The sequence below is a fragment of the Telluribacter humicola genome, from assembly GCF_017355935.1.
GTDB lineage: Bacteria > Bacteroidota > Bacteroidia > Cytophagales > Spirosomataceae > Telluribacter > Telluribacter humicola.
Genome location: NZ_JAFIQT010000003.1, coordinates 308,792 through 665,479 on the forward strand (window position 1 = coordinate 308,792; position 356,688 = coordinate 665,479).

The window sequence follows — 356,688 nt, forward strand, 5'->3', positions numbered from 1 at the left end:
AGCGAGCTGCGCACCTTTGGCCGGACCTTCCGCAACGAATGGGGCGAATTCAAGGTCCTCAAGGGCGTAACCGGCTCCGTTGTGACCGAGGTCAAGGTAGTCTTCCGGGATCCTGTCCGCCTGACCGAGGATATCCTTGGGCGCATGGCCATTACCCAGCCTAACGTCAAGAGCACCGTACTGAGCCTCTCCTACGACGATGTATCCGTGCAGCGGGGTAAGGACGTGCTCAACAAGCTGCTGGACGTGTACATCCAGTCATCCCTCAACGACAAGAACCGCGAAGCCTCCAATACCCTCAAGTTCATCGAAGACCGCCTCGGCCTCATCACGGGCGAGCTGGGCGACGTGGAGCGCGACGTAGAGTCGTACAAGCGAAATCAGGGCCTGACCGACATCAGCGCCGAGTCCCAGATCTTTCTGGATAATATCAAGGAAAACGACACCAAGCTCAACGAGGTCAACGTCCAGCTCCGCATCCTGGAGAGCGTCGAAAGCTACGTCCAGAGCGACAACGACGCCGTGGCCCCCGCTACCTACATGATCAACGACCCCGTCCTGGTGTCGCTGCTCACCCGCTTCAACGAGCTGGCCATCCAGCGCGAGCGCTACGCCCGCACTACCGCGGCCAACAACCCCCTGCTCGAGACCGTCAATACCCAGCTGGCCAATACCCGCCAGGCCATCCGCGAAAACGTGCAAAACCTCAAGCGCGGCCTCGACCTGAGCCGCCAGAACCTCGAGTCGGTGAATAACCGCTTCTCAGCCGGGTTGCGCAGCATTCCCCAGAAGGAGCGTGAGTACGTAGGCATCAAGCGCCAGCAGACCATTAAGGAGGGCCTGTACCTCTACCTCCTGCAAAAGCGGGAAGAAACCGCCCTGGCCTACGCCTCTACCGTGACCGACAGCCGCCTGGTGGATGCGCCCAAGGCTTCCTTTCACCCTATCAAACCTAAGAAGTCCATTATCTGGTTAGGTGCCTTTGGCGCGGGGATTGCTATCCCGCTGATGCTGATCAACCTGCTGTTTATGCTCAACAACACCATCCAGACCCGCGACGACATCGAGCAGATCGCCCGTGTCTCCATTCTGGGTGAGGTGGGGACGCTCAAAAAAGAAACCAGCCCCGATTCCATCATCAAAATGACCTCCCGCTCGGCCGTGGCCGAGCAGTTCCGGGCCCTGCGTACCAACTTGCAGTACCTGGGCGACGGCAGTTGCCGCACCATCATGCTCACCTCCTCCATAGGGGGCGAGGGCAAGAGCTTCGTCAGCATCAACCTGGCCGCCAGCCTGGCCTACGCCGATAAGCGCGTGATCCTGCTCGGTATGGACCTGCGCAAGCCTTCCCTGCAGGAGCGCCTGCGGGTACCCAACGACCGGGGCGTCACCAACTACCTCATCGGGCAGAGCCGCCTCTCCGACGTCATCCAGCCCACGGGCGTACACCCCCGCTTTGACGTCATTACCAGCGGCCCTATTCCACCCAACCCGTCGGAGCTGCTGAGCAACGGCCGCCTGCCCCAGCTCCTGGCCGAGCTGCGCGAGCAGTACGATTACATCCTCATCGACTGCCCGCCCTTCGGCCTCGTGACCGACGCCGCCCTCATCGCCGAGCATGCCGAGGCTACCCTCTACCTGGTGCGCTTCAACTATACCCTGCGCGACCACCTGCGCCACATTGGCGAATTGAGCCGTACCAAGCGCTTCCATAACCTCAGCGTTATTTTCAACGGCGTCAACTACGGTGCGGGCTACGGCTACGGCTACGGCTACGGCGGATATGGCTACGGCTACTACGACGGCGAGGAGAGCCAGGTGCGCACCTGGCAGCACCGCCTCAAGCGCATGGTGGCTAAGAATTAACCAACCAAGACTCTACCTATACACACGTTCCTATCCTACTGCTTAACAATGGGTTAACAGTAGGATAGGAATATAAAAAGAAAGGTTTTGAACTATTGTGGAACTTACTAAACAGCCTTTTTATTTCCCCGGCTTTTGGTAATTTGGACATGCGAAGCAGATAACAGTTCTCTTGAACCAAAGCTATATAACCTAACTCTCCCCTATATCCTCTATCTGATGTCAAAAGTGTACCACGTGATCCTCTCCGGAGGAGTGGGCAGCCGTTTGTGGCCTGTTTCCCGCAAGTCCCAGCCTAAGCAGTACATTCCCCTCTTCGGGCAGAGGTCACTGTTCCAGCTTACGGCCGAGCGTAATAGGTCTCTCGCGGACCACATCATAGTCGTGGGCAATAAAGATAACTATTTGCTTTCACAGGCTGACCTGACCCGGGCGGGCGTAGCCGATTGTATAGAGATCATCGAAGCCGCTCCCCGCAATACCGCCGCCGCCATCGCGTTCAGCGCCTTCGCGGCTGCTCCTGATGATATTCTACTAATTACTCCATCCGACCACATTATTACGGGAGTCGAAGAATACGCACAGGCGGTTGGGGAAGCCATAGCGCTAGCCCGCGCCGGTTATATCGTCACCTTCGGCATCTTGCCTACTAAGCCCGAAACCGGCTACGGCTATATCGAGTACCAGGGACAGGATGTCCTTTCCTTCCGGGAAAAACCTGATGCCCGTACCGCCCAATCGTTCCTCGATAGCGGCAGCTTCCTCTGGAACAGCGGTATGTTCTGCTTCCAGGCTAGCACATTCTTGAATGAGCTTAAGAAACATGAACCTGCTATTTACGAAGCCGCCCTCCGCACCTGGAAAAGCCGTAATAATGCATTCCTGCCCGAAGCCGAAACAATGGAGATTCATTCCCTCAGCGTAGACTATGCGGTGATGGAGCGTTCCGACAGGATCAAGGTAGTGGAAGCCCGCTTTGGCTGGTCCGACCTTGGTTCTTTTGAATCCATCTGGGAGTACCTGCACGAGCAGGGCGAACAGCAGCATTTCATTAAGAACAACCTGGTGCTGGGTTGCAACAAGCACGTCGAGTTCCTGGGAGTCGACAGCCTCGTCCTAGTCGAAACGCCCGACGCCATCCTGGTACTATCCAAAGAGGCCTCGCAGGACGTCAAAAAGATCTACGAACGCCTCGAAAAAGAACAACCCGAACTAGTCAACTAATATAGCCTCATGATCAGGGCGAAATCTAAGATTAAGCACTGGACATTGGTCATTAAGAATTAAAAGATTGGTCACTGGTCACTGGTAATTGGTAATTAATAATGGAAAAGAAAAGCAAAATATACGTAGCAGGCCACCGCGGTATGGTAGGCTCTGCCCTGGTAAGAGCCTTGGAAAAGCAGGGTTTTACCAACCTCGTCACCCGCACCTCTTCTGAGCTGGATCTTCGGGATCAGCAGGCCGTTGCCCGGTTCTTCGCCGAGGAACAACCGGATTATGTGTTCTTGGCTGCCGCCAAAGTAGGGGGTATCCTCGCCAATAACACCTACCGGGCCGAGTTCCTCTACGACAACCTCATGATGGAGGCTAACGTCATCCACCAAGCGTACGTTCAGGGCGTGAAAAAGCTGCTATTTCTGGGTTCTTCCTGCATCTACCCCAAGCTGGCCCCCCAACCCCTGCGAGAAGACGCATTACTAACTGGCCTGCTCGAGCCCACCAATGAGCCCTACGCTATTGCCAAGATCGCCGGCATCAAACTCTGCGAAGCCTACCGCGACCAGTACGGCTGCAACTTCATCAGCGTCATGCCCACCAACCTCTACGGCTACGGAGACAACTACGACCTCCAGGGCTCCCACGTCCTGCCCGCCCTCATCCGCAAATTTCACGAGGCCAAAGTAGAAGGCAAGCCCCAGGTAGAAGTATGGGGTACCGGCAGCCCGAAACGTGAGTTCCTCTTTGCCGACGACCTGGCCGATGCTTGCCTCCACCTGATGGAAAATTACAATGAACGGGAGCTGGTCAACATCGGCAGCGGCGAAGACCTCAGCATCCGGGAGTTGGTCTCACTGGTAGCTACTGTCATAGGGTATGAAGGCGAGGTAAAATGGAATACAGATAAGCCGGATGGTACTCCCCGCAAGCTCATGGATGTTTCCAAACTGCATGGGCTAGGCTGGAAGCATACCATCGAGCTCCCCGAAGGAATTCAGCTCGCTTACCAGGACTTCTTGCAGCACTACGAGCAGTACGCGCTTTGAACTATTAGTTGTTAGGCGTTAGCTATTAGCTCAAAGAAGTATAGTAGATATCTGAACGAATTGAAGATAATAACAAAGAAAAAAATACAATATCATGAATAACCTCTCTTCTATTCCCACCAATAACAAAGTAGCCCTTATTACGGGTGTAACCGGCCAGGATGGTGCTTATCTGAGCGAGTTGCTACTCAGCAAAGGCTATACGGTTCACGGCATTAAGCGGCGTAGTTCCCTGTTTAACACCGACAGAATAGACCACCTCTACCAGGATCCCCACGTAGAAGATCCCCGCTTCATCCTCCACTACGGCGACCTGACCGATTCGATGAACCTCACCCGCATTATCCAGGAGGTGCAGCCCGATGAGATCTACAACCTGGCCGCCATGAGCCACGTAAAGGTAAGCTTTGATGAACCTGAATATACCGCCAATGCTGATGGTATCGGTACCTTACGTATCCTGGAGGCAGTTCGTGTATTAGGACTCACCAAAAAGACCCGCATCTACCAGGCATCTACTTCCGAGCTATACGGACTGGTGCAGGCCGTGCCGCAGTCAGAGACTACCCCCTTCTACCCCCGCTCCCCTTACGCCGTAGCCAAGCTGTACGCCTACTGGATCACGGTCAACTACCGCGAGGCCTACAACATGTACGCCTGCAACGGTATCCTGTTCAACCACGAGTCGCCCTTGCGCGGTGAGACCTTCGTAACCCGCAAGATTACTCGGGCAGCCGCTAAAATTGTCCTGGGCCTGCAGGATTGCCTATACATGGGTAACATTGACGCCCAGCGGGACTGGGGACATGCCAAAGACTACGTAGAAGCCATGTACCTGATTCTGCAGCAGGAGCAGCCGGAAGACTTTGTCATTGCGACCGGTGTGACTACCAGGGTACGGGAGTTTATCCGTCAGACCTTCGCTTTCTTGGGAGTAATTGTAGAGTTTACCGGAGAGGCTGAAAATGAAGTAGGCACCATAGTAGCCGTAGATAATAATCGGCAGGAGGAGTTAGGTATTACTTGCGGCCCCTATCTGGCAGAAGGAACAGTGGTATTGCGTATAGATCCGCGTTACTATCGTCACACAGAGGTAGAGTTGCTGATCGGTGACCCAAAAAAGTCGCAGAAAAAGCTGGGATGGAAGCCAAAGTTTACGCTGGATATGTTGATAGAGGATATGGCACTAGCCGATTTACGTCTCTTTCAAAAGGATAAGCTTCTGTTAAATGAAGGCTTCAATGTTTTGAATCATTTCGAGTAATATATATTTTCACTACATCGATATTATTTTTTTTCGATGTAGTGAAAATTAAACGCTAATTAGATTAAATGATTCTAAATGAGAAGGAATAATTCTATTACTAAATATGTTAGCAAAGGCATATAATCTAAATAGATTCTCAAATCTTTTTAAGGCGCTTTCAATAACAGCTACTACACAGATAACCATACAACTAATCAGCTTAACAAGTGGTATTATGGTTATTAGAAGCCTTTCCATAACAGAATATGCACTGTACACATTAGCTAATAATATGCTAGGGGCTATGAATATTCTTTCAAATGGTGGTATAGTTTCTGGTGTTATATCGGAAGGCGGAAAAGTGTGGGACGATAGAAATAAACTTGGCGCTGTAGTAGCTACTGGCTTAGATTTAAGAAAAAGATTCGCTATAATCAGCATAATAATAATAGAAGCAATCCTGCTATATCTACTAAAAAAAAATGAGGCAACTTGGCTAGAATCAATTCTTATTTGCTTGTCATTGATGCCAGCTTACATTTCAAATCTATCAGGTTCAATGTACGAAATTGCTCCAAAACTTAACCAAGACCTATATCCATTACAAAAAAATCAATTGATCGCGAATATCGGAAGATTGTTGATGCTAACTATTAGTATAACATTTTTTCCATTCACCGCAATTGCATTATTATCAGATGGGATACCAAAGATTATAACAAATATTAGATTAAAAGCTATTTCTGAAAAATTCGCTAATGTATATAATAATAAAGATAAAGAAATCAAAAGACGAATACTCTCAAACGTAAAGAGAGTTCTACCAAGCGATATTTATAATATATTTTCAGCACAGATAACAGTTTGGATCCTTACTATCTTTGGAAGCACATCAGCTATTGCACAAGTTGGTGCACTTTATAGGATAGCCTCAGTACTAACTCTATTCAATGTAGTTTTTAACACAATTATAATCCCAAGATATTCAAGATTGAAGGAAGACAAAACCATATTAATTGAAAAGTTACTAAATATTATATTTGTACTTTTAATAGTATGCTCAACATTGATATTTATTATATATCTATTTTCTAAACAAGTAACATGGATACTCGGGAACAATTACAAAGGTTTAGAAACTGAGATAACATTAGTTATGATATTATTTAGTATAAATTTTTTTTCAAACAGTGTAAATACGTTATGTATAAGTAGAAGCTGGGCTATAAATCCATTATTAATAATAATCATAAATATTATTTCAATATTGATAGGCATTTATATATTTAATCCTTCAACATTATACCAAACGTTAATCTTCAATATATTTGTATCTTCTGTGATGGCCTTGATAAACATTCTATTTGCATTTAGAAGAGTATACATATTATAGTCAATAAAAAGGTAAAGCATGGCAGGTTTCAAATATCTTTGGAATAATAGGGTAAGACTACCATTTGGAAGTTTTGCTTTTTTTAAAACTTGGGCAAAAAGAATTTTATTAATTAGGTCTACAACGAAAAGGAATATTAGAAGAGCATATCTTAATACCCAAGGAGCTAATATACACGAATGTGCAGAGATAAGTGATACTATTATAAATGGGAGAAAATCAAATTTAACAGTCGGTGCGTTTACATTCATAGGCAAAGCTAATTTAGCCTTACATGATAGAATAGTTATAGGAGAAAGAGTTTGTATAAATGACGGAGTACATTTACTTACAGCTTCACATGATGTAAATGATCCACAATGGCAACATGTAAAAGCACCAATTATTATAGATGACTTTGCATGGATATGCACTTCTGCAATTATACTATCCGGAGTTCATATAGGTAAAGGTGCTGTTGTTGGTGCAGGTGCTATTGTAAGCAAAGATGTTAAAGACTGGGAAATAGTGGTAGGAAACCCTGCGAAAGCGATAACAAAAAAAAGGAATAGTAATTTAAAATATAATCCTTGTGGCTTTTTAGCTGCGAATAAAGCATGGCTTGAGGGCTAAAGCACCTTTAAAATTAAAATAATGAAAGTTATTGTTGCACATCCAACAGCAAATTCGAATGTTAGAGCATCCATAAAAGGATTTGCAGAGAAAAATATTTTACAAAATTTTTATACTAGTATAGCTGTTTTCGAAGGCAGTACATTAGAAAGCTTTAGCAAAATAAAATATTTCAATGAATTAAAGCGTAGAGAATTTGACAATAGCTTAAAACCTTATGTAAAGCAAAGACCTTGGACTGAATTGGGTAGACAACTATCAAAAAAATTTAATTTCCCTTCTCTTACTCTGCACGAACAAGGGAAATTTTGTACGGATGCTGTTTATAGAGATATGGACAGCTATTTATCAAACGAGTTGAATAAAGTAAATGTAGAAGATACAAGAGCTGTATATCTATATGAGGATGGAGCATTAAGCACTTTTTTAAGATCCAAAGACATTGGGTTGAAATGCATATTTGACGCACCACTAGGCTATTGGCGATCTGCAAGAAGATTGTTAGCTTCGGAAGTTACAAATAGGCCTGAATGGGTTTCAACTTTAACTGGATTTAAGGACTCAACAGCTAAATTAAAGAGGAAAGATCTCGAACTTAGCTTAGCAGATCACATTATAGTTGCTAGTAGTTTTACGAAAGAGACACTTAAAGAATTTCCTGGACAACTTTCACCTATTTCAGTAATTCCATACGGTTTCCCACCTATTAATAAAAGTAAAATCTATAAAAATTTAATTAATAGACCTTTAAATATTTTATTTGTAGGAGGCTTATCTCAAAGAAAAGGTATAGCAAATTTATTTGAGGCTGTAGGCTACTTTGGAGACAAAGTGAATTTAACTGTTGTGGGAGGCAAACCTGTTAATGATTGCAATGCTTTGAACGATGCTTTATCTAAACACAAATGGATCCCAAGTATAGCTCATCATGAAGTTTTAGATTTAATGAGAGAACATGATGTTTTTATATTTCCATCATTGTTCGAAGGCTTTGGATTAGTTATAACCGAATCAATGTCGCAAGGTACACCAGTTATAACAACGGAAAGAACTGCTGGACCAGATATCATAAATAATAATGAGAGTGGATGGATTGTTGAAGCTGGATCTACAACTAGTCTTATAACTGCTATTGATGAAATCCTATCTAATCCAAACATTTTAAAAAGGGTAGGAATGGCAGCAATGGAAAAAGCTTATTCAAGACCATGGCATATGTATGGCGACGAACTTGCAGATAAAGTCTTCGAACTAATCAAAGATTAAGTTAATCCATAATAGATATGATACATAGTAAAAGTTCACAAATGATAACCGACGTTGATGGATTTGAAATGGAAATCCATCAACGTCGTTCTAAAGACAAAACAAAATATATCAAAAGAGCTATATGGCTATATTTCTATCTAATAATATTTGAAGGAGCTTTAAGAAAGTGGTTGCTTCCAAGTTTAGCCTCACCTTTATTAATAATTAGAGATCCAGTTGCTCTATATATGATATTAGCATGTTATCATCAAAGAATAATATTCACAAGATGGTATGTAGTAGCAATGTGGTTTATTATGCTTATTTCTTTCTTCTATACTATACTCATAGGACATGGTAATCTTACAGTTGCGCTTTATGGACTACGTATTTTCGCACTTCACTTTCCACTTATATTTATAATTGGAAAAGTGTTTTCTAAAGAGGATGTAGTAAAGGTAGGCAACTTCCTATTATGGATTTCTCTTCCAATGACCCTTATAATGATAATGCAATTTTACAGTCCACAAAGCTCATTTGTTAATAGAGGTGTTGGTGGTGATACCGAAGGTGCTGGATTCAGTGGTGCCTTAGGATTCTTTAGACCGCCTGGAACCTTTTCATTTATCAATGGCCTTACATTATTTTATGGACTGGTCGCTTCTTTTATCTTCTACTTTTGGAATGATATAAATAAAAAGATAATAAATAAGCCTTTACTTATACTATCTTCTGTTTGCTTGATTACTGCAATACCTCTATCTATTAGTCGCACTTTATTTTTCCAATGTATTCTATCCTTATCATTCTTTCTGTTCATTTCACTTACTAACCCTAAACAAGTCACTAAATCTATTGCTTATATATCATTTGCTACGATTGTATGTTTAGCATTGATGAATACAGAAATATTTAGTACTGCTACAAAAGCCTTAATAACTAGATTTGAATCAGCAAGGGAATCTGAAATAGCATCTGGAACTAGCACATTTGATAGAGTATTAGGTGGTGCATTTAAATTAAATACTAATAAAGAAGTTCCACTTTTCGGTTTCGGTCTAGGAATTGGCACAAATGTTGGCGCAAAGTTGATAACAGGTAAAGTAGCATTTGGATTCGCAGAAATGGAATTTGGTAGAATGATTGCTGAACTAGGCTACTTTTTAGGCGGAATTGCCATAATTATACGATTTAGACTAATCATTGAACTTTGTATCAAATCATATAAAGAACTTAATGCAGGAAATTGTCTCCCATGGATGCTCCTAAGTTTTAGCTTTTATGTAGTATTACAGGGGCAGTGGGCTCAACCTACTGGGCTAGGATTCGGTATATTAAGTGGAGGCCTCACATTAGCGGCATTAAAATCTAAATCAAAAGTTAGCAAATCTATATTATAAATATAATTTAACACAACCCTAGCTATTTAACTTAGGTGAAAAATACTCTAATTTTAATAACTCGTGAATTTCCTTTCGGGAGAAATGAAACCTTTTTGGAATCAGAAATTGTCATATTAAGCAAACACTTTGATAATATAATAGTTTTCCCTTCAATAAAATCTAAATCCTGCCGAACAATACCAGAAAATGTAAAATTAGACTTAACTATAGCAGATTTATATAATAGAAAATCCTGTTTGGTTTTAAAATCTATTTTGACTACTTATTTTTTCAATACTATCTTTTCTTACTACTTTCAAATAAAAAGCTTTCGAAAGCTGATTAATCTTCTAAAATATATTGTCTCCTATAATATATATAAACATGCCGCAAAATTAATTTTAGCTAAAAATCCAACAATTATTTATTCCTATTGGTTGAGTCCTGCTGTAGATGCATTAGTGGATGTCAGACTTAAATATAATTACAAATCAAAGATTGTAAGTAGAGCCCACCGAGGTGATCTATATGAAGAATTTAGTAGCCTTGGTTTTTTTCCACATAGAGCAACAAAAATACACCGTATAGATACTATATATAGCATTTCTTTCGATGGCCTCTTATATCTAAAACAAAAATATAATTTCCTCAACACAAAGTTGTCACGCCTTGGTGTTTTTGAAAAGTCATATATTTCAAAATCTTCTAACCCTGGACATATATCAATCGTATCTGTTTCAAATGTTATACCTGTAAAAAGAGTTGATCTGATAGCAAGATCGATACTACAAGTTGCTCTAAATTATCCAGATATAAATATTCAATGGAACCACTTTGGTGATGGCAACGAAATGGGAAAGGTCATTTCCTTACTTAATAATAGTTCATATAAAAACTTTGACTATAAATTTCATGGTAGAATACCAAATATTGAAATTTATAATTTCTATTCTAATAATATAGTTGATTGCTTGATAAATTTAAGTATATCCGAAGGAATACCAGTTTCAATGATGGAGGCTATCTCATTTGGAATTCCATTGATTGGGACCAATGTTGGTGGTGTTTCTGAAATTATTAATGATACAACGGGCATTTTACTTCCACCTAACCCTTCTTTAGGTGAAGTAGAGAAAGCAATACTTAAAATAAATAGTTTCAAAAAAGAAAAATATTCGATAAAGCGCTTCTGGGCAGACAATTATTCTGCTGATAATAATTACACTAAGTTTGCCATTGAGCTAATAAATTAAAATAATTCATGAGAATTCTTAGGATTATACATAGTATGGACCCTGCTTACGGTGGTCCCAGTCAAGGGATACGTGTTTCTATTCCTGAACTAGAAAAGCTTGGAGTTCATAATGAAGTAGTATGCTTAGATGAGCCGAATAATGAATCTTTACAAAATGACACATTTCCTATACATGCACTTGGCAAAGCTAAAGGTCCATGGGCATATAATAGAAATATATCCCCGTGGCTTTTTGATAACTTAGATCGTTTCGATGTAGTTATTTTACATGGATTATGGCTGCACTACGGCTATTCCCTTTACAAAGTAATCAATCAAATTAAGAAGTTTCATCCTAAAAAAAGCACTCCCAGGTTTTATATTATGCCTCACGGTATGTTAGACCCTTGGTTCCAAAATGCAAAAGGGCGGAGATTGAAAGCAATTAGGAACTCACTTTACTGGAAGCTCTTTGAAAACAAAATCATAAATCATGCTGATGGAGTTCTTTTTACATGTAAACAAGAACTATTATTAGCAAGAGAAACCTTTCCTAATTACTACCCTAAAGAAGAATTAAATGTGGGATATGGAATCGCTACTCCACCGGAACACTCTGCTGAAATGGATATGGCATTTTATGAAAGATGTCCTGAAGTTAAAGGGCAGCCGTATATATTGTTTCTAAGTCGCATAAATGTTAAGAAAGGTGTAGACTTACTTGTTAATGCTTACCTATATTTGAAAGCGAATGGGCTTGTACTTCCGAAAATTGTTATAGCCGGACCGGGATTAGATTCTCCTTATGGAAAGAGCATTAAACAAATTGCTTCTGTTGATAAAGATATAATATTTCCGGGAATGTTAACAGGTAACGCCAAATGGGGAGCTTTTTATTGCTGCGAAGCCTTTGCACTACCTAGTCATCAAGAAAACTTCGGAATTGCCGTTGTAGAAGCAATGGCTTGTAGTAAACCTGTCTTAGTTTCTAACCAAGTTAATATTTGGAGAGAAATTGAAGTCAATAAAGGTGGAATTATTGCTGATGATACTCTTGATGGAACCTGTCAAATCTTGAAAAGCTTCATCACTTGTACAAATGATGAAAGAAATACTATGGGTAAATCAGCATTTTGTACTTTTAAGAAGCACTTTCATATAAGAACAACTGCCTATCAATTATACCAATCACTATTTCAATCTTTCGATTCTAATGATCAAACAAATAGTTCTGCTTGTAATGATCCTCGTTCACTCGAATAATAAACTAATAATAAATTTATTCACAGATATTTTAACATATATTTAAAACAAAATAATGTACCAAAATCTCTCATTATTCAACTTGCCACCAAACTTTCGAGGAAGGCCTGGTTGGTATGTACAACTGTGGTGGATTATTGAATCTTTATTTTTCAAAACATCTCCACAATTCATGTATGGATGGAGGCGGTTCCTTCTTCGTTCTTTTGGTGCATCTATCGGGAAGAATGTTATAATTAGGCCCTCAGTCCATACCCAGTTTCCATGGAAGTTGAAGATTGGTGATAATTGTTGGATTGGAGATGGCGTTGTATTATACAACTTAGGCGAAATTATTATAGGCACTAATGTAGTTGTGTCTCAAAAAAGCTACTTATGCACTGGGTCACATGATTATGAAGCTATTAACTTTCCTATTTATTCAAAACCTATTGTTATCGAAGATGACTGCTGGATTGCTACCGATGTATATGTAGGGCCTGGTGTTGTTATTAAGAGAGGCACGGTAGTTGGAGCCCGATCTTCTGTATTTAAATCTTTACCAGGAAACAAAATTTGTATAGGATCACCAGCAAAACCAATAAAAGACCGGCTTGCTGCCACCGAAGAAGATATTTACAGCTTAACTTATGAAAAAGGCTATATATAGTACTTTGATAGTACTAGGTGTTCTATTCATCTTTTACTTCAGCTGGCTACCAGATCCTAACATAGGAAACCTGCCTTTTTTCCCAGCATGGCTAGGAAAATGGACAAATTCTAATGCCAACCTTCGAACAGCAGTTCCCTTCTTGTTCATAGGAATTATTGGTGAAATGTATATCAAAAGAAATTCAACAGATACAAGACAATCCCGAATTTTAGCTTTATTTTCACTAACATTGATAGTACTTATTGCTGAATTGGGTCAAATTTTTATACCAAAAAGGCATTTCGATATAGCTGATGTCGCTTGGGGTGTTGCCGGGTCAATAGTAGGAATGTCATTATGTGCTATTGCATCAAAAAAAATTTCTAATTTAAAAAAAGTAAGCTGAGGCCGCTTTAACTCCCAAATTTTGTGTTGCTGGGCTGCATTATAAATTATCAAAGAATACATGAGAATACTAATTTATGGCATTAACTATGCACCTGAACTGACGGGCATTGGAAAATATACAGGTGAAATGGGAGCTTGGTTGGCCCAGCAAGTCCATGAGGTGTCAGTTATTACAGCCAAGCCTTACTATCCGGAATGGCAGGTACACCAGCCGTATAAAGGTAAATGGTGGTATACTGAAGAAATGGAAGGGGTGAAGGTGCATCGTTGTCCTTTATATGTTACCAATCCTACTTCAGCGGCCAAACGCATCCTCCATGAATTTTCCTTCGTGCTTAGCTCTCTGATATTTTGGTTGCCGTTTTTTTTTGGCAGACGGCTTGATGTAGTCATTGGTGTATGTCCTCCTTTTCATCTGGGATTTCTTCCCTTTTTATATTCAAAGCTAAGAGGTGTTCCCTACATCTGCCATACACAGGACCTGCAGGTGGATGCGGCCAAAAACCTGGGCATGATCAAGAATAAGCGTTTCCTTGACCTGATGTTCAGAGCCGAACACTTTATACTACATCATGCCAAAGCTGTTTCTACCATTAGTACAGGTATGCAGAAGAAAATTGAGAAGAAAGGCATAGCCTCATTTAGGATACTCCTATTCCCCAATTGGGTTGATGTACAGGCTATTCGTCCACTCTCAAAAGAAGAGTCTTTAAGGCGGGAGCTAAGTATCGCTGATGATCATAAAGTGGTTCTCTACTCCGGAAACCTGGGTGAGAAGCAAGGGCTGGACCTCCTGATCGAAGCGGCACGCCATTTCCCTGACCCACAGGTATGCTTCCTTATCGTAGGTTCAGGAGGCGGGAAAGCGCGGCTAGAGGAGATGGTAGAGCAATATGGCCTTACCAATGTTCGCTTCCTGCCTTTGCAGCCTTACGAGAAATTATCTGCCTTGCTGGCGACGGCGGATCTGCACCTGGTACTTCAAAAGAAAAAAGCAGCGGACCTGGTGATGCCTTCCAAGCTAACCAGTATACTAGCCGCTGGTGGCTGTGCACTGGTGACAGCCCTTCCTGAGACTACTCTGTATGAAACAATTCAGAAATATAATCTGGGAATATTGATAGAGCCGGAATCGGTAGAGGCGTTAAAAGAGGGGCTGGCTTATGCGTTAGAGTCAGACCTTAAGACATACCGGAGGAACGCCCGTTTATACGCGCAGGAATTTTTAGAAAAAGAGCATATTATGAAAGCTTTCGAAAAAGAGATTTTACATCTTTCTCTTTCGGAAGAAGTAAAAGAAACAGCTACGGCCAATTTAGATTGGCAATAATTTGAACATTCAACCACCTAACCTATTGTCCTCTGAAAAACTTTTTAAATGAGACTAATTTTTATTACATAGCTAATACTTTTTAGCATTAATCGACTAAGTAAGAACCGTTCGATAAATAGAAATTTATTAACAAAGGAAAATGGATTATTATTTGCAACTTGCCCCTTTAATAAATCATTTTTGGATTACTATGCATAACTAATAAAGTTTATCAATTCAATAAATGTTAAAATAACTTTATTAGGCAAAGAAATTAAAAATTGGCTCGATTTTTGCCTGCCAATCTAGTACCTAAAAAGGCAGCAAGGGAACTGCTAAAAGTAGCTAATCATAATTATTGGTAATTGGTAGATTATCAATATAATACACACCCTCCTGTAGTGCAAGAAATGATATATCCTCAGTGTCTGTTATGAAAAATCGTTCTACTAGTTTACTTCCCAAGGCTCACCTGTGGACGGACATCCTGCTGCTGAACGCGTCCTTCCTGATCGCCTATCTGCTGCGGATTGAAGAGGGGCTGCTGGAGCAGAATGAGCACTACCTCAACCTGCTGCTGATGAGCAACCTGTTGTGGGTGCTGATCATCTACTCACTGAAGACCTACCACTTTACGCGCCTGTCGTACAACTTCAACGACCAGATCGGTGGGTTGCTGAAGGCGGCCCTGCTGCATGCCTCCTGCACGATAACTCTCCTGTACCTGATCAAGGAAGGAGAGGCTTACTCCCGGGTGCAGATGGGGCTTACCTACGGACTGTTTATCGTTGCGGCGACGGGGGCTCGAATAGCCTTGCTGCTCTCAATGCAACTGTACCGCCAGGCCGGCTATAACTCCAAATGCTACGCGGTGATCGGCCACGACGAAGTGATCGACTACATCAGGGGCTTCTACGAGCAGCGGCCCCAACTGGGCTACCGCTATAGTGGCCTGTTTGAATTCCGGGGTCAGGCCACCGACGAAGCAGCCCTGGAAGAATACATGGAAGAAAGAGGGCTGGACTTTATCTACTGCTGCCTGTCGCGGCTCAATGACGAGCAGGTACGTAGCATTATTAGGGTAGCCGAGCGGCAGCGTACGCAGGTCCGACTGGTACCCGATTTTCGGGGCTTTGTCTCCAACCTGGCTACCATTGAGTACCACGACGTATACCCGGTGATAGACGTGTCGACCAAGCCCTTTTCGAGCGTACAGGACCAGACGGTGAAGCGGGCCTTTGACCTGGCGTTTTCGCTAACGGTGATGCTGGCGGGTGCGCCTGTATTCCTGCTGGTGATGGGGGCGGTAAAGCTGACGTCGAAGGGGCCGGTGTTCTTCCTGCAGGAGCGCTCGGGCCAGTGGGGCCGGATCTTTAAGATCTACAAGTTCCGCAGCATGTACGTGGATGCTGATAAGATGGGCCTCAAACACTCACAGGGTGACCATGACCCGCGCATTACGCCCATTGGTCGCTTCCTGCGCCGCAGTCGGCTGGATGAGTTGCCGCAGTTCCTAAACGTGATCCGGGGGGAGATGTCGATCGTGGGGCCGCGGCCGCTGTACAAGTATGACGTCGATATGCTGATGCAGGCGGCGCCGCACGAGTTCAAGAAGATACTGACCGTGAAGCCGGGCATAACCTCCATCGGGCAGATCAAGGTAGGCTACGCCACCAATGTAGCGGAGAATGTAAATCGTCTCAAGTACGACCTGGAGTACCTGGGCAAGTACAGCCTTCGGCAGGACATCAGTCTGGTGTTTCAGACAGTACTAGTCATGGCTCTTGGCAGAGGAAGGTAGTGTCAGTGACCAATTGTGCAGTGACCGGGCGGGAGGCGCCGCTGCCGCTTCGGCGGTCCGACACGGTGGCTCCTCCGACGTTCCGCCAATGTTCAGTGACCAGTGACCATTGAACAATAAAAGCTTGAATGAGCTCCTTTGACCGTCGCCGTGAATAAAGAGTAGTGACAGTTTCATAAACAAAGAAACTCATAAACGTTGAACTCATAAACTGAACAACGGCTGCTTATAGATTCTAAATACCCTTAATGGGAGAAAAAAGCTACAAAGGAAGCGTGATAAACGAGCAAAACGTTCTAATATTGCGTGTTAGTCCGGATAAAGTAGCATGTTTTTCTTACTGGTAAGGGGAGTTGGAACGGAGGAGAAGGAGATCAATCTGGTTGAACGCCCGCTCCGCCACCCGAATGAAAGTTTACTTTAATAAACCTTATACACAACAAAAACAGAACTACCTTTTCCAATGAAAAAACGCTATGCATCCCTGTTCGCGTACGGTCTCTTCGCTACGCTGGCCCTTTACAACTGTAAGGACCACGAAACTCCTACCCCTACCCCTGATTTTGAAAACGAAGTATCGGGCATTGTTGTAGAGCAAGTAACCCTGACCGCTCCGGCTGCCGTTACGGCTCAATCAAGTACCTTTACGGCTCCAACTAATACCACCATCAGCAGCTACACCGGGGGTGCTCCATCCCAGGCGGTGCAGGATGCCGCTGGTCAGGTAAGTTCTACCCTGAGCAACGGCGAAATCACGGCGCTGAACAACATCACGCCGGCTCAGCTTCAGGACGTGGCCAATGGTGGAACCCTGCCCGCAGATCTTAAAACGGCGCTGGATAAGATCAAGGCCAACCCAGCACTGGCTGGCTTCCTGCCTACCTTTACGCTGCCTCAGGTAAACGGAAGCGCCGTAACCGGCCGTACCGGGCTGCCCGAGCTGCTCGATCAGGTAGAGGCGATCAAAGCGGACGATGCCTGTCTTAAGAAAGCGCAGGATGCCCTGGCTAACGTGATCAACAAGCTGAAGGCGGATGCCAAGACGCAGCAGGACAAAGTAGATGCCGAAGCCCAGAAGCAGATAACGGATGCTAACGCGGCCGAAACCAGCTGTAAAGCGGGTATACCTGCTACCTTTGCGGCCTACCGCACCGCGGCTAAAACGCAGTTTGATGCGACCATGGCTACACTGGACAACAACCAGGCTGCCCTGGGTACGAATTATGCTATCCTGAAAGCGCTGGTGATCGTATCGTATGGCTCAGCCCTGGATACCATCAACGCGCTGGAAAAAGCCGAGACTGCTGCCTGTACCGCTAAAAAGAATGCTGCCATTGCCAACGCCAATGCCGCGAAGACCGAGAACACCAACAAGGTAACGGCTGCTCTGAACAAGGGACTGACTACGGCTAATGACAAAATCAAAGAACTGGCTGCCCCTTGCCACAACCAGGGAGGAGGAAAGTAATTTACAGTGATCAATGACCAGTGACCAATGACCAATGACCAATGAAGAGTACTAGTTATTGATTCATAAAGTGACTGGTTAGGAAATTGTGAGGATGAGCATGATGCTAAATAAACTCATAGCAAAAAGGGGTAGTGTAATACTACCCTTTTTTGTGTTTTGGCTGATGGCCTTGAATGGCTACGCCCAAATGAATCTCTCGGGTAAGCCAGGACTGATGTATATACCCACAGCCCGCGAAACAGCGGATGGTACCTTTACCGTTGGGTACGCCTATAACCCCGAAAGATACGGACTCCGCTCTATCAGGTATCGTCAGCAAAATGGCACCTTATATTCAGAGCGGGTATTGTATGCCACTCTTACCCTACTACCACGACTGGATATCAACGTAAATTTGCTACACCTGAATGGATCAAATATACCTCTGACCGAAAGGGGAATTGGTGACCGGCAATTAGATATACGTTATCTATTGTTAAAAGAGAAAGAAATAAGGCCCTCAGTAGCGGTAATCATGTCCTCTCCCTTTACAGTGGACGCTTCTATGGTCACGTATGCACTCGTAGCTACCAAGCATCTTAAGCTTACGGATGATCTGCAGGCTGAGATTTCGGCAGGTATGGGTAGCCCCTACTATATATTCCGGGATGAAAACATTAACAACAATGTTGACGTATTCTCGAAATTCAAGCTGCGTAAGAAGAGTGAGGATATCTATAACAACGGCTACCTGACTGGACCCTTCGGCGGTATAAGCGTAAACTACCGGAAGCGGGTGGGCCTGATGGCCGAATGGGACTCGCAGCGCGTGAACGTAGGTGGCTACGCTACGCTGTGGAAGCGCTGGACCATCCAGGCGGGCCTGCTCAACTTTGACCAGGTTACCTTTGGTACCTCGTACACCGTACAACTCAACGCCCTCCCCCGTCCCCTCCGGAAACTCCATGAAACAGAATAAACTCTTTCCTCTCCTGCTCCTGCTGGGCCTTGTGGCACCGGTCCGTCCGGCGCAGGCCCAATCTACTCCGGCGGCCCGCCCCTCCCTCCGGCAGAACTTTGAGAATATCTCCATTGATACCACCGGCCGGGAGGGGGGTACGGTCTACTACGAACAGCGCCTGTACCGCAACCCCTTTGTGGGGCTCGCCCAGATGCGCCACTCCGTGGGGCACTCCCTCGGCCAATCCAGCCCAATCAGGGAGTACGTCCCCCTGATCCAGGGCGTACCGGTGGGAGCGTACCGCTTCGATACGGCCGCGCTGGCATACCGGTCCCTGAGCCGGGAAGAGCGGAAAGGGTACTACTTCCACCATCCGTACCGCCCGTGGCGGCAGTACAAGTGGGACTTCTGGCTGCAGCCGCAGTTTGCGGCCTACTTCGGCAACCACAACCAGCCCATCGAAAGCAATACGGCCGTACTGCTGCAGAGCCAGCTGTACCTGACGCGCGGCCTGGTGCTGAACTGGGGCGTGCTGTTCCCGATCACCAACGAGCTCGACAACCGGCCTAATATCGTACGTCCGGCTCCTGTATTCCTGAACCAGTTTCTGGCGCTGGAAGGCGATCACTACCTCAGTGCCTCGGCAGGCTTCTTCCACGATGACCAGTACGGCCTGAACCTGCAGTACCGCCACATGCCGCTGAGCGGGGCGTGGTCGTTCGGCCTGGAGACGGGCCTGACGGGCGAGTACTACTTTACAAAGCGGGGGGCCATCTACGGGCACCTGGATAACCTGCTGCTGCTGGCGGATGTGGCCTACCGCCTCCCCCACCCCGACCTGACGCTGAAGCTGTCGGGCGGTCAGTACCTGGCCGATGACGTGGGCGCACGCGTAGATATCATCAGGCAGTTTACGAACGTGGAGGTAGGGCTGTACACCACCAAGAGCCGCAACGGCGCGACGCTGGGCTTTAACCTGGCGGTACCCATTCCACCCGGCAAACTGTGGCAGGGCAACCACGCCCGCCTGCGTACGGGAGAGGAGTTCCGGTGGGAGTATACCTACACGCGGGGCTACAACATCGGGGAACGCTACCGCACCGGCTACCAGCTGGACCAGCGCCTCCGACAGTACCATCGCAACTACCTGAACCGCCAGTACCAGATGCTTAAATAAACAGAGAGCCGTTGTCCGGAAGGTCGGGCGGCGGCTCCTATAGACCCCTGCCCAACGTAAAGGAAGCAGCAGGATATATATAGTAGCTAAACCTAGTCAACATCCCCTCTCCCCCCTTCCTCCTCTCCTCCGGCCGCCTTTCCCCTTTCCTCCCCTCCTCCTTTCCCCCTTTCCTCCTTCCAAAAACCATGTAACCGCTATAGCCCCTGCCCGTTTACGATAAGTTGAGCCATAACCAACTGTATACTAGACAAATCCCGTACACAGTAGTAACTTTACAAGAACTTAATGAGCGTCATAGCGGATGAATGGGGGAAGAGTTATATTTCGTGAGAATATATACCTCCTGTTCCATTACTATACCGCACATGAAAAAGTCAAACATTTTTGCCTACGTCGAGCTGTCCAAGCTGGTAGGTAACCTTGAGGGAACCCCTCTGAAAGAACGCCTCAAATCGCAGGCCGCTTACTTTAACATTATCGAAAGCCGGCTATTCTCAGATGAACTGGCCAAAGACTGGGAAGCGATCGTTAGCTCGGTAAAACCGGCCGCCGTTCCTACTGTGGCAGGAGACCGGGTATCGCTCAGCCAGGTTGCCGGTACCATCGAGCAGATGAACGAAAAAGACTGCCAGCTCCTGGCCACCCGCCTGAAAGCCCTGCACCAAAAGCTGGAAGCGGAAATAAATCAGTGAATTTCAATGACCAGTGACCGGGCGGCGTTCCGCCAGTTACCAATGTCCAGTGGCCAATGTAAAAATTACTTAGTAGTTGGTAGAGATGGGTGGGTGGGGTGAAGGCAACCGGGAATTGATACTCCAAAAACACGAAAGCCGCCGTAGCTCTTGCTGCGGCGGCTTTCGTGTTTGGGTATGCCAGGTAGCTCCTACACCACCTATTTCTTGCCCTGTCCTTCACAAGGCCCTCGCCCGCTCCATACAGGACTGTGGAGACACAGCCCACGGACAGCCTATGAAAAGATCCGGCCCACAGATTGGGAAACCAGGGGTGGAGTGGGACGGAGTGGTATAACCAAAACGAAGAAAGCCGCCATAGCAAAGGCTACGGCGGCTCATTAATCTATTCAATGCAGTGTTCCTGACTAAAAAACCTGAATAGTACTTTATCAGTCTGACAGAAGCTCAAGTACCAGAAACATTGGTCACTGGTCACTGAACACTGGTCATTGAAACCACTGAAAACTACTTCCCTCCTCCCTGGTTGTGGCAGGCGGCAATGATGGCGTTGGCGATGCCGGTGGCTTTGTCGGCCTCCTTTTTATAACCTGCTTCAATGCTTTGCTTGTTGGCGTTCAGCGCAGCCAGCGCGGCAGCCTCACGAAGGGACTGAGCCTGGGTACAGGCCGTCAGCTCCTGCTGATAGATGGTATTGATGGCGTCCAGCTCGGCGTAGAACAGGGCGTTGAGCGCGGCGGCGCTGGTGGTATTCTTCTTGTTCTTTTCCAGATCGCTGTACAGCTTCTTGTACTTCTTGTCCAGTTCCTGCACGGCCGACTTGCGGTTTTTATCGGCTTCGCACTGCCCCCCCGAACGGGCTTCTTTCAGGGCCTTCTGGTACTCGGCTTCGGCTTTGTCCAGCTGGTCACCCTTTTTGTCCTGTAGCTTCTGGAGTACTTTCTGCAGAGCCTCCAGGGCAGAGCTCTTACAGCCGTCCTCGCCTTTCATTACCTCCTCGATCAGGACGGGAGCGCTGGTCTCTTCCACGGCTCCCGTACGGGCAGCGGCGGGCTTACCCTGCACGACGGGCAACGTGAGCTGGGGCATAAAGCCGGCGGCCTGGGCCGGAAGGCTTTTGAAGGAGTTGATAAACCCCTTCTGGGCACCGGTATACGCCTTCTGGCTCATGATCTGCGTCAGGGTAGCGGAGTTTGTTTCGCGGATGACGGCACTGGCTTCGGCCTTGGGTGCCGTATTGATAACAGCATTAGCAAACTGCTCGGTAGAAGCCGACAGCTTACCCGCACCGGACAGCTCGGTACCGGCCGTAGCCCCCAGAGCCGACACGGTGACCGCACCGGGAGAAACCGTGATGGGAGCCGGACGCTCGAGGGTCACCTGGGGCAGGTCTACTTTTTCCAGATCTTGTAGTGAATAGCCGAAAGGATCGACAGAGGAGAGTTCCTGGGGGGAGCAGCTATACAGGAAAGCCACTACACCGGCCGTGTAGAGTAAAATTTTTCTTTTCATGAGAACGAGGATAACGTTGAGTAAAGCACGTTTTTGTGCTGGTGACAAAGAACTAAAAGAAAAACCCGAAAACACGACCGTTCACGAAATCAATGACCGCTAGTCAATGTCTAGTGAGCAGTGACCAGTGATCAATGACCAGTGACCGCAGCGGGAGGCGCCCCTCCGGCGGATGCCAGTTATCAGTGATCAATGACCAATGAGGAGAAAAGGAGGAAAGGAGATGGGAGGAAAGCAGTGACGGGTTATAAGTGATCGGGAGGGAGGTGCTCTATCAGGGAATGGTCATTGTCAGGGAATAAAAAAAGCCCACACGCTTAACTGAAGGTGTGGGCTCTACTTTACTTGGGTACCTATTATGTTAACCACAGAGGTAAAAGGAGTAAAAGCACAGAGTAACGCTGAGTTTTTCATTCCTCCGCGCGGTCAATGGTCACTGGTAATTAGTCACTGTAAGCTGATCATTGGTCACTGGTCAATGGTAATTGGTCACTGATCATTGAGCACCTCCGCTACTTCTTTGGCGAAGTAGGTAAGGATGACCTTGGCTCCGGCGCGGCGGATGCTGAGCAGAACCTCCAGCATAGCCCGTTGCCCATCGATCCAGCCGTTCTGACCGGCGGCTTTGATCATGGCGTACTCACCCGATACGTTATACGCAGCAATGGGCAGATCAAAATGGTCGTGGAGCAGACGGATAATATCCAGGTACGACAGGGCGGGCTTGACCATCAGGAAGTCAGCTCCTTCTTCGACGTCGAGCTGGGCTTCGATCAGGGCCTCGCGGCGGTTGGCGGGGTTCATCTGGTAGGTCTTCTTATCGCCAAAGCGGGGAGCCGACGCGAGGGCATCCCGGAAGGGACCGTAGAACGAGCTGGCGTACTTGGCGGTATAGGACATGATGCTCACATGGGAGTAGCCTTCGGTGTCGAGCAGGTCGCGGATGTAGCCCACGCGGCCATCCATCATATCGCTGGGGCCGAGGATATCGGCACCGGCTTTGGCCTGGGCCACGGCCATCTTGCCCAGTACCTCAAGGGTCAGGTCATTGACGATCTCCCCGTTCTCGACCACGCCGTCGTGCCCGTCGCTGCTGTAGGGGTCCATGGCGATGTCGGTCATCAGGGCCAGGTCGGGGAATTGGTCCTTAATGGCCTTGAGGGTATCGAGGTACAGGGTACCTTCACGGTGGCTCTCGGTGGCGTACTTGTCCTTTTTGTCTTCGGGGTACATCGGAAACAGACAAATGGCCTTGATACCCAGGTCGGTGACCTCTTTCAGCTCTTCGAGCAGCGTGTCTTTGGAAAAACGGGAGATGCCGGGCAGGGACTTGATCTCGGTGCGCAGACCGGAACCTTCCTGCACGAACATAGGGAATATCAGATCCGAAACCTGCAGGGTAGTTTCCTGCGCCAGCTCACGAAGGGCGGCGGACTTACGGTTGCGGCGGGGACGACGGGGTATGTAGATCATTGTTTTAGAGCTTTAGGCTATATGCTGTATGCAATACGCTTTTAGTAATCAATACTACTAACAAAAACGGCTGAATCCAGATTCAGCCGTTGCAAAGATAGTTTGTAGGAATTCTGAATGATGAATTATGAATGCTGAATTCTCTTCTGCCATTTGTAAAGTGGCTTGAACAGCAGATAGTTTACCACCTATTAGATGGCAGGGGGAAACCTAATGACACGCTGTTACTTTTTTAACCGCCCGGCGGCCCGGCACAGAGTAAAAAAGAGTCTTTCACAGAGAGCCACAGAGTTTGTTTGTATCTGTTAGAAAAAGACGAGTATATCCTTTCCTCCGAGCGGCGGCCGCCCTTCCTCCTTTTCTCCCTTCCTGCTTTCCTCCCTCTCCCATTGGTCACTGGTCATTGCCTAGCTGCTCATCAGCTTAAACCCTTCGCCGTGCAGGTTCATAAGTTGGACGTCGGGATCTTCGCGGAGGTGCTTGCGGAGCTTGGTCACGTATACATCCATGCTGCGGGCGTTGAAGTAGGAGTCATCGCCCCAGATCATCTTGAGGGCGTAGCTGCGGCTGATGGGTTGGTTGAGGTTCTGGCAGAATAGCTTGAGCAGCTCTGATTCCTTACTGGTGAGCCGGGTGGTGTCGCCGGCGCGGCGAAGCTGCTGGTGGTCGTAGTCGAAGGTATAGGAGCCTACCTGGTAGATATGCGTGTCGACGGCGCTGTCGGCCGCGCCGTTGCCGGGCTGCCGACGGTACCGGCGCAGGATCGCCTCAATGCGCAGCAGGAGTTCGTCCTGATCGAAGGGTTTGGTAACGTAGTCGTCGCCCCCGATCCGGAAGCCCTGGATGGTATCTTCCTTCATGGACTTGGCCGTGAGGAAAATGATAGGTACATCTTTCCCGCTCATGCGTACTTCCTTAGCCAGCGAAAAACCATCCTTGCGGGGCATCATGACGTCGAAGATACAGAGGTCATATTCGTTATCCACAAAAGCCTGCCACCCTTGCTGCCCATCGGTAGCCAGGTCGGTAGGGTAGCCTTTGTGGGTCAGGTACTCCTGCAGGAGCCCTCCCAGATTCGGATCGTCTTCAACTAATAAAATTTTCATTTTCAGTGACCAGTTATCAGTGACCAATGACCGCGCGGCGGCCGCCAATTAATTAATAATAAAATGACTGCTTCACAGCGACTACCTCAACTACACATATCACATCATTGCTCATTGCATTACTTAGTGATCATTAATTACTGTTTATCGATTCTTGTTGTTTTTAGTATAGCGTAAAGGAGTTTAGATAATTCACGGGAGGCGATCCTCTGTGCATCAGTATTCATGCTGATATAGACTTTCTCTTCTATAAACCCTGTATCTTTCAGCAGGGAGAGCCAATACTTGGTTTCTAAACACTCTTTATAGGCAATAGATATTTTATTTGAAAAATCAGCTTTTGATATAGCCCCATTGGCTTCAGAAACATTTGCCCCGATGGAAGTACCCGCCCGGAGCAACTGTTTCGATAACACAAACTCCCTTTTCTCCTCATTCAAAAACTGATACGCTTTTACAACACGTATGGCAAAGGCATACGCCTTCTCATACAACAAATTCCCCTCCTTCATATCATAAAAGTAGCTATCATCACTCAATTCCACCTCCAACACCTGATCATTCCTCAGAAAACTGATAACCGATCACTGGCGGCCGCCGCGTGGTCACTGGTCACTGAACACTGGTAATTGCAGACTGAACCGGCTTCCCTGGCCGGGGCGGCTTTCGACCTGGATGGTACCTTCGTGTACTTCCACCATTTTCTTGACGTAGCTGAGGCCCAACCCGAAGCCCTTGACATCGTGCAGGTTGCCGGTGGGTACGCGGTAAAACTTATCAAAGATCCGGTTCACCTGCTCGCGCGTCATACCAATACCCCGGTCGGCAATGTCGATGCGGATGCCGGGGCGGGAGCCACTCTGGCGGGAGTTCATAGGTTCGTTGCGGGTCTGGATGGTCAGGTGCAACCGGTCAGGGGAGTACTTAATGGCATTGTCGACGAGGTTGTAGAGTACGTTGGTCAGGTGCAGCTCATCCCCCAGAACCAGCTCCTGATCCGCCTCAAAGTCCAGCTCTACCTCGCCCTGCCGCTGCTCGATCTGAACGCCCAGGTTGTTGAGTACCTTTTCGATCAGATCGTGCATGTTGACCTCCGTCTGCTTCAGTTTGACGTCGCCGCGGTCAAGCAGCGCCATCTGCAGTACTTTCTCGACGTGGGTACCCAGCCGCTTGTTCTCTTCCCGGATGATACCCAGGTAGCGGTTCAGGCGCAGGGTCAGGTCGGGCGCAGGGCCTGTGCTGACATTCTCCTGGGCCATGTCGGTAGCCAGTGCTATGGTGGAGATAGGCGTCTTGAACTCGTGCGTCATGTTGTTGATGAAGTCGTTCTTGATATCCGACAGCTTCTTCTGTCGCAGGATGGTGGTAACGGCCAGGTAGAAGCACGTCAGGATCACCAGCACCAGCACCGCCGAACCGGCCAGCATGGCGCTCATCTTGCTCAGGATATACTGCTGCTGGTCGGGAAAATATACGTACAGGAGGTTGTTACCGCTGAGCATCTCACTCGGGAACAGGGATACTTTATAGGCGTGCTGCTCCCAGTCGCCCGCCTTCAGCTCGGCCGTAGCCAGTACGGGACGAGATCCGGCCTGGGTACGTACCGCGAACTCATAGGGCAGTGTGATGCCATTCTCTACCAGTTCTTTTTTCAGGAGCGAGTCCAGCAGGAAACGGTTGACCCGCTCGTTGATGGGGCGCTGGGTGTACATAAGGTCTTTCATCACTTCCCGGAGCAGTTCAGCTCTATCCAGAGGGGCACTTTCCTGGGGCTTGTTAACGGCCGCGGATTGGGCGGGTATATCTTCCCTGGGCTTCTTCACAACTGGTTTTCCCGCCCGTCCGGCGACGCTGTCGCGCAAGCGGGCAGCTTTACGTCCCTGTTCAGCTTCCTGAAAAAAAGCCCCCAACTGTTTTTCTTCCTCCATCCGCCGCCGCACAAACTCATCCAGACCGGCCAGGCCCAGGCGCTGGGCCTGAAAAAACTCTTCGATGATCCGCTGCTGATGATCGGCCATCACCCGGGAGTTGGGGCTGAGTACATCCGAGGGAGCTACCTCGGAATAGAACTGGTACTGCACCTCCCCCATCGGACCAACCGTGATCTCAAGATTGGAGGTAGGGGGTACCAACGCCAGCCGGTGCTCCGGGAGTCGCTGCTCCGGGAGCCGCTCAGATGGATCGGGCCGGGCAGGAGCCGCTTTGTGGGTAGCCCTGGCTTTAGGCTTTTCGTTTACCTGCGTGATCCGGTCAAATTTGGCCTGCTGCTGTTCGGCTTCGATGCGCTGCTGCAGCAGGTACATCATCTCCTGCTTCTCGATCCGGTGTACCACGGACTGCACCGACTCGGCTACTTTATGGTTGAATTGTTCATTACGAATAGCGATGGCTTCACGGATCCAGTACCACTGAAACCCGATCAGCCCCACCAGTGCCAGGCACATCAACCCCACTATGATCTGTATCTTTCTTTTGGTCATTTTTTCGGTAAGCTATGCAACATCTGCTGTTGACAAAACGACTTTATGGTACTTCATCAAACAAAAATAAGCCCTTTGGAGTGCCTGCTAACGAGCATTCATGCTTTTTAACATTCTTTAACAGAGCTCGCTAAGCTGGAGATGGGCCGTAAGAGTTATTTTTGAAGGTAAGGTTTTAAACCCAAAGCCGATAGTAAAGTCTAATAGAACAAATAAAGACTTGTAAATCAAAATAAACGAGTACCATGAAAAAGAGATTGTATCAGACCCTGTTGGTGAGTGCCCTGCTGCTGGGAGGACTGAGCCTGGGCTCGGAGGTCTACGCCCAGTCGAAGGAGGGTAAAAAGGAGGAGAAAAAGACAACGATCCGGGTAAAGGTGTCGGAGAAAAAAGACGGCCGGACCGAGGAGAGTGAACGAAGCTACCGGGTGGGTGCCATGTCGGATCAGGAGCGGAAGGAGTTTGTAGATAAGGTACTGGACTCGCTGGGCACCAATACCAACCGGCGCGTAACGGTGATGGTGGACGAAGGTGACGGCAACATAACCACCCGCGAGCGTCGCCGCGTGGAGGTACGCGAGCGGAACGATGACGAACCGGCCGTATTCAGCTGGCGGGACAACGACGATGACTTTCATATTGAGTTTGACTCTAAAGAAATGAAGGAGAAGCTGCGGCGTATTGAAGAAGAGGTACGTCCGCGCGTGAGGGTAATGATGCGGGATCTGGAGAACGCCGGTGAGCGCATGGGCGATATCTGGACCAGCGAAACGGGTCAGCCTGCCAGTGTACGCTCACTGAACGTGTACCCCAACAACCCCAACAACGGAATGCTGAACCTGCGCTTCAGTGTACCGCAGAAAGGCGATGTGACCATTACGGTAACGGATACCCGCGGCAAGGAAGTAGCCCAAAAAGAGATCAGAGACTTCAGCGGAGAGTACGTGGGACAGATCGAACTGAAGAAGAATACCAAAGGTACCCTGTTCGTGACCGTCGTGCAGAACGAAGACGGCGTGGTACGGCGGGTGGTTATACCTTAATAGCAACTGGTACCCTATTTTAGCCCGAAGCACGCCCTGTGCTTCGGGCTTTTTTTGTCCCCTTCACCCGTCCCGTCCTCACGTTCGCAAGTGGACGAAGAATGTCCGATAATGGACAGGTCACTACTCCCAAAAGGGCCTTTACGGCCTGTCTGGGCCTATAAAGAGGTTTGGCAAAGGATTTGTACTACAAAATAGAAACTAATACACAAAGTCCTATGCGTAGAACGTACCTGGGAGAGTTTGAAGAAATTGTGTTGCTGATGGTAGCCATACTGGACGGTGAAGCCTACGGAGTGAGCGTCAGTCAGGAGTTAGAGCGGCAAACGGGCCGACTCGTTACTTTTGGCGCAATACACAACACGCTCATCCGTCTGGAAGAGAAAGGCTTCGTATGCTCGGAGCTGGGCGGAGCTACTACCGAGCGGGGCGGCCGACGCAAACGGTTGTTCTCCATCACCGCCTACGGCAGCCGTACGCTGCAGGACATCCAGCAGCAACGGAGCCAACTGTGGCAACTGGTACCTCCTACTTCCCTAAAAGTAAGCGGCTCATGAACCCAAATATGCCTACCCCACCCCGCTGGGCGCAATGGCTGCTGACGCGGCTGCACCCGGACGATACGTTGGAGGAAGTAGAGGGAGATCTGCAGGAGCTCTACACCTACTGGTACCAACGGTCGGGTAAGCGGCAGGCTACCCTCAGGTACCTGCTCAATGTACTGTCGGTACTGCCCCCTCTGGTACGGCGACGAAAGCGAGAAAAATCCCCCTATGTACCCTCTAGCCTTAGCCCTGATATGATAAAAAACTACCTCAAAATTGCCTGGCGGAACCTGTCCAGGCATAAAGTCAGCAGCCTGATTAACCTCTCAGGCCTTACCCTGGGCGTAACCGCCTGCCTGGTGATCTACCTGATCACGAGCTTTGAGCTTAGCTTCGATACTTTCCATCCCGATGGGGAGCGGATCTACCGCGTAGTAGGAAACATAAGAATGGGGAAAACGACCGAAACAAAGCCTGTTGGATTCATACCACGGGCGGCACCTCAGGCCATCCGGGCGGAGGTGCCCGGCATAGAGACGGTCGCTGCTTTTCATAATATGCATTCGGATGTCATTATTCCGGCCGAACACCAGGAGCCCAGGCACTTCAAGGCGGGTGAACTAGGCGCAGACAGAGCACAAATCATTATTGCGGATCCAGGGTACTTCGACATCTTCCGGTACGAGTGGCTGGCCGGTAGTCCCCAGACCTCGCTGAGTGAGCCTTATAAGGTAGTACTTTCGGAGCAGAAAGCTCGTACGTACTTTGGTGATATGCCCCTGGAGAGTATGCTGGGCCGGGAGGTGATTTACCGGGATTCCATCCGGACCATCGTCAGTGGCATTGTCAAAACCTGGAATCACAACACGGATTTTGCCTTCACCGATTTTATTTCGGCCGCTACGATTCGGGCCAGTGCTCTGAAGCGGGAGATCAATCTGGACGAGTGGAACGACATCTGGTCGGCCTCCCAGACCTTTGTGAAGCTGGCTACCGGTACCACCCCGGCGCAGGTTGAAGCCCGCTTCGCGGTCTTTGCCAACAAGCACTTCGGCCCCAACCGGGGTACGGGCGACTTCTGGCTGGTGCCGGCGCTGCAACCCCTGTCAGATGTACACTTTAATGAGCAGTACCAGGACAACTATACACGCAAAGCACACCTGCCTACACTATATGCCCTGATGGGCGTGGCAGTGTTTATCCTGCTCATTGCCGCTATCAACTTTATAAACCTGTCTACCGCCCAATCCGTACAACGTACCCAGGAAATAGGAATTCGTAAGGTACTGGGCAGCAATCGCCAGAGTATCATAGCGCAGTTTATGAGCGAAACCCTGCTCCTTACTATAGTAGCGGTACTGCTGGCCCTGCTGCTTACCCAGCCCGTTTTGTCTGCCTTTGAACAATTTATTCCCAAGGGGGTCGCGCTGGATGTATTTAACCCCCGGATTATGCTGTTTCTGCTGGCGCTCCTCGTTATGACCACCGTACTGGCAGGCTTGTACCCCTCCTGGGTGCTGGCAGCCTACCAGCCTGCCCAGACGCTGAAAGGGCAGCGCGTACCCGTTGGGCACCGGCACGACTCTCTCCGCAAGGGGCTGATCGTGTTCCAGTTTACCGTTTCGCTGGTATTCATCATAGGGATGCTCGTGATAGGACGCCAGCTTACCTACATACGTGATAAGGACCTGGGCTTTTCGACGGATGCCATAGTCCTGATCAATACGCCCGACCTCGAGAAAAGCAAAGTACTGGCTCAGAAGATCAGGCAACTCACCGGCGTAGAGCGGGTAGCGAGACAATGGTCGCCGCCCATGAGCGAAGGCTACATGCTCACCAGAATCAAGTACCGGGGTACTACCGAAATAGAAACGGAGGCGTCGGCCAAGGTCGGAGATGAGCATTTTGTCCCGCTATATGAGCTGAAGCTGGTGGCCGGACGCAACATCATGCCCACCGACACGCTACGCGAGCTGCTCATCAACCAGACTTACGCCCGGGTACTGGGCTTCAAACAGCCCGCCGAAGCGGTAGGCAAGCTGCTCCACTTCAACGGGAATGATTACCCGGTAGCGGGTGTGGTCGCCGATTTTCACGAAGAGTCATTACGTAGCCCCATCAAGTCGACCTTCATTGCCTACATACCCGGCTTGTCAAGGGATATGGCCGTAAAACTCGCTACCAGCGGACAGCGGCTAAGTGAGGCGAAGGTAACGCTGGCTGCCATCGAGAAAGCCTGGCAACAGGTGTTCCCCGACGAGGAGTTTGCGTATACCTTCCTGGACGACTCCATTGCCAAACTCTACGAGAAAGAGCAGAAAACAGCTCAGCTGGTCAATACCGCAACGGCCATTGCGATCCTGATCTCGTGCATGGGCCTGTTCGGTCTGGCTACCTTTACCACCCAGCAGCGGACCCGGGAAATTGGGGTTCGAAAGGTACTGGGCGCGTCGGTCGCCAGTCTGGTAGCCCTGCTGTCCTTGGATCTGATCAAGCTGGTGGTGGCGGCAATCGTAACGGCCTCCCCCATTGCCTGGTACATGACCAACCGGTGGCTACAGGACTTTGCCTACAAGGTGGATGTGGAGTGGTGGGTGGGTGTGCTGGCGGGCCTGCTCGCGACGGGGATTGCCCTGCTGACCGTCAGTTTCCAGAGCGTGAAGGCTGCGTTAATGAACCCGGTGAAGAGCCTGCGGAGCGAATGAAATCCCCTACCCCACCGCGCTGGGCGCAGCGGCTGCTGACCTGGCTGCACCCGGCCGATACGTTGGAGGAAGTAGAGGGAGATCTGCAGGAGCTCTACACCTACTGGTACCAACAGTCGGGTAAGCGGCAGGCTACTCTCAGGTACCTGCTCAATGTACTGTCGGTACTGCCGCCCTTCGTGCGGCAGCGTAAACGTAAAGAAGACTTCTATCAACCTTATCTCCTAAGCCCTGATATGATCCGGAACTATCTCAAAATCGCTTTTCGCAATCTCTGGCTCAATAAGCTGTATAGTCTGCTCAATCTGACAGGGCTTAGCGTAGGTCTGGCAGCATCGGTACTGATTCTGCTCTGGGTGCAGAACGAACTAAGCTTTGACGATTATCACCACCAGGCCGACCAGACATTTCGGGTGACCAACACCCTGAAGGTATCTGATGAACCCTGGGTATGGTCAAACTCACCGCTCATGCTGGGTGAAGCAGCCCTGCGGGAGGTACCTGGTATCGAGCGCGTAACCCAGTTTAAAAAGCCATGGCAGGCACTTGCTTTTCGAATAAATAATGACCTGCGAAGCGAAGAGAATGCCGCTTTTGTAGACTCGACCTGGTTTGCTTCTTTTGATTATCATTTTCTACTAGGTGATCCCAAGCGGGCTCTTGATGAACCTAATAGTATCGTTCTGACCGAAAGTAAAGCCCAAAACTGGTTTGGAGAGCCTGCGGCAGCCATGGGCAAAATGGTCCGTCTGGATTCACTGGACATGGTTGTTCGGGCTGTTGTGCGCGACAATCCTCCGAATTCCAGCTTTCGGTACGATGTACTTCTATCTAATGTTCAAAACAGAGAGCGTAGCCATGATGAAAACTGGAATAACTTTAACTACCAGCTCTTTCTCCAGCTGAAAGCGGGTACCCAGCCGGAGAAGATTGGTCAGCAACTGACTCAGCTTTATCACACGTATAAAAAAGACTCCAGCATAACGGCCAGTCTGATACCTCTTCGGGATATCCATTTCAATACTACATTTCAAAGCGACAGCCTACCCAAAGGGAACCGCCGAACGGTTACGACGCTGGGGCTGGTGGGACTGCTGATTCTTATCATCGCCAGCATCAACTACGTGAACCTGGCTACTGCATTAACCAGTCAGCGGGCAAAGGAGGTGGGCGTAAAAAAGATAATCGGGGCCGGACGGAAGCGCTTATTTGCCCAGTTCATGACTGAATCAACGTTGCTTACACTGCTGGCATTGGGGCTGGCGCTTGCAATAATCAGACTTTGTCTGCCGCTCTTTAATAACTTTACCGGGCATCAGTTTACACTTGACTTTCAAAATGGTACTCTGTGGCTATTGCTTCTGGGTAGTATCGGACTGACTATACTGTTATCAGGCGTGTATCCTTCGCTGCTTCTTTCTTCGCTTGAACCAGTAAAAGTTCTGAAAGGAGGTAATGTACTAAGTTCAAAAAATACCCATTTCAGGCAGGGGTTGGTTATCGTGCAGTTTACTATTTCCATCATTCTCATTGTCAGCACAATCGTTATTTTCCAGCAGCTTCGTTTTGCGCAGACTCAGGATCCGGGCTATCAGCGGGAACACGTGTTTACTTTCCAAATGCCCTATTCAGCAGGAGCCTCCACACCCAATAACCGTGATTTTATAAAGCACCGTTTACGTGAATTACATGGTGTTGTTGGTGTCACTTCGGCAAATCAGTCTATTGTCGACCTTCAGAGTAAGCACAGCGGAAGCCTGAAATGGGAAGGTCGCCCGGAAGAGTATGAACCTACTGTAGCCCAGTTTTCAGTTGAACCCGAAACACGCTCTGTTTTAGGCCTGAATCTGGCCCAGGGGCGATGGTTTCAGGAAGATATGAAATTGGACACGGCTAATGTTATTCTGAATGAGACTGCGGTCAAAACACTCGGATTAAAAGCGCCCGTAGTAGGTCAGTGGTTTGAGTTTCAGGGTCGGCGCGGACAAGTCATTGGCGTAGTGAAGGATTTTCATTTTCGGAGCTATCACCAGAAAATAGAGCCGATGGTACTATTCTATAATCCTGGCTGGCAGATGCAGGTCTTCGCCAGGATCAGTCCCGGAGCCGCTGCGCGGTTGCTGGCCGAAGCAGAGCGTATCTGGCATGAGCGATATCCCGAAACTCCTTTCCGTTATACCTTTCTTGATGAAAGTTTTGATCGGCTTTACCAGGCTGAACGTAAAGCCGGGCAGTTATTTAATGTCTTTGCCAATATCGCTATTCTCATTTCCTGTCTAGGTCTGTTCGGACTAGCCACGTTCTCCGCTGAACGTCGTACCAAAGAAATCGGTGTGCGTAAAGTTTTGGGAGCATCAGTGACCAGTATTATTTCTTTACTCTCCAGAGATTTTGTTATTCTGGTCTTAATCGCTCTCGCCCTTGCTACACCCGTCGCCTGGTATGCCATGCACCAGTGGCTGCAGGACTTCGCTTACCGGATTGATATTGAATGGTGGGTGTTTGTGCTGGCGGGTACTTTGGCGGTAGGTATCGCCCTGCTGACGGTCAGCTTCCAGAGCGTGAAGGCAGCCCTGATGAACCCGGTAAAGAGCCTAAGGAGCGAGTAGGCTGGTGAAAATGGGTCAATCAGTAGCTAATTACATCACTATATCAATAATCTGGAATCGGACAAAAGGGTACTATGGCAGACAAAATAAGGGAACTTGCAGAATAGCTTTTAAGGAGCCAACAGGATGAGGCAATTTTGAGACAACAACTAACCAAACTCGTTGCTCCATGAAAAACGTACTGATGCTACTTGGCTTGCTCTGCTGGTTTCCAGCCATTGGACAAAATGTGGGGCGCCAATCCAAAGAATCCATTAAGGACAAAAGCTATTTAACCGCCATTCGGCGAGCCGAAAAGTACATTGATTCGCTCCGGGTAGTTCAGGACATTCCGGGTATCTCGGTTTGTGTAGGTACCAGCCAGAATATTCTGTGGGCGGAAGGCTTTGGCTACGCCGATCTGGAAACTCACCAGCCGGTTACCATCCATTCCAAATTTCGGATTGGCTCGGTATCCAAGTCACTTACCTCCTTAGCCATAGGCAAGCTGGTAGAACAAAAAAAACTTGATCTGGACGCGGCCGTTCAGCAGTATGTACCCCTATTTCCGGCAAAAAAATATCCGGTTACCGCCCGGCAGCTGGCTACCCATACCTCCGGTATCCGCCACTATCGGGACAGTGATCCGCTGGCTTGCCCCCGTCGGTATGCCTCGGTGCAGGAGGGATTGACCATTTTTAGCCAGGACAGCCTCCTGTTCAGACCGGGGACGGCTTATGGTTACTCCACCTACGGGTATACCTTGTTAAGTGCCGTTATTGAAGGAGCGAGCCACCAGGACTACCCCTCCTATATGCAGCAGGCCGTGTTTACGCCCCTGGGGATGTCTGATACAGGAGTAGATGCCAGTGACAGCATCATCGTTAACCGGGTCAGGTTTTATGAACATGACCACAAGGGCCGGCTGGTCAATGCCGCCCAGGTAGACAATAGTTATAAGTGGGCGGGTGGTGGCCTGTTATCCACTCCCGCAGATCTGGTTAAACTGGGGCGTGGACTCCTGAACCATTCGCTATTACGGAAAGAAACGGTAGCTTTACTATTCACTCCCCAGCTTCTGCTGGACGGAACCAATACCTACTATGGCCTGGGGTGGCGCCTGGGTACCAGCCCTCAGAACCGGAAAATTATCCACCACGGTGGGACAATCGACGGTGGCAGAACCTTTTTGCTAATGTACCCCGAGCATGACCTGGTGGTGGCGATTACAGCTAACATGAGCGGCGTCAACATCAATTTGCCGGAAGTAGAAACCATTGCCAGTTACTTTTTTGAGGTGAAACAATGAAAAAAGCAACCGTCATTCTGCTGCATCTGAGCTATTGGCTCTTGTACTGCTTTTTGGTCAGTTTTCTGTTTCTCCTGTCCCAGGCTACCGAGGAATCCGCCGTGGAGGATTGGGAGGATTGGGTCGCTATTCTTCTCTTTGCCTTACTGACCGGAATTAGTAGCTTCTATGCTTTTTATGGCTGGCTGGTTCCTCGTTACCTGACTACCCGGCGCGTCAGACTCTTTGTTGGCGTTGGGCTGCTGGTAAGTAGTGGCATCGGCCTGTTTTCTACCTTTATGGTGTCAATGGCAACGACGATCATTATCTACATAGCCCTGCATCAGACTGAATTCCTTCTCTTTCAGCCGAAGGATCAACTGGTACTGATGACCGGATTCACCCTGCTGGCCCTTGTGAATGGTATGATGGGCACGGTCATCAGGGGGTTCATTACCTGGTATACGGATATACATATGAAAGAAATGGTGGCCGGTAAAGCCCTGCGCACCGAAATAGAACTGTTGAAAGCGCAGCTTAACCCCCATTTTCTGTTCAACACGCTGAACAATATCGACATCCTTATAGAGCGGGATGCTCCCCGGGCTTCCCTGTACCTGAACAAGCTGTCAGACTTGCTGCGCTTTACCCTGTACGAAACGCAGGCCGATCAGATCCTCTTAACCCACGAGCTGGCCTACATCAAAAAGTACATTGAGCTGCAGAAAGTCAGAACTCCCAACGAACAGTATGTGACCCTGCACATGGAGGGGCCGGTCGAGGGGGTACAGATTGCCCCCATGCTCTTTATACCTTACATCGAAAATGCCTTCAAGTACGCGACCAACAAGAAAGTCCCGGAAGCGATCCGCATTTACTTTTCGGTGGTAGAAAACCAGATCCAGTTCCGGTGTATCAATGTCATTGATAAAAGCAAAACCGGGTCGAAAGAGCAGGGAGGCCTGGGGCAGAGGCTGCTCCGACAACGATTAACCCTTTTGTATCAGGAGAAGTTTACCCTGGAGATCCAGCCTACTGAAGATACGTATTCCGTCTATCTGGTTTTACCTGTAAATTCCTATGAGATGTCTACTCATTGAAGATGAGCCCTTAGCCATGTTGCGGCTGAAAGAGTACGTCCAGCGGGTTCCCTTCCTGACGCTCAGCCATGCGGTCGATAACGGACTGGAAGCCATTCCCCTGCTCCAGCGGGAGCCAATTGACCTGGTGTTCCTGGATATCGAAATGGACGGTTTCTCAGGACTGCAGCTGCTGGAAACCTTACCGGTACGGCCCGCCGTAATCCTGACAACGGCTTATGATCAGTATGCGCTCAAGGCTTTTGACCTACAGGTAGCTGACTACTTACTGAAGCCATACACCTTCGACCGCTTCCTGCAGGCCGTCACCCGCGCCCGGCAAAGGCAGGTAGCTGTCCCGGAGGAGACGCGACAGTCGTTCTTGTTTATAAAAACGGAGTACCGGCTCCAGAAAGTAGACTTCGACCAGATCCTGTACATCGAAGGAATGCGTGATTACCGGCGTATCCATATGGCGACTGAAAAAATCATGACGCTGGAAACGTTCGGTGAACTGGAGCGTCAACTGCCACGCCAGCAGTTTTGCCGGGTTCACAAGTCCTATCTGGTAGCTCTGGATAAGATCGACTCCATTGAACGGGATCGGTTAAAGATACAACAGGCCCTTATCCCCCTATCAGGTACCTACCGGGACCACTTCTACCAGTTGATCGGCCGCTCTATGAAGTAACAGGCTAACTGATCAGATCAGCAGGTACCTGTCATAGATTCTCTAACGCCACCTCCTCCCGCACGGCTAGCATTGCGGGGACTTTTTACGTTAAAATCAGGGGAAAGTAGCCAAGCATGGCCGAAGTGTTGTAAATTTGCTGGGTCAAACTATTACTACTAAGGTAAATAATCACTCTGCCATCATGCTTAATCTTGTTCTGTTTGGCCCTCCGGGGGCTGGTAAAGGTACCCAAAGCGAGAAAATCATTGATAAACATAAGCTCGTACACCTTTCCACGGGCGACTTGCTGCGCTCCGAAATAAAAGCAGGTACCGAACTCGGACTCCAGGCCAAAACACTCATGGATCAGGGAATACTGGTGCCGGACGAAGTAGTGATTGGTATGATCGACAATAAGCTGAAGGAAAATAAGGAGGCCGCCGGTTTTATATTCGACGGATTTCCGCGTACGGTGAAGCAGGCCGAAGCACTCGACAACCTGCTGCACAGCTACAACGAACAGATCACGGTGATGGTAGCGCTGGTAGTAGACGAAGAAGAACTGGCCAAACGTCTGTTACTGCGCGGTGCTACCTCCGGCCGCCCCGACGACCAGAACGTCGACCTGATCCGGAAGCGCATCCAGGAATATAACGAAAAAACGACCCCCGTGGCAGATTACTACCGTCAGCAGGGCAAGTACGTAGGGGTAGACGGCATTGGCGAAATCGACGAAATATTTATCACCATCTGTAACGCGATCGACACCACAGCCTGACCAGTGAACAATAGCCAGTGACCGCGCGGGAGGCGCCACTGCCACGGTGGCTCCTCCGGCGGCGGCCAGTCACCCCAAGGGCAGGCTTCACTACACTGGCTATCTATGCTCGCTTTCTAATCATCCGTCTCTGAATAGTACTACCCGAGTGAAGTAACGGAAGAAAACAACCGGCTCTCTGATTCAGTTGTAAAAAGTAAAATTATCGTTAAATAAATGGCTCCCGGTATACAGCCGGTAGCTCTGAATCAGTGACAGACTGCACCTACAGGTCACGTCGGACTTCCGCACTAAATGATCACGCGCGGTCTCAGGTCACTGATCATTGAACACTGAAACATGGCTTCATCAAACTTCATCGATTACGTAAAGATAAATGTACGCTCCGGAGCCGGAGGTGCCGGATCAGTACATTTCCGCCGGGAAAAGTATGTAGATAAAGGCGGCCCGGACGGAGGTGACGGCGGACGTGGCGGGCACATCATCCTGAAAGGGAATGCCCAGCACTGGACACTGCTTCACCTTAAATACACCAAGCACATCAAAGCCGAACCGGGAAAAGCCGGAGAAGGCGGACGACGCAAGGGGGCCCAGGGCAAAGACGTTATACTGGAAGTACCACTGGGTACCGTAGCGCGCGATGCCGAAACGGGAGAACAGATCCTGGAAATAACCGAAGACGGACAGGAGGTGATTCTGATGCCCGGCGGGCGGGGTGGACTGGGCAATGACCATTTCAAAAACTCAACGAACCAGACCCCTCAGCACGCCCAGCCTGGTGAACCCGGCGGAGAGTCCTGGGTTATACTGGAGCTGAAGGTACTGGCGGACGTAGGTTTGGTAGGTTTCCCCAACGCGGGTAAATCGACGCTCCTGTCGGTGATATCGGCCGCTCGTCCCGAAATAGCCAACTATCCTTTTACAACCCTGGTACCCAACCTGGGAGTAGTAGCCTACCGCGACTACAAATCGTTTGTGGTAGCTGATATTCCCGGTATCATAGAAGGTGCCTCACAGGGCAAAGGACTTGGACTGCGATTCCTTAGACATATCGAACGCAACTCTATTCTGCTGTTCATGATCCCGGCCGACTCCGAAGACATCAAGGGGGAATATGAGACTTTACTCAACGAGCTGCGGCTGTATAACCCCAGTCTGCTGGATAAGCAGCGTCTGCTGGCTATCACCAAAGTTGACCTGCTGGATGAGGAAGAGCGAGCGAAGCTCTCGGATCAAGTACCTGTTGATGTACCTTGTATCCAGATTTCGGCAATTATTCAGGAAGGAATAGACGCACTAAAAGACCTGATTTGGAAAACGCTGAACGAGGAACAGCCCGTTCAATAACTTCATGGAATAAAAGTTGCTTTCCGTTCGTTGTAAAATGAAATTTGCAGGATGGAAAATACTTGGAAAGTAATCTATTAGCATGAAATATCCTTTACGTACACTAATGGTTACACTCGTCTGGGGTGTAGCCTTTATTTTGCCACAAGTACTAGGCCAGGTCAGTATTAACTATCCTAAAAACCGCGCCGTCTTTCAGCGGGATAAAAGTAATTCAGCTACTATCTACATAGCGGGCAGCTATACCGAAGCTGCCGACCGGGTAGAGGCCCAGCTGACACCAGTACAGGGAGGAAACCATTCCGGCTGGATCACCATTCAGAATAATCCCCAGGGAGGACAGTTTTACGGCAGTATGGACTGGTCGGGTGGCTGGTATACGCTGGAGGTACGCATGTGGCGCGGGGATCAGCAGGTTGGAAGTGCATCCGTCTCCCGGGTCGGTATCGGAGAGGTATTTATTATAGCAGGCCAGTCAAACGCCCAGGGATACCAGGGCTACGGAGGCCCCGGGGCGAATGATGATCGTGTCAACACGATTAACTACTACAACAATGATGACCCGGGCAATGACCTCCCCTATCCGGAGTTCAGCCATCTGGATGCCAACTCATTTATCTCACCCCGTGGTAACTCAGCCTGGTCGTGGGGACGCCTCGGCGACCACCTGGCCAACCGGTTAGGAGTTCCAATCCTGTTCTACAACGTGGCATGGTATGGCTCCGCCGTCAGAAACTGGCGCGAGAGCATTAATGGGACTGCTTACTCTGTATTTGATGGTGGTCCATTCTCGCCGGCAGGTATGCCCTATAAAAATCTGAGGCTGGTCATGCAGTACTACGTACCTATCACGGGCATAAGAGGAGTACTCTGGCAACAGGGCGAATCAGATACCTACGCCAATACCAGCGCATCTTCTTATGCTAATGACCTACGCACTGTCATTGAGCAAAGCCGAAACGAATCCGGCAAGAACCTGTCGTGGGTTATAGCCCGAACCTCTTATTTCCCATTGGGAGGCGGTACCAGCGCACAGGTTATACAAGGGCAGAATAACGTAGTGGCTTCCGTGCCCAACACCTTCGCTGGCCCGGAAACTGACAATATCCCCAGCCATCTCCGCAGCGACGGAACCCACTTTGCCAATGAAGGGCTGACCATACTGGGGGATATGTGGAGTAATTCACTGAATGATAATTTCTTTAACCGCTCGGAGCCTTACAAAGCACTGCCGCTGCCGAAGGTAACGGTCAGTAACTGTTCTAACGAAAATAATACCCTAACCCTTACGGTAGAGGGGAACTACTCGTCCATCAACTGGAATACCGGTGCCGGTGACCGCACAATCACCGCAGGCCCCGGCACCTACCGGGTACAGGTGCGGGATGGAGCCGGAAATATCATACGCACGCCGGAGATCCGAATCCCGGACAATGTTCGGGCCTCTACCCCCAATGTGACCAACGAGGGGAGAAACCCGATCTGTCAGAATGGGTCAACGGTGCTGTCGGCGAATAGCTCTGGCAAAGTTACATGGAACAATGGTCAGAATGGGGAGCGTATCACAGTAAGTTCGGCCGGTGAGTTCTTCGCAACTGTTCAGAACGCCTACGGTTGCCAGGCTACTTCATCACGAACAACCATTACCGTACTTCCGACCCCACCACCAGCTACCCCCAGTATCACGGTGACGGCTCCTACTACTTTCTGCGAAGGCGGCGAAGTAAAGCTCGTATCAAGTGCCCCCCGGAATACCTGGTCCAACGGCATGGAAGGGAAGGAAGTAGCCATACGTACCTCGGGGGAATACCGGGTACGGGCCGTTGATGAGCAGGGGTGTTTTTCGGCGGAGTCTGCTCCTGTGTCCATTGTTGTTAATCCGCTCCCGGCTCAGCCCGTGGTTTCGCCCAGCAGCAGCACCACCTTCTGCCAGGGAGGTAATGTAACGCTCACCTCCAGCTATCCCAACGGAAATGTGTGGTCTACACAGGCTACCTCGCAGGCCATAACCGTAGCCCAGTCGGGCTCCTATACCGTACGGGTCCGTGATGCCAATGGCTGCGAAAACACCTCCCGCCCCGTAGATGTACGGGTAAATCCACTGCCGGCTGCTCCGGCCATAACGCCTCTGCGCCCTACTACTTTCTGCGAGCGGGACTATACAGTATTACAATCCAGCGAAGCTCATATGTACCGGTGGAGTACCGGCCAGACAGGTCGTGAGCAGGAAATACGTACTCCCGGCGACTACTCACTTACCATCACCGACATCAACGGCTGTACCTCACCGTCCTCCGCGGCGGTGAAGGTAGTAGTGAACCCGCTGCCTGCCATCCCTACTATTACGGCGGCTGGCCCTACTACGTTCTGCGCGGATGAAAACGTTACATTGCAGTCCAGCCCGGCCTTTGGCTATTCGTGGAGCCACGGCGAAAGCAGCAAGGATGTGGCCGTAAATAAAACGGCAGAATACAGCGTACGCGCTAAAAACGAGTTTGGCTGTCTGTCGGACCCTTCCAACCGGATCGCGGTCAATGCCATGCCTTTGCCTCCCATACCTACCGTGACCGCCCTGGGGCCCACAAGTTTTTGCGAAGGAGATGAGGTAACCCTAACGGCTGCCGGTATAGGTCCTGTTTCCTGGAATACCGGTGTCGCAGCCCCTTCTATTACCGTTAACCAGACGGGTAACTACGCCGCCCGGGTGCAGGGAACCAACGGATGTTTTTCACCCTACACGGCTGCCACCCAGGTACTCGCCAATCCTATTCCGTCGAAGCCGGTGATCCAGCAGGCTGGTACCTTTAGTCTGGAGGCGGAAAGCCCCATAGAGGCCGAGCGCTACGAGTGGAAACGCGATGGGATAACAATTCAGACCGAAAGTCAGTCACTGATCAAGGCCGGCCAGTCCGGTACCTACTCCGTCAGAGGCTTTATTGTCTACAGCCCAACGCTTACCTGTAGTTCAGAAGAGTCAGAGATGTTCCGTTTTGAGGTAGATATGAGTACCGGTGGATTCAGCATCTACCCCAATCCGAGTGTGGATGGACGGGTAACGCTGGAAACCCTGCAGGATCTGCAGAATGCCACGGTTCAGCTATACGACCTGCGAGGAAATCTGGTTCATACCTTTTCGTCACTTTCATTCGAAGAACGTAAAGTGATAGACTTGTCTACCCTGCCTGATGGTGTTTATATAGTCCGTATTGAGTCCGGCTCTTTCACCGCTGTACAGAAAGTTATTCTTGCCCATTAAGGTGTGTGAGTAACTATGTGACTCAAAAAAAAATTTGATGTATTATAGCAGAAATAATCTTATAAATTTGTAGTCGGCTGACGTGTGCTCAATACTGAAATGAGATAGGAGCATACGTCAGCCGATACTATCCTGATAGTACTGTAATGATGGTCGGAAGTCTAGTTTTTCTTATTTATCTAGTCAATGCGTAAATCCTCTACTAATCATTTTTTTCTTAAAATCTGGTTCCTGATTGTTTGTGTTCCCCTGGCGGTTAGCGCCCAGATTAAAATTACCTCCCCTTCTGACCGAGCCATATATCAACGGGATATTAGCGGCCAGACCACCTTTTCGATAACAGGTACCTATTCACAACCCATCGACAAGGTAGAAGTAAGGGCTGTACCGGTAGTACCGGGCCAGGGGATAGGTACTGAATGGGCTACTCTTCAGAGTAATCCCTCCGGCGGTACTTTTCTGGGTTCACTACGACTGCACGGTGGATGGTATACCCTGGAAGTACGGGGCCTGATGAACGGAGCTTTAGTGGGACGTGACGTAGTCCCTCGTATGGGCGTTGGGGAAGTGTTTGTAATCGCGGGACAATCCAACGCGCAGGGCCTGAGAGACTACCCGGGCCCCGGTGCAAAAGATGATCGGGTCAACTACATCGTGTACGATAACATTGTTAACTCTCTGTTCGATCCGCCTGCACCCACTTTTGCCCAGCTTACCTCTGAGGCCATTGTTGGTCCTCACGGCCAGTCTGCCTGGAACTGGGGAATATTGGGGGATCAGTTAGCACGAAAGTTAAACGTACCCGTCCTATTCATTAATGCTGCCTGGGAAGGAACCTCGGTACGAAACTGGGCCCAAAGTGCGGCCGACCAACCTACCTACAATGTATACGGCGGTTTTCCGTATCCTCCTCAAATGCCTTATGGTAACCTCCTGCTTTCTGTCCGGCATTATGCCAATATGCTGGGAGCAAGAGCGGTCCTATGGATGCAGGGCGAGTCAGATACCTATCCGGCTAACATGAGCAAAGCTGAATACCAGGGCCATTTGCAATTCCTGGTGAATAAGTTGGGAGGAGATATCAATAAAAGGATCATCTGGGTAATCGCCCGAACCTCACGCACGGCTAATAATTTGGGGGCCTCAATCACCAGCCCGGAAATAATTGCCGCTCAGAATGCCGTACTTAACACGCAGTTTAATGGTACCTACGCCGGCCCGGAAACGGATAATCTGGCGGTCCCACGGGCGGATGGGGTCCATTTTATTGGAGAAGCAGCTCTTAATACCCTGGCCAACGCCTGGAATAACGTACTGAATACAACATTCTTTTCGACAGTCACACCGCTGACACCGGCTGCTATTCCTGCTGTTACTACTGCCTGTGCCGCGGACAACAATACCATAAGCCTTACGCTGCCTACCGGCTACTCCTCCTATACCTGGAGCACCGGACAGTCTGGCCGTACGATCAATGTATCTTCACCCGGCACCTACCGGGCTACGCTGAAAGATGCCAGCGGCAACGCTATTCTGAGCCAGAGCGTGACGATCGAAAACTCAGTTAAGCCTGTTAAGCCTACCATTATTCCCGGTGGCGAGCGGCAGGCTTGTGCTGATTCAGGACTTATATTGTCTGCCTCAGGCGGCACTGACCTGTTTATGTGGAGTAACGGTACGACCGGCCGTACTACCCGCGCCCTTCAGAGTGGCAACTATACCGTACGGGCTCAGAATGTTTTTGGATGCGTGTCGGAAGTATCGGCTCCAACCAGCCTGACGGTTCGTCCGGCGGTACCACAGCCAACTGTAATCCAGTCAGGACCTTTCAGTATGCAGGCTACCTTACCCGACCCGGATCTGATGGTAACGTATGAGTGGAAGCGCAATGATCAGGTGCTTACGCCTGGTACCAGTGTCATCAAAACCTTGGAAGACGGTAACTATATAGCCAGAGCCAAGACAGTATACAACCTGGGCAGCAGCAACCAACTTACCTGCTACTCGGCATTTTCTAATCCGATCACCTATATTCCTTCCGAGGGTGATGCCATTGTGATCTTCCCCAATCCTGCTCCTAATGGAGTAATCGCCGTCGAAACCAGGGAGGATCTGACCGATGCCGAAGTAGCCATATTTAATATGAACGGTGCACTGCTCCGGACCCAGAGCTTCCCCACCCTGAACCAGCGCCGCACCATTAATATCAGTACGCTTCCTCCTGGAGCCTACGTAGTGCGGGTGAGGTCTGCGGGGGTGGATGTCTCCAAAAAGATTATAATAGATTAACTACAATATGCTTAGTTGAAGGCTCCTGATATCAGGAGCCTTTTTTTGTACTTTTTCTGTAAGCAAGACTACGCAACGTATTTGGTTGATAAATTTGCAAATAGTAATTTTACAGCAAGTACTATACTTGCCTTAATAATCGTTAGTAAACGTTTCTTATCTAAAATATGTTAAGAAACTAAGAAGAACTATGAATACGACTTATCTCCCTTCCGATTTTTTACCCATAGTGGTACAGCTTGGTCTGGCGCTGGCATTTATTGTCGGTACGATGATTGTTACCCACCTTATTGGACCCAGCCGTAAGAGCAGTCTTAAGGATGATCCTTTCGAGTGTGGAATCGAAGTAAAAGGTAATGCCCGTACTCCCATATCCGTGAAGTACTTTCTGGTAGCGATTCTGTTCGTACTGTTTGATGTGGAAGTTATTTTCATGTACCCATGGGCGGTTAATTTCAGACAACTGGGCATGCTCGGATTTATCGAAATGCTACTGTTCATGGCCTTATTGCTGGCCGGCTTCTACTACATAATCCGTAAGGGTGTACTGAAGTGGGAAGAATAACCTGTTTGTTTAATTAGTTGATAATTAAAATCTATAATACTATGAGCTCTGTAAAGATGGTGGAGGCCCCGGATGGATATAGTGGAGCTGGTTTCTTTGCTACTTCATTAGATGAGGTGATTGGTCTGGCGCGTAGCCACTCGTTGTGGCCGCTGCCTTTTGCCACATCCTGCTGCGGTATTGAATTTATGGCGACCATGGGTTCGCATTATGATATATCACGTTTTGGTTCCGAACGCCCCAGCTTCTCGCCCCGCCAGGCTGACCTGCTGATGGTAATGGGTACCATTGCCAAGAAGATGGCACCTATTGTAAAGCAGGTATACCTGCAGATGGCCGAGCCCCGCTGGGTAATGGCCGTAGGAGCCTGTGCTTCCAGCGGTGGTATATTTGATACATACAGCGTACTCCAGGGTATTGACCGGATTATTCCTGTCGATGTATACGTACCTGGCTGTCCGCCGCGCCCCGAACAAATCCTGGAAGGTCTGATGCAGGTACAGGAGCTGACCCGCAACGAATCGCTGCGTCGTCGCAACTCAGATGAGTACCAACACCTGCTGGAGTCATATAAAATACAATAACCCTCTATGCTTAGCAATCAGGAAGTAGCCGAAGAGCTGATCAAGAAGTTCGGCAACGATGTATACGATTTTGAAGATCCTTATGGGCTGCTTACCCTCACTACTACCCGGGAGCAGATCATACCAATACTAGAGTACCTGTTTCACCACGACCGTTTCAAGATTAACTTCCTGACGGATATTACCGGAATACATTATCCGGACAGTCCGGGACAGGAGTTCGCGGTGGTGTACCATGTCCATAGCCTTACTCAGAACTTCCGGGTGAGGCTTAAAGTGTTTCTGGCCGAAGCAGATATTCATGTTCCAACGGCTACTCCTGTGTATGCCTCCGCCAACTGGATGGAGCGGGAGACGTACGACTTCTTCGGGATCATTTTTGACGGACATCCTGACCTGAGACGTATCCTGAACATAGATGAAATGGATTACTTCCCGATGCGGAAGCAGTACCCGATGGAAGATGCTACGCGTCAGGACAAGATCGACGCGCTCTTTGGCCGTTAATCTCCTACTATCTAACTGAGTAAGTACAATGGCAGATATAGAATTAGTACCTAATAAGAATTTTCCGGCCAAGAACGACCATCCTGATCTGGTAGGGGAGCTCACCACCCTCAACCTGGGACCTACCCACCCGGCTACCCACGGTATCTTTCAGAACATCCTGCAGATGGACGGAGAGAAGATCGTGTCGGGTGAGCAGACGATCGGGTATATTCACCGGGCCTTTGAGAAAATAGCTGAGCGTCGTCCGTTCTACCAGATCACTACCCTGACTGACCGGATGAACTACTGTTCGTCACCGATCAACAACTTCGGCTGGCACATGACCGTAGAGAAGCTGCTGGGTATAGAAGTACCTAAGCGGGCGCAGTACATCCGGGTGATCCTGATGGAGCTGGCCCGGATCAGCGACCACCTGATCTGTAACGGTATCCTGGGTGTGGATAGCGGAGCTTACTCCGGCTTCCTGTACCTGATGGAGAAGCGGGAAGAGATCTACGAAATATACGAAGAAATATGCGGAGCCCGTCTGACAACCAACATGGGTCGTATAGGCGGTATGGAAAGAGATTTTTCCAATGAAGCGCTACGCAAGATACGGGAGATGCTTAAATCACTGCCGCCGGTATTGAAGGAGTTTGAAAACCTCTTCAACCGGAACCGGATCTTTATGGACCGTACCATTAACGTAGGGCCTATATCGGCCGAGCGTGCGCTGAGCTACGGATTTACCGGACCTAACTTGCGTGCCGCCGGGGTGGACTACGATGTACGGGTGATGAATCCGTATTCGTCCTACGAAGACTTTGACTTTATCATTCCGATAGGTCAGAGCGGCGATACCTACGACCGGTTCATGGTACGTAACGAGGAGATGTGGCAGAGTATGAAGATTATTGATCAGGCCATGAACAACCTGCCCGAAGGTCCTTTCTTCGCCGACGCCCCTGAGTACTACCTCCCTCCCAAGCAGGAAGTATACCGTAGCATGGAAGCGCTCATCTACCACTTCAAGATTGTGATGGGTGAAATAGACGCTCCGGTGGGTGAAGTATACCATTCGGTAGAGGGTGGCAACGGAGAGCTGGGCTTCTACCTGATCAGTGACGGAGGCCGCACACCATACCGTCTGCACTTCCGTCGTCCGAGCTTTATCTACTACCAGGCATTCCCTGAGATGTGCAAAGGCACGACGCTGTCCGATGCCATCCTGATCATGAGTAGTCTGAACGTAATTGCCGGAGAGCTGGACGCGTAAATTAACCATTGGATTCCTTCTCGTAGAAAGATAATGACCGAAGCACCTAATACAGTAGCATTTACGCCGGATCGTCTGGCCAAATCAAAGGAAATCATTGCCCGTTATCCCGAAGGCCGCCAGAAATCGGCGCTTCTGCCCCTCCTGCACCTGGCTCAGGAACAGTGGGGATGGGTAAGCCCGGAGGTGATGGACTACGTAGCCGAACTACTGAGCATACTACCTATTGAGGTATACGAGGTAGCTACCTTCTATACCATGTTCCACCTGGATCCCGTCGGAAAACACGTCATCGAATACTGTCGTACCGGTCCCTGCTGCCTGATGGGTGGTGAGGATGTGTATGGCTACCTCCGCGAAAAGCTGGGAGTGGAAGCCGGACAGACTACGGCCGACGGTAAGTTTACTGTGAAAGAAGTAGAGTGTCTGGCCGCCTGCGGCTGGGGACCTGTGTTCCAGATTCGGGAGAAGTACTATATGAACCTCACCCGGGAGCGGGTTGATGAGATCATTGACGAGTTAAGCAAATAAGCTGCTGTAAGCTGCTATACTATATTGAATAATGGCAAAGAAGATCTTAACCGAATATATTAACGTTCCCGGCATTGACACCTTTGAGGTGTACCGCAAGCACGGGGGCTATACGGCTGTTGAGAAAGCGCTGAAAACCATGACTCCCGAAGAGGTAGTGGAAGAGGCGAAGAAATCAGGCGTGCGCGGACGAGGCGGTGCCGGATTCCCGATGGGAATGAAGTGGAGCTTCCTGGCTAAGCCGGAAGGTGTACCCCGCTACCTCGTGTGTAACGCGGACGAGTCAGAGCCGGGTACCTTTAAGGACCACCACCTGATGAAGGAGCTACCCCACCTACTTATAGAGGGGATGATCGTATCGAGCTTTGCGCTGGGTGCCCACAAATCGTTTATCTACGTACGGGGCGAGCTCATGTACGTGATCCGCATCCTGGAGAAAGCCATCGAAGAGGCCAAAGAAAAAGGCTTCCTGGGCAAGAATATCCTGGGTACAGGCTACGACCTGGAACTGGTAGTACAGCCCGGAGGTGGAGCTTATATTTGTGGGGAAGAAACAGCCCTATTGGAATCGCTGGAAGGAAAGCGTGGTAACCCGCGTAACAAGCCTCCTTTCCCTGCTATCAAGGGACTTTATCAGAGCCCTACGGTAGTAAATAACGTGGAGTCTATCTCCAACATGCCCTGGATCATCAACAACGGGGGCGACGCCTATGCTGCCATCGGAGTGGGACGTAGTACCGGAACTAAGCTGATCTCGGCTTCGGGTCATATCCGGAAGCCCGGTGTATATGAAATTGAGCTGGGCGTGTCAGTAGATGAGTTCCTGAACTCGGATGAGTACTGCGGTGGTGTTCGTGACGGTCATTATCTGAAGGCGCTGGTAGCCGGAGGATCGTCGGTACCCATACTGCCGGCTCACCTGATTACAAAGACTGCCAACGGTGAAGATCGTCTGATGACGTACGAGTCACTCTCGGACGGAGGCTTCGCCACCGGTTCGATGCTGGGCTCGGGTGGATTTATCGTATTTGACGAGACCGCTTGTATTGTACGCAATACCTGGAACTTCTCCCGCTTCTACCACCACGAGTCGTGCGGGCAGTGCAGCCCCTGCCGTGAAGGTACCGGCTGGATGGAGAAGGTGCTCCACCGTCTTGAGCACGGCCACGGTAGCATGCATGACATTGACCTGCTGGTAGATATATCGAAGAAAATAGAAGGAAATACGATCTGTCCGCTCGGGGATGCGGCAGCCTGGCCGGTAGCCAGTGCCATTCGTCATTTCCGTGAAGAGTTTGAATGGCACGTTACCCATCCGCACGAAGCTACTCAGCCTGGTGCAGTATACATGGGTTCAGCGGCCTTGGTGTAATTTGAGTTAATTTTGAATGGGTGAATTAGTGGTTAAGTGAATATCAGAAGGATTTGTTATTCTCTCAATCAATCATTCTCTCAGTCACTCATTGAGAAACATGGAAGAGACCAAACCAAATCTGTTTAAAATAACCTTCGACGGTATCGAAGTCGAAGTAGAGCCGGGTACTACCATCATGCAGGCAGCCCGTAAGATTGCCGAAGCGGACCGATCACACGATGCCCTGGTACCTCCGGCGATGTGCTACTACGAGCCTCTGAAAGGAACGGGCGGAAAATGCCGCGCCTGTCTGGTAAAGGTAACACAAGGTTCTGCCAAGGATACGCGTCCCATGCCTAAACTGGTGCCTTCGTGCATTACGCAGGTACAGGATGGTATGGTAGTAGAAAATACCACTAACCCGGCCGTACTGGAAGCTCGCAAAGGTGTAGTAGAGTTCCTGCTCATCAACCACCCGCTGGACTGTCCCGTATGCGACCAGGCCGGTGAGTGCCACCTGCAGGACTTTGCTTATGAGCATGGAGCAGCCAAGACTCGCTACGAGGAAGAGCGCCGTACTTTTGATCGGCACGACCTGGGTCCTTATATCCAGCTGCACATGACGCGCTGTATCCTGTGCTACCGTTGTGTATTCACCGCCGATCAGATTACGAACAAGCGGGTACACGGTGTTATGCACCGGGGCGATGCGGCCGAAATCAGTACTTATATTGAGAAAGCCATTGACAACGATTTCTCCGGAAACGTCATTGATGTATGTCCCGTAGGAGCTCTGACGGATAAGACCTTCCGCTTCAAGAACCGTGTATGGTTTACCAAACCCGTGGATGCTCACCGCGACTGCCCTACCTGTAGCGGTAATGTGACGCTGTGGTATCGGGGTGAAGAGGTGATCCGGGTGACGGCTCGTAAGAACGAATGGGGTGAGGTAAAAGAGTTTATCTGCAACACCTGCCGCTTCGAGAAGAAGAATACCAGCGACTGGACCATCGAAGGACCTGCCAAGGTATTACGCAGCTCGGTGATCTCGGCGAATAAGTACCGGGCGGACCTGGTGAAGAAGCCTGACTTCGCTCTGAAGCTGGCTAACTCCCAATATAAGCCTATTGACGACAGCCGTTCGTATACGACTGATCAGGACCAGATCCGTCAGTTGAGCATTGAGAATAATGACAAAGCCAACCACCGTTCACAGTTGGCCGACAAGAACTGATCCATCTACTAATAACCTATTCCGGAGGTACTAAGCTACCTCCGGCTGTATACAACCATGGAACTAACAGAGTTCATTATTAAGGCCATTGTCATAGCAGTGATCTTCGGACTAACCCTCCTGATCGCTATGTACTCTACCTATGGCGAACGTAAAGTAGCGGCCTTCATTCAGGATCGTATTGGTCCTAACCGGGCGGGTCCGTTTGGAATGCTGCAGCCGCTGGCTGATGCCGGAAAGATGTTCTTCAAGGAAGACTTCATTCCTGCCCAGGCTAATAAGTGGCTGTTCATCGCCGGTCCTGCACTAGCTATGCTTACCGCTTTGATGGCGAGTGCCGTTATTCCCTTTGGGCATACGCTTCGCTATGATGGCGTAGAGGTGGCCGTACAGGCCGTAGAGGCTAACATCGGTATCCTATATATCTTCGGTGTAGTATCGCTGGGTGTATACGGAATCATGGTGGGAGGCTGGGCGTCTAACAACAAGTTCTCCCTGCTGGGTGCTATCCGGGCGGCGTCTCAGAACATCAGCTACGAAATAGCGATGGGTATGGCTATTGTAGCTATTCTGATGATGACCGGATCACTGTCCCTGCGTGAGATCGTAGATCAGCAGCACAGCGGTAACTGGAATATCTGGTATCAGCCACTCGGATTTATTATATTCATCACCTGTGCCTTCGCGGAGTGTAACCGTACACCCTTTGATCTCCCTGAATGTGAGACAGAGCTGGTAGGTGGCTACCACACGGAGTATAGTAGTATGAAGCTAGGTTTCTATCTGTTTGCTGAGTACATCAACATGTTTATTTCATCTGCTGTGATTTCGGCACTGTACTTTGGTGGCTATAACTACCCTGGTATGGATTGGGTATACACCCAATTGACGGGTGCCTTCGGTGAAGTAGCCGGCCACAATGCCGCTACACTAATCGGTACCGCGGTGTTCTTTGGTAAGGCGTTGTTCTTCGTATTCTTCTATATGTGGGTACGCTGGACACTACCACGCTTCCGCTACGACCAGCTCATGAACCTGGGCTGGAAGGGTCTGATCCCTCTGGCTATTCTTAATATTATCATCACAGGTACTGGAGTACTGTTCCTGGAGCCTTATTTTACGGCTCTGCTTAAGTAATCCCGTACCCTGCAAACATACATTGCCATGCAGTTGACCAATCGCTCTAAGCAAGTTAGCAATAAAGAAATGACGCTGGCCGAAAAAGCCTACCTGCCTGCTATCGCGCAGGGGATGGCGATTACGATCAAGCATTTCTTCAAAAAGAAAGTAACTATACAGTACCCCGAGGTAAAGCGGTATCTGGGTCCCGTTTTCCGGGGACGTCACATCCTGAAGCGTGACGAGCAGGGACGCGAGCGCTGTACCGCCTGTGGGCTGTGCGCCGTAGCCTGTCCCGCCGAAGCTATCCAGATGGTGGCCTCCGAGCGTGAGAAGGGTGAAGAGCATCTGTACCGTGAAGAAAAATACGCGGCAGTATACGAAGTAAATATGCTGCGTTGTATCTTCTGCGGACTGTGCGAAGAAGCCTGTCCCAAGCAAGCTGTATACCTGCGTCACGACGAAATGGTACCCGTCTTTGTTGAGCGTGATCAGGTAATATGGGGTAAGGATATGCTCGTAGAGGACATGAACAATCGCTACAAGCGCGAAGCCTGGACCAAAGAAGAAGCCCGCCTGCTGGATGAGAAAAAAGCCAGAGGTGAAGTTTCGAACGTTGAGCCACGGGCTATTCCCTGAATCTAACTAATTTTATACCTTTGCCGCGCGGTAGTCGCCGCCCCGGAAAGTGACTATTACCTGTTTATGAATCCGACGCTATCGATTTTTTATTTCCTGTCGTTTCTGACAGTGCTCAGTGCCCTCATGGTGGTTTTCTCGCGTAGCCCCATTCACAGTGTACTCTACCTGATTCTGACGTTCTTCTGTCTGACGGGTCACTACATCCTGCTGAATGCGCAGTTTCTGGCGGCGGTAAATATTATCGTGTACGCCGGAGCGATCATGGTACTCTTCCTCTTTGTGATCATGTTCCTGAACATGAAGAAAGAAGATGAGGAAGCCAAGACCAACCTGACCAAGATAGCTGCGATGATCGTAGCAGGTACTCTGTTCGTGATCTTGTTCGGAGCGTACCGCAAGTCTATCATTGGCGCGTACAACCCTTATGAGTACAACTCGCAGGTAGGTATGGTGGAGAGCCTGGGAGCCGTGCTATTCAGAGACTACCTGCTGCCTTTTGAGCTGGCGTCGGTGCTTTTCCTTATAGCGATGACCGGTGCTGTGATGCTGGGTAGACGCGAAGTGGGAGAGCGTCATTTCTAACAATTGACCCTGTACCTGTTTGCATAGTTTGCGGGGCTGGCCTAAGTGGCCAGTCCCGCTTTTTTTGCTTTTGGGAGTAATTATAGGATTCAGGCTTTGATTGAAAACGTCAGATGTTATATCTATACATATACCACCTGCCCTACTTTTCTCCCTTAATTCCTTCCTCCTTTCTTACCTTTTCTACTTTCCTCCCTAGTACCAGATCCGCCCCTTTCTCCCCGATCATAATAACAGCTGCGTTGGTATTGCCCGCGATGATACGCGGCATGATGGAGGCATCCACCAACCGCAGCCCCTCTATCCCATGCACCCGCAGCTCTGAGTCCACTACGGCCATCTCATCATGCCCCATCTTACAGGTACCAACCGGATGATACACCGTTTCCATAACCTTTTTGATGTGCAGTAGTATGGCTTCATCCGAACTCTGGTCAGGCGGAGTAATGATTTGGGTACGAAATGCATCCAGCGCTTCCGCTCTCATTACCTCAAGAGCCCGACGGGTACCCTTGATGAGTGTTTTAACATCGTCTTCCTCTGACAAAAAGTTAGGCTGTATTACCGGAGCATCCAGGGGGCTAGATGAGCGCAAGCCAACGTATCCACGGCTCTTAGGCTTCAGGATGGTAGGCAGGATGGTAAAGCCATTGGTACGGGGGTAGGTACTGGCATCGTAAAAATCAGGTTTGTAGTCATTGCCAATGTGAATAGGCGCGAAGTGGAGCTGAAAGTCCACCGGGTCCGGACTGTCGGTCAGCTTCAGAAAAGCATTAGCCTCCAGGGGGCTGGTCGTGAACATTCCCTTCTTGAACAGGAGGTAGTTGAGTATCCCCAGCACCTGATTGTGTGGCTTGAGGTAATGGTTAGCGGTAGGTACGGTAGTCAGGGCACTCACCGATAGAAACAGGTGATCCTGCAGGTTCTTCCCTACTCCCGGCAGGTGCTTCCTGACGGGGATCTGGTGTTTTCTTAATTCATCCGCATCACCAATGCCCGACAGCATCAGGAGCTGAGGCGAGTTAAACGATCCTGCCGAAAGGATAACTTCCCGGGAGGCGTAAGCTACTTGAGTACTTTTTCCAGTAATAAATTCGACGCCAACCGCCCGGTCATTTTTGATCAGTACCTGTCTGGTGTGGGCGTGAGTAATGACTTTCAGGTTAGGGCGCTGCAGTACCGGCTTCAGAAAGGCTCCCGCCGTACTATGCCGCTTCTGATCTTTAATTGTAAACTGAAACAGCCCGGCCCCCAACTGCTCCGCTCCATTAAAATCAGGATTGGCCGGAAGACCGCTTTGAATACAGGCCTCTACGAACGCATCCGCAACGGGTGTTCGGAATCGTTGGGCGAAGGTAATATTGAGAGGCCCCTGCTGACCATGGTACGAGTCAAGGATCTGTTCATTATGCTCTGAGCGGGTAAAGTACGGCAGTACCTCCTCATAGCTCCAGCCGGTATTTCCCAGCGCTGCCCATTCGTCGTAGTCGGCCCGGTTACCCCGCACATACGCCATCGCGTTGATAGAACTGCATCCGCCCAGTGTCTTGCCCCGCGGCAGGTACATCCGTCGGTCCAGCACGTGCTTCTGCGGTTCAGTAAAGAAGCCCCAGTCGACCTCGGACCGGCTAAGGCGAGAATAAGCGGCCGGAATCCGGATCTCCAGCTTGGTATCGGGGCCTCCTGCTTCCAGCAGTAACACCGTCACCGCCGGGTCCGCCGAAAGCCGATTGGCCAGTACACAACCAGCCGAGCCAGCACCCACGATGATGTAGTCGTATTTCATAGCTTCATGAGAGTTTTAGATGGGTTTACACTATTCGCTGTACCTACCAGCGAACCACATTAATTTACCATTAAATCATAGATTGTACACATAAAATTCTGGTATTTTACATGCTTTGCAAAAACAGCACTCTCTTTCTATAGTTTTTGAAATGAGGTGTACCCTAAAATCGTTTGTTTTATCAGGCAACACCGGTATTGTCTGACTAAGTAGTATGTATATAAGTAGCAGTAACTGATGAAGCAACGACATATCTGGTACGTCCTGCTGGCCAACGGCTTGTTCGCAACAATAGCCAATCTGTTGTTCCTGATCGATGGCATCCAGCAACTGTGGAAAATTCTGTGGCAAAGCCTCCTGTATGGAATGGTCGTATACGCTTTTCAGATCGCCCTGACGTACTACCTCATTCAGAAATACGCCTCCCGCTCCTGGCTGTATCAGCCTTTCAAAGCTAAGGCCTGGGCAGTCGGCTTGGGTGTAAGTTTAGGCATCTGGCTTCTTTATACCGGCGTCTATTGGTTTAAGCACTCAACTAACCTCCTGTTTCCTAACTCGTCCGGGAGCTTCATCCGCTTCCTTTCGGTTTTTCTTTTTAACTCACTGCCCGGTGCACTCATTGAGGAGTATCTTTTCAGGTACCTTCCGGTTCGGTACGTCGAAAGCAAAAGGCTGGATAAATCTAAGGCGTGGCTCCTGTACCTGGGCGTTCTGATCCTATTTACACTGGTGCATATACCCGCTTATATCCTCCGCGACCAGGTACCGCTCTCGGCGCTCTGGAGTCCCTTCTCGATGGGAATCGCTTTTTTCTTTGTCTACCACACCACCCGCAACCTTCCCTTTGCGGCCCTTTTTCACGCTTTTACCAATAATTCGTGGTTTATCTACGGCCCCAGTAAAAATACCGATTACTCTATTGTGATCCTGGTTAGTATTGTCTGGCTTATGCTGCGCATCTGGCAAAAGCAGCGGGAATACAAGCTAAAGGTTCTTGAAGAACTTGAGAGCTCTCAACTCGAGCGCCAGCCGGAGTAACCCCTCCATCCTTTACAAAATAGTAACAGTTTCATCTTTATTTTTTATAGTAAATTGCGTCCATCACCTACCCTTACTGTACCCATGAAAAGAACCCTATTGATTGCCGCGCTAGGTCTGACTACACTTGCCTTTCTTCAGAGTATGATCGCTACTAAGAAAAAGACTAATAAAGTAATAGCTCATCGCGGTGCCTGGAAAAATACCGGTGCCCCCCAAAACACAATTGCTTCCTTACAGCATGCCATCAAGCTTGGCTGCTACGGTAGTGAGTTTGATGTACATATGTCAGCCGACTCGGTACTGGTTATCAACCATGACCACACCATACAGGGGGTAGCTCTGGAGACAACTCCGGCGGCTCAGCTTTCGGCTATCAAACTGAGTAACGGCGAGCCACTACCCACGCTGGAAGCTTATCTGAACGAAGGTAAAAAGCAGAAACGTACGCGGCTCATCCTGGAAATAAAAGCTTCACAACTCGGGAAAGAGCGCTCGCTGGCGCTGGCTCAGAAGTGTGTGGAGATGGTCCGCAAAACAAAGACCCGTAGCCTGGTCGACTACATCAGCTTTGACTACGATGTATGTAAGAAGGTAAAGGAACTGGATCCGGCCGCGCAGGTAGCCTACCTCAATGGCGATAAAACGCCGGAGCAGGTAGCAGCAGACGGCCTGTACGGACTGGACTACCACTACAGCGTCTACAAGAAGAATGAAAACTGGATCAAGGAAGCGCAACAAAAAGGCCTGACCCTGAACGCATGGACCGTTAACGACCGCAGCCTGATGGATTGGTTCCTGGAACGAAACGTGGACTTCATCACTACGGACCAGCCGGAACTACTACTGGAAATTACGCAGTAAGGAGCCTAACGGACAACGGAGTTCTTACTCCTCGTCGTCCTGAGTCAGGATACGGCGGATAGCCAGAAAACGGTTACGGTAGTACTGGGACTGGAGCAGGTCGTAGCGGATACCTCCTTTGAAGGCCGAGTGAATAAAACGGACATAGCCAGGAGTCACTTCGGTGATAATACCCACATGCCCTACCTGGGCGCTTTTAGTATTTTGTCCTTTGAAAAAGATCAGATCGCCGGGGCGTGCCTCGGCGATTTCTATTTCTTTGCCTTTATCAGCCTGCGCCGCACTCGAATGAGGCAGGGAGAATCCCCAGTTAGAGAATATATAGCGAACAAAGCCCGAGCAATCAAATCCTTTTCTGGAAGCTCCTCCCCGGCGGTAAGGAATATGCAGATGGCGTTCGGCGAAGTTGATAAGTGACTCTATCATACCGGTAGTTTCGGAAGTAGAGGTGCTGGTTGACTGTGCCTGTACCGGCTCAGCCAGTGCTGTTCCTACCCAGGCGATGAGGCCCAGGAGCATTACTTTAACAGAACTTTTCATTCGTAACAGGAGGGTTCAATCTATACTGGCTCTCAAAAAAAGCCAATTCCTGTTACAATACCACACTTTTTGTGCCATTTTTGGACAGCCACCGCTTATAACGAAAGCAACATATCCCCCTGCCAGAGCCTCTTCCTCATCTGCATGCTGAGAGTTACTCCCAGCTACAAAACCCTCACTCTCTATACATTAATGCAAGCTTACGCTTTCATTTCCAATCTCATACAAGCTGCCAAACCTAATTAAACAGGCGGCATAAATAAAACTTTTTGAAGGGCATGAACCAAGAGTGACAGTAGCTGGTACAGAGGCTAAAAAAATGGTTGAAAGAAAAGTGCAAAATCACAGCAGAAGTACCCATCACTTTCCATGCAGCCACAGTTTACCGGCGTCCGATGAATTAAAGTGCCAGAACCCTGACTTCACACACATGCTGCTTTTAAGGCTTGCTCATTTACATTTCTGACAAAAAATGGAGACATTGCAACCTTTGTAGCCGGATTTCACAACTGTTTTAGGGACTTAGCTAAGTCTTTTTTAACTTTATTGCTTTAACAAGTACAAGTCATGTCTGAATTTGAAGCGTACCTCCAACTAGGATTTGAACATATCACTGACCCCAATGGCTATGATCATATACTTTTTGTAATAGCGCTGTGTGCTATCTATACCCTGCGCGACTGGAAGAAGGTACTGGTTCTCATTACGGCTTTTACCATAGGACATTCGGTTACCCTGGCGTTAGCTACGCTCAATATTATCCAGGTACGTTCGGATGTGATCGAGCTGCTGATCCCAATCACGATCCTGTTTACCGCATTCATGAATTTTTTTCATCATATACCCAAGACTACCCTTATTACCGATGAAAAAAGCTCGCCTCTAAGATACCCGATGGCCCTGCTGTTTGGACTTATTCATGGCCTGGGATTCTCGACCTATCTGAGGAGCCTGCTGGGGGGAGAAGCCAGTATCGTAGAGCCGCTGCTGGCGTTTAATGTTGGGCTCGAGCTGGGACAGATCCTGATCGTGTTCATTGCGCTGTTGATAGCCCTTGCGATCGTAGAGTTTTTCCGCTCGCCCAAGCGCAGCTGGAATTACATCATATCAGGTATAATTGCCGGCATGGCTATATCGTTGATTATTAATAATGAGCTTTTTAGAGAGCTGGCGGGTCTTCCTGTTGAATAACTTTACCTACTTATAAGTACCTAACCTAAATCAATCCATTCATCACAGTAAACCAAACCATGAACAAACTCCTTTCTTTTGTGGTAGCGTGTCTGTTGGTAACGGGTGTTCAAGCGCAACGGCTTCCAACCTCTGAGAGGTATAACGCCAACGACAGTTTTGAGCAACTGGGTACCACCCTCCCTACCCCCAACACCTACCGCACCGCCTCCGGAGCTCCCGGGCGCGAGTACTGGCAGATGCGCGCTGACTATGATATAAAGGCCGAACTGGACGATCAGAACCAGCGTATCACCGGTACCGAAACCATTACATTCTTTAACAACTCTCCGGACGAGCTTCGCTACCTCTGGCTCCAGCTGGATCAGAATATATTCGACAAAAGCTCCATTTCGGGAGTGACCGGTACGGGAGGTATTGGACCAAACGGTGCTACGCCCCGGCAGCTTCAGAGCCTCAGTTCCAATGGCAGCCATGGCAACAAGGCCAACAGCGAGTACGGCTACAACATCACTGCCGTTCGTGATAAGGCCGGTAAGCCACTCCCCTACACCATCAACAATACCATGATGCGTATAGACCTGCCGACCCCGCTGAAGCCGGGTGCCAATGTGGTCTTTGGGGTAGACTGGAACTACTACGTTACTGACTACTACGGTCGCAGCGGGTATGAGTTCTTCGAAAAAGATGGCAACTACAACTACTTCATCGCGCACTGGTTCCCCCGCATGGCTCCCTACGATGATGTCAACGGCTGGCAGAACAAGCAGTTCCTGGGTCAGGGTGAGTTTGCGCTGATCTTTGGTAACTACAAAGTAGCCATCACAGTACCTAATGACCATATCGTAGCCGCAACCGGCGAATGCCAGAACTACGCGCAGGTACTTACGCCTACGCAGCGTCAGCGCCTCAAGCAGGCCGAGACCTCCAAGGTACCTGTAGTAATCGTAACGCAGCAGGAAGCCGAGCAGGCCGAAAAAGGCAAGCCTACCGGCAAGAAAACCTGGGTATACAAAGCTGACAACGTTCGTGACTTTGCCTTTGCCAGCAGCCGTAAGTTTATCTGGGATGCTATGCAGACCGATGTATACGGCAACGGCCGCAAGATCTGGTCTATGTCTTACTACCCTAAGGAAGGTAACCCACTGTGGGGACAGTACTCGACCCGCGCCGTGGAGCACACCCTGAAATCGTACGGTAATCGTACCTTCGAGTACCCCTATCCGGTAGCTATCTCCTGCCACGCGGTACCCGGTGGTGGTATGGAGTACCCCATGATCAGCTTCAACGGTGGCCGCCCCGAGCCGGATGGTACCTATACCGAGCAGGTGAAGTACGGCATGATCGGGGTGATCATCCACGAGGTAGGTCACAACTTCTTCCCCATGATCGTAAACTCCGATGAGCGTCAGTGGACCTGGATGGACGAAGGCCTGAACACCTTCTGCCAGTACCTGGCTGAGAAAGAGTGGGACTTCAACTACCCTACCCGTCGTGGAGAACCTATTCAGATCGTCGACTATATGTCGTCAGATAAGTCGGTACTGTCGCCTATCATGACTTCGTCGGACAATGTGATTGGTCTGGGACCTAACGCCTACGCCAAGCCCGCTACGGCGCTGAACATCCTGCGCGAGACGGTAATGGGCCGCGAGTTATTTGACTATGCATTTAAAGAATACGCCAACCGGTGGCGCTTCAAGAGCCCTACTCCGGCCGACTTCTTCCGTACCATGGAGGATGCCTCAGGGGTTGATCTGGACTGGTTCTGGAAGGGCTGGTTCTACGGTGTACAGCCGGTAGATCAGGCGCTGGTCAATGTAGAGTGGTACAACCTGAACACACAGAACCCGGAAATAGAGAAGGCACTGGCCCGTGAAGAAGCAGCCCGCCGCGCTCAAACCATGAGCAAGATCCGGGATGCCCAGAACAAGGACAAAACGGTAGTAGCTCAGGATTCGACCATGCGCGACTTCTACAACAGCTACGATCCTTATAAAGTAACTCCGGCGGATCGTCAGAAGTACGAAGAGTACCTGGCTACGCTGACGCCTGAGGAGCGCGAACTGGTACAGAATAACCAGAACTTCTATACCCTGACCCTTAAGAACCAGGGCGGAGTGGTGATGCCGGTGATCGTGCGGATGGAATTCGAAGACGGAACGGACTCTGTAGCCCGCTTCCCCGCCGAAATCTGGCGCTTCAACGATCAGCAGATCCTGAAGGTAATCTCTACCAAGAAGAAGGTAGTACAGTGGACACTCGATCCATTCAACGAAATTGCTGATATCGAAACCAGCAACAACTCCTTCCCGCCGGTGCAGAAGCCTACCCGCTTCCAGCTCTATAAGCAGCAGCAGCGCCGTACTCCTAACCCGATGCAGCAGGAACAGCAAAGCGGTGGAGCCGGCAGGCTGGGCAGTGGCAGTAGTAACAAATAAGTCAGAACCACAACGGGTCTGAATACGTTAAAAGAGTCTGTACGCGATACGTGTACAGACTCTTTTGTTTATTGCTAATACCACACCATTAGCTTTCGGACTATATGCCTGTTCTACGCCACTCTTCCTACCCCGGCCCTCCGCGTTACCTGTACAACGGGCACCTGCAGACGATCGTCCCCAGCGCCTTTCGGAAGGTAAAAGGCTTGGTGTACGAGCGTGAGCGGCTGGATCTTTCGGATGGCGATTTTCTGGATCTGGACTGGGTCGACCGGGGCAGCAAGCGACTGGTCATCCTGACACACGGCCTGGAGGGTGACTCCTACCGCCCCTACATGATGGGTACGGCCAAGCTGTTCGCTCAAAGTGACTGGGATGTACTGGCCTGGAACTGTCGCTCGTGCAGTGGTGAAATGAATCGTGCCTTCCGGCTGTACAACCACGGTGAGATCGGCGACATTCACGAAGTCATACAGCATGCCCTGCGCACCCGGCGGTACGAAGAGGTAGCGCTGATCGGCTTCAGTATGGGTGGTAATATCACGCTGAAGTACCTGGGGGTGCACGGCAAGGAGGCTCCCGATGTGATACGACGTGGGATGGCTGTTTCGGCGCCCGTTGATCTGGGCTCCAGCGCCCGTATTCTCGACAGCCCTTCCAACCGTTTTTATAAAAAGCGATTTCTAAACAAGCTCACCAGGAAAGTACTGCTGAAGGCGGAGCTGCACCCAGGTCTGCTGGATATTACCAGGCTCCAGTCTGTAAGGGTGTGGCAGGACTTTGACGAGGCATTCTCGGCTCCACTGGGAGGCTACCGCGATGCTACCGACTTTTATACCCAGGCTTCGGCGCTCAACTATATGCCGGGCATACAGATACCGGTACTATTGGTCAATGCGCAGAACGACCCAATACTTACTCCCCAGTGCGCTCCGGCTGCTCTGGCCGAACAGCACCCCCACATTTACCTCGAAACGCCCCGGCTCGGCGGCCACGTGGGCTTCATGGTAGCTCGTGATGAATATACCTGGTCCGAAAGGCGGGCGCTTGAATTTGTAAGTAGCTAGAAAAAATACAGATCTTTGCCCTTACCCAATACTGTACTACCCCATCACTATTGATAACCTGAGGTACCTGCTACCTCCTGACTTACTACCACTACCTATGAACATTGTTATCCTTGACGGCTATACCCTTAACCCCGGCGACCAAAGCTGGGAATCCATTGAAGCACTAGGTACTGTTACTATCTATGACCGTACTCCCACGGAGCAGATTGTAGAGCGGGCTAAGGATGCCGATATCGTGCTGGTCAATAAATTAGAACTACGCGATAAACAGCTAGCCCAACTGCCAAAGCTAAAATACATCGGCGTAACGGCCACCGGATATAATAATATAGATCTGGAAGCTGCCCGTAGTCAGGGAATCGTGGTAACAAATGTAAAGGGATATAGCTCACCCTCCGTAGCCCAACATACCTTTGCCCTCTTGCTAGCACTCACCAACCACGTAGAGCTGCACAGCCAGAGTGTACACAGCGGCGACTGGACTAAATCTCCCGACTTCTGCTACTGGAAAACGCCCCTGGTAGAATTGAGTGGTAAAACAATGGGACTGATCGGGCTGGGTGACATAGGCTCGCAGGTAGCTCAGGTGGCGCTGGCTTTTGGTATGGAGGTACTGGTCTATCGCAAGCATCCCTCCCAGACCGACAATAGTCAGATCCAAAATGTAAGCCTGGAAGAACTTTTCAAAAATAGCGATGTGGTAAGTCTGCACTGCCCCCTTACAGAGGATACGCGGGAGATCGTAAACGCAGAATCACTGGCCCTGATGAAACCGTCAGCCTACCTCATCAACACCGGCAGGGGGCCGCTTATCAATGAAGCCGATCTGGCCGATGCTTTGCAAAAGGGACAAATAGCCGGGGCTGCACTGGATGTACTTTCCTCAGAGCCACCTCAGGCGGATAATCCGTTATTCAATGCTCCCAACTGTATTATTACCCCCCACATAGCCTGGGCATTCTTTGAGTCACGGCAGCGGTTGTTACAGCTAGCGGCAGAAAATATTGAGGCGTTTCAGGCAGGTAGCCCGCAGAATGTAGTAAGCTAGGATTCTACAAATTTGATCAGGTCGTCTACTTTGTTAATGACAACGACATTCTCGGCTGTATCAATACCCTGCCCTACAACCTGGTACCCCGTCAGCAGGATGGTAGAATTAGGAAAGCGAGCGGACAAGTTATCCACATAAGGCTGTACATCACTATTGGCGGGTGCCGATGTAATAGCGGTGAAGACATAGTCAGGCTTGTGAATGTCGTAGGCGAACTCCAGTTCATTGAACGGCAGACTCTGCCCCAGATACACCACTTTGTTATGGCGCGCCCGGATGATGTAGTTAGCAAATAGCAGGCTTATCTCATGCAGTTCACCTTCGGGTAAATACAGCAGGTACTTCTTTGAGTTGGGACCTAACTTTACCACCTGTCCGTCTATGGCTACGATAATTTTCTGCCGGACCAGATTGGTAATGAAGTGCTCCTGAGCAGGCCCGATTGATCCAGTAACCCATAATGTACCGATCCGGCTCAGAAACGGGTAGATGATATTGGCCATTGTACTCTCAAATCCAAACTGCAGGATATTAGTACTTATTACTTTCTCAAATCGCTCCTCATCCAGATCAATCATGGATATCGTGAGTGAATGAATCTGATCGGGATAGTTAAGCTTACGGTCAGAGATGGCTATGACTTCATTACTCATCTCCTCAAAGCTCATCTTGGCTATTTCAGAGATCTTGTACCCGTGGTCTTTAAGCAGTGAGATATTCAGGACGAGTTTGAGATCCTGGTCGTCGTACAGACGAATATTGGTATCGGTACGCTTGGGAGAAATAATGTTGTAGCGCTGCTCCCAAATACGCAACGTATGAGCTTTTATCCCCGAAAGTTGTTCAAGATCGCGTATAGAATAGTTGCTCATAGTTTACTGAAAGAGGGCTTAAAAAAGATTATGTCGTTGCTTTATATAGTAACAGATCCAAATAGATATTGTTCCTTCCTACAAATCTGACGGGACAGCATTAGCCTTGAAACCTTCTATAAGTCAGGCGCTTCGTGTCTACTATACTTCCTATTCAGATAGCTACCCTCTTTTAGTATACACGCCTGTTCGGACAGACATACAATTAACAACCGATTTCCAAATTTGTTTAATTTTTGTTTACCAAAAAATAAACAAGGTACTCAACCCAAAGAAAAAAAACTGCAGCAGAAAGAGCAAAGGTGCCAGCCGGTTGTCTTTGCTAAAAGAGAGGCGGTAGAATAGCAGGAGGAGTAAAGCCGAAACTACGTACCAGGCCACGTAGTTTTGCAGAGGAATAGTTGCACTGTTCCAGCTCCAGAAGTCCAGTTCGATAGCCACCGGCTCGATCAGGATATCCAACCCAACCATTAGTGCAGCAGCTATGAGCGCCTTAACCCAGGCTGGTGCAGATAACCGGTCACAGATACTCCCACTGGCGTAGGTCAGCATAAGCCAGTTGCTCCCAATTACCAGCGGTACTTCCCATACCTTCCAGCCCAGAGCCGAACCATACTGATAGGAACCAAAAATAAGGCCGGTATGAACGCCTGCCACTTCTACAAAAAAACCAACCAGAAAGGCCGTTACGCAATACAGCAGGAAGGAACGGTTCCAGTCGGTATGGAACAGCAGAAGCAGCCCCAGAGAAGCTAGTAAGTTGAGAGGAATGAGCGGACGAAAGACAGGCTGAAGCGACTCTACCTGCAAGCCAATTACCCCCGCCAGGTACATAAGGGGTAGCACTATGAAAATGATCCGCCGGGTAGTGGGAGTTAACAGCGGTGGCCTGACCGGGATGGATTGTTGTGTAATCAAGATAGTACTTTACGGATGAGTGGGACAGAGAATACGTTGTTTACAGGTCACATGACCTGACACATAAACACGTAAAGCCGGCAAAAGTTGCAAGGAAACGATTGGGCTATAAGCACCAGGTACCAATGAACAGACTCCCTAGGTACCAAAAGAAAAACCCCGCTTACGCGGGGTTTTTCGGAGGGGAGAAAGACGGGTCTCGAACCCGCGACCTCCAGAACCACAATCTGGCGCTCTAACCAACTGAGCTACAATCTCCGTTTTTGAGAGTACAAAACTATACAAAAGGTTTATGGCTTGCAATACCAACAGGCATTTTTTTTACAAGCCATAAACCTTTCATTACTCTATATTAGGCCTTACGGGCTGATTTATAGTTCTCTTCAGCGGCATTCCAGTCTACTACATTCCAGTAAGCATCCACATAATCAGGGCGCTTATTCTGATATTTGAGGTAGTAGGCATGCTCCCACACGTCCAGACCAATGACAGGAGTACCTTTGGTTTCGGCTACGCCCATCAGAGGGTTGTCCTGATTCGGAGTAGAAGTAACAGCCAGATCACCACCTTCGGTAACGATCAACCACGCCCATCCTGAACCAAAACGGCCACCTGCCGCTTTTTTGAACTCCTCTTTTAACGCATCAAACGAACCAAACTTAGACTCAATAGCCTGAGCTAACTCGCCTTTGGGGCTACCACCTCCATTAGGAGAAAGAGTTTTCCAGAAAAAAGAGTGGTTCCAGTGTCCACCTCCGTTATTACGAACAGCCGCCGACAGATTAGATCCCGACAGAATCTCTTCTATGCTTTTACCTTCCTGGTCTGTACCAGCGATGGCGTTGTTGAGGTTGTTAACATAAGCCTGGTGGTGGCGATCATGGTGGATCTCCATGGTCATAGCGTCGATATGAGGCTCAAGCGCGTCATTAGCGTAGGGTAGTGGATCGAGTGTAAATGCCATTGTAAAATACAGTTTATAGGTTATAAGATTTAGATTTCGCTTTAGGTAACAGAGGAAATCTTTTTTATGTTCTTAGGCGGCGAAAAAAGTTGAGAAGCAACTGGCGGCTCTCCTCCTCCATAATACCACTATCCAGGACGGTCTTTGGATGTAGTACAGACTTTCCTAATCGGCTGAAACCACGCTTATCATCACTGGCCGCATAGACCACCCGCCCCAATTGTGCCCAGTACAGCGCCCCCGCACACATGACACAGGGCTCCAGCGTGACGTACAGGGTACAATCCTGCAGGTACTTGGCTCCCAGGTACTCCGAAGCCGTCGTAATGGCCAGTATCTCGGCATGAGCCGTGACATCGTGCAGCAACTCGGTCTGGTTAAAAGCGCGGGCTATAATACGCTGCTTACACACCACGACTGCGCCTACGGGTATTTCCCCTGCCTCCGCTGCACGATGCGCCAGGCTGAGCGCTTCGCTCATAAAGTAATTGTCCGTGTATAAATCCATGGGGCAAAAGTAAGGACATATAAAAAGCGAGAAGGCTCACCTCCTCGCTTTTTATAATTTATAGATCAGTATTAGTTATCAGTCCTGCTTTACAATTCGTCGTACTGCCACCCGGCCGCCGTTTTCAACCTGTATCAGGTATATACCCGAAGCCATGCGACTAAAGTCTACTTCTGTCCTGGTGGCGCGTACTTTCTTTTCCAGCACCGGCCGTCCACTTATATCAAACACCCGTAACTGAGCTTCTCCCGCTACCAGCGAGGCCTCTATATCTACAATACAGGTGGTTTGTACCGGGCTTGGATATACCGTCAGCCATTTCGCATTCAGTACCGGCTCTACCCCCAGGATAGGATCTACCTGCACGCGTGCCGTGCCGCTGGCCTTACCGGTACCACACTGGTTAGACACCGCTGCCACCGAGTAAGTAGTAGTAGTACCAGGCTTCACCGTTACAATATGCGGAGTTACACTGGTTGTGATAAGCGAATCACGCGTACCATTATTGAAGGTAAAGGTCCAGGGACCGTCACCCGTCAGAGCTACACTCAGGTTAGCCGTTTCGCCAATCAGGATGGTAGTAGCACCCGTCAGCGTAGCTGTAGGTAGTGGACGTACTGTAACATTGACAGGGCTTATGCTTCCGCGCAATATAAACTGTGGGCTCTCCCCTACTACCCGTACAAAGTAGTTGCCGCCCCTGGTACTATCAGGTACGGTAGCTACGGCATCGTTACCATTCTGGACAGTAGGTATGGTGTAGAAATTCCGGTCGGTGGTGTCTGGAGAGATCTGTACATTGAATTTGTTAGTAGATACGAATTCACCCGATGCCTGGAAGGGGATCGTAAATGTTCTGCCGGCACACAGGCTGGCCGTAGTAGGGTTACCAGTGCTGATGGTTGGGATCAAAACAGTTACCATAGCACTACCGTTAGGCGTTCCCTTACCACATTCGTTGGACACCTCCGTTACCAGGTAGGTAGTAGTGCGCTGCGGAGAAACCTGAACACGCAGAGGATTCTGAGAAGTACGTCCGGACAAACCATTGGATAGTACATAGCTCCATGGGCCATCGCCGGTAAAGTTTACCAGTATCTCGGCCGACTGCCCCAGACTAATGGCTTTATCTCCACCGATTGTAGCCGATGGCAGAGGCTTGATGCGTACTTTGATCTCTTCCTTAGGGCTTTCACACTTATTGCTACCTGTCTGGGTTACATAGAAAGAGTAAGTACCTACATTAGCCGTAAAAGGAGTAAAAGGATTAGTCTGTGACTCCGTTGATGCAGACTCACGGTACCACTTGAGATTTTCACCCTGCGCGGCGAGTGGACTAGCCGTGACATTCTGACAATACTCAATCGGTGAAGTAACAGCCGGCTTGGGAGTAGTATTGATACGAACCTTGATCTCAGCCCGATCTCCCACGCAGCCTCTCAACGTCTGGCTTACATAATAAGAGGTAGTACCACCATCCTGTGTAGAGGGTACAGGTGCGTTAGCGGAAGCGGAACCACCAGTGGCATTAGTACCATACCAGTTGATAGTAGCCCCAGTCTCAGGGGTAGCCGCTAGCGGTGTGGCTGTAACAAACTGGCAATATTCTATCAGTGACTGCACAGTGGGTAGAGCAGGCAGACGCTTTACTTCCACCCGAAGCTGAGCTCTCGGTCCTTCACAACCTTTCACAGTTACCTGACTTACATAGTAAGAGGTAGTATCCACATTGAGCAGATTAACATTAGGGGCGGTAGTGTTGCCCGTACCACCACTGGCAGCTGTATACCAGCGGAAGGTATTGCCCGCAGCACCGGTAGCCGCCAAGGTAATGTTTTGGGCCTGGCGTGTCTGACACTGCTCTACCGAGGTAACAGTAGGTTGTACAGGCAGCGGATTGATAACAACAGTAATCTTAGCCCGGGGGCTTTCGCAAGTAAGATTTGTTGTACCTACTGCTTTGGTTTGAGTTACAAAGTAAGAAGTGCTATCAGCCTTTGTGGTATTAGGTGTCGGAGCCGTAGTACTTGCAGTTCCACCCGTTGCTACAGTATACCATTTCAGATTATCGCCCTGAGCCGCAAGAGGTGTGGCCGTGGCATCCTTACAGTATTCTTCACGAGTACTCACAGTTGGCAGAGGAGTAGTATTGATACGTACTTTAATCTCGGCCCGGTCACTCTCGCACCCGTTCACCGTCTGACTCACATAGTACGAAGTAACGCCTCCTTCCTGTGTAGATGGTACCGGAGCAGTAGCGGAGCTGGTTCCACCGGTAGCATTGGTTCCATACCAGTTAGGGGTAGCTCCATTTGAGAAAGTAGGCTTTAAAGCAGTAGCCGTAGCAAACTGACAGTATACAACATCTTGCGTTCCTGTTGGCGAAGCAGGTAAAGGATTTACCCGAACATCAATTTTAGCTCTTGAACTTTCACACCCCTGAGGTGTTACCTGGCTGACGTAAAAGGTATGATTAGTAGCATTGACGAGGTCTATGACTGGAGCAGAGATAGCCGTACCACCGGTGGCTGCCTGATACCAGCGCAACTCGTTTCCGGCAGAAGCCGTAGCATTTAAAGTGCGAGAAGTAGCTGTTTTTGTCTGGCAGTATACAGCCGGACCATCAAGAGTAGGAGCAGCAGGAATAGCACTCGTAGTTACTTTTATTTCAGTGGGAGCACTTTCGCAGCCAAGGCCGTTTCTTTGAGTTACTTTATATACCTGCTCACCAACTGTGTTAGTACCCGGGACAGGAGCGGTAGCCTGGGAATTACCATTGGGCAGGTACCATCGTAGCGTATTACCACTAGTGGCCGTAGCCGACAGAGCCTGAGCCGTAGCTCCCTGACAGTACCCTACTGTAGCCTGGGCTACAGCCGGGGCAGCAGGAGCGGGACTAATCGTTACAACAACAGTTTTTTTGACACTCTCACATCCTCCCTTCGTTTGCGTCACATAGTAGGTACCCGCACTGGTAGGCTTAGGTGCTTCTGTCAGCAGATTATTAGATGAGTCGTACCAGCGCAGATTATCACCAGTAGCTGTCAGCGTTGTGCTGGCACATACTTCAACAGGGCTTGTGGCAGTAGGTGCCGCCGGAACCTCACTTACGGTAACAGTAATGGTCACCTTTGAGCTTTCACAACCGCCTGAGTTTACCTGTGATACTTTATAGGTAGTTGTACCTGCTGATGAAGTAGAGGGCGTAGGAGCTTCGGTTAAAGGAGTATCATTAGCTTGATACCATTTAAGGGTATTTCCTGAAGTAGCGGTGGCGCTAAGGGGAGTAGCCGTTTGTCCTACACAGTAGCTGTAGCTAGCCTGGGATACTGCAGGAGCAGCCGGAGCTGGCTTAATGGTAACCTCTATCTGGGCACGAGGGCTTTCACACCCTCCATTGCTTGACTGACTGACATAGTAGGAAGTTACCCCTGCTGCCGATGAACTGGGAGTAGGAGCCGTAGCGCTTGCAGTTCCGCCCGTAGCAGCAGTATACCATTTCAGGTTAGTACCCGTTGCCGTAAGTGGAGCTGTTGCTGCATTCTGACAATATTCTACATTGGCTACTGCCGGAGCGTCCGGTGCAGTCTGAATAGTAAGTACTGAGGTGCTGGCCGTACCCACTGTAAGGGGGTCTTTAGCTACAACACGTACTTTATAAGCAGTACCAGCTTCAACACCAATAGTAGGTATAGTTACTACCAGTGGGCTGGCGGCGCCGTTAGGCGTTAAGTTGAATACGTGTTCAAAGCTACCGGCAGCATTCGAAAGCTGTACAGTAAATTCATTGCCAGCATTAAAAGTACCCGTCTTAGTAAAGGGTACTGAAATGGTCCCCCCCAGGCATACTACTGTCTTGTCCGGTACTCCGGTAGTAATGGTGGGTGTTGTTTGTGCCAAAGATTGACCAGCCCACAACCAACTGACAAATAGCACTACCAGCCAACTAGTAAAAGTTTTTCCTTGCATATACCTGATTTTGAAGAGAAGGGTAATTTTTTGTTAAAAAATTGCCCTTAAAGTTAGGTATATTTTTTCAAAGAAAGATGCCAGGGGTGCAACCGGTGACTAAAGCTTCAGGATCGAATCATACACCAGATCATGTACTTTACGACGCGTGCGGTGGCGGTTGATTCCGTTGTTCTCCATGTCGGGATGAATACGGTTGGAAAGAAAAACAAACACCAGTTCTTCGTCCGGATCTACCCACGCTACTGCTCCCGTGAAACCAGTATGCCCAAAGGAGTTGATGGAAGCCTTAGAAGAGACATAGGAGCTATTTCCGCTCACCGGCGCTTTATCCCATCCTAAGCCCCGATGGTGAATGTTATCCTGCATACGGGCAAATAGCGGAACCGTCTCCGGCTGATAAAACTGTTTCCCGGCGTATATACCTTTCCACAAATTCATTTGCAGCAGGGTGGCTACTTCGAAGGCCGTTCCAAACAGGCCGGCATGACCGGAGACGCCTCCCTGAATAGCCGCCATCTGATCGTGAGCGGTTCCCTGGATCAGCTGACTCCGGAACCGGATGTCCTGCTCAGTGGGTGCGATCAGATTCTGGGGGAAACGACGAAGCGGGTTGAAGCCAAGGCGGGTCAGTCCCAGGGGCTCATAGATATTTTGATGTACAAACAGATCCAGGGGCTGAGCAGTCACGCGCTCCACGATTTTCTGCAGGGTGAGGAAGCCCAGATCACTGTATACATAGGAGTACTGTCCGGAACGTTCACGGCGGTTATGAAGCGGCGACTCCACGACCCACTTCCATACTGAGTCACGCAGCGTAGGCTTGGCATGTAGCCGGGGCGCAACCTGCAGCGGGAATGTACTATCGGCCGAAGCACTGTAGTACTCAGGGAGAAGTCCGCCGCCTCTGGTCATGGTACGCTCCCACAACTTAGGGTAAAAGGATACCAGGCCGGAGCGGTGCAGCAGGAGGTCACGGATAGTAAAGTACTGTTTGTTAGTAAAGCGGAGCTCCGGAAGGTACTCTGAGGCTTTTTTGTCCAGATCGATCAGCTTCCGATCGTAGAGCAGCATAACAGCCTGTAAGGTAGCGGCCACCTTGGTTACCGAAGCAAGATCATAGATAGTCTCTTCGTTTACACGCTCAGCCGAACGGTAGTTAAGGGTACCGTAGGATTTGTCGAACACGACTTTACCTTTTCTGGCCACCAATACCTGACAACCGGGAAACACATGCTCATTGATCGCTTCCGTGATTACATAATCAATATTGTGCAGTATACGGCTACTCATACCTACACTCTCAGCCGACCCGTAGCTCATGCGGCCAATGGCTTGTGTTTCGTACCCGTGGCCCGGCTGGTAAGATAACACGGATACGGGTAGTACTCCCTGACCAGGTAAGGCTCCGAATATAACCTGTGCTGCGGCCATTTGTGAATCCTCGCCGTCCTGGTTGGCACATAAAAGAACATCGGTTTCAGGGAAAAGCGGAATACTGTAAGGCGTACCAAACAAGGCCAGTACTACGCGCTTCCCCTGCTGTTTCATCCGGCTGATGAAGTTAACCGTACCGGCAGTTATACCGTGGTTACGGCGGGCCGAGGAGCTAATACCATGCACACTTACAATAATGGTTTCGTAGGCCTCCAGATGGGTCATCATCTGAGCAATCTCTTCGTCTGTACTGGGCTTATCCGCAAAGGTATGGTGACGCATCGGGGCATAGTGAGCGATCATTTTCTGGAAGGCTGTACCGGTACCAGCACCTATGGTTACCGAGGCTACCTTCATTCCCTCTATGCTTCGGATCGGCAGGAGACCATTATCATTACGAACCACAGTTACTGCCGCTTCGCTCAACTCACGGATCAGCTCTTTGCTTTCGACATTGTTCAGATCCTGATACAGGTTTGCCAGCTCTATAGGCTTGTATTGATTTAATCCTGCCCAGTACTTAGCCTGCAGAATACGCTTTACTTTCTTATCGATAAACTCCTGCGTGATAGTCCCCTGCTCGAGGGCGTCTTTGATGCGCTTCACTGTTTCGCCTACCTTTTCAGGATAAAGCAGTACATCATTACCGGCCAACAAGGCTTTTAGGTTTACATCGGCCGCTTTTCCTGCCTTAAGTACTCCCTGCATATTCATGGCGTCCGTAAACACCAGACCGCGGAAGCCCATCTCATTCTGAAGTAGCTCAGTCACTACTTTGTGAGATAGTGAGGAAGGCTGCTGGGGTGTATTGTCCAGGGCGGGCACAAACAGGTGTCCGCTCAGTACCCCCATCAGACTATCAGCAATCATTTTCTTATAGGGATAGATATCTATCTCCTGCAACCGCTCAGCAGAATGATTAACTACCGGAAGAGTGAGATGTGAATCGGTATCGGTATCACCGTGGCCGGGAAAGTGCTTGGCCGTAGCAATGACGTGATTGCGCTGAAGGCCCTTCATGTAGGCCGAAGACTTACGGCTTACATTTTCGCGGTCTTCACCGAATGAACGCACACCAATAATAGGGTTCTTGGGATTACTATTGACATCCGATACCGGAGCAAAGTTGATATGAATGCCCAGGCGGCGGCAGTGCTTACCGATCTCGTCGCCCATGCGGTACACCAATTCATCATTCTTGATGGCACCTAATACCATCTGACGGGGAAACTCAATGGTACTATCCAGACGCATACCTAGCCCCCACTCCCCATCTATACCTATAAACAAGGGTACTTTGGACTGGGCCTGAAAGCGATTAGTCAGAACAGCCTGACGGTAAGGACCTCCCTGAAAGAAGATAAGCCCCCCCAGGTGGTAGTCCCGGACTAGTTTTTCGACATAGCGGTTTTCGTACTCATTTCTGTTAGAGAAAGCGGCCACCATAAAGAACTGACCGATCTTTTCATCCAGCGATAGCGTAGCCAACGTGCTATCTACCCATTTCGCCTCGGGCAGTACGTGTACAGGTCCTGCTCTTCTTCTGGCTTTCTTAGCGGGTTTGACAACCTCTGGTTTTTTTGTAACCAGAGCTTCCAGCACAGTCGCCGACTTGTGCAACTTCCATGCTGTTGCTACTACTGAACTTACAATCAATGAGACACACATTCCAACTATTACCCGCAGTATTCCTGGACGGGTAATACGACCAAACCAATTTCTCATGCTTGTTGTTAAAGTGTATTAGGTGTAATGTTGATAATAATCGAACGCTACTATCAATAAGTTGTTCCCTCTCCAATATAACAACAATCGTGCAAAAAAGATCAAAAATTCTTCTTTTTGTTATAATAGCGATGCTTTTTGGGTGTAACTCCTCTGATGGCCAAATAACTAGTAAGCCTTATAAAGCGCTCCTTCATACGCTGTACAAAAAGGACGTCCCGCTGATTGGTTGTGACAAGGCCCAGGCTCTGAAAGGGGCTGTATTCTTGGATACACGCGCACCGGCGGAGTACCAGGTCAGTCATATAGCCAAGGCCCGTTGGGTAGGCTACGAGGAGTTCTCGCTGGACCGCATCAAGGATATTCCTAAGGACACGCCTCTGGTGGTATATTGCTCAGTGGGTGTACGCAGCGAACAGATAGGGAAGAAGATGATTGATGCCGGTTATACGCGGGTGTATAATCTGTACGGAAGTATATTTGAATGGGTAAATCAGGATAAGCCCATTGTAGACAGTAAGGGCCAGCCTACCCAGAAAGTACACGCCTACTCGCCCGTCTGGGGGATATGGCTACAAAAGGGCGAAAAGGTATATGAATAAGAGCCGGTAATCTGCTGTATCTATCGGATACACTATACGCAGATTACCGGCTCTTTCTGTTATTTTATCTCAGCTACGATTACTGACGAGCTTTGATGATAGTGGTAAAGTCACGCGATTTCAGCGAAGCTCCCCCCACCAGACCACCGTCTACATCCGGGCTGGCAAATAGCTCTTCGGCGTTGGCAGCACCCACACTACCACCGTATAGTATAGAGGTATTATCCGCTACTTCGTTACCATACTTGCCGGCAATATGCGCGCGCAGGGCAGCGTGCATTTCCTGCGCCTGCTCAGAGCTGGCAGTGAGTCCGGTACCAATGGCCCAGATTGGCTCATAGGCAATCACTACTTTCCCAAACTGCTCTTCCGACAGGTGGAACAGGCTCTCGGTAATCTGATTTTTTACGAATCCGATATAGTCTTCATTCTGACGCTGATTCAGTGACTCACCGCAGCAGAAGATAGGCGTCAGCCCATTCTCGAGAGCAATGTTTACCTTACCAGCCAATTGAGCGTTAGTCTCACCGAAGTACTCACGGCGCTCGCTGTGTCCAAGGACTACGTACTCAATGCCAATAGACTTCAGCATGGAAGCCGAGATCTCTCCGGTATAAGCACCCGATGCTTTATCCGAACAGTTCTGAGCGGCCAGGGCTATTTTTGGGGAGTTTTCGACGTACTTATTAAGTGTGGTCAGGTATATGGCAGGGGGGCAAAGGATTACCTGCACATCGCCGGTTACTTCATCATTGACCATATTAACTACCTCGGAGGTAAGCGCCAGGGCTTCATCGAGGGTCTTGTTCATTTTCCAGTTTCCGGCTACTATTTTCTTGCGCATAGGTAGGTAAGCTGTATAAGGTAACACCATCTGATTTACGCTGCAAAATTACCACTTTTTCCCTACGAAGACCATTTTCAGATTCTTTTACAGAATTTTGATAACATTTTGACACCACCGAAGTTTTTTTTGTGTTTAAACAAGACTAATCAGTAACTTTACAGTATGTAGAAAAAGTATACAAAGCCATGAAGCGAGCGAACGGGCTGACAGCTATTTTACTCCTGATCTGGATAGGGGCTTTGACTTGTGCTACGGCACAAAAGCTTACTGTATCCAAGGAGAAGTACGGCTTTTTTCTGGAAGGTAACCGTCGGTTTGCACGTATCCCCTTTGAACTACATTCCAACCTCATTCTGGTTCCTGTACAAATCAACGGCTCTGATACGCTTCGTTTTATACTGGATACCGGTGTAAGCTCTACCATAGTCACAGACCCCAAGGCGCTTGATACGAACACGCTTCGGCTAACCCGTAAGGTAAGCCTGGCCGGAGCGGGCGAAGGCACTGATATCTCGGCGCATGTAGCTATTGATAATTCCTTGTCGATGCTCCACATGAAGGCCAATCACCACAACCTGATCGTGCTGGACAAGGATGTACTACACCTGGCTGAGTACGTAGGCGTACCGGTTCATGGCATATTCGGACACGAGATATTCAATAACTTTATTGTTACCATTGATTTCTCGGCCAAAGAGCTCATCCTGCGGAAACCCGGTACCTACCGGTACCACTCCCGCAAAGGGGACCAATACCCCATCACCATAGAAGACACCAAACCATTTACAAGTGCGGTAGCTCTACTTGCCGATGGACGTGAGCATCCCATACGCGTGGTGATAGACACGGGGGCTGGCCACGCACTGCTACTCGACAAGTCATCGGATGAGCGTATACAGCTCCCCGAAAAGCTCATACATACCCAGGTAGGCCGCGGCCTCAACGGAGTGATCAATGGCAGTCTGGGGCGGATTGAGCGGGTCCGGTTTGGGCGATTCGAGCTGGACAATGTACTGGCTTCCTTCCCTGACAGTAACGCCTTCGGGGCCAAACTACCCGACCGGGGTAACCGCCAGGGCAACATAGGCTGCGAGCTGCTCCGGCGCTTCAAGGTGACCATGAACTACCAGGAGGGCTACATGGTGCTCAAGCCCATCAAGAAACGCATCAAAGAAAGCTTTGAGCATGACATGAGCGGACTGGGGCTGCGAGCACTGGGAACCGATCTTCGCTCTTATATGGTTCAGCACATAACTGAGGGCTCCCCGGCAGCCTATGCAGGATTGCAGGAAGGGGATCAACTCTTATTTGTAAATGATCGTCCGGTACATGATATGAATATTACGGAAATCTACAAGCTCATGCAGAAGGGGGACGGAGAGGAGATAGAGCTGCTAGTTAAACGGGATGGAAAGATGTTCTTTACCAAACTTGTACTCCGACGACTGATTTGACCTAAACAGATTTACGTTTTATGCCTTATTCTGCCGCCGCACGCCCTGGTCGTCTGGTATACACCGCCGACGGCTCCAACTCCCTTTATAACACAGAATTAGATCAGCACTACCACTCAATGCAGGGAGCCCTGCAGGAATCCCGGCATGTATTCATTAATCTGGGTCTGAAGCCTGCGCTGGAGCAGGCCAGTGCTCCGGTGCGTATCTTTGAAATGGGCTTCGGAACGGGCCTTAATGCCCTACTAGCCTGGCAGCAGGCAGATGATTTTCAGAAGCCTGTTGAGTACCTGGGCGTAGAGGCCTACCCCATCGCCGACGAAGAAGTTGAGGGTCTTAACTTTGATGAGATCACGGGAAAGGCCGGGCTGGCTCAACTTCATCAGGCTCCCTGGTCTGCGTATACCCGTCTTACGGAGTACTTCTCCTTTTGCAAAGTGCATACAACGCTGGAAGACTTTACGCTCAATGACGCTCCTTTTGATGTTATCTTCTACGATGCGTTTTCTCCCACTGCCCAACCTGAGTTGTGGACGGAGGAAGTATTTGCCAGAATAGCCGCTATGACCCGCCCGGGTGGTGTACTTGTGACCTACTCCGCCAAAGGAAGCGTGCGACGGGCGCTGGATGCCGTCGGCTTTTCGGTCGAAAAGCACCCGGGCCCGGGACGGAAGCGGGAGGTAGTCAAGGCCATTCGCCGGTAGGTACCTGTCTCTTATTTTGCTCCTTCGTTAAAGAAAATGGTCAGGCCGTCTTTTCCGGCTACCACTATATCGTTACGGCCGGTCTTCCGCAGATCGGCCACCGCGAAGTAAATACCTGTACCCTTGCCCTCCCCGGCCGGACCGTAGGATATGGCATGCTTGGTAAACTTTCCATTATTGAGAGTGAAGTAGTACAACCCAACCGGATCTTCGGAACCGGGGTCTTTACCATTATGAGCCCGGTAGCGCTTACCCGTCACCAGCTCGGGCTTGCCATCGCCGGTCACATCTACCCACTCCATAGCGTGGTACTGTGAGTTCTTGTCGTCAATGATGTGCTTCGTCCACGAGCGCTGGCCGTTGGCTCCGCTTTTCTGTTCATACCAGTGTAGGCCGTACCCGTGCCCCTGCCCCACGATGAGGTCGTTCTTCTTATCCCCATTTACATCTACTACCAGAATGGGCACGCTGGTGGTACCTAACGAAAACTCCTTGTGCAGGGTCCAGTCCGGGGCCTGCAGCCAGCCGTCACTTACCACAAAGTCTCCCTTACCATCCCCGTTAATATCCCCAAACCCCAGCCCATGGCCCTGGGTAGGTGCTACATCTACCTGCTTAAAAGTCCCGCCTTTCTGGTGCTTGAAGTACTTCAGCGGATGGCCCGGGTTGTTAGGGCAAATCTCCAGGGTACCGTCACCATCAACATCCCAGGCCCGGGTACACTCCACATTACCTACCTTCGCCAGTTCGTGCCGGGTCCACTGGGCTTCTCCTTTGTTCTCCATCCACCGCAGGGTACCATCAAACCATCCTCCGGTGATAATGTCGGTGCGGCCATCACTATTTACATCAAAAGGAATGGTTGAGAAATCATCATAGTACTGATCCTTGCGGGGCTGGTTGCCGATCAGGTGGCGCTGACGAAAGCGGGGACCTTTGTACCAGAAATCTCCGGATACAATATCCAGTGTATCATCATTATCGACATCCAATACGCCCACCGACTCGTAGCTTTCGGCAGCTACAAAATACCGGGAGAAAGACACAGGAGCTTTTTTGGGCTCTGTTGAGGCAGTAGAGGCCAGCAGTATGGCCAGAAGTGTAACGTAGCGCATGAGTGGTTGGTAGATGTAGTAGTAGCACTTACTCTATAAAGTACCCCTTGTTCCGAAAGCTACTGCTCTGCCAGTAAGCGTTGGCCTTAGTTAAATCAGCAATAACTTCTAAGTCCTGACGCCAGTTGGCACAGTTCTTTGATACTTCAAAGCAGATCAGCACACGCCTCGGCCTGGCTGTAATCAATCATTAGCCTTATTTCACTACCTGAAAATGTACAGCTATACCAATGATACTCATACCGCCCTAAAAAAGATAAGGACGCCTTGCGGGCGTCCCTGTAAAGAGAGTACAAATCATGTAATCCGGAATACTGTTACCAATGGCTTCCTAGCTCACGCGCTTCAGCTTCGCTTCGATAGTCTGCTGTGTATGAGGTACTACCCTCAACCGCTCCTTAGGAATAAGTTTTCCGGTATCAATACAGACACCGTAGGTACCATTCTTAATACGGATCAGCGCGTTTTCCAGCTGCGTTGCATACTTCTGCAGGCGCGCCGCCAACTGGCTCAGGTTCTCACGTTCGCTGGCATCAGCGCCGTCTTCCAGAAGTTTAGCCGTACCTGCTGTATTGTCTGTACCGCTATCGTTCTTTTTGCTAAGGGTCTCCTTAATGTAATTAAGTTCGCTTCTTGCTTCATCAAGCTTCCCTCGGATCAGTTCTTCAAATTCTTTCAGTTCTTCTTCCGAGTACCGGGTCCTTTCTTCTTGCATAGCGGTAGGGTTTTGAAAGTTCTCTACTTAGATTATTTAATGCTGTGGCCTATCCGGGAACAAAATTAGCAGGATTTATCTATACTTCATTCATTATCTGTTGTTAAAGCAAAAAAATTAAAAAGTTACTATTTTACAATTTATGAAAAACACAGATAAATATTTGGACTCTGACGATGTTTATATGCCTTTATTCGCACGTATAGCTATTTTGAGAAAGAAAATACCAACGTGAATAAATTATAAAATTTCAAGAAAAAATAGCTCTTTGCTTTTATTATTACAAATAATGTATGTTTGTATAGACGATTTTTAGCACTTCATACAACGTACTAGTAACCAACTGATTATTACAAAAATGATGACTTATATAGAACCGGCGCCAATCACAGATAAGGAGAATCCCCTGGCGTCGATGATGCAACGATTTGACAAAGCCGTACAGCTTCTGGGTATCTCCGAAGAGATGTATCACATTCTCAAAGTTCCTCGTAAACAAGTAATTGTGGGCTTGCCGGTCACCATGGACAACGGCGAGATCCGTACCTTCGAGGGGTATCGTGTTATTCATTCAACCATTTTGGGCCCTAGTAAGGGAGGTATCCGGTTTGATCCCGCGGTCAATCTGGACGAGGTACGGGCACTGGCTGCCTGGATGACCTGGAAATGCGCCGTAGTGGATATTCCTTACGGAGGAGCCAAGGGTGGAATCGCCTGTAACCCTCGCCAGATGTCGGCGGGCGAAATAGAGCGACTCATGCGCGCCTATACTACTTCCATGCTGGATGTATTCGGTCCTGACCAGGATATACCGGCTCCGGATATGGGTACCGGTCCTCGTGAGATGGCCTGGCTCATGGATGAATACTCTAAGGCCAAAGGCATGACGGTGCAGGCTGTCGTAACGGGTAAGCCGCTGGTACTGGGTGGCTCACTGGGACGCACCGAGGCCACCGGACGCGGCGTGATGGTAAGTGCTTTGGCCGGCATGGAAAAACTCCGCCTGAACCCTTACAAAGCTACGGCGGCCGTACAGGGCTTTGGTAACGTGGGTTCTCATGCGGCTTCGCTACTTCGGGAGCGGGGAGTATGTATCCAGGGAATCAGTGATATTTCGGGAGCGTATTACAACCAGAACGGTATCGACATAGAAGCCGCTATTGCCTACCGCGACCGTAACAATGGACTATTGGAGGGCTTTCAGGGGGCTGAGATGATTTCTCCGGAAGAGCTGTTCAGCTTACCGGTAGATGTACTGGTGCCCGCCGCCAAGGAGGACGTTATTACCCATCATAATGTATCCAGCATTCAGGCCAAGATGATCGTAGAGGGCGCTAACGGACCTACTTCCTTCAAGGCGGATGATATCATCAATGAAAAGGGCATTATGGTAGTACCCGATATCCTGGCCAACGCCGGAGGTGTAACGGTATCGTACTTTGAGTGGGTACAAAACCGCATCGGATACAAATGGACGCTCGAGCGGATCAATCGCCGTACCGACCGTATCATGAAGGATTCATTCAATAAAGTATATCAGACAGCCCAGCAGTACCAGGTACCACTACGTATTGCAGCCTATATTGTGGCTATTGATAAAGTAGCAAGTACCTATAAGTACCGCGGCGGATATTGATTTCCGGCTACGAGTACTTCACATCTCTATAAAAGCACAGGCCCTGTCCGGACAAGTTGTACCGGGCAGGGCCTGTGCTTTTACAAGCGCTACTAATCTCTACTCATTCAGTCCCAGCAGGTTTTGGTACAGCGGATGGTTGTACAGGATTTCGCTTACGAGTTCTTCCCCCCGCTCCGACCAGTGCCCATCACATGGGACGTACAGGTCCTGCCAGTCACCCTCATAGGCATGAAAGTAGGGAAGCAAGTCAATAAAACCTACCTGATACTTTTCGCACAGAGCTGCTATCTGATTACGAATCCGGTTTTGCTTTGTTTCGGCGTAGGATTCTATCTCGTTCAGGATAGGATACATCATGACCAGTATCTGTTTATCGGCCGCCTCCTGGAAAAGCCGCTCCAGCGAATGGGCAAATACCTCCCACTCAGCCTCGGTGTAGTCGTTATAGCGGGAGTAGTTTTTATTGACCTTCACGACACGCTCTTTCCTCAGTCCTTTGATTAGCTGATACGTGTAGGAGTTATCCATAAAAGCAGCATGTACCTTTTTGCCCAGAGGCAAAGAGCGGTAGACATGGTCAATGGTGCGGTGAACTATGGTATGATCCCGGTCGTGTTCGAGCGAATAAGCCGACTGCCCCAGTGAGTCCAGTGAGTACTTTAGTTGATACGGCCTGGATTTTATATCCCAATAGGGACGGTAGATAGGCGTTTCTATAAGACCGATCCGCTTTCTATGGGTATAGTCCTCAAAATCATTGGCTGGCAGCAGGCCTATAACTACCGCGTCATGCTCAAACTTCTTCCCCATATGCTTATAGGTCAGGTAGTAGTTGATTGGGCTTGTACCTACTATTCCAAAGTTAAGATGCTCCACCCCGGTCTTCTGTTCCAGCCGATTAGTGGCCCGCTGGGGCGTATTAACCATATAGCCCTCAATGAAGGAGTCCCCCACAAAAACCACTCGTTTGCCCGTAGTACTTGCGGGAGTCCTTTCCTCATCCCGCGCCCCGTAGGAGTTGGTTTTATAATAGATGGTTTCACCATGGCAAGCCCCAACGGACAGAGTATCGTTAGGTAAGCGCCAGAAAGCCAGATCTTGGTCAAAATAGCCCCAGAACGGGCGACGGTGCGATTTCAGATCACGGGCATCATTTAGCAGGTGGTGCCTGGGCTTTGCGGCAGGGAGCCATTGGGTCCGTATTATAATCCAGCTTACGGCTTCCAGCATCAATAGTAGAAATACCAGTGTAGACGCGGAAAGAGAAATGTTCTGATAGATGGTACTTCGGGAGCGAAAACCTCTGATGAGTAGTACCAGTAACCCTCCCAGAACTCCCACTATTCCCATCACACGATGGTAGCGCCAGCCTGCCACCAGGCCATCAAACGGCACCCGGAAGAAGTCATACGCAAGAAGAACTCCATAGCTTAGTACATATAAGCCAATAACTAAGATTATGCTCTTTTTCAGTGGTCTCATAGCTAATAAGTTTCAGTGTTGAGACATACTACATAGGCCCCAGTAGCTTAGCGAACCAGGCTATGGCTCCCAAGCAGTAGTAGTCCTTTATTATTAAATGCCGAAAGCACTACTATTATTATACCATCAACAATTACTTACTTCTGCCAGAAAGCTATTTCCCTCTGAGCATTTCTTTCTACCTTTGTTCTGCTGGTTATTTTACTTATGACTGGTCGCATAACCTCTTCCTTATCATGTCGCTAAGTCCCCGCTTTATAGCGTTTCTACTGGCATTCCTGATCTCCGCATTCACTACCTCCTTTCTCACCTTCGTAGATGGTGTTACATCGAGTATGTTGTTTGTGGTAGGGGTGTCCAGCTTTATGACCTCTTTCTTTCTGGTTTTATACACGATTGAAATCATCGTATACCGGGAAGTAAATAAGATGTACCGTACTATTCATAAGCTTAAACTGAAAGATTTCAACATAGCCCGAAAGTCCCTTATCCGGGAGAACAACCCGCTCAAACGGCTCAACGACGAGATCTTTGTGTATGTAGCCAAAAAGCAGAAGGAGATCGAAGAACTGCGCAAGCTGGAGCTATTTCGTCGCGAATTTCTGGCGGATGTATCCCACGAACTGAAGACGCCCATATTTGCCGCACAGGGGTTTATTCATACCCTGCTGGACGGCGCTATTGACGACGAAAACGTACGCGATCGCTTTCTAAAAAAGGCAGCCAAAAGCCTGGATGGGCTTGATGCGCTTGTCAAAGATCTGGTAACGCTTTCGCAGATGGAAACGGGAGCTATCAAAATGAATATTGAACTGATAGATATGCGGCACCTTACCGAGGATATCTTTGATCGGCTGGAAAAGATAGCGCATGACCGTCGGGTAGTCCTGAAAATAAAGCCGGACAGCCTGACTGAGGTACCTGTTAAAGCAGATCCGCAACGCATCGAACAGGTGATGATCAACCTTATCGAAAATGCTATTAAGTACAATAATGAGGGAGGGAAAGTAGTCGTACAGTTTGAAGAAGAAAAGAAACACTTCGGCGTTTCGGTACGGGACAATGGTCCCGGTATCCCACCGGAACACCTGACGCGTATTTTCGAACGCTTCTATCGGGTAGATAAGAGCCGGTCCAAAGAGCGCGGCGGTACGGGGCTGGGATTAGCCATTGTCAAACATATCCTCAACGGGCATGGTTCTAAAATTGCCGTAATGAGTAAAATAGACAAAGGCACTACATTTTCATTTAAGCTTGAAAAAGCTGATAAACTCGAACTAGCCGAATGAAACTACTACACCTACTCGTCGGACTGCTCCTATGCTGTCAGGCCTGCACTGCCGATCCCGATCCCATGACAACACCAGATACCACCCAGGGCCTTAGCTTCCTGTCGCTGGGAGACTCTTATACTATTGGAGAGAGTGTACCCGCCAGCGACCGCTGGTCAGTGATACTGGCTGATCTACTACGCGAAGAGGGAATCGCTGTTAAATCACCGGACATTATAGCCCGTACCGGCTGGACTACCGCCGAGCTGTCGGAGGCAATCCGACAGGCCAATAATAAGAATACGTATGATCTGGTATCGCTGCTGATTGGGGTTAATAACCAGTACCGCGGACAGAGCCTGGAGCGCTACCGTACCGAATTTCGTGAACTTCTGCAGACCAGTATTAACTTTGCCGGCGGCCGGGCCGACCACGTGTTTGTGCTGTCTATACCTGACTGGGGCGTAACGCCATTTGCCTCCAGCCGAAACCGGGAGCAGATAGCCCGTGACATAGACGCTTTCAATGCCGTAGCCAAAGAGGAGGCCGGTAAGGCCGGGATACGGTTTGTGGACATCACACCTATATCACGTACCGCCCTTAATGACGCGAGCCTGGTAGCATCGGACGGGTTACACTACTCGGGCAAGATGCACCGGCTATGGGTCCGGGAAGCGCTGCCGGTAGTAAAGGATATTATAAGTAAAAAATAGTCTGGACTCGCTCTTTCATCTTTTATCATTCATATACCTACTTACCCATTTACCTATGTTTGTACATACCGTATTTTTCTGGCTGAAAGAAAAAGGCAACGAGCAGGCTCGTCAGGACTTGCTGGCCGGACTACGTACCCTCGAAAGCATTGATGCTATCCAGACGGCTTATGTCGGAGTACCCGCCGAGACCCGCCGCCCGGTGATCGACCACAGCTATGATTTCTCTATCTCTTTTGTTTTCCCTGATCAGGCAGCTCATGATGTTTACCAGGAGCATCCAACCCACCTGAAGTTTGTGGAAAACTGCGCTCACCTCTGGGAGCGTGTTCAGATATATGATGTCGTAAATCCTTGACATCTCAGCTACTAGCCAGTAGTTAACAACAAAAAAAGGAGTTATCCACACAGGGTGTGTGGATAACTCCTTCTAACAGTGAATAAGTCTTCTACTAGGGTACCTATTCCGGCTTATTCTTCTGCTTTCAGAACGATCTTCCCGAATTGATGCCCGGCATCCATATACCGTAGTGCCTCTTCGGCCCGGCTCAGCGGAAACACTACATCTACTACCGGTACGATTTTCTCATCCTCCACAAACAGTGTCATATCCGCAAATTCCTGCTCAGTACCCATAGTACTGCCGTAGATATTGAGCTGCTTAAAGAACACCTTGGCCGGTACTACATCGGTGATGTTACCCGTAGTCCCGCCGTAGAAGCAGATCCGTCCGCCCGGAGCGGCTACATCAATCAACCGGGCAAAGCCGGGGCCACCGGCACTGTCAATGATTACATCAAAGTAGCCTGTCTTGGGTGCCTGCGCTTTTACCAGCAGGTCGCGGTACCAGGTAGGGGTCCGGTAGTTGACGCCACCTCTGGCTCCCATGGCTATGGATTTCTTCACCTTCTCATCAGAGCCTGAAGTAACCCACACCTCTGCCCCCATCGCCACCGCCAGTTGCACTGCAATGAGTGCCACTCCGCCTCCTGCGCCGGTTACAAGTACCCGCTCTCCTTCCCTGAGTCCCACGCGCGACTTCAGCACCCGCCAGGCCGTCAGACCAGCCAGCGGTAGTGCGGCCGCCTGCTCGAAGGTCAGGTGCTTAGGCATGGGAGCCAGGTAGCGCGCCTCTACCTTCACATACTCAGCGAAGGTCCCGTCATCCGGCAGGCCCAGCATCTTATAGTCCTTGCCGTAGTAAGCCGGATTATCCCCCCAATTATGCGAAGGATTGATAATTACTTCTTTTTTCTTCCAATAGTCACTCACCCCATCTCCTACTTCCACTACTACACCCGCTCCATCTGATCCCATAATCTGAGGTACCTTGATACCCGGATACAGCCCCTTCTGAATCCATACATCGCGATGGTTCAGGGCGGCGGCCTTCAGTTGTACTACTACTTCCCCCTTACCGGCTACCGGTGCGGGTACGTCTTTATATACAAGTGGCTGATGGAGTGTATCGAGTATGGCTGCTTTCATAAGGTAGGTCTTTAGATTGTAGGTTTAGCTAGTAGTTCTATCTGTAGGATAGTAAACATGATATCTATACAATAGGTACTAAAAAAGTCTAAGTAATAGACATCCCCTCTACTTGTTACTTCCGGCCTGCTTCAATAGCGGCCCGTACACTTCCGTGCGCGTCCAGCAACGCTTTGGCTTCTTCGTCCGGTATTCCCAGTTCCTCGGTTACCATCCGAATCGCACGCTGCACCAGCTTGTAATTGGTCATTTGCATATCCACCATCTTGTTCCCTTTCACGCGGCCAAGCCGGATCATTACTGACGTAGAGAGCATATTCAGTACCAGTTTCTGCGCTGTACCTGCTTTCATACGCGTACTACCCGTCACAAACTCCGGCCCTACCACCACCTCCACCGGATACTCAGCCGCTGCCGCTACGGGCGATCCTGCGTTACATACGATACAACCCGTTAGGATACCGGCCTTACGGGCCTCGTTCAATCCCCCTATTACATAGGGCGTACGACCCGACGCGGCTATACCAATCAGAGAGTCCAGCTCATTGATCTTGTACTCCTGCAGGTCTTTCCAGGCCTGATCCGGATCATCTTCGGCATTTTCAACGGCTTTGCGAATGGCTTTATCTCCTCCGGCCATAATACCAATCACCAGATCAAAAGGTACTCCGTAAGTAGGTGGACATTCTGAAGCATCCACAACACCTAAGCGGCCGCTGGTACCTGCACCAATATAAAATAGCCGGCCTCCCTGCTTCATCCGATATACTACCTGCTCTACCAGCGCCTCCAGCTGAGGTATAGCTTTCTCTACCGCTTGGGGTACCGTTTTGTCTTCATTATTAATATTTATAAGTAGCTCCCGCACACTCATATTTTCCAGACTTTCGTAGCGCGAGGCAGATTCAGTAGTTAACATGTGAATGAATAGATAGGTTAGACATGTTCAAAAATAGTACTTTTCGGATTATACCTCTGTCTTATGGCAAGATATGATTGATTATGACTATAAAAATGATAAATAGTGTCAGTAAAATTTGGAAAATAAAAAGTAAGCCTTCTTATTTGTGATGCAATTACGCATTTAGCGAAATTTCACTGCTAGAATAATTTATACTAAGAACTATGAAATTGGCTATACTCATTGTGGTCCTACTTGTCGGCACCTGTTAAGGTGTGAGTGGAAAACAATGATTAGCCAAATCGCCTCACTCACACCTCGCTGAGTGAGGCGATTTTATTTATACTACTATAAACGTACTATGGCCCAGGAACTAAACAAATTCTCCCGCACGCTTACTCAGGAAGTGACCAATCCGGCCGCACAGGCCATGCTCTATGGTATTGGTCTTAAAGAAGAAGACATGTCAAAGCCCCAGATCGGTATTGCCAGTACCGGCTATGAGGGTAATCCCTGTAACATGCATCTCAACGGACTGTCGGTGTATGTGAAGCAGGGTGTGCAAGCCAACGATATGGTGGGGCTTATCTTCAATACTATAGGCGTATCGGATGGTATGACCAACGGAAACGATGGCATGCGCTACTCGCTGCCCAGCCGTGACATCATCGCTGACTCCATTGAGACCGTAGTAGCGGCTCAGTGGTACGATGGCGTGATTGCAGTAGTAGGTTGTGACAAGAATATGCCTGGTGCCATTATGGCCATGGCCCGCCTGGACCGTCCGGCCATTATGGTGTACGGAGGCACGATCCGTTCGGGACATTATAAAGGACAGAAACTGGATATTGTTTCGGCTTTTGAAGCACTGGGTAAGAAGTTTGCCGGTAATATTTCAGACGAAGATTATAAAGGAGTAATTCAGAACTCCATTCCCGGACAGGGTGCCTGCGGTGGTATGTATACTGCCAATACCATGGCTTCCTCTATCGAAGCGATGGGGCTGAGCCTTCCGTTCAGCAGCAGCTACCCGGCTACGCACGAAGGAAAGCAGGAGGAGTGTAAGAAGATAGGAGCCGCTATGAAGAAGCTCCTTGAGATGAACCTGACTCCGGCTGAGATCATTACCCGCAAATCACTTGAGAATGCCCTAACTGTAGTAATGGCCCTGGGTGGATCTACCAACGCGGCCCTGCACTACCTGGCTATTGCTCATTCGGCGGGTATACCACTTACTCTGGACGATATTCAGACTATCAGTGATCGCACACCGTTCATAGCCGATCTGAAGCCAAGCGGTAAGTACTACATGGAGGATATCCTTGAGATTGGAGGAGTACCCGCCGTAATGAAGTACCTGCACGGCGAAGGGCTGATCCACGGTGACTGTATGACCGTAACGGGTAAGACCGTTGCCGAAAACCTGGCCGAGGCTCCGGATCTGGACTTCGAAGCCCAGAAGATCATCTTCCCGCTCACGCAGCCGATCAAAGCTTCGGGTCATATCCAGGTCTTGTACGGTAACCTGTCACCCAAAGGTGCCGTTGCCAAGATTACAGGCAAAGAAGGACTACGATTTGAAGGCGAAGCGAAGGTATGTGAGCACGAGTCGGAGATTATAGATGCCCTGGCCAAAGGCGAAATCAAAGCCGGTCATGTAGTAGTAATCCGTAACGCGGGTCCCAAAGGTGGACCGGGTATGTCGGAGATGCTGAAGCCTACATCGGCCGTTATGGGTGCCGGACTGGGTGACAAGATCGCGTTGATCACCGACGGACGCTTCTCGGGAGGAACGCATGGATTTGTGGTGGGACACATTACTCCCGAAGCCTTTGAGGGAGGCCCGATCGCTTTGGTTAAAGACGGCGACTACATTACCATAGATGCTAACACCCGCGAGCTGACGTTACATATATCTGACGAAGAAATGGCAGCCCGCAAAGCAGCCTGGGTGCAACCTTCACCAAAATATACCCGAGGAATGCTAGGAAAATATATCCGCAACGTGAAGTCGGCCAGCGAAGGCTGCGTAACCGATGAAGCGTAATTTATCAAAATCAAACTAAAACCAGCACAGGTCATGGAATACAAGGAAAATCAAGCCGTAACCGCTGAGGTGGAAGAGCAACAGGCAAAAGTAGAAGCACCAGAACTGATGAATGGCTCGCATGCGCTCATCAGATCACTAATCGCGGAGGGAGTGGATACCATTTTTGGTTATCCGGGGGGAGCTATTATGCCCGTATATGATGCAATTTATGACTATCAGGACCAGGTCAACCACATCCTGGTACGTCACGAACAGGGAGCTGGTCATGCTGCCGAAGGCTTCGCCCGCATATCGGGCCGGGTAGGCGTATGTCTGGTTACTTCCGGTCCGGGTGCTACCAACCTGGTTACGGCCATAGCCGATGCTATCATTGATTCTACTCCACTGGTTTGTGTGATTGGACAGGTAGCTAAGCACCTGCTGGGCACCGATGCCTTCCAGGAAACTGACGTGATCGGAGTAACCATGCCCATTACCAAATGGAACTACCAGATTACCTCGGCTGATGAAATACCCGAAGTAATGGCTAAGGCCTTCTATATAGCCAAGTCGGGACGTCCTGGTCCGGTACTGATTGATATTACCAAGAATGCCCAGCAGGAAATGATGACGAAGGCATTTAACTATTCCTGCTGCGAAAAATTACTCAGCTACCATCCCCGTCTGACTCCCAAGCGGGAGCAGGTAGAAAAGGCAGCGAAGCTGATCAATGAAGCTAAGCGCCCGTTCCTGCTGTTCGGACATGGAGTCAAAATCTCCGGAGCTGAAAAGGAACTGATGGAGCTGGTTGAGAAAGCAGGTATTCCCTGCGCCTCTACCCTACTGGGACTTTCATCTGTACCCGTTGATCATCCGCTCTATGCCGGCTGGCTGGGTATGCACGGCAACTATGGTACCAACGTACTGACCAATCAGTGCGACGTCATGATAGGTATTGGTCTTCGTTTTGATGACCGCGTAACAGGTGACGTGAGTCGCTATGCCAAGCAGGCCAAAATCATACATATCGAAATAGATCCGTCCGAAATTGATAAGGTAGTAAAAGCCGAAGCACCCGTAGTGGGCGACGCCAAGCAGGTGCTGCAGATGCTGCTGCCAATGATCAAACCGAACGACCACAGCATGTGGCGGAATGAGTTCCGGAAGTACGAGGTACTGGAAGACGAAAAGATCACCCAGCGCGAACTGGCTCCTACGACCGAGAAGATCAAGATGGCGGAGGTAATCCGGATGCTATCTGATAAGACCAAAGGGGAAGCCGTAGTCGTAGCAGACGTAGGACAGCACCAGATGATGACAGCCCGCTACTACCAGTTCAAAAAGAATAATTCATTTATCACCTCGGGTGGACTGGGAACAATGGGGTATGCTCTTCCGGCTGCTTTTGGTGCCAAGGTAGGAGCTCCCGAGCGTGAAGTAGTAGCTATCATCGGTGACGGCTGCTTCCAGATGACCATTCAGGAGCTGGGCACCATTGCACAGAGCGGTCTGCCAGTTAAGGCGATCATCCTCAACAACAACTACCTGGGTATGGTGCGCCAGTGGCAGCAGTTGTTCTTCCAGAAGCGCTACTCTTTCGTAGAGCTACAGAACCCTGACTTTATCACCATTGCCAAGGGCTTCGGCGTAGATGGTCATACCTGCGAGCAGCGTGCTGATCTGAACGAATCCCTCGACAGGCTCCTGCAGTCGGACAAGCCTTACCTGCTGGAAGTAATTGTAGAAAAAGAAGAGAACGTATTCCCGATGGTACCTACCGGAGCCAGCGTAGCCGACATCCGGCTGGAATAACCTATACCTGCCCCACCTGTGAACCGGTGGGGCAGCCTAGTTATCTTTTCCAAAAAATTCAGCATTGACTTAGTTATCACCAAATAAATTTCCCACTGGGGTTAGGGGCCATGACTACTTACACCATTTGTGTCTTTACCGAGAATACGATCGGATTACTTAATAAAATCACCATTCTTTTTACCCGTCGCCGTATCAACATCGAGAGCCTTACTGTCTCTGAGACAGAGCGAAAGGGGGTTTCACGCTTCACGATTGTGATTCGTCAAGACTCGCGCGAAACAGTTGAAAAACTGGTACGTCAGATCCGGAAGGTTGTAGAAGTACTGGCCGTATTCGGATATCTTAACGAAGATATCGCTTACAATGAAATTGCACTTTTTAAGGTAGCCACGCCGTCAGGAGCTAAACCTTTAGACATCGAAACAGTTAATAAGGTATATAAAGCCTGGGTTGTGTACTGGCACCTTGACTACGTAGTAATTGAAAAGACCGGAACAGAAGAAGAGATCTTTGATTTCTTCAACTACATTAAGCCGCACGGCATTCTGGAATTTGTTCGTTCAGGACGAGTTGCGGTCAGCAAGTCATCTCAAAGTCTGGTGGAGTATCTCCCTGAGGCTGAATGGGAGTATTATTTGTAAAGCCCAATAAATGACTCTAATTTTAGCCGGTCAATCAACCCTTATTCCTGAATGATGCTAGTGCAAGCTATCATTGATATGGATAGTTCATGGGCCACGCAGACTGCTGATTTCTTATATCAGATAGGCTACATGCGTGGCAGTAAAAAATGGATAGCTTTGGCGATTTTGTTTAACGCGCTATGGCTGGCTCTGTTTTATTTCCGTCAACGTACTTCCACTGCTTCATGGCTCCGCAAGGACGCCCTGTTTATTGGCCTGATCCTGCTGGGCGTCTGGCTACTTCGTATCCCGACGCTAGTCTATTCACACCTGGATGTAGACGAATCCGACTGGATAGCCGGTGCCGCTACCTTCTACACCGACCCTTACTTCTGGCTATCGGTGGATGGTACCACCAGTGGCCCGCTCAGTATTATCCCCCTTAGTCTGATCCCGCTGTTCGGCGGCTCGCTCAGCTATGCGTCCGTGCGTCTGTTTGCGCTGACGCTATACGTGTTGCCGGCACTCTTATGTCTGTATCTGGCTTTACGTAACCAATATAATGTACGTATTGCGGATGTAGTAATTATACCACTGGCCACTATAGCGGCTATGGCACATAGCCTGAGCGCCTACAACGGCGAGTTCGCTATCCTGTTCCTGACAGCTTTGAGCTTTTATTTTTATAGCAAGACCATCAGCGGTCGCTATACGAATCTGTTCTACTGGGGAGCAGGATTCGTAATAGGGATGATGGCCTACTCCAAACCGCAGGCTATCCCGCTGGGAATGATCATCGCGGCAGGGTACCTGTGGAAGATCAACGCCGATAAACGCCAGGTGGCTCATTCGGGTGCCTTTGTGCTGGGCGGCCTATCCCCCACGCTGCTGGTAGCCCTTTATCTCACGCTGACCAACCTGTGGGAGGACTTTATCAACTCCTATATACTTAATAACTTATTTTATGGTGGTGTAGAGGGGGCCTTTGGTAACACCTACTCCAACTGGAAAATCATCAGCAAAACGCTGGACTACCTGACGGCCCTGCCTGAGTACTCTTTCTGGATGCTAAGTGGTATGTTGAGTTTCCTGCTCGGTATTACGATGCTTTTATCACAAAGAAGTATGCTGGGGAAGCAACTCACTCGGGAGCTCACGTTTGCCGTGATAATGCTGGCCGTGGCTTTTTTCTGCGCGATTAAGCCCCTGACTTTCTTCTACCACTACCAGAATATGCTCATTATACCGGTAGCCTGGATGTGCGGAACCGCCGGAGCCTGCCTGTATCACCTGGTACAGCTCCCTGCCGTAGCTACCACTCCGGTGCGTCCTTTTATGGTCAGAGTGGGTGTACCTATATTTTTTGTCGTCACTATAGGCTTTACGGCCCTGCAGACTATACATCACTGGGAGGCTCCTTCTCTGCTGATCGGGACAAATCACTATGAGCAATTAAAAGAGTCTGAGGTGATCTCCCGGTTTGCCCAGCCTAACGAACGTATGGCTACCTGGGGCTGGAACACAGCCCTCTTTGTCGACACAGGGCTGCTGCAGGGTACACGTGATGGTCATACCCATTATCATATGAGTCCTATCAAGCTACAGACGTACTATCTGGAGCGTTATGTTCGGGATTTGAAGCGAAATAAACCCAAAGTTTTGGTAGAAACATTCCAGGGATATTCGGCGTTAACGTTTGGTGCCGACGGCCGCCGTGAGTTTGGAATCGAAAACTACCCTATCATTTACAACTATGTCAAAAAGCACTATGAGCTGAAAGCAGACATAGACGGAAAAACGCGGGTGTTTGTACGAAAGGAGACAAATTCTTAATACTTAATTATTTAGCTTTACGGCAACATCCCTATTAGACGACCACACAAATACATGTTATGCAGCCCAAATATTCTCAAGAACCCGAAAAGTTACCTGATTTTGATGATTATGCAGATAACTACGAAACCTTAGTAAAAGATAATATAAAAGCCTCGGGCTTTCACCCCAGCTACTTTGATGAGCACAAGATCAAGACGCTGGCTGCTGACCTTAAAAAGACACCCTTTGCTGGTGAAGAAATCCGGTTTTTGAACTTTGGGTGTGGCATAGGTAAAAGTGAAAGATTTATTCAGAAGTACCTGCCTTCGGCACATACAGTATCGGTAGATGTATCCAAGGAATCCATTGAGCGGGCTATACAACGCAACATCCGTGTTCCGAATGTCACTTACCAGCATTTTACGGATGTAACGGAGCTTAAATATGACAAAAAATTTGATGTCATTTTCGCGGCAAATGTGTTTCACCATATCCCCTCGGACCTACGCCTGGGCATACTGGAGCACCTGCGCACGCTGCTTAGCCCCAATGGGTACCTGTACATCTTTGAACATAATCCGATTAACCCGCTCACCAAGGCGGCTTTTGACACCTGTGAGTTTGATCAGGGGTGTAAGATGATTCCCGCCAAAGATATGATCAGCAATATTCGTAAAGCGGGTTATCAGCGCCTGTCAAAGCACTACATCGTGTTTTTCCCGAAGCCGTTAGCCGCTTTTATTCCATACGAAAAGTACCTCGACTGGCTGCCCATAGGCGCCCAGTACTATATCAAAGCCAGATAGTGTATGCTTGACAGATTGAAACGTATACCCAAACAGGACCTCTTAGGTTTAGGAATAGTACTAGTAGGATTAATTGTTCTTAACTACAACCTCACCGATCGTCTCGACGTTTTTTCTGACGATGACGACCTCTATTGGGGCTTTGCCATGGACTACCTCAAAGGCAAGTACCGTGGTCCTGACGACGCGGTGATTTATTGCCTGTGGCAGCTGGGTATCCAGATGCTTACCAAGGATCCTATTGTGACCTACTACATCAACTACGTGGCGATGGTGTCGCTGCCGTGTATAGCGCTGTACGCTCTCCTGCGTAGTCTCCGGGTTAATGTATGGGTAAGCGTGTGGCTGGTGTTGCTGTTTATGTTCTCGGGGCTCAACTTCCCGCTCCTGCCCAAGCTGACGCACTTTACGGTACTCTTCCTGGGTGCAGGTCTGGCTATATCCAACTTTGCTTCTGGTAATCTGATCAAGCAGTTGGCCATTGCTGGCGTTACGGTGTGGCTGGCTTCCTATATCCGTCCTGAGATGTACGTAGCCTGTGGGCTCATCATCCTGTGGCTCCTGTACCTGTCATACAAGCGCAAGACATACCGGCGGTTTGTTACCGTATTTTCATTAGTATTAGTCTCGGCTGTATTATTAGGTACACCTATCCGCAAGAACGACCGCAGCTTCTGGACCTTCAAAGTGTACATGGCCATCAACTACCTGGAGTGGTACCCTGGTCAAATCAACCTGTCGCCCTGGATGCACTTCAACGAAATCAATGAGCAGATATTCGGACACCGGCTGGTATCTATCCGGGATGCCGTCGAAACCCGTCCGGACCTGGTAGTACGCCACGTTCAGACCAATATTGTCCGACTGGTGAGAGACTCATTCCGCTACGCGATGGAGTTCGTGCAGATGATGCTCGATCTGTTCCCGATACCGCATAAGCGCTACATCTTCCCGTTGCTGGGGCTGCTATTCCTGGCGATGATCGATTACCGGAGGTACGCCTCCAACCTGTGGGAAACCGCCAAACGCTACAAGGAGTTTGGAGTGATCCTGTTCCTGACGCTGGTACCTTCGATCATCACCACGACGACCATGTACCCCCGTCCGCACTACTTCCTGTACCACTTTTACCTGCTGTACATACCACTGGTCGGGGTACTATTATCTAATCTGGCGTTCCGGAGAGTATCAGTGGGTTCATTGAGCTTCCTGCGTAGTCGCTACGCGCTGGCTGCGGTCAACCTGCTGTTCATGGTTGTATTCCTGGTGCCCCGCCTCATGGCTAACGCCCAGGACGAGCCTACTCCCAAGCGTGACTTTATGTACCAGCTTCAAGGTCTGAACCTGGAGGGCGAAGTCAATCTGCTGGGGGGAGATCCTATTACCTACAGCAGGTACGTAGGCTCTGGCTGGACCCTCTACTTTTATGACAATGAGCGGCCGGATAATTTCCAGAGCTTTATCCAGAGCAATGATATCAATGCTGTGATCATCAATAAACCGATGCACGAATATTTCAAAGCAGATCCTTCGTACCAGGCCTTCCTGGCTAATCCGGATCAGGCTGGCTTCTCCTTTATTAAAGAAGTGGATCAGCGCCGCATCTACGCTCACCGACAGAAGATTTAACTATATCTATCTTAAGAAATTAAGAACTTTCCTTATATCTATTTTAACCAATTAAATTACCCAATCAAAAATGGCAAAATTAAATTTCGGCGGAGTTGAAGAAGAAGTAGTGACCCGCGAAGAGTTTCCTCTTGAGAAAGCCCGCGAAGTACTAGGCAACGAAACCATTGCTGTAATCGGATATGGTGTACAGGGACCTGGCCAGAGCCTGAACATGCGTGATAATGGATTTAACGTGATCGTTGGTCAGCGTAAAGGTGGTAAGTCATGGGACAAAGCCGTAGCTGACGGCTGGGTACCTGGCGAGACACTATTCGAAATCGAAGAAGCTCTTCAGAAAGGTACTATCATCTGCTATCTTCTGTCGGATGCCGCTCAGATCGAGCTGTGGCCTACTGTAAAGCAGTACCTGACACCTGGTAAGTCGCTGTACTTCTCACACGGCTTCGGTGTAACGTACAAAGATCAGACGGGTATCGTTCCTCCTGCCGATGTTGACGTATACCTGGTAGCTCCTAAGGGTTCAGGTACTTCACTGCGTCGTCTGTTCGTAGAAGGCAAAGGTCTTAACTCATCATTTGCTGTTTTCCAGGATGCTACTGGCAAAGCTCGTGAGAAGTGTATCGCTATGGGTATCGGTGTAGGATCAGGCTACCTGTTCGAGACAGATTTCTACCGTGAGGTAACGTCTGACCTTACTGGTGAGCGTGGTACACTGATGGGTGCTATCCAGGGTATCTTTGCTGCTCAGTACGAAGTACTGCGTTCCAACGGACACTCACCTTCAGAAGCTTTCAACGAAACAGTAGAAGAGCTGACTCAGTCACTGATGCCTCTTGTAGCCGAGAACGGTATGGACTGGATGTATGCTAACTGTTCTACTACGGCTCAGCGTGGTGCTCTGGACTGGTGGAAGCCTTTCCGTGATGCTACTAAGCCTGTATTTGAGCAACTATATAACTCTGTAAAATCAGGCGAGCAGGCTCGTATCTCGATCACTCGTAACTCACAGTCTGATTACCGTGAGAAACTGGAAGAAGAACTACGCGAACTGCGTGAGTCAGAGATGTGGCAGGCAGGTACTACCGTACGTAGCCTACGTCCTGAGCGCAGCTAATATACCTGTAACGGGCTAGGGTTCGGAAAACCTGATCCCTTTACGTAAATTTGTTAGACCTTACGGAATTCCGTAAGGTCTTTTTTTAAATTACACTTCATGAAGCCACTGACCGAACCTAGCACTACGTCCCCTACACTGGATAACATATTCCTGGCGGCTGAGCGCCTGCGCAATATAGCTACCCATACCCCGCTGATGCATAACCTGCACCTGTCGGAGATGTACGGCGCCAACATCTATCTGAAGCGGGAAGATCTGCAGATTGTACGCTCGTACAAGATCCGGGGTGCCTACAACAAGATGGCCAGTCTGTCGGAGGAAGCTCTGGCTAATGGAGTGGTGTGCGCCAGCGCGGGTAACCATGCCCAGGGCCTTGCCTACGCCTGCCGCAAGATGGGTGTTAAGGGAGCTATATTTATGCCTACTACTACCCCCGCCCAAAAGGTAAAGCAGGTCCGGTTCTTCGGTAAGGAATGGGTGGATATTCACCTGGTAGGCGATACCTACGACGACGCTTATCACGCGGCTATGGAGTACCAGTCTACCCATGATGCTACCTTTGTACATCCCTTCGACGATGTACAGGTGATGGAAGGCCAGGGTACCGTAGGTCTGGAAATCTTCAAAGATGCCGACTTCAAGATCGACTACCTGCTGATGGCCATAGGAGGCGGTGGACTGGCAGCGGGCGTATCTACAGTATTCAAGCAACTCTCCCCCAAAACCAAGCTTATCGGTGTAGAGCCACTGGGCTCACCCACTATGCTGCGGGCTATCGAGGAAGGGCACGTACTTACGCTGGAAAACATTGATAAGTTTGTGGATGGCGCAGCCGTACGCCGGGCCGGTAACATGACCTTCGAAATCTGCAGACAGAACCTGGAGCGTATCCTGCTCGTACCCGAAGGCAAAGTTTGCTCTACCATTCTGCAGCTCTACAACGAGGAAGCCATCGTAGCCGAACCCGCCGGAGCCCTGACCATAGCGGTACTGGACCAGCTCAGGGAGGAGATCAAAGGCAAAAATGTAGTAGCTCTGATCGGTGGTGGTAATAACGACATTACTCGCACGGAGGAGATCAAGGAACGCTCCCTGCTCTACGAAGGGCTGAAGCACTACTTCATCATCCGCTTCCCCCAGCGCGCCGGTGCCTTCCGTGATTTCCTGAATGTACTGGGGCCTCAGGACGACATTACCCGCTTTGAATACGTCAAGAAAACCAACCGCGAGCAGGGACCTGCTTTGGTAGGGATAGAGTTAAAAAACCGGGAGGACTTTGAGCCCCTCATCCAGCGGATGGACGAGAGCCGTATCGTGTACGAGTACCTCAATGAGCAGCCTAACATGTTTCAGTTCTTGGTGTAAATAGTATCTCCCCTTGCTACGCGTACCCTCTGACATAAGTGCCCAGGAATTTGAATCGCTGAAGATTCAGGATATGACCTTTGTGGCCTACCGCAACGAAGTATATCCCTCCCGTTATGAGGTATTCTTTGAGGAGCACGCGGTAATTGTGGTGCTGGAAGGGGAAAAGAAATTCATCAATCCTACGCAAGAGGTACACGTCGAGAAGGGTGACATCCTGTTTATACAGCGGGGCTTTTACCTGATGTCGGAGTCCATCAATGAAGCCTACAAGAGCCTGGTGTTTTTCTTTGATGAGAAGCTCTTAAAAGAATTTGTGGGCCTGCACTCAGAGCTCTTTGATTCTGAGGAAGGTACCTCACCCCTACAATCCCCCATCCTGCACCTCCATTCCAATGATACCTTCTCTCAGTTTGTCAACTCGGTATTCCCCTACTTCCGCAACCAGACTTCGCTGAAGAACCACTTTCTCCGGCTCAAATTTCAGGAACTGCTCCTGCATCTATTAGAGATTGATCAGTCGGGTAAGCTGCAGGCCATTCTGTACAGCCTCTACAAAGGCCAGAAGGCTGACCTTACCTTTCTGATGAATAGCTACTACTTAAAGCCGCTCATGCTCAATGAGCTAGCCCGGCTATCGGGGCGTAGCCTCTCGGCCTTTAAGCGAGACTTTCAGGATGAGTTTCAGGTATCTCCCGCTCATTGGATCAAGAACAAACGCCTCGAGCACGCCGACTTTCTCCTCCGCAATACCGATAAGAACGTGTCCGAAATAAGTACCGAAATAGGCTACGAAAGTGTCTCGCACTTTATCAAATCCTACAAGGAGAAATACGGATTTACGCCCAAAAGGAGCCACTGAACCAAAACCGCTATTTTTTGAGCGTTTTGCGTTATCATGATTTGTACTATTCTGCGGTAATTTGTTTTCCCGATTCAGGTACAGAGCTACCTGCATAAAGGAGTCAGCCCTTTTGCTGATCCCAACCAAAGCATATTACAAAAACTTAGCTATACCATGAGTAAGCCTGCAAGTACCCTTTTCGACAAAGTGTGGGATGCCCACGTAGTCCGTTCAATTGAAGATGGTCCGGATATTCTCTTCATCGACCGCCACTTTATCCACGAAGTAACCAGCCCCGTTGCATTCCTCGGACTGGAGACCCGTGGTATTGGTGTGATGTATCCTGAGCGTACCTTCGCTACCGCCGACCATAACACCCCTACGATTAACCAGCACCTTCCCGTAGAGGACCCTCTTTCGGCCAACCAGCTGAAAGCTCTGGAGACCAATACTGCCAAGTATGGTATTTCACACTGGGGACTTGGCCACGCCAAGAATGGTATTGTACACGTAATAGGACCCGAAAACGGTATTACACTTCCAGGCATGACGATCGTATGTGGTGACTCTCATACGTCTACACACGGAGCTTTCGGAGCCATTGCTTTTGGTATAGGTACTTCGGAGGTAGAGATGGTACTCTCGTCGCAGTGTATCATGCAGCCTAAGCCTAAGAAGATGCGCATTACTGTAAACGGTACATTGGGCAAAGGCGTAACTCCCAAAGACGTTACCCTATATATCATCGCAAAGCTTACTTCTGCCGGTGCCACGGGCTACTTTGTTGAGTACGCGGGAGATGTATTCGAGAATATGACCATGGAAGGTCGTATGACCGTATGTAACATGAGTATCGAAATGGGTGCCCGTGGTGGTATGGTCGCTCCTGACCAGACTACCTTCAACTATTTGAATGGACGCGAGCAGTCTCCTAAGGGCGAAGCCTGGGACAAAGCAGTTGCTTACTGGCAGACGCTCAAAACCGACGAAGGTGCCCAATTCGATAAAGAATACGTGTTTGAGGCATCGGACATCGAGCCAATGATTACGTACGGTACCAACCCGGGTATGGGTATGGGTATATCTAAGAATATCCCTACTGCCGAGCAGGTAGAAGGTGGCAAAGCAACCTACGACAAAGCCCTTAACTACATGGGATTTGACGAACAGGATTCCATGATTGGTAAGCAGGTAGACTACGTATTTATCGGTAGCTGTACCAATGGCCGTATTGAGGACTTCCGTGCTTTTGCTTCCATTGTAAAAGGCCGTAAGAAGGCAGATAACATTACCGCCTGGATTGTACCGGGTTCACATATTGTAGAGCAGCAAATCAAAGAAGAAGGTATTCTGGATATTCTTACCGACGCCGGATTCCAGCTGCGTCAGCCCGGTTGTTCGGCCTGTCTGGCTATGAATGATGATAAGATTCCGGCTGGTAAGTACGCTGTAAGTACCTCCAACCGTAACTTCGAAGGTCGTCAGGGCCCTGGGGCACGTACCCTGCTTGCCAGCCCGCTGGTAGCTGCCGCTGCCGCCGTAACCGGACGTGTAACCGATCCACGGGAATTGCTTTGAAAGCTGCTATAGGCTGTAAGCTATAGGCAATATGCTTTTTTAGCTTACAGCGTAAAGCTTAAAGCTCCAAAAATGCGTGATTTTAGGAAGTATAAGGTTTGGCAATCGGCACATGCGCTTACGTTAGAGATTTATTCATTAAGTAATGGATTTCCTGCAAACGAGCAGTATGGAATAACCAGCCACGCAGAGCTGCGGTATCCATTCCAACTAACATAAGTGAAGGCTGCGGAAGAAGTAGCGATGCCGACTTTGCTAGATTTATCCATTATTGCTCTAGGCTCCGCGCATGAAGTAAAATACCTGATACAACTTTGCTACGACTTAAAGTATATAGAGGAAAGTATCTATAAAGACACTGATAGCAGAGTCAACCTGGCGAAACGTAAACTGTATCATTTAGAAAAGAAAATAAACAGCAAAAGCTAAGGCATATAGCCTACAGCTTAAAGCATAAAGCTCTAATACAATGGCCTACGATAAATTTACTGTACTAAAAAGCTCCGCCGTTCCGATGCCTATTGAGAACGTGGATACCGACCAGATCATCCCTGCCCGCTTCCTGAAGGCAACCGAGCGCACAGGATTTGGTGATAACCTGTTTAGAGACTGGCGCTACAATGGCGATGGTACTCCCAAAGCTGATTTCGTACTTAACAACCCTATCTACTCCGGCAGTATCCTGGTAGGTGGCAAGAACTTCGGAAGCGGATCCAGCCGTGAACACGCAGCCTGGGCTATCTATGACTATGGCTTCCGTTGTGTAGTATCCAGCTTCTTTGCTGATATCTTCAAGAATAACTCCCTGAACGTAGGTATCCTGCCGGTACAGGTTAGCCCTGAATTCCTGGATAAGATCTTCCAGGCTATCGAGGCTGATCCAAAGGCTGAGCTGGAAGTAAACCTGCCTGAGCAGACCATTACGATTGTAGCTACAGGCGAGCAGGAAACGTTTGCTATCAATGGCTACAAGAAACATAATATGATCAATGGCTACGACGATATTGATTATCTGCAGGCCATGAAGGAGGATATCAAGGTATTTGAAGAAGCTCGCCCCTTCTAAATCATAGCTATGAACGGCAGTCTGTTCTGAAAAAATAGTAGAAGTTAACTAATTCATGCTTAACGCATAATACATAAGCTTTAAAGCTCTCCCCTCAATTATGCCCAAGCGTTATATAGAAATAATGGATACGACACTCCGCGATGGTGAACAGACCAGCGGAGTATCGTTTTCTGCCTCAGAGAAACTTACCATCGCTCAGCTGCTCCTACAGGAAGTAAAGGTAGACCGAATCGAAATAGCCTCGGCGCGGGTATCAGATGGCGAGTTTCAGGCCGTCAAAAAGATTACCGAGTGGGCCAGCCAGAATGGCTACATTGACCGGGTAGAGGTACTTACTTTCGTAGATGGTGAGGCTTCCATAAACTGGATGCTTAAAGCGGGTGCCAAAGTCATGAACCTGCTTACCAAGGGGTCCATGAACCACCTTAAGTACCAGCTTAAGAAGACCCCCGCGGAGCACTTTGAGGATATCGCTCAGGTTATTGAACTGGCTCGCTCCAATGGCATCGAAAGCAATGTATATCTTGAGGACTGGAGCAACGGGATGCGCAGCTCCCGCGAGTACGTGTTCGAGTTCCTGGACTTCCTGGCTACCCAGCCGGTCAAGCGTATCCTGCTCCCTGATACTTTGGGTGTACTGACTCCGGCCGAATCCTACGAATTTGTAAAATCCATTGTAGATCGCTACCCCAACCAGCATTTCGAATTCCACGCTCACAATGACTACGACCTCGGTACAGCCAATGTACTGGAGGCCATACGGGCGGGGGTTCAGGGACTGCACCTGACCGTCAACGGCATGGGCGAGCGGGCCGGTAACGCGCCGCTGGCTAGTGCCATAGCCGTCCTCAAAGACTTCGTTCCGGAGGTCGAAACGTCGGTGGCGGAGCAGTCGCTGTACTCAATCAGCAAGCTGGTCGAAACGTTCTCGGGTGTACGTATTCCGGCCAATAAGCCCATTGTAGGTGAGAATGTCTTTACGCAGACGGCCGGTATCCACGCGGATGGCGACAAGAAAAACAACCTGTACTTCAGCAACCTGATGCCCGAGCGATTCGGACGCAGGCGTCTGTACGCACTGGGTAAGACCTCCGGGAAAGCCAATATTGAGAAGAATCTGCAGGAGCTTGGTATCAAGCTAATGGATGAGGACCTGAAGAAGGTAACCCAACGAATCATTGAGCTGGGCGACCGGAAGGAGATGGTTACCCGCGACGACCTCCCCTACATCATATCCGATGTACTGGACAGCAATACCATTGAGGAGAGGGTAGTTGTACTTAACTACGTACTGACCCACTCCAAGAACCTCAAGCCCTCGGCTACCTTACAGGTAAAGATCGGAGAGCATATCTTTGAAGAAAGTGCGCAGGGCGACGGTCAGTACGATGCCTTCATGAACGCCCTCAGGAAGATCTACGGTATGCTGCACATGTGTCTGCCCATGCTGACCGACTATACCGTACGTATTCCTCCCGGTGGTAAGACAGATGCCCTCTGCGAAACCATCATTACCTGGGCTATTGATAACAAAGAGGTTAAAACACGCGGTCTGGACTCTGACCAGACGGTGTCGGCGATCAAGGCAACACAGAAGATGCTGAACCTTATTGATCAGACCTGTGAACTGAGCATACCTGCCCTGGTAGCCACTGAACCAGAATTATCTACTAAACAATAACTCTTATTAGCACTACCCTTGCAGTGCCTTTCACTTACAAAATGAAGAAACACATATTAGTTGTTCCCGGTGACGGAATCGGTCAGGAAGTTACCGCCGTTGGTAAAAAAGTACTCCAAAAAATCGCTGAGAAGTACGGTCACGAATTCACCTACGACGAAGCACTCATTGGCCACGTAGCGATCGAAGCTACCGGCAATCCCCTACCCGAAGAAACACTGACCAAGATGCGGGCTTCCGATGCCGTTCTTTTCGGAGCCGTAGGTCATCCCAAATACGACAACGATCCTACCGCTAAGGTACGTCCTGAGCAGGGACTTCTTAAGATGCGTAAGGAGCTAGGCTTGTTTGCCAACCTGCGCCCCATCAAGCTGTTTGATGAACTACTCGAAGCATCATCCATCAAGCCTGAGATCCTGAAAGGTGCCGATATACTTTTCTTCCGTGAATTGACCGGCGATATTTATTTTGGAGAGAAAGGTCGCAAGAATGACGGTGATACCGCTTACGATATAGCAGAATACAGCCGATACGAAGTTGAGCGCATCGCTCGCAAAGCGTTTGAAGCCGCTCGTACCCGCCGTAAGAAGCTGTGCTCGGTGGATAAGGCCAATGTACTTGAGACCAGCCGTCTGTGGCGCGAAGTAGTACAGGCTATTGCCCCTGAGTACCCTGATGTAGAAGTAGAGCACCAGTTTGTAGATGCCGCGGCTATGATGCTGATCAAGGACCCACGCCGCTTTGACGTTGTCGTTACAGCGAACCTGTTTGGTGATATCCTGACGGATGAAGCCAGCCAGATCGCTGGTTCTATGGGTATGCTGGCATCCGCTTCTGTTGGCGAAAGTACCGGTGTATACGAGCCTATTCATGGTTCGGCACATGACATCACAGGCAAAGGCATAGCAAACCCTATGGCCTCTGTACTTTCGGCAGCCCTGTTACTTGATATTTCATTTGGCCTCAAAGAGGAATCTGATGCCATAATCAATGCTGTAGATCAGGTATTGAAAGCCGGCTATCGTACCCGAGATATTGCTGACTCAACTACTCCTGCCGATCAAATCCTTAATACAGAGGCTATCGGACAGAAGATTTTAGAATTGATCTAAAAGTTTTTATTCTGTTGCAATTCATATCTATTTCATTTGGTGAATTCAATAGATCTTCTACCTTTGCAGAAGAAAATACAAAAGGCGAAATTTCGCAACAGAACATGAAACCTATAGCTCAAAACCTAATCCTTCTCCTTCTTACTACATCGTAAAGGTGTGAGAAAGACGTGGTTTTGCATAAAACTTAAAACCCTTTCTCACACCGGGAAGGGTTTTTTTATTGCCTGATAAAATAGTAATTTCGTAGTTTAACCATAAATCAATACCCCTAATGAGCCAGCGAGTTTACATCTTCGATACCACCCTGCGTGACGGCGAGCAAGTACCCGGCTGCCAATTGACGACTGAGGAAAAGATCGTTGTGGCCCAGCATCTTGAAAAGTTAGGCGTGGACGTGATCGAAGCTGGATTTCCCGTATCAAGCCCGGGCGACTTCCGCTCGGTAGTTGAGATTTCGAAAGCGGTACAGGAGCCTACTGTATGTGCCCTTTCCCGAGCCGTACAGGCCGACATTGATGCCGCCGCCGAAGCTCTCCAGTACGCGAAGCGTGGCCGTATCCATACGGGTATTGGCTCGTCAGACATCCACATTCAGCATAAGTTCAATACTACACGTGAGAAGATCATTGAGCGCGCTATAGATGCTACTAAGTACGCCCGTACGAAGGTAGAAGATGTAGAGTTTTACTGCGAAGACGCCGGTCGTGCTGACCTGGTGTTCCTGGCTCAGCTGGTAGAGGCCGTGATCGGAGCAGGAGCCACCGTAGTGAATATTCCTGACACGACTGGCTACTGCCTACCCGAAGAGTACGGTGCCAAGATCCGGTTCATCTACGAAAACGTGAAAAATATTCATAAAGCTACCATTTCTATCCACTGCCACAACGACCTGGGTCTGGCTACTGCCAACTCGCTGGCCGGTATCCGTGAAGGAGCCCGTCAGGTGGAGGTAACCATGAATGGTATCGGTGAACGCGCTGGTAATACCTCGCTGGAAGAGGTAGTGATGGCGCTGAAAGTACATAAGGAGCTAGGTTTTGAAACCGGCATCCATACGCCCCTCATCTACCCTACCAGCCAGATGGTATCCAAGATGATGCGTATGCCTATACAGGCTAACAAAGCTATCGTAGGTCGGAATGCGTTTGCACACTCGTCAGGTATTCATCAGGATGGCTTCCTGAAGCACACCCTGAACTACGAAATCATGAACCCGCACGATGTAGGGGTAGATAAATCAGATATCGTACTGACTGCTCGCAGTGGCCGCCATGCCCTGAAGCACCGTCTGGAGCTATTAGGATTCACTTTTGATAAGCCTGTTCTGGATGATCTGTATAAGCGCTTCCTGGATGTTGCTGATGTAAAGAAAGAAGTAAACGATAAAGATCTGGTAGAGCTGGCTCGTTCCACCGTAGCCGCTTAATTTGAACTTTATTTACACATAAAAAAGGCAGCTTCCTCTCAGGCAGGCTGCCTTTTTTCGTTAAACAATATGCTTTATTGACTGTTGATTTAGAATACTTTTCTTCATCATAAATAACTAGTAATGAGCCATGGCAAGACCTAATCCTGAACTAATAGCGGCTCTGAGGCGTACTGCCAGGAAGCTATCTGATGGCGCCCCTTACCAGTGGGGGCACATGGGTAGCTGCAACTGCGGCAATCTGGCCCAGGAGCTTACCAAATTAAGTAAAGCTGAAATTCATGACTACGCACTGGCCGTCGGACGTGGCGACTGGAACGAACAACTGAATGATTACTGTCCCACGAGCGGGCTCCCCATCGACCTGCTTATTGCTGATATGCTCAGCGCAGGTCTGTCAACCGAGGACCTCAAGCACCTCGAACGGCTATCGGACCGGCGGGTACTGGAAAGGTTGCCCGAAGAGAAGCGCTTCCTGCGTCACAACGTCAGGGACGATGTAGTGCTGTACCTAACTACCTGGGCTACGATGCTGGAAGAACAATTACTGGCTACGATTCGTCTGCCCTGGATGGAAGAACCTGCTGCTAAAGTACCTGCAACTACTGACGAGGTACTAACACTCTGAGTCTTAATTTGATATTTAGGCTAAAAAATGCTATCATTACAAAGAATTTAATTTCCATCAGAATAACGAAAGCCCCCGTCCAGTGTGGACGAGGGCTTTTTCTTGGATTATTCTGTGGCAACTTGCTTCGTTAGCCTGCTGTGGCCCGATCAAAAGCCCGGCTCTTTTATCTCTTTCTCAGTCAATGTGCCGTATTTTTTGACCTGATCTCTGATTTCATCCGCCTTACCTATTAGTACGAATTGAAGATCTTCCTTCGGGAAGTACTTCCTGATGATGTCATTGGCCTGAGCTACCGTTAGCCCATCCACCTTACTCTGGAACGTATTAATATAGCTTTCGTCAAAGCCATAAATAAACATATCTGTAAGCAGACGAGCCAAGGCTCCGGCCGATTCGTACTCCGGTGGAAAATCTCCTTTAACATAAGCCTTCGCTGACGCCAGGATCTCTTCGTTCAGCCCGGTGCGATGCAGGCTATCCAGCACCCCCAGCGCCATATCAATGGCTGGTACGGTAGTGGAATTCTTGGTAAAGGTACTGATGTAGAAAGTACCTCCGTGCTTCAGACGGTTGAACCGGCTACCCGCTCCGTAAGTCAGGCCGGAGTTGACGCGAAGGGCATCATTGAGCCAGGACGTAAACCGGCCTCCCAGTATCGTATTCACTACCAGTATGGGTACATAGTCAGGATTGCTATAAGCTACTCCCTTACCCCCGATCATAAAGGTTGTTTCGCGGGCGTCCTCTTTATTTACCAATAGTACGCGGCTCTTGTCAAAGGATAAATCAGGAGCGGATCGCTTAATCATTTTTGATTCGGCTGTCTTCCAGCCACCAAAGAGCGAGGTAATCTTCTTCTTCATGTCAGCCGTGTTGAAGTCGCCCACTACCGCGATAGCCGCATGATCGGTAGTGTAGTGATCACGGTAAAAGTTTTTAATCTCCGCTACATTTATTTCTTCTACCGTAGAGCGATTGCCACCGTTGGGAGTTGCATAAGGATACTCATCAAATACAAACTTATTAAAGTAGTTCCCAATCACAGACCGTGGACTCTCTTTCTGCTGGGTCAGCTCCAGCAGAGTACGTTCCTTATGCTTGGCAAACTCTGTTTCATTAAATACCGGATGCATCAGTACCTGCTGTAATACGTCCAGCATTTTTTCCTGATCCTTCACCGCGAAGGACATACCTACGGTAGCGCTTTCCTTACCGGCACTGCTGTACAGGTTGGCGCCGACGTAGTCCGTCATTTCTTCGATCTGCTCCTTGGTGTATTTCTGTGTACCAAAGGTCAGCGCATCGGCTGTCAGGCTTGCCAGCCCATATTTTGCTCCATCGTGGATAGACCCCGCATCAAACACCACCGATACATTGATCAGGGGCACCTCGTGCTGCTCCATCAGGTACACGGTCAGGCCGTTTTTGAGCTTGAACTTCTCGTATTTAGGTACCTTAAAGTTATTCTGCGCCTGAGCCGACAGCGTAAGCAGAGCCAGGAGCGCTAAAAATATATGTTTCATAGTTTATAGTAGCTTTAAGCTATATGCCTTAGGCGGTAAGCCGCAGGCAATTTGATTGTAATTTACTTTCCTTTCTGCTTTTCTCCCTTCATCCTTTCCTCCTTCTCCTACTCCCCCTTTTCCGGCAGCAGATACCCTACGGTACGGTTGCGTTCGGTGAAGTACTTAGCCGCTACACGCTTGATATCGGCGGGTGTTACTTTCTCATAGAGTTTGGGAGCTTCATAGAGCTTGCGGTAGTCGCCAAAGAACACTTCGTAGGTACCCAGACTATTGGCCTTCCCGTTGATCGTCTCCATCGTGCGGTAAAACTCCATCAGCTTCTGATTCTTCACCTTCTGTAGCTCATTATCGGTAACGCCTTCCTTGATGACTTTATCCAGTTGCGCCAGGATAGCCTTTTCCAGTTCAGGAGCCGACACACCATTACCAGCTACAGCATAGATGTAGAACAGGTTAGGGTCGAAGCCCTCGGCAAAGTTCGTAAATATCCGGGCGGCGATGGTCGTATCCATCACCAGCGACTTCACCAGCCGTGAGGAGTTACCCGATGTCAGGAGACTACTCAGCAGATCCAGCGCATAGTAGTCGGCGTGACCGGTTTCGGGGGTGTGGTAGGCCAGTAGCAGGTTAGGCGTCGATATATCCTTGTAGGTAGTGACTCGGCGTTCGCCGTTTTGCTCCGGCTCTACGGTTCGTACTTTGGGCGGCAGGCCGCGCGCCGGAATGGGCGCCATGTACTGATTGGCCAGCTTGCGTACCTGCTCTACGGTCACATCGCCCACTACCACTACGGTAGCATTGTTGGGTGCGTAGTAGGTCTTAAAGTAGTTTTCGAGATCCTGCTGCGTCCAGCTTTTAATATCCGACTCAAAGCCAATGACCGGCAGCATATACGGGTGCTCCTGGAAAGCCACCGACTTCACCAGTTCACTGATTACCCGGTAATTGCTATTCTCGAGGCCGGTACTCCGCTCCGACAGTACTACCCCGCGCTCACTCTCCACCATGGCCGAATCAATGGACAGGTTAGCAATACGGTCTGATTCGAGCTTGAAAATAGTTTCGAGCGCATCCTTCTGAAACCAATCGGTGTAGACGGTGACGTTCTCGGTGGTGTAGGCGTTGTTGGAGCCGCCGTTGGCTTCCATGACCCGGTCAAACTGCTTTGGGCCGTAGTTTTTGGAGCCATTGAACATCATATGTTCAAAAAAATGCGATAGCCCTGTAATACCATGTACCTCATTACGGGCGCCCACTTTCCAGAACAGGTACATGTTGGCGGTAGGAATGGAATGATCTTCCAGCACCAGAAACTTCATGCCGTTGGGCAGGGTGAATGTTTTTACGTCGTCAGGGTTGCTCTGGGCGTAGGTAGTATGTATACCGACCACCATGAGTACCCCAACTATGAATCTTTGTAGCATCATATGGTAAAGAATGGTTCTTGATCTGTAATAATAACGAAAATCAGGGGAAGACGATATCCCTAAAGGATGAGCGGCTCCTCCGTAATAACGAGAAGCCGCTCAGAATAGCTACCCAGATACCGTAGCTATCATACCTATTGCTATATGTTTTCAGATCAGATCCAGGTACCGCTTTACGACATCGGCAGCGGCCCTTTTGAGCAGAGGAGTATCCACCGCAGATGTTACAAAGTGGAAGCCTTTTTCTTTCATTCTGGCGGCAATCTCGGGAGTCGCACAGTGGATGCCGGCCATCAGACCATACTTGGTCGCTACACTTAGTACCTTGTCGATGGCGTTGAGCAGCTGCGTATCCTCAAAATCACCAATCTTCTGGATGCCCAGCGCCAGGCTCAGGTCCCACGGCCCTACGTAAAATCCGTCCAGAGAGGGAGTCTGGGCGATGTCTTCTATATTCTTAAATCCACTGCCCGACTCGATCATGGCCAGCGTCAGTATTTCTTCATTGGAGTGCTGAAAGTAGTCACTGCCCAAGTGCAACTCGGCGCGTAAGGGGCCATAGCTGCGGTACCCTACGGGCGGATAGCGGCACGCTCCTACAAACCGCTCCGCTTCCTCACGGGTATTGATCATAGGGCAGATAATGCCCTGCGCCCCCGCATCCAGCATACGCATGTGCGTAGCCGGATCATTCCAGGGAACACGCACCAGCGGCACCGTATCCGTAGTACCAATAGCCTGCAGCATGGGCAGAATAGCCGACAGATCCGAGGCCAGACCATGCTGGGCATCGATGGTCAGGGCATCAAAACCGGCATGAGCCAGTATTTCGGCCGTCCAGGAAGACGGAATGGTAATCCAGGCATTGTTTACAGCGCTATTCTGACGCCAGAGTTCTTTCAGTCGGTTGGTACGCATGGTAGTTGATTACATTGTGCGACTGAAAATAAGTGATTCTTCTTTATAAAGAAAAGCGCCACTGGTTAGTCTGATTCTCCTTAAGGTGAAATTCGCGGGTACTTTGACTGCCGTCAGGTTGGGTTACTACTACCTGATAACGCCCTCCAAAACCCCGGAACCCCGCTTGTCCGCTATTGTCCGTTGAAAGTTTTACATCCCTGGTCATCCAGTCTTCTTTAATCAGTTTTTTGAGCCGGGTGTACACGGGTTTAGGATTGAAATCCTTATCCACCAGACCACCGCCTTTCAGCCAGATCATACGGTCGGAGAAGCCCCACCAGTGGATGGAAACCATCGCCGGATGGCTGAACGCCAGGGTGTAAAACTGCTCGGCAAAATCGGCCTGGGTTTGCTCGGTCCAGGTACCTTCGCGCCAACCGCCGGTAATGGCCTTACCCGACGACTGTGGAATAAACTCGGTAATGTGCAGGGGTAAGCCAAATTCGTTGAGCCGGTTGAAGGTTTCCATTACTTCCACCGGAGAAAACCAACGGTCCTGGGGCTCGTGCGCCTGAATGCCAATACCCGTCACCGGCACGTTGCGTTTTTTCAACTCTTTGATGAGCTGGTAGTACTTCTCGCGGACTTCGGGCCGCGCAATGACGTAAAACTCATTGATAATAAAGTCGCCCGTTGAATCGGCCTGGTGCGCCCAGCGGTAGGAGTTCTCAACCCAGGGAATCGTTTCTTCCAGCGTAATTCCCTTGACGTTGTAGCGGGTACCTTCGTTGATTTCGCCCGAGGTATTGCGGGAGTCTTTCAGGGCCCGCTCCCAGGGAACCGTCGTAACGGGTTCATTCACCACGTCCCACATCCGGATCTGATCTTTGAATCCGGGCCCGGTACAGGTCCGTGGCCTGCTCGGCGGGTAGTTTCAGGAGCCAGCGGGGCGTACCGGCGGTATGGGTCCAGCCCAGCGTGTGGCCTTTGGGCGTAACACCGTTCTGTTTGCACCAATCGAGTTTTTCCTGCAGCTTCTGCCACTGGGGTTTCCCCTGCTGCCCTTCATAGGGCGACCACTTTACGGTAAGTTCCGTGAAGTTGTACAACCCTTTGAACATATCGGTAAATTTCTGGGCTTCCTCGGGTTTGAGGTCAGAGCGTAAAACTTCCTCCGAAAGGTTGCCGAACAGAAAGTCCTGTGTGAGTTGATTGACCTCTACTTTCAGGTTACGGAGTACCTTACCCGCCGCGTCAGTCACGGTCAGTTCGGCATTGCCTTTGCGGTATTTTTCAATATTCTCCCGGGCCTGCCTGAGGTATTGTTCTTCCAGTCGCTGACGCTCCTCAACTGATACATGCTTCGGGAAACCTGCCGCGGAAGCCGGATGAGCGACTTGCTGTGCCCACGTAGGTGCCCAAACCCCGGATAACAGCAGTACTAACAGAAGTATCTTATTCATAACACGAAACCTTGGGGTAGAAAAAGGGTACACTATCACTTTGCCAGGAGGGCTGTTACCTCACCGGTTAACTTTTCTCTGGCTTTCAGATTCATTTTTTTATCACCACGGTACCAGTGCTGCCACTTTTCTCCAGCCGCATTCTGGGCCTGTGCCTTTTTGATTGGTTCAAATGCCGACAGGGCATTCCGTAGGTGCATCTGCGCTTGCTCTTTTCTACCTTCGTTCAGGGCCAGTCTGGCCTCCAGCACGGATTCGTACCAGTTTTCCAATCCCAACATGATTGTTAGTTGAGTCAGCAAGTTAGTTTCAAAAAAGCGCCGGGATGCCTCATCCAGTTGAGGAAGTACCTGTTTTGCCATGCGGTCGGCCTCCTGGTGGCCCTGTTTCTGTTTTTTTAGCTGCTGAAGGGTGCCAGGCACTCCCAACGCTTCACCCCGCATGTCGGCCAAAGCTGTCCTGGCCCACCTGCCTTCTTCCGTATCCTGTTTTTTACGCTCCTGCAAAGCCTGATATTGGGCGGGATCGGTTAGTTGCAGCCTTAGGTCATGCAGCACCGAGGTAGCGCCACTGTTGGTCTGCCCATCCATTAAAATAGGTGTACCCGTTTTAGAATTAAGGGCAAATGCCCCGAAGTAGGTATCATACACCCGTTGCACGGCCGGAGCAGAAGTACCAAAACGATCAGCAAACCATTTTTTACTCACGTCCTCAGCCCTTTCCTGACTAAACTGGTTCATCATGGCCGCCGAGGTAGCGATGCCGTACACAAACTCCCGCAGGTTAGACACATTCATGATGGCATAGGTTGTATCACCTTTTTTTACTACCTCGTTTAGTACCTTTCGGGTTTGGGCTGGAGGTACTATCTGCACCAGATGCGGCCCCGACCCCCACAGCTGATGGTGGTAGTACACACCGTAGGTGTTGTCGCGGGTGCGGGGGGTATCTTTAAAATCCTGCTGCATACGCCAGCCCGGGCTGTTATCAGAAAACACCATGGTGACTCCCTTGGGAATGACCAAATGTCCCTGCTGATTTAACACGGATCCTTCTGCCCATAAAGTAGTAGTTACGGGCGGCTGGGGCCGTGTGTCCACCTGCCGGATAATTTCAGATTGGACCCGCATGGCCTCGGATATGAGTCTGCCCCGTTCCGCATCGCTTTGGGGAACTCCCGGGTCGGCCATCCACATGGGCCGGTCGGCAATGCCGCGCAGACCTATCTGCCAGATCACGTTGGGGTACTCTGCCCATTCCCGGGCGTACACCCGCCACACCTCCTCGAGATTAGCGCGGTTGCTGTAAAAGGAAAAGAGCGGTTTATCGCCGTTTTTTTCCTTCCAGTAGTTAAAGTAGGTAAAAGCGCTGACACCCATGGGTTCAACATGATGCATGGATACAAACACGCCGCGCCTGGCCGCAATTTTGACCAGTTCGGCCTCGGCCGGATTACGGATATCAATAAAACTGGCGGGAATAATAAGGTTCAGGCGGCAGCGTACCAGCGACTCCACCACCTTTTCCATAATAGCCGGATTGACCACCTCACCGTAGTAGGGATAGTCAATGTTTCTTTTGCCCCCGCTGGGGTACCATTCGGTCAGCAGATCTTCATCGTTGATAAACCAGCCCCGGTACTTGAAAGTTGGCTTCCCTGCTGATAACAAAACCCGGTTCCAACTAAGGGTAGTGCGTTTTTCAGGTTCCCGATCCGACCAGAAGTAAAGGGGGTCAACGCGAAGGTACTCTTCCAGAAAATGATAAATTCCGAACATCGTACCGCGTTCGTCGCTACCTTTTATATACAGGTTCCCGTCGCGGCTGGTCACATCGTACATTTCCCAGGCACCTTTGTTTTGGGTCGAAATGGATATAAAGGTACCCTGGGTGGGAACGGAAGAAACTATTCTAAGGGTTTTGCCCGTAATTTTCTGAACATCCTGCACCAGGTCCGCCGCCGCCAGGTGCACACAGGACGGCTCGCTGGCGGCAAGTACTATAACGGCCTGCTGATTGGTACTCACCAGGGTAAATCCGGATACTTCTTGTGAATAAACCGGAATTGTGATTATCCAAAAACAAAGTAAAAGGACCAGGCTACGCATAACGAAAATGGGTTAGATGTAAGTTGGAACAACGGAAAACACCTTGGTCATTGAGCCATACTTACTGGCAGGCCAGCAGGTACTTCATACCCGCCGGATTGCTATCGATGGTTTCAAAAACCGACTGGGCCTCGGCCAGGGGGGCTACCTGGGTAATGAGTTTGTCCAGGGGTAGCTCTCCACTCGCGGCCAGGGCAATGGCTTCCTCAAAATCCTGCGGCTCGTACACCCGCGCCCCGATCAGCCGGAGTTCCCGCCAGAAAAACCGGAACAGGTCGACCGATTTGGGTTGCGCATGGATAGCTACCATGACGATGCGTCCCCGCGCCCGCGGCAGCTGGGTCATGCTGTTCACACCCGCCTGTACACCCGATACCTCAAATACCAGGTCGGCCATGGCTCCTTCCGTAAACTCCTCTACCGCTGCCACCAGATCAGCTTCCAATGGGTTTACCGCCGTCAGGCCAAGCGATTCGGCCAGTTCGAGGCGGCTGGGGTTTACTTCTGAAATAAGTACCCTCGCTCCTTTGTGCTGGGCTACCAGCGCAATGAGCATACCGATGGGACCGCCCCCGATAACTACTACGCTTTCGCCCGCCTGCAGCTCACCCAGGCGTACATCGTGGCAGGCCACCGCCAGGGGCTCGATGAGCGCGCCGATTTCCAGCGAAAGCAGATTGGGCAGGCGGTGCAGAGTGTGGGCGGGTACGTTCCAGTACTGCTGCATACCGCCGGAGGTATCAATACCGATAAATTTGAGGTTTCTGCCGATGTGGTTCTGACCGTAGTCAGACGGGTGCTCGGCCCCGGGTTGTAAGGGGCGTACGGCCACCCGGTCACCTACCTGCCAGCCCGTTACGCCTTCGCCCAGCTCGGCGATTTCGGCGGATACTTCGTGGCCAATGACCTGCGGTATGCGCACCCGCTGGTCCATGTTGCCGTGGTAGATATGCACATCGGTACCACACACGCCACAGTAGGCTACCTTCAGCCGGACTTCGCCCGCTTGCAGAGGTACTATGTCGGCATCCTGCACCTCAAAAGATTTATTTCCTGTATAGTATAGCGCTTTCATAAGGGATTAAGTAGGTAATAGCTATTAGGTTGTTAGCAATTAGCTATGTTAAATTTTTGATTTACAGTAGATTATAAACAATTCAACAGAAGTTAATTCACTATTTGAATATAACTACTGTGGCCTTTCCACGAGTTGTAGTACGTTATTCTCCGGGTCAAAGAAAGTTCTTACTTTTCCGCCACCCGTAGCGGGAGAAAGTACACTCGACCACTTGATCTGGTGAGCGTCCAGGTGGGCGATAGCCGCCTCGATGTCATCTACTTTCAGGGCCACGTGCGACCAGCCCGGCGTCAGATTGGTACGAACCGGCCGTGGGTTACCATCAACGGGTAGTATTTCCAGAATGGAGCCGTCCTCGGCTTTTAGCAGCCAGATGGGACGGGGATCTTTGAAAAGAAGTTCATACCCCAACACTTCACAGTACCAGTTGGCTAGCTTTTCCACATTTTCAGCGGCCACCGCCGGATGGTCTATGCCTTTCACTTTAAATTTTTCCATCATCGAAAGATTTTTTGCAGAATGAATAACGCCTGAACCCGGAGGTAAGAGAGTGCAGACGGAGTATATATAGATTAGCCTCTTTCCAGAATCTGAATCATGTTTCCTTCGCCGTCCAGGGCGTTGCGTACTTTCCCGCCGCCGATGGCGTTGATGACGTTCCCGGTCCATTGAATCCCTTTTTGGTCCAGAATCCGGATGGCTTCTTCCAGATTACGCACCCGGAAAGCGATGTGCGACCAGCCGGGCGTCCAGGTGGTGCGTTCCTGACGCAGCGTACTGTCTTTGGGCATCACTTCCAGCAAGGTACCGTCGGGCGCTCTCAGCATCCAGACCGGTTGGCCCTGCGGGCCACCCGTTGGGTGATGAAACCATTTCTCATAGCCTAGCATATCGCAGTACCAGTTGCTAAGTCTTTCCACGTCATCGGCGGCAATGGCCGGATGGTCAATGCCCGTAAAATTCAGTTTTTCAGTATTGTCCATTTCTAATAAAGTATGTCTGATTAAGAATCCGTAGGGTGAATGCGCCGAAGGGAATAGCCTGCCTGGCCACCGGTGATGTCCCAGCGCCGACCGTGCCCCGAAATCATGGACAGCGTTTCAGCCTTTCCATCCTGCAAATGCAGGGTCCAGGTGTGCTTGCCGTTGGTAAGTGTATGGCTATTTCCCTCCGAATGTAGGTTCCAGCCACCGATTAGGGCACTATCGTCCAGAGCCAACGCGTGCACGACAGTTCGGTGGGTCTGACTCACCTTTTCGGTAAAGCGGTACACCAGGCCACTGCCGGGTTTTCCTTCTCCCCGTTGGTTGGGTTCTACGTGGTAGGCGTCGTGTACATAACCATACACCGGATGACTCAGGGTACCCTTTCCGAGGTGGAATAGCCGTAAGCCCGCTTCATTTCTTTTAATGGTCAGACTCCTGTCTTTGCTCTCTACGTTAGTTTTTCCGTCCCGGTTGTTGACGAGCCAGTTCCAGACGGTGGTTACCGGAGTCTGGGAGGAAATGGAATCTACCACGAACACGATATGACTACCGGCCATGATCCAGAGCCGGGTAAACTCAGTCAACGGAGCACCGTACACGGCGCTAACCTCGGCGCCTACGACCGATATACAGTCATCCCGTTCGGCAATCAGGCGGTGGTTTCCGCGGTTGATGGGGGCGCTGATGCCGCTTTCCCGGATCAGCCGACGGGCCAGCACGCTTTTCTGTTCCAGCAGCGTGGCCTTGGCCAGATCTTCCTGCAAGCCCAACGCGTCGTTTTCGACGAGGAAGGTACAGGTAGTATGTGTCTGGGATGAGCTTTCCAGACCGTGAATCAGGTTGCGGTAGCAACTGTGGCCGGGGTCGGTCAGCAGGCGCTCCTGGTTGTAGCACAGAATAAAGCTGTTCAGATCGCCGTGCAAATGTCCGGGTCCGTGCAGCCCTTCGCCTCCGCCGTTGATAGCCAGGATGGTCTGACCGTCCCAGCCGTCGCGGATAAAAGCGTGGCCGTTGCTAAAGGTACTTACCAGGGGTAAAGAGACTTCGCCGGGACTCAGGACAGGTACTTCGTACGTGAGCAGCGGAAGCGTCATAAAGCCCCAGTCGTTGACCATGCCGAAGGTAGCCAGGTCGTGCGGGCCCTGATAGGGTACCGGTTCGTAGTAAGTCTTAAATAGCCAGCGGGCCAGTCCGGCCTCGGTGGTGTCGGAATGGCGGCTGGCAATGTGGAGCAACAGATCGCCCGATGAGCGGAAAAGAGCCGCGCTGTCGTTGAAGTTGGCGGCGCGGGCCCGCGGCTCTTCGCCCCAGCCCGTCATGGGTTTGGCGTAGAACATACTGCTGGCGATCCAGCGGATGCCCCGGGCGTAGGCAGCTACGTCCAGTCCTTCCGCTTTCTGGGGGTACTTGCGGGCCACGGCTTCGTAGGAAAGCATCAGGGCGTAGGCCAGGTAGTTGCCGTACTGCAGCGATTCGGCGTAGGAGCCATCCGGCTGAAAAGCCTGCGTACAGGTCTGCCATTCGGCCAGGGTACCGTCTACCGTTTCTTCGTCATCCAGCACTACCGCCGCTACCAGTAGTCCGGAGGTCAGGATGCCGCGCCAGTTGGCCAGGTGCGAATTAGCGCTGAGCCAGCACCGGCAAAGTAAGATTCCTTTTTCTTGTAGAGCCTTTTTGACTTCGGCTAATTCATTTTCTGAGAAAACGGGTTCCGCCAGGTCCAACACCGACGCCAGTGCCCAGCACAGGTGTGCCGTTTCCAGGTGTCCGCTCAATGGTTCCGCGTGGCTCCGGAAAGCGGGGCCCACCCAGTCGTACAGTGAGGCCCCCGCTATCTGCAGGGCCTGGACGCGAATCCACCCAGCCAGGTCAGCCTCGGGCTGTAAGGCGTACAGCATGGCCGCGTCGGACAGGTACTCGGCGGCCGGATAGTACCAGGCCGTGGTATCTTCGGCTTCCTGCAGCTGCTTCCGTCTGACTCTCCGGTATACCCGCTGGTGCAGCGCATCAAAAAAGAGAGCGGTCAGGCGGTCCTGCGACCGTAGTCGCTGCTGAATGGCCTCCCGTTCGCTATCCGTTAGGAACGCCCGACCCATCAAAAGTACCCTCCGTTTTTGACCACGTCGGTTGGACTCATCCCGCTCTCTACCATGTCCTTGATCCCGGCTTCCTTGAACAGGATGGCTTCGGCCGCCAGCAGTACCTCGTAGGCGATGCCTTTGGGAATGGAAATAATGCCGTCGATATCGCCAAAGATCCAGTCACCGGGATTCACGATTACTTCACCCATTAGTACGGGTTTCTGGTAGTAGTACATCTTGAAGCGGCCCAGCATACCCGTGTTGGACTTGTACTTGTGGAATACCGGGAATTTCTGTTCCAGAATGGAATGGGTGTCCCGGATACCGTTCACCACCGCTCCCCGGCACCCGGCCCGCAGGGCCGCCATGGTCATGACTTCTCCCCACTGGGAGGTAATGGTGTCGCCGGTGCAGTCCCATACGACCACCGAGTCGGCGTGCAGGTCTTCGAGCATTTGCGCCCGCATTTCCATTTCACCATCCGTGGTGATATCCGGGCCTCCCTTGACGGTAAAGGCCTGACCGGCCATTTTCATTTCCTCCCGCAGGGGCGCAAAGGCCGAGGGCAGGCTGGTGGCGTGCATCTTGTAATTGAAGCGAAGTACGTCATTTACCGCCCCGGTATAGAGCTGCAGATACCTTTCGCGCATTTCCGAAACGGGAATGGGAAATGGAGACGTGGCATGTGTTGTTCCGTTCGATTTCATAGGTTGACTATCAGGCTAAGAATTTCATGTTATCAAAATTGATTTCCCGGATCAGTACGTCTCCGGGCTGATTGAGGACAAATACCATAATGCGGGCCACATCGTCGACCTTGAGGAATTTCTCGCGAGCTACGGGACGGTCGCCCCAGTAGTCGCTGTCGGTAGGGCCGGGATTGACGTCGGTGACCTTGATGCCCAGTTTGATGGCCTGGTCGGCCAGTCCGCCGCTCAGACCCCGCGCGCCAAATTTGGAAGCGCAGTACAGGGGTGAGGTCGCGTTGGTACGCTGTCCGGCCATGGAAATCACCGTCATGATGTGGCCTTCCCCTTTGGGCTTCATTACTTTCAGCGCTTCACGATTGCACAGGAACACGCCCCGCATATTGACGTTCATCATTTTTTCAAAGGTATCCAGATCAATGGTGGACAGGTCAGGGGAAGGCAGGCCGATGCCGGCGTTATTGATAAGTATATCTACCGTGCCAAAGGCTTCGAGGCAGGCCGCAAATCCTGCCTGTACTTCGCTCTCTATACTGACATCCCCCCGGAAGGAGCGCAGGTTTTCGTGGGAAATTTCATCGGTCAGCTGCCGGGTGCGGCTGAAACTAAAAACCCGGGCGCCCGCTTCCAGCAATTGCCGGGCGGTGGCTTTGCCGATCCCGCTTGATCCGCCGGTGATGAATACCACTTTGCTTTTCAGATACGTCATTTGATACTAGGTTTGATTACGAAACGTGCTCTTTTTGTTCTTCAATGATTCTGACTTGCTCTTGCTTTACTCTGAATAAATAAACCGCAACCAGTACACACACCACCCCAACACCCATGGCTATTTTTCCGCTGTATACCTCCACAGAAGGCATTCCCAGAATAATAAAGAGTGTTCCGGTACTGGCCAGCGCTACCGCGTACAGTCGCCTCAATACGTAATGCATCGCATCCACGGTCCTGTCTTTTGCCTTGACAACAGGTCTTTCCAGTTTGGCAAAAAAGGCCCTCACCCGCTGGTTGTAGGCCGGGTCCTGACTTTTGAAAAACCCGGAACCCCAGAAAATCAAGAAGCAGGTTACTATCTCGATGAGGGTGGCCACTTCCCAGCGTACACTGGAAAAGGCGTTCAGGAGGAGGCCCACGATGATGCCACCCACGACCGAGCCAATGGCCCCGGCGGGGTTGGGCTTGCGGAGGAGAATACCAAACACCAGCGGTACCACCATCGGAATGGCGAACAGACCGGTAAAGAGTTTATTGGCTTCAAAGGCTCCCCCGAAACCTCCCACAAAAAGTGCTCCCAGCGTCACCATCAGGCCCAGGGCCACCGTGGAGAGACGGCCCACCCACAGGAGCTGCACGGGAGTGGCGTCCGGATTGAACAACCGTTTGTAGATATCGCTGGTAATGACGCTGGCGGTTACGTTGTACTCGGCGCTGAGCGTGGACATGGTGGCCGCAAACATGGCCGAAATCATGAGTCCCATCAGTCCGGTGGGAAGCAGTCGTAAGCATACACTTACGTAGGCCATTTCGGGGTCAGCCAGGTCGGGTATGATAATCCGGGCTACAATGGCCGGAATCAGAAACACAATGGGAAACAACAGGAAAAGGGAAGCCGAAAGGAAACCGGTCTTGCGGGCGTCCGATTCCGACTCGGCGCTGTAAAACCGCTGCATGAAGGCCCAGTTGCCACAGAATTTGATAAGTACCATTACGTAGTACACCATCAGGTACAGGGGGGCGCCCTTGGGCCCGTTGGTAAAAGTCAGGTGCTCGGGCAACTGCTGGCTGATGTTGGAAAATCCTCCCGCCGCCTGTATGGACAATGGCAGCAATATAATGGTGGTCAACCCCAGAATGATGAACTGTACCACGTCCGTCACCACGACCGCCCACAGCCCGCCGGCCACCGTATAAAACAAGACCACCACGCCACAGGAAAGAATGGCCGTTTCGAGGGGGATCTGCGTGGCGGCCGCCACAAACAGTCCGATGGCGTACAGCTTGATCATTTCGTCAAGTACCTTAAAACCTACCCCACCCCAGGAAAGTACCTGCCGTACGGGGGCATTGAACCTGGTTTCCAGAAACTCAACGGGGCTGATGATACCGGCCCGCTGCCAGCGCTTGGCCAACACCAGCGCCGCAAAAATGGACGGCGGAACCGAACACCAGATGACCGTCAGCGCCACCAGTCCGTGGGTGTAGGCAATGCCCGCGTACGCCACAAAAATGGAAGTACTGAACATGGTCATGAAGTTGCTGATCCCATTGGCCACCCAGGAAACGGAATTTCCTCCCTTGAAGTAGTCGTTAATATTTTTAACGTACCTCCCCAGGTAAATGCCTATGCCGGACACCATAATCATGTACAGTACTATGGCCGCGTAATCTATGGTTTGCAGTTGGTTCATTCGACTAGTATGATTTAAATGCGCGACTGGTACGGGGCTATTGGTTGGCGTGGTTCGAAATTACTTCAATGACAGAGCTCCTTTTTCCGCAATCAGAACCGGATAGTCCGGGACCGGGACGTTGGTAAATACATAGCCTGAGCCAGACCTCTTCCACTGGGCCCGGGGAACTTCGAATACCTTTCCCGAAATCAAATCCACCAGAACCGGGCTGGTAAACCGGGCGTTTTCAACGGTGATGGTCGTTGGCTTGGGCCCGTACTCATCAGCTGGACGGGCCTCGGCACTCCACAGCGTGACTATACTCCCCCCGTTGTCTTTGTGACGGTACTGAAAAGCCTGTACTGTAGACTGGTCAGTTACAGGTTGTGCTTTCTGAAGCAGTTCAAGCTGGTCATCAAAGAGAGAGAATACGTGCTGGGCCGGTTTGTAGGCTACCTTGGGTCTTTCAATGGTTTTGTCGGGATTGGTTTTCAGAAGCCCTTTGGTATTTACGCCGACCATGTGGTCCCCGGCCGCGTAGTGAATATCGCTGATGGTAAACAGGTTGGTGGCAATGCCCCGGCCGTGGTCACCCAGCATTCGGCGCAGGTCCCACTTGGCCTGCGTCAGCTCGGACCAGTCGTACTGCCGGAGGGCACCGATGGTCACGCTGCTGGGGGTGGAAGGGGCGCCGTTTTCTCCCTGCATAAAGACTACGTCCCGGTTGTAGCTCCATACCAGTTCGCGCAGCTTCTCAATCTGAGGATAGGACGTATCCGGATTAGGCGCGTAGCCGTGGTAGGTCAGGATGTCGATGTACTTCAGGCCATCGTTTTCTTTCAGATAATCCAGAAAGTCCCGCATGAAATCCAGCCGGGTGACGCCGGCCAAACCCAGGGCGATGAGGCGGGCCCCGGGCTGGACCTGCTTCACGATTCTGGCCGTGCGCAGGTAAAACTCACCGATTTCTTTGCCGGTATGTTCTTTGTTAATATCCGGCTCGTTCCAGATTTCCCACTCGGGTACCTGCCCTTTGTAGCGGGTTACCATGGCCCGCACCCAGTTGTCCCAGGCCGCCAGGGCCTCGGGCGAAGTAGGTATGTGACCGGCCAGTTTGGCTTCTCCTCCTCCTTCGTAGATAGGATTTCCGTACGATAGCTCCACCCAGGGAGCCACTCCCCGCGCCGCGGCATCGGGGATGACCGCGTCCAGCCAGGCAAAGTCGTATTGCCCCTTCACCTTTTCCGTTTTGGACCAGCCGCCCTGCAGGCGGATGCGCTTGGCACCCAGGGGGCCCAGGTAGTGCTTGTAGGACTGGTAATCGGTATAGTCGCGGTCGAGGGTTTCGCCGCCGATAGACCAGGTACTGGACTTGATTTCTTTGGCGTCGCGGGTTTTCAGCTGGCCTATTTCTTTCCAGGAGGGCTGTACCTGGGCCTGCGTAGCCGCTCCGGCCAGGAGGAAGAGGAGTATCAGAAACTGCTTCATATTTTTTTGATTTTCAGGATGGATTGGTCGGCAATTAAAACCGGAGCATCGTAGACAGGGATATTTCTGAAGGTGATGGTACTTCCCTTCCTCACTATTTGATTCTCAGGTATCTCGTATACGCCTCCCGTAATAATATCCACGTAGACGGGCTTGTCGAAAGCACCATTCACGACGCTGAAATTAATAGTCCGGGTCTGGTTGGAATTGGTGGGTATAGCTTCATCCACCCACAGGGTAAATAGCTGCTTTTTTGACTCCCTGTGTTCATAGCCATATACTGCCAGACTGCGGTCGGTACCTTTGTTGTACTTCACCTCGTTCGGGCTCACTTTGGCGTTGAGGTTGTGCGTATCGTGCAGGTTTTTGATCCGCACCAGCTGATCGTCAAACACCGACGCCACGTTCTGCATGGCGTAGTAGACAATTTTGGGGCGAACAGCCCTTTTGGTCGAATCCGATTCTATCAATCCTTTTACATTAAGTCTTCGGATAGGGCCGCCGCCCATGACCGCATAGTTCATGTCAATAATACCCAGAATGCTGGATTCGATGTCGTGTCCCAGGTCGCCCAGCATCCGGCGCGTGTTCCACTTGGCCTGTGACAGCTCCGACCAGTCGTAGTCACCGAGGGCACCGCGACCGCCGCCGCTGAACGAAGGCGATCCGTTCTCTCCCTGACGAAGCTTCACCTGGGGAGCGTACTTATCCAGAACCCGCCGCAGATCGGCTACGCGGTCATAGTTGGAATCGGGATTGTAGACGTAGTCGTGGTAGGTCATGTTATCGAACAGGTGCATTTTACCCTTTTCATGGATCCTCTTGAAGAAAGTGTCAGCCCATTGCAGGTCGATATGTCCCATGGATAGCCCGGAGATTTTAGCTTCGGGCTGTATGCGTTTGATGGTTTCGGCGGTACGGATGTTCAGATCAGCCACGTCCTCCGGCTTATTTATTTCGTTATCCCCAAAATTGGGTTCATTCCAAACCTCCCATTCCTTTACCTTGCCTTTGTAGCGGTTTACCAGTGCTTCTACCCAACGGTCCCACGCTTTGAGGGCTTCTGGTGAAGTCGGTATTCCGGCGCTGAGGTTGATACCACCTCCACCGGGATAAATAGGGTTACCATAGGAGGTTTGCAGCCAGGGCTCCAAACCCCGCGCCGTGGCATCATTAATGATTTTGTCAAGCCAGGCCCAGTCGTACTGGCCGGGGCTGCCCTCCGCCTTTACTTTTTCGGTCTTGGCCCAGCCCGCCTGCATCCGCAGCCTCTTGATTCCCAACGGTACCAGGTACTCCTTGTACTGCTCGTAGTCGGTCATGTCCCGGTCCAGCGTTTCGAGACCGATAATCCAGTTGGAAGACTTGATATCGGTCGCATTTCTTGGCTGGATGGTACCAATCCGTTTAAGAGGAATAGCAAGGTCCGTCTTTACCCGGTCCGGCGAGGTATCAAGTTTTTGAGCAATCACTGAAGGAGTAAAGCCCAGGAGTACAAAAAAGAAAAGCGGAAATAACTTCATAAAAAGGGTACTTTCAATGGATATTCAACAATGACTTTTAATCTATGAGAGCCTCAAAAGGCCAGCTCCGTCAACTCCTGCTGGAGGTAGGTTAGCCAGTCCTGTTTGATCTTAAACTGCGGGCTTTTGTTCCAGCCAGCCCCGGCATAGTACGTAATCGGCTTTCCGGGTTTAGCATTTACCAGCATGAAATGCTCTTTCCCGTAGGGAGCAAAACCCCTGATAATATCAGGATTGGCCAGCACCACCGTTCCCAGTTCGCCGTTTTTCGGCAGGTACGATTCCCACACCGCCAGCATACCTTTTTGTGAATCGGTAATTAATTCCGGTTTGTCTGCGTACGAAATACCAATTCCTACCGTGAGTGGTCCTTTATGATCGGTCTGAAAGGTGCTTTCTACTTTAAAGAGGTTAGTACCCATTTTCATGCTGATGACCTTGCGCTCGCTTACCTTAAAGTTGCCTACCTCCCAGGGAGCATAAACCAGTTCAAATGCAATCTCTTCGTCGGTGTTTTTCAGGATGCGGTGGGTGGCATAGGGTTGGGAAATATACGGTTTGCCTTCGTGCCAGATGGCGGTGCCGCCATTGCCCCGACCAAATCCTACATGAAAAAAATCATTGCCTTCTCCCCGGTCCACGTGGTACTCTTTGCCTTCGGCGTTGAGCCTGTACCATTTGTCAATGATCGGGTAGCTGACGGATTTTGTCCAAACGTCAATCCCGCTGCTTACCCGGTCCTTTACGGGAGGTCCGTATACCCGAAAGGCGATGCGGTCGTTTTCCCACAGGATATTGCCGTTGGCCTCGGGCATGTAGCGGACGTAGGTTCTGGGCCGGCGTGACTCCTGTTCCAGTGCCGCGTAGTACCCCAGCCCGTGGAGCGGCTTCACTTCTTTGATTCCCATTTTGGCCGCCTGGGTAAAGGCTAGTACCACCGGGCCAAACGCGTGTGAATCGTTAAGCTTCCACTTGTGGTTGACGTAATCCTGCTTGGTCCCTTTTCCGGGAGCCAGACACCCAATGCAGGTATGACTCACCGAGCCGTCCCTGGTGATGTAAGCCAGGTACCCGCTCAATCCTTTCTTGAAGGCTGGTAAATGGGACCTGCTGATGATTTTGTTTTCGATGGCAATACCAAGACCGTACAGCAATAATCCACTGCCGGAGGTTTCCACAAACGAGGAGGTATCGATCATTTCCTGGTGCCACATTCCTTCCGCATTCTGGTACTTCAGGACCGTTGTAAAGAATTCTTTGGCTACCCGGTCTACTTCCTTCTTCTTTGGATGCGACCTGGGCAAATCCCGGACCAGTGTGGCCAGTGCGAAAGCCCCCCAGCCGTTGCCCCGGCTCCAGTTGTCTTCCGACACCTTACCGTATCCCTGGAAACCACGCGCCTGATGGAGCAGCCCGTTCGGGTCTTTGAGTACTTTAAATAATTCCAGGGTTTCGTGAATGGCCAGATCCACGTACTCGGGTTTGTCAAACGCCAGTCCGCTGTACAAGAGGTAGGGCGTGACGGCAAAGGCAATATCAATAAAAACCTGGTCGAGGCTGTCTTTGGCCCAGTTGGCCGTTAAGATACCTTCCGAGGAACGTTTCTGGTTTTTGACCATATTGTCGGCCTCCGTCCGTACCTGTTGGGCCAGTTGATCAGTCTTTTTCAGGTAGTTTAGGTAGGCTGCTCCGCTTCCCCCCACTCCGTAGCTGATGAAACTACCCCGGCCATTGATTTCCTTATTTTTGAATTTAGCAAAAAGCTCAAGCGCCTGCTTCAGCAACTGGTCATCTTTCTGAACAACCGCCAGCTCACTCATCGCGTGCATGAGCAAACTACCCGGATACAGGCCCAGGTCTAGTTCCGCCAATCCCTTTTCCAGGGCCAGTTGGGCCACCGTTTGTGGCGCCATGGCAGCAGGTTGGCTTCCTGGACTGGATGGCAAACCTGTCCTCGCATCTACCGCAGCCGCTGGAGATTTCTGCGCTATTGCCAGGCTACATACCAGGAAAAGCAGCGAAAAAAACAAAAGATATTTCGTAGTCATAAATGATATATTAAATTGGCTCATTTACTTTATTTTACTAGTTTTTTGGATTGGTGATGTTTCGATTTCTTCCCTGCTCCCGCTGTCTTGCTTTACTTTCTATTACCTTAAAAACAAGCAGAAATAGAAAGGTACTTACTACTTCATCACCAGTGCTTTTTCCGCAATCAACACCGGTGAATCGTACAGCGGTACGCTGTTGAATGTGTATGAGCTACCATTTTTTGACCAGTCAGCTTTGGGTATTTCGTAGATATGGCCGGTCATCAGGTCCACGTAAACCGGACTGGTAAATTGCATGTTATCTGCTGTAACCTTTACGGGAGTGGTTTTAAAACTATTGGTAGGGTTTTTACCGTCCAGCCAAATTGTAATCAATTGTTTTTGGGCGTTTTTGTCCAGGTACCCAAAAGCGGATACGGACTCATCGGTTGCGGCAGCGATCCTGGAATCCTTATCCAGCGTGAGTGAATTATCAAACACCGATGCCAGGTTCTGTACCGCGTAGTAGGCTACTTTGGGTCGTATGGCGGCCATGGTAATATCTGACTGGATGAGCCCCTTCGTATTCAGGACCGCGCGATCGCCCCAATTGTAATAAATATCAATAATGGTAAAGACGGAGGTTTCAATATCATGGCCCAGATCACCCAGTAACCGACGCATATCGTATTTGGCCTGCGTGTACTCGGTCCAGTAATATTTGTCAAGCGCAAAGCTCGGGATGTAGGTAGATGGAGCCCCGTTTTCTCCCTGCCGTAACTTGATATTTTTAGAATAATTGTTAATCACCTTTCTCAGCCCGAGCACCCGGTTCTCGGTATAGGCTGCTTCGGGTGGCATGGTGTAGCTATGGTAGGAAATCCACGTAAACAGATCCAGTTTTTTCTGATCGGCAATCACTTTTAAAAAGCGGTCCAGGTACTCCTGATTACTGTTTGACGCAAAAGCCAATCCGGCAATTTTGGCCTCGGGTTGGATCCGCTTGATGATTTCGGCCGTACGGATGTTCAGTTCAGCCGTGATTTCGGGAGAGATTTTTTGTCCGGGGTGGTCGGGTTCGTTCCAGATCTCCCATTCTTTTACGCGGTCTTTGTACCGGGTTACCAGGGCTTCCACCCAGCGGTCCCAGGCGGCGTAGGCCTCCGGGGTAGTCATCAGGCTGTTCAGCAGGTTAATGCCTCCTCCACCTTCGTAGATCGGATTTCCGTAGGAGGTTTCCACCCAGGGTTCCAGCTTATGGGCCACGGCATAGTCAATGATCTCATCCATCCATTTCCAGTCATACACTCCCTTTACCTTTTCGGTTTTGGCCCAGCCCGCCTGCAGGCGGATTTTCTTGACACCCAGCGGAGGCAGGTACGCTTTGTAATTATCCCATACCGTATGGTCGCGGTCCAGGGTTTCGCAGCCTACCGTAATTCTGGATGATCTAATTTCTTTGGTAGAGCGGGGCTGTAGGGCACCTATTTTTTTGTACGAAATCGTCAGGGGAGTTTTCACGCGGTCAGCACTGGTATCAATAAATTGACCCCGGCAAAAGGAAGAGATACCTATACAGGCAATCAGCGCGAAACTTTTCTTAATTAGATACATACGTACTGCTGGGTGAGATTCAGCCCCGTCCGGTGTTTATCTCCCGGGCGGGGACTGATTATTCTGGTAAGACTAGATTGAAAGCAGAACTATACACGAAGTATAGGGAATTTTAATAGCCCGGATTCTGCTCCAGATTACCATCTTTGTTCGATTCTATTTCTGAGAAGGGAATAGGGAACAGGGCGTTATAATCGTTTATATTGCCCTTATTCAGCGGATTGTACTTTCTCACGCGCTCCACCAGCTTGCCCATTCGCGACAGGGTTAACCGGCGGTTTTCCTCAAACACTAATTCACGGGCCCTTTCGTCCAGGATGTAATCCAGGCTCACTTCTCCGGGCGTTACCGGCTCTGCCTTGGCCCGGCTGCGTACCATGTTGATATCTTCGGCTGCTTTGGTCAATTCACCTTTCAGGAAGTAAGCTTCGGCTCTTAGGAGAATGGTTTCGGGCAGACGAATCAGGTATACGTCGCGGTACAGGGCTCCGGCCGTAGTCTTTAGCGTCAGTTTAACCGGATCGGAGTAGAGGCCAATCGGATGCTGGCCCGGTGTCGTCACTTTGGAGGGATAAGGGTACCAGCGCCAGCTCTGGGCTTTCCAGTTGGGGGCCGGGAAGTCAATGATACTTTTACCAAAGTACTTGGGCGAAGCCGGATTGGTATACACAAAGTCCCGGACAATGTTGAAAGGAGAGGTGCGGATGTCGGTCGAATTCACCACCCGGTTGTCTGCTTTAGGATCCAGTCCCCACACATCGTACAGGAAGTAATCCGTGGGTTGCACAAAGGACACGCCCCTTCCGCCACTGTTGAGGGTGGAAGCCGAAGCGTTGTCAATCATGGCTCCTTTACCATCGGGGTCCACAATGGAGAACACCGCCGGGGAGACTACCCGCTCTAACTGATTCAAGCCACCCGCGGAGGTCAGTCCACCACCAATCACATCAACCTCGTACTGAAGTACCCAGATGGCTTCCATATTGCCGGCCTTCCGGTTTTGATTTCCTACTCGAAAAAGGTCATAAAATACATCACCAGGACTATTTCTGAGGCTGCCGAAGCGCTCCTTCATCAGGCTCAGGCTCGAATTATCAATGACCTCCGTAGCCGCGGCAATGGCTTTGTCGTACTGCTTCAATACTACATAGGTTTCGGCCAGCAGGTGGTTAGCCACCGCCTTACTCACTTTTCCGTCGGTAACGGCACCTACGTTGGGCAGGTTGCTGGCCGCATCCGTCGCATCCAGGATAATCTGATTCAAAACCTCCTCTTTGGAAGCCCGCGTGAAATCACTTTTAGGCGATGTAGCCTCTTCCAGTACCAGCGGAACGCCGCCGTACAGGTGCACCAGGTGACGGTAAGCCCACGCCCGGAATAGTTTGGCCTCGGCCCCTACTACTTTTTGTTTGGCCTCGGTCAATTTTGAAGACGGGAGCCTCGAAATAATCGTATTGGCATTGGAAATCACCTTGTACCAGTTTACCCAGTGGTATCTGGGAATACTTCCCTGAGGGGTAATGGCTGAATTATAGTTCCCTATCCGGCCATTTTCCAGACGGGCGTTGAAAGCCAGGTCGGTAGCCAGTACTTCGGAATAAAAGTCCGCTCCTCCGCTTATACTCTGTATGTCCCGCACCCGGGCGTACAGGTCAGTCAGGGCCGCGTTAAAGTTTGCTTCGCTGATGTAGGAGTTCTCAGGGCTATAAAAATCGAGGGGTACTTCGTTGAGGAATTCCTCTTCATTGCAGCCCACATTCAGCAGCATGGTACCCGCCAGAAAGAATGCTTTTAAAATATTCGTTTTCATGTTTTTTCTGTTCAAGGATTAGAAAGTAATGTCAAGTCCAAAGGAATAGGATTTCATTACCGGGAAGGCTTCGTAGTTGGACACTCCCTGTCCGGTCTCCGGATCCCATCCGTCCCAATCGGTCAGAGTCAGCAGGTTTTTGCCGCTCACAAATAGTTTTATATTCTGAGCACCGATTTTCCGGCTGAGTACTTTATCGAAATTATACGCCAGTGAAATATCCTGTAACCGGACAAAGTCCCTTTGGTAGTAGGCGCGGGCACCCACCGGACTACCTACCCAGGGATTGGGGTACTTGGCGTCGGGGGTTCGGGGCGACCAGATCTGGTTGAAGTCAAACCAGTTGGAGCTGGTAGCAATACCCTTGGTACCGTTGTATCCGTCGGGATGATTGACGCTCAGGTAGCCGTTCTTACCTCCCTGGATGGAATTGATGAAGAAACGCAGCGTGAACTGCTTGTAAGACACATTATTCTGAATGCCAAACTGGAAGGCGGGCTCTCTTTGGCCCAGAATGATTCGGTCGGCTTCGGGCGTGATTTTTCCGTCCGCGTTCTGGTCAATTACCTTGTAGCTGCCCGGATCAAAGCCTGGTAGGCGTTCGTTGTCCAGTCCGTTGAGTCCGTCAATCTGGTAGCTATAGATGGTACCGATGGGTCTGCCAATGAACAAACCGCTGGCGATAAGGTCATCTTCTTTTCCATCGCCGTCCAGGTCTTCACCCAGCAGGCTGACAATTTTGTTTCTATTTCGGGAAAAGTTGACCGAAAGGTCCCAGGTGAAGTCATTGGTCTGAAAAGGTACCCCGTGAAGCATGAATTCAATCCCGGTATTATTGATTTCACCGATGTTGGTCAGTACGCTGCCAAAACCCGACGTTTGGGGTAATACCTGCGACCACAGCAGGTCGTTGGTGTTGGAGTTATAGTACTCTACATTTCCGTCAATCCGGCTGTTCAGAATGGCAAAGTCGGCTCCAATATTAATCCCACGGGTTCTTTCCCAGCGGAGGTCGTTATTGGCCAGAGTAGCTACCGAGCGTCCGATGGCGGTAGTACCTCCGTCTCCAAACACGTACTTGGAACCATCCGCCGACTCCACCCGGGCCAGGGAGCTGTACCGGCCTACTTTATTGCCGTTCTCCCCGTAGCTGCCCCGGATCTTCAGGAAGTCCACCACAGGTACCTTAAAGAAGTCCTCCTCGGAGAGTACCCAGCCAAAGCCCAGGGAGGGGAAAATTCCCGTTTTGTTGTTTCTGGAAAATCCGCTGAAACCATCGCGGCGCACCGTGGCTTTGAGCAGGTACTTGCCGCCGTAGTTATAGGCTACGCTTCCCATCTGGTACAGCAGCGCCTCGTTCCAGGCTTCGGAGGCTATCTTCTGGATTTCGGCCTGGGCCAGATTGTTATAGGAAAGGTTCAGATCCGAAAAGCCCGACCCGTTGGCTGCGGTACGGTTGAACCTGGCGGTGTTGTACCCGTACACGCCCGTGGCGTTGATAGAGTGCTTCCCGAAACTCCGGGTATAGTTAAAAATATTATCAAGGGTTTGCTCATACTGGATCGCATCGTTTTTATAAGCCGATCCGGTCTGCCCGGCACCGTAGATACTGGAACCGTAGTTTTTGAAAAATTTGAGGTTATTACCTACGTTGAGCCGGTAGCTGAAGCCCGGGATAGAGGGGATCCGGATGATACCATAAAAGTTTCCGACCAGCCGGTTCTGCATTTCATAGTTATCATTGGTAGCGGGCAGGAAAGGGTTGGTGTTCAAATCACCGGTTGGATTGATTATGTAGTTGCCTTCGGCATCGGTGGGTAGTACCAGCGGACTCATCGCAATCAGCGAGCTCATGTTGGGAGCCTCTCCGGAAAAATCGGTAAAGGCGCCGGAGGTATTGGCCCCGATCGTGAGCCACTTGGTCACTTCCGTATCCAGGTTCAACCGCAGGGTCAGGCGGGTGTAGTCATCGTTCTTGATAAATCCCTTTTCGTTGGTATAGCCCGCCGACATAAAGTAGGTAGTCCGGTCCGAACCGCCCGACAGGCCGAGCGTGTGGTTGGAAATAAGAGAAGGCTGTGTCAAGGCACCGAACCAATCGTAGTCGTTTCCGGCATCTACGCCCGCCAGAATGCTCGGAAAAAAGTCAGAATTGGCGTAGGTCCAGGCCGGATTCGGCTGGGTGTAGCCTGATTCTTTAGTATACGAATTAAGGTATTCAATATCCCTAACCTTTTGCAGATAAGCTTCCCGGCCCAGCAGGCGAGCGCCGATGGTAGGAGTAGAAATAGCATAATTACCTGAATAAGTAATAGAAGGCTTCTGACCTGATTTACCGTTTTTGGTGGTGATCAGCACTACACCGTTGGCCGCCTGTGAACCATACACGGCCTTACTACTGGGATCTTTCAACACATCAACGCTGGCCACATCGGCGGGGTTAATATCTGAAAGTCGTCCGCTATAAATAATTCCATCCACAATGATAAGGGGCGATGTATTGCCATTCAGGGTAGAAGTACCCCGTATATTAATGGAGGCTTCCTGGCCGGCCCGGTTGGTCTGGCCGATGGTGAGACCGGGTAATGAACCTTTCAGTGATTGCAGAATACTTACATTAGGAGATTCTTTGAAAGCAACCAGATCAGCCGAAGCAATGGAGCCCGTCAGGTCTTTTTTCTGTTGGGTACCGTATCCTACCACTACTACTTCATTGAGCATCCGGTTATCCAGGGCCAGAGTAGGACTTATTACCGCCTGGTTGTTAACTGCAATTTCCTGAGGCTGGTAGCCTACAAAAGAAAAAACCAGGACAGGCTGGGGAGTAGTTACCCGGATGCTGTACTCTCCGGAAGCAGTGGTAGTGGTACCCGAGGAGGTACCTTTCTCTACGACGTTTACGCCGGGCAATGGTTGCCCGGCCTCATCCAGTACTTTGCCGGTGACGGTAGCCTGAGCCCACGCCACGCTGTTAACCAGTACTCCAGCCATGATCATGATAATGAAGGCTAACAGCTTTGGTCCAAAGGTATAGTGTTTATTCATAGCAAGAGGTTTTATTTTATAATATTGAATTACAATTTCATATTACAAAAATATATCCCAATTATAATTAATCAAAATAAAATAGGATTATAGCCATTAGCGGGAGCCCTGTGCAACTGCTACCATCTATGAATATTTCAACATTTATGGCTATATAATAACAATGAGCTTGGTTTTTTATAAAATCATTTTTTGAAAATATTTTTTATAAAAGCTAACTTTTTATTTACTATTGCAGAGATTACGGAACTTTATATTTAACATAGATAAATTATGACTACACTTGATGCATTTTCACTGCATGGTAAAAGGGCGCTGGTAACTGGCTGCAAAAGGGGGATTGGGAAAGCTATGGCGGTGGCCCTGGCCGAAGCCGGAGCTGACATTATTGGGGTATCAGCCTCGCTTGAAACAGAGGACAGTGAAGTTGAGCGCGCCGTAGTACAGACGGGCCGTACTTTTAAGGGATACCAGTGCGACCTGAGTGACCGCAAAGCCCTCTACCAGTTTATTGATAGGGTCAAAAAAGACAATCCGGTCATAGACATTCTGGTGAATAACGCCGGTACGATCCTGCGCAAACCGGCGCATGAGCACCCTGATGAGTACTGGGACCAGGTCATAGAAACCAACCTGAACGCCCAGTTTATCCTGAGTCGCGAGATTGGGAAAGACATGGTCCAGCGGGGGGAGGGCAAAATTATCTTTACGGCTTCACTCCTTACCTTTCAGGGCGGGGTAACGGTACCTGGCTACGCAGCAAGTAAGGGAGCCATTGGTAGTCTGGTGAAAGCGCTGGCGAATGAGTGGGCCGGCAAAGGAGTCAACGTGAATGGTATAGCTCCGGGCTATATCAGTACGGATAATACTGAAGCCCTGCGCAATGACCCCGAGCGTAGCGCTTCTATACTGGCACGTATTCCGGCAGGTCGCTGGGGTACTCCCAATGATTTTAAGGGGGTAACCGTGTTCCTGGCTTCCAGGGCCTCAGATTATGTACATGGTAGCTTACTCCTGGTAGATGGTGGTTGGATGGGCCGCTAATTTGATATTATGAGAGTATAGTGTGTCTACATCTACAACTCTCGTATATTTGTTACTCTATACCACCTATATGTCTACCCACGTATGGTACTAGTTATCATCAAAGCCCTTGATATTCTCGAGCTAGTCGCGCAGGACCAGGAGCGGGCCTATACCCTCACCGAAATCTCAGAACGGCTGGACCTGAACCAGGCTACCTGCGCCAATATTCTCAAAACGCTGGTCAGCAAAAATTATATTGAGCATCTGGGGCGGAAGAAGGGGTACAAGCTGGGGCCGATGGCTTTCAACCTGACCAATAACCTTTCGTACAATCAAAGCCTCATCCTATCGGCTAAGGACGTGATGGAAGAGCTCACCCTGCAACTAAACGAAACAAGTTTGCTCGGCATTCTGCGCAATCAGAAAAGGTACATTCTCCATATTGTACATAGCGATCAGGATTTGCAGGTACGGAGCCGCACCGAGCGTAATGTATACGAAACCGCGACGGGAAGGTTACTGCTGGCCAATCTAACTCCTAAAGAGCAGGAAAATTTTATTCAGGCTAATGGGATTCCCCCCGCTGATACCTGGAAGGAAGCCGCTAACCGCCCTGAACTGGAAGAGGCTCTTACTAAAATCAAAGCGGAAGGATTTGTTATTACCCTGGATTCGGTAAAACACGTGGTAGGTCTGGCTGCGCCCATTCGCAAGGACAACAAAGTCATAGCAGCCTTAAGTATTTTTCTTCCCGAATCCAGATACTCGGGTGCGCGCAAGAAACTGCTGGCTCAATCGCTGAAGGAAGCAGCTGATAAAATCAGTATTCGCTTACATCAAGCCCAGACATCCTCAACCAACTGATGTTAAGCCGGAAAAATGGACTGCTAAGTTAACTGCCCCTTATGTATTATAGAGGGAGAGGTACACGCTTCTCCCCCTACTCCCGCACCAGCCGGTACGTTTTTCCTTTCACCGTATTAAAAACAAGTACATCTCCTTCCCGACGGGCCTGCGCTCCTTCAACCCGCAGAGGCACCGCTGACCGGATGCGGCACTCGCCTCCGGCTTCGGAGCGTACTGTAGCGGAGGTGAGCTTTCCGGCATTCCAATCCATATCTACTTCGTAGTCGCCACGGGCCCGTAAGCCTTTTACCGAGCCTTTATGCCAGGCGGAGGGGAGCGCCGGGAGTAGCTGGATAGCGTTCAGATGGCTTTGGATCAGCATTTCGGCCATACCGGCCAGGCCACCAAAGTTACCGTCGATCTGGAAAGGTGGATGGGCGCAGAACAGGTTGGCGTAAGTACCTCCGCCCTTGTAGTCGGTATTGTCGTGGCCTACGTAGTGCAGCAGCTCGCGCAGGAGCTTATAGGCGTGGTCGCCGTCAAGGAGGCGCGCCCAGAAGTTGATCTTCCAGGCTTTGCTCCAGCCGGTACCACCGTCGCCTCGGATTTCGAGCGTTTTCTGCGCTGCCCCGGCTAGTTCAGGAGTCGTTAAGGGTGAGATCTGCCGACCGGGGTGCAGCCCGAACAGGTGAGATACGTGCCGGTGCTCCGGGTCCTGATCCTCGTAGTCCTTGTACCACTCCTGCAGGTTCCCTTTTTTACCAATCTGTAGGGGGAATAGCTTGCTCCGCTTTTCAAGTAGCATCTTACGGTAGTCGGCATCTACGCCCAGCTCTTCGGAGGCTTCGATAACATTGGTGAACAGGTCCCAGATCAGCGACATGTCCATGGTACTAGCGATCGTTACATCGTACGGCTTTCCGTCCGGCCCCATAAAAAGGTTCTCCGGTGAGGTAGAAGGAGCCGTTACCAAATGTCCATCGGGTCCTTCCACCAGCCAGTCCAGGCAGAACTCGGCCGCCTCCTTCATGATTGGATAGGCTGTGGCTTGCAGGTACTTTTTATCTTGTGTAAATCGGTAATGCTCGTACAGGTGCTGACTCAGCCAGGCACTGCCCAGCATCCAGTTGGCCCACTGCGGCGTACCCTTCCCCAAGTCACCTACCGGATTGGCCGCTCCCCAGATGTCGGCATTGTGATGGACCGCCCAGCCATCGGTTCCGTAGAAGTTTTTAGCGGTCTCCTTACCCGTTACGGCTAGGGTCCTAATCAGATTAATCAGCGGCAGGTGTAGCTCCGACAGGTTGGTTACCTCAGCCGGCCAGTAGTTCATCTCGGCGTTGATGTTGGTGGTGTAGTTGCTGCTCCAGGGCGGCTGCACGTATGGGTTCCAAATCCCCTGCAGATTAGCCGCTGGGCTCCCTTCCCGCGAACTCGAAATCAGCAGGTACCGACCATACTGGAAGTACATTGACTCCAGCGCCGGATCATTGGCCCCAGCGGTGTAGCGCTTCAGACGCTCATTGGTAGGTAAGTTAGGTACCTGATCATCATTTAGCATCAGTGCTACACGATCAAAGTACCGCTTGTAGTCCTGCACGTGCGCTTTCTTGATAGCGTCGTAGGACTTAGCTACGGCTTTTTTTAAATATCCCTCCGCCAGGGCTTTTTCATCTTTTCCTTCCTTATCCGGACACTTGTCAAAGCCGTTGAAGCTCGTCGCCGCCGACACGTACAGGACTACCTCCGTAGCCCCCGCCACCCGCAGGCCATTGATATCTGAAGTTACCTTTCCTCCTTTGTTGATGGCCCGTACCCGCAGGTCGTACCGCATACCCCGGCAGCCGGTAGGATCATCGTAAACGACAGGCTCCCGGTTGTAGTTGACGTAGTTGGGATCAGTATGAGCGGGCGCTTTGCCCCGCATAGATATCTCCGTAGGGCTGACTGTTGCATTCGTAAATCGAATGGGACTTTTAGTACTTACCACGAAGTTCAGGGCACCGGCTTTATTGGCCGTTAGCCGTATCACGATTACCTGATCCGGCGCTGACGCAATTATTTCACACCGATACTCTACTCCACCAATGGTATAGCGCGTAGTAGCTACCGCATTGGCTATATCCAGGTCGCGGCGGTACCTGGTAGGCTGGCCCGCTGCATCCATTTTGATCAGCAGGTCGCCCAGTGGCTCGTACGACTCGGTGTACAGTCCCTGCATTTTTTTGGTCAGTTCGTGCGCGGTAGCGTAGTCTCCGGCAAAGAGCGCCTTCCGGATCTCGGGCAGGTACTTTGCCGCTTCCGGATTGGCGTTGGTGTTGGTGGGGCCGCCCGACCAGAGGGTAGCTTCGTTGAGCTGAATCAGTTCTTCACCTATCTTTCCCCATACCATTGCTCCCAGTCTGCCATTCCCTACCGGCAGGGCTTCCTCCCAGCGCTCAGCGGGCCGGTCGTACCAAAGCGTCAGGGCCTGAGCCATGAGCTGTACCGATACCTGGATTATTAGGAGCAGGGAGAGGGCTATTTTTTTCATTTTTAGGTTATATAGGTGAGTAAGAGTCCACTTTTAGGTAGTAGCTTTGGTCATTTCCTAGTTAAAAGGCTATTTACCTACTACCAGACTCCTGTTTACAAATGTATTTTCTACAAAACTAACCACAACTCCTCCATGCGCTACGGTCTCCCGCTGATTTTTCTGTGCTTGATTTTGATAGTATCCTGCCAGTCACCCGATCCGGCCCAGTCCGTCGTGGACAGAGCCATTGCCCACCATGGGGCAGAAGCCTACAATGGGTTCAGGATGGAGTTCGACTTTCGTGATAAGCACTATGTAGTGGTGCGGGAAAAAGATATCTATCGCTATGAGCGCCATCAGCAGGACTCCACCGGCGCCGCGATCCAGGACATACTCAGCAACGACGGCGCCTACCGTACTATCAACGGCCAGCGCCAGAATGTACCCGATACTACGATGAGCAAGTACCAGAACTCCGTTAACTCGGTCGCGTACTTCATTCTGCTCCCCCAGCCCCTTAACGATCCCGCGGTGAAGAAGGAGTACCTGGGCGAGGCGACTATCAAGGGCAAGTCTTATCACAAAGTACTCGTATCCTTCGCGCAGGAAGGAGGTGGCAAGGACTACAGCGATGAGTTTGTGTACTGGTTTGATAAGGACGACCACTCCATGGACTACCTGGCCTACCTCTACTATACCGACGAGACCGGCCTGCGCTTCCGCGAAGCCTACAATCCGCAGCGGGTGGGAGGTATTCTGGTGCAAGACTACATCAACTACGCTCCTACTGACTCGACGATGGCTGTCACGAGGGAGAATCTGGTAAAGCTGGACCAACTATTTGAAGCCGGGCAGTTGAAAGAACTCTCCCGGATTGAGAATAAGAACGTGAAGGTAGCTAGTCCGGTGAGTATGTAGTAGGCAGAACTAGCTTGTTTGCTATATATCCAGCTTCTCCGGGTAATGCTTGCTTTCGCCCTCACGGCCGGGCGGGCCTCGCTCTCTCAACGCCTCTGTATTTTACAGCTCTGCGCAAACCAGCCGCACATATAGCTGTAAAATAAGCGGGGCCGCCCGGCGGTCGGCTTATGAGGGGGCTGATAAAAACTCCTTCGTAATTAATATTTTATCCAAGTGACCTGATGGCCAAGCGATTGCCTTCGGTGTCTTCGAAGAGAGCCATGTAGCCGAAGCTGGGGCTGACTTGTGTCTTTTCACGGATGATCTTGCCTCCGGCTATCTCTACCCGGCTGAGTAGCTCTGCCATATCCTCGCCACCGTCGAGGTACAGCAAGGGGCCTTCGTGCGAGGGATGATAGGCCGTAGGGTGTTGCACCAGCGCTCCGCCTTCGGGCAGCAGCACCATCTTGAGCGCTCCCAGGTCCAGTACGGACAGGTCAGTAGCCAGTAAGGCGCCGTAAAACTGAGCGGCGCGGTTGATATCGGCAGTAGGTATTTCGAACCAGGCAATGAGTGATGACATAGGGCAGATGCAGGTTTAGTTGGTATAAAAAGGCGGTAGCGGCCTTTTCCCTCTAAAAATAGCAGGTACACCTTTACCATGAAAGCTTTATTCTTTGTCCTCATATTTTGTGCTCTTACCAGCGCGTGTAGTTCCCAACCGGCCTCTACCCGCAGGGAGGCACAAGAGCCGACAATTACTCCAATCATCACTATTAAGGAAATAGCCAACCAGACGCAGGAGGATCTTGAACACATCCTGGGCCTGACGAGCAGCTTTCAACCCCTGAACCGGGAAGAACTCACCGTTTGCAAAAACTGCCAGAAGTACATCTATAAGAACGGCCTCGTTCGCATCGTCTACATCAACGACATGGCCGACTGGATTACCGTCAATCCCCCGGACTCTACTCCCGTACGGGATGCGCTTCCGCTGCTGGGGCTCCCCGCTACCCCGCCCGTTATAACTACAGATTCCCTGAGCCGCTGGACTAGTGTACAGGGGCTCAGGGAAATCAATGTGTATACCAAACCTGACGGTACTATTGATTATATACTGGTGAAAGCCTTTACGCTCTGAGTTAGATGGTACTCCTCCCTAGGCAAGCTTAGACGCTATGAAACCCGCGAGAGCAATACTTAGAAAAGAACCAATGAACAGGAAGAAGAATACAGTTTTCTTCCGCTTTTGCTCTGACTCGTCTTGTTCGGTGTCAATCTCTTTATGTATGATGTCTCCCATAAGCCGGTCTGCGATTAGCTTGTAGCCATATATTAAAAGAGAGCCAACTGCCAGGTTCAGCAAGAGATTCTTCTTGCCAAAACGTATGAATGGACCTCCAAATAAGTATTGGACTAAGGCTATCCCGACTATAATCAAACCTAAATAGCTAAGAAAGAACAGGTACTTAAATAAACTAACCTGAGCAATAGCCATCCCATGGCCATGAAGACTTCGTTGCCAAAAATAGTACCCTTCCCGCGCTTCTTCCAGAAGTTTCTTAAAATGCATTTTGAAATCTTTTTATATAGTTGAGGAGGCGTAGCTCTCATGACGATTCAGTTAACCAGGCTAGTCATGAGCTATGCGTTCATATGCAAAAAAAAGGGGTCCTCTCATTTTCCCAATTATTTCTTTCTACTATTTAGCAAACGGGTCAGGAGTACCCGTATAGTACTATCAAGTACCACAAAACCACCAATCTGTATTCAACCTTCGGCTTTTAGCTTAGATTTTGTACTTTTGGGCCGATGTTGAAACAAATATTATTTGGCTACTAATTTTATTACCACATGAACAAAATTAAAGTTGCTAATCCGGTCGTTGAGCTCGACGGGGATGAGATGACCCGCATCATCTGGAAATTCATCAAAGAAAAACTCATTCTGCCGTATCTGGATGTAGATATCAAGTACTATGACCTCGGCATCGAATACCGTGACGAAACCAATGACCAGGTAACCATTGATGCCGCCAACGCTATCAAAGAGTACGGTGTAGGTATCAAATGTGCCACTATTACGCCTGACGAAGCTCGCGTAGAAGAGTTCGGTCTGAAGCAGATGTGGAAGTCGCCCAACGGTACTATCCGTAACATCCTGGACGGAACCGTATTCCGTGAGCCTATCGTGATGAGCAACGTACCACGCCTCGTTACTACCTGGACTTCACCTATCATCGTAGGTCGTCACGCGTTTGGTGACCAGTACCGCGCTACTGACTTCGTAGTACCCGGCAAAGGTAAACTGACGATGAAGTTTGAAGGTGAGGACGGTCAGGTGATGGAGTTTGACGTATTTAACTTCCCCGGTGGTGGTGTAGCCATGGGTATGTACAACCTCGACGAGTCTATCCGTGGATTTGCCCGCTCTTGTATGAACATTGGTCTGCAGAAAGGCTGGCCGGTATACCTATCTACTAAGAATACCATCCTTAAGAAATACGACGGTCGCTTTAAAGATATTTTCCAGGAAATCTTCGACGCTGAGTTCAAGGCTAAGTTTGAAGAAGCCGGTATCGTATACGAGCACCGCCTCATCGATGACATGGTAGCTTCAGCTCTGAAATGGAGCGGTAGCTTCGTATGGGCTTGTAAAAACTACGACGGTGACGTACAGTCTGACTCGGTAGCTCAGGGCTTTGGCTCACTGGGTCTGATGACTTCAGTACTGGTTACGCCCGATGGAAGTACTATGGAGGCCGAAGCCGCTCACGGTACCGTTACCCGTCACTACCGCGAGCACCAGAAAGGTCGTCCTACATCTACCAACCCTATCGCTTCCATCTTCGCATGGACCCGCGGTCTGGCGTTCCGTGGTAAACTGGACAACAACCAGGAGCTGATCAACTTCTCCGAGACCCTCGAGCGCGTATGTATCGAGACCGTAGAAAGTGGTAAAATGACGAAGGACCTGGCGATCATCGTACACGGCAACGACGTGAAGCATGGTGAGCACTTCCTTTACACTGAGGAGTTCCTCGAAGCCATCAACGAAAACCTGCAGTCAGCTCTGGCCTAAGGTGTAGTACGGGTTATACATACAGAAGCCGCCGATTCTTCAGGGATTCGACGGCTTCTTTTATAAGGCTAAGAGTTGTTGGTCAAAAGACACAACAACGGCAGCAGTAGTACTAAGCCTCTACTTCATCAACGGCTGAATCTTTCAGCTTCTTGCTCTTCTTCTTTTTCCGCGGCTTGTTTATACGGTTAATCCAGAGAATGACCCCTGTAATCGGGAACGTAAAGCCCGCTATACAGGCGATGAGCGCGATGATCCGGGTAGGTAGCCCACCGATGGAGCCGACGTGTACCGGATAGAAAGTACCCCGGATCCGCTGCCCCAGATTCTTCTCCGCAAATTTATTAGTACCTATTACCGCTCCGGAGTACTGATCCAGGAATATCTGATCAGAAGCGCGATCGTGAATGGCTTCCTTGGGCATTACCGTAAAGGCTACGGCCGCTTCGGGTCCCTCAGGCCTGTTAAGATTATAGTAGCTCGCGCCGGGGTACATCTGTTCTGCAGTAGCCAGTGCCTGATCCAGCGTAATAGCCTGGGCTTCGGGCTGAGGAGTGGACACAGGGGGCTCGAACTTCACGTTCTCGGTACCTGTAATCCAGTAGATACCATCATTGAACCAGGTAAACGACCACGCCAGACCGGTAAAGGCAAAGGCGAAAAGGAAGATAGCTGTATAGAAACCCACCACAATATGCAGGTCGTGGTTGAGGCGCTTCCAGCCGCCGTCCCATTTGAGTTTCAGGCGCTGTTTCAGGATCTTTTTGTTCTGCGGCCACCACAGGATTATACCTGTTATCAGGATAAACAGAAACATCGAGGTTGATATCCCTACAATGAGCTTGCCGGTATCGTCAGCCAGCAGCCAGCGGTGCAGCGCGAATACGGTATAGAAAAAGCTGTTGCGGTGGTTGTACTGCTCCAGCAGCTCACCCGTGTAAGGGTTCATGAAGGCCAGCTCTGTTCTGCTTTTGGGTTCTTCCTCCCCCTGCACCTTTTCCTCTATCTTATACGTCACTTCTATGCTGCGGGCGGGGCTATCGTACAGCTTCACGGCCGTCACCTTTGCCTCCGGCACTTGCTTCTCCACCGTTGCCACTAATTGCTCTACCGGCACCCGCTGCGTTCCTACTTCTACCTTGTACCGGTGGGGGTAGATGGTGTGCTGCAATTCTTTTTCAAATACCAGCAGGGCGCCCGTCAGACACACCAGCGCAATGACCAGTCCGGCCGCCAGGCTCAGGTAGAGGTGAATGTTTCGGAAAAGTACTTTCATAGTAGGGGGGAGTTGCGGGTGCTGGTTTCGGGTTGGGGTTAAGTAAATGGTTTTCAGAAGCATTTCGCTTCCAGTAAAATTTACACAAAGCAAAGTTAATTTAGAATAAATACAAATTGAACACCTGCCAAAATTTAGCCTAGCACTTTAAATTAGCTGGTGAAGCGGCTAGACCTACCTTTATGGGATACACTAAGGGTAAATCAATGCTAAACTTGTCTTGATAGTAGTGCGCCTGTAACCTTGTGTAGCTTTCCATTCATGAAGTACCCATTTTTTCTTTTGCTCTTACTATCCGTCCAGCTTTACGGCCAGAACAGTTCCCTAAACGGTATTATAACCGATAAACAAAGTACCCAGCCTCTCGAATACGCTAACGTTACGATTCACAGCTTGCCTGATTCGGCCCTGGTCAACGGAGCGGTGACCGCGGCAGATGGTAGCTTTGAATTGAGCAAACTGAAAGCCGGTAGCTATTACCTGCAGGTGTTCTTTGTGGGCTATAAGGTACATAAGGTACCCGTTCAGCTCGAAAGGGGGCAGAAGCTTGATGTAGGTACTTTGGGCGTCGAAGCAGATACCAAGCTGCTGGAGGAATTGAGGGTATCAGGCCAGCGGGCTACGGTTATTACCCAGATCGACAAGCAGGTCTACCGCGCCGATCAGTTTCAGTCAGCCGTGGGAGGTACGGCGGTGGATGTGCTCAAAAACATGCCCTCAGTTACCGTCAATGCCGAAGGCGAAGTCAGCATGCGGGGGGCCAATGGCTTTCTGGTGCTGCTCAACGGCAAGCCGGTACAGGCCAACATGGGTACGCTGCTGGCCCAGTTGCCCGCCAACTCCATCGAAAACATTGAGATTATCACCACGCCCTCCTCACGCTATGACCCGGACGGCAAGGCGGGTATTATTAATATTATTACTAAAAAAGGCGCTAACGACGGCCTGTCTCTGCTGGTCAACGTACAGGGAGGCCTGCCCAGCGTCAACAGCTACGACAATGCCGAAAAACCCGTACGCTACGGAGCCGACGCTACCCTCAACTACCAGAAAGGCAAGTGGGACGTGTCCACCAGCTTGAGCTACCTGCGCAACGACATAGCCGGTCGGCGCGTGGGGGATGTCAATACCACCATCGGCAACCGTTTTACCCGCTTCCCGTCCGTGGGCGAGCGCAGCTTTGACCGCTACAACTTTTCGGGCCGGCTGGCGGTGGGGTACACCCCGAACGCCAATAACACCTTCGGGGGCGGCTTTTACTACGGCAACCGGACCGAGTACCGCCTGGCCGACATCCTCTACAATAATACCACCACCGACCTCAGCACCGGCAACATCCTCAGCCGCACCACATACTTTAATTCTAATCTGGTACAGAAAAGGGGGAAGTTCTACACCGCCAACGCTGACTACACGCATACGTTCCTGAACCGCGCTACCCTGTCGGCTTCGGTGCTGTACGAGTACGACTACCTCGATGGCTACACCCGCAACAGCAACCTGAACGCCCGCAACTACGCCGATACGCTGCAGTATACCCTCACCACCACCGACCGGCCTATCCATAACTTCCGCACCAGTGTAGACTACGCTACTGCCGTAGGTGGAGGTAAGCTGGAGGCGGGCTACCAGTACCGCAGCCAGCAGGATGAAGGGGACTTTGTGTACCGCGAAAAAGAAGGCAACTTCACCCGACCTGTTCTCATTCCGGCCTTTACGGGAGGAATACTGGTAGATAATCAAATCCACTCCCTATATACCCAGTACGGGGCCAAAAGGAGCCGCCTGGAGTACAATGCCGGACTACGATTTGAGTACGCGACCCGGCACCTGTTCATCAAGCAAACTAACGACACCTACGACCTGCGCCTTACCAACCTGTTCCCTTCTTTTAATATCCTGTATTCTCTAAATGATGATTTGAAAGGAAAGCTGGGGTACAGCCGGCGCGTGCAGCGCAACAACAACTTTGCTCTGAACCCCTTACCCGAGCGCGAGCACTCTGAGACCCTCGAGCAGGGCGATCCGCAGTTGCTGCCGGAATTCGTGAATCTCTCTGAAATTGGCGTGGTCAAAACCTTTGAGACAGGTACCTTCCTGGCGACGGTCTACCATCAGGATATCACTAACATTGTTAACAGGGTTAACAGCGTCTACGCTGATACCATCCTGAACCGTATCTTTACCAATGCCGGCAAGGCCCGCCGCTGGGGCGTAGAACTGGGGCTGGACGTGCAGCCGGTGAAAGGTTGGAAGCTGTACCTGGGCGGAAACGTCTACGACTACAAGATCCGCGGTCAACTCTTTGACAATACCATCATTTTCAACACCAACAGCCTGGTGTACTCCCTCAACGGCACCTCGAGCGTGCAGATCAGCCCGACACTCCTCTTTCAGGCCAACGTCAGCTACCTCTCGCAGCGCATCACAGCTCAGGGCGAAGACTCACGCTTTATAGTACCTAACTCTTCTCTTAAGAAAACCTTTATGAAGGGGAAGCTGTCGGCTATGCTGCAGTGGCAGTCGATGAGTCTGGGTCTGCTGCCCTCCAACGAGCAGCGGATTACCACCCGTGGCCGGGACTTTTTTACCACCACCAACTACATCCTTGAATCGGACGTATTCATCCTCAACCTGAGCTACTCGCTTAACCAGTTGAGTAAGAAGTCACGCCTACCGTCGAGTGAGTTTGGGGAGAAAGAGTTTTAAGTAGAAGGATCGATAAACTCGGATGCTGCTTTCGCTAATCCACATTACATATATTATTCTTATTGCCCTTCCCACACTTCCCGGACATTCTTCTGGTGGTGTTCATTCAGCCCCTCGTCCCTTACTCTATAACTGAGTTATATAAGCACTATAGCCACAGACATAATGTACACAAAAGGTACTCTAGAAAAATAGGTAGCAGCCCTTACGCAACCCATACGGTTTTTACAGCATCTTAGCTTTGAAATTCTCCTACTATGTGACCATGGCCAAGCAAACGTTCTGTCTTTTGATAATCATTTTTTGTGCTGCTTGTAGTACAACCCGCCCCTTTAAAACAAGTGATGGGCAAAAGTTGCCAAATAGTATTGCCGAAACACGCCGTATCAAAATCGGTGGTATCAAACAATTTGTAACGATACGGGGAGCAGATCGACGTAATCCAATTCTGTTGTGGCTACATGGAGGTCCTGGTAGTATAGCCATGCCGTTTTTCATTCACTACAACGCTTCATTGGAAAATCAATTCACAGTAGTGTATTGGGATCAACGCGGATCGGGAAAGTCTTACTCTTCCCGTATACCATCAGCCAGTATGACTTTGGATCAGTTCATTACTGATACCCATGAGCTGACCGACTGGTTAAAGAAACGATTCCAGCAGGATAAGGTAGTACTAGCTGGGCACTCCTGGGGTAGCTTGCTGGGGATGCACGTAATTGCCAGGCATCCTGACGACTATTCCGCTTTTGTTGCTGTTTCCCCTGCTATCAACTGGCTTGAAGGCGCACGAATTTCTTACGAATTTACGCTCAATACAGCTCAGCAAAAGCAGGACACAACCGCCTTAGCCACTCTAAAACGCATTGGTAAGCCCGATGATGGGTTTTTAAGTGATGAGGGGGCCTACAAGCAACATAGAGCCTTAGTGGAAAAATATGGCGGAGTACTGCATCAGAATCTTAAACTACCTCATAGCCAACTCCTTCTACGTTCAAAAGAATACAGCTTGTTAGATTTATTGAAAACCCGGAAGATAGCCCGTTTATCAGCTCCCCTGGTCAAAGAGATATTTCCTAAATTGGATTTAAAAAGCCAAATTCCTGCGGTTGAGGTACCGGTTTACTTCTTTTTGGGGCGGTATGATTATAACTGTCCTTCCGAATTAGCAGCCGATTATTACAATTCATTGCAAGCTCCTTTTAAAGAATTGATCTGGTTTGAGGAGTCAGCTCATTCTGCTTGCTGGGAAGAATCGGATAAATTCAACGCACTGGTCATGGAGAAGCTGTTACCTGCCAAAAGCGAAGGGGTTCCAAAATAGAAGCATGTGAAAGCAGAGAACTATAAAATTACAATTAAACTTTTCACGTTGGCCTGAGGGGCACGAGTCTTCCTTATACATGTGCTTTAGCCCTGTGCGACACAGGTCAGGAGGATGGCCTAAAAGCAGAAGGAACGCCAATTAATTAGCGTTCCTTCTGCTTTTAGCTTATAGCTATACTACCTAATCCCTATCCTAAAACCCAATCGAATTACCCCCATCCACCGGTAGCGATACACCCGTAATAAACGAGGCGGCTTCGGAGGACAGAAACACAGCCGCCAGACCGATGTCTTTGGGAGCGCCCAACCGCGCCATCGGTGTACGGCTCATGGCCCTCCGCAGGCGGTCCGGGTCATCACCCATGGCTTTCAGGAACATAGGGGTTTCGATGAAGCCGGGAGCGATGGCGTTGATACGGACATTATGCGGCGAAAATTCCGATGCCAGTATCTTAATCATGCCTTCCAAAGCCGTCTTAGAAGCTCCGTAAGCAGCCACCCTATCTATACCGTAGTAGGCGGCCATGGAGGAGATCATCAGAATAGAGCCGCTGCGACGAGCGATCATGCTCCGGGCGCACTCCCGGGTCAGCGAAAATACGGCGTTGAGGTTGGTCATCAGGATGCGGTCAAACTCCTCATCCGTTACGTCCAGCGCCGGTTTCTTCATATTAATACCGGCATTATTAATCAGTATGTCAATGGGCCCCCAAGTACTCTCGATATGCTGCACCAGGGCCGGGAGCTTCGCCCGATCTGTTACGTCATTGACTACGTAGTGAGCCCGTTCGCCCAGGGTACTTACGGCTTCTTTGAGCATTTCTTCACGGCGACCCGTTATGACCACCCGGGCTCCGGCATCAACCAGGCATTGGGTAGTAGCCAGTCCGATGCCGGTACCTCCTCCGGTTACGAGGGCTAGTTTTCCTTCTAATGAAAAAGATTGTGTTGTATTCACAGCTTGTATTTTCTGGTTATTAACGTAATTGATAAATCCGCACCAGCTCTTTAATCTCCTCCAGCGTGCGGTCGGGCTTGGGCAAATCGTCGGGTATGGGTCGCTTCGAATACGTCTGGAAGTACAGCACGCAGGCATCGCGCCACCACTCGGCCTCCCGCTTCTGGATCTGCAGACGACTGGCTACGTCGGCGTGTAATTCGGGGTCTACGGAGCCCTTCACGCTGTCCCACTGCCGGATCATCTGCTCCACGGAGTTGACCCCGCCGTAGTAGCGGTAGCAGAGTTCCTCCCACAGGGTACGTCCGTTGTCCATCTTATACGACCAGGATACATGGTGGAACCAAAGCAGGTACTTTTCCGGCGTATTTTCCAGTACCCCCCACTGCTGCTGCAACTCTGGAGCGTACTGCGAAAGGGCGTTGGAGCCGGTTTTGGTACGGTCGAAACCGATACCCTGCGCATCAGCGCGGTGGTAGTAGAGGGAGGTCCAGTCGGGGCGCTGGCTCTTTTCGAGCCAGGGCTGCGGCCCGTAGTGAATACTTTCGCCCATGATGTGGTGCAGGCCCAGGGGCGTCATGTAGTTGACCGCCGCCTCGCGTGATTCCATAAAAATACTCTTAATGGTAGCCACCGCCTGCGGCTGGCGGGTGAGCGTCATCTTTATCCACTCTTCAGCAATCTGCTCCGACGACAGCGTGTGGTCCCAGGCCAAGCGACCATAAGCGTACCAATTGGCCTGCCCCACGGGATGCCCGGTCCAGTTGCGGTCGGAGCCAATGTTGGACACGCCCGCCATGCCGGTACGGGTATAGCCGTGCAGGCTGCCATCTACTACCTCCGCTACCGTTGAGCCGGGGCCTTTGACGTAGGTATCGCTGTCGAGCGTTTCTTTGAAGAGCGGTGCTTCGTACACCAGGTGCGTCGCGAAGCCCAGGTACTCCTGCGTGAGCTGAAACTCCATCATCAGAGGCGTCTGCGGCATCTGTCCGAACAGCGGGCTGAATGGCTCGCGCGGCTGGAAATCAATGGGGCCGTTCTTGACCTGGACCAGTACCTTCGGGTCAAACTGTCCGTCGAAAGGCTTGAACTCCTCGTAGCCTGCCTTGTAGCGGTCGCCGTTAGGGTCAGCTTTGTACACGAAAGCCCGCCACATCACAATTCCATCGTAGGGAGCCATCGCCTTAGCCAGCATGTTGGCACCATCGACGTGGGTCCGGTTGTAGTCTTGCGGACCGGGCTCGCCCTCGGAATTGGCTTTTACCACAAACCCACCGAAGTCCGGAATAATGGAATAAATCTCTTTCACCTTCTCGTTCCACCACTGCTGTACGGCCGGGTCCAGCGGGTCGGCGGTGGAGAGGCCACCCACGTTGCGCGGCGCCGTGAAGCGTACTGACAGGTACACCCGGATACCGTAGGGACGGAATACATCAGCCAGAGCCTTTACTTTGTGCAGGTACTCCGCCGTCATGAAGCGGGCACTGGCGTTTACGTTATTGACTACCGTGGCGTTGATCCCAATGGAAGCATTAGCGCGGGCGTATTCCTTGTAACGGGGGTCAATCACCTGCGGCAGGTCGTACCATTTCCAGATGGATGAGCCGGCGTAGCCCCGCTCCACGGTACCGTTGGGGTTGTCCCAGTGGTTGAGTACGCGGTACTGTACCTTGGGGCTGGTAGTGATATTTAGCTCCGACAGCGGACGCAGGGTCTGCAGGTGACGTAAAAGCCCGAAGCTCCCGTACAGGAGCCCCTTTTCGGTTTTGGCGGCTATGATAGTTTGGTTGCCTTTGCGGTAGATATGGTACCCCTCCTGCCCTACTTGTTCCTGCGCATTGAGTTGAAGAACTACATCGCCTTTGCCCGAAGCCTGCTTTTGCACAGGTACTTTAGTACCCAGCAGCCCCTGTAGGCCCGTCTGTAACTCCTCCACGGCCACTTGCCGCATGGGTGAGCTTTCGGTGTTGACGATGGCGGTAAAAGCAGTAGCGTAGGCCCGCTGCAAGGCCGCGCCCTGAATCCGGTCGTATTTAAGCCAGAGGCGGTAGCCGTCGTCGGCGCGGGTACTTCCTCCTACTAATACAGAGACTAGCAGGAGTACCAGCGCCAGTGAGCGACGAATAGCCAGCTCCATACCCCGTAGTTCGGCCAGACCTTTAAGACGACCAATGGCCGAATAGCCGGGGTAGGTCCTTTTGTGGAGGTCGTCCAGCATCTGGTGACCGTGGTCGGGGCGCATAGGTAGCGCGCTGTCGGGACGACCGGCCTGCTGCCGGCGCTGCTGTTCGAGAACTAGTTCTTTCATAACACTATACATATCGACATCGCCAGTCAAGTGGTCGGCTTCGTGAAAATTACGTGGTTCGTCGGCATCGCGCTTGGTAGAACGCAGATGCACAAAGTGAATCCGGCCCCCCAGCCGCTGCACCATACCCGGCAGATCGTTGTCGGCCCGTACCCCCAGCGAGCCGGTACAGAAGGTAATGCCGTTGGCCCGGACGGGGCAGGCATCCATCAGCGCCTGCAGATCGGCTTCGGTACTTACCACGCGGGGCAGTCCCAGCAGCGGACGCGGCGGATCATCGGGGTGGATGCACAGCCGTACGCCCAATTCTTCGGCAAGAGGTGCTACCTGTTGTACGAAGTAGTGCAGATTGGCCCGTAGTGCATCGGCATCTATATCTTTATAGGTATCCAGCAGGGACTGAAAGGTAGCCAACTCAAAGGCTTCTTCTGAGCCCGGCAACCCCAGCAGTACCGTTGCGGTCAGGGCCCGCAGTTCCTCCTCACCCATGGACTCAAACCGCCGCCTGGCCCGCTCGATGGTATCGGCATCGTAGTCCTGCTCAGCGCCGGGACGCTTCAGGATATGGAGGTCAAAGGCCACAAACTTCTCCCACTCGAAGCGAAGGGTACGGGCGCCGTTGGGCAGCTGATATACTACATCCGTCCGCGACCAATCCAGCACTGGCATGAAGTTGTAGCATACTACCTCTATCCCACAGGCCGCCAGGTTTCGCAGCGACTGCTTATAGTTGTCTATGAGGGTTTCGCGCGAAGGCAGTCCCTTTTTGATGTCCTCGTGGACGGGCAGGCTCTCCACCACCAGCCAACGCAGCGGCGTTACTCCCTCCGGAGCCTGTTCAATCAGTTGCTGGCGCTCCCTGATGGCCTCCACCGACCATACCTCTCCAACAGGTAGCTGATGCAGGGCTGATACTACCCCTTCACAGCCTGCCTGACGTATATCATTCAGTGATACCGGGTCGTTAGGTCCGAACCAACGCATTGTTTGTATGAAAGGCATCTTTACTAATTACAATTTTAGAGCTTGTTAATAGATAGGTACCTGGGCTCAAGCGCCTGTACCTCCATTCGAAGCTAGATGGATTCTTCTATTTATAACTATGAGAATAAAACATTTTAAACTAAGAATAGGACAATAGCTATCGGTATCGTTTTCGAAAACGATACCGATAGCTAGTCTATTTTATCTATATTTGAATGAGTCGGTGACGGTAAGCCAGAGGGAAGAGGTAGCAGATTGATTACCTCTATGACTATTGGCAGAGAGTACTATCTGAAAAATACAATTTATAGATCCAGTACATGATAGAATGTGTAAAGTGCGGCCAAGTAGATGCCATCAAGAGGGCGGGCTTTGTCCGGGGAAAGCAGCGGTTCTACTGCCGGCACTGTAGCTACCATTTTGTAGTGGCCGAACCGACTCCCGCCAAACCAGTCAAGCGACAGGCTACCATTATGGACATTGCCCGGCAGCTGGGTATCTCGCCTTCAACGGTGTCGCGAGCCCTACTCAACCGCTACGGCATCAACGAGCGGACCCGGGCGGAGATACTACGCGTGGCGCAGGAGCTGGACTACCAGCCCAACCTGCTGGCCCAGAGCCTTAGCAACAGCGAAACCCATACCATTGGAGTGATCATTCCTGATATCGAGAGGCCCTTCTTCGCCTCGGTGGTTAGCGGCATTCAGCAGGTAGCGTCGGCGTCGGGCTACCGGGTCATGGTGTGCCAGTCCAACGAATCGCACCAGATGGAGGTGGCTAACGTACAGGCGCTGGTAGCCAGCCGGGTGGATGGTTTGCTAATCTGCCACTCCACCGAAACTACCTTGTTTGACCACATCCGGCTGCCGCACCGCAAGGGGCTGCCCATCGTCCACTTCGACCGGATTTGTGATAATATAGATACGTCCAAGGTAGTGCAGGATGATTTCGGTGGGGGCGCCGCTATCGCCGGACACCTGCATCAGCAGGGCTGTCGGCAATTAGCCGTCTTTGCCGGTCCACCAGACCTTTTGATCAGCAAAAGACGGCTGGAAGGCTTCCTGAGTACCCTGGCGGATCAGGGTATAGCAGCGGATGGGGTACGGGTAGTACACAGCCATTTCAAACCCGACGAGGCACTCTATACCCTGCGGGAGTGGCTGCAAAGCCCTGCCCCACCCGACGGGATTTTCTGCGTCCACTACGGCAATGCTATTGATATGATGCTGGACCTGAAGCAGCGGGGTGTACGTATCCCGGAGGAGATAGCCATAGCGGGCTTTGGTGAAGACAGGCTGGCCGCTGTCATAGAGCCGGGCCTCACTACCATCCATCAGCATCCGTTCCAGATCGGGCGCCAGGCGGCACTCCTGTTCCTTAACCAGATCATGGCGCCAGAAAGCTTCGTACCCGCTACCCATCAGGTAAAGGGCGAGCTGATTGTGCGTCAATCTACCCTTCGGCGAGTCTGAATGGGCACTTTGCCATTTTACATAAAAAACTTCTTTTTGTTATAGACAGTACTCCAATAAAAAACTCCTAACTTTGCGGGCAATTTGTTGAAACCGTTTCAATTACTTTAATTTTTTAATGCAATGTCCGCAGTAGCAGAGCAAGCGCGGTTGCTGGCCGACCGCATCAACGCCCTCGAAGAATCTTCGACCCTGGCGATGACCAAAATGGCCCGTGAGTTGGCTGCCCAAGGCCACAAAGTAATTAGTCTGAGCGTGGGAGAGCCTGACTTCAAGACTCCCGCCCACATTTGCGAAGCCGCCAAGAAAGCCATTGACGATGGATTCCACGGCTATTCGCCCGTAGCAGGATACCCTGATCTCCGCAAGGCGATTGCTGATAAATTGAAACGCGACAACAATATTGACTGGAAACCTGAGAATATCGTGGTATCAACGGGTGCCAAGCACTCATTGGCTAACGCCATTCAGGTACTTGTCAACCCCGGTGAAGAGGTAATTATTTTCGCCCCTTACTGGGTAAGCTATTCCGAAATGGTAAAACTGGCCGAAGGAAAGTCAGTAATATTGGAAGGAGCGTTCGAAAATGATTTTAAAGTAACGGCTGAGCAACTCGAAGCGGCTATTACGCCTCGTACCAAGGTGGTAATGTATGCTTCGCCTAACAATCCTACGGGTTCTGTGTACTCCGAGGCGGAGCTTCGCTCTATCGCGGCGGTACTTGAGAAGCACGATAATATCTTCGTAGTAGCCGACGAAATTTACGAATACATCAACTTCACCGAAGAAGGTCACTTCAGCATGGGTTCTATTCCGGCTCTGAAAGACCGTGTGATCACCGTGAACGGAGTAGCCAAAGGCTTCGCCATGACCGGCTGGCGTATCGGATTTATCGGTGCTGCCAAGTGGATCGCCGACGGTATCGAGAAACTGCAGGGACAGGTAACCTCAGGTACCAACTCTATCGCCCAGAAAGCCGCCGTAGCTGCTTTTAACGGACCACTGGATGCTACTAAGGAAATGACCAAGGCGTACGCGCGTCGTCGTGACTTGGTGGTTGGCCTACTGAAAGAGATTCCCGGTTTCAAAGTGAATGTACCTCAGGGCGCTTTCTACGCTTTCCCTGACGTAAGCCACTACTTTGGAAAGTCCGACGGAACAACCCAAATAAATGATTCAGACGATTTCTCAAACTGGCTCCTCAATACCGCCTACGTTTCAACGGTAGCTGGTTCAGGATTCGGAGCACCTAACTGTATACGTATCTCAACCGCTGCTGCGGATGAAGCGCTGACCGAAGCGGTACAACGCATCAAAGATGCCGTTGCTACGCTGAAGTAATCCTTCTTATATTCGTAAAAGCCCCGCCGGTACCCACCGCGGGGCTTTTGCATTATATAGTGGACTTGTACCTAATAATATAAAAGCAAACCGATTGCTATTTTACCAGATACTCTCTGAACCTGATGCCGCTTCCGTGAGTTGTACAGGGAAGACCAGGGAAAATAGGATAAATCGAAAAACCATAAGTTATTTTGTACTCGCTGTGGAGTACTAATGCAGTACTACGAGTGGTGGCTTCCCTCCTGAGCCCTGCATATTTATAAATGTCAACCGTATAATGAGCAAATATTACTATCTGAAAGTTAAAGAAGTGGAACGCGAAACCTCCGATGCCGTTACCATCCACTTCTGGCATCCACTCAACGAAGTGGTGAAGTATAAGCCCGGTCAGTTTCTGACGCTGCTGCTGACTCACGAAGGTAACAAAGTACGCCGCTCCTACTCCATGTCCAGCTCCCCCTATACCGATGTGTCGCTGGCAATCACGGTGAAGCGGGTCCCCGGCGGCTTTGCCTCCAACTACCTGATCGACTCGGTGAAGGAAGGCGATGTGATAGAGGTTATGGAGCCGATGGGCAACTTCACACCCGAGTTGGACGCTGACCAGGGCCGCACCGTGGTACTGATCGGAGCCGGTAGTGGTGTTACGCCCCTTGTCTCCATCGCCAAGTCGGTACTGATCGTGGAGCCGGAGAGTACGGTACGCCTACTGTACGGCAACCGCACCGAGAACAGCATTATTTTTAAGGAAAAGATAGCCGCACTCGTCAACAAATACGGAGAGCGGTTTCAGGTGGTACATACGCTTACGCAGCCGCACGAAAGCTGGACCGGTGAAACAGGCCGCCTGAATAAATCGCATATTCTTAAACTGATGGAGAAGTGGCCCGCTACCGATCCCGCCGCTACCGACTACTACCTCTGCGGACCGGAGGACATGATGGAGGAAGCCAAGCGGGCGCTGGATGTGCTGGGAGTCCCTAAAGAAAAGGTACATAAAGAAAGCTTCCTGACGGCCACTACCGCCAAGGCGCACGGAGAGGTAACGCTGGAAGAAAACGACGGAAGTATGAAAACACGCGAAATAACGGTACTGTACGAAGGCAGCGAGTACAAGTTTAAGGTAGAGCCCCACCAAACGGTACTGGAGGCTGCCCTGGACCTGGACATTGACCTGCCCTATTCCTGTCAGGCAGGTATGTGTACCGCCTGCATGGGACGCTGTGTATCAGGCAAGGTACATTTGGACGAAGAAGATGCCCTGTCGGAAGCTGAGCTGAAAGCGGGCTTCATCCTCACCTGCGTCACCCATCCTATGAGTGATGATGTGGTCATTGAAGTGGAGTAACTAGTACTCGCTATATCATATATAAAGCCCTGACAGGTAGTACTTGTCAGGGCTTTTCATTTTCACTACTTTTTCTTAGCCGGTGGAGTGGGCGGATTCGGTGCCGCCGCAGGTCGGGCCGGAGCTACCACCGGAGTAGGCGGAACTCCTTTTACTGCGGCTCCCGCTTTCTTAGGGGCCCGGGCCGGGTTAGGAGCTGGCGGTGGAGGCGGTGGAGTAGGCAAGTACTTCTCCATTCCCCGCGCTTCCAGTTCCATTTTGCGACTTATCGTTTCCATCTGGCGGCTGATCTCTTCTATCTCCTGCTGGGTTTTGCGAAAGGGCTCGCCAGCGGTTTCGGCCTGCTTTCTGCCTTCGGCAATCTGCGCGTTAAGTTGGTTTACTTCCTGTTCCTGAGCCTTTATCTTCTGCTCTATTTCGGCCAGTTGCTTATCTACTTCGGCTTCGCTTAGTTTGGCCGCTCCAGCTTTCTGATTTGGATGTAGTAAGGCCGAGCGCTTCTGTATCAACTCTTCGCGGGCCTCCATCAGCTTATCTTTCTTCCACTCTATCTTTTCCCACTCCCGTCCGAAGCGCTCCTGCTCAAAGCGGAACTTCTCCATGGTCAGGTGCAGGTCTTCCATACGGCGGTGCAGGGGCTCCATCTGCTGCTGCATTACTTCCATTTTTTTATGGAATGCTTCCAGCTTCTCCTGCAGCGTATCGTTCATCTTAAATTGCCAGTCGTGGTTAAAATCAAATTTGAAGTCATAGGCCAGTTCAGGCATGTCGATGTTGATATCCTCGGTGTCTATATCAATGTCTAACTCCATATCTTCCATTTCCTCCATATCAATCTCTGCTTCTTCCACTTCTATGGTGGTATCCGCGTAGGCGACTGGCAGGTAAGGAATATCTTTGACTTTGGCGGTAGTGGTCTTCACCGTCTTTTTATCCTGCTTCCGCTCCACGGCATATACGGATACACCTATCAGTACTCCGGCAACTACCAGTAGTACCGGCAGGCCTGCCCACATCCGTACCGGCTTTGGAGCCAGGCCCAATACCCGGCGCACCCGCTGCAGGAGTACCGGCTTCTGAGATGCAAATGGTACGGCCAGCGCCGGACTAGACTGCCACTCCGACACCCGAACCAGCGCATGAGCCAGTGACATCCTGTCACCGGAAACGGTGATGGCTACATCGTCGCAGCAATGCTCGCGCTCGGTACGTACCTTATTAGACAACCACCACAGCCCCGGGTGAAAGAAGAATACGACCTCTACAAAAGACTGCAGCAAGTTGACAAGGTAGTCGTGCCGACGGATGTGCGCCAACTCGTGCGCCAGGATGGCCTCTACCTGTGCCGGAGAAAATCCGGTCAGCAACCCTATGGGCAACAGTACCACCGGACTCAGCGCTCCTACTACCATCGGCGTGGTGATACGGGCGCTCTCGCACAGCTCTATCGACTGTGTAATATTCAGGCGGGCTGTCAGGATGCTAAAGCGGTTTCGCCACTCCCGATCAGCCACCGGCACGGCGCCGCTCCGCAGGTACTCAACGTACAGCCAGCTACCTATAAAGCGCAACATTAATAGTCCTGCACCAATCAGCCAGCACACCACCAGCTCGGTAAGGTGGGTATTGACCCACAGGCGAGCCTGACTGGCAAGAGACAACTCTACCGGCCGCCACAACAGCGCCGAAGCGGCCCTGGTAGTAGTGATGGCTGTCGAGCCAGCTACGGTAGCGGGCGCCTTCATATCCTGAAGATAATAAATAAAGGTAGCCAGTGAGCCTACTACCTGAGCACTAAGCAGGCCGATGCCCAAGCCGTAGCGTACCTGCGCCGGTCGGTTACGAAGCAGGTAGAAACCCAAAGCAGTTACCAGTGCCAACAGAGCGCCCTGCCAGAGCGCGTGCAGAAGCATCCAGCCAACTGCGCTCACGAGGGATTCCGGAATTAGAGTTAATAGGTCTTTCATGGCTAACGATTGTTTTCAATGTCGTTCAGTAGTTTCCGTATTTCATCCAGCTCTTCCTGCGATGCCTTGTGGTTGCCCAGGGCCTGCATGACCAGCCGGGCTGCCGAGCCGCGGAAAGTAGTTTCAACAAAGCGATCCAGGAGTGTCTGCTGGGTTTCTTCCTCACTGACACCTGCTGTATAGATATGTGAGCGTCCTTCCTCCGAGCGTTGGAGAAGGCCCTTCTCGTGCATGATCTGCATGAGCTTCAGGGTAGTCGTATAGCCGGCCTCTTTGGTAGCGGCCAGGTACTCGTGTACCTGTCGTACGGTACCTGGTCCCTCTTTCCACAGGTAGTGCAGAATTTCGAGTTCCGAATCTGTTGGTTTTAGACTCATGGTTTTATCAGTTTTTACATCTACGAAAATCTTCGTAACAAACGTATACGAAATTTTTCGTACTTGCAAGAGGTATCTACGAAATTTTTCGTAAGACGGTCTTAAAAAATGTTAATTGAAAGGGATCAGGAGCTGAAACTGTACGAAAGATGGGAGAATAGGTCGTAAGGTTGCACGAGGTAGAGAGAATAAAGACTTTTATTGCAAAAGCTGCAAAGAGCGTAGGTATAAGTAGGAATAGAATTAAAAAGGAGGAACAGAGGATGCAGCATCATTAGCAGGAGGAGCAACTACTCACTGCCACGGTAATTACTCCCTCCTACTTCCCGATTTCAAAGAAGCGGACATCTGCCTGGACGTGATCCAGAATGCGGTGGGAGCGCTCGGGACGGGCATCGGTGATAAATACCTGCCCCAGGAAACCGTCATCAATGAGTTCGATTAGCTTGTGGATGCGGCGGTCGTCGAGCTTGTCAAATATATCATCGAGCAGGAGCATTGGCTTGGTTTCTTTTTCGTCAGCCAGAAGTTCGTACTGCGCTAGCTTCAGCGCTATTACAAAGGACTTCTGCTGCCCCTGCGAGCCGAACTTTTTTAAGGCCACTCCGTCTATCTCGAATATATAATCATCTTTATGTACCCCTTTAAGTGTACGCTGCGCGTGCAGGTCGCGTGAGCGGTGCCGACGAAACTCCGCCCCGAAATCTTCTACGGCTACTTCGCTTTCGTAGATAATCTCGACGCGCTCCCGCTCGCTGCTCAGGTAGGCGTAGTACTTACGGAACAGGGGCAGGTACTTGTCCATGAAGGCACGACGATGTTCGTAGATACGTTGCGCCAGCCCAATGAGCGGCTCGTTGTAGGTTTCGAGCATGTCCTCATCAAGGTAGTTACGCTCGGCAAAAAGTTTGAGCAGGCTATTGCGCTGGGTGAGTAGTTTGTTGTACTGCAGGTAGTCGTCGAGGTACGATGGGTGAAGCTGAGCCAGCACTCCGTCAAAGAAACGCCGCCGCTCTTCGCTGATCCCACGTACCAGGTCCGTATCATCAGGCGCAATGAGTACCACCGGGTACTGTCCTATATGATCACTCAACCGATCGTACGATTTTTTGTCGGACATCAGCACCTTACGCTGGCCGCGCTGCAGGCTGCAGGTGATCTGGGTACCTTTGCCCGCTTTCCGGAAGATACCGTCCAGAACAAAGAAATCGGCTTCATGCCGGATGGTAAGAGCATCCTGGCTTTGAAAAGCACTTTTGGTCAGGGCCAAAAAATAAATAGCGTCCAGCAGATTGGTTTTACCGCTTCCGTTCTCTCCTACAAGGCAATTTACGCGCTCTCCAAACGTAAAACTTCCCTCCTCATAACTTTTAAAATAGGTAAGGTGGAGTTTTTCGAGCCACATGAACTTCTTTGTTAGGGACTTTATGCTTAATTTCGCAGGTCTTTGACAATTGCACGGAAAAGTACTTCCGGAAAAACAGGACTTTATTCAAACCAACAACGGACAGACAAAGTTCTGTCTTTATAAACGAGAACCAATACATGGCTACCGTTAAGGAGAAAAAGAAAGAATCAGCCCCAAAGTTGCAGCACTCTAAAGAACGTTATATGTTCTGGTACGAGAATATGCTTCTGCAACGTCGATTTGAAGAAAAAGCCGGTCAGCTGTATGGCCAGCAGAAAATCCGCGGTTTCTGTCACCTGTATATTGGACAGGAGGCCTGTTCGGCGGGTACTGCTACGGCTCTTACCCCTGATGATAAGTATATAACTGCTTACCGCGACCACGGTATGCCATTGGCGCTGGGTACTGATCCCAAGGCTATCATGGCTGAGCTGTACGGAAAAGAAACCGGTACTACCAAAGGAAAAGGTGGCTCGATGCACATTTTTGACAAAGAGCGCAACTTCATGGGTGGCCACGGTATCGTAGGAGCTCAGATCCCACTGGGAGCCGGTATCGCCTTTGCCGAGAAGTACAACAAAACCGGAAATGTATGTATCTGTTTCTTCGGAGACGGAGCCGTACGTCAGGGCGCATTCCACGAAGCCTTCAACATGGCTATGACCTGGAAGCTTCCGGTAATCTTTGTAGTAGAAAACAACGGATACGCAATGGGTACCTCGGTAAGCCGTACCTCTAACGTAACCGACCTTTATACTCTTGGCGAAGCTTACGATATGCCTTCGGAGCCCGTTGACGGTATGAATGTAGAAGCCATTCACGATGCTGTATCACGTGCCGCTGATCGTGCCCGTAAGGGAGAAGGACCTACCTACCTTGAGTTCCGTACCTACCGCTACCGTGGTCACTCCATGTCGGATCCACAGAAGTACCGTACCAAAGAAGAAGTAGAAGAGTACAAGCAGCGTGACCCTATCGAGCAGGTTAAGGCTACTATTCTGGAAAACAACCTAGCTACTCAGGAGGACCTGGATGCCATCGACGCCCGTATCAAGGAAATCGTGGCTGAGTCGGTACAGTTTGCCGAAGAGTCTAAATACCCTGATGCCCAGGAAGCTTATACTGATGTATACGTACAGCAGGATTATCCCTTGATTTTAGAATAAGCTAGTTGCTTCCTATAAGAAGAAGCCTGTCGTTGCCTGCTGGCTCCGATGGGCTTTTTTATTTACTATGATATTCTTTTTTAATATAAAGGAACGCTAACAAGATATTTAGGGTTTTGTTTCGTTAAAGAGCAAAGAATTATAGTGCAACTTGTTTGTGTTAAAGAAGTTTTCATAACTTTGCACTCCAAATTTCAACCATTTGTATGAGCAAGAAAAATACTGCGGGTCCCGGGTTGGAGATAATCGAAAACCCCGAAGCTCTGGCCGGTCAAATTAGCAAGGCCGAAGGCTTCTTCCGCAAAAACCAAAACGTGTTGTTGGGTGTTGGTGGCGCTATACTTTTAGCGCTTGTGGCGTTTGCCGGGTACCGTTTTTATATAGACGGTCAGGAAGAGGAAGCTCAGCGTGCACTTTCCGGCGTTGTATACGACTTTGAAAGTGATTCATTGCAGCAGGCCCTGAATGGCAGCGGCGGAAACGAAGGTTTATTGAGTATTGCGGATAGCTACGGTAGCACTGATGCCGGTAAGCTGGCCAGCTTCTATGCTGGTGTTGCTCTGTTGAAACAAGGTAAGTACGATGAGGCCATTGAGCGTCTGAATGACTTTAGCTCATCGGATCTGCTGGTGGAGGCTCGTGCCAAAGCACTGATTGGAGATGCTTATATGGAAAAGGGGCAGCCTGCTGAAGCGATCAGCAACTACAAAAAGGCGGCTGATTACGAAGCTAATCAGTTCTTTACCCCTGTATATTTAATGAAATTGGCGACTGCTCAGGAGAAAGCTAAGCAGCCTCAGGACGCTATTGCTTCCTATAAACGTGTTATTGAGGAATTCCCGCTCTCAGCAGAAGTTGTAAATGCTAAGAAGTATAAGGGACTCCTGGAGGGACAGGTCGGCGAGTAATGGGTTACGTAACTACCTACCCCATGAAAGGATAAAGCCGACCCGGTTTTATCCTTTTTTGTTATTTCAGGTTTATATCCCACAATCAGTATCTAATTTATCCCTGATCATACTTATCTATGTCTACCGCTCATAAAAATCTCAGCGAATTTAGTACCGAAGCTCTACCCGATATTAGCCAGCGTACGTTTGCCATTGTCGTAGCCGAATGGAATACCGAAGTGACGGAAAAGCTCTTTGAAGGAGCCTACCAGACTCTGATCAACTATGGTGCTACTGCTGAGCGTGTACTGCGCGGAAACGTACCGGGTAGCTTTGAACTGACACTGGGATCGCAGTGGTTTGCGGAGCGTGACGATGTAGACGCTGTCATAGCGCTGGGAGCAGTGATTCAGGGCGAGACCAAGCATAACGATTACATCAACCACGCCGTCGCGCAGGGATTGACTAACCTGTCGATGAAGTACAACAAGCCCGTAATATTTGGTGTATTGACTCCCAATACCATGGAGCAGGCGCTAGACCGGGCGGGTGGAAAGCACGGTAACAAAGGAGATGAAGCCGCGATCACAGCTATCAAAATGCTGGGACTTAAAGCGCAGGCTGCTCAATGAATGATAAGTTTTGGATTGATATAGTAGGGTGGATAGGGTCCGTATTGGTGGTCGGTGCCTACGCTCTAAACATTAGTGGCCGCCTGCGCGCCGATGCCCCCTCTTACTTGTGGGCTAATATCGTAGGAAGTATAGGCTTGATTCTGAATACTGCCTATGCAGGGGCTTACCCTTCAACCGGTGTAAACGTAGTGTGGGTTTTCATTGGCCTGTGGGGGCTCTGGAAAAGGAAGAAGTTAGTAAAGATGCCTTAATTATAGTACCCGTAGTACCTGTTTAATCATCCGTTTTTACAATCAATCACTAAGTAAGATGCAAGTCTGGAAATTTGGCGGCACCTCGGTTGGAAAGCCTGAGCGCATGCATTCGATCAGAAACCTTATTACGTCTACCGATACACGCAAGATCGTGGTACTGTCGGCACTGTCGGGTACTACCAATGCCCTGATCTCTATGGGAGAATCAGCCAAAGCGAACAATGATGCCGAAGCTACCCGGAAGGTAGATGAGCTGAAAGCACATTATGATAGCTTTATCCAGGAGCTGTACCAGACCGAAGAGGGCCTGGCGGCAGGACGTAAAACCGTAGAGAATGAATTTTCCTATATCCGCTCCCTGATCGGAATCCGTCCTTTTACCGCTAAACAGGAAAAGGAACTGGTTGCCGAAGGCGAACTACTGAGTACCCAGATGTTCCAGGCGTACCTGGCTGAGCAGGGTGAAAACTCGGTACTGTTCCCGGCTCTTGACTTTATGCGCATCGATGCCGACGGTGAGCCCGAACTGGAAGTGATTGAAAAGAAACTAACGGCCATGCTGGAGCAGCACCCCGGCAAGCAGCTGATCATTACCCAGGGCTTTATCTGCCGCAATCCACGCGGCCAGGTGGATAACCTGAAGCGTGGTGGCTCTGACTATACCGCCTCCCTGATTGGCGGAGCTATCCGGGCCGAAGAAATCCAGATCTGGACTGACATTGACGGGATGCACAATAACGATCCCCGCATCGTGAAGCGTACCTTCCCGATCCGTGAGCTGACCTTTGAAGAAGCGGCTGAGCTGGCGTATTTCGGCGCCAAGATCCTGCACCCAAGTACTATCACCCCCGCCAAGATGCGTGGTGTACCCGTACGTCTTAAAAATACGCTGGAGCCCGCGGCACCGGGTACCCTCATCGCTAACCAGTCTACCGACCGGGATATCAAGGCTATTGCGGCCAAGGATAACATTACGGCGATCTATATTCATTCGACCCGTATGCTGAATGCCTACGGCTTCCTGCGCCGGGTATTCGAAGTATTTGAGAAGTACAAGACCCCGGTAGATATGATTACTACGTCGGAAGTGTCGGTATCGGTAACGATTGATAATCCGGAGCGTCTGGCGGAGATTACCGCCGAACTGCGTGAATTTGCCGACCTGGAAGAGCACGACCTGGAGCAGTCTATCATCTGCATCGTGGGTAATTTTAGTGCTGATAAAGAAGGAATAGCGCTGAAGGTACTCGATGCCCTGAAGCATATTCCTATCCGGATGATCTCTTACGGAGCCTCTGAACACAATCTTTCGCTGCTCATCCACAGCACCTACAAAGCCGAAGCCCTGAACGCCCTCAACGAGCGCCTCTTCTACTATGAAGACGCGATGAAGGGAATTTTTACGGCACCGTAATAAATATACCTATTTTTGTAGCCTCGTACTTACCGTACGAGGCTTTTAGTTTATACCTATTTTGATATGCTACAGACAACCTTTATACGTGATAACAGGGAGTTAACCATTGCCGGACTTACCAAAAAGCGCTTTTATAACGCCGAGGGAGCGGTAGATCTTATTATAAACCTGGACCGTCTGCGCCGGGAGACCCAGCAGGAGCTGGATACGATACTGGCTCAGTCCAACGCCAAAGCCAAGGAGATCGGTGGGTTGATGAAACAAGGGAAGAAAGAGGAAGCCGAGGCGGCCAAAGCCGAAACAGCCACTTTAAAGGAACGCTCCAAGGCACTGGATGAGCAACTGAAAAAAATTGAAATCGAGCTACAGGACGAGCTGGTAAAGCTGCCTAACCTGCCTCACGAAAGCGTACCCAAAGGCCGCAACGCCGACGACAACATCACCGTACTGGAGCAGGGCGAAAAGCCGGTACTTCCCGAAGGGCACCAGCCGCACTGGGAGCTGATTAAAAAGCTGGATATTATAGATTTTGAATTAGGGAATAAAATTTCCGGCGCGGGTTTTCCGGTGTATAAGGGCAAAGGGGCTCGTCTGCAGCGGGCTATGATCTCTTTCTTCCTGGATGAAGCCGCCAAAGCCGGTTATACCGAAATACAGCCCCCGATTCTGGTCAACGCTGACTCCGGCTTCGGAACAGGACAGCTCCCTGATAAGGAAGGACAAATGTACCACGCTACCGCTGACGACCTGTACCTGATCCCGACGGCTGAGGTACCTATCACCAACATCTATCGCGATGTGATCCTGCAGGAGAGTGATCTACCCGTCAAGAACGCCGGTCATACCCCTTGTTTCCGCCGCGAAGCCGGTAGCTGGGGCGCCCACGTACGCGGACTCAACCGTCTGCACCAGTTTGATAAAGTAGAGATCGTACAGATTCGGAAGCCCGAGGAATCTTACGCGGCTCTGGAGGAGATGGTAAACCACGTAAAAGGCCTGCTCGAAAAGCTGGAACTCCCTTACCGTATCCTGCGCCTTTGCGGGGGTGATATGGGCTTTACCTCTGCGCTTACCTTTGATTTTGAGGTGTGGTCTGCGGCTCAGGAGCGCTGGCTGGAGTGTAGCTCAGTATCTAACTTTGAAAATTACCAGGCCAACCGTCTGAAGCTACGCTATAAAGTAGAAGGCAAAACTCAACTGCTGCATACCCTGAATGGCTCCGCGCTGGCTCTGCCCCGCATTGTAGCCGCTCTGCTCGAAAACAACCAGCAAGCCGATGGTAGTATTCGTATACCACAGGCACTGGTACCTTACTGTGGATTTGATAAAATCGGGTAAAGCTGTAGTTTGCTTTTAGATATAGTAGAAAAAGCCGCTAGCCTTCACAGCTAGCGGCTTTTTATTTAGCCTCTACGGCCAATCTTATTTCTGAACTCCTTTGAGCGCCTCAGCCACCGTATCCGACAGCGGAGTCGTAGGACGACCAATGAGGGCAGAAAGCTGGCGGCTCTCATCATATAGAGCATCCTGCGAAGCTGCGACATCCCATCCGGCAATAGCATGCGCTAATCCCTCCGGTAAGCCGAAACTGGCAAGAGCAGCCGCATATTCATCCTGCGACAAGTTCTTGTATGGAATGGCCTTCCCGGTTTGCAGAGAAACTTCAGCAGCCAGATCGCTAAGCGTAAAAGGTTCATCACCGGCCAGCTCGTACACCTTGCCCTCGTGACCTTCACCCGTTAACACAGCTACTGCGGCCTCCGCATAATCGGCGCGTGCGGCGGCAGATATCTTACCCTCACCGGCACTGCCAAGAAAAGCCCCTCCGGCCAACGCTCCCGGAATGGAACCCGTGTAATTCTCGGTGTACCAGCCATTGCGCAGGAGCGTGTACGGTATACCCGCTTCCTTAAGCGCTGCTTCCGTAGCGCGGTGTTCTTCCGCAAGGCTCACTTTGGAGGTATCCGCATGGAGGATACTCGTGTACAGGATCCACTTGACACCCGCTTTCTTCGCAGCACTGATTACATTCTGGTGCTGCCTGGCCCGCTGACCTACCTCACTACCCGAGATCAGCAGCAGGGTATCAATGCCACTCAAAGCACTAGTAAGTGTTTCGGGATCGTTGTAATCAGCTTCGCGGGCTTCTACGCCCAAGTCAGCGGCCTTCTGCGTTGAACGAACGAGTGCAACAATACTATCGGCGGATACTTTGTCTTTCAATTTGTCAACGACAAGGCTTCCTAACTGCCCCGTTGCTCCTGTGATTCCTATTTTCATTGTATGTACTCTTTACGTTTTAGGTTATTTATTCCATTGCTACATCCTTCGTAAGAGACCTCATTAGATGTACCAATAAGTACCCGCTCCGAAGTATGGGTACAAAGTTCGTACCTTACCAGGGGCCGGGAAAGGTAACAATGGGACTAAGTATGATACTTTTGGGATGGCGGCTAAAATGTAAACTGTTCCCTAAATTCAACCGGCGTGTTCCCGTTGTGTTTACGGAAGTACTTAATAAAGTTCGTAGGCTCATGGAAACCAAGCTCATAGCCTATCTCCTTGACACTTTCGCGGGTGTGAGACAGAAGCCGCTTTGCTTCCAACATTACCCTATCATCAATGATTGTTTTGGGGGTCTTGCCCAGTACCTTAGAAGTCGCCTGATTTAATCGTTTTTCGGATACGCCCAGGCTGGAAGCATAGCTACTGACCTGCTTAACCTGCCGGTACTGAGCTTCCACCAAATCCCTGAACAGAATGGTATAGTCAAGATCCGGCCCTTTCTTTATTTCCAGGAAATTCTGCTTCCTCCGTTCTCTTTCGGCCAGTAGCAGGAAGTTGTGCAGGTAATTTTTCAGCATGTCCGACTGGTGCACTTCCTTGCTGGCCCGCAGCTCCATTTCCATAAGGGAAAAGAGAGTAGGAAAAACAGAGGATGCCTCATCAAGTTGGATGGAAGTTACCCCCATAAGGTCATTGAACAGGATGTTGCTGCGCAGGTACCTGATGTCAGCCTCAGACTTACAGAAAAAACTATCGGTGAAGAGGATGGCCTTAGCATCAAAGCCGCCTTTAGGGTCAAATAGCTGAACCGTATCCTTGTTAAGAAACAGCAGCGTGTTAGGCTGTACCGGTACAGGATTAAAATCCACTATGTGGGTAGGGCTGCCCGTCTGAAACCAGACAATATGATAAAAAGCGGTACGGTGTGGAGCCGTTAGTAGCTGCCGGCTCTGCTTGTAGAGGTCTGAGATAGAAACTATCTCAAACTCAAAGGACATTCCTTCCTTAAAATCATACTTTTTGATTGGCTCTGTCATAATAAATGATTCCTCCGGTCATTACGTAACAAGAGTACGCTCCATAACCTCCACTTCCTCCTCAGAAATTTAAGAGTAGCTAGTCGAAAGGAAAGAAAGCTTTTAGCCTTGTATAGTCGCTCTTTTGGGGAAGGAAAGCCAGATAAAATAGATCGTCAGTACTACTATACCGGCCTGCATCAGGTAATCAATAAGCAAAGCAGAAGAGGCAAAGACATCACCCGGAGTCAGGTACTTGGGCATACCCATCCGCCACCAGTACGAAGGATGTACCACGCACAGCAGATTATACAACAGCAGCAAGCCTACCTGCGTTCTGTCCTTCCAGTTGATGATGTAGAATACCAGCGGGAGCAGAAATAAGAAAATATAGTTACTGTAAGCGCTCTGCTGAACGATCATCATAGTTGCATATATAATTACCCACACGTACGAAAGCATCTGGTAGAAGTGCGCCTCGCGCAGCCGCCAGGCAGCCAGGGTACCCAACCCCACCGATACCAGCAGACCAATCCAGTTCCAGAACTTTTCGCCCGTCCCAATGGAATTCATCGCCCAGGGATTAAGCACCGATAAGACATTGGGAGCACGCAGTACGCTGGCCTCCCCGATCGGTTGGGTAAATTCCCAGCCCACCAGGCTGTATAGTATCGCCAGCGTTACAATACCTACCCCACTGAGGGTAAGCAGCATCCTGATCTTGTCTGTCTCGAGCAGGAATAGCGGGACGAGAATGAGCACAAAAATAGCCTTTGTCATCAGTAGCCCCAGCGCCAGTACCAGGCTATACGCCACGACGCTTTGGGTACGCTGCCGTACCAGCCAGGCCAGTACCACAAACAACCACATCCATACATCCTCCTGGGCTCCTACCACGCACAAGATCAGCGAACCGGGCAGGATCAGGTAAAGTAATGCTTTATAAAGAAGTACCTCCCTCGGCTGGCTATTGCGGTAGAATAGCCACGAAAGCGCCAGCGCTACGCCATCCATCAGCGTCATGATGAGCACCACCATCCGGGGGCTGTACCATAGCTTGGCCCCGGCGCCCAGGAAGTAGGAGTAAAAGGGGGAGTAAGGCGACCAGAAATCGCGATATACTACCTTGCCGGCCGCAGCGGCACTGGCCATATTCCAGAAGCCGATCACATCAGAGGTTGGCTCAAAACCCGCAATAGTATATACCGCCAGGAATGGAAGCAGACGAAACAGGATCCATCCTGCTACCATAAGGGTCAGTGCTCCCCTGGATTTCAGCCACTCGGTAATGGCTGCTCTTTTGTATAGTACCAGGCCCACCAGTAGCAGGGCAGCCAGACTCAGGCCTACTTTGGCCAGAATAATACTCATGACAGAACCGGGATTGGGAGCTTAACTACTTTGCGATACGCCTGCTTGAGGAACCAGAAATAACAAGCCACACTCAGTATCTGCAGTACATACTCCAGAATGAATATGGGATTGGCAAACATACCGAAGCTCGTATAGTGAGGCTGATCGTAGTATACATATACGAATGGCTGAACCACCGTCAGCCAGCTCACCGCCAGTAGTACCCCGATGTGCCTGGTTTTACGTACATCGACCAGTTCAAACACTACGGCTATCAGGTACGCTATAATATAGGCGCCCGGAGCACTGGCCTGAAATATCATCATACATACAAAAGAAGCCACAAACAGACCCGGTAAGGTCTCTGTTACGTGGCGCTCGCGGCTGCGGTAAGCCATATAACTCGGGATAAGTACCGTAAAGACGAGCCCAATCCAGTTAAATAGGGTCGACTCTTTCTCATTTACCCGAAAGAATAGCTCGATAAAAGGCCTGGAAATAGAAAACAGATTGGGCGTCATCAATTGCTCTGTATGCTGAATAGGCATCAGGAAAAGGTCGCCAATCTGGGAGTACAGAAACGCCAGCACCGGTAGTCCCACCGCCGCCATGACAAGCAGCATCTTAATAGGTCTTCGCACGATCAGGAGAAGGGGCGGCAGGAAGAATATGAAGGTCACTTTAATGGTGAGCAGAGCCAGCGCAAACAGCAGGCCTATACCAACTTCGTAGTTATCCGGACGCTTATACGCATGACGCAGCATCAGCAGGGCTATTCCCCAGAACCATACCTCTTCCTGCCCATCAACAAGTACATACATAAAGGAGGCAGGCAACAGCCAGTACAGAAAAGTGAGCTGTAACGCATTACTAGACTCTCTTTTATAAGTACGGTAGGTAAGCCACACGATAGCCGTTTCCATCAACACCATCAGCAGTACGATGGAGCGGGCATTATGCCATAGCCAGAGCGGCAGGCTTATGATATATGCATATAAAGGAGCATGATACGACCAGAAATCACGGTAGACAAATCCACCTGCTTTGGCTCCTTCGGCTTTGTAGAAGAAGAAAGGTACATCGCCGCGCGGGTCTTCATTGATTATAAGAAAGATGCCGATCCAGGGTATGAGTCGAAGCAGCAGAAATCCCAGTACGAATACCAGTCCATCCCGCTCGATTTGCCATTTAGTAAAAAGTGATTGCTGACGAACAACCCAAACTATGCCGATGGTGAGAGCTATATTGAGAAGTAACTTTATATAAAAAACATCAAGAATGGACATATCATCAAACTATAGTCAAACGAAACAACAAACGGGTACTTACACGTTAATTAAACCACCCCCAGCCGGTCCATCTGTCAAGAAACATAACTGCTTTCAAGGGAAGTGGTTCAGCCCACACTACTTTATTGTATCCCAGCGTGTAGCACATAGGATGAATAACACAGATCAGAGCCATCACAAAGAGTAACTTTCGGTATTCGGGCAAAGGTACCATTTTGGCAAGTACCAGGCTACTAATCAGCAGGAAAGGAAAACCATATCCGTAGGCCCGGTCAATATCATGGACAAATATTCCTGTCGTAATCAATACCAGAAATCCTGTCAGCAGTGCTACCAGCAACCAACGCTGTTGGGCCTTGTACAGGACATAACCGGCTGCTCCCAATAGTAGCCAAGCTCCCTCAAATGAAGTCCAGAGGCTATTGCCCAGCCCCGCCCGGTGGTCATCCGCGAAGAGAACCGGTGTACCTTCGGTAGTATACTCATGAAAGGAGAAGTAGGTGCTCATGATGTACCTCCGGAAGATAAAATACAGGATCCAGGCGCTGATCACAACCCAGGTTGCCGGTATGAATGCACTTTTTGCTACCGATTCCAGTGTAGATGCCTCTTTTTGGGCCACTAAGGTACGAGCCATCCACCATAAAATAACATAACCTCCGGCTACAATAGCGCGCTCATCCGTAAAAAAGGCAAGCTGCAGGCACACAAAGAGCAGGAACGGATTCCGGACAAACAGAGCCAGCAGCAGGAAAAAGTAAGCGAACCCATCGCCGTAGCCAGCCATATCCACCAAGAACCACGAGAACACAAACATATTGGATAAGGCGAGGGCGAAAAAAGCCGTTACTACTTTATCTGCCGTTTGCTGGAAAACCTCCCGGGCCATCAGGTACAGAAAAGCGCAGCCCAGCAACCCCTGAATGACCACAATAAAAATAACATTGTGCCCGGTCAGGTACGACAGCAGCGGAAGTACCCACCGCATAACCATATTCTCGCGGCGGATGTACACCTCATAACCGTAGGGATGCAGGATATCCTGAGCCTGAATCTTGACAAAAGCCCAGGCATCTGCACCGGCAAGAATGGTGTAAGGAGGTACTGCTAAAAACCAGGAAAGAATCGCGCAGAACAGAGTCAGGTACAAAAGCCAGTGGGGAGTATCTAGTTTTTCCTCTATCCATTGACACAGCCGGTAGTACTGCTCTGACAAGGAAAAGATCGTTTGTACTTGCTTCATTTACAAAGACTGGAATAAAAGTGCTGCAAAGCTAAGGCAGACTTTTAATATGCCAAATAGTACCCAATTTATTTATCCTGTGGCTGTTTTAGTTAGGTACGGGCCTATCAGTCTGCGACCTTACCACTTCTTACCTCCTAAATAGAACAAACCACCAGTCACAGTATGCTTGCACACTTTATCAAAATCGAATAATTTTAGTTATCACTTCATCAATAATCAGACTTAACAATATGGATATGACTGCAGAGTGGACCGGTATGGACTTTAATCTCAGTGAAGAACATAAAGCTGTACAGGAGGCCGCGCGTGATTTTGCACAGAATGAACTGTTACCCGGTGTGATAGAGCGTGATGATGTACAGAAGTTTGACCCTACCCTGCTCCGCCGCATGGGTGACCTGGGCTTTATGGGCATGATGGTTTCTCCTGAGTACGGAGGAGGAGGTATGGATACCGTTTCGTATGCCATCGCTATTGAAGAGCTATCCAAGGTAGATGCATCGGCTTCCGTTATCATGTCCGTCAATAACTCGCTGGTGTGCTGGGGACTGGAAAAGTACGGGAATGAAGACCAGAAACAGAAATACCTGACCCGACTGGCAGCGGGTGAAGTAGTAGGTGCTTTCTGCCTCTCGGAGCCTGAAGCCGGCTCCGATGCCACTTCACAGCATACTACCGCCGAAGATAAAGGAGACTACTACCTGCTCAACGGCACCAAAAACTGGATCACCAACGGCAACACGGCCTCCATCTACCTGGTCATGGCGCAGACGTACCCCGAGAAGCGCCATAAGGGCATTAACTGCCTGATTGTGGAAAAAGGTATGGAAGGATTCTCGGTGGGTAAAAAAGAAGATAAAATGGGTATCAGGGCTTCGGATACGCACTCCCTGATGTTTACGGATGTCAAGGTCCCCAAGGAGAACCGGATTGGTGAAGACGGGATGGGATTTAAATTTGCCATGAGTACCCTCAACGGCGGGCGTATCGGCATAGCGGCCCAAGCTTTGGGCATAGCTGCCGGTGCCTATGAGCTTGCTCTGGCTTACTCCCTGCAGCGCAAGACTTTCGCCAAGCCTATTTTTGAACACCAGGCTATACAGTTCAAACTGGCCGAAATGGCCACACGCATCGAAGCGGCCCGGCTACTAGTCTATAAGGCGGCCCGGCTGAAAGATGAAGGCAAGGAATTTGTGAAGGAAGCGGCCATGGCCAAGCTTTATGCTTCGGACGTAGCCATGTGGGTAACAACCGAGGCGGTACAGGTTCACGGTGGCTACGGCTATGTAAAGGAATATCACGTGGAAAGGCTCATGCGGGATGCCAAAATTACTCAGATATACGAAGGTACATCAGAAATACAAAAAATAGTCATAGCCAGAGAGCTCCTGAAATAGGGCTGTGCAACCGTTTATCGAAATTTTCTAAAAAAAGTGCACAATTTGTAGGTAGAATCGTGTACTTTTTTTTTATTTTCGCTATATCGATCCTTGTATTAGTTTTGTACAATTTATTAGATTTGTACAAAATTAGATTTACAAGGCTAACACATGCCTCTAAAATACATGTCATGGAAGATTACAACAAGATTATTGAATCCCTTGGGGTGAAGTTTGTAAGGGCTCGGCACATCCGCATTTTGCAGCCCATTACAATCAAAAACTTTTATGATGTACAGAACTCACTCACGATTTTGTACGATGGGGAAGTGTCGTTTGGGACCGACGAACCCCAGAAAGTAGAGATGGGTGATATGCTGTTTATCCCCGGGGGTAAGCACGCTACGGTTACGTACGGTAACGCCGCTCTGGCCAAGACTGTATCTAACGAGGAGTTTATGACCAATCGTGACAACTACTTTGAGGCTAGTCACGATCCATCGATGATCGGCCAGATATCTAACTCATTTGGTCTGATATCGTTTGAGGCAAAAGTTTTCGATACCGTTAACTTCTTTACTTCGCTGGATATCCCTCCTTTCCTGATCAAGCGCGATGATAACATGGCCGCTACCATCAATCAGGTATTGGGTGAGGAAATGACCGATACCCCAGGTAAGGGACGCGTGATCAAGATTAAGACCGAAGAGGTAGTCATTGAGATTATCCGCTATATCTTAAAGAACAAGCTATTCGTTGAGCAGCTCGTTACCAACAGTACCTATTTCAAAGATCCCCGTCTGATCGATATCTTTGCCTATATCAAGGATAACCTGGGTGGTGATTTGTCAAATAAGGTACTGGCTAACGTGGCCAACGTATCGGAGGACTATGTAGGGCAGTACTTCAAGATGCTGACGGGTATCAACCCTCAGGACTACATCGAGTATCAGCGTATGGAAAAAGCCGTTGACCTGCTCCGTACTTCCAAGAAGAGTATTCGTGCGATCGGTGCTGATGTAGGATACAAAGACACTGCTTACTTCTGCCGCCGCTTCAAGATGATGTTCGGTATACCGGCCGGTAAGATGCGTCGTCGTGAGTCCCTGATGAACGTGTAAGACTACTTAGTCTGGTAGATCAATGTCAAAAAGAGAGGCGGCTGGATATCCAGCCGCCTCTTTGTGTATGATATATAACGATGAGTGAACTATAAGACGATTAGAGAAGCTGTTCGAAAAAGCCCGGAGCCAGACCAAACAGTATAGTAATGACCGTAGCTGCCACCAGTACGATTTGATAAAAGGGAGCCACGCGAATCTTACCCGTATTACCTTCTTTCATATAAGAGGCTATTACGACCCGAAAGTAGTAGTAAATACCTACCGCCGACATCAGCACGGCCACTACCAGCATCCATATCAGCCCACGATCAGCGGCGCTGCTGAATACAAAGAACTTACCCCAGAAGCCGGCTGTTAGCGGTATACCCGCCAGCGACAGCATCGATACCGTCAGTACGAAGGCCAGGAGCGGGTTCTGCTTAGCAAGGCCGTTAAAAGCATCGTAGCTCTCATTGGGACGGCCATCCAGTGACTTCTCCTTGGCGATCAGCATCAGTACGCCAAAGGCGCTAATGGTAGCTACCGAGTAAGCCATCGAGTAAAACAGGATAGACCGTTCAGTCTGAGCCGTTAGGGCCGTCAATGCGATGAGCAGGTACCCAGCATGTGATATGCTCGAGTAAGCCATCATACGCTTAAAGCTATCCTGATATACCGCCACCACATTACCCACGAACAAGGTCAGTACCGTAATAACCGCCAGCGTGATGTACCAGAAGTCGTAGATACCTGCGAACGAGTGAGACAGCAGGCGGAAGATAGCCGCAAAACCGGCTGTCTTGACGATAGTAGACATGAACGTAGTAAAGATGGAAGGTGCTCCATCGTATACATCGGGGGTCCAGAAGTGAAAAGGAGCCGCCGACACTTTGAAGAGCATACCGATCAACAGCAGCAGCAATCCGGCGTACAGGATATAGGATTGGGCTCCGGCGGCAGTACTCACAAATCCGCGAATACCCGTCAGGCTGAATGCACCGGTAGCACCGTATAGCAAAGCGATACCGAACAGCATAATACCCGTCGCGAAAGCCCCCATCAGGAAGTACTTGAGTGAAGCCTCGTTGGAGCGAAGATTACGCTTATCGCTTCCGGTAAGGATGTACATGGCCACCGAAAGAATCTCGATTCCTACAAAGAAGATAATGAGGTGCTCGTAGCCGATGATCATAATGGCGCCTACCAGCGAAAACAGCATAATGCCGTAGTACTCCGCCGGCTGTGCTTCTTCATCATCCTGAAAGCCTCTGGTCATAGCTACGATCAGGAAGGCAGATATCAGAACAATCGCGTTGAAGGCCAGGGTAAGATTAGTTACCGAGAACATACCGTAGAAGTACAGCAGCGGCCCCTGATTCCAGTCAATAAAGTTGCTGCCCAGAGCCAGGGCCAGGAATAGCAGTGTCGCGGGTAATAAGATGTTCTTCGATTTCATAAATCCCAGAAACAGGACCACGATACCAAGAACGGACAACAGTATAATAGGATACATAATGTTTATAGAGTCGTTAGTCGTCAGGCCGGTGTACCACCGTCAGCCCTTATTAACCATTAATGAAACGTAGTAATTGACTTACGGTAGGTTCGGTTATGCTCAGGAAAGTAGATGGATAAATCCCAATCCAGAAAACCATAGCAACCAGGGGTATCAGTACCGCCCGCTCGCTCATGGTAAGATCGGCAAAGCGCTCAGCAACCTCCCCACGGGGACCAAACATCGACTTCTGGAAAAGACGCAGCATGTACACCGCTCCCAGAATAATGGTGAGTCCGGCTATGGCACCCAGCCAGCCATTGTACTGGTACACCCCCGCCAGCAGCAGGAATTCACCCACAAAGGCATTGGTCAGTGGCAGGGCTACGCTACCCAGCAGCAGGATCAAAAAGAACACCGTCAGCTGTGGGGTATTCTTCGTAATACCTCCCAGGTGATCAAGGTTGCGGGTCTTAGTACGGGAGAATATGATCTCAATGATAAAGAACATACCTACCACGTTGATCCCGTGCGCCAGCATCTGAATCAGAGCTCCCTGCAGACCATATAATGTTGTAGAGAACACACCGGCGGACATCAGTCCTACGTGCGCAAAGGATGAATAGGCAACCAAGCGCTTCATATCTCGCTGCTTGATGGCGATGATCGAGCCATATACAATACCTATTACCGACAGTACGATCGCTACCGCGCCCCAGTCTTCCAGAGCCATTGGTGCGATAGGAAGCAACAAACGAATCAACCCGTATACCCCCATTTTCAGCATAATACCCGCCAGCAACATAGTAGCCGGAGTAGGCGACTCGGTGTAGGTATCAGGCTGCCACGTATGGAACGGGAATATCGGCATCTTGATCGCAAAGGCTATAAATAAGCCCCAGAATACCCAACCTTGGACAGCAGGATCAAGCTGTAGGTTGTAGAAGGCAGCAATCTCAGACGTATGCGTACCGGGCGTCTGGAAGTACAGGTACACAAACGCCACCAGCATGAACAAGCTACCGAAGATGGTATAGATAAAGAACTTGAAAGTTACCTTCAGGCGGTTCTCTCCTCCCCACAGGGCCGACAGGAAGTACACCGGTATCAGCGCCGCTTCGAAGAACAGGTAGAACAGGAATGCATCGGTAGCGGTGAATACGCCTACCAGCGCCGCTTCCATAAAAAGGATCAGCGAGTAGAAAGCGGGAGCATTACGATAGTCGTGACCAAAGGTAGACAGTACGATCAGCGGCGTCAGGAAAGTAGTCAGCAGTACCAGCAACATGCTGATACCATCGATGCTGGCTCCCAGGGTAATACCCGCCGACTTGATCCAGTCGTACTTGAAACCAAATTGCTGACCGCCCACCGGATCAAACTGCATCCACACCACCAGAGCGACAGCCAGCTCAGCTACTGCCCCAAGCAGGGCCAGCTGCCTGGCATTACGCCCGCCGAAGCTTAGTGTAAGTACTCCTGTAAGAACAGGTATAAGTATAAGAAGGAGAGTAAACATGAGTTTAAATCTTGTTCTTTATCGAAAAGTATTTTAACGAATCAGCAGGTTCCAGAATAAAATCGCCACGATACCTACTACCATCGCAAATATGTAGTAGCCAACCGAGCCCGTCTGCGTTTGACGTAGTTGCCCCGACACTCCTTTTACCAGACGTCCTGTACCCAGTACGATCAGGTCAATGAAGAATTCACCAAAGCTGTACAGCAGGTTTGATAGTCCGGCGATGGGTTTCACAAATACGCCATTGTACAGTTCATCTACGTAGTACTTGTTATACACCAGACGCTCCAGTGACGAGCGCTCCGCGGTATCGGGAGCCGGTACTGAGTTACGGCTGACATACATTACATAGGCAGCAATAGCAGCGATCAGAGCCGCAGCTACTGATATACCCATCAGCATGAATTCTTCGGAATGACTCAGGGTAGTAGCCGCAAATGCTTCGGGATTGACCTGACGCGCTCCCTCATACAGAGGGCTCATAAACTCTGCTAGTTGGTGGGTACCTCCCAGTGCTTCGGGTACGCCCATAAATCCACCTACGGCCGAGAAAATAGCCAGGATAACCAGGGGTATGGTCATGGCAGCCGGTGACTCGTGCAAATGGTGCTCCTGCTCATGCGTACCGCGGAACTGGCCGAAGAACGTCAGGAATAGGAGGCGGAACATATAGAATGAGGTCATCAGAGAACCTAATACACCCAGTGCCCACAGCAGCTTGTTGTGCTCATAGGCATGCGCCAGGATCTCATCCTTTGAGAAGAAACCTGCAAACGGAGGAATACCCGCAATAGCGATGGTACCGATCAGGAAGGTAAGGAAAGTAATAGGAAGCTTCTTGCGCAGACCACCCATCGAGCGGATATCCTGCTCATCGGACATGGCATGAATCACGCTACCGGCTCCGAGGAAGAGCAGGGCCTTAAAGAAAGCGTGCGTAATAACATGGAACATAGAGGCCGAGTAAGCCATCACGCCGAGAGCCACAAACATATAGCCCAGCTGACTCACCGTTGAGTAGGCCAGTACTTTCTTAATATCGTTCTGCAGCAGACCAATGGAAGCGGCCAGTAAAACCGTGGCTATACCTACGATAGAAATAACTTCCAGTGTAAACGGCGCCAGAGAATAAAGCACATTGGAACGGATCACCATATAGATACCCGCCGTCACCATGGTAGCGGCGTGAATCAGGGCCGATACCGGCGTAGGACCCGCCATCGCGTCGGGTAGCCAGGTAAAGAGGGGAATCTGCGCCGACTTACCCATTGCCCCCACAAAGAGCAGAAGCGTAATCGTAACTACTACAGGATCACCTATTGAAAGTCCCGTAGCCTGACTGAATACCTCGGTGTACTCAACCGAGCCGAAGGTGGCGATAATAGTAAAGATACCCAACAGGAAGCCCAGGTCACCGATACGGTTCATGATGAAGGCTTTGCGGGCAGCGTTGTTGTAGTTGGTATTGGTGTTCCAGAAGCCGATCAGCAGGTACGAACAGAGACCTACCCCTTCCCAGCCAATGAACATGATCACATAGTTGGAGCCCATTACGAGCAGCAGCATGAAGAAAAGGAAGAGGTTCAGGAAAGCGAAGAACTTACCAAACCCTTCATCGTGCTTCATGTAGCCGATGGAGTAAATGTGGATCAGAGAACCTACCCCGGTTACGATCATCAACATCAGTAACGATAGCTGGTCGATCTGGAAGGAGAAAGGAATGTTGAGGTTCCCGACGGTAATCCAGTCAAAGAGCGATACGACCTGCGGCTCGCTACCGGCCGCTTTGAATGCACTTAGTACGGCCACTGACACCGCAAAGCTACCCAGAGCAGCCAGCGAACCAATCACTCCCACGGCCCCTTTTGGGACGCGACGAAATCCGATACCATTAATAAGAAAACCTATTAAGGGAAGGAGAGGTATCAGAATGAGTAAAGAAGCAGACATAAAGTTTAAAGAGAATATAGAGAGGTTAGTCGCTATCTGTTATCCGTAAAATTCCAATTTACCGATGCTACAATAGCCAGATCACCATTTTAGTTTGTTAAGGAAACCAACATCCGTCGTCCGGGTATTCCGATAGATCATTACGATAATAGCCAGACCTACCGCTACCTCCGCGGCAGCTACGGCCATAATGAAGAATACGAAAACCTGTCCGGCCGGATCAGATTTATAGGAAGAGAAAGCAATCAGGAGCAAGTTGGCTGCATTAAGCATCAGCTCAATGGACATAAAAATAACAATGGCGTTGCGTCGGGTAAGTACCCCAATAATACCAATGACGAACAGGGCTGTACTGAGTATGAGGTAATTTTTTAAAGGAATAAGCTGAATAATTTCCGGTATAGCCGGCATCTGCAACATCGAGGGTTCCATTATTGTATTTTTCTTAGCTTCGTATTCACCATGAAAATTTGGACAAAACTACTCATAATTCCTACTTACTCAATACTTATCCACGGATAATTCTATCTTTGAGTAAGGGCTCTTAGCTTTATTTCCGTCAGTTTACGCTTTGTATCCAGCGGAAATTCTCCCTTTAACATCCAATCGTAAAAGTAAGGCTCTTCTTTGAGCACATCAAATACCCGCTTGCCGCTATGTTTCCCAAAGTTAAATACTTCTTCGCCCTTATCATTATATATCATTCGTCCGGCAAAATCGACGGAGCGGGTAGCAGTCAGATTATGTAATATTTCTATATCATTCTGAACCGGCTCTATTTCCTTTCCCTTGTCATCCTTGATCTTTACGCCGGCATAACGGGCGATCTGTGCGTTGAGTACTTCGTAGGTGGCCATGGCATCTGCTTCGGCCGTATGGGCGTCAGTCAGTTCTTTTCCGCAGTAAAACTTATAGGCAGCGGACAGACTACGGGGTTCCATCAGGTGAAAGATGCGCTGGGCATCCACCAGTCGGCGTCCCTTTACATCAAAGTCTACCCCCACCCGCAGAAACTCTTCCATGAGGAGAGGCACATCGAAGCGGTTGCTGTTAAAGCCCGCCAGATCACATCCCTCCAGAAAAGCCGCGATACTCTTGGCAATGCCCTTGAAAGTAGGGCAATCTTTTACGTCTTCGTCGTAGATACCGTGGATCATGCTTGACTCCACGGGTATAGGCATCTCCGGATTTACCCGATGCGTACGTATATCCAGTTCACCATTTGGCAGTGCCTTCACCACGGATATCTCTACTATTCTGTCGCGTATTACATTAATTCCAGTGGTTTCAAGGTCAAAAAAAGCCAGCGGCTTTTTTAGAATGAGGGTATGCATACGAAGCTATTTTGGTAAATGTGCCGCGAAGTTACGGGTTAGCCAGCAGATAGCCCAACGTAAGGTGCTTTAATCCATCCACCCGAACGATTTCGTAACCGCTTTACTCCAGCCCCGGTGTAGCTCGGCGCGTTTTTCTTCGCTCATAGCAGGCTCCCAGGTATGCGCCACCGACCAGTTGCGGCGTAGATCGTCGAGGCCTTCCCAATAGCCAACAGCCAGTCCGGCGGCATAGGCGGCACCCAGGGCGGTGGTTTCGGCTACGGCGGGTGCTACTACGGGTGCTCCCAGCATATCGGCCTGGAACTGCATCAGCAACTGATTAGCCACCATACCACCATCTACCCGGAGCGACTTCAGTTCAATACCCGAGTCCTGCTCCATGGCATTGACTACATCCAGGGTCTGGTAGGCTGTGGCCTCCAGTACCGCCCGGGCTATATGTCCTTTGTTTACGTAGCGGGTAAGTCCGGCTATGATACCGCGGGCGTCATTGCGCCAGTAGGGAGCGTACAAGCCGGAGAACGCGGGCACACAGTAAGCCCCCCCGTTATCTTCCACGGTTTTGGCCAGGGGTTCGATATCGCTACTCTTCTTAATAAGTCCCAGGTTGTCCCGCACCCACTGTACCAGCGCACCGGCTATGGCGATACTTCCTTCCAGCGCGTACTGCACCGGCTGGTCCCCAAACTTATAGGCGATGGTAGTCAGGAGGCCGTTTTCAGACATTTTCAATTCATCCCCGGTATTCATCACCATAAAGCAACCCGTACCGTAGGTATTCTTAGCCATACCGGGCTCAAAGCAAGTCTGCCCCACCAGCGCGGCGTGCTGGTCACCCAGGATACCGGCTATGGGTACCCCAGGCAGTACCTCCGACGACACCTCACCGTATACCTCACTGCTGCTCCGGATGGTAGGTAGCATGGCCTTAGGTACCCCGTACGTAGCTAGCATATCATCATCCCACTGCAGGGTACGCAGATTCATAAGCTGGGTACGGCTGGCGTTGGTTACGTCCGTGACATGAATGCCTCCCCGCGCGCCACCCGACAGGTGCCAGATGACGAAGGTATCCATGGTACCAAAGAGGGCATCACCCCGTTCGGCATCCTCGCGTACTCCCTCCACGTTATCCAGCAGCCATTTTAGTTTGAGGCTACTAAAGTAGGTAGAGACAGGTAGCCCCGTCTTCTCCCGGAACTGGTTCAGTCCGCCTTCCTTTTCGTACTGGGTCACCAGGTCACCTGTCCGGGTATCCTGCCACACCAGGGCGTTGTAGTAGGGCTTACCGGTACGGCGGTTCCAGACGACGGTGGTCTCGCGCTGGTTGGTGATACCAATGGCCGCTATGTCCGACGAGGTAGCCGAGGCCTTGATACGCGCCAGGGCTATCACTTCGAGGGTATTCTTCCAGATTTCGTCGGGATTATGCTCCACCCAGCCCGGCTTGGGATAAATCTGCTCGTGTTCTTTCTGTCCCACCGAGATAATGTTTCCCTGACGGTCAAAAAGAATACAGCGGGTGCTAGTGGTACCCTGGTCAATAGCGGCAACGTATTTGGACATGTTAGTAGTTGGGTTTAGCTTGAGTAGGAATAAAAGGGGAAATAGATAAATTTTCCGAATAGAGACAAATAGAATTGTGGATTTGTGGCGTTACCTTCACCAACTACTCATCCTCTCTGACCATTGAAACCCGGGTACTTGCTTCGGACCAACCAGTGGCTGCGCTCCCGCATCCTGTGGGCGTTGCTGACAGTGCTACTGCTTGTGGTTGTAGCTGATAGGATGTTCCCGTTCCGTCCGGCTGTGTCCTACTCTACCCAAATCACCGCGGCGGATGGTACCCTCCTGCACGCGTTCCTGAGCCCCGACGACAAGTGGCGCCTCTACACCCAGCTATCTGAGTTGACACCCCTGCTGCGTAAGACCCTTATTTATAAAGAAGATAAGTACTTCTACTACCACCCGGGTGTGAATCTGCTGGCGATGGGGCGGGCTGCACTGCGTAACCTCCTAACCGGACGCCGTACTTCCGGCGCCTCTACCATTACCATGCAGGTAGTACGACTACTCGAGCCACGGCATCGTACCTATACCAGCAAGCTAATAGAAGTAATACGGGCCCTGCAGCTGGAATGGCACTACTCCAAAGATGAAATCCTGCAGCTGTACCTCAACCTGGTACCCTACGGTGGAAATATCGAGGGCATCAAAGCTGCCTCGCTGCTCTACTTCGGTAAGCCTCCGCAGCTCCTGAGCCTGGCCGAGATCACCGCCCTGACCATAGTACCCAACCGCCCGTCGAGCCTGCAGCCCGGCCGGCATAATACCCGGCTGCGTGAGGAGCGCAACCGCTGGCTGCGGCAGTTTGAGAAAGAAGCACTGTTTGAAAAGAGTACCATTGAAGATGCGCTAAATGAGCCGCTGCATGTACGTCGGCTCCAGCCCCCGCGCCGGGCCCCACACCTGGCGTGGCGGCTAAAACGGGAGCAGCCGGGACAACCGGTAATTCATACCACTGTACACCCCCAGCGACAGGCCCAGACCGAGACGCTGGTACGGAACTACGTCAATCGCCTCCGGTCGCTCAACATCCATAACGCGGCGGTGGTAGTGGTGAATAATCAGACCGGAGCCGTAGAGGCCTACGTAGGGTCGGCGGATTTTAACAATCCATTCGATGGAGGCCAAGTGGATGGGGTGCGGGCGGTGCGCTCGCCGGGAAGTACCCTCAAGCCCCTGCTGTATGCCACGGCTTTTGATAAGGGGCTGCTGACGCCCAAGTCGGTCCTGAATGATGTACCTACCAACTTCGGCGGCTACGAACCCGAGAACTTCGACCAGCGGTTCAATGGGCCTGTCACGGTGGAGTTCGCCTTGGCCAATTCGCTGAATATACCGGCCGTCAAAGTCCTGAAAGATCTGCATACCTCCACGCTGGTGGAGCAACTCCGGAAGGCACAGTTCCGGACGGTACATAAGCAGGCACGGGACCTGGGGCTGTCGCTGATCCTGGGCGGTTGCGGTGTTACGTTGGAAGAGCTGACCCAACTTTTTGCGGCCTTTGCCCACGATGGTCAGTTCCGCCCGCTGCGTTATCTGACCGATGCAGATACTACCCGGGGCGAAGCGCTTACATCCTCTGAAGCCTCCTTCCTGATCACCAATGTACTGACGCAGGTGGTCCGCCCCGACCTGCCCACTAATTTTGACCACACGTACCACCTGCCGCGCATCGCCTGGAAAACGGGTACCTCCTACGGCAAGCGCGATGCCTGGAGCGTGGGCTACAACCGCCGGTATACCGTAGGAGTATGGGTAGGCAACTTTTCGGGGGAAGGGGTACCGGAGCTAAGTGGAGCTACCATCGCTACGCCGCTGCTGTTCGATATCTTTAATACGCTGGACTACAACTCGCCCCGGGGATGGTACCATCCTTCGGCTAATCTGGCCTCTAGAACCGTGTGCGCCGCCAGCGGCGATATTCCGGATGAATTTTGTGAGAATAAAATAGTTGACTACTACATTATGGGCGTATCACCCTACCGGCGTTGCCAGCACCGGCGCTGGGCCTTTACCGATGCCGCCCACAAAAGTACCTATTGCACTCACTGCCTACCTGAGCAGGGGTACATCAGTCAATCCTTCCCCAACCTCGCGCCGGAGCTGATTGCCTACTACGAAAGCAAGAAGGTACCTTACGAGAAGCTGCCTCCGCACCACCCGGCCTGCGAACGGGTATTTGGCAAGGGGGCACCACTTATTGTAAGCCCCAATGCCGATAGTGAATATTACTTACCGGTCGGCGAGGCTCAACAGCTCCAGCTAAGCTGCCAGGCTGCCAATGATGTGCAGGAAGTATACTGGTACGTTAACGATCGCCTGCATCAGCGTAGCTCGCCCGGCGAGGCGGTCTTTATCAGTCCGCCGCCGGGCCGGGTCAAAATCTCGTGCAGCGACGACAAGGGTCGTAACTCGGATGTATGGATTGTGGTCAAGAAACTGTAGCCCACTACCAGGAGTAGTGCAACCCTAACTGCGGCAGCGATACGACACCGTTATCAGCCGTCGGGTAGGTAGGCCGTAGCATGTATACACCTACATCGGCTTTCAGGTGGCGGCTCAGGCGGATGCTGACACCCGGCATAAAAGCGATGAACTGCCAGGCGTGCCGGTAATTGTCGCCGGTTTCCTGACCTATGAGGTAAGAAGCCTCCACAAAGGGCGAGAAAGCCGTAGTACTAATGTGGTACCGCGCCATGGGCCCCACCGCCCAGCCCCGCAGGGGCGCATCGATAGGTACTATGGTTGAATAAGCACCAAAGCCTACCGCTCCAACCAGTACCCGATCCGTTACGAAGTGTCCCCCTTTAAGTGCTACGTTGGCAAAGCTCCCCCCGGTCTGGTACGGTATGGCTACTCCCGAAAAACCTACCATAGTCGACCCGGTCTTGAAGTCGGCCCAGTTAGCGTTGCGCCGGGTCGGAATGGCTACATTATAGGGTGTTAGGAAGTTACCCTTCTGCTTCCAGTTCAGGCTTTGCTTGTACCCGACCTGCAGCGAGGCAAAGCTCCCCCGGCTCACAACGTTGGCCTTGTACTTGATGCCATTTAGGTCCAGCTCGCGGGTCGAGATACGGAACAGGTCGCGGAGGCCGTTGTTATACAGGAACTGCAGCGTCAAGGCACGGTACTGGCCTATCTTGTAGTCCAGACCTCCCCGCAGGGTAAAGGCAAAGCCATTGTTGCGGGTATGGGCGCTTACCAGCTCATAGTTATATACGTCGCCCGGCCAGTAGCCGTCAGTCATGCGGTTGGTGCGCTCGCGTACGAAGCCATCGTACCGGTTAACGATCAGACTAGCGTCTACGCCGCCGTTCAGGATGAAGCGTCGCCAGAAGAGGCGTGAGTTGTAGGTCAGGCCCACATTGAGGTTAGCCGGCGAAAACTGCGTATAGCCGTTATTACGCCCCCAGCCACTGATGGTACCGGTGGAGTCACGGTAAATAAAGCTGGTACGGGTACCTACCTTGAGGTTGGCGGTACGTACGCCCAGCCGAAGCGACAGGTGCGGCGTGAGGCTCCGTTCCGCCGAGAGGTCAAATGCTGCCCCCACCCGATTGGGCGCTTCAAACTGTCCGGAAGGAATGGGTTTGTCGGAGTAGAGCCGGTTGAGTGATACGGAAGGTCCCAAAGAGGTACTCAGCCGCCAGGGGCTTTGTGCCATGCCTAGTGTTACACTACCTACCACCAAAAAGAAGACGCGTAAAGTTTGTTTCATAGGCACGTATCAATATCAATCTGAACTAATACTAAAATACTGATTAGAAGCATTTCATGACATACCTTTTACTAAAACATCTTCTAAAATGTTTTGACCTGCGGGCGCTTTTCTGCAGATTACTTTCTAAAGATCATCATGTTGGTCCGGCTACTATCAAACTCTCTGATTTTTAAGATGAAAAAGACACTTTTTATCGCTCTGTTCTTACTAAGCATCCTCCGCGCCTACGCCCAGTCAGGAGGCGCCCCTGCCTATGACCCTACCACCAGCGCGAACCTCTTTTTCAACGCGCTGCTGGAGGAAGATGCGACCACCCTGAGCAGGCTGCTTACGCCGGACTTTGGTATCGTAAGTTTTGATGGGAAGATCATAGACGGAGGTACCCTGGCCCAGTCGCTGGCCGGGGGTTTTATAGTAATTGATGCAGGATCTATATACAGCCTACAGACCCGTACCTATGGCGAGGCGGCCGTGACGAATGGTACCTGGCAGGTAAGAGGTACCTTCCAGAACCGTGGCTTTGACACCGAAGTTGTATTTACCGTTGTATCCGTGAGGCAGGGCGGTAGCTGGAAGGTAGCCTCGGTACAGATGACGCCTACGCGGTAGTACTTTCGGTTTCAGTTACGGATAAAATTAGAGTGTTTACATCTTAATCACTAATCTCTGGTCTGTGTCCCCACAGATATTTACAAGGTACTGAACTAAGCACTTGTGAAGAATCAACATCTTCCACTTGGCATCTTTAAGAATGAATTTATAGGGAAAATCTTTCGGAGCTCTCTTTATAAACAGTAAGTCTGTGGGGACACAGACCACGGTGAAGGTGACACCTACCCAGTAGTATCTGCTTCCAACCATTTTTATAAAAAGCCGCTCTTCTGTAAAAATGGGACGGCTATTTATTTTTCTGACAGAGAAATAGCTAACTTCCACCACTACTTCGTTAGTACCAAACTATCATTGTTCCTCATCCTTCTTTATCAAGATTTTCGTCATGAAAAGGTATACGGCCGTTGCCTCCTTCCTGCTCACCGCGCTGGTGGGCCTGCTGATCCATAGTTGTGCGTCGTGGAATGAGGTAAGGGTGGTGGGGACGAACTTTACGGACGAAGTCAAGCTTTCGCAGAATCTGGTATTCACCTTCAACAAAGACCTGGTGCGGGAGAGCCAGCTCAATGGGTGGGACTCCACGCAGTACGTACAGTTTGAACCGGCGGTACGCGGTAAGTTCCGGTGGACGGCCCCTAACGAGTTGGTATTTTCACCCACGGCTACCTTCGGTGCGGCCACTACCTACAAGGCCCACCTCACCGACCAGCTACTCAAGCACGCTGCCCAGGAAGAAAAATACAAGGTAGCCGACGAGGCTATAGCCTTCCATTCACCATTTCTGCAGCTCATCGAAACCCAGAGCTGGTGGACGCGCTCCCGCGAGAGTGGCCGCCCCGAAGCCCGGCTCCGCCTCTCCTTCAACTATCCCGTAGAAACCCAAGCCGTAGCCGAACGGCTCCGCCTCAGCCTGCGCGATGCGGCGATGGACTTTAAGGTACTTCCCTCCTCCGACGGCCGTACTGTGACCATAGCCCTGACCAACACCGGCAGCGCCGACCCGAACCCGCTCTCCCTAACAGTGAGGGTAGAAAAAGGACTTAAAACCACTACCGCTAACTACACCACCTCCGAACCCCTCGAGCAGACCACCAGCCTGCCCTCCCCTTTGCAGCTGGAGGTAGCCGACGTCCAGACGGGCTTTGAAAATAATCAGGGGTACATCCGCGTCATCACTACCCAGGAACTGGCTCCCGAAAGTCTGGAAAGCGGATTCAGCCTCACGCCCACCCTCGCCACCCACACCGAGCCAACCGAAAACGGCTTCCTCATCCGGGGTGAATTTAACGAAACGGATACCTACGTGCTGGCGCTTACTACGGGGCTGCAGGGGGTACTGGGGCCAAAGCTGGAAGAGGAAGTTTCGCGTGATCTGTTCTTTGGGAAAATGCCCGCGGGTATCTCATTCGCTAACAAAAAAGCCATTTACCTTACTCCCAAAGGCTCTAAGAACATTGGGGTACAGATCGTGAACGTGCCGAAGGTACAGGTGCGCATCGCAAAGGTATATGAGAACAACATCCTGAACTTCGTCCGGACCAACCGCTTTGAGGAGTACGACTACCAAAATGAGCAGTGGCAGCCTACAGGTACCTATAACTACAGCGCCGACGAGCAGGGCCTGTACTCGGATATCGTAGTGGACAAGACCGTCGAAACCGAAAACCTGCCCCGCAGCAAGGGCATCTCTGCCCTGAACATCGCCCTGCCCGACCACAACGAACGCCGGGGCGTGTACCTGGTGTCTGTACATTCCAAGGAGGAGGCGTACCTGGGCTCAACGAAGCTGGTATCGGTGTCGGATATTGGCCTCATTGCCAAGCAGGGGAAGGACGAGCTGTGGATTTTTGCCAATTCTATCAAAACCACCGAGCCACTGGCGGGTGTGGAGGTGACGCTGGTAAGCAGCAACAACCAGTCGGTCTATACCGTCGAGACCAACGGCGACGGCGTAGCTCACATAGAGAAGCTGAGCGAAAAAGCGCCCGGCTTTCAGATGGCACTCATTACCGCCCACACCAAAGACGACTTTAACTACCTCCTGCTGCAGGATACCCGCGTCGAGACCTCGCGCTTTGAGGTGGAAGGGGCAAGGGACAATCCTTCCGGTCTGCAGGCCTTTATCTACGGCGAGCGTGATATGTACCGTCCGGGCGAAACGCTGCACTTCAATACGGTAGTACGTACCCAGAACTGGCAAAGCGCCGACAACATTCCGCTGAAAATACGCCTGGTGACACCCAACGGCCGCGAGTACCGCAGCTGGCGCAAGAGTACCAATGCACAGGGCGCGGTGGAAACCACCGTACCGATGGATGCCGCCGCCCTCACCGGTACCTACACGCTGGAAGTGTACAACGCCAACGAGGTACTGCTGGCCTCGCAGTCGGTGAGTGTGGAGGAGTTCATGCCCGACCGCATCAAGGTGGACCTGAGCGGTGCCCGGAAAGAATACACCTCCGGCCAGACGGTCAGCCTCACCGCCACCGCCCTGAACCTCTTCGGTCCACCCGCCGCTAACCGAACCTACGAGATGGAGTCGCAGCTCAAGCGTAAAGGCTTTACAGCTCCCGCCTTCCCCGAGTTCAGCTTCGACATTCCCGCCGAAACCAGTTTTGAGCGCGAGCAGCGCCAGGGCGTCACCAACGCGCAGGGGCAGGCCACGGAGGCTTTTGTACTACCGCCCGGCTATAAGGACATAGGAGTACTGGAAGGGAAAATCTACGTCACGGTCTTTGATGAGAACGGCCGCGCCGTCAACCGCCTGCATCGCTACGAGGTAGTGACGCAACCGACATTTTACGGCATTCGCCTGGCCAATAGTTACGTGGGCGTGAATGCCCCGGCTCCGGTAGAGGTCATAGCCGTAGACAAAGCCGGACAGCTCAAAAAAGGAGCCAACGCCACCGTGGAGGTAGTGCGGCTCGAGTACCAGACCGTGGTCGAGAAGCAAAACGAGGAGCTACGCTATACTTCGCGCAAGCGGGAGAAGGTAGTATTCTCAAAATCACTAAACCTCAACTCCGGCCGCGAAACCTTCCGCTATGTACCTACCGTCTCCGGCGAGTACGAAGTACGGGTACGTCGGCCGGGGGCTGCCCACTATGCGGTGTCCAAGTTTTTCGCCTATGGCTACGGCTTTACCGAGTATTCTTCCTTTGAGGTGAGCAACGAGGGCCGGGTACTTATGGAGGTGGATAAGGAGAAGTACCGGGTGGGCGAAACGGCCAAGGTACTCTTCAAGACACCCTTTGACGGACGACTGCTGGTGACCGTGGAGCGCGACAAGGTACTGGAGCAGCATATTATTCAGACCCAGAAGAAAGCCGCTGAACTCACCATCAAGCTCTCCGACCAGTACCTGCCCAACGTGTACGTGACGGCTACGCTCATTCGTCCGCTCGATGCTTCGCAGCTTCCCCTTACGGTAGCGCACGGCTTTGCGCCCATTCAGGTAGAGGCCCCCGACCGGCACCTGGACGTACAGCTCACGGCGGTGGCGCAGTCCCGCTCCAAAATGACCCAGCGCATCCGCGTCCGGACCGAACCGAATACGCAGGTGACGCTGGCCGTGGTGGATGAGGGTATCTTACAAATCAAGAATTTTAGGACGCCCGACATCCATGGGTACTTTTATCAGAAACGGGCGCTGGAGGTTAACAGCCACGACCTGTACGCGTTCCTGTTCCCCGAGCTGAACTTCTCTGGTACGTCCAGCACCGGGGGCGACGGCTACGACCTCGAGCGACGCATCAATCCGCTGAGCAACGGCCGCACCCAGCTCGTCACGTTCTGGAGCGGCATCCTGACCACCAACAGCAGCGGCGAAGCCCAGTTTGACGTTAACATCCCCCAATTCAGTGGCGACCTGCGCGTGATGGCGGTGGCCTATAAGGGCAACGCCTTCGGCTCGGCCTCGACCAACATGAAAGTATCCGACCCGGTGGTCATCAGTGCGGGAGTCCCCCGCTTCCTGAGCCCCGGCGACGAGCTGGTACTTCCCGTCAATATCAGCAATACAACCACCAGCAACACCGCCGTTACCACTACCCTGGCACTGAGTGGTCCGCTGAGCGCGATAGAGCAGGCCAAAAGCACACTGCCCGTGCCCGCGGGTCAGGAGGTACGTACTACCTTCCGCATCAAGGCCGGTACAGCTATGGGTACGGGTAAGGTACTGGTGAAGGTCAATGCATTTGGTGAAACCTTTGTGCAGGAAACCGAGCTGACCATCCGGCCCGCTTCTCCCCTGCTCAAGACCAGCCAGTCGGGCGTCATAGCGGGCGGACAAGCGGGTACCATCGGACTCACCAACCCTTTTATACCCGGCACCGCCCGCAGTCAGGTGGTCCTGAGCCGCTCGCCGATGGTACAGACCAGCGGCAAAGCGCTGGCTACGCTACTGGGGTACCCCTATGGCTGCCTGGAGCAATCTATCTCCAGGGCCTTCCCCCAAATCTATTTTGCGGACCTGACCAAAGTTATGGCCAAAACGCCGGTATACCTGGTCAGCCGGGGCGAGAGCGACTTCAACCCGGTCACGAACGTACAGCAAGCCATCCGTCAGGCGGAGTCGCAGCAATTGTACAACGGCGGCTACGCCCTCTGGCCCGGCGCTACTGAGGCGGACTGGTGGGTAACGGCCTACGCCGTCCACTTCCTGGAAGAAGCCCGCCGCGCCGGATTTGAAATCAACGAAGCCAGTTTCAGCCGCGCCCTCGACTACCTCACCACCAAAACCGGTACCCCGGCTACTAAGGAAACACGTATAGAAACTGAAGACGGGAGTCAGGTACGTAAGGTGGTGGCCAGCCGCGAGAGCATCTACTCCCTGTACGTGCTGGCGCTCACGGGCCGCCCCAACCGCTCGGCCATGAACTACTACAAGCAGAACCCCGCTCTGCTGACCACCGATGCCTGCTACGTACTGGCCGGGGCCTTCCAGCTCACCGGCGACACCCGCAGCCAGGCTGCATTGGTACCTAGAAAATACACGGCTGAGGCCAACGGTATCGCTGCCACCAACGACAGCTACTCCTCACCCCTGCGCAACCTCGCACTGGTGCTGAATACCCTGCTCGAAACCGACCGTGACAACCTGCAGGTACCCCTACTGGCGCGGCAGCTCTCGCAGGCAGTGCAGTCAGCAGCGTTCCTCAATACGCAGGAGGCGGCTTTCGCAGTACTCGCTTTGGGTAAGGTGGCTAAAAAGACCGCCAACTCTACCGTCACGGCCACGGCACTGGCTAACGGAAAGCCCGTGGGTACATTTGATGGAAAGGAGCTATCACTGGAGAAAGGAATGGCCGGACAGAAGCTGACGGTCCGGACGCAGGGGCAGGGTGACCTGTACTGGTTTGCGCAGACGGAAGGCATCAGCGCTACGGGTACCTACACCGAGGAGGACCAGGGTCTGCGGGTACGCCGCCAGTACCTGACGCGCGACGGTCGCCCAGCGGGTACCCTCCGTCAGAACGACCTCCTGGTGGTGAAGCTGAGCGTGGTAAGTACAACAGGGCTACCCATTGAAAACGTAGTGGTAACGGATCTGCTACCGGCGGCCTTTGAAGTAGAAAACCCACGCCTGACCGAGCCCCGCGACATGCCCTGGATAAAGAACGCTGCTCTACCCGACTACTTCGACATCCGCGACGACCGCATCCACTACTTCACCACCGCCACCGAGCGCGAGCAGCACTTCTACTATCAGGTACGGGTGGTATCGAAAGGTAACTTTGCGGTAGGCCCCGCCTCCGCCGACGCCATGTACCTCGGCCAGTACCGCAGCTATTCGGGAGGTCGGAAGGTGATGGTGGAGTAGTTTTTATTCGCGGCTGCGCGCCCCGGTTGCAAACGCTAGGTGATACCACCCCGATTACAAATTGGGGTGAGCGATGAGCGGGAGTGAGTTGTATGTAAATACGTATTATTCTTTTAACCTTCATTTTTAACAATGTTGATCGACAAAGAAGATTCTGAATATTTAAGAAGCGAAGGTTTGATTGTTGATGGATATTTTGGAGGCCTTATCATTGGAAATAGCCATGAAATAGGAGGCATTCCAATACTATCACATGCAGAAGGTGAATCTTACGAGCTAGTAGCAGAAATGGAAGGCTTCGAGTTCTTGATGAATGTAGTTGCTTCTTCTAAATACCACGAAAGGATTACAGAGATCAACAACGAATTAGCTGAGATCAAAGCTAACATCTCAATCGAAATGCTGTGGAACAACTTAGGAGAACAATATCCTGAATTAAAGATTGTGAATACTCTCATTGAAGACAAGACTACAATTTTCAAATCAAAATTCGTCTTGATCCACGGCCAACAATTCATTGTGAATAAATATTCATCTCTAATGTACTACGAGGAGTTATACAAAATGAACCATAGGTGTAAGTCACAGCTGCCAATGATGCTAGGCTACTAATTACTAAGCAGTTGGAATATAACCCCGCTAACCCCGATTTGCAATCGGGGTTTCATCTACTAGCGTTTGCAACGCTAGTAGATGAAACATCCTATAACAACTCCATATCCAACAGGCCCTTCAGTCCAGCATAGTTTCGGGAGGAGCTAAATAGATAATGCTCCGGCTCCTCTACGAGCAGATTACGCACCGGATTCTGGTGAATGTAGTGCAGCTTTTCCAGCAGAAAGGCCTGCGAGCTACATTCCTTAGCCTGGTTTCCATCCTGCCAGAACTTATACTCCTTCACATTCGACTGGTACTTTCCGGCGTAGGCAAAGCGTTGGAGCATCCAGTCGCGGCGGCTTTCCGGCTCTTCCTGAATCGCTTTTACCAACTGCTTGGACGTATGTTTTTTCATATCCCGCAGAATATCTGAAAGGTTGTACCCATCGTCTGCGGTAGCTAATAGGTGCAGGTGGTTGGACATAAGGCACCATCCAAATAGTTGTAACCCTTTCTGCTGCTGGCAGTAGCGTAGTGAATCAACTATAATGTGCCGGTACGTGGGACGGCTGAATACATCCACCCAGTCCACTACCGTCATGGTGAGGAAATAGGTACCTCCGGGATTATGAATGAAGTACTGGCTGCTGGGCATAAAGCGTTTTTTGTTGGACGTCGTATTAAAGCGTTGTAAACGCTAATAAAGGCAACCCCCGATTGCAAATCGGGAATAGCCAGCACAATCCTCGTCAGCCTTACTTCTTCATAGGCTCATACGACATCCAATCTACTTCCAATGGGTAGCGGTCGCGCGGCTTTTCGAGCGACTGGGGGTTCGTCTCGACCGACCAGTTGTTTGTATGCCAGAAGTTCATCCGGTAGCGCGAGGCATGCTGCGGAATTCCCAGAGATGATCCCTGATAATCCCAGAGTACGATTTTGTCGCCCGTGGTCGGGTGGAGCATCCACCAGCGGATGCGGTCGGGGTACCAGTCGAAGCCGTAGGTATAGAAGCGGGCCGAGGCGTCGTAGTCCGGGAGGGCGGTAATGCGTTCGGGCTGGTTCTGGCGTCCGGTCAGCGGGGTAGACTGCCCACTGTGGGTCACCCTATGGATGGTGTTGTAGATGGTACCTTCGGCCAGGTTGATCGTACGCCCAATCCGCACCAAGGAATCGGTCGGGCCCGTCCAGGTACCTACGTAGATAATCTTGGGATCGGCCAGGAGCCATTCAATATCAATTTCGCTCAATCCGGGAATACTGTCGACGTGGTAGGTAAAGTACCCCACCACCGCCCCGACGTTGGGTTGGGTCTGGTGGACATCCGGAATTTTGAGTCGGGCAGAGTAAGTACCAAAATGGGTGAAGTCTTTAGAAATAATCTCCGGCCCCTTCCCCGCGCCCGCTGGCTCGTCGGGATCAAGCTGAAACAAGAGTACCTTCGTAGTTGGCTCCGACGGCGCGGGTACCCCAGACTTCCATTTAAAATCAGCCTTAGTTCCGGTGGAACCATACCTGAAATTTTGGAGCGATGATTTACTGAAATCTTCCTTGAAAGCAGCGTGGTACTTTTTAGGCTGGGCGTTAGCCGTCAGGCCGACTATCCAAATGAGAGTGATCAATAGTAGTCTTTTCATGTTGCTTTGTTTGGACACGATGAAATGGGAGCGTTTGCAAAATACGAAAAGGACGCCACGTTTTAGAAGTAAGCTCCTGGTATAGTTAACGGAAAATACGTTGAATCAACTTCTATAAATAATCTTACTCAAAGCAACTCCCCCTTTCTGTAATTGGCTGAACTGGTTTCTTTTTATAGCCTCTACTCTTAAAGTTTGTTAATTAGATGCATGCCCAACATTTGCAGAGAAGAATGTTTATACCTTGCTGAAAACCACACCAAAACGACCTTCGGCATGTACCATTTATCTAGCTATTTTAGCCGGCTCACTGCATCTTTATGTTGGGCAATTATTTTGTTCCTGGCAGCCTGCGACCAGTCTCCAGAGTACCTTACCATCAAAGGGAACCTGCCTAAACTGCCTGATGGGAAAATGATATTAAAGACACGCTACCCGGAAGTAGTAATAGACTCTACCCAGATCAGGGACGGCATTTTTGAGTTTAAGGTATCTGCAAAAGACTATCCTGAGCCCATCCTGGTTTCGCTCTACTACATCAGTCCTGAGGGAGAGCGAAAAGCTTTCATGTTACGAACCGGCTTCAAAGGCAAGGCAGGTTTTGGTGGAATAGCTGGTGCAGATGTTTTCATGCTGGAAGATGGAATTGAAATCAATGGCCCGCTTTTGGAAACGAGAGATTCATCTATACCCATTTTGCATACTGAAACACCCATTCGGACCGGAAAACAGAACCGGGTCTGGTACTCAGACACCATCGGCTTTGAAAAACTTACCAGTATACCGGCCTTACAGAAACAGATTAGCCTGCATCCCTACTCGTATCACTATCTTTATAGTCTGGAAAGACGGATGCGTCATATAAGCAAGAATAGTTTTTACGCGCTTTTTAGCCGTTTCGAGCCTGCAGTAAGAAACGGCCCAACCGGTAAGGCCATGCAGGAGTACATAGAAAACCGCGACCAAATTAAGCTTACCAGCCAAATCACTCTTCCCGATTCGAATGGTACTCAACAACCTATCCTGCAAAACAGCCCCCAACTGACGATGATAAATCTCTGGGCATCGTGGTGTGGTCCCTGCCGGGCCGAAATCCCAGCGTTGAAGCGATTACACGAAAAATTCTCTGGCAATTCATCTTTTCAAATAGTATCAATTTCAGTCGACTACGAAAAAGAGCCCTGGATACAAGCCATTCAAAAAGAGAAAATGCCATGGGAACAACTAATGATTAATTCTGAAATCAGTACTTATGCCAAAGAATTGTTTGGCTATAATAAATATATCCCTTTAACACTCTTTGTCGACCGAGAAGGAAATATAATTCGAAAGTTTTCAGGATTTGATAAGGAAAATGAAAAGGCTTTTGAAGAGCTAATAGCCCGACATATCGCAACACCTATTTCCACAAAACCCTGAGCTGAATTTTAATCCACATCCGGTAGCCTATTAACCCTAGCGTAGGCAAAGCACTCAAATGGCCAATCGCGGCGCGGCGGCTTTCCGGCTCTTCCTGAATGGCCTCTACCAGCTGCTTCGACCTTAATTTTTAGGCTCTATAGTATAAGTACAAACCAATGCACTAATTACGAGGCGTCTAACTTAGCCTTACCGTACATAATCCTTGTGCTCCGTCTGACAAAAACCCTTTTATGTAACATCCCTGTTTCCGTTTCTTTGACTAGTACCTAACCTTTCACACCACACTCCTCCCCGGTTAGAAGAACCGAATCAAGGCAGTGATGGTAAACCAAAGCACCTTAGTTAGACAAAGAAAGCGCCATGAAAAAAACACTCATCCTATTCATCCTTCTTTCTATCACGAGATATGGCTGGTCACAAGACCAGGCCGAGACCTTTGTACTCCCTAAACCATCGGGAAAATATCAGGTAGGGCGCTACGGCACCAGTCTGAAAGACCCTTCGCGTCAGAACCGGGCAATCCCCTTGTTTATCTACTACCCTACTACATCTGTCAAGACCACCAGCTTTATTATTCCTACTGACGAATGGCGGCAGCAGTACCTGCCCGTGTTACAGAAGAAGCTGGGTAATGAAGCAGGCAAAGCGGTTGCTTATGGGAAAGCTTATTTCACCGAAGGCTTCCGTCTGACCGGGAATGAGAAGTACCCTCTAATCCTGTTTGCCCCCGGCATGGGCTGGTCCACGCTTGAGTATAGCTATATCATACAGGAACTGGTAAGTGCCGGGTATATGGTAGCCGCTCTCAACTCCTCGCCCCTGGCTCCTGTTCTGCAGGCCTCCGATGGTACGTTTATTGCCGCCGATAAGCCCAAAGACAGCTATCAGTTGATAGCCGACGATATGTCATTCGTGTTGCGCCAGATCAAAACCGGAAGCGCTCCTTTACAAAACGTAACCAAGTATATAGATCCGGAAAGGATTGCGCTGGCTGGACACTCGCTCGGTGGCGCCGCCGCCCTACTGGCTTCAGATATGAATCCAGGAATCAAAGCTGCAGTGAATATGGATGGAGATGTAATGGATGCCAGCCAAAAGGCAGCTCCACGAGGCTCTGTTTTGTTCTTAAACCAGATCCCTGCTGCATTTGAAAAGAAGTCTTTCACCGAAATGCAGGCAGATCCTGACCTGGGATGGCGGTATCAACAAATGACTAAGACAACGGCCAATGCTTCGCAGGGTAAGTATGTAGCGATTGCGGGCATGTACCACTCCAATTTCCAGGATTACGCGCTACTTCCCACGACTATGATTCCGGAGAATATCCGTAAAACCAGACTAGGACCCATTGATGGAAGCAAGTGCCTCCAGCTTATCACTAAGACGCTCATCTCTTACTTCGATGAGGCTCTGAACGGTAAAAAAGCAGAGCAGATAGCCTTTGAAAAGGAAAACCCAGACCTGCGGGTGATTAATCTTAAATAAGAAAAAGCGCTAAGGTAGAACGGGCGGCGTTGGCGGCGCGGCGAACGTCGCGTGGCCGCAACCTTTTCACATGTTCACTCATTGGTGGCAACGCTAAAATAAAATCATGAAAGTACTTCACTTTAGTAGATTACTTTACGGTCTAATCTTACTGTTAGGCACAGTAGGTATCTATTTAATCCTATCATACGATAGATTTTTTGAGGTACAATCCATCGCTGCTATAGTAAGTCTTCTTCTACTATTCATCATCTTCAAGTACTTCAATCCAATAAGTATAGCAAATAGAATTTTAAAAACAGTACTTATTGGTGCAGGGCTCTTTTACTCTGTAATGATCATTGGTTCTAGGCTTGTATACTTCATAAATATACAAAGTAATAGAAATGAGATTAGCTCAGAGTCTTCTGTAAACTTTGAGAAGGAGAGCTTTCTTGCAAGTTTAGAAAAGGCGAAAAAAGAAGATAAACTAATATTTTTAGATATATATACCGGTTGGTGTGGCCCTTGTTTACGTTTCAGCAAAACTGTTTTGAGAGATCAAGAAGTTATACAAATCTTAAATAGTAAGTTTATAAACCTGAAATATGACGGGGAAGTCGGGGAAGGTATTGAGATAAGCAAAAAATATGGTCAGGGTCAGTATCCGGTCCTTTTGATTTTAGATAGTGCTGGAAATATAAAAGAAGATATTTTTAAAACGACTTTACCTGATAAAAATATGATGATGAATGTATTAGCGAAGTACAAGTAGTATCGTTATAGATTAATAAATCCATTTATAAAGAACTTTGTTATCTACCTCTCCCCAATTTACAAGCAGTAGTACTAATTGACAAGAGGCTCCCTCTAAACGGCAGGCCTGCAACGACCACAGTCAAATAACCAATCGAAAATTGAAGAAAGCCCTCATTCTGGCATCGGCTTATACAGGAGCTATGCTGCTCGTCTCTTTTTTGCTCAATACTTTTCTCAATGGAAGTGTCTGGAATGGGATGGTCGTGAGCCAATCGGCCCTGAACGTAGAGTACTGCGAGTACAACAACGAACACCGGTTTTTTCATCAAAACATCAATACGTACTCCAACCTTGCCTACTTCTTCTTTGGGGTTTTTATCTGCGAAATAGCTCGGCGAGATTTCAGAAATCAATCAAATACGCATCTGAATTGGCTGCAACGATTTCCAATGTTGTCGTTTTTGATGGGGGCAAGTTTCATTTATTTGAGTATTGGCTCCGCATTTTTTCATGCTTCCCTAACCTGGATGGGGCAACGAGTCGATATGAACGGTACCTACAGCATCAGTATTTCTTTGCTGTTCATTGCGTTATACCATGTTTTTCATTCAGACAATTGGTCTGATACCGTAAAGAAAGCCACCCTTGTCGCAGCGCTGCTCATCATTATTTCTTTTTATGAAATTCATCTCCTGGTTCCAAGTAGTATTCTGTTGCCCGTTCTGATCCTTTTGATCTGGATTCTCACCGCCATCAATTATTTTCAGTTTCCAAAAGAGCGTTCTGTCGTTCTGGGACTCCTTGGCCTTTTTCTGATTGTTGTAGCGCTAAAAATCAGGGGACTGGATGTGCAAAAAGTTGGTTGCGATCCTCATTCGGTCTTTCAGGGGCATTCGTTATGGCATGTATTGACGGCGGCAAGTAGTTTTTGTAGCTATGCATTTTTTAGATTTTCGGCTAAAAATACGGTGGCTAATCCCGCTTACCCCAGCCGGTCCGTTGGGACGTGATTACCTGTTGTCTGCGAATCGCATCACAAACGAGGTGAGGAAACGGCTGAGGCCGTGCTACTTAGAAATCAGGAGCAACCAGGTTAGAAATTTCATAAGCCAAACCACTGCATCTCCATACGCTTTCAGATACCAGTTGCGGTGTCCTGAAGGTCGTTTTCTATTTCGATCAATTCGGCTAGACTTTGCATTTCTTTTTTAATGCCTTTTCGGATCTGCACGAAGAGGAATACCGCCATGATCACAAACGAGCCATGCATCAGCAGCATCCAGTTGAAAGGGATGTACTGGCTGAACTCGGGCGTCAGCAAATAAAAGCCGAGGATATAAAGAGCCACGATAGACAGGGTGATCGGTCCGTGAATCCGCTTGCGGAAGCTGTAGTACCCGACTGCCTCGTGGGTGGCCTGGAGCGTAGTGGTACCTAGCTGTATCTTTTGGGATTTGAAAATGCTCCACACCTCTATCCCGATGCGTAGCAACAGCCCACCCAGCATACAGGCTACCCCTACCCGGCTAAGTACCTCCCGAACCGGAGCAAGCCAGTAAAAGAAGGCGCCGACCCCAATCAGGCTGATGGTTAAGACCAAAATATTCCCGAGCTGGAAGTACTGCGAACTTCGCTGTCGTTGTCGGGCCCGTCCTACCAGCTGACTACTATCGGCAGGGGTTGTTTGTAGCTGCGTCCTTGCTTTTTTCCACTGATTTGAAAGCTCGTCCATAGTAGTATGTATTAGAGTAATTTTCTGAGTTTGTTTTTGATCCGGTAAATCCTTACCCGCAGGTTCACCGCGTTGATACCCACTACCCTGGATATTTCTTCGTAATCCAGTTCGTCCAGTACCATCATGATGATCAGCCGTTCCAGCTCGGGTAGCTTGCCGATGGCCTGGTACAAAGGCTGGTACTCCCGTTCGCCCTCCTCCAACCATTCAAACTGGTCTGACAAGGCTACAGCCTCCTGCGCTACTTTCTCCTTCCTGCGGGTAGTACGGATGTACATCAGGCATGTGTTGACGGTGATGCGGTAGATCCAGGTCTTGGGAGAGGCTTCACTCCGAAACTGCGGCAGCGCCCGCCAGACATTAATGAATATCTCCTGTGCGAGGTCCTTGGCCTGGTCCCGGTCCCCCTGCACGTAGCCCAGGCACACTTGGAGTACCATAGGGCGGTACTGCTGGTACAGCGACTCAAAGAGCGGTAACTGGGCGGGAGAACTACTCATTTTTCAGAAAGGCGTCTATTTTTCCGTATAACCAGTCGGGCTGATCAAACATGATAAAGTGCCTGCTGGCGGGAGCGATATGGATGGTTTTGGCTGGTAGCCCGGCGTACTGCTTCTGAAAGTTTTCCAGGACTACCTTCTCATCCGGAAACGAAGCACCCAGGATCAGCACTTTGGCCTTTACACTGGGAAGTACTTCCCGCAGGTCCAGTTTGAGGAGGTCGGTGTACCCATACACGTAGGTGGGTCGATGGGCTTCCAGAGTCCACCGGGCGAGGGTGTCGGCCATGGCCTTATTACTGGTCATGTTGGCAGCCATGCCTGCGGCCATCTGGGCAAACTGCGCATCGGGCATCTCCAGCATCTGCTTGTTGTACGAGTTTTCGTAGGAGATCTGTGAGGCCGGTACGCCGGGCATCATGAGCGCCCGCATGCAGGGAATGGCATCCACCAGTACCAGTTTGGTAACGCGGTCGGGCAGAGCGGCGGCTATGTCTACCGCCAGGTTACCTCCCATACTGTGCCCAATCAGGGTCAGATTGTCTAATTTTTCCTGTTTAATGTAGTCCAGCAGCTCCTGCCGGAGGCGGGGGTACCAGGGCGTTTCAACGGGAGGTATGCCGTTGAAGCCGGCGTAGGAAACCACGTGGCTCTCCACCCTGGGGAGGTGGCGGATAGTTTCATTCCAGACGGAGCCCGGAGATGTAAAACCGGGCAGAAAAAGAACAGCAGTACCTTTGCCTTTCTTCACCACCCGAATAGCCTGGGGCTGTGCGAAGGCCAGGGCGGCCATTAGTAGCAAAGCGATAGTACATGTGATAGTCCTCATCATTTGTTTTTTTATCGCTTGGATGCGGGTACCGGAAAAATGTTACACAGGCCCTGACTTTTTTTCTATCACCCAAAACTATACAGAAAAGGAGCCTTGTTGGCGGCACCGGAGTACTGCTTTTCGTGGCGCTGCAACACGCCGAGGCTCAGCATTTTCCGCTGGAAGGTACCCCTATGGAGCTTTTCGCCCAGGATGGCCTCGTACACATGCTGCAGCTCCTTCATGGTAAAGCGGGCCGGGAGCAGATTGCCTCCTACCAGTTTCCGGTTAATATTTTCCCGCAGGGTTTCCAGGGCTTTTTGCACAATCTGCGCGTGGTCGAGCATTAGCGGGGGCAGCTGGTCTACATCGTACCACCCGCAGGAGTCTGACAGGTCGTCGGGTGTAGGTATTACTTCCGCATAATTAATCAGAGCATAGTAGGCTACTGATATAAATCGGTCCAGTAACCACGACAGGTCTTCGTCGGGTACCTTATTGGCCTGGATAATCTGCTTCATGACCTCGGGCTTGTAGCGTGCTACATCACCAAATGTATAAAATTGCTCGAGAAAGATCTGGTCCAGCCCCGTCCGCTCCTTCAGCCCCCGTTGTACAGCATCGTTCAGATTCTCATTCGTACGGACAAATCCTCCGGGCAAAGCAAACAGGCCGGTGTTGTGATATTCCAGTATCAGTATTTTCAGTTTCTCTCCCGAAAAACCAAAAATTACCGAGTCGTAGGCTATGTGATGTAGGTAATCGTCTCCCTGCATAGGTTATGTAGTAGCTCCGGATTGCTATCTGATTTGATAATTTTTCAAAACTAAATAGGATTATTTTAAAGAACTAATTATTATTGTCGCAAAATGCGACAATAATAATTCTAAATCATTTTATGAAGCAGATCCTTTATACAGTAGCTCTTGCGTTGGGAGTATCTCTGGCTAGTCAGGCCCAGAACACCAATGCTTTTGCAGTACAAACCAAGATCGAACCCGGCATTATCGAGGGTGACTACGATACCAAGACCGGTATCCAGACCTACTTTGGCGTTCCCTTTGCCAAACCACCCGTTGGAAACCTGCGCTGGAAAGCCCCCCAGCCGGTTGATAAGTGGACGGGCGTAAAAGAAACTCGTAAGTTTGGCCCACGCCCCATGCAGAAGCTGGTATTCGGGGATATGAACTCCCGCTCCAACGGTGTCAGCGAAGACTGCCTGTACCTGAATGTGTGGACGCCGGCTAAGCGTGCTACTAAGGACCTTCCCGTTCTGGTGTATTTCTATGGTGGTGGCAACGTAGCCGGCGACGGCTCGGAGCCCCGCTACGACGGTGAGGCCATGGCAAAAAAAGGCATTGTAGTAGTTACCTGCAACTACCGCCTCAATATCTTCGGCAACTTTGCCCATCCTGAATTATCGGCTGAGGCTCCCTACAAAGCATCCGGCAATTACGGCTACCTCGACCAGGTGGCGGCCCTGCAGTGGGTACAGAAGAACATCGCGCAGTTTGGTGGTGATCCTAAAAAAGTAACTATCGCGGGCGAGTCGGCCGGCTCTATATCGGTAAGCTACCAAATGGCGTCTCCTCTATCGAAAGGCCTGATAGCCGGAGCCATTGGCGAAAGTGGAGCGGGTATCAGCCCTACGATGGCCCCGGTACCCCTGGCCGAAGCCGAGAAGCAGGGAGCTGAATTTGCAAAGAATGCAGGCGCACCTACCCTGAAGCAGTTGCGGGCGCTGTCGTCACGCGACCTGTACGAGATGTACGACGAGTCGAAGCGTTTTGGTTTTCCGGTAGTACTGGATGGCTACTTTCTGCCCAAGTACCTGCCCCAGATCTTTGCCGCCCGTGAGCAGGCCCAGGTACCCTTGCTACTAGGCTGGAACTCAGCCGAAATTCCGGCCGGTGCCTTTATGTACGGTAAGCCCAATATCCCCGAGAACTTTATTGAGCGCGTGAAGGCCGAGTACCCCGATACCCACCAGGAAGTACTGAAACTTTACCCCCATGGTAACGAGAAAGAAGTGGAACTATCGGCTACGGCCCTGGCCTCTGACCGCTTCATCTCCTACTCGACCTGGAAATGGTTTGACCTGCACCGTAATAACTCTAATCAGCCGGTATACCGCTACCTGTACAGCAAGCTGCGCCCACCATTGGTAGACAATACCCTGACTCCGGGTCTGGCGGGAGGTACTTTGAAGAAAACTTCAACTACCCCTGAGCCTCCCAAGGCCGTGGGTGCGCCACACGCCTGCGAAATCGAGTACTGCATGGGTAACCTCCACCTGATCAAAGAGTACGCCTGGACCGAAGAGGACTACAAAGTATCAGAAACTATGTCGGAGTACTTTGCTAACTTCATCAAAACCGGAAATCCCAACGGAGCTAAGCTACCTACCTGGGAGGCGGCCAAAGCGGGTGATGCTACCCCACCGGTTATGATCATCGACACCGTATCGCGTACCGAAAAAGCAAAAGACGATGCTCGTTACGATTTCCTGGATAAGGCATACAAGAATAAATAAGAGGAGTACCCTGTAAGTAACAGAACATGACAACGAGAAGAGATTTTATAAAAAGCACAGGCTTACTAGCGGCAGCCACTTTTTCACCCTTAGAAAATTGGATGGATCGTTTGAAGAAAGAGGATAAACTGGGCATTCAGCTTTTCTCCATTCCCAAAATGCTCTCCGAAGATTTCGTGGGTGGAATTAAGATGCTTTCGGACCTGGGTTATAAGGAAATTGAAATGTTTGGTCCCTTTCCGTTCAGTGCGGAGAAGGCAAAAAAAGGATGGGAAGGTGCCGCTAAGATGTTAGGTTTTAGCGGAAGCGGGTACTTTGGCCGGGATGTGAAGGAAGTCAAGAAGATCCTGGCTGACCACGGCCTCAAAACCACCGGTACCCACACCGACCTGGATACGCTGCTACAAAACATGGGGCCGCTGGCCGAAGCCGCCAACCTACTAGGCCAGAAGTATGTGACGCTCCCCGCCATACCCGACGATAAGCGACGGACGCTGGATGACTACCGGAAGATGGCCGACACCTTCAACACCATTGGTGCCAGTGCCAAAAAGCACGGCGTGCGGTTTGGCTACCACAACCACGGCTACGGATTCACAGCCATTGATGGTAAGGTACCGTTTGAAGTACTGGTGGACAACACCGACCCTAACCTGGTTTTCCTGGAGATGGATATTTTCTGGACCACCGCCGCGGGAGCTGATCCAATCAACTACCTCAACAAGTACTCCAACCGGTACAAGATGCTGCACCTCAAGGATATGAAGGAGAAGAAGACATTTAGCGGCGACGGAAACGATGCTTCTCAATGGTTCCCGCTCTTTTCTGTTATGACCTCCGCCGGTGAGGGCGTCATGGATCTGGAAGGGATTGTCTCTACCGCTAAGAAGATAGGTGTAGAACACTACTACGTGGAGCAGGATCTGGTGGCTGCCCCAAAAGAGGCGCTGGGCAAAAGCGCCACCTACCTGAAAGGCAAAATCTAATTAGTATAGTTTCCTTATTGCAGGCCACCCGACTATGAGTCGGGTGGCTTTTTTTATACTACTCCCTATCCCCCAGCGGTTACTATTAATAGACCGGTACAACATAAGGTACCCGGTGGAAGTTTTAGTATTATATACTACCTACCTAGAGTACCTGCGGAAAGTAAAGCCTGCTATAATCTGAAACAATATCCCCTAACAAGCCTTTCCTATTAAAACCACTCACTATTAGCCTTTTATATTCCAGAAACCGAAATCCTAGATACCTGCATGGAAGAAAACGAAAAACTGCAACTGACCGAGGACGAGAAGAAACTGTTTGAGGACCTCATGCCGGAAGACTTGGACGAAATCCTCGATACGGGTGTAAACCGGCGTCACTTCCTGAAATTACTGACCCTAACCGGCGGAGGAATCCTGGCTTACCAGGCGGCCGCGGCCGAGCAGGTACTGACCCGACCGCTCAACGCACCACCGGCTGAATTACTACCGGCTAGTATTGAAAATGGGGTTGATGTCTCATTTAAGGTTAATGGAGCAGCTAAAAAGCTGACGGTAGACTCCCGGATGACGCTGCTGGATACCCTGCGCGAACGGCTGGAACTTACCGGCTCCAAAAAAGGCTGTGACCACGGGCAGTGCGGCGCGTGTACGGTACTGGTGGATGGTCGCCGGGTGTTGTCATGCCTTACGCTGGCCGCCAGTTGTGAAGGCCGGTCGGTCAAAACCATTGAGGGGCTGGCCCAGGGCAATGAACTGCATCCGGTACAGGCAGCATTCATCAAAAACGATGGTTTTCAGTGTGGGTTCTGTACGCCCGGGCAAATCTGCTCGGCGGTAGCCGTACTGGAAGAGGCCAAAAGAGGCGAAGCCAGCTACGTGACCGAAAACGTCCGCAAAATATCCGGAGCCATTCCTCTCTCAGATGAGGAGATACGGGAGCGAATGTCGGGCAACCTGTGTCGCTGCGGCGCTTACCCCAATATTGTAGCGGCAATCCGCGAAGTATACAGCGGGAAACCCGTAGAGCCAACCTGGAAATTTGTAGGGTAAGTACCAGGATCGCACTATTGTCCTCCTGAGCGAAGTCGAAGGATAAGCAACTCATCCGCACTACTGTCACCCTGAGCAAAGTCGAAGGGCCAACTGCTCCACTTAGAATACATAGCAGGACTTTTTCCAACTGACCCGTAGCATCAAAACTACTTGCAGAATCTCATGAGACCATTTAAATATACAAATGCTAAAGACGTTCCCAGCGCCACCCGGCTCCTGACGGCCAATCCGGGAGGGCGGTTTTTGGCGGGCGGTACCAATCTGCTGGACCTGATGAAGGAAGATGTGGAGCGGCCCAATGAGTTAATTGATATTTCCCGCTTAGGCCTTGACCAGATTAAAACCATAGCGACCGGCCCCCACAAAGGCGGGCTGTCCATCGGGGGATTGGGCAAGAATACCGATGCGGCCAATCATGCGTTGGTACGCCAGCACTACCCGCTGCTTACGCAGGCTATACTGGCGGGGGCTTCCGGGCAAATCCGGAATATGGCGACCAACGGAGGCAACCTGTTGCAACGCACCCGCTGTCCGTATTTCTATGAAGTATCCATGCCCTGCAACAAACGCGAGCCCGGCACTGGCTGCGGTGCGCTGGAAGGTATCAACCGGCTGCATGCCATCTTTGGCTGGTCTGATAAATGCATCGCCGTGTACCCTTCGGATATGTCAGTGGCACTGGCCGCGCTGGACGCGGTGGTAAGGGTCCGGGATGCCGCCGGTCAGGAACGAACCATTCCTTTTGGCGACTTCCACCGCCTACCAGGCGATACCCCCGAAAAAGACACCAATCTTAATCATGGTGAACTGATTACGGCCATCGAACTACCTAAGAACAACTTTGCCGAAAAGTCCTACTACCTCAAAGTCCGGGACCGGGCTTCGTATGCTTTTGCCCTGGTTTCGGTCGCGGCGGCCCTCGAGGTAAGTAACAACCGGATTGATCAGGCCCGGATTGCGATGGGAGGGGTGGCGCACAAGCCCTGGCGGGCCCTACAGGCAGAACAGATGTTAGTGGGAAAAGAACCTACGGAAGCTAACTTCAGGCTGGCCGCCGAAGCCGCGATGGCGGACGCAAAGCCTCTTGAGCATAACAAGTACAAAGTGGAGCTGGGCCGACGAAGCATTGTGCGGGCTCTTCAAGTAGCCATGGACGGAAAAAGGTCCTGATTTTTAAAAGCCCTTAATTGTATGGAAGAGAAAAATAAAATGGTCGGTATGCCCGTCAGTCGCATCGATGGGATTCTAAAGGTTACCGGCAAGGCTGACTATTCCGTGGACCACCCGGTGACGAATGTCGCCCACGCCATGATTTTCAAAAGCACGATTGCCGCCGGAAAGATTCGGGACATTGACACCGCCGCGGCCGAGAAAGCGCCCGGCGTACTAGCCGTCATTACTCATAAGAACGCGCCTAAGCTGAACGAAAAAGGGGGTATCCGGGGCGGAGCCATGCTGCAAAGTCCGGTTATTGAATTTTATGGTCAACATATAGGTCTAGTGGTAGCCGAAACCTTTGAACAGGCCCGGCACGCCGCACGCCTGATCAAGGTGGACTATGAAGAGGCTTCACCCAGGACCCACTTTGAAAAACTATCCAAAGAAGCCGTAACACCCAAAGACAAAGAACGGGCGGATGTGAAGCGCGGGGATGTGAAAGCGGCACTTGCCAACGCCGAATACAAAGTGGAGGAGGTATACGAAACGCCCATGGAGCACCACCACCCCATGGAACCCCATGCCACCATCGCCGAATGGAAGGGAGACCACGTGACCTTGTATAACAGTGCCCAGATTGTATCCGGAGCGCAGAACGCCGCCGCGTCCACGCTTAACCTCAAACCGGAGCAGGTACGTATTGTATCGCCCTACCTCGGCGGTGGCTTTGGTTCAAAGGGGGGGCAATGGGCCAATCTGGTGCTGACGGCGGTAGCGGCCAAGATGGTGAACCGGCCGGTACAACTGGCCCTCACTCGCCATCAGATGTTCAATTCGGTTGGGTTGCGACAGCGTAACCATCAGAAGGTAAGTCTGGCTGCTACCAAAGACGGTAAACTAACGGCCCTGGCGCATGAAACCACCACCCACTGCGCCATTGACAATGAGTTTGTGGAACCCTGCGGCGATTGCTCCAAGGTCATGTACGAGGTACCCAACTCGCTCATCAGCTACCGGGTGGTACCCATGCATATCATCCTGCCTACCTACACGCGCGGGCCGGGAAAATCCACGGGAAGCTTTGCGCTGGAATCAGCGATGGACGAGCTGGCTTACAAGCTAAAAATGGATCCCATCGAGTTCCGCATCAAAAATGAGCCGGAGCGCGACCCCACCAGTGGCAAACCCTGGTCGTCACGGACTACGGTGCAATGCCTGCAAGAAGGTGCCAAAGCATTTGGCTGGGAGAAGCGCAAGCCCGAACCCCGCCAGAACCAGCAGGGCAACTACCTAATTGGCTACGGGGTGGCTTGCGGTACTTACCCGGCACACCAAAGGCCCAGCTCCGCGCTGGTAAAACTGGACCGAAAGGGCAATGAAGTGACCGCCACCGTTGAGCTGGCCGCAGCCGATCTCGGCACCGGTACCTACACCATCTTGGCCCAGACCGCCGCCGACGCCCTGGGTCTGCCTATGAATAGGATAACCGTCAAAATCGGTGATTCTGATTTACCGCCTGCCGCCGGTTCGGTGGGTTCGGTGGGAGCCACCAGCTACGCCAACGTAGTCAATGATGCCTGTATAAAAATCACAGATGAGCTGATGGCCAAATCGGGTAAGCAGTTTTTTACCAGACCGACAGCCGCCCAGTTGATGCTTTCTGAAAAAGTCACTGAGTTCCAGACACGGGCTGACTCAAAAGAACTGGAGGGTGCCGATGAGTACTCATCGCACAGCTTCAACGCTAACTTTGCGGAGGTACGGGTAGATATGTATACTGGCATGGTACGCGTGGACCGCTTCCTGGCCGTAACCGGAGCGGGCAAAATACTGAATCCTAAAACGGCCAATTCACAGGTGATTGGAGGCGTAGCCTGGGGCATAGGTATGGCCTTATCCGAAGAGTCAGTAGTTGACCCGCGCTGGGGCAACTTCGTCACCCGCTCCCTGGCCGATTATCACGTTCCTTCCAATCTAGACATAGGTACCATGGAAGCCATTTTTATCCGGGAGGAGGACAAACATTCAAATAGATTAGGCATAAAAGGATTGGGGGAAGTCGGCATCGTGGGCGTATCCGCGGCCGTTGCCAACGCCGTATTCAATGCCACCGGTAAACGAATTAGGGAACTCCCCATCACACCAGACAAACTCATATAAACATCAGATTCCCTTCTGGTAGTACTATTCCATTTCAAATTCCAGGTACCGTGGTATCTGGAATTTGTTTTTGCCTTCGTTTGTAAAGGCGAACAGGTACTTTCTTCGTCTGTGTTATTGCTAAGGTGTCCGGTCACTACATACAAGATGTTTGGTAAGGGTAGTTACGGATGCTGTTTTTGCTTTTAGATACATAAAGAAAGGCTTTGCTTTCAATAGTATAAACCCATGTTAAGATTCTCACGTACTATTTTGGGGGTTGCTTCGGTCGGCGCTCTGTCCGTAGCTTCGCTGTTTATGGCCGGCAACTCCGACTTCCGGAAGGTAGTTACTACTCAGCCAGATTCCCTCATACTCGGCGACTTCGTTGAGTCAGATTTCCCTTTTATCTCTACCTCTATTGATGGCCGCAAGCTGGGATCGGGCTTCCCGAAGGAAAATGAGGCCGCCCGGACGCTTGCCATCCGGCTCAGCGACAGCGCCTACGTGGCCTTTGATACGGATCTGCTCCGGTGGTCGGTGGCCTGGACGCGTCAGTTCATGCCCATGCACCTGATGGCGCAGGTATCGTACAGCGATTTCTTCAACAAGAGCAATAAGCTGGCGACCATTGGCGGAGTACCTCAGCTGGCGACCGGAAGCTACGCAGGTTGGGTTGCTCTGAAAGGCAATCCGGCAACCTTTGAGGTAGGTGCTCCCAAACGAGACTGGATGCCGCTACCGGCCGAGGAGGCCCGGTGGAATGGCATATACACCTACGGCGATAAGGTAGTACTAAACTACACCGTCGGACAGACACCGGTGATGGAGCTACCCGGAAGTACCTCATTCAGCGGACAGACCGCCTTTACCCGTACTTTCAGAATAGGGCCTTCGGCCGATGTACTGGGACTCGTACTGGCGGAAGTACCCAATGCTAAGAAAGTAGAGCAGAATGCGCGCTTTGCTTACATCTACCAGGGCGCTAATCAGGATACCGTTACGGCCATAGGGCTGGCCGGTAAGGGTACTAAGCTGATGACACCCAGCGTATCGGACAAGGGCCACCTGAAAGTAAGAGTGGCGCCTTCCAGTCAGAGTACGGAAGCTACTTTACTGATTTGGAAAGGCCCGGTCCGCTTGATCAAGCAGTTTGAGAAAGCCGCCAAAGCTACCAAAATCACTCTCCCCGACGTACAGAAAGGTGGCCCTGCCTACTGGAAACAGGACGTAGTAACGCAGGGAGTAATAGCGCCGGATACGGCAGCCTTTGTTACCGATAAAGTCACCCTACCCCTACCCAACCCCTGGAAGCGGAACGTACGGGTGGCAGATGTATCCTTCTTCAAAGATGGACGGGCCGCGGTCATTACTTTCGAGGGCGACGTGTGGTTGATTGATGGCATTGACCGCAGCCTTCAGAATGTGAAGTGGCGGCGGTTTGCGTCCGGTATGCACGAGACGATGAGCATTGAGGTAGTGACTGATACAGTCTACGTGTTTGGACGGGAGGGTATCGTACGACTGCACGACCTGAACCGCGACGGCGTAGCCGACTACTACGAAAACTTCTCGAATGTAATGTCCCAGTCGCCGGAAGGCCGGGAGTGGGCGGGTGACCTGGTACACGCGCCGGATGGCAGCTTTTATGTAGCCAAGGGCGGTAGTCTGAGCAACGGCCCGGGTATGACACCACAAGTGGCCAAGGGATTCCGTCAGGGCTCGAAGCATAATGGCGTCATTCTACGGATTTCAGCCGATGGCCGGGAAGCCGAAGTGATCGCTACCGGCCTCAGGGGGCCGTACCTGGGTATTAATCCTGAAACCGGCGTCCTGACCGCCTCCGACCAGCAGGGCAACTTTGTACCCTCTACCCCCATTTACCTGATAAAGAAAGGTGACTACTACGGCGTAAGCCCTACTGCTCATGGGCAGGAGAATCCCGAGATTACCCCACCGCTTACCTGGATACCTCACCACATTGACCAGTCCAGTATCTCACAGGCCTGGGTGACCAGTAATAAGATGGGTCCCCTGAGCGGGAATCTGGTACACTACTCCTTTGGCCGTCCCGGTTTGTTTAGGGTATTGATAGATAGTACTTCGCAGGGAGTACAGGGAGGCGTTTCAATAATTCATGCCGACTACCCGGCTCCTACTTCAAAAGGTGCCACGAACCCGGTAGACGGGCAGCTCTATGCCGCCGGTTTCAACCTGTGGGGCTCCAATTCAAAAGGGCTGAGTGCGCTGCTAAGGCTACGCTACACGGGTAAGCCCAGCTATATGGTAAATGGCTTTGAGGTAGGAAAGCAGGGAATTGTACTAAGCTTCGATTCTGAACTTGACCCGGCTGTAGCTTCCAATCCTGATAATTTTAAGGTAAAAAGATACAACTATAAGCGGACGGAAGAATACGGCTCCGGGCATTATAAACTGGATGGCTCAACCGGCGAAGAAACCATGTACGTTTCGGCAGCTTACGTATCGCCTGACCGGAAGAAGGTACTGCTGCTAGTACCGGAGATGAAAGAGGTGATGCAGATGGAGGTTGACTACCAGTTAAAGGCGAAGGATGGCCATAAAGTTGACGACCAGTTTTGGTTTACCATTAATCATCTGGATGAACTGTCTCCCGCGAAGTATGGGTTCGAAAAAGTAGATTACAATCTATTGACGGCTCTTAGAGAACCAGCGACCGAAAAGGCCAAAGAAGTAGCCTCCGTTGAAAAAGGAAGGCAGGTATTTCAGAAAACAGCCTGTGCGGGTTGCCACTCGGAAGGTACCCGTACCAAAGGTATGTACGGTCCTCCTTTCCAAAACCTCTACGGTGCCAAACGTCCGCTGGAAGATGGTACCACGGTCGTAGCCGATGATAATTACATCAGGGAATCTATCCTGAACCCCTCGGCCAAAATCGTAAAGGGATACAACCCGGAGATGCCTTCCTTCCAGGGTATCCTGTCTGATACCGATATTGATTCCTTTATTCTGTTTGTGAAGTCACTGGAGAAGAAATAAGGAACGGTCGGGAAACTAATTTACTTTGGTTATGAATAAAGTACTTGCTCTTCTACTCAGCCTTACGGCCTTAGGAGCCATAGCGCAGCCTAAGCAGCTATGCGTCACGGTAGATGACTTACCTACGGTAGAGTATGGGGAAGGAAATCAGAAAGAGATTACTCAGAAGCTGGTCGCTCACTTCCAGAAGTACAACATACCTGCCATTGGATTTGTAAATGAGGGAAAGCTGTACGAGTCGGGGAAGCTGAAAGCGGAACGGGTAGCGCTTCTACACCAGTGGCTGGACAACGGGTACGAGTTAGGAAATCACACATACGGACATCCGAGCTACCACCAAACGCCTTTTAGTTCATATTCAAAAGACGTACTGAAAGGTGCAGTGGTAACCCCGCCGCTGAGCAAAAAAGCGGGCTTGCCGTGGAGGTACTTCCGACACCCGTTCCTGCACATTGGCCAGAATCAGGCGCGGTATGATTCGCTCAGCTCCTTCCTGACTCAACATAATTTCATTGAAGCTCCGGTCACCATTGACAACGATGATTATCTGTTTGCCAAAGCTTACTCCAATGCACACAAAAAGAATGATAAGGCGCAGATGCAGCGCATTGGTTCGGACTACGTAAAGTACATGGAGGCCAAAGTCTTTTTTTACGAGCAGGCGAGCGATAAATTATTTAACCGGCAAATTCCGCAGGTCCTGCTGATCCACGCTAATCTGCTTAATGCTGACTACCTGGATGACCTGGCAGAGATGTACAAGCGAAACGGGTACACATTCGTAGATTTACACACAGCCCTCCGGGATAAAGCTTACCTGGAAAAAATAACCAAATTCGGCAACTACGGCATTTCCTGGATTGACCGCTGGGCCCTCAGCCGCTCCGTTCCAAAAGAATTCTTTGCCAATGATCCAGAAACTCCGGCCTATATTGTCAATGCAGCAAAGTAGAGACGCAAGATTTTGCGTCTCTACTACAAGGCCTTAGTTCAGGCTTGGATCGGTAGGATAATGAGCCATAGAGCGATATTTTCCCCCCATGCTTTTAAGTACTTCGCGCCAGAACTGGTTGGCAGGAGTATTGAACAGAAAATCAGAGGTAGTATGTGAAACGATCCAGGTCTTCTGCAGGAGTTCATCCAGCAACTGACCACTTCCCCAGCCCGAATAGCCTACAAAGAAACGGACGTCTTCATTGGTAATCTGATTGACGTTGATCAGCGTCTTGCACTGTTCAAAGTCACCTCCCCAATATATGTTATCTCCTATCTCTGAACCTCCATCGATGAGGTCAGGGCGACGGTGAATAAAGTGCAGGGTATTTTTCTCTACGGGCCCGCCGAGGTAAAGAGGTATATCCTGATATATCGCTTCTTCAATCACATCGCCAAGCATCAGCTCAGTAGCCTGGTTCAATACAAAACCAAAAGATCCCTGTTCGTTATGCTCGCATAGCAACACTACACCACGTTCAAAATTCGGATCACCAAGAAAGGGTTCTGCAATCAGCAGGCTACCCTTTGATATATTTACAACTGATGCCATAGCTTTTACTTTTAGTTAATTCCTATGCCTAAAATATATTGTTTTTCCGGGAGAAAAACCTATTTCTTTTTTAACCGGAAATAACTCACTAAAATTGTTCCACTCCTACTGCCAGGAGTTAAGGTGGCTTTATTTGTAAAGGAATGCGTGAAAAAATCTGGTGGGTGACGGGTAAGGTACTTGATAAACTGATCTGGCTCCGGCACAAGATCATCAATCAGGAAGTACGGACTATAACATTACAGGCGCTCCCGTTTTGGGTAGCTTCGTTCGTGACGGGGCTTGTAGCGGTAGGCTACGAAAAGCTCTTTGCCTGGTTTGAACGCATGGGGCGCGAGATGGTTCTGCATACGCCGTGGGTTATTTTTATTACAGCCCCTGCCTTCTTTACACTATCGTGGTGGTTGGTCAACAGGTTTGCTCCAACGGCCCGGGGAAGTGGCATACCCCAACTGATGGCTTCTATCGAACTGGCCAATCCCAAGCAGGATGACAAGGTTGACCAGCTACTTGGCCTTCGTATCGCCCTCGTAAAAGTACTAAGTAGTCTCAGTCTGTTAGTGGGAAATGGGGCTATTGGCCGCGAAGGTCCTACTTTGCAGATATCTGCTTCCATATTCCGATTTGTCAACCGGCTGCTACCGAGCTACTGGCCTAAGGTATCCAAGCGCATAATGCTCGTAACGGGTGGTGCATCGGGGCTGGCGGCCGCTTTTAATACGCCGCTTGGTGGTATTGTTTTCGTGGTAGAGGAACTTACCAAAACCCATATCACCTACTTTCGCACGGCGGTGTTTGCTTCGGTGATCATTGCCGGTATGACAGCCCAAGCACTTCTGGGGCCTTATCTCTACCTGGGCTATCCCCAAATTACTCCCGTTGGCTTTTCATTTATCGGGGTAGTCTTGCTGGCAGGTATCCTATCCGGCCTGGCGGGCGCCTTACTGGCCAAAGTGATACTCTATATAAGCGACTGGAAAACCCTCCATATCAAGGGTCAAAAACAACAGGCTCTGTTCGTAGCTACTCTAGGGTTGCTGTTTGCCTGTCTGATCTACTTTTCGGGTGTACAGGCGGGTGGAAGCGGTAAAGAACTTATGAACCGGCTGCTGTTTACACCGGAGAAAAACATTCAGTGGTACGAATTTCCGGCGCGTTTTATCGGGCCAATCCTAAGCTATCATAGTGGCGGAGCGGGTGGAGTATTTGCTACTTCACTCAGCGCTGGTGCCACGTTGGGAGCCGGTATTGCGGAGCTGCTACAGCTAGCCCGTGAAAACTACAACCTGGTGATGCTGGTAAGCATGGTAGGCTACCTCACCGGCGTTACCCGCTCGCCTTTTACCTCAGCTATTCTGGTATTGGAGATGACCGACCGCCACTCTGCCATATTTTACCTGCTCCTGGCGGGGATGGTCGCTAACCTGATGGGCTACTACGTTGACCGGAAGTCGTTCTATGAGCATCTGAAGGAGCATTTCCTGAAACCCACAGTGTCCAAAGCATAAAGTAGTACTTTATGCTTTGGACACTGTGGAAGGCATAGATGATTATAACTTTGCCTTTCATACTTCTACTGGTATTTCATTCTTCGAAAGGCTCTTTCCGGACCTTCCGTATCTCAAAATACAAGTACTATATTACTTTTATGGTTAAATAAATCCTGAAACTATGGCTTTGATACGATCTGTACGTGGAATAAAACCTGAATTTGGCGACAACTGCTGGCTGGCTGATAACGCCACGGTAGTAGGTGATGTAGTGATGGGCGCTAACTGTACCGTGTGGTTCAACGCGGTGGTACGGGGCGATGTCAACAGCATCCGGATCGGCCATAACTCCAACGTACAGGATGGCGCCGTGATCCACTGTACCTACCAGCGATTTGCGACTACCATCGGCAACTACGTATCCATTGCGCACAACGCCATTGTACACGGCTGTACCATTCAGGACCGGGTGCTGATAGGTATGGGGGCTATCGTGATGGACGGAGCCGTGATAGGTGAAGGAGCCATCGTGGCCGCGGGAGCCATCGTAACGCAGGGTACTATAGTAGAGCCGGGCAGCATCTACGCCGGTAATCCGGCCCGGTTCCTGAAAAAGGTATCCCCCGAACTGGATGAGGTGATTACCCGCACGGCCAACAACTACATTACGTACTCAAGCTGGTTTAAGGAAGAAGAGTAGTGACTACTTCATGCTACGTTCCTGCTCCGCCTTTAATTCCTTACGGGCACTGAAGTAGCCTTTCACGACGGTGATGGTGGTAACAGCCAGGAAGAAGATCACTATGTAGTGTACATAGTCGATAATCCAGGGAAAACGGGCTCCGAAGTAGTACCCCCCACCGGTCAATCCACCGATCCAGAGGGCTCCCCCCAGTACATTATACGTCAGGAAGTCGGTAGTACGCATCTTGACTACACCGGCCAGGATAGGGGCGAATGTGCGCACAACGGGCAGAAAGCGGCTAATGATAAGCGTCCGGCTCCCGTACTTTTCGAAGTACTTACGGGTGGTTTCTATATTCTTCTTCTTGAAGAAGAGGGAGTCTTTTCTATTTTCCAGCTGATCGCCAAAGTACTTCCCGAACAGGTACCCTACCAGCGAGCCCAGTACCGCGGCCGCGAACAGACATATCAGTAGCAGCGTGACAGGTACATCCAGCAGATGAGTACCGCAGAATACCCCCGCCAGAAACACCAGGTAGTCGCCGGGTAGGAAAAAGGCAAAGAACAGACCGTTTTCGGCAAAGACGATAAGGGTAATTACCACAAGCCCACCCGTACGGATAAGCTCTTCAGAATCTAAGAGGTACTGAAAAAATTCTAGAATAGAATTCATAGATGGCTAATTTAACAAAGGTAGTTTCCGTGGTACAGGCGATCAGATTCATAGCCTATACCACGAACAACAGCCACGACTATTCATGGCTGTTAGCGGGTCATATCCCAAAGTTAAGCAAATTCTGATAGTTCGAGCCAGCGCATCTCTTTCTCCGACAGCTCCTCCGTAATCTGCTCAATCGCTTTGGCCCATTCGGTCAGTTCCTCGTGAGAACCGCCGCTGTTAAGTTTTCCAATCAATTCCCCCTTGCGCTCCTCCAGGTTTGCTATATCTGTCTCCAGTTGTTCTAATTCCCGCTGCTCCTTATAGCTCAATTTCCGTTTAGATGCAGACGAAGTATTGGCTGCTTTAGCCGGCTCAGGACTTGGCGCGGCAGCCTGTTGTCGGCTCTGGGCCAGTTGCTGCTCGCGCTTCTGCTCCACCTCCCGCTCTCCCTGCCAGATCCGGAAGTCGCTGTAGTTACCCGGAAAATCACGAATTTTACCCTCTCCTTCAAATACAAACAGGTGGTCTACCAGCCGGTCCAGGAAGTAACGGTCGTGGGACACGATCACCAGGCAACCCGGAAAATTAGCCAGAAACTCCTCCAGTACATTAAGGCTGCTGATGTCAAGGTCGTTGGTGGGCTCATCCAGGATGAGGAAGTTAGGCTCCTTCATCAGTACCAGCAAGAGCTGCAGACGGCGCTTCTCCCCCCCACTCAGCTTGGATATATAGTCGTGCTGCTTGGACGGCGAAAACAGAAATGCCTCGAGGAATTTTGACACCGTGACGGTCTGCCCGGTACCTAGTCGTACTACCTCCGCCACATCTTTCACAATGTCAATAACCCGCTGGTCATCCTGAAACTGTAGGTCGCTCTGGGTATAATAGCCAAATTGCACCGTATCACCGCGTACTACCTGACCGTTGTCCGGACGCAGCTCACCGGTTATCATATTCAGCAGGGTACTTTTACCCATCCCGTTCTGTCCCACGATGCCGATGCGGTCGCCCTTGCGGAAGGTGTACAGAAAGTTGTGGATCAGTTCGCGGTCACCGAAGCGTTTGCCCACGCTCTGCAGCTCCACGATCTTACTACCCAGACGGGTCGCCTTCACGTTCAGCTCCATCTGGTTGTCGTACTTGCGCTGACTGGCCTTATCTTTCAGGTCTTCGAAGGCATCTACACGGTACTTGGCTTTAGTGCCACGCGCTTTAGGTTGGCGTCTGATCCAGTCCAGCTCCTTACGCATCAGGTTACGGGCCTTATCAATCTCGGCAGCCTCCATTTCCTCCCGCTCCGCTTTCTTTTCCAGGAAGTACGAGTAGTTGCCTTTATAAGTATAAGCCGAGCCTCCGTCCAGCTCCACCACGTTGTTACATACCTTATCCAGGAAGTAGCGGTCGTGCGTAACGATCAGGAGCGTCGTGTTTTGGGTAGCCAGGTAGTTTTCGAGCCATTCAACAGTATCCAGGTCCAGGTGGTTAGTAGGCTCATCCAGGATCAGCAGGTCCGGATCTTCGAGCAGTACCTTGGCCAGAGCCACGCGCTTACGCTGTCCCCCCGACAGGGTACCAAAGCGAGCATCTACATCATGAATGCCTAGCCGCCCCAGTACTTCCTTAGCCTTGGCTTCAAAGTCCCAGGCTTTCAGCGAGTCCATTTCACCCAGAATAGCCGTCAGCTCGTTATTATTACTGGTAGCCAGGGCGTGTTCGTACTGCTTCACTACCTGAGCTACGGGATTGGATGACGCAAAGATCACCTCCATCACGGGTAGCGCCTCATCGAAGGATGGGCTTTGGTCCAGGTACCCCAGGCGGATATCCTTACGCAGGCTCACCAGCCCCTCATCGGGCGGCATGAGCCCGGCCAGTATGTTTAGAAAAGTAGTTTTGCCGGTTCCGTTGGTACCAATCAAGGCTACTTTATCGCCCCGGCTGAGCCCGAAGTTAATGTTACGGAACAACCACTTTTCACCAAATGACTTTGATATATTTTCAGCAGAAAGGTAATTCATGAATCAGATTATATTTTAACCCAAAGTTAGGACTATAACTGGTAAGTACCTGCTTTGTGGGTGGGGAGCAGGTCAAGTCTATATCCTTTAGTAACAAACATATCTTAAAAATCATCTTTTGTGTAGTATAACTTTACTATTTTTACTCTTTATACTAGATAGACTTATTTCAAGTACCCCATTTGCATTTTTGTCTGATGAATACGCGCATATCATTTTTAGTAATTAGTCTTTTTTCACCCTTACTGGCCTTTTCGCAGGCTGATTTGAAGAGCTATACGCAGAAGATCCCCGGCAGCAGCCAGACCTATGAGATGGTAGCTATACCGGGCGGTGAGTTTATGATGGGAAGCCCCGCTTCCGAGAAAGGCCGTAAAGAGGACGAAGGTCCGCAGCACAAGGTCAAGATTGAGCCATTCTGGATGGGTAAACACGAGGTAACCTGGGACATCTACGACCTATACGCCTTTAAGAATATGGAGAAGGAAATGGCCGCCCGTAACCCCGACCCCAGCAATAGTATTGATAAAACGGATGCCAGTACCCGCCCCAGCCCTCCTTACGTGGATATGTCGTTCGGAATGGGACGTGCGGGCTATCCGGCTATCAACATGACGCAATACTCGGCTATCTACTTCTGTAAGTGGCTGTACGAAAAGACAGGTATATTTTACCGACTGCCTACCGAGGCTGAGTGGGAGTACGCCGCCCGCGCCGGTACCAAGACCGCCTACTCATTTGGTGATGATCCGGCTAAGCTGGGGGAATATGCCTGGTACAAGGATAACAGCGACGGCGCTTACAAGCCCATCGGTCAGAAAAAACCTAACCCCTGGGGACTGCACGATATACATGGTAACGTAATGGAGTGGACACTGGATCAGTACCATCCCGATTACTACGCTAAGAAATCTAAAGGTGAGGTAAAGGAACCCTTTGCGCCTGTTACTGAGTTATATCCCAACGCGGTACGGGGCGGATCGTGGGACGATGATGCCTCGGTAGCCCGTAGCGCGGCCCGGACTCCCTCATCACCTGACTGGAAGATTCTGGACCCGCAGTTGCCCAAGAGTGAGTGGTGGCTGACCAGTGCCTCTTTTGTAGGACTTCGCCTGGTACGTCCGCTCAAAACGCCTTCAAAGGAGGAGATTGAGAAGTACTACAATCCACCTCTGATCGAAGATTATTGATTTAGCATACATACCTTTAACTCTTAACATAAAGTACAATGGAAAAAAATCGTCGCGAATTCCTAAAAGCCTCCGGCTTACTGGCGGGTGGAGCCCTGCTTAGCCCTCTGGCATCCTACGGCTATAATAGTGCAGTGGACGATACAATCAAAGTCGCTCTGATCGGTTGTGGTGGTCGTGGTTCGGGAGCCGCTGCTCAGGCACTGAGTACGTCTCAGAACGTGAAACTGGTAGCTATGGCCGATGCCTTCCGCGATCGTCTGGAAGAAGCCTACACCGGTCTGACCAAGCGCAAGTATAAAGATGCTTCTGGTAAAGAGGTTAATAAAGTAGATGTACCCGACTCACATAAGTTTGTAGGATTGGATGCTTACAAGCAAGCCATCGCCCTGGCCGATGTAGTGATTCTGGCTACACCTCCGGGCTTCCGTCCGTCGCACTTCGAAGAAGCGGTGCGTCAGAATAAGCACGTTTTTATGGAGAAGCCCGTCGCAACCGATGCGCCCGGTATCCGTAAAGTGCTTGAAGTGGCTGAAATTGCCAAGAAGAAAAAACTGAACGTGGTGACTGGCCTGCAGCGCCACTACCAGCGCAACTACCGAGAAGCCATGAAACGCATCCACGACGGTGCCCTGGGTGACATCGTGGGCGGACAGGTGTACTGGGTGAGCGGAGGCGTATGGGTACGTGATCGCCAGCCCAGCATGACCGAGATGGAATACCAGATGCGTAACTGGTACTACTTCAACTGGCTATGCGGCGACCATATCGTGGAGCAGCATGTACACAACATAGATGTAGCCAACTGGGCGAAGAACGCCTATCCGGTAAGCATACAGGGTACCGGTGGTCGTCAGGTACGTACCGACAAAAAGTACGGTGAGATATTTGACCACCACCTGCTAGACCTCGTGTACGCTGATGGCACGACCATATCCAGCCAGTGCCGCCACTACGAGGGTACCTACAGTAAAGTAGATGAGGCCTTCGTGGGTACCAAAGGACGTATCGACAGCTTCAGCGATAAAGGTACTGTACTTAAAGATTACAAAGGAGGAGTAATATACGCCCACGACAGCAAAGGCGATAAGAACCCTTATCAGGTTGAGCATGACGAGCTGTTTGAGGCAATTGCCAAAGGAGAGTATAAGTTTGCTGATGCCGAGCGCACCGCCAAAAGTACTATGACGGCCATTATGGGCCGGATGGCTACCTACTCGGGCAAGCTGGTGAAGTGGGATGACGCGCTGAACTCAAATATCAACCTCTTCCCTGAGAAGCTGGCATGGGATGCTATGCCTAAAGTACTTCCAGGACCAGATGGCTACTACCCTGTAGCAGTACCTGGTAAGACGCAGGTGATTTAAGAGCTATTAGCTGTTAGGTTTTTGCCGTTAGTCTTTTACTTAAAGCTAAATGAATAAAGAGGGTGGAGCACAAGTGCTCCACCCTCTTCTCTTAATAATCAGTACTACTCCATAAGATCGAAGGCAAAAAAGCTAACAGCTAATAACTAATAGCTACCAACTAACCCCTATTTCCCGAACGGATAGGTTTCCGGCGTCAGACTTTCGTCAACAGGTTGGCGAAGTGGATGCAGGGCTTCGGTAGTATCTATGTATATAAAAGCATCGTAGCGGGCATTAAGTACTGTGGGTACGTAGTTGCCGTAGCTTTCGTACTCCGGATTGTACACTACCCCGATAGCCCGATGGGGCATCTCCTTACTGAATCGCTCTTTTTCATTGTATCTGTTAAAAATAAGAAGCTTATCTTCCGCCGACTCATTGTGCAGTAGCTCTTCGACGCTTCCCTCCCGGGCCTCCGGCATCTCCATTTCTTCCATAGGAGCGCCCCAACTGCTACCCGCAATAACAGAGCCCTCATACGAGCCAAAACCTACCAGTACTACGTCATCTTCGTGGTTTTGCTCCCGAACCAGTTGTCCTACGTTAATCATCCCAACCCGTTTCATATCCGTATAGCGGGCATCGCCAATGTGGGTATTGTGCTCCCAGATGATGGCCTTTGAGTCAGGTCCGTAGAAGTTGGTGATCCGGTTCAGCGTTTCCACCATATGAGTGTCGCGGATATTCCAGGATTTGTCGTCAAAGCCTACCATACTGCGGTAGTACCTTTCAGCATTGACCGCAATATGCGCATTTTGCTCGGTATTCAGGGTTGCTTCGGGGTCATGGTCGTACTGAACACCCCGGCTTCTTACTTCCTTTAATAGCTTAACTACATCTTCCCGACACGACTGTGGCAGGCCTCCCATCTGAGCCGTAGCGTACAGTTGCCCATCCTCCGCATAAGGCTCAAAACATTGGGCTGCTTTACGAGCCAGCGCCGCAGTATGCGGATCAGTCTTTTCCAGGTACTCTACCAACGCATCCATCGACTCCCACAAGCTGTATACATCCAGTCCGTAGAAGCCCACCCGCTGGTCCGGGTACAGCTGGGCGTTGTGGTCCTTCAGCCATGATATGAGAGCGGCTACTTCCCAGTTTGCCCACATCCAGGTAGGCCAGCGATCAAAGTCTCTCAGTATGTCTACCGGTTTCTTATCCTGGTCAGCATAGCCCTTGACGTAGCGATTGATCCGGTAACAGTCGGGCCAGTCACCTTCTACGGCTATGAAGTTGAATCCTTTCTCCTCAATCAACCGCCTGGATATTTCTGTCCGCCAGACATAGTACTCGTGGGTACCGTGCGTAGCTTCCCCCAGCAGCACAAAACGGGCATCACCTATACGTTCCAGCAGCGGATCCAGATCCTTCGCTGTATGCAATTGAATAGTCTTCTCCCTTACTTCATTATCTGTATCATGCCTCCCTGTGAACTGTTCTGTTGCCATAGCTTTTTCCTCTTAGTTGAACTCCCTACTGTCCCAGTTTTCATTTGGCTTCTTCTCCCTTTCTGCCCGTTGCAGCAGGGCCGCCATTTGTTCATCCGTAAATTCACCGAACTCCTCATACACCTGCCCTACCGAATGGAACGGATCAGGCTGTATCAGTACTTCCAGGTCGTCGGCCTCGTTCAGGGCTTTGTCGTATTTATAACCCGACACCGGAGCCGCCAGTATGATACGGGCAGCGCCATGCTTACGGCAGAGTCGGATGGCGGCAATAAGGGTAACCCCGGTGGCTATACCATCGTCTACCAGTAGTACGATTCGTCCTTCCATAGAAGGTATAGTTCCCCCCTGCCGGTACTGGCTAACCCGCCGGTCTATTTCTTGTTTCTGTTCTTCGATTACTTTGTCGATGGTAGCGCGGGGGAGTGAGTCATCAACTCTCGGTGATATATACACGGAGTAATCTTCGGCAATGGATCCGATACCGTACTCTTTGTGCCCCGGAAACGGCAGCTTCTTTGTAATTACAAAAGACAAATCTGTCGCCAGCTCCTTTGCCACGTAATAGGCCACTTCTACGCCCCCACGAGGTATGCCCAGTACCAGTGGATGCAGATGTCTGTAGATCGGTACCAGGTACTTACCCAGCTCCTCGCCAGCATGTCGGCGATTTCTGAAGATCAGATCGTTCTCTACCCTTTCCATGCGTTTTACTTTTTCGGGTCCTGACCAGGCGGCTATTCACCTTATATCCTCTCTTTCATAAACTATTGCTACCAGGTAATGTTTGCTAGTGTCAATGATAATGACGTATATACTTAGAGAGCAAGTGCTGCGCTATGAGTAGAAAGTAAATGACAGTATCGGGCACCTCAGTGTATAAGACATCCACAGGGTGATAGAGTAATAGAAGAAGTTTTGAATAAGATCAGTTACGCTCAGAACTAGGCGCCGGAAGAGTATTCCAGCTCCTGATACGGTCTCCTTTGGTTTCCAGCAGCCACACCTGTACGTTCGGAAAGCGTTTCAGGAGCTTTTTGCCACGGTCGATACCTGCTACACTCAGGGCCGTAGCCAGCGCATCGGCAAGGGTACCATTGGGAGCAATGATGGTGGTCCGGACGTGATGAAGAAGCCCTACTCCGGTCCGGGGATCTACAATATGGGAGTAGCGTTTTCCCTGATGCTCAAGGTAACGGTAGCTGGCTCCCGAGGTAGCTATGCCTACATTAGAAAGCTCTAGGGTCTGGACAGAATCAGCATTGGTACCTGATGATACCTCTACCCGCCAGCCGGATTGCCCCGGCGGTGGATCACCCAATGTCAGGTCACCGCCCGCATCTACCAGTACGGAATTGATACCCATCTCCCGGAGTACTCGCACGGCTTCATCAGCGGCGTAGCCTTTGCCTATACCTCCTACATCTAAGCGCATTCCTTTGCGCAACAGTAGTACTTTACGCTGTGGTGCATCTAGCTTGATATAGCGATAGCCTACGCTCTGCCGCGCCTGCCGGATGGCCTCTTGTTCGGGAAAATAAGACCTGCGCATAGCCCGCCGCCACAGCTGTACCACCGGCCCTACAGTAATATCAAATGCACCGCCGGTACGCTGGCTGATTTGTCTGGAAGCAGAGATGACATCAAACAGCTCCGGGCTTACGCCTACCCACTCTCCTGTACCCGAGCGGGCCGAAAGGCGATTGATCTCACTACCGTCCCGGTAATCACTCAGGATGTTGTTCAATTCTTCAATTCGACCAAAGGCCTGACTGGCGGCGCGCTGTGCGGTGGAGCTATCAGGAGCATAAAAAATCAGCCGAAACTGTGAGCCCATAAGCCCTCTGGCGTACTCGTATCGCCCCGCTTGGGCAATTGCCTGATCAGGTAAGTAGATTATAATCAGGAGAATACTTATAGCATAAAAAAAGACAGCCCGTATAGTGTGACCTATGCGACTGTCTCTATTCTGTAACGAACTTATAAAGCGGGTGAAACTTAGCATTACTAACGCGTTACTTATCCTGCTCATCGGCCTGGTGATGGTGATTACGGGTGCCTTCCTGAATCTACGCACACTTCCATTTGGTAATCCAACCATACTGGCTGGGCTGGGGGTAGACTTCATGGGAACCATACTGCTTGTGTTGAGCCTGCACCGCCGACGCCGTAATAGTTAGACCCTGCTGGCCGTATTGCGCAGGTACATATCTGCCAATACCAGAGCTGCCATAGCCTCCACGATAGGTACAGCACGAGGCACCACACACGGATCGTGCCTTCCTTTGCCCTGTACCGTTACTTTTTCTCCAAATTGGTCTACGCTATCCTGATCCTGCATGATCGTCGCTACGGGCTTAAATGCTACCCTAAAATAGATTTCTTCGCCATTGGAAATACCTCCCTGTATACCTCCCGAATGGTTAGTAGTTGTGCGGACCTTTCCCTGCTCGTCGGTATAGAAGGCATCATTATGCTCAGAGCCATACATCTCTACTCCGGCAAAGCCACTACCATACTCAAAGCCTTTTACCGCATTGATGCTTAGCATAGCCTTACCCAGCTCCGCGTGGAGCTTGTCAAACACCGGCTCTCCCCAACCTACAGGCACTCCCTTTGCTACGCAGGTCACTACTCCACCGACTGAATCACCCCTCTTACGGGTCTCGTCAATGAAGTTAAACATCTGCTGCGCCATTTCGGGATCCGGGCAGCGTACGGCATTTGTTTCAGCCTGTTCCAGATCCAGCTCCTGATAACTCTTATCCAGTTTCAGCCGGCCTACCTGTGAAACGTAAGCCTGTACAGTAATGCCCAGATGCTTAAGGAGCTGCTTGGCCAGAGCTCCGGCGGCTACCCGGGCGGCGGTTTCACGGGCTGAGCTGCGCCCTCCTCCCCGGTAGTCCCGTACGCCATACTTAGTTTGGTAGGTATAGTCAGCGTGTGAGGGGCGATACTGGGCCGAGATATGCGAGTAATCCTTGCTTCGCTGATCCTGATTGCGAATGATCAGAGCAATAGGAGTACCGGTAGTCTTTCCTTCGAAAACACCCGATAATACCTCGAACTCGTCGGCCTCCCGGCGTTGGGTGGTTATACGCGACTGTCCCGGCTTGCGACGGTCCAGCTCACTTTGAATAAAATCTAGATCGAAATCGACACCGGCCGGGCAGCCCTCGATCACAACTCCTATACCTACACCATGTGATTCACCAAAGGTGGCGATTTTGAATATTTTACCGTACGTACTACTCATGGTCTCTGTTTATTTTCTGAACATCCATATTGTCCCAATCAACAATACGATTACTACTGCATTGATCAAACTACGGGTGATGCCCTGGTAGTTGATATAGGGATTGGTCGTATCCAGCCGGGCCAGATTCTCATACATCAGCAGTTCACCCTCAGTTGATACTACATCAGATGGACGACTTTCTCCTACTACTTTAATCACCCGACTTGACCGCAGTGTATCATAGCGGGCTTTCTGGGGATCAAAATAAACCCATTGGAAGTACCTTCCCAAGGGAAACGTGCCATTTTGCCGGGCTACTATAAAATAATTAAATGATTTCTCTCCGGTTACCCGTTCGTAGCTACGCCTGATTACCTGGCTTACCTCAGGTGGATAAAAATCAAAGGAGGCGCTATTCAGTACATCAGGAGCGGTCACGGCAGCCAGGTTTCCGGTACCTTTAATCTTGAAGATGTAGCGTAAGCTCTCGCCGGAGGCTAGCTGCTGCCTGGTTACCTGCTCTTCCAGCGTATACGTCCCTACCGCCACCTGATCTTTATGAGGATGGGCCGGCAAGGGTTGGACCTGTACTTTAATAGGTCGTGAAGCAAACTTCTGAATGGTCTTTTTCCTTTCACCTTTTTCCTGGAGCTCATATACCAGCATATCCAGAGCTACCGCCGGAAAGGCAACATCCTGCTGAGTTAGTGGAAAGAACACCGCCTGGTACATACGGTACTCCGTAAATTTCTTTCCATTGATAGTAACTGTATTCTGTAGTATCTCATCTATACCAACACTTTCTTCCCAACAGCTGGCAGGGCGCAGCTTTTTCAGAATAGCCTGCAACTGAGCATCAAGCTGGTAAAACTCCATTTCTACCGGAGCACTTTCTAAAACGTATAGTGATAGGCGTACTGCGAATCCTTCTCTTACGAAGACACGGGTCTTATTGGTCTGCACCGACAGGAAAATTGAGCCACTGGCCAACTCTTCGGCTACCATATTCGAAACCGCTACCTCAGGCTCAGGAGCAGTGGGTGACGCTTCATCTGATAGGTTATCGGCGAATTGTAATGTAAATTTTTCAACTTTTAATTTTTCCCCATTCACCACAACTACCAGTGGTGGTACCTCAATAGTCCCTTCGCTCCTGGCAAAATATTGCTGGCTTATAGTCTGTACCATAGTGGCTTTACCACCTTCGGTAGTCATAGCACTGGTGGCCGAAGCGCTTCTCTTTTCAAGACCAGCTATATCGGGAAATACAATCAAAGGGCGCTCTTCGCTATCGCGAATGATAACAGAAAGTATAAATGGACGGTTAATATCAAGTGATTTGTTGCCTAATTCAATAGTAATGCCCGGATCCTGTTCCTGTCCGAGAGTTATTATTGAAAAGCACAAAAAAATATTTAAAAAAACATATAATTTCATTTAAGTTTGACGTTATAAATAGTGGCAAAGGAATGGTACAGATCTAGTAACAACTTAAGGTTCGTCCAAACTATTGCTCCCTAAACCACAAAATTACATAATACTATGGCCTCGATGCTTGAGTACATTAAAATTATTCTGCAGAAAGTAAGTTTTGATAGCAGATTATTTGAGAAAGAACTTCGTAAAGCTTTACGCATGTTGATGCCAGACGAAGTAAAACGATTAAAAAATTGGTGTTATGAACGTTTTAGTGCCCTTCATTTGACTGTGTTAAATAGTTGCTTTGTTCTACCTAGTACTCCTGTCTAGTATTACTTTAATCAAGTTCTTATAAAAGCGAAAGCCCCCGGAAATTTCCGGGGGCTTTCGCTTTTATAAAGAGTCAGCTTATTATTTCTGCTTAGCAGCTCCTTGAGCAGGAGTAGTAGCAGTTTGAGCTAAACCTAGTGCTTCTTTAGCAGCCTGGTTATTAGGATCTACTTCCAAAAGCTTATTCCAGGCAGCTTTTGCTTTTTCCTGATCCTGGGTAGTATTCTGATGGTAGAACGCCAGGTACTGGTACGCAGTCTTCAGGAAGCTCTTAGGCACATCACCTTTCTGCTCAGCTACTTCAACGAACTTCTGATAGTGTGGTACAGATATACCTTGTGCCAAGTTCGCTTCTGGACCATACGCATTGTAGAGTGAACTACCACGCCAGTAATATCCGAAAGGCCAGTCAGGCAACTTTTGAGTTACTGTGACAAACACTGAATCAGCCTTCAGGTACAAATCCTTCTTCTCCTGAACTACCTGAGCACTATCTGCGGCACCGCCGGCAGTCATATTTCCAGCCTGCTGGTAGTAAGCCAAGCCCAGGTAATAGAAATCATTAGGTGATGCCTTAGCCGTATCCAGAGCAATACCTTTCTTATAGGCCTTTGCTGCTTTGTCGAACTCTTTTTCCTTGTAGTACAGGTTTGCTACTTCTTTATAAGTTGTAGCTGCTTCAGTAGCACTGGTATCGATGTCAGCCCCTTTCAACAGGTACTGCATACCTGTAGAGTCATACTCTTTATCGGTAGCCATCTTGTTATACGCACGGCCCAGGTACTTGTAGTCATCAGCGATTACTTTCTCAGGAGCTACCTTTATGAACTCCTGCAGATCCTTAATTGCCTGCTCCATCTCATTCGTCTTGAAGCGTGACCAACCATACATACGTAGTGTAATAGGGTTGCTAAGCTTTCCTTTTACTGAATCAAGCAGTTCCAGAGCTTTGGTGTAATCATCCGCAGTAAAGGCAAACTGAGCCGCACGAAGAATCATCTCAGGATCGTTGTTACCACTCTTCTGTAGATACATATCGAAGTTTTCAGCGGCACGCTTGTACTGACGAGCAAAGAAATAAAGCTCGGCCAGATCCTTGTAGGCAGGAGCAAAATCAGGATTTGCATCGATAGCTTTCTTGTAGTAATCAAGTGCCTGATTATAGTTCTTACCACGCAGGAAGATCTGTCCAATACGGTTGTTAGCAAGTGCATAATTAGGCTTAGCAGTCAAAGCATATTCATATGCCGTTACAGCAGGACCACCTTCATTCTTAAGGCTCAATGCATCCCCTTTGACAATGTAGGCATCAGCCAGGTTCTTGTCACGCTTTATAGCGGCATCTAACAAACGGATAGCCTCAGCAGGATCATTATTTTTCTCGAACAAGGTGTAAGCTTCACCAGCACGGTACAATACCTGAGCATCCTTACCTCTTGTCTTCTTCTCCGCTGTGGCAATCAACTCCTGTGCTTTGGCTTTATCACCCTTACCGAGAGCTACTGTAGCCAGACCCACCTGGTTCAGATAGCTCTTGTCGTCTAGTGCAAGGCCTTTTTCAAAGGCTTTCTGCGCTTCGTCTAGTTGATTTGTACGAACATAGAAGTATCCTAAGTTGTAGTAACTTTCTGGTGTAGGATTACTCTCCGCTAGCTTCGTAAAAATCTCTTTAGCCTCTTTCACACGCTCCCCATTCAGGTTCGCAAATCCTTCTTCAGGAGTTTGGGCAACTACGGTTGCAAGCGTAACCACACTCAAAAAGAGTGCTCCTAACATTGATTTCAATCTCATGTTCATTTTTTAACCGGGTTGGAAAAGGATAAAAAATTTTGTGTTTACTACTATTAACTAACAAATATAAGAATTAGTGCCAAACTCTAAAAATTTTGTTCGGATCTTACTTCGATCTCTCGAGGGTAAGGCACTGCCGGGACAAGTCCCATTTTTTGGATAATAAGACCTCCTACATCGCGGGCTATATATGTCATAAGACCACCGCCCAGTCCTGAAAATCCCTCCCTGCTGATAATATACAGTTTGCGGGATAAAGGGTATTTTCTGCGGATCAAATCCTGCTGAAATGGCTGGTAATAATCTGCCTTTGAGGCAGGTTCAGCTTTGTCAGAAACGCCCATTACATGAATACCTTTCGATAATTCATAGGTAATGGATTCATCTCCATCGCTAATCCAGTTGACGCCAATAAAACCTATAGTCTGTGGGTTCTTACGCACATAGTCAATTACTTTCTCATTATTGCCCGCTGTAAAAATCCGTAGCTTAGTAACGTCTTCTACGTTAAACTGTTTTAACATAAAGCCTAAATTACTGGAATTAGCATCATCAAAAACCAAGGTAACTTTACCAGTCTGATTACTACCCTTCAGTTGAGACCAGTCCGTAATTGTCCCATTGAAGATCTGCTCCAGTTCCGCCATCGTGATAAGACTGTCGGTATTAGTCTTACTGGTGATTAATGCTATTCCATCAACGGCTATATGCTGCACCCGATGTGCGCCCTCCTGTTCACGAATATAGTCTTTCTCTTTGGTTGTAAGCTCACGCGTTACAATGGCCAGACGAGCACTATCCTGCAGCAGGGCTAAGACAGCTTCCTGCTCGGGTCGGTACAGTACATTAAAATGAGCATCCGGATAAATTCCTTCGTACGCCTTTGTAAGAGCACTCACCACCGGCTGGAACGATTCGTCCGCAGCAATGGTGATAGTTCCTTGTCGCGGATTATCCAGTGAATCCGAGCTATTACACCCTGTAAACATCAGGGTACTCGTGAGTATCGCTGCAAATCCAGTTAACGCTCTTCTCTTCATAACCTGCAGGTAATGGTTAAACATGATTTCCATCCAAACCTTTCCATGCCCGATATCCCCGGAATACACCATATGCAATCAATGCTGCACCAAGCAGGTAACGCCATATACTACCTGCTGGTATCAGATTAAAAGACGAGGAGGAGGCAATCAAGTAGATGCCTCCTCCTGCGTATACCAGAGCCATCATCATGGAGGTTATGATTGTAACTCTCTCATGCAATGGTCTATCTTTCATATTTTATTACTCAAGCTGGAAGTTGATAGGCAGGTTGTACTTAACCCGAACCGGGCGTCCTGACTGCTTACCTGGCTTCCACTTTGGCATTGTTTTTACCACGCGGATTGCCTCTTCGTCAGTACCGAATCCTAGTCCTTTCAGTACCTGCACATCCTGAATACTTCCATCCGTATTTACTACGAAAGTCAAGAATACCTTACCCTGTACGTTGGCGCGTGAAGCGGCACTTGGGTACTTGATATTTTTCCCGAGGAACTTATACATTTCTGCAATTCCTCCGGGGAATTCAGGCTGCTGCTCAACTACTGTAAAGACTTGCTCTTCAACCGGAGCAGCTTCTACAACTGTACCCTTGCTTGGTGCGGCAATCTGCTCAGGAGCGATAATAATCTCTTCAGCATTTGGATCACCTTTTACCGTTTCCGTTGCGGCAACCGCTTCCTTCAACTCTTCTACAGTTGGGGGTGGCGTTTCCTCAGGAACTTCTTCGTCCTTCTTTACTTCGGGCGGTAAGAACTTCACTGTGTTCACCTTAGGCTGCTCAACTGGCGGCGGCGGTGGTGGTGGTGGCTCTGCGGGATCAATGGGTGGCGGCGGTATCTTCATCAAGTCCACTTCTACCATTGCCTGCTCCTGCTCATCTCCTGCCGACAATTTGTCAATTAGCATCGGAGTAAGCATAGCTAGCACGAAGAGTGTGGCTCCAAACAGGGTAGCGCGGTTGATAACACCGCGATACTCCTGGCGAAGTGAATATGCACCGTACGCCTTATTGCGATTTGCAAACACTATATCTTCAAGTGTTGCATTCTGGCTTACTTCTGCCATGGCGCTTCTGTTTTAGAGTTTAATACTTAAAAAATTACTGTTCCGGCTGTGGAACGATGCGATCGCCTAACAGCGACTTCTCTGCGTCTGTCAGTTCATCAACAAGAGCGTAACGCTTTGTCTTGGTAATAGCCATCTCGTCCAGTACATCAACCATGTTCTTGTAAGTTGAAACTGGAGTTGGCTTTAGTACCACCACAAAAGGGTCGTTACCAGCCTCATCCTTTGGGTTCTGAGAGTTGATGCGTGTCTTTGATTTAAAGATAACATCACGAATCTCCGTACCATAGCTGGCCTTCTTGAGAGCTGTTTCAGCATTATCATCATCAGCCGCAACGCCATCAAGATACCAAATGTCGTTGTTACGACCCATAAAGATAGTTAGCACCTTAGAGGCCTTCAGAGGCTCTGTCTGCTGCTCTTCTTTCTTATCCTGTTTATCAGGTACGTTAAGCGTCATGGATGTTGGCTTAGTCATCGTTGTCGCGAGCATAAAGAACGTGATCAAGAGAAATCCCAAGTCCACCATCGGTGTCATGTCCACCCGGGTGGACATTTTTTTGGACCGGACTTTACCATCGCCTTTACCACCCCCACCGGTGTCTACTATTTCTGCCATTGTATTACTGTTTGTTCAGGTGATACCTCACTTGCTATAATTACTGCTGATCCTCATCAGGAGCCCATCCCGAAGGTGGTTGCTCTGAACCTGTAATAAGGTTGAACTTGTTGATGTTCTGCGACTGCAGATTCGTAAGTACATCCTTAAATACCGGGAACTTAGCTGCGTTGTCTCCTTTCAGAGCAAGTCTAAGTTGTGGATTCGCTTTACGAGCTGCATAAACCCAGTCAGCCAACTCACTAACTCCGGTAGAGTCTACTGGAATACCAGGCTGCTTTACTGCTTTCATCTGCTCTACTGATAAGCCTAACCAGGGTTTCAGCTGATTGAGCGGGAAACCAAAGCTTGCAAACTGAGAAAATTTAGCTTTCTCCGCATCAGTAAAGGAAACTCCCTTAGACTCTGCGATATTATCCAGCATTCCAACGCGAGTTGCCTGCGCATCAACACCAAAGAAAACCTTTCCTGAATTATCGATACTGATGATCATGATGTTTTCATCAGGGACTTTAATACCAGAAATAGACGTTGGTGTGGCAATCTCAACAGCTTCATTCGATTTGAAGGTAGCTGTCATGATAAAGAACGTAAGTAACAGAAACGCTACATCCGTCATGGCAGTCATGTCCGTTACGGGAGGATGCTTTTTAGGTCTTACTTTTCCCATACCTCAAATATATAAGTTTTTTTTATATTAACGAAAAATGAGTATTAATAGTGCGCAGCAAAATTTTGCTGGATGCTCATACCGATTTCGTCAATGCTATAAGTAAGGTCGTCAACGCGGCTGTTTAGGTAAGCGTAAGAGATCGTAGCGATCGCAGCAGTACCGATACCAAGAGCCGTGTTGATCAAGGCCTCAGAGATACCTGTTGCAAGTGCAGCGGAGTCAGGCTGACCAGATGTACCCAACGCGGCAAAAGCCTTGATCATACCAATTACCGTTCCTAGAAGCGCTAAGAGTGTAGATGCAGATGCCAGAGTTGCAATGATAGTTAGGTTCTTCTGCAGCATAGGCATCTCCAAAGTTGTTGCTTCTTCGATTTCCTTCTGCAGGGCGGCTAGCTTCTGCTCTTTATCAAGGTTGGTCTCGCTTATCAGCTGCTTGTACTTCTCAAGACCAGCTTTGATTACATTACCAACTGATCCTTTTTGCTTGTCACACTCACGGATAGCCTCGTCAATTTGATTTTTGTCAAGCAGGCTTCTGATTTTGCGTACAAAAGCATCAATATTACCACTTCCACTTGCTTTGCTTAACGTAATCAGACGCTCAATAGTGAACACCAATACAATTAAGAAACAGGTCATCAAAATAGGTACAATTGGTCCTCCTTTGTAAACGATACCATAATAATCACCTGGCTTTGGACCTTTTTCGTGATCACCATCAATAAAGTGATCGGGAGACCCCAACACAAAGAGATAGATTGCAAGGGCAATCAGAAACAGGGCCGGGATTACCAACGCTGGGTTTAGACCTCCTTTGCTTTTCTTTGGTGCTGCTGCAGGCTTGGCTGCGGGTGCCGGAGTCGTCGCTTTCTTTTCCATCAGACTTACTTTTAAAGGGTTAATTTAGAATTTGGTTGTGAATAAAAGAAAAATTTGAATTAAAGGTTCTTTGTAAAATAAAATTTTGATTAAGGTATAATACAGAGCTTTACAAAAGTATGTGTTTTCCTTTTAAAAAAATGCAAAGGCTTCTTCAGTTTTTTTAACACATTTTAAAAAGTCAAACAATTAGTTGTACTATTCAAAGCGCAAGCATCGTAAAAAACGCAGCCGCATCAACAGCTATTGTCTTAACAATCAATAATTTAAATTCACCCTATACCGGCTTCCGCAATTTGGACTATTAACGGCTCCTGTGCAAATTAAGTTTCCTATTACCCTTAATTTGGATTCGAAAATTAACCTCTTGCTTACAAAAAAACAAATTTTATTCTGAAAGCCAGTTAACAATTTGTTCATCTACCGGTTCCTTGGCAGCAAACGACAAAGTACTATTATTTGTATACTATACTGTAAAAAACGAATATTATCTTCATCAAAGCAAACCTACCCCTGTTTCTACCCTTTACTTGTAGTTACAATTCGCTAAATCTGCCCAGTGGCAGCTACTTTGATGTTCCTTTCTGGAAAGATAATGAATGAAATACTAAACTCCAATATATAAAAGAAAATTTTATATTGATTAGGCATCACCTCCTCCCATACAGGGCAAAGCTTAAGCTCTATGCACTGTGAGTAGGTAGAGGAGAAAGTAATCAGACTCTACAACCAGTACACACGCATCCTTATACGCTGTACTTCCACTGATTGATGCAGGAGCTAGCAATAACCTCATACCCAACTATCTGCTTTCATAATGCTATGGCAGCTTAAATATAATCATAGGCTTACACAAAGCTTTTTATAGGATAGGTGTAGCGATATTGCTTTCCATTTATTACTTTTGTGTCATAACTATGATGTAGTTTTATCATAAAAAATACACCTCACATATAGATGGCTGCTAAATTCGATAATGAAACTTCTGTACAGGAACGCCTGAAGCAGGTATTTGATGCTCTTGGTATAAGCATCTACCAGATTGCGAAGGATCTGGACGAGAACTCGTCTAAGTTCTATAATATCCTGAACGGACGCGCAAAGCCATCCTATGATACCATTATTCGAATTCTGGATCATTACCCACAGGTAAGCGCTGACTATCTTCTGCGTGGAGTACAGCCAGTGCTTAATGGTGCTGATCCCTCCAATGCCCGTATGGTAGCTAATGAGATCTCCTATGTAGAGGTACCATTTGTCCCTATTAAGTTTCATGCCAGCTTTGTAGAGACCTATACGGATGGATTCCGCTATACTGACCTGGAAACCTACAGTGTAAGTACAGAAGCTGTAAAAGGCCTGCGTGATCCAATCATTATTGAGATCTCTGGTAATAGCATGAGTCCGCAGTTGGTTAACGGAGCCAAGGTAATGGTAGTCCCCGTTGATCCGGGCGACTGGATCTACCAATCGGGTGGGGTGTTTGCCGTAATTTATCGTGATTTCTTTGTTGTAAAACGTATCCGAGAAAACGAACTTTTGACTAAGCGCTATCTGACTTTACACTCTGATAATCCTCTGGGAGGCAGTGTAAGTGTTCCTGCTGACGAACTCAGAGGACTCTGGCGCGTAGCTCATATTGTAAGTGCTCCCGTAGAGTAATAGCTGAAGACATAATCATTCTTTGGTTTTTCCTAACTTTGGGCTTTACTATAGTAGTAGACTACGGAAACGAGGAGAAAAATATATGAATGATTATTTGTCGAGTCTGAATGAACCTCAGCGCCAGGCGGTCACCCACGGGGATGGCCCTCTGATGATCATAGCCGGTGCGGGGTCAGGCAAAACTCGTGTACTGACCTTTCGCATCGCCCATCTTATAGAGAATGGAGTAGACCCATTCCGGATACTTTCCCTGACTTTTACCAATAAGGCCGCTGCCGAAATGCGTCAGCGCATTGAGAAGGCGATTGGTAATGAGGCCCGAAATATCTGGACGGGTACTTTCCACTCTGTATTTGCCAAGATACTGCGCATCGAAGCCCGCTACCTGGGCTACACCAGCGACTTCTCCATCTATGATACAGACGACTCCAAGTCGTTGCTGCGGAGTATTATCAAGGAATTTAACCTGGACGATAAAACCTATAAGGCTAATGTCGTATTCAACCGCATATCGGGTGCCAAGAACCGCCTGGTGTCGGCAGACGACTACCTGAACAACGCTATTATTAAGGCGGATGACGACGCGGCCCGTATGCCTGAGATCGGTCGCTTGTATAAAGCCTATACAGTACGTTGCTTCCAGGCCAATGCCATGGACTTTGATGACCTGCTCTTCAATACCAACGTGCTGTTCCGGGATTTCCCGGAAGTACTGCATAAGTACCAGCACAAGTTCCAGCACGTGATGGTAGATGAGTTTCAGGATACTAACGTTTCGCAGTACCTCATTACGCGAAAGCTGTCGGCGGTGCATCGTAACATTTGTGTGGTAGGTGATGATGCCCAGAGTATCTATGCCTTCCGCGGTGCCAACATCGAGAACATCCTGAACTTTGAAAAGGACTTTCCGGATGTACGTACCATCAAGCTCGAGCAGAACTATCGCTCTACCCAGACCATCGTCAATGTCGCCAACTCCATTATTGAGCGAAATAAGGCGCAGCTGAAAAAGAATGTCTTCACCGAAAATGACGAAGGTACCCTTATCGAAGTCATCAAGGCCAACTCTGACAATGAAGAAGGCCGGCTGATTGCTACCTCTATCTTCGAAGAGAAGATGCAGCACAGCCTGCACAATACTGACTTCGCTATCTTATACCGTACTAATGCCCAGTCACGGGCCTTTGAAGAAGCCCTGCGCAAGTTGGGTATTAAGTACCGGATTGTAGGTGGCTTATCATTCTATCAACGTAAGGAAATCAAGGACCTGCTGGCTTACCTGCGTTTCACGGTCAACCAGCAGGACGAAGAAGCTTTCAAACGGATCATCAACCTACCTAAGCGCGGCATTGGCGATACGACCGTAGCCAAGATTACCGTCACGGCTGCCGAACGCCAGGTACCTATCTGGGAGGTAGTAAGTAACATACATCAGTATGTAGGTGGCCGCTCTACGGCACCTATTGAGCAGTTTTCAACGCTGATCAAAAGCTTCAAACTCCTGATCGAGCAGGGGAAAGATGCTTATGAGGTAGCTTCGCATATAGCTAAAACCTCCGGCTTGCTGCGTGAACTGTACGAGGATAAAACCGTAGAGGGTCTGTCGCGCTACGAGAACGTGCAGGAGTTGCTCAACGCCATCAAGGAGTACGTAGATAATGCCGAGACTGAAGATAAGTCGCTAAGTTCATTCCTGCAGTCGGTATCGCTACTGACTAATGCTGATGAACCCGATGAGGATGGAGATAATGATCGCATCACCCTGATGACCATCCACTCGGCCAAAGGGCTTGAATTCCGTAATGTATACGTAGTAGGGATGGAAGAAGACCTATTCCCCAGCCAGATGATGCTCGAGAGCCGGCAGGATCTGGAAGAGGAGCGGCGTCTGTTCTACGTGGCCATTACCCGGGCGGAGAGAAAACTTACCTTTTCCTACGCCGAAAGCCGCTATCAGTGGGGCCGTCTGAAAATGTGTGAGCCCAGTCGCTTCCTGATGGAGGTAGACCAGCGCTACCTCAATTCTTCCAAGACTACCCGGAGCCTGGCTGAGCGCGAAACATCACCCGCTCCCATGGCTTTCCTGAAGAACATGAGCCAGCGTCCGGCTGCTCCCAGCAAACCGGCTGCCGCCAGTAATCATGTACCTTCTTCTGATTTCACCCCCAGTGATACCTCCGGCCTTACCGAGGGGCAGCGCGTCGAGCATCCCAAGTTTGGCTTTGGAGTAGTGAGCAAGGTAGATATTAACGGTACCGATCGTAAAGCCGTCGTCAAATTTGATTCCGTTGGGGAGAAGACCCTCCTTCTAAGCTTTGCTAAGTTGAGGATCCTGAATTGATTAATTCTTTTCCCGAAAAATTTTTTAAACCTAAACCTTTAAACTATACTTCCTATCCTAAAACCTACATACAAGACTATGTTTAATGATGACGATTTACAGCTTATAAAAGAGCGTGGCAGTGATGTCGCGCTCGTAGAAGAACAAATTAATTACTTCATAGATGGCTTCCCCTTTCTGCCGCTTTCAAAGGCAGCTACGGTTGGTGAAGGTATCATACGCCTGTCGGACGAGCAGATTCAGCAGTTAACGGCTGAGTTTGACCGAAGTGCCGCCGAAGGAGAAATAAGCCTGCTCAAATTTGTCCCGGCTTCGGGAGCCGCTACCCGGATGTTTAAGTCGCTGTTTGCGTTCCTGGAGCAGGATAAAAGCGACAAGTCAGTCGAAGAGTTCTTTGAGCGTCTGACTGAGTTTGCTTTCTACAATGATCTGCAGGAAGCCTTGACGGCCGACGGCAAAGACATCAATACAGCCGACCGTAAGACAATAGCGGAATATTTCCTGACTGATAAAGGACTGGGCTACGGTAGCCTTCCCAAAGGTCTGCTTGAGTTTCACCGTTATGAAGATGGCTCCCGAACTCCACTGGAAGAGCACCTGGTAGAAGGCGCGCTCTACGCTAATGCCGGCGGAAGGGTTCAGATCCACTTCACTGTATCGCCTGAGCACCGCGATAAATTTGAAAAGCTGGTCGTAGAGGTACTTCCTACGTACGAAAGCCGCTTCGGGGTGAAGTACTACGTGTCTTTCTCTGAGCAAAAAGCCTCTACCGATACCATTGCCGTGAATATGGACAACACGCCTTTCCGCGAGAAAGACGGTAGTCTGTTATTCCGGCCGGCCGGACACGGAGCACTGCTCGAGAATCTGGCAGGTCTTGATGCGGATGTTATCTTCACCAAGAATATTGATAACGTAGTACCTGATCGTCTGAAAGATACTACCATCACCTATAAAAAAGCACTGGCGGGCATACTCCTCAGCTACCAAAAGCGGATATTCAGCTATATAGAGAAGCTTGAGAAAGGACAGGATGCTGCACTGCTGGAAGAGCTGGACCGCTTTTTCCAGGAAGAGCTTTCGGTTCGCCCTCCACAGGGCTACACCAGCTGGTCAGACGATGAGAAGGCTGCTTACTTCCTCCGTAAACTGGACCGTCCTTTACGTGTATGCGGTATGGTAAAGAACGAAGGCGAGCCTGGTGGTGGTCCTTTCTGGGCTGACAATGCCGACGGATCAGCTTCGTTGCAGATTGTGGAATCAGCACAGGTAGATATGGATAATGAATCGCAGAAATCTATATTCAAGAATGCTACACACTTCAATCCCGTAGATCTGGTAGGCGCCATGAAAAACCGCCATGGTCAGGCATACGATCTGCGTCGTTTCCGCGATCCGATGACGGGCTTCGTTTCCAATAAGTCCAAGGATGGCAAAGACCTGAAGGCCCAGGAACTACCGGGACTCTGGAATGGCTCTATGGCTGATTGGAATACCCTGTTCGTAGAGGTACCTCTTGTCACCTTCAATCCGGTGAAGACGGTGAATGACCTGCTCCGCGAGCAGCACCAGTAGTATCATACTCACAAAAAAGGTCCGGGGAAAGCTCAGCTCTACCGGACCTTTTTTTTATGCGCTGTTGTACTCAATGCTCCTATAAGTATAAACACAAATGCTGCTAAGTGACTGATACTTCTTTAGCGGCTGCCTCCGTTAAGTGTAAACCACCTACTTTTGTACCCAACTTATATCAACCCTCCATCTATACTTTAAAGTAACACCTGAATACCACATGAAACCTCTTCCTCTACTATGCTTTTTAGTGCTGCTTGCAGGAGGCTGCAAGCCCCCTCATGATGTCTATCGCAATGAAGTTTTGAATGGCCATTTTCAAGCCAGAGAACAGTACTTTCTTAAATCAGGTCAGATGGTCCCACTGCGGGATCAGGGACAATTTCTGCGTACAGAGTATAATACCCTGCGGGTCTATCAGGGTGACTCTACCTTAGTGTACCTTCCCGACTATAAGCAGAACCAGGAACTAAGCAGCCAGAAAGACGGTATACTCGTTCTGGAAGCTAATACGCCCGAGGGGTTAAAAAGTATTCGGATTACAATGGGAGATGACTACCGGAGCACTGCCCAAAGCCTGCCCTTTACCATGGGACAGCTAATCGACGGCCCTTATAATGCTGAGTTGGATACTGTACAAACGGTATATGATAAAATCGACTTTACATTATTTCAGTAGCAATTCAGACCATGGGTACTCTAAAAAGCGAAAGCCGGTTGATGATCAACCGGCTTTCGCTTTTTATATACAAATGACTCGATTCATTAGGGCTTCTTACGCTTGATGGCCAGGTCATGGGCGGTATCGTAGTAGGAGCGCAGATTAGTCCAGTCAAAAATATCAGAAATATTCTCCACCCGGTTCCGTTGCATAATACGGTCGCGGCGTTGCATCCTCACAAACTTGAACAGTATATCGGCTAACTGATCGGCAGCCTGCGTGAAGTTCTGCGACTTGCGATTGATCACGTAGATACCTCGGTTCTCGTAGTCACGCATGATCTGCATGATATAATCACCGAAGCCCGAGAGGTCGCTGGTTACTGTAGGTACTCCACGTACGATACACTCGAGAGGCGTATACCCCCAGGGCTCATAGTAGCTTGGGAATACCCCCAGATGACATCCCCGAACAAACTGTCCGTAATCAAGTCCAAATAAAGGATTGGTAGAGGCAATAAAATCAGGGTGGTAAACAATCTTAACCCGATCACGCTCATTGTTTACCAGATTAGCTTTACGGCAAAAATCGGTGATACCATCGTCCTGCTTCAAGTCATGCGTGACAAAAGCAGGCAATCGCTCGGTTTTCCAGGTCTGGATGGTCCGGCGCAGGCGTAGCCGCCAGTACTCATCCACGAAGTTGTTCAGGTCGGGCATCTTGTGGTCGCTACCAGCGGCTGTCGCCAGAAACAACCGCTCCCCTACCTGCTTCTCAATAGCAGTACATGTCTCCTGAAGTTCATCCAGTACCGCTCTGGACTGCAGTACATCGGCATTGATAGAGTAGTAAGGCTGCTTGGTCACAATGAACATCACTACTGTCATATCCATATTGGCCTGTACCATCTTCCAGTTCAGGCGTGCCAGCGCTTCCAGCGTAAGATCGTATCCTTTGTTACTATACTCAAAGCGTCCGGACGTGAAGAAGTAGAGCGTTTTGTCAAGGTCAAATGAATAGCTCGGGAAGAAGTGCCCCAGCACAAACTCATGGATCTGCTCCTTGTACTTGACGTGCAGGTTCTGAAACTCGTGTACCGCCGAGAAACGGGTCACGTTCAGACCATTGGGAGTAACCAGATCCGGCATGCGCCCCAGGAACACCTCACACTCGCGGGCGGTCACATCACTTACCGTAGTGAGTACATGCGCATTCTGAGCGGCTAGCCGCTCTATAGTCGCCTGGGTTTCGATGCCGTAGTTACGGGCCTCGTGTTCCCAGTCAAAGAACGGAAGCTTATTATAGAATCCTTCCACATTCTGAGCCAAGTACCTTCCCAGCATGGTAGCATGGGTAGTGAAGGTAACCGCTACTTTTACATTATCACGTCGGAGATCAGGTAAGGCAGTACCTGCCATCCACTCATGCATCTGCACTACTATCTCAGACTTCCTGGCGTTTTCGGCGGCAAATTCGGTAAGGAATACGCGTGTGGCCTCCCCAAAAAGCAGTACCTGATTAACCAGCTCTTCAACGTTAAGCGTAGATATCCGGTGGTGTTCCCACAATCCGTACTTGATCTTGTCGAGCTGGGGAGCCATACTCTGAATATCAAACAGGACAACCCGTGGCTTACCTGTCACCAGCCAATAGCCATAGTGGACGGTATAACCCAATTCGCGCATACGGCGTACCGTACGCCCGGCGGGCGAATCATCCAGATCCGATATAGGTTCGAATTCAGAGGCAGCCTTCTGCGGAAAGTAAGGCCCCAGCAGGAAATAATCTTCGCCCCACTTTTCTACCATGGCTGGTACTTTGGTGCGGATTACGGTATAAATGCCCCCTACCTGGTTACAAACTTCCCAGGCTACTTCAAATAGTAATGTATTCTTTGGCGTTTTTACGTATGGTTCCAAAATATAGTATGAGTTAGACCAATCTGCGGATTAGATTGAAAGGTACTATTTTTCATTAAAATCACAAAAGCACACACTTTATACCCGAAAAATGCGATAAAGTTAATTAAGGCCATTCCGTAAGGAACGACAAAGAGTGAAATTGAATCCTCCTGTACTTACGACTTTCGCATTAAAATTCTTTACTTTGAAGATAGTAAATTAACTTTCAGTAGTCTGGTTCTGTGAAAAATTTCCGTGCCCTAACCTTCAGTCTTTTCTTCAGTACCGTTCTGATGGTGTCATGTCAGGCGCAATCCTCTGTGTCTGAACAACCCGAGCCTTACATACCTCCCAAACGCGAATTCAGGGCCGTATGGATTGCCACTGTAGATAATATCGACTGGCCTAGCCGAAAGAACATGCAGCCGGATGAGCAGAGGCGGGAGTTTGCAGAACTCCTGGACTTTCATCGGCAAAATGGTATCAACTCGGTATTTGTACAGGTACGTGCGGCCGGCGATGCCTTCTACGCCAAAAGCCCTGAACCCTGGTCGGAGTGGCTGACAGGCCAGCAGGGTCGCGCGCCTGAGCCCTTTTACGATCCACTGGAGTACATGATAGAGACTTCCCACCGCCGGGGACTGGAGTTTCATGCCTGGCTCAATCTCAACCGGCTGGTTCATAAATCCTCCACCAGCGTATCTCCCCAGAACCTCAGCTATACCAAGCCCGGCTGGATACTGAGCTACGACGGCTACAAGCTCTTTAACTTTGGTTTGCCCGAGGTACGTCAGTTCATAACGGATATGACCGTTAACATTGCCAAAAACTACGATGTAGACGGTATCCACTTTGACGATTATTTCTACCCCTATGCCGTACGGGGACAAACCTTACAGGATGATGAAACCTATAAAAAATACGGCCAGGGATTTTTTAACAAAGCCGACTGGCGACGTCACAACGTAGACCTGCTCATCAAACAGATCCACGACGCACTGATGGAGGTGAATCCACGCCTCAAGTTTGGCATAAGCCCGTTTGGGGTATGGCGCAACCGTAATGCTACACCCGATGGCTCCGAAACCTACGGCGGCCTTACTTCTTACGATGACCTGTTTGCCGATACCCGCAAGTGGATCAAAGAAGGATGGATTGACTACGTAGCTCCCCAGGTATACTTCTCTTCCGGATTTAATAAAGTACCCTACCGGAATCTGGTAGACTGGTGGAGCAACAACCGATTTGAGCGGCACCTGTACATTGGTCAGGGTGCTTACCGGGCCGGTTATAAAGATCTGGATAAGACCTGGGCTAATCCGCGGGAGATACCTAATCAGGTACGGTATCTGCGCCAGCACGGTGCTGAAGGAAGTATTTATTTTAGTTCACGCTCGATGAAGGCCAACAGCCTTGGCTTTGTAGATTCGCTGCGCAACGATCTGTACCGCTACCCCGCTCTGATACCTACCATGCCCTGGAAGGATAATACGCCCCCATTGTCCCCTCAGAACCTGAAGGCTACGGTACATCCGCGTGGAATTGAGCTATTTTGGGAAGCACCCGAACCCGCCGAAGATGGCGACAAGGCCTGGTACTACGTCATTTATCGATTCGACCCGGAGCATACGCCCAGCGCCCGCGATCCACGTCGTATTGTAGGTCTGTGTCATGTAGGAGAGCGTTTTCTGGATACTACCGCTATGCCCGGCAAGCGATATGCTTACTACATTACTGCAGTTGATCGTCTGCATAACGAGGGCCGCCCCATTGGTCCCCTCAGGATTATGATGAATGACAAGGCTCTAGAGCAGTTTTAGCGTATCCACTCTAACAATATACCTATGGGACTCCTCGAGATCCAGCATAGATTCAATACTTCCGCCAGTGGCTACGTCGCGGCACTTGATCGTTATACCGATGAGCAATTCGCAGCAAAGCCCTCCGCCGAAGCCTGGTCGCTGGCGCAGATGTACGAACACCTGTACCTGGCTACTACCTACTTTTTTCTGGCCAATGCCAAACGCTGTACCGAAAGACGTAAAGGACAAGTAGGTGGCGAACTGAATGATCTAGGAAGAAACCTCTTTAAGTACAATAGCTTTCCACCTGTTAAGCTGCGTCCGCCGGATTCACTGCGGGTACCTGAACCGGTAGGACGCTCCCGCGATGAGTACCGTACCCTCTTTGCGCAGCTCATCCCCAGTTCTGATGCACTCATGGAAGCCATAGCGGCCGACGATAGTACTTATAAGGCGCTGCAACCGGCCTTTGGCTGGCTTACCGCCCGGGAGTGGTACCATGTAGGCGAAATGCACCTGCGCCACCACCATCGTCAGCAGCAGGAACTGGAAGCATGGCTGCGCTCTCTCGCCTCATAAGCTACTGAAGTAACTGCTGGCATAGATATTTAACTACGTTTAGAGCATTATTAACACTCACTTTAAATTAGTTATTTCTATGAAAAGAATAGCATTGAATGTACTGATGGCGACAAGTCTGTTCGCGGCAGTAGCCTGTAACGAAACCAAAAAAGATGACAGCGCTGAAATGGCCGAAGAACAAAATGAAGCCCGGATGGGCGATGCCATGGAAGACGATGCCGAGTTTGCGGTAGCCGCTGCCGACGGAGGTATGTTTGAGGTACAGATGGGGGAACTTGCTCAGAAAAACGGATCGGCGGCCCAGGTGAAGGAGTTTGGCCAGATGATGGTCAATGATCATGGCAAGGCCAACGAGGAACTAAAAGCTCTGGCCCAGCAGAAAAACATCACCCTGCCTACTTCGCTCAGTTCTGAAAAGCAGGAAAAATACAATGAACTGTCCAAAAAGACCGGAGCAGAATTTGATAAATCCTACATGGACCTGATGGTACAAGATCACAAGAAAGATATTGAGGAGTTCAGAGAAATGAGCCAGGAAGGAAAGGATGCAGAATTAAAAACCTGGGCAACCAGTAAGGTACCTACTCTGGAGATGCACCTGCAGCGAGCCCAGACTATTCAGGGAGCCGTTCAATAAATACATCTGCTATCTATAACACAGCGAGGCAGGGGTTAGTACCTTGCCTCGCTGTGTTATATTAAGTATAATAGTGGTTATCTGTATATCTCCATCACCTCCTCTACCGGACGGATACCTTCGTAGAAGGACAGCAGCCGCATCAGGATACCCTCCACGACCGCATCCGGACAGGAGGCGCCACAGGTAAGCATGATAGTAACAGGTTCTTCCGGCAGGTAATTTTCCGTCACTACCTCTTCCTTTGTATGCAAATTATAGTGGCGGATCAACTGGCGATCCAGTAGCTTATCGGCTGAAGCAATAAAGTAGGTAGGCAGCTTTTCTTCGCACAACTCTACCAGATGCGAGGTGTTGGAGCTGTTATAACCTCCGGCTACTATCACAAAGTCGGCCGGGTGCGTTAGCAGAGCATAGGTAGCATCCTGATTATCATTGGTAGCATAGCAGAGTGTATCGCGGGTATTGGCAAAGTGCTCATCTACCTGCTCAGGCGCCAGATGAAAATGGTAAATCATGACCTGCTTCAGATAATCAGCTATTCCCTGCGTATCCGCCGCCAGCATAGTAGTCTGATTGACTACCCCGATGCGACGCAGGTCCTGCGCTGGGTTGAAGCCTTCGGAGTACTGCCCCCTGAACTCTTCGTAAAATTGCTCTGGGGTAGATTCTCCCGTAATATAAGTAGCCAGTCGCTGGGCCTGAGCCATATCTTTGACTACTATCGTAGGCGCTCCTTCTTTGCTGTGGGAGAAAGTAGCACGGGTTTCTTCGTGGGTAGGCTTACCGTGTACTACTACGGTATACTGCTTCTCCCCGATCTGAGCGGCACGCTTCCATACTTTCTCCACAAAGGGACAGGTCGTATCATACTGGTAAGCATTAATACCCAGCTCGGCCAACTTGTTCTGTATTTCTATGGTAGTACCAAAAGCTGGTACAATTACGGTATCATCCGGCGTTAGTTCAGCCCAGGGTATAAGCTGATTGCCCTTAGTATCCAAGATAAACTGTACCCCCCGATCCTGCAGGTCGCGGTTCACGTCGGGATTGTGAATCATCTCACTCAGTAGAAATATGCGCTTGCCTTCGTTCTCAGCAATGGCTTTATAAGCTATATCGATGGCATTTTCTACCCCGTAGCAGAACCCAAAGTGCCGTGCGATCAGGAAACGTACCGGACCGAAATCCAGCACCGTAGGAGTAAAGTCCCGCTTGAGTTTGTCTTTTTGTCGACGATACTCTTTGATGGGGGTAATGATACGGCTACGATAGAAATCAGGGATATTGAAGGTCTTCATGAAAGTAATTCTCTTTTATGAGGGCAAAGTTACGCTAGCTTTTTAAAGAACAACCACCCTGAAAGCTTTGTTCATAGCTGATTCAGAATGTTGTTGCAACCACTATCTTAAAAAAATTCTACTCCGGATGCAACGCCCTATCGCCGGTCAGTGTCTTTGATTCAGAACGTTCAACTATTACTCCTTCTGCTTGGAAACAAAACTTTACACCGACCGGCATGTCGATTTGGTGGAGCGCTGTAAGCAAGGCGAACGCAAGGCACAGTACGAGCTTTATAAGCATTACTCTAAAGCCATGTACAACGTCTGCCTGCGGATGCTCAACCATGTGGGTGAAGCAGAGGATGCTTTGCAGGAGGCTTTTGTGGATGCGTTTACACATATTCATCAGTTCAGGCAGCAGTCTACGTTCGGGGCGTGGCTGAAGCAGATCGTGGTGAACAAGGCAATTAACCAGCTCAGAAGCCGTAAAGTACAATGGGTCGAAATCGATGAATGGCAGGAAGCTGAAGAAGCCAACAGCCCTTCGGAAGAAATGGCCTACCTGGAAGATGACCAATCGTACGAAGTGGAGCGCATCCGGTGCGCCATGAAAAGCCTCCCCGAAGGCTATCGCGTGGTGCTGAGCTTGTACCTGTTTGAAGGCTACGACCATGAAGAGATCGGCGAAGTACTCGGTATCAGTGAGACTACTTCCCGAACTCAGTACATGCGGGCCAAACGAAAATTGCTGGAATTGATGAAATAAGTAGAATGGAAGAGGGTGCGAATGGAGTAAAGCGAAAAAGTAAGTAAACCGTAAGCTAGTTGCTAAACCTAATCCCTAATACCATTTGATAATTTTTTACTAATCAATCTGATAATACGATGAGAAAGCCTTCTGATAAGAAAGATCGGCTGGAGCGGTTTGTGCGGGATAATCGTGAGGCGTTCGACAGCTTTGAGCCGAGCGACGATCTATGGGGACGTATTGAGGAGCAGTTTGGAGAAGCTCCCAAAACAAACAAAGTAAAACGGCTGAAATGGTGGGGCAAAGCCTACCTCGACTGGCGCATAGCCGCCGGAATAGTAATGGCCGTGGGAATGTCTTATGTCTACTACCTCAATAATCAATACGGGGTCACGCGTGATCCTAAAGTAGCCCTGGTAGTGCCTACCTATGCCCGGGAGTTTAACCAGTACTCGCTAGCCATTGACGAAAAGCGCAACGAACTCGTCCGGCTCACCAGCGACAATCCCGAATTATACAAAGAGTTCTCGGGTGACCTCGACCGCCTGGAACGTAACTATCAGAACCTGAAATCTGAACTTCCCAAGGCTCCGAACCAGGAGGCCCTGATCCAGGCTATGATCCAGAACCTGCAGTGGCAGCTCGACCTGCTCAATCAACAACTAACTATTCTTCAACGAATCAAAGAGGCCGATAAAAGCCATGAAAAAGATAATAGTACCATTATTTAGTCTGCTCACGCTGATTCAGATACTCAGTGTACAGGCAGGGCCACGTCTGGCCGCGCCACGCTTGGACGTCCCTAGTCTGGATGGACCCGGTCTGGATGGACCCGGTCCCGATGGGCCTCGTCCTGCGGGGAGACCAGCCTTATGCATAGTAGTTCCAGGGCGGGATATCATCCTGATGGATAACGACGCTGGTCTGGTCGAAAAACGTAAGACTATCGTGAAAGTATTTGACGTAACGGCCAAAGATCAGCTCATGGTCGACAATCAGTTTGGCCAGGTAAAGGTCAACCTGTGGGATAAAAAAGATGTCCGGGTAGATGTAGTGATCACAGCCAATGCACCTACTGACCAGCGCGCCCAGGAGTACCTGAGTTCGGTGACCATTGATGAAAAGCGCGAAGGTAGTCAGATCAGCCTCCGCACGAATATTGATCGGGATCACTTTGGGAGCAACAACTGGAGCGCCTGGAAGAGCACCAGCAGGGAGAATAAAAACTTTATCCAGATTGATTATACCATTAATATGCCAAAGAGTAATGCACTGGTGGTACATAATAAGTTTGGTGATACCAACATACCGGTATTTCATGCACCACTTACTGTCAACTCAAAGCATGGTAACTTTTTTGCCACTGACCTTGACAACTTGCAGAACGTCATACAGGTAGCATTTGGCAATGCCGATATAAAAACCATGAAAGGTGGTAAGCTGGAAATGCGCTATGGCGACCTGCAGTTAGACCGCGCCACTACTTTAACATTGATCAACAAATTCGGAAAACTCAATATCCGTGAAGTAGACCGGCTGCACGCCGATATTGACTACTCAGGTGCCAGCATCGGAACGCTCACCGAATACTGCAAAGTAAGGGTGAGTTACTCCGATAACTTCCGGATCAATCAACTACCGCAATCGGCGGAGAATGTAGATATCCAGGCAGCCTATTCGTCGGTAGTGCTACCAGCCGAGCAAAGCAATTTTGATGTGACGGTCACCCACGGACAATTCAGGTATCCAAACAACGTAAAGGTGTCGCTTACTAATCAACCCGGTCAGGAGCAAAGATCCCCCCGTACCTCTACCCGGTCTTACGAAGGCAGAGTGGGCGCCGGTACCGGTACCAGGATCAAGGTTATCTCCAAGTTTGGGGACGTAAGCCTGAAAGACTAGCTTTCCCACATTATATCACTATAAAAAAGTCCTGCGACCAGAGCCGCAGGACTTTTTTATAGTGATATTTTAAATACGCTTTACAGGATAATGGTCCGGTTGTTATGGATAAATACCCGGTCATTGAATACCAGCTTCAGGGCTTTTGAAAGTACCAGCTTCTCCGTGTCGCGCCCTAGCGTAGCCATGTCCGTGGCCGTCTGCCGATGATCTACCTCCTTTACATCCTGCGCTATGATCGGTCCCTCGTCCAGGTCATCATTGACAAAGTGTGCCGTAGCTCCGATAATCTTTACCCCCCGCTCGTACGCCTGCCGGTAGGGGTTAGCTCCTACAAACGCGGGTAAGAATGAGTGGTGAATATTGACAATACGGCTGGAGTAGTGCTTTACAAAGTCCGAGGTAAGTACCCGCATGTACTTAGCCAGTACTACGTACTCAGGCTGGTAGATATCCAGCGTCCGCAGTATAGCCTCCTCGTGCTCCTGGCGGGTTTTGTGCTCGTGTGAGATATAGTGGAACGGTATCCCAAACTTGCTCACGAAGGGCTGTAGTACATTATAGTTGCTGATAACAGCCTGTATATTTGCATCCAGTTCATCAAACGCATAGCGGATCAGCAGCTCACCCAGGCAGTGGTGCTCCTTGGTTACCATTAGTACCACATCCTTTTTCTTCTTCGGATTTACCCGCAGATTGATTACCTGAGGTAGTTCGTTTTGCAGTACTACCAGCAGTTGATCCGGATCTGCTTCTCCCTCAAACTCAGTACGCATAAAGAAGTACCCGGAGGGGCTTACGTATTCGTCGTTGCGGATGATATTGAGGTTATGTTCAAAGAGGACGCGGGTTACGTGATAGATCAATCCTTTGTGATCGGGACCATCCATCAGCAGGATATGGCGGTTATTCATAAAATTTTTTAATAAATTGCTCGTATATTCAATGTACTACTTCTGAGCGTACAGCTCCGGAAGTAGCTACCAGAGTTACGGATGTTCAAATTAAAGCAGTTATAGCTTACTCACCTACCTTTTCTATGCTGAATCGTCGAAAATTTCTACAGGCTGGCGGAGCCGCCCTTATCTCTCCTGCCCTTCCCCCTACTGAACCTACCGCTCAGGGAGGAGGCCTTCCTATGGCTATATGTACCTGGGATCGTCTCAAAGCCAACGAAGCGGCCCGCACCATACTCGAGAAAAAAGGCCGGGCACTGGATGCCGTCGAAGCAGGGGTACGAGTGCAGGAAGCCGACCCCAACGACACCAGCGTAGGCTACGGCGGCCTTCCCGACCGCGACGGCCACGTCACCCTCGACGCCTGTATTATGGACGAAAAAGGCAACGCCGGGGCGGTGACCTTCCTGGAGCATATCATGCACCCGATATCGGTAGCCCGTATGGTGATGGAGAAAACGCCACACGTGATGCTTAGCGGCGAAGGTGCCCTGCAGTTTGCGCTGGCTAACGGCTTCAAGAAAATTAACCTGCTTACCCCAAGATCCGAGAAGGCCTGGAAGGAGTGGCTCAAGACAGCCAAGTATAAGCCCATCGTTAACGTAGAGCGTCACGATACCATTGGTATGCTGGCTCTGGATGCGCAGGGCGATATGTCAGGTGCCTGTACCACCAGCGGTATGGCCTTCAAGCTGCACGGCCGCGTAGGTGACTCGCCTATTATCGGAGCGGGACTATATGTAGATAATGAAGTAGGTGGAGCCTGTGCTACGGGAGTAGGTGAATTTGTAATGCGGACGCTGGGGTCTTTTCTGCTGGTAGAGCTCATGCGGCAGGGACGCAGCCCTCAGCAGGCGTGTGAGGAGGCCATCGGTCGTATCGTCAAAGGCAAAACTAAGGATGATTTCAAAGACTTTCAGGTAGGGTACCTGGCGGTAAATAAGAAGGGTGAGTACGGTGCGTATAGCATCCAGAAAGGCTTCAACTACGCCCTATACCAGAACGGCCAGAACCGCGTCATTGAGTCAGACTACTGGATGAAGTAACTTTTCTGACCCTGTTTACGTTCAGGTATTCTGACTAGTTGATAAAGTACCCATTACTCATGGCTGAAACACTTACCATACCTACCACCACCAACCGTGCCGCTATCTACGCGGCTATATACCCGCAGATAGCCGCGCTGATCGAAGACGAGAGCGACCTGACGGCTAATCTGGCTAATGTAGCCGCTGCACTGAAAGAAGCGTTTGGATTTTTCTGGGTAGGCTTTTATATCACTAAAGAAGGGCAACTGGTACTGGGACCATTCCAGGGACCTATCGCCTGTACCCGTATTCCGTTTCACAAAGGTGTATGCGGAGCTTGCTATACGCGTCGCGAAACCATCATTGTACCCGACGTAGAGGCTTTCCCCGGCCATATAGCCTGTAGCTCTGCTTCCCGGTCGGAAATCGTAGTACCTGTGTACCACCGCAATGGTACCGTAGCCATGGTACTGGATGTAGACAGCGACCAGCTCGATGACTTTAGCGAGGCCGATGCCGAAGGCCTGGAAAAGATAATGAGACTGCTCGAGCGGAAGCTGTAGTGGCACCTTGGTGCCACCGCTACTTACATAAAAGCTGGCCGTTGACAAGGTTACTGAAGTACCCCTCTCAACGGCCAGCTCAACAAAAGGCATCCTCAATGTGACGGATATTGATACCTCCATCCGGAAACAGAATGATAGAAATAATGTCGAACCGTACATCAAAATGCCAGTTGGTGTCGAAGATGTACCCTTCGGCCGCCTTCATGACCAGCTTGGCTTTGGTGTAGTTCACAAACTCTTCGGGCAGGCCGTAGCCCGTGCCGGTGCGGGTCTTTACCTCTACGAATATCAGTAGTTTTCCCTTCTTTGCGATCAGGTCTATCTCGGCGTGGCGGTGACGGTAGTTTTTGACTACTATTTCGTAGCCTTTGCCCTGCAGGTACTCTACCGCTTTCTTTTCACCCCAATTGCCGGTATCATTATGTTGTGCCATCCCGAACATTTTTAGCCTAATTTAACGTTAATTTACATAGGTCTTGGGCTACTGAAAGTACTTTCGCAGCCGACTGACCTGTTAGATACTACTTCTTACTACCAAATGAATACCCGCATTAATAAGTACGTTGAATTTCGGGACCTGGGACTGATCGATTACCAGCAAGCCTGGGACTACCAGGAGGGGCTGTTTGCTGACATCATCGCGACCAAGATCCAGAACCGTGATAAGGCTCCCGACGAGCAGACGCTGACGCCCAACTACCTGCTCTTCTGCCAGCACCCCCACGTGTACACGCTCGGCAAGAGTGGTAAGCCGGAGCACTTGCTACTGGATACCGAAGGGCTGGATCAGAAACAGGCCAGGTACTACAAGATCAACCGGGGGGGCGATATTACCTACCACGGTCCGGGGCAACTGGTAGGCTACCCGATCTTGGACCTGGATAACTTCTTTACGGATATCCACCGCTATATGCGAATGCTGGAAGAAGGGATCATCCTGACGCTAGCTGACTACGGACTGGATGCCGGCCGGATTGAAGGTCTGACGGGTGTGTGGCTCGACCATGTAGAGCAGCGAAACCCGCGCAAGGTCTGTGCGATGGGTGTAAAGTCGAGCCGGTGGGTCACCATGCACGGCTTTGCCCTGAACGTCAATACTGATCTGACGTACTTCGGGCATATAGTACCCTGCGGTATTCAGGATAAAGCCGTAACGTCTATCGAATCAGAGTTAGGACATGCGGTAGTCATGAAAGAAGTAGCCCATATATTAAAGAACCATCTGGCCGTTCTGTTTGAAATGGATCTGGCAGAAACATCAACACAAAGTATAGATCAATGAAAAAAGACATCACCTTTTTACCCGTCGAAGGTATACAGATAGCCATCGTAAGAAATACAAATGAATTGAATCAACCGGAGTGGCATGTCGTACTGTTGAACCGCAACGAGGTTGCCATCAACAACATATTTGTCACCTCCAAAGGATATAGCAATACTGAGTCTGGTACAGACTCTGAACAACGTACCTCTACCCTGCGTCATTTCTTTGCCGAGATACAACCCAATGCCCACGTAGTCGTGGAGCCCATTATGCCGGATGTGTTTCACCTGAATAATGAATACTGGGTGAGCTACTTTATCGGGAGCCAGATTTACGATAAAAAGTTTATCTTCGTGCCGGACAGCATTGTGGAAGATAACATCATTGAGATAGCTCCGCTGGGGCTGGAAGGTGTACTTCACGAGTAGGACTGTCCATTTTGGGTAAGGGTCTATCCAGACTCTTACTCAAAACTCAGTTGCCGCTCCGGCGGATTATGCTTTTGCTACTCTTCCTCTATGAACCCTGAATTTCGTCGCCGCGCCAAAAATCTACTTCTCCTTGATATCGAAACCGTAGCCTCCGTACCTGCCTATGACCACCTCAGCGATCGTATGCAGCAGTTGTGGAGTAAGAAGGCACACCGGCTACGTAAAGATGAATACCCCCTGACCGATGCTGAAATCTTCTATGACCAGGCGGGTATTTTCGCCGAGTTTGGCCGTATTGTCTGCATTGGATTCGGAGCCTTTTACTGGAATGAACAGGACGAAATCTGCTTCCGGGTACGTACGTTCGCTCACGACGACGAAGCTACCCTCCTCCGCGAGTTCAAAGCACTGGTAGAAAAGTACCCGGCCGACCAGTTGATCCTGTGTGCCCACAACGGCAAGGAATTTGACTTTCCGTATATCTGCCGCCGTATGCTTATTCACGGTATCGAACTCCCTCGTGCTCTGCAGCTATCTGGCAAAAAGCCCTGGGAGATCCTGCACCAGGATACCATGGAACTCTGGAAGTTCGGGGATTTTAAAGGAGCTACCTCCCTGGACTTATTGGCTGCGGTGTTTGGAGTTGCCAGTAGCAAAGATGAAATGAGCGGCAATCAGGTGACCCGCGTCTTCTATGAAGAAAAAGATATTCCGAAGATCTGCCGCTACTGCTGCGAAGACGTAGTAGTACTGGCCCAGCTGTATCTGCGGATGAATTATCTGCCTACCGTACCCGAACAAAACATAGACCGGCCGCTGCAAGTCCCGTCAGAAAACATATAGAGAGTATAGTAAGTTGTACTGAGACTACACGCCCTCGGACCAAAATCCAATTGGATAACGCTCTCTTTGTGCCGGGTCTCTACGGCTCTATATATACTACATAATCAGTTTAGCAATGAAGAATAAAAGACCTAAAAGAGAATTTAAAGAAAAGAAGTCCGGCGGCCGGGAAAAAAGGTCCGGTGGCCGGCAAAATAATATACTCTCGTTCATCGATGAACTGAAAGCTGATATTGCCGCTTTCTTCGAGATCAACAATGAACAACACTTCCGCCTGGCCGATATACACGATCATTTTGGGGTGGAAGATAAAAAGCTCCGCAACCTTTTCAACGAGATCATCCACGAGCTACACGAATCAGGACGCCTGCTCCGACAGTCGGATGGTACCTACTCCGGTGCTCCTACTACCGAACAAACGGGGGTAGTAGGTCGCGTGGATCACGTAAATAAGAACTTCGCCTTTGTCATAGTAGAAGGTCAGGAGAATGATATCTACATAGATACCGACGACCTGCGGGGAGCCGTGGATGGCGATACCGTACGGGTGCAGGTATTCAGCGACGGACGCGCGCGCGGCCAGAAACTGGAAGGCCGGGTAACGGATGTACTCGAGCGGGGCCGACCTGAAATAGTAGGTACAGTAGAGGTATGGCCAAAGTACGCCCTCGTACAACCCGATAGCCGTAAGCTTTATGCCCCTATCCATATAGCGCTGGACCAGCTCGGCAAGGCCCAGGAGCGCGATAAAGTAATCGTAAAAATCACCCAGTGGCCTACCCGCACCCGGCAGGCCGAAGGACAAATCTTAGAAGTACTGGGACAAGCCGGTAATAACAACGCCGAGATGCACGCCATCCTGGCCGAGTTTGGCTTGCCTAACCGCTTCCCCGAAGAGGTCGAAAAGGAGGCGCAAGCTATCCCCGACGCTATTCCCGAAGACGAAGCAGCCAGGCGACGTGACTTCCGCTCTATCACTACCTTCACCATTGACCCGGTCGATGCCAAGGACTTTGATGATGCGCTGTCGGTACGTTTTCTGGATGAAGGTAATGTGGAGATAGGCGTTCATATCGCCGATGTTTCGCACTACATTCAGCCCAATACGGAGCTTGAAAGCGAAGCCTACCGGCGGGCCACCTCCGTATACCTGGTGGACCGGACGGTACCTATGCTCCCCGAGAAGCTGTCGAACAACCTCTGTTCGCTACGACCTCACGAAGATCGTCTGGCATTTTCGGCGGTATTTGAACTAACCCCTAAGGGGAAGATCCTGAACGAGTGGTTTGGCCGTACTATCATCCACTCCGACCGTCGTTTTTCTTACGAAGAAGCGCAGGAGGTACTGGATAGCGGCGCAGGCGACTACCCCGAAGAGTTGACACTACTCAACCAGATTGCCAAGCAGCTCCGTCGCGAGCGCTTCCGCAGGGGTGCCATCAACTTCGAAACCGTAGAGGTACGTTTCAAGCTGGATGAAAACGGTAAGCCGCTGGGTATCTACCAGAAGGAGCGTAAGGATTCGCATAAACTAATTGAAGAATTCATGCTGCTGGCCAACAAACGGGTAGCTGAGTATGTCTTTTCGATGTCAAAAGGAAAAGATAAGTATACCATGGTGTACCGGGTACACGAGTCACCGGATCCCGAGAGACTAAAGACCTTCTCTACCTTCGTGGCCAAGCTGGGCTATTCTATAGAAGTAGAGGACGAGAAGAAGATCGCCAACTCCATGAACATCATGCTGGAAGAGGTAGAGGGGAAGCCGGAGCAGAACCTGGTCGAGCAGCTAGCGGTACGTACCATGGCTAAAGCCCGGTACAGCACGGAGGATCTGGGGCACTTCGGACTGGCTTTCCGTAGGTACTCCCACTTTACCTCTCCTATCCGCCGCTACCCCGACGTGATGGCGCACCGCCTGCTGCAGCACTACCTCGATGGTGGCAAATCCGTAGATAAGGAACAGTACGAGGCGGCCAGTAAGCATTCATCCGAGCGGGAACGCCTGGCCGCTGAGGCCGAGCGGGCTTCCATTAAGTACAAGCAAATCGAGTACATGGGTACTATGGAAGAGGATCGTGTCTTTGATGGTATCATTACCGGTGTTACAGACTTCGGTATGTTCGTAGAGATCACCGAAACTGCCTCCGAAGGTCTTGTACGTATGACTGACCTGGATGATGACTATTACGAACTGGATAAAGAGAACTACCGCCTGATCGGACAGAAGACCAAGAAGATTTACACATTTGGGGATCCGGTGAAGGTGCGGGTGAAAGAAATCAACCTCGCCCGCCGCAGTATGGATCTGCTCCTGGAGGGCGACCCAAATGCTACCAAGCGCTCCCGCCGGGTTGAGGCCTCCAAATCTGGTTCCCGCTCGGGAGGCAGAGGTGGAAGAGGCTCCTCCTCTAATTCTAAAGTTGACAGAGGTGGCTCCCACGGCAAACGTACCCGAAAGAGTAGATAATTAGCCGTTACTGACCGTTAGATAAATTTATCATAGCTTAAGTAGTAAAGAGTCTGTAGTGGTGTAATTTGGGAAAGAATACGCCACTACAGCCACTAACACATCATAGCTATGAGTACTATTATCCAACGTATCAAGCATAAAGTTGACGTTGCCAAAGACAAATTCTTTCCAATGACGGAATTTGACGCCGCAACGCTCCCTTGGATCGACCGCCCTAATCCTCCTATCGCTGATTTTCTTGCTAAAAATCCTCCCCGCTTCGAAGTACCTTACGACATGGCTGATAAGCTTAGCCACTGGCACGACAAAGGGTATGTAGTGCTGGAACAAATTGTGCCGCATGAGATGGTCGACCGGTTCTGGCAGGATGTTGAGGAGATTATAGAGCATCCCGAACGCCACTTCCTGAACGTCCGGATCGACCGGGATGAGTTTAAGCCCAATCAGGAGCGTAACATCAGCGATTTTCCCAAGGATGCCTTACGGGGTAAGTACGTAAAGTTTAATGACTTTCATAACTCATCGGTAGCGGGCAAGAAGCTCATGGCTCATCCTTCCATTGTGGCTTTCCTGGAAGCAGTATTCAACCAGCAGGTAGTAGTGATGCAGAGCCTTGTATTCCTGTACGGTAGCCAGCAACCTACTCACCAGGACTTTCCCTGGGTAACCGCCAAGATCCCCAGTCACCTGGCAGCAGCCTGGATCGCGCTGGAAGATATCAAGATTGACTCCGGACCCTTATTTTACTACATCGGCTCTCACCGCATCCCGAAGTTCAACTTTGGTACTGGTATCTTATGGAAGCCTAATTCTCCCCGCACCCCGCTGGAATTTGCTGATTATCTTAATAAGACCTGTGAGGAGCATAACCTCCCAAAAGAGACGCTGCTCATCAAAAAAGGTGACGTACTTATCTGGCATTCGGCTCTGGCCCATGGTGGAGGCCCTATCCTGAATCCGGAGCAGACCCGCAAATCATTTGTGTGCCACTACTCTACCGAACAAGCCCTGCCCTTCCATCGTAGCAACATCAATACAGTACCTGTAAAGCAGGAGTATAACGGCATGTACATCTATAACAACCCGGCTCTACCTCAGGCCGAAGATTCGCTGAAGTAGCCGCTTACTTAACGTATATGTAAAAAGAGAGGCTTTTAGGCCTCTCTTTTTGTATTTTTGCCCCACTACCGGTCGTTATAGCTCCATGAAAAGAATACTCCTTAGGCTCCTTATCGTACTAGTGGCACTGGTTGGCCTCAACTGGCTGGCTTCATTTATATATGTGCGCTGGGATCTGACAGAAGATAAACGCTACACTATCTCAGATGCTACCAGGCAGCTCCTGCAGAATCTCGACCGCAATGTACATGTAGCCGTATACCTGTCGGGGGATTTTCCTCCGGGATTTGAGCGTCTGGAGAATGCTACCCGTGAAACGCTGGAAGAATTTGAAACCTACGCCGACGGCCGACTCACCTACGAATTTATAGACCCCTCGGCAGCTACCTCTGAGGAGCAGCGCCGGCAACAGTACCAGCAGTTGGTAGATCGCGGCCTTACCCCTACGAACCTGTTTGCCAATGAGGACGGCAAGCGTACCGAAAAGCTTATTTTTCCGGGGGCTATTGTACAGGCAGATACCCTGGGAGTACCCGTACAACTCCTGAAGGGCAACCGCAGCAGCAACTCTGAACAGCAGCTCAACCAGTCGTTTGAGGGGGTAGAGTTTGAACTGGCATCGGCCATTCGTCTGCTGGCACCACAGGAGCGAAAGAGAATAGGTCTGCTGGTTAGCCATACGACTATTTCTCCGGGCCGATTATCGGACCTGATCGCTACGCTGCAGCAGAGCTACGATGTATTTCTTGATGTGAATAGCCCTAATTCGTACGAGGGACTGGATGCGCTGCTGGTACTTAAGCCTGATCAGCCTTTTACCGAAGAAGAAAAGTACAAGCTCGACCAGTACGTAGTCAATGGAGGTAGAGCCCTATTTTTTGTAGACGGTGCCCGGGTAGATAGCGTGAGCATGCAAGGTACCTTTGCCCAGCCTCTGGACCTCAATCTGAGCGACCTTTTTTTCAGGTGGGGTGTACGGGTCAATACCAATCTGGTCAAAGACCTGAATGCCGCCCTGATTCCGCTTAATGTAGGCAACATGGGCGACGCTCCGCAGATACAGCCCCTGCCCTGGAGGTTCTTCCCGCTGCTCAACAACTTTGGCGACCACCCCATCACCCGCAATACAGACATTGTCCTTACCCGTTTCCTGAGTTCAATCGATACGGTTGGAGGAGCGGCCGGACTTCGAAAGAGCCCATTGCTCATGACATCCCCCTATACCAAAACGCTTAATGCACCGGCGCTGGTGGCCTACAACGAAGCCCGTCAGGAACCCTCCCCCAGTGAATACAATGGCGGAATAAAACTGGCGTCTGTACTATTAGAAGGCCAGTTTCCCTCCCTATACCAGAACCGGATCCTTCCCTCCGATCCCCGGTCAGCTACATTCAAGGCTCAGGGTGAAGCGGGGCGAGTTCTAGTCTGCTCCGACGGCGATGTCGTAATTAATGACTTTGACTACCGGCGCAATGCCCCACTACCGCTGGGTTACGACCGGGTGTCACAAAACATCTACGGCAACAAAGATTTCATCCTTCACGCCATCGACTACATGACCGATGCCCAAGGCCTCATTACGGCACGTAATAAGCAAATCAGTATCAGGCCTCTGGACAAGGTACGGGTACAGGAACAGCGCACTCGCTGGCAACTCCTCAACCTGCTGCTCCCGGTAGGCTTAGTGGGTATTTTTGGGGCTATCCGGTACTACTGGCGACGTCGAAAATTTGCCCGTTAAACGCCATAGGTGCATTATTTTTTTTACTTTTGTTTTTTACAGAGAAAATTTGGGCTTTACGTGTGAATTGTGAGTATCTTAGCTTTAAGAAGCCCCCATTCCTACCCGAAGGAACTGTACTTGTCAACTGTCAACTGAAAAAATAGCCACTGCGTATTATGAAGTTTGTCGTATCGTCATCGGTGCTCCTCAAACAACTATCGGCCATCAACGGTGTCGTCTCTACGAACCCGATCGTGCCTATACTGGAGAACTTTTTATTTAAACTGGAGGGTAATACCCTTACTGTCACTGCTTCGGACCTGCAAACGGTCATGATTACTGAAATAGAGGTGGAAGCGGGTGACAAAGGCGCCATCGCGGTACCGGCCAAGCTTCTTCTTGATACGCTGAGGGGTCTTCCCGAGCAGCCCATTACATTCAATGTTGATGAGGAGACGTTCGGTACGGAGATTGTTTCGGATAATGGCCGCTACAAACTCTCCGGCGAGAACCCTATTGATTTCCCCAAGACGCCATCCGTCAACCGCGGACAGTCAGTAGAGTTGTCATCGGCTTCACTGGCTACGGCTATATCCAATACCATTTTCGCAACCAGTACCGATGATCTGCGTCCGGCTATGACAGGGGTATTTGTACAGATAGGAACCGAAAATGCTACGTTCGTTGCTACTGATGGCCACCGTCTGGTACGCTACCGTCGCAGCGACATCAAGTCCAGCTCCGATACGTCCATGATTATCCAGCGGAAGGCTCTGAACCTGCTGAAGTCATGTCTGCCTTCGGAGGATATGGTAGTAAAGGCGGAGTTCACCTCTTCCAACGCGTTCTTTAGCTTTGGAAACATCCGGATGATCTGTCGCCTGATCGATGAGCGTTTCCCCGATTACGAAAATGCCATCCCTACCAACAACCCCAATACGCTCACCATCAACCGAGCCGAAATGCTCAACTCGCTGAAGCGTATTTCCATCTACTCCAACCGTACCACGCATCAGGTACGCCTGAAGATGACGCTCAACGATCTGTCTATCTCGGCCGAAGACCTTGACTACTCCAACGAGGCCAACGAAAGGCTTATGTGCGAGTACAACGGGGACGATATGGAGATTGGCTTCAACGCGAAGTTCCTGATCGAGATCCTGAGCAACCTAACCTGCAAGAATGTGACGTTTGAGCTGTCAGCACCTAACCGGGCCGGACTGATCATACCCGTTGAGCAGGAAGATTATGAAGATATCCTGATGCTGGTGATGCCGGTAATGCTTAATACCTACGCTTAATAGGGAACATACATAGTACTTATATAAAGAAGCGGCCGCTCTATTCAGGGCGGCCGCTTCTTTGTTTTGGGGCAAACTCAACTATATGTTAAGAATAGCTTTTTCGTAAGCATGTTTAGCTTTTAGATACCCTGCCTCCCGACGCCGCTCAATAGTGACAGCACTGCTGTCAAGCGTATGTCCTATTTCACCCGGGTCCGGCTGTATTAGTACCGTCTGAAAGCACTTAAGTACCTTTCCTCCCAGAGTCAACCTGAAGTCAGGTGGCAGGCTCTGATCACGCTGCGCGTTGCGAACCTGCGTAACCAGTTCATTTATTTCCAGGTACCTCTTTAAGTCATCATTGAAGATCTCGTTAATAGCGATATCGTCCAGCGCCCGAAGGGCTATATTGGTCAGATGATAATTTCGCTCGGGGTCGGCCTGGAGGTCCCAGCTATTACAGTTCAGGATATAGATTACATAGTCATCTACGTCTGTAGTTTCTTCCTTGATCGCCTGTATTACATCACCCAGCGGCGAAACCGTCCTGATACCACCATCCACTACTTCCCGTATTACCGTTGTGTTTTGGACAGAGTCCCCCTTCCACCTAAGCTCCTTCACCGGCTCCCACACAATAGGCATAGCCGTAGAAGCCAGAATAGCGCGGCCGAGCTCTTCGTCCGACGCAAAATCTTCGGGTCGGCAGGTGTAGTAGTTGGCGTCTACAAGCGAAACGACTCCGCACTGGAAGGCAGTCTTAAAATCATCCCGACGAACAGTGCGTAAGAGTGTCCTGTACAGCGGGCTATTGTCGGCCAGGGAACGGATCTTGTTGAAGTTGGTCATTACCTCCCGAATCAGGGCTGGTCGGTTAAACACGTACTGGAAGCCATAGCGAAACAGGGAACGGGGAAGTAGCTTTTTGATGATAGCTTCAAAGTCAGGACGTACCGTTTCGCCCTCCATAACTACCATCTCTGACGTATAAATACTACTGTACCCCTCCCGCTGTACCTGCTGCCACAGGGCTTCCAGCTCGGCAAATTTGTCCATCGCTACCAGTGCTCCGTTCAGGGCACCCACTGATACCCCGGCAATTCGGTCAAAGCGAATATGCTGCTGCTCAAGGAGGTACTCGAGCGCTCCCCATTGAAAAGCGCCCTTGAAGCCCCCTCCACTTAACACCAGTATGTTCTTCTGCGTGGCCATAAAATAGTTTACTTCTACTACCGGTAAATTGAGCAGTTTGTTATGCTTTTAGCCCCATTTACAGGCATTTGGGTGGTAGAGCAGCTACTTTTCTGCCTAGCAGTAGTACCTAACTTTCTATAACAGATACATTTAGTTTTAAAAATACTTTTTTCTTTCGCTCTATTTGTAAATATTTGTATAAAAAATTGACCGATTGGTGAAACGTTTAGTCTGTATCGGAAGCATTATTCTGCTGCTACTCAATACGCTGGGGTACTACCCGGTGTACCTGTGTATGCAGTTGAAAGCCCAGCTGGAGATGCAGGAGAAACTAAACCAGAGTACGCTGGGAGAGGAAGAACTCTTCACCATCAAAATCCCGATTCAACTCCCCTACTGGACCGAGACCCGTCAGGCTCCCCAGCGCATAGATGGGCAGATCGAGTACAATAACGAATTTTATAAGCTTTATAAGCAAGAGGTAGTAGGTGATACGCTGGTAGTACTGTGCGTAAAAGATCATACTGAAAAACAGCTTTTTCAGACGCTTACCGAGTGGGTAAAGATAACGGTAACGGGCCTGCCCGGTACTTCTGAAAAGGCCACACAGCTAGTCAGCTTTCTGATTAAGGATTACTATTCATCCCACCGAAAGGTCTATTTTAACCTGTACGATTGGATAGAAGCGCCTGCTCCTTATGCTACCCGTACTTTTGCTCTCCATCCAGCCACGCTGGAACTCCACTCTCCGCCTCCCGAGGCCATTGTCTGATTTCTTATTGCTGGCGAGCTGCTCCATTCGGACCAGTTCCGCTGACACACCCTTTGGTACTTCCTGAGGGAGCTCTAGTGGCTATTTGTGGCCCTATATGACCAGCAGACAAATTCGTGCGGACTCACCTACCTGAGCCTTTACGTATGCCTTTTAGGCTATACTACTCTATCTGTACCTGGTACTGGTGGTAGTTGCACGTGCTCTATTCTGGCGCCACATCCCATGTTGCTTCCTGTACACAGGCCGTACCGGCTCTGGTATATCTTACATTTTAGAAATCAAGACAATGAAAAACTCTCTATATATCATCTTCTTCGCAACGCTACTGGCATTCCAAACTGCTCTGGGACAGGGATGCGTAGCAGTACGACATATGAATATGAATGCCTCGACACCGGGCGTTTCATCGGCTGACCTGTTCAAGCAGAAGCACGGCCAATGGCAGGTTAATACTGGCTATCGCTACTTCAGATCGTTTCGTCACTTCCGCGGCGACCACGAAGAGAAAGAGCGGATCGAGAATAATACCGAAGTAGTAAACGTATCACACTCGCTGGACCTGGGTATTACGTACCAGCCCACGATGCGTCTGTCGTTTTCGGTGAATCTGCCGATATTATACAACGACCGCTCTTCGCTGTACGAGCACTACGGTAACAGCGCTACTGCCAATCCGGAGCAGAAGCGATTCCATACCCAATCGCAGGGTATCGGAGATATGCGTATATCGGGTAGCTACTGGCTCATCAACCCGATCAAGCTTCCTAAGGTTAATCTGTCGCTGGGACTGGGTGTAAAGCTACCTACCGGTAATCCGGGTGTAGAAGGCGACTTTCACCGGCTCAATCAGGAAGGGCAGGACTATACTATTCGTAAGCCGGTAGACCAGTCGATCCAACTGGGTGACGGTGGAGTAGGATTTAGCCTGGAAGGACAGGGATATGCGCAGCTCGGCGACCATACTACTCTATACGTCAACGGCTTCTACCTCTTTAATCCACGTGAAACTAATAGCGTAGTACGTAATCCGGGCTCTACGGTAAGCCCTGTTGACGAGTATTTTTCGGTAGCGGATCAGTTTGCGGCCCGCTTAGGCCTTAGCCAATCACTTACAGTAGTGCCGGGCTTGTCACTGATGCTGGGCGGCCGGGTTGAAGGAGTTCCCGCCCACGATGCCATTGGTGGCAGCGCCGGCTTCCGTCGTCCGGGCTATATAGTATCGGTAGAGCCGGGCATAGCCTACATGAACCAGAAGTATTCTATAGCGGCTACGGTACCCGTTGCTCTGTATCGCAACCGGATCAAAAGCTACGCTGACCTCCAGGACCCAACCGGAAAGCGCCACGGTGATGCCGCCTTTGCCGACTACCTGATCTCAGTAAGCATGTCCCGCTGGTTCTAACCCACCTCTGTATCCATCTATTTTTATCTCATAAATAAATGAAAGTAAAGACTCTGTATATGCTTACCCTAGCCCTGCTGCTTATGGCAGCAGGCGCTCAGGCCCAGATGCCTCACGATGTGATCTACATGCCTAAAAATACCAGTTGCCTGGCCCTCACCTACGGACACAGCAGCTGGGATGAGTACTGGGAAAATACCCTCAAGCGCGAGAACCTGAATATTGGCACCCACACTACACAGATGGCCATGGCCATGGCTGCCGTAGGTATTACCGACCGTCTCAATGTGATTGCGAGTGTACCTTACATCTGGACCCAAACCAGCGCCGGGAACCTGATGGGCCTAAAAGGTTTTCAGGATGCTTCAGCCTGGATCAAGTACAAGGCTTTTGACAAGAAAGGACTATCACTACACGGAGTTGTGGGAGGATCTATCCCTCTGACCAACTATGTACCTGAGTTTTTGCCGATGTCCATTGGCCTGCAGGCCCGGACCGCTACCGGCCGTATCATTGCCAACTACTCCCATTCCCCCACCGGCCTCTACCTGACCGGCCACGGAAGCTACTCATGGCGTAGTAACATATACGTAGACCGGGACTCCTACCTGGCCGGCGACCGTATGCACAACACTGATGAGGTACAAATACCCAATGCTATTGACCTGGGAGCACGGGTAGGTATTCTGAAATCTAAATGGCAGACGGAAGTATTTGTAGAACGCTTTGCCTGTGTGGATGGTGATAACATCCGTCGCAATGACATGCCTTTCCCTACCAACAAGATGGAAATGACTACTGTGGGCTGGTACGGCAAAGTACAGCCCCGCAATATCGGCGTAAACGCCCGGGTAGGCTACGTGGTGGAAGGCCTGAATGTAGGCCAGAGCCTGAGCTATTCTGTTGGTTTTTTATATCAGTTTAATTACTAGTGACTTTCATGAAAACAAATACATTCCTCCCATCATACAAAGTCCTTCTGGTTGGACTTCTTGCCTTTATTATAACGTCCTGCGATAAGACTATTCAGGAACCTATTATTCCGGCGTATAGTCCCTCCAACGTTGATGCCAATGCTGGTATCTGGAAAACCTACGTACTTACCTCACCCGCTGAGGTAGATGTACCGGCTCCCAGTGCCACCAACTCAGCGGAGTACCAGGCCGAACTAAGCAGCCTCAAGCAGATTTCGTCGGCTCTGACTCCGGATCAAAAGCAAAAAGTAGAATACTGGGGCGCCGGTGCTGTATACCGCTGGAACGAAATAGCCCGCGAACTGGCCGCCCGCTATAACCTGCCACCGGCAGCAGGCCCGGACGGTAAGTACCCATTACCCGATGCAGCAAATCCATTGGCCGATCCTAAGTTTCCATTTGCCAATCCACCCTATACGGCCCGTGCGATGGCGTACCTGAGTGTAGCTCAGTATGATGCCCTCGTAACAGCCTGGCACTATAAGTACAAGTACAATCGTATGTCGCCGGCTCAGGCTGAGAGCTCCATCAAGGCCGCTCTACCGGTCTCTGGCATTCCTACTTATCCCTCTGAGGATGCCGTAGTAGCCGCCGCTTCGTTTAATGTTCTGAAAGCGATGTTCCCCGGTGAGGTACCCTACCTGGAAGCCAAAATGAAGGAGCATCAGGAAAGCCGTCTGTGGGCAGGTATGAATGTACAAAGCGACCTGGCCGCTGGAGCAGTGCTGGGCACCGCGGTGGCAGCCAAGGTAATGGGCCGTGCCAAGACCGATGGTATGTCTAGCTCTAATAACCAGTCTATGACGGCAGGCATGATCGAAAACGCTAAAAAACTGGGCGTGACGGAACCATGGGTTAGCCAGGAGTCACCGGCTCGTCCACCGATGTTACCTACCTACGGTCTGGTAACTCCCTGGAACTTCGATAAGGCAACCGTAGCCAAACTACGTCCCGAAGCACCACCGGCAGTAGGTAGTGCTGAATTTAATAAAGCTCTGGACGAGTTGAAGTCTATTCAGAAAAACCAAACCCGCGAGCAGGCACGTATCGCCAACTTCTGGTCAGATGGTGTAGGCAGCTACACTCCTCCCGGCCACTGGCTCCGTACAGCGGCCAATGCCGCTCACGATGCCCGGTATAGCGAAGTACGTATGGCCCGGACCCTGGCTCTGGTAAGTACTGCCCTGATGGATGCGGGTATCTGCTGCTGGGACGTAAAGTTCTGGTGGTACTACCCACGCCCTCAGCAGTATGGGCTGAAGACTACGGTAGGTACACCTAACTTCCCATCCTATACGTCAGGCCACTCCACGTTCTCGGCGGCAGCGGCGGAGGTACTTGGACATATTTTCCCTGCACAGGCTAAAAAATTCGCTGATATGGCTTTGGAGGCCTCCAACTCCCGTATGTACGGCCTTATTCACTACCGCTTTGACTGTGAAGCAGGTCTGAAATGTGGGAAGAACATTGGTAGCTATGCCGTAACGCGGGCTAAAGCCGACGGAGCAGATCAGTAACAGGAGGCACTAGTTAAACAAGCGCTTAAAGAAGCCCTTCTTTTTCTGGTCATCCTCTTTTTTCTGGTCTTGTTTATCTTTATCCTTTTCTGTTTCTGGCTTGTCGGCCTCACCGCTTACGACATCTTTGATAGAAGCCAGGATAGACTGCCAGATCAGGTTGAAAAAGGAGTCACTGGGCTGTCGCTTCACTGTCACATCGGCTACGCGAGCGGGGCCATCACCCGACGGATTGTTATTCTTGATGATGAGTCCATTAAGCAGGTTGGAAAGCAAAGACCTTTTCTCCAGCTTACCGGACTCATCATCCTGTTTAAGTACATTTACTTCCAGATTATTGTACAGCATCTGCATAGTGATGTGTGACTCATAGCTGTTGGCCTGCATCTGGAACTTCAGCAGGTTTAGTTGTCCTGATTCCACACTCGCCTTAGCCAGCGCGCGGGTAACCGGATTGATCTGCTTTATGCTGAAGTCTCTCATTGAACCTCCACAGTTAAATGTTCCGTTATCAGAAGCCATATTAAAGTTAAAATAGGCATTGAGCCTGCTCGCCCCCATAAATCTGGTATATGCCCTCACCCGGCAATAAGGGCGCCTGGCAATGGTAGCAGTATCATTAGTAAGATTCGTAATAGTACCCTGTGTACCCGTAAATTTAATAATTCCGCGTAGCCCCGTCTTCTCACTTCGCTCGCCGTAGTATACTTCTGTCCCCCTGACTCGTACGGTATCAAAGCAAACTACAAACTTAGCCTGCTTGAGTAGCTGGTGAGGATATCTACCCGTTTGATTCTCTTCAGGGTCGGGATAGTTGCGATCCCTGTATATATCCATAAGGCCTTTATCTATTTCCAGCACCTCTGCAAATAGCTGCTGCCGCATCAGGAACCTGCGCACATCGACCCGCCGGGCTACAATATTTTCAAACTTGAAATCATATCGATCCTTAGAGATACCTATGACTTTTGAATATTGATCCTTTCCATGCCTGGGCTTATAGTGTACGTTCTGTACTTTGATGGTACTATCCCTTGATGAAAGTGCCAGCTCCTTCATCGAAAAAGTGTAATGATCATTTCCTGCATCCAGAGTCAGCCCTTTCAGCCGTATTTCTATTTGCTGTGCATACAGGACCCGACTGGTGTCCTGGGCCGTTTCTTCATTGAGCCGAAAGTCCGACACATCCAGGTACAGCTCCTCCAGATGATTCTTTTTGGACTTTTCGCCATTGTTATTGATGTACGTAAAGTCTACGCTTGTGAAGCTGATGCGGTCTATATGAATAGACTGCAGTACCTGATTGATAATCTCGTACGGCGACTTCTTCGGACGATTTGTATTATAAGGCTTTTTGTCAACGGCCAGCGTCACGTTTGGGCTTTCTACGCGTATCTCATCTATGTCTAGTGATTTAAAGAGCAAAAGCTTCAGGATTGATACTCCTTCCAGGCTCAGCCTATCCGTTTGGACACTTGCCACCTGATCAGGTGCTTTCTTCTGCTCAAGTAGTCTTTTATATACCGTTGAGTCCGACCTGAGCATGACGTCACTCACCCCGGCATTGCCCAGAAGTATGTTTACAGAAAGATCACTATAGCTGATGGAATAGAGCCCATCAGACGCTTTGCGAACCGACTCTTTCAGCGAAGAGTCCAGTTGTTCTTTTAGAAGACCTGGCAGCACCCACGATGCTAGTAAGACCAGCAATACGATTCCCCCCACAATACCAACTGACCAAATAATCCATCTTTTTGTAATAATCTCTTTGAGGTCACTCATGAGGTTAGGTACAGTAGATTTATATAAGTATGGGCAAAAACAACTAAAAAACCTATGCCACTGGTACACTTCAATGTGCAACTACACTTCTTCGACCAGTAGTCTAATAATTGAAATAGCTGACCTGCTCAAAAAAAGTAAGATAGGTAAAAGTGCAACTCTATTACAAATAAGGCTAAAAGGCGAATAATATTACTAATGAAGCGATACTATCAGCAGTATCCGATTGGTAAACAACAAGCTACTTAACGTATCCAGAGGCTACATTGATAGGATCAAACCAAGAAGTGATGTTAAAAATATGTATTTTTGTACTGATAATAGATCTACTTCCAACCATTTCGACGACAAAAGGATCTTAGTATTACAGAAAGGACCTGAACAGGGAATAAAGTATATGACTTCCAGTAAATCATAGCCTATTTCTCTGCTACTGATCCTTAGAGCTAGTTAAGACTAAGACCAAGAAAGCGTACGAAGCACCCCTACCTTCGATGACATTGAACGAGCAGGAACTGGTGAACGGCTGTCGTCAGCGCGACCGACTCGCCCAGAAACGTTTATACGACGTTTTTGCGGGGAAGATGTTCGCTATTTGCCTGCGCTATACCAAAAACCGCCCCGATGCCGAGGATGTATTACAGGATGCATTTATCAAGATATACGAAAACATTGACTCCTTCCGAGGTGAATGTCCGCTTGAATTCTGGGTACGCTCGGTAGTGGTAAATACAGCGCTGAAACATCTGCGCAAGCAGAAACATTTGATGGAACTCGATGACATACATACGCAGGACAACCACGTAGCGGATACGGAACTGACACTTTCGAGCTTCCAATGGCAGCAGTTGATGGGCTTCATTCATGAATTGCCTACTGGCTGCCAGACGGTGTTTAACCTCTATGCCATAGAGGGATATCAACATAATGAAATAGCCCAGATGATGGGTATATCAGAAGGAACATCGAAGTCGCAATACGCTAGAGCGCGTATGTTGCTTCAGCAAAAACTAAGTAAAGAACAACGGTTCGACGATGAATCAGTCCGAAAAACACAATTTTGAGGAGGAGTGGCGGCAGGCCTTTGACGAGGCTTCGGTACCTCCGCCACCTTCGGTCTGGGACGCACTGGATGCACACCTCGACCAGCAGGAAAAGAAATCGACACCGATAGTACCACTGTGGTGGCATTCGCCCCGGCTGTGGTACGCAGCGGCGGCTATAGGCGCCCTGCTAATGGTAAGCGTGCCCCTGCTACGCCTGGACAAAAAAGCGCAAACGGACCTACCGACCGTAGCCGTGGATAAAAGCAGCTCCGCGCCTCAGAACCAGCGAGTGGTAGAGTCATCTGACGAGCAGCCTACGCCGGAAGCCCGCCAGCAGGTAGCCGGTGAAAATACTGGTGCCGCTGCACAGGAGCCAGCACCTCGTTACGCAACCAGAGGTCAGGTAGCCGAAAGTCGTAAAGCCAGTAAAGAAGCAGTACGCACTTTTGAGCAGAAACCTGTTACTTCACCTTCCCTGGCAGCAGTTCAGAGTCAGGTTGAGGCTAATGATAACAAAGGCCGTACTGATAAAAACGCTACGCCTGAGCTACCCCGCCCAGGTACTACTGATCCTACCTTTGCTACCAGGGTAGCTGCGGTTGAATCTGCGCGTACATCGGAGCCGGGTGCCATTGGGGACCTTCAGATAGAAGCCTTATCGCCACGGGAATTCCGCGACCTACCTGTATATACGCAAAAACGCTACGTATTCTTCCGGTACGATGCTCCGGATGATACTCCTCTGACTCCACCTACTAAGCCGAAGGAATACTGGGCGGGAGTAGGTGTGATGCCTGCTTCTTTCAATCCGGATGTGAATGTTACCTCACCTCCGGCCGCGTTTTCGGCCGCGAATGCCGGCCGGCAATCACTTTCGAGCTCGAGCCGCGCAGGCCTGTCGTACGCCGTGCAGACCCAGGGTGGTATGAAGCTCTCGAAGCACTGGTCCATCGAAACAGGAATTAGCTACTTACAGGGAAACTCTACCTTTGTGAGCGATGGGTATGTACTGGATGCTATGTCGAATCGTAGTGCCAATGTACTCGAGAATGCGCTGCTGGCTAATTCTTCCGGCTCTTACCGAGCCTCTAACGATAAGTCCCAGTTCGGGCCTCCGGCCAGCCCTAATGAGGTAGCCGCGGTGTACATTGATCTGGATCAGCAGACACGCAACGACTACCGCTTCCTGCAGCTTCCTGTACAGGCTGGCTATACGCTCAATCCGGAAGGCAAGCTAAGCTATACGGTACTGGGAGGAATGGTAGCTAATATGTTCCTGCGCAACGACCTCGAAATGGCACCCGGCAATACCCTTACTACCACTGCCAGCGACGGTGTATACCGTAACCTGAACTGGTCGGCCGCTACGGGCCTGCGGTTCAACTACCACCTGTCGTCGCACTGGACAGCCAGCCTCACCGGCTCGTACCAGAAGGCCATGTCGACGGGTATCCGCAACAATGATAATATCACGACACGTCCGCAGCTATACGGACTAGGTTGGGGAGTACGCTATTTATTTTAATATTTTCGGGTAGTGGTTCCAACCATTTGACTCTAGCCCGAATCTTTATTACAACAAGTCCACCATAACAGATAGGTGTACAGTAAGTAGATGTAAACGCTAAAAGTATCTGTTAGCCATGAACAAAATACTAACCACTGCTGCCGTAACTGCAGCCCTGTTTACCGCCACACTTAGCGGATGTAACAACGACGGAAATACCCCTGCTCCCATCACAGGCAAGGAAGTACATATCCCGGCGCGGGTAGCTGCCAGTACCACAGATTTTGCTTTTGATTTCTTCAAAAACCTGCAAAGTACTCAGCCTGCCGGAGATAACCTGTTTGTGTCACCGCTGAGCCTGCACATGGCGCTAGGCATGCTGCTGAATGGAGCCGAAGGCGAAACAGCCCAGCAAATTCAGAAAGCCCTGAAAATGGAAGGGCTGACGCAGGCTGATCTGAATCAGGCCTACAAGACCCTCATGGAAGATCTGCCCCAGGCTGACCCGAGTGTGAAGCTGGCCATGGCCAATTCAGTGTGGTATCGCAACGGCTTCCAGGTCGAGAATAACTTCCTCGACGTGCTGCGCCAGTCGTTTAAGGCGGAGGTATCGGCTCAGGACTTTAATAGCCCCGCCGCCAAAGACCGCATCAACCAGTGGGCCAGCGACAATACCAACGCTAAGATCAAGAAGGTTATTGACGAGATCCGGCCTGACCACGTCATGTTCCTGCTAAATGCGCTGTACTTTAAAGGTGACTGGAAGTACCAGTTTGACCCTAAGCAGACCACTGATGCTCCTTTTACCCTGGCCAATGGCAGCTCGAAGAACGTAAAGATGATGTCGCTCCAGGAAGTTTTTCGCGTAGCCCGTACCGAAAAATACATAGCGGCTCAGCTCCCCTACGCCAGTGGTCAGTTTAACCTGACGCTACTCATGCCGAATGGTGACGGTACCGTCAATAGTCTGATTGATAACTTCAGTGCCAGCGACTGGAGTAACCTGCAAAGCAACCTGCTGCAGGAAAGCAAAGTGATGGTAGGGCTCCCCAAGTTTACACTGGACTACGAGGTACAGCTGAATAAGACACTCCAGCAGATGGGTATGGAGCGGGTGTTCAGCAACCAGGCCGAACTGGATAAAATCAGTAAATCTGAGCAATTAGCCGTAAGCCTTATCAAGCAGAACACTTACCTAGGTGTGGACGAAAAAGGTACCGAGGCTGCCGCCGTTACCTCCATCGGAATAGTAGTAACCTCCATGCCTCCGTCGTATATGTTTGACCGGCCATTCATATTTATCATCAGCGAGAAAACATCTGATACCATACTCTTTATGGGACGTATCATGAATCCATAATCTGAGTATTCCTAAACGTAGCTTTCATTCAATAGTAACAAATATCTTTAGTCAAAATTAGCCATGAATCCATTCAAGAAGTTCCTTATTATTCCTGCTCTGGCGGTTGTAGCCTTACTGGCCTCCTGCGAAAAAGAAGATGTTGTCAAAGTAGATAACCAGATAGCCGGTACCTGGCAGCTGGACGCCATCACCTACGGCCTTACACAAAAGACCGTGCGGGGGGCTCAGCTACCTTACTCTGAAAAATTAGAGTTTTCGGGTACCACCTATACCGTTACCCGCGATGGTAAGGTTGAAAATACCGGCCGCTGCTATACCGGCGAAAGCCAGAAAGAAGCGCCTTATAAAAATGCAGTGATCTATCCTGATGATAACAGCTATCAGGCATACGAGATATCAGAGGGCCGTTTGTACCTGTACGAACGCGGTAAGCAAGGCTCAGTTGTAGCCGACGGCTCTGTCTACGAGTACAAACGTCAGTAGGTTTCTGACGTTTTCGGGGTGCGTTATCGTCCGGAGGCTCTGCTTTCGGACGATTTTGTTTGTAGCCATTCCAACCTTTCTGGTAGACCAGGGTCTTAAGGGCGTATTCTATTCGTCTGTCATTCAAAACCTAACCTGCTATGAGATCAATACCTCTACTACTGCTACTTACACTGCTGATGACAGGACTGTGGTCCTGCAACGATCGCTGCCAGGAAACCCGCATTGTGAAGCGTATGACTCCAGTAACTGTATCACTCATGGAGGTACGGAGGAACCTGAAAACCGAGGCTCCCCGCGCGCTCGAGCATCCGGGTAAGATCTACGTTAAAGGAAACTACCTGCTCATTAACGAAATCAAAAAGGGACTGCACGTCATTGACAACAGCAATCCGGCAGCACCGCGTTTTGTTTCGTTCATCAATATACCGGGCAACGGTGATATGGCCGTACGCGGCAACATCCTCTATGCCGATAGCTATACCGACCTGGTAGCGCTGGACATCACTGATCCGGCTAAGCCGCAGGAAGTAGGACGGGTAGATGAAGTATTCAAGAATGGCCAGTTTGAGGGAGCCTGGTGGAGCTACAACGAATCCGTTGGTGCCATCAACGACCAGAAAGTAGAGTACATCACAGAAACGATCAATACCAACTGCGAGGAGAACCCGATCATGCCTGAGATGTGGTGGCTGGGAGGGGCCTGGCGTATGATGGATGCAGCTTTTTCCAGCGCCGCCGCCCCATCAGCGGCTCCGGGTAGCAGCGACGGCAAAGGGGGCTCTATGGCTCGCTTTGCCCTATACAACAACTTCCTCTACACCGTCGGTCAGAACAACCTGCACCTCTTTGATATCTCTAACCCATCCAAGCCCACCAGCTTCTCCACAGTCAATTTAGGGTGGGGTATCGAAACCATATTCCCCTACAAGGATAAGCTTTTTATCGGATCTAGTACGGGTATGTACATCTACGACAACAGCAACCCATCTGATCCAAAGCAGCTATCGGTATTCCAGCACATGATGGCCTGTGACCCGGTAGTTGTACAGGACAATGTAGCCTACGTAACCCTGCGCTCGGGTACTACCTGCCGCAACGCCCAAAATCAGCTCGACCTGGTGGACATCAGCGACCTGACGCGCCCGCGCCTCATCAAGAGCTACCCCATGCAGAACCCCCATGGCCTGAGCATTGACTTCCCGACGCTCTACCTCTGTGAAGGCAAGTACGGTCTGAAGACCTTTAATGTATCGGATCAGTTTGCGGTAGACAAGAATATGCTGTCGCACATGAAGGACATCGACGCCTACGATGTAATCTCGCTGGGTAAGACGCTCCTGATGGTCGGTAAGGATGGCTTTTACCAGTTTGACGCTACCAATCCGCGCCAGCTCCGCCAGATCAGTAAGATACCAGTAGGTGAAAGTACTATCTAAGGCTTCTAAACAAAACCGACTATGAAGAAGCTACTTTCTCTATGTATGATCAGCCTGTTGGCGACTGGTTTGACTCTGGCTCAGGAGGTACCTTTTAAACGCCACTACGTCAACCATACTGAGTTGGGCGGACTATTCGGGCGGGTCAAGTACCTGCCATACGCTGGGGCTACCCAGGTAGTAGAAAACCGCCTGAACCTAACCCTGCAGACCTTCAACGGCATGCGAATCAACCCAAGGCTGTCGGCCGGACTCACTACCGGCCTCGACTGGTATACGACGGCACTTATTACACCCATAGCCGCCGGTGCCAGGTATGATTTGGCTGGCAAACGCAACGTTCGTTTCTTTGCTACGGCTGATGCCGGTTATGGCTTGGTATGGTTCCACGAAGACAACGAAGGATACCGTACCCAAGGAGGTATGATGCTGAATCCCGGTCTGGGCTTTCGCCTGGGCCGACCCGATGGAGCTGCTTTCACAATCACGCTTAGTTATAAACGGCAGGAGGCATTTGTTACAAAACCCCCACTTTGGGACCAGACTGAGCGCTTCGAAACCCGCGAATACAACCGCATGTCTCTGCGGATGGGGATAACGTTTTAGTAGCTATTAAATTATATAGGTTGCTACATTTGCTATGAGGGGCGTCTGGGACGCATAGTCCGTGGTCCATATCTCCACGGATCTACATATAGCTGACGTAACTGGGCCTGTGAGATACAGGCCACGGGTAGGAACATTACTAATCAATAGAATTAAGTATTAGAAAATCAGGATTTGTAAAAAATAGTATGCAAAGATTTATTTCGAGCGTGGCTCTCTTGTTGCTGCTGTGCGTCACCGCTTTCCGGTGCGAGCAGGAGGATTTTATCATAGACGCTCCGTATAGTTGTAGTAAAACCGGAGGTTTGGAAGGTACCTGGCGGCTACAGGCTTACCAGAACATCGACAGCCGCAAGCTGGAAGAAGACCCGGATCCAAGTGGCCGCGGCGTAGTGTTCACATTTAAGGAAGAAGGCGAAGCAGGTACTATCAAAGGGCATACCGTAGCCAATGAGGTTTTCGGAAGCTATCAGAAAGCCGACGCCTGTCAGCTCCTGAACGTTACTTTTGGTGGTACTAAAGTAGCCGAACCCACCTCCTGGAGTGCCAAAGCCTGGACCGCTATGAACAGCGCCACCGGGTATGAGATTTACACTTCGAAGGACCGAAAAGACCAGCTATCGATCTACTACAACAACCGCAGCGAGCGGATGATATTCAAGAGGCAGTAAAGGAGGAAGGGAGGAAAGGATAAAAGTGCCGAAAGGTATGACGGCTACTTGAAATTGATCATTGATCAACTCCTTTCCTCCGCAGCGGCGGCCGCCTCTTGTACCTTTCTTACCTTTCCTCCTTATAAATCAACACCTCAATAGTACCGTCTGCTTTGACGTAGCCTCGATACATCCCTTCAGAGTTGAACGGCATGGCAATATTACCCTGACGATCTAGCGCAATCAGGCCACCTTCACCACCTCGTTCTACCAGCTTTTTCATTACTACCTCGTCGGCCGCCTGCTGCACGCTTAAGCCTTTGTACTCCATCAGCGCTGACACGTCGTAGGCGACTACCGAGCGGATAAAGTACTCACCGTGACCGGTGGCCGATATGGCACAGGTAGTATTGTTGGCATAGGTACCCGCTCCGATTATGGGCGCATCGCCTACCCGGCCGTAGCGCTTGTTGGTCATCCCTCCGGTAGAGGTACCCGCCGCCAGGTTGCCATACTGGTCCAGCGCTACACAACCTACTGTACCAAATTTCTTTCCTTCCGTAAAGATGAGATTATCCTGAGGAGTTACAGCTCCGGTCTTAGAGCCTTTCTTAACCGCCTTCTTTTCTTTTTCAGTATGGTCCAGCTCTACCTTCTCTTCTTTGCGGGCACGCTCCAGCGCTTTATAGCGGGCTTCCGTATGGAAGTAAGAAGGCTCAACGATTTCCAGCCCTTGCTTTTCGGCGAATAGCTCCGCTCCTTTCCCCATCATCATCACGTGCGGGGAGCTTTCCATAACGGCAATAGCGGCCCTGATTGGGTTTTTAACGGTAGTGACGCTGGCTACGGCGCCGGCCATTAGATTTTTGCCATTCATAACGGCCGCATCCATTTCGTTTTTGCCTTCGCTGGTAAATACCGCTCCTTTACCCGCATTAAAAAGGGGGGAATCTTCCATGACCCGTACGGCCGCTTCGACGGCTTCCAGGCTGGTACCACCCTGCTTCAGGACCTGGTGTCCCTTCAGCAGTGCCATCGTGAGCGCCTCCTTATAGGCTTTCTCCCGTTCGGGCGTCATATTCTGGCGCGTAATAGTACCCGCGCCCCCGTGTATTACCAGCGTAATCTTGTCTTTATAATCCTGAGCGAAAATGGTAGGTGTCGTCATCAGAGCTAACAACGCACACAGCAGTAATTTTTTCATAGTTTAGGTAAATAGTTTTACCAAAGCTACATAAAAACAGGCAAAGCTGCTGACAAGAGAAAAGATGATAACTCTATAAAAAGAGCAGCTATAACAATCAGAAGACGTCGTTAAATATATACCTGTCGAGCAGGCAGTACCTCCTCCCTAGCCCCAAGCCAGTGTATCGGCGTAGACAGGAGAGGCGGGTTGGCTAAGCTGTACGACGGCTTCCAGTTCCTTCACAAAGAGGTAGCTGCCCTCCCGGTGCCACACCCTGAACTCCGCCTGTGGACTGCGGTAGTAGGGCAGGAAATCAGTGAGTACCGACAGGTCAAAGGTACGGGAGGTGGCTCCGGCACCGGATAGTAATCCATCTACAGCGTTACAGGCCTGTTCAAAATGCTTTGGTACGGGTACCATCAGCACGGGCTTGCCCAGGTACATCGCCTCGCATACCGACTCAAATCCCGCCGTAGTCACTACTGCGCGGCAACCCTCCATGAAGCGCAGATACTTGGGGCCATTGATCCGGTGGAAGGTCAGGGTATCGTCTACGACTTCCTCCTCGGCGGCATCCGCTTTATCCCAGAAGCAATGCAACCGTATCTCCGGATGCTCCCGGTGCCACGCCCGGATCTGACGGCTCAGGCTGTGGTGTGTCATGTACACAAGCATATAGTCGCCGCTGGCAGGTTGTAGTTGCTGTACTTCCCGTCGGAGCAGGGGCGGAACGATGGTAAGCGCGGGGTAAGTACTAGTCGGCATCGGGCGAAATGACAGAGCCAGCTTTTTTAGAGCGCCCAGAGCTGTAAGTCTTGTATTGAAGTTAACGATCCGGCGGTCCAGCCAGCTGTTTTTGGGGAAGTGGAACTGAGGGTGGAGTAAGAGGTACTGGTGCGCGATACATACCATAGGGATACCGGGGCGGTAGGTAGCGTTGTAGATGCCCCCCAGTACTTCGTAGAAGTTGACAAGTACTTCCGGCTTATACTGCTTTACCAGCTCGTGTATTTGCCGCAGACTTTGCGCATAGGTACCTGCGCGGGCGGTGTGCATACGTATGGTCTTTATGAGGTTGATGCAGCCTTTGCCGCTGTCATAGACCAGATTGGGGCTGGCAAAGGTATGAATGGGTGCCTTAATTTGTTCTACAAAGAACTCGGGCAGCACACGCCCCTCGGCAGTTCCCACCAATACGGCTACTACCTGGTGGCCTGCTTCCTGCACCATTTGCCTCAGGGCCAGCGCCTGGGTAAGGTGCCCCCGGCCTTCTCCCTGTACAAAAAACACGATCTTCATAGGCAGGGCATTAATGTTATACGTATTTCCTATCTAAAAAAACTTCGCACCGTGGGAGGTACTTCTCCTGCTTTGCTTGCCGTGAAAGCCGCTATGACTTCTTTACGACCAAAAAAGTTAGAGATGGACTTGTCCTCTTCTTCATCCTCCTCTTTATTCTCCACGGCTTCATTGTAGTACAGCAGGCTCCAGTTGCCCTCGAAGTCTTCCACCAGCGCGCTCATTGACTCTACCCAGTCACCGGAGTTGAGGTACATGATATCGTCTTCCATCTCCCGGATTACCGGCTGGTGAATATGGCCGCAGATAATACCATCGCAGTGGCGGGAGCGGGCCAGCTCTGTCAATTTCTCTTCAAAGTCGGACACATAGTTTACCGCCATCTTAACCCGCTGCTTGATCCGTTGCGAAAGCGAGAAGTAGGGCTTACCCTGCCAGGCCCGGTAGCTATTATAGAACTTGTTGAGCCAGAGCAGGAAAGTATATCCCACGTCGCCCAGGTAAGCCAGCCATTTGAAGTGCGTCGTTACCGAGTCAAATACATCGCCGTGGGTAATGTAGTAGCGACGATTGCCGGACTTAAGTATGTAGTCCTTCCGGATCTGGAATTTCTTTCCGAATCGGATGGGGATGATCTGATCCAGAAAATCATCGTGGTTGCCCCGCAGATACACCACCTTCGTACCATGATCGTCCATCATCTTAAGGACAGCTTTGAAAAAACCCGTATGTTTCCGCTTCCAGGTACCGTACTTCTTCAACTGCCAACCGTCAATAATATCTCCGTTCAGGATCAACCTTTTGCAGGAATAGTATTTGAGAAAGTGGGTAGCTTCTTTCGCTTTCGAACCATTCGTTCCCAGATGCACGTCTGAGATAACAATGGTCCGGAAATGAGTCTTTTCTTTCATAGTACAAATAAGCAGATTTACTATTACCTGCTTGTTACTTAGACATTATGTAGAGTTTAAAAATGGGACAAAAATTTGGCTAAATAGTAATAAACCCATCATTTATTTAATCAGGAGTGGTATCTGCGGGTACCGTTCTTCCCGGCGGGGTACCATTCATCCGACCTAGGCGATTGACAGTCCGAAATCAGTAGATTCCTGATCTTAAACCTTCTATCATTGTGATATCATTATACTATCACTTACGACGATGAACGAAAAAGAACTACGCTCGCTTTCCGGCTATGTGCTCTTTGCCATAGGCCTCCTGATGCTGCTCGGTGGAATTCCTCTCATAGTACTATTCGGGCAGTTATCCTCTGGTATCCCACTTATCATTATCGGTATTATTATCCTGATTGGGCTTTCAGTGATTAATCCCAACGAGGCCATTGTGACCACCTTCTTCGGTGACTACATGGGTACTATGCGGCAAAATGGATTGCGCTGGGTGAATCCTCTGTTTCGCCGGCGGAAGATCAGCCTGCGGGCCCGTAACCTTAACGGTCAGAAGCTAAAAGTAAACGATAAACTGGGGAATCCTATCGAGATAGCCGCCGTAGTAGTATGGCGCGTAGGCGATACGGCCAAAGCTTCTTTTGAAGTAGATGACTATGTACGATTTGTCGAAATTCAATCAGAAGCCGCTGTACGCCATCTGGCGGGTGCTTACGCGTATGATATTATGGACGAGGATCAGATTGAGGAAGTAACCCTGCGCGATAGCACCGGCAAAATCAACGCGATGCTGGAAGGTGAGCTTACTGAGCGCCTCAGCCGGGCCGGTATTGATGTACTGGAAGCCCGAATCAGTCACCTGGCTTATGCGCCCGAAATAGCCGGCGCCATGTTGCAGCGTCAGCAGGCCTCGGCCGTAGTGGCCGCCCGCCGACAGATTGTAGACGGAGCCGTAGGCATGGTAGATATGGCTCTGGCACAGCTTTCCGAAAAAGGTATAGTACACCTGGACGAGGAGCGGAAGGCCGCAATGGTCAGCAACCTGCTGGTAGTACTATGTAGTGATAAAGCGGCGGCCCCTATCGTGAACGCCGGTACCCTGTACCCCTGATATGTCCGAGAAGAAAGCCTTTGTACTACGTGTAAGTCCGGAGATGCTTAAAGAGCTGGAACGATGGGCGCAGGAAGATTTCCGGAGCGTCAACGGGCAGATTGAGTTCCTGCTGAGCGAAGCGCTGAAAAAGCGCAAACGCCCGGACAGAAAGGGTAAGGAATGAGATTTGTATTAACCAGTATACCCGCCTAGACAAACGTTTAGGCGGGTATACTGGTTGTATTAACAACAAGCGCTAAGCCTATTATTCGTAACTTTATAAAATGAGGCAGCTATCAGATATCAAAGGAAAGCTGGAACAGCTAAAGCCAGAGTTAGCTCAGCGATTTCATGTCCGGACTATTGGCCTATTTGGCTCTGTAGTCCGGGATGACTTTACTGCCGCAAGCGATGTAGATATACTTGTTGAGTTTAGTAAGCCCGTTGGTGTAGAGTTTATAGACCTAGCTGATTACATAGAGCAGCAGCTTCAAAAGAAGGTAGATCTTGTTTCCAGAAACGGCATCAAGGATAAATATTTTAAAGCTATTGAAAAGGAGATAATCTATGTCTAAGAGAGATCCGGTACTACTCGTAGGGGATATTCTCGAAAGTGCTCATAAAATTCTGGCTTATACTGAAGGTATGAGCTACGAGCAGTTTATTGATGATAGTAAAACCGTTGATGCGGTAGTACGTAACTTTGAAATTATCGGGGAAGCTGCAAATAGACTACCTGAGGAATTTAAAAATAGGTACCCTTATATTGAATGGATAAGAATCCGGGGGTTTAGAAATCGTATTGTTCATGATTATTTTGGAATTGACTACTCCATTGTCTGGCAAATCAAGGAAACCTTGTTGCCGCCCCTCATTCAACAGCTAAATCAGATTACATAAAAAGGTAAAGTACTGTACACTCCTTATTACCTCTTATCTTTGCAGTTAATAAACTGACTACCCCAAGATGAAAATAGATCGTGAAACCTTACAGAAGATAGCTCACCTGGCGCGGCTGGAAGTGAAGCCCGAGGAGGAGGAAGCCCTGCTGGCCAGCATGGAAAACGTGCTGACATGGATGGAACAGCTCAACGAACTGGATACGCAGGGAGTAGAGCCGCTGACGCACGTGACGGGTGAAGTCAACAACTGGCGTGAGGATTCAGGACTGAACCGCCTGACGCGGGAGCAAGCCCTCGCTAATGCCCCCAGTCAGGATGGTACCTATATAAAAGTACCTAAGGTAATAGAGTAATAACCCAATAAGGATATAGCTGACAGCCTGCCCGGTAATCTAGGCGGGCTGTTATAGTTTTATATCAAACTGATCGGCATCCAGATAGGCCGGAAACTTCTCCCGGTAGGTTAGCAGGGGCGACTTCTCAATCTTTACCACTTTTGCTGCCTCCGCATCGCCTAAGTCCGTAATAGGCTCACCCAGGAAGTCGATCATCTGGGTACCTCCGATATGTTCTACACCGTTTCCGTCGGCTCCTACTCTATTCACCCCGGCTACGTAGCATTGATTCTCGATAGCGCGGGCGTGTAGTAGCGTCTGCCAGGCGTAGGCCCGGCGGGCCGGCCAGTTGGCTACGTACAGCAACAGATCGTACGGCTCTTGCTGGCTATTACGGCTCCACACCGGAAAACGCAGATCGTAGCACACCAGCGGACAGATCCGCCAGCCCTTCCACTCTACCACCAGCCGCTGGGTACCGGCCGTGTAGGTATCGTGCTCCTGCCCCATCCGGAACAGATGCCGCTTATCATATACCTCATAGGTACCTTCGGGGCGCACACACAGCAGGCGGTTATAGTACTTGCCATCTTCCTTCACGGCAAAGCTTCCTACTACCAAGGCTTTGGTCTTGGCAGCCATTTGCTTCATCCAGCGCGTGGTAGTTACGTTCATGGCCTCGGCTACTTTGGAGGCATTCATCGAAAAGCCGGTGCTAAACATTTCGGGCAGCACCACGACATCGGCTGGCTCGGGCAGGACCGCAATCTGCTCTTCCAGCATTGCCAGGTTGGCGATGGTATCCTCCCAGTATAGGTTGGCTTGCAGTAAGGCTACAGCTAGTTGTTCGATAGGTTCAGGCATAAGCTCAGTAGTAATATCTATTACAAAAAGAACCCCAGGCAGAGCCATCTGCCTGGGGAACGTGATCAGGTATATTATCGGCGGTTGGGGAAGCGCATCCGGTAGTCTACGTCTACGTTTCCTTTCGCTATATCGTTAAGCTTCTTCTTGAGCAACTGCTTTTTCAGGGCAGGCATGTAGTCTGTGAAGAGTTTGCCCTGTAGGTGGTCGTACTCGTGCTGGATAATACGGGCCGCCGTACCGTCATACTCCTCCACGTGCTCATTCCAGTCAAGATCGCGGTAGCGGATCTTCAGGCGCTCGGGGCGGTACACATCGCCACGGATACCGGGTATACTCAGACAGCCCTCTTCAAAAGGCCACTCGTCACCGTCTTCTTCCAGGATTTCAGGATTGATGAATACCTTCTTGAAGCCTTCCAGAGAGGCATCTTTATCCTCCTCGTCTTCTCCTTCGTTAAAGGGAGTACCATCTACTACAAATATCCGGATATTGAGCCCGATTTGCGGAGCGGCCAGCCCTACGCCCGAGGCCGAGTACATGGTTTCGTACATATCCTCCGACAGTTTTTTCAGATCCACTTCTTCTTTTTCAATCGGGCGGGTTACTTTACGCAGAATGGGGTCTCCGTAGGCTACTATGGGGTAAATCATTGTAATGAGGTATTAGTAATTAGCTCTTAGTTGGTTAGTTTGTTTATTTGCCCCTATCGCTGACTCTCCATATAGGATTGTAGTATGATGGTAGCGCTGATCTTATCAATGTTGCCTTTCTCACGGCGGTCACTCTTCTTACTCCCACTGGCAATCATGGATTGCAGCGCCATGGAAGAAGTAAAGCGCTCATCATGCGTATAAACGGGAATATCCGGAAAGGTGTTCCTCAACCGTTTGATAAAAGCCTCTACCAGAGGGGTATTGTTGGTAGCGGTATTGTCAAGTCGCCGCGGCATCCCCACTATAAATGCCTCTACCGGCTCCTGCTGAGTGTACTTCTTGAGGAAATCCAGCAAGTCATGTGTGCGTACCGTGTCAAGGGCCGTAGCGATAATCTGCAGCGGGTCCGTAACGGCTATTCCGGTACGTTTGGCACCATAGTCAATGGCGAGAAGTCGGGCCATGCGGCTGAGTTAAAAATGGTTAAATTCCTGCAAAGATAAAATCTTTATCGAAGCTTTCCCGCTGGTATTCCGCATCTTGAATACGGTACTTGTTATTTATGATACTACCTTTCATGAAGATCACCCCTACACAGTACCTTCCTGCGACAGAAGGACGTGAACGATTAGCGTACCTAAATCGTTGCGGATATATCTAAAATCCGCAATCTGAGGCGAAGCTAGTAGGTACTATAAGAGCTAGTTATTACAATCAGTCAGAGCATATGATTATCTGCCGGTAACTTTATACTTTTAAACTAAGAGATAGGCAATTCCCCTATCTTTGTATTTATGAATGAAAAACGTTGGATAGTACGATCCGAGCTTACCCCTGAGCAAGTGCAGACTGCCCATGACCTGGCGCAATCGATCAGCATAAATCCTTTCTTGTCCACGCTACTGGTTCAGCGGGGCATTACTGATTTTGATTCGGCCAGGGACTTCTTCCGACCGGAGCTTTCGCACCTGCACGACCCTTTCCTGATGCAGGATATGGATCTGGCCGTGGAGCGACTCTGTGAGGCTATGGCCAACGGGGAGAAGATACTGGTGTATGGCGACTACGATGTGGATGGTACTACCTCGGTAGCTCTATTCTACGGTTTTCTCAGAAAGATATACGACAAACTCGACTACTATATACCCGACCGCTACGCCGAAGGCTATGGCGTATCGTGGCAGGGCATTGACTGGGCGGAGGAGAACGGCTTTACGCTGATCGTGACGCTCGACTGCGGCATCAAGTCCATTGATAAAGTGACGGAGGCCAAAAATCGCGGCATTGACTTTATTATCTGCGACCACCACCGCCCTGGCTCTGAGATACCTCCGGCCGTAGCTGTACTGGACCCCAAGCGTGAAGACTGCCTGTACCCCTACAAAGAATTAACGGGCTGCGGGGTAGGCTTTAAGCTGTTACAGGCCTTCTGCCTGCAGAATGGGCAGGAACTGGACATGCTATACGAGTACCTCGACCTGGTGGTCGTAAGTATAGCCGCCGATATTGTACCCATCACGGGTGAAAACCGCGTGCTGGCCTACTACGGGCTGCAACGGCTCAACTCTAATCCCTGTACAGGCGTTAAGGCGCTTATACAGATAGCAGGTTTCACAACTGAACTGGACATTACCAAGGTAGTATTCGGGCTGGGACCACGTATCAATGCCGCTGGCCGTATCAAGCATGCCAAAGAGGCTGTACGTCTGTTGCTTTGTGATGATGAGGACGAAGCCACTTCTTTTGCTTTTGAAATCAACAAGCACAATACCGAACGCCGCACCTTCGACACCAGCATTACCGAAGAGGCGCTGACTATGATCCAGCAGGATGGGTGGCTGTCGCAGGCGAAGAGTACAGTACTCTTCAAGCAGGACTGGCATAAGGGCGTTGTAGGTATCGTGGCTAGCCGCTGCATCGAGCATTTCCATAGACCTACTATTATACTTACCCACTCCAACGGCAAAGCCACCGGTTCGGCTCGCTCGGTACCCGGCTTTGATGTATACGAGGCCATCGAGGAGTGCTCCGAGCTACTCGAGCAGTTTGGAGGTCATACCTTCGCAGCGGGACTTACGCTGCCCGTTGAAAATGTGGACGCCTTCCGGCTGAAGTTCGAAGAGATAGTGACTAGCCGTATTCAGCCCGAGCAGCTGATTCCTATGATTGATATTGATCTGGAGCTGGAGCTGAAAGATATCAACTGGAAGTTTTACAACGTGCTGCGCCAAATGGCTCCTTTTGGCCCGGGCAACATGCTGCCGGTATTCGTTTCACATAATGTACACGTTGCCGGACGTCCTACCATCATGAAGAGCAAGCATATCAAGTTCGATGTGTACCAGGGAGATTCCCCAGCCTTTACGGCGATTGGCTTCAGTATGGCACACCTGTACCCCGACCTCATGAGCGGCAAGCCTTTCTCAATATGCTATCAGCTGGAGGAAAATAACTTCCGCGGCAACAAATCGTTACAGATATGTCTGAAAGACGTGAAGTTCTGACGACAAAGGAGTAAGCATGCAAGTACAAACCCATACCGCAATACGAATAGAAAAAATTAGCACCGGGGAGGCCGATCTTCTTTCAGCCCTTTGTCTGCGCATATACCCCCAGTTTTACCTGTACCTCTGGTACGATCAGGGGGAATGGTACCAGCGCACCCGCTACAACGCGGAGCAGCTGGCTGCCGAACTTTCTGACTCGGCTTCTGAGTATTACTGGATCTATCAGCAAGATGCTCCCGTAGGCTATATCAAGATAAATCTGCAGGGAAAACCTGCTGAAACAACCGTACTCTCTGACAACGGAATGGAGCTGGAACGGATCTATCTGCTGAAAGAAGCCACCGGCACTGGCCTGGGTAGTCAGGTTATGGACTGGGTAGCTAACCGGGCTACCGAACTGCAACGCGATTATATTTACCTGTATACCATGGATAGCAGTCAGGCTATTCAATTTTATGAGAAGAACGGCTACCGCAAGGAGGGCACGAAGCAGCTCCCCTTCGAACGGATGAAGCCTGAGTACCGGGGCATGTACCTGATGATAAAAGACCAACTATGATCCTTAGGACTGAAAACCTGATAAAAAAATACGGCTCACGCCTTGTCAATGACCAGGTAAGCTACTCCGTGGAGCAGGGCGAGATCGTAGGACTACTGGGACCCAATGGTGCCGGTAAAACTACCTCCTTCTACATGGCTGTAGGACTGGTGAAGCCTAATAGCGGTAAGGTATACCTGGATGATATTGATATTACGAACCTGCCCATGTACAGACGTGCGCGGCTGGGACTAGGGTACCTGGCTCAGGAGGCATCGATATTCCGGCAGTTGACGGTGGAGGAAAATATCATGGCGGTACTGGAAATGACCAATCTTTCTAAAGCTGACCGTAAAGAGAAGGTAGAGGCCCTGCTGGACGAGTTTAGTCTGCACCACGTACGCAAAAACAAAGGTATGGTACTATCGGGTGGTGAGCGCCGCCGTACCGAGATTGCCCGCGCCCTGGCGGTAGACCCTAAGTTTATACTCCTTGACGAGCCTTTCGCCGGTGTAGACCCCATTGCGGTTGAAGATATTCAAAGTATTGTTGCCAAGCTGAAGCACCGTAACATCGGCATCCTTATCACCGACCACAACGTAAACGAAACCCTCTCCATCACCGACCGGGCCTATCTGCTTTTTGAAGGAAAGATACTAAAACAAGGCTCCGCCGAAGAGCTGGCCGCCGACGAGCAAGTGCGCCGCGTGTACCTGGGGCAGCATTTTGAGCTGAAGCGGAAGATATAAGGGAGTAATTAATTGTGATAGATCGTAAGCCAAAAGCGGGAGACCTGATAATCAGGTCTCCCGCTTTTGTAAATATCTTAAATAAAGGTACTGAAGCTCTTACTCGTCCTTCTTAGGGCACTTTTTGCAGTACTTTCCTTTTTTCTTATAGTTCTTACAGCACTTCTTCAGCGCACAACACTCATTCTCTACCAGCGACAACGTCCAGGGCTTTTGATCCCCTACGCTGGCTACCACATCAGAAGTTTGGAAGTAGTTCATGGTTAACAGGATAATTATACTACAAAAGTAATCTTATTTAGAATGAGTCCAAATGATTTACGTCATTTATTTTGAATCTTTCTAAACAACCTGCGCGGCAGGTACTTTTTTACCAATTTCCTTACGTACCATTCCTTTTGAAGAACGGCGTTTCCAGAACCAGATCAGGAAGCCGCTAACAGGTAGTACCAGCGCCATCAGCCCGGTACAGAAGGCTAATACCTTCCCGCCCAGGCCCCATATACGGCCGGTATGGATCTCAAAGTCTGACTTCCAGAACCGGTCCCAGCCCGACTGCTCTGTGTAACGCTTCGCCACCAGCAACTCACCTGAGTACTGATCAAAGCCGAAGTTGCTTTCTTTACGGAAGCTGTTGGTCTCATAGCGGATCATGATGCGGAACAGGTCCGTACTATCCTTGGCCGGAATAACCCGAATACTCTCGTAGGGCTCCCCTTTCCACACCGTATGCAGTGCCGCATCAGCCAGCCGCTCGGGATGCTCAACCGGACGTACTACTGATTTTACCTCATCTTTAGTGGCTTTGTGAGATGCAATGCTCAGGCCCGTAATAGCCATCAGGAGTAGCAGGGGTACGGCGTACATACCACCTACGGAATGGATCTTGTAGTTGTAGACTTTCTTGTTGCCGCAGTTCCGGATGGTGAAGTACTTAGACCATTGGTTCAGCTTACGGGGTGCCCACAATACCAGTCCCGTTACCAGCATCACAATGAATACCCACGTATTCCAGTAAATAATCTTCTTGCCTACGTCGCCCAGGAGCAGCGTCCGGTGCAGACTCAGAATGGTTGACATCACATCATCTTCCGTACTACGTACAGAAATCACTTGAGCATTGTATGGATTCAGCGTAATGAGCTGCTTATCCTTGGTATACACATTAACCGCCTTCTCAGGATTGCCAAAGAAGCGGATCTGATTGACCTTACCCCCTTCCAGCTTTTCCAGTGAGGAAATAATCTGCTCCACCGTAGCCCGGGGCGCATTCACCTGCGGTTCCACGAATAAGATCTCCCGCTGGGTAGCATACCGGATCTCCTCCTCAAAGGCCCAGATACAGCCCGTCAGGGCTACTACCACCATGAGACTTCCCGATAGGAGTCCCAGCCAGAGATGTACCGGAGCAACAAGCTTTCTAAGGCGTTTCATCAGAATTTATAGGATAAGGTTAGCATACCTCTTCTGCCGGGTGCCTTGATATAGTCAGCATCGCGGGCTGCCCACTGCGATATGGTAGGATAATAGTCAGTATTCAGCAGGTTCTCTACACCCAGCGATAGCGTTGTACTGGGGTTGAAGCTGTACGAACCGTTGAAGTTTACCAATGTGAAGCTCTCTACCGGACCACGGCCGTAGGTATACAGACCATTGTTACCGGGTTGAAAACGATTGCGACTGCCGGAAATTAGTGTATTAACATTCAGCACGAGAGCCGGCAGCGGCTGTACCCGTACGTACACCGTAGTTTTGGGAGCCATGATACGGTCACCACCCAAATAGGTATCGTATAAGCCATCGTTGTTGCTGTCGGTCTGGCCTTCCACAAAGCTATACGAGCCTCCCAGCGTCAGGTACCTCGTGGGTGATACATCGGCTGATACTTCATAGCCCCATATCTTTTCGGGAGCCCGCACAATCTCGAATGTACCACTAGCCTGCTGGCGGTAAGAAGCCCCCAGCTCAGAGAAGCTCTGGTAGTAGGCTACATCATAATGGAAAATGCTGGAGATAGTACCCGATACCCCTGCCTCGTAGTTGTTGACAATCACCGGTTCTGTCTTTAGATCGCCAATGATGCTCGTTTGGGCTGTACGAAGAATACGTCCCAGCTCATTGATCGAGAAAGCCTGTGAAAAGCTTACGAAGGGTTGAAAAGCTTCGGTACCCGAGTAGCGCAGACCTACATTACCAACGAAGGCATTGTAGTCCAGTTCACCACCGCCTACCGCAATACCTCCTTCATAGATCTGCTTAGCGTTATTGTAGGTCCGGACGGTGGAGAAGTCAGACACGTCCACCCGAATGTTTTCAAAACGGGCACCGGCTTTCAGGATCAGGTTGCGGAAAAAGTCCAGTTTCAGCTGTGCGTAGGGCGCCAGGTTGGTCATGTTCATATTAGGCGTCCAGAAGCGGCCGTCCTGTAACTTCTGGGCCGTCTGGTCATTGAGCAGGTCGGCTCCGTACAGCAGCTCCCCGTCAATGTTGTTGGTGAGCTTCAGGGGAGTGTTCAGATTCAGCCGCAACCCTTTCTTGTCCGACACGATATTAGACTGCCCACCTCCTTCAAAGTACTGTGCTTCATAACCATATACAGTCCGGAAGCTCTGCGCATAAGCGACTACTTCCAGTCCGGTACCTCCTGCGATCTGGTCGTAGCTATACCGAAGCGTAGCGTTGTGGTTGTAAGGGGTGCCCTGTGGTGTACCGGGTATGGCATCTGAAGTACGCACTCCGATGGTAGGCTCCTGCCCGTACTTACCCAGTTGCTCTACATACTGCAGGTCCGACTTGGCCGCAAAGTAGTTGTACATCGCCTCCACACGCTGCTTGCTGGAGATGGAGTACCCGATCTTACCCAGCACGTTGTAGTTGTTCATTTCACCCGTGTTATAGAAGGGCGAGATAGCTACCCCATTGGCATCGCGCATAAGGCCGCTGCGCTCGTAGGTCCCGTTGAATACGTAGTCGAACTTATTGCTGCGCCCGGTAAACTGCTGGCTTAGCCGGTAGCCCATTGTTTCGCTGTTGTTATCGGTCAGCCCGCTGGTGAGGCCCACCCAGGTCTGCCCGCTCAGTGGCTCATTGCTGTCGGGACGTTTGGTGATGTAGTTGATGATACCTCCGTCGGCACCGTTGCCGTAGATGGAAGTAGCCCCTTTGATGACTTCGATGCGCTCTATAGCCGAAGGATCAATGGTACGCAGGTCGCGCCCGCCGTTACGAAGTGGAGTTGACTGCGGCACCCCATCGATCAGTACCAGTACCTGGCGGCCCCGCAGGGTCTGGCCGGTGTTGGAGCTACGGCCGGTTGCTATCGCCAGGCCCGGTACGGTGTACTGCAGTACATTGGTGATGTCGGCGTTCATGGCTACCTGCTCCTGGATCTGGCGACGGCCCACAATGGTCATGGCCGAGGGTACTTCTTTCACACTTTCGGGCTTGCGACTAGCCGTTACGACTACCTCACTCAGCTGCTCGATAGTAGAAGGCATTGCTATTTCTACGGTGCTGGCTTGTCCGCTGCTTACCCGTACGCTCTTCTCTACCGCTCCATACCCTACCGCGGATAGTACCAGTGTATAGGTCCCAGCTTCCAGATTATTCAGCACAAACTCACCGGTTTCGCTGGTTACGGTTCCTGCTTTACTCCTCTTCAGTGATACTGTGGCCGGATATATAGGTTGACCGTCTGTAGAGGTTATGGTTCCTCTGATACTTCCCTGCGCCGACTGGGCAAAGGATTGAGGTACCAGAGCTATAGTTAATAAGAGAAGTGAGCTTAGTAGGTAGGTATACACTTTCATTTATCAATCAGATAATTAGACTAATTAAAAATAATTATACAAACCTAAGGCCTCCCCTTTTTCATCGCAAGAAAAACTTCAATTTATTTTGAATAATTCTAAATAGCATTCATCCAGAAGCCAAACGATGCAAAAAAAGCCCGGAACGTGTCCGGGCTTTCAATTCTAAATATATAGTATCGTCTACTACACTACTTGCTGTCAATCTTTTCCCACACCTCATGGATGGGCGCTCCGGCACTACTCTTTCCTGAATGGTCCCAACGGCCGTCTTTCAGGTCCCAGTCGAAGCTTAGCTTGGCTCCCACCCGATTATTGTCACGCGAGAAAAACAGGATATTCTCTGTATACTTTCCATTCTTGACCTCGTAGGTACCTCCACCCGTTCCGTAAAACCCTTTAACCGCCGGATCTATAGCCGCCCACTGGAAGCGGGTACCCGACAGGATTTTCAAGGTTTTGCGCGTGCCGGTCTGGTGTATTTTGGACATTCCTCCCTGATCATTGGCCCGCTCGGTGATGTGCCAGGTACCGGCCATAGGTACATTTTTCGCGTCATCTACTATGGTATACACCCAGGCTTCCTTACCCCGCAGCGTCAGTATACTATCCTTACGTTCGATGGTATATACAATAGGTACTCCAATGGCGGCCGTATCGGTGGTATTGAACTCGGGGGTATAGGTCATCTGATTCCCGCTCATGGTGAAGGGGCCTCCCTCGGTCCGGTCAAAGTACTTATTGAGCGGATTGTAGGAGGCGCTCATGAGGTAGTTGTCAGCTATGATGAGCGTGACGGTACTGTTGTTCTGGGCCAGCGCCTTCCAGGCGCCTTTGATGGATTGGGCAGGGGCCGTAAGTCCCAGCGTAGCTAGTAGAATGGTCAATAGGTGCTTCATGATCTATGAGTGTTTTGAAATACGTGCATCTTTCAGAACTAAAGAACCATTCCACACACAGGTTGTTTGCCTGTTCATCAACAAGCCTACCTGAGCACCTCCCGCAGTACCTCCATGGATCGTACCTCCCCCAGCGTATCCATGTGTATTTTGTAGAAGAAAACGATCATTTCCAGCAGGGAAGCGCGGCGCGGACGATCCAGTGGTACCGGCGTACCGTAGGGAGCTACCAGTAGGGTCATAAGCGCCTCGCGCTGGTCCTCGTCGGGGCGGTGCGGGTACAGGTTGCCGGCTAATTCGGTTTCCAGTTCTCTGACTGATTCAAACCCAAAGCCCAGGAAGAAGGCCAGCTGCAACAGGAACTGAATGTGGAAGTTCTCGTAGCCCCGATCGGCTTCGTCCAGGTACAGGATCGACTCTTCCAGAAACTGAAACAGGAGCTCGTTATTTTCCTCTTCGCGCAGCGTCTTGCCCAGGATCTCCGTCACGAACAGCGCCAGGCTGGACTTGATCACATCGAAGGGCAGGCTGCGAAAAGGTACCCGCGGCTTGAGCTCCGATATACGATACAGGCTGTTTTCGGCCTTGTCTTTATGGTACACGACCAGGTCCAGTAGGGTCAGGGGCTGAAACAGGGCAATGCGGTTGGACTTGGACCGGCTGCTCCTGACGCCATTCACGATATAGCTCTGAATCCCGAAGGCTTCGGTATAGATCTTCGCGATGATGGAAGTCTCCCGGTAACGTATGTAGCTCAGGGCAATGCCTCGGGTTTTGTGCAGCATAAATAGCTAGTTGGTCAGGTACAAAAATAGTAAATCCTCCCGCAAGTGGGAGGATTTACAGGCACGCGTTTCATGGCTAACAGACTATTTCTTCACCCCGGCAAAGACGTACATCATCTCGGTCGCGATCTGTCGGCAGCGCTCATCGTAGGTTGCCGCTTCGGCCGGTGTATCGTCTGCCTCTTTGGGGTCGGTATAGGTAATAGACAAACGGCGCTCTGCTCCCGGAATAAAGGGGCAGTTCTCCTCGGCGTGGCTGCACGTCATGATGGCCGCAAAGCCTGTGGTTGGATTAGGCTCCTGATCGTATACCTTAGAGAAAGCCACCACCGGCGGTAAGGCCTCATCGTAGGCAAGGTGGTACACCGGGTTATCGCCTTCGGTGGTTTGGGCTACCTCCATACCGGCCCGCTTAAAGGCAGCAATAGTACGCGGATTACAGGTGGTAGTTTCGGTCCCCCCCGAAAAAGTAGATACGTCGGGTACATCGTAATGCACCGCTGCTACCTGCGCCCATACCTGCCCCAGATGGCTACGGCGGGAGTTGTGGGTACATATAAATGTCAGCCGTACCGGCTCCTGTTTTTCTATTTTCTCCTGGATATAACCAGTGAGTTGATCCAGGGCAGCGCGACGCTCCGACGGTATGCTGTTCAGGTCAAGTTGGTCGAGGTAGCTTTGAATAGCGGAGTACATGGTGGAATGTATGAGTTTATGAGTTGAAGGTTTGTGAGTCAGTTATGTACCTAAGCGGCTACCTGCTCCGGGCTCTGCTTCATCTTCTTCTGTTGCTTTAAGGCAAAGTTGACCATCAGGATCAGAACGGGTACTTCGATGAGTGGCCCGACTACGGCCGCGAAGGCAGCACCCGAATCAATACCAAACACGGCGATAGCTACCGCGATGCCCAGCTCGAAGTTATTACCGGCCGCCGTAAAGGCCAGTGAAGTAGACTTACCGTAATCGGCTCCTGCTTTCTTGGAAAGATAAAAAGCCGAGAAGAACATAATGGCAAAGTAAAAGGTGAGCGGTATGGCAATACGTACTACATCCATCGGAATCTCCACGATGGTCTGCCCTTTAAGACTGAACATGACTACTATCGTAAACAGCAGGGCGATAAGGGTAATAGGGTTTATCTTAGGCAGGTATACCTGCTCGTACCAGATACGGCCTTTGAGGGAGGTAAGGGTATAGCGGGAAACTAGGCCCAGCAGAAAAGGCACCCCCAGGTACAGGAACACGCTTTCGGCCACTTCACCAATTGTAATATCGACCTCATAACCCGTCAGGCCAAAGAGCGGCGGCAGTACCGTAATAAAGATCCAGGCGTAGACTGAATAGAATAGTACCTGAAAGATACTGTTGAAGGCCACTAGTCCGGCGGCGTAGAGGCGGTCACCATTGGCCAGGTCGTTCCAGACGATAACCATCGCGATACAGCGGGCTATCCCAATCAGGATCAGGCCGGTCATGTACTCAGGCTGATCGGGCAGGAAAATCACCGCCAGCCCGAACATCAGCAGCGGACCGATGATCCAGTTCTGCAGCAGCGAAAGACCCAGGATCTTGGTGTTACTGAATACCTTCGGCAGCTCCTCGTAGCGCACTTTGGCCAAAGGGGGGTACATCATCAGGATGAGCCCAAGTGCCAGGGGTACATTTACCGACTGGCGCTCGGTACTACCAAAGTTAAAGCTGTTGATAACTCCTTCGGCCTGTGGAAAGAAGTAGCCAACACCTACTCCAACCGCCATCGCCAGGAATATCCAGAGCGTCAGGAAGCGGTCAAGAAAGGAAAGCTGTTTGGGGGATTGCATGGTAAACGTCTGTATTTATTAAACGAATGGGTACTTTAGGCAGGGCTAACAGCAGTTCTGCACCTGCTGACGGCCACCGTCCAGCCGGATGTCGAAGGCTTCAAAAAGGGTCCGGAACTGATCGTACGTATCCCAGTTGATGCAGTAGCAGGAGGTTTTTCCTTCGATCTCGCCCTTGATCAGCCCTGCGTTCTTTAGCTCTTTCAGGTGCTGCGACACAGTAGGCTGCGCCAGAGGAAGCCCCTCTACTATCTGACCACAAATGCAGGATTGCTTCTGGGCCAGTATCTTCAGAATAGCAATACGGGCCGGATGCGACAGGGCTTTGGCAAAGTCTGCCAGTTGTATCTCATCCGCATCAAACTCAGATTTCTTATTAGTTGCCATCTACTACCAATTATATATCGCAAATATACGATGGATGATGTTTAAAAGAAATACTAACCGGTAGTATCACTCTCATTCGGTTAGGATCTGGTTATTAGAGTATATTTTTAGCTATTGAGGTAGGACGAATACATCCATACTTCTTTTTCCTGCTCACGGATATAGTCACTCATCAGGGCATTGGTACCTTCGTCGTCGGCTTCGCCCGAAAGCGTCAGTAGCTCGCGCTGTAGGGTGATAATAGCCTCGTAGCCTTCAAGAATATACTGAATGGCTTCCTTTCCGTTGCTGATATTCTTCTTCTCCTGAATTCGCGACAGGGACAGGTAGTCAGTATAGCTATGTAGGGGTGTGTGACCCAGCGTCAGAATCCGCTCAGCGATTTCATCATTCTTGAGCTGCAGGTTGGTGTATAGCTCCTCGAACTTCGCGTGTAGTTCAAAGAACTTCTCGCCCTTGATATTCCAGTGGAAACCACGCGTATTGATATAGAATACCTGATAGTTGGCCAGGAGTTGATTGAGTTTATCTGCTAACTGGCGGCTCTTCTCCAGGTCGAGGCCAATGAAGGATGTCTGGGATTTCATAGTAAGGTAGTTATTAGTGCTTTTAGGTGTGAACAAAGATTTTTATGGCAATGAGTTATTGCTGCCACTACACCATAACAACTTCCTTTGAGGAGAATAGTTCTGATCCTTTGTATTCTAAATCAGCCCTATTCTTCCCTATCACTACTATTAGCAGCATCCACTATTGGGCGTGCAGCAGGAGTTCTGAAGATCTGACAACCGCACCCTTGGCTTCTCGAGCCGACTGTGCATGGTTACGGCTGTACTAGGGCATAGACCGCTAAACTGCTGCGTACTCCGGATAGCCGCCGGTATGGCCTCGCGATCCACCCGAGCGTAGCCCTGCTTCTCAAAGTACCTGTCGGCCGTGGTCGTGATCAGGTACACGTCCTTGATGCCGTTGAGCTTTGCCTGCTTGAGCAGGTCGTTGGTGAGGCGACGGGCTATGTGGTAGTTTCGGTAGTCTTTATGTACTACCACCGAGCGTAGCAGGGCATCCGTACCGTATACTTCCAGACCGGCTACCCCTACCAGGGCACCGTTAGCACGAGCCAGCAGGAAGTGAGGCAGCTCAGGATTTAGGTCGTCGGTAGGCAGATTCTCCGCCTGCAGCAGATTCACTACTTCCTGAAAGTCTCCGGCTGTGGCCGTTCCGATTTCCAGCTCTACCTCCGCCGATAGACTAGGCTTCTCGGCGTATACCGTGATGCTCTCGATACCCGTGCTACCGGTCCGGAAAGCGGCTATCTCTTCCGCGGAAAGGTACTTCTGCAGAATATCGTCCGGCAGGTAAATAGGCTTTTGCTTTTGTAGGGTGATATTCTCAAAGCCGGCTTCCTCAATAAGCCGCAGGTACTCCTCCTTAGCGATGGCTCCGGATACGCAGCCCGCGTACATCTCAGCCGCCTCCCGCAGGTGCTCCGGTAGCTCGCCCAGCAGTACGATATCCGATATGCTGAAATGGCCGCCTGGCTTGAGCACCCGGAATATCTCGGCAAAGACATTCTGCTTGTTAGGTACCAGGTTCAGGACGCAGTTGCTTACGACAACATCGGCTACGTTGTCATTAACGGGCATGGCCTCAATGTCGCCCTGACGGAACTCCACATTATGGAAGCCCAGCTTTTCGGCATTGGTACGAGCCCGCTGGATCATCTCTTCCGTAAAATCGATACCGATTACCTTGCCCTCCGCACCGGTTTCGTAGCGCGCTACAAAGCAGTCATTACCCGCTCCGGAACCCAGGTCTATCACCACGTCACCTTTCTGGATCTGAGCAAACTGGGTGGGCAGGCCGCAGCCTAATCCCAAGTCGGCTTCGGCCACGTAACCGTCGGACTGGGTGTAGTCGTCGGCCATAATCTTGTATACTTCCTGGGAGATAGGACCGGCGCCGCAGCAGGAAGCGGCATTCAGGGAAGGATCCTGCTCGGCAATCTGGGCGTACTTCTGACGCACGATTTCTTTCAGGGCCTGGTCGTTGTTGTTCAAGTTGTTCATGGCTAATAGATGTTTGTTAGTTGTCAGAATTTAGTTATTAGGTTTTAGGTATTAGCTTATTGCTTCTATTGTAATATTACGATGATTATGGGTAAAATTTTTTAGCAGCAACCGGCTGCTATATACTTGTCAAATACTTTACCAAATGCCTGTCTCGCCTCTTCCCACACATCATCATTGATGCAGTAGCATACCCGCGGAGGATTGATGTCGCCCTTGATGATCCCGATGCGCTTCAGCTCTTTGAGGTGTTGCGACACCGTCGCCTGCGAGAGGGGTAGCACATCCACCAGATCCCCACAGATGCAGGCTTTCTTCTCCGCCAGCAACCGCAGGATCGCCACCCGGGCCGGATGCGCAAAAGCCTTGGCCAGCTCAGCTATCCGGTTGTCTTCGGCGGTGAATTCTTCGGTCTTAGTCGCTCCCATTTATGTACGCTTATTCAATTAATGATCCAAAGGTAAGCCCTTTTTTATTAATCGCAATATTACGATGGATATTTTTTTTCAAATATCCATAAAAAATAAAGCGGCACCAGGTGATCCCAGTGCCGCTTTCCAACTTAAATAAATAAAACAGAAGCTAAACCTACTTCACCTCTTCCAGTCCCAGCTCTTCCTCCATGTACTCCTCCCACTCTCCGGGGGTAGACGGAATAGCCGAACCGGGTATTACCGACCTGCGTGAGGGGCGCTTTTCGGGAGCTTTGATGTTCAGTGTCTTCTCAGTTTTGGCGCCGGAAGGCGACGTGATAACTACTTTGTAAGTACCGGGGCGCACGTACAGGTTCTTGTCTTCAGCAGCTTCCAGCTTTACCTCCTTATCTTGCCCTGAGCCTGACGAAGTAGCCTGCCTTGAGCTTGTCGAAGGGTTCTTTTTTGTTTCATTCAGGTACTGCTCGTAGGTGGCTTTGGCACTTTCGTCTACGGTGAGGTTCCAGGTGGCGTAGTTGAGGCCCGCTTCACTGTCGTCGGTGAGGGTTCGCAGGGTAAGGCCTTTGTCCGTCTGGATACTGATGGTACTCTTTCCGGCTGACTTCACGTAGTAGGGTATCTGGTACTGCTGAGGCTTGGTCTCCTCATACCGGCTCACTCTACCCCAGCGCTCGCTCTGCGTCACAGGTTCCAGTGCGAAGGCGTATACATCTTTCTGGCGGAGTGTATCGGCTAGCTGCTGTACCAGGCTCACGTCGGCTACGTAGATCGAGCGTCCGTGGGTACCTACTACCAGCTCCTTGTCGCGTGGGTGAACCAGCAGGTCATGTACGGCTACGGCAGGCAGGCCACTGCCCATACGCATAAACGAAGTACCTTTATCTAACGAAATATAGACGCCGTGGTCGGTACCTACGTACAGGATGTTGGCATTGGCGGGATCTTCCTTTACCACGTTGACAGGCTCGGCGGGCAGGTCAGTACCAATAGCCTTCCAGGTCTGGCCGTAGTCGGGCGAGGTGTACAGGTACGACTTGAAGTTGTCGCTGCGGTAGCCATTCAGCGATACGTAGACGGTACCTTCGTCGTGGGCGGAGGCTGCTACGCGGCTTACCCACAGGTTTTGGGGCAGGGCATCAGAGATTTTGGTCCAGGTGTAGCCACCGTCTTTAGATACATGTACCAGTCCATCGTCGCTACCGGTGTACAACAGGCCAAAGCGCTTCGGCGACTCATCAATGATGGTAAGCGTACCGTAGGGAACGTCACCTTCCTTACCGCCTCTGGTGAGGTCGCCGGAGAGGGTCATGAACGTTTCGCCCTTATCCATACTCCGGTGAAACTTGTTGGAGCCAAAGTAGACGATATCCTGATTGTGCCGCGACAGGTGAATCGGTGCCTGCCAGTTAAAGCGAAGCTTGGGGTCGCCGATTTCGCGGGGCATCACCAGCCGCTTCATGTTGCCGTACCCGCTGCGGTTTTTGTCCTGGCGGAAGTAGTTACCAAACTGAAAGCCGGTATAGACGGTGCTGTTGTCGCGCCAGTCTACCTGTACCTGCATTCCGTCACCGCCCATAATAGACTTCCACTCCGGCATCGGTCCTTCTTCGCGGGGCTTGGAGGTACCATACCACACGCCATTATCCTGCAAGCCACCGTACACGTTGTAGGGCTTCTCCATATCTACCCCAATGGCGTAAAACTGCCCCACGGGAATCGGATTGAGGTGTGACCAGTGCTTGCCGCCGTCGTAGGTCAGGTTGAGCCCACCATCGTTCCCGTCCAGCATGTGGTTAGGGTTGTTGGGGTTGATCCAGAGCGCGTGGTGATCGGCGTGTACATTTTCCCGGTCCAGACTCTTCCAGCTCTTGCCTCCATCTTCCGATAGCAGAATAGGTACCCCGAATGTAACAACCCGATTCGGATCATTCGGAGCTACGAATATCTGCCCAAAGTAGTAGCCAAAGGTATAGACCATGTCCAGGGGCTCGTCGTGGGTCTTTTTCCAGGTCTTGCCGCCATCATCAGAGCGGTATACTTCGGCCCCTTTGATAGGAGCTGATATAAGCTCATCATTGGCACCAGCCACAAAGTCGTAAAGGTCTTTAACTTTCAGCTTACCGCTGCCTATGTCAGTCTTAAGCTGCTTGGCGGAGTTCTTTTCGGGGAATCCGCTCTTGTCCAGAAACTCGTTGATGATCAGGTCGGGTAGCTTCATAAACTGCTCCACGGTCATATCCCGAAGCTGCTTAGTGGTCAGCCCTTCCTCCTCTTTCTTAGTCTCGGTTTGGCGACGATCCTGATTATCCACAAAAGCGTACATGATATTGGGGTCACGCGGGTAAATATCCAACCCGATACGTCCTACGCCTTCACCCTGCGGGAAGCCGCTGGCGGGGGTACTCATGAGCTGCCAGGTACTTCCTCCGTCGGTAGACTGGTAGATGCCCGAAGTCTTGCCGCCTTCCACGAAGTTCCAGGCGCTGCGCTCCTTGTGCCACATGGAGGCATAGAGTAGATTAGGATTGGTAGGATGAACGTCCAGATCAATGGCTCCTGTCAGGTTATCTACGAACAGCGTCCTGGTCCAGGTGCGTCCGCCATCGGTGGTCTTGTAGACGCCGCGCTCACTGTTGGAGCTGTATAAATGGCCTGCTGCTGCTACCCAAGCTATATTTGGGTCGGTAGGGTGCAGAATAACTTTCCCGATGTGGTGTGTTTCTTCCAACCCTAGATGCTGCCATGTTTTGCCACCATCCGTAGATTTATAGACACCATCACCCGCATACGAAGAGCGGCTCGAGTTGTTCTCTCCGGTACCTATCCAGATGGTCTGTCCGTTGGTCTTCCAGTCTACAGCTATATCCCCAATGGTCATAGTAGATTGCTGGTCAAATAGCGGGGTGAAGCTCATACCATTGTTCTCAGTCTTCCATAGTCCGCCTGAGGCATAGGCTACATAGAAGTGAGTAGGATTGGTCTCGTTCACGTCCAGGTCTACAACCCGCCCACTCATGTTGGTGGGTCCGATGGATCTGAACTTCACATTACTTACCAGGGACGCCGCATCCAACTTTTTACGCTGCTCATACCCGGCCATTCGATCTGCTGCCGTAGTCGAACCCAGGCTTGACACCGGCGGTACAGCATCCTTTCTCTTCTTTTTCTGGGCACTTACACCCATTGATACACCTACCGACAGAGCCAGTGTATACAGTAATATTTTTCTCATCAGAGGATGATTAGCTTAGTTAATAGTCTGAAGAAGTTGTTCTGACAAAAGTAGAAAAGCAACGCTTATAAACAGGTGTCTGTTCCTGATTAATATATCCGCTTCATAACCTGGATCAGGGCTTTCTCAACCCTGCAAAATAGTATATAGAACTACTATACGCAGCTTTTTTGGCACATGTTTTTTACCCCTAGGCATACTATCTCCTCCTCATTATTAACCATTTACCTACACAAGAGGTACTTTTTACTGACAACTAGATCATTAGCCTTAAAAAACAACCCACTCATGAAGCTCATGCATTGTATACTACTTCTAAGTGCCGCTCTGCTATCTGTAGGAACAGCTTACGCCCAGATTCCTGATGATGAGCAGTCACCCGCCCCCTCTCCGCAGACTACTACCACACAGTCGACAGCAGGAGAAATAACCGGTCGGCTACTGCACGAACAGGATGGAGAGCGGCAACCCGTTCCATTTGCCAGTGTGGCACTTTTCAAGACCAGCGATTCCTCAGCGGTAGCTGGTGCTATCACCGACGAAAAAGGATTTTTCACGATAACCGGTATACCCGATGGTAATTTTTACATGCTTATCCAGTCACTAGGTTTTACAACGTTTCGCAGGGAGAATATATCTATCTCGCCGGGAGCGCCCAGTGTTCAGCTAGGAACTGTCATGCTGAAACAGAATGCCCGACAACTGGAGGAGGTAAATGTAACGGGCCAGAAAGCGCTGGTAGAGTACAATCTTGACCGGAAGGTAATCAACGTGGACCGGCTGCCAGCTACCCTCGGAGGTAGCGCACTGGATATTATGCAGAATGTACCTTCGGTAACGGTGGATATGGATGGTAACCTGAGCCTGCGGGGTAGTGAGAACGTCATTATTCTGGTCAATGGTAAGCCATCTGGCCTCACCGGGCTGGATCGCCAGGCTATTCTGGAACAGATACCAGCCAGCAGTATTGAGAGCATTGAGGTAATCACAAATCCCTCGTCCAAATACGACGCCGACGGAGCTGCCGGTATACTTAATATAATCCTGAAAAAAGAACAGTCAAGTGGCTTTAACGGAACTGCTCAACTCAACGTAGGTACCCGCGACAAGTACAATGCGTCAATCAACCTGAACAACCGGGTTAATGAAAAGCTGAATCTGTACACGAGCTATAACTTCCGGGATGTGCGTCGATTTAACTACCGGATTATGGATCGCGAAAACTTCCGTAACGAAGAGCTGCGGTATCTTGAGCAGCGCACCGATGGAATCAGCCGGGATCTGAACAATAACTTGCGCTTTGGTTTTGACTGGGATGCTACTTCTAAGTTTGCCCTTACCGGCTCTATTATGTACCGTCCTGAGTACGACCGTGACCGTGATCAGACTATTTATAATAACTTTGACCTGAACCGCCAGTTGTCACAGCGCATTGTCCGGAGCAACGACGAGGAAGAACGCGAGGCGGGCTTTGACTATCAGTTGGGCATACGCAAGAAGTTCGCCAAGCCCAAACGACTGCTGAGTATGGATGCTACCCTGGCTACCTCCAATGGTACCGAAGTAGCCTTATTTAACCAAAGTACATTTGGTGCCAACGGCCTGCCTTCGGACCCAGCCTTGCAGCAGCGGAATACCCGCACCAACAACAACCGGATCGGCGTAATACAACTTGACTTCCTGGAACCGCTCAAAAACAACGGAAAGTTTGAAACCGGTCTTAAGTATACCAACCGCTACCTCGACGGAGATTTCCTGTTCGAGAATCGCATTGGAGATGTATTGATGTGGCAGATTGACGAGCGGCTCACAAACAACTTTATCTATGACGAACATACCAGTGCCGCTTACGCCAACTTTGGTACCGAAATGAAAAAGTGGAGCTACCAGGTCGGTCTTCGCTTAGAAAACACCCTCTTAAATACAGAGCAGCGTACAACGGGAGAAAGCGCGCAGCAGAACTATACCTACTTGTTCCCCAGCGCTTTCCTGAACTATGATATCAGTAAGACTCAGAAGATGCAGGTCAACTATACGCGTCGTATCAACCGTCCCTGGGTACGGGCCCTGAACCCGTTCGTTGACCTATCGGACCCGCTTAACATTAGCTATGGTAATCCTAATCTACGTCCGGAGCTGATTAATTCTTTTGAGTTGAGTCACCTGTGGTATGGCAAGAGTACCTCACTGACTACGTCGACCTTCTACCGGGCTAGTACCGATGATGTGACCCGCTATCGCCGCTTACGTGAAGATGGCGTAACTGAGCAGACGTTCCTGAACCTGGCCCGTTCCTACTCGTACGGTATCGAGCTGGTGGCGAATCAGGATATAGTGCGCTGGTGGAAAGCCAATGGTAACTTCTCCTACTTTTTCCGGAGTATCATAGGCGGTGATCCTGACCTACCCAATGTACTTACCCAGACCAACCGTAGCTGGACCGCCCGTGTCAACAACAGCTTTACTTTTGCCAAAGGCTTTGACGGACAGCTTAGCGTCAACTATCGCTCACCATTCATCATCCCACAGGGGGAGATACTAGGATTCTTTAACGTAGACTTCGGCATGAAGAAAGATGTCATGAATGGCCGGGGTACTGTTAATCTACGGGTGAGTGATATATTTAATACCCTGAAGTTCCGCATCCGTACCTACGGTGAAGGCTTTGAGAGCTATATGCTGGGTAAGCGCGAAACGCGGATTGCCTTTATTGGGTTTACGTACCGCTTTGGGAAGCAGATTAAGCAACTCCAGCGCGAACGCGAACAGCGTGGCGATGGCGGCGACGGAGATATGGAAGACTTCTAAAAGAAAAAGGAACGCTCGGGGCGTTCCTTTTTCTTTTATATAGTAAGTAAAGTAACTACACTTCCCGAATATCCATCCGGATGCGCCAGTCCTTGGGCAGGTAGTTGTTCATCCGGTTACCCAGGTTTTTCATCCAACCCAGATTAAGGCCCCGGTGCCGGGCCAGCAGCCAGCCTTTGGGGGCATCGGGCAATACCAGATTTTCTTTTTTTAGAAACTGAAGGCTCAGATCCCGATCCAGCTCCACGTAAGGCAGATCGGTAGAGATGTCGATACTCAGTGCCAGCGGATGAGCCGGTATAAAGTCTTTGCCTTTGAACTGCCCGATCTCCCGCATCCATACCCCCTGGGGTAAGATTCTATCCATCATCAGCAAATCCTGACGCAGGGAGGCCGGTGCCATCAACACAGTATCATCCGGGCGCTGCAGGTAGAAAAACTCGTCCGCGTTTTCCAGCCAGTCACTCATAGCGGCTTCCTGCCTCTTGCCGAGGGGAATCAGTTTGGTAAAATTACGCTGTTGCTTACCCTGAAAACCTAGCCCCCTCACCTGACGGAAAGCCGCGAAGTAAAAGCCTTCACCGCGTACCAGGTGTGGGTACATCTGGTAACCAATGCCTTTGTTGACGACATCCCATTCCGCTGGCAAATCCAGCTCAACGGGCGTCAGTCCCTGCTCACGGGCCAGCCATTCGGCATTCTGCTCGTTTTCAAATTCATTATAAGTACAAGTACTGTACAGCAGCAGGCCACCAGGTGCTACCAGCTTCACCGCTGCCGCGAGTATACGGCGCTGCCTCGACGAACACATCTGCACGTGATCTACCGACCATTCATTCACCGCATCCGGATCTTTCCGGAACAGCCCCTCGCCCGAGCAGGGCGCATCGACCAGTACCACATCAAAATATCCGTTCATACCCACAAATGACTCCGGATCATAGCTACTGGTGAAGGTATTGGAGTAGCCCCAGCGGTCCAGGTTTTCTTTCAGGATAGTGACACGGCTACGTATTACTTCGTTGGCCAGCAGCAGACTTCCCTCCGGTAGCCAGGAGGCCAGCAGGGTACTTTTGCCGCCGGGCGCGGCACTCAGGTCCAGGGCTTTGAGCGGGTGCTGACGTGGGAATACCTGACGAAGTACCTTCTCCAGTACCATGGAAGAGGCTTCCTGTACGTAGTACCCGCCGGCATGAAAGACAGGGTCCAGCGTGAATACCGGCCGCTCGGGCAGGTAGTAGCCCTGCGGGTGCCACAGTACCGGACTCAGCCCGGTGGCTACGTCGCCTTCCGCAACCGGTTTGGCCGGATTCAAACGGATACTAACAGGCGGCTCCGTTGCCAGAGCCGCCCTAAAAGCTTCAAAGTTATCACCCAGCTGAGCTTGCATTCGTTCCCGAAACGCTTCGGGCAGATGTACAGCCATGGCTTAAGGTTTATTGCTATCTACTACGATGCGGGCGTCACGATTGGCTAGTTCCCATGCCGTATGGAACACCAGTTTCACAATAGGCGCCTGCTTGTCGAACATGATCTTCTCCACATCATCCGTAGGACGGTGGTAGTCTTCGTGTACTCCGGTGAAGTAGAAGATAACCGGCACGCCCTTCCTCGCAAAGTTGTAGTGGTCCGAGCGGTAGTAGAAACGGTTCGGGTCTTTGGGATCGTTGAACGTATAATCCAGCTTGTAGTTGACGTACTTGCTGTTGGCCGCTTCGCTGATGGCGTGCAGCTCCGACGACAGCTTGTCTGAACCGATTACGTACACGTACTTCGGATCGTTTTCATGAGTCTTATCCACCCGACCGATCATGTCGATGTTCAGGTTGGCGATGGTGTTTGACAGGGGCAGCAGCGGGTTCTCAGAGTAGTACTCCGATCCAAACAGCCCTTTCTCCTCCCCTGTCACCGTCATGAACAGGATACTCCGGCGAGGGCCGTTTCCGGCTGCTTTGGCCTGGCTGAATGCTTCGGCCAGTTCCAGAATGGATACGGTACCCGAGCCATCATCATCCGCTCCGTTATTAATCTGTCCGTCGGGTGAGATACCAATGTGGTCCAGGTGGGAGGTTATGACCAGTACCTCGTCTTTTTTGTCAGTACCTTCCATGAAGCCTGCCACGTTCTCCGTCTCGATGATCTCGTTGGCGCGCTCCGCTTTCAGCATTACACTACCCGCAGGACGTCCCTTGGTCACTGTCTTACCTGACTTGTTGATATCCTGCTTCAGTTTATCCAGGTTTTTGGTGCTGGTCTTGAGCAGCTCGGCAGCAATCTCAGGCGATACGGTGAAAGCAGCGGTATTACTCAGCGATTCCTCGATAGGCTTCATGGTCATAGAGTTGATCCGACGCGCCATGACCGAACGCTGACGTACCTCCTGATCAAACTCTGACCCACTATTATCAGAGATAATAAATACGTACTTGGCTCCTTTGTTCAGGGCCGTAGCTACCTTGCGCTGCCACGAGGAGGGGCCACTCCAGTTGGATCTTTCCGCGCCACCGCTTATGAGGTAGTTGTCTTTTTCATCCTTCGGCTCTCCGTCAAATACCACTACGGCTTTACCCGATACGTCCAATCCATTGTAGTCGTTGTACTTGGTGCCGTCAATCCCGTAGCCCGCCCATACGGTAGGTACAGTTACCTCGCCGGGGGTACTCAGCAGGCCACTCAGGTAGAAATCTTTATTCAGATCGTACTTCTGACCGCCTGCTTTCACGTATACATCGCCCCAGCCGCGCCGGTATAGCTTGTACTTCTGGTAGTATGATTTAGAACCGTCCGCTTCGGTAGCGATGGGGGTCAGGCCGTACTGTTTGAAATGCTTCGATACATAATCAGCCGCTTTCTTTTGACCCGGTGAGCCGGTATCACGGCCTTCCAGACTATCCGAAGCTATTATTACGAGGTGTTTCTTGAGGTCAGCCGGAGTAATGGTGGCGGCGTACTTAGAGGCCACATCCTGCGCCTGCGCTACGGTAGCCACCGTAGCCAGCATACCCGCCCAGATTAGTTTTTTGTTCATTGATAGGTGTTGTATCGTCTTAAATAGTATACAAACGCTGAAAACCAGTTCTTCGTTTGTTTAACAAATAAAGTAAAGCCGCAGGCGAATGCAAAATAAAGCATCGGGTACTTGGGTTTACCTGCCTATCTGGCATAACAACAACCACTCCATTATTAAAAGGAACGGATAAGGCATATTTAAAGTAAGAAAGATAAATCTGAGGTTTCTGTTAAGCAGAAATACAATAGCTATGGAGAGGTAGTAAAGGAGGCTCTTCGGTAATAGGAGATAAGTCCCACAACGGTAAAAAGTTAAAGTATCTTAAAATAGTATAGTTCATAGTAATGTATATAGGAATTTGCACCATATTGATTCAGCTTTTACAATCACATAGCACATGAAATCACCCATTTCAATTCTCTGCACGATCATTTCCATCCTCTTTGTTGCCAGTTGCATTTCTTCCTCGAAAGAGGATAAAACCGAATTAAATATCTCTTCTCATGAATATTCTGGAATGGAGGTGTTTCTATCCATAACCGGGGAGTTACCTTCTGGACCTAAAGAAATTCATAAGTCTCAGATTGATTCCTCAGGGCGTGCAAGAATTGAATTTATCCATAAGGACACCCTCCATGCACAATTGGTAGTTGGTGACTATGAATTCTTCACGACCCTGTACTTAGAGCCAGGATCTACTATCGAACTTACGATTGAGAATGGACTCCCTACCTTTGAAGGGGATTTGAAAATCATCAATTCATATATCAATAAAATTAATTTAACCCAAAGAGATGGACAGAAATATGTAAACGCAAATTATTCGAGATATAAAACTGCATCTTCATTAGAGCAACAGGTGTATTTTGATAGCCTGAAAACATTTGGCGCAGAATTAAAAAAGCAGATAGAAAGAGACAATTCTATTTCAGATCACTATCGACAAATATTAATCGATTATTTTTCTCTTTTTGAAATTACTCAACGCTTGCATTTTGACGCACAAGTCGATAGGGATGAGATAAACATCAAGGGTAGAAGTGTCGTTTTAGATTCAACCTTGTCTAATGCGTTTGAAGATTTCAGCTTACAGCCTGAGTACATTAAGTATCCAAATTACAGATGGTACATAGAGATGAGGTTGTGGCCAATATTTTTTAGCATCTTGAACTACCGTTACGAAAATGGAGTAAAAACAGGGGAGTATGAATACATTAAGAGAGCGGTGGTCAGAGACGAGAAATTGAACGATTATCGGGAGCTGCTAATGGCTATGTTTATAGCTCAAATGTCACATAGCGAGGAGATGGATTATAGTTTAGGATCAAAGCTTGTATACTCGTTTAAAAAGGATTATCCACAATCAAAGTACTTGACCGAGTTGGAATATATGCTTACCGACTTCTATCAGTTAAAAAGTGGGATGCCTATGAAGGACATAGAAATGCATGATACGAATGGAAAAGCATTCAGCGCTTCCAGCCTTAAAGGAAATCTTGTATACATTGATGTGTGGGCAACGTGGTGCGGGCCATGTGTAGATGAATTGAAATATTCCAAAAAGCTATCGAAAAAATATTCAAATCATCCAGATCTAAAATTCCTTTATGTGTCAATAGATGAGGATGGGGAGAGATGGAAGAAATTTTTGAGAAAAAATGTACAAATTAAAGGATTACACGGTCTACAAAACTCTGAGTTTGTAGCAGACTCAAACATGATTACTAGTTTGTATAAAATCAGTGGAATTCCCAGATACATCCTGATTGATAAAAAGGGAAATATAATAACTGCTAACGCCAAACGTCCGTCGGAATTAGTATCTAATAATTACCTGGATTCTCTTTTGGCTCTCTAACTAAAATAACCTTGGGTAGGTAAAGCTTCCTTAAAGAAAAAGGCAAAGTCCGGCGAGTCACATCTTTGTGGTTTCTGCCATTGACGGCGGTTGCGACTCCACGACAACAACGTTAATATAGCAAAATTCGGATTGGAAGCCTCTCTTCACTCTAGTACCTTTGATTGGTAAATAGACTACTACTATGGAAGAGCTAAACAGCCAACTACTGGACTACCAGCGCATCGAAAAAGCCATCCGCTATATCGGGGAGAACTATAAGCGGCAACCCAGCCTGCGGGAGATCGCGGATCATGTGGCGCTGTCTGAGTACCACTTTACTCGGCTGTTCAGTAGGTGGGCGGGTACTAGTCCGCAGCGCTTTATGCGGTACCTGACCAAGGAGTTTGCCAAGGAACAACTGGTCCGGGAGGTGAATCTGTTTGACGCTACCTACGCCTCGGGCCTTTCCAGCCCCAGCCGCCTGCACGACCTGTTTGTGACCTACGAAGCCATGACTCCCGCCGAATTTAGGGCGAAGGGCGAAGGCCTGACTATACGTTACGCCTTCCACGAGACGCCCTTTGGCGCGTGCCTGCTGGCTATGACCGAGCGGGGTATTACGGATCTGCGCTTTGTGGAAGATGAAAATCGAGCTACTATACTGGAACAACTACGCACCGACTGGCATAATGCCACCTGGCAGGAGGCCCCTGACGATACCCTCCCCCTGATCCAACAGATCTTCAACTCCACCGACGCTACATCAGATCGTCCTATTACCATGCTGCTGCGGGGTACTAACTTCCAGATCAAGGTATGGGAAGCCTTACTGCGAATACCCTTCGGGAAGATGGTGAGCTACGATAATGTGGCGCAGTACATTGAACAACCGACTGCCCAACGCGCGGTGGGTACAGCCATCGGCAGCAACCGGATAGCCTACCTTATTCCCTGCCACCGGGTGCTACAGAAGGTAGGAGGGCTGGGCGGTTACCGCTGGGGCACGGCCCGCAAGCAGGCTATGCTTGGCTGGGAAGCTGTGTGGACTCAGCCGGTGGTACAGTCTGAGTTGGACCTTTCTTAACACTGGCTTAACATCCCATTTGCATTTCTCTCAGATTAATCACTCTTTTTTCAAAAACAATGGATTTAAAATTGTAAAAAACTGTTATACAGAGAATAAAGTCCGTACCTTTGCGGCTTATTTGGGTAAAAAGGCCTTTTGAGTAATAGCTTCATAATGAAGCCCTGGTGGTCAGAGTAGCAGGCTGAACTCTTTTGCCCGATTATCTATTAGAACTGAAAACAGTAATAAAATACATGCAATCCATTCGTAACATCGCAATTATTGCGCACGTTGACCACGGTAAAACTACGCTGGTTGACAAAATCATTCATGCTTCAAAGCTATTCCGCGACAATCAGGAGTTTAACGACCTGATTCTCGACAACAACGATCTTGAGCGTGAGCGTGGAATTACCATCGTTTCCAAAAACGTATCGGTACGCTACAAGGATGTAAAGATCAACGTAATTGATACACCGGGCCACGCCGACTTTGGTGGTGAGGTTGAGCGTGTACTCAAAATGGCCGACGGCGTGCTGTTGCTTGTGGATGCTTTCGAAGGTCCTATGCCACAGACGCGCTTCGTACTGAGCAAAGCTGTCCAGCTGGGTCTCAAGCCTATCGTGGTGGTAAATAAAGTAGATAAAGAAAACTGTCGCCCCGAGGAAGTACAGGAAGGTGTATTTGACCTGATGTTCAACCTGGGTGCTACCGAAGACCAGCTTGACTTCGTAACGGTATACGGTTCGTCAAAGCAGGGCTGGATGGGTCCGGACTGGCAGACTCCAACTTCGGATATAACTTTCCTGCTGGATACGATCATTGAGCAGATTCCACCGGCACCAATGAACGAAGGTACTGTACAGATGCAGATCACTTCACTGGATTACAACGCATTCGTAGGTCGTATCGCGATCGGACGTGTATTGCGTGGTACGCTGAAAGAAGGTTCTACCATTGCTCTTTGCAAAGCGCATGGAGTAATCAAGAAAGTAAAGATCAAGGAACTCAATGTATTTGAAGGACTTGGTAAGCAGAAGGTAAGTGAAGTATCTGCGGGCGATATATGCGCGGTAACCGGTATTGAGGATTTCGAGATTGGTGATACAATTGCCGATGCTGAAAACCCTGAGCCGCTTCCACGTATCGCGGTAGATGAGCCTACCATGAATATGCTCTTTACTATCAATAACTCACCGTTCTTTGGTAAGGAAGGTAAATTCGTAACGTCGCGCCACCTGCGTGATCGCCTCATGAAGGAAACGGAGAAAAACCTTGCCCTACGCGTAGAGCCTACCGATACCGAAGATAAATTCCTGGTATACGGACGGGGTATCCTGCACTTGTCGGTACTTATCGAGACTATGCGCCGCGAAGGCTACGAACTACAGCTAGGTCAGCCGCAGGTACTATACAAGGAAGACGAAAACGGTCAGCGCCTCGAGCCTATCGAGACCCTGGTAGTAGATGTCCCCGAAGAGTCTGCCGGTAAGGTAATTGAACTGGCTACCCAGCGCAAGGGCGAACTGCTTATTATGGAGCCAAAGGGCGACCTGCAGCACCTTGAGTTTGAGATTCCTTCACGTGGTCTGATTGGTTTGCGTTCCAACGTACTGACTGCTACCCAGGGTGAAGCCGTAATGACGCACCGCTTCAAGAGCTTTGATACTTTCCGCGGACCTATTCCGGGTCGTATCAGTGGTTCTATTATCTCAAAAGGAACCGGTATGGCAACGGGTTATACCATTGACAAACTTCAGGATCGCGGCCGCTTCTTTGTGGAGCCAGGCGAAGAGATTTACGGTGGTCAGGTAGTAGGTGAGCACAATCGTCCTAACGACATCGTAGTGAACCTGCAGGAAGCCAAGAAACTGACCAACATGCGTGCCTCCGGCTCGGACGACGGTCTGCGTATCGCTCCGAAGATCAACTTCTCGCTCGAAGAATCTATGGAATATATCCAGAAGGATGAGTACCTGGAAGTAACGCCTCAGAGCATCCGGATGCGTAAGATCTATCTAGACGAAAACGATCGTAAGCGTAACGCCAATAAAATGGAAATGGCTTAATTCGTAATCGAATAATCAATATAAAAAGGTACTTAGAGTCTGAAAGGAGTTCTAAGTACCTTTTCTTTTTTAAGAGCAAGTACAACTACTGGTAAGGCTGCCTATTCCGACCGAAGATTCTTCACCGGATTCATCATCGCCGCCCTGATGCTGTGAAAGCTAACGGTTATCAGGGCAATACCTACCGCCAAAGCACCCGCTAAGGCAAATACCCACCAGGCCAGTTCGATTCTGTTTGCAAAATCCTGCAGCCAACGATCCATAGCATACCACGCCAGGCAGGAAGCCAGTACTACGGCCAGCCCTACTGGTCTGAGAAAATCCTTTGACAGTAACACCACAATACTTCCTATACTGGCACCTAGCACTTTGCGGACGCCTATTTCCTTTGTACGATTTTTGGCCGTGTACATAGCCAGCCCCAGCAGCCCCAGACAGGCTATACCTACCGCTAATAGTGAGAACCAACTGAATAGCTTAGCCAGTCGCTCCTCTGACTCGTACTGCTGCTGAAAGTGGTCATCCAGAAAGAAGTACTCAAACGCATTACCCGGATATACTTCCTGAAAGGTAGCCTCAATAGCGGGTATGGTACTGCGCAGGGTATTGCCTTGTAGCGTAATGGTCAGGTACTCACTGTTCCAGGGTATGTGGTAAAATAGGATGGGGCTATTTACCATTTTCAGAGACTGCTGGTGAAAGTCCTGCACAACCCCTACGATCCGTTTCGGATTAATATCTCCTATTTTCTGATTGATTGCACTTTCGGGCGTCGGAAAGCCAAAGGCACGTAGCGCGGTCTGATTGATGATAACGGCACCATCATCAAGTAGTAGGTTGTCGTGGAAGTTTCGGCCTGCCAGTACTTTTATCTCGTAGGCGGATATAAAATCTTCATCTACGGCCAGAACGCTGCACAACTTAAAATCAGCACCGGTATCCTGAAAGCGCTTCAACTCCTGGGTCCAGAAAATTTCCTGTCCTGGAATCTCTGAGGAAGCTGTTATGTTCCTGACTCCCGCATTCCCTCCTACCCTTTCCTTAAAAAGAGCCAGTTCGTTTGTGAAACTTTCCGACCGCAGTACCTTGGGTGCTTTCACCACCAGTTTCTGCTCAATGTTCATACCCAGATCCTGGTTCTGCATGAAGTTGAGCTGCTGATTGATCACGATGGTAGCAATAATCAGAACCACCGAAGCGGTAAACTGAAACACTACCAGGCCCTTGCGGAGTAACTCTCCCCCCACCTGCCGGGAAATTCGCCCTTTCAAAACGACTATGGGCTTGTAGGAAGACAAGATAAAGGCAGGATAGAACCCGGAGAGAAAGAACCCCAGGCCGAAAATGACAAGCGCGACCACCCAGAAAACAGGCTGCTGAAACAGCGTATACCCGATGGGGGTATGAATCCAACCATCAAAGACAGCGAGTATCAGTACAAACAGGATAGCGGCGAAAAAGAGCGAGCTGACATTGACCACGAAGGATTCAAATAAAAACTGCCTGACCAACTGCTGCTTGCCCGATCCCAGCGCTTTTCTGATTCCTACTTCCTTAGTTCGTTCGATCCCCAGAGCAGTCGTCAGGTTTATATAATTCAACCACCCAATCGACAGAATGAGCAGGGCCACCAGCACCAGAATATAAACAGTCTCTATTTTACCGTTGGACTCGATTTCCGAGGGCATTCGGGAGTAGAGGTGAATGTCGCGTAGAGGTTGTAAGATAAACCTCTGTTCTACCTTGTACTTTCTCAGCATGTTTCCAATATGCTTTTCAATAAGGCCGGGCAGTCGGTTCTCCAGGGATTCTGCTGAAGTACCGGGGGTTAAGAGCAGGTAGGTGTAGAAGTTGGTCCAGTACCATCCACCATTGGCAAACTGCTGGTTGGTGAGCAGATTCTGGATCGAAAAAAGAAAGTCGAAATGGAAATGGCTGTTTGGAGGAAAATCTGTAAATACTCCTTCTACCACGTAGGTACCTCCTTTCCAGTTTGAGTTTAAGGTAAGGGTTTTACCAATGGGGTCTTCCCGGCCAAAGTACTTCTGCGCCATGGACTCGGATATAACCACTGACTCCGGCCGACGCAGTACCCGGTCCGCCGAGCCCTTGATAAGGGAAAAGGAGAACACATTGAAAAATGAAGAATCCGTATAAAACGCCCTCTTCTCGTGGTAACTAACCACTTCTCCTGCCCCACTCTGGTAGCTGATCATGCCATTGGCCTCGTGCAATCGTACAAAGTCCTGAACCTCCGGAAAAGCTTCCTTTATAGCAGGAGCTTCGGCGTAGTAGCTGATAGCACTGCTGTTGGTCAGTACTCCGTTCTTATAATCATCCAGCCTGATGCGGTAGATGTTATCTGCGTTCTGGTGGAAGGCATCGTAGCTCAGTTCATAGAATACATACCGGGTAATCAGTAGAAAAGCCGCCATACTGGCCGCTAACCCACCTACCATGATCAGCGAAATGTACCTGTGCTTAATCAGGTTTCTGAGGGCTACTTTCAGGTAGTTATGTATCATACCAGATGCTTATTAGAGTAGAAGACTAGTTGCTCAATAAATATAGCTAAATTATTAGTTATAAAACTATATAATTAGTTATAAAAATTTCATCTACTCTAACTTTGCATAAAAGTGACACGGTGTCACTTTTATAGTAATCATCTATACAAAAGGCTGTTCTATTCTACCTATGTGAGCTGAAGGTAATGTACCTTCCAAGTAAGCCTGGAGTTTACTACCTACCTGCGGGTACATTATCTGGGTTTGCAGTTCACTAACAGGTACCCAGGCTATAGCACCAGCAGTTGTATGCTCAGGATTGAGTCGGGGCTTACCCGCAACATCAAGTACTTCAAAGACACAGTGCAGGGTATCTTCTTTACCCCCCCAATCAATCACCTCACCACACAGGACCATTTCTCCCACCTGTACCTCTACCCCCAGCTCTTCGCGCAGCTCCCGTTGCAGTGCCTCCTTCAGGTCCTCGCCCGGATCGGGATTACCGCCGGGCAACATATATACATCGGTGTTACCGTAGCGGTACTGCATCGTAAGCAGGGCATCATTAGCTATAATCAGGGCGGCGGGCCTTACTCTCATGGTATAGTTGATTAGTTTAGTTTGGTAAGTCTGTAAAAAAACGAGTACTTATGCAAGTAAGGCCAACCTACTGTACGGCTTTCTCTTGTAGTCCAAGTCCATTTATCGCATTATGAAATCTCTACTAGTCTCTCTGCTTTCCCTGATAGTACTCTTTGCTTTTGTTGATGCTGTTTCACCCAATCCACCCCGCAAGGATGCCATCCTGGTATTCTCGAAGACCAAAGGCTTTCGTCACCAGTCCATCCCGGACGGAAAACTGGCCCTGCTCAAAATGGGCAAACAGATAGGCATCCGGGTAGATACAACCGAAGATGCCTCGGCCTTTACACCTGCCAATCTACGCAAATACAAGGCCCTTGTATTCCTGAGTACCTCGGGGGAAGTATTTGATGAGGAGCAGAAAAAGGCGTTCCAGGAGTATATCCGCAAAGGCGGGGGTTTCGTGGGTATTCATGGTGCTACAACTACCGAGTACAAGTGGCCCTGGTACAACCAGCTCATAGGAGCCTACTTCCTGGACCATCCCAAGCCTCAGAATGCCTCCATTGACGTCTGGAACCGCGAACATCCGGCTACCCGCGTGCTACCCGCCCGCTGGAACCGCTTCGACGAATGGTACAATTACCGCGATATGCAACCGAACCTCAAGGTGATAGCTACACTGGATGAAAGCAGCTATAAGGGTGGTAAACACGGCCGCATCCACCCCTTTGCCTGGTACCACGAGTTTGACGGCGGCCGGTCATTCTACACCGGCGGTGGCCACACCAAAGAATCCTATTCGGAGCCTCTGTTTATGAAACACGTACAGGAGGGTATACTTTGGGCTATGAAGCGCAGAAAATAATAGTAGCTGGCTCTCTATTTCTGCTTTATTAGTAACACTACAAACAAGAACTCATGAAACACATTTATCTGCTGCTTATTCTGCTTTGCGTTACTTCTGTGGCATTTACGAGTACTGCACAATCCAGAAGATCGACTACCAAAGATGCCGTACTGGTATTTTCAAAGACGGCCGGCTTCCGCCACCAGTCCATCCCGACCGGCAGGGCTGCTCTTTATCAGCTAGGTCAGAAAAATAACTTCCGGGTAGATACCACGGAGGATGCTTCTGTCTTTACGTATGACAACCTGCGCAAGTACAAGACCATCGTATTCCTAAGTACTACGGGCGATATCCTGAATCAGGAGCAGCAGGCAGCCTTTGAACAGTATATTCAAAAAGGAGGTGGCTACGTAGGGATACACGCTGCCGCTGATACGGAGTACGAGTGGCCCTGGTACAATAAGCTGGTTGGCGCTTACTTCCTGCACCACCCTAAGCAGCAGAATGCCGTTGTCCACGTCTGGAACCGGGAGCACCCTACGGTCCGCTTCCTGCCCGAGCGCTGGAAGCGCTTTGATGAGTGGTACAGCTACAAAAGCATCCAGCCCGGTATCAAAGTACTGGCCACGCTTGACGAATCAACCTATGAGGGAGGACGCAACGGACGTAACCATCCATTCATATGGTACCACGAGTACGACGGCGGCCGCGCTTTCTATACCGGTGGTGGTCACACCAACGAGTCATACGAGGAGCCCCTGTTCATGAAGCACGTCCTGGAGGGAATTAAGTGGACGATGAAAAGGACGAAATAAATAAAGCTGTAAGCAATAGGCTTTAGGCTCTAAGCTTTTAAATGGTGGAACACCTAAGGCTTAGAGCATAAAGCATATAGCTCCCCTCATTCCCCCAGTACCATCTTTTCAATCAGGAGAATGAAGATGTGTATTACCTTGATATGAATTTCCTGAATACGGTCGGCGTAGCCGAAGTGGGGTACCCGGATCTCGACATCAGCCAATCCGGCCAGCTTTCCACCGTCTTTTCCCGACAGGATTATTACTTTCATTCCTTTGGCGCGGGCAGCCTCTACAGCTCTGATGATGTTGCCCGAGTTTCCGCTGGTGCTGATGCCTAATAGTACGTCACCGGCTTGCCCCAGGCCTTCTACGTAGCGTGAGAAGACGTACTCAAAGCCATAGTCATTGCCGACGCAGCTCAGGTGGCTGACATCCGAGATAGCAATAGCCGGCAAAGAACGACGGTTGTCGCGGTAACGACCTGATAACTCTTCGGCGAAGTGCATGGCATCGCAGTGCGAGCCCCCGTTACCACAGGAGATAATCTTGCGGTCGCTTTTGATGGCTTCGGCCATCAGAGTAGCCGCCTTCTCTATGGCTTCTATATGAGCCGGATCGCTCAGAAAAGTAGTAAGTACACGCTGCGATTCGGTTAACTGCTGCGTAATAGTATCCTGAAACATCATGGGCTAGTATGGCTAAGTAAGTCTGAAAGATATAGAAGCTAAAAGATCTGCTGTCGGTAAGGGATGTTGTACCGTAGGGCCATTGTAGCCATACTGGTCTTGTGGTCGGGCTCGCGCCGATAGTTGGTGCGACGCCCCAGGTAGCGACCTTCCAAAAACAGGTTATGCGCCAGCATATAAGACACTCTCAGGTCACCCAGTGTGGTTATGGCTGATCTGCCCTGGGTTATATAGTTACCAAAACTCCGGAATCGGGTTTCGTAGTCCAGCAGGATATTCCCTCCCCAGTTTCTGCCGAAAGAATCAAGCCCTTTGTCTGACCACATGGCTGTGAAGTAGCCTGTAAGGCGGGGTGACGCTTTGTAACGCACTATACCCAGCACCTCCACAAAGTTGGCACCCAGCGGGTGGGCCAGTGGCTGGCTGAAGTGAGCATAATTACGTCCTCCATCACGGTGCGAGTACATAAAAGGGCGGGCAATATTGTATTCAGCCTGTAAATCCAGGTTAGGTACTCCGAAGGCATCCACGTATTTTCCTCCCAGTTGCAGACCATACTTCTTAGTCCAGGAGCCCTGGTTGGTAAAAAAGTACTTGGTCAGAAACTCATCCAGCATAAACTGCCCGTACAACGAAACCCGCTGCGCCAGGAGCCAGCGAAAATCAAAGCCCAGCAGGGCATTGTCCTCACTACCTATGTAAGACTCCACAAAGCGATAAAAAATAATCGGATTAAGGTAGTTGAGATCAAAGCCGCCGTTACCCGTACTATCCCCCCGGCTGAATACCTCCGCTTCGAATATACCCAGGTTAAAGCGGTCGGTCAGGTTGATACTCAGGTGGTGCATGGCCGAGTACTTACGCGCCCGGAGCAGATCCCCCCTAAAAGCCCCTTGTGAGTTGATCATGCTAGACCAGAGGTTGGTATAGCGAAAGCGTCCTATCTGTGTATCGAGTCGCAGGAACAGGTAGGGGGGGCTGTTGTCGGACAGCAGCATGGACCGGTAACCACTCCCGATGAAGTTACGGTCGTGCCCGAATTGCAGACTAATATTTTTGATGGGCCGGAAGGTAATATAGCCACGCCCCGACATAAAGTCTACGCCTGTCCGTCGAAGAGGTTTGGCTAAGCCTTCACCCGGAAATGTATAGGTATTGGTATAGTCGTCGATATATTGCGAGAAGTAGTTACGCACGTACTCAGGAAAAGTGCCCTGGTTATCGGCTATATAGGTATAAAAGCCCAGCTTCTGATTTATCATCCCGCGGATCTCCACACCACGGCCTGTAAACCAAAGGGCCGAATTGGTATTATTTTCAACCCCGTAGATGTTATTGGTAGCAAAGTTAACATGCAGGTCGAAGTCCTCATTATGGACGCTGTAGAGGTCAGCCGGATGGCGCCAAAGCTTTTGCTCGCCTTTTTTTGAATAAGGCAGGGAGCCCAGACGAGCCGGATTACTGTTGTAGTAGGTCCTGATGGTATCCGAGGTCCACTCCCAGCTGTCGTCGCGCAGGTACCGTATGGTGGCCCGATCTATTTCGGTCAGGCCTACTCCGCCGTATTTTAGTATGCTATCGGTAAGCTGCACCACCGCTCTCCGCTCGAAAGGCTTCACCCCGTAGTGAAACCCCTCTGAAAGCTTACCTCGCTTGATTTCCAGCCGGTCGATGAGATGATGATAATCATCGTTAAGAGGAATAAAAGTACTTTGAGCTTGACTCGAGGGCACACCTCCTAATAGAGCACACAGAATAATTAAAAACGTACTGTATCTTTGGATCATAAGATGGGTAATCCTTTTCTTGCACTGGGTTTCTCCACAATAACTAAGGGTGCCAATGAGTTTTTTAGCCTTTTAAAGTGCCAAATTAGGTAACAATTTGTATAATCGTTACTGTTTTTTCTTAAACCTACTTAACGCTATGTTCATCCTCTCTCAGAAACACTCCATTGCTGATCAATTTTTAGCCGAATTAAGAGATGTTTCCATTCAAACAGACCGTATCCGATTCCGTCGCAATCTGGAACGGCTGGGAGAGCTACTGGCGTATGAGATTTCCAAAACATTGCCCTACGGCCCCGCAAAGGTACAAACTCCTCTGGGAGTTGCTCCTGCGCGGACCCTGCGGCAGCCGGTAGTGCTGGCTACAGTCTTGCGGGCCAGTCTGCCTTTTCATCAGGGCTTTCTGAATATGTTTGATCAGGCCGAGAATGCATTTATTGGTGCTTACCGTGGTCATCACCTCAATAGCGATGAGTTCAGCGTTGAGATGGACTATATTACCAGCCCCAACCTGCAGGGGAAGACGCTCATCCTGATGGACCCCATGCTGGCTACGGGGCGCTCGCTCGAGAAAGTGTACCATGCCCTGCTCCGCTTTGGTATACCGGCCCAGACTCATATAGCCTCTGTCATTGCCAGCCCGGAGGGAGTAGAGTTTCTGCGCAGTCGTATGCCGGAATGCCGCTTATGGCTGGGTGCCGTTGACGACCATCTCAACGAACACTACTACATAGTGCCTGGATTAGGTGATGCCGGTGATCTAGCCTTTGGTCCGAAGGAATAATAACTTAATGACGTTCTTCATGATTTCGTACCAGCGACTGGCGCGCTGGGAATATTTGTCAACAGGCGCTGCCGGCCGGCTATACTACTGGTATAATCTCCTGCTGATTCACTTATTATTAGCCGCTGGCACTATTTTATTATCTGTTTTGGGTAAAACAAAATGGATATATTATGAAAACGGAAGAGGTAGCACACCCTGATGTAAAGAAGATACAAGATATCATTGAAGATATTAAAGTGGCCATGGTCGTAACCATGGAACCCAATGGCGACCACCGTAGCCGTCCCATGCAGACGCAGCTATTTGACGCTGACGGCTGCCTTTGGTTTTTTACGAATGAGCACTCGCCCAAAGTTGAAGAACTACAACAGCATCCCAATATCAATGTAAGCTATGCTGATAGAGGCTCACAAACGTATGTATCAATAACCGGTACAGCCAGTGTCGTTACTGATCGCCAAAAGATAGAAGAGCTATGGAATCCTATCCTGAAAGCCTGGTTTCCCAAAGGGCTGGAAGATCCGGAACTGGCACTGCTCAAAGTAGATATCAAAGAAGCTGAGTACTGGGATGGTAATTCGTCCCGAATGGTACAGGCTTATAAAATAGCCAAGGCTCTGGCAACCGGAGATCGGTACGACCAGGGAGACAACAAGAAAGTTTCTCTCTAAGAAGCTTTTACTTTCCAGAACAAAAAAGGACGCAGTGTAGGCTGCGTCCTTTTTCTGTTTTAGAAGAACCTCTCCTATTAACGATTCAACAGTTCGTCAAAAGTAAGGGATACGTAATACATGGAGCCTACCGCCGCACTACCATACGCCTGCACATAGGGCTTACCGAACAGGTTAGTACCTCCTACTTTCAATATAGACTTGATGCCGGGTAGCTTAGCACTTACCTGAGCATCCAGGTTATTGATAGCCGGTACTATGGTATTAGTAAACAGATCTACACCCGTAGTAGTAGCCTGCACAAATCCGGCCTCCCACACAAAGCTATCCTGGTGGCGGAACTGGACGTTAAAGCCAAAGCGCTCACCACTACCAATGCGCTTTCCAAACTTCAGGTTATAGCGGTTCCGGGGCGTATTAAACGCCGAGAACTGCTGCTCGGGTGTAGGTACATAGTTGGTTAGCTCATTGTTAGCCATATTGGCTCCCACAAAGAAGCTGTGAGGTAATGAATAGTCGGCGCTTATAGCGTAGCCCTGTACCGTAATAGATTCATTGCTGTTAGCTGGTCTGGAGTAGGCAATCCGGGTGTTGGCACTTGCTACGCCTGACTCGATAGGTAAGCCGGGAGCGGCCGGTGCCGTAGGCACTATAATTACTGTTCCCCCGATGAAGTTGGTGTACTTACTCAGGTAGTAGTAGGCATCTATATATAGCTTTCTGCCAATGATACCTTTGTAGCCAATCTCATAGGAAGCAATCCGCTCGGGCTTGAGTTCAGGCTCCTGGTACTTAGGCAGAGCTGCCAGGGCAAAGGCAGGAATTACCTGTTTTACAGCTCCAGGCAGATTAGCCTGAAGTGCTCCGGGCAGCACAGAACCTACCCCGGCCTGAATAGCGCCAGCAATAACCGTTGGATTGTTAGGTATCTGACCGGCGGCTACCGCAGCGTTGACCTGTGCGGTAACAGCAGCGGTAACCTGTTGGGTGATGGCCTGGGTGGCATACTGAGTAGCCGCCGCAATTACCGCGGGTTGAGTTGCATACGAAGCAATCACAGCGGGATCGAGGTTCTGCCGTAGAATACCATTACCCAGGTTATAGCGGCTATTGAACTCAGGTAGTCCACCGATAAGTACTCCAGCCGGTGTAGCCAGGTCGATGTACTGGTTCTGTGTGGTAGGAATACGGAAACCCGTCTGATATGACAGACGAACGTTGTGCTGTCCAAAGGTAGTTACAGCCGATACCCGTGGCGTAAACTGCCCTTTGAAGTTTTCGTTCTTGTCGTACCGCAGAGAGCCTGTAAGTTTCAGGTGGTCCTGAAGAAGGCTTTTGCCAGCCTGTACAAATGCACCGTATTCGGTAATACCGATCGTACCACTACGCCCCTCTTTGGTATCAGAAAAAAGAGTACCGCCTGACCTGAGCTGGTACTGACGGATATTAGCTCCGGCCGATAAGTCCATGAACTTAATCTCTTCCTTGAACTGGTAGAGTCCTTCGGCATGGTACATATTGGTCTTATCAAGGAAGCCGCTTCCCCCTTCTGTAATGGGCAGGTTACGGTACTTGTCCAGCAATGTAGAGAATGCTTCTGTACCAGGCTGAGGCATGTTGCGATCCGCAAATTGACGGGCCGCCGCATGGGCCATATCTTCGTTGGCACCCTGTGTACGCGCCTGTACAAAAGCCCCCGCATATTCACCAAACCAGATAGGATGATTCTTTATATCATTAAGCATGCCCACAGCCGCAAGCCCCGCTACATAGGATTGTCCGGAGCGCTCCTGAGTCGTGTAGGCACGTACTGTAAAGTTATCTCCACGTAGTTCCAGCTTAGCCTGCGTCAGGTTAAAGTTGCGCAGGGAGTAGCGACCTACCCCTGTATACATAGTAGTTCCATACCCGTAGTTTATCTGCCCTACAGCCTCTACTTTTTCATTCAGGCGGTAGTGGAGCGCTACGTTCGTTTTAAAGCTTTTGGTATTATAATCAACCAGATCTTTTTCATAAAAACCCGTGCGGCTTACATTGGTGTTGGGCAACAGTGCCACAGCAGCAGTAGGTAAGAGGCCTAAGGAGGCCAACGTCTGACCTACTGTATTAAGGTTAGCCTGTACCTCATCGCCGTATATATTTACCCCATCGTAATCAGTATCTACGCCGGTACCGCGCGTACCATTCTCTACCCCTCCCACGTTCAGGTTGGTGTAGTTAGTAGCCTGCCAGTCTTTAGCCTGTAAGTAGGAAAGGTTAACCTTAAAAGCAAAACGATTATTAAATGCCTTAGCGTACCGTACAGACACATCGTTAAATGGAGTAATCTGCTGATCACGATTGCTGGCGCTCATAACACCCGTTTTAACGCTGGCACTCAATCCCTGATATAGGAAAGGGCTCTTGCTATTCATCAGGATGAGGCCATTGATAGCGTTAGGGCCATAGAGAGCAGAGGCTGCTCCCGGTAGTACCTCTACGCTTTCCACATCCAGCTCGGGCATACCCACAATGTTATCCACAGGGAAGTTGAGACCTGGTGCGGAGTTATCCATCCCGTCAATCATCTGTACTACCCGAGGGTTTCCGGTCGAGCCAAAGCCACGCATATTAATAGACTTAAAGAGTAGTCCCTGCGTAGTCATATCCACCCCTTTCAGACCAGACAGTGCATCGTAAAAGCTGGCCGAAGGTGTCGAGCGAATATCGCGAATATCCATCTTCTCGATGGCAACCGGTGCCTGCATGATGCTCTCTTCTACCCGTGAGGCCGCTACTACGACTTCCTGCCCCATGATCGCCTGCTCCTTGAGGCTTATGTCCAGATTACTCTGTTCATTATTGATCTCTACCTCCTGGGTCTCGTACCCTACTGATGAAACAACAATTGTAAAAGGCGGGGTAGTAGCCGTCGTAAGGCTGAACTTACCGTCCGTATCTGTAATGGTACCTATTACTTTACCTTTAACCTGAATACTCACTCCAGCCAGAGGCTCTCGCGAAGAGCCATCAGTTACTTTTCCGGCTATCCTTACCTGAGCAAAAGCGGCTATACTGCCCCACATAAATAAGAGCATCGTAAAATACGATGCTCGCATAGTAATTTTTTTTTGCATAAATCCCTGAGGGTTAATTTTGAGTTATAGTTTGATATATACGCAGTGTAATTTAATTAGAAGCGCGAATACTTTATATTTTTTCTCAATATTCTTTTAAATATGCAATTTTGTATCACGCTTATGTCCTAACTAATGCAAAATGTGGTTCTAAACGAGGCTTTATTCCGTGTGGTAGGTACATTTATAGTAGTACATCATTATACTTATAACCATTATCCTTACTATTCAATTGATTGAAAAATGATAGCTTTGTCAACACTTATTAACCCTTAACAGACACGCCTTTTATGCAAAATACATATGTAGTAATCATGGCTGGCGGAGTAGGATCACGTTTCTGGCCTTTTAGCCGCACTACCTTTCCGAAGCAGTTTCATGATGTATTGGGTACTGGTAAGTCACTCCTTCAGCAAACAGTAGAGCGGTTTGAAGGAGTATGTCCCCCCGAAAATATATATATAGTTACAAGTAATGAGTACCAGGAGCTTGTACAACAACAGCTCCCAGCGATCAAAGAAGATCAGATCCTGCTTGAGCCTTACCGCCGTAATACTGCTCCCTGTATTGCCTATGCCAGCTATAAAATAGCCTCTAAGAACCCCGATGCCAATATTGTGGTAGCTCCCGCTGATCACATCATACTGAAAGAGAATGTATTCCGGGATACCATCAAAGTAGCCCTGGCCTCTACCCGCCAGGAGGATATACTGGTGACGCTGGGTATCCAGCCCAACCGCCCTGACACGGGTTACGGGTATATCCAGTATATCCCCGACAAGCGTACTGTCAAGAAAGTAAAAACATTTACCGAAAAGCCCCACCATGAGCTGGCTGTCCAATTTCTGGAGAGCGGAGACTTTGTCTGGAACGCGGGTATCTTTGTGTGGAACGCACGGGCTATTAAGCAGGCCATACGGCAGTACATTCCCGAGATTGCTGAGATCTTTGAAGATGGTGAACGCACCTTTTTTACTGATCAGGAAGCAGGTTTTATCAATAAGGCTTACTCACACTGCGGCAATATATCGGTAGACAACGGTATCATGGAAAAAGCCGACAATGTACACGTGGTACTAAGTGACTTTGGCTGGTCGGACCTGGGTACCTGGAAGTCGCTGTACGAAGTATCATCCAAAGACCAGCACAACAATGTTACAGATGGTCAACTGCTGCTGTATAACACGCAGAACTGTATTGTTAAGACGCCCAAAGATAAATTGGTAGTAATCAACGGCCTTGAGGACTTCATCGTAGCGGAGTACGACGGGGTGCTCCTCATCTGTAAAAAAGACGAGGAGCAACGGGTCAAAGAGTTTGTGGCGGATGCCAAGCAGCTTCACTCCAAATTTTCCTGATACGTATTAATGAATCAGGAGAAATGATTCCAGCCCTGGGCGGTAATCGGATAACGGTTGCCGCCCTTGGTGTTTAAGATGACCTCACCGGCTTTGTCTGTAATGTAGCCAATGAAGCTGATCTTGGGGTTGTTCTTCACTTTATTGTAGTCATCCTGCCGGATGGTAAACAGCAGCTCGTAGTCTTCACCGCCGTTCATAGCCGCCGTAACTGGATCCAGATTCAACTCGGTACTTACCAAGAAGGTCTGCTCATCAATGGGAAGGTTTTCCTCGACCAGTATGGCTCCTACCTTTGACTGACTACAAATGTGCAGTATCTCGGAAGCCAGTCCGTCCGATACGTCAATCATGGAGGTAGGTACTACGCCCGCTTCTTCCAGTTCATAAACGACATCCATCCGGGCTTCGGGCTTCAGCTGACGCTGTACTACGTAATCTTTTCCCTCAAGCTCAGGCTGCATATTGGGATTAGCCATATATACCTGCTTCTCGCGCTCCAGTATCTGTAGGCCCATGTAGGCGCTTCCCAGGTCGCCGGTAACGCACAGGATATCGTTAGGACGGGCGGTATTGCGATAAGCGACTTTTTCTTTGGCTACTTTACCAAATACAGTCACCGAGATAATCAGTCCGGAGCGCGACGAAGTAGTATCACCTCCAACCAGATCCACCTTGAAATCTTCGCAGGCGGCTTTCACACCCGCGTAGATCTCTTCTACGGCCTCTACCGAAAAGCGGTTGCTTAGCCCCAACCCTACTACCACCTGATGCGGGATGCCGTTCATGGCGGCTATATCCGATACATTGACCGAAATGGCTTTGTAGCCCAAGTGCCGGAGGGGCGAAAACGCCAGGTCGAAGTGTACGCCTTCCACCAGCATATCGGTAGTGATAAGTCCATATTCTCCACCCAGGTCCATAACGGCGGCATCGTCGCCAATTCCCCGTACGGTATCGGGTAAAGCGGGTTGAAACCCTTCGCTGAGCCGGTGAATCAGGCCAAACTCACCGAGAGTAGCTATTTCAGTTCGTGATTGTGTCATAGTACAAAGATAGCCAAAAACAGCAAGAAGCCGCCTCAGGCTGAGGCGGCTTCTCCGTTCAAGAATTTATGTGATTATGGGTTAGTAAGTGTGTACTTGTTGATAGTTCCACCCGTTTTTGTACTGGTTGTGGTACGGGTTAAGGTCATGCCGGCATCGGTAAAATCACTGATTGTGAATTCGATGGTACCGCCGGTTCCGGTTGGCTGCGGATTCAGGTTTTTCAGGATCAGACGATTATCGCCCTGTACTTCCCACTGTCCTGTAAATGTATTGTTGTCAAACTCTGTATAAGTAGCGGTACCTGAGCTGTTAAGCGTAAGGCGCCAGTTGGCGTAACCGGGGCGGGTGTTATTGGCTCCTCCCTTCGTAAATACCACTGTACTACCCTCCGTGACAGATTGAGGTGACCAGGCCTTGGCAATGCGCTCCGAAAGGGGTGGTACCTTTTCTTTACAACCCGCCGCTACTATTGTCAGTGCGATAACCAGGTACCAAAGGATAGTTTTATTTTTTCTCATAGCTTACCTATATTTTCAGTAGAACGAAGGATGGAGCAATATCATGTAAAGGTTTAGATATTCCTTTTCAATCATGGTACAATTTCTGACTTTTAAATCATATTTTCAAACTTTTGTTAGTTAACGACACGAACGGCACTTTATCGGCTGTTGCGAAATAGAGTAAAGGTAGTTTAATGAAAGAATATACGCGTACCCAACTGGCCCTACGCAATGGCCAGGATCGGGAAGAAATATGGTGTGCTTATCAGGGTATTATCTATGATGTAAGCCCGTCAAGGCTGTGGCGCAACGGAAAGCACTATGAACACTGGGCCGGTCAGGACCTGACCAAGGAGCTCTCCGATGCCCCCCACACAAGCCAGGTATTCAAACGATTCAAAGTAGTAGGAAAACTTATATAGTATGATTTTGATTGCCGATAGCGGCTCCACCAAAACCGACTGGGTAGCCTATAGTACCGGAGCCCAGCCCCTGCGTTTCCAATCGGTAGGCTTCAACCCTTTTTACCAGTCCAAAGAAGTTGTTGCCGAGGCGCTCCGTCAAGAGGTAGTACCTCAGGTACCTGCCATAGAGTCTGTCTACTTCTACGGCGCGGGTTGCGCGGATGAAACCTCGAGCCTGCCGATTAGCCAGGCGCTTCAGCAGAGCTTTCCGATGGCTCACATCGAGGTTCAGAGCGATCTGCTGGCTGCGGCCCGCGCGCTGTGCGGCCATGAGTCCGGCATAGCCTGTATACTGGGTACCGGTGCTAATAACTGTCTTTACAACGGAGAGCGTATCGTCAATAATATCGGCTCGCTGGGCTTCTGGATGGGTGATGAAGGCAGTGGTGGGTACCTGGGCAAAACGCTGGTAGTCCGGTATCTGCACAAGGAGCTTCCGGAAGAGATTCAGGAGCGCTTTACGGCCGCCTACCCGGGCACTGATCGTTTTCTGGTACTGGACAATGCCTACAAGAAGCCTTTTCCCAACCGCTACTTCGCTACCTTTACCCGCTTCCTATCCGAACACATCACTCACCCGTACATTCAGCAGCTCATCGTAGAGGCTTTTGACCTGTTTCTGAGCAAGTACGTGGTCAAACATCCTGACGCGGCTGCTTATCCGGTTCACTTTACGGGCTCGGTCGCTTACTACTTCCGGGACCAGCTAGCGGAGGCTGTCACTGCCAAAGGTCTAAGAATGGGTACTATACAAAAAAGCCCCATGGAGGGGCTTCTTCGTTATCATCAGGCTTAATATCAGGTACTATCTTGTTTCCGATTTGAGGAGCTTAATGGTCCGCTGCTTACCATTCGATTCCTGAACACGCATCAGGTACATACCCGGCGCGGTGGCTACATCCGACAGATCTACTTCGAGTACACCGCCGTTCATCTTCCACCGCTGAGTATCCAGGGGCAAAGTACGTCCTTCACCGGTCAGTACCTCTACCCCTTCAATGGTGGTCTGGCTATGTACATCGGTCTGCAGCTGCACACGATCCAAGAATGGATTGGGGTAAGCCTTCCAGGACTCCGATGCAAAGTCCGGCAGGAACTCTACAACACCTTCACGAGCGGTTCTGGCTCCCGGCTGAACAATCTTGAAGGTTGACGTCTGAGTCGCCACCAACACTCCACTGCGGTAGGCCATCAGTTTAAGCGTATAGGTTCCAACGATCGGCGTAAATCCGGCCTCATCGTGGTACAAGCTAAATAGTGGTGGGAAATCATCCGTGTAGTTTACAGGAGGTATAGTACCTGTGATCTCGTACGTAACGGAGGTAATGCTGGCGTTGCTTGATACAAAGATATTGACCGAGCTTGGGAGCTTAGCTATATCTATCTCATCTCCGTTAGCGATACGATGGAGCAACTTGCGCGTCGATACATTACCTGCCTGATATAAGTCGGCGTATAGTACAGGCTTTTCTACCTTTATTTTGAGCACCTCTTCGATAACGGCATCTTTGTCATCCTTCACCCTGACCTTAACCTCATAGGTACCGGCTGCGGTGGGGTTACCTGCTAGCTGAGAGCCGTTGGCGGTAAGGCCCGTGGGCAGCGCAGAAGCGTAGGAAATAGATACGATCTGTCCATCTTCATCCTCAAAATATTCTTTTACATCAAAGTTAAATACCTGGCCAACTATGGCTACCAGTTCGGGCAGATCTTTGCTGAGCTGAGGAGGCTGGTTGGTAGAAGTAGCTGATACTCTGATCCGGAAAGTCGTCGTAACGGAAGCCCCTGCATTATCAAAGGCTGTAACGCTTACTATATGGTCTCCTGAACTTGTCGGTACACCGCTGATTGTCAATCCCGATGCTGTCAGGCCGGCAGGCAACCCGCTGATATCAATGCGCACCACGGCACCATCCGGATCCGTAAAGGTACCCAGTGGTAGAGTGTAGCTGAATGCTGTTCCTATCAGAGCTACTTGGTTAGGTATCGGACTAGCTACAACAGGCGGCAGGTTATCCTTTGTTACTACTAACTTAAAGGTAGTCTGTACAGTAGCAGAGGCATCGTCCGTGGCGGTAGCTGTAAGTAAGTATTCGCCCGCTGTTGTCGGAGTTCCCGACAGTTGATTGCCGGAAGCAATCAGCCCCTCAGGTGCCCCCTGAATAGTAATCTTAACGATGGTTCCATCAGGGTCTACGAAGGTCTCATCGGGCAAGCGGTAGCTGAATGCCACACCTACCTTAGCTGCCAGGTCAGAAACCGGCTTATTAACAATTGGTGGTACGTTCTCCGCCGTTATTGTAAACTTGAAATGAGTAGTTACCGAGGCTCCTTTATTATCGGTTGCCTTTACCTGCACGGTCCACTCGCCTTTGCGGGCCGGAGTTCCCTTGATCACAGTACCATCCCAGCTCAGTCCCTCCGGCAGATCGGTCATCGTTACCGAAGCTATTGAGCCATCCGCGTCAATAAAGGTATCGTCGGCTAGGCGGTATTCGTAGGGCTTACCCGCCAGTGCCTGCAGACTTACCAATGGCTTGTTCACAACGGGAGCCTTATTGGGTACCTCTTCATCCGCCACGATGCTGATCTTGAAGATCGCCTGTATGGTGGCATTTTTGTCATCCGTTGCTACAGCGATGAGCTGGTAGGTACCTACCGCCGTGGGTACACCCGATAGCAGGCTACCTGAGGTGGTAAGGCCCTCCGGTGCACCCAGTATGGTTATACTTTTGATGGTACCATCTAAATCAACAAAAGTCGAGTCAGGTATGCGGTACTCAAATGGCTTGTTAACAAAAGTTACTATATCAGGAATCGCATGCTGCACTACCGGAGCCACATTTTCAACGGTAATTGTAAAGATGAACGAAGCTGCTACGGTCGCTCCTTTATCATCAGTAGCTTTTACCTGCACGGTCCAATCTCCTTTTCGGGCCGGAGTACCCGTAATCATTGTGCCATTCCAGCTCAGCCCTTCCGGCAGGTCAGTCATAGATATCGAAGCGATGGTACCATCCGGGTCAACGAAGGTATCATCCGGCAGGCGGTATTCATAGGACTTACCAGCCAATGCCTGCAGACTTACCAATGGCTTGTTCACACCGGGAGCCTTATTGGGTACTTCCTCCGCCACAACGGTTATCTTGAAGAAGGTCTGTACCGACAGGTTACCATCGTCCGTAGCTACCGCGATGAGTTGATAGGTACCTACCGATTTAGGAGCACCCGACACCAGGCTACCTGAGGCGGTAAGTCCTTCCGGTGCGCCTAGTATATAGATATTCTTGATAGAGCCATCCGGATCGACGAAGGTTCCGTCAGGGATACGGTATTCAAAAGGCTTATTAACTGTAGCTACCTGGTCTGGAATGGTTTGCTTAACGACCGGAGGAGCATTATCAGCCGTAACCATAAATACAAATTCGGTAGAAGATGAAGCTCCCTTATTGTCGGTGGCTTTCACCTTGGATGTCCAGTAGCCTTTCTTCTGAGGAGTACCTTCAATAGTGAGCCCGTTGCCCGTCAGACCATCGGGCAGACCACTGATCTCAAAAGAAGCAATTGTACCATCCAGATCCACAAAAGTGCTGTCATGAAGCTTGTACTTAAATGGCTCCCCTACCTTAGCTAGTAATCCTATTGGGGTCTTATAGAGGAAAGGAGGCTGGTTGCTTTCACCTTCCCCCTCAACCACCACAAAGTTCACAACCTGCTGGTTTATTATATCCCCCTGCATATCCGGTTTCGAGTAAGACTTCACCGTAAGTCGGTAGGTACCCGGCAACAGGGTAACACCTCCATTATCACCAAATAAGCCATACGGCTCTTTACTATCCACGGTACTTACTGAGTACAGACCTGACAACGTAAATACGTAACTACCTACGGTTCCCGTTCGGGGAGAGGCCATGATGTTTACAGACTGGGCATCATTAGATACCTTAATCGTATCGCCATCCTGTATGTACCGCAGGAAACGGCGGGTCAGGAAGTTGCCCGCTTTATAAAGGCTTATTACGTTAGGAGCCTCTGAAGTCCCTACGGTCAGGGTGAAGGAAGTAGATACACTGGCTCCGAGGTTGTCTATAGCTTTTACTGTGACCGTGAAGTCACCCGTTCTGTTAGGGCGACCTTCTATGTTCCAGCCATTCATCGAAACCCCCTCCGGCAGCCCCTGAGTCTCTACACCTACCAGGTACCCATCTTCGTCCTGGAAGTTCTCCTTGGGGATGGTGTACTGGAACCAGTTTCCGGTAGTGGCTTTCTGGTTCGTCAGGTTAGTTACTACTCTGGGAGTTTTATTCTCTACCGGTACCTCCCCAAGCAGGTCTTCTTCCAGTACTACATTGACGGGTTTCTTAGATGAAGTATATTCATTTTTCCAGCGATCCTGAACCCCTACAGTACCCTTTTTTATGGCTTCTGATAGTGTATACCTTACAGTCTGGGTGGGATGTATGTCTGGAACGGGGCTTTTCAGCCACTTGTCGGTCATTTCACGCATAATCGCTTCGTACTGAGGATATGCATCCATCTGGTCAAAGCCTATCATATTTATCCAGTCAGCCCCATGCTCAAAGCTATCGTTAAAGTAGCGTCTGTAAATATCTATTTCATCAATGTACCCCCTGGCTCTGAATATCTCATTGCCAATCATCCGGCCCGGAAGGTTTGTCCTGAGCAGGTCCATCGAGAACCTGTGATCATAGTAAAAGCCATCATTGACTTTAACACCTCCATCGGCCATCTGGGCCAGATTTTTAATGCCATAAGTACCCCTGGTCAGGGTAATACCATCAAAACAGCTGCCTATATCCAGAAGATATTTATAGGAAGCATCAACACTTTTGATCGCACGGGCCATACGATCTGAATATGTCTTCAGGGTATGGTGCCTAAACAGGTACCAATCCATACCACTATTATGGACAAATACATCCCAATAGTTTCGGGCAGCAGGTGGATATATATCAAATCTGGAAAAGTCTGAGCCCCACTGTTTGTTCAGGTTTCCTATGGTCTTGTACTTATTCTGGAGCCACTCATTAAATGCTTTTACACTATGCTCTGAGTAGTCGTTAACTTGTACTGTTTCTCTTCCCTCGGCAGGATCATAAACTGTAATGGAGTACCCTAACTCGGAGTCATTGTTATTGGCCACAGATATATTGACGATATTCCCGGCTCGCTGCTCTGGCAGGAAGTGCTGGCCTACCTCTTTTACAAATGCCTCTGCCTCCGCCACGGCATTTTCATCGGAGTAGCTAAATCCGGATAGCAAACCTCTCCTTAATCCTAAGTTAGAAACAGGGATAGTACTATTAGGCCACCATTGCTGATCGTCATGACGCGCCAGCCAGATTCTCAAAAATACTTTGCACCCGAGTCTCTTGGCTAATTCGATTTGTTTATCGAATTGATCCCATTTAGGCTGGGCGCCTCGATGAGAATATACCCTCTCCCAGTTGATGTTCAACTGAAAAGAGTTTATCCCTGCCGCGGCAGCTTTTTCCATAATAGGTAGATAATGATCCCCCTGCTCTACGTTGAAGATACAAATACTGATGTAACGTGGGCGATCTGTTACCGGAACAGGTGTGGATAATGTCAGTCCAGCTCTGATAGATGTACTGCCAGCTAAATTCTTTGCTTTTTCTCTTTCACTACTCCAACCGTTTCTGGAGTGAAGGCAAAACACTCCTATGAAGACTGCGATGACCGCTAGCCTTAGTGTGGAAACTTTAAAAAGCATGATGTAGAAGTTTTCTTGTGGTAGCTCTTATTTAGCTTGTATAAAAGTTCAGAGAAGTGTGTGTAGAAACGCTATTGTTATAAGGGCAGCAATTTCCTTGCCATTTTTTACCCCTAAAATTTTTCTATTCCGAAAAATGGTTTATAACAATTGTCCATATTTGCTTGTATTGCTGCTTCAACTTTACCTTACTGGCCTTGCTTGCTTTATCAGCTTGTGATAAAGCAAGCAGAGAGAGGGACTACCCGACCCTCCATACAATTGACTACCAAACAACTATTTATCTAAGTATCAGCTATAAATTGTATAAAAAGAAGTAGCGACTAATTGGTTATTCAAATAGAATTGCTTATTTTAAATTGACGCAAGTTCTTATAGGTACAAAGAGGTATCTTTTAGGCCATTTACAGAGAAACCAAAGTTTATGTAGCTATTCTTTAAGGGCGCTTCTGGTGAGAATAACATATAACTTTATTAGGAAATTTTACAATATTTCCATTTAGGCATGATCTTTGAGGTAAGGGTTAGCAGCCTTCTGTTCTGTTTTCTCCCCCGCAACTAGTAACTTTCATTGAGTATATTTTGAAGTACGTTACCTCCTACCAACCAGGCTTAACATGCTATTTTGTGACAATAGTGGTAGATTTCATCAGATTTACTAGCCTCATAGATGCTGGTAGACTCTTACAGGACACAGAAGGGAACTATTGATGCGTTTCAAAAATAGTATTTAGTAACTTTTTGCGATTTATTTCTATAAAGGCATTGACAGAAGTAGCATTTATCTATACTTTTGCAGTCCCAATCCCAAATAGTTCGGGATGTAGCGCAGCCCGGTAGCGCACTTGCATGGGGTGCAAGGGGTCGCAAGTTCGAATCTTGTCATCCCGACGAACTATAAAAGCCCTTCAGCGAAAACTGTAAGGGCTTTTTCTTTTAGTTTATATAATAATGGTAAGGTAGAGTCTGATCTACTGATCCAGCGAGCGGATGACGCGGCACGGATTACCGGCCGCAAATACATCCGAGGGTATATCTTTAGTGACTACACTGCCTGCTCCTATGACGGTACGATCACCTATGGTCACTCCGGGGCAAATCACTGCACTACCTCCCACCCAGACATCTTCGCCTATGCGTATGGGTTTGGCGTATTCCAAGCCGGTTGCCCGTTCTTTATAATTGGTTGGATGGGTGGCCGTATAGATCTGAACGTTGGGTCCGAATAGGGTACGGCTGCCAATGGTTACCTGCATCACATCCAGTACAATGCAGTTGAAGTTGAAGAACACCTTGTCTCCCACTACCATATTGTAGCCATAGTCACAGTAAAAAGGCGGCTGCAGCCACAGATCTGCTCCGGCATTCGGAATAAGTTCTTTCAGAATTCTGATCCTCTCGTCGGTCTGGTCTTCCCGGCTGTCGTTCAGTTCTTTCAATAACAGCCGTGTACGCAGTCTATCGTCAGATAGCTCCTGATCGAGTGCGTTGTACAACTCACCGGCGAGCATTTTCTCCTTTTCTGTTTTCATATAGAGCTTCTGATAAGCAGTACCTTATCTTTTGTATGATACTGAAAAGTGATCGTCTATACAGTCAACCTCATCCAGATGTACAATGTTGGTTATAGCCTATTTCTATTACTCCCTCAAAGGCGTTACCTATCCTTGATATAGCTACTGTTTCACCTTCATTGAAAGCATGATCCGAGTGGTAGTACACGTTATACTCAGCTAATAGATGTATGTGTATATATGAATATATCTACTAAAAATATAGCATTACTAACACAGGTATATCAACTATATTTATATCTTTATTGTGTACACTAAACACAATGATAACCATACAACTCCCCAATACTTTAAAATCAGTCGCTCAATGTAAAAACAGCGTCCTCTCTCAGATATACATAGCCTAAACCTTAACCTAATGAGAAACAAGACTAACTACCTGTGGGCATGCCTCCTCCTGGGTGCTTTAAATGGCCAAGCCCAGCAGGGGCCAGCCCGGTTGCAGGACTTCAAGAACCCGCCTAACGCCGCTAAGCCTCGGGTGTGGTGGCACTGGATGAACGGCAACATCACAAAGGAAGGCATCACCAAAGACCTGGAATGGATGAAGCGAGTGGGAATTGGTGGCTTTCAAAACTTCGATGCGGCTTTCCTGACGCCGCAGGTCGTGGAAAAGCGCCTGGTATACATGACTCCCGAATGGAAGGATGCCTTCAGGCATACTACTGAGCTGGCTAATAAGCTACAACTGGAAATGGCAATCGCCGGCTCACCGGGATGGAGCGTTACGGGTGGCCCCTGGGTACAGCCCCAGGATGCCATGAAGAAATACGTCTGGACCGAAACCTGGGTCAAAGGTGGACAAAGATTCGCCAGTAAGCTCCCTCAGCCTCCTTCTACGACGGGTGCTTTCCAGCAGGTCGAAATGCCCAAGACAAGTTTACTGGGCCAGCATGAAGGTGAACTGCCCAGCTACTATAAAGATGCTATGGTAATAGCCTACCGCCTACCTCAGAATGACCGGCTTTTCACGGAGCTCAAGCCAAAGATTACTTCCAGCGGCGGCACCTTCACCTTGACCGAACTGACTGATGGCGATGTAGCTACCGCACGGTACTTACCGCCTCAGGCAGTGGGCGAAGAGATGTGGATCCAGTACGAGTTTGATACACCCCAGACTTTTAAGGCCTTCTCTATCGCGGGAGCCAACCACCTTCCTCTGGAACAATTCAACGGTGGCCCCAACAACCGATCGCTGAAAGTAAGTGACAATGGGGTTACCTTCCGCGAAGTAGTGGCTATTCCTGGAAGTATAGTCCCCCAGAATACTCTTAGCATACCTGCCACTACTGCCAGGTACTTCCGGTTTACCTTCAAGACGCTGCCTCCACAAGTCAATATGTTTGCCGCTATGGCGGGAGGTAGCGCCGAACCACCTAAACCTGAGGGTGTGAACGTAGCCGAACTGGTGCTACATAATACTGACCGTATTAACTTATTTGAAGACAAAGCCGGGTTTGAACCCTGGAAGGAGGAAAAGTCTCTGCCTGCTACGGCACAGGCTGATGCCATACCGGTTGCAGATGTAGTGGATCTCACTTCGCAAATGAAGGCGGATGGTATCCTCGAGTGGAATGCACCGGCTGGTGACTGGGTTGTACTGCGACTGGGGTACTCGCTGACGGGTCGGCAAAATCACCCGGCTTCGCCCGAGGCCACCGGCTTGGAAGTAGACAAGCTGGACAAAGCGGCGGTAACTCGATACATCAACACTTACCTCGACCTATACAAAGATGCTACGGGTGGGATGATGGGGGCTAAGGGGCTGGAGTACATGATCCTGGACAGCTATGAAGCCGGCCATATGACCTGGACGCAGGCTATGCCCGAGGAGTTCAGAAAGAGACGTGGATACGATATAAAGCCGTGGATACCGGTACTTACCGGTCGGGTAGTAACAAGCACCGAAGCCAGCGAAAAATTCCTGTGGGACTTCCGCAAGACCATCGGGGAGATGATAGCCGAAAATCACTACGAAACCATTGGTGATGCCCTGCACAAACGCGGCATGAAGCGCTATACTGAATCACATGAAAACAAACGCATCTACCTGGCTGATGGGATGGATGTAAAGCGGAAAGCGGATATACCCATGTCGGCCATGTGGACACCGGGCAGCCTGGCTGGAGGTGGTGAAGAGGAAACCCGGAGCAAAGCGGACATCCGAGAGTCGGCGTCGGTGGCCCATATTTATGGACAAAACCTGGTAGCGGGCGAGTCGATGACCTCCGTAGGCAATGCCTTTAGCTTCCATCCCGAGAAGTTGAAGCGCACCGCCGATATGGAAATGGCTTCGGGCCTGAATCGCTTTGTAATACATACTTCGGTACATCAGCCGCTCGACGACAAGAAACCCGGTTTCTCACTGGGGCCGTTCGGTCAGTACTTTACCCGGCAGGAAACCTGGGCTGAGCAGGCGAGGTCTTGGATAGATTACTTAGGTCGCAGCTCGCACCTGCTTCAGCAGGGCAAGCCCGTGGTGGATGTGCTGTACTACTACGGCGAGAATCAGAATATTACTTCGCTTTTTGCCAATCAGCTCCCTCCTGTTCCGTATGGCTACGAATATGACTTTGTCAATGCCACCGCCGTACTGACCGCTCTGAAAGTAGCGAATGGGAAGATACTGACACCCAGCGGACAGCAGTACAACCTCATGGTACTGGACCCGTCGGCCCAGTACATGACCCTGCCGGTTCTGAAAAAAATGAGGGATCTGGTCAAAGCAGGTATGAAACTCACCGGTACCAAGCCCGAGAGTTCACCCAGCCTGAACGACAGTGCAACGGAGTTTCAAACAGTAGTGGACGAACTGTGGCGCCATCCAAACGTGATCAAGAAGCCGGTAGATGCCGTTCTCAGCGATATGAAGCTCCAACCGGATGTGATCGTATCAGATGCTAAGACCAAAAGTGATATTCTATACGTACACCGCCAGGCGGGAGAGCAGGATATTTACTGGCTCAATAGTCGTATCGAGGGTCCCAATGAGGCGGTAGTTAGCTTCCGGGTAACGGGCAAGGTACCTGAGCTATGGCATCCACAGACGGGTAAGGTGGAAAAAGTAACCTACCAAATCAAAGACGGGCGTACCATCATCCCGCTCCGCTTCGACCCCTGGGATGCTTACTTCATTGTATTCGGACAGAAAGCTACGGCTAATGCCTACACCAAACCAGCCGTGGCGGAGTCACAGGTTGCACAGGTAGGTGGTAGCTGGAAAGTTAATTTCCAGGCCGGTAGAGGCGCGCCCGAAAGTGGTACTTTTAATCAACTAATTTCCTGGACAGAGAATTCAGATGCGGGTATCAAGTACTACTCTGGCACTGCCACCTACGAGAATAGCTTTGATCTGCCGAATGTGGATAAAGCAGGCCGCTATGTGATCGACCTGGGTGAGGTGAAGAATATCGCCGAGGTGATGGTCAATGGTAAAAATATAGGTACCGTCTGGAAAAAGCCTTTCCGTCTGGATATTACTGATGCGCTGAAGCCGGGCCAAAATTCTATTCAGATCAAGGTAACCAACCTGTGGGTCAACCGCCTGATTGGAGATGCGCAGCCCGATGTAAAAAATAAGGTTACGTTTACGACCATGCCTTTTTATAAGGCAGACTCCCCTCTGCTACCCTCAGGCCTCATGGGGCCGGTGAATATTATTCTCCAAAAATAAAATACCATAAAATGCAGCACCCCCGTCAGCTTACTACTAAGTAAGTGACGGGGGCGTTTTTATCTCTATTAGAAACGTCTCCTCATACTTCATAGCTGAATAGAGGCTTACATCCTGCTTAGGTACCAGAGCTACATAGTTCGTACCTCCATCAGGCGCTCCTCCGTAGCCTCCACCTCTAGCCTATTCCTGAGTGCCCGGCCCATGCCTTCCCACTGGACCTGCATGAGGTCGCCGTCCTGCAGCTGAATGCCCTCGCCGAAGCTGAAGGCATCCGCCCCCAGGAAGTGAATATGTATGTCGAAAGGCAGGCGGTGATTGGGGTACTTGAAGTGATGGTACTCCAGGTTCTGGAGGCTGTGGGCCATGTTGGCTTCACCAGTCCTGATGGCTTTCTCCCAGAGGATCTGCCCCGCCCTTTCTACCGCTACCCTACCCTGGATGTCATTTGCCGTTTCCGTAAGTACCAGCTCGGGACCGATCGCGCAGGTACGTATCTTGGAAGGAGCCAGGTACAGATAGTTTTTCTTTTCCATGACGTGGTCCGAGAACTCGTTGGCCGTAGCAAAGCCAACGCGGTAGGGATTGCCATTCTTATCGTTGATATACACCGCTGCCAGTTCGGGCTCTTCGCCGCCGTCATTGCCGTAGTTGGGGATCAGCAGCGCCTCATTGTGCGCCCGTAGCATACTTCCGTTGCCCTTGTAAAACCACTCCGGCTGCACACCTATTTGCCCGATTTCGGGCTTGCCACTCTCCACGCCCCACTGGTATATCTTCATACTGTCCGTAGCCTGACCGGCCGTAGCGGCATCATGCATCTTTTGCCGGTTGTCGGCGCTGGCTTTATGGGTGAGGCCGGTACCTGAGAGCATGCAGAAGCGGGGGTCGTCGGGATGGTCCACGGCGGGCAGGAGTCGCCAGTCGGAGCGGCCTTCGTATATTTCGTCGTAGGCGAGTTGCTCGTCAGTAAGGTTGCCCTCAATCAACTTTTGCAGTGGTACCTCCTGCTCCATAGCTGACTGGGCGAGCTGGTACACACTGGATGCATTCCTGATGAGTACCAGGTAAGGTTCTTCTACTAAGGCAACGCGCCGCTGATGCTGGGCGTTGATGAGCTGTACGATGCGCATGAAGAGTTGTTTTTTCTTATGTAAAGAGGATTTTTACAGAATCTATCTCTTTGTAAAGAAAGAACACCACTGGAAGTAGCCTTCACCTAAGACCATAGCCGCATGAAACCCTTAGCCCTCCTGCCCCTGCTACTCCTTTCGCTGGCTACATTGGCCCAACGTTCCTCATCTTCATCTACCCTAGCCGACACCACTGGCTTTGCTCAAAAGCTGGAAAACCTGCGCCAGCGCTACCAGGTACCTTCGCTATCGGTAGGGATTGTGCACGGAAAGCAACTCGTATGGTACCGGGGACTGGGCTATGCAGATCGGGAAAATAAAATTGCCCCCACTGAACATACCGTCTACCATCTGGCTTCTGTCACCAAAACGTTTGCGTCGGTTATCCTGATGCAGCTGGTGGAGGCAGGCAAGATTAGTCTGGATGAGGCGGTGACGACCTACGGTATTCAACTGGGAGCCCGCTGGGGCAATGATGACCGCATCAAACTTAAGCACCTGCTCACCCATACGGCTCAGGGCAATACCTTTAATAGCTTCAAACCCGGGTACAGCTTCGGCTACAACGGCGACTACTACAATCAGCTGGGCATACCCATTGAAAAAGAGGCTGGCGTTTCCTTTGGTGAACTTGTAGTAAATAATATTATTAAGCCGCTTCACCTCATGCACACCGCCCCTAACATAGATGATAGTACTAACTTTGCCCTGACGGGCTACAACCGGGAGCAGTACCGTCAGCTGATAGCTAAGCCCTATGACCTGCAGGAAGGTGAGCTGGTACCCATCACGTATCCTCCGCACTTCGGCCCGGCGGCGGGACTTATGTCGTGCGTAAGCGATCTGGCCGCGTACTCGGTAGCTATTGACGAGCAGCAGTGGTTGCAGCCTGCTACCTGGGAGCAGGTATTTACCCCCTTTCGGTCGCCTAAAAATAAAGCCCTACCCTATGGGTACGGCTGGTTTATACAATCCTACAAGGGTATGAAGATGATGTGGCATACCGGCTGGTGGCAGGGGAATTCATCCCTACTGGTGAAAATCCCCGAGCGAGACCTGACGCTGATTATCCTGGCTAACTCGCAGGACCTGAGCCGCCCCTTCTACGCTAAATTCGATATTTTCAGGACCAACCCCAGCCTGCAGAAGGACCTGCGAGCCTCGGCTTTTGCTAAAGCCTTTCTGGATCAGTTTGTCAGTAAGCGTTGAAGCAGAAGGGGTAGTAGAGGCTTAATATACAAACTCGCCCACCTCGCTCCGGATGGTTACCTGCTTCTGCTCAGCGGCTTCTACCCTACCTATTACCTGCGCTTCGATGCCAAATGACTGCGACAGCTCCACTACGCGCTGAGCGTATGGCTCGGGCAGGTATACTTCCAGGCGATGTCCCATGTTGAATACCTTGTACATTTCCTGCCAGCTGGTACCACTCTCGGCCTGGATGAGCCGGAACAGCGGAGGTATAGGCAGGAGGTTATCTTTAATGACATGTAGGTTATCAATGAAGTGAAGTATCTTGGTCTGAGCACCGCCGCTGCAGTGTACCATGCCATGGATGTGCGGACGCAGTTCATCCAGCAGGGCTTTGGCTACGGGTGCGTAGGTTCGGGTAGGCGATAGCACCAGTTGGCCTACGTTGAGCGGAGTACCTTCTACCGCATCGGTCAGGCGGCGGGAGCCGCTGTATACCAGATCTGCATTCACCTCCGGGTCAAAGCTCTCGGGATAGGCACTAGCCAGGTACTTGCCCAGTACGTCGTGCCGGGCCGAGGTAAGACCGTTGCTGCCCATACCACCGTTGTAGCTACTCTCATAGGTAGCCTGTCCGTACGAGGCCAGGCCTACGATTACGTCACCGGCCTGTATATTGGCGTTGTCTACTACCTCGGCACGTTTCATCCGAGCGATGACGGTACTATTCACCGTTACGGTACGTACCAGATCACCTACATCGGCGGTTTCGCCACCAGTACTATATATCTCTACGCCGTGGCTGCGAAGCATCGCCAGTACCTCTTCGGTACCGTTGATGATCTCGGCTATTACTTCACCGGGTATCTTATTCTTATTGCGGTCAATGGTAGAAGACAGCAGCATCGGCCCTGTCGCTCCCACGCACAGCAGATCATCCGTATTCATCACTACCGCATCCTGCGCGATACCTTTCCATACCGATAAGTCGCCGGTTTCTTTCCAGTAGAGGTACGCCAGGGAAGTCTTGGTACCGGCTCCGTCGGCGTGCATGATGGTACAGTACTCAGGATCACCAGCCAGGGTATCGGGTACTATCTTGCAGAAGGCTTTCGGGAAAATGCCTTTATCAATGTTGGCAATAGCCTTGTGCACATCTTCTTTGGTAGCAGATACGCCTCGTTGCAGGTAGCGATCAGTAGGATTCATGCGAACCGACAGTTTTGAATAACAGGTTGATTGAATAAAGTACAAAGGTAGAAAAAAAGGCGGGGAAGGAGTTGATAGCCGGGTAAATGAAGTAGGTATCGCTCTTTGGCATGAAGAGGTACATCATAATTCCTCTATGTATTACATTAAGTACTAATCAACTCTCTTACTCATGCTGCGTATTGCTGTACTCGCTTTTTTCTTAGGACTCATGGTAGCTCCCTCCTTTGCCCAAACCAAACAAAAAGTAATTTTCGACTGCGACCTGGGCGATGATATTGACGATGCCTTCGCGCTGGCGCTGGTAGTAGCTAACGACCAGTTCGACGTACTAGGTATCACCACTACCTATGGCCGTACCAACGACCGCGCCGAACTAGCCTGTAAGATGCTCTATGAACTGGGATTGGAAAAGATACCCGTAGCCGTAGGCCGCAACACCAGCAGCACCAGCGAGCGCGCCAACTGGTACGCTGACCAGTACTACTGGTCCAAAGGATTCAATAAAGTAAAGCCCATCCAGAAGCCCGCCGCTGATTTTATCATTGAGCAGATCCGGAAGTACCCCAACGAGGTAGTAGTGATATCGGTAGGTCCCGTGACCAACATGGCCGATGTGATCAAGAAAGACCCGCAGGCGCTGAAGATGGCCAAAAAGGTGTACGCCATGTTTGGCTCGTTTTACATTGGCTACAACTACAGCCCCACCATCAATAAGGAGTGGAACGTGGTGGCCGACGTAGAATCAGCTAAAACCTTTGTGAACAACAGCGGCATCAACATTACCTACGCCGGACTGGACATCACGACCTTTGTAAAAGCCGATAAGGCCTACCGCGAGAAGATGCTCTACCGCCAGAGCCCGCTTACCAACGGTATTTTGGGACTGCACAGCCTCTGGAACTACAACGTGGACCCGACGCTCTATGACGCCGTGGCGGTAGGGATGGTACTATGGCCGGACCTGTTCAAGACCAAGCCTATGCACGTGATCGTTGATAACGAAGGGTACACCCGCATGGACGAAAGCAAAACGCCTAACGGAGAGGTTGGTGTCTCCATTGATAAAGAAGGCTTCCTCAAACGCCTCATGGAGGTGTACCTTAAGCAAAATCTTGGACGCTATTAATATCTACGCATCAAACGCTTCGTAGCGGAGTCCCATTTCGCTACGAATGCTGTCGAGAAGCTGAATCAAATCGAGGCTGTGATCCAGCGACCACTCAGGACATTCGGTCAGTCCCTGTGACAGGCAACGGCCCACGGCCTCTATTTCATAGCCATAACCCCAGGTCTCGCGCTCGAAGCTGAACTCCTGAGTCTCCACCTCGCGGCCTTCGCCGTATAGCTCCAGCGTCATGCCCTGGCTCTCGTGCCAGCGGCCATGTACCTTAATATTCCCCTTCTCGCCGTATACCCAACCTTCACAGGCGGTCTTAGCCATAAAAGTCGAGTCCAGAAAAGCGAATTGTTTCTCGCCATAGGTCATCACCATACCGTTGGAAGCATCCACGCCCGTTTCGCTGAATATGGCCGAAGCTTTCAGCGTAGTAGGCATGCCCAGGTGCAGGTACGACCAGAACACTGGGTAAATCCCAATATCCAGTAGGGCTCCGCCTCCCAGCGCCGGGCTGAACAAACGATTAGTCACGTCATAAGGACCTTTGAAACCAAAGTCAGCCTTTACCCCCAGTACCTTCCCGATTACCCCCTGCTCTATCAGTTCCAGCGTCTTAAGCGTGGTAGGCATGAAGCGGGTCCACAGCGCTTCCATCAGAAAAACCTTTTTCTCCCGGGCCTTCCGCACCATCTCCTCTACCTGCTGGCGGTTCATGGCGAAGGGCTTTTCGCACAGGACCGCCACGCCTGCGTTGAGGCAAAGCATGGTATGTTCAAAGTGACCTATGTGGGGAGAGGCAATGTAGACGATATCCAGCTCCGGGCAGGTGAGCAGCTCTTCGTAGCTGCCGTAGGCGTAGGGGGCACCGTATTCTTTGGCAAATTCCTGCGCCCGTTCCAGATTACGTGAGCCTACGGCTGTAAGGCGGGCATTGGGTGTCCTAACCAGGTCTTGTGCAAATTTATGGGCGATGCGGCCGGGGGCCAGTATGCCCCAACGAATAGGATTCATAGGATTGGGTATAGGTAGATTTGGTAAGACTTCTAGAATAGTATTTCTTTACATTTAAGACTACAAGCTATCCGCTTTTGTACAGTAATCCAAATCCGCCATGGCTACCATCCGTCCCGAGGCTTCCCAACGCATCGACACATATATCAGCGAAGCCGCTCCCTTCGCCCAGACCATTCTGACCCGTATCCGACAGCTGATTCACGAGAGTATACCTGATATTAAGGAAGACTGGAAATGGGGACCCAACTTCCACCTCAACGGAATGGTATGTGGCTTTTGGGCCCTCAAAGGTCATACTTCTATGAACTTCTACAAGGGCGCCGCTATGTCAGACCGCCACGGCTTGTTTTCCCATGGCCTCGACAATGAAAAAATGCGCATGATCCAGTACCGCGACATCAGCGAAATCAACGAAGCCCAGCTCATCGATTACCTCAAAGAAGCCGCCCAACTCAACCGCGACGGCGTAACCATCGCTCCGGCCAGCCGCACCCCCGAAGTACCTGACCTACTTCAACAACACCTGGTACAGCATGAGTTAAGTGAAGTATTTGATAAGTTGACCTACACGCACCGCAAGGAGTACATCCAGTGGATTACCGGAGCTAAAAAAGAAGAAACCCGCCAGCGACGTTTAGAGAAGATAGTAGAGATGCTGCGGGAGAAGGTGAAGTAGGGAGTGAGCTATTAGCTGTTAGGTATTAGCTTTTAGCTTATTCTACCACAGAGGTACACGGAGTAAACTCCGTGCTAAAACTCTTTTACCTCTGTGGTTAAAAAATTCATTCACTCAACAAAACTACTTCTCCACTATCACTGCATTGCTCTAATAACCTGGCATTATCTACGCCTAGTACCGGATGTACAAAATCAGGGGCTATTTCGGCCAAGGGAACCAGGGCGAAGCGGCGCTCGTGCAGGCGCGGATGCGGCAGGGTCAGGCGGGCAGAATCCATTACCAGACTGCCGTAGTACAGCATATCAATATCTATATCGCGGGCGCCCCAGCGCTCATAGCGGATACGTCCCAGCTCATGCTCAATATCCAGCAGGTGGCGAAGTACCTCCTCAGGGGCCAGCTCTGTCTCCACCGCCAGTACCTTATTTAGAAAAGCCGGCTGCTCTTCCACGCCCCAGGGAGCTGTTTGGTACACCGACGACCCTTTCGTGACCGCTCCGACGCGCTCACCGATCAGGGTAGCTGCACGTTGTATAGTACTCAGGCGGTCACCCAAGTTAGCACCAAGAATCAGATAGATAGTAGCCAAAAGTTTCGTAATTTAGGGGATTGGTTTAGGGGGTAAATTACCGAAGAAAGCGGGAATTTAACTACCCCCGCCCTGGTTTGTGTAGTAGTACTTTTGACAGTTGCCATGTCCCTCACCAAAGAACAAGCGCTTAAGCAATACTTCGGATACGACTCTTTCCGTCCCCAGCAAGCAGAAATCATAGATACCGTACTATCCGGCGAGGACTGCCTGGTACTCATGCCTACGGGCGGTGGTAAATCCATCTGTTACCAGATTCCGGCTCTGCTCTGTGACGGGTTGACCATAGTGATTTCCCCCCTCATTGCTCTCATGAAAGATCAGGTAGAGGCGCTACGCAGCAACGGCGTTAGTGCGGCCTACCTCAATTCATCCCTTTCCGGCAGCGAGCAGGACTCGGTGCTGTGGCAGGCCAAGCTGGGTGAATTGAAACTCCTTTATATAGCGCCCGAGCGTTTATTCTCGGGTAATACTTTTGAAGCCCTGCGCGAATGGAACGTAAAGTTGTTTGCTATTGATGAGTCGCACTGTATCTCGTCGTGGGGACACGATTTCCGGCCTGAGTACCGCCAGCTCACTGTACTGAAACAACGCTTTCCCGATGTACCTGTAGTAGCCCTGACCGCTACTGCCGACCGCGTCACGCGCCGTGATATCCTGAAACAGATCGGCTCCGAAAAGGCGAAAACTTTTGTGTCCAGCTTTGACCGGCCCAACCTGAGCCTGACGGTACTTCCCGGACGTAAACGCTTGCAGCAGATTCAGGCTTTCCTCCTGAAACACCCCAATCAGCCGGGTATTATCTACTGCCTCAGCCGCAAAGCGACCGAAACCGTTGCCGCGGGCCTGCAGAACGCAGGCTTCAAGGCTGAGTGCTACCATGCCGGCCTCACCGGCGACCAGCGCTCGCGGGTGCAGGAGCAGTTTCTGCGCGATGATATCCAGATTATCGTAGCGACCATCGCCTTCGGAATGGGGATTGACAAATCCAACGTCCGCTGGGTCATTCACTACAATCTGCCTTCCAATGTGGAGAGCTTTTATCAAGAGATTGGCCGGGCCGGACGGGATGGTGCTCCCGCCGAAACGGTACTTTTTTATAGCTACCAGGATATCATCACCCGGCAGGACATGATCCTGAACTCGGGGCAGTCGGAGGACCAGAAGGAACTGATGCAGGCCAAGCTCAACCGCATGAAGCAGTACGCCGAGGCGGATATATGCCGCCGTCGCATCCTGCTCAGCTACTTCAACGAGTCCATTCTGGAAGACTGCGGCAACTGCGACGTGTGCCGTAATCCACGTACTCGTTTTGACGGTACTACCATCGCTCAGAAAGCCCTTTCGGCCATTGCGCGTACCAAAGAGAGCATAGCCATGGGTATGCTCATCGATATCATGCGCGGCAGTCGCAACCGCAACGTCCTGCACCACGGCTACGACAAGCTACCTACCTTCGGCGTCGGCCACGACCTGCGGGGGGAAGAGTGGGCCGAGTACCTCGGGCAGCTCCTCAACCTGGGCGTCATGGATATTGCCTACGATGAGGGCCACGTATTTAAGCTGAATCCGCTCAGCTGGCAGGTACTCAAAGGCGAGCACAAGCCTGAGCTGGTGAAGTTTATCCCGCTGGCGGAGCGTAAAGCCAAAGAAGAAGAACTGGTACCGAAGGAGAAGCCCAAGCAGGAGATTATCAAGGATGCCTTGTTTGAGCGGCTGCGTCTGCTCCGCAAGCAGATGGCTGATGCCCTGGCTGTACCTCCTTATGTCATATTCAGTGATGCGACCCTGTCGGAGATGGCGCAGAAAAAGCCTATATCTGAAGCGCAGATGAAAGCCGTGGCCGGAGTAGGTGCCGAGAAATACCGCCGCTACGGCGACGTATTCATCAAAGAGATTGTAAACTTTGCCAAGGAACATACCAAACCGGGTACCCGTGTGGTAAAGGGCATGACCTACCTCCATACGCTGGAACTGTATAAGGACGGCTACACCCTGGACGACATGGCCCAGCAGCGCGGCCTTAGCGCCTCTACCATTGCCGCCCACCTCATTAAGCTCCGGGAAGAAGGGCACGGGGTAAAGCTGCGCGATATGATTCCGGATAGAGTCTACCTCAGCATCATGGACGGCGTGCGGGCCATCAACTACCAGCCCGGCGATCCGGTAACGCCTCTGTTCGAGTACCTGGAGGAGCGCTACGACTACGCACAAATCCGGCTGGCGATAGCCATCTGGCAGGAAGAGGGGGAAGGGTAGATTATGGGAGTATAGGCTTATTTATCAGCAAAGGCAGAGAAATTCTAAGCCTATTAAATTAATACTTATTTGTGGTATGGGACGTAATCACCAGATAGACTTTTTCAGGGGCTTTCTTTTGGTGCTTATTACCTTCAACCACTTTATATCGGAAAACAATGTACTTATACGGTTTACCTCCGAAGGCATCGGGTGGATAACTGGCGCTTTTGGCTTTGTTTTCTTATCTGGCTTTACGGTGGGCCTGGTCTACACGAACAAGTTTCGGCAGAAAGGGGAAGAATTCACTTATAAAACAGCCTACAACAGGGCCTGGCTTGTCTACAAATACCACATAGTGGTACTTCTGCTTACTATAGGCTTACTCTTTACACTGGGCTATGTCAGGCAGTATTGGGAGCAGCCCTACACCGCTATGCTAACAAAACCAGCCCTGGCCGCGGGTCTTGGGGCACTGCTGCTTTATCAACCAAGGAACCTGGACGTTCTTCCCATGTACACCCTATTCCTGTTGTTTGTCCCCTGGATCATTATTTCACTACACAAAGGAACGACCTCGCAGCTACGGGTGCTCGTTGTATCCCTTATCCTGTACCTGATAGGCACCTTCCAAATCATCCAGATCAGCTTTGAGCAATTTAGCTGGGGCAAGTGGGTAGATACTGGTACTTTTGATATACTTAGCTGGCAACTCATTTTTGTGGCCGGCATCTTTTTGGGTTATATCTCCTTTGACGATAAGCTTAGCTCTTACCTGAACCGGCCTTTTGTACTCTATAGCGCCATTGCTGTTACACTGCTCTTTTTCATACACCGCAACCTGCTAACCCCACGGCTGGTTGAGCCAAAAAGCATTGAACAGGTGTTGTATTGGACCAGCAGGAAGTACTTGCGCCCTCCCCGGTTATTAAATATCGCAGCCATATTTGTTATAATTCGTCACCTGATGGTAAGGTACCCTAATTGGTTTCAATACAGGCCACTGATGTACCTGGGGAAGAATTCAATAGAAGTCTTCTCCTTTCATATTGTAGTGGTAATTCTGCTCAGGCCTATCAATCCTTACCTCAACCGTATTTTCTCTTTACCTGCATTCGGCAAATACTACTTCTTTCCCCTGGAAACCCTATTAGCCTTTGTAGTAGTGGCTAGTCTTTTTCTGGCTCCTACTATCTGGGAAAAGTCTTCCTACTACTATAAGAAAATCAAACTGCTGCGGGGTAACAACGATTCGGAAAAATTAAGGTAATATAGTTTTTCCGTTGTTGATGTTATCATCAACAACGGCAGAATCATAATCGGATTTGATTATCGCATACATACAGACATTGACAAAGCGAGAATGGATACAGGCATAGTTTCTCATCAGCCCTTCCAGTAGAAAGCCCCCTTTCTCCAGCACCTTTCTTGAGGCTCTATTATCTTCTACCGTAAGGGCTTCTATCCGCTCTACCTCCATTGTTTCAAAGAGATGGCTAATCAGTGCTTTTACTATCTCAGTAGCATAGCCTTGCTGCCAATAAGAGGGTAATAAATTGTAGCCGATAACAGCTTTTCTGTTTTCGGCGTTAAAGGCTAGAATACCTGCCTCTCCCACAAATTGTCCGCTAGCTTTGGCATAAAGAGCCTGAAAAGCATATTGCTTAGTAGCATACTTTGCCAAAACTCCATCAAGATATACTCTTGTATCCAAGAGGCTGTCGGTAGCTTTGGTAGTAGCATATTGCCACACGAGAGGGTCTGCCTTTAGAGCTTGTATATCTTTAAGATTGGCTTCGGAATAATTTTTCAGAAGCAATCTATGAGTTTCTAGCTGATTTGGTAGAGGACACATAAGGCTCCATATATTTAGCTCTCTAAAAAAGGAATCCGTTGTATAATACTTTTCTGTTTGGCAGTTGATATAGTAAATTCACAATAAAGCGAAATATAGATCACATTTTTTGCCTTATCTATTTTGATCTTGGAAAAGATAACAGAGCATTAGATTCAGCAATAGCTGTAGGTAGTAATCTACATACAACTGCCTCCCATCAGAACTCAACTCCGTCCTAAGCCGTTCGCCGTTGTTGGGGTTATTACCAATAGCGGCATGAATGTTATTTACTAGTCACTCCCCTTATCCGTAAAATATAGCTTCCCCCATTCTTCAGTATCACCAATTAGCGCAACACTAGAAGGTATTATTAAACCTTTATAAACCTTTACCTCTATAATAATTGGCTTTGTTAATAAGTCTGTACTTGTCTTCTAGGTATAAATGCGGTAAGAATCATTGACTGAGTTAGTTGAAACCGAAGGACCTGCAAACAAATTCCTATCAATATCAAATTCATTAAGAAACGAGCTGAATTCATCTTGTGCGCTATCATTCATCCAGCTATCACTCCGGCAGGAAGATAGGAATAGAACTACTAATATAAGGTTAAACATTAGAAACGTTTTCAAGCTACCCTCCTATTAAGATTCAAGCCAAAAATGGTATTACTAAAACATGTCTATTAGGATTCCAAATATACTTACTTCCCCAAAACTCAACCCCGCTCCAAGCCGTTAAAGAGTAAGTACATCTCTAAACCTTACTCTTTTGCACGCATGCGAAGCATCAAAAAAATACATACCGCCCACTATGCCCCCATTAGCGACCTGATTACTTACTCACCGCTACCATCGCGGTCGCTGGATCAGGTTGACCCTTTCCTGTTCCTGAACCACCATGGTCCGCAGAAGTACCGGCCTAACAACAACGGTCTTCCCTTCGGGCCGCACCCACACCGGGGCATGGAAACGGTTACGTTCATCCTGGAAGGAGATATTATGCACAAAGACTCTGGCGGCCACGAAAGCGTGATTAACGCCGGAGGGGTACAGTGGATGACCGCCGGCAGCGGCCTCATCCACGCCGAAGTATCCTCGACAGAATTCAAGAAGAACGGCGGCGATATGGAGATTCTGCAGCTGTGGATCAACCTGCCGGCCCGCCTCAAGATGACCAAGCCCGCCTATAAGGGCCTCCAGAAGGAGGATATCCCTAGCATCAGCTTGGATGAAGGAAAGGTAACACTGAACCTCATCTCGGGCGAATTTAATGGACAACAAGGGGCTTTTGAAACGTTGACGGATGTGTTCATGAGTACTGTGTACTTTCAGCCCGGTGGCGAGTTCACAGTACAGGTACCCGCCGAGCGCTCTATCTTCTTCTACGTTGTACATGGTAAGCTCACTGTGAATGATCAGGACGTAGAAGCCCTGCAACTGCTGGAATTTAATTATAATGCGGAGGAGATACAGGTAAAAGCCTCCGAGGATAGCGTCATTCTCTTCGGCCACGCCACACCTTTTGACGAGCCGGTAGTAGCCCAGGGGCCTTTTGTAATGAATACGCAGGAGGAAATTATGGAAGCCTACAGCGATTACCGCGCCGGCAAATTCGGCCAGTGGAATGGGTAAATAGCTGTTAGCTTTTAGTTGTTAGCTTTCAGTTGTTAGCAATTAACTATAAATGAGAGAAGCCCGACCTGTTGGTCGGGCTTCTCTGTTTATGAACTTTCAATATATTAAGCGTTTTCCTCCTGCGATACTTCGGCGTACTCTTCGATAGGTACGCACGAGCAGATAAGGTTGCGGTCACCGTAGGCGCTGTCGACCCGGCTGACGCTCGGCCAGAACTTGTTGAAGCGTAGGTGCGACAGCGGGAAGGCTGCTCTCTCACGGCTGTACGGACGGTTCCAGTTGTCGTCAAGTACCACGCGCGCTGTATGCGGCGCGTTTTTCAACACGTTGCTGGTTTTATCCGCAGCACCTTCTTCAATTTCCCGTATCTCGTTACGAATGGCAATCAGGGTATCGCAGAAGCGATCCAGCTCGGCCTTCGACTCCGACTCAGTAGGCTCGATCATGAGCGTACCGGCTACGGGGAACGACAGCGTTGGCGCATGGTAGCCGTAGTCCATCAGGCGTTTGGCAATATCCTCCGCCTCTACACCTGCGGCTTTGAACGGACGGCAGTCCACGATAAACTCGTGGGCACAGCGGCCATTAGCACCTGCGTACAACTCTACATAGTGGCCTTTAAGCCGCGACTTGATATAGTTAGCATTCAGGATCGCCATTTTAGTAGCATTGGTCAGCCCCTCGGCACCCATCATAGCGATGTACGCGTACGAAATGGTTAGGATGCTGGCGCTGCCATACGGAGCCGCCGACACGGCCGATATAGCCTGCTCACTACCAATCTTCACTACGGCATGTCCGGGCAGGAAGGGTACCAGGTGCTCGGCTACGCCAATGGGGCCCATACCCGGTCCACCACCCCCGTGAGGGATACAGAAGGTCTTGTGCAGGTTGAGGTGGCACACATCCGCACCAATAGTAGCCGGACTAGTAAGTCCTACCTGGGCGTTCATGTTGGCACCATCCATGTATACCTGTCCGCCGTGCTCGTGGATGACAGAACAGATTTCTTTAATAGTTTCTTCAAATACCCCATGGGTAGAAGGATACGTGACCATCAGACACGACAGCTCATTGCTGTACTGCGCGGCTTTGGCTTTTAGGTCTTCTACGTCAATATTCCCACGCTCGTCGCACTTGGTTACGACTACCTTCATACCGGCCATAACGGCGGAAGCAGGGTTAGTACCATGAGCCGAGGACGGGATCAGTGCTACGTTACGGTGCGTGTCACCACGGCTTTCGTGGTACGCCCGGATCACCATTAGTCCGGCATATTCGCCCTGAGCACCCGAGTTAGGCTGCAGCGACATAGCCGCAAAGCCGGTAATCTGGCACAACCAATCGTTCAATTCCTGGAACATCTGCTTGTAGCCCTGAGCCTGCTTCTGCGGAACAAAGGGGTGCATCTTACCAAACTCCGGCCAGGTAACAGGTATCATCTCGGCCGTAGCGTTGAGCTTCATGGTACAGCTTCCCAATGAGATCATGGAGTGTACCAGCGAAAGGTCCTTGTTCTCCAGTGTCTTCAGGTACCTGAGCATTTCGTGCTCAGTATGGTGCGTATTGAATACCGGGTGCGTCAGGTACTCTGATGTACGGGCGAGGTTCTGGGGCAGTTCAATATCAATCTCCTCATCCATCACCATCTCCCCCTGGAAGCCTGATACCTCAGCAAACAGGTTGAGCAATTCTATAACATCGCCGAAGCTCTTTACCTCATCGAACGAAACACCTATTACATCATCGCCAGTATAACGCAGATTGATCCCCCACTTCTGAGACTCCTGCCGGATCTTACCAGCTAATGGCGTCTGGACCGTAACGGTATCGAAGTAGTTCGTGGTAAGTACGTTGTAGTTAAACCGCTTAATGGTTTCAATAAAAAGCTTGGTAAGGCCATGGGTACGGGCAGCTATTGCTTTTAGTCCCTGTGGTCCGTGGTACACCGCATAGGCACCCGCCATAACGGCCAGCAATACCTGCGCGGTACAGATATTAGACGTAGCTTTTTCGCGACGAATATGCTGCTCGCGGGTCTGCAGCGCCATACGCAGGGCACGATTCCCCTCGGCATCTACTGACACACCAATGATACGTCCCGGCAGCTGACGCTTGAAAGATTCTTTGGTAGCGAAGTAGGCGGCATGCGGACCACCATACCCCATAGGTACGCCAAAACGCTGCGCAGAACCTACTACTACATCGGCTCCCATTTCACCGGGAGACTTCAGAAGGGTCAGGGCCAGCAGGTCAGCCGCTACGGCTACTGTTATGTTCAGCTCATGCGCTGAGGCAATAAAATCAGTATAATCAAATACTTCTCCATCCGAAGCCGGATACTGTACCAGCACACCAAACAAATTGGCACTGGTCAGATCAACAGTCTGGTGGTCACCTACTACTACCTTGATACCGATAGGAGTAGCACGGGTATACAGCAAATCAATTGTCTGGGGGTGGCAGCGCTCTGATACAAAGAATGTATCAGCTCCTTTTTTGGCAGCAGCGCGCAGACTATACAGCATAGTCATAGCCTCGGCGGCGGCGGTAGCTTCATCCAACAGAGAAGCGTTGGCTATTTCCATACCGGTGAGGTCAGTCACTACGGTCTGGAAGTTCAGCAGCATTTCCAGTCGTCCCTGCGCGATTTCGGCCTGGTAGGGCGTGTAAGCTGTATACCATCCCGGATTCTCAAGGATATTTCTAAGGATTACATTAGGCGTAATGGTATCGTAATAGCCAGTACCTATGTAGGACTTAAAGATGGTGTTGAGGCGGGCCAGTCGCTTAAAATCCTGCAAAAACTGGTGCTCTGACCTGGGTTGTGGTAAGTAGAGAGGTTTAGTTAGCCGAATGGCCGCCGGAACCGTCTGTTCGATGAGCTCATCGAGAGAGCTAACACCTACTGTATTCAGCATTTCCTGCAGCTCATCTGTATCTTTGCCGTGGTGCCGATCTTCGAATTTTTCTTGATAACTGAGGTTGATTTTCATGCAGTTGAGGCAGAAAATGCCTGTGTAAAAATGTTTATAAACACAAAAGTAAGCAAATCCAACGAATCCCGATGAGAATAGTTGGTATGCTTACCAATGTTGACATAACAAATAGTTTTGACTGGAAGTTTGCTGAAAACCTAGCCAAAACTATTTGTTAGAAAAATTATATAACGGATGATTAATGCTTGGGGCAGTCGCATGAGCTACGACGCTTGAATATGCCCAGGATCTTCTTGCTCCGGGGCTTCTTATAGCCACGGTAGCGCTTCCGCTTCTTTCCTTTCTTCCCCTTTTCTATAAGCTCACTTTTGGTAACGGCCGAAACAGAGGATGCATAAGACTCCATACTATATCCTCCGGTCATCAAACCTACCAGCAGGAGTACAAGCATTTTATTCTTCATGATCTATACGTTTAGTATCCGGTTTATCATCAGGTATTTGTTATTCAACGCATACACTCCTGATATTATTCCCGTTGTGCCTGATTGAATTATAAATCTACGCTTTTACCAGTTCAATAATAGTAATCTCCGGCAGGATACCTACCCGACCCGGATACCCAATATACCCGAAGCCCCTATTTACGTACAGGTACTGATCATCCTGCTCGTACAGCCCACCCCACTGCTTATAGCGGTACTGCACCGGGCTCCACTGGAAGCCGCCGATCTCCACCCCAAACTGCATACCGTGTGTATGACCCGCAAAGGCCACGTCGATATCCTTATACTTTGGAGTTACCTGTGCATTCCAGTGGCTAGGGTCGTGGGATAGCAGTAGCTTGACGGGGTACTTCTCAGCTCCCTGATACGCTTTGGACAGATCGCCATATTGAGCAAATCCTCCCATGCCCCAGTTCTGAATACCAATCAGACCTATCTCTTCACCATCTACCTGTATAGGTACATTCTCATCCATAAGCAGGCGCCAGCCCATGGTATCATGCGCTTTGATAAGGTCACGCAGATTTTGACGCTTCTCAGCCTGGCTGGACCAGTTGGCATAGTCACCATAATCGTGGTTACCCAATACTGAATACACCCCTAGCGGAGCCTTTACTTTACCGAATATCTCCATGTAGTTTTTTACTTCTTCAGCACGGTCGTTGACCAGGTCACCCGTGAACAGCGCCAGGTCAGGCTTTTCTTTCAGCAGCATTTCCACACCACCTTTCACAGCCGTCCGGTTAAAGAAACTACCCGAGTGAATATCCGAGAGCTGAGCGATACGCATACCGTTAAAGGCACTAGGTAGATTCTTGAGGGGAATCTTCACCCGGCGGATGCGGTAGTCGTGGGCGCCGGAAATTATACCAAAGGCAAAGGTACCAAAGAGGCTTCCACCGGCTACCAATGCCACAGACGACATAAACTCAGAACGGGGTATACGCGGAACGGAAGGATCCGTAGTAGGATCGGCTGCCGGTGGTACCACCAGGCTCACGGCCCATTGTACCAGACGACGTACATCGTCGATCAGCAGAAACAGAGCAGCAAAAATCTTTGCAAAATAGGGAATAGCAATACCTGAGATAACAAAGTTACGGGTAGTACGGCCAAAGGTATCCGGCGGCAGAAACTGCACCAGAATGTAAGAGGCTAACGTAATGGCGGTAAAGCCCCAGTACAACCAGGTTACCCAGCGCTGCACATTGGGAGAAGCGGAGCGGATCACTACCTTGAGGGCTTGCCATACGTACCAGTCTATGGCTATGAATACAAATGTAAGTAACAGAAATACTAAGGAACGACTCATGAGTTAACGTAAAATGGGGTCTATGAGAAAACAAACGTTGAGCCGAAGTTTCTTGTTCATTCCATGAACCCGAGCTTCTTAGAATATTTTCCAGTGAAGCTATGAGTACATAAACGGCAAGTTTGAAAGGGTAAAAGGATATTATTTGTAGCTTCGTTAAGGAGAAGTACCCGTAAAAGCTCTTAGTTAAGTGGAAAGCTTGGGGAGGAAAGCTTCTACAGTAGTAATAACATTGAAATATGATAGATTACAATTTCAAGAAATACCACATTCGCTCTATCAACGCCAATTCGGAAGAGGAGCGTGCCGCTATCAATCAGGAACTAAAAGATCTCTATGAATCCTTGTCGGAAGAAGACAAGGCTGAATTCAATCGCCAACTCCAGATCTTCCTGACGAGGGAGGTTGGTCGTCTCAAGAGCGACTACGAGTCGATCAAGGGCTTGAATAATGATAACTAAGTAGCTATGCGCAGGCGAACCATACGGTGGCTGGTGCTACTTTCGGCTTTATCCATCATAGGGGTAATAGTTACGCAGATCTATTGGGTCAAGAAAACGCTGGATGTACGTGAACGCCAGTTTAATCAGCGTGCTCATATAGCTCTGCGTGGTGTAGCAGAAGAACTAGCCCGTATGAACCGGGTAATGCTTAGCACTAATCCGGTAGAGCAACTGTCTCCAACCTACTTCCTGGTCAACACCAATTCTACTACGGAACCTACTATACTGGAGCACTTCTTAAAAACGTACTTTCAGAAACACGACCTTATTACGGATTTCGAAGTAGGTATCTACGACTGTACTACCCATCAGATCCGTTACGGTATGTCGCTCAGCAGCCGTAACAACGTCAAATCTCCTGCCTCAACAGCTAGCTGGATCAAGACCGACAAGTATCCTTACTACTTTGGCGTTCGCTTTCCAAATCAGGTAGAGAGCCTGACTGATAACATGGAGGGTTGGATGCTCTCTTCGATAGTAGTACTGATTGCTCTTAGCTTTTTTGCGTATGCGCTTTTTGTAATTCTCCGTCAGAAGCAGCTATCCGAAATACAGCGTGACTTTGTCAATAATATGACGCACGAACTACAGACCCCTATCTCTACCATTCGCATCGCGGCCGATGTACTTAACACATCCGCTATCCTGAACCAGCCTGAGCGGCACAAGCGCTACGTACAGATAGTCCAGGAGGAGATTATACGGCTACAGCGGCAGGTAGAAACGGTACTGAATATGGCCAAATCTGAGCGTCGGAAGCTCGAGCTGAATATAGAGTGGCTGGATGCACATCAGGTTATTGAATCAACGGCACGTACCTACGATGGTAAAGCCCACCTGCAACTGGAAGCCAGCTCTCCCTACGTACACGCTGATGCGATCCACTTTGGCAACATTATCAACAATCTTATCGATAATGCTCTTAAGTATTCATCCGATAAGCCCGAAGTATTTGTACGTACCTATGATCAGGGAAATGAGTTGGTATTAGCTGTGAAAGATCATGGCATAGGTATTGCTCCTGAATACCACAAAAAGATATTTCAGAAGTTTTTCAGGGTACCCCACGGCAATGTACATAATGTAAAAGGGTTTGGAATTGGGCTTAGTTACGTACGTCAGATTGTCAGGGCTCACCACTGGAAGCTCGAGCTGGATAGTGAGGTAGGAAAAGGGAGCGAATTCAGGATTTATATTCCGAAGAAATAATCCATCATGAAAGCACGCATACTCTACGTTGAGGATGATCCGAACCTTGCCTTTGCGACAAAGGACAATCTGGAAGCTTATGACTATGAAATAGTACATTGTACAGACGGGCGGGAAGCCTGGGAAGCCTTCCAGCAGGACCACTTTGATCTGTGTGTACTTGATATCATGCTACCCCAGATGGATGGCTTTACCCTGGCCCAGCATATTCGCAATGCCGATTCTGAGGTTCCCATTCTGTTCCTTTCGGCACGTTCGCTGCCGGAAGATAAAATTCAGGGATTTGAGCTGGGAGCTGACGACTACATTACCAAGCCTTTCAGTATTCAGGAGCTTATGCTACGGATAGAAGTTTTCCTGCGTCGTAGTAAGAAAGAGCGGCCCCCTTTTAATCACACAAATGAACCTCAGCCAATCGGCAACTACACATTTGACTTCAAAAAGCTCACACTTCAGAATAACGCTGTACATCATACCCTGACCTTCCGAGAGGCAGAAGTACTCAAGTACTTTGCTGATCGGCAGGGGCAGGTGGTCAAGCGGGAAGAATTGCTTAATGCCATCTGGGGCACCGATGACTACTTCAAGGGACGTAGCCTTGATGTTTTCCTGTCCCGGATCCGTAAATACGTTTCTGCTGACCCCTCTATTCGCCTCGACAATATCCACGGCATTGGCTTCCGTATGAGCTGGTAGCTTTTTTTATGTACTGCGTATATAGATGTCATCAATCCCCATCCTTCTTTTTATTAATTTTAGAGGTTAAAACTATGGTATACTTCTTGTTTTGAATCCTATTTTATAAGTAGCTCATAGTTATTTGATAGACTATTAACACACTGTATTCGCCAATATGAAGGCACGCTTAACGAAAAGGGCTTTCCTCCTAGTTCCCATTATAATTTTCTTTTTATACCTACATAAGCATGCCCTGAATGTACCTCTGATGGATGATTTGGATCTAATATCTACCATCAATGATATAAAAGATAATCCTTATAATACCCTTGGGATACTGATCCGTCAGCAGAATGACCATCGTATTCTTTTCTCCCGTCTGGGAATGCTGACTGTTTATCTATTGACCGGAGAGATTAACTTCAGATACACTATCCTTTTAGGCTTTTTCAATCTTGTACTGCTAGCCTATGCATTCTATCTGATATATACTTCTTTCCGTAGAAGTATTATTCTCTTTCTGCCGGTTGTAATACTACTATTCTCTCCTACTGTGTATGCAGTTCACTTATGGAGTATTACTTCGTTCCAGTATACCTTATCTCTTGCCTTTTCCTTCATTAGCCTGTATTTTCTTCAGGAAGATAAAAAAACTACATGGTACTGGTCTATACCTTTTGCGCTTGCTGCTACCCTCACTAATCTGGATGGTCTGAGCGTATTACCCATTAGCCTGTTCTGGCTGCTAATACAGCGCCGGTATTGGCAGGGGCTGCTGCATGTGGCCCTTTCTGCCCTATGGTTAAGTGTCTACTTCTCTAACTTCCGGTTCTCTAGTGCGACGAACCTCAGCCTATCAACAGCCTCTGCTTTCACGGTCTTTAAAAGCTTCGTAGCATTTGTAGGCTCATTTGCCAAAATGTTCTCCGACACACATGCTATCATACTATCCACTTTCTTAGGAGCTCTGATTCTACTAAGTTTTATTAGCCTATTTATTTATAGGAATCTAATACAAACCGTAAGTCAGCGACTTCAAAAAAGCTGGCTGGTTTCTTTTGAGTTTGATCTATTAGATATCTGCTTCTTAAGATTAATGGCAACCAGCTGCATGATAGCAGTCGGAAGATCCTACGCTGGAATAGAAGATATGATGGCCATTCGTTTCCAAGTCTATTCACTCACCATTGTATTGCTATTTTACTTTCTTATAATTCGTAGTATTCGCTTAGGGCGCCCTCATTACGTGATCTTTCTTACAGCTAGTGTTCTCGTAAGTATCTTTTCTTATCTGAAATATGAAAAGGCTGTAATTATTCTTAAACAGGGTCTAAAAGCTGATGCTTATAACTATACTCATAACCAAATATTCCTGCATCAAAATTCTTTTGACCCACCTCAAAGCTTTTTCAGGAACTACACATTCCCTCAATTCTTTGACCAGAGTACTATCAATGCCTGGCAAAGTGGATCATCCTCCAACTCTACAATCAAAGTTGCCTCTATAAAGATACCCAGCAGTGTTCCAATTATTGATAACAGATATCCACTGCTTGATCTTGAGGTACAGAACGCTCCCTCAAGTTTACCTTATGACAGAGCATTCCTTACTCTACAAGGTCAGCAAGACTCTACAAAATGCTACCTGATCAGCCTTCATGATAAAAGCAACTGGCTTAACAAATATGCAAATAACTCCAGTCGTACCTACTCAGGCTTCTTCCCTCTTAAAATACCTCAGGATGTATACGAGTTAAGGATTTGCTGGATTGATAACAATGTACCAAAGAGTATACTGGTAGCATCGCAATACAAGCTCTAGTCCTTACAGTTAATTATTTATTAAGTTGTAGCTACTCACCCATGCTCTACTACGCCAATACTTAGTCACTAATTAACACCATTCTAACACTACTCAGTATCATTAGAGTATTGCCGCACACAAATTGCAGCTCCTTTTACGTAAATAATAAATGTACCACATGAGTGCTATGAAGTCTTGTGATGAGGCTAATGCAGTAGCAACAACAAAGAGAGCCCCATCTATTGTAGTGAGGCTCTCTTTGTTGTTGCTGAAGAGTAGTAGTAGGCAGGTGTATATAAACAGCAAAGGAGCCGCAGCGTTGGCTGTGGCTCCTGTCTTGCTTTGTGGGTTGTGGCGGCTTCCTACTTTACCGGGCGAAGACCCAGTATCATCGGCGGTGCGGGGCTTAAC

291 protein-coding genes, 2 tRNA genes and 2 pseudogenes (1 of these 295 running past the window's edge) are annotated in these 356,688 nt (G+C 50.0%); 169 read left to right on the forward strand and 126 right to left on the reverse strand.

All coding sequences use genetic code 11. The features are described from left to right. The 14 genes from JUB14_RS16645 to JUB14_RS16710 form a co-directional block, all read left to right on the forward strand. A protein-coding gene (locus tag JUB14_RS16645) for a GumC family protein (protein WP_229367939.1) crosses the window boundary here: on the forward strand, positions 1 to 1,866 show its 3' portion. It extends 552 nt beyond the left edge of the window; only the last 1,866 of its 2,418 coding nucleotides appear in the window; its start codon lies off the left edge, out of view; its stop codon occupies positions 1,864 to 1,866. Between the two features lie 219 nt (positions 1,867 to 2,085). Next, on the forward strand, positions 2,086 to 3,090 hold the full coding sequence (locus JUB14_RS16650; RefSeq protein WP_207507455.1) for a mannose-1-phosphate guanylyltransferase: 1,005 nt from the start codon (positions 2,086 to 2,088) through the stop codon (positions 3,088 to 3,090). Between the two features lie 101 nt (positions 3,091 to 3,191). Beyond that, positions 3,192 to 4,133, forward strand: a complete 942-nt coding sequence (gene fcl / locus JUB14_RS16655) for a GDP-L-fucose synthase (RefSeq protein WP_207507456.1) — start codon at positions 3,192 to 3,194, stop codon at positions 4,131 to 4,133. 94 nt (positions 4,134 to 4,227) lie between these two features. After that, positions 4,228 to 5,397 (forward strand): GDP-mannose 4,6-dehydratase, encoded by a 1,170-nt coding sequence (gene gmd / locus JUB14_RS16660; RefSeq protein ID WP_207507457.1) that lies wholly within the window; start codon positions 4,228 to 4,230, stop codon positions 5,395 to 5,397. Between the two features lie 106 nt (positions 5,398 to 5,503). Further along, a complete protein-coding gene (locus tag JUB14_RS16665; protein WP_207507458.1) occupies positions 5,504 to 6,772 on the forward strand; it encodes an MATE family efflux transporter in 1,269 nt (422 codons plus the stop codon). A gap of 18 nt (positions 6,773 to 6,790) precedes the next feature. Next, entirely contained in the window at positions 6,791 to 7,384 is a 594-nt protein-coding gene (locus JUB14_RS16670; protein WP_207507459.1) for an acyltransferase, read from the forward strand. 21 nt (positions 7,385 to 7,405) lie between these two features. Then, positions 7,406 to 8,650, forward strand: coding sequence for a glycosyltransferase family 4 protein (locus JUB14_RS16675; RefSeq protein ID WP_207507460.1), 1,245 nt, complete (start codon positions 7,406 to 7,408; stop codon positions 8,648 to 8,650). 41 nt (positions 8,651 to 8,691) lie between these two features. After that, positions 8,692 to 10,032: a hypothetical protein gene (locus tag JUB14_RS16680; protein WP_207507461.1), complete on the forward strand. Its 1,341-nt coding sequence runs from the start codon at positions 8,692 to 8,694 to the stop codon at positions 10,030 to 10,032. Between the two features lie 35 nt (positions 10,033 to 10,067). Next, positions 10,068 to 11,267 (forward strand): glycosyltransferase, encoded by a 1,200-nt coding sequence (locus tag JUB14_RS28015; protein WP_207507462.1) that lies wholly within the window; start codon positions 10,068 to 10,070, stop codon positions 11,265 to 11,267. 35 nt (positions 11,268 to 11,302) lie between these two features. Continuing rightward, positions 11,303 to 12,511, forward strand: coding sequence for a glycosyltransferase (locus JUB14_RS16690; RefSeq protein ID WP_229367942.1), 1,209 nt, complete (start codon positions 11,303 to 11,305; stop codon positions 12,509 to 12,511). Positions 12,512 to 12,566: 55 nt separating this feature from the next. Further along, entirely contained in the window at positions 12,567 to 13,160 is a 594-nt protein-coding gene (locus JUB14_RS16695) for a putative colanic acid biosynthesis acetyltransferase (RefSeq protein ID WP_207507464.1), read from the forward strand. Next, the gene (locus JUB14_RS16700) at positions 13,141 to 13,548 is read left to right on the forward strand and encodes a VanZ family protein (RefSeq protein ID WP_207507465.1); all 408 of its coding nucleotides are present in this window, start codon (positions 13,141 to 13,143) and stop codon (positions 13,546 to 13,548) included. Before JUB14_RS16695 ends, JUB14_RS16700 begins: the two co-directional genes overlap by 20 nt. A 60-nt stretch (positions 13,549 to 13,608) precedes the next feature. Next, positions 13,609 to 14,880 carry a WcaI family glycosyltransferase gene (locus JUB14_RS16705; RefSeq protein WP_207507466.1) on the forward strand — a complete coding sequence of 424 codons (1,272 nt, stop codon included), beginning with the start codon at positions 13,609 to 13,611 and terminating at the stop codon, positions 14,878 to 14,880. Positions 14,881 to 15,295: 415 nt separating this feature from the next. Further along, entirely contained in the window at positions 15,296 to 16,663 is a 1,368-nt protein-coding gene (locus JUB14_RS16710) for a sugar transferase (RefSeq protein ID WP_207507467.1), read from the forward strand. Here the strand turns inward: JUB14_RS16710 and JUB14_RS16715 are convergent. Then, positions 16,634 to 16,840 carry a hypothetical protein gene (locus JUB14_RS16715; RefSeq protein WP_207507468.1) on the reverse strand — a complete coding sequence of 69 codons (207 nt, stop codon included), beginning with the start codon at positions 16,838 to 16,840 and terminating at the stop codon, positions 16,634 to 16,636. The genes JUB14_RS16710 and JUB14_RS16715 overlap by 30 nt on opposite strands. Positions 16,841 to 17,126: 286 nt before the next feature. On the opposite strand from JUB14_RS16715, the gene JUB14_RS16720 reads away from it, so the two are divergent. From JUB14_RS16720 to JUB14_RS16735, 4 genes are all read left to right on the forward strand, one after another. Beyond that, positions 17,127 to 18,131 (forward strand): hypothetical protein, encoded by a 1,005-nt coding sequence (locus JUB14_RS16720; protein WP_207507469.1) that lies wholly within the window; start codon positions 17,127 to 17,129, stop codon positions 18,129 to 18,131. A gap of 100 nt (positions 18,132 to 18,231) precedes the next feature. Then, the gene (locus JUB14_RS16725; protein WP_207507474.1) at positions 18,232 to 19,092 is read left to right on the forward strand and encodes a YjbH domain-containing protein; all 861 of its coding nucleotides are present in this window, start codon (positions 18,232 to 18,234) and stop codon (positions 19,090 to 19,092) included. Further along, positions 19,079 to 20,251: a YjbH domain-containing protein gene (locus tag JUB14_RS16730; RefSeq protein ID WP_207507476.1), complete on the forward strand. Its 1,173-nt coding sequence runs from the start codon at positions 19,079 to 19,081 to the stop codon at positions 20,249 to 20,251. Before JUB14_RS16725 ends, JUB14_RS16730 begins: the two co-directional genes overlap by 14 nt. Positions 20,252 to 20,619: 368 nt before the next feature. Next, entirely contained in the window at positions 20,620 to 20,946 is a 327-nt protein-coding gene (locus JUB14_RS16735; protein WP_207507478.1) for a hypothetical protein, read from the forward strand. 507 nt (positions 20,947 to 21,453) lie between these two features. Here JUB14_RS16735 and JUB14_RS16740 read toward each other — a convergent pair. The 5 genes from JUB14_RS16740 to JUB14_RS16760 form a co-directional block, all read right to left on the reverse strand. Then, positions 21,454 to 22,458 carry a BAR domain-containing protein gene (locus JUB14_RS16740; RefSeq protein ID WP_207507480.1) on the reverse strand — a complete coding sequence of 335 codons (1,005 nt, stop codon included), beginning with the start codon at positions 22,456 to 22,458 and terminating at the stop codon, positions 21,454 to 21,456. 489 nt (positions 22,459 to 22,947) lie between these two features. Beyond that, complete coding sequence (gene hemB, locus JUB14_RS16745) at positions 22,948 to 23,931, reverse strand: porphobilinogen synthase (RefSeq protein WP_207507482.1); 984 nt, start codon at positions 23,929 to 23,931, stop codon at positions 22,948 to 22,950. Between the two features lie 407 nt (positions 23,932 to 24,338). Then, positions 24,339 to 25,037 carry a response regulator transcription factor gene (locus JUB14_RS16750; protein WP_207507485.1) on the reverse strand — a complete coding sequence of 233 codons (699 nt, stop codon included), beginning with the start codon at positions 25,035 to 25,037 and terminating at the stop codon, positions 24,339 to 24,341. Between the two features lie 137 nt (positions 25,038 to 25,174). Continuing rightward, positions 25,175 to 25,549 carry a four helix bundle protein gene (locus JUB14_RS16755; RefSeq protein WP_207507487.1) on the reverse strand — a complete coding sequence of 125 codons (375 nt, stop codon included), beginning with the start codon at positions 25,547 to 25,549 and terminating at the stop codon, positions 25,175 to 25,177. Between the two features lie 93 nt (positions 25,550 to 25,642). After that, complete coding sequence (locus tag JUB14_RS16760) at positions 25,643 to 27,517, reverse strand: sensor histidine kinase (protein WP_207507489.1); 1,875 nt, start codon at positions 27,515 to 27,517, stop codon at positions 25,643 to 25,645. A 245-nt stretch (positions 27,518 to 27,762) separates the two neighbouring features. Here JUB14_RS16760 and JUB14_RS16765 point away from each other — a divergent pair, with 245 nt between their 5' ends. The 21 genes from JUB14_RS16765 to JUB14_RS16865 all read left to right on the forward strand — a co-directional run bounded on the left by JUB14_RS16765 (position 27,763) and on the right by JUB14_RS16865 (position 53,484). Beyond that, positions 27,763 to 28,560 carry a T9SS type A sorting domain-containing protein gene (locus JUB14_RS16765; protein WP_207507491.1) on the forward strand — a complete coding sequence of 266 codons (798 nt, stop codon included), beginning with the start codon at positions 27,763 to 27,765 and terminating at the stop codon, positions 28,558 to 28,560. Between the two features lie 218 nt (positions 28,561 to 28,778). Further along, positions 28,779 to 29,117, forward strand: a complete 339-nt coding sequence (locus JUB14_RS16770) for a PadR family transcriptional regulator (RefSeq protein WP_207507493.1) — start codon at positions 28,779 to 28,781, stop codon at positions 29,115 to 29,117. Beyond that, positions 29,114 to 31,810, forward strand: a complete 2,697-nt coding sequence (locus JUB14_RS16775; protein WP_229367944.1) for an ABC transporter permease — start codon at positions 29,114 to 29,116, stop codon at positions 31,808 to 31,810. Before JUB14_RS16770 ends, JUB14_RS16775 begins: the two co-directional genes overlap by 4 nt. Continuing rightward, on the forward strand, positions 31,807 to 34,419 hold the full coding sequence (locus JUB14_RS16780; protein ID WP_207507496.1) for an ABC transporter permease: 2,613 nt from the start codon (positions 31,807 to 31,809) through the stop codon (positions 34,417 to 34,419). The genes JUB14_RS16775 and JUB14_RS16780 overlap by 4 nt, the downstream gene beginning before the upstream one ends. Before the next feature lie 169 nt (positions 34,420 to 34,588). Then, positions 34,589 to 35,707 carry a serine hydrolase domain-containing protein gene (locus JUB14_RS16785; RefSeq protein WP_207507498.1) on the forward strand — a complete coding sequence of 373 codons (1,119 nt, stop codon included), beginning with the start codon at positions 34,589 to 34,591 and terminating at the stop codon, positions 35,705 to 35,707. Continuing rightward, positions 35,704 to 36,786, forward strand: coding sequence for a sensor histidine kinase (locus JUB14_RS16790; RefSeq protein ID WP_207507500.1), 1,083 nt, complete (start codon positions 35,704 to 35,706; stop codon positions 36,784 to 36,786). The genes JUB14_RS16785 and JUB14_RS16790 overlap by 4 nt, the downstream gene beginning before the upstream one ends. Next, positions 36,767 to 37,456 carry a LytR/AlgR family response regulator transcription factor gene (locus tag JUB14_RS16795; protein ID WP_207507502.1) on the forward strand — a complete coding sequence of 230 codons (690 nt, stop codon included), beginning with the start codon at positions 36,767 to 36,769 and terminating at the stop codon, positions 37,454 to 37,456. The genes JUB14_RS16790 and JUB14_RS16795 overlap by 20 nt, the downstream gene beginning before the upstream one ends. A gap of 184 nt (positions 37,457 to 37,640) precedes the next feature. Continuing rightward, a complete protein-coding gene (locus JUB14_RS16800) occupies positions 37,641 to 38,216 on the forward strand; it encodes an adenylate kinase (RefSeq protein WP_207507504.1) in 576 nt (191 codons plus the stop codon). A gap of 339 nt (positions 38,217 to 38,555) precedes the next feature. After that, the gene (gene obgE / locus JUB14_RS16805; RefSeq protein WP_207507506.1) at positions 38,556 to 39,563 is read left to right on the forward strand and encodes a GTPase ObgE; all 1,008 of its coding nucleotides are present in this window, start codon (positions 38,556 to 38,558) and stop codon (positions 39,561 to 39,563) included. Positions 39,564 to 39,645: 82 nt separating this feature from the next. Further along, positions 39,646 to 42,819 carry a T9SS type A sorting domain-containing protein gene (locus tag JUB14_RS16810; protein ID WP_207507513.1) on the forward strand — a complete coding sequence of 1,058 codons (3,174 nt, stop codon included), beginning with the start codon at positions 39,646 to 39,648 and terminating at the stop codon, positions 42,817 to 42,819. 186 nt (positions 42,820 to 43,005) lie between these two features. Further along, entirely contained in the window at positions 43,006 to 45,108 is a 2,103-nt protein-coding gene (locus tag JUB14_RS16815) for a T9SS type A sorting domain-containing protein (RefSeq protein WP_207507516.1), read from the forward strand. Between the two features lie 190 nt (positions 45,109 to 45,298). After that, positions 45,299 to 45,673 carry an NADH-quinone oxidoreductase subunit A gene (locus JUB14_RS16820; protein WP_207507518.1) on the forward strand — a complete coding sequence of 125 codons (375 nt, stop codon included), beginning with the start codon at positions 45,299 to 45,301 and terminating at the stop codon, positions 45,671 to 45,673. Positions 45,674 to 45,714: 41 nt separating this feature from the next. Further along, positions 45,715 to 46,257, forward strand: a complete 543-nt coding sequence (locus tag JUB14_RS16825; protein WP_207507521.1) for an NADH-quinone oxidoreductase subunit B — start codon at positions 45,715 to 45,717, stop codon at positions 46,255 to 46,257. 6 nt (positions 46,258 to 46,263) lie between these two features. Further along, positions 46,264 to 46,764 carry an NADH-quinone oxidoreductase subunit C gene (locus JUB14_RS16830; RefSeq protein WP_207507523.1) on the forward strand — a complete coding sequence of 167 codons (501 nt, stop codon included), beginning with the start codon at positions 46,264 to 46,266 and terminating at the stop codon, positions 46,762 to 46,764. Between the two features lie 28 nt (positions 46,765 to 46,792). Next, on the forward strand, positions 46,793 to 48,022 hold the full coding sequence (nuoD, locus tag JUB14_RS16835) for an NADH dehydrogenase (quinone) subunit D (RefSeq protein ID WP_207507525.1): 1,230 nt from the start codon (positions 46,793 to 46,795) through the stop codon (positions 48,020 to 48,022). 30 nt (positions 48,023 to 48,052) lie between these two features. Next, positions 48,053 to 48,553 (forward strand): NADH-quinone oxidoreductase subunit NuoE family protein, encoded by a 501-nt coding sequence (locus JUB14_RS16840; RefSeq protein WP_374757818.1) that lies wholly within the window; start codon positions 48,053 to 48,055, stop codon positions 48,551 to 48,553. A 31-nt stretch (positions 48,554 to 48,584) separates the two neighbouring features. Beyond that, on the forward strand, positions 48,585 to 49,925 hold the full coding sequence (gene nuoF, locus JUB14_RS16845; protein ID WP_207507529.1) for an NADH-quinone oxidoreductase subunit NuoF: 1,341 nt from the start codon (positions 48,585 to 48,587) through the stop codon (positions 49,923 to 49,925). Between the two features lie 100 nt (positions 49,926 to 50,025). Next, on the forward strand, positions 50,026 to 51,141 hold the full coding sequence (locus tag JUB14_RS16850; protein ID WP_207507531.1) for an NADH-quinone oxidoreductase subunit G: 1,116 nt from the start codon (positions 50,026 to 50,028) through the stop codon (positions 51,139 to 51,141). A 57-nt stretch (positions 51,142 to 51,198) separates the two neighbouring features. Continuing rightward, positions 51,199 to 52,278, forward strand: a complete 1,080-nt coding sequence (nuoH, locus tag JUB14_RS16855; RefSeq protein WP_207507533.1) for an NADH-quinone oxidoreductase subunit NuoH — start codon at positions 51,199 to 51,201, stop codon at positions 52,276 to 52,278. Between the two features lie 27 nt (positions 52,279 to 52,305). Continuing rightward, positions 52,306 to 52,899 (forward strand): NuoI/complex I 23 kDa subunit family protein, encoded by a 594-nt coding sequence (locus tag JUB14_RS16860; protein WP_207507541.1) that lies wholly within the window; start codon positions 52,306 to 52,308, stop codon positions 52,897 to 52,899. A 66-nt stretch (positions 52,900 to 52,965) separates the two neighbouring features. Then, positions 52,966 to 53,484, forward strand: coding sequence for an NADH-quinone oxidoreductase subunit J family protein (locus JUB14_RS16865; RefSeq protein ID WP_207507543.1), 519 nt, complete (start codon positions 52,966 to 52,968; stop codon positions 53,482 to 53,484). Between the two features lie 142 nt (positions 53,485 to 53,626). Here JUB14_RS16865 and JUB14_RS16870 read toward each other — a convergent pair whose 3' ends face one another. Then, entirely contained in the window at positions 53,627 to 55,270 is a 1,644-nt protein-coding gene (locus JUB14_RS16870) for a GMC family oxidoreductase (protein ID WP_207507545.1), read from the reverse strand. Positions 55,271 to 55,507: 237 nt separating this feature from the next. Here JUB14_RS16870 and JUB14_RS16875 point away from each other — a divergent pair, with 237 nt between their 5' ends. Continuing rightward, positions 55,508 to 56,308, forward strand: a complete 801-nt coding sequence (locus JUB14_RS16875) for a CPBP family intramembrane glutamic endopeptidase (protein ID WP_207507548.1) — start codon at positions 55,508 to 55,510, stop codon at positions 56,306 to 56,308. Positions 56,309 to 56,392: 84 nt separating this feature from the next. Next, the gene (locus JUB14_RS16880) at positions 56,393 to 57,172 is read left to right on the forward strand and encodes a glycerophosphodiester phosphodiesterase (RefSeq protein ID WP_207507550.1); all 780 of its coding nucleotides are present in this window, start codon (positions 56,393 to 56,395) and stop codon (positions 57,170 to 57,172) included. A 24-nt stretch (positions 57,173 to 57,196) separates the two neighbouring features. Here JUB14_RS16880 and JUB14_RS16885 read toward each other — a convergent pair whose 3' ends face one another. Next, positions 57,197 to 57,712: a C40 family peptidase gene (locus JUB14_RS16885; RefSeq protein WP_207507557.1), complete on the reverse strand. Its 516-nt coding sequence runs from the start codon at positions 57,710 to 57,712 to the stop codon at positions 57,197 to 57,199. Between the two features lie 567 nt (positions 57,713 to 58,279). On the opposite strand from JUB14_RS16885, the gene JUB14_RS16890 reads away from it, so the two are divergent. The 4 genes from JUB14_RS16890 to JUB14_RS16905 all read left to right on the forward strand — a co-directional run bounded on the left by JUB14_RS16890 (position 58,280) and on the right by JUB14_RS16905 (position 63,462). Continuing rightward, positions 58,280 to 58,903, forward strand: a complete 624-nt coding sequence (locus JUB14_RS16890; protein WP_207507559.1) for a HupE/UreJ family protein — start codon at positions 58,280 to 58,282, stop codon at positions 58,901 to 58,903. Between the two features lie 59 nt (positions 58,904 to 58,962). Then, positions 58,963 to 61,344, forward strand: a complete 2,382-nt coding sequence (locus tag JUB14_RS16895) for a M1 family metallopeptidase (RefSeq protein ID WP_207507561.1) — start codon at positions 58,963 to 58,965, stop codon at positions 61,342 to 61,344. 104 nt (positions 61,345 to 61,448) lie between these two features. After that, positions 61,449 to 62,411 (forward strand): YheT family hydrolase, encoded by a 963-nt coding sequence (locus JUB14_RS16900; RefSeq protein ID WP_207507564.1) that lies wholly within the window; start codon positions 61,449 to 61,451, stop codon positions 62,409 to 62,411. Between the two features lie 97 nt (positions 62,412 to 62,508). Beyond that, positions 62,509 to 63,462, forward strand: coding sequence for a D-2-hydroxyacid dehydrogenase (locus tag JUB14_RS16905; protein WP_207507566.1), 954 nt, complete (start codon positions 62,509 to 62,511; stop codon positions 63,460 to 63,462). Here JUB14_RS16905 and JUB14_RS16910 read toward each other — a convergent pair. From JUB14_RS16910 to JUB14_RS16940, 7 genes are all read right to left on the reverse strand, one after another. Next, complete coding sequence (locus JUB14_RS16910; RefSeq protein WP_207507568.1) at positions 63,459 to 64,337, reverse strand: MerR family transcriptional regulator; 879 nt, start codon at positions 64,335 to 64,337, stop codon at positions 63,459 to 63,461. The genes JUB14_RS16905 and JUB14_RS16910 overlap by 4 nt on opposite strands. Positions 64,338 to 64,577: 240 nt before the next feature. Further along, a complete protein-coding gene (locus JUB14_RS16915) occupies positions 64,578 to 65,255 on the reverse strand; it encodes a carotenoid biosynthesis protein (RefSeq protein WP_229367946.1) in 678 nt (225 codons plus the stop codon). A gap of 183 nt (positions 65,256 to 65,438) precedes the next feature. Further along, positions 65,439 to 65,514, reverse strand: a tRNA-His gene (locus JUB14_RS16920). Between the two features lie 93 nt (positions 65,515 to 65,607). Further along, positions 65,608 to 66,219, reverse strand: coding sequence for a superoxide dismutase (locus JUB14_RS16925; protein ID WP_207507570.1), 612 nt, complete (start codon positions 66,217 to 66,219; stop codon positions 65,608 to 65,610). Between the two features lie 64 nt (positions 66,220 to 66,283). Then, complete coding sequence (locus JUB14_RS16930; protein WP_207507572.1) at positions 66,284 to 66,727, reverse strand: nucleoside deaminase; 444 nt, start codon at positions 66,725 to 66,727, stop codon at positions 66,284 to 66,286. Positions 66,728 to 66,805: 78 nt separating this feature from the next. After that, on the reverse strand, positions 66,806 to 70,627 hold the full coding sequence (locus JUB14_RS16935; RefSeq protein ID WP_207507574.1) for an Ig-like domain-containing protein: 3,822 nt from the start codon (positions 70,625 to 70,627) through the stop codon (positions 66,806 to 66,808). A 168-nt stretch (positions 70,628 to 70,795) separates the two neighbouring features. Further along, positions 70,796 to 73,858: a serine hydrolase domain-containing protein gene (locus JUB14_RS16940; RefSeq protein ID WP_207507576.1), complete on the reverse strand. Its 3,063-nt coding sequence runs from the start codon at positions 73,856 to 73,858 to the stop codon at positions 70,796 to 70,798. Positions 73,859 to 73,947: 89 nt separating this feature from the next. Here JUB14_RS16940 and JUB14_RS16945 point away from each other — a divergent pair, with 89 nt between their 5' ends. Continuing rightward, positions 73,948 to 74,460 carry a rhodanese-like domain-containing protein gene (locus JUB14_RS16945; RefSeq protein WP_310586156.1) on the forward strand — a complete coding sequence of 171 codons (513 nt, stop codon included), beginning with the start codon at positions 73,948 to 73,950 and terminating at the stop codon, positions 74,458 to 74,460. Positions 74,461 to 74,539: 79 nt separating this feature from the next. Here the strand turns inward: JUB14_RS16945 and tpiA are convergent, their stop codons facing one another. Beyond that, positions 74,540 to 75,304: a triose-phosphate isomerase gene (tpiA, locus tag JUB14_RS16950; protein WP_207507578.1), complete on the reverse strand. Its 765-nt coding sequence runs from the start codon at positions 75,302 to 75,304 to the stop codon at positions 74,540 to 74,542. 188 nt (positions 75,305 to 75,492) lie between these two features. Here tpiA and JUB14_RS16955 point away from each other — a divergent pair, with 188 nt between their 5' ends. Both JUB14_RS16955 and mnmC2 read left to right on the forward strand, forming a co-directional pair. Next, positions 75,493 to 76,761 (forward strand): aspartyl protease family protein, encoded by a 1,269-nt coding sequence (locus JUB14_RS16955; protein ID WP_207507580.1) that lies wholly within the window; start codon positions 75,493 to 75,495, stop codon positions 76,759 to 76,761. A 20-nt stretch (positions 76,762 to 76,781) separates the two neighbouring features. Next, entirely contained in the window at positions 76,782 to 77,465 is a 684-nt protein-coding gene (mnmC2, locus tag JUB14_RS16960; RefSeq protein ID WP_207507582.1) for a tRNA (5-methylaminomethyl-2-thiouridine)(34)-methyltransferase MnmC2, read from the forward strand. Positions 77,466 to 77,476: 11 nt separating this feature from the next. Here the strand turns inward: mnmC2 and JUB14_RS16965 are convergent, their stop codons facing one another. Together JUB14_RS16965 and JUB14_RS16970 are read right to left on the reverse strand one after the other, a co-directional pair. Beyond that, a complete protein-coding gene (locus tag JUB14_RS16965) occupies positions 77,477 to 78,580 on the reverse strand; it encodes an FG-GAP repeat domain-containing protein (protein ID WP_207507584.1) in 1,104 nt (367 codons plus the stop codon). A 331-nt stretch (positions 78,581 to 78,911) separates the two neighbouring features. Continuing rightward, on the reverse strand, positions 78,912 to 79,295 hold the full coding sequence (locus tag JUB14_RS16970) for a TraR/DksA family transcriptional regulator (RefSeq protein WP_207507586.1): 384 nt from the start codon (positions 79,293 to 79,295) through the stop codon (positions 78,912 to 78,914). A 361-nt stretch (positions 79,296 to 79,656) separates the two neighbouring features. On the opposite strand from JUB14_RS16970, the gene JUB14_RS16975 reads away from it, so the two are divergent. Beyond that, on the forward strand, positions 79,657 to 80,931 hold the full coding sequence (locus tag JUB14_RS16975; RefSeq protein WP_207508092.1) for a Glu/Leu/Phe/Val family dehydrogenase: 1,275 nt from the start codon (positions 79,657 to 79,659) through the stop codon (positions 80,929 to 80,931). A 99-nt stretch (positions 80,932 to 81,030) separates the two neighbouring features. Here JUB14_RS16975 and JUB14_RS16980 read toward each other — a convergent pair whose 3' ends face one another. After that, positions 81,031 to 82,416, reverse strand: a complete 1,386-nt coding sequence (locus JUB14_RS16980) for an SGNH/GDSL hydrolase family protein (protein ID WP_207507594.1) — start codon at positions 82,414 to 82,416, stop codon at positions 81,031 to 81,033. Between the two features lie 236 nt (positions 82,417 to 82,652). Between JUB14_RS16980 and JUB14_RS16985 the strand changes: the two genes are divergently transcribed. From JUB14_RS16985 to JUB14_RS16995, 3 genes are read left to right on the forward strand one after another with little or no spacing between them, the layout of a single operon-like run. Further along, the gene (locus JUB14_RS16985; RefSeq protein WP_207507597.1) at positions 82,653 to 83,705 is read left to right on the forward strand and encodes a sensor histidine kinase; all 1,053 of its coding nucleotides are present in this window, start codon (positions 82,653 to 82,655) and stop codon (positions 83,703 to 83,705) included. After that, entirely contained in the window at positions 83,702 to 84,400 is a 699-nt protein-coding gene (locus tag JUB14_RS16990; protein WP_207507598.1) for an SGNH/GDSL hydrolase family protein, read from the forward strand. The genes JUB14_RS16985 and JUB14_RS16990 overlap by 4 nt, the downstream gene beginning before the upstream one ends. A gap of 55 nt (positions 84,401 to 84,455) precedes the next feature. Then, positions 84,456 to 84,758 carry a Dabb family protein gene (locus tag JUB14_RS16995; protein ID WP_207507600.1) on the forward strand — a complete coding sequence of 101 codons (303 nt, stop codon included), beginning with the start codon at positions 84,456 to 84,458 and terminating at the stop codon, positions 84,756 to 84,758. Positions 84,759 to 84,871: 113 nt separating this feature from the next. On the opposite strand, the gene JUB14_RS17000 is transcribed toward JUB14_RS16995, so the two are convergent. Beyond that, complete coding sequence (locus tag JUB14_RS17000) at positions 84,872 to 85,888, reverse strand: zinc-binding dehydrogenase (RefSeq protein ID WP_207507602.1); 1,017 nt, start codon at positions 85,886 to 85,888, stop codon at positions 84,872 to 84,874. A 115-nt stretch (positions 85,889 to 86,003) separates the two neighbouring features. Further along, positions 86,004 to 86,807, reverse strand: a complete 804-nt coding sequence (murQ, locus tag JUB14_RS17005; protein WP_207507608.1) for an N-acetylmuramic acid 6-phosphate etherase — start codon at positions 86,805 to 86,807, stop codon at positions 86,004 to 86,006. A gap of 343 nt (positions 86,808 to 87,150) precedes the next feature. Here murQ and ilvD point away from each other — a divergent pair, with 343 nt between their 5' ends. The 17 genes from ilvD (at position 87,151) to JUB14_RS17085 (ending at position 106,332) form a co-directional block, all read left to right on the forward strand. Further along, the gene (ilvD, locus tag JUB14_RS17010; protein WP_207507610.1) at positions 87,151 to 88,836 is read left to right on the forward strand and encodes a dihydroxy-acid dehydratase; all 1,686 of its coding nucleotides are present in this window, start codon (positions 87,151 to 87,153) and stop codon (positions 88,834 to 88,836) included. Between the two features lie 33 nt (positions 88,837 to 88,869). After that, on the forward strand, positions 88,870 to 90,630 hold the full coding sequence (gene ilvB / locus JUB14_RS17015; RefSeq protein WP_207507619.1) for a biosynthetic-type acetolactate synthase large subunit: 1,761 nt from the start codon (positions 88,870 to 88,872) through the stop codon (positions 90,628 to 90,630). A gap of 110 nt (positions 90,631 to 90,740) precedes the next feature. Continuing rightward, positions 90,741 to 91,274 carry an acetolactate synthase small subunit gene (ilvN, locus tag JUB14_RS17020; RefSeq protein ID WP_207507626.1) on the forward strand — a complete coding sequence of 178 codons (534 nt, stop codon included), beginning with the start codon at positions 90,741 to 90,743 and terminating at the stop codon, positions 91,272 to 91,274. Between the two features lie 51 nt (positions 91,275 to 91,325). Beyond that, complete coding sequence (locus JUB14_RS17025; RefSeq protein WP_207507628.1) at positions 91,326 to 93,089, forward strand: hypothetical protein; 1,764 nt, start codon at positions 91,326 to 91,328, stop codon at positions 93,087 to 93,089. A gap of 59 nt (positions 93,090 to 93,148) precedes the next feature. Further along, complete coding sequence (locus JUB14_RS17030) at positions 93,149 to 93,877, forward strand: class I SAM-dependent methyltransferase (RefSeq protein ID WP_207507630.1); 729 nt, start codon at positions 93,149 to 93,151, stop codon at positions 93,875 to 93,877. Between the two features lie 3 nt (positions 93,878 to 93,880). Next, a complete protein-coding gene (locus JUB14_RS17035) occupies positions 93,881 to 95,506 on the forward strand; it encodes a hypothetical protein (protein WP_207507632.1) in 1,626 nt (541 codons plus the stop codon). 70 nt (positions 95,507 to 95,576) lie between these two features. Then, complete coding sequence (gene ilvC / locus JUB14_RS17040; protein WP_207507634.1) at positions 95,577 to 96,623, forward strand: ketol-acid reductoisomerase; 1,047 nt, start codon at positions 95,577 to 95,579, stop codon at positions 96,621 to 96,623. A 99-nt stretch (positions 96,624 to 96,722) separates the two neighbouring features. Then, positions 96,723 to 97,991, forward strand: coding sequence for a threonine ammonia-lyase IlvA (ilvA, locus tag JUB14_RS17045; protein WP_207507636.1), 1,269 nt, complete (start codon positions 96,723 to 96,725; stop codon positions 97,989 to 97,991). A 13-nt stretch (positions 97,992 to 98,004) separates the two neighbouring features. Then, positions 98,005 to 98,853, forward strand: coding sequence for an AraC family transcriptional regulator (locus JUB14_RS17050; RefSeq protein ID WP_207507638.1), 849 nt, complete (start codon positions 98,005 to 98,007; stop codon positions 98,851 to 98,853). 156 nt (positions 98,854 to 99,009) lie between these two features. After that, positions 99,010 to 100,413 (forward strand): 3-isopropylmalate dehydratase large subunit, encoded by a 1,404-nt coding sequence (gene leuC, locus JUB14_RS17055; RefSeq protein ID WP_207507640.1) that lies wholly within the window; start codon positions 99,010 to 99,012, stop codon positions 100,411 to 100,413. A gap of 149 nt (positions 100,414 to 100,562) precedes the next feature. Then, positions 100,563 to 100,706: a four helix bundle protein gene (locus JUB14_RS28120; RefSeq protein ID WP_445515042.1), complete on the forward strand. Its 144-nt coding sequence runs from the start codon at positions 100,563 to 100,565 to the stop codon at positions 100,704 to 100,706. Then, the gene (locus tag JUB14_RS28125; RefSeq protein WP_374757815.1) at positions 100,657 to 100,842 is read left to right on the forward strand and encodes a four helix bundle protein; all 186 of its coding nucleotides are present in this window, start codon (positions 100,657 to 100,659) and stop codon (positions 100,840 to 100,842) included. The genes JUB14_RS28120 and JUB14_RS28125 overlap by 50 nt, the downstream gene beginning before the upstream one ends. 40 nt (positions 100,843 to 100,882) lie before the next feature. After that, a complete protein-coding gene (leuD, locus tag JUB14_RS17065; protein WP_207507642.1) occupies positions 100,883 to 101,479 on the forward strand; it encodes a 3-isopropylmalate dehydratase small subunit in 597 nt (198 codons plus the stop codon). Between the two features lie 100 nt (positions 101,480 to 101,579). Next, a complete protein-coding gene (locus JUB14_RS17070) occupies positions 101,580 to 103,163 on the forward strand; it encodes a hydroxymethylglutaryl-CoA lyase-like TIM-barrel protein (protein WP_207507644.1) in 1,584 nt (527 codons plus the stop codon). A gap of 41 nt (positions 103,164 to 103,204) precedes the next feature. Next, complete coding sequence (gene leuB / locus JUB14_RS17075) at positions 103,205 to 104,275, forward strand: 3-isopropylmalate dehydrogenase (RefSeq protein WP_207507646.1); 1,071 nt, start codon at positions 103,205 to 103,207, stop codon at positions 104,273 to 104,275. A gap of 274 nt (positions 104,276 to 104,549) precedes the next feature. After that, the gene (locus tag JUB14_RS17080) at positions 104,550 to 105,704 is read left to right on the forward strand and encodes a 2-isopropylmalate synthase (protein WP_207507648.1); all 1,155 of its coding nucleotides are present in this window, start codon (positions 104,550 to 104,552) and stop codon (positions 105,702 to 105,704) included. 130 nt (positions 105,705 to 105,834) lie between these two features. Further along, entirely contained in the window at positions 105,835 to 106,332 is a 498-nt protein-coding gene (locus JUB14_RS17085; RefSeq protein ID WP_207507650.1) for a hypothetical protein, read from the forward strand. A 149-nt stretch (positions 106,333 to 106,481) separates the two neighbouring features. On the opposite strand, the gene JUB14_RS17090 is transcribed toward JUB14_RS17085, so the two are convergent. From JUB14_RS17090 to JUB14_RS17180, 19 genes are all read right to left on the reverse strand, one after another. Beyond that, positions 106,482 to 107,858 (reverse strand): M16 family metallopeptidase, encoded by a 1,377-nt coding sequence (locus tag JUB14_RS17090; RefSeq protein ID WP_207507652.1) that lies wholly within the window; start codon positions 107,856 to 107,858, stop codon positions 106,482 to 106,484. A gap of 107 nt (positions 107,859 to 107,965) precedes the next feature. Further along, a complete protein-coding gene (locus JUB14_RS17095; protein ID WP_374757819.1) occupies positions 107,966 to 109,255 on the reverse strand; it encodes a M16 family metallopeptidase in 1,290 nt (429 codons plus the stop codon). Positions 109,256 to 109,438: 183 nt separating this feature from the next. Continuing rightward, positions 109,439 to 110,206 (reverse strand): HpcH/HpaI aldolase family protein, encoded by a 768-nt coding sequence (locus JUB14_RS17100; protein ID WP_207507654.1) that lies wholly within the window; start codon positions 110,204 to 110,206, stop codon positions 109,439 to 109,441. A gap of 43 nt (positions 110,207 to 110,249) precedes the next feature. Further along, a complete protein-coding gene (locus JUB14_RS17105) occupies positions 110,250 to 111,062 on the reverse strand; it encodes an endo-1,4-beta-xylanase (RefSeq protein WP_207507656.1) in 813 nt (270 codons plus the stop codon). Further along, the gene (locus JUB14_RS27895) at positions 111,043 to 111,651 is read right to left on the reverse strand and encodes an endo-1,4-beta-xylanase (protein WP_207507658.1); all 609 of its coding nucleotides are present in this window, start codon (positions 111,649 to 111,651) and stop codon (positions 111,043 to 111,045) included. Before JUB14_RS27895 ends, JUB14_RS17105 begins: the two co-directional genes overlap by 20 nt. 35 nt (positions 111,652 to 111,686) lie before the next feature. After that, positions 111,687 to 113,678, reverse strand: coding sequence for a glycosyl hydrolase 115 family protein (locus JUB14_RS17115; RefSeq protein WP_207507660.1), 1,992 nt, complete (start codon positions 113,676 to 113,678; stop codon positions 111,687 to 111,689). A gap of 142 nt (positions 113,679 to 113,820) precedes the next feature. Next, the gene (locus tag JUB14_RS17120) at positions 113,821 to 114,834 is read right to left on the reverse strand and encodes a zinc-dependent alcohol dehydrogenase (RefSeq protein ID WP_207507662.1); all 1,014 of its coding nucleotides are present in this window, start codon (positions 114,832 to 114,834) and stop codon (positions 113,821 to 113,823) included. A gap of 114 nt (positions 114,835 to 114,948) precedes the next feature. Beyond that, entirely contained in the window at positions 114,949 to 115,335 is a 387-nt protein-coding gene (locus tag JUB14_RS17125; RefSeq protein WP_207507664.1) for a VOC family protein, read from the reverse strand. 74 nt (positions 115,336 to 115,409) lie between these two features. Continuing rightward, positions 115,410 to 115,820, reverse strand: a complete 411-nt coding sequence (locus tag JUB14_RS17130; RefSeq protein ID WP_207507666.1) for a VOC family protein — start codon at positions 115,818 to 115,820, stop codon at positions 115,410 to 115,412. A 20-nt stretch (positions 115,821 to 115,840) separates the two neighbouring features. After that, entirely contained in the window at positions 115,841 to 117,919 is a 2,079-nt protein-coding gene (locus tag JUB14_RS17135; protein WP_207507675.1) for a heparinase II/III domain-containing protein, read from the reverse strand. Beyond that, on the reverse strand, positions 117,919 to 118,611 hold the full coding sequence (locus JUB14_RS17140) for an RraA family protein (RefSeq protein WP_207507677.1): 693 nt from the start codon (positions 118,609 to 118,611) through the stop codon (positions 117,919 to 117,921). The genes JUB14_RS17135 and JUB14_RS17140 overlap by 1 nt, the downstream gene beginning before the upstream one ends. A 10-nt stretch (positions 118,612 to 118,621) precedes the next feature. Beyond that, positions 118,622 to 119,320, reverse strand: coding sequence for an SDR family oxidoreductase (locus JUB14_RS17145; RefSeq protein ID WP_207507679.1), 699 nt, complete (start codon positions 119,318 to 119,320; stop codon positions 118,622 to 118,624). Between the two features lie 16 nt (positions 119,321 to 119,336). Continuing rightward, positions 119,337 to 121,019, reverse strand: coding sequence for a sodium:solute symporter family protein (locus JUB14_RS17150; protein WP_207507681.1), 1,683 nt, complete (start codon positions 121,017 to 121,019; stop codon positions 119,337 to 119,339). A gap of 60 nt (positions 121,020 to 121,079) precedes the next feature. Beyond that, complete coding sequence (locus tag JUB14_RS17155) at positions 121,080 to 122,489, reverse strand: GH39 family glycosyl hydrolase (RefSeq protein WP_207507683.1); 1,410 nt, start codon at positions 122,487 to 122,489, stop codon at positions 121,080 to 121,082. Continuing rightward, positions 122,486 to 124,012, reverse strand: a complete 1,527-nt coding sequence (locus JUB14_RS17160; protein WP_207507685.1) for a GH39 family glycosyl hydrolase — start codon at positions 124,010 to 124,012, stop codon at positions 122,486 to 122,488. The genes JUB14_RS17155 and JUB14_RS17160 overlap by 4 nt, the downstream gene beginning before the upstream one ends. A gap of 53 nt (positions 124,013 to 124,065) precedes the next feature. Continuing rightward, the gene (locus tag JUB14_RS17165) at positions 124,066 to 125,925 is read right to left on the reverse strand and encodes a DUF4861 family protein (RefSeq protein ID WP_207507687.1); all 1,860 of its coding nucleotides are present in this window, start codon (positions 125,923 to 125,925) and stop codon (positions 124,066 to 124,068) included. A gap of 273 nt (positions 125,926 to 126,198) precedes the next feature. Next, positions 126,199 to 127,656 (reverse strand): GH39 family glycosyl hydrolase, encoded by a 1,458-nt coding sequence (locus JUB14_RS17170; RefSeq protein ID WP_207507689.1) that lies wholly within the window; start codon positions 127,654 to 127,656, stop codon positions 126,199 to 126,201. 112 nt (positions 127,657 to 127,768) lie between these two features. Next, a complete protein-coding gene (locus JUB14_RS17175) occupies positions 127,769 to 129,466 on the reverse strand; it encodes a RagB/SusD family nutrient uptake outer membrane protein (RefSeq protein WP_207507691.1) in 1,698 nt (565 codons plus the stop codon). A gap of 18 nt (positions 129,467 to 129,484) precedes the next feature. Then, positions 129,485 to 132,511: a SusC/RagA family TonB-linked outer membrane protein gene (locus tag JUB14_RS17180; protein ID WP_229367951.1), complete on the reverse strand. Its 3,027-nt coding sequence runs from the start codon at positions 132,509 to 132,511 to the stop codon at positions 129,485 to 129,487. 273 nt (positions 132,512 to 132,784) lie between these two features. Between JUB14_RS17180 and JUB14_RS17185 the strand changes: the two genes are divergently transcribed. Both JUB14_RS17185 and JUB14_RS17190 read left to right on the forward strand, forming a co-directional pair. Continuing rightward, entirely contained in the window at positions 132,785 to 133,555 is a 771-nt protein-coding gene (locus JUB14_RS17185) for an SDR family oxidoreductase (protein WP_207507692.1), read from the forward strand. Positions 133,556 to 133,639: 84 nt separating this feature from the next. Next, a complete protein-coding gene (locus JUB14_RS17190; RefSeq protein WP_207507693.1) occupies positions 133,640 to 134,401 on the forward strand; it encodes an IclR family transcriptional regulator in 762 nt (253 codons plus the stop codon). 76 nt (positions 134,402 to 134,477) lie between these two features. Here the strand turns inward: JUB14_RS17190 and JUB14_RS17195 are convergent, their stop codons facing one another. Beyond that, positions 134,478 to 136,916, reverse strand: coding sequence for a glycoside hydrolase family 95 protein (locus tag JUB14_RS17195; RefSeq protein WP_207507694.1), 2,439 nt, complete (start codon positions 136,914 to 136,916; stop codon positions 134,478 to 134,480). A 135-nt stretch (positions 136,917 to 137,051) separates the two neighbouring features. Between JUB14_RS17195 and JUB14_RS17200 the strand changes: the two genes are divergently transcribed. After that, positions 137,052 to 137,816: a DUF6503 family protein gene (locus tag JUB14_RS17200; protein WP_207507695.1), complete on the forward strand. Its 765-nt coding sequence runs from the start codon at positions 137,052 to 137,054 to the stop codon at positions 137,814 to 137,816. A 208-nt stretch (positions 137,817 to 138,024) separates the two neighbouring features. Here the strand turns inward: JUB14_RS17200 and JUB14_RS17205 are convergent, their stop codons facing one another. After that, on the reverse strand, positions 138,025 to 138,381 hold the full coding sequence (locus JUB14_RS17205; protein WP_207507696.1) for a VOC family protein: 357 nt from the start codon (positions 138,379 to 138,381) through the stop codon (positions 138,025 to 138,027). A 78-nt stretch (positions 138,382 to 138,459) separates the two neighbouring features. Between JUB14_RS17205 and JUB14_RS17210 the strand changes: the two genes are divergently transcribed. Then, entirely contained in the window at positions 138,460 to 138,939 is a 480-nt protein-coding gene (locus JUB14_RS17210; protein ID WP_207507697.1) for a putative periplasmic lipoprotein, read from the forward strand. Positions 138,940 to 138,957: 18 nt separating this feature from the next. Here JUB14_RS17210 and JUB14_RS17215 read toward each other — a convergent pair whose 3' ends face one another. Further along, positions 138,958 to 139,371, reverse strand: coding sequence for a hypothetical protein (locus tag JUB14_RS17215; protein ID WP_207507698.1), 414 nt, complete (start codon positions 139,369 to 139,371; stop codon positions 138,958 to 138,960). A 281-nt stretch (positions 139,372 to 139,652) separates the two neighbouring features. Here JUB14_RS17215 and JUB14_RS17220 point away from each other — a divergent pair, with 281 nt between their 5' ends. Next, positions 139,653 to 140,879 carry an NADP-dependent isocitrate dehydrogenase gene (locus JUB14_RS17220; RefSeq protein ID WP_207507700.1) on the forward strand — a complete coding sequence of 409 codons (1,227 nt, stop codon included), beginning with the start codon at positions 139,653 to 139,655 and terminating at the stop codon, positions 140,877 to 140,879. A 112-nt stretch (positions 140,880 to 140,991) separates the two neighbouring features. Here JUB14_RS17220 and JUB14_RS17225 read toward each other — a convergent pair whose 3' ends face one another. Then, positions 140,992 to 142,155: a PepSY-associated TM helix domain-containing protein gene (locus tag JUB14_RS17225; protein WP_207507702.1), complete on the reverse strand. Its 1,164-nt coding sequence runs from the start codon at positions 142,153 to 142,155 to the stop codon at positions 140,992 to 140,994. Positions 142,156 to 142,416: 261 nt separating this feature from the next. Here JUB14_RS17225 and JUB14_RS17230 point away from each other — a divergent pair, with 261 nt between their 5' ends. Continuing rightward, on the forward strand, positions 142,417 to 144,864 hold the full coding sequence (locus JUB14_RS17230) for a TonB-dependent receptor (protein WP_207507704.1): 2,448 nt from the start codon (positions 142,417 to 142,419) through the stop codon (positions 144,862 to 144,864). A gap of 265 nt (positions 144,865 to 145,129) precedes the next feature. Next, positions 145,130 to 146,188 (forward strand): alpha/beta fold hydrolase, encoded by a 1,059-nt coding sequence (locus JUB14_RS17235; RefSeq protein WP_207507705.1) that lies wholly within the window; start codon positions 145,130 to 145,132, stop codon positions 146,186 to 146,188. Between the two features lie 195 nt (positions 146,189 to 146,383). On the opposite strand, the gene JUB14_RS17240 is transcribed toward JUB14_RS17235, so the two are convergent. The 3 genes and pseudogenes from JUB14_RS17240 to uxuA form a co-directional block, all read right to left on the reverse strand. Beyond that, positions 146,384 to 147,148 (reverse strand): SDR family NAD(P)-dependent oxidoreductase, encoded by a 765-nt coding sequence (locus JUB14_RS17240; protein ID WP_374757816.1) that lies wholly within the window; start codon positions 147,146 to 147,148, stop codon positions 146,384 to 146,386. Between the two features lie 19 nt (positions 147,149 to 147,167). Next, positions 147,168 to 149,273, reverse strand: coding sequence for an alpha-glucuronidase family glycosyl hydrolase (locus JUB14_RS28130; protein WP_374757820.1), 2,106 nt, complete (start codon positions 149,271 to 149,273; stop codon positions 147,168 to 147,170). After that, positions 149,256 to 150,458, reverse strand: a pseudogene (gene uxuA, locus JUB14_RS28135) (mannonate dehydratase); the annotation flags it as partial. The pseudogene uxuA and the gene JUB14_RS28130, both read right to left, overlap by 18 nt. Positions 150,459 to 150,760: 302 nt before the next feature. Between uxuA and JUB14_RS17250 the strand changes: the two are divergent. The 3 genes from JUB14_RS17250 (at position 150,761) to JUB14_RS17260 (ending at position 154,604) form a co-directional block, all read left to right on the forward strand. Further along, positions 150,761 to 151,912, forward strand: coding sequence for a LacI family DNA-binding transcriptional regulator (locus tag JUB14_RS17250; protein WP_207507708.1), 1,152 nt, complete (start codon positions 150,761 to 150,763; stop codon positions 151,910 to 151,912). A gap of 123 nt (positions 151,913 to 152,035) precedes the next feature. Then, on the forward strand, positions 152,036 to 153,253 hold the full coding sequence (locus JUB14_RS17255) for a pyridoxal phosphate-dependent aminotransferase (protein ID WP_207507709.1): 1,218 nt from the start codon (positions 152,036 to 152,038) through the stop codon (positions 153,251 to 153,253). Between the two features lie 280 nt (positions 153,254 to 153,533). Next, positions 153,534 to 154,604: a ferredoxin--NADP reductase gene (locus JUB14_RS17260; RefSeq protein WP_207507711.1), complete on the forward strand. Its 1,071-nt coding sequence runs from the start codon at positions 153,534 to 153,536 to the stop codon at positions 154,602 to 154,604. Between the two features lie 65 nt (positions 154,605 to 154,669). On the opposite strand, the gene JUB14_RS17265 is transcribed toward JUB14_RS17260, so the two are convergent. From JUB14_RS17265 to recF, 3 genes are all read right to left on the reverse strand, one after another. Further along, positions 154,670 to 156,571, reverse strand: a complete 1,902-nt coding sequence (locus JUB14_RS17265; RefSeq protein WP_207507722.1) for a M56 family metallopeptidase — start codon at positions 156,569 to 156,571, stop codon at positions 154,670 to 154,672. A gap of 2 nt (positions 156,572 to 156,573) precedes the next feature. Continuing rightward, on the reverse strand, positions 156,574 to 156,948 hold the full coding sequence (locus tag JUB14_RS17270) for a BlaI/MecI/CopY family transcriptional regulator (protein ID WP_207507725.1): 375 nt from the start codon (positions 156,946 to 156,948) through the stop codon (positions 156,574 to 156,576). A 319-nt stretch (positions 156,949 to 157,267) separates the two neighbouring features. Then, positions 157,268 to 158,353, reverse strand: a complete 1,086-nt coding sequence (recF, locus tag JUB14_RS17275) for a DNA replication/repair protein RecF (RefSeq protein ID WP_207507727.1) — start codon at positions 158,351 to 158,353, stop codon at positions 157,268 to 157,270. Positions 158,354 to 158,493: 140 nt separating this feature from the next. Between recF and pdhA the strand changes: the two genes are divergently transcribed. The 6 genes from pdhA to serS all read left to right on the forward strand — a co-directional run bounded on the left by pdhA (position 158,494) and on the right by serS (position 164,056). Next, positions 158,494 to 159,522 (forward strand): pyruvate dehydrogenase (acetyl-transferring) E1 component subunit alpha, encoded by a 1,029-nt coding sequence (gene pdhA / locus JUB14_RS17280; protein ID WP_207507730.1) that lies wholly within the window; start codon positions 158,494 to 158,496, stop codon positions 159,520 to 159,522. 206 nt (positions 159,523 to 159,728) lie between these two features. Further along, positions 159,729 to 160,430 carry a tetratricopeptide repeat protein gene (locus tag JUB14_RS17285; protein ID WP_207507732.1) on the forward strand — a complete coding sequence of 234 codons (702 nt, stop codon included), beginning with the start codon at positions 159,729 to 159,731 and terminating at the stop codon, positions 160,428 to 160,430. A gap of 119 nt (positions 160,431 to 160,549) precedes the next feature. Then, positions 160,550 to 161,044, forward strand: a complete 495-nt coding sequence (gene ribH / locus JUB14_RS17290) for a 6,7-dimethyl-8-ribityllumazine synthase (RefSeq protein WP_207507735.1) — start codon at positions 160,550 to 160,552, stop codon at positions 161,042 to 161,044. Continuing rightward, positions 161,041 to 161,298, forward strand: a complete 258-nt coding sequence (locus JUB14_RS17295; RefSeq protein ID WP_207507736.1) for a CBU_0592 family membrane protein — start codon at positions 161,041 to 161,043, stop codon at positions 161,296 to 161,298. Before ribH ends, JUB14_RS17295 begins: the two co-directional genes overlap by 4 nt. 58 nt (positions 161,299 to 161,356) lie before the next feature. After that, positions 161,357 to 162,715, forward strand: coding sequence for an aspartate kinase (locus tag JUB14_RS17300; RefSeq protein ID WP_207507738.1), 1,359 nt, complete (start codon positions 161,357 to 161,359; stop codon positions 162,713 to 162,715). 66 nt (positions 162,716 to 162,781) lie between these two features. Beyond that, positions 162,782 to 164,056, forward strand: coding sequence for a serine--tRNA ligase (gene serS, locus JUB14_RS17305; protein WP_207507740.1), 1,275 nt, complete (start codon positions 162,782 to 162,784; stop codon positions 164,054 to 164,056). An 84-nt stretch (positions 164,057 to 164,140) separates the two neighbouring features. On the opposite strand, the gene JUB14_RS17310 is transcribed toward serS, so the two are convergent. The 5 genes from JUB14_RS17310 to JUB14_RS17330 form a co-directional block, all read right to left on the reverse strand. Further along, positions 164,141 to 164,998 (reverse strand): SDR family oxidoreductase, encoded by an 858-nt coding sequence (locus tag JUB14_RS17310; RefSeq protein ID WP_207507742.1) that lies wholly within the window; start codon positions 164,996 to 164,998, stop codon positions 164,141 to 164,143. A 173-nt stretch (positions 164,999 to 165,171) separates the two neighbouring features. After that, positions 165,172 to 166,041, reverse strand: coding sequence for a helix-turn-helix domain-containing protein (locus JUB14_RS17315; protein WP_207507743.1), 870 nt, complete (start codon positions 166,039 to 166,041; stop codon positions 165,172 to 165,174). Between the two features lie 102 nt (positions 166,042 to 166,143). Further along, positions 166,144 to 167,391: a hypothetical protein gene (locus JUB14_RS17320; RefSeq protein WP_207507746.1), complete on the reverse strand. Its 1,248-nt coding sequence runs from the start codon at positions 167,389 to 167,391 to the stop codon at positions 166,144 to 166,146. Further along, complete coding sequence (locus JUB14_RS17325; RefSeq protein WP_207507748.1) at positions 167,388 to 168,659, reverse strand: hypothetical protein; 1,272 nt, start codon at positions 168,657 to 168,659, stop codon at positions 167,388 to 167,390. Before JUB14_RS17325 ends, JUB14_RS17320 begins: the two co-directional genes overlap by 4 nt. Positions 168,660 to 168,705: 46 nt before the next feature. Next, a complete protein-coding gene (locus JUB14_RS17330; RefSeq protein ID WP_207507751.1) occupies positions 168,706 to 169,905 on the reverse strand; it encodes a hypothetical protein in 1,200 nt (399 codons plus the stop codon). Between the two features lie 260 nt (positions 169,906 to 170,165). Between JUB14_RS17330 and JUB14_RS17335 the strand changes: the two genes are divergently transcribed. Both JUB14_RS17335 and JUB14_RS17340 read left to right on the forward strand, forming a co-directional pair. Then, positions 170,166 to 171,305 (forward strand): acyl-CoA dehydrogenase, encoded by a 1,140-nt coding sequence (locus tag JUB14_RS17335; protein ID WP_207508099.1) that lies wholly within the window; start codon positions 170,166 to 170,168, stop codon positions 171,303 to 171,305. 173 nt (positions 171,306 to 171,478) lie between these two features. Next, positions 171,479 to 172,408, forward strand: a complete 930-nt coding sequence (locus JUB14_RS17340; protein WP_207507754.1) for an AraC family transcriptional regulator — start codon at positions 171,479 to 171,481, stop codon at positions 172,406 to 172,408. Positions 172,409 to 172,508: 100 nt separating this feature from the next. On the opposite strand, the gene JUB14_RS17345 is transcribed toward JUB14_RS17340, so the two are convergent. The 6 genes from JUB14_RS17345 to glpK form a co-directional block, all read right to left on the reverse strand. Further along, positions 172,509 to 173,903, reverse strand: a complete 1,395-nt coding sequence (locus tag JUB14_RS17345; protein WP_207507757.1) for an NADH-quinone oxidoreductase subunit N — start codon at positions 173,901 to 173,903, stop codon at positions 172,509 to 172,511. Between the two features lie 52 nt (positions 173,904 to 173,955). Next, on the reverse strand, positions 173,956 to 175,404 hold the full coding sequence (locus tag JUB14_RS17350) for a complex I subunit 4 family protein (RefSeq protein WP_207507761.1): 1,449 nt from the start codon (positions 175,402 to 175,404) through the stop codon (positions 173,956 to 173,958). 33 nt (positions 175,405 to 175,437) lie between these two features. Continuing rightward, on the reverse strand, positions 175,438 to 177,357 hold the full coding sequence (gene nuoL / locus JUB14_RS17355; protein WP_207507764.1) for an NADH-quinone oxidoreductase subunit L: 1,920 nt from the start codon (positions 177,355 to 177,357) through the stop codon (positions 175,438 to 175,440). Between the two features lie 81 nt (positions 177,358 to 177,438). Continuing rightward, complete coding sequence (gene nuoK, locus JUB14_RS17360) at positions 177,439 to 177,768, reverse strand: NADH-quinone oxidoreductase subunit NuoK (RefSeq protein WP_207508101.1); 330 nt, start codon at positions 177,766 to 177,768, stop codon at positions 177,439 to 177,441. Between the two features lie 113 nt (positions 177,769 to 177,881). Beyond that, the gene (locus JUB14_RS17365; RefSeq protein ID WP_207507768.1) at positions 177,882 to 178,691 is read right to left on the reverse strand and encodes a 3'-5' exonuclease; all 810 of its coding nucleotides are present in this window, start codon (positions 178,689 to 178,691) and stop codon (positions 177,882 to 177,884) included. 69 nt (positions 178,692 to 178,760) lie between these two features. After that, entirely contained in the window at positions 178,761 to 180,260 is a 1,500-nt protein-coding gene (gene glpK / locus JUB14_RS17370) for a glycerol kinase GlpK (protein WP_207507770.1), read from the reverse strand. A gap of 138 nt (positions 180,261 to 180,398) precedes the next feature. Between glpK and pbpC the strand changes: the two genes are divergently transcribed. After that, positions 180,399 to 182,705, forward strand: a complete 2,307-nt coding sequence (gene pbpC, locus JUB14_RS17375; protein WP_510187063.1) for a penicillin-binding protein 1C — start codon at positions 180,399 to 180,401, stop codon at positions 182,703 to 182,705. A gap of 4 nt (positions 182,706 to 182,709) precedes the next feature. On the opposite strand, the gene JUB14_RS17380 is transcribed toward pbpC, so the two are convergent. Beyond that, positions 182,710 to 183,978: a hypothetical protein gene (locus tag JUB14_RS17380; RefSeq protein WP_207507772.1), complete on the reverse strand. Its 1,269-nt coding sequence runs from the start codon at positions 183,976 to 183,978 to the stop codon at positions 182,710 to 182,712. A gap of 177 nt (positions 183,979 to 184,155) precedes the next feature. On the opposite strand from JUB14_RS17380, the gene JUB14_RS17385 reads away from it, so the two are divergent. From JUB14_RS17385 to JUB14_RS17395, 3 genes are all read left to right on the forward strand, one after another. Further along, positions 184,156 to 184,590 (forward strand): nuclear transport factor 2 family protein, encoded by a 435-nt coding sequence (locus tag JUB14_RS17385; RefSeq protein ID WP_207507774.1) that lies wholly within the window; start codon positions 184,156 to 184,158, stop codon positions 184,588 to 184,590. Positions 184,591 to 184,978: 388 nt separating this feature from the next. Next, a complete protein-coding gene (locus tag JUB14_RS17390) occupies positions 184,979 to 190,414 on the forward strand; it encodes an alpha-2-macroglobulin family protein (RefSeq protein WP_207507776.1) in 5,436 nt (1,811 codons plus the stop codon). A 132-nt stretch (positions 190,415 to 190,546) separates the two neighbouring features. Beyond that, a complete protein-coding gene (locus JUB14_RS17395; protein WP_207507778.1) occupies positions 190,547 to 191,026 on the forward strand; it encodes a hypothetical protein in 480 nt (159 codons plus the stop codon). A gap of 91 nt (positions 191,027 to 191,117) precedes the next feature. Here the strand turns inward: JUB14_RS17395 and JUB14_RS17400 are convergent, their stop codons facing one another. Beyond that, positions 191,118 to 191,666, reverse strand: coding sequence for an REP-associated tyrosine transposase (locus tag JUB14_RS17400; RefSeq protein ID WP_207507780.1), 549 nt, complete (start codon positions 191,664 to 191,666; stop codon positions 191,118 to 191,120). Between the two features lie 100 nt (positions 191,667 to 191,766). Then, positions 191,767 to 192,648, reverse strand: coding sequence for a glycoside hydrolase family 16 protein (locus tag JUB14_RS17405; RefSeq protein WP_207507782.1), 882 nt, complete (start codon positions 192,646 to 192,648; stop codon positions 191,767 to 191,769). Positions 192,649 to 192,858: 210 nt separating this feature from the next. On the opposite strand from JUB14_RS17405, the gene JUB14_RS17410 reads away from it, so the two are divergent. The 4 genes from JUB14_RS17410 to JUB14_RS17425 all read left to right on the forward strand — a co-directional run bounded on the left by JUB14_RS17410 (position 192,859) and on the right by JUB14_RS17425 (position 197,303). Beyond that, on the forward strand, positions 192,859 to 194,067 hold the full coding sequence (locus tag JUB14_RS17410) for a TlpA disulfide reductase family protein (protein WP_207507784.1): 1,209 nt from the start codon (positions 192,859 to 192,861) through the stop codon (positions 194,065 to 194,067). Positions 194,068 to 194,430: 363 nt separating this feature from the next. After that, on the forward strand, positions 194,431 to 195,555 hold the full coding sequence (locus tag JUB14_RS17415; RefSeq protein ID WP_207507786.1) for an alpha/beta hydrolase family protein: 1,125 nt from the start codon (positions 194,431 to 194,433) through the stop codon (positions 195,553 to 195,555). A 106-nt stretch (positions 195,556 to 195,661) separates the two neighbouring features. Then, on the forward strand, positions 195,662 to 196,309 hold the full coding sequence (locus JUB14_RS17420) for a thioredoxin family protein (protein WP_207507788.1): 648 nt from the start codon (positions 195,662 to 195,664) through the stop codon (positions 196,307 to 196,309). 142 nt (positions 196,310 to 196,451) lie between these two features. Further along, positions 196,452 to 197,303: a ceramidase domain-containing protein gene (locus JUB14_RS17425; RefSeq protein WP_229367953.1), complete on the forward strand. Its 852-nt coding sequence runs from the start codon at positions 196,452 to 196,454 to the stop codon at positions 197,301 to 197,303. Between the two features lie 125 nt (positions 197,304 to 197,428). Here JUB14_RS17425 and JUB14_RS17430 read toward each other — a convergent pair whose 3' ends face one another. The 4 genes from JUB14_RS17430 to JUB14_RS17445 all read right to left on the reverse strand — a co-directional run bounded on the left by JUB14_RS17430 (position 197,429) and on the right by JUB14_RS17445 (position 200,115). After that, positions 197,429 to 198,025: a hypothetical protein gene (locus JUB14_RS17430; RefSeq protein WP_207507790.1), complete on the reverse strand. Its 597-nt coding sequence runs from the start codon at positions 198,023 to 198,025 to the stop codon at positions 197,429 to 197,431. An 11-nt stretch (positions 198,026 to 198,036) separates the two neighbouring features. Then, positions 198,037 to 198,528, reverse strand: coding sequence for an RNA polymerase sigma factor (locus tag JUB14_RS17435; protein WP_207507793.1), 492 nt, complete (start codon positions 198,526 to 198,528; stop codon positions 198,037 to 198,039). Continuing rightward, positions 198,521 to 199,360, reverse strand: coding sequence for an alpha/beta fold hydrolase (locus tag JUB14_RS17440; RefSeq protein WP_207507794.1), 840 nt, complete (start codon positions 199,358 to 199,360; stop codon positions 198,521 to 198,523). The genes JUB14_RS17435 and JUB14_RS17440 overlap by 8 nt, the downstream gene beginning before the upstream one ends. A gap of 65 nt (positions 199,361 to 199,425) precedes the next feature. After that, the gene (locus tag JUB14_RS17445) at positions 199,426 to 200,115 is read right to left on the reverse strand and encodes an NUDIX hydrolase (protein WP_207507797.1); all 690 of its coding nucleotides are present in this window, start codon (positions 200,113 to 200,115) and stop codon (positions 199,426 to 199,428) included. 122 nt (positions 200,116 to 200,237) lie between these two features. Between JUB14_RS17445 and JUB14_RS17450 the strand changes: the two genes are divergently transcribed. The 7 genes from JUB14_RS17450 to JUB14_RS17480 all read left to right on the forward strand — a co-directional run bounded on the left by JUB14_RS17450 (position 200,238) and on the right by JUB14_RS17480 (position 211,181). Continuing rightward, positions 200,238 to 201,872, forward strand: coding sequence for a carboxylesterase/lipase family protein (locus tag JUB14_RS17450; RefSeq protein WP_207507799.1), 1,635 nt, complete (start codon positions 200,238 to 200,240; stop codon positions 201,870 to 201,872). Positions 201,873 to 201,973: 101 nt separating this feature from the next. Continuing rightward, positions 201,974 to 202,858, forward strand: coding sequence for a sugar phosphate isomerase/epimerase family protein (locus JUB14_RS17455; protein WP_229367955.1), 885 nt, complete (start codon positions 201,974 to 201,976; stop codon positions 202,856 to 202,858). A gap of 270 nt (positions 202,859 to 203,128) precedes the next feature. After that, positions 203,129 to 203,911, forward strand: coding sequence for a 2Fe-2S iron-sulfur cluster-binding protein (locus tag JUB14_RS17460; RefSeq protein ID WP_207507801.1), 783 nt, complete (start codon positions 203,129 to 203,131; stop codon positions 203,909 to 203,911). Positions 203,912 to 204,076: 165 nt separating this feature from the next. Then, a complete protein-coding gene (locus JUB14_RS17465) occupies positions 204,077 to 205,084 on the forward strand; it encodes an FAD binding domain-containing protein (RefSeq protein ID WP_207507802.1) in 1,008 nt (335 codons plus the stop codon). Positions 205,085 to 205,105: 21 nt separating this feature from the next. Continuing rightward, positions 205,106 to 207,232 carry a xanthine dehydrogenase family protein molybdopterin-binding subunit gene (locus JUB14_RS17470; protein ID WP_207507803.1) on the forward strand — a complete coding sequence of 709 codons (2,127 nt, stop codon included), beginning with the start codon at positions 205,106 to 205,108 and terminating at the stop codon, positions 207,230 to 207,232. A gap of 228 nt (positions 207,233 to 207,460) precedes the next feature. Then, positions 207,461 to 210,229: a DUF6797 domain-containing protein gene (locus JUB14_RS17475; RefSeq protein WP_207507804.1), complete on the forward strand. Its 2,769-nt coding sequence runs from the start codon at positions 207,461 to 207,463 to the stop codon at positions 210,227 to 210,229. Between the two features lie 31 nt (positions 210,230 to 210,260). Further along, complete coding sequence (locus tag JUB14_RS17480) at positions 210,261 to 211,181, forward strand: polysaccharide deacetylase family protein (protein WP_207507809.1); 921 nt, start codon at positions 210,261 to 210,263, stop codon at positions 211,179 to 211,181. Between the two features lie 33 nt (positions 211,182 to 211,214). Here the strand turns inward: JUB14_RS17480 and JUB14_RS17485 are convergent, their stop codons facing one another. Further along, positions 211,215 to 211,775: a YqgE/AlgH family protein gene (locus JUB14_RS17485; protein WP_207507811.1), complete on the reverse strand. Its 561-nt coding sequence runs from the start codon at positions 211,773 to 211,775 to the stop codon at positions 211,215 to 211,217. Positions 211,776 to 211,918: 143 nt separating this feature from the next. Here JUB14_RS17485 and JUB14_RS17490 point away from each other — a divergent pair, with 143 nt between their 5' ends. Beyond that, complete coding sequence (locus tag JUB14_RS17490) at positions 211,919 to 213,283, forward strand: chloride channel protein (RefSeq protein ID WP_207507813.1); 1,365 nt, start codon at positions 211,919 to 211,921, stop codon at positions 213,281 to 213,283. 163 nt (positions 213,284 to 213,446) lie between these two features. After that, entirely contained in the window at positions 213,447 to 213,965 is a 519-nt protein-coding gene (locus JUB14_RS17495; protein WP_207507815.1) for a gamma carbonic anhydrase family protein, read from the forward strand. A 3-nt stretch (positions 213,966 to 213,968) separates the two neighbouring features. Here the strand turns inward: JUB14_RS17495 and JUB14_RS17500 are convergent, their stop codons facing one another. Continuing rightward, complete coding sequence (locus tag JUB14_RS17500) at positions 213,969 to 214,622, reverse strand: DedA family protein (protein ID WP_207507817.1); 654 nt, start codon at positions 214,620 to 214,622, stop codon at positions 213,969 to 213,971. 113 nt (positions 214,623 to 214,735) lie between these two features. After that, positions 214,736 to 216,628, reverse strand: coding sequence for an ABC-F family ATP-binding cassette domain-containing protein (locus tag JUB14_RS17505; RefSeq protein WP_207507825.1), 1,893 nt, complete (start codon positions 216,626 to 216,628; stop codon positions 214,736 to 214,738). A 197-nt stretch (positions 216,629 to 216,825) separates the two neighbouring features. On the opposite strand from JUB14_RS17505, the gene JUB14_RS17510 reads away from it, so the two are divergent. Both JUB14_RS17510 and JUB14_RS17515 read left to right on the forward strand, forming a co-directional pair. Next, on the forward strand, positions 216,826 to 217,818 hold the full coding sequence (locus JUB14_RS17510) for a formylglycine-generating enzyme family protein (protein ID WP_207507827.1): 993 nt from the start codon (positions 216,826 to 216,828) through the stop codon (positions 217,816 to 217,818). 38 nt (positions 217,819 to 217,856) lie between these two features. Continuing rightward, positions 217,857 to 219,185, forward strand: coding sequence for a Gfo/Idh/MocA family protein (locus JUB14_RS17515; protein WP_207507829.1), 1,329 nt, complete (start codon positions 217,857 to 217,859; stop codon positions 219,183 to 219,185). Positions 219,186 to 219,352: 167 nt separating this feature from the next. On the opposite strand, the gene JUB14_RS17520 is transcribed toward JUB14_RS17515, so the two are convergent. The 3 genes from JUB14_RS17520 to JUB14_RS17530 form a co-directional block, all read right to left on the reverse strand. Continuing rightward, positions 219,353 to 220,675: an erythromycin esterase family protein gene (locus tag JUB14_RS17520; RefSeq protein ID WP_207507831.1), complete on the reverse strand. Its 1,323-nt coding sequence runs from the start codon at positions 220,673 to 220,675 to the stop codon at positions 219,353 to 219,355. A gap of 12 nt (positions 220,676 to 220,687) precedes the next feature. Continuing rightward, positions 220,688 to 221,380 (reverse strand): phosphoribosyltransferase, encoded by a 693-nt coding sequence (locus JUB14_RS17525; protein WP_207507833.1) that lies wholly within the window; start codon positions 221,378 to 221,380, stop codon positions 220,688 to 220,690. A 223-nt stretch (positions 221,381 to 221,603) separates the two neighbouring features. Next, positions 221,604 to 222,512: an FAD:protein FMN transferase gene (locus JUB14_RS17530; protein WP_207507835.1), complete on the reverse strand. Its 909-nt coding sequence runs from the start codon at positions 222,510 to 222,512 to the stop codon at positions 221,604 to 221,606. Positions 222,513 to 222,627: 115 nt separating this feature from the next. Here JUB14_RS17530 and JUB14_RS17535 point away from each other — a divergent pair, with 115 nt between their 5' ends. After that, on the forward strand, positions 222,628 to 222,855 hold the full coding sequence (locus JUB14_RS17535) for a hypothetical protein (protein WP_207508131.1): 228 nt from the start codon (positions 222,628 to 222,630) through the stop codon (positions 222,853 to 222,855). Here the strand turns inward: JUB14_RS17535 and aroC are convergent. Continuing rightward, complete coding sequence (gene aroC, locus JUB14_RS17540; protein ID WP_207507837.1) at positions 222,852 to 223,931, reverse strand: chorismate synthase; 1,080 nt, start codon at positions 223,929 to 223,931, stop codon at positions 222,852 to 222,854. The genes JUB14_RS17535 and aroC overlap by 4 nt on opposite strands. 9 nt (positions 223,932 to 223,940) lie before the next feature. Then, on the reverse strand, positions 223,941 to 225,320 hold the full coding sequence (locus JUB14_RS17545) for a BatD family protein (RefSeq protein ID WP_207507839.1): 1,380 nt from the start codon (positions 225,318 to 225,320) through the stop codon (positions 223,941 to 223,943). Positions 225,321 to 225,455: 135 nt separating this feature from the next. Between JUB14_RS17545 and JUB14_RS27735 the strand changes: the two genes are divergently transcribed. Continuing rightward, on the forward strand, positions 225,456 to 225,662 hold the full coding sequence (locus JUB14_RS27735; protein ID WP_229367957.1) for a hypothetical protein: 207 nt from the start codon (positions 225,456 to 225,458) through the stop codon (positions 225,660 to 225,662). Between the two features lie 81 nt (positions 225,663 to 225,743). Here JUB14_RS27735 and JUB14_RS17550 read toward each other — a convergent pair whose 3' ends face one another. The 6 genes from JUB14_RS17550 to JUB14_RS17575 form a co-directional block, all read right to left on the reverse strand. Further along, positions 225,744 to 227,453 carry a tetratricopeptide repeat protein gene (locus JUB14_RS17550; protein WP_229367959.1) on the reverse strand — a complete coding sequence of 570 codons (1,710 nt, stop codon included), beginning with the start codon at positions 227,451 to 227,453 and terminating at the stop codon, positions 225,744 to 225,746. An 86-nt stretch (positions 227,454 to 227,539) separates the two neighbouring features. After that, a complete protein-coding gene (locus JUB14_RS17555) occupies positions 227,540 to 228,493 on the reverse strand; it encodes a PstS family phosphate ABC transporter substrate-binding protein (RefSeq protein WP_207507843.1) in 954 nt (317 codons plus the stop codon). 244 nt (positions 228,494 to 228,737) lie between these two features. Further along, the gene (locus tag JUB14_RS17560) at positions 228,738 to 229,562 is read right to left on the reverse strand and encodes an energy transducer TonB (RefSeq protein WP_207507845.1); all 825 of its coding nucleotides are present in this window, start codon (positions 229,560 to 229,562) and stop codon (positions 228,738 to 228,740) included. Between the two features lie 34 nt (positions 229,563 to 229,596). After that, positions 229,597 to 230,181 carry an ExbD/TolR family protein gene (locus JUB14_RS17565; protein WP_207507847.1) on the reverse strand — a complete coding sequence of 195 codons (585 nt, stop codon included), beginning with the start codon at positions 230,179 to 230,181 and terminating at the stop codon, positions 229,597 to 229,599. Between the two features lie 40 nt (positions 230,182 to 230,221). Beyond that, the gene (locus tag JUB14_RS17570; RefSeq protein WP_207507850.1) at positions 230,222 to 230,851 is read right to left on the reverse strand and encodes an ExbD/TolR family protein; all 630 of its coding nucleotides are present in this window, start codon (positions 230,849 to 230,851) and stop codon (positions 230,222 to 230,224) included. A gap of 44 nt (positions 230,852 to 230,895) precedes the next feature. After that, positions 230,896 to 231,735: a MotA/TolQ/ExbB proton channel family protein gene (locus tag JUB14_RS17575; protein WP_207507852.1), complete on the reverse strand. Its 840-nt coding sequence runs from the start codon at positions 231,733 to 231,735 to the stop codon at positions 230,896 to 230,898. Positions 231,736 to 232,692: 957 nt separating this feature from the next. Here JUB14_RS17575 and JUB14_RS17580 point away from each other — a divergent pair. From JUB14_RS17580 to JUB14_RS17595, 4 genes are all read left to right on the forward strand, one after another. After that, a complete protein-coding gene (locus JUB14_RS17580) occupies positions 232,693 to 233,397 on the forward strand; it encodes a S24 family peptidase (protein WP_207507854.1) in 705 nt (234 codons plus the stop codon). An 85-nt stretch (positions 233,398 to 233,482) separates the two neighbouring features. Then, a complete protein-coding gene (locus JUB14_RS17585) occupies positions 233,483 to 235,741 on the forward strand; it encodes an ATP-dependent helicase (RefSeq protein WP_207507857.1) in 2,259 nt (752 codons plus the stop codon). A gap of 78 nt (positions 235,742 to 235,819) precedes the next feature. Beyond that, a complete protein-coding gene (locus JUB14_RS17590) occupies positions 235,820 to 237,316 on the forward strand; it encodes a DUF4301 family protein (protein ID WP_207507859.1) in 1,497 nt (498 codons plus the stop codon). 217 nt (positions 237,317 to 237,533) lie between these two features. Next, positions 237,534 to 237,992 (forward strand): hypothetical protein, encoded by a 459-nt coding sequence (locus JUB14_RS17595; RefSeq protein ID WP_207507861.1) that lies wholly within the window; start codon positions 237,534 to 237,536, stop codon positions 237,990 to 237,992. A gap of 86 nt (positions 237,993 to 238,078) precedes the next feature. On the opposite strand, the gene JUB14_RS17600 is transcribed toward JUB14_RS17595, so the two are convergent. Then, on the reverse strand, positions 238,079 to 239,893 hold the full coding sequence (locus tag JUB14_RS17600; protein WP_207507863.1) for a glycosyltransferase: 1,815 nt from the start codon (positions 239,891 to 239,893) through the stop codon (positions 238,079 to 238,081). A 224-nt stretch (positions 239,894 to 240,117) separates the two neighbouring features. Here JUB14_RS17600 and JUB14_RS17605 point away from each other — a divergent pair, with 224 nt between their 5' ends. From JUB14_RS17605 to JUB14_RS17615, 3 genes are all read left to right on the forward strand, one after another. Then, the gene (locus JUB14_RS17605; RefSeq protein ID WP_310586158.1) at positions 240,118 to 241,695 is read left to right on the forward strand and encodes a glycoside hydrolase family 10-like protein; all 1,578 of its coding nucleotides are present in this window, start codon (positions 240,118 to 240,120) and stop codon (positions 241,693 to 241,695) included. 24 nt (positions 241,696 to 241,719) lie between these two features. Continuing rightward, on the forward strand, positions 241,720 to 242,256 hold the full coding sequence (locus JUB14_RS17610) for a DinB family protein (RefSeq protein WP_207507865.1): 537 nt from the start codon (positions 241,720 to 241,722) through the stop codon (positions 242,254 to 242,256). Positions 242,257 to 242,335: 79 nt separating this feature from the next. Next, positions 242,336 to 242,896 (forward strand): DUF4142 domain-containing protein, encoded by a 561-nt coding sequence (locus tag JUB14_RS17615; RefSeq protein WP_207507867.1) that lies wholly within the window; start codon positions 242,336 to 242,338, stop codon positions 242,894 to 242,896. A gap of 77 nt (positions 242,897 to 242,973) precedes the next feature. Here JUB14_RS17615 and JUB14_RS17620 read toward each other — a convergent pair whose 3' ends face one another. Further along, on the reverse strand, positions 242,974 to 244,197 hold the full coding sequence (locus tag JUB14_RS17620) for a 4-hydroxy-3-methylbut-2-enyl diphosphate reductase (protein WP_207507869.1): 1,224 nt from the start codon (positions 244,195 to 244,197) through the stop codon (positions 242,974 to 242,976). Positions 244,198 to 244,387: 190 nt separating this feature from the next. On the opposite strand from JUB14_RS17620, the gene JUB14_RS17625 reads away from it, so the two are divergent. The 3 genes from JUB14_RS17625 to JUB14_RS17635 all read left to right on the forward strand — a co-directional run bounded on the left by JUB14_RS17625 (position 244,388) and on the right by JUB14_RS17635 (position 246,829). Continuing rightward, the gene (locus JUB14_RS17625; protein ID WP_207507871.1) at positions 244,388 to 244,945 is read left to right on the forward strand and encodes an RNA polymerase sigma factor; all 558 of its coding nucleotides are present in this window, start codon (positions 244,388 to 244,390) and stop codon (positions 244,943 to 244,945) included. A 119-nt stretch (positions 244,946 to 245,064) separates the two neighbouring features. After that, on the forward strand, positions 245,065 to 245,658 hold the full coding sequence (locus JUB14_RS17630; protein WP_207507873.1) for a hypothetical protein: 594 nt from the start codon (positions 245,065 to 245,067) through the stop codon (positions 245,656 to 245,658). Continuing rightward, on the forward strand, positions 245,630 to 246,829 hold the full coding sequence (locus JUB14_RS17635; protein WP_229367961.1) for a hypothetical protein: 1,200 nt from the start codon (positions 245,630 to 245,632) through the stop codon (positions 246,827 to 246,829). Before JUB14_RS17630 ends, JUB14_RS17635 begins: the two co-directional genes overlap by 29 nt. 80 nt (positions 246,830 to 246,909) lie before the next feature. Here JUB14_RS17635 and purU read toward each other — a convergent pair whose 3' ends face one another. Beyond that, the gene (purU, locus tag JUB14_RS17640) at positions 246,910 to 247,743 is read right to left on the reverse strand and encodes a formyltetrahydrofolate deformylase (protein ID WP_207507875.1); all 834 of its coding nucleotides are present in this window, start codon (positions 247,741 to 247,743) and stop codon (positions 246,910 to 246,912) included. A gap of 125 nt (positions 247,744 to 247,868) precedes the next feature. On the opposite strand from purU, the gene JUB14_RS17645 reads away from it, so the two are divergent. Next, positions 247,869 to 248,831: an isoaspartyl peptidase/L-asparaginase family protein gene (locus JUB14_RS17645; RefSeq protein WP_207507877.1), complete on the forward strand. Its 963-nt coding sequence runs from the start codon at positions 247,869 to 247,871 to the stop codon at positions 248,829 to 248,831. Positions 248,832 to 248,890: 59 nt separating this feature from the next. After that, positions 248,891 to 249,376 carry a free L-methionine (R)-S-oxide reductase MsrC gene (msrC, locus tag JUB14_RS17650; RefSeq protein ID WP_207507879.1) on the forward strand — a complete coding sequence of 162 codons (486 nt, stop codon included), beginning with the start codon at positions 248,891 to 248,893 and terminating at the stop codon, positions 249,374 to 249,376. Between the two features lie 79 nt (positions 249,377 to 249,455). On the opposite strand, the gene JUB14_RS17655 is transcribed toward msrC, so the two are convergent. Then, positions 249,456 to 249,812 (reverse strand): YraN family protein, encoded by a 357-nt coding sequence (locus JUB14_RS17655; RefSeq protein WP_207507881.1) that lies wholly within the window; start codon positions 249,810 to 249,812, stop codon positions 249,456 to 249,458. Between the two features lie 105 nt (positions 249,813 to 249,917). Between JUB14_RS17655 and lipB the strand changes: the two genes are divergently transcribed. The 7 genes from lipB (at position 249,918) to dnaN (ending at position 258,533) form a co-directional block, all read left to right on the forward strand. Next, positions 249,918 to 250,661, forward strand: a complete 744-nt coding sequence (gene lipB, locus JUB14_RS17660) for a lipoyl(octanoyl) transferase LipB (RefSeq protein ID WP_207507883.1) — start codon at positions 249,918 to 249,920, stop codon at positions 250,659 to 250,661. Beyond that, positions 250,658 to 251,071: a hypothetical protein gene (locus JUB14_RS17665; RefSeq protein WP_207507885.1), complete on the forward strand. Its 414-nt coding sequence runs from the start codon at positions 250,658 to 250,660 to the stop codon at positions 251,069 to 251,071. The genes lipB and JUB14_RS17665 overlap by 4 nt, the downstream gene beginning before the upstream one ends. Positions 251,072 to 251,161: 90 nt before the next feature. Then, positions 251,162 to 251,917 carry a 3'-5' exonuclease gene (locus tag JUB14_RS17670; RefSeq protein ID WP_207507887.1) on the forward strand — a complete coding sequence of 252 codons (756 nt, stop codon included), beginning with the start codon at positions 251,162 to 251,164 and terminating at the stop codon, positions 251,915 to 251,917. 115 nt (positions 251,918 to 252,032) lie between these two features. Further along, a complete protein-coding gene (gene rnr / locus JUB14_RS17675; RefSeq protein ID WP_207507889.1) occupies positions 252,033 to 254,387 on the forward strand; it encodes a ribonuclease R in 2,355 nt (784 codons plus the stop codon). Positions 254,388 to 254,498: 111 nt separating this feature from the next. After that, complete coding sequence (locus JUB14_RS17680; RefSeq protein WP_229367964.1) at positions 254,499 to 255,509, forward strand: phytanoyl-CoA dioxygenase family protein; 1,011 nt, start codon at positions 254,499 to 254,501, stop codon at positions 255,507 to 255,509. A gap of 85 nt (positions 255,510 to 255,594) precedes the next feature. Further along, the gene (gene gldG, locus JUB14_RS17685) at positions 255,595 to 257,250 is read left to right on the forward strand and encodes a gliding motility-associated ABC transporter substrate-binding protein GldG (RefSeq protein WP_207507891.1); all 1,656 of its coding nucleotides are present in this window, start codon (positions 255,595 to 255,597) and stop codon (positions 257,248 to 257,250) included. A gap of 158 nt (positions 257,251 to 257,408) precedes the next feature. Then, the gene (gene dnaN, locus JUB14_RS17690) at positions 257,409 to 258,533 is read left to right on the forward strand and encodes a DNA polymerase III subunit beta (RefSeq protein ID WP_207507893.1); all 1,125 of its coding nucleotides are present in this window, start codon (positions 257,409 to 257,411) and stop codon (positions 258,531 to 258,533) included. 81 nt (positions 258,534 to 258,614) lie between these two features. On the opposite strand, the gene JUB14_RS17695 is transcribed toward dnaN, so the two are convergent. Next, a complete protein-coding gene (locus tag JUB14_RS17695) occupies positions 258,615 to 259,727 on the reverse strand; it encodes a patatin-like phospholipase family protein (RefSeq protein WP_207507895.1) in 1,113 nt (370 codons plus the stop codon). Positions 259,728 to 259,926: 199 nt separating this feature from the next. On the opposite strand from JUB14_RS17695, the gene JUB14_RS17700 reads away from it, so the two are divergent. From JUB14_RS17700 to JUB14_RS17715, 4 genes are all read left to right on the forward strand, one after another. After that, the gene (locus tag JUB14_RS17700) at positions 259,927 to 260,481 is read left to right on the forward strand and encodes a hypothetical protein (protein ID WP_207507899.1); all 555 of its coding nucleotides are present in this window, start codon (positions 259,927 to 259,929) and stop codon (positions 260,479 to 260,481) included. A gap of 289 nt (positions 260,482 to 260,770) precedes the next feature. Further along, the gene (locus JUB14_RS17705; protein ID WP_207507901.1) at positions 260,771 to 261,886 is read left to right on the forward strand and encodes a hypothetical protein; all 1,116 of its coding nucleotides are present in this window, start codon (positions 260,771 to 260,773) and stop codon (positions 261,884 to 261,886) included. Positions 261,887 to 261,924: 38 nt separating this feature from the next. After that, on the forward strand, positions 261,925 to 262,818 hold the full coding sequence (locus JUB14_RS17710; protein WP_207507903.1) for a hypothetical protein: 894 nt from the start codon (positions 261,925 to 261,927) through the stop codon (positions 262,816 to 262,818). A gap of 8 nt (positions 262,819 to 262,826) precedes the next feature. Beyond that, positions 262,827 to 264,377 carry a vanadium-dependent haloperoxidase gene (locus JUB14_RS17715; protein WP_207507905.1) on the forward strand — a complete coding sequence of 517 codons (1,551 nt, stop codon included), beginning with the start codon at positions 262,827 to 262,829 and terminating at the stop codon, positions 264,375 to 264,377. Positions 264,378 to 264,386: 9 nt separating this feature from the next. Here the strand turns inward: JUB14_RS17715 and JUB14_RS17720 are convergent, their stop codons facing one another. After that, positions 264,387 to 266,159 (reverse strand): AsmA family protein, encoded by a 1,773-nt coding sequence (locus JUB14_RS17720; protein WP_207507906.1) that lies wholly within the window; start codon positions 266,157 to 266,159, stop codon positions 264,387 to 264,389. A 494-nt stretch (positions 266,160 to 266,653) separates the two neighbouring features. Here JUB14_RS17720 and JUB14_RS17725 point away from each other — a divergent pair, with 494 nt between their 5' ends. From JUB14_RS17725 to JUB14_RS17755, 7 genes are all read left to right on the forward strand, one after another. After that, positions 266,654 to 267,223 carry an RNA polymerase sigma factor gene (locus tag JUB14_RS17725; RefSeq protein WP_207507908.1) on the forward strand — a complete coding sequence of 190 codons (570 nt, stop codon included), beginning with the start codon at positions 266,654 to 266,656 and terminating at the stop codon, positions 267,221 to 267,223. After that, positions 267,195 to 268,730, forward strand: a complete 1,536-nt coding sequence (locus tag JUB14_RS17730; RefSeq protein ID WP_207507910.1) for a hypothetical protein — start codon at positions 267,195 to 267,197, stop codon at positions 268,728 to 268,730. The genes JUB14_RS17725 and JUB14_RS17730 overlap by 29 nt, the downstream gene beginning before the upstream one ends. Before the next feature lie 118 nt (positions 268,731 to 268,848). Continuing rightward, positions 268,849 to 270,072: a serpin family protein gene (locus tag JUB14_RS17735; RefSeq protein ID WP_207507911.1), complete on the forward strand. Its 1,224-nt coding sequence runs from the start codon at positions 268,849 to 268,851 to the stop codon at positions 270,070 to 270,072. Between the two features lie 63 nt (positions 270,073 to 270,135). Next, complete coding sequence (locus tag JUB14_RS17740) at positions 270,136 to 270,558, forward strand: hypothetical protein (protein WP_207507912.1); 423 nt, start codon at positions 270,136 to 270,138, stop codon at positions 270,556 to 270,558. 140 nt (positions 270,559 to 270,698) lie between these two features. Beyond that, entirely contained in the window at positions 270,699 to 271,997 is a 1,299-nt protein-coding gene (locus JUB14_RS17745; RefSeq protein ID WP_207507920.1) for an LVIVD repeat-containing protein, read from the forward strand. Between the two features lie 21 nt (positions 271,998 to 272,018). After that, positions 272,019 to 272,603 carry a hypothetical protein gene (locus JUB14_RS17750; protein WP_207507922.1) on the forward strand — a complete coding sequence of 195 codons (585 nt, stop codon included), beginning with the start codon at positions 272,019 to 272,021 and terminating at the stop codon, positions 272,601 to 272,603. Between the two features lie 188 nt (positions 272,604 to 272,791). Beyond that, the gene (locus tag JUB14_RS17755; RefSeq protein ID WP_207507924.1) at positions 272,792 to 273,274 is read left to right on the forward strand and encodes a hypothetical protein; all 483 of its coding nucleotides are present in this window, start codon (positions 272,792 to 272,794) and stop codon (positions 273,272 to 273,274) included. Between the two features lie 109 nt (positions 273,275 to 273,383). Here JUB14_RS17755 and JUB14_RS17760 read toward each other — a convergent pair whose 3' ends face one another. The 3 genes from JUB14_RS17760 to JUB14_RS17770 form a co-directional block, all read right to left on the reverse strand. After that, positions 273,384 to 274,460 carry an isoaspartyl peptidase/L-asparaginase family protein gene (locus JUB14_RS17760; protein WP_207507926.1) on the reverse strand — a complete coding sequence of 359 codons (1,077 nt, stop codon included), beginning with the start codon at positions 274,458 to 274,460 and terminating at the stop codon, positions 273,384 to 273,386. Between the two features lie 147 nt (positions 274,461 to 274,607). Beyond that, positions 274,608 to 275,741, reverse strand: a complete 1,134-nt coding sequence (locus JUB14_RS17765; RefSeq protein ID WP_207507928.1) for a glycosyltransferase family protein — start codon at positions 275,739 to 275,741, stop codon at positions 274,608 to 274,610. 29 nt (positions 275,742 to 275,770) lie between these two features. Beyond that, a complete protein-coding gene (locus JUB14_RS17770; RefSeq protein WP_207507930.1) occupies positions 275,771 to 276,652 on the reverse strand; it encodes a UDP-2,3-diacylglucosamine diphosphatase in 882 nt (293 codons plus the stop codon). Between the two features lie 250 nt (positions 276,653 to 276,902). Between JUB14_RS17770 and JUB14_RS17775 the strand changes: the two genes are divergently transcribed. From JUB14_RS17775 to gatC, 5 genes are all read left to right on the forward strand, one after another. Beyond that, entirely contained in the window at positions 276,903 to 277,760 is an 858-nt protein-coding gene (locus JUB14_RS17775) for an SPFH domain-containing protein (RefSeq protein WP_207507933.1), read from the forward strand. Between the two features lies 1 nt (position 277,761). Next, entirely contained in the window at positions 277,762 to 277,926 is a 165-nt protein-coding gene (locus tag JUB14_RS17780; protein ID WP_207507934.1) for a type II toxin-antitoxin system antitoxin, read from the forward strand. A gap of 100 nt (positions 277,927 to 278,026) precedes the next feature. Beyond that, the gene (locus JUB14_RS17785; protein ID WP_207507936.1) at positions 278,027 to 278,317 is read left to right on the forward strand and encodes a nucleotidyltransferase family protein; all 291 of its coding nucleotides are present in this window, start codon (positions 278,027 to 278,029) and stop codon (positions 278,315 to 278,317) included. Beyond that, positions 278,310 to 278,642: a HepT-like ribonuclease domain-containing protein gene (locus JUB14_RS17790; RefSeq protein ID WP_207507939.1), complete on the forward strand. Its 333-nt coding sequence runs from the start codon at positions 278,310 to 278,312 to the stop codon at positions 278,640 to 278,642. The genes JUB14_RS17785 and JUB14_RS17790 overlap by 8 nt, the downstream gene beginning before the upstream one ends. A 67-nt stretch (positions 278,643 to 278,709) precedes the next feature. After that, entirely contained in the window at positions 278,710 to 278,997 is a 288-nt protein-coding gene (gatC, locus tag JUB14_RS17795; protein ID WP_207507942.1) for an Asp-tRNA(Asn)/Glu-tRNA(Gln) amidotransferase subunit GatC, read from the forward strand. Positions 278,998 to 279,048: 51 nt separating this feature from the next. Here the strand turns inward: gatC and JUB14_RS17800 are convergent, their stop codons facing one another. From JUB14_RS17800 to ruvX, 3 genes are all read right to left on the reverse strand, one after another. Beyond that, complete coding sequence (locus JUB14_RS17800; protein WP_229367967.1) at positions 279,049 to 279,843, reverse strand: amidohydrolase; 795 nt, start codon at positions 279,841 to 279,843, stop codon at positions 279,049 to 279,051. A gap of 74 nt (positions 279,844 to 279,917) precedes the next feature. Next, positions 279,918 to 280,496 (reverse strand): peptide deformylase, encoded by a 579-nt coding sequence (gene def / locus JUB14_RS17805; RefSeq protein WP_207507944.1) that lies wholly within the window; start codon positions 280,494 to 280,496, stop codon positions 279,918 to 279,920. A gap of 53 nt (positions 280,497 to 280,549) precedes the next feature. Next, positions 280,550 to 280,963, reverse strand: coding sequence for a Holliday junction resolvase RuvX (gene ruvX / locus JUB14_RS17810; protein WP_207507945.1), 414 nt, complete (start codon positions 280,961 to 280,963; stop codon positions 280,550 to 280,552). A gap of 330 nt (positions 280,964 to 281,293) precedes the next feature. Between ruvX and recJ the strand changes: the two genes are divergently transcribed. From recJ to lptB, 3 genes are read left to right on the forward strand one after another with little or no spacing between them, the layout of a single operon-like run. After that, positions 281,294 to 283,003: a single-stranded-DNA-specific exonuclease RecJ gene (recJ, locus tag JUB14_RS17815; RefSeq protein WP_207507947.1), complete on the forward strand. Its 1,710-nt coding sequence runs from the start codon at positions 281,294 to 281,296 to the stop codon at positions 283,001 to 283,003. Positions 283,004 to 283,019: 16 nt separating this feature from the next. Then, positions 283,020 to 283,565 carry a GNAT family N-acetyltransferase gene (locus JUB14_RS17820; protein ID WP_207507949.1) on the forward strand — a complete coding sequence of 182 codons (546 nt, stop codon included), beginning with the start codon at positions 283,020 to 283,022 and terminating at the stop codon, positions 283,563 to 283,565. Then, complete coding sequence (gene lptB / locus JUB14_RS17825) at positions 283,562 to 284,293, forward strand: LPS export ABC transporter ATP-binding protein (RefSeq protein ID WP_207507951.1); 732 nt, start codon at positions 283,562 to 283,564, stop codon at positions 284,291 to 284,293. Before JUB14_RS17820 ends, lptB begins: the two co-directional genes overlap by 4 nt. A gap of 99 nt (positions 284,294 to 284,392) precedes the next feature. On the opposite strand, the gene JUB14_RS17830 is transcribed toward lptB, so the two are convergent. From JUB14_RS17830 to JUB14_RS17885, 13 genes and pseudogenes are all read right to left on the reverse strand, one after another. Then, positions 284,393 to 284,554 carry a hypothetical protein gene (locus JUB14_RS17830; protein ID WP_207508133.1) on the reverse strand — a complete coding sequence of 54 codons (162 nt, stop codon included), beginning with the start codon at positions 284,552 to 284,554 and terminating at the stop codon, positions 284,393 to 284,395. A gap of 81 nt (positions 284,555 to 284,635) precedes the next feature. Continuing rightward, positions 284,636 to 285,727 (reverse strand): PepSY-associated TM helix domain-containing protein, encoded by a 1,092-nt coding sequence (locus JUB14_RS17835; RefSeq protein ID WP_207507954.1) that lies wholly within the window; start codon positions 285,725 to 285,727, stop codon positions 284,636 to 284,638. Continuing rightward, a complete protein-coding gene (locus JUB14_RS17840) occupies positions 285,727 to 288,102 on the reverse strand; it encodes a TonB-dependent receptor (protein ID WP_207507956.1) in 2,376 nt (791 codons plus the stop codon). Before JUB14_RS17840 ends, JUB14_RS17835 begins: the two co-directional genes overlap by 1 nt. 191 nt (positions 288,103 to 288,293) lie before the next feature. Then, positions 288,294 to 289,001, reverse strand: a complete 708-nt coding sequence (locus JUB14_RS17845) for a hypothetical protein (protein ID WP_207507958.1) — start codon at positions 288,999 to 289,001, stop codon at positions 288,294 to 288,296. An 86-nt stretch (positions 289,002 to 289,087) separates the two neighbouring features. Next, the gene (gene recO, locus JUB14_RS17850) at positions 289,088 to 289,786 is read right to left on the reverse strand and encodes a DNA repair protein RecO (RefSeq protein ID WP_207507960.1); all 699 of its coding nucleotides are present in this window, start codon (positions 289,784 to 289,786) and stop codon (positions 289,088 to 289,090) included. Between the two features lie 84 nt (positions 289,787 to 289,870). Next, entirely contained in the window at positions 289,871 to 290,482 is a 612-nt protein-coding gene (locus tag JUB14_RS17855; protein WP_207507962.1) for a low molecular weight phosphatase family protein, read from the reverse strand. Between the two features lie 50 nt (positions 290,483 to 290,532). Next, the gene (gene arsB / locus JUB14_RS17860; RefSeq protein ID WP_207507964.1) at positions 290,533 to 291,606 is read right to left on the reverse strand and encodes an ACR3 family arsenite efflux transporter; all 1,074 of its coding nucleotides are present in this window, start codon (positions 291,604 to 291,606) and stop codon (positions 290,533 to 290,535) included. Between the two features lie 45 nt (positions 291,607 to 291,651). After that, positions 291,652 to 291,993: an ArsR/SmtB family transcription factor gene (locus JUB14_RS17865; protein WP_207507966.1), complete on the reverse strand. Its 342-nt coding sequence runs from the start codon at positions 291,991 to 291,993 to the stop codon at positions 291,652 to 291,654. 107 nt (positions 291,994 to 292,100) lie between these two features. After that, positions 292,101 to 292,580 carry a Dps family protein gene (locus tag JUB14_RS17870; protein WP_207507968.1) on the reverse strand — a complete coding sequence of 160 codons (480 nt, stop codon included), beginning with the start codon at positions 292,578 to 292,580 and terminating at the stop codon, positions 292,101 to 292,103. Positions 292,581 to 292,730: 150 nt separating this feature from the next. Next, positions 292,731 to 293,183 (reverse strand): arsenic resistance N-acetyltransferase ArsN2, encoded by a 453-nt coding sequence (arsN2, locus tag JUB14_RS28140; RefSeq protein WP_374757821.1) that lies wholly within the window; start codon positions 293,181 to 293,183, stop codon positions 292,731 to 292,733. Between the two features lie 51 nt (positions 293,184 to 293,234). Then, positions 293,235 to 294,062 (reverse strand): annotated as a pseudogene (locus JUB14_RS28145) (arsenite methyltransferase); the annotation flags it as partial. A 101-nt stretch (positions 294,063 to 294,163) separates the two neighbouring features. Continuing rightward, complete coding sequence (locus JUB14_RS17880) at positions 294,164 to 294,490, reverse strand: ArsR/SmtB family transcription factor (RefSeq protein ID WP_207507972.1); 327 nt, start codon at positions 294,488 to 294,490, stop codon at positions 294,164 to 294,166. Positions 294,491 to 294,650: 160 nt separating this feature from the next. Further along, on the reverse strand, positions 294,651 to 297,728 hold the full coding sequence (locus tag JUB14_RS17885) for a WD40/YVTN/BNR-like repeat-containing protein (protein ID WP_207507975.1): 3,078 nt from the start codon (positions 297,726 to 297,728) through the stop codon (positions 294,651 to 294,653). Between the two features lie 288 nt (positions 297,729 to 298,016). On the opposite strand from JUB14_RS17885, the gene JUB14_RS17890 reads away from it, so the two are divergent. Then, positions 298,017 to 300,536, forward strand: a complete 2,520-nt coding sequence (locus JUB14_RS17890) for a TonB-dependent receptor (RefSeq protein WP_207507977.1) — start codon at positions 298,017 to 298,019, stop codon at positions 300,534 to 300,536. 55 nt (positions 300,537 to 300,591) lie between these two features. On the opposite strand, the gene JUB14_RS17895 is transcribed toward JUB14_RS17890, so the two are convergent. Both JUB14_RS17895 and JUB14_RS17900 read right to left on the reverse strand, forming a co-directional pair. After that, on the reverse strand, positions 300,592 to 301,962 hold the full coding sequence (locus JUB14_RS17895; RefSeq protein ID WP_207507979.1) for a methyltransferase RsmF C-terminal domain-like protein: 1,371 nt from the start codon (positions 301,960 to 301,962) through the stop codon (positions 300,592 to 300,594). Positions 301,963 to 301,965: 3 nt separating this feature from the next. Further along, positions 301,966 to 303,564, reverse strand: a complete 1,599-nt coding sequence (locus JUB14_RS17900) for a M28 family peptidase (RefSeq protein ID WP_207507982.1) — start codon at positions 303,562 to 303,564, stop codon at positions 301,966 to 301,968. Between the two features lie 379 nt (positions 303,565 to 303,943). On the opposite strand from JUB14_RS17900, the gene JUB14_RS17905 reads away from it, so the two are divergent. From JUB14_RS17905 to typA, 3 genes are all read left to right on the forward strand, one after another. Then, on the forward strand, positions 303,944 to 305,404 hold the full coding sequence (locus JUB14_RS17905; protein WP_207507984.1) for a TlpA family protein disulfide reductase: 1,461 nt from the start codon (positions 303,944 to 303,946) through the stop codon (positions 305,402 to 305,404). 184 nt (positions 305,405 to 305,588) lie between these two features. Continuing rightward, on the forward strand, positions 305,589 to 306,470 hold the full coding sequence (locus JUB14_RS17910) for a bifunctional transcriptional activator/DNA repair enzyme AdaA (protein WP_207507987.1): 882 nt from the start codon (positions 305,589 to 305,591) through the stop codon (positions 306,468 to 306,470). A gap of 236 nt (positions 306,471 to 306,706) precedes the next feature. Then, positions 306,707 to 308,521 (forward strand): translational GTPase TypA, encoded by a 1,815-nt coding sequence (gene typA / locus JUB14_RS17915; RefSeq protein WP_207507989.1) that lies wholly within the window; start codon positions 306,707 to 306,709, stop codon positions 308,519 to 308,521. Between the two features lie 101 nt (positions 308,522 to 308,622). On the opposite strand, the gene JUB14_RS17920 is transcribed toward typA, so the two are convergent. Both JUB14_RS17920 and JUB14_RS17925 read right to left on the reverse strand, forming a co-directional pair. Continuing rightward, positions 308,623 to 311,046: an ABC transporter permease gene (locus JUB14_RS17920; protein ID WP_207507991.1), complete on the reverse strand. Its 2,424-nt coding sequence runs from the start codon at positions 311,044 to 311,046 to the stop codon at positions 308,623 to 308,625. Positions 311,047 to 311,190: 144 nt separating this feature from the next. Continuing rightward, positions 311,191 to 311,628: an NUDIX domain-containing protein gene (locus JUB14_RS17925; protein ID WP_207507993.1), complete on the reverse strand. Its 438-nt coding sequence runs from the start codon at positions 311,626 to 311,628 to the stop codon at positions 311,191 to 311,193. Between the two features lie 112 nt (positions 311,629 to 311,740). Between JUB14_RS17925 and JUB14_RS17930 the strand changes: the two genes are divergently transcribed. Next, positions 311,741 to 312,478 carry a ThuA domain-containing protein gene (locus tag JUB14_RS17930; protein ID WP_207507995.1) on the forward strand — a complete coding sequence of 246 codons (738 nt, stop codon included), beginning with the start codon at positions 311,741 to 311,743 and terminating at the stop codon, positions 312,476 to 312,478. 53 nt (positions 312,479 to 312,531) lie between these two features. After that, on the forward strand, positions 312,532 to 313,275 hold the full coding sequence (locus JUB14_RS17935) for a ThuA domain-containing protein (protein WP_207507997.1): 744 nt from the start codon (positions 312,532 to 312,534) through the stop codon (positions 313,273 to 313,275). Positions 313,276 to 313,361: 86 nt separating this feature from the next. On the opposite strand, the gene lpcA is transcribed toward JUB14_RS17935, so the two are convergent. Further along, entirely contained in the window at positions 313,362 to 313,946 is a 585-nt protein-coding gene (gene lpcA, locus JUB14_RS17940) for a D-sedoheptulose 7-phosphate isomerase (protein ID WP_207507999.1), read from the reverse strand. Between the two features lie 38 nt (positions 313,947 to 313,984). Continuing rightward, positions 313,985 to 315,679, reverse strand: a complete 1,695-nt coding sequence (locus JUB14_RS17945; RefSeq protein WP_310586159.1) for a hypothetical protein — start codon at positions 315,677 to 315,679, stop codon at positions 313,985 to 313,987. A gap of 193 nt (positions 315,680 to 315,872) precedes the next feature. Between JUB14_RS17945 and upp the strand changes: the two genes are divergently transcribed. Next, positions 315,873 to 316,517, forward strand: coding sequence for a uracil phosphoribosyltransferase (gene upp / locus JUB14_RS17950; protein WP_207508001.1), 645 nt, complete (start codon positions 315,873 to 315,875; stop codon positions 316,515 to 316,517). A gap of 173 nt (positions 316,518 to 316,690) precedes the next feature. Then, on the forward strand, positions 316,691 to 317,191 hold the full coding sequence (locus JUB14_RS17955; RefSeq protein WP_207508004.1) for a pyridoxamine 5'-phosphate oxidase family protein: 501 nt from the start codon (positions 316,691 to 316,693) through the stop codon (positions 317,189 to 317,191). Between the two features lie 77 nt (positions 317,192 to 317,268). Here JUB14_RS17955 and JUB14_RS17960 read toward each other — a convergent pair whose 3' ends face one another. After that, positions 317,269 to 320,289 (reverse strand): carboxypeptidase-like regulatory domain-containing protein, encoded by a 3,021-nt coding sequence (locus JUB14_RS17960; protein ID WP_229367970.1) that lies wholly within the window; start codon positions 320,287 to 320,289, stop codon positions 317,269 to 317,271. A gap of 308 nt (positions 320,290 to 320,597) precedes the next feature. Between JUB14_RS17960 and JUB14_RS17965 the strand changes: the two genes are divergently transcribed. Further along, the gene (locus JUB14_RS17965) at positions 320,598 to 321,665 is read left to right on the forward strand and encodes a mannose-1-phosphate guanylyltransferase (RefSeq protein WP_207508006.1); all 1,068 of its coding nucleotides are present in this window, start codon (positions 320,598 to 320,600) and stop codon (positions 321,663 to 321,665) included. A gap of 14 nt (positions 321,666 to 321,679) precedes the next feature. On the opposite strand, the gene thiL is transcribed toward JUB14_RS17965, so the two are convergent. Further along, complete coding sequence (thiL, locus tag JUB14_RS17970) at positions 321,680 to 322,711, reverse strand: thiamine-phosphate kinase (protein ID WP_207508008.1); 1,032 nt, start codon at positions 322,709 to 322,711, stop codon at positions 321,680 to 321,682. A 74-nt stretch (positions 322,712 to 322,785) separates the two neighbouring features. Further along, positions 322,786 to 323,232 carry a hypothetical protein gene (locus JUB14_RS17975; protein ID WP_207508010.1) on the reverse strand — a complete coding sequence of 149 codons (447 nt, stop codon included), beginning with the start codon at positions 323,230 to 323,232 and terminating at the stop codon, positions 322,786 to 322,788. A 176-nt stretch (positions 323,233 to 323,408) separates the two neighbouring features. On the opposite strand from JUB14_RS17975, the gene JUB14_RS17980 reads away from it, so the two are divergent. Next, positions 323,409 to 323,636, forward strand: a complete 228-nt coding sequence (locus JUB14_RS17980) for a cytochrome b5 domain-containing protein (protein ID WP_207508012.1) — start codon at positions 323,409 to 323,411, stop codon at positions 323,634 to 323,636. 1 nt (position 323,637) lies between these two features. After that, positions 323,638 to 324,474: an N-acetylglucosamine kinase gene (locus JUB14_RS17985; protein ID WP_207508014.1), complete on the forward strand. Its 837-nt coding sequence runs from the start codon at positions 323,638 to 323,640 to the stop codon at positions 324,472 to 324,474. A 9-nt stretch (positions 324,475 to 324,483) separates the two neighbouring features. Here the strand turns inward: JUB14_RS17985 and JUB14_RS17990 are convergent, their stop codons facing one another. Next, positions 324,484 to 329,196 carry a putative Ig domain-containing protein gene (locus JUB14_RS17990; protein ID WP_207508016.1) on the reverse strand — a complete coding sequence of 1,571 codons (4,713 nt, stop codon included), beginning with the start codon at positions 329,194 to 329,196 and terminating at the stop codon, positions 324,484 to 324,486. A 1,054-nt stretch (positions 329,197 to 330,250) separates the two neighbouring features. Between JUB14_RS17990 and JUB14_RS17995 the strand changes: the two genes are divergently transcribed. Continuing rightward, a tRNA-Pro gene (locus tag JUB14_RS17995) sits at positions 330,251 to 330,324 on the forward strand. A gap of 80 nt (positions 330,325 to 330,404) precedes the next feature. Here JUB14_RS17995 and JUB14_RS18000 read toward each other — a convergent pair. Continuing rightward, complete coding sequence (locus tag JUB14_RS18000; RefSeq protein ID WP_207508018.1) at positions 330,405 to 330,965, reverse strand: sugar O-acetyltransferase; 561 nt, start codon at positions 330,963 to 330,965, stop codon at positions 330,405 to 330,407. A gap of 400 nt (positions 330,966 to 331,365) precedes the next feature. Between JUB14_RS18000 and JUB14_RS18005 the strand changes: the two genes are divergently transcribed. Then, the gene (locus JUB14_RS18005; RefSeq protein ID WP_207508020.1) at positions 331,366 to 334,680 is read left to right on the forward strand and encodes a glycosyl hydrolase; all 3,315 of its coding nucleotides are present in this window, start codon (positions 331,366 to 331,368) and stop codon (positions 334,678 to 334,680) included. Positions 334,681 to 334,811: 131 nt separating this feature from the next. Here JUB14_RS18005 and araD1 read toward each other — a convergent pair whose 3' ends face one another. After that, complete coding sequence (gene araD1 / locus JUB14_RS18010) at positions 334,812 to 335,813, reverse strand: AraD1 family protein (RefSeq protein WP_207508023.1); 1,002 nt, start codon at positions 335,811 to 335,813, stop codon at positions 334,812 to 334,814. Positions 335,814 to 335,915: 102 nt separating this feature from the next. Here araD1 and JUB14_RS18015 point away from each other — a divergent pair, with 102 nt between their 5' ends. Next, positions 335,916 to 337,022, forward strand: a complete 1,107-nt coding sequence (locus JUB14_RS18015) for a serine hydrolase domain-containing protein (RefSeq protein WP_207508025.1) — start codon at positions 335,916 to 335,918, stop codon at positions 337,020 to 337,022. A 21-nt stretch (positions 337,023 to 337,043) separates the two neighbouring features. On the opposite strand, the gene JUB14_RS18020 is transcribed toward JUB14_RS18015, so the two are convergent. Then, entirely contained in the window at positions 337,044 to 338,213 is a 1,170-nt protein-coding gene (locus JUB14_RS18020) for an AIR synthase related protein (RefSeq protein WP_207508027.1), read from the reverse strand. A 172-nt stretch (positions 338,214 to 338,385) separates the two neighbouring features. On the opposite strand from JUB14_RS18020, the gene JUB14_RS18025 reads away from it, so the two are divergent. Next, entirely contained in the window at positions 338,386 to 339,342 is a 957-nt protein-coding gene (locus JUB14_RS18025; protein WP_207508029.1) for a nucleoside hydrolase, read from the forward strand. Positions 339,343 to 339,345: 3 nt separating this feature from the next. Here the strand turns inward: JUB14_RS18025 and JUB14_RS18030 are convergent, their stop codons facing one another. After that, positions 339,346 to 340,344, reverse strand: a complete 999-nt coding sequence (locus JUB14_RS18030) for a Gfo/Idh/MocA family protein (RefSeq protein WP_207508031.1) — start codon at positions 340,342 to 340,344, stop codon at positions 339,346 to 339,348. A 100-nt stretch (positions 340,345 to 340,444) separates the two neighbouring features. Between JUB14_RS18030 and JUB14_RS18035 the strand changes: the two genes are divergently transcribed. Next, on the forward strand, positions 340,445 to 341,023 hold the full coding sequence (locus JUB14_RS18035) for a YdeI/OmpD-associated family protein (protein ID WP_207508033.1): 579 nt from the start codon (positions 340,445 to 340,447) through the stop codon (positions 341,021 to 341,023). 106 nt (positions 341,024 to 341,129) lie between these two features. On the opposite strand, the gene folK is transcribed toward JUB14_RS18035, so the two are convergent. Then, positions 341,130 to 341,615 carry a 2-amino-4-hydroxy-6-hydroxymethyldihydropteridine diphosphokinase gene (gene folK, locus JUB14_RS18040; RefSeq protein ID WP_207508035.1) on the reverse strand — a complete coding sequence of 162 codons (486 nt, stop codon included), beginning with the start codon at positions 341,613 to 341,615 and terminating at the stop codon, positions 341,130 to 341,132. A gap of 105 nt (positions 341,616 to 341,720) precedes the next feature. On the opposite strand from folK, the gene recQ reads away from it, so the two are divergent. After that, positions 341,721 to 343,874 (forward strand): DNA helicase RecQ, encoded by a 2,154-nt coding sequence (gene recQ / locus JUB14_RS18045; RefSeq protein ID WP_207508036.1) that lies wholly within the window; start codon positions 341,721 to 341,723, stop codon positions 343,872 to 343,874. A 76-nt stretch (positions 343,875 to 343,950) separates the two neighbouring features. After that, positions 343,951 to 345,123: an OpgC domain-containing protein gene (gene opgC / locus JUB14_RS18050; RefSeq protein WP_207508038.1), complete on the forward strand. Its 1,173-nt coding sequence runs from the start codon at positions 343,951 to 343,953 to the stop codon at positions 345,121 to 345,123. On the opposite strand, the gene JUB14_RS18055 is transcribed toward opgC, so the two are convergent. Continuing rightward, positions 345,115 to 345,672 carry a GNAT family N-acetyltransferase gene (locus tag JUB14_RS18055; protein WP_207508040.1) on the reverse strand — a complete coding sequence of 186 codons (558 nt, stop codon included), beginning with the start codon at positions 345,670 to 345,672 and terminating at the stop codon, positions 345,115 to 345,117. The genes opgC and JUB14_RS18055 overlap by 9 nt on opposite strands. Before the next feature lie 797 nt (positions 345,673 to 346,469). Here JUB14_RS18055 and JUB14_RS18060 point away from each other — a divergent pair. After that, positions 346,470 to 347,324 (forward strand): pirin family protein, encoded by an 855-nt coding sequence (locus JUB14_RS18060; protein ID WP_207508042.1) that lies wholly within the window; start codon positions 346,470 to 346,472, stop codon positions 347,322 to 347,324. Positions 347,325 to 347,431: 107 nt separating this feature from the next. On the opposite strand, the gene gcvP is transcribed toward JUB14_RS18060, so the two are convergent. The 3 genes from gcvP to JUB14_RS18075 all read right to left on the reverse strand — a co-directional run bounded on the left by gcvP (position 347,432) and on the right by JUB14_RS18075 (position 352,083). Next, on the reverse strand, positions 347,432 to 350,323 hold the full coding sequence (gene gcvP / locus JUB14_RS18065; protein ID WP_207508044.1) for an aminomethyl-transferring glycine dehydrogenase: 2,892 nt from the start codon (positions 350,321 to 350,323) through the stop codon (positions 347,432 to 347,434). A gap of 181 nt (positions 350,324 to 350,504) precedes the next feature. Further along, positions 350,505 to 350,729, reverse strand: a complete 225-nt coding sequence (locus tag JUB14_RS18070; RefSeq protein WP_207508046.1) for a hypothetical protein — start codon at positions 350,727 to 350,729, stop codon at positions 350,505 to 350,507. A 97-nt stretch (positions 350,730 to 350,826) separates the two neighbouring features. Next, the gene (locus JUB14_RS18075) at positions 350,827 to 352,083 is read right to left on the reverse strand and encodes a metallophosphoesterase (RefSeq protein ID WP_207508048.1); all 1,257 of its coding nucleotides are present in this window, start codon (positions 352,081 to 352,083) and stop codon (positions 350,827 to 350,829) included. Between the two features lie 239 nt (positions 352,084 to 352,322). Between JUB14_RS18075 and JUB14_RS18080 the strand changes: the two genes are divergently transcribed. The 4 genes from JUB14_RS18080 to JUB14_RS18095 all read left to right on the forward strand — a co-directional run bounded on the left by JUB14_RS18080 (position 352,323) and on the right by JUB14_RS18095 (position 356,295). After that, positions 352,323 to 352,544 (forward strand): hypothetical protein, encoded by a 222-nt coding sequence (locus tag JUB14_RS18080; protein ID WP_207508050.1) that lies wholly within the window; start codon positions 352,323 to 352,325, stop codon positions 352,542 to 352,544. A 6-nt stretch (positions 352,545 to 352,550) separates the two neighbouring features. Further along, the gene (locus JUB14_RS18085; RefSeq protein ID WP_207508052.1) at positions 352,551 to 353,795 is read left to right on the forward strand and encodes a sensor histidine kinase; all 1,245 of its coding nucleotides are present in this window, start codon (positions 352,551 to 352,553) and stop codon (positions 353,793 to 353,795) included. A gap of 6 nt (positions 353,796 to 353,801) precedes the next feature. After that, positions 353,802 to 354,491: a response regulator transcription factor gene (locus JUB14_RS18090; RefSeq protein WP_207508054.1), complete on the forward strand. Its 690-nt coding sequence runs from the start codon at positions 353,802 to 353,804 to the stop codon at positions 354,489 to 354,491. A gap of 250 nt (positions 354,492 to 354,741) precedes the next feature. Continuing rightward, positions 354,742 to 356,295, forward strand: a complete 1,554-nt coding sequence (locus JUB14_RS18095) for a hypothetical protein (RefSeq protein WP_207508056.1) — start codon at positions 354,742 to 354,744, stop codon at positions 356,293 to 356,295. The last annotated feature ends 393 nt before the right edge of the window (positions 356,296 to 356,688 follow it).

Coding starts and splice junctions, on each gene's coding strand:
- JUB14_RS17665 (WP_207507885.1), top strand. CDS start 250,658: ATGAAAAAAGACATCACCTTTTTACCCGTCGAAGGTATACAGATAGCC.
- JUB14_RS17255 (WP_207507709.1), top strand. CDS start 152,036: ATGTCCGCAGTAGCAGAGCAAGCGCGGTTGCTGGCCGACCGCATCAAC.
- JUB14_RS17720 (WP_207507906.1), bottom strand. CDS start 266,159: ATGAGTGACCTCAAAGAGATTATTACAAAAAGATGGATTATTTGGTCA.
- JUB14_RS17400 (WP_207507780.1), bottom strand. CDS start 191,666: ATGCCCAGCAGCCAGTACTTCATTCATAATCCCGGAGGTACCTATTTC.
- JUB14_RS16670 (WP_207507459.1), top strand. CDS start 6,791: ATGGCAGGTTTCAAATATCTTTGGAATAATAGGGTAAGACTACCATTT.
- JUB14_RS16900 (WP_207507564.1), top strand. CDS start 61,449: ATGCCTGTTCTACGCCACTCTTCCTACCCCGGCCCTCCGCGTTACCTG.
- JUB14_RS18015 (WP_207508025.1), top strand. CDS start 335,916: ATGAAACCCTTAGCCCTCCTGCCCCTGCTACTCCTTTCGCTGGCTACA.
- JUB14_RS17905 (WP_207507984.1), top strand. CDS start 303,944: ATGAAATCACCCATTTCAATTCTCTGCACGATCATTTCCATCCTCTTT.
- purU (WP_207507875.1), bottom strand. CDS start 247,743: ATGAATAACCGCCATATCCTGCTGATGGATGGTCCCGATCACAAAGGA.
- JUB14_RS17645 (WP_207507877.1), top strand. CDS start 247,869: ATGCTGAATCGTCGAAAATTTCTACAGGCTGGCGGAGCCGCCCTTATC.
- JUB14_RS17330 (WP_207507751.1), bottom strand. CDS start 169,905: ATGAAGCAAGTACAAACGATCTTTTCCTTGTCAGAGCAGTACTACCGG.
- JUB14_RS17610 (WP_207507865.1), top strand. CDS start 241,720: ATGGGACTCCTCGAGATCCAGCATAGATTCAATACTTCCGCCAGTGGC.
- JUB14_RS17870 (WP_207507968.1), bottom strand. CDS start 292,580: ATGAAATCCCAGACATCCTTCATTGGCCTCGACCTGGAGAAGAGCCGC.
- JUB14_RS17035 (WP_207507632.1), top strand. CDS start 93,881: ATGCTTGACAGATTGAAACGTATACCCAAACAGGACCTCTTAGGTTTA.
- JUB14_RS17655 (WP_207507881.1), bottom strand. CDS start 249,812: ATGGCACAACATAATGATACCGGCAATTGGGGTGAAAAGAAAGCGGTA.
- JUB14_RS16940 (WP_207507576.1), bottom strand. CDS start 73,858: ATGAGAAATTGGTTTGGTCGTATTACCCGTCCAGGAATACTGCGGGTA.
- JUB14_RS16825 (WP_207507521.1), top strand. CDS start 45,715: ATGAGCTCTGTAAAGATGGTGGAGGCCCCGGATGGATATAGTGGAGCT.
- JUB14_RS17165 (WP_207507687.1), bottom strand. CDS start 125,925: ATGGCGCCACAAACGGTGGCCCAACTGGCCCTGGAAAAGGGATTGGCG.
- lpcA (WP_207507999.1), bottom strand. CDS start 313,946: ATGATGTTTCAGGATACTATTACGCAGCAGTTAACCGAATCGCAGCGT.
- JUB14_RS17320 (WP_207507746.1), bottom strand. CDS start 167,391: ATGAGTATTATTCTGGCCAAAGTAGGCCTGAGTCTGGCTGCCCTGCTA.
- JUB14_RS27895 (WP_207507658.1), bottom strand. CDS start 111,651: ATGAATAAGATACTTCTGTTAGTACTGCTGTTATCCGGGGTTTGGGCA.
- typA (WP_207507989.1), top strand. CDS start 306,707: ATGCAATCCATTCGTAACATCGCAATTATTGCGCACGTTGACCACGGT.
- JUB14_RS16895 (WP_207507561.1), top strand. CDS start 58,963: ATGAACAAACTCCTTTCTTTTGTGGTAGCGTGTCTGTTGGTAACGGGT.
- JUB14_RS17450 (WP_207507799.1), top strand. CDS start 200,238: ATGAAGCAGATCCTTTATACAGTAGCTCTTGCGTTGGGAGTATCTCTG.
- recQ (WP_207508036.1), top strand. CDS start 341,721: ATGTCCCTCACCAAAGAACAAGCGCTTAAGCAATACTTCGGATACGAC.
- thiL (WP_207508008.1), bottom strand. CDS start 322,711: ATGACACAATCACGAACTGAAATAGCTACTCTCGGTGAGTTTGGCCTG.
- JUB14_RS16770 (WP_207507493.1), top strand. CDS start 28,779: ATGCGTAGAACGTACCTGGGAGAGTTTGAAGAAATTGTGTTGCTGATG.
- JUB14_RS16690 (WP_229367942.1), top strand. CDS start 11,303: ATGGACCCTGCTTACGGTGGTCCCAGTCAAGGGATACGTGTTTCTATT.
- pdhA (WP_207507730.1), top strand. CDS start 158,494: ATGGCTACCGTTAAGGAGAAAAAGAAAGAATCAGCCCCAAAGTTGCAG.
- JUB14_RS18090 (WP_207508054.1), top strand. CDS start 353,802: ATGAAAGCACGCATACTCTACGTTGAGGATGATCCGAACCTTGCCTTT.
- JUB14_RS17440 (WP_207507794.1), bottom strand. CDS start 199,360: ATGATGAGGACTATCACATGTACTATCGCTTTGCTACTAATGGCCGCC.
- JUB14_RS17285 (WP_207507732.1), top strand. CDS start 159,729: ATGAGCAAGAAAAATACTGCGGGTCCCGGGTTGGAGATAATCGAAAAC.
- JUB14_RS16700 (WP_207507465.1), top strand. CDS start 13,141: ATGAAAAAGGCTATATATAGTACTTTGATAGTACTAGGTGTTCTATTC.
- JUB14_RS17435 (WP_207507793.1), bottom strand. CDS start 198,528: ATGAGTAGTTCTCCCGCCCAGTTACCGCTCTTTGAGTCGCTGTACCAG.
- opgC (WP_207508038.1), top strand. CDS start 343,951: ATGGGACGTAATCACCAGATAGACTTTTTCAGGGGCTTTCTTTTGGTG.
- JUB14_RS17235 (WP_207507705.1), top strand. CDS start 145,130: ATGGCCAAGCAAACGTTCTGTCTTTTGATAATCATTTTTTGTGCTGCT.
- JUB14_RS17445 (WP_207507797.1), bottom strand. CDS start 200,115: ATGCAGGGAGACGATTACCTACATCACATAGCCTACGACTCGGTAATT.
- JUB14_RS17405 (WP_207507782.1), bottom strand. CDS start 192,648: ATGAAAAGACTACTATTGATCACTCTCATTTGGATAGTCGGCCTGACG.
- JUB14_RS17220 (WP_207507700.1), top strand. CDS start 139,653: ATGAACAAAATTAAAGTTGCTAATCCGGTCGTTGAGCTCGACGGGGAT.
- gldG (WP_207507891.1), top strand. CDS start 255,595: ATGAAAAGAATACTCCTTAGGCTCCTTATCGTACTAGTGGCACTGGTT.
- JUB14_RS17800 (WP_229367967.1), bottom strand. CDS start 279,843: ATGCCTGAACCTATCGAACAACTAGCTGTAGCCTTACTGCAAGCCAAC.
- JUB14_RS16970 (WP_207507586.1), bottom strand. CDS start 79,295: ATGCAAGAAGAAAGGACCCGGTACTCGGAAGAAGAACTGAAAGAATTT.
- JUB14_RS17965 (WP_207508006.1), top strand. CDS start 320,598: ATGCAAAATACATATGTAGTAATCATGGCTGGCGGAGTAGGATCACGT.
- lipB (WP_207507883.1), top strand. CDS start 249,918: ATGAATACCCGCATTAATAAGTACGTTGAATTTCGGGACCTGGGACTG.
- JUB14_RS17225 (WP_207507702.1), bottom strand. CDS start 142,155: ATGAAAGTACTTTTCCGAAACATTCACCTCTACCTGAGCCTGGCGGCC.
- recF (WP_207507727.1), bottom strand. CDS start 158,353: ATGTGGCTCGAAAAACTCCACCTTACCTATTTTAAAAGTTATGAGGAG.
- JUB14_RS18020 (WP_207508027.1), bottom strand. CDS start 338,213: ATGAATCCTACTGATCGCTACCTGCAACGAGGCGTATCTGCTACCAAA.
- JUB14_RS16790 (WP_207507500.1), top strand. CDS start 35,704: ATGAAAAAAGCAACCGTCATTCTGCTGCATCTGAGCTATTGGCTCTTG.
- JUB14_RS16740 (WP_207507480.1), bottom strand. CDS start 22,458: ATGAAAAGAAAAATTTTACTCTACACGGCCGGTGTAGTGGCTTTCCTG.
- JUB14_RS17195 (WP_207507694.1), bottom strand. CDS start 136,916: ATGAAAAAAATAGCCCTCTCCCTGCTCCTAATAATCCAGGTATCGGTA.
- JUB14_RS18095 (WP_207508056.1), top strand. CDS start 354,742: ATGGATGATTTGGATCTAATATCTACCATCAATGATATAAAAGATAAT.
- JUB14_RS17985 (WP_207508014.1), top strand. CDS start 323,638: ATGATTTTGATTGCCGATAGCGGCTCCACCAAAACCGACTGGGTAGCC.
- JUB14_RS17930 (WP_207507995.1), top strand. CDS start 311,741: ATGAAATCTCTACTAGTCTCTCTGCTTTCCCTGATAGTACTCTTTGCT.
- JUB14_RS16850 (WP_207507531.1), top strand. CDS start 50,026: ATGGAAGAGACCAAACCAAATCTGTTTAAAATAACCTTCGACGGTATC.
- msrC (WP_207507879.1), top strand. CDS start 248,891: ATGGCTGAAACACTTACCATACCTACCACCACCAACCGTGCCGCTATC.
- JUB14_RS17500 (WP_207507817.1), bottom strand. CDS start 214,622: ATGAATTCTATTCTAGAATTTTTTCAGTACCTCTTAGATTCTGAAGAG.
- JUB14_RS17205 (WP_207507696.1), bottom strand. CDS start 138,381: ATGTCATCACTCATTGCCTGGTTCGAAATACCTACTGCCGATATCAAC.
- JUB14_RS17980 (WP_207508012.1), top strand. CDS start 323,409: ATGAAAGAATATACGCGTACCCAACTGGCCCTACGCAATGGCCAGGAT.
- JUB14_RS17175 (WP_207507691.1), bottom strand. CDS start 129,466: ATGAAAACGAATATTTTAAAAGCATTCTTTCTGGCGGGTACCATGCTG.
- JUB14_RS16780 (WP_207507496.1), top strand. CDS start 31,807: ATGAAATCCCCTACCCCACCGCGCTGGGCGCAGCGGCTGCTGACCTGG.
- JUB14_RS17350 (WP_207507761.1), bottom strand. CDS start 175,404: ATGTTTACTCTCCTTCTTATACTTATACCTGTTCTTACAGGAGTACTT.
- JUB14_RS17160 (WP_207507685.1), bottom strand. CDS start 124,012: ATGAAGTTATTTCCGCTTTTCTTTTTTGTACTCCTGGGCTTTACTCCT.
- JUB14_RS18070 (WP_207508046.1), bottom strand. CDS start 350,729: ATGAAGAATAAAATGCTTGTACTCCTGCTGGTAGGTTTGATGACCGGA.
- JUB14_RS17485 (WP_207507811.1), bottom strand. CDS start 211,775: ATGGCATCAGTTGTAAATATATCAAAGGGTAGCCTGCTGATTGCAGAA.
- JUB14_RS17250 (WP_207507708.1), top strand. CDS start 150,761: ATGATAGAATGTGTAAAGTGCGGCCAAGTAGATGCCATCAAGAGGGCG.
- JUB14_RS17775 (WP_207507933.1), top strand. CDS start 276,903: ATGAACGAAAAAGAACTACGCTCGCTTTCCGGCTATGTGCTCTTTGCC.
- leuB (WP_207507646.1), top strand. CDS start 103,205: ATGAAGAAACACATATTAGTTGTTCCCGGTGACGGAATCGGTCAGGAA.
- JUB14_RS17740 (WP_207507912.1), top strand. CDS start 270,136: ATGAATCCATTCAAGAAGTTCCTTATTATTCCTGCTCTGGCGGTTGTA.
- JUB14_RS17140 (WP_207507677.1), bottom strand. CDS start 118,611: ATGAAATCGAACGGAACAACACATGCCACGTCTCCATTTCCCATTCCC.
- JUB14_RS17420 (WP_207507788.1), top strand. CDS start 195,662: ATGAAAGTACTTCACTTTAGTAGATTACTTTACGGTCTAATCTTACTG.
- JUB14_RS17555 (WP_207507843.1), bottom strand. CDS start 228,493: ATGAAGAGAAGAGCGTTAACTGGATTTGCAGCGATACTCACGAGTACC.
- JUB14_RS17230 (WP_207507704.1), top strand. CDS start 142,417: ATGAAGTACCCATTTTTTCTTTTGCTCTTACTATCCGTCCAGCTTTAC.
- JUB14_RS17525 (WP_207507833.1), bottom strand. CDS start 221,380: ATGGAAAGGGTAGAGAACGATCTGATCTTCAGAAATCGCCGACATGCT.
- JUB14_RS17935 (WP_207507997.1), top strand. CDS start 312,532: ATGAAACACATTTATCTGCTGCTTATTCTGCTTTGCGTTACTTCTGTG.
- JUB14_RS16680 (WP_207507461.1), top strand. CDS start 8,692: ATGATAACCGACGTTGATGGATTTGAAATGGAAATCCATCAACGTCGT.
- JUB14_RS17960 (WP_229367970.1), bottom strand. CDS start 320,289: ATGCGAGCATCGTATTTTACGATGCTCTTATTTATGTGGGGCAGTATA.
- JUB14_RS16890 (WP_207507559.1), top strand. CDS start 58,280: ATGTCTGAATTTGAAGCGTACCTCCAACTAGGATTTGAACATATCACT.
- JUB14_RS17295 (WP_207507736.1), top strand. CDS start 161,041: ATGAATGATAAGTTTTGGATTGATATAGTAGGGTGGATAGGGTCCGTA.
- JUB14_RS17550 (WP_229367959.1), bottom strand. CDS start 227,453: ATGAGATTGAAATCAATGTTAGGAGCACTCTTTTTGAGTGTGGTTACG.
- lptB (WP_207507951.1), top strand. CDS start 283,562: ATGATCCTTAGGACTGAAAACCTGATAAAAAAATACGGCTCACGCCTT.
- JUB14_RS17895 (WP_207507979.1), bottom strand. CDS start 301,962: ATGGCTGTACATCTGCCCGAAGCGTTTCGGGAACGAATGCAAGCTCAG.
- murQ (WP_207507608.1), bottom strand. CDS start 86,807: ATGTTAACTACTGAATCTGCCTCGCGCTACGAAAGTCTGGAAAATATG.
- JUB14_RS17715 (WP_207507905.1), top strand. CDS start 262,827: ATGAAAACAAATACATTCCTCCCATCATACAAAGTCCTTCTGGTTGGA.
- upp (WP_207508001.1), top strand. CDS start 315,873: ATGTTCATCCTCTCTCAGAAACACTCCATTGCTGATCAATTTTTAGCC.
- JUB14_RS18000 (WP_207508018.1), bottom strand. CDS start 330,965: ATGAAAACAGAAAAGGAGAAAATGCTCGCCGGTGAGTTGTACAACGCA.
- recJ (WP_207507947.1), top strand. CDS start 281,294: ATGAATGAAAAACGTTGGATAGTACGATCCGAGCTTACCCCTGAGCAA.
- JUB14_RS16865 (WP_207507543.1), top strand. CDS start 52,966: ATGAATCCGACGCTATCGATTTTTTATTTCCTGTCGTTTCTGACAGTG.
- JUB14_RS16665 (WP_207507458.1), top strand. CDS start 5,504: ATGTTAGCAAAGGCATATAATCTAAATAGATTCTCAAATCTTTTTAAG.
- JUB14_RS17095 (WP_374757819.1), bottom strand. CDS start 109,255: ATGGTGGTCGGTATACATACTACCTACGCCCAGAGCAACCCTGACGAC.
- JUB14_RS17430 (WP_207507790.1), bottom strand. CDS start 198,025: ATGGACGAGCTTTCAAATCAGTGGAAAAAAGCAAGGACGCAGCTACAA.
- JUB14_RS17315 (WP_207507743.1), bottom strand. CDS start 166,041: ATGACAGAGCCAATCAAAAAGTATGATTTTAAGGAAGGAATGTCCTTT.
- JUB14_RS18080 (WP_207508050.1), top strand. CDS start 352,323: ATGATAGATTACAATTTCAAGAAATACCACATTCGCTCTATCAACGCC.
- JUB14_RS17365 (WP_207507768.1), bottom strand. CDS start 178,691: ATGCATACCCTCATTCTAAAAAAGCCGCTGGCTTTTTTTGACCTTGAA.
- JUB14_RS17820 (WP_207507949.1), top strand. CDS start 283,020: ATGCAAGTACAAACCCATACCGCAATACGAATAGAAAAAATTAGCACC.
- JUB14_RS17080 (WP_207507648.1), top strand. CDS start 104,550: ATGAGCCAGCGAGTTTACATCTTCGATACCACCCTGCGTGACGGCGAG.
- JUB14_RS17840 (WP_207507956.1), bottom strand. CDS start 288,102: ATGAAAGTGTATACCTACCTACTAAGCTCACTTCTCTTATTAACTATA.
- JUB14_RS16830 (WP_207507523.1), top strand. CDS start 46,264: ATGCTTAGCAATCAGGAAGTAGCCGAAGAGCTGATCAAGAAGTTCGGC.
- JUB14_RS18075 (WP_207508048.1), bottom strand. CDS start 352,083: ATGAGTCGTTCCTTAGTATTTCTGTTACTTACATTTGTATTCATAGCC.
- JUB14_RS17835 (WP_207507954.1), bottom strand. CDS start 285,727: ATGAAACGCCTTAGAAAGCTTGTTGCTCCGGTACATCTCTGGCTGGGA.
- JUB14_RS17710 (WP_207507903.1), top strand. CDS start 261,925: ATGAAAGTAAAGACTCTGTATATGCTTACCCTAGCCCTGCTGCTTATG.
- JUB14_RS17460 (WP_207507801.1), top strand. CDS start 203,129: ATGGAAGAAAACGAAAAACTGCAACTGACCGAGGACGAGAAGAAACTG.
- gmd (WP_207507457.1), top strand. CDS start 4,228: ATGAATAACCTCTCTTCTATTCCCACCAATAACAAAGTAGCCCTTATT.
- JUB14_RS17325 (WP_207507748.1), bottom strand. CDS start 168,659: ATGTCCATTCTTGATGTTTTTTATATAAAGTTACTTCTCAATATAGCT.
- JUB14_RS16810 (WP_207507513.1), top strand. CDS start 39,646: ATGAAATATCCTTTACGTACACTAATGGTTACACTCGTCTGGGGTGTA.
- ilvA (WP_207507636.1), top strand. CDS start 96,723: ATGAAGCCACTGACCGAACCTAGCACTACGTCCCCTACACTGGATAAC.
- JUB14_RS16765 (WP_207507491.1), top strand. CDS start 27,763: ATGAAAAAGAGATTGTATCAGACCCTGTTGGTGAGTGCCCTGCTGCTG.
- JUB14_RS17090 (WP_207507652.1), bottom strand. CDS start 107,858: ATGAAACATATATTTTTAGCGCTCCTGGCTCTGCTTACGCTGTCGGCT.
- JUB14_RS17570 (WP_207507850.1), bottom strand. CDS start 230,851: ATGGGAAAAGTAAGACCTAAAAAGCATCCTCCCGTAACGGACATGACT.
- JUB14_RS17265 (WP_207507722.1), bottom strand. CDS start 156,571: ATGAAAGACCTATTAACTCTAATTCCGGAATCCCTCGTGAGCGCAGTT.
- JUB14_RS18025 (WP_207508029.1), top strand. CDS start 338,386: ATGCTGCGTATTGCTGTACTCGCTTTTTTCTTAGGACTCATGGTAGCT.
- JUB14_RS17085 (WP_207507650.1), top strand. CDS start 105,835: ATGGCAAGACCTAATCCTGAACTAATAGCGGCTCTGAGGCGTACTGCC.
- aroC (WP_207507837.1), bottom strand. CDS start 223,931: ATGAGTAGTACGTACGGTAAAATATTCAAAATCGCCACCTTTGGTGAA.
- arsB (WP_207507964.1), bottom strand. CDS start 291,606: ATGCAATCCCCCAAACAGCTTTCCTTTCTTGACCGCTTCCTGACGCTC.
- JUB14_RS18035 (WP_207508033.1), top strand. CDS start 340,445: ATGGCTACCATCCGTCCCGAGGCTTCCCAACGCATCGACACATATATC.
- nuoF (WP_207507529.1), top strand. CDS start 48,585: ATGGCAAAGAAGATCTTAACCGAATATATTAACGTTCCCGGCATTGAC.
- JUB14_RS27735 (WP_229367957.1), top strand. CDS start 225,456: ATGGCCTCGATGCTTGAGTACATTAAAATTATTCTGCAGAAAGTAAGT.
- JUB14_RS16870 (WP_207507545.1), bottom strand. CDS start 55,270: ATGAAATACGACTACATCATCGTGGGTGCTGGCTCGGCTGGTTGTGTA.
- JUB14_RS17845 (WP_207507958.1), bottom strand. CDS start 289,001: ATGAAGCACCTATTGACCATTCTACTAGCTACGCTGGGACTTACGGCC.
- gcvP (WP_207508044.1), bottom strand. CDS start 350,323: ATGAAAATCAACCTCAGTTATCAAGAAAAATTCGAAGATCGGCACCAC.
- JUB14_RS16990 (WP_207507598.1), top strand. CDS start 83,702: ATGAAACTACTACACCTACTCGTCGGACTGCTCCTATGCTGTCAGGCC.
- JUB14_RS17620 (WP_207507869.1), bottom strand. CDS start 244,197: ATGAAGACCTTCAATATCCCTGATTTCTATCGTAGCCGTATCATTACC.
- glpK (WP_207507770.1), bottom strand. CDS start 180,260: ATGTCCAAATACGTTGCCGCTATTGACCAGGGTACCACTAGCACCCGC.
- JUB14_RS18005 (WP_207508020.1), top strand. CDS start 331,366: ATGAGAAACAAGACTAACTACCTGTGGGCATGCCTCCTCCTGGGTGCT.
- JUB14_RS18030 (WP_207508031.1), bottom strand. CDS start 340,344: ATGAATCCTATTCGTTGGGGCATACTGGCCCCCGGCCGCATCGCCCAT.
- JUB14_RS17190 (WP_207507693.1), top strand. CDS start 133,640: ATGGTACTAGTTATCATCAAAGCCCTTGATATTCTCGAGCTAGTCGCG.
- JUB14_RS16730 (WP_207507476.1), top strand. CDS start 19,079: ATGAAACAGAATAAACTCTTTCCTCTCCTGCTCCTGCTGGGCCTTGTG.
- JUB14_RS17885 (WP_207507975.1), bottom strand. CDS start 297,728: ATGAGAAAAATATTACTGTATACACTGGCTCTGTCGGTAGGTGTATCA.
- JUB14_RS17145 (WP_207507679.1), bottom strand. CDS start 119,320: ATGACGTATCTGAAAAGCAAAGTGGTATTCATCACCGGCGGATCAAGC.
- JUB14_RS16905 (WP_207507566.1), top strand. CDS start 62,509: ATGAACATTGTTATCCTTGACGGCTATACCCTTAACCCCGGCGACCAA.
- JUB14_RS17695 (WP_207507895.1), bottom strand. CDS start 259,727: ATGGCCACGCAGAAGAACATACTGGTGTTAAGTGGAGGGGGCTTCAAG.
- JUB14_RS17955 (WP_207508004.1), top strand. CDS start 316,691: ATGAAAACGGAAGAGGTAGCACACCCTGATGTAAAGAAGATACAAGAT.
- JUB14_RS17510 (WP_207507827.1), top strand. CDS start 216,826: ATGAATACGCGCATATCATTTTTAGTAATTAGTCTTTTTTCACCCTTA.
- JUB14_RS16955 (WP_207507580.1), top strand. CDS start 75,493: ATGAAGCGAGCGAACGGGCTGACAGCTATTTTACTCCTGATCTGGATA.
- JUB14_RS16650 (WP_207507455.1), top strand. CDS start 2,086: ATGTCAAAAGTGTACCACGTGATCCTCTCCGGAGGAGTGGGCAGCCGT.
- JUB14_RS18060 (WP_207508042.1), top strand. CDS start 346,470: ATGCGAAGCATCAAAAAAATACATACCGCCCACTATGCCCCCATTAGC.
- JUB14_RS17100 (WP_207507654.1), bottom strand. CDS start 110,206: ATGCGTACCAACCGACTGAAAGAACTCTGGCGTCAGAATAGCGCTGTA.
- JUB14_RS16880 (WP_207507550.1), top strand. CDS start 56,393: ATGAAAAGAACCCTATTGATTGCCGCGCTAGGTCTGACTACACTTGCC.
- JUB14_RS17465 (WP_207507802.1), top strand. CDS start 204,077: ATGAGACCATTTAAATATACAAATGCTAAAGACGTTCCCAGCGCCACC.
- JUB14_RS17735 (WP_207507911.1), top strand. CDS start 268,849: ATGAACAAAATACTAACCACTGCTGCCGTAACTGCAGCCCTGTTTACC.
- JUB14_RS17155 (WP_207507683.1), bottom strand. CDS start 122,489: ATGAAGCAGTTTCTGATACTCCTCTTCCTCCTGGCCGGAGCGGCTACG.
- JUB14_RS17000 (WP_207507602.1), bottom strand. CDS start 85,888: ATGAAAGCAGCCATACTCGATACACTCCATCAGCCACTTGTATATAAA.
- JUB14_RS17575 (WP_207507852.1), bottom strand. CDS start 231,735: ATGGAAAAGAAAGCGACGACTCCGGCACCCGCAGCCAAGCCTGCAGCA.
- obgE (WP_207507506.1), top strand. CDS start 38,556: ATGGCTTCATCAAACTTCATCGATTACGTAAAGATAAATGTACGCTCC.
- JUB14_RS17335 (WP_207508099.1), top strand. CDS start 170,166: ATGGACTTTAATCTCAGTGAAGAACATAAAGCTGTACAGGAGGCCGCG.
- JUB14_RS16675 (WP_207507460.1), top strand. CDS start 7,406: ATGAAAGTTATTGTTGCACATCCAACAGCAAATTCGAATGTTAGAGCA.
- JUB14_RS16860 (WP_207507541.1), top strand. CDS start 52,306: ATGCAGTTGACCAATCGCTCTAAGCAAGTTAGCAATAAAGAAATGACG.
- JUB14_RS17030 (WP_207507630.1), top strand. CDS start 93,149: ATGCAGCCCAAATATTCTCAAGAACCCGAAAAGTTACCTGATTTTGAT.
- JUB14_RS17780 (WP_207507934.1), top strand. CDS start 277,762: ATGTCCGAGAAGAAAGCCTTTGTACTACGTGTAAGTCCGGAGATGCTT.
- JUB14_RS17785 (WP_207507936.1), top strand. CDS start 278,027: ATGAGGCAGCTATCAGATATCAAAGGAAAGCTGGAACAGCTAAAGCCA.
- JUB14_RS17260 (WP_207507711.1), top strand. CDS start 153,534: ATGAGCAAATATTACTATCTGAAAGTTAAAGAAGTGGAACGCGAAACC.
- JUB14_RS18085 (WP_207508052.1), top strand. CDS start 352,551: ATGCGCAGGCGAACCATACGGTGGCTGGTGCTACTTTCGGCTTTATCC.
- JUB14_RS16755 (WP_207507487.1), bottom strand. CDS start 25,549: ATGAAGGAGGGGAATTTGTTGTATGAGAAGGCGTATGCCTTTGCCATA.
- ilvC (WP_207507634.1), top strand. CDS start 95,577: ATGGCAAAATTAAATTTCGGCGGAGTTGAAGAAGAAGTAGTGACCCGC.
- JUB14_RS17920 (WP_207507991.1), bottom strand. CDS start 311,046: ATGATACATAACTACCTGAAAGTAGCCCTCAGAAACCTGATTAAGCAC.
- JUB14_RS17535 (WP_207508131.1), top strand. CDS start 222,628: ATGCGACTGTCTCTATTCTGTAACGAACTTATAAAGCGGGTGAAACTT.
- ilvD (WP_207507610.1), top strand. CDS start 87,151: ATGGCCCAGGAACTAAACAAATTCTCCCGCACGCTTACTCAGGAAGTG.
- JUB14_RS16720 (WP_207507469.1), top strand. CDS start 17,127: ATGAAAAAACGCTATGCATCCCTGTTCGCGTACGGTCTCTTCGCTACG.
- JUB14_RS17745 (WP_207507920.1), top strand. CDS start 270,699: ATGAGATCAATACCTCTACTACTGCTACTTACACTGCTGATGACAGGA.
- JUB14_RS17520 (WP_207507831.1), bottom strand. CDS start 220,675: ATGGCAACAGAACAGTTCACAGGGAGGCATGATACAGATAATGAAGTA.
- JUB14_RS17630 (WP_207507873.1), top strand. CDS start 245,065: ATGAGAAAGCCTTCTGATAAGAAAGATCGGCTGGAGCGGTTTGTGCGG.
- JUB14_RS17215 (WP_207507698.1), bottom strand. CDS start 139,371: ATGCATTTTAAGAAACTTCTGGAAGAAGCGCGGGAAGGGTACTATTTT.
- leuC (WP_207507640.1), top strand. CDS start 99,010: ATGAGTAAGCCTGCAAGTACCCTTTTCGACAAAGTGTGGGATGCCCAC.
- JUB14_RS16775 (WP_229367944.1), top strand. CDS start 29,114: ATGAACCCAAATATGCCTACCCCACCCCGCTGGGCGCAATGGCTGCTG.
- JUB14_RS17530 (WP_207507835.1), bottom strand. CDS start 222,512: ATGGGCTCACAGTTTCGGCTGATTTTTTATGCTCCTGATAGCTCCACC.
- JUB14_RS17925 (WP_207507993.1), bottom strand. CDS start 311,628: ATGAGAGTAAGGCCCGCCGCCCTGATTATAGCTAATGATGCCCTGCTT.
- JUB14_RS17790 (WP_207507939.1), top strand. CDS start 278,310: ATGTCTAAGAGAGATCCGGTACTACTCGTAGGGGATATTCTCGAAAGT.
- JUB14_RS17855 (WP_207507962.1), bottom strand. CDS start 290,482: ATGTACTCCGCTATTCAAAGCTACCTCGACCAACTTGACCTGAACAGC.
- JUB14_RS17130 (WP_207507666.1), bottom strand. CDS start 115,820: ATGGACAATACTGAAAAACTGAATTTTACGGGCATTGACCATCCGGCC.
- JUB14_RS16985 (WP_207507597.1), top strand. CDS start 82,653: ATGTCGCTAAGTCCCCGCTTTATAGCGTTTCTACTGGCATTCCTGATC.
- JUB14_RS16715 (WP_207507468.1), bottom strand. CDS start 16,840: ATGAAACTGTCACTACTCTTTATTCACGGCGACGGTCAAAGGAGCTCA.
- nuoK (WP_207508101.1), bottom strand. CDS start 177,768: ATGCCGGCTATACCGGAAATTATTCAGCTTATTCCTTTAAAAAATTAC.
- JUB14_RS17345 (WP_207507757.1), bottom strand. CDS start 173,903: ATGTATCCTATTATACTGTTGTCCGTTCTTGGTATCGTGGTCCTGTTT.
- nuoD (WP_207507525.1), top strand. CDS start 46,793: ATGGCAGATATAGAATTAGTACCTAATAAGAATTTTCCGGCCAAGAAC.
- dnaN (WP_207507893.1), top strand. CDS start 257,409: ATGAAGTTTGTCGTATCGTCATCGGTGCTCCTCAAACAACTATCGGCC.
- JUB14_RS17770 (WP_207507930.1), bottom strand. CDS start 276,652: ATGAAAGAAAAGACTCATTTCCGGACCATTGTTATCTCAGACGTGCAT.
- JUB14_RS17975 (WP_207508010.1), bottom strand. CDS start 323,232: ATGAGAAAAAATAAAACTATCCTTTGGTACCTGGTTATCGCACTGACA.
- JUB14_RS17395 (WP_207507778.1), top strand. CDS start 190,547: ATGTTGATCGACAAAGAAGATTCTGAATATTTAAGAAGCGAAGGTTTG.
- nuoL (WP_207507764.1), bottom strand. CDS start 177,357: ATGTCTGCTTCTTTACTCATTCTGATACCTCTCCTTCCCTTAATAGGT.
- JUB14_RS16980 (WP_207507594.1), bottom strand. CDS start 82,416: ATGAGACCACTGAAAAAGAGCATAATCTTAGTTATTGGCTTATATGTA.
- JUB14_RS17105 (WP_207507656.1), bottom strand. CDS start 111,062: ATGTGGGACGTGGTGAATGAACCCGTTACGACGGTTCCCTGGGAGCGG.
- recO (WP_207507960.1), bottom strand. CDS start 289,786: ATGCTGCACAAAACCCGAGGCATTGCCCTGAGCTACATACGTTACCGG.
- JUB14_RS16885 (WP_207507557.1), bottom strand. CDS start 57,712: ATGAAAAGTTCTGTTAAAGTAATGCTCCTGGGCCTCATCGCCTGGGTA.
- JUB14_RS17730 (WP_207507910.1), top strand. CDS start 267,195: ATGAATCAGTCCGAAAAACACAATTTTGAGGAGGAGTGGCGGCAGGCC.
- JUB14_RS17755 (WP_207507924.1), top strand. CDS start 272,792: ATGCAAAGATTTATTTCGAGCGTGGCTCTCTTGTTGCTGCTGTGCGTC.
- JUB14_RS16695 (WP_207507464.1), top strand. CDS start 12,567: ATGTACCAAAATCTCTCATTATTCAACTTGCCACCAAACTTTCGAGGA.
- JUB14_RS17310 (WP_207507742.1), bottom strand. CDS start 164,998: ATGAAAATAGGAATCACAGGAGCAACGGGGCAGTTAGGAAGCCTTGTC.
- JUB14_RS17415 (WP_207507786.1), top strand. CDS start 194,431: ATGAAAAAAACACTCATCCTATTCATCCTTCTTTCTATCACGAGATAT.
- JUB14_RS17185 (WP_207507692.1), top strand. CDS start 132,785: ATGACTACACTTGATGCATTTTCACTGCATGGTAAAAGGGCGCTGGTA.
- JUB14_RS17565 (WP_207507847.1), bottom strand. CDS start 230,181: ATGGCAGAAATAGTAGACACCGGTGGGGGTGGTAAAGGCGATGGTAAA.
- JUB14_RS17910 (WP_207507987.1), top strand. CDS start 305,589: ATGGAAGAGCTAAACAGCCAACTACTGGACTACCAGCGCATCGAAAAA.
- JUB14_RS17725 (WP_207507908.1), top strand. CDS start 266,654: ATGACATTGAACGAGCAGGAACTGGTGAACGGCTGTCGTCAGCGCGAC.
- JUB14_RS17475 (WP_207507804.1), top strand. CDS start 207,461: ATGTTAAGATTCTCACGTACTATTTTGGGGGTTGCTTCGGTCGGCGCT.
- JUB14_RS16930 (WP_207507572.1), bottom strand. CDS start 66,727: ATGGATTTATACACGGACAATTACTTTATGAGCGAAGCGCTCAGCCTG.
- JUB14_RS17990 (WP_207508016.1), bottom strand. CDS start 329,196: ATGGAAAAAGCTGCCGCGGCAGGGATAAACTCTTTTCAGTTGAACATC.
- serS (WP_207507740.1), top strand. CDS start 162,782: ATGCTACAGACAACCTTTATACGTGATAACAGGGAGTTAACCATTGCC.
- JUB14_RS17635 (WP_229367961.1), top strand. CDS start 245,630: ATGAAAAAGATAATAGTACCATTATTTAGTCTGCTCACGCTGATTCAG.
- JUB14_RS16710 (WP_207507467.1), top strand. CDS start 15,296: ATGAAAAATCGTTCTACTAGTTTACTTCCCAAGGCTCACCTGTGGACG.
- JUB14_RS17470 (WP_207507803.1), top strand. CDS start 205,106: ATGGAAGAGAAAAATAAAATGGTCGGTATGCCCGTCAGTCGCATCGAT.
- JUB14_RS17865 (WP_207507966.1), bottom strand. CDS start 291,993: ATGGCAACTAATAAGAAATCTGAGTTTGATGCGGATGAGATACAACTG.
- JUB14_RS16975 (WP_207508092.1), top strand. CDS start 79,657: ATGACTTATATAGAACCGGCGCCAATCACAGATAAGGAGAATCCCCTG.
- ilvN (WP_207507626.1), top strand. CDS start 90,741: ATGACTACTTACACCATTTGTGTCTTTACCGAGAATACGATCGGATTA.
- JUB14_RS16800 (WP_207507504.1), top strand. CDS start 37,641: ATGCTTAATCTTGTTCTGTTTGGCCCTCCGGGGGCTGGTAAAGGTACC.
- JUB14_RS17120 (WP_207507662.1), bottom strand. CDS start 114,834: ATGAAAGCGCTATACTATACAGGAAATAAATCTTTTGAGGTGCAGGAT.
- JUB14_RS17180 (WP_229367951.1), bottom strand. CDS start 132,511: ATGAATAAACACTATACCTTTGGACCAAAGCTGTTAGCCTTCATTATC.
- JUB14_RS17135 (WP_207507675.1), bottom strand. CDS start 117,919: ATGGGTCGGGCGTTCCTAACGGATAGCGAACGGGAGGCCATTCAGCAG.
- JUB14_RS17495 (WP_207507815.1), top strand. CDS start 213,447: ATGGCTTTGATACGATCTGTACGTGGAATAAAACCTGAATTTGGCGAC.
- JUB14_RS17760 (WP_207507926.1), bottom strand. CDS start 274,460: ATGAAAAAATTACTGCTGTGTGCGTTGTTAGCTCTGATGACGACACCT.
- JUB14_RS16750 (WP_207507485.1), bottom strand. CDS start 25,037: ATGAAAATTTTATTAGTTGAAGACGATCCGAATCTGGGAGGGCTCCTG.
- leuD (WP_207507642.1), top strand. CDS start 100,883: ATGGCCTACGATAAATTTACTGTACTAAAAAGCTCCGCCGTTCCGATG.
- JUB14_RS16785 (WP_207507498.1), top strand. CDS start 34,589: ATGAAAAACGTACTGATGCTACTTGGCTTGCTCTGCTGGTTTCCAGCC.
- JUB14_RS17340 (WP_207507754.1), top strand. CDS start 171,479: ATGGAAGATTACAACAAGATTATTGAATCCCTTGGGGTGAAGTTTGTA.
- JUB14_RS16910 (WP_207507568.1), bottom strand. CDS start 64,337: ATGAGCAACTATTCTATACGCGATCTTGAACAACTTTCGGGGATAAAA.
- JUB14_RS17880 (WP_207507972.1), bottom strand. CDS start 294,490: ATGGGAGCGACTAAGACCGAAGAATTCACCGCCGAAGACAACCGGATA.
- JUB14_RS17680 (WP_229367964.1), top strand. CDS start 254,499: ATGAGTACTATTATCCAACGTATCAAGCATAAAGTTGACGTTGCCAAA.
- JUB14_RS17670 (WP_207507887.1), top strand. CDS start 251,162: ATGAACCCTGAATTTCGTCGCCGCGCCAAAAATCTACTTCTCCTTGAT.
- def (WP_207507944.1), bottom strand. CDS start 280,496: ATGATTTACCCCATAGTAGCCTACGGAGACCCCATTCTGCGTAAAGTA.
- ruvX (WP_207507945.1), bottom strand. CDS start 280,963: ATGGCCCGACTTCTCGCCATTGACTATGGTGCCAAACGTACCGGAATA.
- JUB14_RS17410 (WP_207507784.1), top strand. CDS start 192,859: ATGCCCAACATTTGCAGAGAAGAATGTTTATACCTTGCTGAAAACCAC.
- JUB14_RS17595 (WP_207507861.1), top strand. CDS start 237,534: ATGAAACCTCTTCCTCTACTATGCTTTTTAGTGCTGCTTGCAGGAGGC.
- JUB14_RS17270 (WP_207507725.1), bottom strand. CDS start 156,948: ATGAGTCTAAAACCAACAGATTCGGAACTCGAAATTCTGCACTACCTG.
- tpiA (WP_207507578.1), bottom strand. CDS start 75,304: ATGCGCAAGAAAATAGTAGCCGGAAACTGGAAAATGAACAAGACCCTC.
- JUB14_RS16995 (WP_207507600.1), top strand. CDS start 84,456: ATGTTTGTACATACCGTATTTTTCTGGCTGAAAGAAAAAGGCAACGAG.
- JUB14_RS17150 (WP_207507681.1), bottom strand. CDS start 121,019: ATGAACCAACTGCAAACCATAGATTACGCGGCCATAGTACTGTACATG.
- JUB14_RS17830 (WP_207508133.1), bottom strand. CDS start 284,554: ATGAACTACTTCCAAACTTCTGATGTGGTAGCCAGCGTAGGGGATCAA.
- JUB14_RS17560 (WP_207507845.1), bottom strand. CDS start 229,562: ATGGCAGAAGTAAGCCAGAATGCAACACTTGAAGATATAGTGTTTGCA.
- JUB14_RS28125 (WP_374757815.1), top strand. CDS start 100,657: ATGCCGACTTTGCTAGATTTATCCATTATTGCTCTAGGCTCCGCGCAT.
- JUB14_RS17200 (WP_207507695.1), top strand. CDS start 137,052: ATGCGCTACGGTCTCCCGCTGATTTTTCTGTGCTTGATTTTGATAGTA.
- JUB14_RS17300 (WP_207507738.1), top strand. CDS start 161,357: ATGCAAGTCTGGAAATTTGGCGGCACCTCGGTTGGAAAGCCTGAGCGC.
- JUB14_RS17125 (WP_207507664.1), bottom strand. CDS start 115,335: ATGGAAAAATTTAAAGTGAAAGGCATAGACCATCCGGCGGTGGCCGCT.
- JUB14_RS17025 (WP_207507628.1), top strand. CDS start 91,326: ATGATGCTAGTGCAAGCTATCATTGATATGGATAGTTCATGGGCCACG.
- JUB14_RS17490 (WP_207507813.1), top strand. CDS start 211,919: ATGCGTGAAAAAATCTGGTGGGTGACGGGTAAGGTACTTGATAAACTG.
- JUB14_RS17890 (WP_207507977.1), top strand. CDS start 298,017: ATGAAGCTCATGCATTGTATACTACTTCTAAGTGCCGCTCTGCTATCT.
- JUB14_RS17070 (WP_207507644.1), top strand. CDS start 101,580: ATGCCCAAGCGTTATATAGAAATAATGGATACGACACTCCGCGATGGT.
- JUB14_RS16725 (WP_207507474.1), top strand. CDS start 18,232: ATGATGCTAAATAAACTCATAGCAAAAAGGGGTAGTGTAATACTACCC.
- hemB (WP_207507482.1), bottom strand. CDS start 23,931: ATGATCTACATACCCCGTCGTCCCCGCCGCAACCGTAAGTCCGCCGCC.
- JUB14_RS17170 (WP_207507689.1), bottom strand. CDS start 127,656: ATGTATCTAATTAAGAAAAGTTTCGCGCTGATTGCCTGTATAGGTATC.
- fcl (WP_207507456.1), top strand. CDS start 3,192: ATGGAAAAGAAAAGCAAAATATACGTAGCAGGCCACCGCGGTATGGTA.
- JUB14_RS17385 (WP_207507774.1), top strand. CDS start 184,156: ATGAAAAAGACACTTTTTATCGCTCTGTTCTTACTAAGCATCCTCCGC.
- JUB14_RS16815 (WP_207507516.1), top strand. CDS start 43,006: ATGCGTAAATCCTCTACTAATCATTTTTTTCTTAAAATCTGGTTCCTG.
- JUB14_RS16760 (WP_207507489.1), bottom strand. CDS start 27,517: ATGACCAAAAGAAAGATACAGATCATAGTGGGGTTGATGTGCCTGGCA.
- JUB14_RS17455 (WP_229367955.1), top strand. CDS start 201,974: ATGGATCGTTTGAAGAAAGAGGATAAACTGGGCATTCAGCTTTTCTCC.
- JUB14_RS17750 (WP_207507922.1), top strand. CDS start 272,019: ATGAAGAAGCTACTTTCTCTATGTATGATCAGCCTGTTGGCGACTGGT.
- JUB14_RS17480 (WP_207507809.1), top strand. CDS start 210,261: ATGAATAAAGTACTTGCTCTTCTACTCAGCCTTACGGCCTTAGGAGCC.
- JUB14_RS17380 (WP_207507772.1), bottom strand. CDS start 183,978: ATGAAACAAACTTTACGCGTCTTCTTTTTGGTGGTAGGTAGTGTAACA.
- JUB14_RS17900 (WP_207507982.1), bottom strand. CDS start 303,564: ATGAACAAAAAACTAATCTGGGCGGGTATGCTGGCTACGGTGGCTACC.
- JUB14_RS17705 (WP_207507901.1), top strand. CDS start 260,771: ATGAAAAACTCTCTATATATCATCTTCTTCGCAACGCTACTGGCATTC.
- JUB14_RS16965 (WP_207507584.1), bottom strand. CDS start 78,580: ATGCGCTACGTTACACTTCTGGCCATACTGCTGGCCTCTACTGCCTCA.
- JUB14_RS17615 (WP_207507867.1), top strand. CDS start 242,336: ATGAAAAGAATAGCATTGAATGTACTGATGGCGACAAGTCTGTTCGCG.
- rnr (WP_207507889.1), top strand. CDS start 252,033: ATGAAGAATAAAAGACCTAAAAGAGAATTTAAAGAAAAGAAGTCCGGC.
- JUB14_RS17580 (WP_207507854.1), top strand. CDS start 232,693: ATGGCTGCTAAATTCGATAATGAAACTTCTGTACAGGAACGCCTGAAG.
- gatC (WP_207507942.1), top strand. CDS start 278,710: ATGAAAATAGATCGTGAAACCTTACAGAAGATAGCTCACCTGGCGCGG.
- JUB14_RS17515 (WP_207507829.1), top strand. CDS start 217,857: ATGGAAAAAAATCGTCGCGAATTCCTAAAAGCCTCCGGCTTACTGGCG.
- nuoH (WP_207507533.1), top strand. CDS start 51,199: ATGGAACTAACAGAGTTCATTATTAAGGCCATTGTCATAGCAGTGATC.
- JUB14_RS17505 (WP_207507825.1), bottom strand. CDS start 216,628: ATGAATTACCTTTCTGCTGAAAATATATCAAAGTCATTTGGTGAAAAG.
- JUB14_RS17590 (WP_207507859.1), top strand. CDS start 235,820: ATGTTTAATGATGACGATTTACAGCTTATAAAAGAGCGTGGCAGTGAT.
- araD1 (WP_207508023.1), bottom strand. CDS start 335,813: ATGCGCATCGTACAGCTCATCAACGCCCAGCATCAGCGGCGCGTTGCC.
- JUB14_RS17585 (WP_207507857.1), top strand. CDS start 233,483: ATGAATGATTATTTGTCGAGTCTGAATGAACCTCAGCGCCAGGCGGTC.
- JUB14_RS16705 (WP_207507466.1), top strand. CDS start 13,609: ATGAGAATACTAATTTATGGCATTAACTATGCACCTGAACTGACGGGC.
- JUB14_RS16795 (WP_207507502.1), top strand. CDS start 36,767: ATGAGATGTCTACTCATTGAAGATGAGCCCTTAGCCATGTTGCGGCTG.
- JUB14_RS17210 (WP_207507697.1), top strand. CDS start 138,460: ATGAAAGCTTTATTCTTTGTCCTCATATTTTGTGCTCTTACCAGCGCG.
- ilvB (WP_207507619.1), top strand. CDS start 88,870: ATGGAATACAAGGAAAATCAAGCCGTAACCGCTGAGGTGGAAGAGCAA.
- JUB14_RS17390 (WP_207507776.1), top strand. CDS start 184,979: ATGAAAAGGTATACGGCCGTTGCCTCCTTCCTGCTCACCGCGCTGGTG.
- JUB14_RS16820 (WP_207507518.1), top strand. CDS start 45,299: ATGAATACGACTTATCTCCCTTCCGATTTTTTACCCATAGTGGTACAG.
- JUB14_RS17765 (WP_207507928.1), bottom strand. CDS start 275,741: ATGAAGATCGTGTTTTTTGTACAGGGAGAAGGCCGGGGGCACCTTACC.
- JUB14_RS16925 (WP_207507570.1), bottom strand. CDS start 66,219: ATGGCATTTACACTCGATCCACTACCCTACGCTAATGACGCGCTTGAG.
- ribH (WP_207507735.1), top strand. CDS start 160,550: ATGTCTACCGCTCATAAAAATCTCAGCGAATTTAGTACCGAAGCTCTA.
- JUB14_RS16875 (WP_207507548.1), top strand. CDS start 55,508: ATGAAGCAACGACATATCTGGTACGTCCTGCTGGCCAACGGCTTGTTC.
- JUB14_RS16735 (WP_207507478.1), top strand. CDS start 20,620: ATGAAAAAGTCAAACATTTTTGCCTACGTCGAGCTGTCCAAGCTGGTA.
- mnmC2 (WP_207507582.1), top strand. CDS start 76,782: ATGCCTTATTCTGCCGCCGCACGCCCTGGTCGTCTGGTATACACCGCC.